The sequence below is a fragment of the Sorangium sp. So ce1504 genome (genome assembly GCF_051521635.1).
GTDB lineage: Bacteria > Myxococcota_A > Polyangia > Polyangiales > Polyangiaceae > Sorangium > Sorangium cellulosum_B.
Genome location: NZ_CP150365.1, coordinates 6,193,529 through 6,654,901, shown reverse-complemented (window position 1 = coordinate 6,654,901; position 461,373 = coordinate 6,193,529). Strand labels below are relative to the sequence as shown.

The following is a 461,373-nucleotide window of genomic DNA, read 5'->3' as shown; positions in this document are numbered from 1 at the left end:
TACGACGTCTCCAGCGAGCAGGACCGCGAGCGCTACCTCGTCGTCGAGCTGCTCCGCGGCGCCACGCTGCGCAAGATCCTGGGCGCCCACCGCGAGATGCCGGCCGAGATCGGCGCCGCGGTGGTGCTCGAGCTCTGCGACGCGCTGGAGCACGCGCACGCGTCGGGGATCATCCACCGCGACGTGAAGCCGGAGAACGTGCTCGTCGAGCTGCCGTCCGACCGCGCCGGCGAGAGCCGGGACGGCGCGAGCGTGGTGATCAAGCTCACCGATTTCGGTATCGCCAAGATCCTCGACGCTCAGGGCGTCACCTCGACGGGGCAGGTGCTCGGCTCTCCGGCGCACATGGCGCCGGAGCAGATCGAGGGCGGCGAGGTCGACGCGCGCACCGACGTGTTCGCGCTCGGGGTGCTCTTCTACGAGTGTCTCGTCGGGCACCTGCCGTTCGAGGGCAAGAACCCGGCGCAGGTGCTCCGCAAGGTGCTCGAGGGGATCTACCCGGAGGCCGAGCGTGAGCGAGCCACCGTGGGCGCGCGCTGGAGCCGGATCATCGCGGGCGCCCTCGCGCACGACATCGCCGCCCGCCCGGCGAACCCTCGCGCGCTCGCGGATCAGATCAGGGCCGAGCTCACGGCGCTCGGGATCGCGGAGCCGCGCGCCGAGCTCGCCGCCTACTTCGCCGACCCGGCAGGCTACGCCGAGCGGCACGTCGCGCGGCTCGTCCCGTGCCTCGTGGCGCGCGCGGAGGCCGGCCGCAAGCGCGGCGACGTACCCGGCGCGGCCGCCGACTACAACCGGGCGCTGGCCCTCGCGCCGAACGACCTCACCATCCTCAAGCGGCTCGCGAAGCTGAACGCGAGCCGCAACCGGCAGAAGCTCGCGCTGCGCGCGCTGCTCGTCGCGCTCGGGTCTGTGGCGCTCGGCCTCGCCGCGTTCACGATCGCCCGCGCGCTCCGCGACCCGCCGCCGGTGGACGGGGACGCGCTCGCGGCGGCCGAGCCGCCGCCGACGCCGCCGACGCCGCCGACGCCCATCGACGCTTTCATCCCGTCGCCGAACGTGCGCGCGGTCGCGCCGAGCGCCAGGGAGGTCGCGAGCGCGCCGCGGCCCCGCGCGCGGCCACCGTTGCCGCACATCCCGCCCTCGGCCGCGCCGACGGAGGACGTTCCGGCGGTGCGCGACGTCGTCTTCCAGATCGTCCCGAGCGGCGCCAGGCTGGTGCTCGATGGCGTCGAGATCAGATGGTTCGGCGCGAACAAGGTCACGCCCCTCAAGATCGGCACACACACCGTTCACATCAGCGTGCCCAGCTCGCGGTGCTGCAAGCCGTATGCGGGCGTCATCTCGGTCGTGGCGCCGAAGCCCGGCGTCTCCGCGCCGCAGCGGATCATCCACAAGCTGGAGATCCTGCCCAGCACGATCGTCCTGAGCGGCGCGCCGCCGAGCGCGCAGGTCGCGTGCCCGCAGATCGGCCTGATCGGCTACGCGGGCACCCCGCAGGCCGTGACCTTGAACGACGTGTCCTGGAGCGGGAGCTGCCTCTTCACGCCCGCGTCGCCGGAGGCCGCGCCGCGCGTCGGCAACGTGACGCTGGTGGCCGGCGAGCCGAACACGGTTTCCTGGCCGTCCGGCTGACGGCATTGCCGTCATTGTGGCGTCCGCTCCGGAATTCTCAGCATCCTCGTCCAAACTCCGCTACATCACGGCGCACCCCTTCCGCATGGCTGCGCGAACTCCAGGCAGGAGATCTCCCGGCGCTCGCTTCCCATCGGTCGGGGGCTGCCGCGCCCTGCGCGCGCCGCGGCGCCTCGCGGCGGCGGCCGCCGCCGCCCTCGCGCTCTGCTTCGCGGCGCCGGCGCGCGCCGACGACGTGCAGCAGTTCGAGCTCGCCAAGACGCGCTTCGACGCCGGGCATTATGAGGAGGCCGTGAGCCGCTTCGCGGCGATGCTCGATCCCGCGAACGCGCCCTGCGAGCGCGGCCCGATCGAGGCGGAGGGCAAGCCGTGCAGGATCTCCGAGCCCGGCCTGGTCGAGCGGGCGCGCGGCCTCGCCGCCGCGGCGCTCGTGGCGCTGCGGCGCACGAGCGAGGCCGACGCGTACATCGAGAAGATCCTCCTCGACAACCCGGTGTACTCGCCGAACCCGGCGGTGTTCCAGCCCGAGGTCCTCGATCGGTTCACCGCGGTCCGGGCGCGCATCCGGGCGCGCATCGAGGAGGTGACGCGGCAGAAGGCCGAGGCGCAGCACGCGGCGCGGCTGCGGGTCGAGCGGAGCCGCGCGGACGAGCGCCGCTGGGTCGCCGAGATCCATCGCCTCGCCGGGCGCGAGCGGGTCGTGGCGCAGAACTCCCGCTGGACCGCGATGCTGCCCTTCGGGGTGGGGCAGTTCCAGAACGGCGACGATGGGCTCGGGTGGTTCTTCCTGGTGAGCCAGGCCGTCGCCGGCGGGACCTCGATCGTCTCGGCGATCGCGCTGGCCAGCTACGAGAACGTCGACATCTCGCCGAGGTCCTCGGGGCAGGGCGGCGGCCCGATGCAGAGCGTCGACATCGACGCGCTGAACAGCCGTATCGGGACCGCCGCGGCCGTCAACCGCGTGGCCTTCGGGGCGTTCGCGACGCTCGTCGCGGCCGGGATCGCCCACGCGCAGATCACGTTCGTCCCCGAGCGGGTCTCCTTCCGGACGCGCCCCGTGCCGCCGCCGCCGCCGAGCTTCACCGCCGCGCCGACGATCTCCGTGGTCCCCGGCGGCATGGTCGCGGGGCTCACCGGACGGTTCTGACCGGGGGCGCCGCGCGGCTCACGCCTTCCGCGCGGCGGCGATCCAGAACCCGCCGAGCTGCGCGAGCGGCGTGTCGCACAGCGCCCACTCCGCCCGGTGCAGGAGGCGCCCGAGGCCCGGCACGCGCATCGCGGCCGCGAACGGCGTCACGATGCGCACCCCGCGCGAGGCGACGACGCGCACGCCGTCCGGCATCAGGGCGGCGGCGGCGGTCGGCGCGTCGAAGCGCGTGAAGACGGCGCTCTCCCGGGTCCTGTCGCTGATGGCGCCCGCCGGGCCGAGCCGCTTCACGAGCCCGCGCAGGCTGTAGGGGTTGTAGAACTCGGCGATCACGTGCCCGCCAGGCCGCACAACGCGCGCCATCTCCGACAGCGCGCGACGGACGTCCTCCACGTGGGCGAGCACCTTGAACGAGCACGCGACGTCGAAGCTCTCGTCGGCGAACGGCAGGTCGGTCGCGCTCCCCTCCACGACGTTGAGCCCGCGCTCCCGGGCGCGATCGAGCATGCCGGGCGAGAGATCGACCCCGCGGGCGGCGCGCGCGAACGCGCCGATCCGCGCGAGCAGGAGCCCGGTCCCACACCCCACCTCGAGCACGTCGCGGCCCTCGCCGAAGCGGCGCACGAAGTCGACCTCGAGCGCGTCGACGAGGTCGTGGTAGCCCCCGGGATCGCGCCCTCCGCGCCGGGCCTCGTAGCGCGCTGAGAACTCGTCGTAGTACGCCCGCGTCGCGCGCAGGTGCTCGTCCGTGCCGACCTCTACCGTCTGGGCTCCCATGGGCCCGCTATAGTACTCCGCGCCGCGCGCTGCCCGCGCTCCTTGCGCTCCTTGCGATTCACCGCGCCGGGCCGCATCTCTCCTGCGAGGTGACCCATGAAACCCGGCGACCATCCCGATTTCTTCCGCTTCGCGCCGCCCCCAGGGACCTCCCGCGAGAGCTCGATCCGGCTCGATCGCGAGGGCCGTTTCTGGCACGACGGCGCCCGGGTCGACCATCCGGCGCTCGAGCGCGGGCTCCGGTCCTGGATCGGGCGGCACCCGGACGACGGCCGGCCGATCCTCACGAACGGCTACGACTGGTGTTACTTCCAGGCCGAGGACGCGCCGCTCTTCGTCGACGCGCTCCGGATCGGCGAGGGCGGCGCGGTCTCGCTGCTCCTGTTCGACGGCACGGAGGAGCCGCTCGATCCGGCGACGCTCTCCCTCGGCGAGGACGGCGTCGTGTACGCGCGCGCCCGGAGCGGCGCGCTCGAGGCGCGCTTCTCGCGCCACGCGCAGACGCAGCTCGCCCCGCTGCTCGTCGAGGCCGAGCCGCCCACGCTCTGCGTGGGCGGGCGCGAGGTCACGCTGCCCCCGCGGGCCGCGCGCTAGCCCCGCGCGCCGGAGATCCAGAGGAGGATCGCCGTCGCGCCGGGCCGATGCGGCCGCGCTCGGCTCAGTACCGGTACTGCCAGAGCAGGTCGAGCATGCCCGAGGTCGCCTGGCGCGCGTCGACGCCCACCGTGCCGCGGAGCGTCCAGTGCTCGCTGAAGCGCCAGTCGATGGTGACCTCGGTCCGCGTGCCGCGCTCGCTCGCCGTCCCGCCAGGGGTCGGCCCGCTCGATCCCGTCGCGGCGCTCTGCTGCGCGCCTTCCTGGAAGGTGGCCAGCGCCGTCAGGTTGTCGCTCAGCCGGTAGACCACGCTCGTCCGCAGCGCGCCCTCGGACGTCGTCCCGAACCGCGTCGTCAGCCCGCGCAGCGGCGCGATGCCGCTCAGCAGCGCGTTGAACTGCGCCGACGCGATCTCGCTGCCGAGCGACGCCGCGACGCCGCCGGCCGCCCGGCCCGCGGGCGTCTGGGAGCCCGCGGCCTGCGCGCCCTCCGAGAAATCGGCGCCGAACAGGAGCCGCGCGAGGATGTCCTGCTGCGAGCTCGGCGGGCTCGAGGTGAAGCGCAGCGACCTGTCGGTGATGGGCCGGAGGTTGCCGTTGAAGGCGACGTGGATGCGCGTGCCGTCGGGGGCGTCCCAGTGCGCCGTGACGTTCAGGTGCGGGTTCGACGCCTCTTCCTCGCGCAGGCGCACGCGCCCGCCCTCGATCTCGAACGCCTTGCCGTAGATCTCGAGCTCGCCCCGCGTGACCACGATGCCGCCCGACACCCGCGTGTCCTCTCCGATCACGACGCGCGGCGGCGCGTCCTCGGCGCTCTGCAGGCGCAGCCTTAGCCCTGCGCCGCTGACGAACGCGTCGCGCACGTCGAACGCCACGGAGTAGCGGAGCGCGTCCGCCGCGCGCCGCTGCTTCTCCGGCCCGAGCGGCTGCGAGACGGAGATGTCGGGGTTGTCGCCGAGCGGCTGGACGTCGCGGCTGCTCGTCGCCGGCAGCGAGACGCGGAGCGTGGGGACCGTCGCGTACAGGGCGAGCTCGCCCGGCTTCTTCTCCGCGATGAACGACAGCGCCCCGGAGGCGGTCCCGAGCGGCACCCCCTCGAGCGTGAGCGGGAGGGCCTGGTCCTCGGCGATCGTCAGCGCCCCGGCGCCGTCGCGCAGCGAAAGCCCGGCGAGCCGGAACAGGGCCCAGCCCTGCGCCATCCCGGTCGTGCCCGCCGCGCGGAAGCCCTCGATCCGGAGGACGCCGCCCTCGGCCGTGATGCGGGCGGCCACGTCGCGCAGCTCCTGCCCGAGCTCCGGGATGTGCACGACGCCGTCCGTGACCTCCAGCTGGGCGCGGAGGTTGCCGTCCGCGTCGGATGGGCCACCGAGCTCGATGCGGAGGTTGCCGTCCAGCGTCCCATCGACCTTGCTCAGCAGGCCGCCGACCAGCGGCTGGAGCGCCGCGAGCCGGAAGCGCTCCGCGGAGATGGCGAGGTCCGTGCGCTCGCCGTCGAGGACCGGGATGAACCCGCCGCGGAAGCGCACGCTGGCGAAGGCGTTCGCGCGGATCTTGCCGCCGCGCCGGCCCTCGAGGGCGAGCTCGGTGACGCGGAGGTGCCCGCGCCCGGCCTCGCGCATCGGGTCGATCCGCAGCGCGAGCACGCCGCGCTCGAAGGCGAGGTCGCTCCCGAGCGTGACGCCCGGCACCGTGAGGCGCGCCTTGAGCGACGGCGCGATGTTGAGGCCGCGCATCTCGATCTCGCCGCTCACGCGCCCGGCGATGCCGCTGTCGGCGAGCAGGGGGATCTCGCCGAGCGGGACCTCGCGCAGCGTCGCGCGGAAGGAGCCGGTCCACGCCGGGGGCGGAGGCGTGCCTTTGAGCGCGCGCGCCGGGACGTCCGCGAGCAGGCGCTCGAGCGGGGCGAGCACCTCGGCGCTCACCGTCGCGATCTCGGCCGCGCCGCGCGTGACGTGCGCGTCCAGCGTGGCCTTCTCGCTGTCGTACGTGAGCCAAGCGTCGAGATCGGTGGGGAAAAGGAGATCCGTCGCGCTCGAGGCGCCCGGCGGCGCATAGGTCAAGCCCCACCAGAGGGTGCGCGCCGTCAGGAACGGACGCTCGATCGTGCCGCTTGCGTACGCGTCGATCCGCACCTCGCCGGCGAGCGGCGGGAGCGCCTCGCGCACGAACGAGGGCAGCGTGGCGAGCTGGTCCATCCCACGCCGCGGGATGGAGGCGTGCGCGGCGATGGGCGAGCGCAGGAGCGACGACCACCGGTCCGCGGGCGGCCCCGTGAGCGCATCGAGATCGAGCTCGATCGCGCCGGAGACGTCGGCGAGCAGCCCGCCGTCGTACAGGGTCAGCGCGGCGTCCGCCTTGCCGGTCGCGCCGCTGAACGAGCCCTTGAGCTGCGCGTCGACGAAGCGCGACTCCCAGGCCGGGCGCTCGGCGCCCAGCCGATGAGGACCGGCGAGCGCGAGGCCGTGCGTCCGCACGAGCACGTCGTGCAGCGAAGGCAACGGATCGCCGGCCGCGCGCGACACCCCGAAGCTGGTCGTGAGCTTGCCGCGCACCTCGCTCACGATGTGCCCGATCGGCATGAGCTGCGCGAGGCAGCCGAGGTCCCAGTCGTTCGCGGCGACCTCGGCCTTCCCGACCAGGGTGGTCCAGGTCTTCGCGTGCAGGAGGGGCCCTTCCAGCGTGCCCTCGGCGCCGGACACACGCACGCTCGCGAGGGTGCCGGCGCACCGCGGGAGGGCGTCGTTCCACGCGCCGTTCGGCGGCTGCCCGCCGGTCCCGTTCGGGTGCGGCGATTTCGCGTCGATGCGCACGGACCCGTCGGCCTTGACCTGGTCGCGCTCGAAGGTCGCCGTGAGCTGCGCCGAGATGCCGGACAGGAACGCGACCTCGCCCCCCGTAAGGCCGAGCCGCACGTGGCCCGAGCGCCCGGTCTCGCGGTCCCGATCGAGCGCGACGTCGACCTCCGCGCGCCCGCGCACGCGGATCGGGATCCCGAGGATCCGGGCCACGCGGCCGACGTCGATGCCGTCGCCCCGGAGGCGTCCGGTCACGTCATCGCCCCGCACCGCGAGCCGGCCCTTCAGCGAGCCGAGCTCGGCCGAGGAGAGATCGAGCCCCTCGACGGCGAGCCCGCCGGCCGAGGAGGTGATCGCCGTGATCTTCCCCGCGACCGCGGCGCCGTCGCGCTTCAGCTGGAGCTCGACGTCGCGGAGGGCGAGGGGAGCGGCGCTCAGCCGCGCGGAGGCGCTCAGGGAGTCGTCGCCGTCGGTGAGCGTCGCGCGGAGCTTCGGCGAGGCGAGCGGGCCGGAGATCTGCGCGGTGACCTCGTCGAGCGCGTGGCCGCCGGCGAGCGCCTCCTTCCCGGAGAGCGAGGCGTCGATCGAGAGCGCGTCGATCGGCCCGGAGACCCGCCCCGCGACGCGCGCGCTGGCGAGCGCGACGTCCTGGCCGACCCGGAGCCCGGCGAACGCGCCTTCGACGCGCGCGTCGAGCGCTCCCTCGCGCAGGCTCCCCTCGACGCGCACGCGGCCGGCGCCGTCGACGGGCCCGGCGAGGCGCGGCGCCGCGGCGATCGCCGGGATGTCGGCCGTCGCCGCGAAGCGGAGGCCCTGCCCGCCCGGCAGGAAGGAGACGGCGGCGTCGATCGGCGCGCCCGGCTCGTGGAGGTGCGCGCGCGCGTGGAGCTCGCCGCGGTCGAGCACGAGGTGGACGTCCGCCGCCGGCACGCGTTGCCCGAGCAGCGCGATGGGCTCGGTCCGCGCCTCGACGGAGAGCCGGAGCAGGTCGCCGAGCTCGACGCGCACCCGGCCGTCCGCAGTGATCAAGGGCGCCGGCTCGGAGCCGCGCTCCAGCGCGGGCTTCGTCGCTTCGGCGCGGAGCCGGGCGGGCGCAACGCGGGGCAGGGCGGGCGCGGCGTGGGTCAGGGTGGGTACGGCGCGGGGCCGGGCGGGCGCGGCCGGGGCGGGCGCCGCGCCGGCCGGTACGGGCGCCGCGCCGCTCGCCGTATCGGGCGAGAGGCGCACGCCGAAGAGCCGCAGATCGACGTCGCGCGCCTGGACCTCCGCGTCGAGCCGCACGGGCCCCGCCACGTCGAGCCGCCCGGTGAGGGCGAGGCCGCCGCCCGCGGGGCCGGCAGGATCCGCCGAGGCCGAGGCCACCACGTCGAGCTGAGGGAGGTGGCCGTTCACGGCCACGCGCGCGGAGATGGGCTCGGTGAGGGGGTGATCCGGGAGGAGGCTCCGCAGCTGCTCCGGCGTGGCGCGCGGGACGCTCACCTGCGCCTCGAGGTGCTCCTCGTCGAGCACGGCCCGCGCGGTGACCTCGACGTCGGCGAGCCGACCGGCGAAGCTGCTCCACATCCGGACCTCGTCCCCGGCGCGGAGGTGGTAGTTCGCCGTGCCCGCCGTCCTGGCCGGCAGGAACGCGCGATCCACGAGGCCCGTCTGATCGACGTCGACCGCGACGCCCTCCGGGCCGACGTGCACCGACCCGAAGAGCCGGCTGACATCGGCGTCCAGCGCGCGCGGCGGAGCGACCTGCCCGTGGACCCACCCGCGCCCGATCTCGACGTGCGAGAGGGCGACGACGACGTCGCGCGGAGGCCCCTCGGGCTTGGACGAGGGCGGGCTTCGCGGCGGCAGCGGCGTGAATGTGTCGCCGAGGGTGACGCCCCCCGCGCCGTTGTCCTGGACCAGCACGTCGGCCTGCTCGACCCGGATGTACGGGACCTCGATGCGGAGCGCGCCCGCGCCGAAGAGCGCGCCGCGGAGCATCGCGAGCACGTCGGCGCGCGCCTCGAGGCCGCTCGCGCGGATCACCTTGTTCCCGCGTGGATCGAGCGCGACCGCGGATCGGATCCGCACGCCGCCCAGGCCGAGCGCGTCGATCTCGTCAGCGACGATCCGCCCCTGGAACAGCGAGCCGAGGAGCCGGTTCGTGGCGTCGCGGGCCACGCGGCGCGCGGCGGGCGTGTCGAGGTGGAGCGCGACGCCGACGGCCGCGGCGCCCGCGAACGTCAGCGTGAGCCCGAGCGCCGCCGCGACGGCGGACGCAGCGCGGCGGGCGCGTCCCGGCGCGCGCGGTGCCGAGGAGCGCCGCGCCTCGGGTGCGGGGTCGGGCGTCACGGCGGGTAGCTTAGTACGCACGGGGCGCGGCGACCGTGCTGGCGCGCGGCGCGACGGCAGGCGGCGGAGGAACGCCGCGCCGCCGGGTCGAGCTCCTCGGGGGCGCGCCCGCGCCGGATCCACGCGCGCCGCAGGGAAGTCCTCGCCGGAGCTCCACGACCTGCGACACGCCGCCACGATGTGCGCCCGAGGCGCGCCGGAGCGGAGCGGTCAGCCGGCGAGCCGCTCGAGCTCCACGAAGAGCGTGCCGAGCTCCGGCTTCGATCGGAGCGGCGCGCAGAAGCGGCTGGCCAGGTGGAGCAGCTCGGCGTCGAGCTGATCGACCCTCCGCCCGATCTCGGCGATGCGCTCCTGGGACTCCCGGCGCCGCGCCTCGAGCTGCCGGTCGAGCTCTTCGAGGCGCTCGCGCAGCTTCTTGATCTGCGCGTCCACCTCGGCCACCTCGTGCTCGCGGGCGATCGCCTCGCTCTCCGCCTCGTAGTCCGCCTTGCGCGACGCATACCAGCCCTCGACGAGCTCGGCCAGCTTGCGGTAGCTGGCGGCGAGCTCGAGGTAGGGCTCGGCGAACCCGCACCGGCCCTCCCAGCGCACGGCCTCCTTGTGCGCGATCAGCACCTCGGGGACGAACGCCTGCGTCGCCGCGCTGAGCGGCGCCACCCTGGCGCGGAACGACCGGGCCTCCTCGCGCGTGAGCGAGGCGTCGACCGTGAGCGCGTCCATCGCCCGCCCGATCTGCATCCGGCCGTCGCGCCACTCCTCGGCGACGCCCTCGAGGCGCCGCTGCTCGTCGAGGGCCCTCGAGCGGAGATCGGCGTGCTCCCGCACGACGCCGCGCAGCGCCTCGAGCTGCCGCTGGATGTCCACCGGCGCCGACGCGCCGAACGCGCGGGCCGTCATCCGCTCGAACAGCTCGAGCCGGCTGACCCAGGGATCGCGCCCGGCGCCCCTCGATCGCACCGCCGAGTCGCGCGGCATCGCCTCCGGCGGCGGGGGGAGCGCGATCCGGCTCGCGGCCGCGATCTCCTCGAGCTCCGCGAGCACGCGGTACGCGTCGACGGGGCGCTCGGAGGGCTCCTTCGCCAGCAGGGCGCCGACGAGGCGGTCGAGCGCGTCCGGCATCTCCGGGGCCAGCTCCTTGAGGTGCGGCGGCTGCTCGTTCATGTGCTTCAGGATCCAGCTCGCCGGATCCGGGGCGTCGAACGGCAGCCGCTGCGTGATCATCTCGAACATGATGACCCCGAGCGAGTAGAGGTCCGCCGGGGGGCCAGCGTCGATCGTCGTGCTGCGCTCTGGGGCCATGTACTGCGGTGTGCCGAAGATCTCGCCGAGGTTCGTGAGGCGCGCGTCCTGCGCGCAGCGGGCGATGCCGAAGTCGAGGAGCTTCACCCAGTCGCCCTTCATCAGGAACACGTTCTCCGGCTTGAGATCGCGGTGCACGACGTCGAAGTCGTGCGCTCGGCCGAGGGCGCGCGCCATCTGCACCCAGATGGGAAGGGCCCGCGCGAGCGGCACCCGGCTGCGCTCCACGACGTCGGCGAGGCTCGTCCCCTGGAGCAGCTCCATCACCAGGAAGGGCAGCCCGTCGTCGGTGTCGCCCTGATCAAAGATCTCGATGATGTTCGGGTGCGCGAGCCGCTGCGCGTGCCGTGCCTCGCGCCGGAAGCGCTCCCGCGTCGTCGTGTCCTGCGCGAACTCGCGGTTCAGGATCTTGATGGCGCAGGGGGTGCCGATCAGCTTGTTGTATGCCCTGTAGACCGTGGCCATCCCGCCGATCCCGAGGCCCTGCTCGATGACGTACCGACCCGCGATCGACGTCCCGATGCGGGGATCCTTCTCGGAGACGAGCGACGAGCCGTCGATGAAGCAGAAGGCGCTGTCGGCCGGGTAACGCTGATGGCACTGCGGGCAGGTCTTCATAGCGGGCACGTCGGCTGCAAGGCTACACTCTACGGGGGGCCGCTCTCGAGGGTCAACGCTCGGCGCGCGCCTCGGCGCTTTGTCGAGTCGTGGTGTGCTGCGCTGCCTTGCCCTGCGTGATTCCGCGTAGCCCGGCGTCTCCTCGCGCGGCCCCGCGTTCTCCCACGTGGCACACGCGCCTCCTCGCATCCCGCGGCCTCCCCTCGCGTGGTCTCGCGTGGTCTCGCGTGCTCTCGCGTCTGCTAGCGTCTGCTAGCGTCTGCTAGCGTCTGCTAGCGTCTGCTAGCGTGATTCCAGCGCGGTTTTCGCGTGATTGCCGGCGGCGCGGCGCGCGCCGCGCGGGCTCTCCGCGATATGTTCTCGTGACGTCATGGACGAGGCTCCCTTGCGCGCGGTGGTGATCGGCTCCGGGGTCGGCGGCTCTGCCGCGGCGCTCCTCCTTGCGCACGCCGGCATCCCGACCCTGCTCGTCGAGAAGGAGCGCCGCCTGGGCGGCTCCTCTGCCGCTTACGAGAGGGACGGCTTCCGTGTCGACACAGCCACGCACATGCTCGGCTGTGGCGAGCAAGGCCCGGTCGGCGAGGTGCTCCGCCGCGTGGGCCAGGGCGACGCGATCACCTTCCAGCAGAGCGACGAGCCGGCGGCGCTCTGCTTCACGGGCGCCCGCGCCGGGACCGCGCGCGCTCGCCGCGTCGTCCTGCGGGCAGATCTCCTCCGGCTCGCCGGGACCGCCCTGGATCTCGCGCGCGGCCTCGACCTCACGCCGCTGGAGGCCGCGGGCGCCGCGCGTCTCTTCGCGCACGCGGCGGCGATGCGCGACGTCGATCTGGCCGCGTGTGACGACGTGACGGCCGAGGCGTACGTGGCCCGCTTCATCCCACGCGCCGCGGCCGCCGTTCGGCTCGGCGGGCTGCTCGGCCTGCCGCTGCTGCTGCCAGGCGCCGAGGCGTCTGCGGGCGAGGCGCTGTTCTCCTTGCGCCGGCTCGCCCGCGCCGGCCGGCAGCGTTATCCCGAGGGAGGCGCGTCGCGGATCCCCGAGGTCTTCTGCCGCCTGGCCCGGGAGCTCGGCGCTGCCGTGTGGACGGGCGCGACCGTACGCCGCGTGCTGGTGCACGATCGTCGCGTGCAGGGCGTCGAGCTCGAGGACGGAACGGCGCTCCCCGCGCGCATCGTGGTGAGCGCGGCCGGGCTCCTGCGCACGGTGTCGGGCCTCGTTGGTGAGCCGCACTTCCCCGACGCCTACGTGGCGCGCGTCCGTGCGATCGCGCCTCGACCGAGGCTGGTCGAGGTCAAGATCGGGCTGCGCAGGCGGCTCGTCTCGGCGGGCGCGCTCGCCGGTCTAGCCGGCGGCGCCGGCGCGCCGGCGTTTCCGTTCTATTGCCTCGCGCCGACGCGCTTCGACCCGTCGCTCGCGCCGCCTGGACATGAGCTCCTCTGCGCGTGCGCCGTACCGGGTGGGAGCGGCGGCGCCTCGCGCGGCGGACCCGGCGCGACGGTCGACGAGCTCTTGCGGGCGCTGTCGGCGGCGGTGCCCGGCGTGCTCTCCCAGGCGATCTTCGTCGACGGATCATCCCCGGACGGAGGCGGAGAGGCGTGCGCTCCGGGCGGCGAGCTCGCGTCGGGGACGGCGCAGACGCCTGGCCAGGTCGGCCGCGCGCGGCCGGCGGTGTACACGCCCGTGAGGGGGCTGTACCTCGCAGGGCGCGCGGCCGGCGGGCGCGGCGCGGGGATGGATCTCGCCGCCTCGAGCGCGATGGAGTGCGTCGACCGCATCCTCGTCGATCTCGGCCGCGATCTCGGCGCGCCCGCCCCGCCCGCGCTGGTCGACATCGCGGGCGATCTGCTCGGGCGCGCCGCGGGCTCCACCGCATCGTGGCTCACGCGCCCCCGCTAGAGCGACGGTCACCCGCTTCGGATACGGGCCCATCTCGGCGTTTTCGGTGCTCAGCGCACCGGAGTGCGCTTGCGCGCCGAAAACGCCGATCTGGGCCCGTCTCCTGTGCGGGAGACCGCCGCTCTGCTGCCGCTCTGCTGCCGCTCTGCTGCCGCTCTGCTCTGGATGGTGCAGAGGTGGGCAGGAACCGCTCTGGCCCGCGCTTCAGCGCGTGGTCGTGGTGCCACGGTTGCCCCGCGCGAGCGCGTCGAGCGGCAGCTTCTGATCCTCGAACACGGCATCTAGCTCCTCGCTGCCCCGCTCTCGCACGCCGGAGCGCGGCGACAGCTCGGGGCGCACCGAGGACGCCGGGGCCATCCGCGCCGACAGGGGCCCCATCGTCTTGATCGACGGCGGGGGCTCGGCGCTCGAGAGCGCGCCGGGCGGGACGGAGCGCACCGAGGGGGGCGAGCTCGCCATCGTGCGCAAGGACGGCGGGCTCGGCAGGCTGCGCCTGGAGGAGGGCGGCCCCGCTTGCGCGCTCGACGGCATCGGCGTGGGTCGACGCGCCGCAGGGCCCCCTGGCAGAGGGCGCGACGAGGGGACCGGCGGCACGCTCGGCTGCGCGCGCGTCGACGGAGGTGGACCCGACAGGAGCTGTGAGCGCATCGACGGAGGCGGACTCGACAGGGGCTCGGGGCGCGACGACGGAGGCAGGCTCGACAGGCGGCCGCTCCCGGCGGCCTCTGCATACGCATATGCGGGGCCCGAGAGCGAGCGGGCAGAGGGCGGCGGTGCCGATGGTGACCCGCCCGGCGCGTACGCGCTCGGCTGCGTGCGCGCCAGCGGCGGCGCGGAGGGCACCGACGGTGGGGAGCGGAACGAAGGCGGCGCGCTCGATGGGGGCACCGGCGTGAGCGCGTGGCTCGCGAGGGGCGCCCGGGCCGACGGCGGGGCGGCGGAGCGCGCCGATGGCGGCGGCAGCGTGCTCTGGCTCGTCGACCTCTCGCGGACCTGCGCCGCGAGGCGAGAATCCGCGCTCGCGCCCGCCCGCTGCGGTGCGCGGGAGTCCGCGCCCGAGGCCGCCTTGTGGCCGAAGGTCTCGCTGCGCTGCGCCCCGATCATCGTGTAGCGCCCGCCTCCCTCGTCGCGCCGACCCGCGTCGCGCTGCGAGTTCATCTCGCGCGTCTCGCGCAGCGCGCCGCTCAGCATCGCCTCGAGCTCTCGCTCGCTGACCTCCTCATCGAGCCGCAGCAGCGTCGAGTGGACGTCCCGGGCGAGCGCCTCGAAATCGGCGGGATCCCTCGCGTAGATGCTGTTGGACAGGAGGATCGCGAGCGGCCGCCGCTCGGCGGCGATCGTCGCGGCGGTGGCCGCGTCGCAGCGGTGCAGGAGCACCCCGCAGCCCGGCGCCACCGCGAGGCACAGGCTGAAGAGCGCCGGCCACGCGGGATCAAGGACCACAAGAATGCTGGGCACATGAAGCGGGGTTGCGGTGATCTGCGCGCGGCGGTCCATGGCAGCCCGAGGATAAACGAAACTGCCCGAGCGATCGTAGTTCTCTTTCTCTGAATCGGTCATTTTTACTCTGCTTGTACGTTCCGCGTACGTTCCGCGTACGTTCTGCGATGAGGCCAGTGGCGTCGATCTCCTACAGCTCGATTGCGTGTGCGCCATTCATTGCGGCGTCGCGTCATCACGTCGTCGCGACGTCGCGTCATCGCGTCATGGCGTCACGGCGTCGTCGTCGTGACATCGACCTTTCGGCTCCCGCGTCCGCCCGGTGCGCGTCCTGCTCCGGGCGGGGCGCGCGCCGCGCGCCCCCGCCCGGATGAGCGGCGGAGGGCGCGCGGCGTGGCAACGCCGGTAGCGCGGTGGGCGTCGCGGGCTCGGTGGACGCGGGGAGACGACGTGGTGTGATGTCTGCGCGGCGCCGCCTCGCCCCGCGGCGCCGCGATCACAGCCCGGTATAGATGGTGGCGAAGGAGGCCGCCTCGCCGCGGAGAAGCAGGCTGAGCCGCGGGTTCGGCACCTTGAAGGTGTGAATCTTGGCGTTCCGCACGTCGAGCACCGCGAAGGCGCCGCCCGGCGTGCTCTCCGCGAGCCCGTTCATGAGCAGGTTCAGCACGACCGAGACGCGCTTGGACGACAGGGGCTCCCCGCGGAAATACATCTTGATGACATGCGGCGTCCCATCGATGACGAGCCCGAGCTCCGGGTTGACGTTGATCTCGAGATCGCCGAGGCGGTACGTCGACGTCGGCGGCTCGAACCATGTCATCCTCGTCGAGGCGAGGAACTTGCGATATCCGTTCACCACCGACGGGTAGATGCGGCGGCGCCGCTCGTCGTGCTGCGCGGCGAGGAAGCCGTCGAGCACGCTGGTGGGCTTTCCGCTCCTGTGCATGTCGACGATCGCCTCTCGCACCTGCCTGTAAAAGTCCGTGTGGAGCTCGTCCTTCCGCTCCTTGAACTCCCTGACGCCCGTCAGCTTGGGCGTCCCGGCCTTGAGAACGAAGTCGACAAAGTACGTGAGCGAGATCTTTTCCATGAAGTCTCCTCCAAACGAAGCATTCCGGCGCGCCATTTACACGCTCGTGCGAGAGACACGCCGTCGCGCCGCGTTCTTGATGTCTACCATGGATAGTCATCTTCGACCCGTCGGGAAAGGGATCGATCGGACGGACATTGTCCCAACCCGTCAGGGGCGGACGGCCGTGCCTGCGATCGTAAAAATATTTGTGATTACGTGTATTTGCGTCTGTCTTCGGGCGCCGGTTCACCCTGCGGCGCGGCCTTCCGCTAGGCTGTGCGAATGGCCATGACGAGAAGAGGCGCGCGCGGCGAAGGTAATCGACAGAATCCAGCTGTTGTCCAGGGGATGTCCTGTGGAGAACGCCTGTGGAGAACTGGAGAGGAAGGGTCGTTATCGAGGCGTCGACCCGGTCGGACATGGTCTGTCATAACCGCGTCCTCCTTGGCGCTTGACGCGGCTCGCGGGCGGGGGATCGCGCCGGGCGCTGCCCCTTGCGCAGGCCGATCGGCGGAGGGGCGCCGGCCCGGCGGGGTGCGTCGATGATGGACGTCAGGCCGGAGCGCGCGGGGGATGAAGCGGGGATCCGCGCCGTCCACCTCGCGGCGTTTCCCTCGGCGCTCGAGGCGGATCTCGTGGACGGGCTGCGGGACGCGGGGCGCGCGGCCGTCTCGCTGGTCGCGGAGACGGACACGGGCATCGTCGGACATGTCCTGTTCAGCCCCGTGACGATCGCCGGCGACGGCGTCCCCGGCAAGGGCCTCGGCCTCGCGCCGCTCGCGGTCTCGCCTGGGCTTGCGGGCCGCGGCATCGGCTCTGCGCTGGCGCGACGGGGGATCGCGGCGTGCAGGGACGCCGGCTTCGCGTTCGCCGTCGTCCTCGGATCGCCTGAGTACTACGCTCGGTTCGGGTTCAAGAAGGCCAGCCTGTACGGCCTCGGCAACGAGTACGCGGCGGACGAGGCGTTCATGGCGATCGAGCTCGCGCAGGGGGCGCTGGAGCGCGCCCGAGGCGTGGTCATCTACAGCCCCGAGTTCGGCGTCTTCACGACCTGAGCCCGAGCCCGGCGTCTTCACGACCTTGTCTCGCGTCCTCTCCGTCAGATCGCCCTGCCCGTCCCGACGGCGACCCCACCCCGCGCGCCCGGCGCCGACCAGGTGACGATCGGGCTTGCTAACATACATTCTCGAATGTATATGAGGTGGGTGCGACGGACGAAGGAGGAAGCAGCGGCGACGCGCGAGCAGATCCTCGACGCGGCGCTGCGCGTCTTCAGCCGCAAGGGATACTCGGCGGCGACGCTGCAGGACGTCGCGGCGGAAGCCGCGCTGACGCGGGGCGCGGTCTACTGGCACTTCAAGGGCAAGGTCGAGCTCTACTCGGCGCTGATCGGCGAGCGCTTCGCCAAGGCGAACGAGGTCTTCGCCGAGGCGCTCTCGCCCCGGTACGCGCCGCTCGAGTCGATCGAGCGCCTGCTCACGCGCTCGCTCGAGTACCTGGAGGAAGATCCAGAGTACCGCGCGGTCCTCTCGATCACGCTGTTCAAGACCGAGCTCACGCCCGAGCTGGAACCGGGATTCCAGCAGAAGATCGCGAACGCGCGCCGCCTCGTCGACATGGTCGCCGACCTCGTGCGAAAGGGCATCGCGGCCGGCCAGATCGACCGCGCCACCGACCCGAGGGCCGCGGCCCTCGCGGCCGTCAGCCTCGTGCACGGCGCGACCGCGCTGCACCTCATGGACCCGACGGCGCTGGAGTCCAGGGCCGTCGTGCGCCGCATGGTCGCGACGTTCCTGCGCGGGCTCCGGCGCTGAGGGCGTTTTTTGTGTCGATTTACATACATTCATGAATGTTTGCTGGAGGTGAGGTCATGTTCCTCAGGGAGTACTGGTATGTTGCCTGTGCGTCCTCGCAGCTCGGGGATGCCCCCCGCGCGGTCCGGGTCCTCGACCGGGACATCGTTGTATTTCGCGGAGACGGCCGCCGTCCCCGCGCGCTCGCGGATCGGTGCTGCCACCGCGGCGTCAAGCTGTCTCTCGGGCGCGTGGCCCGGGGAGAGCTTTCGTGCGGATACCACGGCTGGAGGTACGGCGGCGGCGGCGAGTGCGTGCACATCCCGTCGCTCGCGGGGGACAGGCGCATCCCCGAGAGGTGCGGTGTCCCCGCGTTCCCGTGCGCGGAGCAGGACGGGTATGTGTGGGTCTGGCTCGGCGAGGGCCACGGCGGAGCGCCGCCGCCCGCGCCGAGCATCGACGGCTTTGCGGCGCACCGCTGGGATCAGGGCTCGGTGGAGCTCGGGTGCTCGTCCATCAAAGGCCTGGAGAACAACCTCGACTGGTGTCATCCAGCGTTTGCGCACCCGTGGACCCACTGGCAGTTCTACACGGCGCTCTTCCGCGGCCTGCGCGAGGAGCTCCTCGAGCTGCGGCCGACGCTCGATGGGATGACGCTGCGCGGGCCGGTCCGCGAGGACGGCGGCGCGCCCGGGCAGCGGTCGCTGCAGACGCTGCTCTCGTTCAAGCTCCCCGACCGCGTCGAGGTGCGCTCGCTGGGAGGGCCCTCGCGCCGGATCGTCCTGCACTTCGTCCCGACCGCGCCCGATCGGTGCCGCCTGGAGTGGATGAGCGCGAGGGCGCTGCCCTTCGGGGCGCGCGTGCGCTTTTGCCAGGAAGAGCCGGCGATCCTCCGGCAAGACCGGCTCCTCCTGGAGAGCGCGGAGCACACCTGCGCGGAACAGGGGCCCCTCCGCGAGCACCACGTCGAGGCAGACGCGCCAGCGCTGCTCCTGCGCCGCATCCTCGAGTCGGCGGCGCGCGGCGAATGGGCGGAGAGGCGAGCGAGCCTGCCCGAGCGGCGGGTGATCCGCGTGAGGGGGTAGTGGTCAAATTTGCCCGGAGAGAGTTCACATGAAGGCGGGAAGACGGGAAGATCATTGATCTTTTCTTCCCGCCTTCCCGCCTTCATGTTCAATTTTGACCACTACCGCCGGCGGCGCTGCGTGCGAGGGCTGGCGGGGTCCGGCTCGGGGGGCGCGGCCGTCTTGCGGCGCCGCGCGGCGGATGGATGGGAGGCGTCCGGCTCAGGGGGGCGCGGCGGACCTGTCCGGCGCGGTCGCCGCGCGCCACGCGGCGGCCGCATCGAGGCCGTGCTCGCCGAAGCGAGGCGCGTAGTCCCGCTCCACGGCGCGCTCCAGGATCTCGCCGTACCGCGCGGGCGGCATCAGGCCCCAGGCGCGGTCGTCGTCGGAGATCGCCGCGCGCCTCGCGCCGCCAGGGGGCATGTAGCTCCTGCGCAGCCGCGTGAACATGCCGTGGAGCTCGCGCTCGACCAGCTGCCGCACGGCCGGCGCGCACGGCTGCTCGAGCAGGTAACGGAGCAGCGTCCAGCCGAAGTCGCGGTGCCGCACCTCGTCGCGCAGGATGCGGTCGAGCGCCCGGCGCGCGACCGGCACGGTGCACCCCTCGCGGAGCACCTTGAAGAGCGGGACCGCGACCGTCTCCCCCAGGCAGAACACCTCGACGCCCGCCCGGGCGACGGCCATCTCGAGCGGCTCGTCTCCGCTGCTCCTGAGCCCGAGCGTCTCGCGGCGGAGCGCCGGCAAGGCGCCGCCGCCCGCGCGGGCGTGGACGCGATGGCTGAGGCGAGCGTGCGCGAGCTCGTCCTTGACGATGCGGAGGCCGTCGTCGATGAGATCCGGCGACGCGCCCATCTGGATCAGCCAGAGCGTGAGGTGCTGCGTGATCGCCGCCGAGCGGTACTCGGCCTCGACGCGCCGCCCCCACTCGGCCCGCACCGCGTCGCTCGCGGGAGGGAGGGGGGCGAGCTGCCCGCGCGGCGCCTCCGCGTCAGCGGCGCTGTCCTGGTCTGCGTCGGGGGCGTCCGTCATGGGATCACGCTAGGCGGGGAGTTTGAGGGCGGCAAGACGGGAGGCGGGCGCTCACCGCCCCCCGAGGAGCTCACGGCGACGCGCTCGGGCGCGCGCCAGGCGGCGCGCACACCTTCACGGTCGAGCCGCAGGCGTCACAGGCCTCCTTGTAACAGGGGTTGATGACGAGCTCCTGGCAGCGCGTCCCGCTCGGACACGCCTCGTCGACCTCGCAACCCTGGCTCGGGAAGCAGCCTGCCTCGGCCAGCACGGGGGTATTCGAGGCGTCGCCGCAGCCTGGCGTGAGCCAGCGACACGTCGGCCCGAGGTTGGCGCACGCGTCCTCGGTGGCGGCCGTGAGACAGAGGTCGGGGGGCGGCGGGTTGCAGAAGATCTCGGCTACCTGCCAGCTCCAGGTGTCCTTTTGCTGAACGCACACGGCCTCGGTCGGCATCGGGCCGCAGCCGGTCATCATCTCGTAGGGGCAGGGCCCGCTCGCTGCCACGCAGGGATCCCCGTCGGTCGGCATCACCTCGGGACACACCGGCGCCGGCGGGTTGCAGGCCGGTGAGATCGGTTCGGACCACGTGGCGTCGTCACCGCACGTCACCACCGAGGGGCAACCGGTGGCGTCATAGTGGCAGGTCGTCCCGGGCTCCGCGCAGGCGCCGCCGGCCTTCGGCACCTCCACGGGGCACTCCGGCGGCGGCGGGTTGCAGGCCGGCGAGATCGGTTCGGACCACGTGGCGTCGTCACCGCACGTCACCACCGAGGGGCAACCGGTGGTGTCATAGTTGCAGGTCTTCCCGGGCTGCTCGCAGGCGCTGCCGGCCTCCGGCACCTCCGCGGGGCACTCCGGTGGCTCCGGCGGGTTGCAGGCCACCGTGGGTTCCTCATACCACTCCCCGCGCATACACGTGCTGTCGATCGGGAGGCCGCACAGCTCCTTACCATAGTTGCACGAAAGGCCGTCCTCCTCGCAGCTCGATCCGACCTCCGGCGCCGACTCGGGGCAGCCGCCGCTCGTCACCGTGGGATCGCACCCCGGCAGGGCCACCGCGCCCGCGAGCGAGGCCGCCGCGGCGACGGTCACGATGAACGGCGCCTTCAGCACCTTTCGCTTCTTCTGCATGAGCATGGTTCGAGGGGTCCTTTCTTTGGCACAGGTTGGCGCAAGGTCACGTCCTCGCGCGCTCCAAGGCTGGGTCGAGCAAGCGAGGTGCCAGGGCGATCCGTGGCGGACCCGGGAGCGAAATTTGTCAACGGGAAAGGAAAATGACGCCCTGGATGTGCCTCTCCACAGCGCTCGTGGGAGCCGGCGAGCGCTCTCCCGCTCGGGCCATGCGCCGATTCAGCGGCAGGCGCTGATCTGCACGTCGTCGATGTTCCAGCCCGACATGGGCGCGCCGCCGAAGGCGATGACGGCGCTGTAGCCGAACCGCACGCGCAGGCTCGAGCTCTTGTAGGGCGTCAGATCGTAGGTGACGCGCTTCCATCCGGACTCGGTGACATCGTCGTGCGGAGATTCGTAGACGATCCGCCAGCGCGATCCGTCGAAGACCTCGACGCGGGCCTTGTTGCGGTAGGTCGTGTTCAGCCATCGCCAGAACGACAGCGTGACTCGCCCGCTCACGAGCGCGTCGACGGCGGGGCTGGTCAGGTAGCGCTGCGGGTGCGGCGCGGTGACGCTGGGGCTGCCGCCGAGGACCACGCCCGCCACGCCGTCGTCGCCGGCCTCGGTGTGATCGCTCGCCGGATCGGGGAACCCCGCGCGCTGGTCGCTCGACGCCCTCGCAGGCCCGATCTCCCACCCCGCCGCGAGGCTCCACCGGGTCGCCTTGTCCGCGAAGGCCTCCGTGAAGAGGACCCGCGCGGAGCACGGCGCGCTCGGGTCGACGTTCCCGGGGGCGCCGCGGAACGCCGTCGGAGAGGCCGCCGCCCAGTCCAGCGCCAGAGACCCGTCCCCCTCCGCGAGCCATGGCGCGTCCGCCGGGCCGGGAGTGCACGCGGCCGCGGCGAGGCCGCACAGGACGGCGGCCTGCCCAATCCACCTGTTCATGGTCGCTCCTACGAACGTTCAATGCCGGAGGCGCAGACACCCTTCCGCAGGGCCGTCGCGCGGCATCGAGAGCACGTGTTTGTAGGCCCGAACCGGGGCGGCGGATAGCCCACGTGAGCGGCGGCGGATGCGGTGAGATCGGCGTCGCGCCCTCCGACGACAGCGCGGCTCCCGCCTCGCCCGCCGAGCGGGGCCGCGCGTCCATCGCGACGCGCGACGGCGCCGCGCGGTCATCGCGACGCGCGACGTCGACGAGACCCCGTCGCCGCGCGACGGCGGCCCGTTACGGCCCGCGCCGGCGGGCGCGCTCGCGCGATGGACGGATCACCGGGATGCAGCCGTCATCGGGGCGCGGCCGTGGCCCTGGGCAGCGGCGATGGCGGGATCGGCCTGCGCGTGATCGTCTCGCGGCTCGTCACGTCGCTGAGCATCAGCGTGAGCAAGAGGCCGAGCAGGAGCGCCGCCACGATCATCGGGAGCGCGTTCGCGAAGCGCTGCTCGATGAGGTGCATGAAGAAGAGCAGCACGAGCACCGTCTTCACCGTGGCGATGAGCAGCGCCGCGACGACATCGGCCTGGCCGAGGTGGGCCAGCGAGAGGAGGTACGAGGCCAGCGTGAGCCCCATCAGGAGGAGCCAGACGATCACGTAGGTCCGCGAGGAGAGGTGCTTGACGGTCATGGGCGCAACGTCCCGTTAGCGGTGCATCAGGTAGAGCATCGGCCAGAGGAATATCCAGATCACGTCGACGAGGTGCCAGTAGAGCCCGCCGAGCTCGACGTGCGTCTCGTTGCCCGCGCCGTACCGGCGCCGGAAGCACCCCCACGCGAGCCAGCCGAGGACCACGAGCCCCGCGGTCACGTGGATCGCGTGGAGCCCGGTCGTCAGGTAATAGAGCGTGAAGAACATCTTCGCGCCGGCATACGGCAGCTCCTCGAAGCGGTAGCCGGCGCCGGGGAAGATCCCCTCGTGGAAGTGCGCCGTGTACTCGACGCCCTTCAGCACGAGGAAGGCGAGGCCGAGCGCGATCGCGCCGAGCAGGAGGCGGCCGGCCCTCGCCGGCCGGTCGAGGCGCACGGCGTAGACGCTCAGCGCGACGAGCAGGCTGCTCGTCAGGAGGATCCCCGTGTTGGCCGTCCCGATGACGGCGTTGTTGTGCGCGATCCCGGCGGTGAACTCGGGGCCGAAGACCGCGCGGTAGGCGGCGTACAGGCCGAAGAGCCCGCCGAAGAGCAGGACCTCGCTGGCGAGGAAGATCCACATGCCGAAGTGCGCGGCGTGGGTCTGCTTCTCGAGGTCCTCGAACTGCATGGCCAGCCGCGCCGGGGCGAGCGGCTCAGCGGGCGGGTGAGACTCGGGCATGGGCCTCCTCGTCGGTCAGGTGGTAATCGTACGGGCCGCGATCGACGACCGGCGTCACGGGGAAGTTGTGCTCGGGCGGGATGGGCGGCGTCATCCACTCGTAGCTCCGGGACCTCCATGGATTGGCGGTGGCGCGCGCCCCCCAGCGCAGGGCGACAAGGAGGTTCACCAGCGCGAGCAGGAGCGCGCCCGAGAGCAGGAAGGCCCCGCCGGTCGAGAGCACGTTGAGCCACTGGTACTGCTCCGGGTAGCTGTAATAGCGGCGCGGCATCCCGGCGTTGCCCGCCAGGAACTGAGGGAGGAACGTCAGGATGAACCCAAGGAACACCCCGAACGACGTGAGCAGCCCCATCGACTCGGAGTAGGTGCGGCCGAACATCTTGGGGAACCAGTAGTGCGCCGCCGCGAGGAACGCGGTGAGCGTGCCGCCCACCATGATGAAATGGAAGTGGGCGACGACGAAGTACGTGTCGTGCCAGTGGACGTCGAGCGACTGCGTGGCCACGGCGACGCCCGTCATGCCGCCGAAGACGAAGAGGAACAGGAACCAGAAGAAATAGAGCATCGGGGTGTTGAACTGGATGGCCCCCTTGTGCAGCGTCGCCACCCAGGTGAACACCTTGATGGCGGAGAAGATCGCGACGAACATCGAGAGCGCGCCGAAGATCCCGGCGTCGAGCTCGCTGATCCCGGCCACGAACATGTGGTGCCCCCACCCCGTGAACCCGATGAACGCGATGCCGAGCGACGAGAGGGCGATCGCCCAGTAGGACGCCGGCTGCCGCTGCGCGAAGGTGCAGACCACCTCGCTGATGACCCCGAGCGCCGGGAGCACCATGATGTAAACCGCCGGGTGGGAGTAGAACCAGAACAGGTGCTGGAACAGCACGGGGTCTCCGCCCAGCGTCGGGTCGAAGATGCCGAAATGGTAGATGTGGTCTATCCCGACGAGCAGGATCGTCAGGCCGAGGACGGGCGTCGCGAGCAGCATGATGATGCTCGTGCTGTAGATGGCCCACACGAAGAGCGGCACGCGTCCCCAGCCGATCCCGCGGGCGCGCATCGTGTGCGTCGTGGCGATGAAGTTCACCGCCGTCATGATCGACGAGGCGCCGAGGATGAAGATGCCGATCACGACCGGCAGGACGCCCGCGGGCGTGGTCGTGCTGTACGGCGGGTAGAACGTCCAGCCCGTGTCGGCGCCCCCGGCGATCGTCGCCCCCAGCGTGATGACGGCGCCGATCGCGTAGACGTAGAGGCTCGCCAGGTTGAGGCGCGGGAAGGCGAGATCCTTGGCGCCGATCATGAGCGGGAGGGCGAAGTTCCCGAAGATGTTCGGGATGGATGGGATCATGAAGAGCCACACCATGACCACGCCGTGGAGCGTGAACATGCGGTTGTAGGTCGCCGCGCTGATCACGGTGGGCCCGGGGGTCAGGAGCTCGGTCCGGAGGACCAGCGCGAAGGCGCCGCCGAGCATGAGCATCGGCACGATCAGCGCGTAGAACATGATACCGATGCGCTTGTGATCGGTCGTGAGCAGCCACGAGCGCACCCCCGAGCGGGCGCGGAGATAGTCGGCGTCGTGCGCGCCGTGGATGGGCGCGGTCCCCTCGATCTCGTGGGCTGTCATGGCGTCACCCCCTCCGGCGCCGCGGCGCCCGTGTCGCTGACCCCGCCGTCCCACGGCACGACGGCGCCGTGCGGCACGTCGCGGATCGATTTCATGAGCTCGATGATCGCCGCGACGTCGGGCGGCGTGATCTGTCCCCGGAAAGACGGCATGACCGGCGTGAACCCGCGGTGCACCGCGGCGAGCGGATCCATGATGGACTCCGTGATGTAGGCCTCGTCGGCGACGCGCTCGCCGCCGCCATCGAGCGGCACGACCGAGCGGTAGAGCCCGGCCCAGGTCGGGCCGACGTGCTGTGTTCCGTCGAGGGTGTGGCAGCGGAGGCAGCCGTGCGTCGCGGCGGCGTGCTCGCCGCGGCTCGGCATCGTCGGCTCCGCCTCGGCGAGCTCGTTCTCCGCCTCGGCGGCGGCCTCCTGCGCGAACGCCGGGGCGCTCGCCGCCCCGCCCGCGAGCCAGCGCTCGTAGTCGGCCGGGTCGAGCGCGATCACCTGGCCGCGCATCTCCGAGTGGCTCGTACCGCAGAACTCCGTGCAGAGGATGGGGTACGCGCCGGGCTCGGTCGCCTCGAACCAGGCCGTTGTGTACCGGCCCGGGAGGACGTCCTGCTTGATGCGGAACGCGGGCACGTAGAAGCTGTGGATGACGTCGCGCGACGTCATGATGAGCCGGACCGGCCTCCGCGCGGGGACATAGAGCACCGAGATCTCGCTGTCTCCCCCCGGATAGGCGAACTTCCACATCCACTGCTTGGCCGTGACATAGACGTCGAGCGCGTCCTCCGGCGGCGTGCGCAGGTCGACGAACTGGCGCGTGCCGATGGTCCAGAACGTGAGGAACACGAAGCCCAGGCCGAAGAGCGACACCGTCTCCAGGAAGAGCGCGGGCCGCGCGAAGGCCCCGGCGTGCGGCCGAGGCGTGTCCTCCAGCCGGCGGCGATAGCGGATCAAAAAATACCCGCCGATGAGCGTGATGAGGGCGGCGCCGCCCATCGTCACGGAGATGACGAAGTAGTGCAGCCCGTCGATCTCGCGGGCGAGCGAGGAGCGCTGCTCGGGCAGGAAGAGCAGCTGGCGCAGGAGCTCGTTCATCGCGCGCGCCCCTCTCCCCTGCGCCGCCGCCCTTGCCAGCCGAAGAAGGCGATCACCGCGGCGGCCCACGCCAGGATGGCGGCCCCGCCGAGCCGCACGAAGCCGGCCACATACGGGCCGTAGCGGCGGCTCGCGGGGTCATAGCGATAACACGTCATGAGGACGCGCTCGAGGGGGGTGCCGATCTGCCCGCGGCTCGCCTCGAGGAGCGCGAGGCGGAGGTCGAGGGAGGAGAACTCGATGCCATAGAGGACCCGTGAGATGCGGCCGTCCGGCGTGAGGACGAAGATGGCGGCGGGGTGCGCGTATTGCTCCGTCTGCGGGTCGTACCCGAACCGGAAGCCGAGATCGCCCGCGAGCGCGCGGATCTCGGGCAGCGCGCCGGTCAGGAAGGGCCAGGTCTCCCGCGTCGGCGCGCCGGCCATGCCCAGGGCCGACAGCGCGGATGTCCTCTTCCGCGCCGCGGACGCCGGGGTGTCCCGCGGATCGAAGCTCACCGTGAGCGCGCGGTAGTGCTCTCCCAGCCGGTAATCGAGCTTCGCCATGCCGGTGACCAGGCCGCGCAGCACGAGGCCGCAGAGCGTCGGGCAGCGGTAATAGGCGAGGACGAGGACGACCGGCCGGCGCCCGTCGAAGTGCTCGGCGAGCGGGGCGCGCCGCCCGTCCATGTCGGTGAAGGGGAGCGTCGTGTCGATGGCGTTCCCGAGGCGCTCGTCGATGTCGGCCTCGCGCGCCGCGGGCGGGAGCAATGGCCGATCCGCGGCGGCCGTGAGCGGCGCGCCCGTGAACACGAGCGCGAGGAGCGCCGTGGTGGACAGGTGTTGCATCCTCATCAGCGGCTCTCCTCCACGACGAGATTCATCGCGTCCTCGATCGGGATCTGCACGAGCCCGCGGTCGCGGTCTGCCCAGCCGAAGCGCCCGAGCTCCTCGCGCTTCCGGTGGTTCAGCGCCGTGCCAAGGCCCTCCTCGCCCGTGGCCTCGCGCCGGAAGATCCGCTGATCCACCCCGGCCACCTCGCCGCGCGGCAGGGAGAGCTCCTGGGAGCGCTCGGCGCTCCTTCCCGAGGGGCGGAGCTCCGCCTCGCGCCCGTGCAGGAGCATCCAGGACCAGAGGCCCAGGACGATGAAGATCACGACGACGGCGAACGCGACGGCGAGGATCGTCTTCCAGGGGACGACATCCTCTTCCTGGCGCACGTCGGGACGGCGGTAGTGGGACGTCATATACTCTCGTAGCGGAGGGCGGCCGGCAGCGCCGGGTCGTTGACGGGGACGAGCGGCCTGCCGCGCACCCGCAGCGCGGCGAACGCGACGCACGGGCCGATCACGGCGAGGAGCGCCGCCACGTCGAGCCAGTGGAACGGCGCGCGAGCGCCCGGGACCTCGGGCGCGACGAGCCAGTGCATGTCGAGGTAATGCGCGACGAAGATCCAGGCGGCGACGGCCGACAGCCAGGCTGGGCGCCGCTTGATCCCGTAGTTGAGCAGGATCGCGAAGGGGATCACGAACCGCGCGAGCACGAGCACGAGGGACGCGATCGCCCACGGGCCGTGGGCGCGGAGCACGTAGAACTCCGCCTCTTCGGGCTTGTCCGCGATCCATATCAGCATGAACTGGAAGAACGCGGCGTAGGCCCAGAAGATGGTGAACGCGAGGAGCAGCCGGCCGAGCGCGTAGTAGTGCGACGCGCTCAGCCCGGGCAGGAGCCCGGCGCGCTCGGCGGCGAACGCCAGCACCGTGAGCAGCGCTATCGCGGCGACGAAGCCGCCGGCGAACACATAGACGGGGAACATGGTCGACACCCACGTCGGCGCGAGGGACATGAGCCAGTCGAAGGCCGCGAACGAGAGCGTGAGCCCGACGAGCGGGAGGCCGGCGACGCTGATCACGCGGAGGCGCCGGCTGTCCGCGAGCGCCGGGGTCGCGTCGCCCTGGATCGAGCCGCGCCGGAGCAGGGCGCCGAAGACGAGCCACACCGTGAAGTAGATCCCCGTCCTCACGAGGAAGAAGGGGAGGTTCAGGTAAGGCGTCTTGTGGAGCACGATGGCTCGAACGTGCTCGTCGCCGATCGACTCGGGGTGGAGCCACTCCCCGTAGAGCGCGCCGAGGCCGAACAGGAGCGGGACGAACAGCGCGCAGAGGAGCGGCAGCGCCCCGACGATCGCCTCCGCGAGGCGGCGGACGGCCACAGGCCATGTCGCGGCCATGGCGTGGCAGATCATGAGAAAGAGGAGCGCCCCGACCGCCGTGGTCACGGCGAAGGCGTAGGCCGCGAGGTACGCGTAGAAGAGCCGCTCCCGGTCCACGAACGCCCCGACGACGAGGAGCAGGGCGCCGAGGAGCGCGAGGCCGAGGGACCGCGTCACGATCGCGCGGCCGCCTCGGAAGACGGGGAATCGCCGGTTCACGGGAGCTCCTTCCGGGCGCGCTCGCGGAGGGGTGGGGGGAGCGCGTCGAGCGCGGTGCCGCGGCTCTTCCCGAGTGCCTTCACATAGGCCACGATCGCCCAGCGCTCCCTGAGCGGGACGTGCGGCTCGTACGAGCGCATGAGCCCGTAGCCCTCGACGATGACCTGGTAGATGCGCCCGGGCGGGAACGCCTGGACGCGCGGGTCGACGAGCGACGGCGGGCGCCGCAGCGTCATGTTGCGCGCGACCTCCGACTCGCCATCTCCGGCGACCCCGTGGCAGGCAGCGCAGAAGATCTCGTAGCGCTCCTTTCCGCGCCGGAGCAGCTCGATCGTCACCGTGACCGGGACGCGCGCCACGTACGCTCCGTCCGCGATCCCGCGGGTGAGCCCGGGATCGCCGAGCACGCGATCGGTCGGTACGGTGCCCTCGGGCGGGCGGCGCATGGCCGAGCCGTCGTCGAAGAGCTCTGTCTCCTGGTAGGCCGTGTACCGCCGCTGGCGGAGCATGCGCTCGAGATCCAGCAGGTCCGCCTCGCCGGGCTCGGCGTCGGCCGAGGTCACCGGCGTGCAGGAGAGGCACAGCGCCGCGGCCAGACAGGAGAGCGAGAGGGGCAGTCCGCGCGTCATGATCGCTCCTTCCCGGCCCAGGCGACGGTGAGGGCGCCGAGATCGGTGAGATCGCGCTCGGTGATGGGGCTGATGAGCGCCGGGTCGCGGGCGTCGATGCCGATCCAGAACCGATCGATGGAGGCGCGCTCGAACCCGGGCACGTCGAACACCGGGTGCCAGAGCTCGGGCAGCCGCGAGAGGACGAGCAGGATGACGAACCCCGAGAGGGCGGCCGAGAGCACCAGCATCTCGAAGGTGATCGGGATGAACGCAGGGGCCGCGTGCCCCGGCCGCCCACCCACGTTGAGCGGGTAGTCGAACGCGTTGCAATACCACTGGACGAGGTAGCCTCCCGCGGTGCCCGCGAGCGCGAAGGGCAGGACGATCCAGGTGAGCGGCGAGCGGCGGAGCCCGAGCGCCTGCTCGAGGCCGTGGATCGGATACGGCGTGAACGCGTCGAGGCGCCTGTATCCGCGGCTCCTGAGCTCCGCGATCGCCTGGAGCATCGCCTCGGGCGTCTCGAACTCGGCGAGCAGACCTCTCCTCATTTCAGTGCTCCTCCTTGTGGCGGAGCTCGTGGTTCAGCTCCTTGACCTCGGCCACGGGGATGAACGGGAAGAGGCGGAGGAAGATCAGGACGAGCAGCAGGAAGAAGCTGATCGTCCCGATGAACATCGCGATATCGACGTACGTCGGGCGGTAGGCGTGCCACGCCGACGGGAGGAACTCGCGTTGCAGCGACAGGACGATGATCACGAACCGCTCGGACCACATCCCGACGTTCACGAGGATCGAGATGATCCAGAGGAGGATCATGTTCCTCCGGACCTTCGGGAACCAGAGCAGCTGGGGGATGAGCACGTTGCAGATCATCTGCGCCCAGAAGACCGCGGCGTTCGGCCCCGTGGGGCGCGCGACGAAGAACTGGTAGATCTCGGCCTCCGACGCGCTGTACCAGGCGGCGAAGAGCTCGATGATGTACGAGTAGATGACGATCCAGGCGGTGACGAGCGCCAGCTTGCTCAGGTTGTCGATGTGCCGCTGGGTGACGACGTTCCCGAGGTGGAAGATGCGGCGCGCCGGGATGAGCAGCGTCAGCACCATCGCGAAGCCGGAGAAGATGGCCCCGGCGACGAAGAACGGCGGGAAAATGGTCGCGTGCCAGCCCGGGACGAGCGCCATCGCGAAATCGGTGCTCACGATCGAGTGCACCGAGAGCACGAGCGGCGTCGCGAGCCCGGCGAGCAGCCCGTAGAGGAGCCGGTAGTGGCGATAGGTGGCCGCTGATCCTCGCCAGCCGAGCGACAGGACGCCGTAGACGATCCGGCGGCGGCGGTCGGGGGCCCGGTCGCGGAGCGACGCGAAGTCGGGGAGGAGCCCGATGTACCAGAAGACGAGAGAGACCGTGAAGTACGTGAAGATGGCCGCCGCGTCCCACGGCAGCGCGCTCTTGAACTGGGGCCAGACCTTCAGCGTCGAGGGGTAGGGGACGAGCCAGTAGGCGAACCACGGCCGGCCGAGGTGCAGGAGCGGATAGAGGCCCGCCTGGATGACGGCGAAGAGCGTCATCGCCTCGGCGAACCGGTTGATGCTCGTGCGCCAGCGCTGCTCCAGGAGGAGCAGGATCGCGGAGATGAACGTCCCCGCGTGGCCGATGCCGACCCAGAACACGAAGTTGATGATCCCGAACGCCCAGCCCACCGGGATGTTGTTGCCCCAGACCCCGATGCCGGTGGTGACGGTGTAGAGGATGGCGAGCGCGAGCACCGCCGTGCCGGCGCCGGTGATGGCGAACGCCGCCAACCACAGCCTGGATCGCGGCTTCCAGACGACCGACAGGAGCTCTTCGGAGAGCGCCTCGTCGGTGGGTCGCCCGAGGAGGAGAGGCTCCGTCACGGCTCTTCGATCTCCGGGTTCTTGTTGTTGACGCGCGCGAGGTACATGGTCCTCGGCCGGGTGCCCTGGTCGTGGAGCACCGCGTAGCTCCGCGGCTCGCCCCGCCACGCCACCATCGCCGTCTCTTCGTGTGTGAGGGAGCCGAACTGGATCGCCTGCGTCGGACAGGCCTGCTGGCAGGCGGTGACGACCTCTCCCGGGCGGATCGGGCGGTCTTCGACCCGCGCGGCGATCTCCGCGCGGCGGATCCGCTGGACGCAGTACGTGCACTTCTCCATGACGCCGCGCTCCCGCACGGTCACGTCGGGGTTGCGCTGGAGCCTCGCGAGCCCGGTGTTGAAGGCGCGGAGCTCGCCGTAATCGAACCAGTTGAAGCGGCGGACCTTGTACGGGCAGTTGTTCGAGCAGAACCGCGTCCCGACGCAGCGGTTGTAGGTCATCTCGTTGAGCCCGTCGGGGCTGTGCGTCGTCGCGTTCACGGGGCACACGTACTCGCACGGCGCCTTCTCGCAGTGCTGGCACATCATGGGCTGATGGACGACGGCCGTGTCGCGCGGGTCGTTCGATACGTACGAGTCGATGCGGAGCCAGTGCATCTCACGGCTGTTCAGGACCTCCTCCTTGCCCACCACGGGGACGTTGTTCTCGGCCTGGCACGCGACGACGCACGCGCTGCAGCCGGTGCAGATCGTGAGATCGATCGTCATGGCCCATTGCTCCTTCAGCGGTCCGGGGGCCACCGCGGGCATGAGGGACGGCTGCGGCCCCTTCAGCGCTTCCGTGAAGCCGGGGTGCTCGCGGTAGGCGGTAAGGGGGACCGAGAGCGCGACCGGGCGCCCCTCCAGGCGAAAGTGCGTCTGCGTCAGGGCGAGCTTGTGCTTCGGGTCGGGCCGCTTCGTCACCGAGACGCCCGCCGCGAAGAACGGCGTGGCCGCGGCGCGGAGCCGGTACGCGTCGGACCCCACCCCGGCGGCGATCGACTCGGCGCCGCTCCGCCCGTAACCGAGCTTGAGCGATACCGTCCTGTCGGCGTGCCCCGGCGCGACGAGGACCGGTATCGATATCTTCCGCCCCCCGAGCTCGAGATCGACGACATCCTCGCTCTCGACGCCGAGCGCCTTCGCCGTCTCCGGGCTGAGCAGCGCGGCGTTGTCCCAGGTGAGCTTGGTGATGGGATCCGGCAGCTCGAGAAGCCACGGGTTGTTGGCGAACCGGCCGTCATAGACGCTCGCGTCCACCGAGAAGGCGACCTCGATGGCCTCCGCCGGCGGCGGGGCCGCCGCCGCGAGCTGCGCGAGCGCCGCGATCACGCCGTCGAGCCGCAGCGAGGCGTCCTCGCGCGGGGCCGCGGTGCCCTCGACGAGCCCGCGCCGGAGCGCGTCCTCCCAGAACGCGTCGAAATCGGCGCCGCCGCGGCGCGCGGCCCAGGCGTCGCGCAGGAGCTCTCGCGCGCTCCTCGGCGGCTCGCCCGCGAACACCGCCAGCACCTCGGAGGCGGTCTTGCCCTGGAAGAGCGGCTCGATGAGCGGCTGGACCAGCGAGGTCGTGCCGTCGTACGCGCGCGCGTCCCCCCAGGCCTCGAGATCGTGCGCGGCGGGCACGAACCAGTCGCAGCCGGCGGCGGTCTCGTCCTCGTAGAGGCCGAGGTAGACGCGGCTCGGGACGGAGCGGAGCAGCGCCGCGAGCTCGAGATCCGCGGGCGCCGTGTACGCCACGTTGTTCTCGAGGAGCACGAGCGTATCGACGGCGCCGCGGCGGATCTCCTCGGCGAGCGCCGTGAGGTCCTGCTCGGCGGCGCCGGCCGTGATCAAGGTCCCCGCGGTGGTCCACGCCGCGCGGTCGTTGCGGAGCGCCGCGTTCATGAGGTGCGCGAGCGCGTGCACCCCGGGAGGCTGCCGCTCCCCCGCGACGACGACGCTCGCCAGGCCGCCGCGCGCGAGGTCGCGCGCGAGCGCCCGGACGAAGCGCCTCTCCGCCTCGCTGATCCGCGCCCGGAGCGGCTCGAGCGCGCCGAGCGCCTGGGGAGGGATGAACCCCGGCCGCGCGCCCTCGGTGAGGAGCAGCTCGGCCGCGATCGCCGCGGCGATCGCCGGCACGTCGCTCGGCCGCTTGCGCAGGCGGTGATCGGCGATGCTCCCCGTCGGCGTCAGCCCGGGCTCGATCACATAGAGACGGTTCATGGTGCCCGTCGGCGAGCCGAGGCGCCTTCGCTCGGCGAACTGGCGCGCATACCGCGCGTGGAAAGGCATCGACGCGAGGAAGTCGGCGTCGAGCGCGAGGAGGACGTCCGCCGTCCGGAAGTCGTACTGCGCCTGGAGCGGGGCGCCGAAGGCGAGCTCGGCCCCGCGCGCCGGGTGCGTCGACCTCGCGGGCGCGTGGAACGTGAACCGGGCGGCCGGATAGCGCGCCTGGACGCGGCCGATGAGGTCGAGGACGAGCGGAGAGCCGGTGGGCCGAAGGACGAACCGGAGCCCGGCGCCGCCGTCGCTCCGCGCGCCCCCGAACTGCTGGACGAACGCCTGCCACGTCGCCGGGTCGTGGCCGCGCCGCGCCGCGCGCGCGCGGTGCTGATCGTACAGGCCGAGCACCGACGCCTGCTCGTAGGCGCCGGTGGAGCCGAGGCTCGCCGGGTGCTCCGGGTTGCCCTCGATCTTCGTCGGCCGCCCTTCGTGGCTCTCGACGAGGACGCCCGTGGCGAACCCGTCGAGATCGAGGCTGGTGGCGTAATACCGGAGGACGCCCGGCGTCACCTCGGGCGGCGTCGTCACGTAAGGGACGATCTTGTCCGCTGCCCTCGATCTGCACCCGGACACGCCGGCGAGCGCCATGCTCGCGCCGAGGAGCTTGAGCCAGCTCCGCCGGCTCACCGCGACGGGCTCGCCGCTGCCCCCCGGGAGCTCCCGCGCCGCGGCCTCGCGGAGCTCCGGTGACTCGAGGAGCTCCGCCAGGCTGCGCCAGTACGCTTTACCGGTCTTGCCGTCGAGCGCGGCGCTCCACGGGGTCTGTCTCTGATCAGCCATCGTCCCTCTTCAGGTCATCGGTGGATCGGCGCCGCCGCCGTGGCGGCGCTCCGCTGCTCGCCGCCTGTTGGCCTTCTGTCTCGCGTGCTCTCGCAGGCTCCCTTTGTGTCTCGCGTGGATCCCTCGTTTGCCTCCCGCGCTGCGCCAGCGCGCGCTCACCTGTGGCAGGTCGAGCAGTGGACGAGGCTCCGCGCCCCGACCTCCTGCGCGATCTGCCGGCCGATTTGCTCCGCGTCGGGGCCGGGGTCCCAGTCCATGTCCACGATCGCTGAGAGCGGGCGGAGGTGACGCTCCGGCGCCCTGTGGCAGTCGAGGCACCAGCCCATCGTCATCGGCGTCGCCTGGCGGACGTCGGGCATCTGGTCCACGCGGCCGTGGCACGTCACGCAGCCGACGCCCTTGTTCACGTGGATCGCGTGGTTGAAATAGACGAAGTCGGGCACGTCGTTGACGCGGTTCCAGACGATCGGCGTGTCCGAGAAATAGCTGTTCCGGACGAGCTCGAGCTTGGGGCTCTGATTCCAGATTTGGCTGTGACAGCCCATGCAGAGGACGGTCGATGGCATGCCCGCCGTGGCCGTCCGCTCGACCGTGTGATGGCAGAACCGGCAATCGATGGCGTCGTCCTGCACGTGGTGCCTGTGATCGAACTGCACCGGCTGCTGCACGGGCAGGTTCTGTCCGGTGTTCCAGTCCGAGCGCACGTAGATCATCGGCGCTGACACGGCCGCCGCGCCGCCGAGGAAGACGGCGGCGATGGCGAGTCGGAAAGCGGTGTTGCTCCAGCGCGGAAAAACGGATGCCATGCTCTCGTGTGCTCGGCCTCGCTCGAAGTGCGGCGATGGGGCCAGCTCCATCGATATCGATGCGTGGATCGCGGGGCTCGTTTCGCGATCTCGCCACGCCCCGAACGCCGGCGCAGGCGCGTCAGGGGGGGCCGCAGCGGCGCCGTCCGGCGTGCGCGCGCGGCGGGCGGGGTGCGCGGGCGCCTCCAACACCGGATCTTCGCCGCCCTGGGCTTCGATCTACGATATCGTCAAGCCATGAGGCCGTCGAGCTCAGCCCTGTCGCCCCTTCCGATCATCGCGCTCTCTCTGGCGGCCGAGCTCGCGTTCATCGCCTGCTCGCGCGAGGCGTCGATCTCTCCGCTGCCGCCCGGCACGACCGGCGGTGTCTCATCGGCCGCAGCCGGCGGAGCAGGCGCGAGTGGGGGTGGCGGCAGCGGGGCTGGCGCGAGCGGCGCTGGCGGCCGCGGGGTGGGCGGCAGCGCCACTGGCGGCGGGACTGGCGCGAGCGGCGCTGGCGGCAGCGGCGGCGCTGGCGGCGACGGAGCTGGCGGGAGCGGCGGTGGTGAGCCCGCGGCGGGATTCAGCTGCGCGCCGCCGAGCGAGGACGAGGGCGCGCTGAAGCTCACCACGCTCGTCTCCGGCCTCGATCACCCGCTCCTCGTGAAATCCGCGCCGGGCGACCCCACGCGGCTCTTCCTCCTGACGCAGCCTGGCCAGATCCTCGTCCTCGACGATGGAGCGGCGGAGCCCAAGGTGTTTCTCGATATCCGGGATCGCGTCCTGTTCAATGACAACGGCGAGCGCGGCCTCCTCGGGCTCGCCTTCCACCCCGATTACGAGGACACCGGTCGCTTCTTCGTCCACTACACGGACAAGGCGACGGGCGGCAACGCGCGTGTGGTCGAGTTCGCGCGGGGAGAGCGACCGGACGTGGCCAGTCCAGATCCGGTGGCCACGCACCTCGAGGTCGTGGATCTGCATCGAAACCACAACGGCGGTTCGCTCGAGTTCAGCCCGATCGACGGCTTCCTCTATCTCGGGCTCGGCGATGGCGGGGACAACAACGATGCCGGACCCAACCATGCGGACATCGGCAATGGCCAGGCGCTCACGACGCTGCTCGGGAAGATCCTTCGCCTCGACGTCTCGACACACCCGTACAGCATCCCGGAAGGGAACATGACGGGCGAAGGCGTCCTCCCCGAGATCTGGGACTATGGCTTGCGGAACCCGTACCGCTTCAGCTTCGACGCGTGCACGGGCGATCTCTACATCGCGGACGTCGGTCAGCGCCTCTGGGAAGAGATCAACATCGAGCCGGCCGGGCAGGGACGGAAGAACTACGGCTGGCGCCGGATGGAGGGCGCGCACTGCTTCATCCCCGCGGAGAGCTGCGATCTCGAGGGGACCATCACGCTCCCTGCCGTCGAGTACGGCCACGCCGGGCGGGTCATCGAGGATTGCTCGGTCACCGGCGGCTACGTCTACCGGGGCAGCGAGATCCCGTGGCTCCGGGGGAGCTACTTCTACGGCGATTACTGCAGCGGCAGGGTCTGGACGCTCACCTATGAGGCCGGGGTGGCCTCCGCGCCCGTCGACCGAACGGACGACCTCGGATCGTTCGGCTTCAGCATCGCCAGCTTCGGGCAGGACGGCGCCGGCGAGGTCTACGTCGTCGATCTCGGCGGCACCGTGTACCGGATCGATCCGGAATGAGCGCTCACGGCCCCCTCGCCGCGCGCCGCGCCGGCGTACCGCCGCGCGCGCCGGGCCGGCGCCGCGCCGGCGCTCACATGGACCAGCGGAGCCCGGCGTAGCGCGGGCCGATGACGAGCTCGGGCGGCGGCGCCGGCGTGGAGGCGGCCTGCTTCTCGGGCTGCACCGGCACCTTGCGGCCGCCGATGATGGCGAGCGGGATGCCGACGCCGGCGAGAACGAGCCCGCCGACGACGAGCCCGACCCCGGCGCCTTCCGAGCCATCCTCCTCGTAGACCGTGTCCTCGGCGAACGGGTCGCCGGAGGTGTCGTACCCGCAGCCGTCGCCGGAGCACGAGGGGGTGGAGGCGATCACCAGGCCCCCGCCCAGGACGGCGACGGCGCCGAGGCTCGTCAGGACGATGCCCGTGACCATCATTCCCTTGCTGCGGCGCTTGGTCAGCGGCGCGGCCGGGCGCCCCGGTGCATACGCGGCGACCGGCGCGAACGGGGCGCCGCTCGCTCGCGGCGCGCCGGGGCCGCCCGGAGGGGGCGCGGCGGCGCCCGCAGGCGCGGCGGGGCCGCTCGGCGGGAGCGCGGCGTCGCGCGCCGGCGCGCCCGCGGGCAGCGGCGGGATGGCCAGCGTCTCCGAGGCGCCCGCCCGGGTGAGATCCATGGATCTCGCGAAAGGCGCTCGGCCGGCGGCGGAGGCCTCGACCGTGTGTTTTCCGGGATCCACGGGCACCGGCGTGCCCCACTGCGCGCGCCCCACGAGGGCGCCGTCGCGCTTCACCTGGAGGTCGGCCGGGGAGTCGGCCGGCGCCGTGATCGTCAGCCGGATGAGCCGCGGCTCGAGCGCGGCGGCGCGCTGCCGCGCGACCTTCTCGCGCTCCAGCTGGCCGGCGGCCCTCGACGCGCCGGCCACCTCGAGGAACATCGACCAGGCGCTCGCCGTCCGGCCGAGCTGCTCGTAGCAGGCCGCGAGGTTGAACTGCGTGCCGATCCCCGGATCGAGCCGCTGGCTCTCCTCGAGCTTGGGGCACGCGTCGGCGTATTTGCCCTGGGCCATCAGCTGCTTGGCCGCGTCGAACAGGGCCTGCGCGGCCGCCGTGTCGGCCCTCGCGTCGCGGCCGCCCGCAAGGAGGGCGGCAAGGAACATCGCGAGCGCCAGCAGGCGCCCGAGGTGCTGCACGGGCAGGCTCGTCATGGTGGTGTCCTCACTTGCGATCGTCGAACAGGTTGCCGCCGGGCGGCGCAGCGGCCGGGGCGGCGGGCGGCCGGGTGGCCGGAGCCTGCGTGGCGTGCGTGGCGGCCGGGGGTCGCGGTGCGGCGCTCGGCCGGCGCGGCGCCGCGGGCTTGCCGCTGGCCGGCGCCGCAGGGGGCGCAGGGGGGATCTCGGCCGGGCCCGGCGCCGCCGTGCGGTCGTCCACCGGCGCGGGGGCCTCGGCGCCGCCGGGCGTGACGGTCGGCGAGAGCGACGCGGGCGCGGTCGCCGGCTGTCCCGCGGCGTCCGCCGGCGACGGCGCCGCCGAGGCGCTGGCGGCTGGCTCGGTCGCCGCGCCGTCGCCGCGCGAGCGGGACGTCAGGAGCGCGAAGACCGCCACCGCGGCGATCAGCGACACGAAGGCGCCGGCCGCGACGGCGAGCCCCACCGGCCGCTTTCGCGGCACGACCGTTCCGCTCCACGTCGGCGAGGTGTTCAGCGACGTGTTCACCACGGTCGGCGAGGTCACCCCGCTCGCCGAAGGGAGCTCTGGCCGCGGGGGCCCCGAGCTCCGCGAGATCCCGCTGATCCGGTCGACGGAGAGCCGGGCCCGCCCGGTCGCGAACGGCGCGAGCGCCTCGGCCAGCTCCCCGACGTGGCGGAACCGCTGCTCCGGCAGCTTCTCGAGGCACTTGCGGATCACCGCCTCGAGCGCCGGGGGCACGTCGGAGCGGAACGCGGCGAGGGGGCTCGGGATCCCCTGCATGATCGCCACGCAGAGCTGCGGCATCGTCGCGCCGTCGAACGGCGGCGCGCCGGTGAGCAGCTCGAACAGGATGACGCCGAGCGACCAGATGTCGGTGCGCGCGTCGACGTCGCGCGAGGACTTGAGCTGCTCGGGCGACATGTAGAGCGGCGACCCCATGATGGCCTTCGTGTCGGTGATCCGCGGGTCGGAGCCGCCGGTCGCCACCTTCGAGATCCCGAAGTCGAGCACCTTCACGCACGGGGAGCTGTCCGCGCGCCGCGTGAGGAACAGGTTCGCCGGCTTGAGGTCGCGGTGGATGATGCCCGCGGCGTGCGCCTCGGCGAGCGCCTCGCAGGCCTGGAGGACGTACTCGACGGCCGCCTGCGGGGTCATCGGCCCGCCCGCGCGGAGCGCGTCGGCGAGGTCGCTGCCCGACAGGTACTCCATCACCATGTACGGCGTGCCGGAGTCGAGCGTCCCGACGTCGGTCACGCGCGCCACGTGCTCGCTCTTGACCTTCACCGCGGCGCGCGCCTCGCGCACGAAGCGCTCGGCGAGCGTGCGCGACTTCGCCGCCTCGGGCAGGAGCAGCTTGATCGCGACCCGCTCCTCCAGCTGGAGGTGGGTCGCGGCGACGACGACGCCCATCCCACCGGCGCCGATCACCCGCTCGACGCGGTACTTCTCGGCGATGACCTGCCCCGGTCGCACCAGCCCTTCGGCTTCGTCGTGTGTCGGCGCGGTGCTCGTCATGGCTCGGTCCCCTCGCACGCCGGACCGCGGATCCCGTGAACAGCGCGATCTTCGCGGAAAATCCGGTGCAAAGCCAGCCCACGATAGCCGCCGGGCGTACGGCGATCAATCTCGGGGCTGGGCTCCGTCGCGCCGGCGCGGGCCGCGCGCCGTCGGGTTCGTGCCATCGCCAGCGCGCCGCGCCCGTGCCAGCGCGCCGCGCCCGTGCCAGCGCGGCCCCGCCCGTGCCCGCGCGCCGTGGCGTCCCCATGGTCCCTGCCGGCCGCCCGCCAGGACGCTTCCCCCGGCCGTGAATCCGGGAGAACATCGCTCACCTCATGGAGCACGGTTACCCCGGCGGCGAAAGGGAGCGGCGCCAGCGGATCCTCGAGGCGACAGAGCGGCTCCTCCGCCGGTACGGGCCTGCCAAGACCACCGTCGCCGATATCGCGCGCGAGGCCGAGATCGCGGTCGGCGCCGTGTACCTGGAGTTCGCCTCGAAGGACGCCATCGTCGAGGAGCTCTCCCAGGGCGAGCACCGCGCCGTCATGGCCGCGATGCGCGCCGCCGCGGCCAGGGACGACGTGCCCTTTTGCGACCGGCTGCGGGCCGTGTTCGACGCCCGCGCGGGCGCTTTCCTGGAGCTCGCCGGCTCGGGCGCGCACGCGTGCGATCTCGTGCATTGCCAGAGCCGCGCCGTGAAGGCCGCCCACGCCCGCTTCCTCGACGAGGAGCGCGCGCTCCTCCGCGATCTCGTCGCGCGCGGCGCCGGCGCCGGCGAGCTCGACGCCGCCGACCCCGAGCTCACCGCGCGCGCCCTCCTGCGCGCCTATGCGAGCTTCGCTCCACCGTGGCTGTTCCAGGGCTCCCGCGAAGAGGTCGAGGCGATGCTGTCCGCGGTCCATCGGATCGTCCTCTACGGCCTCGTCGGCCGCGGGCCCGCCCGCAAGCCGGGGGGCTGACGCCGCGCCGTCCCATCCCCGCTCGCCTGTCGGCGGCGGCCCTCGCGCATCGAGTGAGAGTTGCTCTCTTCTGCGGGGGCGGATCGCGCGACGCGGGCGGGCGGCTGCGGCTCAGCGTCCGGGCCTGCGCAGGCTCGCGGCCTCGGATACGATCCAGTCCCTGAAGGCGGCCACCGGCTTTCGCCGCAGGCTCGCGCGCGTGCTCACGAGGAAGTAAGCGAGGCCCGTCGGCAGCGCCGGGAGCCTGGGAAAGAGCAGCACCAGGCGGCCGAGCTCGAGCTCTGCGGCCGCGAGCGACCAGCGCGCGAGCGCCACCCCCTGACCGCGCACCGCCGCGTCCACCAGCATCGACGAGTCGGTGAGCTGGTTCTGGCGCACCCGGGCCGGCAGGCGGCGCGAGCGCTCGCGAAACCAGCGGCCCCAGGCGTCGGGGTGGTCGTCCCCGAGCAACACCTCGTGGCTCAGATCCTCGACGCGCCAGCGCGCGCGCTTGCTCGCGACGCTCGGCGCGGCGGCTACGATCAAGGCGTCGTCCGCCAGCTTGACGGTCAAAAGGCCCGGGTAGCTGCCGAGTCCATAACGAATGCCGATGTCCACCGGCTCTCTCGCGAGATCGACGAGGCGCTCGGTGGAGGAGATGCGCACGTCGACCTCCGGGTGGCTCACAAGGAACTGCCCGAGCCGGGGCACGAGCCAGCGCGCCCCGAACGACGGCGTGACGCTGACCGACACGGCGGGCCGCGCGTCCGCGGCGGGCCGCCGCAGGCGGGCGTTCGCCTCGCGCAGCCTGGCGAACACGACGCCCAGCTCCGCAGCCCAGCGCTCGCCGTCCTCCGTCAGGCTGATGCCGTGCGGCGAGCGCCGAAACAGCGCCGTCTCCAGGGTGTCCTCGAGGGCGCGGATCTGGTGGCTGACGGCGGCCTGGGTCACGCCCAGCTCGCGCGCCGCGCGGGTGACGCTCGAATGGCGCGCCGCGGCCTCGAACGCCTGAAGGGCGGTGAGCGACGGCAGCGGCGGAGGGTGATCCCCCGGGGCGGGGCTGGTCATGAGAATTTCTCATGTACCATGGAAAACATTCGTTCGCTCGTCCAGGCGCGCCGCGGTATCCCGGGAGTCATGAAGCTCTACCGACTCCGATATAGCCCCTTCGCCCGCAAAGTTCAGATGCTGCTCGACCTCCTGGGTCGCCCGTACGAGCTGGCCGAGGTGCCGTACGATGATCGCGACGAGCTGGCCCGCGTGACCGGCGGCTACATCTACGTGCCGGTGCTGGTCGGCGACGACGGCCGGGTGACGGTCGAGTCGCGGCGGATCTGCGAGCTCCTGCTCGAGGACCCTGCCGCCCGGCGCTTGACGCTCGACGTCCTCGAGGGCCCGGTCTGGGCCTACGCGGACTTCTGCGACGGACCGCTGGAGGACGTGCTGTTTCGAATCGCGTCGCCGCGCATCCGCGACGCCTGGGAGCGGCCGGGTCAGCGCGCCCTGTACACGCTGATCAAGGAGCGCAAGTTCGGCGCCGGCTGTATCGAGCAGTGGGAGCGCGACGCCCCGGCGCTGCTCGAGCGCGCGAAAACCCTGCTCGCGCCGACCGTCCGGACGCTGAAGCGATCGCCGTTCCTGTTCGGCGAAGCCCCGAGCCTCGCGGACGCGGCGCTCTACGGCAACCTGGCGATGTTGTTCGAAGCGGACCGGGCGCTGCCCGGAGCGCTGGCGGCGGAGCTGCCGGGGTACATCTCCCGGCTCGAGCGGCTCATCCCGTCGCGGTGAGCCTGGGCTCCCGCGCCGCGCTCATCGCCCCGCTTCGCAGAATTCGCCGGTTCGGCGCTCAGGAGTCGGGCTGTGGGGTAGGAGAGCGCGCAATTTTACGAGACTCCCTATGTGGCGCGCTTCGAGCTCAGGGCTCTGCGCGTCCGGGGAGCGGCCCGCGGCTCAGGTGCAGACACCCTCGACGCACGCGTTGCCACCCGGGCAGTCGCAGTCCGCCTCGCAGGAGATGGCCGGCTCCGGCGGGGGCGCGCAATAGCCTTCCTCGCACGACTCGCCCTCGGCGCAATCGCACGAGGCCGCGCACGGCGTCCTGCAGATCCCCTCGACGCACGCGTCGCCGCTCGGGCAGTCGCACGCCGCCTCGCAGGCGATCGGTCCCCCTGGGGAGCTCCCGCCCGCGCCGCCGCTGCTCGCGCTGCTTTCCTCGCTGCTGCTTTCCCCGCCGCTGCTCGCGCCTTCCTCACCTTCGTCGATCGATGTGTCCTCCTCCGGATCCGGGCGCTCGAAGTCGGGAGCGTCGGGCGCGTCGATACAGTCGTCGTCCCAGTCGCAGTCCTCGCCAGTCTCGATGTAGCAACCGACCGTCGTCATCGAAAAGAAGGACAAAGAGAGACCGAGACCCCATTCGAAGGCCGTGCGCATGCTCATATGTCATCACTCCTGATCAGCGATGGATCCAGGGCAGCGGCGCGGCTCGTCGGCGCGGCGCCCTCTGCCCACTCGGAGCTGCGTGCCCGCTGCCACGCGCGCCGTTCAACGGGTCGCGCGCCTGCGCACGATCTCGACGGTCGCCGGTCCGGAGCTCCCGGGCGGCGGGGTGGACCGCGGCGCTCGATCGCGCCCCCTGGCCGTCGATTTCAGCCGTCCGGATCCCCGGCGGTCGATTTCGCCGACCGGGGTTGAACGTTCCCGACCTCTCCGGGCACGAAACCGACGCGCCGACCATGAACGCTCTCCTTCACGCCGGGCACGACGGGGTGTGCCACATGTCGACCCGGGCTCTCGGACGCTTGTTGATGGCAAACGGGCAACGCCGCCGAGCGCGTTCGGGTGTAACGATGACGGCGCAGGGATGGACCGAGATGGGACGGAGCGATCAGCGGGTTTTCCGGGCGCAGAGCCGTCCGGCGCCGACGAGCCCCCGCGCGCGGAGGAGAGGTGGCGCCCGATGAAGACCATGGCGCTCCTCATGCCGTTCTTCTTCTCCCGCGGCGCCGAGCGCGCGCAGGACGCGGAGGAGGAGCTCGTCGAGCGGCTGCGGCGCGGGGACGCCGCGGCGGTCGGCGAGGCGTACGACAGGCACTATGGCGCGGTGCGCGGGTTCGCTCGCCGCCTCACCGGCGACGACGCGTCCGCCGAGGACCTGGCCCACGACGTCTTCATCAGCCTGCCGCAGGCCGCGCAGCGGTTCCGCGGCGGCTCGTCGCTCAAGACGTTCCTTATCGCGATCGCGGTCAACCACGCCCGCCACCACCTCCGCGCGGCGGCGCGGCGCCGCGCCGCCATGGCGCGGCTCGCCCTGGAGCCGGACGAGGAGCACACGTCGAGCCCCGAGCGGGAAGCCGGCCGCGCCGCGCTCGCGCAGGCGCTGAACCGCGCCCTCGACGCGCTGCCGACGGCGCAGCGCGTGGCGTTCGTGCTCTGCGAGGTCGAGGAGCGCAGCGCGCGCGAGGCGTCCGAGATCATGGGCGTGCCCGAGGCCACCGTGCGCACGCGGCTGTTCCACGCCAAGCAGAAGCTCCGTACGCTGCTGGAAGAGAGGGCCCCATGAAGGACGACGTGCTCCGCGAGGCCGCGCGCGCCCTGCGCGCGGAGGCCGACGCGTCGCGCGGCCGCCGCGACGAGACGCGCGCCCGCGTGATGAGGAGCCTGAAGGCCCAGCGGGCCCGCCGCCTCGCGATGGTCCGCGTGGTGGTCCCGCTGGCCGCCGTGCTCGTCGGATCGGTCGCGTGGGCCTCGGCCGCGCGCTGGTTCCCAGGCGGCTGGGACGACCTCGCGTCGCGGCTCGGGCTGCGCGTCTCCGAGGCGCCCTACATTCCGCCCGCGCCGCCGCCGCAGCGCGCGCTGTCCGGGCCGCGGCACGCGGCCGAGGCGCCCGCGCCGCCGGAGGCCGAGGCGAGCGCGGAGGCGGTCGCGCCGGAGCCGCCGCTGCTGCCTGCGCCGATCGCGGAGCCCCCGATCGCCCCTGCGCCGCCGCGCGCGCCGGTGCTGGCGGTCACGCCGGTCCGGTCGGCCTCGCGCCCGGTCGCGGCCGTCGCGCCGAGCGCCGCGCGCCTGCCGACCGCGCCGCGGCCGGCTGCGGCCGATCCGCAGGCCATCGAGCGTTCGCCGGCCGGCCCCGACGCGGACGCGCTCTATCAGGCGGCGCACCGCGCGCACTTCGTCGAGCGCAACCCGGCGGCCGCGCTCGACGCGTGGAACGCGTACCTGGCCGCCGCCCCGCACGGCCGCTTCGCGGTGGAGGCCCAGTACAACCGCGCCCTCTGCCTCGTTCGCCTCGGCCGCAAGGACGAGGCGCGGCGGGCGCTCGATCCGTTCGCGCAGGGCGCCCTCGGCGGCTACCGCCAGGCCGAGTCGCGCTCGCTGATCGAGGCGATGCGCAGCGCGGACGAGTGAACGTCGCGGCGCGTGAACGAACGTGCTGCGAGCGGGCACAGCACGGTCGATGAACACACCCGCCCTCGCACCTCTCCCTGCGCCGCCGCGGGGCTCGCCGCGCCGTGACCGGAAGACGTCCGCGCGCGGCGCAGGCCTCCGCGCGGGCGTCCTCCTTCTGCACGCGCTCGCGGCCGCGGGCGCCCTCGCCGCGGTCACCGCGCCCCCCGCGCCTGCCCTCGCCGAGGAGCCGAGCGCCGCGGGCGTCGATCTCGTCGTCGACGGCGCGCCGTGGACGCTCGATCCCGACGCGGTGCGCGCCGCCATCGGGCGCGAGCTCGGCGCCGACGTCACGCTGGCCCGCGCGGCGACCGCCGGGCGCTCCACGCTGGTCCTTCGCGGCGAGCCCGACGGCCGCGTCACGCTGAGCCACAGCGCCGCGGACGGCCGCCGCATCGAGCGCACCATCGACGTCCCGGAGGATCCCGATCGCGCCGCCGAGGCGATCGCCCTGCTCGCGGGCAACCTCGTCCGGGACGAGGCAGCGGAGCTCGCGGCGGCGCTCGGCAAGCGCCCGCCCGAGGCGCCGCCTGCGGCGCAGCCATCGCCTGCGGCGCCCCCCGCGCCGCCTGCCGCCAGTCGGCCGACGCCGCCTTCCCGCGCCGCGCGCCCCGCGAAGGCCGCTCGCCCCGCCCCCGCGCCACCGGAGCCTCCTCGGTGCACGCTCCCCGGCGCGAAGACCGTCCTCCTCGGCGCCGACGTCTTCCCGTATGTCGGCACCTCGACCCTCGACGGCACGAACGTCGTCCGCCGCTACTCGCTCAACCTCATCGCCGGGTACACGGCGGGCGTCGCGGGCCTCGAGCTCGGCGCCGGGGTCAACATCGCGTCGTCGTTCCTGTGCGGCGCCCAGCTCTCGTCCGGCGCCAACCTCGTGCTCGGTCCGGCGCGCGGCGCGCAGATCACGATGGGCCTCAACGTCGCCGGATCGCTCCGGGGCGCGCAGGTCGGCTCGTTCAACGTCGCCGTCGGCCCGGTCACGGGCGCACAGGGCGGCGTGTTCAACGTCGCCGTCGGGCCCGTGGACGGGGCGCAGCTCGGCATGGCCAACGTCGCGGCGGGCGCCGCGATAGACCTTCAGATCGGCGTCGCCAACGTGGCCGTGAGCGACGCGACCGACGTGCAGGTCGGCGTGGCCAACGTGGCCGCGGGCGCGGCGACCGACGTGCAGATCGGCGTGGCCAACGTGGCCGCGGGCAAGTCGAGCGGCACGCAGATAAGCGTGACCAACGTGGCCGCGGGCGAGTCGACCGGCACGCAGATCGGGCTCTTCAACATCGCCACCGGGAAGGTGGGGGGCGCGCAGATCGGCCTCGTCAACTACGCCGGCGACTCGCCGTTCTCGCTCGGGTTGTTCAACTTCATCCGCAACGGCCGCCTGCACGTGGACGTCTGGGGGCTCGAGTCCGGCATCGTGGTGGCTGGCGTCAAGCACGGGAGCGACCACTTCCACAACATCTACGGGATCGGCCTTCGCACGATCGGCAATCGCCCTCTCCTGGTCTCCGCGCTCGGCCTGGGCGGCCGCATCTCCATCCACCAGCGCGCCTATCTCGACCTCGACGTGCTCGGGTACACGCTCCACGAGCCCTCGACGCTCGAGTCCGCGGCCACGATCGCGCAGGCGCGCGCGCTCCTCGGCTTCCGCCTCTTCCCGGCGCTCGCGATCTTCGGGGGCCCCAGCTTCAACGTCTCGTTCAGCGGCACCCCGAAGGACGCCCAGCTGAGCCCCTACGGCAGCGCCCCCCTCGGCTCCGACGCCACCAGCACCGAGCGCGCCTGGCCCGGCCTCGTGCTCGGCGTACAGGCGTTCTGATCCGGCCGTCGCGCTCGCCGGCGGGGCGGGTTGACGGATGCGTGAACGAATTTACTTTTCGTTCATCGATTCATGGAGCTCGCCCGAGCGGTTGCTCGCGGCGGTCTACGTGAGCCCATCCGCGCGCTGCGCCGCCCTCACGGGCGGAGGAGCGGCGCGTTGTCCACGCAGTCCACCTGACCTTCGACCGATCCGGCAGGGATGGCGCGAGCCGACCGCTGCCACAGGAGTTCGCATGAGCCAGCTTCGCAGCGGCGCCAGCGCGCCTCGTTCTCCCTTTCCCCTGCTCCCGCTCCGCACCGGCGTCCTCTTTCCCGGCACCGTGCTCACGCTCCCGGTGGGGCGCCCCCGCTCGGTGGCGCTGCTCAACGCCGTCCACGCCGGCGACGTGATCGGCGTCATCGCGCAGCGCGATCCGAAGCGCGAGGATCCGCGGCGCGAGGACCTCCACGACATCGGCACGTTCGCGCGGGTCGTCGACATCTCGCGCGTCTCGAACGGCTACCGGCTGGTGATCGAGGGGCTCGATCGCTTCGCGCTCTCGGCCTTGGTCGAGACGGAGCCGACGTGGCGGGCCGAGGGCACCCTCGCGCCCGAGTTCCTCGGCGACGCCGAGGAGGCGCGCCTGCTCGCGGCGTCGCTGCGCGAGCGCGCCCGCGAGGTCGGCCCGAAGACGGGGACCAACCTCGCCGAGATCGCCGCCACGAGCCGGGCGGAGCCGGGCGTCTTCGCGGATCAGGTCGCCGGCGCGCTCGGCCTGCCCACCGAGAAGGAGATGGAGGTGCTCTCGGAGCTCCGCGTGGTGCCTCGGCTCCAGCGGGTCGCCGGCCTGCTCGCCGAGGCGTCCGCGCTGGCGGACCTGAAGAAGAAGATCGACGGCGATGTGCGGCGCGAGCTCGGCAAGGGCCAGCGCGAGGTGATCCTCCGCGAGCAGCTCCGGGCCATCCAGAAGGAGCTCGCGGGCGGCGAGGAGGGCGAGGACGAGCTGTCGGCCCTCCGGCGGCGCCTCGACGAGGCCGGGCTCCCCGAGGAGGCGCGCGCCGTCGCCGATCGGGAGCTCCGCCGGCTCGAGTCGGTCGGCCCGCAGAGCGCGGAGCACAACGTGATCCGCACGTACCTCGAGTGGATCGCGGACCTGCCGTGGAGCGCGAGGGCGGAGGTGAAGGACGACCTCGACGCGGTGAAGGCGAAGCTCGACGAGGATCACCGCGGCCTCGACGACGTGAAGCGCCGCATCCTGGAGCACATGGCGGTGCTCAAGCTGACCGGGAAGGCGCGCGCGACGATCCTGTGCTTCGCGGGCCCCCCCGGCGTGGGCAAGACCTCGCTCGGCCAGTCGATCGCCGACGCCACGGGCCGCCCGTTCGTGCGCATCTCGCTCGGCGGCGTGCACGACGAGGCGGAGCTGCGCGGCCACCGGAGGACGTACGTCGGCGCGCTGCCCGGCCGGATCGTGCACGCGCTGAAGAAGGCCAAGGTGAAGAACCCGATCGTGCTCCTCGACGAGGTCGACAAGCTCGGCGCCGGGTGGCGGGGCTCGCCCGAGGCGGCGCTGCTGGAGGTGCTCGATCCGGAGCAGAACCGGACGTTCGTCGACCACTACCTGGAGCTCCCGTTCGATCTGTCGGAGGTCGTCTTCCTCTGCACGGTGAACGACCTCGGCGCGCTCTCGGCGCCGCTGCGGGACCGGCTCGAGGTCATCGATCTGTCCGGCTACACGCCGGACGAGAAGATCGCGATCGCGCGGTCGCACCTCGTCCCGAAGCAGCTCAAGGAGCACGCGATCGACCCGCGGTCGCTGTCGATCTCGGACGAGGCGCTCGCGGCGATCGTGCGCGACTACACGCGCGAGGCCGGGGTGCGGCAGCTCGGCCGCGAGATCAAGAAGCTCTGCCGGGCGGTCGCGCTGGAGATCGCCCGCGCGGCGGACGGCAAGGCGCCGCGCGTGGTGGTCGAGGCGAGCGATCTCGGGACGTACCTTGGCAAGGTCCGGTTCTTCAGCGACGTGGCGGAGCGGACGAGCGTCGCTGGTGTTGCGACCGGGCTCGCCTGGACGCCGGTGGGCGGGGACATCCTGTTCATCGAGACGTCGAGGATGCCGGGGAAGGGGAGGGTCGAGATCACGGGTCAGCTCGGCGACGTGATGAAGGAGTCGGCGAAGGCGGCGCTCACCTACGTGCGCAGCCACGCCATCGAGCTCGGCGTCGACACGGCGAAGCTCGAGGCGGAGGACCTGCACATCCACGTCCCTGCGGGCGGCGTGCCCAAGGACGGGCCGTCCGCGGGCGTGACGATGTTCACGGCGCTGACGTCGCTCCTCTCCGCGCGGCGCGTGCGCTCGGACACGGCGATGACGGGCGAGTGCACGCTGCGCGGGCGGGTGCTGCCGGTCGGCGGGATCAAGTCCAAGGTGCTCGCGGCGCACCGCGCCGGGATCAAGCGGGTCGTCCTGCCGCAGAAGAACGCGCGCGACGCCGAGGAGATCCCGAAGGAGGTGCGGGCCGAGCTGGAGCTCATCTTCGTCGAGGACATGAGCCAGGTGATCGCGGCGGCGCTGGAAGAGGCGCCGATCGAGGCCGCGGGCACGGGCGGCGTGACCGGCGCGGCGGCGGCTGCGTAGCGGAGAGGGAGAGGGGGGCTGAGCCGAGCCGCCGCGCCGGCGGGGGGCTGTGCGCGGCGGCGCGCGGGTGGGCGCTCGGCCATCCGCCAAGAACGGGGCGGGAGAGCTTGCGCATGAGCCACCGCCCGGCATGTCTCACTTCGGGCCATGCCTTCTGAGACGTTTCGTCGCGCGCCACACAAGGCGCGCCTGGGACGTGGAGCCTCCTGAGAGCTTATGGCACCTCGTTCGGTGCTCGCCGCGCCCACCCGCGCGCCGCCGCGCACAGCCCCCCGCCGGCGCTCACGTTGTCTTGTGAGCGCCGGTCGAAGGGCGCCGAGCTGCACGGCAGTAAGGCGTGGGTACGCGATTCATGACGTTGGCCCGAGGGCGGCCAAGGCGGCCTCGACAGCGAGCGACTTGACCTTCTCCATCGGTACGTCGGTGAACTCGATGACGCAGTCGGAGAGGCCGCCGATGGCGACGACGGCGCGGGCGCGGGCGGCGAGGGAGGGGCGCGGGCCGATGAGAAGGCGCATCAGGCGGCGGCGCCACTCGATCATGCGCATGCCCAGGTCGAGGTAGGCGAGCGTGGCGAGGTCGCGGACCACCATCGTGAGGGTGTCGCGGTGGCGGTGCAGGAGATCGAAGTAGTCGGCGAGCAGGACGCGCGGATCAGGCTGCGGGCCGCCCTCGCGCTCGGCGACGAACGCGTCCATCTCCGCGAGCAGCGGCTCGACGATGCTCGCGACCAGCGATTCGCGTGAGTCGAAGTGGTAGTAGAGCGCGGGCTTGGTGATGCCGAGGTGATCGGCGATCTCGCGCAGGCTGGTCCGCTGGACTCCCTGGCGCGCAAACAGCTCGCGCGCCACCGCCTGGATTCGCGCCTTGGTGTCGGAGGGCCGGGCTCGGGGCACCTGTGTAGTGTAGCCGCTTACTTACCGTTCGGTAAGCCTTGTGCAGGGTTGGGTCGCGTGCTTACCTATCGGTAAGTAAGGAGGGGCCCATGGAGATCCTCATTTCGGGCGCCAGCATCGCCGGTCCGGTGCTGGCCTACTGGCTCAAGCGGCACGGGTTTCGGCCCACGGTGGTGGAGCGCGCGCCGACGCTGCGCAAGACGGGCGGCCACGCGGTCGACCTGTTTCGGCCCGCGATGGACATCGTCGAGCGCATGGGTGTGCTGGCGCGGGTCGAGGCCAAGAAGACCGGCACCGAGCGCATGACGCTGCTGCGCGAGGGGGTGCAAGGGCAGGTCGACATCGACGTCGGCCGGCTGATGCACGCGGTGTCCGACCGCCACGTCGAGATCATGCGCGACGATCTCAGCGAGATCTTCCACGACGCGACCCGGGCCGACGTCGAGTACGTGTTCGGCGACTCGATCGCCTCGCTCGCCGAGGACGAGTCCGGTGTCGACGTGACGTTCGAGCGCGGCGCGCCGCGGCGCTTCGATCTGGTGATCGGCGCCGACGGGCTGCACTCGAACGTGCGACGGCTGGTGTTCGGCGAGGAGCGGCAGTTCGCCCGTTTCATCGGCGCTTACCTCGCGGTGATCTCGATCCCCAACTACTTGGGGCTGCACGACCACGCGATCGTGCTCGGCGGGGTCGGGCGGATGGCGGCGATCTACGGCTCGCACACGATCGACGACGCGCGCGCGGTGTTCCTGTTCCGCAGCCCGCGCGAGCTCGATGTCCACCACCGCGACGTCGCGCGGCAGAAGCAGTTGCTGCGCGAGGCGTTCGCCGGGGCCGGCTGGGAGCTGCCGCGGCTGATGGCCGAGCTCGATCGGACCCCGGCGTTCTACTTCGACTCGATCACGCAGCTGCGCATGGACTCGTGGTCACGCGGGCGCGTCACCCTGACCGGCGACGCCGGCTATTCGCCCGGGCCGGCGGTCGGCGGCAGCACCAGCCTCGCCGTGGTCGGCGCCTATGTCCTCGCAGGCGAGCTGGCCGCGGCCGGGGGCGGCCACGCGCGCGCGTTCCAGGCCTGCGAGCGCAAGCTGGCCGACTACGTGCGCCGCAGCCGGGTGTTCGCGCTGAACGCCGCCAGGCGCCTGGTCCCGGGCAGCAGGTTCGAGCTGTGGTCGCTGGCGCAGATCGGCCGCCTGGTCAGCGTGGTGCCGCCCGGGGTGTCGCGCGCGCTGGCCAAGCTGAGCAGCCACGGGGTCCGGCTGCACGACTCGATTGCTCTCAAGGAATACGCGCGGGCGCCGGCGGCGGTCCGCCAGTCTGCTGTCCTTGCGGACGCGCCGTGACGCGGGCGGATCCTTGATGTGCCGCTCGGCGACGTCGATCTGCGGCGCCGAGCTCATCGAGGCTTCCCGCCGCCGCTGTCGACAGCGCCGCGCCCTAGAAGAGCTCCCCGATGCGCCGCAGGAAGCCGCCGCTCGAGAAGAGCGCGCGCATGCCTCGCTTGAACCAGCTGTACGACGACGCGGTGTAGGGGAACCAGGTCGGGTCCTTCGACCCCAGCGCGATGCGGTCCGCGTTGATGTGCTTGACGTCGCACATCTGCCGGAGCCCGTCCTCGCCCATCACCCGGCCGAAGCCGCTCTGCTTGACGCCGCCGAACGGCGCGTCGGGGAGGGCGCCGTTCATGAGCACGTCGTTCACCAGCACGCTGCCGGCCTGCAGGCGCTCGGCGAGCCGGCGGGCGTGATCGGTGTCCTCCGAGAAGACATAGGCGTTGAGGCCGAGGTGCGACTCGTTCGAGAGGCGGATCGCCTCCTCCTCGGTCGCGACCTGCATGAACGGCACGACCGGCCCGAAGATCTCCTCGGTCATCACCGTCATCGCATGATCGCAGCCGGCGAGGATCGTCGGCTCGAAGAACTGGCCCTGCCCCGGCGCGCGCTTGCCGCCGGCCTTCACGGTCGCCCCCTTGTCGACAGCGTCCTTGATGTGCCGCTCGGCGACGTCGATCTGCGGCGGGAAGATGATCGCCCCCACGTCGACGAACTCCTTGCCCGGATCACCCTGGTTCAGCCCCTTCGTGATCTCGATGGTGCGCTCGAGCAGGCGATCGTGGATCTCGCGGTGCGCGTAGACCCGCTCCACCGCGACGCACACCTGCCCCGCGTTCGCGAAGCCGCCGAAGACGATCGCCTGCGCCGTGCGCTCGATGTCCGCGTCCGCGCAGGCGATGAGCGGCGCCTTGCCGCCGAGCTCCATCACGCACGGGATGAGGCGCTCGCCGCAGGCGGCGGCGACCTTCCTCCCGGTGCCGACGCTGCCGGTGAATAGGAGCATCTGGATGCCGCTGTCGATGAGCGCCGCGCCGGTCGGCCCGTAGCCGGTGACGACCTGGAACAGATCCTCGGGCATGCCCGCGCCGTCCCAGATCTCCTTCTGCTTGAGCGCGATGAGCGGCGTCACCTCGCTCGGCTTGAGCACGGCGGCGTTGCCGGCGACGATCGCCGCGAGCACGTCGCGCAGCGCGAGCTGGAACGGGAAGTTCCACGGCGAGATCACGCCGACCACGCCGCGAGGGACGTAGTGGACCCAGCTGCGCCGGTGCTTGAAGAGGTGGAGCTTGATCTCGTGCGGCTCGAGCGCCTTCGGGGCGACCTGCGCGAAGTACGTCGCCATGTCGGCCGCGACCAGGACCTCGTGCAGCAGCGCCTCGTGGCGCGGCTTGCCGCACTCGCGCGAGAGCAGATCGACGATCTCGTCCGTCCGATCGACGATGGCGTCGCGGAAGCGAAGGACGCGCTGGCAGCGCTCCTCCACGGGCAGTGCGCCCCACGCCTCCTGCGCGCGCCGCGCCCGGGCGACCGCGGCACGCACCTCCTCGGCGCTGGTATTCGGGGCCTCTCCAAGGAGCTCCCCGGTCGCGGGCGCGTAGCTGCGGATCGCCGCGCCCCCGTGCCCGTTCATGCCAGGACCGCTGCCGTTGCCCCCGATCGGGCGTTCGCTCACCACCTGACCCATGTTCGATCCCTCCGCCTGTCGAGCCCGCGTCGCTTGCCGGATGGCCGCCGTGGCTCGCTGCTCGACGCCGGGACCCTACCCTTCCCGAGAAGGTACAGCAAATGAGCATTTGCGCTGTTTCCCGATGAATCCCGACGATTCTCGGCGTGCTCGCGGTCGATCCGGCCCACCGACATCCGCTGTTGCGCTGCGGACAAATGGTGAGCACACCGTGGTTGCGCCAGGGGGGACCGGCGCCGCAGGCTGCGCCGGTGTGCCCGGGTGAGCCTGGTCGGCGTCTCGGGCGGACTCTCGGCATGACGTCGGCGAGTGGAGCCGCTATAGGCGGACCCCGACATGTTGGAACAACGAGAACTCGATCTCATCGCGGCAGTCGAGCATCCGGATCCGCACCACGTGCTCGGCGCGCACGAAGACGAGGACGACCTGGTGGTCCGCGTCTTTCGGCCAGACGCCACCGAGATCGCGGTGGTCCCGGGCAACCCCAGGCTCCGGAGGCAGCCGATGGAGCGCGTCCACCCCGCGGGCCTCTTCGAGGCGCGCTTCCCCGGCGTGTCCTACCCCGCGGACGGACGCTTCCCGTACCAGATCGAGCTGCGCTTCGCGGACGGCAGCTCCTCGGTGGAGCTCGACCCGTACTCGATGCCGCCGACGCTCGGGGACATCGATCGCCACCTCCTGGCCGAGGGGCGGCACTGGGAGCTCTACCGCGTCCTCGGCGCGCACGTGCGCGAGGTGGACGGGGTCTCCGGGACGTCGTTCGCGGTCTGGGCCCCGAACGCGCGGCGGGTGAGCGTCCTCGGCGACTTCAACCACTGGGACGGCCGCCGCCACGCGATGCGCCGGATGGGCGAGGGCTTCTGGGAGCTCTTCATCCCTGGCCTCGGCGAGGGCGCGCTCTACAAGTACGAGATCAAGACGCCGGAGGGGCACCTCACGGTGAAGACCGATCCCGTCGCCCAGGCGATGGAGCTCCGGCCGGCCACCGCCTCGCGGGTCTACACGAGCCGCTACGCGTTCCAGGACGGCGACTGGATGCAGGAGCGCGGCAGGATCGACTCCCGCAAGAAGCCGCTCACCATCTACGAGGTCCACGCCGGCTCCTGGCGGCGCGTGCCGGGCGAGGGCCCGCCGTACGAGGGCGGGATGCGCTGGATGACGTACCGCGAGCTCGCCGACCACCTCGTCGAGTACGTGGCCGAGCTCGGCTTCACGCACATCGAGCTCATGCCGGTCATGGAGCACCCCTTCGACGGGTCATGGGGTTACCAGGTGGCGGGCTACTTCGCCCCGACCAGCCGCTTCGGCGATCCCGACGACCTCCGCTACTTCATCGACCGCTGCCACCAGCGGGGGATCGGCGTGATCCTCGACTGGACCCCCGCGCACTTCCCCAAGGACGCGTGGGCGCTCGGGCGGTTCGACGGCACGGCGCTCTACGAGCACCTCGACCCGCGCCTCGGCGAGCACCGCGAGTGGAACACGTACATCTTCAACTACGGCCGCCACGAGGTGCGGAACTTCCTTGTGGCCAACGCGCTCTACTGGCTCGACGAGTTCCACATCGACGGCCTGCGGGTCGACGCGGTCGCCTCGATGCTCTACCTCGACTACGCCGCGCAGGGCGGCGACTGGGTGCCGAACCGGTATGGCGGCCGCGAGAACATCGAGGCCATCGACTTCATCCGGGAGCTGTCGAACCGGGTGCACGAGCGCTGTCCGGGCGCGATCCTCTGCGCGGAGGAGTCCACCGCCTGGCCGTCGGTGACCCACGCGACGTACGTCGGCGGGCTCGGCTTCGACTTCAAGTGGAACATGGGGTGGATGCACGACACGCTCGACTTCTTCAAGCACGAGCCCATCCACCGCGCCTTCCACTACCACCAGCTCACGTTCGGGCTGATCTATGCCTTCTCCGAGAAGTTCCTCCTGCCGCTGAGCCACGACGAGGTCGTGCACCTCAAGCGGGCGCTGCTCTCGAAGATGCCCGGCGACTACTGGCAGATGCTGGCGAACCTGCGCGCGCTCTACGGCTACATGTGGGCGCACCCGGGCAAGAAGCTGCTCTTCATGGGCGGTGAGATCGGCCAGTTCGCCGAGTGGAGCGAGAAGACGGAGCTCGACTGGGGCCTGCTCTCGGTGCCCGAGCACGCGGGGCTCAAGCGGCTCGTGACGGAGCTCAACGCGCTCTACAAGAAATATCCGGCGATGTACGAGCTCGACGACGAGCACCACGGCTTCCGGTGGATCGACTGCACTGACCACATGCAGACCGTGATCTCGTTCATCCGCTACGGCGACGGCGCGGGAGATCAGATGTCGCCCTCGGGCACGCACGTCGTGTTCATCGGCAATTTCACGCCGGTCCCGCGCCATCACTACCGGATCGGCGTCCCGCGGCGCGGCGCCTACCTGGAGGTGCTCAACACCGATGCGGTCCAGTACGGCGGCAGCGGCGTGGGCAACCTGGGTCGCGTCGAGGTCGAGGACGTCCCGAGCCACGGGTTCCCGCAATCCATCGTGCTCTCGCTCCCGCCGCTGGGGGTGCTCTGGCTCGTCCCCGAGGGCTGAGGCCTCGTCCGGCGCGCTGGCAACCAGGTCCCCAGGGCGCCTTCGCTCGTCGGGGCGAGCGCGCGCCGCGCGGGGCGCGCGCGGCGGTTTACTGGGCCTGGGCCTCGTCGGCCGGCGCTGCCTCGCCTCGCCGCGAGCGCCTCGGCAGCCACATGTCCACCGTCGAGACGACCGCCATGGCGCCGAGCGACAGCAGCATCGCCACGCCGGAGATTGGCATCAGCGCCGCGGCGCCGGGCGCGCTCCGGATGAGCCATGGCGCCGCGATGTGCAGCCCGCTCGAGACGACGGCCGCCGCGACGCCCGCGGTGTGGAGCCACGACGGCAGGCGGGCGAGCAGCCAGAGGTGCGCGAGGATCAGCACGTAGACCGGCACCGAGAAGAGGTGGAAATGCGTCACCTCGAGCAGCTTCCGCTCGGAGATCTGCTCGACCAGGACGCGCGGCGCCTCCGGCGTTCCGGGGAGCTCGAGCTCCGGGCCCAGATCGAGCGCGGGCCCCTCGGCCGCCGCGGGCGCCTGGGTCGGGGCAGGCGGCGGCGCGGCGACCGCCGCGCCCGCGTAGTACGCGGCGGCCCCCGCGTCCTGCACCATCGCCCCGTAGAGGCGCCACGACACGAGCAGCCCGATGACCGACGCGAGCGCGAACGCCGAGTAGAGGAGCTTCGCGCCGAGCGAGAGCGACCTCAGCCGACCGGCTGAAGCTGTGAAATCCCTCACAGACCGCCGCGCTTCAGCGCGAGCTGGAGGACGAGCGCGTCGCGCTTGACGCCGAGGGCCACGGAGCGGGACGAGATGGATGCGCCCGACACGATGTCGATGTCCTTGCCCGCGGTGATCGGGTCGCCCGCCGTCTTGCCGCGGAACTGGGCGCGGAAGCGATCGCCGCGGACCTCGTCGCCGTACGCCTCGCGGTACTCGAGGATCTCGATGCGCTCCACCGCGCCGGCCGTCGAGAACTGCACGGCGAAGTCGATCGGCTCGTGCATCCCCTTCTCTTCGTCCTTGATCGCGTAGCCGTCGATCTTGCCGTCGGACTCCGCGACGTACACCACCCACTCGCGCTTGACCGGCGCCCCCAGCTTCTTGCCGAGCTCCTGCGCCTCCGCGTCACCGAGGACGACCTTGCGATAACCGACCTTCTTCGAGCTCGCGAAGAAGCTCTTCAGGACAGCAGGGACCGTCCAGTACGTCGCGCCGTGGGCGGGCAGCGCCGCCAGGATGAACGTGAGCGCCGCTGCTGCAGCGAAGTGGGCGGTGCGGAGGTCACGAGAAAGACGCATCAAGGCTCCGACGAAGCTGTCATTCGTGAAAGTCAAAGTCAACGGCGTTTGGGCCGCGGATTTGCGGCGCGGGTGTCAGTCGCGCACCTGCACGTCCAGGTAGCGCTCGGCGTTCAGCGCCCACGCTTCCGGGCTGCGGCCGGCCTCGACGTGCGCCACCGCGTCGGCCGCGATCGCGGCGCAGTGATCGAGGTTGCAGTGCAGGAAGAGCGCCTGCCGCCCGAAGGGGACCACGCCGAGCGCGGCGGCGCGGCGCATCGCGGCCCGCCAGTCGCGCAGCCAGCCGCGCCGGTAGAGCGGGTACACGCGGGGCACGAAGCGCTGCCGGGCCTCGAGCGGCGCCACCCCGCGCGGGGCGATGCCGGCTCGCACGAGCTGGTCGAGCAGCGCCTCGAGCGGCGGGCCCGACGCGAAGTCGCGCCCGCTCCCCCAGGCCCCCTCGGGGATCTCGACGCACAGCACCGTCTCGCCCGGGCGGCGGAGATCGGGCGCGTAGTTCTGCAGCTCGGAGACGCGGCCGAACCAGAAGCGCGGGTCGGGGCAGTAGTAGGTCTCCGGGGCGCCGAGCCGCGCGCGCGGGTACGCCAGGTAGACCAGGTAGAGCCCGCGGTGCTCGAGCGGCGCGTCGGGCACGAGATCCGCGAGATCGCCGGCGAACAGGATCGGCGCCGCGCCGGCGCGCGCGCCCGCCCCGGCCAGACCGAGGGCGGTCCCGCACTCGGCCTCGACGCCGGCCTCCGCGAGGCGCGCCTCGAGGTACGTGATGAGCGACGAGATGCCCGCCGGCGGGTAGATGAACCGCGCGAGATCCGCCGAGGCGCGGCCGTGGGCGAGCCCCTTGAACAGCGCGAGCGGGCTCGTCGTGCTGATCCGCTTCTTCGCGACGGTCTGGGAGAGCTCGGACGGCGGGATGCCCCAGACCTTCTCGGCGTAGGGCCGGTAGAACGACGCGTAGGCCGCCGCGCCGACGCGGTCGCGCACGAACCGCTCGAAGCCGACGTCCTCGCCAGCGAGGGCGCGGTCGTGCTCCCAGCGGGCGAAGGCCGCGCGGCGGCCGCGCTGCGCCACGAACCCGAGGCCCATGGCGGCGCCGGCGCGGAGGCCGAGCGCGCGGAGCATCGAGGGCGCGCTCGGCGGGTAGGGGACGTGGCGCTCGCCGAGCACGAGCACCCCGCGGCGCGGGCGCGAGAGGAACGGGGAGCGCGCGTGCACCTCGCGGAAGAGCGGCTGATCGAGGGCGGCCGGGTGGAGCCGGTGCGAGCCGAGATCGCACGGCAGGCCGCGGAACGTCTCGGCGCCCGCGAGCCCGCCGGTCCGCGCCGCGCGCTCGAGGAGGCGCACGCGCCGGCCGGCCCGCGCGAGCAGCAGCGCGGCGTAGAGGCCGGAGATGCCGGCGCCGACCACGAGGCGCTCGGGCCCGGCGTCGTCTGGGCGGAGTGACATGGTGTGCCCGCGTCCGGCGCGCTCAGTACATGAAGCCGAGGCCGAAATTGAGCTGCGTCTGGTCGAACCCGAGGGTGCGGTCGCGCAGCTGGTAGTCGGCCTTCACGACGACCCCCTGGGTCGGCCGGTACGAGGCGCCGAGCGTGAGCTCGCGGACGCCGTACGAGGCGTTGGCCTTGTAGCCCTCGGGCACCGCGGACTGCGTGTCGTACGCCTCGACGCGCGCGAACGGCAGGAGCTCGTGGCCCACGCCGAGCGGGCGGAGCACGTCGAACGCGGCCTCGACATAGCCGCCGCGGATCCGGGAGGCCACGGGGCTCGTGGGATCGATGAAGTTCGGCGCGCCGCTCTCGTTGAACGAGACCATCAGGGCGCGCGCCTCGGGGAGGTGCCACTCGGCGAACAGGACCCGCGTCTCCAGGCCGCTCCTGCGCCAGCGCGCGTCGAGCGACCAGCCGAGGACCGGGACCGACAGATCCACCGGGGTGCCATCGCGAAGGAAGAATTTGCCCTCGCCGTTCGGGCCAGCGTCGCTCGCGTACACCGACGCGCCCGCGACGACCCCGAGCAGCGGCTCGGCCTCGACGCGCGCGACGGCCGCCCATGCGTTGGCGCGGGCGAGCCCGCCGCTCTGCCGCCCGCCGGCGAGGCCGCCCGCGCGGAAGCCGAGCGGATCGAGGCCGGTCATGGCGTAGGCCTCGAAGCGCAGCCAGTCGAGCGGCTGCCCGAACGCGCCGATCCCGATCTCGCGCCACGTCGAGGGGATGACGAGGGTGTCGACCTTGGGCCTGACCACGCCGTGGAACACCGGCGGCTCGTGCCACTGGTTGATGATCCCCATCGGGACGAGCACGAGGCCCGCGCGCAGCCCGAGGGCGCGGCCTGCCGCGTTCCACTCGATGTAGGCCTGCTCCAGCTCCGCGGCGCCCGGGCAGCTCGCGCAGGAGATCGAGTGTTCGACCTCGAGCTCGACGTAGGACCGGATGTCGGCCGTGAACTCGTGCGCCACGAAGAGCACGAGGCGCGGGATGTCGGCGACCCACGCGCGCTCGCCCTCGCGGCCGGTCGTCGTGCCGCGGACATGCACCTCGCCGTAGCCGCCGACGGAGGTGCTGCTGGCGCTCGCCCCGGCGCTGCGAAACCGCTGATCGGTCAGGCCGCGGACGAGCTCGTGCTCGGGCGCCTCTCCGGCGCCGAGACCGACGGCGGGCTTCCAGGGCTCCGGCGGCGGCGCGGCGTGCTCGGGCGGCAGGTCGAGGACCGGGCCGTCCGGCGCGGGCTGCGCGGCGGGGGCGGGCTGCGTGGCAGGCGCAGGCTGCGTGGCGGGCGCGGGCTGCGCGGCGGCGGCGAAGGGCAGCAGCGCGCCGAGGACGACGCCCGCGGAGCGAGGCCACAAGGACGTGATCGCTTTCATGACGAGGACCGGGAGCCCGGGGGGCGGGAGTCTTCGCGCCCTTGAAAACGGAGGTCAACCTCGTTTTCAGCGAGGGGGCGCGCCGTGCGGCGCGCGCGAGAGCGCGCCGCCTGCCGGAGGTCCGGCGGGCAGCGCCTCGAGCAGCGCGAGATCGCTCCAGAGCGCGTCGACGTAGCGCGAGCGCGGGCGCGCGAAGCGGATCGCGATCGTGTAGCCGCGGCCTGCGAGCGCGTCGCGCGCCTCCCGCGACAGCGCCTCGCTGGTGATGAGCGCGCCGCCCGGCCCGGCCTGCTCGACGTCGCGGACGAGCGCGGCGTCGTCGCGGACGCGCACGGGCAGCCGGCCCGGCGCGCCCTCCTGGATCATCCGGTCGAGGTCGCGCGTGAGCACCGGGCGCTGCTCTGCGCCGGCGTCGCGGAGGAAGCGCACGATCGCGGCCGCCGGCGAGGGCGCCTCGTGCTGTCGAGCGAGCGAGATCGCGTCGACGAGCCATTGCGCCGCGAGGGCCGCGACGAGGGCGAAGGGCGCGGTGCCGCGGAGCGCGCGGTGGCGCGGAGCGCCCTCCGCCGCGGGGCGCGCCGCAGAGAGGGCCGCTGCGCCGGCGGCCATGGCGACGAGGAGGAGCGGGACGAGCGGGAGCCAGTGCCGCGGCTTGTAGGCGATGTTTTGCCCGAGGAGCGCCCAGAGGAAGTAAGCGAACGCGGAGGCCCAGAGCTCGGGCTGCTCGCGCAGCGCGCGCGCGGCCCGCTCTCGCGACGCGACGCGGAGCGCGCCCGCGGCGAGGAGCGCGATCAGGAGCGGCGCGCCGAGCCAGCGCGCCGCCGGCGCGTCGGGCCACGCTCCGCCGAGCCCGTTGGCCCAGATCCCCCAGATCACGCCGCGGAGGCGATCGAGCGGCGACGAGACGGTGATCGCCGTCCCTCCCCAGCGGGTGAAGTGCCCGAGCCCCTGGAGCCACGTCGTCGCGACGAGGTCGCGCGGCGTCGCGATCAGCACGAGCGGCACGAGCCACGCGAGCGCGCCGGCCGCGAGGTCGCGGCCGCGCGCGAGCCACGCGAGGCGGCCGCCCTCGCCGCGGGCGATGACGGCGAGGCAGGCGAGCGCGAACGGGAAGTACGAGAGCCGCACGCCGAGCCCGACGCCGAGCAGCACGAGCGCCCAGGTGCGCGTGCGCGCCGCCGCGGCGGCGGTATCCAGCGGCGCGGCCGGAGCGGCCGCCCGCGCGCCGCGGGGGCGCCGCGCGCGGGCGCACAGCCAGAGCGCCGCGGTCACCGCCGCGGTGCCGGCCATGTCGCTGAGGAGCTTCTCGGACGACAGCCAGAGGAACGGCGAGGCGAGCGCGAGGACCCCGGCGAACACCGAGGCGCGCCGCCCGGCGACCTCGCGCGTGAGCAGGGCGGTGAAGGCGACGGCGGCCGCGCCGGACGCGGCGCTGACGAGGGCGAGCGCCGCGCGCGGGGTCGCGCCGAGCAGCGCGAGCCCCTTCGCCGCCGCGACGAACACGGGGTAGTACGGCGCGTGCGGGCGGAGCGCGGCCACGTCGAACCGCTCCACGCCGAGCGCGAACCGGAGCGCGTCGATGTCCTCGTCGTGATCGATGCGGAAGAGCAGGCGCGAGGCGAGCGCGGCGGCGGTGAGCGCGGCGAGCGCGAGGAGATCGCGCCGCTCTTCCCTCACGAGCCCGAGCCGGATCCCGAGCCGGGCGCGTGCGTCGGCGCGCCGCAGTCCGGCTGATCCACGCTGGCCGCCCCGGCGCTCGTGGTGGCGCCCGAGCCGGATCCCGAGCCGGGGAGCGGCGCCGCCGGCGTGTCGCACTGATCGAACAGCTCCTCGCCCGCGTAGTCGAGGCACGCGGTCGCGAGCGACGCGACGACGAACGTGGCGCCCGCCACGACGAACGCGGTGCGAAGCGATGCCCAGGAGCCCAAGCCAGCCACGCAAGCACCGTGCCGCTGACCCAAATGACTGTCAAGCGCGTGTGTCCCCCGGGTTGCGCCTGCGCGGCGGGGCGGAGCGTCGCTCGTTTTTTGCTCCTTCCGGCGCCGCGCGCGTAGGGTCGCGCGCATGGAGTGGCTCGAGTCGATGCACCGCATCCGCGCGCTCAAGCTGGAGCTCGCGCGGATGGATCCACGGCGGGGAATGCCGATCGCGCCGCCGGCCGGGGCTCCCGAGGAGGCGATCGCCGGCGTCGAGCGGCGCCTCGGGATGGCGCTGCCGCCGAGCTATCGGGAGCTGCTCTCGCGGCACGACGGCTGGCCGCAGCTGTTCGCCGGCGCCAGCCTGCTCGGGGTGCGCGCGCTCGCGCGCGGCTCGTACATGGACGTCGGGCGGATGGTGCTCGAGCACTGCGACGGCGAGGAGGTGCGCGGCGCGGGCGAGCGCGCCGGCGCGCCGGCGACCGTGCGCGGCCGCTATGGTGCGCGGAGCGCGCTCGTCCCGTTCGGCATCGACGCGGCGGCCGAGACGGTCTTCGCGTGGGATCCCGAGGCGAGGGCGCCAGACGGAGAGCTCGAGATCATCCTCTGGACGAACGACGTCGGGCTGCGCCTGTCGGGCTTCCCGGAGCTCCTCGACATGGTGAAGGACATGCTCGCCGCGGAGCTGGACGATCGCCGGAAGCGCGCCGTCGCGCAGGTCGCACAGATCGAGCCGGCGGCGCTCGCGCGCGGCGCGGTCGCGTCGAAGAGCCGCGTGCGCGCGGTGGCGGTGCCGCTCACACCTGCACCTCGCCCGTTCATGCGGAGCGCGCTCACGGGCTGAGCGCGCCTCGCCTCCCGAGCCTGGCCGCTGCGATGCCCGCGCAAGGCTGCGTCCAGGGGCGAGGGCGCGCGCTCGTGCGCGATCGTTACAGACCGCACTCTTTGCGCGCCTCGCCCGCGGGCTCCGATGAAGACGAGCCGGTTGTTTCCGCGCGCAGCGTGGGACGTGGTGTACTAGGTGGACCATGACGGATGCCCACCAGCAGCAGCGCTACCGGGTCATCGAGCGGCTAGCTTCGGGCGGCATGGCCGAGGTCTTCCTGGCGGAGAGCGCCGGGATCGAGGGGTTCAAGAAGCAGGTCGCGATCAAGCGCGTGCTCCCGCACCTCAGCGAGAAGAAGCGCTTTATCGCGATGTTCCTCGACGAAGCGCGGCTGTCTGCGCACCTCTCCCACTCCAACGTCGCGCAGGTGTTCGACATCGGCGTCGGCGACAACGCGTACTTCATCGTGATGGAGTACGTGGACGGCGCCGACCTGAAGGCGGTCCTCGAGTCGATGCGCAAGGCCGGCCGCACCCTCCCGGTCGAGTCCGCCGTGTTCATCACGGCGAAGCTCTGCGAGGGGCTCACGTACGCCCACGAGCTCAAGTCGGCCGACGGGCATCCGCTCCAGATCGTCCACCGGGACATGTCGCCTCCGAACGTGCTCATCACGAAGTACGGCGAGGTGAAGATCGTCGACTTCGGCCTCGCCAAGGCGACGAGCCAGCTCGAGAAGAGCGAGGCCGGGATCATCAAGGGCAAGTTCAGCTACCTCTCGCCCGAGGCCGCGCAGGGCCAGGAGGTCGATCACCGCACCGACATCTTCGCGCTCGGCGCGATCCTCTGGGAGATGCTCTCCGGGAAACGGCTCTTCCTCGGCGACACCGACTACCAGACGGTCAAGCTCGTGCAGCAGGCGCAGATCCCGCCGCTCTCCGAGAGCAACAAGGCGGTTCCCCCCGAGCTCGATCGCATCATCGCCCGCTCGCTGGCCCGCGATCCCGTGGAGCGTTATGGCTCGGCGCGCGAGCTCGGCCGGGATCTCACGACCTTCCTGTACAGGTTCGGCAGGCCCGTCAGCGCCTACGACATCGCCGAGCACGTCCGCAGCGCCATGGCGCTCCGGAAGCGGGCTCCCACGTCGGACAAGGCGTCGTTCATCGACAGGCTCATCGAGGAGACGCTGCTCGAGTTCACGTCGCTCCCGGACGACAAGGCGGCGCCGAGCACCACGCGCCTGAACGAGCCGCTCAAGATCTCGGCCTTCGAGGACATCGGCAAGTGGGCCGACGAGATCAAGCTCTCGGCGCCGGGGGACAAGCTCTCGGCGTCGGGGGAGGACGTCATGCGGCGGTCCCTCGCCACCGTGTCGGTCGAGGAGGGCAACCTCGCCGCGCTCGAGGAGACGGGGTTCGGCCTTCCGCTCGCCCCTTCCTCCGGCGTCCCCTCGTCCAGGCCAGCGGGTCCGCTGCTCGCGCCGCCTGTGCCGGCGCATCCGCCGCTCGAGAGGCGAGCCGTGCCGACCCTGGCCTCCCCGCGGCCCGTACCCGAGATGCAGCGCCCTGCGCCGCCCACGCCGGCGCCTATCGCGCCGCTCGTCCCGGCCGCGCCGCGCGACCTGGAGCCGGATCTGGCCCCTCCAGCCAGGACCGGGGGCGGCGCGGTGAAGGCCGTGCTGCTCGTCGCCGCGCTCGCCGCCCTCGCCGCAGGCGCGTGGTTCGGCGGCCTGATCCCGCACTGACCCGGCGAAGGGAGCGTGCTCCTTGCGGCGCCCACGGCCGAGCCATGGGCGCTGCGTGCTGGGCGGCGAGGTGGCCAGCGCACGAGCGCTCAGCGCATGTCAGCACGCGTCAACACGCCGCCCTTGCGAGGCGCGCCGCACCGTGATCGGCGTCGTGGCGCGCTCTCTCGCCGGACGCGTTACTCGGTCCCCTCCGCCTCGTCGTCCTCCTCGTCGTCCTGCTCCTCGAGCTCCCTCTCGAGCTTCTCGATCTCCTCGTCCTCCGTGTCGTCCTGGGCAGGAGCGGCGCGCCCTTCCTGGATCGCCTTCTGACGCGCTTTCTCCGCGGCGGCGCGGGCCTGGGCCACCTTCTGCAGGATCGCCGGCTTGGGCGCCATCATCAGCGTCATCGTGCGCTGCTCCATCATGGGGCGCACCTCGACGTTCGCGATCTCCTCGCAGTGCTGGACGATCCAGTCGAGCTGCTCCTGCGCCTTCTCCGGGTGGGTGATCTCTCGGCCGCGGAAGCGCACCGTGAACTTCACCTTGTGGCCTGCGCCGAGGAACCGGTGAGCAGCCCTGGTCTTGAACTCGAGATCGTGGTCGTCCGTCTTGGGACGGAGCTTGATCTCCTTGATCTCCACCACACTCTGCTTGCGCTTCGCCTCGCGGGCCTTCTTCTTCTCGTCGTACTTGTACTTGCCGAAGTCGAGGATCTTGCAGACCGGGGGATCCGCCTTCGGGTTGACCTCGACGAGGTCGAGCCCCTTCTCCTGTGCTCGGCGCAGCGCCTCGTGGGTCTGCATGATGCCGAGCATCTCGCCATCATCACCGATGACGCGGATCTCCGGGACGCGGATGCGCTGGTTGATGCGGATCTGCGGCCCCCGCTGGGCCTGCCGAGGGTCGAAGCGTCTCATCGCCATGTGATATTTCGCTGCCTCCTTGTGTTCTGTGCTCTTGAACGCGACGGTCCGCCGCTTCGCGACCGAGCCCGGTCGTGGCGTCCATCACCACGACAATGTCGCCTGACTCTGCGCCGCAGGCAACGGCAGCAAGCAGGACGAGCGCCGCGGCGCATCGGCGCTCCGGGCCATGGCGCGCCGGGCTCGACGGGGGTGGGGAAGGGACTGCCGGGCGAGAGAGGCCGGCCGGAGCGGCAGGTCACGAACCCGATGCGCTCACGGCGAGCCGGGGGAGCTTCCGCGCTGCGGTTCGCCGGTCGGCGAGCTCCGTGAGCGGCATCGCCCCGAGGGCCTCGTCGAGGTCGCGCGACCGGAGGGCGGCCACGGCGTTCGCCGAAGAGCCATCCGGAGCGCTCGTCCGGACCAGCCCGATCCGGGCCGAGTCGTCGAAGTGGAAGGGGGTGTGAAGATCGGCGAGGCGCCCGTTGACGTGGGCGCCGAGGATGGGGCGGTTCTTGGCGATGTCGTCGGCGAGAGCCTCGCGCACCGTGGTGCGGGCCGCCGGGGCGGCCAGGGCTGTCTGATCGAGGGCCATGAAACCTCGCAGGCTAGGTCTCCTGCTGATTTGTAGGCGCGGCCGGTTTCGAACCGGCGACCCCTACCGTGTCAAGGTAGTGCTCTACCACTGAGCTACGCGCCTATGTCCCGCCCGCTCGGCCCGAGGCCGACGAAACGGAGAGCGCCTCCTATCAAGGGGGGGGAAGTCCGTCAAGCGATATGTTTCCTGGGGGTCGCTTTTGCCGTGGCGGCCTGGTGCCTGGTGACCGGTTTGTGGTGTTCCTGGTGAAGGCTCGGGCGGCGGCCGTCCTCGCCGAGCCGCCTTGGTCGAGCGGCCGGTTCGCCGAACCGTCGATGCCGTCGATCGGTCGACGAGGCCCGGCGGCAGCCGCAGGCCGGGCGCGGCAGGCTTCCCCGGCGCGCTCGACGCGCCGGCGAGCGACCGGTCGGGAGCCGCGCGCGGCGGAAGCGCATTGCGCGGTGGGAGCGTGAATTCTCGGAGTTACGTCCGGACACTGACGAACACCGACGATCGCGATCGCCGCGTTACTCCAGGCCGGCCGCTGCGCGGAGGCCGATCGCGCTCGCGCTTGACCTCGCGTGCGGCTCGGGCGACGAACGATGGGATGGCAGGGCCTGACGGTCTAGGCGCGCCGCCGGATCCGGCGGCGGTGATCGCACATGTCGAGGTGGCCGCGGGGAGCGCGCTGTTCGCCGCGCACGCGGCCGTGCCCGGCAATCTGCCGATCGAGCGCGCCGCGTGCGCCACCGAGGCGATCCGCGGCGCCGCTGCGCGCACGCGCGCCGGGCAGCGTGCGAGCGTCGTGCTGGGCGCCCACGAGCTCGTCGGGGCGCTCGCCGCGCTCGGCGAGGCGGCGGCGGTGCGGACGCCGGTCACCGTGCACGTCATCGAGCGCCGCGGCGGGCTCGCCGTCGGGCGCGACGAGCTCGCGCCTGCGCTCGACGTCGGCGCGGGGGTGCTCGTGACCTGGAGCAGCCAGGAGGCGGCCGACATGACGCTGGTGGCGCGGCGCGCCGCCGAGGACAGCGAGACGCCGTTCCTGCACCTCGTCGACGCGCTGCCGTCGGACGTGTCGGCCCTCGGCGGGGCGCGCGAGCTCGCGGCGCGCTTCCTCGGCTCCGAGCGGAGCGCGCCGACCTTCACCGACGCGGCGCCGGGCGAGAGCGACGGCGACGGGGGGCCTCGCCCGCAGGGCCGCGGCGTCGTCCGGAAGCGGGCCGAGCGGGGCTTCTGCGCGCGCGTTCCGTTCGCGCTCGCCAGCGCGATGCGGGAGCTCTGCGAGCTGACCGGCAGGCCGCTCGGCGCGATCGAGCGCGTCGACACCGCGGACGCGGAGGAGATCCTGGTCGTCGTGGGCTGCGCGTTCCCCGCGGCCCGCGAGGTCGTGCGCAGCCTGCGCGCGCAGGGCCGCCGCGTCGGCCTCGTGGGCGTGCGCGCGCTCCGCCCGTTCTTCGGCGCCGACGTGGTGAAGACGCTCGGGCGGGCCAAGGCCATCGTGGTCCTGGAGCCGCTCGACGTGCCGCTCGCGCCGTACGGGCCCGTCGCCGCCGCGGTGAAGGCGGCGTTCGCGGACGCGCTCACCTGGGCCCCGGGCTTCCCCAGCGTCGGGCGCATCCCGCCGATCCTCTCCGCGACGTTCGCGACGATCGACGGCACCATCACCGAACGCGACGTGCGCCTCTCGCTCGCGGAGATCGCGAGCGGGGAGCGCGCTCGCCGGCACATCGTGTTCGGCAGCGACGGCTGACGCCGCGCGGCAGCGGAAGAGCGGCAGGGGACGCAAGCGCGGAAAGGGCCGCCAGGCTGCATTCCCCGGACGCCCGGGTGAGCCTGCCCGCCTAGCTCCTTGCGCGACCCTTGGATCCTGGGTATGGAGGCGGGCCCCGGGGGGTTGGGAGAGGCCCGCAATTTGCGGGCGAGCCCGTCGGGGCCCGGAGACACGCGTCACCTTGGCAAGCTCAAACTGGTTCCAGCCGAACGCCGCCCCCGGGCGAGCGGGCAACGCGCCCGCGACGCCGGTCGAAGGTCAATCGCCGCCGTCCGGAGGGCAGGAGGCGCCGCCTTCTTCGCCGTTCGGCGGAGGGGCCTTCCAGTTCCTCATCCTGGCGCTGCCGCTGCTGCTCATCTTCGTGATGACGCGGAGCCAGAGCAAGAAGCAGAAGCAGCTCGAGTCGAACCTCAAGGCGGGCGACCGGGTCGTCACGCAGTCCGGGCTCCTCGGCAGGATCATCGACATCAGCCCGAACTCCCCCAGGGTCAAGCTGGAGATCGCCCCCGGCGTGAACGTGCAGGTCCTGAAGAGCGCGATCCAGGGCCCCGATCCGGGCGAGGTCGCGGCGGCGGACGCCAAGGTGGCCGACGCGGCGAAGGAAAAGAAGTCGTAGGCCGGCGCTCGGCCCAACAGGAAGCTTTTTTACCGCCACCGCGGCGCCACACTCCATGCTCCTAAACATCTTCCAGTACGGGTTCGCCGGCGTCGCCGGCCTGTGCCTCCTCGGCGCGTGGCTCAGCCGAGCGAAGCGCAGCGTCTTCGCCTGGGCGGCGCTCTCCGCCGGCGCCGCCGCGATCGCGGCCCACTACCACGTGTTCTGGGCCCTCGCGACCTTCGGCCTGATGGTGCCGTGGGCGCTGCTCTGCGTCGGGCCGTGGCTCGACTTCGCGTGGCGGGTAAAGACGGGCTTCGTCCTGTTCCTGGCGCTCGGCTCGGCGCTCGCCATCTACCCGACCTACCACGACGAGCGGTACGGCCGCCCCGTCCACACCGGCCTCTCGTCGGAGGAGGTCGCGGAGCAGGAGACCCGGGCGAGGGCCGGCGAGCTCGGGTTCAGCCGGTTCCTGACGTCGAACATCCCGTTCCGCCTGGTGCGCGGGCTCGACCTGAAGGGCGGCCTCCGCCTCGTCTACACGGTCGACGTCGACGAGGCGATCAGCGACAAGCGCGATCGGTACTACGACGACCTGCGCGCGGCGCTCGCGAAGTCGTTCGGGTTCCACGAGGGTGACAAGCCGCCGACGATCGAGGAGATGCAGAAGCTCCAGACGAAGCTCCGCATCGAGAAGTCGCGCGAGCAGGCGGACACGATCGTGATCACGTTCAACGACCCGGCGGACTCCGAGAAGATCAACGACGAGTTCCTGGCGAAGTTCCTGCACGAGCTGCAGCTCCAGCGCTCGTCGGATCGCCGCGTCGCGAAGTTCCGGATCCGCGACGAGGTCTCGAGCACCATCCGTGAGCGGGCGGTGTCGCAAGCCAAGGAGACGGTGCTCCGCCGCGTCGACGGGCTCGGCCTCAAGGAGGCGAGCGTCTCCACGCGCGATGAGGACGTCATCATCGAGGTCCCCGGCGACGACGAGGCCGCGTTCACCACGATCCGCGAGATCATCAGCCAGACCGCGCGGCTCGAGTTCAAGATGGTCGACGACGACCAGGACTTCTTCGAGCCGATCGCGAGGAGCGCCAAGGAGGAGGACCTCCCGAAGGGGCTGACGTTCTCGATCGAGAACGCGCCGGTCGGCCCCGGGAAGACGAAGCCGGTCCACTTCGCCCGGATGGTGCGCGCGGAGCACGAGGAGATGCGCGACACGCTGAAGCGGCTGCGCGAGTGGGTCGGGACGCTCCAGGTCCCGGCGGACAACGAGGTCGGCTACGGCAAGCTGTACGAGTTCAACGAGGAGAAGGACGCCGTCGAAGAGATCGGCTGGCGGACGTACTTCCTCTTCAGCAAGGCCGAGATCACGGGTGACATGGTGCGCGACGCGCAGGCGCTCCCGGATCAGAGCGACGGCGGCCTCGGCGGCTGGTACGTGTCGATGGATTTCACCCCGACCGGCGCCGACCGGTTCGAGGACATCACCGGCAGGAACGTCAAGCGGCGGTTCGCGATCATCCTCGACGAGAAGGTCGAGAGCGCGCCGGTCATCCAGACCAAGATCGGCGGTGGCCGCGCGCAGATCACGATGGGCTCGCAGAACCCCGATCAGCAGCTCCAGGACGCGCGCAAGCTCGAGCTGGTGCTCCGATCGGGTGCGCTGCCGGCCCCGATCTCCCCCTCGAACGAGCAGCGCATCGGCCCGTCGCTGGGCAAGGACGCGATCCAGCAGAGCATGAAGGGGGCCATCGCGAGCGGCCTGCTGGTCGTCGTGTTCATGGTGGTGATCTACAGCCGCGCCGGGCTCATCGCGGACATCGCCGTCATCTTCAACCTCATCCTGCAGGTCGCCGTCCTCGCGATGTTCGGGGCGTCGATGACGCTGCCCGGCATCGCCGGCCTGGTGCTCACCATGGGCATCGCGGTCGACGCCAACGTGCTGATCAACGAGCGCATCCGGGAGGAGCTGAGGAACGGCAAGAGCCCGCGCGCCGCGGTCGACATCGGTTACGACAAGGCGTTCAGCGCCATCCTCGACGGCCACGTGACCACGCTGATCTCGGGGCTCATCCTGGCGCAGTACGGCACCGGACCCATCAAGGGCTTCGCGATCACGCTGATCGTCGGCATCGCGATCAGCCTGTTCACCGGGGTCGTCTGCACCCGCCTGATGTTCGACTGGGCGGTCCGCGGCCGAAAGATCAAGACGCTCTCGCTCGGCTGAGAACGAGGGCGCGTGAGCCGCTCTCCGACCTTATGAGGGAGAACGCGCGAGCGGCTCTCCGATTGAGACACGACGATGGAACTCATCAAACCTGGCCGTCAGTTCGACTTCATGGGCAAGCGCTGGCTCTTCATCGGGCTCAGCGGGGTGCTGCTCATCCTGTCGATCATCTCGTTCATCGTGCCGGGGCCGAAGCTCGGGACCGATTTCAAGGGAGGCACCGAGGTCGAGGTCGCCTTCCGGGCTCCGGTCTCGAGCGCCGAGGTCCGCGAGGCCGTCACCAAGGCGGGCTTCGACTCCCCGGACATCGTGTCCGTCGCGGACCAGGCCAACCCGAACCGCTACCTCATCCGGGTGCACGAGGTCTCCACCCTGTCGGAGCAGCAGAAGGCCGCGGTGCGCGATCGGATGTGCATGCCGCCCGAGAACGGCACCGTCCCCGAGGACCGTTGCCCGCCCGCACTGCGCGCCACCGAGGTCAAGTTCAGCCCCGGCGGCGACAAGATCTCCACGCGCTACGACACCGCGCCCGACCTGGAGGGGATCAAGAAGCAGCTCGAGGGCGTCGAGGGGGTCGAGCTCAGGGCCGGCGCGAACAACCCGCTCGTCGTGAGCGAGCGCGACCACAAGGTCGAGCTCCACCTGAAGTCGAGGGGCGACCAGCTGATGGATGGCCTCCGGCAGCACCTCGGCGCGGACAAGGTGCCCGAGCAGGCGCTCCGGGTCGAGTGGATCGGCCCGAAGGCCGGTGCGCAGCTGCGCGACGCGGCCATCAAGAGCATCGCCATCACGATCTTCTTCATCATGGCGTACATCGCGTTCCGGTTCGATATCCGGTTCGCGCCCGGCGGCATCGTCGCGCTCGTGCACGACGTCGGCATCGCGCTCGGCGCGATGGTGATCACGCAGCGGGAGATCACCCTGTCCACGGTCGCCGCGCTGCTCACGATCGTCGGCTACTCGATCACGGACACGGTCGTCGTCTACGACCGGATCCGCGAGAACCTGGGGAAGCACCGGGACATGAGCTTCGCGGCCGTCATCAACTTCTCGCTCTCCGAGATGCTCGGGCGCACGATCCTCGTGTCGATGACGACGCTGCTGTCGCTCGTCATGTTCCTCTTCTACGGCACGGGCGTCATCCGGGACTTCGCGTTCACGCTCGTCGTCGGGATCGTTGTCGGCACGTACTCGTCGATCTACGTCGCTGCGCCGCTCACCGAGTGGATCGACCGCCGGTTCTTCGGCGCGAACGCAAACAAGCGCAAGAAGGTCAGCCGCGTCCGCACGCAGAAGCGCGCCGACGCGGTCGTCTGAGCGCCTCGCCGTGGCCGCGCGTGGCCACGCGGCCTGAACCGCCCCAGGCCATGGACGCACCCACCCCGTCGGTGTACCCGCTTCTCTGATGAGCACCGCCACGGAGGCCTGGAGGGAGCTCCCCGAGCGCGAGGCGCCGGCCTCGCCCGCGGCGGGGGGCGCCGCGCCCGTCGCGGATCCGGGCGAGGCGTCCGCCGAGGCGCTCGTGATGGCGCGCCAGCTGGGGCTGTCGATCACGGTAGCGGACATCCTGCACCGGGCCGGCTGGGCGCCTGACGAGGCGACCCGGCGCTTCCTCGACCCGCGGCTCTCGCACCTCACGTCGCCCGACGCGATGGCCGATCGCGAGGCGAGCGCGGAGCGGATCGCGCGCGCCGTGCGCGCCGGCGAGCGGATCGCCGTCTTCGGCGACTACGACTGCGACGGGATCACCGCGACCGCCATCATGACCGGCGGGCTGCGCGCCCTCTCGGGACAGGTGGTGCCGCTCCTCGCGACGCGCGCCGAAGGCAGCTACGGCCTCTCGGCGCCCGCGCTCGAGCGCGTGATGCGCGCCGGTCCCACGCTGCTCATCACGTGCGACTGCGGGTCCAGCGATCACGAGCGGCTGGCCGCGGCCCGCGCGGCCGGCATCGACTGCGTCGTCATCGATCACCACCTCGTGCCGGCCGAGCCGCTCCCCGCGATCGCCTTCCTGAACCCGCACCGCGCCGATTGCGGCTTCCCGTACAAGGGGCTCGCCTCCTGCGGGCTCGCGCTCTCGCTCCTGGCCGCCGTGCGCAAGAAGCTCGGCTCGTCGCTCGATATCCGCCCCTACCTCGACCTCGTGGCGATCGGCACGGTCGCCGACGTCGCTCCGCTGACCGGCGACAACCGCGCGCTCGTGCGGGCCGGCCTTGGCGTGCTCCAGACCGGGCCCCGTCCAGGGCTCCGCGCGCTCGCGGCGCTCGCCAACCTCGATCTCGGGCGCGGCGCGTCCGCCGAGGACGTCGCCTTCCGGATCGCGCCCCGCCTCAACGCGCCCGGTCGGCTCGGCGATCCCGACATCTCCCTGGAGCTCCTGCTCGCGCACGACGGCGTGACCGCCTCCGCGCTCGCCGCCACGGTGGAGCAGGCGCAGATGAAGCGGCGCGCGATCCAGGACGAGATGCTGACCTCCGCGCTCGCCGAGATCGAGCGCGCCGGGTTCGATCGGGATCCTGCGATCGTCATCGCGCGGCAGGGCTTCCACCCCGGCGTGGTCGGCATCGTCGCTGGCAGGATCACGGGTCGCTACGGCAAGCCGACGATCGTCATCGCGCTCGAGGGCGCGAAGGGGCGCGGCTCGGTGCGCGGTCCAGCGGGCGCGCGGCTCCACGACGCGCTCACCCGGTGCCGCGCCGAGCTCGTCGGCTTCGGCGGCCACCAGGCCGCGGCCGGCGTCGAGGTGCGCGCCGATCGCGTCGAGGCGCTCCGGGCGGCGTGGTGCGACGCCTTCCGCGAGCAGGACCTCCCGGCCGCCGCGGCGTTCGCGGCCGCCCACGTCCGGCTCGACGATCGCGACGATCCGGCGGCCGTGGCGCGCGATCTCGAGCGGCTCGAGCCGTGCGGCGAGGGCAACCGCCCGTCGTACGTCCTCGTGGCGGGCGCGGCCGTGCGCTCCGCGAGGAACCTGAAGGGCCACCTCAAGCTGGAGCTCACGTTCGCCCGCCGCGAGATCTCGTGCTTCGGGTTCGAGCTGGGCGAGCTCGCGCCGCGGTTCACCGGCAAGCGCGTCGACGTGGTGGGCCGCCTCCGGCGCGACGCCTGGCGCGGCGGGGACGCCGTCGAGATCAGGATCGAGCACGTCGCCGCGTCCGACTGAGCGTTCGCGGCGGGCCTCCGCGGCGTGCTAGCGTGAACGCGTGGCTGAGCCGCTGATCCGGTTCTCGCGTGTGCGCAAGGCCTTCGGTCCGAAGGTCATCTACCGCGACCTGAACCTCGAAGTGTACCCGGGCGAGACGATCACCATCATGGGCGGCTCGGGCGTCGGCAAGAGCGTCATGCTCAAGCTGCTCATCCGTCTGCTCGACGCCGATGGTGGATCTATCCAGTTTCACGGTGAGGAGATCACGCGCCTGAGCGAGTCGCGCATCGCCGGGGTGCGCCAGCGCATCGCGATGCTCTTCCAGGGCGGCGCCCTGTTCGACTCGATCTCGGTCGGTGAGAACGTCGCTTACGGCCTGCACGAGCACTACCGCAAGGAGATGACCGAGGCGCAGATCGCGGATCGGGTCAACTGGGCGCTGTCGCTGGTCGGCCTGCCGGGCATCGAGCAGATGCGCCCGGGGGACCTGTCCGGCGGCATGAAGAAGCGCGTCGGCCTCGCGCGCGCCATCGCGGTGCAGCCCGAGGTGCTGCTCTACGACGAGCCGACGACCGGCCTCGATCCGATCAACACCGAGCGCATCAACCACCTCATCAAGGGGCTGAAACAGGCGCTCAACGTGACGAGCATCGTGGTGACACACGACATGAAGAGCGCGTTCTCGATCTCGGATCGGATGGCGATGATCTTCCGCGGCGAGGTCATCGCGACCGGCACCCCGGACGAGTTCCGGAAGTCTACCGATCCGCATGTCGCCGATTTCATTACCGGGACCGCTCCGGTGAATGAGGACGTCCAGACGCTTCTCGGCGCGTGACGATCCCCCCGAGATCGCGCAAGATGCCCTTCTGCATGGGCAGAGCGCGCGATCTGAAGGTCGGACTCTTTGTGCTGGCGGGCCTTGTGCTCTCCGCCGTAGTCATTTTCCTGATAGGCGACGAGCGGCGGCTCTTCGACTCCTCCGTCGGCTTCACGACGAACTTCGCCGACGTCCAGGGGCTGAAGCCGGGCGCGCCCATCCGCATGGGAGGCATCGACATCGGTCACGTCGCCGAGGTCGGTTACGGCCCTGATCCGAAGGACGCCAAGATCTATGTGAAGCTCGAGATCGTCGAGAGCGAGGCGAGCCGGATCAAGACGGACAGCGTCGCCCAGATCGCGAACAAGGGCCTGCTCGGCGACAAGATGCTGGAGCTCACGAAGGGGCAGAGCCCGGACTCGGTGCCGCCTGGCGGCCACATCCCCGGCGAGGTGCCGACCGACGTGATGGGGAAGGTGACCGGCATGGCCGAGAAGGCCGAGGCGACGCTCGACAACATCCAGAAGGTCTCGGAGAGCATCGCCGACGAGAAGCTGCACAGGGATCTCCGCGAGACGGTCGCCTCGGCGAACACGCTGATGAAGCAGGTGACCGAGGGGGAAGGCTACCCGCACCGCTTCCTGACCGATCCCGAGGAGGCCGAGCGCATCTCGCGCACCGTGCAGAGCCTCGATCGTCTCAGCACGGAGCTCGCGAGCGCGGTGCGCGAGGTGCGGGGGGTCGTCTCGCGGGTCAAGGAGGGGCCGGGGTTCGCGCACGACGTCATCTACGGCGACGGCCCGCAGAAGCAGATTCAGCAGTTCGGGAGCGCGGCGGACGAGGTCGCCATGACGCTGCGGGGCATCCGCGAGAGCGACAGCCTCGCGCACGACGCGCTCTATGGCGGCAAGGGCGACGGCGCCGAGGCGCTCGCCAACGTGACGGCGATGACCGGCGATCTGCGGGCGATCGTGCACGACATGAGGGCGGGCAAGGGGACCCTCGGCGCCCTGCTGGTCGATCCGTCGATCTACGAGGACATGAAGAGCCTCCTCGGAAACGTGCAGCGCAACGACGTGCTCCGCGCGCTCGTGCGCTACTCGATCAAGCAGGACGAGCAGAAGCCCGCGGTCCAGGTCGGCGGCGCCACGCCGTCGCCCTAGCGGCACATCCGCGCCGCCCGCGCAAGCGCCGGAGCGGTAGCGCCTTGCGTTATCTCAGGCCGCCCTTTATTCCTCAGTGTCTCGATGCCCAGGAAGCTCGCTGACCGTCTGTCGGCCGTCGCGCCCAGTGCAACGCTCGCCATGGCGGCGAGGGCCGCGCGCCTCCGCGCCGACGGGCACAAGGTCTTCTCCTTCGGCGTGGGCGAGCCTGACTTCGACACGCCGGAGCACATTCGTATCGCGGCGAAGGCGGCGCTGGACGCCGGCGCCACCCACTACACGGCCGTGTCCGGCATCTCCGAGCTGAAATCGGCGATCTGCGCCGCGACCGAGCAGCACCGCGGCTGGCGGCCGCTGCCGAGCCAGGTCACCGTGAGCTGCGGCGCGAAGCACGCGTTGTTCAACCTCGCGACCGCGCTCTTCGAGCCGGGAGACGAGGTCGTCATCCCCGCGCCCTACTGGGTGAGCTACCCGGAGCAGGTGCGCCTCGTCGGCGCCACGCCGGTCATCGTCAACACGACCGAGGAGATGGGGTTCCGCCTCACGGCGGACGCGCTCCAGGGCGCGCTTTCTCCGCGGGTGAAGGCGATCATCCTGTGCACGCCCTCCAATCCGACCGGCTCGGCGTATGCGGAAGAGCACCTGCTCCCGCTCTTGAGCGTGCTGCGGCGCCATGATTGCTGGATCGTCGTCGACGAGATCTATGCCGATCTCACCTACGACGGGTTCCGGCACGTGTCGCTCCCGGCGCTCGCGGAGGACCTCGCGCCGCGGGTCATCGTCGTCGACGGGGTCAGCAAGACCTTCGCCATGACGGGCTGGCGGATCGGCTGGAGCATCGCGCCGGTCGAGGTCGCGAGGGCGCTCGACGTGGTCCAGGGTCAGAGCACCACGAACGCGGCGGCCGTCTCCCAGGCGGCCGCTGTCGCCGCCCTGAACGGGCCCCGCGACGCGGTGTTCGCGATGCGCGCGGCGTTCGCCCGGCGGCGCTCGCTGATGGTCGAGGGGCTCAACGCCGTACCAGGGGTGCGCTGCAGGATGCCGGAAGGCGCGTTCTACGCGTTCGCCGACGTGCGCGGGCTCTGCGGGCGCGCTTTCCAGGGGACGACGCTCGCGAGCGACGAGGACGTGGCGACGTGGATGCTCGAGCAGGCGCACGTCGCCGCGGTCGCCGGCACCCCCTTCGGCGCGCCTGGGTATCTTCGCTTCTCGTATGCCTGCGATGAGGACCACATCGAAGCAGGCCTCGCCGCGCTCCGGCGCGCCGTCGCGACGCTCGATTGACCGCGCGCGTCGCTCCGCGCCGGTGCCCACGCGCGCGCTCGAAGAGCAGCGGCGCCCGTCCCCGATCGCCCGACCGCGACGCCGCGCGGACGCGGCGGCCCGCCTGGCTCCGTGCCCGGTCGCTCACGGGCGGCGCGCAGCCGGCGCGCGGGCCCCGCGGCCGGCTCGCTGGCCGCAGCCGCCGGACGTGCCTTCACACGCGACCCACCGGTTCCGGGCCTGCCCCACGGGCCGCCGGCTCCGGGCTTGACGGAGCGCCGCGAAGAAGTTCGGCATCGCCAGCGAGTTCTTCTTGTCGAACGCCGATGTTTGGGTTAAAAGCGCCACGTCTTTCCGAAACGGCCGGGTGACAACCGGCTGGCATCGGGCGCATAACTCAGCGGTAGAGTGCGTCCTTCACACGGACGAAGTCGCAGGTTCAAGTCCTGCTGCGCCCACCCCGATTCGCTCCCCTGGTGAGCTGGTTCCACGCGTCGAGCCGTCTGCGTGGCCGTGCCGCTCCCACTGGATAGTGAGCGGCTGCTTCGGAGCATCGAGCCGCCCACGCGGCCGTGCATGGGACCTCCATGCGTGCCGGAAGCGCTGCGGATATGGCAGGGCGGAAGGCCGGTCGCCGCCGTCACGTCGAGGCGCGACAGCGGCGATGCAAGGGAACAGGCCGCTCCGGGGTTGGCGAGACGAAGGCGGTCAGCGAGCAGCGCTCGCGGCGGGCGGCGCTGCCGCCGCCTTGTCGTTCTTGCGCTTCTCGATGGCGCTGGCCGTCGCGCGAAGCTCCTTCTGGAGGGGGCCGCACCTGAGGCACCTGCGCGTCCGATGGCCCCGGCATGGCTGGGGGGTGCCCAGCGCCTTGATGTAATGGAGCGCGCGGACATCGCCCTCCTCGCGCGCCCTGGCGAGCATCGCCTTGGTGGGGCAGTCCGTGAGGCGGCGCAGATCGTCGGCGACGAGCAGCGCCGGCGACGCGAGCTGCCGCACGCTGCTCTCCATCAGCCGTGTGCTCGCGTGGTCCCTGGGCCAATCGCCGAACTTCGGCGCGGTCACCACCTCGTAGAGCAGGTCGGGACCGCGGCTTCCCATGTGCTTGGCCATCAGATCGAACGCCGTGAGGGCGAGGTCCGGGGTGCCGTTCGCTGCCCTCAGGATGATCTGCTTGAGCTCGTCGTTCCCGGCCTCCTCGGGAGCGATCTCGAACAGCCGCTGCGCCGTGAGCAGCGCGGCCGCCATCGCCTTCTCGCGCCCCTGCGCGACCGCGAGCGCCCGGAGGACCGCAGGGTCTTCCGGATACCGCTGCGCGAGCGAGCCGAGCGCAGCGCTCCCCGCGGCCTGGGCGCTCTCGAGCTCCGCGGGCTGAGCGCGGGCAGGCGGCGCCTTCGCCGGGGCCTCGGGCTCCGCGGGCGCGAGCGCCGGCGCCGGCTCGGGGGCCGGCGCGCTGCTGCTCTCGCGGCCGCTGCTGCTGGGCGCGGCGGCCGGCGAAGGGCTCGGCGAGGCGCTGGCGCCCCCCTCGAGCGCCGTCACGGCCGTCGGATCGCGCAGCGCGACCGCGCCGCAGACGAGCCCGGTCGCGGCCAGCAGGCCCAGCGCGGCCAGCGTGGCGGCCGCCTTCGAGCGGCCCAGCCCTGATTCACCGACGTGACTCACCGAGCCGCTCATCGCAGCTGCCTCTCCCGCGGAGGACCCGCGGCCTGGTCATCAACCGTAGGGATCGTCGTTCTTCGGCGGCTTCGGCGCGGCCGGCCTGGGCCTGGGCGCCGCAGGCTTGGGCGCCGCGGGCGCCGCCGTCGCCGTGGGGGCCGCGGGCTCTGGCGCTGGGGTGGTCGCCGCAGGCTCCGCCGTCGCCTTGGGCGCCGCGGGCTCCGCCGTCGCCGGGGCCGCAGGCTCGGCCGTCACCTTGGGCGCCGCAGGCTCCGCGGTCGCTCCGAGGGGCGCGGTGGCGCTCGCCGCCGGCGCCGCCGGCGCTTCGGCGGTCGTCGTGGGCGCCGCCGTCGCGGCGGGCGCAGCCTTGTCCGTCGCTGCGGGCACGACCTCCGTCGGCTGAGGCTTCTCTGCCGGAGCCGCAGGTTTCTCCGCCGGAGCTGCAGGCTTCGCCGCGGGCTGCTCCGGCGCGGCCGGCGGGGTCGCGGGGGGCTTGTCGCTCTGCCCGAAGACGAGCCAGAGCGCGCCGCAGAGCGCCGCCGCGACCAGCAGGATCGTGAGCAGCCGCCCGGTGCCGCTGCTCTCCTCTTCCTGTGCGAGCGGAGCCTGGGCCGCGGGTGCGGCCTTGGCCGTGGCCGCCTTGTCTTCCTTGGGCTTGGCGGCCGCTGGCTTCGCCTTCGCCTGATCGTCGGCCGCCTTTACGTCCTGGCGCGCAGGCTTGCCGTGCAGATCGTCCGCCGGCGCCCGGTCCGCGACCTCGGCCGGCCTCCTGGCTGCGGCCGCCTTCGCTGGTCTCGCCTCGGCCGCGGGCGCATCGTCCCGCGCCTCCCGCTCGTTCGCCAGCTGAGCGACCGCCGGGACCGGCATCGCCGCCGGCTCGGCCAGCGGCCTGACGTGCTCCTCTTTCGGCGCCGGAGCGGGCTCGGCCTTCTTCGGCGGGGCGGCCATGAGCGGCTCCTTGGACGGGCCGATCTCGTCCAGCGAGCCGCCGGCGTCGGCGAGCGCTTGCTTCAGCAGCTCGGCCGCCTGCTTCATCATCGTCCGCTCGTCGGGCGGCGGCATCTCCTTCTCGGGGTTCGTCTGCGGGAAGAAGCTGCCGCCCTCCGCGACGTCGGCCTTCTTCGCCTCGCCCTTGCCCGCGTCGCCCTTCGCCCCGATCGAGCCGAGCCCCAGCATCGTCGACGCCCGCTTCACCTGCGCCTGCGCTGCCTTGGAGGCCGCGGGCTCGGCCTGCGGCGCGCTCGCGGTCGCCGACGGGGCCGTGATCTCCTGCACGTCGTCGCCCAGATCCGTGCGGTCGGTGATGCCGGCCTCGAACGCCGACCCGGCGCCCGCTTGCGCGTCGACGAGCCGGGTGATCACGGCCTTGGATTTCTCATCGATCTTGATGAACTTCACGCCCATGCCCGCCGGGTGCGCGTCGCTCCCCTGCGCGGGCTCGCGCTTCCACACGACGCGGCCGACGCCGGCGATCACGGCTTGCTCGTCCTGCAGACGGATCTCGAACTTGAGCAGCGTGCCAGCGGGGAAGGGCGACGGCGTCTTGATGAAGATGCCGCCACGGCTCACGTCATGCGAGTGGTGCTCGATGAACTCGTCGACCGTGGCGCTCTTGTAGCGCACGGTCATCTGCAGCACTCTCGCTCGCGGATCTTTGCGTGTGTCCTGGGCCATCAGGGTAGAACTCCCGTCTACTTCGCGACTCGCTCCAGCGGATGTGGTCCGCATGTTACCCAAGGTTCGCCGCGAAGCCCAAAGGCTAACACGTGACGGTCGCTTTACCGAACGCAGCCATGGGCGACCGGGCGAGCATGCTGTTCGCGCGGCGCGCGTCACCGCGCCCGCGCCCCTGCGCCGCACGGCTTGGCGAACCGAGCGTGTGCGCGCGTCTCTCGTGATATGTTCGCGTCGACTGGAGAATGCGCCAGGATGGCTGTCCGGGACCACTTTCGCGTTCACGCGAGGCGACGCGTCGATCTTGGGGCGACGCTGCGCGATCGCCAGTCGATCGAGGAGCATGGCGTTCGCATCCGCGATCTGGGGCTGGGCGGCGCCGGCATCGAGCTGTCCGAGGCCCAGCTCGCGTCGGAGCTCCTGGATCCCGAGGCGTCGGTGACGCTCGAGGTCACCGCCCCGAACCTGTGGGATCCGCTGAGCCTCCGCGGTCGTATCGCCTGGATCCGCCGCGGTGCGGCGGGGCGGCCGGCGCGCGCGGGCGTTCGCTTCGAGCACCATGACGCCGGGTCGCTCTACGGCCTCTACCAGCTGCTCGGCACCGAACACTTCGACCTCTAGCGCGGGGGGCGCCCGCTTCGGAGACGGGCCCATCTCGGCGTTTTCGGTGCTCGGCGTACGTGAGTACGCCTGCGCGCCAAAAACGCCGATCTGGGCCCGTCTCCTGTGCGGGCACCCCCCGCGCTGCGGCTGGGACGGGGGAGGGAGGAGGGGGTTCGGCTGTACCGACGCGCTGCGCTGCGGCGGCGTGCTGGAGCACGCTTGCGCGTGACAACGTCGCTCTGGGTGCGGGAAACGGCGCTAGAAGGCGAACACGGGGCTGACGGTGGGGGCCAGGACGAGGCCGAGCGTTGGCCACATCAGCATCACCTTCATCTCGGCAGACACTCCGAAGTTCTGGGTGATGCCATAGACCACACCGGCGCCTAGCGCGGAGAAGTTCCGCCCGGTGATCTGGTAGGCATCGAGATTCTCGACGTAGCGGGTGTTCGCCGGACACCTGTTGCTGCTGCTGGTGCGCAGAGGATCCCCCTCCTCGGTGCGGCGATCGCACACATCCACAGGCACCGAGGCGTTCACCTGGGCCAGCCCGATGGGCGAGGCGAAGGCATAGGGGCGGAACCCGCCCTTCTCGACAATTCGATCCCCCAGGAGGAAATACGTGGCGCGGAGCTCCGCATGGAGCGGCAGGAAGCTGAGCGCCTGGAGATGCGGGTTCTGCAGGTCATTGCCCGCCTCGTCCGTCCACGGGTTCGGCCCGTTCTTGGAAGACGGCGAGCCGCCGAACGCGAATCCGACCCGCACGCCGAGGAGCAGCGACAGGTCCGAGAACAGCTGCCGATCGTACGACAGCATCACCCGCCACCCAGCCAGGCTCAGGCCACCCTTGACCCCGTTCGTTCCCTCCAGATCTACGGGCTCGCCGTAGAACTGCCGGCCGTCGCCGCCCGGATAGAAGCAGGCGTAGGCGGCGTCGCTGCCCGAGCAGACGAAATCCGTACCGCGCACCAGGAGCAGGTCGAGCTGGCCGGAGACGCCGACCACGTTGCGGTTGCCCTTGCCCTTGCCCTTCGACGCCCCGCCGCCCTCGTCGCTCCCCTGCTCGCAGGTCCCGTTCACGCAGGCGAGCCCCGACTGGCACTCCTCGGTCGCCTCGCAGGCCGAACCCCAGGTCTTGTCCCCGCGCTTGCCGCCAGCCTCGGGGCAGCCAGGCAGGCCTGGCGGGCAATCCTCCTTCGCGGCGCACCGCTTCGGCGGCCCCTGGCCAGGCAGCGACGGCTCCTGCTCGATCTCGTTCTTGATCGGCACCCGGTGAGGCGCCTGCATCGAACCGGCGGTGCCCACCGGATCGCCCGCCTCGTCCCTCAGGATGACGAAATACCGGATATCGCCGGTCGTCGTGACATCCTCGCAGGGGATCTCCACCCCGAAGCCGCTCTCGACACGCCTCATCTCGAGCGACTTCCACTTGGGCGAGCCGAACGGCTTGTAGCGGACCGTCGCCTTGGACGCGTCGATCTCCTCCGGGATCTCGACGTACACGGGCACCGGCGTGTTCACCGCCTGCTCCGCCACCGGCGTGTGGGGAACGTCGCCCGCCGCGGCCTTCGTGGCCTTGCCGCCGCCGTCGCGAGGCGCCTTCCCGGCGGCCTGCGCCTCCTTCTGGGCCTCCTTGAACGCCTGGGCCAGCTCGGTCGTCGTCAGCGCGTCGATGAGCGCCGCCTTCGGATCGGCCTGGAGCGCCAGCACGAACTCGGCCTTGGCCTGCTGGAGCTTGTTGCCGCCGCCATACACCGTGCCGAGCGCGATGTGCAGCTTGCCGACCACCGGCTTCGAGCAGGCGTTCTTGTCGCACTTCTTCAGGGCGTCTTTGAGCTTCTTCTCCGCCTTGTCGAACTCGACAGAGAGGTAGTCATCGTCCATCGCCTGGTTGTGCAGCTTCATCGCCTCCGCGTCCTTTTCGCCGGCGGCGCCGGCGACCGCCGGCGCGCCGAGGACCCACAGCGAAGTCAGTGCAGACGCGAGACGAGCGCGGCGTGAACGACGGAAAAACACGGGTTCAGACCTCCAGGGTGTGCTGGGGAGGGGCTCTTGCTTTCAGGAGGAGGGGACCGGATCCGGCCCCCTGGACTGCGCGGTCGAGAGCGACCGTACCCCGACACGCCAGGCGGTGCCGCCGCGACGGGCTGGACTACTGCGCGCCCTCCGTGCGGACGAACTGCACGCGCCGGTTCAGGGCACGGTTCTGGTCGGACGTGTTCGGCACGATCGGCTGCTCCATGCCGTACCCCTTCGATGTCAGCCGGGCTTCGTCGATGCCCTTGGCTACCAGGTACTTCTTCACGGAGGCCGCACGCCGATCCGACAGCTTCTTGTTGTAGGCCGCGGCGCCCTTGTTGTCCGTATGCCCCTGGATCTCGATCTTGATCTTCGGGTTCTGCTGGAGGACCTCCACCACGGCGTCGAGGATCGGGAAGCTCTCGGGCCGGATCTTGTCCTTGTCGAACTCGAAGTGGATCTGCTGCGTGATCTTGATCTCCTTCTCGGTGACGATGACCAGGCTCGGCTTCTTCGGGCAGCCCGGCTTGTCGCCGCCGACCACGCCCGGCTCGTTCGGGCACTGGTCCTCGAGATCGACCACGGTGTCCTGGTCGTTGTCCGGCTCGGGGCAGCCGTCGGCGTCCTCGTAGCCGTCCGGATCCTCCGGGTCGTTCGCGCAGTTCTTGCCCGTGCTGTCCTTGTCGTTCGCGTCGAGGATCGTGTCGAGGTCGTTGTCGAGCTCGGGGCAGCCGTCCTCGTCGAGGTAGCCGTCCTTGTCCTCGGGCAGGAGCACGCAGCTGTCCTTGCCGTCCGTCAGGCCGTCGCCGTCCGTGTCCGGATCGTCCGGGCAGCCGTCATCGTCCTGGAAGCCGTTCCAGGTCTCGGCGTCGCACGGGCACTTCTTGTCCTGCGGGTCGAGCAGCCCGTCGCCGTCGCAGTCTCCGGGCTTGGGCGGCGGCGCCTCCTCGACGAACCCGCGCTCGGCGCACTTCTGCGGCGGCGAGAGGTCGTACGCGGCGTGCGTGTTCGCCTTCGCGATGTCGAGGTGCTCCTTGGCCCGGACGAAGAAGCCCTGATCGAGCTCGACCGAGGCGAACGACAGGTGCGACTTCGCCATCGCCAGCTCGCGCGGCGCGCAGCGGAGCGCGCCGTTGCGCTCCGCCTGCTTCGCGATGGTGGTCAACGCCTCGATGTCGCCGCGCATGACCGGCACCTGCGTGCACGAGAAGGCGGCCCCGGCGATCGCCACGACAGCGATAGCGCCTGCGCGACGGGCGCGGCGGGAACTGCGGCGCGTCATTCCAATGCTCATCGACCCGCGCCCTCGTGCGCCTGTTTCGCTAGGGTGATCGCCTTGTCCGCGTACTCCTCTGCGACGTCGGCGAAGTCGATCGCGTCGCCGTAGTCGGCGGCCGCGGCCTCCTCCCGAGCCTTCCAGAGGTGCTCGCGCGCGGTGTAGTACTCGTACGGCGCATACTTCTCTGCGCCGAGCGCCTCGGCCGTCTCGAGCTTGCTCGAGGCCGAGTTCGCGGTGAACGCGTAGAGGGTACCGCCGCAGCCGCCCGTGAGAGCCGCCGCGAGCACCATGCCCGCGCCTGAAATCCAAGTCCCGAATCGCCGCCCGTGCGTCGTCACGATCGCGTTCTTTCTGGAGCGGGCACCTAAGACCGTCTGCCCGGCCGTCGCGACGCTATCAAGGCCGCTCGGCGCGCGTCAACCGGCTCGGGGAAGGGAAGGGTAAGGTCAGAGCTTCCGGTAGACGCCGACGACCACGCCGAGGAGCATCGCGGGCTTGAAGTCGCTCGCCCGGACCAGGATCGGCGCCATCGCCGCGTTCGCCGGCTGGAAACGCACGTAGTCCTTCTCGGGGAAGAAGTATTTCACGGTCGCCTCGTCGCCGATCAGCGCCACCACGATGTCGCCGCGCTGCGCGGTGAGCTGCCGGCGCACGAAGATGTAGTCGCCGCTGAAGATGCCCGCCTCGATCATCGAGTCGCCGGTGACGCGTAGGCCGAACACCTCGCGCCCGCCGCGCACGAGCGTGCGCTCGATCCGGACCGTATCGAGGACGTGCTCCTCGGCGAGGATCGGCAGGCCCGCGGCGATCCGGCCGACGACCGCGATCTCGACGAGGTCGTCCTCCTGGTCGTTCGCAGGGGCGTCGTTCCCACCGTTCACGAGCGCGCCGCGGAGATCGGCGCCGCCGCCGGCGCCCGCGCCATCGAGATCGCGCGGGCGGAGCGCGCGCGACTTCATGTCCTCGCGCGTCAGGTAGCCCTTGCGTTCGAGCGCCCGGAGGTGATCGTTCACCCCGTTCGTCGAGCGAATCCCCATATGCGCGCCGATCTCGCGCAGCGTCGGCGGGTACCCGCGCTCGCTGATCGACTGCCGGATATAGTGAAGCACCTGCTGTTGTCGCTCGGTGAGCCCCTGCATCGGGCGGAACCTACTGAACGGTTGGGTAGATGTCAAAAAAGTGTGGAGCCCCCTCTCCAAGGCCTCGATTTTACTGCGATTTTCTGGATGCCAGCGGCGCCCGTCCGCCCGCCTCCCGCCGCGCCGCGCCGCGCCGTGAGCCGCGAAGCGCGTCGAGCGTGCAGGGTGAACCGAAGGGCAGGGCGCCGTTGTGGTCAAGGCTGCTTCGGGCCGTTGTTCCGTGAGCTCACCGCCTGACGGGGCTCCAGCATCGCCCGGATCTCTTCGCCGTCGGCGGCCGCCGCGAACGCCTCCTCCAGCGTGATCATCCGGCGCTGGTAGAGGGACACGAGCGACTGGGCCATCGTCTGCATGCCGCTGCCCGCCTGGCCCACCTGCATCTGCGAGTAGATCTGGTGGAGCTTGTCCTCGCGGATGAGGTTCCGGATCGCCGCGTTCGGGATCATGACCTCCATCGACATGACGCGCCCCGGGCCGTTCGCGCGCGGCAGGAGGAGCTGCGTCATCACGGCGACGAGCGTGAACGAGAGCTGCTGGCGCACCTGCGACTGCTGGTGCGGCGGGAAGACGTCGATGATGCGGTTGATCGTCGAGATCGCCGAGTTCGTGTGGAGCGTGGCGAACACGAGATGGCCGGTCTCGGCGATCGTCAGCGCCGACTCGACGGTCTCGAGGTCGCGCATCTCGCCGACGAGCACGACGTCCGGATCCTGGCGCAGGGCGTACCGCAGGGCGTCCTTGAACGACGCGGTGTCGGAGCCGATCTCGCGTTGGTTCACGAGCGACAGCTTGTGCGGGTGCAGGTACTCGATCGGATCCTCGATCGTGAGGATGTGCAGCCGCTGCTCCGAGTTGATCTTGTCGATGATGCTCGCGAGCGTGGTCGTCTTGCCCGAGCCCGTCGGGCCCGTCACGAGCACGAGGCCGCGGGGCTTGGCGGTGATGTCGAGCACCACCGGCGGCAGGCCCAGCTCGTCGAAGTTCATGATCCGGAAGGGGATCTGCCGGAACGCGGCGGCGACGGCGCCCCGCTGCATGTAGATGTTGGCGCGGAAGCGGGCGAGCCCCTTCATGCCGAACGAGAGATCGAGCTCGTTGCGCTGCTCGAACGCCGCCACCTGCTCCTCGCTCAGCACCGAGTAGCAGAGCTGCTTCGTGTCGCTCGGCATGAGCGGCGGGAGCTTCAGCGGCACCACCGTGCCGTCGATGCGCAGGAGCGGCGGCGTGCCGCTCGTGATGTGCATGTCGCTCGCGCCCTTCTCCACCATCGCGCGGAGGAGCTGCTGGAGCGTGTACCGGAGGCCTTCCTGCTGTCCGACGAGCTCGGTGGTCATGCGCTCAGTCCCCCATCGTCACGCGGCCGACCTCCTCGGTCGTGGTGACGCCCGCGAGCACCTTCTCGATCCCGCTCATCCGGAGGGTCAGCATCCCGCCCTTGATCGCGGCGGCCTTGAGCTCGGCCGTGGACGCGCCCTGGAGGACCATCTCCTTCAGCGCGTCGGTGAAGCGCATGACCTCGTAGAGCGCGACGCGGCCCTTGTAGCCCGAGCCGTTGCAGGTCTTGCAGCCCGCGCCGCGGACGAGCTCCGCGCGCGCCACCTGCTGCTCGGTGAAGCCGAAGTCGAGGAGCACCCTCGCGTCGACCTTCAGCGGGACGCGGCAGTCGGGGCAGATCTTGCGCGCGAGGCGCTGGGCCAGCACGAGGTTCACGCTGGCGGTGATGAGGAACGGCTCCACGCCCATGTTGAGGAGGCGCGAGATCGTCGACGGCGCGTCGTTCGTGTGCAGCGTCGAGAGCACGAGGTGGCCGGTGAGCGCGGCCTTGACGGCGATCTCGGCCGTCTCGAAGTCGCGGATCTCGCCGACCATGATGATGTCCGGGTCCTGCCGGAGGAACGACCGCAGCGACATCGCGAAGTTCAGCCCGATGTCGTCGTGCATCTGCACCTGGTTGATGCCGTGCAGGTTGTACTCGACAGGGTCCTCGGCGGTGCTGATGTTCGAGCCGATCTGGTTGAGCTCCGACAGCGCCGAGTAGAGCGTCGTCGTCTTGCCGGAGCCGGTCGGGCCGGTGACGAGGACCATGCCCCACGGCTGGCCGATCGCCCACTTGAAGTCGGCGAGCGGCTTCGGATCGAAGCCGAGCTTCGCCATGTCGAGCTGCAGGTTCGACTTGTCGAGGAGACGGAGGACGATCTTCTCGCCCCAGAGCGTCGGGAGCACCGAGACGCGGAAGTCCATCTCCCGGCCCCTGCCCATCTTCAGCTTGATGCGGCCGTCCTGCGGGAGCCTCCGCTCGGCGATGTCGAGCGAGCTCATGATCTTGAGGCGGCTCGAGATCGCGTTCTTCAGCTTGATCGGCGGCTGCATTTCCTCCATCAGCACGCCGTCGATGCGGTAGCGCACGCGGAGCTTCTTCTCGTACGGCTCGACGTGGATGTCGCTCGCGCCCTTCTTGATGGCGTTCAGGAGGATCGCGTTGACGAGCCGGACCACGGGCGCGCCCTCGGCGGCCTTCTCCAGCTCGAGGACGTTCACGTCGTCGGCCTCGACCTGGAAGCCGACCTCCTCCTCCCCGAACTCGCTCAGCACCTCGTCGTAGGAGGGCCCGACGTTGTAGGCGCGCTCGATCGCCTCCGTGATGCCGGTCTCGGACGCGACGACGGGCTCCACGTTGAAGCCCGTGAGGAACTTGATGTCGTCGATCGCGTGGAGGTTCGTCGGATCGGCCATCGCCACGACGAGCGCCGTCCCCGACCTGGAGATGGGGATGATCTTGTGCTTCTCGCAGACGTCCCGCGAGACGAGGCGCGAGACCTCCGCGTCGATCTCGTACTCGTCGAGGGCGACGGCCGGGACGCGGTACTGCGTCGAGAGAAAGCTCGTGATCTCTCCGTCGGAGATGTACCCGAGCTTGGCGAGCGCGTACCCGAGGTTCTGACCTGTCTTGCGCTGCTCCTCTTGGGCTTGCCTGAGCTGCTGGAGGCTGATGAGCTTTTCGCGGACGAGCAGTTCGCCGAGGCGGTTCGTTGTCGACATCGAGGCCGCAAATCCTGCGGGTGACGAGGGAGGGAGTCAACGCTGGCGGTTGGGGCCGGCGCGCATCAAGGGTAGGATGTCGGATGGTGGCGAGGATGGCGCTGCGTGAGTCTCTTTGAGTGGTTCGGGCTCAGGCGGGGGGACAGCCGACGCAGGGCGGCCGAGGCCAAGGAGCTCGCCGGCGATCTCGCGGGGGCGGTCGAGCTGTACCTCGACGCCGGGATGCCGGACGACGCGGCCCGGGTCCTCCTCCTCCGGGCGGACGCCGAGCGCAGCGTCGAGAAGCGGATCGCCTTCTGCGCGTCGGCGTCCCGCATGGCGGAGAGCCCGGAGCTCAAGCGCTCGGCGCTCGGGCGCAAGGCGCTGCTCGCGTTCGATCTGGTGCGCGCGCGGGGCGCGAGCGTGATGCGGAGCGAGGCGCTGGCGGTCGCGCGCGAGCTCGAGGAGGCGGGCGAGCTCGAGCGCGCGGCCGACGCGTACGCCTTGGTGGGCGACACCGAGTCGGAGACGCGGGTGCTGGCCGCGGCGGGCGCGATCGAGCGGCTCGAGGAGCGGCTCCGCTCCGCGATGACCGTCGAGAGGGACCAGCGAGAGCTCGCCGCGGTCCTGCGGTCGATCGCGGATCTCGACCGGATGGCGGAGCGCCGCGAGGCGATCGCGGTGGCCGAGGCCTGGATCGCGGGGAACCGCGGCGGCGAGCAGGTGGCCGACGCCCTGCGCGCGATCCGCGCGCGGCTCCTCTCGGGGCCGATCCTGTCGCTCGAGCTCGGCGGCGCCCTCCTGCGGTGCGCGCTCGGCGACGAGGTCACGATCGGTCGCGGCGAGGCGACCATCGTCGTCGCGTCCCGCGCCGTCAGCAGGACGCACGTGCGGATCCGGCGCGGCCCGTCCGGCGTCGAGGTCGAGGATCTCGGGACGCGCAACGGCACGACGCTGGCGGGCGCGCGGCTCACGGGGCCGCTGCCCGTCGGCCGCGGCGTGCAGCTCCTGCTGGGCGGGGAGGTGCCGTGCGCGATCACGCCGCGGACCGGGGAGGGGTGCGTGGTGGAGATCGCGGGCGATCGCTTCACGGCGCCGCTCGGCGATCTGCCGGTCGGTCCCTGGCGGATCCGCGTCGATCGGGCGGGGGCCTCGGCGTTCGTCGCGCTGAAGACGCCGCCGGGGGCGCCGCCGCCGTTCCTCGGCGACTACCAGCTCGCGCCGTCGGTCGAGCTCTGCGCGGGCGACGCGATCGCCTCGGCGCGCGGGGGTACGGCGGTCTTCCGGCTACCCCCCGCGGGCGAGGCTCCGTCGATCCGGCGCGGCGGCGCCGAGGGCGGCGCGGCGTGAGCCTGTGGCGGCGGATCAAGGAGCGCCTCGGCGGCGCCGCGGCGGACGGCGGTGCGCCGGCGGACGCGCGCGGCGGCGCCGGGCCGGGCGGGGTGGACGTCGGGGGCAGCGCGCATCCTGCGCGAGCGGAGCGGCCCCAGGCGCATGTGCACGCGTCGCGCGAAGGCGGAGGCGACGACATCGCGCGCCTGCGGAGCTCCGGCACGCGGGAGGGGCCCTCGACGGACGAGGTCATCGCCGTGCTCCGGCGGGCGCGCGGGACGCTCCGGGAGGCCGAGGCCGTGGCGCACCTCGTCGCGGCGATGGAGGAGCGGGTGCTGCCCGATCCGATCCGCGTGGCCTGCGCGGATCTGCTCGCGGCCCGGGGCGACGAGCGGGGCGCGCTCGCCGTGCTGGAGGGCGCCGCGTCGCGCGAGCGCGGGGGCGCGTCGCGCGCGCAGCCGGTGTCCTCGACCGAAGGCCTCGTCCTCGCGGCCGATCTCTACGCCTCGCTGGGGCAGCTCCCGCGCGCGGTCGGCACGATCGAGCGCGTGCTCGTCCGGGAGATCGGCGCGCCAGGCGCGCGCGAGCGTCACCAGCGCTGGCGGGCGGCGCTCGGCGCGGATCGGCCCGCCGCGGTCGCCCGCCTGGAGGACGCGACCGTGGTCGCGCCCTCGGCGGGCAAGAGCCCGTTCCGCCTGCTCCGGGAGGTGGCGCGCGGCGGCGCCGGCGCGGTCTACGAGGCCGAGGACGAGGTGCTCGGCCGGCGCATCGGGTTCAAGGTCTACCACGGGCGGGGCGGCGACCGGGCGCACCTCACCCGCGAGGTGCGGCTCGCCGCGGCGCTCGGGGGCCCCGGCGTCGTGCGGGTCTTCGACGCGGACCCCGAGGAGGGGTGGATCGCGCTCGAGTGGATCGCGCGGGGGTCGGTGAGAGACGTGCTCCGCGCCGGCGACGCGGCGGCGCTCGCGCCGATCGCGCGGTGGGCGCGTCCGCTCGCGCGCGCGCTCGCCCGAATCCATGAGCGCGGCTACGTCCACGCGGACGTGAAGCCGGCCAACGTGCTCCTGCGCAACCTCGGCGAGCCCGTGCTCACCGACTTCGGGCTGGCCAGGCCGCGTGGCGCGCCGTCCGCCGGCGGCAGCCCAGGGTACGTCTCACCGGAGCGGCTCGCCGGGCGGGCGAGCGATCCCCGCGATGACGTCTACGGCTTCGGTCGCATTCTGGAGGACGTCCTCGTCCACCTCGAGCCGCTCGGTGGCGAGGGGCTCGCTCCCTGGAAGGAGCTGGCCTTGCTGTGCCTCGGCCCGGACGACGACCGGCCGCCGGACGGCGCCGCGCTCGTCCGGGCCGCCCGCTGAGCGCCGCGGCGGGCTCAGCAAGCCTCGAGGCAGCGCTGGTACCGATCGAGCGCGGCCGCGTCGGTGCCATCGAACGCGCCGCAGGGAGCCTCCGCCGCGCACGCCGACGCGCACCGGACGCGGCCGTCGCACGACGCCTCGGCGGAGATGCCGCTGCCGTGGAAGCCGCACTCCTCGGTGTGCTCCGTCGCCTCGTCGCACACGCTCCCGCAGCCGGACGCGAGGGCGGCCGCGAGCGCAATTGACGCGGCTGACGCGGCTGACGCGGCTGACGCGGCGCGAGCTGCTCGTGCGCTGCGGGGTGCTTCCGTCCACCAACGACGCCTGCCTTCGCTCATGCCTGTTCCCTGCCGGCTGATCTCTCGTGCGGGGGACCTCACGCTGCGGCGTGGTGCGGCGCAGCGTGCCAACCCGCTTCGCTTCGGGCGCGGCCCTGGGTAGATTGCTCGCCTGCATGCGCGTACGCAACGAGAAGAGGGCGCCCTGATGCGCTTGGCCGTCGTCGCCACGCCCAGCTTGCACCGCGATCAGCGGCCGGCGCCCGGCTCGCTCGACGGAGATCTGATCCGGGCCCGCCTCTCGCTGGACGATGCGGGCTTCCGGGTGATCGACGTCGATCCCGCCCGGGATCTCGCGGAGCAGCTCGACGCGCTGTTCGACGAGGTCGTTGCGACGCGGAGGACCCTGGTCGACGCGGAGGACGCCGCGCGCGACGATGCATCCACCCTGTTCCTCTTCTACGCCTCCAGCGCGGTCGCGCTGTCGCCGGACGGGGAGCTCTTCCTCTGCCTCGACCCCGAGAACCCCGGCCTGGGCGACGCGCTGGGCGACATCGCCGCGGTGTTCCGCGATCGCGCGCGCGGCGAGGTGCTCCTCGTCCTGGAGTGCCATCACGGCCCCGGGGCGACCTCGCGCGCCGTCGTCGCCGCCGCGGAGCAGGCGGTGGCGTCTTCCGTGACGGGGGTCGAGCTCCTCGTCGCGGCCCACCCGATCGGCTCGATCGACGCGGATCTGCCGTCGGTGCTCACCCGCGCCTTCGTCGAGCACCTCGACGAGGCCGAGCCGGAGCGGGGCCTCACCGCGGAGGCGATCTTCCGCCGCGTGGAGGGGAACGCCGAGCTCGCCAGCGCTATCCCGTGCTTCGCGCGGACGGGCGGGCGGGGCTCCTTCTCGGTGCTCGTCCCGCGCGGCGGCGCCCCGGGCGCGCCCCCGGCGGAGAGGCCCGAGGCAGCGCAGCTGGTCGTCGCGGACGAGCGGGACGCCGCCACCACGCCGGCGCCGGCGCCGGACGATCCGGTCGCGCAGTACCTCGCGGCTGGCGACATGCTCGCCGCCGCCGCGGACCTGGAGGGCGCGCTCACGGCATACAAGAAGGCGCTCGCGCTCGTCGGCGTCGCGCACCGGGACGCCCGCGCGGAGGTGCATCTGCGCATCGCCCAGACCAGGTGGCGCCAGGAGCGGCACCGCGAGGCGATCGAGAGCTTTGACAAGGCGCTCGCGCTCGCGCCGGAGCACCGGCCCGCGCTCGAAGCCCTGGTCGAGCTCCACCTCGCCGGGCGCGATTTCGTCCGGCTGCGCATCGCGGAGGAGCGGCTGCTCACGCGCGTCGAGGGGGACGGCGATCGCTTCGGACTCCTCGTCCATTTCGCAGAGCGCTGGGAGAGCATCGCCGGGGAGCCGGCGCGCGCGCTGGAGCTCCTCGAGCGGGCGCGGGAGCTCCGCCCCGACGACCCCGCGGTCTTGCGCGGCCTGGGCCGGCTCTACCAGGCCGCGGGCGACGTCGAGGCGTCGATCGAGGCGCGCCGCTGCCTCATCGAGCGGATGGAGGAGCCCAGGGAGCGGGCGGTCGCGCTCCTGGAGCTCGCGCGCACCGCGATGCAGGGCGAGGCCCGCGCGACCTTGACCGAGGTCACGCGGGAGCGGGACGGGATCGAGCTGCTCGAGCGCGCGCTGGACGCAGATCCCACGTTCCTCGATCCGCTCTCCCTCATCGCGATCCTCCTTTCGGCGCGGCAGGAATGGGGCGAGCTCGAGCTCGCGTACCGGCGGATGCTCGAGCGGGCGCATCGCATCGCCGACCTGCGCGTCCGGAGCGACGTCACCTGGGAGCTCTGCCGCCGCCTCGGCATGCTCTTCCGCGATCACCTCGAGGATCCCAGCTCCGCGCTGGAGGCGTTCGAGGGCGCGGTGGACGAGCGACCGGACGACGTCCCGGGGCGGCTCAGCGCGGCGTCGCTCGCGCGGACCGCCGGCCGGCTCGAGCGCGCCGCCGCGCACCTCCAGGCCGCGGCGGTGCTCGATCCCGGCAACGTCCAGGTGTTTCACGACCTGTTCGACACGTTCCAGAAGCTGAGGTGGGTCGACCAGGCGTGGTCCGCCGCGAGCGTGGCTGTCTACCTCGGCGCGGCCGAGGCGCGGGAGCGCTTCATCTTCGAGGAGCACCGCCCGGCGGGCCTCGTCCAGCCTGCGCGCGGGCTGAGCGTCGCGACGTGGGACCTCCTGCGCGCGGGCGATCGCGATCGCGCGCTCGAGGAGGTCCTCGCGTCGGTCGCCGGCGCGGCGATCCGCGCGCGGTTCGCCCAGCGCGCGCGGGAGAAGCGGGTTCCCCAGCTCGATCCGGCCGCGCGCTCCGACGCGGAGCGGAACGCGGCGGGCGTGGTTCGCCTGTTCTCGTGGGCGAGCCGGTGTCTCGGGATCGCCGCGCCGGCGGTCTACCTCCGCAAGGACGCGCCGATCGCGGTCGCCGCGGTGCCGGTCGAGGAGCCGAGCGTCCTCGTCGGCGGCGAGGCGCTCCGCGGGAGGACGGCGGCCGAGCTCGCGTTCCTGGTGGGCAGCCACGTCGCGTACCACGTCGGCCCGCACCGGCTGCTGCTGCATTTCCCGTCGCTCGAGGAGCTCGGCGTCTGTCTGGCCGCAGCAGTGAAGGTGGCGCGACCGTCGGAGCTCGTCCCCGCCGACCTCGAGGGCGCGGTGCTCGCGCTGGTGCCCCTCCTCGACGAGCACCTGACGGAGAGCGAGCGTGACGCCCTGGAGGCCGCGGTGTTCGAGCTCTACGAGATCCGCGCGCCGCTCGATCTCGCGCACTGGGTGGGATCGGTCGAGCGGTGCGCTGCCCGGGTCGGCTATCTGCTGACCGGCGATCTCTCGGTGGCGGCGTCGTCGCTCTCGCGGGGGGACGCGCCGGGCGTGCTGACGGCCGAGGAGAAGATCGGCGATCTCCTCTCGTTCACGGTCTCGGACGCCTACCACGCCTTGCGCGAGGAGCTCGGCGTCGCGATCGAGCCCTGAGCTTTCCCGTCAGGGGTCCGGCCAGGGATGGCTGGACCCTGCGCCGCTGCGCGGTCGAGCGCTCGGCGCACGTCTTGTCGCCTCCGAGCGCTGTCCGCGCAGCGGCCGGCCCGTTCACTCCTTGCCCCGGAGGTAAGCGAGGTACGCGTCGTGGCTCGGCGGGCGGCCGAGGAAGCGGGTGACGAGCGCTCCCGCCTCGACACCGCCGCCCTTCGCGAGCACCTCGTCGCGGAAGGCGCGCGCGACGGCGGGGTTCAGCAGGCCTTCCTGCTTGAAGCGGGTGAGCACGTCGCGCGAGAGCGACAGCGCCCACTGGTAGCCGTAGTAGCCCGCGTCGTAGGTGATGAGGTGCCCGAAGCTCGACTGCAGGTGCGTCCCCTTCACGAAGGCGAAGGACTCGTTCGCGCGCTGCGCCTGCTCCACGACCACGGTCGCGTCGAAGCCCGGATCGCGGGTGTGGAGCTCCAGATCGATCGACGCGAGGGTGAGCTGCCGCTGCGTCGCGAGCGCTCGACCGAAGCCTCGCGCGCGGGTCATCGCCTGGAAGAGAGCGTCCGGGATCTTCTCGCCGGTCGCGTGGTGCTTCGCGAACAGATCGAGCACCTCGCGCGACCACGCCCACTCCTCGAACATCTGGCTCGGCGCCTCGACGAAGTCGCGCACCGTCGCGGTCCCTGAATAGGAGGCCAGCTCCGAGCGCGTCAGGAGGTGGTGCAGCACGTGCCCGAACTCGTGGAAGAACGTCACCACGTCCTCGTGGGACATCAGCGCCGGCTGCGCCCCCGGCTTCGGGAAGTTGCACTCGAGCGCCGCCACGGGGCTCTGCCACGACCCGTCGTCGAGCAGCTTCGCGGTCCGCACGGTGAACATCGCCGCGTGTTTGTACTTGTCGGGCCTGCTGTAGAGGTCGAGGTAGAACTTGCCGATCAGCTTGCCCTCGGAGCGCACCTCGTACGCGGTCACGTCGGGGTGCCACGCCTTCGCGGGGACCTCCTTGTACTCGAGGGCGTACATCTTCGCGGTGATGTCCATGAGCCCCTGCTTCACCGCGCCGAGCTCGAGGTAATCCGAGAGCGCCTGCGAGTCGAACTGGTACGTGGACGCGCGGACCCGATCCTCGAGGAAGTAGCGATCGGAGGGGGGGAGCTTGTCGGTCGGCTTGCCTCCGAGCCGCACGTGCTCCTTCATCAGCGCGGAGAACTCGGCCTTGGCGGGCTCTTTCAGCGCGGTCCTGACCTGGTCAAGGAAGCCGCGCACGGCGCCGCTCGTCTTGGCCATCCGCGGCTCGATGGCGTAGTCCGCCCAGCTCTTGTAGCCGAGCATCTTCGCCTTCTCGGAGCGGAGCGCGAGGAGGCGATCGACGAGCTTCACGTTCTTCTCGCCGCCGCGGTTGGTGAACAGGACGTAGAGATCGAGCGCGGCCTTGCGGTCCTTGGCGTAGGTGACGAACGGGAAGAAGTCGGGGTAGTCGGTGGTGATCTCGACCTTGCCGTTCGCCTTGGGCGCGTGCTTCGCGACGTACTCCTTGGGCAGCCCCTGGAGGGCGGCGGGCGCGATCTCGATCGATGCGGTCGACGCGGACAGGTTCGACATGAACTCCTGCCCGATGCGGGTGATCTGCTCGTTCACGTCGCGGAGGCGCTGCTGTCGGTCTACCGGCAGCGACAGCCCGTTGCGGCGGAAGTCGCGGAGGACGTCGGAGAGCAGCCGGGCGCGCTCACCGTTCAACGCCTCGCGCGCGCCGCCTTTCTCGGCGTACGCCTCGATGACGGCGGCGAGATCGGCGTCCAGCCACATCGCGGTCGTGAACCTGTCGACCTTCGGCTCGCAGAGCCTCGCGGCCTCTCGCACCGCCGCGTCCGGGTGCGCGACCCCCATCAAATACGGGAACTCGCCCGCGCTGTTCACCTCGAGCGCGGCGTCGTCGAACCGCCCGAGCGTCGCGGCGTAGGTGAGCTTCTCCGGCGGCGCGCCCCGGAGCGCCCTGATCGCGTCGAGGTGCCCCTCCGCGGCGCGCAGGTGCTCGTCGCAGAGCTGCTTCACACCCTCCACGGTGAGCCCCTGCGCCACGGGATCGAACTCGGCGCGCGGCGGCGCCTCGGACGGCGCGGTCGTCGCTGGCGTCGACGTCGCCCCCTGCGGCGCGGCGCTGCCGGCCGTGGCCGGCGAGGAGACCCCACCGGTCTGGGGGCCAGCGTTGCAGGCGACGAGCAGGAGAAGCGAGAGGAGCCCTGAGCGCGCGGGTGTGGTGCCGACCTTCATGTCGGTCGGGCTATACCACGGGGAGCGGGGAGGCCCGGGGAGAGCCGCCGGCGATCTGCGCGCCCGGCGTGCCGACGACGGAGCGCGCAGCGCCGGCCTTCGAGGGCGGTCCGCCGCCGCGTGCTCTGGAGCACCCGGCGGCGAGCGCCCGGGGGACGGGCGCTCACGCCATGAGGTGATTCAGACCCTCACTCGGTCTCCGGCGGCAGGTAGGCGAAGAGGCAGTTGTATCCTCGGCTCGTCACGTCGGCGGCGGGCGTTCCGGCCGACACCCTGACGAGCAGCCGGTTGTCCGCTGGGGCCTCCGGGATCGTGACCCGCTCGACGTACAGGTTTTCGTCCTCGGTCTCCGTGGCCGAGTAGGTGGCGGCGTCGATCGATGTGCCGTCTCCGTTCAGCACCTCGGCGCTGAGCTCGCGGACCCCAGACCCGTTGCGCTGCGCTTCGCAGACGACCGAGAACGTCCAGCCCTCTTCCACGTCGTCGAGGGGGACCGCATAGATGTCGACGTCGGCGGTCTCTCCGTCGGCGAGCTGGCCCTCGATCGCGTAGCTGACGCCGCCTCCCCCGTTGGGGAAGGAGACCAGGCCGCCTTCCGGCGTCTCCACGACACCGTTGGTCTCCTCCTCGGCCTCGAGGGGATCGGAGCTCATGCGGTTGTGAAGCAGGATGTAAAAGTCGTTCTTTCCTGCCTCTCCCGCAGGGCGCTTGACGAAGACGAAGTACTCTTGCCCGGCTTCCACCGGGAGGGCGATATCGCCGCCCTTCGTCGGGTCCACCTTCGCGTACGCGTTGGTCAGATCGGTCGAAGCGAACACGGCGATCTCGCTGACGTTCACCGTCGAGCCGTTGCCCTCGATCCCTGTCGGCTGGTCGGCGATCAGCTGGGCGAGGATGACGTTGTCGACCGCCGGGGTCTCCGGCGGGGTGAACGAATACACGTCGACGTCGGTCGCGTTCTCGAAGCTGCCGAACGCGAAGGTGGTGAAGTAGCCCGACTCGTCGTTGTTCAGCTCATAGTGCAGCTGCACGGCCTGCTCGGCGTCATTGTTGGGCTCGATGTCGCCGATGAGGCTGTCGGTATCGCTCTCCGCCGGATCGAGCGAGAGGAGCGCCACCCCGTAGTCGAAGCTCACGACCTCGGCGGGGTTGAAGCAGCCGTTCGGGAAGGCGTACTGCGGGAAGGCGGCGTTGCAATCCTGGACGACGATGAAGTACTCGCCGTCTGCTGGCAGGACGGTGAGCAGCTCGCTGTCATTGGTGAAGCCCAGGGCCGGGTCGTCGTTCTGCGCGAGCTGGTTCCCGTCGGCGTCGAGCAGCGTGATGACGGTATCTGGGTATGTCGGATCCGTCTCGTCATCCGAAGGCCTCGCGTCGCTCAGGATGTACACCGGCTGCCCCTTGGCTCCGGTGAAGCTGTAGTAGTCAGCGTCCTCTTCCAGCGGATCGAGCGTCCCCTCGAGCCAACCGTCCTCGGGTTGGATCGGCTCCGCTTCTTCGGGGCTGTCGTTCCCGTCGTCCACCTCGCCTGAGCCCGTGGAGGTGCTGCCGGCGGCGGGGCCGGTGGTCGCGGAGGACGTCGCGGTGCTTCCGGCTCCTCCCTCGCCGCCGCCGCCTCCGTCGCCCTCGTCGTCTCCGCCGCAGCCTGCGGCGGTCGCAGCGATCGTGCTGAGCACGAAGAAACCCAGAAAATGCATCGACTTCATGGCACCTCCAACGTTTGCTATCCCACAGCGACTCCTGGTGTAGCGGCGTGGGAAATATACACCTACGCTTCTGCTCGTCCTGCGCGCCATGGGAGCGCACGCTTTTGACGGGCGGAGATCTGGAGCATACGTAATGGCCGGGTGCTGCTCCACAGCCGAATGGCCGAGGTCGGATCGGCCTGTAGAGCTCGGTGGTTGGCGCGTCGGATGGCAATGGCTCCGGGCATGACTCCCTGAGAAGAGACCCCAACTTCGTTGGTGCGCTTGACGACTCGGGCGGAACACGGAGCTCGCGGGGGGCTCACCAGCTCGATGCGCCTCCGGCGGCGCGCGCTTCCAGCAGGGATCCTGGGCAGGGGCGAGCCGGCGCCGCGCGGCCGCCCCCTGCTCGCCTCTCGCCGCCGGCTCGGCCGCGTGCTCCGATGGCCGCTGGAGCTTTCGCCATGCCCCGTCCCGCGCTCGTCTTGGCCCTGCTGCTCTTCGCTCCCACCCCTGGATGCTCGTCGGACATCGACGCGTGCGAGGTGGTCTGCACCAAGAACGCCGAGTGCCAGACCGACAGCCCTGGAAAGGACACGTGCGTCGCGCTGTGCCTCGAGCTGTCCGACCGCGCGTCCTATGCCACGGCCATCGAGCGCACGGCCGAGTGTTACGAGGAGGAGGACCGGTCCTGCGCCGATCTCGCGGGTGGCGTCTGCGACTATTCGCCGGAGGATTGATCGACGAGGCCCGCCCCCTCTCCGGCGCGGGGCGCGCTTCCTACTCGGCCGCCATGAACGGATAGGCGACCGCGCGCGGCGGGGCGAACGTCTCCTTCACGACCCGCGGGGAGACCCAGCGGAGCAGGTTGAACAGGCTGCCCGCCTTGTCGTTCGTGCCGGAGGCGCGCGCGCCGCCGAACGGCTGCTGCCCGACGACGGCGCCGGTCGGCTTGTCGTTGATGTAGAAATTGCCCGCGGCGAAGCGGAGCGCGTCGCTCGCCGCCTCGATGAACGCCCGATCCCGCGCGAACACGGCGCCGGTCAGGCCATACGGCGACGTCTCGTCGCAGAGCGCGAGCGCCCTGTGCTCCTCGCCGTCGGGGTAGACCCAGACCGTGAGCACCGGCCCGAACAGCTCCTCCGCCATCAGCGGGTGGCGCGGATCCGTGGTCTCGATCAGCGTCGGCTCGACGAACCAGCCGTCGCTCCCGTCGTGCGCGCGCGCGCCGCCGCCGCACACGATCGAGCACGCCGCGTCCGACTTCGCCGCGGCGATCCGCCCCGTGAGCCGGGCGTGCGCTCGCTCGTCGATCACCGCGCCCATGAAGTTGCGGAAGTCGGCGACGTCCCCCACGCGGATCGCCCGGATGTGGCCCACGAGCCGGTCCTTGAGGGCCGGCCAGAGCGAGCGGGGGATGTACGCGCGCGACGCGGCCGAGCACTTCTGCCCCTGGAATTCGTAGGCGCCCCGGACGAGCGCCACGGCGAGCGCGTCGACGTCGGCGCTCGCGTGCGCGAAGACGAAGTCCTTCCCGCCGGTCTCGCCCACGATCCGCGGGTAGCTGCGGTAGCGCCCGATGTTCTCCCCGATGCGGCGCCAGATCGACTGGAAGACCGCGGTCGAGCCGGTGAAGTGGATGCCGGCGAAGTCCGGATGATCGAGGCACGCGTTCGAGACGAGCTCGGGCGGGCCCATGACGAGGTTGATGACGCCGCGCGGGAGGCCCGCCTCGATCAACAGATCCATCACGAAGTGCGCGGAGTACAGCGCGTTCGCGGACGGCTTCCAGACCACCGTGTTGCCCATCAGCGCCGGGGCCGCGCACAGGTTGCCCGCGATCGCGGTGAAGTTGAACGGCGTCGCCGCGAAGACGAAGCCCTCCAGCGGGCGAGGCTCCGCGAGGTTCCAGATGCCGGGCGCGCTCGCCGGCTGCTCCGCCGCGATCCGGTGCGCGAAGTGGACGTTGTAGCGGAAGAAGTCGATGAGCTCGCAGGCCGAGTCGATCTCCGCCTGGTACGCCGTCTTGCTCTGCCCGAGCATCGTCGCCGCGTTGATCGTGGGGCGGTACCGGGTCGCGAGCAGCTCGGCGGCCTTGAGGAACACGGCGGCGCGCTCGGTCCACGGCGTCCTCGACCAGGCCGGGTGCGCCCGCCGGGCGGCCTCGATCGCGCGCGTGACGTGCTCGGCGCCGCCTTGATGGGCGCGGGCGAGGAGGAGGTCGCGACGGTGCGGCGCGCGGACCTCGTCGAGCGCGCCGGTCCGGATCGCCTCCCCGTCGATGACCATCGGGATCTCGATCGTCTCCCGCGCCCGGCGGTCGAGCTCCGCCTTGAGGGCCGCGCGCTCCGGGCTGCCAGGCGCGTACGTGAGGACGGGCTCGTTCAGGGGGCTCGGGGGCGTGGCGATGGCGTCGATCATGACGCGAGTCTAGCGGCGGAGCCGAGGGCGCGCAGGCTCCGGCGCCGCTCCTCTCCGCCGCGGCGTGAGCCAGATGGCCGCGGAGGAGAGCGCTCGGCGCAGTCACGCGATATCGCGCGATTCGCACAACTCTAACGATGTCAGATTTCCGGCGTCGCTCGCCTTGGGCGGCGACCACGTCGCCGCTACTCTCGTCAGATGCGCGAGCTCACCACGCCGCCCGATACGATCCTCGACCCGAGCACGGGAGCGGCGCGCGTCGGGTCCTACCGGGGCGATCTCCCGCGCGTCGACCCGGCGCTCCTCGCGCCGCGCAGGCTCGATCGGCTGCTCAGGCACAAGCGATGGGTTTACGTGGCGATCGCGTCCGATGAGGTCTTCGTCGCCGTCGCGGTCGTGCACCTCGGCTACCTGTCGATCGCGTTCAGCGTCGTCTTCGACAAGGCAGGCCGGCGATTGCTCGTGGACCGCGCGGCGTTCGGGCCGCCCTTCGCGATGAGCGTGGGCGACGCGAGCGGCGAAGGCCGCTCCGCGCGGGCGTGGCTCCCCCGCGCGCGCGTCCGGATCGAGCGGCCGCGCACGGACGCGACGACCGCGGTGACCGCCGCGCTCCGCGGCGTCGAGCTCGAGGCGCGGCTCGACAGCCGCGCGGCCCCGCCGGCGCTCTCGGCGATCGCGCAGGCCTCGGATGGCTTCCTGATCACCACCGAGAAGCGCCTGCTCCTCGGCGTCGAAGGCGAGGCGTCGGTGCTCGGTCGCCGCATCTCCCTCGACGGAGCGATCGCCAGCTACGACTACACGGGCGGCCTCCTGCGGCGCCGCACGACCTGGCGCTGGGCCCTCGCGCTGGGGCGCGCGGAGAGCGGCGAGCGCGTCGGCCTGAACCTGGGCGAAGGCTTCGTCGGCGACGCCGAGTGCGCGATCTGGATCGACGGCGAGCTCATCCCGCTCGCCGAAGGCCGGTTCACCTTCGACGCGGCGCGGCCGCTCGACCCGTGGCGCGTCCGGACCGCGGACGGCGCCGTGGATCTACGCTTCGTCCCCGGCGCCGCGCACTCGAACCACACGAACCTCGGCTTGCTCGCGTCGGAGTTCATGCAGCCGATCGGCCTCTACTCGGGCACGATCCGCCTCCCGGACGGGCGGCTCCTCGAGCTCCGGGACGTCCTCGGCGTCACGGAGGACCAGGACATCACCTGGTAGGGGCCGGCGGGTCGAGGCCGCGGCTCGCCTCGGTCAGCCGCCGCGGCGCTCGGCGATGAGCTTGTCCAGATCGTCCTCGGTGATGAGCTTCGTACCGTACTTGCGCGCCTTCACCGCCTTGCTCGACGTGGACGCCACGTCGGCGATGACGAGGTAGTTGAGCTCCTTCGTGACGCTGTTCAGCACCCGGCCGCCGTTCGACTCGACGAGGTGGGTGAGCTCGCCGCGGGGACGCGCGCCCGCGCCGGTGAAGCAGAACGTCAGTCCGGCGAGCGGGCCTTCGGCCTCGGGCGCGACCGGCACGATGCCGGCGGCGAGCAGCCGCGCGATCTCGTCGCTGCGGGCGCGCAGCCCTCGAACGATGCTCGCGGCCTTGATCGCGCCTAGGCCCGGGATGCCGGCGAGCTCGTCCTCGCCGGCGGCGAGCAGCTTCTCGATCGTCGTGTACCCCGCCGACACGAGCAGCCGCGCGGTCTGGATCGCGAACCCCTCGATGCCGAGCGCCGCGAGGAACACCGGCAGCGCGAGCGGGAGGCGGCTCTTCAGCTGCTCCAGGCACTTCGTCGCGCTCTTCTCGCCGCGCCGATCGAGGTCGGCGATGCTCTTGACCGTGAGCTTGTAGAGGTCGAGCGGCTCTCGCACGAGGCCCGCGGCCACCACCTGCTCGATCAGCTTGTCGCCCCACTCCAGCGCGCCGACGGCGTCGATCCAGTTGTGGATGCGCCCCTCGATGAGCGCGCGGCACGCGGCGTTCCGGCAGAGGAGGTACTCTCCCTCGACGACGAGCGGCGCGCTGCAGACCGGACAGACCGATGGAGGAACGGCGGCGGGGCCGCGCTTCTCGACGACCTCCTCGACGTACGGGATCACGTCGTTGCGGCGCGAGACCAGCACCTCGTCGCCCACCCCGATGCCGAGGCTCCGCACGTTGGCCGAGTTGTGCAGGGAAGCGCGCCGGACGTTGGCGCCGGCGAGCTCCACCGGCTCGACGATCGCCACCGGGGTGACCCGGCCGCTCGGCCCGGTGTCCCACTGGATCGCCACGACCGTCGTCACCTTGGCGGGCGACGCGAACTTGAAGGCGACCGCGCCGCGCGGCCGGCGGTTGACGTCGCCGAGCAGGCCCTGGAGGTGGAGCGAGTCCACGTAGACGACGAGCCCGTCGATCTCGTAGTCGAGGCTCGCGCGGAGCTCGCTCGAGTAGCGCCGGTAGAGCTTCACGACGTCCTCGACGCTGCCGTGCGCGGTCTGCGGCGTCGCGAAGCCGAGCTCGCGCAGCCAGGCGAAGCGCGCCCGGCACGTCGGGATCTCGAGGTGATCGGCGACATCGTAGAAGAGCACGGTGCAGTGCTCCGCCCCCTGGCCGTCGAACCGCTTGGCCGCGCCCGCGGCCATGTTGCGCGGGCTGGTGACGCCGGGGAAGTGGCGCTTCATGTCCGAGAGGCGAAGGATGATCTCTCCGCGCACGGACAGCCGGCCCTTCTCCCGGATCCGCGAGGGGATCCCCTTCATTCGCGCGACGTTCGCGGTGATCCGCTCGCCCCACTCGCCGTCGCCGCGGGTGATGGCGTCGACGAGCTTGCCGCCCTTGTAGATGACCTCGATGGAGATGCCGTCGAGCTTCTCCGCCACGAAGAGGTCAGCCGCGACGCTCGAGATGGAGCCCGGTGCCGGCGGCGCGGCGCCCGTGCCGCCGTCGCCGTGCCCGTCCTTCACGAGGATCTCGTCGCACCGGGCGACCCAGCCCAGGAGCTCGTCCTCGGAGACGACCTTGTTGAGCGAGCCCATCGGGATCTCGTGCCGCGCCTTCTCCCACTCGGTGATCAGGGAGGCCGAGCCGACCCGGGCGAGCACCGGGTGCGCCGGATCGAGGGCGCGGAGCTCGTCCTCGAGGGCGTCGAACGCCGCGTCCGAGATCTCGGGGTGCCCTGCGTAGTAGCTCGCCCTGTATTTCTCGATGCGCTCGGCGAGCTCCTCGATCCTCGCCTTGTGCTTCGGATCCGTCGCGAGCCCGCCCTGCAGCGCGTTGCGCGCTCCGGCGTCGTCGTGGTGTGCCTGCGTCATCGCTTGCCTCGGCTCACTCGAGCTCTGTGTCGCCGGCGCGCCGGGCGGCGGCGAAGAGATCCCCCATGTCCATCGCGAGCTCGGACGGGAGCTCGTCTTCCCGGAACAGCCTGACCTCGCGGATCTCGAGCGGGTTTTGCGGAGGGCGCGTCGGCGCGGCGATCCGGGCGGTGACGACGACCGTCACGGCGTGGAAGCGGATGTCGCGATCGGGCCGCGAGTACACGCCGACGACCCGCCCGAGCTCGACCTCGGTGACGCCGGCCTCCTCGGCGAGCTCCCGCACGATGCTGTCGCGGAGCGTCTCTCCCCATTCCAGGGTGCCTCCCGGGAGCGCCCATGTTCCGGTGTCACTGCGGCGAACGAGCAGCCACCGGCCGTCGGCGGTCTGAGCGGCGGCGGCGATCCCGACGACAGGTCGCCGGAGCAGCGCGCGCGCGACCTCCTTGGCGAGGGCGAGCACGGAGCGCGGCAACAACGACAGGGGAGCAATTTCCATGAGAATTTTTGTGACGTGCGGGGAAAGCATAGGAGCGATCGGGCGCCGCCGGGAGAGGGTTCCGTGCGGCCTCGGCGGATCCTGCGGACGTCCATGAGCCGTGCGGCTCAGGCTCGGTCGCGGGAGAGAGGCAGGCTACGCTCGTCCCCATCATGGCGATCGAGCGGAGGGCGATGCGCGCTCCTGTCGGGTTGTACGGCTGGGCTGTCCTCTGCGGCGTGATGGCCTGGGGCGCGGCGCTTGCGCTCGCGTCGCTCCCGAGCTGCACCGACGAGCGGCTCGCGACGCCGCGCCCTCAGGCGGGCGTCTCCGCCAGCGCGGGCGCCTCGGGGGGAGCGCCGCCCGATGCGGGCGCCGACGAGGGGCCGGCGAACCTATGCGAGTGCCTCGCGGCCTATGGCGGCGAAGCCGGGCGCTGCGGCGATTGCTTCAACGAGCATGCGTCCCGCGGTGGGCGCTGCGAGGCGGAGCTCGCGGCGTGCGACGGGGAGCCTGAGTGCAGGCCGATCAGCCTGTGCCTCAAGGGGTGCGGCCACAACAAAGCCTGCCAGACGGCGTGTGTGTTCCCGGACGATGCGGGCGCCGCTCACCGGATGTTCCAGCGGGTGCTCGCCTGTGTGTGCGCCGCGTGCAGCGCCAGGTGCACCTACTCCGGCGCGCCGCTCGAGTGCGCCGCGCCCGCCGAGGTGGACGGCAGCGGTGGAGCCGCGGGCGCCGCCGGGGCAGGTGGCGCTGGCGCCGGTGGGGCTGCTGGCGTCGGCGGGGCAGGTGCCGCTGGCGCTGGCGGAGCTGCTGGGGCGGGTGGCGCTGGTGCGGGTGGGGCTGCGGGCGCCGGCGGGGCAGGTGGCGCAGGTGCCGGTGGCGCTGCGGGAGCGTCCGGAGATCAAGGAATCTGACGATCCCTGCGCGCCAGTTGGCGCGTGGTCCACGCCGGGTCCCCGTGCGGTAGGCTTGCCGAATGGAGAAACCGGTGATCTGGGCGGCCCTTCAGCTCTCCAGCCAGGAGAACGTGAGCGAGAACCTGGCGCGGGTCGAGGTGCTCGTCGTCGAGGCGGCGCGCCGTGGGGCGACGACGGTCGTGCTGCCCGAGAACTTCGCGTACATGGGCAACGAGGAGGGGAAGCGCAACATCGCGGAGGACCTCGACGCTGGCGGCGGCCCGATCGCGCGTCGTCTCGCCGACGCGGCACGCTCCGCCCGGGTGACCGTCGTGGCCGGCGGCTTTCCCGAACGCGCGCACGATCCGGCGCGGCCGTACAACACCTGCGCGGTCTTCGGGGCCGACGGCCGGCTCACCGCGCGCTACCGGAAGATTCACCTCTTCGACGTCGAGATCGCCGACGGAACGAAGTACCGCGAGTCGGCGTCGACGACCGCCGGGGATCGCCCGGTCGTCACCGAGATCGACGGCGTGAAGCTCGGGCTGTCGATCTGCTACGATGTCCGGTTCCCGGAGCTCTACCGCGCGCTCTCGTCCGGGGGCGCAGAGGCGATCGCCGTCCCTGCGGCGTTCACCCTGCTCACCGGCAAGGACCACTGGCTGGTCCTGCTCCGCGCCCGGGCCATCGAGGCCCAGGCGTACGTCGTGGCTGCGGCGCAGTGGGGCAAGCATCCAGGCGGGCGGGCGACGTTCGGGAAATCGTGCGTCATCGATCCGTGGGGTGAGGTGATCGCTCAGGCCTCGGAAGGGGAGGGGATCGCGATGGCGATGCTCGACCCCGCCTACCTCGATCGGGTCAGGGCGAACCTACCGTCGCTCACGCATCGGAGGCTCTGATCGTCGTGTCATGGGGGTAAGCACTTTGTCCTCGCACCGGAGGCGGCGGTGCCGGCGCTCCGCAGGGTCGATCTCTGCCGTCAGCTCACTCGGCAGAGGCGTCGCTCGGCTCCGTCTCTCCGGCCGAGGGCGGCGTGCTGCCGCGCTTGGACAGGAGGGCGCGGAGCTCTGCAGGCCTGCGGAAGCCGATGCGGCGGGCGACCTCTCCCTCGGTTAGCCCCTCATGCAGGAGCGTTCGCGCGCGCTCCGCACGCACCTCATCGTAATAGACGTGGGGCGATGACCCGAAGGCGGCACGGAAGAGCCGTGCGAAGTGAAACTCGGACAGATCGAGGTCCAGCGCGACCTCGTAAGAACGGATCCTCTGGCCTGCTTCCGCGGCGCTGCGGATGCGGTCGCGGCCGAGCAGGATCCGCTCCGAGGTACTGCGCGGCAGCGGGGCTGCCGCGCGCAGTGGTGGCGTGGATCGGGAGGCGCCGGTCGCTGCAGCGCGCTCGCGCGGCGGCTGCGCGCCGTGGCTGGGCGCAGCGACGCCAGGCGTGGGGAGCGACGCCGGCCGTGCGGCAGGCGCGCCGCTCGGAACCGACAGGGAACATGCGGCCGGCATGCTGTGGGACGAGGAGGGTGCGAGCGGAGTCGAGATGGGAAGCGCAGTCGTCACGAGTACCTCTCCAGCGGTGAAAGGGCGGTGTCTCGCGGTCATCGCGGCCACCGGCGCGACGTATTGCAACCAGCAGGCCGCAAGCTGACGCAGCGCTCTCGGCTCCCGTGGGTCGGCATTCAGCAGCACAAAATATCGCGATTGCCCGGCAACCTGCTCGCGATGTCCGACGGGGTGTGGCCTGCCGTTCACGTGGCACAGGCGCCAGAGATCACCCGCGGTTGGCACATTGTGTCTTCGCGACGTGCACGCCATGTCGGTTGCCTGCATCGCGACATCCTCGCGGCGAGCTCATGGGGGTCAGGGAGGATGAATGCTGGAGCGCGGCGCCGCATCCAACGACGTCCGCGCGAGGCGCGAAGTCGCCGCGACCTCTCGAACGAGGGATCGATGTCAGACGTCGATCTCGGCGTTCGGCGCGCGCTCCATGATGAAGCGGAAGCGCGCCTGGGCGTCCTTGCCCATCAGCTCGTTCAGGATGCGATCGGTCTCGATCTCTCCCTCGATCACGATGCGCAGCGCGCGCCGGCGTCGGATGTCGAGCGTGGTCGCCTTGAGGTCCTCCGCGGGCATCTCGCCGAGCCCCTTGAACCGCGAGATATCCGCCTTGGCCGTCTTGGGGAGCTTCGCGAGGACCCGGTCGCGCTCCGCGTCGTCGAGCGCCCAGTGCGTCTCCTTGCCGACGTCGATCCTGTAGAGGGGCGGCTGCGCGAGGAACACGTGCCCGCCGCGGAGCAGGCCGGGCAGGTGCCGGTAGAAGAACGTCAGCAGCAGCGTCGCGATGTGCTGGCCGTCGCTGTCGGCGTCCATGAGCAGAAAAATCCTTCCGTAGCGCAACTTGGAGGCATCGAAGTCCTTTCCAAAGCCGCAGCCCAGCGCGCTCACGATGTCCTGGAGCTCCTTGTTGCCGAGCACCTTCGAGGTCGAGGCCTGCTCCGCGTTGAGCACCTTGCCCCGGAGCGGGAGGATCGCCTGGGTCCGGCGGTCCCGGCCCTGCTTGGCCGAGCCACCTGCGCTGTCGCCCTCGACGATGAAGAGCTCGCTCTCGCTCGGATCGGTCGAGGCGCAATCGGCGAGCTTCCCCGGGAGGTTGAGCCGGTGCGACACCGGCGTCTTGCGCAGGACCTGCTGGGTCGCCTCGCGCCGCGCCTCCCTGGCGCGCGCCGCCAGGATCGCGCGGGCCACGATCGACTCGCCAGCCGTGCCGTTGTGGAGCATCCACTGCTCGAGCGCCGGCCGGACCAGGCCCTCGACCGCCGGCCCAGCCTCCGCGTTGTTGAGTCGATCCTTTGTCTGCCCCTGGAACTGCGGCTCCTGGATGTAGATGGACAGGACACCCACGATCCCCTCGCGGATGTCGTCGGCCGTCAGCGTGACCCCCTTCGGCTGGACCTTCTTCGCGTCCATGAACGCGCGGACCGCCTTCACGATCGCGCCGCTGAAGCCGGACTCGTGCGCGCCGCCCGCGTGCGTCGGGATGCCGTTGACGTACGACTTCACGTACTCGTCGGTCGACTCGGTCCACTGGAGCGCGGCCTCCAGGCGGATCTCGCCCTCGCGCGCGACGTAGAAGATGGTCGGGTGCGTCACCGGCTTGCCGCGCTGGGTGACCAGCTTCGGCAAGAAGTCCGCGATGCCGTTCGGGTGGAGGAGCTCGATCGACTCTCCGGACGAGAGATCGCGGAACGCGATCTCGAGCCCTCCGTGGAGGTACGCCTTGGCCTCCAGGCGCTCGCGGATGGTCTCGGAATCGAAGCGCCGGCCCTGCCCGAAGATCTCCGGATCGGGCCGGAAATGGATGCTCGTGCCGTGCTTGCGGGTGGGCGCGCCCTTCTTGAGCTTGCTGGTCGGCGCGCCGCGCGAGAACGTCTGCTGGTGCTCGAACCCGTCGCGCAGCACCCGGACTTCCACGAGCTCGGAGAGCGCGTTGACGACGCTCGAGCCGACGCCGTGGAGCCCGCCTGAGACCTTGTAGCTGTCGCTCGCGAACTTCCCGCCTGCGTGCAGCGTGCAGAAGATGAGCTCGAGCGCGGGGCGCTTGTACCGGGGATGGACGTCCACCGGGATCCCGCGCCCGTCGTCGGTCACGGTGGCGCCCTGGAGATCGGCGTCGAGCGTCACCTCGATCCGCTTCGCGTGCCCGTTGATGGCCTCGTCGACGGCGTTGTCGACGATCTCCCAGAGCAGGTGGTGGTAGCCCCTGGCGTCGGTGCCGCCGATGTACATGGCGGGGCGCTTGCGGACGGGCTCCAGCCCCTCGAGCACCTCGATGTCAGCGGCCGTGTAACGTGCGCCGGAAGCGGCGCGGACCGGGGGATTCGTGGCGGCCATGTTCAGCTCACCTCCAGCGTCGGTACGACGACGGCCGGCGGCACCACGCGGGCGAAGCGGTCGCGTCGTGCGATCGGCTCGCCCTGGGTGCCGCGCTGGCCGGCGATCTTGCTCGCGGCGATCTCGAGCGTCTTGCCCTTCTCCGTCTCGACCGTGATCGCGTCGCTCGGCCTGAGGGCGAGCGCGGCGCCGATCAGGCGCTCACCTTCGGCGACCCGCATGACGACCGAGCCCTTGCCCGGGCCGGAGAGCAGCGCGAGCTCCTCCACGGCTACGCTGAGCGCCCAGGCGTCGCTCGAGGCGCAGATCACCCGGTCGGCGCCGTCCACCGCGTGGACGAAGAGCACCTCGTCGCCCTCGTTCAGCTTGGCGAAGCGACGCCCGGAGCGCGTCGATGGATCGCGGTGCGGCCGCAGCGAGAACCTGAAGCCGAGGCCTCCTCGGGTGATCGCCAGCGCGAAGGGCTGCTCCGGCTCGGCGGAGTCCGGGGTCTGCGCCGGGACATCGAGCGCCCTCGGATCGAAGGACATCAGCGCGATCAGCCGCTCGCCGTCTGCCAGCTTGAACAGCTTCTGCACGGGATCGCCGTAGCCGGTCGACTGCGGCACGTCGTGGATGCGGCACACGTAGCACGCGCCGAGGTTCGAGAAGAACGCGACCGTCGACCGCGTCGAGCCGGCGACGACCGCGAGGACGCTGTCTCCCTCGCGGATGCGCGTCGAGGCGAGATCCTTCACCTCGCGGACCCGCTTCACCCAGCCCTGCGCCGAGAGGATCACGTTCGCGTCCTCGGCCACGATGAAGTCCTCCGCCTGGTACTCGGGCTCGTCGATCGAGCCGACCACCTTCGTGCGGCGCTTCTCGCCGTAGGATCCCTTGATCTCGACGAGCTCGTCGCGGACGATCCCCCAGCGCTTCGCGTCGCTCCGGAGCAGCCCTTCGATCCGCTTGGCCTCGGCGCGCTTCTCGCCGAGATCCTTCTGCACGAGCAGGATCTCGAGCCGCGCCAGCCGGTAGAGCTTGAGCTCGAGGATCGCGTCCGTCTGCTCCTCGTTGAGGGTGAAGCGCTTCATCAGCTTCTCGGCCGCGTCGGCCTTGCCCTCGCTCTTGCGGATGATCCGGATCACCTCGTCGAGCGCGTCGAAGATCTTCTCGAACCCCTCGAGGATGTTGATCCGCCGCCTCAGCTCGCCGAACTCGAACTCGAGCCGCCGCGTCACCGTCGCGTAGCGGAAGTCGAGGAACTTCGTCAGGATCTCGTGCAGGCCGAGCCGTCGAGGCGCGGCGATCTCCGCGTTGTCGGTGGGCACGAGGCAGGTGAGGTTCACCTGCACGTTGATCGCGAGCGGCGTCTGTTTGTAGAGGTACGCCATCACGAGCTGCGCGTCGGCGCCGCGCTTGAGCTCCATCACGATGCGCACCTCACCGGTCGACTCGTCGCGCACGTCCACGAGCGTCGGCAGCTTCTTGGAGAGGATCACCTCGGCGATCTTCTCGACGATCGCCTTCCGCTCGATGCCGTACGGGATGGAGGTGATCACGATCTGCGGAGCGGCGCCGCGCTTGCCGTCGCCCTCTTCCAGCTGCCACTCGCCGCGGAGCTTCAGCGAGCCCTGGCCCGCTGTGTAGATGGCCTCGAGCTCCTTCTTCGTCGCGTGCAGCTGACCTCCGGTCGGGAAATCCGGGCCCTTCACGTACGAGAGCAGCCGGTGGGTGGTGAGCTCGCGGTTCTCGATCAGCGCGACGCACGCGTCGATCACCTCGCCCAGGTTGTGCGGCGGGATGCTCGTCGCCATCCCGACGGCGATCCCCTGCGAGCCGTTCACGAGGAGGTTGGGGAAGCGCGACGGAAGGACGATCGGCTCGAAGCGGGTCCCGTCGTAGTTGGGACGAAAGTCCACGGTGCGCTGGCCGAGCTCGCTGAGAAGCTCCAGCGCGAGGGGTCGGAGCTTCGCCTCGGTGTAACGCATCGCGGCGGGCGCATCGCCGTCCACGGAGCCGAAGTTCCCGTGGCCGGCGATGAGCGGCGCCCGCATCACGAAGTCCTGCGCGAGCCGGACCATCGCGTCGTAAATCGCGACGTCGCCGTGCGGGTGGTACTTGCCCATCACGTCACCGACGACCGCAGCGCTCTTCCGGTACTTCGCGTCCGGCCCGAGGTGCAGGTCGTGCAGCATCGCGTAGAGAATGCGGCGCTGCACCGGCTTCAACCCGTCGCGGACGTCGGGCAGCGCGCGGGACGTGATGACGCTGAGCGCATAGTTCAGGTACCGGCGCTGCGCCTCGTCGGCGAGCGAGGTGTCGGGCGCCGGGGGCGGCGGCGGCTCGCTGTCACCGGGCCGGCCGCCACGGCGGCCCTTGCGGGACGCGTCACCGTCGGACGGAAGGGAGGGGGTTCGAGACACGCGATGCTCCAGGGAGTGCGCGGGCACCGGACGAACAGGTGCTCCGATGTTCAGGTGAACGCTGGCGAGCCTCGGCAATTACCCAGGGGCTCGCGCTCGGTCAAGGCTGCCTCGCGGGAATTTCTGGCAGCGAGTGCTCGCCTGGGCTCGTGCGGACCCTGGCATAGCGTCAGATGGCCGCGAGATCGACCCGAACACAGGGCAGCGCAGCGCAACCTGGCGGCGACGCCTTGATTTCGGCGTCCGCCCTTGAGACTCACGGCGCGCTGGGCTACGGGGTGGCGCCTTGTACGCGACAGGCACCCGTCCCATGCTTCGCCTTCTCGGCCGCTGGCTGCGGCTCGTCTGGCTCGGCCTCTTCCTGGTGTTCGTTGCAGTAGCGGCGATACGACCCCGGCTCGCGGCAGCCCAGGTGCCCGGAGGTGCTCCGGGCGCGCAACCGCCCCGGGACGGCGCCACGCCTGCCGCCCCGGCCAGCGCTGCGCAGCCACCCGCGCCGGCCGACGCGACCGTAGGAGCCCAGCCTGGCGCCGGTACACCTGCGCGGGTCGCCGCCGACGCCGTCGAGCCGACGATCCATCTGGCGCCCACGGAGGCCGAGCTCGCTCGGGGGCAGCCGGTCGCTCAGGTCGCGATCGCCGGCAACCGGCGGGTCTCGACCGAGGACGTGCTCGTCTACCTCGGGCAGACGCGGGTCGGCAGGCCGTTCACCCCCGAGGGGCTGGCCCGCGACGTGCGCGAGCTCTGGGACTCCGGCCTGTTCGACGACGTCGAGGTCGACCTCACGCGCCGCGACGACGGCGTGAGCCTGAGGGTGCTGGTCCGCGAGCGCCCGAGCATCAAGGCCATCGAGTTCTCCGGCAACAAGGAGATCGATAGCGAGGACCTCACCGAGGCGCTCTCGGTCGAGATCAAGACCGGCACGATCCTGAGCTACGCGGCGATCCGGCGTGGCGTGCAGAAGCTCCGCGACAAGTACGCCGAGGAGGGCTTCTTCCTCGCCGAGGTCAGCTACGAGGTCAAGCCGGAGCGGGAGAACCAGGTCACCGTCAAGTTCACGATCAAGGAGCACTCGCCGGTCACCGTCCGGCGCATCACGTTCATCGGCAACCAGAACATCTCGGACGAGGAGCTCCGGGAGGTCATGATCACGGGGCAGGGGGGCTTCTTCGCCTTCGGCACCGGCGGTCCGTTCCGCCAGGACGCGTTCGAGCGCGACGTCCTCGTGATCAACGCGCTCTACTACGATCGTGGCTTCCTCGCGGCGCAGGTCGCGACGCCCAGGGTGATGCTCACGCCCGACCGCACGGGCATCGAGGTCACGATCACGATCAACGAGGGGCCTCGCTTCCGCATCCGCTCGCTCCGCGTCTACGAGCGCGACGCCGACGGCCGCGAGATCGAGCCGCTCGGCGGGCGCCGCGCGCTGCGCGAGATGGTGCGGGCCAAGCCGGGCGACTGGTTCAACCGCGCCGAGCTGGCGAAGGATCTCGGCGCGATCCAGACGCTCTACCGGGACGCCGGCTACGCCAACGTCGAGGCGTCGCCTGACACCCAGCTCGACCCGGACAGGCGCGAGGTCGACATCACCGTCGGCATCCGCAGAAACCAGCTCGTCTACTTCGGGCGCATCGAGATCCGCGGCAACACGAAGACGCGGGACAAGGTGATCCGCCGCGAGATGGAGGTGGAAGAGCGGCGGCTGTTCAGCGAGACGAAGCTGGAGCGATCGAAGCAGCGGATCACGGCGCTCGGCTACTTCGAGCGGGTCGACATCTCCACCGAGCAGGGCGACGACCCCCAGCACATCAACGTCAACGTCGACATCGGCGAGAAGCCGACGGGCACCTTCCAGATCGGCGCGGGCTTCTCGAGCGTCGAGAACTTCATCGCGACGGCGCAGGTCCAGCAGGCGAACCTGCTCGGGAGCGGTCAGTCGCTGTCGCTCCAGGCGCAGATCTCCGGATCGCGGCGCCTCATCGACGTCCGCTTCTTCGAGCCGTACCTGTTCGACAGCCCGTTCTCGGCGGCGGTGAGCGTCTACAACCAGCTGCGGACCTACACGGAGTTCTCGCAGACCTCCACCGGCGGCTCGCTCACGCTCGGCTACCCGCTCATCGAGCCGGAGCTGCGCGCGCAGCTGACCTACACGCTGGAGAACGACGAGATCTCGTCGGCCACGAACACCGGCCTCGGCACGGCAGAGGAGCGAGCCTCGTTCCAGCGGCTCCCGCTCTACAACCTCTTCAACGCCGGGCTCACGTCGAGCATCCGCCCTGCGCTCACCTTCGACACGCGCAACAACCAGCTCTTCCCGACCTCGGGCATTTATCTGCAGGGCTCGGTGGAGCTCGCCCACAGCGTGTTCGGCAGCGAGAACGAGTTCCTGCGGTACCGCGCCACAGGGAGGTTCTACTACCCGATCACGGACAGCCTGGTCCTCAAGCTGAACACCGAGGCCGGCATGGTGACGAGCCCCAACCCGCAGGGCGTGCCGATCTTCGCCCGCTTCTTCCTGGGCGGCATCCTCGACGTGCGCGGCTTCGAGATCCGGGACATCGGCCCGCGCCTCCCGCTCCGCGAGTCGCTCGATCCGAACTCGCTGCCTATCGCGAACGGCGCGAACATCGGCGGCAACCTGATGTACTACCAGAACCTCGAGCTGGAGTTCCCGATCCTCGAGGCCGTGCAGATCAAGGGCGTCGTCTTCACGGATCTGGGCAACGCCTGGAATCTCGAGAAGCTGTACTGCAACGCCGCCCCTGCATCGCCGCACGACGTCACGAACCCGTGCTTCTCGGCCGAGCGCCTCCTCGACGTCCGCACCTCGTGGGGATTCGGGCTCCGGTGGTTCTCCCCGCTCGGACCGCTGCGCTTCGAGTGGGGCTTCCCGTTCAAGCGGCTGCCCTACGAAGAGACGTACAAATTCGAGTTCAACATCGGCAACTTCTTCTGAGCCCCTGGCCAGCGGGCGCAGCAGGGACGTGCGCGTTCCCCGGGGGGGCTGACGGGGGGCTGGTGCGCGGCCGGGCGGACCCTGCCTCAGAGCGTCCTGGATGGCGCGCAGCGGACGTCGCGGCCGCTGGAGGGCGGGTCGGCGCCGGGCGGATCGCCGTGAAGTCCGGGGGCAGCGGTTGCTCGTCGGGGGCGCCGCTGTTAGGTGGAGATCCATGCGCCCGGAGCACAGCTCGATGGGGTTCCCCAAGCCAGGCAAGGCCCTGCTGGGGATGATGATCGCGATCGGCTGTATCTGGGTGATGTTCACCCTGGGCCTGAACTGGGGGGGCGCCGGCGAAGGCGTGCTCGAGCCGTTCCTCGGCATCAGCGAGAAGGTGCTCCACGGTCAGGTGTGGCGGCTGCTCACCGCGCCGCTCGTCCACAACCCGAGCGACCCCTGGCACTTCGTCACGACGCTGCTCGGCCTGTATTTCCTCGGTGCCTCGCTCGAAGAGCGCTGGGGAGCCAGACGCACGCTGGCGTTCCTGTTCGGCTCCGCCGCCTTCGCGTTCGCGCTCCAGGTGGTGGTGGGCGCGCTCCTCCCGAAGGTGGCACGGCCGGTCTTCTACGGCGGGCTCGGGATGATCGAGGCGGTCGCCGTCGCGTGGGCGCTCGCGCACCGACATGCCACGGTCCGCCTCTTCTTCGTCCTCCCCGTGACGGGCACCATGCTGCTCGTCTTCATCTTCGGGATCTCGGTGCTCAACGTCATCGCCATGCGCGCGCCCCCCGAGGGGCTGATCACGCCGTTCGGGGGCATGCTCGCGGGGTATCTCTTCGGCGACTTCTCCCCGCTGCGTCGCTTCTATCTGCGGATCCGCTTCCGTCAGCTGCAGGCGCAGTCCGCCGCGCTCCGCCGCGTCCCTGCGGCGCGCGGCCGCTCCGGGGGCGTCCCGCTGAGGGTCATCCCCGGCGGCCAGAAGGACCCCCCGAAGGACAAGCGCTATCTCAATTGAAGGGGTCGCGCGGCGCCCCCGCCCCGGCCGCGCTCCCAGGTATTCAGGGCGTGGCGCACCGGCGGAGCTCTTCGAGCGTCTTCGCGCGGGTCAGGCAGCCGAGCTCGCCGGGGTCCACCTTGCTCCCGGCAAGCTCCCGCTTGCAGTCGGATGTCCACTCCGACGAGAGCCTCTCGCCCTCGCTGTCGATCACCACGGAGGCTTTCCCCGGGCCCCCTGGAGAGGTGGACCCCACCCGCTTTGCCTCTGCTGCCCACGCGGTGCGCATGCCCTCGCCGATCGTGCGGCAGTCTTCTTCGGACATCGTCTTGGTGCAGCCGCCGAGGACCGCGCTCGCGAGCACGAGGAGGGCCACTGCGGCGCGCTGCTCGCCAAGCGAACGGCTGCCCACGCGAGCGCGTGCTTGGCCAGCGAGAGGCCATGAGCGCGGCCTGCGCGGGAGAGCTGCCTTCGGTTGGCGAGCAGGCCAGCCCACGGCCTAGCTGTCGATGAAGCTCTTGAGCTGCTTCGAGCGGCTGGGGTGCCGGAGCTTGCGGAGCGCCTTCGCCTCGATCTGCCGGATGCGCTCGCGCGTGACCTCGAAGTCCTGACCGACCTCTTCGAGCGTATGGTCGCTCTTCTCGCCGATGCCGAAGCGCATCCGGAGCACCTTCTCCTCGCGCGGCGTCAGCGTCTTCAGGACCTTACGGGTCTGCTCCGCGAGGTTCATGTTGATCACGGCCTCCGCGGGCGAGATCACGCTCTTGTCCTCGATGAAGTCGCCAAGGTGCGAGTCCTCTTCCTCGCCGATGGGGGTCTCGAGCGAGATCGGCTCCTTCGCGATCTTCAGGACCTTGCGCACCTTGTCGAGCGGGAGCTCCATCTTCTCGGCGATCTCCTCGGGGGTCGGCTCGCGGCCGTACTCCTGCACGAGGTAGCGCGAGGTGCGGATCAGCTTGTTGATCGTCTCGATCATGTGGACCGGGATGCGGATCGTCCGCGCCTGGTCCGCGATCGCGCGGGTGATCGCCTGCCGGATCCACCACGTCGCGTACGTCGAGAACTTGTAGCCTCGCTTGTACTCGAACTTGTCGACGGCCTTCATGAGGCCGATGTTCCCTTCCTGGATGAGGTCCAGGAACTGGAGGCCGCGGTTCGTGTACTTCTTCGCGATGGAGACCACGAGGCGGAGGTTCGCCTCGACCAGCTCCGCCTTGGCGCGCTCCGCCATCCGCTCCCCCTCGCGGATGTTCTCGTAGGTATCGCGGATCGCAGCGACGTCGATGTTGAGCTCTTCCTCGACCTTCTTCAGGCCCTTCTGGGCGTTCTTGATGGTCGATTCGAAGTCGTTGAGCTCCTCGCGGTTGACGTTGAGCTTCTTGGCGAGCCGCCCCTCGAGGGCGCGGTTGCCCTTCACCTTGATGAGCTCGCGCTTGAGCTCGCCCTTCGAGAGCCCTGTGCGCCGCTCCAGCTCCGTCGCGCCCGCCTCGGCCTTCTCGACCTTCGAGATGAGGCTCTTCAGCTTCTGGACGATCTTGTCGATCGTCCGCTTGTTGAGGCGCATCTCCTCGAGCGTCGTCACGAGCTCGGCTGTCGCCTGCGTCACCTCGACGTCGATCTGCTTGCGGCGGACCTCCGTCTTCACCTCTTTGCGCTCCTCCAGGAGCTCCGCCTTCTTCTTGTCGACGCGCTTCACCTTGTCGATGAGGCGGATGATGCGCCGGTCGGCCTCCTCCTCGTCGAACTCCTGATCGTCGTTCTCGGCGTCCTTGATGAGCTCCTTCACCCGGATCTTGTGCTTCCGGAGCTTCTCTCCGAGATCGATGATCTCGCGGACGGCGATGGGGGAGTCGAGGATGGCGGCGTTGACCTTCTGCTCGCCGATCTCGATCCGCTTCGCGATCTCGACCTCGCCCTCACGGGTGAGCAGCGAGACGCTGCCCATCTTCCGGAGGTACATCCGGACGGGGTCGTTCGACTTCGAGTAGTAGTCGACGTCCTCTTCCTCGCGGTCGGGCGTGACGACGAGCTTCTTCTCGCCCGCCTCCTCGTCCGCGATGCGCTTCGGCGCGATCTTCACCTGGGTCGCGCCGTCGACGATCTCGATGTCCTCGTCGCCGAGGGCGCCCACAACGTCGTCGAGCTGATCGGGCGCGACGTCCGCGGGGAGCGCGTCGTTCACCTCGTCATAGGTGAGAAAGCCTTTGCTCTTGCCGGTTTCGACGAGCTTTTCGAGCGTCTTCCGGTCCTTCTCTGACCGCTCGGCCCGGATGCCCGCGTCTCCTTTGTTGCTTGGGCGTGCCCCCCCCTCGGCGTGCCCGCGTGTCGATGCGTGCCGCGCGCCGTTCAGCGCGCCGCCCCCCGCAGCCCTCGCGACCCCGCCTGCCCGACCGGAAGATTGCTTGGCCTTGCTCGCCATTACCTCATGCTCCACTTACGGCGATCAGCTCGCCGCGACCGACAAGACACCCAATGACTCCGATAAACTCTAGGGATCACGCACGTCGGGTCGCCACGGCGAGGCGACCCGGAACGCATCAAGGAAGACCGAGACCCCCCGCTCTCCGCTGGAATAGCTCACGCAGCAAAGCGTTTTCAGCATCAGCGTCGACCGCGCTCTTCTGGAGCTGGCTCACGACGGCTGCTTTCTGTCGCGCCAGGGCTTGTCTGCTCAACTTTTGTGAATTCTCCAAGAGCGTCGCCTTGGCCGTTGAGGCCGCTTCGAAGACAGGCGAGACCAGCCGTCCAGCCGCGAATGAATGGATCGGAGCCGGGACTTGCGCAAGAAATTCGCTGGCGACAAGACCCATTTCAAAAGTGAAATTTTGACGCGCCGCAACAATCGCCAGGGCGACGTCGCCTTCGAGGCACTCCAGCGCCGTCTGGAGATCGTCGTCGGCCAGCAGCTCGGGAAAATCGAGGATCGCGCCCAGGATCTCCAGGCTTACCTCCTGGATTTGCGTGCGTGAGCGAGCGCGCTCCCACGTCTCGGTCGTCTGTCCGGAGGGGATCACCTCGCGGCTAGGCTGGCTCCGCGGGCGGGAGAGGGACTCCTCGACGACGCGCTCCAGCTGCCGGAGGTCGTCCGGTGAGCGGCCGCCGATCACGAGCTTCGAGGAGAGGCGATCGGCGTAGAGCTTCGCCATCATCCTGAGGTTCGGGTCGTCTTCGTCGGCGAGCAGCGTCGTCACGGCGCGCACGCGGGCGAGCTGCTCGGGCAGCGACGAGCCTCCGAAGCTGTCGCCGTCGAGCGCCTCGTCGATCAGGTGCTCGAGCAGGCCGCGCGCCGCCTTGACGATGCGCGCGATCGCCTCGGGGCCGTGCTTGCGCGCGAGGTCGTCCGGATCGACGCCGGAAGGCAGCACGGCGACGCGCGCGCTGAGCCCCGCCTCACGGCACGGGGCGCGCGCCGCGCGCGTGGCCTTCTTGCCGGCCGCGTCGCCGTCGAACAGCAGGATGACCGCGGGCGCGAAGCGCTTGATGAGCTTCGCCTGTCCGGGCGTGAAGGCGGTACCGAGCGGAGCGATCGCCTGGCCGATGCCGCGCGCGTGGAGCGCGACGACGTCGAAGTTGCCTTCCACGAGGATCGCCTCGCCGCGCTGACGGATCGCCTGGCGCGCCTGGTGCAGCCCGAAGAGGTGCTCGCCCTTCGTGTAGATCGGCGACTCGGGGCTGTTGATGTACTTCGCCGGCGCGCCGTCGGCCTGCGGCGCAGGGCCAGTGAGGCCGAGCGACGAAAGCTCGGAAGGGCTGGGATCGGGCAACGCGCGTCCGCTGAACGCGATCACCCGGCCCATCACGTCGGTGACGGCGAACATGAGCCGGTGCCGGAAGCGGTCGTAGTGTCCGCTCCCCGACGAGCGCGGTACGAGGAGCCCGACGCGCTCCGCGAGGACCGGGGAGACGCCCTGCTGTCGCAGGTACGTGGAGAGCCCGTCCCAGCCGAACGGGGCGTAGCCGATCCGGAACGCCTGGAGGGCGTCGGCGATCGGATCGGCGGCTCCATCGCCGTCGCGGAGGGGCAGGCCGCGCCGCTCGAGCTCCTCGTGAGCGTGGCGCGCGAGCGGGTGAGGAGCGCTGCCCGGCCCCCCGCGGAGGCTGTGCTCGAAGAACGTCGCGGCGAGGTGGTTGACAGCATAGAGGTCGTCCTTCGACCTGCGCGCCGCCTGCGCCTCGCGCCGCTCGACCTCGGTCAGCGACTCCGCCACCTCGATGCCGGCGCGTTCGGCGAGCGCGCGGACCGCCTCGGCGAACGTCCGGCCTTCGAGCTTCATCACGAAGTCGATGGCGCTGCCGGTCTCCTTGCAGCCGAAGCAGTGGTAGAACCCGCGGTTCGGGCTCACGTGGAAGCTGGGCGTCTTCTCCTTGTGAAAGGGGCAGAGCCCGGTGAAGGAGTGCCCTCGGCGGGTGAGGCGCACGCTTTCGCCGATGAGCGCTACGAGATCCGTGCGCTCTTTCACGAGCGCGATCGTCTCCGGAGAGATCATGGGCTGCCTTGGGGGCTCCGTGCGTGCGGGGCCCGCAGATCATCACGGGTGGACTCAGACGGCGTGGCGGCGTCCGCGCCAGCGCCTCGGCGGTACGGGCGGCTCGCGAAGCGGGAGACTTCCCAGTCCCTCGCGGCCTGTGTGGAGACAAGTGTCCTGTGCGGCGGCCGCACGTGCAAGGCGGTAGCCGCCAGAGACGTCACTTCGGATCGGGGAACGGAGAGCCGGGCTTCTTGTGGTCCGTCAGGCTCTCGTCGGGCTGGGAAGCCTCGACCATCTCGTCGACCGGCGGCGCCTCGGCGTGCTCGGCCAGGAAGCGCGTGTCTTCGCGGACCATCGGAGGGGGCGGATCGCCGATGAGCTCGAGCTCGGTGGCGAGCCACTGCTCCTCTTCGATGAGCGCTCGACGGCGCGGATCAGTCAGGTCGCCTTGCCAGTGGTCGAGCTCGGTGTCGACCTCCTTGAGCCGGCGGCGTACCCTCACGACGTCGACGTCGTCCTTCACCGCGAAGCGCTCGGTGAGGAGCAGCGCGGTGTCACCGGCGACCTCGACGAAGCCATGATGGACGGCCAGGCGGTGCTCCTGGCCGTTCTGATGGTAGGTCACGAGGCCGGTCCGGAGCGCGGCGAGCAGCGGGAGGTGACCCGGGAGCACACCGAACTCGCCGGCGACGCTCGGCGCGGTCACGTCCGTGACCTGCTCGCGCAGCGCGAGACCGGTCGGCGTCACGATCTCGAGGAGGATTGTGTCGGCCATGGCTGCGTCAGGACGCCCTCTGCGACGCCTTGGCCTTCACGTCCTCGATGCCGCCCACCAGGTAGAAGTCCTGCTCCGCGACATGGTCGAGCTTGCCGTCGAGGATCTCCTCGAAGCCCGCGATCGTGTCCTTGAGCGGCACGAGCTTGCCCTCGAGCCCGGTGAACTGGGCAGCCACGAAGAACGGCTGCGACAGGAACTTCTGGATCTTGCGGGCGCGCGCCACGACGAGCTTGTCGTCCTCGCTGAGCTCGTCCATGCCGAGGATGGCGATGATGTCCTGGAGGTCCTTGTAGCGCTGCAGCGTCTGCTGAACGCGCCGCGCGACGGAGTAGTGCTTCTCACCGACGATCTGGGGATCGAGCATCGTCGAGTTCGAGTCGAGCGGATCGACGGCCGGGTAGATGCCGAGCTCCGAGATCGCGCGCGACAGCACGGTGGTCGCATCGAGGTGGGCGAAGGCCGTGGCCGGCGCGGGGTCGGTCAGGTCGTCCGCGGGGACGTAGATCGCCTGGACGCTGGTGACGGAGCCCTTGGTCGTCGAGGTGATGCGCTCCTGGAAGGCGCCCATCTCCGTCGAGAGGGTCGGCTGGTAACCGACGGCGCTCGGGATGCGTCCGAGGAGCGCGCTCACCTCGGAGCCGGCCTGGGTGAACCGGAAGATGTTGTCCACGAACAGGAGGACGTCCTGCCCCTCCTCGTCGCGGAAGTGCTCGGCCACGGCGAGCGCCGAGAGCGCGACGCGGGAGCGAGCGCCCGGGGGCTCGTTCATCTGGCCGTAGATCAGCGCGGCCTTCGAGATGACGGGGCTGCCGTCCGCGAGCTTCGACTCGCTCATCTCGAGGAAGAGGTCGTTGCCCTCGCGCGTCCGCTCGCCGACGCCCGCGAAGACGGACACGCCGCCGTGCGCCTTCGCGACGTTGTTGATGAGCTCCAGGATGAGCACCGTCTTGCCGACGCCGGCGCCGCCGAAGAGGCCGATCTTGCCGCCCTTGCGGTAGGGGGCGATCAGGTCGATGACCTTGATGCCCGTCTCGAAGACCTCGACCTTGGTCGACTGCTCGATGAACGGGGGCGGCTCCCGGTGGATCGGCGCCATCTTCTTGGCGTGCACGGGCCCGGCTTCATCGATCGGCACACCGACGACGTTCAGGATCCGGCCGAGGCACTCGTTGCCGACCGGCACCATGATGGGCTTGCCCGTGTCGCGGACTTCCATCCCGCGCACGAGGCCGTCGGTGGAATCCATCGCGATCGTGCGCACCGACGACTCGCCGAGGTGCTGGGCGACCTCGAGCACGAGGTTGTCTGGCTCAGCCGAGATGCTCGGGTTGCTCAGCTTGAGCGCGTTCAGAATCTTGGGCAGCTGGCCAGCCGGGAAATCGACATCGACGACCGGTCCGATGACCTGGGTGATCTTTCCAACAACCATGGAGCGGGAGTCCTCCTCGTACGTGCTTTGACGAGTCGCGGGGCCCACTAGCACGGACCTGCGCGTCCGACTAGTGCCGTCTGCCAGAAATTCTGCGGGATTTTTGACGGCCGCGTCGCTGCGGACGCGCGGTCGTGGGCGTGTTTTCCGGGGGCTGGGCTCCACGCGGGACGTCCGGGGGCGACGTCCATCTCGCATCATTCTCCGGCTCCGGCGAGGGGGCGCCGGCGCGCGGCGGGCGCTCAGCGTCCTCTGGGGGCGGCGATCCGCGCAAACGCCTCCACGCTGAGCGTCTCGCCGCGAGCGTCGAGCGAGATGCCGGCGTCCTTCGCGTGCCGCTCGAGCTCCTGGGAGGACCAGCCATAAAGGTTCTTCCAGGCGTTCCGGAGCGTCTTGCGGCGCGCCGAGAACGCGGCGCGCACGGCCGCGCGGAAGGCGTCCGTCTCCTCGGCGCGCCGCGGGCGCCACGGCGTCAGCACGACGACCGCCGAGTCGACCTCGGGCCTCGGGTAGAACGCGCCGGCGCGCGCGATCAGGAGGCGGCGCACGTCGAACGCGGCCTGCACGAAGACCGAGAGCGCGCCGTAGTCGGCGCTGCCCGGGGCGGCGACCAGACGATCCGCGACCTCGAGCTGCACCATGAAAACCGCGCGATCGATCTGATGCGCGACGGTGGTCGCCTGCTCGAGGAGCCGGCCCGTGATGTGGTACGGGAGGTTGCCCGCCACCGCGTGCGGCCGCGCGTGACCGGAGAGCGCGCCGACCCAGTCGACCTGCGCTGCGTCGGCCTCGAGCAGCGTCAAGCGGCCTTCCTCGAGCGGTCCAGCGAGCTGCTCGCGCAAGATCGGGACGAGGTCGCGATCGCGCTCGATGGCGACGACGTGCGTGGCGCGATCGAGGAGCGGCCGCGTGAGCGCGCCGAGCCCTGCTCCGATCTCGATCACCGCGCCGCCCTCCGTCGTCGTGGCCGCCTCGGCGATCCGGCGCGCCGCATCGACGTCGACGAGGAAGTTCTGCCCGAACCCCTTCTTCGGGGAGAGACCGCGTGTGCGCAAGAGCTCTGCGATGGCCATCGCCCGTCCTTAGATCTGCGGTGGGTGCGCCCCGTCGTGGGCTACGTCTGCGGCTCTGTTCGGCGCGGCCGTCGCGCGCAGCCGCACCACGCGCACGCCGACCTTGCGGAGCACGGCTTCGCGGCGGGTCTGAGCCACCCGCGCGCGGATGAGCACCGCCTCGGCCGCGATCGGCGCGAGCTCCTGGAACGCCTTGTTGGACGGCGTGGGGCCGCTCTGCCCCTCGTCGCCGTCGCTCTCCTGCGGTCGCGGCGCCTCCCAGGGAGGCCCGAGCCCTGGCTCGAGATCCGGGAGCGTCCACACCACGTGAACAGCCTTCCGCGAGAGCCGACGCACGGCCTCCGAGAGCTGGCCCAGCTGTGCGTCGGCCGGAGGCGACGCGAGGACATAGACCATGCTCGCGCGCGGCTTGACGCGCGCGATGTGCGTGAGCGATTCGGCGACCGCCACGGCGGGATCGCGCCGATCCGGCTCGGCGCGCGCGGGCGACTCGATGCCGTAGCTCGCGAGGTAGCGGCGCAGCGTCCGTTCGCGCTGCGAGCGCCCGAGCGGCGCCGGCGCCGAGAACGGCGCACGCGCGCGCATCGACTCCGCGCGGGCCGCCAGCCGGTCGAGGTCGCCGCGGCGCAGATCGTCGAGCCCGCGCGCGTCGAGCGGCCTGAGGTGCTCGATGACGCGCGCCGCGACGTCCGACTCGTCGAGCTCGCTCCGATCCGCGTCGTACGTGCCGCACCCGACGGTGAGCGCTTGCGCGATCTTCTGACCATGCCCTGGGCCGTGATCGGGCGCGATCGTCACGCGCGGGCCGGGGGCCAGGACGATGAGCCCGACGCGATCGCCGCGCCCGAGGTGCCTCGTCGCGATGGCCGCGGCCTCGTCGATCATGAGATCGAGCGGAGCGCGGCCGAGCGGACCCGCCCAGAGCTCCACGGCCGCATCGACGAGGACCCAGACCACATCCCGCTCCTCGCGCTCGAACTCCCGCACGAGCAGTGTGCCCCGGCGCGCGCTGGCCTTCCACGCGATCTTCCGGAACGGGTCCCCCGGCTGGTGCTCTCGCAGCTCGCGCAGGTCGTCTCCTTCGCCGCGTACGCGCCCGGGCTTGCCAGAGGCTGCGAGGAGGTGACTGCGTCCTCCGCGCGGCTGCGTCAGGTACGGCATGAAGGGCCGCGGGAGCACCTCGATGCCATACGGGTTCGCGAAGGTCAGGGGCACCTCGAAGAGGCCCGGGGCGCCGTGGACCTCGAGCGCTAGCCCGTGGAGCCCGTGCTGGCCGACGCGCGGCGTTCGTACGATGACCTTCACCTTGAGCCGACCCGAGGCGGAGACTTCGCCGCGGTTCGGCTCGATGCGCACGTCGAGCTGCGACGAGGCGATGGTGCGCAGCTTGACGTAGCGAGCCGCGAGCGTGTCGCGGTTCCGAACCTCGGCCTCGATCTCGACTGTGCCTCCGCGCGCGGAACGGAGGATCCGCCGCGAGCCGCCCCAGAGCATCTCGAACCCAGCCGCGCGGATGCGCGCCACCGACACCAGCGTCACGCCGCGGGCGAGCGCGATCGCGACCAGGATCGCCCCGCCCCAGCCGACGATCGCCGGTTCGCGCGCGATGAGCCCGGCGCCCATGACCGCGACGCCGGCGATGGCCAGGTGGGCGGCGGTGCGCGTGGGGTAGAGCTGCATGCGGATCTACGCCGGCCGCGCCGCGCGCCGGTACCCCACGCGCTGAACCGCCTCGTCGACGATCGTGTCGCGCGCCTTGGGATCCACGTCGGCCTCGGGTACCAGCACCAGGCGATGGGCCAGCGTCGCTTGTGCCATGCCGCGCACGTCGTCCGGCGTGACGAACGGGCGCCCGCCGATCACCGCCGCCGCCTTGGCCGCCTGGACCAGCGCGAGCGTGGCCCGCGGCGATGCGCCGAGCAGCACGCGAGGGTGCGTGCGCGTGAACGCCGTGAGGTTCACCGCGTACTCGTACAGATCGTCCTCGACGTGGATCCTTCGCGCGACGCCCTGCAGCATGAGGAGGTCCTGGACGGAGAGCGTCGCCCGCGCCCGCGGCGCCTCGACGTTGTGCGCGCGGAGCATCGCCACCTCGTCCTTGTGCTGCGGGTAGCCGAGGCTCACGCGGATGAGGAACCTGTCGATCTGCGCCTCGGGCAGCGGGTAGGTCCCCTCGAGATCGATCGGGTTCTGAGTCGCGAGCACCATGAAGGGCGACGGCAGCTCGAAGCGATCGCCCTCGATCGTCACCTGTCGCTCCTGCATGGCCTCCAGGAGGGCCGACTGGGTCTTCGCCGGGGCGCGGTTGATCTCGTCGGCGAGCACGAGGTTCGCGAAGATCGGACCGGGGCGCAGCGTGAAGGTCCCCTCCTTGGGCGACAGGACATAGGTCCCCGTGATGTCGGCGGGCAGGAGGTCGGGCGTGAACTGGATCCGCCGGACCGACGCGCCCAGCGTGGCCGCGAACGCCTTGACCAGCGTGGTCTTCGCGACGCCGGGGACGCCCTCCAGCAGCACGTGCCCCTGCGCGAGCAGGGCGGTGAGCATCAGATCGATCGCGCGCGACGAACCGATGTAAACGCGCGTGATCTCTCGCCGGACCGCCTCGATCCGCTCCTTTGCCGCGGAGATTTCGTCGACGGCGACGGCCTGAACCTGGTTCATCGAGCGCCTTTGTCTGGGTGGGGTGGTGCGAGCTTCGCGTCTGTTGGCGACGGCGACGCCGTCGCAGGGTCGGGGGGCGCGCTGGGGTGACGTCCGCGCGGCGGCTTCCGGCCGTCGGCGCCGCAAGTCGCGAGGACATGCCGCACGACGTCGGCGGCGTGCACGAGCGCGGGCCTGGACACGTTCGCCGGTTTGCCGGCGACGACGGACGCTTCGACTCGGTACATGGTGCCCAGAACATCCTTGAAGGCCGAGAGGGCTCGCTCGTCAAGAGATCCCTCTCGCGCGACGAGCCGCGCGACCGTCTCCTGCGCCGGATTCGCCTCCAGGCCGAACCGCAAGGACAGCGCCTCGAACAGGGCGCTCTTCAGCTCGAGGAACGCGAGGCCCCGCGGGGAAGAGGGGGCGGCGAGGACGGCCAAGCGCCCAGCTGCGCCTCCCTGAGCGACGAGCGGCGTCGGACGGGCGTACCGGGGGAGCGGGCTCCGGTAGGGCCGTGCGGAGGCGCGCGCGGTCCAGATGGCGAGGCCGAGGCCGGCGAGCGCCGCGAGCGCGAGGAGGGCGCCGCCCGGAAGCCCGTCGCGGCGGGCGTCCTCGACGGCGCTCGCGAGCGCCTTGACCTGCGCGTCGAAGTCCTTGCGGAGCGACGTCTCGCCGCCGAACGAGCTCTCTTCGTCGAACCGGTTCGCGACGATGTGGAGCCGCCCTCGGCGCGGCTGAGCCCCATCCTCGTCGACCAGGTAGCGCGTCAGGCCCGAGGCGAAGGCGCGGTTGCCCGGGTACCTGAGCATCATGTTCATCAGCGCGGACGGGTCGCCCATCGCGAAGAGCCGGCCCTTGCCGACCTGCCCGGCGACGGCGAGGATCACGTCCGGCTCGCTGACGGCGCGGATCCGCAGCACGGGCGAGAGGTTCGGATGCCGGAGGCCGGTCGCGTGGTTCGTGACGAGCCGCTCCACGTGGCTGACGACGGGGTGCCGGCCGACGGAGTGGCCCCCGACGGTGTCGGCGACGGGCTCCGCGATCGCGAGGGAGGGCCGGTTCCGGAGCGCGGCGAGCGGCCGGGCTGGCGTCGGGATGCGCTCGATCTGGAATCGCCGGAGCGTGTCGTCGCCGCGGCCGAAGTCGTCGATGATGGCGAGCCGTCCGCCGGCCTTCATGAAGGAGGTCGTCTCGTCAGCGTCGAGCGTTTGCAGCGGGTGGAGGACCAGGATGCCGTCCTCTGGGCCGACCTGGCTCCAGTCGAGCACAGCGACGGGGTGGACCCTCGCGGCCCCCAGCTCCGCGCGCGCGATCTCGAGGAGCTCCGAGCAACCCTCCCAGCTCGGGTCGTTCACGTCGAAGGCGGCGCCCGCTGCTCGGGCGGGCGCGAGCAGCGCCATCAGTGCGACCAGCGCCGCCAGGAAGGAGCAGGACGTGCCCTGCGAGCGCACCGGCCGACGCCGATCTTCCCGAACAAGTTCGGAAGCGGAGCCGGAACCGGAACTGGAACCAGAACCCGACCCGGGACCGGACCTTGAGCCTGAGGAGCATGCGTGCACAAACCACGCGCCGTGCCGCGTCATGAGCGCTGCGAACATACCACTGTCGGCCCGACCGATAACCTTGACCCGCCATCCCACATTGCTAGATTCGCTTCTAAGAGCGGGGTGCTTTCTCGCAGACCTCGTTCCACCAATTCAGCCGAGCACTCTACGAGGTGGAGGGGTTAGTCGATGCTTCCTCCGTTCATCATCGAGCAAATACGGCAGCGCGAAGAAGAGAAGGATCGGTCCAGAAGAGAAGAAATTCGACCGCGCCTCGAGCTGCCGATCGAACGCTACCCCGCACCTCGTCGTCTTCCGGACTCGGAAGAGGACGATCCCAACCGGGGCGTCATCATCCTCGATCTGGGCTGACGCCACGTGTAGCACGCGCTCCCGCGTGAACCCCCTGGAAGCGCTGCTCCAGCAGCGTGTCCTGGATGACGTACCTTCGAGACATTCCCCGTTTTCCTCGCAAATTCCACGAAGTTCGCGACCGTGCGTGCACGCGGATCTCGGCTCCGCGCTCGCACCGGGCTCGTCCGGCGAGGACGGTTGGCGACTGGGCGAGCGGGGCTTCGAGCAGGCAGCGGGGGCCCGAAAGTCGTCCTCCGCGGACGTGCCCTGCTCGTGCGGGGTTGACCCTCGGCAGGATCTTCGCCTAGGTTGCGCCCCCACTTCTGGCGCGGAGCACTGAACGAGCTACGCTCCGGCGCCTCCAGAGCAAGCCGTGCACAACGTGGGCACGGGCTCTTCCATATCGATCGAGGTTCTACAGATGGCCGTTCATATTCGCCTCGCCCGCGCGGGCACCAAGAAGACGCCCTTCTACCGTATCGTCGTCGCCGACCAGCGCAGCCCGCGCGGCGGCAGGTTCATCGAGCGGCTGGGCACGTACGACCCGCGCAGGACCGAGATCCGCCTCGATGTTCCCCGCGTGAGGCACTGGATCTCGAACGGCGCCCAGCCGACGCACACGGTGGCGCTGCTCCTGAAGCACCCTGGGCTGGCCCAGGCGGCCGCTCCCGCGGACGCCGCGAAGTAGCATGGCCTCGTCGACGTCTCCGCTGGTCGATCTCGTCGCGCTCGTTGCCCGCGCGCTCGTCGATCAGCCGGACCGGGTCGTCGTGCGCGAGGTCGCGGGAGACCGCTTCCCCCGGATCGAGCTGACGGTCGCGCGCGAGGATATCGGCAAGGTGATCGGCAAGGACGGGCGCACAGCGCAGTCGATCAGGACGTTGCTGAGCGCCGCCGCGAGCAAGTCGGGGCGCCGCGCGCACCTCGACATCCTCGACTGAGACGAGCCCGACGTGGAGCGACGCTACGTTCCCGTCGCGGAAGTCGCCCGTCCGCACGGCGTTCAGGGGGAGCTGCGGTTGCGCCTCTACAACGAGGCGTCCGACCTGCTCCTCACGCGCCCTCCGATCAGGCTGCGCCTTCCCGACGGCTCTGCGCGGGACGCGAAGATCGTGGCGACGCGGCCCGTCGACAAGGCGTTGCTCGTGCGGATCGCCGGGATCGACGATCGGGACGCGGCCGAGGCCCTGCGCGGAGCGACGTTGTGCGTCCCTCGGGACGCGTTCGCGCCGCTCTCTGAGGGCGAGTTCTACGCCTGCGACGTGGAGGGGGCGCGCGTGATGACGCCCGATGGCGATCTGCTCGGGCACGTGAGGTCGCTCCAGTCGTACCCGACCTGCGATGTGCTCGTCGTGGAGAGGCAGGGCGCAGATTCCATCGAGATCCCGCTGACCGAGAGCTTCGTCAGCAGCGTGGACGCGGAGCGGCAGGTCGTCCAGCTGGCGACGCTGGAAGGCCTCGTCTGAGCCGCCGTTCCGCGCAAGGGAGCCCGCCTCGGCAAGTGCGATGCGCATCGACGTAGTCACCCTGTTTCCGGAGCTGTTCGAGGGGTTCCTGGCGATCGGCATGGTCGGGCGCGCGCTCGCGTCGGGTGCGCTCGCCGTGCGGACGCGCAGCCCGCGTGAGTTTGGCCTCGGCCGACACCGGAGCGTGGATGACACGCCTTACGGCGGCGGCTCCGGCATGGTGATGCGCGTCGACTGCATCGTCCGCTGCCTGGAGGCGCTCGACGAAGCCGCCGCCGGAGGCGATGCGTCGAGCGCGCCTCCCGGGGCCGACGCGACGGCGTCCTCGGGGCCTCTGCCGCGCGCGCACCGGGTGCTGCTCACGCCGCAGGGGCAGCCTTTCCGTCAGGAGAAGGCCATCGAGCTCGCGGCGCGCCCTGCCGTTGCGCTCGTTTGCGGTCGCTACGAGGGGTTCGACGAGCGGGTGCGCGCTTTCGTCGACGAGGAGATCTCGCTCGGCGACTTCGTGATGACCGGCGGCGAGGTTGCGGCGATGGCGGTGATCGATGCGTGCGTGCGCCTGCTCCCAGGGGTGCTCGGGAACGCTGTGTCGGCGGAGCACGAGTCGCACAGCCCCGCGCTGTCAGGGCTCCTGGAGTACCCGCAGTACACCCGTCCCGTTGAGTTCCGTGGGCACAAGGTGCCCGACGTGCTGCAGCAAGGAAACCACGCGGCCATCGCGCGCTGGCGACGAGCGGAGGCCGAGCTGCGCACGGCCCAGCGCAGGCCCGACCTCTGGCGCAAGGCGCATGGGGGAGAGCCGCCCCAGGACGAGAGCGGCGAGGCGCGGCGATGAGGCTCGCGCTCGCGCTCGTTCACTACCCCGTGCTCGACCGGTCCGGGGAGACGGTGACCACGGCGATCACGAACCTCGATCTGCACGACATGGCGCGGAGCGCGCGCACATACGGCGCCGAGCGGCTCTTCGTCGTTCATCCAGTCGCCGCTCAGCGCGCGTTGGCAGAGCGGATCAAGGAACACTGGGTGATCGGCTCCGGCAAGCGCCGGATCCCGGATCGCGCGGTCGCGCTCGATGTGCTGAGCGTGGTCCCCAGCCTGGACGACGTGTACTCCGCGCTGAGCGGCGCAGGTCGGCGCGGTGTCGAGGTCTGGACGACCGCGGCGGCCTCGCGAGGGCTCCCGGTGACGAGCTACGCAGCGACCCGCGCGCGCCTCGCGCAAGCGAGCGATCCGGTGGTGATCCTGTTCGGCACAGGCTGGGGCCTCGCGCCAGAGGTCATCGCCGATGCCGACGTCCGGATCGAGCCGATCAGGGCGGAGGCGAGCACCGGCTACAACCACCTGAGCGTGCGCGCGGCGTGCGCGATCACGCTCGATCGGCTGCTCGGCGACCGGAACGCCGGGTGATCTCGCGCGGCGCGCGGTCGTCGAGCGTGGCGCCAGCACCGCCGCGCGCCGTTCCGGTCCATCCTCCTGCGATGAGCGAGCGCGAGGCCGATCGTCCCGCCGGGGAGGCGAGCGCGGCGCGACTGATGCCCGACCGGCTGGTGCGCGAGCAGGCGTTCGCGCTCGGCTTCGACGTCGTGGGCGTCGCGCGCGCCGACGAGCCCCTCGGGGTCGAGCACGCACGGTACGTGGAGTTCGTCGCGCGCGGCATGCACGGGGAGATGGGGTACCTCGCGGAATACGCGGAGCAGCGGCGCCGGCTGGACACCAGCGCGATCCTCGAAGGAGCACGCTCGGTCGTGTGCGTCGGCCGCAGGTATGCGCGGCCCAAGGAGAGCGAGCGGCGCGACCCGACGCTCGCGCAGAGCGTCGCGCGGTACGCGCGCGGGCAGGACTATCACAACCACCTGAAGCGGCGGCTCCGGCGGCTCGCGGCGTTCATCCGCTCGCTCGCGCCATCCGTGCTCGCGCGGCCGCTCTGCGATGTCGAGCCGGTGATGGAGCGCGTCTGGGCGGCGCGCTCTGGCATCGGTTTCGTCGGCAAAAACGGGCTGATCATCACGCCGGGGCAGGGGAGCTACCAGCTGCTCGGCGAGGTGGTCACCACGCTGGATCTCGTCCCCGACGTGCCCATCGCGGAGCGCTGCGGATCGTGCACGCGCTGCCTCGACGCGTGCCCGACGCAGGCGTTCGACGCGCCCTTCGTGCTCGATCCGCGGCGCTGCATTGCGTACCTGACGATCGAACAGAGGAACGCGCCGGCCGAGGCGCTGCGGTCCGGCATGGGTGAGCACCTCTTCGGCTGCGACGTCTGCCAGGAGGTATGTCCCTTCAACAGGACCGCGCCCCCGCCCCTCGAGCGCACCGCGCCGTTCCATCCTCTGGCCCGATGGGAAGCGCGGGACGTCGACGACCTCGTGGCGCTCGACGAGCAAGCGTTCGACGCGCTGACCGTCGGGACGCCGGTCCGGCGCGCGCGACGCGGCGGGCTCGCCCGAAACGCGACGATCGTCGCTGCGAACCGGCTGGCGAGCGGCGCAGAGGGCGCGGCGGCAGCGAGCGCGAAGCGCGCGCTCGTCGCAGCGCTCGCTCATGACGACGCATCGGTGCGCGAGGTCGCCGCGTGGGGGGTGAGCCACGCAGGGGGCGGCGAGCCGGCGGGCCCGGGCGCGCCGAGACCTGACGGGTCGAACGAGGATCCCGGTGCAGGTTGAGGCGCGCTGCCCGCCGCGATCGAACTCGGCGCGGGAGCGCGGCGGTGCTCGGGCGCTCTTCGCGGGGGCCCGATGATCCGCTACGGTGTGCGCCGGCAAAGCGCCGCGCGCACGAGCACCAACGTGGATCTCCCCTCCAGGCTCCGAGCGCTCCTCGACGATCTACGCCGGCACGATTCCGTCCTCTGGCGGCGGGCAGTCGACGCTGGGGTGACCTACGGCCCGGACCTCCTCGTCCGGCACAGCCCTGCGTTGTTCGGGCTCGTCGTCGGCGCGGTGTTGCCGGAGCAGCGGCGGGCCGTGCGCAGGAACCTCCGGCTGGCGCTGGGCGAGCGGGGGACGCTCGACGAGTACCGCGACGTCGCCCGGGTGTTCATCAACTTCGCCAGCTGTCTCACGGACGCGTTCATCGCGGGCAGCAGCCGGCCCGATCGGCTCACCGGCCTGTGCGTGAACGACGAGCACTTCACGAACGCGTTCCAGCGGGGCCTCGGCGTGATCGTCGTCACGGCGCATACCGGCGGCTGGCAGGCCGCCGCGCCGCTGCTGCGATCGGTGCACGCTGCCGACGTGCTCATCGTGATGCAGCGCGAGCGCGACCAGCGAGCGCAGGCCATCCAGGACGGCACGCGAGATCGGGTCGGCGTACGGATGCAGCACGTGGCCGACGATCCGCTCGCGGTGCTCCCGCTGCTCGCGCACCTCAGGCGGCAGGGCGTCGTGGCCATCCAGATCGATCGACTTCCGTCCGGGATGCGCGGGCGCGACGTCGAGCTCTTCGGGCGACCCTGGCGCGTCCCGGAGGGCCCGCTTCAGCTCGCGGCGGTCAGCGGCGCGCCGATCGTCCCCGTGTTCACGCGGCGGACCGGCTTCATGGAGTACGAGATCTGCATCGCGCCGCCCATCTCGCTCCCCCGCAAGCCAGGATCGTCCGAGCTCGACGTGGCAGCGCGGCAGATCACGGCGGAGATGGAGCGTTTCCTCCGGGACAACCCGACGCAGTGGTTCCACTTCGAATAAATCAAGGATTTTACTCCCCAAATGAGAAATCGCGCCGCCGTCGGGCACGCGCTGCATCGGCGCGCAAGGTGGGTTAAGAGTCCGCGCTGATGGCCCGCCTCCTCGTCGGACTGCCCTCGCTCAAGGGCGATATTCAGAAGTACAAAGATCGCTTCGATCTGGTCGAGCTCCGCCCGCTCGATACGTCGCTGCCTCGCGCGACGACGCTGCGCAAGTGGCGCAAAGCGGTGCCGCCGGGCTTCGTCTTCAGCGTGGTGCTGCCGCGCGTGGTCGGCGAGCTCGCCGGCGGGCGCGACCTCGACGAGGCGCTCTCGGCCTCGCTCGAGGTGGCGGCCGTGCTGGAGGCGCGGTGCGTCCTGCTCCAGACGCCGGCGTCGCTCCGGCCGACGGCGAGCAACCGCAAGAAGCTCGCGGCGCTCTTCGAGCGCCTGCCCGCCGAAGGGGTCGTGCGCTGCTGGGAGCCCTCCGGGATCTGGGAGCGCGACGACATCGTTGCGACCGCGCGCGCCGCCAAGGTCATCCCGGTGCTCGACGTGGCGCGCGACGCGCCGCCGCCCGGGCCGATCGTCTATACACGGCTGCGCGCGCTCGGGCGGTCCTCGTCGATGGGAGCGGCCGCGCTCGAGCGGGTCGCCGAGCGCCTGCGCGGAAGGCGTGAGGTGTTCCTGGTTGTCGAGGGCGACCGCGCGCCGCAGATCAAGTCGCTGCTCGCGGCCGCGCTCGCGCGCACGCCGGATCGCTCGACAGCGTCGGCTGTGGTAAGGCCGACCATGCCCATGCCCAGCACCCTCGTCGCCGAGGACGAGGAGCAGTGATCCGCGGCGCGGCAGCCACCGCGAGCGACTCCTTTGCGGCTTCGGCCGCCCGGGCCGCGCTCGAGTCCTCCGGCAGCGCGATCGACGCGATCGTCGCCGGCTTCTTCGCTGCAGCTGGCGCGCAGCCCGACGTGCTGCTCGCGCCCGCCGTCGCGCTGGCGGCCGGCGTCGGCGTCGGCGCGAGGGCGTTCGATGGACGGGCGATCCAGCCTGGGCGCGGCGCGCCGCGCCCGCGCGGGTTCGTCGATGGGCAGAGCGTCCCGGAGGCCGCGCACGTCGCTGTTCCGCGCTCGCTCGGCATGCTGGTCCTGCTGCACGGCTACCTCGGACGCGCGCGGCTCCGTGAGCTGGTTCGCTCCGGTGTGGTCGCGGCGGAGCGCGCGGGCGCGACCGGGCGCGCCGCGCTGCTCCGCGAGGTCGGCTCGCTCGGCGCGGTGGCGCTCCGGGCGCGCGATGTGGAGCGGGCGCTGCTGGCCGCCGGCGGGGCGGTCGCGGGGGGGACGCTGACCGCCGAAGACCTCGCTGAAGCGGTGCCCGCCGAGGTGGAAGCCGCGTCGACCACGATCGCGGAGGGGGCGACCGCGCTCCAGGCACCCTGGCCGGTAGGGGACGTGGCGCGACCCACGGACGCCATCGTCGCCTGCGACGGCTGGGGCACGGTCGCAGCGCTCGCCTACACGCGCACCGATGATGGCATCACCGTCCCCGAGCTCGAGATCGTGCTCGGCCGCGACGCCGTCCCGGTGCGCCGCGGGATCACGCGCCTCGCCCCTGGCACGCCCCTGCCCGCGGCCGCGCCTATCGGGATCCTCCAGCGCGGCGCCTTCGCGGCTGCGATCGCGCTCGCAGGCAAGCCCACGATCGAGGTGAGGGTCCTCACCGCGCTCCTCGGCGGCACCGCGCTCGAAGCTGCCCTTCATGATGTCCGCACGCAGCAGGGCGCCAGCGCCGCCATCGCCGTCCTGCGCGACGAGCGCGACGCGCGCACGGCCAACCTCGCAGCCGGCTTCATGGCGGGGGCAGGGACGCAGCCGGCAGAGGGGTGAGGCGCAGCGGGCGTCGGTCGGCCGAAGCGGAGATCGGCCGGCCATGCGGCTCCCTAGCCGACGCGGCGCGGGCCATCGAGGGCGCCGTGGAGGAGCGCTGAGGCTGCAGCGAGGTGCAGTGAGCCGCTGCGCCGCTGCGCAACGTGCGCTGCGGCCGACGCCTGCCAGCTCGCGCCGGCTGCATGCGCCGCGTGCCGTCACGCACGCGGCACTTCCAAAGCTGAAGATGGATGGAGGCGAGCCCCGAGAGGGGGAGAACAGAGCGCGGCGCATCCAGCCGCGAAGCGGCGGCCGACATTCAGGCGGGCCGGCGCGCTGGCGCTGGGCCTAGAGCGCGACGCCGTAGCGCTTCGCGTAGGCGACAACGCCGATCTTGTCGATCGTGCGGATGTCGCGCGTCGTGAGGTTGAGCTTCACGAAGCGGTTGAGCTCGGGGACCCAGACGCGCCGGGTCTGAATGTTCACGAGCTGCCAGCGCTTCGTCTTGATGTTGGAGTGGGAGACATTCTGCGCCAGAAGCTTCCGCTTCCCAGTGATGTCGCTCTTCGCCATGACGTCCTCGGTTGGAAGGGGCCCTGCATCGGTGCCCCGACCGTAAATCGAACTAGCTGGCCGGGCGCACGCCCTGCGCGGGGGAGCAGGGGGGCTCGGGAGCGCGGGAAAGTGAAGGAAGCCGGGGGACATGTCAAGCGTCGTCCGGGGGATCATTGCCGCTGTGGGCTGGAAATCTCTGCCGGAGAGGTCGATCGGTCGATCGCCGCGCTGACGCCGGCCGGACGCAGAAGGGGATGGGGAAGAGCGGGTCGCAACCCGGCCCGGACGAGCCTCTCCCCTCGGTGTCCCCGACGCCCTACGCGCCAGCTGACGCGCGGCCTAGGTCAGCCACTCGCCGCCCGAGGGCGGACGCCGATCCCGCCCGTCCTTCTCGTTCTCGGGGCGGCGTGAGTGCAGATCGATGCGCCGGGCGTCGGCAGCCAGGCGCCAGGCCAGGATCTGGAACAGGCCGAGGCTCGTGATGGCGGACGTCGCCGCGAACGCAAGGCTCGCGGAGAGCACGATGACGATGTCCCGGGGCGAGAAGGTGTCGAGATGCGCGAGCCTGCCGACGACCAGGTCGGCCGTGAAGGCGAGCACCACAGCGACGGCAAGGAACGACCCGGCGCCCGTCGTCTCCGCACCCATGAACCCGGTAAGGCTGGACAGGACCGCCAGGATCACCAGCAAGGCGCCGAGATGGCCCAGGTGCGGATCGTGCAGAGCCAGCTGTCCGATCGCATGCCCGAAGGATGGGAGCGTGACGAGGAAGGCGGCGACGAGCAGCCACCGTGCGCCGCTGTACGCCCTGTAGCGAGACCGGAAGACGAGCGCAGCCGGGAGCGCTATCGCCGCGACGGCTCGGGCGGTTCCCCAGCCGACCGCCGTCCCCGAGCTCTGGAGGCCGAGGACGGTCGCGATCGCCCCGAGCACCACCATGGCGACGGCGCGCTGCCGGTAGCTCACCGACGTGAGCGCGGTGAACAGCGCGACGATGCCCAGGACGAACGCTGGCGGCCCCGCGACAACGCCGTCCGGGCGGAGCCCAGCGATCGACAGGCCGCCGAGCAGAAGGAATCCGGCGCCCACCGCAGCACACCAGATCCGCGCCGCGTCCTGCGCTGGACGCATCGGCGCCAGGTCCTCCATGAGCGCTTCGGACGCGAGGAGCGGCTTGGTGACGTGCTCGCGCGTGCTCGGGGGCGCCACCTCGATCGGGATGGCCGGGTTCGACTCGAGGCGCCGATCGACCGGAGCGGCGCTGATCGACGCCGCAGCCGGTCCTTCCTGGGCGCGGTCGGCCGGGCTGTCGCCGGTTGTGGCGCCCTCCGGCTGGGCTGGTGCGGCCTTTTCCCGTTCAGCGATCGCGCGACGGCTCGCTGGCGGGCGGTCGCGGCTCGCCTCTCCGAAAGGCTTTTCCATTGATGGAGCTGGATCAGATCTCACGGGCGTCGAAGGGAGGGCTGCTGCGGAGCTGACCGAGCAGCTCGGCTGAGGTGAGCCGCGCGACCAGGGTACGACCGAAGTCTCGCACGGCAGGGAATCCTTGCCCATCCATGGCAAGGGATTGCTCGTCCATGTACAGCCGGCGTGCAATCTCGATTTGCACGGCGTGGACGGCACGGTGCGGTTGGCCGTAGTGCGCGGTGCTGAAACCCCCTTTATAGGGGTCATCATGGCGCACGGAGAAGCCGCAGGCGCGCGCGTGCTGATCGACCGCGTCGATCACCGCGCTCGCGGCGGTCGTCCGCCCGCGCGTGCCGGGGACGATGTCGGCCCGAGCGATCGCGCCCTCCGCGTGGCCGCGGCGGCCTTGGCTCGGCATCGAGTGCGCGCAGAGGAGGATCGCGAAGCCGAAGCGCTCGCGCTTGCGGGTGAGGAGCGCGCTGAGGGCGCCGTGATAGGGGCGGTAGAAGCGGTCGAGCCGGCGCTCCACCTCCTGCCGCGGCAGCCGAGCGGCGAGGATCGGCTCGCCGTCCGTGGTCATGCGCCAGATGAGCCCCCGCGGGTAGGGCGCCCGGCCGCCGCCCTCGACCGCGTCGCCGTCGCAGTCGGCCTCGCCCCGGTTGAGATCGACGACCAGCCGGCTCATCCTGGAGAAGAGGAGCGTCGCCCCCTCGGCCGGAGCGTCCTGGAAGAGCGCGTCGACGTACAGGTCCGCGTCGCGCCCGATGCTGCGCGCCGGCGCGATGGTCCAGGACAGCGACTCGGGATCCACGTGGACGCCCGCGTGCGGTACCTCGACGAGGACCGGGCTTTCCGCTCCGCGGGGCTCGATGACCTCGAAGGCTGACACCACGGGGCCCACTGTGACGCATTCCGCGTCCGGCTGGAACCAGGACGGGGAGGTGAAACGCCGGAAGGGAGGAAGACGTATTGCCGTTCGGGGCGTTCTGGGTCGATCCGCTCCGGCCCGGCTTTCTGGCGCGCTTCGCCGCTTTCGAAGTACCGTTGGCCGTGGACCTTGCGACCTGGGTGGACACCTACCTGGATCACCTTCGCGTCGAGCGGGCTCTGGCGCCCCTGACGCTCGAGGCGTACGGCCATGATCTCGCCAAGCTCGTCGCCCACGCCGAGGCGAGCGGGGTCACGACCGTCGATGGGCTCGACCAGGCGCTGATCGGCACCTACCTGGTCGCGCTCGGCCAGGCGGGCATCAGCGCCAGCTCGGCGGCGCGCCACCTCTCCGCGGTCCGCGGGTTCATCCGCTTCCTGCTCCGCGAGCGCCGCATCGAGCGGGATCCGTGCGCGCTGGTCGAGCGACCCAGGGTCGGGCGGCGGCTGCCCAAGGTGCTCTCGTTCGACGAGATCGCGCTCCTCATCGAGGCGCCCGAGCAAGGGACGTTCAAGGGGCTGCGCGATCGCGCGATGCTCCACGTGATGTACGCGGCCGGCTTGCGCGTCAGCGAGGTGGTGCGCCTCAAGCTCGCGGACGTCGACCGGCGCAAAGGGATCGTGATGGCGCTCGGCAAGGGGGGGAAGCGGCGGCTCGTGCCGCTCGGCGAGCCGGCGCTCGCCGCCATCGACGCCTACCTGGAGCTGCGCGCGACGCACCCGCGCAGCGCGGCGACCCAGGTGCTGTTCCTCTCGCCGCGCGGCGGGCCGCTCACCAGGCAGGCGGTGTGGAAGCTCCTCGGCGGATATGCGCGCGCCGTGGGCATCGCCAAGCCGAGCTCGCCGCACAAGCTCCGCCACTCGTTCGCGACGCACCTGCTCGAGGGGGGCGCGGATCTCCGGAGCGTCCAGGCGCTCCTCGGTCATGCGAACGTCGTGACGACCGAGATCTACACGCACCTCGCCGACGACCACGTGCGCGCCGCGTACCGTCGGGCGCACCCTCGCGCGTGAGCGCGCGCAAGATGGCTATTTGCAGCGTTTGAGGAATTTGCCGCAAGGCTTGCTCGCCGCCTGCCCCGCTGGCTGAGCCGGGGGGATCTCGGTGAGCTGGAACTCTTGCACGAGCGGCGTTCCGGCCTTGACGACCACGCCCAGGCTCCGCGGGAAGTAGCCGGTTCGCTTGACGCTCACCTTGTGAACCCCAGGGGAGAGCCCGAGCTCGACCTCCGGGGCCTGCGTCACCTTGCCGTCGATGGTGATCTCCTCGCAGGCGACGGGCTTGCAGGAGATCTTCACCGTCGCGTCGGTCGCCACGCCGGCGTCGGTCGAGGCGCCGGCATCGATCGGGGGCTCGGCGTTCGGGGTCCCGGCGTCGGCCGCCGCGCTGTGGGCTGGCTCGGGTGGAGCGGGATCGGCCGACGGCGCGGGGGGAGCCGCCGCGGAAGCGCTGGTCGAGGCGCTGGGGCTCGGCTGCGCCTTGTCCTTGCGGTCCAGCACGTACCACGCGGCGGCCGTGCCCCCGACGAGCAGCACACCAACGATGCCCACCATCAGGGAGGCCGCCTTGCCCCACGGCGACCGGGGCGCGGTGCTGACCGCCGTCAGCGCGGGAATGCCGCTTCGACGGGATGCGGTCTGGCTCTGGGCCGAAGGTGACGGCGCCTGTCCGGCGGGCGCGTCGGCAAAAGGCTGCGGCGGCTGCGGCGAGGGCGCCAGCGGCGGCGAAGGTGAAAACGGCGCGTGTGACGGCTGCGGCGAGGGGGAAAACGGCGAGGGCACCAGCTGCGTGGCGTCGCCGGGCGGCAAGGGCGCGCTCGCCGCGGTGACGGCAACGGCCGGCGGCGCGGGCGCGACCGCCTCGTTCACCGAAGGAGACAGGGCGAGCGTCGAGCCCACCTCGATCGCGGCCGCCGAGAAGCCGCTGAGCATGGCCGCGAGCTCGCTCGCGGAGCGGAAGCGCTCGCGCGGATCGTGCGCCAGCGCGCGCGCGAAGGCGCCGTCGAGCACAGGGCTCAGCGGGACGCCGAGCTCCGCGGCCCGCGCGGACGCGGCGAGGCGCGGCGCCATGAGCTCGCGCTGCCAGCCCTGAATGTCCACCTGACCCTGGCAGGAACGCCAGTACGAGCGGCCCGTGAGCGCGAAGAAGGAGACCAGCGCAGCGGAGAAGATGTCCGCGGCGGGTCCCGCCTGGCCGCCCGGCTGAAGCTGCTCGGGCGCTAGCCACGGCGCGGAGAGGACATACCCCTCCTGCGTCGGCACCATGCTCCGCGCGAGGGACGGCCCGAAGTCGGTGAGCTTCACGCTGCCCGGAGCGCTCGGGTCGATGAACAGGTTCGTCGGCTTGAGGCCGTGGTGGGGGACCTCGCGGGCGTGGGCCGCGTCGAGCACCGCCGCGAGAGAGCGGAGCATCGAGCCGACCTCCTCGAAGCCCATGGGCCGGCGACGCACGAGCTCGGCGAGCGACGGAAACGGGATCATGTCCGTCACCGTGAAGGGCGCGGCCGTCGCCGGGTCGTAGCCGGCCTCGAGGATGTGCGCGGCGAGCTCTGGCGGCAGCCTGTTCGTCTCGGCCACGTACCGCTGGAGGTGCTGCATCGCGTCCCCGCGCTGACCGACGACGGGCGAGTACAGCTTGATGGCGACGTCGCGCGCTTGCGCCGTCACCGCGCGGAAGGTGGCCGTCGCGCCCCCGTAGCCGAGGAGCGAGCGGACCGAGAACCTCCCCGCGATGACGCTGCCCGGCGCGACGTTCGGTGCCGTCACGAGATCACTCCGCCGCGACCGAGATCGACTCGATCGATTGCAGGATGGTCTCGTCGGCGCCGGAGTTGTCGTCCTCGGGGACGAAGCCGAGCCCCAGCACGATCTCCCCGTCCTTCCCGGTGTCGCCGAAGATCAGCAGCGGGCCCTTCCTGGTCCCGCGGGCGGCGCCCTCCTTTTGCCACAGGCCGATCTTCCGCCCGGCGACGTCCTTGATGTCGTCGGGCTTCTTCCAGTTCACCTTCTTCTTCGGCAAGGTCACGTTGATCTCGCGCGCCAGCGCCTCGAGCGCGGCGTCGCGCTTCTCGATCGCCTGCTTGCCCTCGCCCGCGTCGATCTGCGCCGTCGCGAAGGCCGGGCCCTCGTCCGCGGCCTGCGCGATCGTGGCGCTCTCCGCCTGGGCATAGGTCCAACCCTTCGCGGGCGTGAACACGAGTGAGCTCTGGGCGATCTTCGCCCGGGTCGACGCCTCTGCCTGGCACTGCTCATCGAGCGCCTTGCAGGGCTTCGGAGCAGGGGGAGGCGGAGGCGGTGGCGCCGCGGTCACGGTCGGCGGCGGCGCTACGGGTTGCGGTGGAGGCGGCGAGCTGCACGCCGCGGCGAGCGCCGCCGCAGCGCCCAGCGCTAGGGTAGGCAATCGTCGGAAGAACATTGCGCCCGAGCGTTGCAGGACCGGACCCGGTACGGCAAGTAAAGAGCGACCGGGGGAGACAGCTTGCGCCGCAGGGCGCGGCCGGCGCCGCACGGAGGCCGACCGCGCCGGGCGGCTGCTCCGGCGCGGTCGCGAGGCGCAAGGGCTACTTGACGACGGCGCCGACGTCCTGTTCGACCTGCTCAGCGACGCCTACCGGCACCTTGCCGTGAAGGCGGGTGCGCTCCGTGACCAGGAAATAGTCGGGCTTGCCGCTCGCCCCGGGGGGCCCCTTCACGAGCTCGGCGAAGCCGATGTCGCCAGAGCGGCCGGTGTACTCGATCCGCACCACGACCTCCTTCTGCTCCGGGGCAACGGCCACGTACTCGGTGGGACGGAGACGGTCGAGCTTGCTCATCCAGTTGCCGACCGTCTCGTCGTTCTGCTCGGGGCTCGCCGGATCGGCCCAGAACTTCTTGCCCTCGTCGCCGCTGCGCACGAGCTCGCGGCGCTTGTCCCCGGCGATGACGCGCGCCCTGGCGAGATCGACGTCCTTCCACTCGTGCAGATCCCGCTCCAGGAGCCGTGACTCCGCGGTGTCGAGATCGCGGTAGATGTCGCCCTTGATGGCGTACACCTCGCCCGTGGCCTCGTCGCGCGCGTACCGGTCCGCGCCGCCGGGCGTCGCGCCGCCGAGGACCAGCTTTCGCTCGGCGCCGCGCAGCTTGACGGTGAGCGTGCCCTCGGGCTCGGCCAGCCCGAACTCGGCCGCGCGGTCGTCCGCGATGCGGCCGATCGAGCGCAGCGCCTTCAGCGGCGCGATCGCCTCGGCGAGCTTGTTGCCGGCGGCCACCGAGACGAACGTCGTCGTCTTGACCGTCGGCTCAGCCTCCGCGGGCGGCTCGTCGTCCTGCGCCGCGTCGTCGGGGTTCTGGTGCGGGTCCTTCGGCTTCTCGGCCGGGGGCGTCGTCTTGCGCTCCGCCGTGCCGACGAAGTAGCGGCCCTCCTTGTCCTTCTTCGCCTCGAGGACGACCGTCTTCGATTTCCCCTCGAAGGCGATGCGCTCGACGTCGTCGGCGCGGCCGGCCCAGACGGTCACGTCCGCGACCGAGAGGGCGGCCGCCTTCTCGTCGCGCGTCCAGACGAGGACCGCGAACAACGCCGCGACCACAAGAAGGCCGAGGTGCACGAAAAAGCTGCGTTCCAACCTCATGCGCGCCTCCCGCTCGCGCGCCGCCCGCGGCGCGTGATGAAGAGCCCGAGACCCAGCACCATGGCCGGCGCCACGAGGATCGTGGCCCAGAACCACACCTGGTCCTTCTCCTTCGTGTGCTCGATCCGGACGTCCTCGCTCGTCGTGATCTCCCCGGCGTAGCTCTCCTCGCCGCCGAGCCACCGGAGCGCGTCCAGCGCGAACAGCCCGTTCGCTCCGGCCCGGATCGCCGCGTCGCTGAACATGTCGGCCTCGGCGACCACGAACGCGCGGAGCTCCTTCTTCTCCTTGCCGTCCGCGCCGGGCGCGACCTCCTTCGAGACCGCCGCGGCGAGGTTGTAGGCGCTGCGCTTCTCGCTCTCCGCGTCGAACTTGAAGTTGCCGTTCGCGTCGGCGAACGCCTCGGGCATCGAGCGGACGACGAAGTCGACCTTCAGCTCGTCGCCGCCCTGCTTGTCGAGCGACGACGCGCCCGGGAAGAGCGTCGGCGCCTGCTGGGCGTTGCGGCTCAGCGTGGAGACGGACGCGTGCGAGGAGTACCGCGTCGTGATCAGGATCGTCCGATCCGAGTCGTTGTGGCGCCTCACGGCGAAGGCCCGATCCATCGCCAGGATCTCCGGCTTCCACGTGAGCCCCACGATGCCAGCGAGCGGGTTCAGATCGACCTTCGCCTCCGGATCGAGCGCGAACAGGAGGTGTCCGCCGCCTTCGGCGTACTGCTTGAGCGCCCCGATCTCCTCCGGCAGGAACTCCTTCTGCGGGCCGAGCACGAGGACCACGGAGGCGTCCTTCGGGATCTCGCTGCCGAGCCCCTGGGCGAGCCCGAGGTCCTTGACGGTGTAGTTCTGGGACTCGAACACCTTGCGCAGATCCTTGACCGTCCGCCCCGCGACCTGGCCAGCCGTCTCGTTCAGCTCGCCGTGGCCCACGGTCAGGTAGGCGATGCGCGCGGGCCGGATCACCTTGAGCAGCGCCTTCTGGAAGTCGGCGTCGATGCTCTTCAGCTTGGCGCCCGCGCTCTTCATGTCGGAGCCGACGGTGAGCGTCTCGCGCGAGCTGTCGCGCGAGAGCACGATGACGCCGTCCTGCGTGACCTTCGCCTCCTTGGCGAGCGCGGGGACGAGCAGGCGATCCTGCATCTCCACGGTGATCTGCGGCGACGCCGCCTTCACCTCGCGCAGGTAGCCCTCCACCTCGGCGCCGACCTCGTTTTGCTGCGGGAAGAAGGCCGTGATCTTGAGCGGCTCGGTCAGGCTCTCGGCGACGCGCTTCGTGGAATCGCCCGGGCGCGCCGTGCGGTAGTACGAGAAGTCCACCTTGAGATCGAGCTGGCTCGCGGCGAACACGAAGAGCGCCGAGTAGACCGCGGCGAACCCGAGCGTCAGACCCGAGAGCGTCGCCGCGCGCACCCGCCGGCCCTCGATGCGCTCGGCGCGCCGCATCGGCGCGAGCGCCGCCTCGCCGAAGAACAGCGGCACCGTCGCCATGACGAGCAGCGCGACCCAGGCGACCGTCGTGGCCGCGTCGATGCGCCCGCGCAGCTCGGGCGCGGCGCGCGAGACGCCGAGCGTGGCTTGCCCCGCGTCGGTCGTGGTGAAGTAGGCCGCCACCGCGACGACGCCGAGCGCCGACAGGATCGCGAGCGCGCGCTCGACCGCGCGGCGCTCGCCCGACTCGCGCACCGCGGTCGCGAAGCGCAGCGCGGTGACGAGGACCAGGGTCAAGAACCCGAGCCCCGACAGGGCATAGCGGAGCCACTCGATCGTGGGCACCACGCGCTCGCCGAGGAAGAGGGCGAGGAGCGCGCCCGCGTACGCCGGGACCATCCAGCCCCCGGCGCGGAGCGCAGGCGCCTCGCGCGGCGCGGCGGGCGCCGGATCGCCGGCCGGCGGGGCCTCTCGCCCCGCGTCCGGCAGGGGCGCGGAGCCCGCTCCCTCGCCGCGGATCTCGGCCTCGTCGGCCTGAGCTTGCTTGTCCTTCACCGCCACCTCCGCGCCTTCAGGGTGTGGGTCGCGGCGAGCAGGAAGAAGTACGCGACCGCGACGTAGTACACGACGTTCTCCAGCCGGAGCACGCCGTTCAGGAACGGCTTCTGGTTGAGCGGGTAGAGGTTCAGCGCGCTCACGAAGTCGTTGAGCGGCGGCTCGGTCACGCGGGCGACGAGGAACAGGAAGCCGAGCGTCCCGAGGATCGCCGCCCCGAGGATGACCGCGATGACCTGGCTCGCCGCGAGCGTCGAGGCGAAGAGCCCGATCGCGAGCGACGCGGCGCCGAGCAGCAGCACCCCGGAGTAGCCGACCAGGATGTGCCCGACGGACACCTTGCCGTTCACGAAGATGAGCAGCGGCATGTAGATCGTGATCGCCGTCATCAACGACACCAGCGCGAGCGCGGCGAGGAACTTGCCGGCGATGATCTCGCCGTCGCGCACGGGCGCGGTCTTGAGCAGGATGAGCGTCCCGCTCTCGCGCTCGCCGGCGATGAGCCGCATCGACAGGATGAGCGCCGCGACCATCGTGATGAACGCCGTACCGTCGAAGAACTTGAGCAGCACCTCCGCCGACAGCCGCGCGCCCGAGCCGAGCGCCGCGACCTGGAAGTAGATGCCGTCGATGAGCAGCGCAGCGGCAGCGACGACGTACCCGAGCGGTGATCTCAGGTACGCGGACAGCTCCCGCCGCGCGACGAGCAATGTCCCTCTCATGTCTCGCCCTCGCCTTCCTCCGCCTGCTCCTCCGCAGGGGCCTTCCTTGCGTCGCCGCCGGCACTCGCCCTGCCGGCCGCGGCGGACCTGTCCTTCGCCCCGGGCGTCGCGCGCGTGGCGAGCCGCAGGAACACCGACTCGAGCTCGCGCTCGCTCCGCTTCACCTCGAGGATGCCGATGCCCGCCTGCACGAGCTCGGCGCACAGCGCCGCGCGCACGTCGCGGTCGGCCTCGACCGCGAAGCTCACGACGTCGCCCCCCGGCTCGTTGGTGGTGACCTGCTCGACGGACGTGACGCCCTCGACCTCGCGCGCGAGCTCGAGCGCTCGCGCCGCCTCGCCGCGGCCCGCGCCCTCGGCCGCGGGGCCGCGCACCGTGAGCTCGACCCGGACGCCGTGGAGCAGCTTGGCCGAGAGCTCCTGCTCGGTCCCCTGCGCGCCGATCGCGCCGTCCCGGATCACGAGGATGCGATCGCACGTCTCGCTGATCTCGGAGAGGATGTGGCTGGAGAGCAGGATGGTGTGCTTGCCGCGCAGGCTCCGGAGCAGGGCGCGCATCTCGACGATCTGCACGGGGTCCAGCCCGCTGATCGGCTCGTCGAGGACGAGCAGCTGCGGCTTGTGCACGATCGCCTGCGCGATGCCGACGCGCTGCTTGAAGCCGTGGGACAGCGAGCTGATGGGGTCCGCGGCCACGTCGTCGAGCTGCGTCACCGCGAGCGCCTCGGCCACCCGCGCGTCGGCCGCGCCGGCGTCGACGCCGCGCAGGCGCGCGGCGAAGTGGAGGAAGGCGCGCACGCTCATCTCGTCGTAGAGCGGCGGCCTGTCGGGGAGGTATCCGATGCGGGACCGCACCTCGTGGGGGTGGTCGACGACATCCAGTCCGTCCACGAGCACACGGCCCGCGGACGGGAGCAGATCGCAGGCGAGGATCCTGAGCGTCGTCGTCTTGCCCGCGCCGTTCAGGCCGAGCAGGCCGACGATCTCTCCCGCCTCGATCGAGAACGACAGGGGCCCGATGGCTTTCCGGTCGCCGTAGTACTTGTATAGGTCGCTGATTTCGATCACGGCCGTGCACCCCTCCGCGAAGGGAAGAAGCTCTCCGCGCCGGCGATTCGGACGCCGCAGTGCGCGGCGGCCCAGGCGCCAGCGGCCCCTTACAACAGCGGGAGGCGGAAATCATTCCCGACGCGGCGCGCGCGGGGGCTTGCTCCGGAGGGGGGGCTCTCCCTCCAGACGCATCGGGCGGGACACTCGGTGAAGCGGTGAGCGAAGCGACCAGGACGTGATGGATCTCAGCCTGCAGCGCGGCGGGATCGTCGATCCGGCAGCGCTCGCCCCGCCGTCAGCAGTGCTCGGCGATGATCGCCCAGCAGGCGTCCGCGAACTCGCGGTACGTCGATCGGTCGAGCGTCGCCTGCGTCACGGGCATCACGTCCTGGTGCTCGGCGAGCATCGGGCGCAGCGCGCCCTCGATGTCCGCGCTCGTCTCGATCCACAGGAACTCTTCGATGCCGTCGGTGATCTGGCCGCGGATGAGCTTCGGCACCTCGCTCAGGCGGACCTTCTTCGGGCTCCGCCGCGCGATCGACGAGGCGATCTGCTCGGCGTGCGCCGGCCACCGCTTGAGCGCGTTGTGGAACGTGGAGCCGACGAGCCGCAGGATCTGCTGCGCGAGCATCGCCACGCGCGGGCGCTGCACGCGCTCCTCGTTCTCCGCCACCATCGCCAGGTAGTCGTCGCTCAGGAGCTTGCGCAGGTCGCTCGAGAGGATCTGCTGCGACTCCGGCGTCATCCGCAGATCCGCGACGTGCGCGAGGAAGATGTCCCGCAGCATGGTCAGCCGCGCCGTCACCGAGCCGGTCGGGGTCGTGTCGAGGATCTCGGCGAGCGGGTCGATCAGCCGGCGCCCGAAGGTGGTGAGGATGTGATCGAGGATCCGCTTCTGGTGCTGCTTGTGGCCGAGCACAGAAAGCGCGCGCGCGATGTGCGCCTTGCTCGGCGCGTCGACGAGGATCTCCAGCGGCTGGTCCTGCGGCTTCCCCTCGTACATGCGCAGCGACGCGAACATCTCGCGGAACGCGTCCGCCGCGGCCGCCCCCTCGCCCGGCTCGCCGTAGACCCGGATGACGAGCCCCGAGTCGGGACCGGCGTCGAACAGCCGCCGGAGCTCTTCCCGGATGTCCTCGTCCGTGACGAGCGGCCCCGGAGGGAGCGATTTCCCGCGTGAATCCATGAGCGTCCAGCCTACGGCAAAGCGCAGCGTACCTGAACCTCTGTGCCCCGAGAAAGCGAGCGCCGGGTGCACGCTCGCGGTCCGGTGAGGACGTGCCTGCGGCGATGTCGTACCCCGGACCCAGGTCAGGCCGGCGTGGCCTCGCTGGCCTTCGTGTCTGGAAGCGGCGAAGCCCCGCATGGCGCGAGGGGGGTGGAAAGGAGGTGTCCAGATGAGCGGCCCGGATGTCCTGATGCGTGAGCCGGTGTCCAGATGATCGGATGAGGATGAATCAGATGAAGACGACGGGCTGCTCCCAGATCGCGAGGACGATGCAGCCCTCGGCGCTCGAGACGCTGTGGCGGCTGCCCGGGGCGTTCATCACGAGCGTGCCGGCGCGGTGGTGCCCGCGCTCGTCCGACTGCGATCCTGTGAGCACGAAGATGTGTTCATGGCCGCGATGGACGTGCTGCGGCACGGATGCCCCCGGCGCGTAGCGCAGGAGCGCGGCCGAGGCGCCTGCGTCGCTGTTGCCGTAAATGCGGTGAATCTCGACGCCCTCCCGGAGGCGCCGCCAGGGGACCGACTCCGGATGAGCGGCCATCGTTGCCACATTCGCAATGATGAATGGCAACTGCACAGGCACAAAATCCCGCGTCGCTGCTGGAAGTGTAGCTGTCATCGCGAATCTCCAGTGTTGATGGAACCATGCCACAGCGCGCGGTGCGCGCTCAACGGGAATCACGCGAAGCGCGCGAAATTCACGCGTGGGAAAAGCTCCAGAAATGAGGAGTCGCGTACACATCCATGGCGTGAAGAGCACACCGAGAACTCCCGTGTTCACCGCGGCCGGCGCGGCACGGGGACAGCGCTTCCTCGCCATCCTCCGTCCACTGGTCCTCTCGCTCTCGCTCCTGCCGGCGGCCGGCTGCAGCAAGGAGGGGTCGAGCGATCAGCCGCTCACGGTGGGCTTCATCTACGTCGGCCCCAGGGACGACTACGGCTACAACCAGGCGCACGCCGAGGGGGCCGCCGCGCTCGCCAAGCTGGCCGGCGTGAAGACCCGTGAGGAGGAGAACGTCCCCGAGACGGTCGCCGTGCAGAAGACGCTCGAGAGCATGATCAACCTCGATGGCGCGACGGTGATCTTCCCGACGTCCTTCGGCTACTTCGATCCGCACATCCTCAAGGTGGCGGAGAAGTTCCCGGACAAGACCTTCCTCCATTGTGGCGGCCTCTACGACGGGTCGAAGCACCCGAGCAATGTCGGCAGCTATTTCGGCTACATCGACGAAGCCGAGTACGTGTCCGGCATCGTCGCCGGCATGACGACGAAGAGCGGCAAGCTCGGGTTCATCGCGGCGAAGCCGATCCCGCAGGTGCTCCGCAACATCAACGCCTTCACGCTGGGCGCCCGGAGCGTGAACCCGAGCGTGACGACGGCCGTGATCTTCACCGGCGACTGGTCGATGCCCGTCAAGGAGGCGGAGGCGGCCAACAGCCTCATCGATCAGGGCGTCGACGTCCTGACCGCCCACGTGGACTCGCCCAAGGTGATCATCGAGCTCGCGGAGCGGCGCGGCGCGTTCAGCGCCGGCTACCACACGAACCAGGCGACGCTCGCCCCGAAGGGCTACCTGACCGGCGCCGAGTGGAACTGGTCCAAGGTCTACACCGACTACATGACGTTCATCCGCGAGGGGAAGCCGTATCCGCACCTCCTGCGCGGCGGTTTCAAGGAGGGGTACATCAAGATCTCACCCTATGGCCCCGCCGTCTCCGAGGAGGCAAAGAAGAAGGCCGAGGAGGCGAAGGCGAAGCTCACGGAGGGCACGCTCACCATCTTCCAGGGGCCCATCATGAACAATGAGGGCAAGGTGGTGATCGCCGATTCGGTCGCGCAGCAGCAGACCGACATCGCGCTCGAGAGCATGGACTACCTCGTCGCGGGCGCTCTCGGCTCCACACATTAGAGTGGTGGCCGCCCGCTGCGGATACGGGCCCAGATGGACGTTTTCGGTGCTCGGCGCCCTTTCGTGCGCTTCCGCGCCGAAAACGCCGATCTGGGCCCGTATCCTGTGCAGGTGACCACCGCTCCGGAACGGGCATCGATCAGAGCGCTTCGAGGACGGCGGCGGCGGGGGCGGTCCAACCGATGATCGCGCCCTGGGCGCGGACCATCTCCAACGTCGCCGCCTTGAACTCCGGGAAGTAGCTCTCGGTGGCGTCCTCGATCAACAGGCACTCGTAGCCGCGATCGTTCGCCTCGCGCATCGTGGTCTGGACGCAGACCTCGGTCGTCACGCCGGCGATGAGCAGGTGGGAGACGCCGAGCGCCGCCAGCCTGGCGTCGAGCCCCGTCCGGTAGAACGCGCCTTTCCCGGGCTTCGGTACGACGAGCTCCCCGGGCGCCGGCGCGAGCTCGGGCACGAAGTCGTTTCCAGGCTCGCCCAGCACCAGGATGCGCCCCATCGGCCCGACATCGCCGATCCGCATCCCTGGAGCGCCCCGGCCCCGCTTCGCAGGGGGGCAGTCCGAGAGATCCAGCCTGTGACCCTCCTTCGTGTGAATGATGGGCAGGCCGTGGTCGCGGAACGCGTCGAGGACGCGCCGGACCGTCGGCACGATGCGCTGGAGCCGCTTGACGTCGTTGCCGAGCGCCGCGCCGAAGCCGCCGGGCTCGAGGAAGTCGCGCTGCATGTCGATGACGAGCAGCGCCACGGCGTCCCGATCGGCGACGCGGAAGGGGTACGGCCTCGCCGCGATCTCGAGGGGCCGCGCCGTCATCGGTGCCCCGCCATCGCGCGGCCGATCTCCGCGACGTCGGCCGAAGCGATCGGCGACTCGTGGACGATGCGGCCTTCGCTCATCACGAGGACACGGTCGGCCATGGCGAAGATCTCGTCGAGATCCGCGCTCACGAGGAGGACGGCGGTCCCGCGGTTGCGCGCCTTCAGGATGCGGGAGCGGATCTCGGCCACGGCCGCGAAATCGAGCCCGAAGCAGGGGTTTGCGGCGACGAGGAGCTCGATGTCCTCTTCCATGCCGAGCTCGCGCGCGAGCACGGCGCGCTGCACGTTGCCGCCGGAGAGCTTGCCTATCGGGGCGTCGACCGAGGGCGCCTTGATGGCGTACTCCGCGGCGAGGCGCTCGGCCGACCGCCTCAGCGCCGCCCGGCTCACGCCCCAGCGGAGCCTCGTGAAGGGCGGCCTGTCGAAGACGCGGAACCCGATGTTCTCAGCGACCGACATCGCGGGGACGCAGGCGTTGCGCAGCGGCTCCTCGGGCAGGCACCGCACCCGGTGCTGCTGGATCTGCGCGCGCCCGGCGCCGTACGGCTCGCCATGGACGACCACGCTGCCACCCCGCGCGGCGCGCTGCCCGGCGAGGACCTCGACGAGCTCCTCCTGCCCGTTGCCGGAGACGCCGGCGATGCCGACGATCTCGCCGCGATGGACCGTGAGCGTCACGCCGTCGAGCGCCGGCCGCCCGCGATCGTCGCTCGCGGCGAGCCCCTCGATGCGCAGGATCGGCTCCCCGGCGGGCGCGTCGCCGCGCGCCGCGGAGACCTGCGCCGGCTGCGCGCCGACCATCATCTCGGCCATGGCCGCCGGCGTGAGGTCCTTGACCTTGCCCCGGCCGGCGACCCGGCCGCGCCGCAGCACCGTGACCTCGTCGGCGAACGCCGTCACCTCGCGGAACTTGTGCGAGATCATGAGCACGCTGATCCGCTGCTCGTCGGCCATGCACCGGAGCATCCCGAGCACCTCGTCGGCCTCCCCGGGCGTGAGGACCGAGGTCGGCTCGTCGAGGATGACGATCCTGCTGCCGAGGTAGAGCTGCTTCAGGATCTCGAGCTTCTGCTTCTCGCCCGCGGCGAGCGCGCGGACGGTCCGCTCCGGATCGAGCCGGAACGGCATGCGCTCCATGAACGCGCGGATCGCCTCGCGCTCCTTGCGCCAGTCGATCACGAGGGGGAGCGACGCGCGCGCGAGCACGAGGTTCTCGGCGACCGTCATGTTCATCACGAGGGTGAAGTGCTGGTAGACCATGCCGATCCCCAGCGCCTGCGCGTCGCGCGGGCTCCTGATGGACAGGGCCGCGTCGCCGACCCTCACCTCGCCGGCGTCGGCCTGGTGATAGCCCATGATGCACTTGACCAGCGTGCTCTTGCCGGCGCCGTTCTCGCCGAGGAGCGCGTGGAAGCTCCCGGGCGCGAGGCGCAGCGAGACGTCGTCGAGCGCGAGCAGCGGCCCGAACCGCTTCGTGATCCCCGCGGCGGAGAGCGCCGGCGGCGGCGTGGGGGGGCCGGGCTCCCGGGCGGCGGCGCGGGGCGGCCTCGCCGCGGGGCTCGAGAAGACGCGCGGGTCCATGGTCACGGGAGCGCCTCCAGCAGCGCGGCGGAGGTCGAGACCGCGCCGAACACGCCGTTCTGCATCTTGATCATCTTCAGCGCGGCGGCGTGGTTGCCAGGATCCGTGGCCGCGCAGCAGTCGGAGAGCAGCAGGCACTCGTACCCGCGGTCGTTCGCCTCGCGCATGGTGGTGTGCACGCAGACGTCCGTCGTGATCCCCGTGAGGATCAGGTTCTCGATGCGGCGCTGGCGGAGGATGAGATCGAGATCCGTCGCGCAGAACGAGCCCTTGCCCGGCTTGTCGATGATCGGCTCGCCGGGCAGGGGCGCGAGCTCCGGGATGATCTCCCACCCAGGCTCTCCGCGGACGAGCACGCGCCCGCACGGCCCTGGATCGCCGATGCCCACGCCCGTGCCGCGCCCGCCGTCGGTCCGGCGGGAGCGCCACCGCTTGTTCGCCGGGAGATCGGAGAGGTCCGGCCGGTGCCCCTCGCGCGTGTGCAGGACGTGATAGCCGCGGCGGCGCAGCTCCGCGAGCGCGCGCTGGATCGGCGCGATGCACGCCCGCGTCAGGGAGATGTCGTAGCCGAGCAGGTCGATGTACCCGCCCTTCCCGCAGAAGTCGGTCTGCATGTCGATGACGATCAGGGCCGTCGTCTCGGGGCGGAGCGCGCCGTTGTAAGGCCAGGCGTAGGGATCAGCGGCCACGTAGGGCATCGGTCGAGTCCTCCTGTCATTCAGCGTTTCGCTCGTCTCGTACGGTTCGCTCGTCTCGCGGGGCTCGCTCCTTTCGTTCGTTTCATCCGTTTCGTACGTTTCACACGGTTCGTCCGGTGCGCGCCGCCTCGCGCGATCAACGCGCGAGCGTCAGCTCGGCGGGCTGATCGCGCAGGGTCTGGGTCGCGGAGCTCGCGGCGACCATGATGGCCAGCGTCACGATGTACGGCGCGGCGTTGAAGAGGTGGTATCCCCAGGTGATCCCCACGGACTGGAGCGCCGGCCCGAGGGCGCTCGCGCCGCCGAAGAGCAGCGAAGCGAAGAGGCAGCGCACCGGGTTCCAGCGCGCGAAGATGACGAGGGCGACGGCCATGAGCCCCTGTCCGCTCGAGAGTCCCTCGTTCCAGCTGCCAGGGTAAAAGAGCGAGAGGAACGAGCCGCCGACGCCGGCGAGGAAGCCGCCGGCCATGGTCGCGCGCCGCCGGACCAGGTTCACGTCGACCCCCATCGCGCGGGCGCCGTCGGCGCTCTCGCCCACGGTGCGGAGCACGAGCCCGAAGCGGGTGCGGTTCAGCGCCCAGAGCAGGAGCGGGGCGAGCGCGGCCCCGATGAGGAAGAGCGCGTTCACCTGGAGCGCGGAGCGGACCTGGGGGAGATCGCTGAAGAAGCCGAGCGATATCGCGGGCAAGCGGGGCGCGGTCGGCTGGATGAGCGGTTTGCCGAGGAAGAAGGCGAGGCCGACGCCGAAGAGCATGAGCGCGATGCCGACGGCGATGTCGTTGACGCGCGGCTTCGAGCACAGCCACGCGTGCAGCGCGCCGAGCGCGGCGCCGATGGCGCCGGCGGCGAGCACGCCGAGCCAGGCAGAGCCCGTGAGGAAAGAGACGCCATAACCTCCCATCGCGCCCATGACGAGCGTGCCCTCCAGGCCGAGGTTCACGCGACCGCTCTTCTCGGTGAGGCACTCGCCGAGGCTCACGAAGAGGAATGGCGTGCTGATGCGGATGGCCCCGGCGGCGACCGCGAGGGGGATGCCCCAGAGACCGAGCGCAGCTGCGTCGTTCATCATGCCACCGAAGGCGCCGGAGCCGCCTGACGGACCTTGGGCTCGCGGGCGGCGAGGGAACGGCCGTAAAGCGTCTCGCTGGCGAGGATCGCGATGAACAGGATCCCCTGGAGCACGCTCACCGTCGCGTCGGGGAGCCGCGCCGTCCGCTGCAGCAGGCCGCCGCTCGCGCCGATGCCGCCGAGCAGGAGGGCGACCGGCATGATCGCGAGCGGGTTGTGGCGCGCGATGAACGCGACGAGGATGCCGGTGTAGCCATAGCCGCTGATCAGCGACGCGTTGGCCCGGCCGTGGACCGCCGCGACCTCCACCATGCCGGCGAGCCCAGCGCACGCTCCGGCGAGCGTGCAGGTGAGCACGACGAGGCGCTTGACCGGCAGTCCGGCGAGGAGCGCCGCGCGGACGTTGCCGCCGCTCATCGCCGCGCCGAAGCCGAACGTCGTCCGGTGCATCAGCACATAACAGAGCGCGCAGGCGAGCACCCCGTAGGCGAGGCCCCAGTGGACCTCGAGGCCGGGCAGGCTCCCGAGCGCGCTCTCGGCGCCGATGGAGGCGGTCGAGGGCTTGTTGAGGCTCGCCGGATCGCGCAGCGCGCCCTCGACGAGGTGGTTCAGGATCGCGATCCCGATGTAGTTGAGGAGGAGGCTGCTGATCGTCTCGCTCACGCCGCGGTAGACGCGCAGCGCGCCGGCGAGGCCGATCCAGAGCGCCCCGGCGGCGAGCCCGGAGACGAGCATCGCGGCGAGCACGGCGGCGGGCGGCGCGCCCCACGCCCGTGCGGCCAGCGCCGCCGACGCGGCCGAGAGCCCGCCCATGGCGAGCGCGCCCTCGCCGCCGATGACGATCAGGCCGAGGCGCGCCGGCAGCGCCGTGCAGAGCGCGGTCAGCATGAGCGGCGCGGCCCGGAGGAGGGTGTTCTGGAGCGAGAACCACGTGCCGAAGGCGCCGCGGACCATGTCCTGATAGACGCTCAAGGGGTTCACCCCCTGGGCGGCCACGAACGCGCCGAACACGAGGAGCGAGGCCGCGAGGGCCCCGAGGGGGATGGCGATCGCTTCGGTCGTCTCACGCCCGAGCAGCCCGTGCGAGATGACTTTCACGCTGCCGAGGATAAGGCCTCCATTATTTCCACACGTTTTCGGGGAGCTTGCTTGTCGTGACAGGACGGACAGGATGGGCGCCTCGCGCCCGGACGACCCGCTCCGGCCGGCGAGCGACGCGCCGTTGTCATGACGTGCGACACCCCGGGGGCTCACCGCGTCGAGTGACGCTGTGGTGTGGTGGCCGCGCTGCGATGCGGCGGTAACGCTGCGATGTGGTGGCCGCGGCGACCGCGAACGGTTCGCACAGCGCGGCGGTCTCCGCCTTGCACTCGCCGTCGCCTGCCGGTGAGTTTGCTTGGCGATCATTGCGTGGACGGCGAAGAAAGCGGCGAGCGCTCGCGCGCCTGAAAGTCTGGGAATGCCGAGGCCCGCGCCGTGCGGCCCCGGCGAGCCTCGTTCCTGTGCCCACGCGCACAGCGCGCCGCGCAGAGGACCGCCGATCGATCTCACCCGCAAACCCCTGACTGGAGGTAACGCTGTCATGCGGTTCGAACGATCGATTTTGTTCCTGCTCGGCGCTGGCGTCCTCATGGCGTCCCGCCCGGCGGTGTCGGCGGACCTGACCTGCTCGTCGAGCGCGACCCTGGAGGCGCTCGTGACGTGCATTCGCGATCATATGCCCGGCAGGGACTCAGGCGTCTTCGTCACCCCGAGCTCGACGCAGCTGACCGCGTGGCGGAGCGTCGTTCGCACCATGATGGGCGGCAGCTGCAATATCGTGCTTCCGTCCACCCTGTCGTCGTCCGCACGGATCCGGCTCCTTCGCGACGTCAACAATGGTCGAAGATACTGTGTGCTCATGGAGGTCGGCGATCGGAACAGCGACGGAACCGTCGATCTCGGGCTGGGCACGTTCATCGTGGACGCGGCCGCGGAGCGAGAGCTCGCGCACTCGGCGCCGCATGCGACCGCGGACCTGGAGACGGAGATCCAGGCCGTCAGCATCTTCAAGGCGACGAGATCCCGCAGCTTTCTGATGGCCGGCGCTCACCGCGATGCGAGCTTCACCGACAGCGTTTGCCAGAGCTCGTACATGACGTCGGACGTGGCCCACAACGTGACGAACGCGTTTCACGCGACCTATCTGGAGCTCGCGGCCTTTTATGGATCGAATCCCTGGTGGGGCGTTCAATGGCATGGCATGGCGAGAGATACCTGCGCGGAGGACGTGTTCGCCTCGCACGGCATGGATGTCGCCCCCGTCTCGGGTGACAAGATACTGGAGCTCAAGCGCAACTTGCTGGCCAGCAAGCCCACCTGGCGGGTCGGCGTTCCCGGCAGCAGCGATTGTTCGCTGAACGCGACGACCAACGTTCAAGGTAGGTTCCTCAACTTCGTTTCGGCGAGCCAGGTCTGTGGTCGCTCCGCCGCGAGCTACAGCGGACGCTTCGTGCACATCGAGCAAGATCCGGCATTTCGCCTCGCGGACTACTGGATCAATGCGGTCAAGGCCACCTGGCCATGAACGCCGCTCCTCGGCCGCGCGCTGCGGAGCAAGCCTGGCGATGAAATGAGGTACGCATCGGTCTCGCTCGCGCGATCGTGTCGTGCGCGTCGTGGAAGACGCCCTGGAGATTTCGCGTCGCGCTACAGGCCGCGCGGGTGAACAGCGACGCGCGAATTCAGGTTTGCCTCGGAAACGACGGAATGTTTCAGCGGTAACGAAGTGAATGCATTGCCATTGGTACGGTGACGTGTGCGCACGATCTGCATATGCTCGCCGTCATGACATTGCCGCTTGTCCCACTACGCTCTCTGGGTGTCGTCGCTGCCGGTGCCGTCCTCGTCGTGGCGACAGCCGCCTCGTGCGGTGGAGGTGGCTCGAGCTCGTCCTCGTCGGATGGCGGATCGGGGCCTGGCGGCGCCGGTGCCGGAGCAGGAACAGGAGCCGGCGCCGGAACAAGCCAGGGCCCTGCGAGCAGCTCGTCGTCAGGGGCGGGCACCGGCGGCGCTCCACCCGCGGTCGGCTCCGGTGGCAGCGAAGGCGGCGGCCCGCCGGCGCACGTGCCGGGCGAGCCGATCTCCATCCCGGCTCAGGCGTGGAGCAGGGGTATCACGGACGGCGTCTACGAGGACGGCGCGCCTATCGGCGGCTTCGGGGCCGGGACGATCACCTGGCGGTTCGACGGCAGGTTCTACAAGGGGCGCCTCGATATCGGGAGCAATGACCAGAACGTCGACAACAACGCGGGCTTCTTCATGTACCAGAAGGCCGAAGGAGGCGACGCGCAGACGAAGCGCCTCGACAAGGACGGCCTGGGCCAGGGGCAGGCGACGTACTCCTCGCTCTTTCCGCGCTCGTGGGTCGATTACCACGGCGCGGCATTCCCCTGCAAAGCGAAGGTCGAACAATACAGCCCCATCATCCCGGGGGACTACAAGAAATCCAGCTATCCGGTCGGCGTCTATCGGTGGGAGATCACGAATCCGACCGGAGCGCCTTGCGACGTCGCCGTGATGCTGACCTGGAAGAACGATCACGGCGGCAATGGCGCCACGGTGCAGACCTCCGGCGACGACGTCGGCCTGGTCCTCACCCGAGGCGGAGGGGCGCCGAGCTCCGAGGGACAGGGGGAGTTCACGCTCGCCAGCCGGAACGCGCCGGGCGTGGTCGTCTCGTACCAGTCCGCCGACAGCGTCGCCGCCCTGCAGAGCGAGCTCGCCAACGACGGCGCGCTCGCCAACACGACGGGAGGGCACTCGCTCGGGGCGATCGCGTTCAAGGCCACCGTGGAGCCGGGGAAGAGCGTCATTGTGCCGATCGTGCTCGCGTGGGATATCCCGGTCACGCAGGCGGGCTCGGGGGACAGGTGGTACCGCGCGTACACGCGCCACTTCGGGCGGACGGGGAACGCCTCGTGGAAGATCGCGGCGGAGGCGCTCGCCGAGCACGAGCCGTGGCTCTGGGCGATCCAGGACTGGCAGGCGAGCGTGCTCGACGACCCGAAGTACCCGGAGTGGCTCAATGGCGCTCTGTTCAACGAGCTCTACTACTATGCCATCGCGGGCACGTACTGGGAGGCCGGCGCGGCGTCCGGCCAGCCGGACGACCCGGACGAGGACATGTTCACCAGCCTCGAGTCGTACATCTACCCGTTCTACGGGACGTCGGACGTGCGCTTTTACGGCTCATGGGCCCTGTTCGCGCTCTGGCCGGACATCGACAAGCAGGAGGTGCGGCAGTTCTGCGACAGCGTGACGACCACGCGCTCCGACAGGCCACGCGCGATCGGGACGACCGCGCACGATTTCGGGGATAACGAGAGCGTCTTCCGCAAGTGGAACGCGTACACGTACCGCGACTCGACCAACTGGAAGGACCTCAACTCCAAGCTGGTCCTGATGGTCTATCGCGACTGGGCGCTCACCGGGAAGACCGACAAGGAGTTCCTCGATTACTGCTGGCCCGCCGTGAAGATGGCGATGCAGAAGGTGAAGGGCCAGGACGGCGACGGCGACGGGCTGCCGGAGAGCAACGGCATCGATCAGACCTACGACGACATGGATCTGCACGGCAACACCGCGTACTGCGGGAGCCTCTTCCTCGCCGCCAGCGAGGCCGCGAAGGAGCTGGCGACCGCGGTCGGTGACACCTCGCTCGCGGGCACTTACCAGACGTGGTTCGATCAGGCCAAGGGCGGCTTCGAGTCGAAGCTCTGGACGGGGGCGTATTACAGGATCGACACGGGGAGCCGGGACACGAACCGGATCATGGCGGACCAGCTCGCTGGCCAGTGGTACGCGCGCGCCCTCGGGCTGCCGCCGATCGTCGACCCGAGCCACGCCGTGTCGGCGTTCACGAAGATCTACGAGAACAACTTCAAGCGGTTCGACGGCGGGACCCGCGGCGTCGTCAATGTCATGACCGCGAATGGCTCGGTCGACGGGACGAGCAACCAGACGCGCGAGTGCTGGGTGGGCACATCCTGGGGCGTGGTGGCCGGCATGATCCAGGAGGGGCTCGCCGCGCAGGCCGGTGAGATCGGCGCGAGCCTGGTCGACACGATCTGGAAGACCGACGGCCTGTGGTTCCGCACGCCGGAGGCATGGGAGGGCAACGGCAGCATCCGCGCGCCCTACTATATGCGCGCCACGACGCTGTGGGCGGCGAAGCACGCGTACGACATCGCGCCGTAGACTCGCGATATCGCCCTAGCGAACACGGCGTTGCCCCCCGACTCGCCGCCGCCCACAGAGCTGCGGCGGTCGCGGCCAGAGCCCGGGCGCCCGCGCGTCACCGGCGGTCCTCGGGTGTGTCTCGCCTGCCACATCACCCGCCCGGATTCCGCCGCGGACTCGCCTCTTGCGCCCGCGGCATCCCCATTGCTGAGTCGCGGCCATGTCCGTCGCTCCGCGCCTCCGATCTGCGCCCGCCGTTCTCGCGGTCATCGCCCTCAGCCTGGCGTGCGTTCAGGGCGCGCGCGCCCCCAACGTCCCGCCTCGAGGGACGCTCGCGCCCGGCGCGCTCGATGTGGGCGGAAAGGCCGCGGCAGGGCCGTTCGCGGTGGTGTTCGGCGCGCCCCGCGGGCAGACCACGAGCCCCGCCGAGATCAGCCTCGTCTTCAACCGGCCGATGCGATCGCTCGATCTCGCGGGCAGCGAGGCCGCGGCGCCCGCGGTCCTGAAGCCGTCCGCACCTGGACGCTGGCGCTGGGTCGGCACGAGCGGCCTCACGTTCGTCCCCGAAGGACGCCTGCCGCGCGGCACGGAGTTCACCGTCGAGGTCCCCGCGGGCACCCGCGCGCTCGACGGCAGCGCGCTCGCCGAGCCGTACTCCTTCACCTTCCGCACCGAGCTGCCCGCGGTCGCGCGCGTCGAGCCCTGGTCGGGCAAGGACGACCTCAAGCCGGAGGCGCGGTTCGAGCTGCGGTTCAACCAGCCGGTCGACACCGCCGAGATCGCGCGGCGCGCGTCCCTCACGGTGGGCGATCGAAAAGACAAGGTGGCGTTCGAGGTGCGGCGCCCCGACGCGAAGAACGAGATGCTCGCCGAGCTCGTCCCCCGCGCGCCGCTGCCGCGCGACAGCGAGATCGAGATCGCCGTGGCCGAAGGCCTCCGCGGCCGCGAAGGGCCGCTGCCGGCCGGCGAGGAGCAGCGGTTCACGTACCGCACCTACGGGCCGCTCCGGGCGCTGCGCCCCCAGTGCGATCGCGACACGCCGCAGGGGCGCTGCGCGGCCGACGGCGGGTTCACGCTCGCCTTCTCGAACCCCATCAGGTTCGCGGACGCGAAGCGGGCGATCTCGGTGGAGCCCGCCGTCAAGCTGCTGTGGCCGTCGTGGATCGAGGACGACGAGCCCACGAGCCACATCCCCCTCGGCGGCGCCTTCGCCCCGGGTCGCAGCTACCGGGTGCGCGTGGCCGCCGGGCTGCGCGACGTGCACGGGCAGGCGCTCGCCGGCGTCGTCACCGAGGAGATCGCCTTCGACGATCGCTGGCCCGAGGCGCAGATCGGCCTCGTCGGGAGCGTGTTCGAGCCGGCCCAGCGTCGCGAGATCCCGGTCGTGTCCGTGAACGTGCGCGAGCTCTCGCTCGCGGTCGGCGCCGTGACCGAGGAGATGATCCTCGCGCTCCAGGGTGATCCGCACAGCCCGGGGCGCAGCCCGAAGATGGGCGAGATCGCGGCGCTGCCCTCCGGCAAGCAGACGGTCCTGCGCCCGGCCGCCGCGACCAACACGCCGGCGACGCACCTCGTGCGCGCCGCCGAGGTGCTGGGCGGCGAGGGCAAGCGCGGGCCGCTCGCGATCGGGATCAGCTACACCGCCCGGCCCGGAACGCGGCACGCGCGCACCACCTCCGAGGCGGTGATCGCGCAGGTGACCGACCTCGGGATCAGCGCGAAGGTCTCGCCGAGCGGCTCGCTCGTCTGGGTGACGCGCCTGTCGACGGGCGCGCCGGTGCCCGGGGCGCGCGTGTGGATCCGGGCCCCGGGCGCGCCCGCGCCCGCGGCGGTGTCCACCGACGCCCAGGGGTTCGCGATGGTCCCTTCGACGGCGCACGGTCCGGAGGCCACGACGACGCTCGGGCGCAGCGTGGTCTTCGCGCGCGCGGGCGACGACTGGACGTACCGGAGCGTCGCCGACTCGCTCAACGGGTGGCGCTTCGGCGCGGCGTCGGACTTCAGCGAGGCGCGCCCGTTCGGGATGATGTTCTCCGATCGCGGCATCTACCGGCCGGGCGACACGGTGCGCGTGAAGGGGATCTTCCGCGAGGAGGGCGCGCGCGGGGCGAAGACGCCGGTCGGCAAGAGCGTCGCGCTCAAGGTCGAGGGGCCCGACGGCGAGGCGCTCGTCTCGCTCTCCCCGACGCTCGGCGCCTTCGGCACGTTCTCGGCCGACGTGAAGATCCCCGAGAGCGCGCGGCTCGGCACGTACAGCCTCGCCGCCACGGTCCAGGGCGGCGAGGCGGGGTGGCCGGACGTGATGGGCAGCGTCGAGGTCGCCGAGTACCGCCCCGCCGAGTTCAAGGTCGGCGTCGAGAGCGACAGGCCGAGCTACGTCCGCGGCGACAAGGCGCGCTGGACCGCGCGCGGCGATTACCTGTTCGGGGCGCCGATGACGAACGCGGAGGCGTCGCTCTCCGTGACGCGCGCGCCGGCGTCGTTCTCGCCGCCGGGGATCGAGGGGTTCACGGTCCGCGAGGACGAGCTCACCGACGCGCTGCGGGACCAGGCGCCGCGCGGGTTCGAGGTGCAGAGCGCGCGCGAGAAGCTCGACGCGGCCGGGCAGGCGGCGATCGGCGCGGCGCTCTCGATGCCCGGGCAGCGCGGCACGGAGCTCGTCACGTGCGAGGCGTCGGTCACCGACGTGTCGCGGCAGACGATCGCCGGGAGCTCGACGGCGCTCGTGCACCCGGCCGAGTTCTACGTCGCCCTCAAGGAGCCCGAGCGCTTCGCGAAGGCGGGCGACGTGCTGCGGCCGGAGATCCTCGCGGTCGATCCGAAGGGGGCGCGCGTCGCGCAGGTCGCGGTCCGGGTCGAGCTCGTGCACCGGACGTGGACGCTCGCGCGGGAGGAGAGCGGCAGCGCGTACCGCAGCGTGAGCGCGCCGGTCGACAAGGTCGTCGCGCGGTGCGGCGTCACGACGGCGGCGGCGCCGCGGAGCTGCGAGCTCACGGTCCCGTCGGGGGGCTATTACCTCCTGCACGCGACGGCCAGGGACCGCCGCGGCAACCCCGTCGGCGCCGCCGCCGGGGTCTACGCGCTCGGCGAGGGCGGCGGGGGCTTCGGCGACAGCGACGAGCTCAAGGTCGACCTCGTTCCCGACCGCGACAGCTACGAGATCGGCCAGACGGCGCGCATCATCGTGAAGTCGCCGTTCGCGTCCGCCGACGCGCTGGTCACGGTCGAGCGCGCCGGGATCTCCGCGCACCGGAAGGTGACGCTGTCGGGCGCCATGCCCGTGATCGACGTCCCCATCACGGAGGACCTCCGGCCGAACGCCTTCGTCTCGGTGCTGCTCCTGCGCGGGCGGACGAAGCCGCAGCCCGCGCCGGGGAAGGGCGGGGCGCCTGGGCCCGACGTCGGGGCGCCGGCGTTCCGCCTCGGCTACGCGCCGCTCCGCGTGAACCCGGAGGCGCAGCGGCTCGCGGTGCGCGTCCGCGCCGACAAGGCGGACGCGCGCCCCGGCGATCCGATCCGCGTGGACGTCGACGTCCGCGATCGCGCCGGCCAGCCCGCCCGCGCGGAGGTCACGCTCTACGCCGTGGACGAGGGCGTGCTGTCGCTGACGGGGTACACGACGCCGGATCCGATCCCGGTGTTCGGCGCGCCGCGCCCATTGAAGGTGGCGACGATCGAGACGCGCGAGGCGCTCGCCCGCGTGCGCAACCCGTTCGCCGACCTCGGCGCCGACAAGGGGCGCGCGGGCGGCGGTGGCGCCGAGGGCGGCACGGGCGTGCGCCGCGATTTTCGCCAGAGCGCCTACTACAACCCCGCGCTCGTCACCGACGCCTCCGGGCAGGTGCACGCGAGCTTCAAGCTGCCGGACTCGCTCACGACGTACCGGGTCATGGCGGTCGTGGCCGCCGAGGACGATCGCTTCGGCTACGGCGAGTCCCGGGTGACGACGAGCCGCCCGCTCATGGCCCGGCCCGCGCTGCCGCGCTTCCTCCGCGCGGGCGACGCGATCGACGCGGGGGTGGTCGTGACCTCGAAGGGGCTCGGGAAGCCGGCGACGGTCGAGGTGGAGGTCACCGCCTCGGGGCTGACGCTCGCCGGCAGCGCCAAGCGCGCGGTCGAGCTCGCGCCGGGCGGGTCGGCCGAGGTCCGCTTCGCGCTCTCGGCGCCGCGGGCCGGCCCCGCGACGCTGCGCTTCCGCGCCACCGGCGGCGGCGCGTCGGACGTGGTCGAGGTGAACCGCGAGATCAAGGCGCCGATGGTGCCGGAGGCCGTCGCGCTCTACGGCGACACCACCACGGCGAGCGCGGAGCGGCTCGGGGACCTGTCGGCGATCCGCGACGACACGGGCGGGCTCACGGTGAGCCTCGCGCCGACCGCGCTCGTGGGCCTCGGCGGCGGCGTGGAGCAGCTCCTCGAGTACCCGTACGGCTGCACCGAGCAGCTGACGAGCCGGATGGTCCCGCTCCTGTCGCTGCGCGACCTCGCGAAGGCCTACGGGATCGCGCTGCCGAAGGACCTCACGGCCGTCATCGGCAAGACGGTCCGGGAGATCCTCTCGCACCAGCGCGGGGATGGGGGCTTCGGCTTCTTCGCCGAGTCGGACAGCGCGGACCTGTGGACCACGGCGTACGCGCTGTGGGGCCTCACCGAGGCCAGGCGCTACGGGGTCGCGGTGCCGTCCGACGCGGTGGAGCGCGCGACGTCGTACCTGCGCCAGGAGCTCAACCGGATCGGCGCCGACCCGCTCCTCCGGGCGACGGCGCCGTTCCTCGTCGACGTCCTCGCGGCGAGCGGCGCCCCCGACCCCGGGCGCGCGAGCCAGCTGTTCGACGAGCGCGACAAGCTGCCGCTCTTCTCGAAGGCGCTCCTCGCGCACGCGATGGTGATCGGCAAGAGCGACAGGGCGTCCGTGGATCAGCTCGTCCGCGAGCTCGAGGGCGCGCTGCGCCTCGACGGTCCGGTCGCGCGGGCCGTCCACAACCACGGCGACGCGTACGCGGTCCTCATGGACTCCGAGGCCCGCACCTCGGCGCTCGTGCTGCGCGCGCTGCTCGCGGCGCGGCCGGCGCACCCGCTCGCGCCGCGGCTCGCGGCGGGGCTGCTCGCGGATCGCCGCGGCGGCACGTGGCGCAGCACGCAGGAGACGGCCTGGGCGCTGCTCGCGCTCGACCAGTACCGGAAGGCGCAGGAGAAGACGGCGCCGGACTTCGACGCGCGGGTGTTCCTGGGGCAGGCGGAGCTGTTCTCCGCGCCGTTCCACGGCCCCACGACGGAGCAGGTCAAGACGTCGATCCCCGCGGCGAGGCTCGCGAGCGCCGCGGGCGCGCCGCTCGCGTTCGCGGTCGACGGGCGCGGCCGCCTGTTCTACGAGGCGCGGCTCCGCTACGCGCGCAAGCAGCTCCCGACGGAGGCGCTCGACCGCGGCTTCTTTGTCGAGAAGTCGCTCCGCGCGCTCGCGCCCGAGGACCTCGCCGCCGTGGTCGGCGGCGCGTCCTCGTCGAGCGAGCGCGCGGCCCCGCCGTCGGTCGCGTTCGCCGGCGGCGACCTCGTGCTCGGCGAGATCGTCGTGGTGACGCCCTCTCCGCGCGACTTCGTGGTCATCGACGATCCGCTGCCGGCGGGCCTCGAGGCGGTCGACGCGCGGCTCGCGACGTCCGCGCGCTCGCTCGACGTCGACGCGGCGGAGGCCCAGGCCGAGGCGGACGACGCCGACGCCGATCGGGACGACCTCCGCGCGACCGGCCGCGTCTACGACCCGAGCCGCTTCGTCCGCGAGATCCGCGACGATCGCGTCCTCTTCTTCGTCGACCACATGGCCGCCGGGATGTACCGGTACCGGTACCTCGCGCGCGCCACGACGCTCGGCTCGTTCGTGGTCCCGCCCGCGCGCGCGGAGGAGATGTACAGCCCCGAGGTCTTCGGCCGGACGGGCGCCGTCACGGTCCAGGTCTCCAGCCGAGGGCCGGACGCGGCGCCGCGTCCGCGCTGAGCCGTGCGCGCGCGCTCCCCGGAAGGGCCCGGCCGCGCAGGGCGGTGGCTTGCGCGCGCCGGCCCGCGCGCGCGGCGGATCCTGCGCCGCGCGGCGCAGATCGCGGTCGCCCTCGCCGTCGCGCCGTGGCTCCTGCTGGCCGCCCTCGCGGCGCTCACGCCGCTTCCGCCGGAGCTCCGGGCGCCCGAGGACCACGCCGTGTCCACGGTCCTGCTCGACCGCCACGGCACGGTGCTCCGCGAGCTCCGCGCTGGAGACGGGGCGCGCGCGCGCTGGCTTCCGCTCTCCGAGGCCGGCGATCGCATCCAGCGCGCGCTCCTGGCCGCGGAGGACAAGCGGTTCGCGCGCCACCCCGGCGTCGATCCGATCGCGATCGCGCGCGCCGTCGGCCAGCTCGCGGCGGAGCGGCGCGTCGTCTCGGGCGGGTCCACGATCACGCAGCAGCTCGCGCGCACGCTCGTCCCGCGCCCCCGCACCGCGCGCGGCAAGCTCGGCGAGGCGGCGCTCGCGCTGCGCATCGAGGCGTCGCTCTCGAAGCGCGAGATCCTCGAGCAGTACCTGAACCGCGTCGCGTTCGGCCCGGGCCTGCGCGGGGTCGAGGCGGCGAGCCGCTTCTACTTCGACAAGCCCACGCGCGACCTGTCGCTCGCGGAGGCCGCCGCGCTCGCCAGCATGCCGCGCGGCCCGGCGCTCTACGATCCGCGCCGCGGCACCGGGCCGCTCGAGCGCCGCAGGAACCGCGTCCTCGATCGCATGCTCGCGGCCGGCCTCGCCGGCGAGGCCGAGGTGGCCCGCGCCCGCGCGGAGCCCATCGCGCTCGCCCCGAAGGGGGGCGGCCTCGGCGCGCCGCACCTCGTCCGCGCCGTGCTCGGCGGCGCGCTGGGCCCGGGCGCGGGCCTTCCCGCCGAGGGCCCCGGCGCCGCGTCGCCCCGCGGCCGGGCGACCTCGATCACGCTGACGATCGACCGCGGCCTCCAGCGCGAGATCGAGGTCCTCGCGCACCAGACCGTCCGCGGCCTCTCGGATCGCGACGTCGGCGCGGCGGCGGTGGTGGTGATCGAGAACGCGACCGGCGAGATCCTCGCGTACGTCGGCTCGCACGACATCGACGACGCCGCCGGGCTCGGCCACAACGACGGCGTCCTCGCGCTGCGCCAGCCCGGCTCTGCGCTGAAGCCGTTCGTCTACGAGCTCGCCATGGAGCAGCTCGGGTTCACCGCCGCGACCGTCCTTCCCGACGTCGAGCTCTCGTTTCCGACGGCGGACGGCAACTATGCGCCGCGGAACTACGACGGCCGGTTCCACGGCCCCGTCTGCCTGCGGGACGCGCTCGCCAACTCGTACAACGTCCCTGCAGTCTGGGCGGCGGCCGCGCTCGGCCCCGAGCGCGTCATCGCGCGGCTCCGGGAGCTCGGCCTCCGCTCGCTCGATCGCGAGCCGTCGCGCTACGGCGTCGCCATCGCGCTCGGCGACGGCGAGGTCCGCCTTATCGACCTCGCGAACGCTTACGCCACGCTCGCGCGGGGAGGCCTTTACCTGCCGGTGCGCGCGGTGCGCTCGTTCGCTCCCTCGTCGCCTCCGTCGACCTCACCACAAGCGGCCTCTCCCGCGTCGTCCGCGCGCCGCGGTCAAGACGAGCCCGCCGAGCTGTCCGCGGTGCTTCCCGAGCGCGGCGCGCGCGTCCTCGACGCCGCGCGCGCCCGGGTCATCGTCGACATCCTCGCCGACGACCGGGCGCGGCTCGCGTCGTTCGGCGAGGGCAACGCGCTCGATCTCCCGTTCCCTGTGGCCGCGAAGACGGGCACGTCCAAGGGCTTCCGCGACAACATCGCGGTCGGCTTCACGCCCGACGTCACCGTCGCCGTCTGGGTCGGCAACTTCGATGGCTCGCCCATGGGCGGCGTCAGCGGCATCACCGGCGCGGGCCCGCTGTTCCGCGACGCCATGCTCGCCGCCGCGCGCGTCCGGCCGCCGCGCCCCTTCGATCCGCCCGATCCCGAGCAGCTTGCCGAGGTCGAGGTCTGCGCCCTGTCCGGCATGAGGCCGACCGCCGCGTGCCCGCACCGCCGCCACGAGCTCCTCCCGCGCGGCGACGCCGCGGCGCTCTCGCCGTGCGACATGCACGAGACCGTGCGCATCGATCGCCGCAACGGCCTGCGCGCCGGGGCCTGCCCCGATGCGGCGGTCGAGGAGCGCGTCGTCGAGCGCTACGACGCGGAGCTCACCGCGTGGGCGCGCGCCGCCGGCCGCCCCCTCGCGCCCGATGCGGCGTCGCCCCTCTGCGGCGCGCTCCCCGGGGCGCCCGGCGCTCCTCCGGCCGGCGCCGGCGCGCGCGTCCGCGTCGCGTACCCGCCCGACGGCGCCCGCTTCGTCCTCGACCCCTCGATCAACTCGCTGCAGGCGATCCGGCTGCGCGCCGACGTCCCTCCGGGCGTGCCCCGCGTGCGCTTCGTGCTCGACGGGCGCCCCATCGAGGTCGGCCCGCCGTTCGCGCTCGACTGGCCGCTCGTCGCCGGCGCGCACCGGCTCCGCGTCGATGCGGACGGAGCGGCCGCCAGCGAGGAGATCGCGTTCTCGGTGGAGTGAGCTGCGGGCGAGGCGGCAATCCCGTCTCCTCGCCCGCCGGCTCCGATGATGTCACCCGCGCCGCAGTCGATGGCGTCGATGGCGTCGATGGCGGCGCGGCGCGCCGCCCGCGGGCCACATCACCCGAAGATGGGCAGGTCTTCTTCCTCGGAGAGCGGGAATCGCTCCACGAGCGGATCGTCCGCGATCCCCGCCAGCTTGCGCAGCGCCTTGTGGATGTGCCCCGGCTTGAGCCGGACGCCGCCCTCCTTGGGCGCGAGCGTGACCGGATCGACGTCGAGCGGGTTGTGCCGGTCGTCCGTCGCGCCGATCACCCGGTTCCCCGCGATGCCTGCGCCGGCCAGGATCATGCTGGTGATGTTCCAGTGGTCCTTGCCGTTGCCCTCGTTGTAGCCCGGAGTCCGCCCGAAGTCCGAGCCCACGACGATGACGATCCGGTCCGCGATGCCCTGCTCCTCCGCGGCGGTCAGGATGAAGTCGATCCCGTCGCAGATCTGGTCGAGCCGCGGGATGTGGTTGTCGTCGTGGTTCCCGTGCGTGTCGAACCCGCCCACCGACAGGTTGGCGCTCACGCAGATGCCGGCACGGTAGGCCGCGAGCGCGACCTGCGCTTGCCGCCGCAGCGAGGCGCTCTCGAACTCCGCGGGCAGGTACTGGATGAGCTGCTTGAGCTCGTTCTGCCCGACGCGCGACGTGAAGAGCGTGCTCATCGCCTGCTTGACGTGGGGCAGCCGCTGCTGCTCGAGCTTCGCCGCGTGCCGCGCCTGCCGCGCCTCCAGGATCCGCGTCATCGTGGCGTCGGTGTGGTACTGCTCGCGGTTCTCTTCGTTCCCCGGATCGATCCTGTTCGGATAGGCGAGCCGCTGCAGGAGGCCGGTGTCGGGTATGCGGGTGACGGCCACGACGTTCGCCGTCGTGTCGTAGCCGCCGTTGCTGATGAACCCCATCGGCAGCGCGCCGCCGTGGACGCCGGCCACGAGCGCCGCGAAGCCGGGTTTGCCCTCGCGGAGCGTGCCGCACCACGTGTTGCGGACGCCGGCGTCGTGGCTGTTCGTCCCGGTGTCGATGCCGTTGATGACGAGCAGCTTGCTGTAGTGCTTCTTGAAGAACGCGTCGTTCCCGCCGACCGGCGCGTACTTGAGATTGCCGGCGGTCCCGATCGCCTCGTGCAGGTAGCTGCGGTTCATCGCTTCCCGCGTCTGCTGCTCCGCGGCGCTCATCGCGCCCTTGGGATCGCAGAGGCTCGTCGGGTCCCAGCCGCCGCTCGCGTGGATGTGGACCCAGAGTGGGCCCGCGTAGGGGCCGGCCGCGGCGGCGTCCCTCGACAGCACGCCCGCTGCGACGACGCCGAGGCCCGCCATAGATGCCAGTTTGAGGAAATCTCGACGTTCCATGGCTGCTCCTACTGGTAAAGAAACCTGAAGTCCGAAAGGAGATAGGTCGTGACGCTCATCCACGCGCGGATCGTGTAGTTCTCGTCGCGCGTGAGCTTCTCTTCGTCGGGGAGCCCCTCTCGAGTCCAGTAGTCGTTGTGCACCTGGCAGGGGCCAGGCAGCGACCTCGAGAGCCGGCCCTCCTCGCCCTCCGGCTTCGCCATGCCCGCCTTGCCCTCCTCCCACGTCTCGAGGAAGACCTTGTATGTCCGCTCGATCTCGGGATCACCGAGCTCGAGCGACTCGCCGAGCACCCGCTTGTGCAGGTACTGGATGTTCTGCTTGATCCCCTCGACGGCCGGCAGCACGTCGAAATCGTTCGTGTCCCGCGGCTCGAACGTCGTCTCGATGTACGGGAAGAGGAGCCGCTCCTCCTGCGGGAGGTAGAGGTCGCGCGGCACCGCGATGCAGGCCATCTCGTTCGCCATCCGGTCGGCGATGTTGGCCATGATCCCGTTCGGCTCCGTGATCCGCTGGATCACGTCCTGCGAGTCGATGCCGCCGTACAGCATGCGGTAGGCGTCGCGCCGGAGCAGGAAGTCGTAGCGATTGCCGTCGTCCTCGAACGCCCGCGGGCGCCACGGATACCCCGTCACCGCCCAGATCTTCCGGTGCAGCTGCTCGGGCCCGAGGAACCGCGTGCCGCCGAGCTGCGTGAGCGCCTCGCCCCGAGACGCCTGCGCCACGTTGCGCGCCCGGAAATAGGGGCTCTTGACGATGGCCTTGACGACCGTCTTCAGGTTGTAGCCGCTGTCGGCGAAGTCGTGCGCCATCGTGTTGAACGCGTGGTACTGGGCGAGGTACGCCCGGAACTTGGCGTTGAACTCCGGATCGTCGTTGGTCGGCGCGGCGAGCGGCTGTTGCCCGGTGAGGCCGGTGTACATCGTATAGACCGCCGAGAGCGCGAAGCGGGGGTCGTCGGCGACGCGCTTCGCCACCCACGAGAGCGCGGTCGGGAACTCGCTGAAAGGCACCGACTCGGCGCCGAAGCCCGGCGGCCGCATGTCCTCGTACCAGGTGTCGTCCTCCTTGTACCGGCCCGCGGAGTCGAAGCTGTGGAACCCGCCTGACAGCGGGTCCAGGGCGGCGTGGCAGACGGTGCACGCCGCGTTGTTCATCGTCGGGTTGAAGTCGGTGATCTTCGTCTGATCGAGCGGCTGCTCGGCCGTCTTCAGGATGTCGGTGCCGAGGAAGAACTGATAGACCATCCTAGCGCGGTGGCGGTTCCTGTTGGTGTTCGTCGTCGGGTGCCTGGACAGGAAGACGGGGGAGGTGAGCACGCCGGCGAGCGGGATCGGATCGCGCTTCGCCGGGACGAACTCGTCCGGATCCGCGTCGTTCTTGAACTCGGCCGTCACGCCGTACGCCTTGGCGGAGAAGGGGCTCACGACCGTGTAGTCGGCGGTGAGGACCTCCTTGAAGGACCTGTCGTTCCGCACGATGTAAGCGATGAGCTCGAGCGGCTCCCTCCCGACGGCCCGGTTCGTCCAGCTCTTCAGCTTGTTGGCGACGTCCTCCAGGTCCCGCGCGCCGTATCTCGTGACCAGCGCCGGATCCTGCGGGAGGCTGTTGTACCACTTCGGATCGTACGCGTCGCTCCGGAGCAGATCGACGGCCTCCTCGCCGTTCAGGTAACGGTCGGTGAGGAAGAGATCGTTGTAGATCTCCTTCAGCCGCACATAGAACGTCTCCTCCGTGAGCATCTGGTCCAGGATCGGATCCAGCGCGGCCATGCCGCTCTGCGCGACGGCCTCCTCTTCGGCCTCGGTCGGCAGGCGCCCGGCGAGCTCGAGGCCCGCCGTGCGGAGCGTCTCCCCGGGCCCGCTCATCACCACGCCGGCGAAGGACGCGTTGACGTCCGTCTCGCAGGACGACGGCTCCTTCGTGCGCTCCACCATCGCCCGGAGCGCCTCGACCTCGGCGCTGTCCGAGGCGAGGACCTGGCCGCCGCCGTGCTCGATGGCCTTCGTCGGCTTGAGGAGGACGTACGACTCGCCGCCGAGCTCGAGCCCGGCGAGCGACTTGAACGTCGCGAGGTTCTTGTCGAGGAACCCCGCCTCGCTGCTCCCGGCGAGGATCAGCTTGGATTCCGCCGCCTGCCCCTGCGGGTTATGGCAGCCGATGCACTTCGTCGAGAGGATGGGGACCCACACCTTCTCGGCGAAGAATTGCTCGTCGGAGATGCACGGGCCGTCGGCCTCGCTGCTGCAACCGGTGGACACGGACGCGAGCGCGCTCGCGCCCGCGGAGAGCCCCAGGAGCCCCAGGGCCGTCGCGGCGCGCTTCCGGAGTAACCATCCTATTCTCGGCATAAGCATCCTCGCCGGGAGCGCTCGTGCGACTCCCACGTTGAGGGGACCGGGAGAGCGGAGCCCCGAATCGCGTTGAAAGAAAACACACCGACAGCCCCTATCGCAGGGCGCATCCACCCCGCGATGGCCGGGTCCTCGTTCATCGACCATCGACACCCGATGAGGCGAGCCGGACGAACGCCCGCTTCATCGCTTGCGTAGACCACGTACTCTAACCTCTCGAGGGCCTCTCCCGCTATGCGCTCAGCACATCGCTTGATCAGAATTTCTCGTTGTTCCCTCTAGTAGTTGTGAAGTTTTTCGACGAGAGGCTGCGGCTCCTCCGGAAGCCACGTACCCGGTGCGCCCAGGTGGGCGCTTCCCACCCGTGGGCGCGCGGGGCGTGCGTGGATGTGGTCAAGACCAGGGAAATCGAATAACCGTTGGATATGAGCTCGACGAGGGATGCGACCCGCGCTCGCGCGGTTCAGTGGTTTGTTCGCGGCGGCACGCTGCGATCGGCGGGCCGGGATCCCGTCAAGATCGGCATCGCGCCGATCGTGGTGGGGCGCGATCCGAGCTGCGGTGTGGTGGTCGACGATCCGGAGGTCAGCTCGACGCATTGCGATCTTCGCGCGGAGGGGCCGGGCGTGCTCGTCCGCGATCTCGGCAGCAAGAATGGGACGTTCGTGTCGACGGTCCGCATCCGCGAGGCGATCTTGACGGCCGCGTGCGCCATCCAGGTCGGCGGCTCGGTGCTGAGCTTCGAGCCGCTCGACAAGGAGCGCGTCGACGTCGGCTTCGACGAGAGCTTCGGCCCGCTGATCGGCGCCTCGCCGCGGATGCGCCACCTGTTCCGCCTGCTGCGCGAGGTGGCCTCGACGGAGCTCTCGCTGCTGATCACCGGGGAGACGGGCACGGGCAAGGAGCTCGCGGCGCAGGCCATCCATGACGTCTCGAGCCGGCGCGGCGGCCCGTTCGTCGTCGTCGACTGCGCCTCGCTGCCGGGCGCGCTCGCCGAGAGCTTCCTCTTCGGGCACGAGCGCGGCGCCTTCCCAGGGGCGAACGAGCGGAGGAGCGGCGCGTTTCACGAGGCGAACGGCGGGACGATCTTCCTCGACGAGCTGGGCGAGCTGCCGCCCGATCTCCAGCCGAAGCTGCTGCGCGCGCTCACCGAGCAGAAGGTGAAGCGCGTCGGGTCGCGCATCTACGAGCCCGTCGACGTGCGGATCATCGCGGCGACGCGCCGCGACCTCGGCCGCAGCATGAACACCGGGCGCTTCCGGAGCGATCTCTTCTTCCGGATCGCCCAGATGCGCATCGAGCTGCCGCCGCTCCGCGAGCGGCGGGAGGACATCCCGCTGCTCGTCGAGCGCGTCTGCGAGCGCCTGGGGTGCCCCGAGCGCGCCGTGGAGATGGTCAATCTCATCACCACGACGCTCGGCCAGCACGATTTCCCCGGCAACGTCCGCGAGCTCATGAACGTCACCAGCGTGGCCGCGAGCCTGCCGCCCGGCGCCGAGGCGATCGCCTCGATCCTGCCGCTGGAGGGCGGCGGCGACGTGGTCGTGCCGACGTCGGCGTTCGGCGAGGCGAAGCGGAGCGCCGTCGCGGCGTTCGAGCAGCGTTACTTCAGCGAGCTGATCCGCGCGACGAGCGGCAACGTCAGCGAGATGGCGCGCCGCGCGGGCATGGAGCGCCACCACGTGCGGATGTTCTTGAGGAAGCACGGGCTCACCGCGAAGCAGTGAGGGCCCGGAGCGGCGAGGGCGCGGAGCGGCGAGGGCGCGGAGCGGCGAGGGCGCGGAGCGGCGAGGGCGCGGAGCGGCGAGGGCGCCGAGCGTGTCCTAGGCGCCGCCTGCGCCGCCGCTGCCGCCCGCGCCGCCGCTGCCGGTCGGGTCGCCGCCCGCGCCGCCGCCGCCGGTCGGGTCGCCGCCCGCGCCGCCGCCGCCGGTCGGGTCGCCGCCCGCGCCGCTGCTCGTCGTGGCCGCGGCCGTGGTCGTGGCCGGGTCCCCGCCGCAGCGCTCCACGCCGCTGCAATCCGCGCAGGAGCACCCCTCGAAGTACTCCGCGCACGAGCCGTTGTCCGTGCAGTGATCCGTGCACCGCGGGGTGCTCGTGCAGTCGGGGCAGGTGCAATCCTCGTTGGCGTTGCACCCCTCGTTGTCGTTGCACCCGCGCCTCGGGCTGCAGGCCGCGACGGTGCCCGCGCAGTCCTGGCAGGTGCAATCCTCGCCGTCGGGGGCGTCTGACCGCATGTCGCAGGCGCCGTCGTCGTTGCAGCGGTCGAGGCAGCTCGCCGTGTCGGAGCAGTCGGGGCAGCTGCAGCTCTCGGGGACCTGGGCGAGGATCGTACACCGCCCATCCGGGCTGCCGCCGAAGCAGCCGAAGCCGAGCGAGCCACCGGCGCCGGCGACCGTGGCCGCCGGCGCCGTCGAGGTCGTGTCGGTCGCTTCATTGCTCGAGCAGCCGCCGCTCGCGGCGAGCCCGAAGACGATGGAGGAGGCGAGGAGTGCAAGAAAGGCGCGCATGTCTGGCAGCATCCCTCTCCAGCGCGCGTCACGTCAACACCGCATGTCGCGCTGCACCAGGAAGGCGCTCAGCGGAATGCCACGCTCCTGTCCGCCGTCTTCGCGAGGACGGCCGCGCGCTCGCGCACGAGGAACTCGCGCACCGCGGCGTCCAGGCGTGGATGCGCGATGTGGTGCGCGCTGTGGGTGACGCTCGGTGCGAAGCCGCGAACGAGCTTGTGCGACCCTCCTGCGCCCGGCTCGAAGCGGCGCAGTCCCCGGGCGATGCAATCCTCGACCGGGTGATAATAGCAGACGTTGAAATGCAGGAACGGGCGCTCCTCCGACGCGCCCCAGTAACGGCCGTAGAGCGTCGTGGGCCCGGCGAGGTTGAGCGCGCCCGCGATGGGGCGTTTGCCTTCCCGCGCCAGGACGATCTCGACGCCTCCCTGGGCCCCGCCGCCGCGCAGCCGGGCCGCGATCTCCTCGAAGAAGGCGCGGTTCAGGTACTGCCGGCCCCAGGCGAACTTCTCCACGGTGGAGACGTAGAAGCCGAACATGGCATCGACGATCTCCGGCGTGATCTCCGCGCCGCGCAGCGTATCGATCGACAGCCCCTGCCTCGTGGACTCGCGCATCTCGCGCCGGATCTGGTGCCGCCGCTTCGCGTTGAAGCGCGCGAGGAAGTCGTCGAGCGTCCGATACCCCTCGTTCTCGAACTGGAACTGGACGCCGCAGCGGTGCGCCATGGCGGCGTCGGAGAGGGAGGCGGCCTCGTCCTCGGTCGGGAACAGGACGTGGGCGCTCGAGATGCGGCTCCGCGCGACCAGCTTGCGGAGCGTCTCGGCGAGGACGGGCAGCAGCGCCGGGCGGTCCTCCGGCCGGCGCACGAGCAGCCGCGGCGTCGTCGCGGGGGTGAACGGCACCGCGACGACGAGCTTCGGGTAATACGGCGCGCCGATCTGGTGAGACGCAGAGGCCCAGCCGTGGTCGAAGACGAACTCTCCCTCGCTGTTGTCCTTGAGGTAGGCGGGCGCCGCGGCGAGCAGCGCCCCCTCGGCCCGGAGCGTGATGTGGTGGGGCAGCCAGCCCGCCGCCTCGCCCACGCACCCCGTCCGCTCGAGCGCGTCGAACCACGCCCAGGTGAGGAACGGCGCCTCGCTCACCCCGTGCAGCGCGTTCCACTCGCTCTCCGGGATCTCGCGGATGGTGTCGTGGACGTGCGCTTCAAGCTCCATGGCCGATCATAGCAGCGCGCGTCGCGCCGCCTGGCCGGCTCACGAGGTCCTGGATCGACCGCGCGCCGGAGCGGGCCACGAGGTCCGACAGCCCGCGCGCGATCGCGGCGGGGAGGAGGGGGCCGCCGTAGATGAAGCCGGTATAGATCTGCACGAGGTCGGCGCCCGCCTGGAGCTGGTCCATCGCGTGCTCCGCCGACTCGATGCCTCCGGCGCCGATCACCGTGACGCCGCTCCCGAGGCGCGCGCGGATGCGCCGCACCATCGCGAGCGAGCGCTGCCGGAGGGGCGGGCCGCTCAGCCCGCCCGCGCCCATCGCCTCGACGGCCGCCGGGCTCGTCGCGAGCCCGTCGCGCCGCACGGTCGTGTTGGTCGCGATGACGCCGGCGAGGCCGACCTCCTCGACCACGGCGAGCAGCGCCTCGAGCTCCTCGTCGCCGAGGTCCGGGGCGACCTTGATGAGCAGCGGCAGCGGCGCCCCGGCGGCGCGGTTCTCCCGCGCGATCGCGGAGAGCAGCGCCCGCGCGATCGCCGGGCCCTGCATCGCGCGGAGGTCCTTCGTGTTCGGCGACGACACGTTGATCACGACGAAGTCGGCCGCGCGCCGCGCCTCCCGGAAGCTCGCGAGGTAGTCGTCGATCGCGGGCTCGATGGGATCGAGCGGCGCGACCCTGGACTTGCCGATCGAGATGCCCACCGGCACGCCCACGGCCGCCGCGCCGCCGCGGCCGAGCAGGCGCTCCGTGACGCGGGCCGCGCCCTGGTTCGGGAACCCGAGCCGGTTGATGAGCGCCCGGTCGGCCGGCAGCCGGAAGAGGTTCGGCGACGGGTTCGCGGCCTGGGGCTGCGCCGTGACGGTGCCGAGCTCGACGAAGCCGAACCCGAGGGCGGCGAGCGCGCGGGCCCGGCGGGCGTCCTTGTCGAAGCCGCCCGCCACGCCGAGCGGGGAAGGGAAGTCGAGCCCCATGGTGCGCACCGCGATGCGCCCATCCCGGGGCGCGAGGCGGGCGTGCACGAGGGCGCGCAGCGGCGCTGCGTGCTCGAGCGGGGCGAGCGCGAGCATGCCGAGCTCGTGCGCGAGGCTGGGCGGCAGCGCGAAGAGGAGCGGTCGGACGAGGCGGTACATCGGGGCGCGTCTCCGTTGCGGGTTGCGGCGCGCTGCGTCGGAGGAGGTCCTGCGAGCCGCGCGGTGGTGGCGGATACCATGGCGCACCGGCCGCGTGGGCCGCCATCTCGGCATCGGCGAGCGCGCGGAGGCGCGTTCGCACGCACGGAGGCGCGCGCCGGGCGAGGCTCGGCGGCTCTGCTAGACTCCGCGCCCTCCATGACGCCCCTCGAGATCCTCGATCGCACAGGCGATCCCAGGCCACTGACCGACCTTGGCGAGCGCTTCGCGAGGAGCGCGGACGAGATGGCGGCGCTGCGCGAGCGCGGCGTCGCGGCCGCCCGCGACCTCTGCGCCTTCATCGATCGCTCGCCGACGCCGTACCACGCCGTGCGCGAGGTCGCCTCGCGGCTCGTGGCGGCCGGCTTCTCGGAGCTCGGGGAGCGCGACGCGTGGGCGGTCGCTCCGGGCGATCGCCGCTTCGTCATCCGGGGCGGGTCGACGATCGTCGCGTTCGTGGCCGGGGCCGAGCACCCGGCGCTCGGGGGCTTTCGCGTCATCGGCGCGCACACCGACTCGCCGAACTTCCGGGTGAAGCCGAGCGCCGAGCTCTCGCGGAGCGGCTACCAGCAGCTCGGGGTCGAGGTCTACGGCGGCGTCCTGTACTCGACCTGGCTCGACCGCGATCTCAGCGTGGCCGGCCGCGTCCACGTGCGCAGGGACGGGCGGATCGAGCGCCTCCTCGTCGACCTGGGCCGCCCGGTCGCCCGCGTCCCGAACCTCGCGATCCACCTGAACCGCGGGGTCAACTCCGAGGGGCTCGTGCTGAACGCGCAGAAGCACCTCGTCCCCGTGATCGGCCTGGGCAAGGAGGCCGATCTCAACGCCCTGCTCGCGCGCGCGGTCGACGCGCCGCGCGACGCCATCCTCGGCTTCGATCTCTGCCTGTACGACACGCTCAAGGCGTCGCTCGGCGGCCTCTCCGACGAGTTCATCTTCGCGTCCCGCCTGGACAACCTCGCGAGCTGTCACGCCGCGACGGCCGCGCTGATCGGCGCCGCTCCTTCCGCGGCGACGCGGGTCATCGCGCTCTACGACCACGAGGAGTGCGGCAGCCGGAGCGCCGTGGGGGCGGCGGGGAGCGTGCTCCGCGACGTGCTCGCGCGGATCGTCGACGTCTACCCGGGGCGCGAGCCGCAGGCGTTCGCCCGCGCGATGGCCGGGTCGCTGCTCGTCTCGGCGGACATGGCCCACGCGGTGCACCCGAACTATGCCGATCAGCACGAGCCGCGCCACGCCCCGCAGATCAACCGCGGGCTCGTGATCAAGTCGAACGTGAACCAGTCCTATGCGACCGACGGCGCGACGGCCGCCGCCCTCGAGGCGCTCTGTCACGACGTGGGCTACGCCCCCCAGCGCTTCGTCGTGCGCAGCGATCTCCCCTGCGGCAGCACGATCGGCCCGATCACGGCGGCCTCGCTCGGCATCGCCACGGTCGACGTCGGCGCGCCGATGCTCAGCATGCACTCCTGCCGCGAGATGGCCGGCACCCTAGACGTCCACCTCGCGATCGAGACCTACCGCCGCGCGCTTTCGTGAGCGTCTTCCGGATCTGCGCTTCGCTTAAACTCCAGCACGACGCGGCGCGGCGGTCACCCGCACAGGAGACGGGTCCAGATCGGCGTTTTCGGCGCGCAGGCGTACTCACGTACGCCGAGCACCGAAAACGTCGAGATGGGCCCGTATCCGCAGCGGGTGACCGCCGCGCCTAACGGTTGCGGGTGTCGTGGGAGAGGAGGGTGAAGCCGATGAGCTTGTAGAGGAGGCGGGCGCCGACGTTGCCGTCCCAGTCGTCGCTGTCGTCCTTGGGCGCGACCTCGTTCAGGTCGAAGCCGACGATGCGCCGGCCGCTCTTCTGGATGCGGCCGATCAGGGCGACGGCTTGCTGGAACGTCAGCCCGCCGGGGACAGGCGTGCCGGTGCTGGGACACAGCGTCGGATCGAGGCCGTCGATATCGAAGCTCACATAGACGTCGTCGGGGAGATCCTCCACGATCGAGTCGGCGATCAGGTGGAACGGCTCCCCCTCGAAGAGCCGATCGGCGATCGAGGCGTCGATGTGGGCGACGATGCGCCCGTTCGACTCGCGGATGAACCGGAGCTCGTCTTCGCTCATGTCACGCAGCCCGACCTGGACGATCCGCGGGATCTTCGGGTGGTTCGTCGCGACGTTGTGCATGATCGAAGCGTGGGAGTCGGTGAATCCCTCGTACGCGTTGCGGAGATCGGCATGCGCGTCGATGTGCAGGATCCCCATTCCCGGGTAACGCGCGGCGTGCGCCGCGATCGCGCCGTAGGGGGAGGAGTGATCGCCGCCGAGGACGCCGACGAGCTTGCCTCGCTCCAACCATCGCATGGCGATCTCCGTGACGCGCTCGTTCAGCCGGCGGGAGAGCGCGTTGACCGCCGCGAGGCGCGCCTCCAGGTCCCGGTCGCCAGCGACCTCCCCGTGCGCCGCGATCACCGGCTCGGCCGCGGCGCACGCCTCCGCGTTCCAGCGCACGATGTCCGGATCGACGTCGAGCATCGCGATGCCCTGCTCGTACGGTCTGCCCGTGTGCAGGTCGAAGAGGTCGACCTGCCGGCTGGCCCGCAGGATCGCCCCCGGGCCCTTGGCGGCGCCGCGGCGGTAGGACACCGTCGGCTCCCACGGCACCGGGACGAGGACCACCCGGGCGTCCTCGGCAGTGTGTGGCAGCCCGTAAATCCCGTTTCCGATGGCGGGACCGTTCGGATCGAAGCCGAGAGGGGATGAGCTCACGGGGCCACGTTGGCGGTTCGCGACCAGGTCGTCAAGCGCGAGCCGCCTCCGGCCCAGCGCACGCCGGAGCGCGCCGGAGCGCGCCGGAGTGCGCCGCCGCACGTGCCGCCGAGCACCGGCGCAGCGGCTTCCTCACCGGCGCACCGGCGCAGCGGCTTCCTCACCGGCACACCGGCGCAGCGGCTCCCACGCCTGCACACCGGCGCGAGGTGCGTAGAGACGATCGCACCGAGCGTGAGACATCGGCGTGAAACACGGATGTCGGGTGGGGATGGCGCGGAGCGCTCGTCGGAATGCAACTTCGGGCTTCCAGCTGCGACGAAATGCGCTAGGAAGAGCGCCGAGAAGATGGGCCGCTGCGCCCGTCCGGGCCGGTCAGCGCTGCCGGTCGGTTCGGCGCGTGGTCCTGGTAGTAGACGCGAAGAACAGCCATGCTCCGGTACCGCGCCGATATCAAGACACTCCTCTTCGTCGCGACGTATTTCGTGCTCGTGGCGGTGCAATGGGTCTACGCGCCGCGCGCGCTATGGCTCGCGATTCCGCTCCTCGCCACGACGTGCGTGTTCTCGTTCCTCGGAGCGGTCGCGACCCACAACGCGGTCCATTGCCCCGTGTTCCGGCGGCGATGGCTGAACCGCGCGTTCCAGGTCGCGCTCACGCTCACCTACGGGCACCCCGTCAGCGCCTACGTCCCGGGCCACAACCTCAGCCATCACAAGTACACGCAGTCCCGGCGTGACGTGATGCGGACGACGAAGGTGCGCTATCGGTGGAACCTGCTGAACGGCCTCTTTTTCATGAGCCGCGTGGTCCGGGACATCCTACCCGCCGACATGCGCTACTTCAAGGCGATGTACCGGCGGAACCCGCCGTGGTTCCGTCAGATGCTCCTCGAATCGGCGGTGTTCCTCGGCGCGATGGGGGCCCTGCTCGCGCTCGACTGGCAGAAGTTCCTCCTCTACGTCCTGATCCCCCACCAGTACGCCGCGTGGGGGATCGTGACCATGAACTACCTCCAGCACGACGGCTGCGACGAGGACAGCGAGCACAACCACTCGCGCAACTTCGTCGGCCGGCTGGTCAACTGGTGGACGTACAACAACGGCTTCCACTCCATCCATCACATGGAGCCCGGCCTCCACTGGAGCCTCCTGCCGGCGGCGCACGCGAGGCGCGTGGCGCCCTTCATCCACCCGGGCCTCGACCAGCCGTCGCTCCTCGCCTACCTCTTCCGCAGCTTCGTCTGGCCTGGCAAGCGCCTGCGCTACGACGGCGCCCCGGTCGTGCTCCCGCCGGAGGAGCCCGACGAGGAATGGATCCCTGGCCCGAAGGAGACGCCCAGCGACGTCTCGCTGGGCGCGATCGCGCCCGGCTGACCCGCCGGCTCCTGCCCCGCGCTGGAGGCTCGGCGCCGCTCTCCTGGGGCGGCGCGCCGGGCGCTTGGCCGAGATGTGCGGGGGGGGCCCACGCCGGCGCGGCGCGCGCGGTCCTGTGGCGCCTGGAGACCTCCCGAGAGGCACCTCGCGGTGACGACCGGGAGGCCAGGGTCGTGGCCGTCGCGAGGGGGTAGGGGGCTGGCCCGGCGCCGGGGGCGCCGGGCCCTGCGCATCCCCCGGTCAGCGCGGCTGATTCTCCCGCGGCTGGTCTCCCCGCGACTCGCCGCCACGACGGCCGATCTCGGCCATGTGCTGGCGATCGCCGCTCACGGCCTCGCCGCCTTTGCGGCCGATCTCGGCCATGTGGGCCCGGTCCTGGCTCACGCGCTCGCCGCCACGGCGACCGATCTCGGCCATGTGCTTGCGGTTCTGGCTGACGACCTCGCCGCCCTTCTTGCCGGCGGCGCGCGCCTCGTCGCGCGTGAACTCGTGCGCCGTGCCCTTCTCGTGGGCTGCCTTCCCGCCCTTGCTGGCGATCTTGCGCTGACGGTCCTCGTCCATGGCGGCGAAGCCACGCTGCTGCCGCTCGTTGGCAGCCCGCTGCGACGCTGACGAAGGCGGGGGTTCGCTCGGCGAGGCCCCTCTCTCCTCCTGGCCCTCCTCACTCCTGGAAATCATACGATCATCCATGCTCGCCATCATCCTCTCCTTACGGTTGGCTCGCTCGATTCAGGTCTCCGAACGGGGCCTGCGAGCCGGTAAAGGACGGCGTTCCCCCCGTCCCCTCCCGGGCCGGTCGAGACCGGCGATGGCCGCTCTCTTCCGGTGCTGGTCGGGGAGCGGCCTTCGCCGTCCCCTTCCGGTGCTGGTCGGGAGCGGCCTTCGCCGTCCCCTCCCGGTGCTGGTCGGGGAGCGGCTTTCGCCGTCCCCTTCCAGTGCTGGTCGGGGAGCGGCGTTCACCGCCTCCCTCCCAGCTGCGGAAAGGCCGACAGACCCTTTCCGCGAAGGCCTGTTGTGCCGGGCGGAACAACGTCAAGCGGGCTGAAGGTTGGGACGCGACGAATTAGGGGGAGGCTCACCGAGCGTGTTTTGGAAACAGCCGCGAACCTGGAAATGCCGAGAACGTCGTGCTCCCGCCGCGAGTCAAGCCCTCTTGGCGAAATCCCGCATGAACGCCGTGAGGCGCTCTACCGATGCAACGGGTACTGCGTTGTAGATCGAAACCCGGATACCCCCGGTCGACCTGTGTCCGGCGAGCCCCACCATACCCTCCTTTGCGGCCTCGGCGACGAAGCGTTTTTCCATCTCCTCGCTGGCCAGCCGGAACACCACGTTCATGAACGAGCGGCTCTCCTTCTCGACCGGCCCCCGGAAGACGTCCGGGTGCGCGTCGATGGTTTCGTACAGCAGCTCACCCTTCTTGCGATTCCGTCGCTCGACCTCCTCGAGCCCACCGATCTCAAGCGTATACGCGAGCACGTTGCGCATGAGGTAGATTGCGAATGTCGGAGGTGTGTTGTAGAGCGAGTTGTTGGCAGCGTAAGTGGCATAACGGAAAATGACGGGAATGTCTTTTCGCGCGCTGTCAACGAGATCCTTGCGGGCGAGCACGACCGTGATCCCGCTCGGTCCGATGTTCTTCTGGGCACCGGCGTAAACCAGGGCAAACCTGGAGATATCCATCTTCCGCCACAGGATGTCGGACGACATATCCGCGACGAGCGGCACGTCGCCCGTATCGGGCAGCCAGTGCCACTGCGTGCCGAACAGCGTGTTGTTCGTCGTCATGTGGACGTAGGCGGCGTTCGGATCGAGAGAGAGCTCTCCCTGGTGGGGGATACGGGTGTACCGCTTGTCAACGGCGGTGCTCCCGGCCACGCGCACCGTCCCGACGCGCTTCGCCTCCTCCAGGGCCTTCTCCGACCAGCCGCCGGTCAGGATGTAGTCGGCGCTCCTGCCGGGCGGCAGGAGGTTCATCGGCACGACCGCGAACTGCATGGCCGCGCCGCCCTGCATGAACAGCACGTGGTAGTCGTCCGACAGGCCGAGCAGCTGCCGGAGCAGCGAGATCGCCTCGTTGTGCACCGCCTCGAACGCCTTGCCGCGGTGGCTGTGCTCCATGATCGACATGCCCGTCCCCTCGAAATCGAGGAGCTCGCGCTGCGCGCGCTCGAGGGCGGGGAGGGGGAGCCCGGCAGGGCCGGCGTTGAAGTTGTGGACACGCGCCATGGTGCTTCTCCTGAGGTTCAAGTCGGCGGTTCCTGATGCCGCCGTGTCGGCCGTATACCACGGGGGGCGCCGCCTCCGCCGGACGGGCCGAGCAGGAGCGCCGCCGCGGCGGATCGCGCCGCGCCGGGCCCTTCGCCTCGGACCTGCCCGCGGCCGCGATCTGGGCTAAATTCACCGCACCGGAGGGCGAGCGATGCTGGTGACCCGCGAAGAGATGGCGTTCGATTTCCAGGGCGCCAGGCTCGATCCCGTCAAGGACAGGGACGTGATCGTCTGGGCCGTGCAGCAGTTCCTCTACGGGGAGATCACCGGCGTCCAGATTGGGCACTGGCTCTACAACGCCCCCGACCTGGAGTCCGCGCGCTTCCTCGCGCGCCAGGCCGTCGAGGAGTTCCAGCACGTCGGCAACTTCCTCCGCATCCTCGAGATCCTGGGCGCGCCGCCGGACAAGGCCGCCTGGAGCGTGCGCTTCCTCGCGACCGGGCTGATGGGCGGGGACTGGGCCGAGCACGTCGCCCTCGAGATGGCCCTCGGCGAGGGGCTCGTACTCCAGGCCTTCTACGCGATGATCGAGACCGTGGATGAGCCGGAGATCGTCGCCATCCTGAAGCGCGGCGTGCGGCAGGAAGAGCGGCACGTCGACTTCGGCGAGCAGCAGACGAGGAAGGCCATCGCGGGCAGGCCGGCGCTCCGGAGGCGGCTGCTCGGCCTCGCGCTGGTGTCGCTCTGGGGCGTGTCGCGGCTCGAGGCGTTCATGAAGAAGCGCCTGCCGATGGACCACCCGGCGCTCAAGCGCCTGCCCGATCTGGTGCGCCACACGGTGCGGATCGCGGAGCTCCGGCTCATGCGGATCGGCCTGACCGAGGCGCCGATCTCGTCGATGTCGTCCGGCCGCAAGCTCGCGCTGGTGGCGGAGGCGTACGGGGGCAAGCTCGCGCTCGGCCTCGCGTCGTGGGTGCTCTCGGTGCTGCTCTTCCCGCTCCGGCTGCTCGGCCTCGCGGGGCCGAAGCGGCTGACGGACACCTACCTGAGCGATCCCCTGGTCGCGTGCGGCGGCCGCCTCGGCGCTGGCGCGGAAGCTGGCGCGGAAGCTGGCACGGAAGACGACCCCGGCGGCGCCGGTGAGCAGGCGAGCCCGGGCGGCGGGCAGGCGGGGCACGGCGCGGCGGCGCGCGCCTGAACGCGAGGTGGAGCGTGGCTGACGGCGAGGACGAGGAGCGAGCCACCCGCGCCGGGGCGACCGGCGCGGCGGGGCCTCCCGGGGCGCGCCCTGCCCTCTCGCCCGCGTTGCCCGCGTCGCGGGAGCTGCCGCTCTTCGCCGAGCTGCCCGAGCTCTCGGGGCAGGTCCCGTGGCGCCCCCTCGCGCACGCGCCGACGCCGGTCGTCCCGTGCGCCGCGATCGAGGGGTACCTCGGGCGCGGCGGCGTCTGGGTGAAGCGCGACGATCTGATCTCGCCGCTCTACGGCGGCAACAAGGTGCGTCGCTTCGAGTTCCTGCTCGCCGACGCGGAGCGGCGCGGCGCGAGGACGCTCGTCACCGTCGGCGGGCTGGCGTCGACGCAGGTCACCGCCACGGCCCTCTTCGGCCGCGCGCTCGGCTTCGCCGTCACCGCGGTCCTGTTCGATCAGCCGATCACCCGGTTCGGCCGCGGCGCGCTCCTCGCCGACGCGGCCAGCGGCGCCGAGCTCGTCCACGGCGGCGGCTACGCGACCACCGCGGTCCGGGCGATCCGGGCGCTGCGCCGGGCCGACCGGCCGTATTTCATCCTGCCAGGCGCCTCGTCCGCCCTCCCGTGCCTCGGCTACGTCGACGCGATGCTCGAGCTCGCGGAGCAGGTCCAGCGCGGCGAGGTCCCCCGGCCCGATCGCATCGTCGTCCCCTCGGGGACGGGCGGCACGCTGGCGGGGCTCACGCTGGGCGCCGCGGTGCTCGGCTGGCCGACCACGATCGTCGGTGTTCGCATCACCGAGCGCATCGCGTCGAACCGCGCCGTCGTCCGGTACGAGATCGGCAGCATGAAGCGCCTGCTCGCCCGGCGCGCGCCGCGCTTCACCCGGCGTCGGCTCCCGCCGGTCCGCTTCGAGATCGATCACCGCGCGATCGGCCCCGGGTACGGCATGCCGACCCCCGCGTCCATCGCCGCGATCCCCGAGGTGGAGCGGCTGATCGGCGTGCCGGGGGAGGTCACGTACAGCGCGAAGGCGCTCGCCGCGCTGCGCGGGATCGCGCAGGAGCGCCCGCGGGAGACGATCCTCCTCTGGCAGACGCTCTCGAGCGCGCGACCGCCGCTCGCGGAGGGCGGAGCGGCGGCGCTCCCGCCGGCGTTCGCGCGGTTCTTCGACGGGGAGATCGCGTACTGAGGGCGCGGCGCGTGGTCGACGCGCCGCGCCGTGGCGTCACTTCAGGCGCAGGCTGTTCACGAGCTTGTCGAAGTCGGCGCGCGCCCCGGTGACCGTCTTCTCGGGGCCGGTCATCTTGAAGAACCAGAGCCCGCCGGACGGCGTCTCGGCGATCGCGCCGAGGAGGGCATGGTTCGGCTTCGGATCCGAGGCGGGCATGCCGGGCATCCCGGAGCCGGCGAACGTCCCCTTCACCTCGACGATGGTGACCTTGAGATCGCCGGCCTTGAGGTCGGTGCGCTTGGGGGAATCGTCGCTCTTCTGGGAGAACTGGCCGGCCCAGCGCGTGATGTTCGCGTCCACGCTGCCGCCCGCCTGGCTCACGCTGAGCTCGGCGTCCTCGGTGTCACCGGCGGCGCGCTTGATCTTGTACGTGGCCTTGCGCATCGTGTTGGGGTTCGGCGCGCTCTCGAAGCTCGCCGGGGCGTCCCACGCGAGATCGCCGCCGCCCGCCTGCTGGCCGCTGGCCGGCGCCGGCTTCGGAGCGGGCGCCGCCTCGGCAGGCGCGGCGGGCTTGCTGGTCGCCGGCGCCTCGGGCGCGGATGTGGCTGTCGGCTCGGGGGTCTTCGAGCACGCCGCGGCGAGCGCGGCGACGAGCGGCAAAACCATGGCGGAGCGGAGCTTGATCATCGTGGGAGGCCTCGGCGGGGTTCGCGGCGACTGTAGTCGCCGTGCCCGCGGCCTCAAGCCGGATCGGACCGCGGCGAGCTCCCGGCGCGCTCTTGCCGGAGGCGCCCGGCGGGTCGTTCAGCCGCACGCTTTGCCGTGATACCACCAAAATACAAATACATGGACCCCACCTTCCGGCGCGCGTTCAACGCTGCCTTCGGGCCGTCGACCTACGCGGACTACCTCGGCCGGCTCGAGCGGCGGCTCGGGTGCGCGATCCCGTTCCGCGTCGCCGAGACGCCGCTGTTCCTGCCCCACAGGCTGCGCGACGACCTCGAGCGCTCCGCGACGGAGATCGTGCGACAGATCTCGAGCCCCGCGCTCATCGCGCAGATGAAGCGCGCCATCCCTGCGCACCTCGACGTCCCGGGCATGGATCCGCTCCCCAACTGCGTGCAGGTCGACTTCGCGATCGTGCGCGGCCCGGACGGCGAGCTCACGGGCAAGGTGGTCGAGCTGCAGGCGTTCCCGTCGCTCTACGCGCTCATGCTCGTCCAGGTCGAGGTCATGGCCGAGGTGCTCGCCGGGATGCCGGGCCTCGACCGGCGCTGGTCGTGCTGCTTCGGGGGCCGGAGCACCGTCGACGTCCTCGCGCAGCTCCGCCGCGCGATCCTCGCGGGAGAGCCCGAAGAGTCGGTGGTCCTGCTCGACCTCGCGCCGGAGAAGCAGAAGACGTACCCCGACTTCGTGGCGACGAAGCTCCTCGTCGGCGTCGACGCCGTCTGTCCGACGGCGCTCGTCCGGGAGGGGGACCGGCTGTTCCGCCGCGTGGGCGGGCGGCTCGTCCAGGTCCGCCGGCTGTACAACCGCGTCGTGTTCGACGAGCTCGAGTCGAAGCGGGTCGAGCTCCCGTTCCGGTACGGCGATCCGCTCGACGTCACGTGGTGCTCGCACCCGAACTGGTACTGGACCTGGTCGAAGTACACGCTGCCCTACATCGATCACCCCGCGCTCCCGCGGGCGCGGACGCTGAGCGCGCTGGAGGGCGCGCCGCTGGATCTCGAGCGCTACGTGCTCAAGCCGCTGTTCTCCTTCGCGGGCTCCGGGGTGAAGGTGGATGTCACGCCCGAGGACATCGCCGCGATCCCGGAGGGGGAGCGCTCGGGCTGGCTGCTCCAGGAGAAGGTCGCGTACGAGCCGGCGCTCGCGATGCCTGACGGGAACGGGGTGAAGGCCGAGGTGCGGATGATGTTCCTGCGCGCGCCGGACGAGCCCGAGCTCTCGCTCGTCCTCAACCTGGTGCGGCTCTCGCGCGGGAGGATGCTCGGCGTCGATCAGAACCGCGACCTGACCTGGGTCGGCGGCACCGTGGGGATCTGGCCGGTCGACTGAGGTCGCGCGCAGGTGATGAGCGCGCGCCACGCGCCGGGGACGAGCGCCGCCGCGGTCGTGCGCTCAGGCGATGAGCGCGATCTGCCACGCGCCGAGGACGAGCGCCGCCGCGGTCGCGCCCAGCGCGACCTGGACGACGGGGCGCCGCGGCGCGGGCCGGTTGCGCAGCGAGAGGCCGGCGACGACCCCGATCGCGGCGCCGCTGAGCAGCCCGAAGGCGTGCGCGCCGAGATCGGAGCGTGGGCTCGCGCCGAGGGCGCCGAGGAGGGCGAGGCCTCCCACGAGCGGCGCGACGAGGTGGAGGAGGTGGCGCTTCTCGCCGCTCTCCTTGTCGTGCGCGTGGTCGAGCATCAGCTGCGTGGCGGCGAGCAGCCCGATCGCGCCGAACACCGCGGTGGAGGCGCCGATCGAGGCGTGGTGCTGGCCCATGCTCTGGTGCCAGAGCGCGTTCGCGAAGTTCCCGATCGCGCCCGAGGCGACCACGGCGAGCGCGGCGCCGCCCGGCCCGAGGCGGCGCTGCACGGCGGACGCGAAGACCGTCCCGGAGATGACGTTGCCGAGCACGTGGGCCGAGTCGGCGTGCAGCGTGAGCGCGGTGATGGCGCGCCACGGCTCCGGTCCCACGACGAGGTCGGCGACGGACGCGCCGCGCTGGAACCAGCGTCCGCCGCCGCTCGCGGGCCCGGTGACGAGGAAGAAGAAGAGGGCGAGCGCGGCGAACGCGACGCCGGCGACCATGGACGGAGGGTGGCGCAGCCGCTCGCGCGGGCGGAGCGGGGGCCAGTTGCGGTTCTCCGCTTCGTACCGATCGATCGAGCCCGCGGCGAGGGCGTAGTCCTCGTCGCGCACGAGGAGCACCCAGCCCGCCGGCGTGTACCGCACGGCGTGCCAAAGCTCGCTCGACTGGAGGACGAGGGCCCACTCGCGGATCTTGCGCTCCGGCATGACGGGGCCGATGGCCGTGAGCCCGAGGCCGTGATTTTCCGCCTCTCCGGAGGTGGGATCGCCGTTCTGGATCATCGCCGCCCTCTCGCCGCGCGCCGGCGGCAGGATCGCGATCGGGACGAACGGCTCGCCAACTGCATCTCGAACACAGACACGGTTCTGTTCGCCCACGGCGGGTCCTCCACGGTTCGTCGACCCAAGGTTCATCGAAACGTGCGGATGAGCCCGGAAGCTGTCAACGCCGGGTCTCCGGGAGCCTGACCGTCTCTTCGTCACGCCGAGCCGCGGCGCTCCTTGCCGGTTGCCGGCTCTGTGCGCGCGCTGCGCGGCCGGGCCCTTGTGCGCGCGCCGCAGCGGTGGCAGTGCGTGGTTGTGTCGACGGCCATCACGCAGGGCATCCGGGTCACCGTCTCGACGGTCTACGTCCCCACGCAGTCATCCCCGACGGAGCACCGCTACGTCTTTGCTTACACCGTGCGGATCGCGAACGAAGGCACCGAGCCCGCCCAGCTGAGGACGCGGCACTGGATCATCACGCACGGCAGCGGGAAGGTGGAGGAGGTGCGCGGCCCTGGCGTCGTCGGCCAGCAGCCCTCGCTCAAGCCTGGCGAGCACTTCGAGTACACGAGCGGTTGTGTGCTCGAGACCCCGCGCGGCACGATGCGCGGCACCTACCAGATGCACCGCCCCGACGGCCGCGTCTTCGACGCCGAGATCGCGTCGTTCACCCTGGCGATGCCGCACTCCCTGAACTGACCCCGCCCCCGTTACCCCCCAACCCCCCTTGGAAGAGCCAGCGGGGAGGGGGTGCCCGTGCGCGCGGGCGGCGGGGTAGGGCCCCACGAACCCGAGCGCCGGCCCGCATCGCAGCCTATCGCTCCCGACCCGCCTCTCCCGCACCCACGGCAATCGCCTCCCAAAAGGCGCGAGTTCGTGGGAGGGGCCCCCGCCGCCCGCGCGCACGGGCACCCCCTCCCCGCTGGCTCCGTCGCTGCCGTCCTAGCCGACGGCCTCCGGCTCGACCGCCGCCCCGTTCGCCTTCGCCTTCTCCGGCCCCCCCCCGTTCGCCGCCGAGAACTTGAACGTGAACTCCCCGCCTTCGAAATCGACGGCGACGTTCCCCCCGTTCTCGAGGGCCCCGAAGAGCAGCTCGTCCCCGAGCCGCCGCTTGATGTCGTTCTCGATGACGCGCCCGAGCGGCCGCGCCCCGTTCGCCGGATCGTACCCTCGCGTCGCGAGCTCCGCCCGCGCCCGGTCTGTCACCTCGACCGTCACCGATCGATCCGCCAGCATCGCCGCGAGCTCGCCGACGAACTTGTCCACGATGCTGCCCATCACCGACGGATCCAGCGCCCGGAACATGATGCGCGCGTCCAGCCGGTTCCTGAACTCCGGGCTGAACGTGTTCTTGTAGGCCTTGTCGTCGTCGCCCGCCGTCCCTCGCTCGCCGAAGCCGACGCGCGCCTGCGCTAGCTCCCGCGCGCCCACGTTGCTCGTCATGATCAGCACCATGTGGCGGAAGTCGCTCTTCTTGCCGTTGTTGTCGGTCAGCGTGCCGTGGTCCATCACCTGGAGCAGGACCTGGAACACGTCCGGGTGCGCCTTCTCGATCTCGTCGAGCAGCAGCACCGCGTGCGGCGTCTTCGCCGCCGCCTCCGTGAGCAGGCCGCCGCGGTCGAAGCCGACGTAGCCGGGCGGCGCGCCGATGAGCCGGGAGACGGTGTGGCGCTCCTGGTACTCGCTCATGTCGAACCGCAGGAACCCGATGCCGAGCGCCCTGGCGAGCTGCTTCGCGAGCTCGGTCTTGCCGACGCCGGTCGGGCCCGAGAACAGGAACGAGCCGATCGGCTTCTCCGGCGCGCGCAGCCCCGCGCGCGACAGCTTGATCGCCGACGCGAGCTGCTTCACCGCCTCGTCCTGGCCGAAGATCACCGAGCGCAGCGACTGCTCGAGATCCTTGAGCTGCGCCTTGTCCGACGTCGACACCTGGCGCGGCGGGATCTGCGCCATCTTCGCGACGACGAGCTCGATGTCCGCCGCCTCGACCGTGTACCCGTCCCCGTGGCGGAGGCGCGCCGCCGCGCCCGCCTCGTCGAGCAGATCGATCGCCTTGTCGGGCAGCCTTCGATCTTGCAGGTACCGCGCCGACAGCTTGGCCGCGGCCTCGATCGCCTCGGCCGTGTACGTGATCTTGTGGAACTCCTCGTAGCGCTTCTGCAGGCCCTTCAGGATCTGCGCCGTCTCGTCGACCGAGGGCTCCGACACCTCGATGCGCTGGAACCGCCGCGCGAGCGCGCTGTCGCGCTCGAGGTGGCCGCGGTACTCCTGGAACGTCGTCGCGCCGATGCAGCGCAGGCGGCCCGAGGCCAGCGCGGGCTTGAGCAGGTTCGACGCGTCCATCGTCCCGCCGCTCGCGGCGCCGGCGCCGATGATCGTGTGGATCTCGTCGATGAAGAGGACCGAGCCCGGCTGCTTCTCGAGCGCGCGCAGCACCGCCTTGAGGCGGTTCTCGAAGTCGCCGCGGTACTTCGTGCCGGCGAGGAGCGCGCCCATGTCGAGCGCGTAGACGGTCGCGTCCTTGAGCGGCGCGGGCACGTCCTTCTTCTCGATCCGCTGCGCGAGCCCCTCCACGATCGCCGTCTTGCCGACCCCGGCGTCGCCGATGAGCAGGGGGTTGTTCTTGCGCCGCCGCGCGAGCACCTGGATCGTGCGGGCGACCTCGTTCTCACGGCCGACCAGCGGATCGATGCGGCCCTCGGCCGCCTCCTTGTTGAGGTTCGTCGTGAACGCCGCGAGCGGATCCTTGACCGGCTGCGCGGCGCCGGGCTCGCCGCCCTCCTCCGGCGGCTCCTCCCGGAGGCCGTCGTCCTGGCCCGTCTTCGAGATGCCGTGCGAGATGTAGTTCACGACGTCGAAGCGGCTGATGCCCTGCTCGCCGAGGAGCGTCACGGCCGGGCAGTCGCGCTCGGCGAACATCGCCACCAGCACGTTCGCCCCCTTGAGCTCCTTCTTGCCCGAGGACTGCACGTGCATCGCGGCGCGGCCGACCACGCGCTGGAACCCGAGCGAGAGCGTCGGGCTCGTGTCCGCGTCCTCCGGCAACACCTCGATCTCCTCGTCGAGGAAGCGCTCGAGCTTCTTCTTCAGCAGCGGGGTGTCGCCCCCCGCGTGCCGGAGGACCTCGGCCGTCTCCTCGTCGAAGAGCAGCGCGTAGAGCAGGTGCTCGATGGTCACGAACTCGTGCCGGCGGCGCGAGGCCTCCCGGGTGGCGAGCGAAAAGGCGATCTCAACTTCGGGGCTGATGCGCATGGTCATTCCGGCTCGGCGGTCAACCGAAGGGGCATCGCGTGCTCCTTGGCGAAGTCCTGGACTTGGGCGACCTTGGTCTCGGCGACATCCTTCGTGTACACGCCGGCGACCCCGTGGCCGCGATGGTGCACGCTCAGCATGATGTGCGTGGCCTCCGTCTCGGTGCGGTGGAAGAACTTCATGAGGACGAGCACGACGAACTCCATCGTCGTGTAGTCGTCGTTGTGGAACACGACCTTGTAGCGGCGGGCCTTCTCGACCTTCCGTTCGCGCTCGGTCGCGAGGTCGCCCTGCTTGTCTTCTCTTTCCTCAGGATCGTTCGGCATAAATCCGTCGGGAAGGATAGCAAGAGCCCCGCCCCGGCGAGCGGCCGACGAAGCTGGCTCATGCCCCGGAAGCATGCTCCGCCGCGGCGCCCTTCGCCACGCGCGGGCCTGGATTTTCCGTCCGCCGTGGCGCCCGGCTCATGGAACCGGGCCGAGGGTGCTGTTGGGTTCGTTCGCGGGCGCCGGCTTGATCCGGCTGGCTCCGGCCGGCGGGGCGCCGCCCCGCCGCAGGCGCGCGAGCGGCCCGCGGCGGAGGGCGCGCCGGCGCCGTCACACGAGCGACATGGCCGCGCCGAGGTCGATCTCGACGGGCGTGAGGCCCCAGATGTCGCGCGCGTACTCGCGCACCGTGCGGTCCGAGGAGAACTCACCCACGCGCGCGATGTTGAGCGCGGACTTGCGCAGCCAGCTCTGCCGGTCGGCGTAGGCCGCCTCCACCTCGCGCTGACAGGCGGAGTAGGCCTTGAAGTCGGCGAGCATCATGTACTCGTCCCGGCCGAGGAGCCGGTCGAGCAGGGGCTGGAAGAGCTCGCGGTACTCCGGGGAGAAGAAGCCCGACGAGATGAGCTCGACCACCTCGCGGAGCTCCGGGTCGGCGGCCACCGCGGTGCGCCCCTCGAAGTGCTCGCTGCGGCGGGCGATCACCTCGTCGGCGGTCAGCCCGAACAGGAAGAAGTTCTCCGGGCCCACCGCGTCGCGGATCTCGATGTTCGCGCCGTCGAGCGTGCCGACGGTGAGCGCGCCGTTCAGCGCGAGCTTCATGTTCCCGGTGCCCGACGCCTCCATGCCCGCGGTCGAGATCTGCTCGGAGACGTCGGCGGCGGGGATGATGCGCTCGGCCAGCGAGACGCGGTAGTTCGGCATGAACGCGACCCGGAGCCCGCTGTGGCGCCGGTCGCCGTTCACCACGTAGGCGACGGCGTGGATGAACTTGATGATGAGCTTCGCCTGCCGGTAGCCGGGCGCCGCCTTGGCGCCGAAGATGAAGGTCCGCGGCATGATCTGCTCGCCGCGCTTCTGGCGCAGGTAGAGCGCGACGATGTGGAGCGCGTTGAGCAGCTGGCGCTTGTACTCGTGGAGGCGCTTGATCTGGACGTCGAAGATCGAGGAGGGGTCGACGTTGACGTCGAGCTCCTGCGCGATGACCTTCGCGAGCGCCACCTTGTTCGCGCGCTTCACCGCGGCGATCCGCTCGATGAACTCCGGATCGTCGAGGTGGCGCTCGAGCTCGCGCAGCCGCTCGAACTCCGTCACCCACTTCGGGCCGACCTTCTCGGTGACGAGCGCGGCGAGCGCGGGGTTGCAGGCGAGCAGCCACCGCCTGAACGTGACGCCGTTCGTCTTGTTGTTGAACCGCTCGGGCCAGAGGTCGTAGAAGTCGCGGAGCAGGTCGCGCTTGACGAGCTCGGAGTGGAGCTTGGCCACGCCGTTCACCGAGTGCGAGCCGACGACCGCGAGGTGGGCCATGCGCACGTGGCGCTCGTGGCCTTCCTCGATGAGGGACATCCGCGCCACGCGGTCCTGGTCCTGCGGGTGGGCGTCCATGACCTCGCGCAAGAACCGCCGGTTGATCTCGTAGATGATCTCGAGGTGCCGCGGCAGGAGCCGCTCGAAGAGCGCGACGGGCCAGCGCTCGAGCGCCTCGGGCAGCAGGGTGTGGTTCGTGTACCCGAAGGCCCCGACCGTCTGCTTCCACGCGTCCTCCCAGGCGAGCAGGTGGTCGTCGATGAGGACGCGCATCAGCTCGGCGATCGCGATGGCGGGGTGGGTGTCGTTCAGCTGGATCGCGTTCTTCTCGGCGAAGCGCGAGAAGTCCGGGTGGACGCGGTTGTAGCGGTTCACGATGTCGGCGATGGAGCAGGCGACGAAGAAGTACTCCTGCCGGAGGCGCAGCTCCTTGCCCTTGTCGAAGTTGTCGTTCGGGTAGAGGACCTTGGAGATGACCTCCGACTGGTTCTTCTCGTGGACGGCGTGCACGTAGTCGCCGGCGTTGAAGAGCTCGAAGTCGAACTCCTCGCCCGCGCGGGCCGACCAGAGGCGGAGGGTGTTGACGGTGTTCGACTGGTAGCCCGCGATGGGCGTGTCGAACGGGACGCCGATGACCTGCTCGGAATGGCGCCAGACCACGCGGAAGCCGCCGCGCTTGTCGGGGACGCGCTCGGTGTAGCCGCCGAACGAGACGGGGACGGCGTGCTCGGGGCGCTCGATCTCCCAGGGGTTGCCGAAGCGGAGCCACTCGTCGGCGCGCTCGACCTGGTAGCCGTCGCGGATGACCTGCTCGAAGATGCCGAACTCGTACCGGATGCCGTACCCGTAGGTGGGCAGGCCGATCGTGGCCATGGAGTCGAGGAAGCAGGCGGCGAGCCGCCCGAGGCCGCCGTTGCCGAGCCCGGCGTCGGGCTCCTGCTCGACGAGCTCATCGAGGTCGAGGCCGAGCTCGCCGAGCACGGTCTTGTAGCTGTCGTAGATGTCGAGCGCCTGCAGGTTGGCGACGAGCGCCCGGCCGAGGAGGAACTCTGCGGAGAGGTAGTAGCCGCGCTTGACGTCCTGCTCGTAGTAGGTGTGCTGCGTCTTCGTCCACCGGTCGACGAGGCGGTCGCGCGCCGAGAGGGCGAGGGCGACGTACCGGTCGAACGACGTGGCGGACATGGACTCCCGGGCGCGCGAGTAGTGCAGGTGATCGGCGAAGGCGCGGCGCAACGCGATCGGGTGCATGCCGGTGCGGGCGTCCGGCGCCGGGTTGCCGCGGAAAAATGCGGCGGGGGTGTCGCGCTGCTGGGCGTTGCCGTCTCTCTGGGCGGGGGTTTCTCTCTGACGGTTGGGATCGGCGTCGATCGGGTTGGCCATGGCGGCGCACTTTAGACGGATCTGGCCCGCGCTGGTTGGCTGCGCGACGTGCTCGGATGAGGTTCCGTGTGGGCGTCGGTTGCCGATGATCCCCGGGTCAAATTGTGATAGTAACGGAATCCAGTCCGGCGACCTGGTACGGGGCGAGCGCCGTCAGCCTGTGCGGCGGGAGAGCGGCGGGATGGTCGACGGATGGCGGGGCGTGGCGGCGTGAGCGGCGGCGGGCTCAGGCGTCGCTGATGCGGGCAGCCAGGTGCGTCGACCCGCTCCGACAGTGACGCCGGACGCGCTGCGTCGTCTCAGCGCGGGCAGCTGCCGAGCAGCGGCGCCCCGAGCAGATCGAGCTGCTCGACCGCGCGCTGCGGCCGGCGCGCGCGCAGGCCCGCGCCCGTCCCCGGGGCGGCGCTCCAGGAGCTCGCCCGCAGGACGAGCTCCTCGCGGAGCGCCACGAGCTCGCGCGACGGCAGGGTGCTCGTGTCCGTCACGAGCCGCGCTCCGTCACGGTAGCCGGTCCACACGGTGTAGCCGTCCCGTGTGACCTCGATCCCGAACCTGGGGCCATAATCCGTGATCTCGTAGCTGCGCCCCAGGGCCAGGAAGCTCCACTTCTTCATCGCGACCGTCTCGCCAGTGTCCGTCGAGGCAGCCGGACCGGCCAACAAACCGGGGGGCGGGCCCCGCGCACTGCGGCCCATGGGCGTGATCCGCGCGAAATCCGCGAGGAGTCCGGGTCACCCGGGCCCGCGCGCCGGAGCGGCGCACCCACACGAGCCGCCTTCCCCAGCGGCTTCGTTTCGCGAGGTGCCTGACGTCGTGGGGTACCTGTCGTGATGGCGGACCCACGCCATCGTGTAAGGGAGCGCGGCCTCGTCCCGGCCGAGGGGCGTGAGATCCAGGTAGTTGTAGGTGCCGATCAGGACGTCGAGCCCGCGCGCGTAGGTCGAGTAGGTGTGGAAGACCTCGTCGCCTTCGCGGGCGAAGACGCTGAGCCCAGGGGCCTCGGGGAAGGGGGAGCTCGCCTTCTTGAAGTTGTACTCCATATCTCCTCGAGCGCGCTCCTCCTCACGGAACGAGACGTGATAGTCATAGTTGAAGTCCGTCTCGTCCGAGGAGACCCACGGGAACGTCCAGCCCATTCGCGCCTTGAACGCCTCGATCTTGGCGAGCGGCGCGCGGGAGACGGCGCAATACGCCGTGTCGCGGGCGGCCAGGTGGACGTGGCCACCCTGGATGTTGTCGGCCACGTACGAGCAGCTCTTGCAGCCCTCCTCCCAGCTCGGCGCGAACATGAAATGGTAGACGAGGAGCTGCCGGCGCTCGCCGAAGAGCTCGCGCAGCGTCAGCTTGCCTGAAGGGGCGTCGAACACATAGGCCTTGTCGACCCTCACCCACGGCAGCTCGCGGCGCGCGGCGCTCAGCGCGTCGCGCCGCCGGTCGTGCTCTTTCTCTCTCTCCAGCAGCGCCAGGCGCGCCGCCAGCCACTCTTCCCTTGAAACGACCTTGGCGCGGCTCATCGGCGCTCTCCCTTCGACGCGGGGGCGCCGGCGGCGCTCCTGCTCTGGTTCCGGTTCCGGAGCTTCTTGATGGCGATCGCGGTCACGGCGCCGGCGGAGGCCGCCTGGGCGAGGACCCATCCGATGGACGCGAGGCACGCAGGGCACATGGGGATCTCCTCCTGTGGGCGGCGCGCGCGGCGCCTCGCCGCGCCGGCCGCTGGCCCGTGGAAATGACCACGGCGCCTCTGGCCGCGACAGCAACATCGATGTCGCGATCCGTTGGCGCGCGCCGCCGGGCGTGCGACGCTGCCGCGATGGATGCGACGGCCGAGGTCCCCGCCGAGCTCGGCGCGCTGGCGGCCCGCTCGCTCGCGGCGGGCGACGCGCTCGACGCGCTGAAGGTGGTCGGCCCCTTCGGAGGTCCACACGCGCTCGCGCTACGCGGGATCGCGCTCGCGCAGATGGGCGCCTATCCGGAGGCGAAGGCCGCGCTCGGCCGCGCAGCGCGGGCGTTCGCTGCGACGGGCGCCGAGCGCGCCCGGGCGCGAGCGAGCGCGGCCCTCGCGGAGATCGCGCTCGCGCAGCGGGAGATCGGCGAGGCGTGGCAGGGGCTCGTCGAGGCGGGGGACGCCCTCGAGCGCGCCGGCGATCTCACGAACGCGGCGTGGGCTCGCCTGGGCGCGGCGCGGGCCGCGCTGCTCGAAGGCCGCGTCGCCGAGGCGGAGCGGGCGCTCGCGGCCGCCGAGGCCACGGTCACGAGCGACGCGCCGATGTTCACCAGGGCCGCGCTGGCGCTCGTGCGCGCCGAGGTGCACGCGCGGCTCGTGCGCGCGTCCTCGGCGCGACGCGCGGCCGAGCAGGCCGCGGCGTGGGCGCGGGCGAGCGGACATCCGCTGCTCATCGCCGAGGCCGAGCGCTTCCTCCGCGCGCACGACGAGCCCGTGGCGCGCCTCGTCCAGGGCGGCCGCGACGAGCCCGTGCGCCTCGCCGACGTCGAGGCCCTGGTCGCCGCGCCCGCGGGGCGGGTCGTCGTGGACGCGCTCCGCCGCCGCGTGCTCGACGGCGGCGAGGTGCGGGCCGACCTCGCGCGCCGGCCGGTCCTGTTTGCCCTGCTCGAGGCGCTCGCGCGCGCTCACCCGGCGGCGATCGCGAGCGACGACCTCGCGCGCGCGGCGTTCGGCGTTCGCGCGGTCAACGAGTCCCACCGGCGGCGGCTGCGCGTCGAGGTGGGGCGCCTGCGCGCCGAGCTCGGCGGCGCCGGGGTCGTGCGCGCGCTCGGGAACGCGTACCGCTGGGAGCTCGGCGCGGGCGTGGAGGTGGTCGTCCTCGCGCCGCTCGAGCCGGGCGACGCGGGCGCCATCCGCGCGCTCCTCTCGGACGGCGCCGCGTGGAGCGCCTCGGCCATCGGCGCCGCGCTCGGCAAGAGCGCGCGCACGGTGCAGCGCGCGCTCGCGGAGCTCTCGCTCGCGCGCGCTGTCGAGGTCACCGGCAGCGGCCCCTCGCGGCGCTACGCGAGGCCCAGAGCGGCGCTGTCGATCGCGTCACAAATGTTGCTCCTCGGGCTCGCGCTCCCTGGTTGAGTGCGCGGGGCGAGGAAGGAGTGGACCGTGAAAACCCGGCAGGCCGAGATCATCGCGGAGCGCACGTTCGAAGGGGTGGAGTCGATTCACGGCGTCGCGTTCGACGGACAGGCGGTGTGGTTCGCGCACGGCGATCGCGGAGACCTCATCTCCGCGGAGCCGGAGACCGGCCACGTGCTGCGTCGCCTGAAGGCGCCCGCCAGGGCCGGGGTGGCGTTCGACGGGCGCCATCTGTGGGTCGTCGGGGGCGACAGGATCCGCAAGATCGATCCCGCGACCGGGGCCGCGGTCGGCGAGGTCCCGGGCTTCGACGCGACGCCCGTGACCGGGCTCGCGTGGGCCGACGGGGCGCTCTACGCGGGCCTCTACCGGGAGCGGAAGATCCTCAAGATCGATCCCGAGCGCGGGGCCGTCCTCCGCACGCTCGTCTCCGATCGCCTCGTCACCGGCGTCACGTGGACGGACGGCGATCTCTGGCACGGCGTGATGTGCGAGGAGTCGGGCGCGCCGTCGGAGATCCGCCGCGTCGATGCCCGGAGCGGCGAGGTCCTGGACCGGCTCGCGCTGCCGGAGAGCGTGCGCCTCTCCGGCGTCGAGGCGGACGCGAGCAACCGCCTGTGGTGCGGCGACCCGGCGACAGGCAGGCTCCGCGCGGTGAAGAAGCCGCGAAAAGCGGTCTGATTCACCCTGGGTTCGACCTGCCGGGCGCAGCCGGCCAGGGTTTCGAGACAAACTTACAGCATGAGTGGCACTGCGCCGAAGGGAACGGGCTGGGTCGCTGCGCGCGGCGATGATCAGAACCGAACCCTTCGGGAATGTGAAGGCGCGTAAGGCGCGGATTGAGATCCATTCGAGGGGACCGTTCTGCTCGGCTCTGGATGGGTCGTCTTGCGCAGCGGGACCTTCGCCATCCACTGCAGCGTAACAATGATGCTGTAAGATGGTAGGTGGCTTCGGGCGGTTTGATTTGCGGACAGCGTTGGACTTCCAGCCTCCTCGACGGGAGCGGCCTCGATCGGCGCCGCGCACCCATGTGGAGATCCGATATGCGTTTTCGCTCTTTGGGCTGGATCTTCGTTTTGGGTTCTCTGGCGCCCGCCTGCACCGGGCAGCTCGGCGATCCGTCCTCGGGCGCGGCTGGCGGCGAGACCGGCGGCGACGTTCCCCCGCCGCAGGCCGACGGGAGCTTGCCGTACGCGGCGCCCACGCCCGCCTCCGCGGCGCTGCGCGCCCGCACATGGCTGCTCACCCCGGAGGAGTACGCTCGCTCCGTCCAGGGCTTGCTCGGCGTGTCGATCGACATTTCGGACATGGAGCCCGTGCCGGACAACGGCATCTATCCGAACATGTCCACCAGCGGGCTCGTCCGCGTGACCCTGGCCGAGCAGTACGCCGCCAAGGCCGAGGCCGCGGTGCTCGCGCTCGGCGATCGGCAGCTCAGCGCATTGATTCCGTGCGGCAAGGTCGACGCGACGTGCAAAACGGACTTCGTGCGCGCGGCGGTCAGCAAGGCGTTCCGGCGGCCCGCGACGGCGGAGGACCTGACCAGTTATGGCGAAGTGTTCGATCTCGCCGCCGAGTCCGGGGATCCGGCGCTGCCGTTCCGCTGGGTGCTGAAGGGCGTGCTGAACTCGCCTTATTTCTTGTACCGGACCGAGATCGGCGCGCCGAGCGATGAGGCGAAAGCGGCGTTCCGGCTGACTGACCACGAGATCGCGACCTTCCTTTCGTACAGCGTGCTCGGCGAGCCGCCCTCTGCGACGCTGGTCGCCGCCGCCGATCGCGGCGAGCTGGCCGATCCCGCGCTGCTTCCTGGCCACATCGACCAGCTGCTCTCGACGCCGGGCGCCGCCGACCAGCTCGGTCACTTTCTCGTCCAGTGGTTGCGGTTGCACACGTTCGAGGCCGAGGTGGAGAAGTTCGAGGACGTGTTCCCCGGCTTCGCCGATGTGAAGGGGGCGATGTTCGCCGAGACGCAGCGCTTCCTCCGCGCGAACGGAGGCATGGAGGGCTCGATCGCGAGCCTGCTCACGGCGCCTGTACCCGAGGTCGATCCAGCGCTCTCCGCGTTTTACCGCAGCGACGCCTCGGGCGCGACGGACACCGCGCGGAGCGGCCTGCTCTCCCTCGGCTCCGTGCTCTCCAAGACCGCCAAGCAGTACCTCACGTCCCCGACGCTCCGCGGCCTGTTCATCCGCGATCAGCTGCTTTGCCAGCACATCACGCTGCCCGAGAACTTCACCCCGCCGCCGATCGAAGAGAGCGAGCTGCGCATGACCCCGAAGACCACGCGCGAGCTGTACGAGACGCACAACGCGCAGGCGGTCTGCGAGAGCTGCCACGCGCTGATCGACGGCGTCGGCTTCATGCTCGAGAATTTCGACGGCGCGGGCCGCTATCGGACGCTCGAGCAGTACAGGAGCCCGTCGCTCACCGCGCCCATGGCCGCGCCGCAGCCGATCAACGCGGTGGGGTGGCTGCTGAACACCGACGTCGACGGGGAGTACGACAGCGCCGCGGGGCTGGGAGAAGCGCTGTCGCGCAGCACCTGGATCCGCGAGTGCCTGGCGCGGCAGGCCTTCCGCTTCTATTTCGGCCAGGTCGAGTCTGCGCGCGGTATTCCGCCGGTCGTGAAGGGCACGGCGGCGCTGGATCGCACCGGTCTCCTGCGCGACCTGCTCGTGGCGCTCCTGTCTTCGCCGAGCACGCTGGAGCGCGTGCGCGACTAGCTACGGCCATCGAGGTTCGAACATGCCCAGGCCCTTCGACGTATCCAGACGAGACATCCTGAAGACGGCGGCCGGCGCGATCTTCCTGGCGCCGCTGCTGCGCCACCGCGAGGTCGAGGCGCAGACCGTCGTGCCCAAGCGGCTGGTGCTGATCTTCACGCCCGACTCGCACCCGCCCGAGTGGTGGCCGACCGGCAGCGGGTCGACGTTCCAGCTCCAGGAGCCGCTCGCCGATTTCCGCGGCCTCGAGAGAGACATGTTGTTCTTGCGCCGGCTCGACCATGCCTGGACGGTCGGGAATCACCACGAGGCGGGCATGGCGCAGCTGTTCACGGGCGCGCGCTTCATCGACGAGAGCTCACACCACGCGAACGGTCCCTCGCTCGATCAGATCCTGCTCAAGAGCTCCGACCTGCGCGGCGGCACGCCGCTCGCGAGCATCCACCTGTGCGTCGCCGATCGCGGCGGCGCCGACAAGCGCCATATCATCTCGTACAGCGGCCCCGGCCAGCCCATGACCCACACGGCCGACCCCGCGCGCGCGTTCAGCACGATCTTCAGCGGCGTCACCTTCGACGGCGCCGCGCCGACGCCCACGCCCGGCGGTATGCCGGACGCCGTCGCGGCCGCGAAGCGCAAGGCCGACCAGCGGATCCTCCAGATCAACACGCGCGAGCTCAAGACCATCCAGGGCTTCCTCGGCCAGGCCGAGCGCCAGAAGCTGGAGCTCCACGTGGAAGCGCTGTTCGAGCTCGAGAAGCGCATCGCGGGCATGGGCGGCGGCACGTCGGTCCCGGCCGGCGCGGCGTGCGAGCGCGCGGACACCTCCGGCTACAACGGCAGCACCAACAACGCGACGACGATCACGCGCTGGGCGCAGATCCAGGCCGACATCATCGTGAGCGCGTTCACGTGCGATCGCACGCGGGTCGCGGACTACCACTTCAGCTTCTCCGGCGGCCACCATGAGGGCCTCCTCGGCTTCGGCCAGAGCTGGCACGACGTGGTCGCGCACGTCAGCCGCACGAACGACAGCGTCAGCGTCGGTGGTGAGTCGATGACCACGCGCCAGGCCTTCATGCTGTTCGATCGCTTCTGGGCGAGCCATATCGCGTACCTGGCGAAGCGGCTCGCGGGCATCCGCGAGGGCAGCGGCACGATGCTCGACAACACGATCCTGCTCTGGGGCGTGGAGAGCGGCACGAACCACAGCCACAACCCGCGGGACATGCAGTACCTGGTCATCGGCGGGAAGAACCTGGGCGTGAACGTGGGCCAGTACATCAACAACACCACCGCGCAGAGCTCGAACAAGCTGCTCACGTCCGTGATGAACGCGCTCGGCCACGCCGCGACCGGCATCGGCATCGAGCCGAACTGCGGACCGCTGCCGGGCTTCCTCGCCTGAAACCCGCTCGGGGGCGGCGCCGGCTCCACACCGTCCTCTCTCGAGCGAGTGACTGGGAACAAACCGCCAGGGCGCCGTGTTCCGGCGGCCATGGCGCGACGTGTGATGGGCTGGGTCCTGATTCTGTTCACGCTGGCCCTGGTGGGGTGCGATCATGCGACCAAGGCGGTCGCGCAGGCCGCGCTCGAGCAGCGAGGTCCCCTGTCGATCGTGCCGGGGGTGCTCGATCTCCGCTACGCCGAGAACCGCGACATGGCCTTCAGCCTGCTCCGGGGCATCCAGTCGCCGGCGAAGGTGGCGGTCCTCCTGGTGTGCTCGATGGTAGTCCTCGGCGTGGTGCTCCTGGGCTGGTGGAGCAGCCGCCGCGCGTCGCTCACCGAGCAGGCCGGGTACGCGCTCATCGTCGCCGGCGCGGTCGGGAACGCGATCGATCGCGGCGTTCGCGGCTACGTCATCGATTTCATCCACCTTCACCGCTGGCCGGTGTTCAACGTCGCTGACATCGCCATCGTGGCGGGCGGGATCCTGCTCGGGATCGCGATGTTCCGGCGCGCTCGCCAAGAGCCGCGCGAGGTGTCCTGAGCTTCGCCTCGTGAGACAGCCTCGCCCGAGCACGCCGGCTCCACGAGCAGCGCGGCCAGCGGCGGAAAGACCTGGAGGAAGAGCATGCGCGCCGCATGTCTTCCGGTCCGGTGTCTGAGATATCTCGAGAAGATTGGCCGCCCGGTAGCGCCGCTGGGCTCAGTTACAGAGCAGCCTCTTCAGCTCATCCGTGGTCTTGGGCTTCGCGCCAGCCAGGGCGGCGGAGGCGATCTGCTGTGTTTTCTTGGCCCTGGAGCAATCGTCAGGCCCGTTGGGCGCCTGCTCCAGCAAGGGGCCGAGCTTCTCCGTGGGACCTTTCGCGTGCTTCTTGATGCAGAGCACGGGCTCGCCTTCGTGAACATAGTACCGGCGCTGCGTGACGCTGCTCGTCGTCGCCGGCTTGTCCGGCGTACCCCTCGTCCCGTCAAAGGCCCAGGATCCATCGTCGTGCAGCGCGAAGACCAGCTGGCCCTGGTCGTAGTAGAACTGGTACGCCGACTCGCCGTGCCCCGCGTCGGCGGCCGCGATCTCCGCCTTCTGGATCGCGCCGTCCGCCTGGTACAACCGGAGCTCGCCGCGTCCCTCGCCGCCGGCGCACTCGAAGCGGAGCTCGCTTCGCGTCAGGTCCTTGCGGGCCTGGATGTCCTGATACCGGGCCCTGATCTTCTGGATCCGCGGATCGTCGAGGCTCGCCTTGGAGCCGCCGGCGGTGTCCGTGGCGGCCTGGGGTGCTGCCGCGGGCGCCGGGCTTTCCACGGCGGAGGTGCCGGCCGGGGGTGTGGTCGCGCCGGGCGCCGGAGCTCGGCCTGGTTCTGCAGGAGCCGCGGAGACGCTCGCCGACGGGGTGGGAGAAGGCGGGCTACACCCGATGACGGCGGCGACGAGCAGGGCGATGGAGGATCGGCTCATGAGGACCCAGAACGCTTGGTGCGACCGTCCCATTCGGCGGGCCGGGTTACCCGCCCTTGCGTCGAAACTCCACGAAGAACCGCACCGGGCCGTCGGGGTCGACGTGGTGTAGCACCTCGGGGGCGACGATCCCTGGGCTCTCTGGATCGAGAGAGAGCTCTCGACCGCCGAGCCCATCGATCCGGTAGCGCAGCCGCCCCGAGATCACGTGGATCACCCCCCATACGCCGGGCTTGGTGGAATGGTTCTTTCGCAGGCCGGAAGGGATCGTGACCTCGTCGAAATCGGCCGTCCGCTTGTACGCGACCAGCCCGTCGGGCATCTCGAGCCGATCGCAGCGCACGCAGTCGAGCTCGGTGCCGAGCATCGATGCGCGGCCCTCGGACGTGACGACCCAGGGGCGCGAGAAGAACGGCGGCTTGTGCCGGACGTGCTGGCCATGTCCACAGCTCAGCTCGGCCACCCAATCGTTCGCATCGTCCTGATGGTAGCCTGTGATCGATCGACGCATCGTCTCGATCTACTGACCGTCTTCTGGATGGTTTTCCACTCGATCTGCGTGCAGCGTGTCCGGAGCGAGCTGCGCTTGCGCATCGTCCATCTTCCACCTTCCGGTACACGTCGGATCGCGTCCTCGCTAGGACCACGCGCCCAGCAGCGCGCGCATCGCAGGCGCGATGACCTCCGCGACCGCGCGGCGGTGGGAGGCGGCCAGCGCCGCGCCGTCAGGGCGCCCGTGCGCGGCGAGGGCGTCGGCCTCGGCGTCCGGCGCCGTGGCGGCCGGAGGAGGCGAGGCGAGGGCCGCCTCGAAGGCCTCGGAGACCGCCCGGCGCACCGGCTCGCCGCCCGTCTGGAGCGCCCAGGCCACGAAGCGCCACGCGAGCTCGGCGTGCCGGGCCTCGTCCTCGGCGATCGTGGCAAGGGCGCTCCGGACCGCGGCGTCGGTGGCGCGCGAGCGCTGCTCGCTGGCCTGCACGGCGGCGAGCGTCTCGCCGACGCAGCCCTCGCGGACGGCGCGCGCCGCGAGCTCGGGCAGGCCCGAGGCGACCTCGACCCGCCCGCCGAACGCGAACGGCGCCGGCGCGAGCGCCGCGCCGGCGTACGCGCTCGCCAGGCCGAAGCAGAGCGCCGCATGGCGCACCTCGTCGCCCGCGGCCTCGTGCGCGGCCGCGAGCATGTCCGGGGGGGCCCCGACCGCCATCAGCTCCAGCGCGAACCGCGCGAAGGAGGCGACCGACGCGTGCTCGAGCAAGGCGTCGCGGAGCCATGCCTCGGCCAGCGCGGCGCGGGTCGACTGCGTCAGCGCCGCCACGTCCGGGTGCGCCGCGGCGCCCCACGCGCTCGCCGCTCGCCGCTCTGCCCGCGCGGTGCGCGCGCGCTCGCCCACGAGGAACGGGCGGCCTGTGCCGCCGCAGGTCGCGACGAACTCGTAGCAGCACTCGCTGCCTCGGAGGACGCCTTCACCGAGGCTTGTGTACCAGCACCCCGCGGGCGCACCGGGCGGCGAGCCCGGGACGGAGGAGCCGTGGGGGTCGAAGGTCGGGCACGCGCCCGCGGGTGAGCCGCCGATGCCGCCCTCGCCGGCAGTTCCCCCTTCGCCGGCAGCTCCCCCGACACCGCCCTGTCCTCCCTGTCCCGAGGGTCCCAGGGCGACACAGACCGTTCCTTCCTCGGTCCACTGGACGCCGCCTGCCTGGATTGATGTGACGGCATCGCCGCCTGGCCCGCCATTCCCGCCCATCCCTCCGCGCGCCCCCGAGCTCTCGTCGCCCGACGCGGGGCCACCGCCTCCGCCCGACGCGCGCTCCAGGGTGACGTCGCCGCCGCAGGCGGCGCCTCCAACTGCCACGTTGAGCGTCGCGGTGGCGAGGATCGCGCGTGTCAGCTGGTGAGCGAGCGCGATCCGGAATTGAGTCGGAGAAGAGGGGATACTGGCCATGGTGCCAGAGAACAGCAGCATCCATACCAGCGCAGGATCCGCGGGCGCAGCCTTTCAACGCGGGGATGACCGGCACAGCATGGCACAGCCCTGGTCTGCATCGATTGCGCCGCTGCCGCGGCGAGCCCTCGCGGGCGGCGTGACCCGCGCGCGCGTCGACGTCGCGCGGAGCTGCGCCCGCCTGGCGTCGAGCCGGCCGCCCGGGTCCCGGCGCGACGCGGCGCCTCCGGCTGCGCTCGGCGCCGCCGTCGCGCGGAGCTCGGCTCCGCGGTCGCCACGTCGCCGCGTCGCCGCGTCGCCGCTGCGCCGAACCGCGGTCGCCGCTGGTATAGAGGCGCTCATGACCCTCCTCCGAGACGTCCTTTCAGCGCTCGAGTCGATCGCGCCGCTCCGGTTCGCGGAGTCCTGGGACAACGTCGGCTTGCTCGCGGGCGACCCGGCGCGGCCCTCGTCGGCGGCGCTCCTCGCCATCGATTACACCCCCGAGGTCGCCCGGGAGGCGCGCGATCTCGGCTGCGATCTCGTCGTCGCCTACCATCCGCCCCTCTTCGAGGCCGTGAAGCGGGTGGTCGCGCCGAGCCCGATCTTCGCGGCCATCCGCGACGGCATCGCGTTGTACTCGCCCCACACCGCGCTCGACGTCGCCGAGGGGGGCACCAACGATGTCCTCGCCGACGCGCTCGGGATCTCGCCGGACCGCGCGCCGCTCAGGAGGGCGCCCTCCAAGGCGTGGCAGCACAAGCTCGTCGTCTTCGTCCCGGAGGATCACGCCGACGCGGTAGCCGACGCCCTCGCCGAGGCGGGCGCGGGCCGGATCGGCCGGTATTCGCGCTGCAGCTTCCGCACGCTGGGGACGGGCACGTTCTTCGGGGAGGAGGGCGCGAACCCCACGGTCGGCGAGAAGGGCCGGCTCGAGCGCGTCGCCGAGGTGCGGCTGGAGATGGTCTTCCCCCGCGACCGGACCGCCGCGGTCGTGCAGGCGATGCGCGCCGCGCACCCGTACGAGGAGGTGGCGTTCGATCTCGTCGAGCTCGCCGCCGAGCCGCTCAGGGCCGGCATCGGGCGGATCGGGCCGCTCGCCGGCGCCGCGCCGGTCTCCGAGCTGCTGGGCCGCGTCAAGGAGGGCCTGGGGGTCGACGCCTTGCTCGTGGCCGGCCCCGAGCAGCGCGCCGTCTCCCGCGCGGCCACGTGCGCCGGCGCGGGCGGCGCGCTCCTCGACGACGCCATCGCGCAGGGGGCGGAGCTCTACCTGACGGGCGAGCTGCGCCACCACGACGCGCTCCGCGCGGCGAGCGCGGGCGTCACCGTGGTGTGCGCGCTGCACTCGAACAGCGAGCGCGCCGCGCTGAAGCGCCTCGCCGAGCGCCTCCGCGCCGCGGTGCCGTCGCTGCGCGTCGAGCTCAGCGTGCAAGACCGGGATCCGTTCTCGATCCGCTGACGGCGCGGCGCTGCGCCGGGAGGGGGACGGGGCGCGGAACACGCCAGGGCTCGGCGGCGCGCCCGGCTCATCGAGGTCCCCTGGCTCGGTCGGGACCGACCGAGGATGGCAGTGAAGTGCTACGATGCCTTGCATGCGGACCGCGAACGAAGCACTCCCTCCGCCAATCCCCCCTGCAGAGCACATTCGCAAGCTGGTGGAGGCCAACCGGGTCGAGGAGGCGCGCCGCTATGTCCAGGAGTTGCTCGCCCAGGGGGATACGAGCGTGGAAGGCTGGGCGAAGGTCCTCCGTCCGCCCCGGATCGTTGCCTCACCCGACCGTGCCCGCAGTGACTTTGCGGCAGACTACGCCTGGCTGCGAGAAAACCGGCAGGCCTACCTCGATCGCTGGGTGGCGCTCCACGATGGCAAGCTGCTCGACACCGACGTCACGCTGCGCGCGCTGGTCGAGCGGCTGACGGAGCGTGGGCAGATCGAAGGTGCGTTCGTGGTGCAGGTCGACTGATGGCCAAAGGCACGATGCGTCTCGAAGGGGTCGCGCAGCCGTGGGCCGACTCGTCAGCGCGGTATCGGGTCGCGACCGAGCACGAAGGGACGCTGCTGACAGTCGCTGTTCGCTGCCGGATCGCCGACTTCCGTTCGAGAGCCAGGCGCTCCTCGACACGGGCGCCGCGTGGTCGATCATCGGAGGCGACCTCGCCGACATGCTGCAAGCGCAGCTTGGCGGCACGGGACAGACGATGATCCTGTCGACGCGACTTGGTCGCATCCGCGGCGTTCTTCACGATCTCGACGTCCTGCTCGTCGCCGAGCGCGGCGAGAGCCTCACGGTGTCGGGCAGCATCCTTATCGCCCCGGGATGGATAGGACCGGTCGTGCTTGGCTACCGTGGGTTCCTCGAGCGCCTCCGCTTCGCGCTCGATCCGGGCTGTGGCCCGGACGACGCGTGGTTCTTCTTCGCGAGCGCAGGTTGAGCGGTCGCAAAGGGAGAGGAGAGCTTCCCGCCCGAGGCGGGATGTGGTCGCGGAGGAAGCGTGGCGGGTCGCCGGGCGACTCGGCCCGGTGGTTGACTGCCGATCGGCGTCGATGGCGCCGCCGCCGCGCGCGCCAGGAGAGTAGCCCCTCCCATCTGTAGTAGCCCCTCCCATCTGTAAAGGTGTGCAACGCCGCTGGACGAAGCGGCCCGCAGCGATCAGCTTGCCGGCCCTCATGCGCGACCACGGCACGCCACCCGCCCCCGACCTGCGCGCGGACGCTCTTGCACCCTCGCCGCCCTCGCCCGGCTCGCGCCGCGGCGCGGGCGTCTGGTCCACGCTCCGCGACGCGGTCCGCGGCGGCGAGCACGACTTCACCACCGGCTCCATCGACCGGGCGATCGCCCTGCTCGCGATCCCGATGGTCATGGAGATGCTCATGGAGTCGCTCTTCGTCGTGGTCGACGTCTTCTGGGTCTCGCGGCTCGGGGCCGACGCCGTCGCCGCCGTCGGGCTCACGGAGTCGCTCCTCGCGCTCGTCTACGCCATCGCGATGGGCCTCGCGGTCGCCGCGTCCGCGACGGTCGCGCGGCGGGTCGGCGAGGGGCGCCACGAGGAGGCGGCCGCCATGGCGGGGCAGGCGATCGTGCTCGGCCTGCTCATCTCGCTGCCCATCTCGGCGGTTGGCGCGCTGCTCGCCCCGCGGCTGCTCGCGGCGATGGGGGCGACGCCCGGGGTGATCGCGATCGGCGCGCCGTTCGCCTCGATCATGCTGCTCGGCAACGCGACGATCCTGATGCTGTTCGTCATCAACGCGATCTTCCGCGGGGCGGGCGACGCGGCGCTGTCGATGCGGGTGCTCTGGCTCTCGAACGCGCTGAACATGGCGCTCGGCCCGTGCCTCATCTTCGGCCTCGGCCCGTTCCCGGAGCTCGGCGTGGCCGGCGCGGCGGTCGGGACGACCCTTGGCCGCGGGACCGGCGTCGCGCTGCAGGTCTTCTTCCTCACGCGCGGCAGCGGCCGGGTGAGGGTGCGCGCGCGGCACCTCGTCCCCGACCCGGGGGCGCTCGCGGCGCTGCTCCGGCTCTTCGCGAACGGCGCGCTGCAAAACGTCATCGGCATGGCGAGCTGGAGCGGCCTTGTGCGCATCATCGCGCCCTTCGGGAGCGCGGCGCTCGCCGGTTACACGATCGGGATGCGCGTCATCGTGTTCGCGATCCTGCCGGCGCTCGGGCTCTCGAACGCCGCCGCGACCCTGGTCGGGCAGAACCTTGGCGCGGGGCGCCCCGACCGGGCCGAGGCCGCCGTGTACCGCGCGGGCATCTGGACCACCGTCATGCTCGGCGCGCTAGGCGTCGTCTTCGCGGTGGGCGCCCGCGCCATCGTCGGCGCGTTCACGGACGACGCCGAGGTGCTCCGGTTCGGCACGCAGACGCTGCGGATCCTCTCGTGCGGGTTCCTGTTCTACGGCTTCGGCCTGGTGTTCACGCAGGCGTTCAACGGCGCCGGCGACACCTGGACGCCCACGCTGCTGAACTTCGCCTGCTTCTGGCTCTGGGAGATCCCGCTCGCCTGGGGCCTCTCGGGCGCCGCGGGGCTCGGCCCGGCGGGCGTGTTCGTCGCGATCGCGGTGGCGTTCTCGACGTTTGCCGTCGCGGGCGGGCTCGTGTTCCGCCGCGGCGCGTGGAAGCTGCGGCGCGTTTGAGGCGCCGCTACCGCGCCGGCCTCGCGAGCCAGGCCTCGATGAGCTTCCGGGCGATGCTGAGCGGCGGCGGCAAGAGCGGCAGCGCGTCGCGGTGGAACCAGCGCGCGTCCTCGAGCTCGCGCGTGTCGACGCGGAGCTCGCCGCCGGCGTAGCGCGCGGTGAAGCCGACCATGATCTGGTGGGGGAAGGGCCACGGCTGGCTGCCGAAATAGACGATGTCGGCGACGTCGACGCCCGTCTCCTCGTGGACCTCGCGCGCGACGCACGTCTCCAGCGTCTCGCCCGGCTCGACGAACCCGGCGACGAGGCCGTACATGCCCGCAGGGAACCGCGCCTGGCGCGTCATCAGGACGCGCGGGCCGTCCTCGACGAGCACGATCGTCGCCGGCGTGATCCGGGGGAAGTAGTTGCTCGCGCAGCGGACGCAGCGCTTCACGCGCTCGTCCTGCCCGGTCTCGAGCGCAGTGCCGCATGCAGCGCAGTACTGGTGCGCCTTGTCCCAGTGCTGCACCTGGTATGCCGTGCCCGCGATCTCGAACAGCTCCGGATCGATGCGCCCGTGGAGGCGCCGCAGCGAGACGTAGGCGTACCCCGCCGGCGCCGGCGCGCCCTGCGCGAGCTCGGCGGAGCGGCAGGCGCGCCCGTCCAGCTCGCCGAGCGGTTGCGCGCGCGTGACGGAGACGCCGAGATCGGCGAGATCGGCCGCGATCGGGAGGTCGAAGCGATCGCCGCCGTCGCTGGGCGCGCGGACGAGGAGGTCGTCGCCGTGGAACGCGAACCACGCGATCTCGGCAGGGGCCGAGCTCGGACGGCCGAGCCCGGCGCGGAAGCGGGAGGACGGCATGGCGTTACCTGGGGCAGAGCCGCGTGGGCTCCCCGTCGAGGCGTCGCTCAGGTGCGCCGATCGGCTGCATGCGGGGGAGCCTAGCGCCTCGATGGAGGGAGGGATACCGCGACGTCGCGCGAGCGTAGCGACTCGCTCCCAACGTGAGCGCAGAGCGCCCTCGCGACGAGAGACTCAGCGAAGCGGAGGCCCGTGGCCTAGGGCCGAATGCCACACCGCCATGATCGTCACGGTCCGGGTCGTGTCGTTGACGACGTAATACACGTGGTAGCTCGTTCGTGGCAGCAGGACGCGGCGCATGCCGTCGATGTCGCTCTCCTCGTAAGATATGCCTGCGTCAGGGAACGCGCTGAGACGAGCTGTGGCGGCGGTGAGCTCGTCTCGGAACTCACGCGGGGCCGGCGAGCGTCGCGGCCCAGGCGAGCGCCACGAACGCGACCTCGACGTCGTTCTTCTTGGGGACGAGGCGCTTCGTCTCGATGCCCTCGCCGGCGCGGAGGGGGAGCTGCTCCAGCGCCGCGAGCTCGGCGGCTTGCGCGGCGTGGAGGTCGCGGAGCGCGGCGTCCGCCTCGGTCCACTCCTGCCGCGCGCGCTCGAGCTTCGCGGCGGCCTTGTCGCGCTGGGTCCCGGCGCGCCGGGCGGTGTCCCGGCCGGCGACGAGCCCGAGGAGCGCGGCGCCCACCGCGCCGGGGAGCGCGGCCACCTCGGCCTCGGCCTGGCCGTACCGCGCCTTCGCGGCGGCGATGCGCTCGCCGAGGCGCGCGATCTTGGGCGCGAACCGGCCGACGACCTGCTGCTGCTCGGCGGTGGCGAGCCGGGCCGCGGCGGCGCGGCAGCGGGCGGCGAACGCCTCGAGGGGCTCGCCGTCGTCCTGCGCGAGCCCGAGCTCCTTGTGGACGGCCACCGAGGCCTCGGTCGTGCGGTAGGCGTGCTCCCGGAGCGCGCGCGCCGCGGCCTGCGCGGTGGCGCGCTTCGCGAGCGGGGCGGGCAGCTCGGCGAAGCGGGCGCCCGCGGCGGGCGATGTGGCGAGCAGCGAGGCGTCGAGCCGGGAGACGCGCGAGAGATCCGGCTTGCCGTCGGGCAGGAGCGGGGCGGCGAGGAGCTGGCTCCGGTTGAGGGCGACGCCGAGCTTCGTGTCGCGCAGGTGGGCGATCACGGAGGCAGCAACCCAGGGGATGTAACGGAAGCCCTCCGGCGCGGCGGCGGGGGCGTGCGCGTAGAGGCTCCGCCATCCCTCGGGCGCTGGCGGGGGCGCCGTCGCTGCCGGGGGCGGCGGTGCCGGCGCGCGGGCGCCGGCGTCCGCACGAGCAGCCGCGCTGCGCCGCGCGGGCTGCGGGGCGGCGGGCGTGTGGCGCGGGTCGAGGACGACCGTCCCACCCGGGCCCACGGGCGCGCGCCGGGCGGGGCTCGCTGGATCGGGCGAAGCGTGCCTCGGATCGGGAGATGCACGCCTGGGATCGAGAGAATCGGCTCTTGAATCTGGATGTACAGACCTTGAATCGAGAGAATCTGCTCTGGGATCTGGATATACAGACCTGAAATCGAGAGAATCTGCTCTGGAATCTGGATGTACAGACCTGGAATCGAGAGAAGCGCGTGTCGGATCGGGCGCGGGCGGGGGAGGGGAGATGCTCCGGACGAGGCGGCCGATCTCGCGCCGGGTGACCGGGCCACGCAGCCACGACAGGCTGAACCGCGTCTCGGCGAGGAACGACGGCGGCTGCATGTGGACGTCGCGCACGAAGAACGTGCGCGGGGGGAGCGCCTTCAGCGTGGCCGAGAGGGCCGCGGCCCCGACGCCGCCGGCGCCGCCGTCCGCGCCCGAGAGCCCCTCGACGACGCGCTCGCGGTCGGCGTCGGTCTGGAGCCGGCCCACGAACCACGCGCCGGCGTTCGAGAGCGCCTTGTAGTCGAGGTCCATCGGGTTCTGCGTGGCGAGGACGACGCCGACCCCGAAGGCGCGCGCCTGCTTCAGCAGCGCGAGCAGCGGCCGCTTCGTGGGCGGGTTCGCCGGGTGCGGGGGCAAGAAGCCGAAGACCTCGTCGAAGACCACGAGGGCGCGCAGGTCGCTCGTGCCCGAGAGGCCGCGCACCCACGAGAGCAGCTGATCGAACAGCAGCCCGAGGACGAGGAGCCGCTCGTCGTCGTCGAGGTGCGCGACGCTGACGATCACCGCCGGGGTCTTCGCGCCGCCGCTGCCGCTGCCAACCTGCGGCGCGAGCCACGACGCGACGTCGAGCGGCGCGCCCTTGCGCCAGGTGGCGAACGTGGGCGAGGCGAGCAGGGTGTTGAGCTCGCGGGCGAGCGCCTGGCGCTCCTTGGGGGCGAAGAACTCGTCGACGCCGAGGGCGCCCACGGCGGCGATCGGCGGATCGGCCAGGTCCGCGAGCAGCTCCTCGAGCCCCGCGGCCCGCCGCGCGCGCAGCCGCCGCTCGGCGAGGTGCGCGAGCAGCACGTGCTCGCGGCTCCGGGCCGGATCCGGGTCGCGGCCGACGAGCCGGAGCAGGAGCGACAGCGAGGCCGAGAGCGCCTCGCGGGCGGCCTCCTCGTCCTCGTCCCAGAGCGGGGAGGGGGTCTCGAGCGCCGACAGCACGTGGACCGGCTCGCCCGCCGTGGTGCCCGGCGTCAGCAGGCGCGGGGCCATGCGGGCGCGGAGCGCGGCGACGTCGCCCGACCCGAGCCCCGATGAGGCGAGGCCGTCGCGCCAGCGCGCCGCGAGCCCCTCGGCGACGTCGGCCGTGGAGCGGCCGTCGCGCGCGGCCGCCGAGGGGTCGATCCACGGCTCGAACTCGGCCGCGGAGAGCTCCGGGAACGTGAAGAGCAGGTTGGGCAGGTCGCCCTTCACGTCGACCATGAGCACCGGGACGCCCGAGCGCAGCGCCTCCTCGACGAGGACCATGACGAGCCCCGTCTTGCCGCTGCCGGTCATGCCGACGACCACGCCGTGGGTCACGAGGTGGTGCGCCGGGAGCTCGAACGGGCGCGCGCCGGCGGCGCCGGGATCGCCCGAGAGCGGGCGGGAGCGGCCCAGGGTGAAGGGGCGGGTCGGCATGAGGGCGGGCTCGTGCCATGGCGAGAGGGCTGTCGCAATGCTGCTGGGGGCGGGGGGCGCGCGGTGACGCTTGGCGAGCGTGCAGGGCAGGGGGTCTCCGGATCCATGAGGCACACGGCTCTACAACGTCGGGAGAAACGGGAGCGTGCCGTCACGGCGTGCGTGGGCGGAGCCAGCGCGCGGCGAATCGGGGTAGAGATCGACGATCTGACGTGGAGCATGCCACCAGGTGGTAAGATCTACAGATGAACGCGGACGACATCCGGGCCTACAAGAAGCGCTGGGAGATGGTGGCCGAGGTCGAGCAGGAAGAGCTCGAAGCGATGTCTCCGGCCAAGAAGTTCTGCGACCTCGCGATGCTCATGGGAGTGGCCCGGGGACTCGGTGGCTCGATCGATGCGGACAAGGAGGTGGAGCAGGTGCGCCGGCGCTGGAACCTGCTCGCGGAGCGCCTGGGCGTCTGATGAGCCGCTCGCTGGCGGAGCTCGAGGACGCGGTACGCGCGCTCCTCGCGTGGTCGGAGGCGTCCAGCGTCCCCATGCTGGTCATCGGCGGAGTCGCGGTGTCGATCCTGAGTAAGCCGCGCACGACGAGAGATGTGGATGTCGTCGCGTGGCTTCCGAACCACGACGAGTGGCCCCTCTTCCTGGCCGATGGGGAGCGGCATGGAATCGTTCCCCGCATCCCAGATGCGCTGGGGTTCGCCCTCAACTCCCGCGTCCTTCTGCTTCGACATGACCGAACCGGTGTTCCCATCGACCTCTCGATGGGGGCCTTGCCGTTCGAGGAGAACGCGGTTCGTCGCGCAGTCCCGACGGATCTAGGCGGTTTGCGCGTTCCGCTTCCAGTGCCTGAGGATCTCCTCGTCATGAAGGCTGTAGCCCATCGCTCGCGCGACATGGTGGACATCGAATCCATCCTGAGCGCGCATGCTGATGTTGACGAGAAGTGGGTTGTCTCGACGGTTCGTGAGTTTGCCGAGGCGCTGGACGCGCCGGAGCTCGTGACCGATCTCGTGAAGTTGCTCAGCCAGCGGACTCCGATGAAGGTCAAGAAGAAGACTCGTCCTCGCAAGCGATGATGTGTGGCGGGAACTCGATGTAGGGGTGTCCCGGAGTCCGCCGTGGCACGGGTGACGGTGCGCCTGCTCTAGCTCGACCACCCGCGCCGGCGCGCGGAGCGACGGTTGTTGGTCGCGGCAGGGCCGCTCCCAGTGCCGCGGTAGCTGTCAGGGGCGAGCGCGGGGGGCGTGAGGACGTCTGGGCCTCGCGAGCCGCGCGTGGCCGATGGCGCCCACCATGGGAGTGATGGAAGGTGCGCGGCCCGCCTACGGCGACCCTCGCGACAGCGTTCCGCTGCCCCCGCAGCCGGCCGCCCCCACCCCCGACGCCCCGCATCTTCGCGTCAAAAAAAGCGGGAGCGCGGCTATAGTGTGCCCATGGAGGTCGGGCCATCGGAACCGGATGCCCCCGCGTCGACGGCGGGCATCCCAGCGATAGGCGAGGTCTTCGCGCAGAAATACCGCCTCGAGCGCAGCCTCGGCCGGGGCGCCATGGGCGTCATCTTCGCCGCCGAGCATGTCTCGCTGCGCCAGCGCGTGGCCGTCAAGTTCCTCCTCCCCCGCGCGATGACGCTGCCCGGCGCGAGCGCCCGCTTCCTGCGCGAGGCGCGCGCCGCGGCGGCGATCCGCAGCGAGCACGTCGCCCGCGTCATCGACGTCGGCACGGGCGATCTCGGCGTCCCCTACCTCGTCATGGAGTACCTGCGCGGCCGCGATCTCCAGCGGGAGATCGAGGCGCGCGGCCCCTTGCCCGTGTCCGAGGCGGTCGATTACGTGATCCAGGGCTGCGAGGCGATCGCGGAGGCGCACGCGCGCGGCATCGTCCACCGGGACCTCAAGCCGGGGAACCTCTTCCTCACGACCGGCGCGACCGGCGCGCCCATCGTCAAGGTGCTCGATTTCGGCCTCTCCAAGTCGGCCGCCGCCGAGGACGACGGCAAGCTCACGGCGTCGGAGATGATGCTCGGCTCCCCCTGCTACATGTCGCCCGAGCAGGTGCGGTGCTCGAAAGACGTCGACGCGCGCACCGACATCTGGTCGCTCGGCGTCATCCTCTACCAGCTCCTGACGGCGCGGTTTCCCTTCGAGGTGTCCAGGATCTCGGCGCTCTTCGTCGCCATCGCCACGCAGGCGCCCACGCCGCCGCGGGTGCACCGGATGGATCTGCCAGCCCGGCTCGAGGACATCATCCTGCGCTGCCTCGAGAAAGAGCCGGAGCTGCGCGTCCAGACCGTGGCGGATCTGGCGCGAGAGCTCGCGCCGTTCGGCTCGGTGCACTCCGCCCGCGCCCTGGCGCAGATCGAGGCGATCGCCCGGGGCAAGGCCTTTCCGTCGTCTCGGCCCCTCGGGCCCTCGGGCGACGGCGTCGCGAGCACGCTCCCCGCCGCGGCCAACGACGGCCCGGGCGCGTCGTCGACCCTTCCGGACGCCGACAAGGGAGCGGGAGCCGGGGCAGGTCCCTGCTCGACGGCGCTCTCGCCCGGCGGCGACCACGTGACCACCCTGCCCAGCCAGGGCGCCGCGGCGGCGACCTCGTCCAGCGCCGACGCCCCGTCCAGCGAGCGTCGCACGCTCCCCCTCGTGGCCGTCGCGGAGCGGCCCACGCTGGTGCTGGCGCGGAGCAGCGGCCCCACGACCCCGGCGCAGGACAGCAGGCCCACGCTGAAGATGGTGCGGAACGACCGGTCTTCGCACGGGGGGAGCTCCGAGGACGGCCCCACGCTGACGATGCCCCGGAGCGACGGCCTCGCGCTGAAGATGGCGCAAAGCAGCGGTTCCGTGCTGGCGACAGCGCAGGGCGGCGGTGCCGCGCTGAAGATGGCGCAGGACATCGGCCCCGCGCCGGCGACAGCGCAGGACAGCGGCGCCGCGCTGAAGACGGCGCAGGACAGCGGCATCGCGCTGAAGACGGCTCCCGAGGAGGGCCCCACGCTGACGATGGCGCGCGAGGAGGGCCCCACGCTGACGATGGCGCGCGAGGAAGGCCCCACGCTGACGATGGTGGGCGAAGAAGGCCCCACGCTGACGATGGCGCGCGACGACTCCCCCACGCTGACGATGGCGCGCAAGCGGGGGGCGCCGCCGCAGCAGCTCGGCGCGGGCAAGCGGGCGGTGCCGCTGACCCAGCCGGACGGGAAGGAGATCGCCTGGAGCCCGCGCGAAGGGACCGAACGCCGCCGCGATCGGTGGCGCTCCCGCGCGTTCCGTTGGCGCCGCAACGCGGGCGCGTGGATCGTGGCCGCCGCAACTCTCCTCGCCGCGGTAGCGTTCGGCGCGGCGCGCTGGACAGCGAGCTCGAGCGCGCCGGTGGCCGCCAGGTCGCCGGCGGGCCAGGACGCGCCGATGACCCTCGCGAGCACGGCCGGCCCTGCGCCGTTCGGCACGCCCGCGCCCTCCGGCGTCGCGCCGGCCCCGGAAGCGCCCTCGCAACCCGCGGATCCGGCCGGGGCCGACTCGCCCTCCGCGGTCGACGCTGCCGCCACGACGCCCGACCCCGCGGCGGTCCCCGAACACCGCCGGCAGGGGGGCCGGCCTCCGAAGGTGCGGCGGCCCGGCACCCTCGCGCCCTCGCGCTCGAGCACCGTCTCGCCAGAGCGCGACGTGTACGGCGGAGGCGCCGAGGACGTGTACGAGGGCCTGGAGACGATCCGCGACAAGCGGTAGACCCGGCCTCGCGCTCCCCGCGCGGGCGGCGTCTCCGCGCCGGCGGGCCGCAGGGACAGGCATCATGGCGAAGAAGAAGCTCTCGGCCCGCGCCGCCCGGCGCGAAGGCGATCGCACGTCGGCAAAGCTCACCCGCGATATCGAGCGGCTCGCGCTGCTCGAGCCGGGCCACACCCCCGGGCGCGCCATCCCCCTCGACGCGGCCTCGCAGGTCGAGGTGGCCGCCCGGTCGATCCCGTGCCCGCGCTGCCGCGGCGCCTTCCGCGTGGAAGACCACACGGCCGAGACGCTCGACGGCGTCCGCCTCCGCGTCGCGAAGGTCGCCTGCAGCGCGTGCGGCGCAGGCCGATCGCTCTACTTCCGGCTCGGCGCCGCCTCGCTCAACTGAGCTCGTCGATGGGGGATCAGTACCTCGGGACGCTCTCGTCGATGTGGATCGACCACGCGTCGATGCCGCCCTGGAGCGAGGCGACGCGCTCGTGGCCGAGCTTCTCGAGGAGGGCGGCGGCCGAGAGGCTCCGGACGCCGTGGTGGCAGTAGGCGACGATCAGCGCGCCCTCGCCGGGCGCGACCTCGTCGGCCCGCTCGACGAGCTCGTTCAGCGGGATCAGCGTGCTGCCCGGCAGCGCGGCGATCTCGTGCTCGCCGGGCGTGCGCACGTCGAGGAGGTACACGGGCTCGCCCGCCTTCAGCTTCAGAAAGAGGTCTTTCACGGAAATCTGTTGGACCATGGCCGTGCTCGCCATCCCGCCGTGGATGGCGCCGTAAAGGCTTCTACCTAATCCAGGGAGCTCCCCTGGAGCAACCGCCGCTCATTGGCTCGTCCGATCGGTCGGAGCCGTCGGGTTCGTCAGATTCGTCAGATTCGCCCGATCCTTGGCCAGCGCCGCGATCACCCCGACGAGCTCGGCCGGATCCAGGGGCTTGGCGACGTGCGCCTGGTACCCGGCGCCGAGCGCCCGCGCCTTGTCCTCGGCCCGCGCCAGCGCGCTGAGCGCGACGGCCGGCGTCGCCCCGCCGCGCGCCTCGCCGAGGCCCCGCACCCTGCGGATGAGCTGGAAGCCGTCCTCGCCAGGCATCCCGAGGTCGCTGACGAGGACGTCGGGCCGATCCTGCGAAAGGATGGCCAGCGCCTCGGCGGCGGACCCCGCCGTCGTGACCGTCGCCTCGCACTCCTCCAGCACGCGCTGGGCGACCTCGCGCGCGTCGGGCTGGTCGTCGACCACCAGCACCCGCATGCCGGCGAGCGACGCGCCCGGGTAGTCGGCCAGCGCCTCGGCGTACGCCTCGCTGGGGCGCTCCGCCGCGTCGGGCGCCTCCTGCGAGACGCCGGCGAGCGGCAGCGTCACGGTGAAGGTCGCGCCCAGATGCTCGCCCTCGCTCGCGACCTCCACGGTGCCGCCGTGCAGCTCGATCAGGTGCTTGACGATCGACAGCCCGATGCCGAGCCCGCCGTGCTTTCTCGTCGAGGACGCGTCCGCCTGCCGGAAGCGCTCGAACAGGTGGGGGAGGAACTGCGGGGCGATGCCCATCCCGGTGTCGGTCACCGACAGCGCGGCGTGCGCGCCCGCGCGCCGCAGCGCGACGTCGATCCGCCCGCCCGGGGGCGTGAACTTCACGGCGTTCGACAGGAGGTTCCACACGACCTGGTGGATCCGCGCGGGATCCCCCCTCAGGGAGCTCGCCTCGGGGTCGATGCTCGAGGCGACCGCGATCCCCTTGGTCTCGGCCGCGAGCTGGATCGCCTCGAGCGCGCTCCGGATGACCGTCGGCAGGTCGACCGGCTGCACGTCGAGCCGCAGCTTCCCCGAGACGATCCGGCTCATGTCGAGCAGCTCGGACACCATGTCGGCCTGGAGCCGCGCGTTGCGCTCGATGACCTCGAGCCCCCGCGCGAGCGTCTGCGCCTCGGGCGCCCGGCCCCGGAGGATGCGCGCCCAGCCGAGGATGGCGTTGATGGGCGAGCGCAGCTCGTGCGAGAGCGTCGCGACGAAGTCGTCCTTGACCCGGCTCACCCGCTCCGCCTCGTCGCGCGCGGCGCGCTCGCTCTCGAGCAGCTTCTGGCGCTCTTCCTCGGCCAGCCGCTCCGCGGTGACGTCCTCGGTGATCCCCATGAACGAGTCCACGGTGCCCTCGGGCCCGAGCTCGGGGATGATCCGGGCGCGGAACCGCCGCCCGCCGAGGCTGAACTCCATCCGCTGTGGTCTGGCCGTCGCGAGCGCCTCGCGGCACGCGGCCTCGCTCACCTCGATCACCTCGGCCGGGAGCCCGTTCTCGCGAGGCGTCCTGCCGATGTAATGCTCCGGCGGGAACCCCATCACCGTCCCCGAGGTGGGCGACATGAAGGTGCAGCGCAGGCCGAGGTCCAGGCGGTAGATCACGTCGGGCGAGTTCGCCATCAGCGACGCGAGCTCCCGCTCGCGCGCGCGGAGCTCGTCCTCCAGGCGCCCGCGCTCGGCGATGACCCGCTGCGCCTCGTCGAGCGCCGCAAGGAGCCGGCCCTCGCTCTCGCGCAGCGCCTCCTCCGTGCGCTTGAGCCGGCTGACGTCGAGACAGATGCCGACCCAGGCGGTGATCTCGCCTCGCTCGTCGCGGACCGGGACGCCCCGGTTGAGGACGGGGTGGACGGCGCCGTCAGGGCTGACGTAGCGGAGCTCCTCCTCGAACGGCTCACCCCGCCGCACGCACTCCTCGAAGATCGCGACCTTCTGCCGGTCGTCCGGGTGCAGCGTCTCGATCCACCCGTGACCCGAGCATTGCTCCTGCTTTATCCCGGCCATCTGGAGGAACGCGTGGCTGCTGTAGATGTTCTGTCCTGCCGCGTCGCTGACCCAGAGGCCATAGTCGATGGATTCCCCGATGGCGCGGAAGACCTGCTCGCACCGCTGGACCGCCGCCTCCGTCTGCCGGAGCGCCGTCATGTCGAGCACGATCGCGAAGCCGGCCTCCTTGTACCGCTCACCGGGCAGCAGACAGCCGCTCACCAGCATCCTGAGGCGCGTGCCGTCGCGCAGCACATAGGTCCTCTCGAAGGGCGTGAACGTCCACCGGCTCGCCCGCAGCTCCGCCAGGGCGCGGTCGCCGGCGGCGCGATCCTCCGGCGACATGTCGGCATCCCAACGGACCAGGCCGGCCGCGACCTCTTCCCGCGTGTGGCCCACGAGCTTCAGATAGGCGTCGTTCGCCTCGATGATGCGTCCGTCATGCGTCCAGAAGGCCATCGGGGCCAGGTTGCTGTGGAAGATGTTCCGCAGCTTGGCCTCGCTCTCCGCGAGCGCCTGCTCCGCGGCGAGCGCCCGCTCCTCCGCGCTCCTCGGCTCGGTGATGTCCTCGACGAACACCACCGCGCGATACGGCCTCTGCCGGACGTCACGGACGAAGACGCCGGTCACATGGAGCGAGCGGACGCCGCCGTCCTTGCAGCGGCAGCTCATCTCGAAGGTGAGCTCCTCCTCGTCGGCCTCGAGAAGCGAGCGCCACGCGGCCAGCGAGCCCGCGCGGTCTTCCGGCAGCGCGAGATCCGATAGCTTCTTCTGGAGCAGCTCGCCCTCCGAGTAGCCCAGCAGCAGGCAAAGCGAGCTGCTGACGCGAAGGATCCTCCCGCTCGACGCGTCGATCCGCGCGGTCCCCCTGCTGGGCGCTCGCATCGCCCAGGCTGGCTGTCCGGCCGTTTCCCCCATCCGCCGCTCGCCCTGATCCTCCATGCACCCGCCCGCTCGGCCGTGTGTGCATGGCGTTCCCCCTGCTGTTTCGTCCGGCCACGCTATCACGATCGCGTGACGTTGCGGGCGGCATGGTGCCTCGATCGCCACCGTCCTCTGCTCGTCCGGCTTGCCTGGGCGGAGCCTGCTGCGTCCGCTCCGCCTCTTCCGTCTGCCGTGTCGGTTGCGCCAGCGCGACAGCGGTGTCGGTTGCGCCTGCCGCGCCGGTCCCGCTCCGATCGCGCGTCGCAGGCGATCCGGCCTGGACATGGAGGAGTTTGCTTGCATTCTCGCTGAAACCAGGCTTCTGCATGGTGTGCCCGCGCCCATGGGCGCGCGCCCGACAGCCACCATGGATCAAGCCGCCGCTCCGCTCCTCGCTCGCCTCCCGCCGTCGCCTCACGACTTCACGGCCGACGACCTCCTGAACGGCTTCCTCGACTACGTCGCCGAGCGGGGGCTCGAGCTCTACCCGGCGCAGGAGGAGGCCATCCTCGAGATCTTCGGCGGCAAGAACGTGATCCTCAACACGCCGACCGGCTCGGGCAAGTCGCTCGTCGCGGCCGCCATGCACTTCAAGGCGCTCGCCGAGGGGATGAAGTCGTACTACACGTGCCCGATCAAGGCGCTCGTCAGCGAGAAGTTCTTCTCGCTCTGCAACGACTTCGGCCCCGAGAACGTGGGCATGTTGACGGGCGACGCGGCCGTGAACCGCGACGCGCCGATCATCTGCTGCACCGCGGAGATCCTCGCGAACATCGCGCTCCGCGAGGGCGAGAAGGCGCTCTGCGACTACGTGATCATGGACGAGTTCCACTACTACTCGGATCGCGATCGCGGCGCGGCCTGGCAGATCCCGCTGCTCACGCTGCCACAGGCGAGGTTCTTGCTCATGAGCGCCACGCTCGGAGGCACCGAGTTCTTCCAGGAGGAGCTCACGCGCCTGACGGGCGAGCAGACTGCCGTGATCAAGTCGACCGTGCGCCCGGTGCCGCTCGACTTCGAGTACCGTGAGACGCCGCTCCACGAGACCGTCGCGACGCTCGTGAAGAGCGGCAAGGCGCCGATCTACATCGTGAGCTTCACGCAGCGGGGCTGCGCCGAGGAGGCGCAGAACCTGATGAGCCAGGACTACTGCACCAAGGAGGAGAAGCGGGCGATCACCGCCGCCCTCGCGGGCGCAGGGCCGGGGTCCGCGTTCGGGGGCCCCTTCAAGTTCTCGAGCCCTTACGGCCGCGAGGTGCAGCGCTTCGTCAGGCACGGGATCGGGCTCCACCACGCGGGGCTCCTGCCGAAATACCGGCTGCTCGTCGAGAAGCTGGCCCAGCAGGGGCACCTCAAGATCATCTGCGGCACGGACACGCTCGGCGTCGGCGTCAACATCCCGATCCGCACGGTGCTGTTCACGAAGCTCTGCAAGTTCGACGGCGAGAAGACGGCCATCCTGAGCGTGCGTGACTTCCAGCAGATCAGCGGCCGGGCCGGCCGGAAGGGGTTCGACAACCAGGGGAGCGTCGTCGCCCAGGCGCCGGAGCACGTCATCGAGAACATGAGGCTCGACGCGAAGGCGGGGAACGACCCGGCCAAGCGGCGGAAGATCGTCAGGAAGAAGCCGCCGGAGAAGGGCTATGTGCACTGGGACCGGCAGACGTTCGAGAAGCTGATCCAGTCGCCGCCCGAGCCGCTCGTGTCCCGGTTCCAGGTCACGCACGGCATGCTCGTCAACGTGCTCGGGCGCGAGGAGGGCGGCTGTCTGGCGCTGAAGCGGCTCATCCGCAGCACCCACGATCGGCCGGCGGTCCGGCGCCAGCACGGCAGGACGGCGATGCTCCTCTTCCGCTCGCTCGTGGAGGCGCGCATCATCGAGTTCGTCCCCAGGGAAGACGGGCCGGGCAAGCGCATCCGCATCAACGCCGATCTCCAGGAAGACTTCTCGCTGAACCACGCCCTCTCGCTCTACGTCCTCGAGACGGTGGGCAAGCTGGATCCCGACAGCGGCACCTATCCGCTCGATCTCTTGACGCTCGTCGAGTCGATCCTCGAGAATCCCGACCTCATCCTGCAGAAGCAGCTCGATCGGCTGAAGACCGAGAAGCTCGCGGAGCTGAAGGCGGCGGGCGTGGAGTACGAGCAGCGGATGGAGGAGCTCGAGAGGCTCGATTATCCGAGGCCGAACCGCGAGTTCATCTACGGGACCTTCAACGACTTCGCGCGGCGGCACCCCTGGGTGGGGCAGGAGAACATCCGTCCGAAGGGCGTCGCGCGCGAGATGTACGAGCAATACCTGTCGTTCGGCGAGTACATCCGGGAGTACAACCTGGAGCGGGCGGAGGGGCTGCTCCTCAGGTACGTCTCCGAGGTGTACAAGGCGCTCGTCCAGACGGTGCCCGAGTACGCGAAGGACAGCGACACCATCGACATGATCGCCTATTTCCGGGCGCTCATCCGCGGCGTGGACTCGAGCCTGCTCGACGAGTGGGAGCGGCTGCGCGACCCGTCGTTCCAGCCGCGCGCGGCGGCCCCGGGCGGCGCGGTGGAGCTGGCCGCGTTCGACGTCACGCGGAACGTCAAGGAGTTCACCGTGCTCGTGAGGAACGAGCTCTTCTTCTTCCTGCGCGCGCTGGCCCGCCGCGACTACGAGGTCGCCGCCGAGATGGTGGAGGGGGAGGAGGCGCCCTGGACGGCGGAGCGGCTGGACGAGGCGCTCCGGGGCTATTACGCGGAGCACGCAGCGATCCGCACCGATCCGGCGGCCCGGAGCCCGAGCAACACGATCATCCACCCCGCCGAGGACGGCGGCTCCTGGGGGGTCCAGCAGATCATCGCCGATCCGGAGGACCACAACGACTGGATGCTCGACTGCAAGGTGGATATCGATCGCTCGCGCGAGGCGGGGCGGCCGGTCATCGTGCTCCGGCGCATCGCGAGCTGATCGGCCTCCATGGCGTGCGATGGAGATCGAGTGCTGAGGCGCTGAGAGCGCGAGATGGTAGCCGGCGTTTGACATCCCCCGCCGCGTCGAGCGAAATCGCGGCCATGCGAACTCCGCCGCGCTCCGCAATCTGGGGGTTGCTCCCCCTCCTCCTGGCCGCCTGCGCCTCACCCACCGGCTCGTCCCCGCCGAGGGCCGCCCCGCCCGCCAAGGCCGCCCCGGCCGGGGCCGCCGCGGCGGTGAAGCAGGCCGCCTCGCCGGACAAGGCGCGCATCGCCGGGCCGGAGGCGAGCCGGATCACGTACGCCCACCTCGGCCGGCAACCGCCGCTCGGAGCGCGGCTGCCCAGGGCGATCCAGTACGCGCCCGGCGGCAAGCTGATCACCTACCTCCAGCGGCAGGCGGACCGGCCGGAGCAGTCTCTCTTCGCCTTTGACACGGCGTCACGCGAGACACGGCAGCTCGTCGCCTCGGGCGACCTGCTGAAGGACGCGAAGCCGCTGTCCCGCGAGGAGGAGCTCCGCCGCGAGCGACAGCGCATGTTCTCCAGGGGGATCACGGCCTATTCGTGGGCGAAGCGGGCAGAGGTCCTGCTCATCCCCTTCGGCGGCGACCTCTTCGCGCGCGACGTGCGCGACCCGAGAGGGGCGATCGCGCGGCTCACCGACACGCCCGAGCCGGAGATCGATCCGAAGGTGTGCGACGGCGGCGAGCGGGTGGTGTTCGTCCGCGGGCGCGAGCTCTTCATGATCGACGTCGCCTCGCGCCGCGAGACGGCGCTGACCCGGGGGGCGCCCGAGGGGGTCTCGCGCGGCCTGAGCGACTTCAACGGTCAGGAGGAGTTCGATGAGCCGAGCGGCTTCTGGATCTCCCCCGGCTGCGACCGGGTGGCTTACCTGGAGGTCGACGAGCGAGAGGTCGAGAAGGTGCCAGTCCTCGGCTTCCGCGACGGCAAGGAAGATCTCATGATGGCGCGTTACCCGCGCGTCGGCGGCAAGAACCCCCGCGTCAGGGCGGGCATCCTCGATCTCGCCACCAGGAAGACGACCTGGCTCACGTGGAAGGGCGGCGATGGCGAAGACGAGCGCTACCTCGGCCGGTTCGCCTGGGCGGAAGACGGCAAGGCGCTCTGGTTCCAGACCCTCGCGCGCGACCAGAAGCGCCTCTCGCTCCTCCGCGCGAGGCCGCGCTCGGGCGAGGCCGCCGAGGTCGTCGTCGAGACCTCGCCGACGTGGGTGGACTTCGCCGACATGCGGCTCCTCGAGCGCTCGCCGAGGTTCCTCTGGTCGACCGCCGAGGGCGGCCACCGCCACCTCGCGCTGCGGGACGCCGGCTCGGGCGCCGAGCTCGCGAGGCTCACCGCGGGCGACTGGGACATCACCTCGCTCCTTCCGCCGGACGAGGAGCGCGGCCTCGCGCGCTTCGTGGCGACGAAGGACGGCCCGACCGAGCGCCACCTCTACACCGTGCCGCTCGCGGGAGGCGAGGTGAAGCGGCTCACGTCCGACCCGGGGATGCACCAGATCACCGTGGATCCGAGGGGGCCGGGGTACGTCGAGCTCCACGCGGCCCTGGATCGCCCGTGGAAAGGGGCGGTGAGGGGCGCGGACAACGCCGAGGCCTTCGCGCTGCCGGCGCCCGTGGACCGCGAGCTCGCGGAGCTCGAGCTGCGCGCCCCCGAGATCGTCGAGGTGCGCGCCGCGAGCGGCGACACGCTCTACGGCGCGCTGCTCGCGCCGCGGGGGATCGAGCCCGGCCGCCGCTATCCGGTCGTGGTGAGCGTGTACGGGGGGCCCGGCGTCCAGACGGTCTTCAACTCGTGGTCTCCGTGGCTCCTCTGGAATCACCTCGCGGACCGCGGGGTGGTTGTGTTTCAGCTCGACAACCGCGGCTCGGCGAACCGCGGGCGCGCGTTCGAGTCCGCCATCTACGGGCGCCTCGGCGAGGTCGAGCTCGCCGACCAGATCGCGGGCCTCGATTTCCTGAAGACGCTGCCTTACGTCGACGCGGGCCGCGTCGGGATCTACGGCCACAGCTACGGCGGCAGGATGGCGCTGGAGGCGCTCCTCATGGCGCCGGACCGCTTCCACGTGGGCGTCGCGGGATCACCGGTGAGCGACGATCGGCTCTACGACACGGGCTACACGGAGCGGTACATGGGTCTCCTCGACAAGGAGGCCGCGCGGTACGAGGCGACCGATCTCACGAAGCGCGCGGGCAACCTGCGCGGCAAGCTGCTCCTCATGCATGGGCTCATGGATGAGAACGTGCACTTTGCGCACACGGCGAAGATGATCGAGGCGCTGATGGGAGCGGACAAGCGGTTCGACACCCTCGTGTTCCCGGGCGAGCGGCACGGCTACCGGTCGCCGGCCGCGAGCCATTACGCGAACCGCGCCATCGTCGAGTACCTGACAGAGCACCTCTGATCGCTGCGCGCCGCGCCCGGCCGGCGCTCTGCCCGCCTCGCAGGCGCGGCGCGCGGCGGCCTGCGAATCGCATGCGCCCAGGTCGGAGGCATTGATGAAGAAGCTTGCACAGATGAACAGGGACAAGGCCATCGACCTGCTCAGCGAGCGGCTGACCTTCGAGCGCGCAGGCGTCAAGCTGTACGACTCCATCGTGGAGAAGATCGGCCGCGCGGCCGATCCCCTCCTGATGACCCGGCTTGGTCAGCTCAAGGAGCACCGGGACCAGGAGAAGGAGCACGAGGAGTGGCTCGAGGCGCAGATCCGCGCGCTGGGCGGGGACGCGCACGCCGAGACGGACATGTCGCGGCTCGTCACGGTCGAGTCGCGGGGCATCGAGCAGATCGTGCTCGACGGGGACATGAACCCGACCCACCTCTTCCACGCGCTGCTCACCGCGGAGCTCGTCGACAACTCCGGCTGGCAGCTGCTGCTCGAGCTCGCCGACGAGGCGGACGACACCGAGGCGAGGCAGGCGTTCCGGCGCCGCCTGCACGAGGAAGAAGATCACCTGATCTTCACGCGCAAGGTCGTCGAGCGGCTCACCCGCAAGGAGCTGCTCGGGTCGCCAGGCGAGCTGTTCACGACGTCGCACCCGTGATCCAGTGCCGGACGGCGCGTGTGGCGGAACCAGCGGGCTAGGCTCGCTTCGCGGCGGCGGCCTTGGCGGGCTTCGCAGCGGCCTTGGCGGGCTTCGAGGCGGCCTTGGCGGGCTTCGCGGCGGCCTTGGCGGGCTTCGCGGCGGCCTTGGCGGGCTTCGCCGGCTTTCTGGCCCAGATGTTCTCGATGTAGGCGGTCGCGTCGGGCGTCTTGCAGCTCGTCTCGCCGTGGTCGATCTCGACCTTGCCGATGCGCCGCGCCGCCGTGAGCGCCATGCCGCGCAGCGGCTCGTTCCGCGCGCCGATGCTGATGAGCGCGTTGTTCATCCCCTCGCGGACGCGGTTCCTGGCCCGGTGGATCGACGCCTCGATCGTCGATAGCCGCTCCTCGAACACGCTGTCGGGCAGCGACGGGTCCTCGGTCGCGAGCAGGCCGAGGAGCGTCCAGCCCGCGCGGCCGAGCCACTCGTCCTTCGACGCGGTCCAGCGCGCCATCGCGTCCCGGGCGAACGGGGTCTTCAGCGCGACGCGCTTCATGAGCAGGTCGATGAGCACCGGAGAGCGCAGGCCGTCGAGCCACGCCTCGAGCTTGTCCCAGGTGAAGCGCTCCGGATCGGCGATCGCCACCGCCAGCGTCCTCGCGTCGGCGTTGCCCGTCGCCCAGAGCGCCTCGGCGAGCTCGTGGTCGCGCTTGATCCGCTTCTCCAGCGCGTTCATGTGGGCGAAGCTCACGCCGAAGAGCGGATCGGTCATCCCGTGGCGCCGGTACACCTTGCGGTTCTGCTCGGTGCCGAGCCGCTCCAGCTCGCTCATCACCTCGGCGAGATCCATGGGCCACACCTAGCCCTTCTGGCCATCGTGCGCCATGGCGCGCTCGCGCCGCCGCGCCCTCTGCGGCGCCGCGGTCTCGGTCCGCTCCACGAGCGGCCGCTCACCGCGTCGGCGGCAGCCGCGTCCCGGGGCGCTTCGGGCGGGCGCTCCCTGTCGGCCCGTTCCCCTCGCTGATGCCGAGCAGCGCCCGGCGCACCAGGACGCCCCGCTCCTCGGCCACCCGGACTTTTTCCTCGAAATGGGCCAGCAATTGCGGTTGGTTCCGCTCCGCCGCGCGCGCCGCCATCCTGCGCGCCAGCGCCGCGCTGTCCTCGATCGTGCGGAGCGCGATCCACAGCGCCGCGTCGAGCGACGAAGCCTGCTCGTCCTCCAGGCCCTCCGGAGAGTAGCGATGGCCGACCTTGCACCTGAAATGGAGCATCGCGCCGTCGTCGCTCCGGATCAGGTTCCCGCCGCACCCCGGACAGGTGAAATCGCTCTCGATCGCATCCACCGTCGCTCCCCCCGCCCCCGCCCGCGCCTCCGCGGGAGCTCCACCAACCTTCTGGTGCACCAGATCCATGAGCAGCGGCGGCAGCCGCGCCAGCGGGACACAGTGGTCCACCGGGACGTTGTCGAGCGCGCTCTGCGGCATCTCCGAGAACAGGGCGTCCTCCGGATCCTGGACCACGGCGATGCGGCCGCGGCGCTTCACGTCCAGGAGCCCGGCCGTTCCGCAGTCGCGCATGCCGGAGAGGACGACGCCGATCACGCGGTCTCCGTACACCTCCGCCGCGGTGCGGAACAAAGGGTCCACGGCCGGCCTGTGCCCGTTCTCGCGCGCGCCGTGCACCACGCGCACAACGCCATCTTCGAGCACGAGGTGGTTGTCTGCCGGCGCGACGTAGACCCGCCCTCGCTCGATCGGCTCGCCGTCGACCGCCGCCCCCACCTGCAGCCTTGTCGACCGCTCGAGGATCTCGGGAAGCATGCTCCGCGCCGTCGGCGGAATGTGGAGGACGACGAACAGAGACGCCGGCAGATCGGCAGGCAGCCCCCCGAGGAGGACGATCAGCGCCTCCACACCCCCAGCCGACGCCCCGATCGTGATGATGTCGTGTTCCGGCACAATGCGCCTCGTGGAGAAGAGGGGAAGAGGGGAAGAGGGGAAGAGGAGACGAGGAGACGAGGAGACGAGGAGACGAGGAGAGAAGAAAGACCCGGCCTCGCTCGCAGGCGCCGCCTACCCTACGAAGATGGGCCGATCACCCGTGCCATCGTGGAGAGGAGCACGCTCATGCTCGCCGGCTTCTGGATCACCGCCGCCGCCGAGAGCTGCTCGGCCGCCATCCGGAGATCATCGGGCGTCCGCGCCGAGAAGATCACGATGGGCGGCCGCTCCGACAGCCCCTGCAGTCGCTCGATCAGCTCCTCGGTCGTCGCGCCGGCCACCGTCAGATCGAGCAACGCGGCGTCATAGCGCCGCTCCGTCATGGCGGCGATCGCCTGGTCGGCCGTGTCGGCGGACTCGACAGCATAGCCGGCCATCCGCAGCATCTCCCGGAGCATATCGATCGAATCGCTGTCGTCTTCCACCACCAAGATCGTCCCCTTCATGAGCCTGGTCCCTCCCCGCAGCACCGCTCGCCCGGCGGTGCGCGAGCGCAGGAGCGCAGCGTCGATTCAACGCATCGATCGCGTGCCTATCGGTTCTCGATCAGGGGCAGCCTGACCGTGAAGGTCGCCCCCTTGCCTTCCGTGCTGCGCACGAAGATCTGGCCGTCGTGCGCCCTGACGATCTCCCTGCAAATGAAGAGCCCGAGGCCCATGCCTCCGCCGGAGGAGTGGCCGGCGCTCTCCACCTGATAGAAGCTCGAGAACACCTGCGGCAGGCTGGCCGCGGGGATCCCCGGGCCGTAGTCCTCCACGTCGAGCTCGGCGCCCCCGCCGGCGCGCCGCAAGCGCACCTCGACCTGGGGGGGTGCCGTTGGCGTGCTTGAAGGCGTTGACGAGCAGGTTCATGAGGACCTGCTCGAGGCGCGCTGCGTCGCCCTTCACCACGAGCGGCTCTGCGGTGTCGGGGGGCAGCGCGACGTGGATCTTCGGCGTCGCCGCGATCGACTGGGCGTTCTCGGCGGTGCTCGCGACCAGAGGGACGAGGTCCACGTCCGCGAGCTGGAGCTCGAACTTCCCGGTCTGGATGCGGGTCGCGCTCACGAGGTCGTCGACCAGCCGCGCGAGCCGCTCGCTCTGGGTGCGGGCGAGCGAGGCGAAGCGATGCAGGCGCGCGTCGCCGTCCGCGGGCAGCAGGCTGATCAGCATGTCGAGGTAGCCGTGGAGGGGCACGAGCGGCGTGCGGAGCTCGTGGCTCGCCATCGCCATGAAGCGATCCTGCAGCTTGCGGAGGCTCCGGTCCGTGATGTCGCGGACGACGATCACGCCGCGCTCCGCCGTCCCGGCGGGGCGCGGGCCGGCGGCGCCGATGGGGTGGCCGGTGGCCTCGAAGTGCCGGCTCACGCCGCCCGGGCCGGGGATCGAGAACTCGATCTGGAACTTCTCGCCTCGGGCGGCCCGCTGCTCCAGCGCGTCGTGGACGGACAGCGGCCGGCCCTTCTCGTCCATCACGACGGGCCGGCCCTCGCTGAACATCGCCTGATAGGCGTCGTTCGTGAGCACCGGACGCCCCGCGCCGTCGACCACGAGGAGCGCGTCGCCCATGCTGCGCAAGATCGCGGAGAGCCGCGCCCGCTCGGTCTCGATGGGCGCGGAGAGCTCCTGGATCTCGCGGCTCCGCGCCTCGAGATCGGCGTTCGTGGTGTTCAGCTCCTCGATCGTCGCCTGGAGCTCCTCGTTGACGGTCTCGAGCTCCTCGTTGGTCGCCTGGAACTCCTCGTTCAGCGTCTCGACCTCCTCCATGGCGGCCTGCGCCTCCTCGGTGGAGACCATCAGCTCCTCGTTGAGGGCGCGGAGCTGGTCGTGCGCCGACGTGAGCTCCTCGTTGGCCCGGAGCAGGTGCCGGTTCTGCTCCGACAGCTGCCGGATCGTCGCCCTGTCCTCCGCGCAGGCGCGCTCCGCCTGCGCGCGCGCGGCGGCGTGCGCGTCGAGCTGGGAGCGCAGGCGCTCGGCCTCGGCCACCGTCCGATCGAGCTCCGCCCGGAGCTGCGCCGCCTGGACGATCGCGTCGTCGCTCGCCGCCCGGCGCCGCACGTCCGCGGTGACGTCCTCGACCACCAGCAGCGCGACGCCGAGCTTGCTCGGATCGATCTCGATCTGGGGGGCGACGCACGAGAGCTGGAGGTACGTCCGCTCGCTCCCCGGCGCCGCGTCGACGGCGATCTCGATCGGGTCCCGCGCCTCGCCCCGGAAGGCGGCGTCGATGGCGTCGAGCAGCGGCCGGTGGGGGATGACCTGCGCCAGGTGCACGAAATCCTGCCCGAGCGCCGTGCCGTGGATGCCGAGCAGGTGGCGCGCCGCGAAGTTGATCTCCAGGATGTCGTAGCGGCTGTCGATGACCACGATGCCCTGGCGGAAGCTCGAGAGCAGCAGGTCGACGGACAGGCGGACGCGCGGCTGCTCCCTGAGGGGCCGCATGGTCATGGGCTGGCTCCTGCCGCGGGGCGCGCGCCTGGGCAGCGCGGGGGGGACGGACGGCGCGGGCGGGACCAGGATGCGCTCGCCGCGGCGCACGTAGATCTTGTAGTGGAGGTCGTGGGGGACGAAGTATTCGCTCAGCGGGCTCGTCGTCTCCGCCTTGCCGAGCACGAGGTAGCCGCCTTCCCGCAGGGAGAAGGCGAAGAGGTGCAGCGTGCGGCGCTGGAGGTCGCTCGTGAAGTAGATGAGCACGTTGCGGCACACCGCCAGGTCGAGGTGCGGGAAGGGCGCGCGCTGGCCGAGGTCGTGCTCGCCGAAGACGGTGAGATTGCGGATGCGCTTCTTGACCTGGTACTGGCCGTCCACCGCGACGAAGTAGCGCTCGAGCAGGTCGGGGGGCAGGTCCTCGACGGCGCTCGCCGCGTAGATCCCGCGGCGGGCGAACGCGATCGCCTCGCTGTCGACGTCGGTCGAGAAGATGCGGACGTTGAAGGCGTCGAGCTCGTCCCCGAGCAGCTCGCTGATCAGGATGGCGAGCGAGTACGCCTCCTCGCCGGTGGCGCACCCGGCCGACCAGATCCGCAGCGCCCTGTGGTCGCTCCGCGCGTGCGCGATGAGCCCGGGCAGGATCACCTCCCGAAGCTGCGCGAAGAGCTCGGGGTCGCGCATGAACTCGGTGACCTTGATCAGGAAGCTGTTGATGAGCCGCTGGAGCTCGTCGGGGTGATCGTCGAGGTGCTGCCGGTAGGCCTCAATGGTCTCCGTGTTCGTTGCCGCCATCCTGCGCCGGAGCCGGCGGAGGATGGTCGCCTGTTTGTATTTCCTGAAATCGATCCCGCTCCGCTCGCGCACGACGTCGAGGAGCTCGTGGAGCCGCTTCTCGTCGTCCGCGGGGGGCTCGACGTACGATCCCGTGAGCAGCTCGTTGAGGATGGGCCCGATCCGATCGAGATCGGCCACGATGTCGACGGTGCTCGGGGCGAGCGACTCCGGCATGCCCGGGAAGCTCGCCGTCTGGGGGTTCTCGATGATGACGGTGCCGCCGCTCTTCTTGACGTGGAGGGCGCCGGCGCTGCCATCGGAGCCGTTGCCGGTCAGGATGACGGCGACGAGGCCCTCGCCGAAGACCTCGGCCGCGGTGCGGAAGAGCATGTCGACGGACGGCTTGGGTCGGGCGTCGTTCTCGGGCCGGAGCCGGAGCTCGTGATCGGTGATCTCCACGTCGCGCCCCGGCGGCACGACATAAACGACGCCATCCTCGAGCGGGGAGACCGCGGCGACGGCGCGGACGGGCAGCGCGCTGCGGCGGGCGAGGACGTCGACGAGGTGGCTGGGCCGCCTGGGGTCGAGGTGCTGGGCGATCACGATGGGCGCCGCGAACGGGGCCCTGAAGGTGGAGACGAGCGCGCTGAGGGCCTGAATCCCGCCAGCCGAGCAGCCGATCACCACGAGCTGAGGTTTGACGCGGGCGTCTGCCATGAAATTGTTATGAGTCCTTATACACAAGAACCACAAGACGGATAAGGTGCGACGCGGCCATCATGAACAAAGATAGCGGGTTCTCCTGAGCTCGGCGCGGCGCCTTCGGAGGGGGCCTGAATGAGAAGGAGGGGGCCTGAATGAGAAGGAGAGTTCACGCGCAGGCGCGCGAGGGTAGTGGGGTGCTTTGGCCGAAGGTGCGGTGCTCTGGGAGGCGCCGAGGATGCCAAGAAATCCCAACAATTTGCGTCTCTGGCGTCTTGGTGACTCGAGCCTCCGCGGCGCTGCGTGCGCTGAGCACCGCGCCATCCGTGAGAGGATGCCTTGAAGAGCTCGCCATTCAATTGAAGAGCACGCGGGCTCATGGTCCGCTCCTCGAACGAGCGCTGTTGCGCCTGCGCGGCGTCGACCCCGCGCACCAGGTCGCGCCGCGACTCTGCGGGACAGCGATCCCCTTTATCCCGCCTGGCTCCCCCGGCTCACCCGCTTCCGCTCCGCGCCTCGCGCTCCTCCCGGAGCGCTTCCGGCAGCGCCGACGCCACGGCGGTCCTGCACGCCTCCATCGCGGCGCGGAGCTCCTCGAGCGACGGCCCCGGCGGGTCGAGCGGCGGGTGCACCACGACCCGCACGACGCCGGGCGCGGCGGCATAACGGCCCTTTGGCTGCAGCGCACCCGCGCCGTCGATGGTCACCGGCAGGACGCGCGCGCCCGCGGCCGAGGCGGTCCGGAACGCGCCCGGCCGGAAGGGCAGGAGCCGGCCCGTCGCGCTCCGCGTCCCCTCCGGGAAGAACACCGTCGACCACCGCTGCATCACGTTGCGCCGCGCCTCGCCGAGATCCGCCACGGCGCCGCGGGCGCGCCGCCGGTCGACCGGCGTGTGGCCGTACAGGCGCATGCCCCAGCCGAGCACCGGCACGTGGAACAGCGCGCGCTTCGCCAGGAACCGCATCGGCGTGCGCCCCTGCAGCACGACGAGCAACGCGAGGATGTCGAGCGTGCTCTGGTGGTTCGCCGCGATCACGTAGCGCTCGCCCTGCCGCACGTGCGCCACGCCCTCGGCCTCGACGCGCACCCCGACGAGCCAGAGCGCCCCGCGCGCCCAGACGACCGAGAGGCGGTCGTGCATCCGCTGCCTGGGATCGAAGGGAAAGCAGATCAAGCCGATGGGAAGCAGCACGACGAGGAACAGCATCGCCCAGGCGTGGGCGAGCGCCGTGCGCACGACCTCGACCGCACCGGCCGGCGCCACCGCGGCGCCCGCGTCACGCCCACACCTTGCAGCCGAGGCCACCTGCGCGACGACCGGCGGCCCCTGCTCGCGCAGCCCTGCTTGCTCGGCGTCCCCGGGCGCCCGCTCGGCGCCGTCGTCCTTCGCCGTCACTTGGCGACCGGCGGGGCCTCCGGCCCGTCGAAGCGCGGGACGAAGCCCTCCACCGAGGCCAGCGTCTCCAGCAGCGTGACGTGGCGGAGGCGCGGGATCGCCACGATCGTCGGCCCGCCGAGCTCCTCCTCCGGGACCGCGATCGTCGCCGCCGCCGCGAGGTCCGCCACCGTCGCGTCCACGACCTGCGTCGTGCCGACGCTGCTCGGGCCCGCGCTCCGGACCTCGCGCGGCAGATCGGCCCAGTACACCCGCGGGGGGCCCTGGAACGCCGCCTCGGCCGGGACGCGCGGCCAGAACGTCGGATCCGTCAGGCCGAGCTCCTCGACGAGCGCCGCGCGCTCGGCGCGGACGCCGCGCGCAGCCCCCCCGTCGCCCAGCGCGTCGAGCGCCTCGGCGTGACGCTCGAGCGCCGTCACCAGCAGCGTCCGGTTGCCCGACGTGCGGATGAGATCGAGCGTCTCCCGGCCGTACGCGGCGAGCTCGCCGGCCTGGCCAGCGCCGCTGGCGTCGTTGGCGAGCAGCGCCCGCGCGTGCACCCGGCCGACCCGGCCGAGGCTCACGGCGTACGCGTCGCCCGTCCCCGCCGAGCCGATCTCGATCGCCCGCTCGTAGGCGGCGAGCGCCTCCGGGAGCAGGCCCTGCACGAAGTACACGTCGCCCAGGTACCCCTCCGCCCAGCCGCGCCCCATGCCGATGCCCAGCACGCCGCTCAGGTTGACCGCGTTCGCGATCAGCACGCGGGCCCGCGTGAGCTGGCCCATGTGGAACTGGTGCCGGCCCGCGTACATCGTCCCCATGTACAGGTAGAGCCCGCTCAGGCCGTGCTCCTCGGCGTACGAGAGCAGCTGCGCTGTCGACCGGACCCCGAGATCCCAGTCGAACCGGCCCTCCGCGAGCACCGCGTGGTAGAACCACGTGCCGAGCAGCCGCACCGGGTCGCGCAGGCGCTCGGCGAGGCGCGCGGCGTCCGCGGCGTTCTGCTCGGCCTCGGCGTAGAAGCCGGACTGGCTCAGCGCGACGCAGAGGATGCCGCGCGAGTGGCAGAGCTCGACGTACTCGCCCGCCGCCTCCGCGAGCTCGCACCCGCGGCGGAGCGGCTCGGTCGCCGGGCCCACCTTGCCGGCCGCGCACAGCGCGCGCCCGAGGATGTTCGCCGGCAGGCACTGGTACGGGCGCAGCTCCGGGCTCGCGCCGATCGCCTCGAGCGCCCTGCGGCTGTGCGCCACCGCGTCGGCGAACTCGCCCCGCACGTAGTGCACGCGCGACAGCGCGCTGGAGAGGGCCGCCGTGACGAGCGGCGTCTCCGGCAGCGCCCCCTGCGTGCGGCGCAGCAGATCGAGCGGCTCCGCCGTGCTGCCGAGCAGGCACGCCACGCGCGCGAGCTCGTGCGCGCAGCGGGCCCTGAGCTCGATCCGCGCCGGGTCGAGCGGCAGCCGCTCGAGCAGCGCGAGCGCCTGCTTCAGCCGGCGGCTGGCGCCGTGCGGATCCTGGAGCCGATCGGCCTCGCTCGCCGCGAGCAGGTACGTCGACGCGGCGCGGTCGAGCTCGCCGGCGCGCTCGACGTGGTGCGCGAGCGTCCCCGGATCGCCGCCGCGCAGCTCGATGCGCCGCGCGATGCGCCCGTGGTAGTCGGGGCGCTCGTCGGGCGGCACGCGGGCGGCGAGCTGCTCGCGCGCCGCGTCGTGCGAGAACGACGCGAGGCCTCCGTCCTCGCCGAGGCAGACGTAGTGCGCCGCGGCGTTGCGCAGGGCGCTGTCGACCTCCGCCGGGTCGAAGAGCCCGAGCTCGACCAGATCGTCGCGCAGGAACTGGCGGCCGATGAGCGCGGCGACGCCGAGGACCTGGACCGTCGTGGCATCGAGCGCGTCGATGCTGCGCGAGAGGACGTCCGAGACCGAGGCGGGCGCGAGGTAGTGCGCGTCGGCGCGGGAGATCTCGAGCGCGCCGCTCCGGCTGCGCTGCAGGAAGCCCTCGGTCTCCATGTTGCGGACGACCTGGATGTTGAAGAGCGGGTTGCCCGCGGCGAGCAGCGGGACGCGGCGCACGAGCTCCTGGACGAGGTCGTCCCCCGCGCCGCGGCCGAGCGCGGAGAGGAGCGCCCGGTTCGCCTCGGGCCGGAGCGGGCCGAGGTCGAGGCGCTCGACGTCCTTCCACGCGAGCCACCCCGCCGTGCGCGGCGTCATCGGCGACGAGCCCGGGCCGCGCAGCGCGGACGAGCCGGGCGGAGGCAGCGACGAGCCGGGCGGAGGCAGCGACGAGCCGCGAGCGAAGGGCGGCCGCGCCGTGCCGAGCAGCAGCACCGGCATCTCGCCGAGCTGATCCGAGAGGCGCAGCAGCACCTCCTGCGTCGCCTCGTCGGCCCAGTGCACGTCCTCGATCGCGAGGACGACCGGGATCTCCTCGGAGATCGCGCCGAGCAGCCGCAGGATCAGCTCGGCGATCCAGCGCGTTCCGCCCGGGCCGATGGCGCCGCCCTCGTCGGCGAGCCCGACCGCGCGCGTCAGCTCCGGCACGAGCCCCCGGAGGAGGGCGGCGTCGTCGGCGATCACGAGGCTCACCAGCCGGCGGATGCGCGCCGCCCGGCTGTCGCCGTGCCGCTCCAGCCAGAGCGCGATCTGCGTCAGCGCCTCGCGGATCGCGGAGTAGGGCACGAGCCCGGAGAGCTCCCTGCACCGGCCGTACGCGACGATCGCCGTGCCCGCCTGCTCGGCGCTCCGGAGCAGCTCGGCGACGAGGCGGCTCTTGCCGACGCCGGTGTCGCCGACCACCACGGCCGGCCGCGGCTCGCCGCGCACCGCGCCCTGGACGAGCTCGATGAGCCGCCCGAGCTCCTGCTCGCGGCCGACGAAGGGCGCGTCGTGCGCGTCGTCGAAGGTCTCCGGCGCGGCGGCGTCGCGCCCGTGCGCTTCGTCCTCGGCCCCGGCCGGGGGCTGCGAGGTGCCGTGGAGCGTGACGTAGTAGAGCTCCTTGAGCCGAGCGCAGAGCCGGGCCGCGCTGGAGAAGCGCCGCGCCGGGTCGCGCTCCAGGAGCTCCTCGACGAGCGCGACGACCGGCGCCGGCGTCTCGGGCGCCGCGTGGGCGAGCGGCACGAGCGTGCCGTAGACCTTCTGGTTGATGACGCTGTTGACGGTGCCGTCCGAGAACGGGAGCCGGCCGGCGAGCAGCTCGTAGAGCATGACGCCGACCGCGTAGAGGTCCATCCGGGGGCTCGGGCGCCCGAGCGCGCCCCGCTTCAGGCACTCGGGCGCCAGGTACGCGATGGTGCCCGCGTTGACGCGGGCGTGCTCGGGCTGGAAGCTCACGGTGAGCGTCGCCAGGCCGAAATCGAGGATCTTGAGCCGGGGCTCGTACGGATCGGTGAGGACGATGTTGCTCGGCTTGAGGTCGAGGTGGAGGACGTTGAGCGCGTGGCAGTGCGCGAGCGCCTCGGCCACGCGGCGCGCGATGCGCAGGGCCTCGATCGTGTCGAGCGAGCCCATCCGTGCGAGGTACCGGTCGAGCGTCTCGCCCTGCACGAGCTCCATCGCGAGGTAGAGGCCCACGCCGTCCAGGACGCCGTACGAGGAGAGCTTGACGAGCGAGGGGTGGCGCAGGCGGAGCAGCGCCTCGATCTCGTTCTGCTGTGCGAAGAGCTGCCCGGCGTTCTGGGCGCTCACGTCCTTGAAGATCTTGATGGCGGCGTCGTTGCCGGCCCCGTCGCGGCCGCGGAACACGGCGCCGAAGCCGCCCTCGCCGAGGCGATCGTCGATCGTGTACTCGCCGATCCTGGCGCCTCGCTCGATCAAGGGATCGCCGACCATCGCTCCTGCCCTTCCGAGTACCCCGTCATCGTTCGCCGACGCACCATGATACTCCGGACGAGCGCCGCGACAGCGCGCAATGGCCTGGCCGCCTCCCGGAGGCACGCCGCTTTGACGGCTTGCCGCATCGCGGCTGTCTGGCCAAGAAACCTGCCTGCAACGTTGGGCGGCGCATCCGGCGCCGATCTCGACCATTGCGCGCCGCGCGCCGCGCGACCGGAAAGGTGAGCTCGCATCCAGATCTGCGCCGCGAGCCCGGATTCGGCGCCTGAAATGACGACGGCGGCAGCCCCCGGGAGGGGACCGCCGCCGCGTCCGCGCTCAGGCCGCGCCGGGGATCAGGTCCCGCCGCTGGCCGAACCGCTCGCCGAGCCGCTGACGCTCGCGCTCGCCTTGATGTTGACGTCGATCGAGGCCGTCGCGCTGGCCGACGCGTCGACCGCGGCCGCGACGCAGGCGACCGCCTTGCCGCCGGCCTTGAGCGCCACGTCCTTCACCTCGACGCCGGCCTTGCCGACGCCGGACACGGCCGCCGCCAGCTTCTTGCCGGAGCCGAGCTGCACCTTGGCGATCGCCGGGAGCGACGTCCGGAGCGCGGCGACGAGCTTCTGCGCGTCGGCGTTCACCTTGCCGCTCGCCACGATGCGGACGTTCGGCGCATCGCACTTCGCCTCGCCCGCGGTCTTCGCCGTGCACTGCATCTGGCAGCTCGGGTCGACGCTCGGGGGCTTGAACTCGCCCGAGCACTTCGGCTCCTTGATCTCGGCGCTGCAGCCGCCCGAGCAGGAGCCCGAGCACTTCGCCGCGGCCTTGACCTCGCAGGAGCCGGAGCAGCTGCCCTCGCAGGTGCCCGAGCAGGAGCCCTCGGCCTTGGCGTCGCACTTGCCCTCGCAGGTGCCGGCGCACGCCGCGCCCTTCGAGTCCTTGCCGTCGCACTTGCCGTCGCACTTGCCGCCGCAGGTGCCCTTGAAGCCGACGTCGCACTTGCCCGAGCAGCTCGCGTTGCAGGTGCCGGTGCACGCCGCGCCGGCCTCGACGCTGCACTTGCCCTTGCACTCGGCGTCGCACTTGCCGCTGATCTCGCCGCCCTCACAGCTCGCCTCGAGCTTGCCGGGCTGCACCGGCGACCCGCAGTCGCCGAGGCACTTCTGCATGGCGGTGATGTCGGCGTAGCACTTCGGCGGATCGATCTGGACGGTGATCTTCGCCTCGGCGTTCGCCTTCACGGCGGCGTTCACCTTGGCCGAGACCGCGCCGCAGACCTTCTCGGCGCCCTTGCCGCCGCCTGCGTCGGCCTTGAGCTCCGCCTCGCTCATGCCGAGGTCCTTGCCGAGCTTGCCGCACGAGGCGATGAGGTCCGCCTCCATGGCGACGGTGAGCTTGTCGAGCGACGCAGCCGCCTCGAGGAAGCCCTTGATCTTGCCCTCGACCTCGGCGCCGCCGTCGAACTTCAGGTTCGCGATGCCGCCGTTCTTCATCTCGTCGCAGCCGCCCGCGGCCGACGCCAGGTCACCGGCGGGGCCGGGAAGGCTGTCCGCGCCAGGGATCCCCTTGCCGCCGCAGTTCACGAGGAGAGGCGAAGCCAGGCCGAGAAGGGCCACGGGCATCGCAAACAACTTCCATCGATTGACGCTCATCTCAGAATCCCTCCGGCACCTCGATCGGTACCCCATGGAGCGCGGACCCTACACCAGCAGCCGCGACCTTGAAAGCTGGGACAGCCGCGATCCTGCGCGACGGTCACTCGTAATGCCGAGCAGCCCCGCACCGTGGGCTCCAGCGACGGACGGCCCTCATTGCCCCAAGTCAGGATGGCTGTAAAGAATCAAGCTGAGCTCATCGCGTGGGGACGGCGGTCTGCATCGCAGGTGGCGCGAGGCGTTTCACATATATATATCGCCCGAGGGGCTCCCCATGGCGCGCGCGGCATCTCGCCCGCGGCGTCTCACGCGCGGCGCGCCGCGCTTCGAGCGCCCCGTCCCTTGCCCGCCGCGCCCTCTCGGGCGCCGCTCACTCGTCGTCCTCGTCGAAGGGGAGGTTCAGCTGAGCGAGCGGGCGCGCGCCGACCGTGGGCCCGCCCTGCTTCTTGAAGAGCAGCTGCTCGCGCGCGATGTCGGCCTCGATGAGGTCCTGGTTGTCGTACGCGAACGCGAGCGCGTCGAGCACGCGCGCGGGCCCGAGGTTCGGGTACCGCTTGAGCAGCGTCTCCACCGACGCGCCGCCGCGGTGCCACGCCCAGAGCCGCCGGACCGGGACGCGCGACCCGAGGACGTGCGGGCTCCCGGCGAGCACCTGGCTATCGCTTCGCACGTGGGGGTGGGGGACGCGGATTCGCGGGAGCACCGGCGCGGCCATCGCGCGGAGCAGCCTAGTACCGGTCGCGATCGGATGGAAGGGCGCCGCGAGCCGGCGGGCACGCTCGGCGCGGGCGGCGGGGCTGCGCGGGCACACTCGGCGGGCGCGCTCCGCCGGCACGCCCGCGCGAGGTCGTCGTCGCGGTCGTCGCGGTCGTCGCGGTCGTCGCGCTCGTCGCGCGACCTCCGGCATCGTTCTCGCATCGTTCCGCGCCCGCGCGTGCGATCCGGACTACCCTACGCCGCGGAGGCGCGCGAGCATCGTGCCCGTCGTCGTCACCGACCGGAGCTCACCCACCATGACCCAAGCCGAGAAGAACCCGCTTCGCGAAGGGATGCCCGAGGAGCGCACCGCCTCGCCGGCCGCGCTCGTCATCTTTGGCGCCTCGGGCGACCTGACGCGGCGCAAGCTGCTGCCCGCGGTCTACAACCTGACGCTCAGCCGGCTCCTCACCGGCGGCTTCGCCGTCGTCGGCGTGGCGCGGCGCCCGAAGCCGGATTTCGCGAAGGAGATGCGCGAGGCCGTCGGGAAGTACTCGCGGCGCCCGCTCGAGGAGGCGACCTGGAGCGAGCTCGAGAAGGGCATCAGCTACGTCCAGGGGGCGTTCGACGAGGCCGAGACGTACACCCGGCTCGCCGCGGAGCTCGAGCGGCTCGACGCCGAGCGCGGCACCCGAAAGAACCGGGTCTTCTACCTGGCCGTCGCCCCCGACCAGTTCGCGCCCATCGTGCGCGGCCTGCGCGCGGCGAACCTCGTCGCGCCGCCGTCGCACGAGAAGGACGCGCCGTTCCAGCACGTCGTCGTCGAGAAGCCGTTCGGCGAGGATCTGGAGAGCGCCCGCGCCCTCAACCGCGACCTGCTCGCCCACCTCGCGGAGTCGCAGATCTACCGGATCGACCACTACCTCGGGAAGGAGACCGTCCAGAACCTCCTCGTCCTGCGGTTCGGCAACACGATCTTCGAGCCGCTCTGGTCGCGCCAGCACGTCGATCACGTGCAGATCACCGTGGCCGAGGAGATCGGCGTCGAGGGACGCGGCAAGTTCTACGAGAAGGTCGGCATCACGCGGGACATCGTGCAGAACCACGCGCTCCAGCTGCTCACGCTGGTCGCGATGGAGCCGCCGTCGTCGTGGGACGCGGACGCGGTGCGCGACGAGAAGGTGAAGGTGCTCCGCACGCTGCGGCCGATCGCGGGCCCGGACGCGCTGTCGTCGACGGTGCGCGGGCAGTATGCGCCCGGCATGGTACGCGGCGAGAAGGTGCCCGGCTACACGGAGGAGCCGGACGTCGCGAAGGACTCGACGACGGAGACCTACGTCGCGATGAAGCTCCACCTGGACAGCTGGCGCTGGGGCGGGGTGCCGTTCTACCTGCGCGCCGGCAAGCGGCTGGCGAAGCGGGTGGCCGAGGTGGTGCTGCACTTCAAGCCGCTCCCGCACGGCCTGTTCAAGGGCGCCCCCGGCGCGACCGAGGAGCCGAACGCGCTCGTGATGCGCCTCCAGCCCGACGAGGGCATCTCGCTCCGCTTCGCGGCGAAGATCCCGGGCGGCGGCATCGCGATCCGCGGCGTCACGATGGATTTCCGGTACGGCGCCGCGTTCGGCTCCAGCACGCCCGAGGCGTACGAGCGGCTCCTGCTCGACGCGTTGCGCGGCGACGCCACGCTGTTCACGCGCGCCGACGAGGTCGAGGCGCAGTGGGGCTTCGTCGATCCGATCTTCGAGGGGTGGCGGACGCAGAGCGCGCCGATCGCGCGCTACGCCGCGGGCAGCTGGGGCCCGCCGGAGGCCGACGCCCTCGTCGAGCCGTCGTCGGATGACGTGCGCGCGGTGTGCGGGGCGGGCGACGGGGGGAAGGCGCCCGAGCGGGCGTGGAGGCGGCCGTGAGCGCGGTCGCCGAGATCATCAAGCGGGTCGAGTCGGAGCTCGCCGAGTTCTGGTCGGCGCCGGACGAGTCGCGGGCGGAGCCGGCCCCGAAGACGCGCGCGTCGACGATGAACTTCGTCGCGGTGGGCAGCCGCGCCGAGGTCGAGCGCCTGAAGGAGCAGGCCGAGGACCTCGCCGAGACGCACGCGGGGCGCACCCTGCTCATCACGCTCGACGACCGGCTCGACCCGCTGAGCGTCCAGGCCGACTGGTCGGCCACGTGCCGCCGCGCCGGCGAGGTGCCGATCTGCTACGACCGCGTGGAGCTCACGTTCGGGGTGGCCGCGGCCGAGCGCGTCGCTTCGGTCGTGAGCGCGCTCACGATCTCCGACGTGGCCGTGATCGTCGAGCTCGCGCCTGGCGCGCCGAACGTGCTCGGCGACGCGCTCGCGCCGATCTGCGATCGGCTGGTGTTCGACTCGGCCGAGACGTGCATCGAGCGCATCGCGGAGGTCGCGCGCGGGACGAGGGCGCCGCTCGCGGACCGGGCGTTCGTGCGGACGTTCTCGTTCCGCGAGCTCGTGGCCCGGTTCTTCGACGACATGCCGGAGGCGTGCCGGGCGATCCGGCGGGTGGAGATCGCGCGCAGCGCGGGGGCGAAGCCGGATCCGGCGGCGCTGTTCCTCGGCTGGATGGGCTCGCGGCTAGGCTGGACGTTCGAGTTGCGGGGGCCCACGCAGCCCGGCGGCGGCGTGGTCGGCCGCGCCCGCGGCGCCGATGGCGCGCCGATCGAGATCGCGCTGATCGACGGGCCGCCGGCGCCGGCGGACGCGCAGGCGTGGCGGCGGCTCGACGGCGTGCGCCTGTGGACGTCGCTGCGCGGCGAGCCGCTGACGCTCGGCTGCGTGCGGCTCGACAAGGCGCCCGGCACGGTGCGTTGGACCCTGGAGGGGGCGCGGTCGGCAGAGCACCTGCACCCGCTCGGCTACCGGGACGAGACGTGGGTGCTGGCGAAGACGATCGACTCGCTGGAGGGCGATCGGCTGCTGCGCGAGGCGGTGCTCGCCGCGGCGAAGTGGAGCGCCCTTTGACGAGCGCCGACAGGAGGACCGAGATGAACGGTGGTGAGGAGACCCTCGTCGCGGCGGACGCGGCGGAGCAGGCGCGGCTCGGGGCGGAGCTCATCGCGCGCGCCATCGCGGCCGCGGTCGACGCGCGCGGCGTCGCGCGCGTCGCGCTGTCGGGCGGGAGCACGCCCTCGGAGGCGTACCAGCGGCTCGCGGCGCTCTCGCTCCCGTGGGCGCAGACCGAGTGGTTCTGGGTGGACGAGCGCGCGGTCGCGCCCGATCACCCCCGCTCGAACTACGGCGCAGCGCGCCGGGATCTGGCGGCGGCCCCCATCCCGGAGGAGCGCTTCTTCCGCATGGAGGGCGAGTCGCCGGACCTCGCCGGGGCCGCGGCGCGGTACGAGCGGCTCCTGCGGGCGCGGTTCGGGGTCGCGTCGGCGGTCTCCTTCGACGTGATGACGCTCGGGATCGGCGACGACGCGCACACGGCCTCGCTGTTCCCCGGGACGGGGGCGGCGGGCATCGAGGACCGCCTGGTCGCCGCGATCCCGGCGCAGCCGGACAAGGGGCTGGAGCCGCGGCTCACGCTGACGGCGCCGGTGATCCAGGAGGCGCGGCTGAAGCTGCTCCTGGCCCGCGGGGCGGGCAAGCGCGGGGTCGTGGCGCAGGCGAAGCGGCCCGGCCCGGCCGACGAGGTGCCGGCGCGGGTCGTGCGCGGCGGGCCCGGGCGGCTCGTCTGGCTGCTCGACGCCGCCGCCGCGCAAGCCGGGTAGCGAGCAGCGAGCGCCCGCGCTCGTGCAGCGCGGCGCGATCGGCGCGCCGCGCGTCCTGTGCGTTCAAGCGACGCGCGTTCAGGTGATGTTGACGCGGGAGCCACCCCTCGGCAGCGCGGCCGACGGGAGATCTTGGCAGGCGCTCTATCGCCTATTGCCGCGCGATCGAGTCCGAGAGCCCGAACACGCCGACTTGCTTCAGCAGGGCGACGAGCCTGACCTTCGTCTTCTCCCTGGCGTCCTGGTGCTCGGCGACGAACCTCTCCTGGGTGTCATCGATGATGCGATCGATCTCTTCGGCGCTGAAGCCCTGCGCGGCGAGCACCTTCCGCTCGAACGCGCGGTTCAGGTCGACGCCCAGAAAATCGTCGAGGTAACCGGGCAACATCGCGCGGAACGTCTCCTGCGTCTCCCGCGGGAGCCGAGCCCAGCTCGACTTCAGCAGCTTCGCAAAATACTTGGAGTGCCGCCCTTCATCGAGGACGTGGTCGCCCATGACCCGCGCGAACGACCTCGCGATCTCCTTCTCCTTACCCAGGCTCGCGATCTCGGCGGTGAGCACGTTTTCGGCGAGCGTGACCGCGAGGAGCTGGAAGTCCATCCTCATGCTCTCGGGCAAGCTCGCGCTGGCACGCGCCGCCGCGTCGAGCTTCCAGTTCGACTCGGGAACCAGTAGCGGCTCGACGTCAATCTTCTGCTTCATCTGGACGATGTAATCCAGCGCCACGTAGGCGTGGTACCCTTCGTCGATTATCACCGTGAGCGCCTGCAGCTTGTCGACATCGCCGGCGCCCTTGATGTGGTTGTGGAGAATATTCAAGCTGCAGTCGATGACGAACTTCGTCTCGAGCAGTCCGACCCCGTAGAGGAACTGATACGCGGCCTGGGCCAGGATGTACGACTGCACTGTACTGCCGCGCGACGCGACCAGCGGGTGATCACAAACGATGCTACGCGCGGTGGGGTAGAGCAGCTCCCCGCTGGAGCGCTCCGGGATCAGAATCCGTTGGGTGTAGCGCACCGTCGCCTTCTCATACCACGACGCTACGGTATCGCCTTCCGGCGCGCTGGCCTCGACGTGTTGCATATCGCTCCTCTATCACCTCGACGCTGACATCCCGACTCCGGGACGAACGACCAACAGGGTCTACGAGGTTCGGGGCATCGGGTACCACGACGTCAAGCCCACCGCAAGCGACGATGTGCATCGTTGATCTAAGCGTGCGTGCATCGGTTCCTCGATCGCGCCCGAGTGTTGCTCGATGTCAGAGGTGTGAATTTTTATCAATTCGTGACGAGATTTCGCCGACCTGCACGAGCTCCTCGAGATATCCACAGGGGACGCCGGCAGATGTGGACGAATTTATTGAAGCGACAATCGTTGATGAGCGCTTGCTCCACGCGCCGGCCGGCCAGTAGGCCAGTCGGCCGGCCGGCTGGCCTACTGGCCGGCCAGCTCGCGAAAGGCAAGATCGTGGCATCGCTCGCCGATCGATTTAAGTTGATCGCGAGCAGACCCGTGATATGGATTGCCGACCGTCCTGACATGCCATCCTTATCGCTCTGATGTGGGTCCGCGGCGCGGTCAGTAGTGCCGGTGTACCGGCACGCTGCCGCTGTATCAGGGCGCTGGAGGCATGTGCCGGAAGATGAGCCGATCTCCAGGCAGCGGTTAAATCCGATGCTTGCGAGCGAGGAGGGTCTTCCGAGCGGATGCCGTATGGCACGGTAAACCCTTTCCGTGACGAGGCGCGCGGTGGCTTGTAGAACGCTGATCATCGACAACTTCGATTCATTCACCTACAACCTGTTCCAGTACATGGGGGAGGTGTGCGGCGAAGAGCCCGCCGTTGTGCTGAATACGGAAGACTTCGCGACGCTCGATTTCGCGCGGTACGACTGCGTGATCGTGTCTCCCGGGCCGGGGACGCCTGCGCGGCCGGTGGACGTGGGAATAAGCGTCAAGGCCATCTTGAATGCACAGGTGCCGTTGCTCGGCGTGTGCCTCGGTCATCAGTGCATGGCGTATATCCATGGTATGGAAGTTGCGCATGCCCCGGTGCCGATGCACGGCCGAGTGAGCGCGATCCACCACGATAATGAGGGAATATTCAAGGGGCTGCCTCCGGAGCTGAGCGTGGTCCGCTATCACTCCCTCGTCGTCCGCGACCTGAAGGACCCCTTCGTCATCACGGCGTGGGACCAGGATGGAATGATCCACGGCATCCGGCACAAGACGCGCGCGCTGTATGGGATTCAGTTCCATCCTGAGTCGATCTGTACCGAAGCCGGCATGGATTTGCTGCGCAACTTTCGGGACATCGCGATGTCTCACAAGTCGCGCCGCTCGGTGCAGAACAACCATCTCGTGGCCTGACGGGGGTAGTCGTGACGTCTTTCCGCATCCACCATAGAAAAATCGGTTGTTTCCCCGAGACCGTCGATCTGTTTCGGGCCGAGTTCCTCCGCTCGAAGAGCGCGTTCCTCCTGGAGAGCAGCGTGACCCGGTCAGGCTTCGCGCGGTTCTCGTTCATGGGGGACGCTGACGGTCCCCTTGGCGAGACCGTGACGTACGACATGACCACGCGGCGGGCCACGGTCGTTCGGGGGGAGGACAGCCGCACCGTCGAGGTGGAGAGCGTCTTCGACCTGCTCAGGTCGAAGCTTGCGCAGAGCAGGGTCGAGGTTCCTCAAGGATTGCCCTTCGACTTCAACCTCGGCTACGTCGGGTTCCTCGGCTACGAGCTCAAGGCGGAGACCATCGGCTCGGCCGCGCATCGCTCGCCAACGCACGACGCGGCCTTCATCTTCGCGACCCGGGTCGTGGCCTTCGACCACGCCGAGAGGACCTGCTACCTCCTGCACCTCGTCACGGACGACGAGACTGGACGCGCTGCCGAGGCGTGGTTCGACGCCGTCGAGGCGCATATGAGGCGTGAGGCCGAGGCGCTGAAGGCATCGCCGCCCGCCCAGCGTGCGTCGAAGAGGCTGTCGCTGGCGGAGGTCGAGCGGTGGATCGCAGAGAACGCCGTGATGCGCTTCGGCAAAGAGGCGTACATCCGGAAGATCCACGAGTCGCTCGTCGAGATCGTGAACGGGGAGAGCTACGAGGTTTGCCTGACGAACATGATCGACTTCTCGTTCGAGGAGCCGCCGTTCGAGCTGTACTGTGTCATGAGGGGCCTTACGCCCGCGCCTCACGCCGGCTACTTCCGCGTCGGCGACTTCCACCTCGTGAGCTCCTCGCCCGAGAGGTTCCTCAGCGTTGACAGGAACGGGCGTGCCGAGGCGAAGCCGATCAAGGGGACCCGGCCTCGAGGCCGCACCGAGGAAGAGGATCGCAAGCAGGCGGAGGAGCTCCGGTCGAACGAGAAGGATCGCGCCGAGAACCTCATGATCGTCGATCTGTTGCGGAACGATCTGGGCCAGGTGTGCACCATCGGCTCGGTCCACGTGCCGAAGCTCTTCGACATCGAGACCTACTCGCACGTTCATCAGCTGGTCTCGACCATCCGCGGGCAGCTCAAGCCGGGGGTCTCGGCGGTCGAGTGTGTCCGCGCGGTCTTCCCCGGCGGCTCGATGACAGGAGCCCCGAAGAAGCGCACCATGGAGATCATCGACCGGCTCGAGGAGGGCCCGCGCGGCGTCTACTCGGGAGCCTTCGGGTGGTTCGGGCTCTCCGGCGCGTGCGACCTCAACATCATCATCCGCTCGGTCCCGATCGATCGAGGGCACGCGTGGATCGGCGTCGGCGGCGCGATCACGGCCCTGTCGGATCCGAACGAAGAATTCGCCGAGACCATCGTGAAGGCGCGCGGCGTGGTGGAGGCCGTCGAGCAGCTGCGGAGGTCTCAATCGTGAGGAGCGAGGCGTCCATGAAGAACGACGCGAACGTGGCGTCGACCAGGTGCGTGGTCGTGGGGGCGAAGGGCTCGATCGGAGCGTTCCTCGCGACGAGGCTCTCGGGCGAGGGCCTCGACGTCACTGGCATCGACATCTCCGATGCGGCCTTCGTCAACCCCACGATCGCGTTCCACGCCGACGACATCACCCGCCCGAGCGACCGCACGTGCGCCGCGTTGTCGCAGGCGCGCACGGTGGTGCTCGCCCTGTCGCAGAGCGTGCTCGAGAGAGCTCTACCGCAGATCCTGCCGCATTTGCACCCGGATTGCCTCATCGTCGAGACGCTGTCGATCAAGACACCATTTCGCGACCTCCTCGATCAGCACCGGCCAGCTCAGCCGGTGCTCGGGATCAACCCGATGTTCTCGGGCGATCTCGACCCCAAAGGCCGACCCGTCGCCGCCGTGGTTCACCGGAGCGGCGCGGCGATCGCCGGGTTCTTGTCCCTCCTCGAGCGGTGGCAGTTGAGGGTGGTCGTCATTGAGCCGCAGGAGCACGATCGGACGATGGCGACGCTGCAGTCGCTGTGCCACGCGGCCATCCTGTCCTTCGGGAGGGCGCTGTGTCAGGCCGGGGTCTCCGCGTCGTCCATCGCCGCCCTCGCGCCGCCGCCGTTTCGTGTGCTCCTGTCCCTCGTTGCGCGCATGACGCAGAACCACCCCGACGTCTACTGGGAGATACAGTCGGCGAACCCTTACGCCGGGGAGGCGCGCCAGAGATTGCAGGCCTCCCTTCAGGCGCTGGACGCCGAGGTGTCAGCCGGAGAGCGCGAGCGATTTCATGACGAGCTCCACCAGATCAAGGCGGATCTCATCGAGCAAGATCCGCGCTTCTTACAGACCTGCCGTCGGATTTTCCAGATCGTCGATACTTGATGTACCGCTGCGCGCGTGGAGCGCGCATTACCAGGGGATAGCCGAGACCATGACACTTGACGGCTTCAGGGACCAGATCGACCGCATCGATGACGAGCTCGTCGACCTCCTCGGGCGCAGGCTGCACATCGTGCGGGAGGTCGCTCTCGCCAAGAAGATGAGCGCCACGCCCGTCATGCAGCCCGCCCGCGTCATCGAGGTGAAGCGCCGCTGCAGGGAGCGGGGGAGCCGCCATCAGCTTCGAGGCGAGTTCATCGAAACCATTTATCAAGCGATCATCGATGAGGCGTGCCGCATCGAGGATGACCTCCTGAGGGGCTGAACATGTCTGACGCGAAATTCGAGGCGATGAAGGCCGCGAGCATCCTGAGCGACAACCTCCAACGGGACTACCGGTACCGGGAGCGGACCCTCAGCCTCACGGCGAACGAGAACTATCCGAGCGCGCTCGTGCGCTTCACGTCGAGCGCGACCGCCGGCGCCTTCTACCACGTCTCGTTCCCCTTCGACGTGCCGCCAGGGGAGTGGTATTTCCCCGAGTCCGGCCAGATGAACGAGCTGGCCGACATGGTCCGCGTGCTCGGTAGATCTCTCGTCAAATCCGAGACGTTCGACTGGCGTCCGAACGGCGGTTCTCCCGCGGAGCAGGCGCTGATGCTGGCCGCCTGCAAGCGCGGCGACGGCATGGTCCATTTCGCGCACAAGGATGGTGGCCATTTCGCCCTGGAGGCTCTGGCTTCGAAGGCGGGCATCGAGATCTTCCATCTCCCGGTCGACCCGAAGTCGCTCCTCATCGACGTCGCGCGGCTCGACGACATGGTGCGGAAGAACCCTCGCATCAAGATCGTCATCCTCGATCAGTCCTTCAAGCTCCGCTGGCAGCCGCTCGACAAGATCCGAGCTGTCCTGCCCGACTCATGCACGTTGACGTACGACATGAGCCATGATGGCGGGCTCATCATGGGCGGGGTCTTCGACTCGCCGTTGCGGTGCGGCGCGGACGTGGTGCACGGCAACACGCACAAGACCGTGCCCGGCCCGCAGAAGGGCTACATCGGATTTCGATCCGGCAGCCACCCCTTGCTCGCAGAGACCTCCATCTGGCTGTGTCCGCACCTTCAGAGCAACTGCCACGCCGAGCTGCTCCCGCCCATGTGGGTGGCGCTCAAGGAGATGGAGGTGTTTGGCCGCGAGTACGCGCAGCAGGTCGTCAAGAACGCGAAGGCGCTGGCTCGGCACCTGTACGACCTGGGCTTCGACGTCTCGGGAGAGGAGTTCGGTTTCACCGAGATGCACCAGGTCCATTTCGCGGTGGGCACCCTGGACAAGGCGCTCAACCTCTGCATGAACACGCTCCATCAGGGCGGGATCCGCTCGACCAACATCGAGATCCCCGGCAAGCCCGGTGTGTACGGCATCCGCCTGGGCGTCCAGGCGATGACCCGCCGCAACCTGGTCGAGAAGGACTTCCGGACGGTGGCCGGGTTCATCGGCGACCTCTACTTCAAGAAGATCGAGCCCGCCGTGGTGGCGGCGCGGATCGAGGAGTTCCTCCGGGGCTTCCCGCTCGCGCCCCTCAAGTACTCGTTCGACCAGGGGCTCGATCAGGACATGTTGACCTCCTTGTGCCGTGGAGCCCTCAAGTGACCGCCGCTCGACCCATCGCGTTCATCGAACAGCCGTTCCCTCGTGCCTCCGAGGAGATGACGCTCGGCCAGCTGGTCGGCAACGTCCTCCTCGAGCACGGCATCGAAGATCTGTTCTGCATTCCTGGCGACTTCACGATGCAGCTGTCGCGCGAATTCGATCGTACGAGCGGGCTACGGCTCCGGACGATGTCGCACGAATACGGCACGACGCTCGCCGCGCTGGGCTACGCGGTCGCGCGACGCGTCCCGGGCGCGCTGTGCTTCACCTACGGCGTGGGGGTCCTCAACGCCACGAACGCCATCGCGCAGGCCTATGTGGAGCGGGTCCCCCTGATCGTGGTGTCCGGCGGCCCTGGCAAGCGCGAGCGTGAAGCCGAGATCTTCCTCCATCACCAGATCACGGATCATGACGCGCAATACCGGATCATGCGCGAGGTGACCGTGCATCAGGCGCGGATCCAGGATCCGCACGTGGCCGCGGAGCAGATCCGCGACGCCCTCCGCGTCGCCCTCGAGGCGTCGCGCCCGGTCTACGTCGAGATCCCTCGGGACCTCTACCTCACGAAGGTCCGCTACGTCCCGAGGAAGCCGCCCGCGCCGCCGGCGCCGGGGCGCTTCTCCGCGGACGCCTTCAGCGCCGCGCGCCACGCGATCGAGCTGCTGCGCGAGGCCGCGAGGCCGGTGTTCGTGCCAGGGCTCGAGCTCAAGCGCTTTCGGCTGGAGGGGCCGGCCCAGCGGATCGTCGATGCGCTCGGGCTGCCTTGGGTGGCGACGCCAATGTCGCAAGGGACGCTCGACCCTGCCCACCCGAACTACCGAGGTGTCTTCGCTGGTCCGGCGTCGCCCGACCTCACCACCCGTACACTGGTCGAGGAGTGCGATCTGCTCTTCCTCGTCGGCGAGCCGAACTCGGACGTCAACATGGGCGTGGCGGGGAACGTCCCCGTGGGGCGGCTCGTTCACGCCTACGACGGTCGTGTCCGGGTCGGCCGGAAGCTCTTCGCGGCGACGACGATGGAGTTCGTCTCCGCGCTGGCGGAGGTCGCGGCGTCTCAGCAGGCCGGGTCGCCCCGCTCTCTCGAGGCCGGCGAGGCGCCGTCGAGCTCCGAGAGGGACGTCCGCGACCAGCCCGACAGCGAGCCGCTGACCCCGTTCACGGTCACCCAGGAGCTCGATCGGTATTTCGCGGCAGAGCCGGATGCGGTCCTCATCGTGGATTGCGGCGACTCGTTCTTCATGTCGCTCAGCATGTGCCCCGCCGACGTCCTCACGTCGTCGCTCTACATGAGCATGGGGATCGCTGTCCCGGGAGCGATCGGCTATCAGCTCGGCAGCGGCAAGCGCCCCATCGTCCTCGTCGGCGATGGCGCCTTCCACATGACAGGGCTCGAGCTCATGCACGCGAAGCGGTTCGGCGTGAGCCCGATCGTCATCGTCCTGAACAACAGCAGGTGGACGTCGCTGTCGACGGACGAGAGCGATCACGCGCTGATTCGGCAGGAGCACCTCGAGTTCTCGAGGTTCGCTCACTATATCAATGTCAAGTCGTTCACCGCGCGGACCGGCGCCGATCTCCGCCGGCAGCTCGCGGAGGCGCTTGAGCTGAACGAGCCGATCCTCATCGACGCAGTGATCGACCCCTCGATGCGTTCGTACCTCTGCGAGCGCTTCTTCCACGGGATCAAGCAGCAGCAGCACCTGCCCAAGCAGTGAGGCTGGCCAAGGAGCGGAAGAATGTCTCAGGTTGCCCGCGTACTACCGCTTTCCCCAGCCCAGCAGCCGATCTGGCTGGGCCACCAGCTCGATCCCGAGAGCGCAGCATACAATGTCGCGAGCGTCATCGCCGTCGAGGGGACGCTCGACCATTCCACCCTCTTGCGCGCCCTCGCCCGGGCCGTGAACGAGGCAGACGTCCTGCGCGCTCGGTTTCGCGAGATCGACGGGGACGAGCAAGGCGCTCCGGTCCAGGTGATCGAGCCCGAGCTCGCCTTCGACTGTCCCCTGAGCGACCTGCGAGCTCATCCCTCGCCGGAGGCGGAGGCCAGGGCCTGGATGGAGTGGGATCTCGCCGCCCGGATCGACCTCGGCAGCGGCCGCCTGTTCTCGACGCGCCTCTTCCTGCTCGGAGAGCGCCGCTCGTGGTGGTACTTCAAGTCGCATCACATCGCGCTCGACGGCTTCGCGATGTCGATGTTCTTCAAGCGCGTCGCCGAGCTCTACTCGTGCCTCGCCAGCGGAAAGGAGATCTCGCCTACGCCGTTCGGTCCTCTCGCTGCCCTCATCGAGAGTGAGCAGGCGTATCAGGGATCGGACGCGCACCGGCGGGACCGAGCGTACTGGCGCGGCAAGTGCTCCCGGGGGACCGACGTCGCGAGCTTCACCAGCGAGGTCGCGCTGCCGTCGAGGAGCTTCCTGCGGTGCGACGCAAGCATATCGCAGCAGACGGTGGCGAGGCTACAGCGCATGGCCGAGGGAGCATCCGCCCACTGGGTTCCGGTGCTCATCGCTGCCTTCGGCGTGTTCCTGAGCCGGGTGAGCGGCCGGCAGCAGGTGGTGCTCGGGATCCCCTTCCTCAATCGCCTCGGCTCGATCGCGACGAGGATTCCTTCGACCATGGCGAACGTGCTTCCCCTGCACGTCCGGGTCCGGCCGGGTGATACGGTGCGCGACGTGCTCGCTAGCGTTTCAGGCGAGCTCTCGCAGATGCGCCTCCACCAGCGGTATCGGGCGGAGGACGTCCGCCGCGATTGCAACCTCCTCGGGGAGGATCGCCGCCTGACGGGGCCTCAGATCAACGTCGACCTCTTCACGTCGGACCTGGACTTCGGCGGACAACGGGGAGCGCCGGAGATGCTGAGCGCCGGACCGGCCGATGACCTGTCGTTCCTCGTTCAGCCCGGGGCCGAAGGCGAGGGACTGCGCCTCATCGGCATGGCCAATCCGGCGCTCTATCGCGAGGAGGAGCTGCGCCTCAACATCGCCCGCTTCCTGGAGTTCCTCGAGCGGTTCGCCGAGGGCGTCGACACGCCGGTGGGGCGCCTCGACGCGTTCACCTCGGAAGAGCGCCGCTTCTTCTTCGCACCGAAGCCGGCGGCCGGCGCGGCGCGAGCGGCGGGCGGCGTGGAGACCGGGACGCTGATCGGCGCGTTCGAGCGGCGAGCGATCGAGGCGCCCGAGGCCGTCGCGCTCACCTTCGGCGACGAGCACATCACTTACGCGGAGCTCGACGCCCGGGCCAACCGGCTGGCGAGCGCCATGGCGGACGCCGCCGATTTCGTCGGCAACCCGCGGATCGCCCTGCTGATCGAGCGGTCTGTCGAGACGATCGTCGCCATCCTCGCGGCGTTCAAGGTCGGCGCCGCCTACGTGCCAATCGACCCTGACGCGCCCTCCGGACGCATCGACGCGATCCTGGCCGACACGCAGCCTGTCCTCCTCCTGGCCGACGCGTACAACATGCGCAAGCTGGGATCGTCGCCCTTCAAGACGCTGGTCATCGAGCCGGACAAGCTCGCGTCGGCGCGGCCAGCGACCGCCGGTCTCACGCCGTGGAGGCGCGCGGCGGGGAGTCCGTCTGCCGACGACCTGGCCTACATCATCTATACGTCCGGCTCTACCGGCAAGCCCAAGGGCGTCAAGATCACGCATCACAACGTCGTACGGCTGTTCAAGACCACCGATCGGTGGTTCGAGTACCGGTGTGACGACGTCTGGACGCAGTGCTTCTCCTACGTCTTCGACGCGTCGGTCTGGGAGATCTGGGGAGCGCTGCTGCACGGGGCGCGGCTCGTCATGGTCCCGCCCGAGATCGCGCGCGCCCCCGAGGCGCTGCTCGAGCTCATCGTCAAGGAGAAGGTGACGGTGTTCGGGCAGATCCCGTCGGCATTCTATCGTCTCATGGAAGCCGAGGAGGATCGCCCGGAGCTCGCGTCGCAGCTCAGCCTCCGATATCAGTGCTTCGGTGGCGAGGCACTGGATCTCGGTCGCCTCAAGCCCTGGTTCAGCCGCCACGAGGAGGGCAAGCCGAAGCTCCTGAACATGTACGGCATCACCGAGACGACCATCAATGTGACGTATCAGTTCGTCACGAGGTCGCAGGTGTTGGCCGAGAGCGGGAGCTTCATCGGCAGGGCGTACGACGATCTGCGCGTCATGGTGCTCGACGACGCGCTGCGCCCCGTGCCCATCGGCGGCTACGGTGAGATGTACGTCGCCGGCGAGGGGCTCGCGCCAGGTTACCTGAACCGACCCGACCTCGACGCCGTCAGGTTCGTCGCCGACCCCTATGGCCCTCCTGGGTCACGCATGTACCGAAGCGGCGATGTCGCGGTCTTGCACGAAGACGGCTTGCTCGAGTACGTGGGCCGGAGCGACCAGCAGGTGAAAGTGCGAGGCTATCGGATCGAGCTCGGCGAGATCGAATCGCACCTGCGCGACCACCCGGCCATCTCGGATGCCGTCGCGTCCGTGCAAGTCGACACGTTCGGCGATCCGAAGCTGGTCGCGCACGTGGTTCCGGCCACGGACGCCGCGTCTCCACGCACGGTCGACGCAGACTCGCTTCGGGATTACCTGCGCGAGCGGCTGCCGCCCTACATGGTTCCGCACGCCATCGGGGTCCTCGCCGCGCTGCCGTTCAATCAGAATGGGAAGGTCGATCGGCGAGCGCTCCCCGAGATCAAGGTCACCTCGGAACGTCGCGTTGAGCCCGCTCGCGACGCCCTCGACGAGCGCGTCATCGAGGTCTGGCGCGGCCACCTCGGGGTCGAGCGGCTCGGCATCGACGACAACTTCTTCGAGCTCGGAGGCGACTCGATCAAGGCGATCCGCGTGTGCCGCACCCTGGGTATGCCCGTGATGACCCTCTTCAAGGATCCCACGCCGCGCGCTTGCGCGGACTTCCTGCGCGCGGGCGGAGACGCCGCCGAGCAGAAGCAGGGGAGCTTCCTCCACGCCTTCGGCCGCGGCGCCGGCGACGCCGGGATCAACCTGCTGTGCGTGCCCTTCGCCGGCGGCAACGCGCTCGCGTTCAGGCAGCTCGCCGAGGGCCTCCCCGGATCTGTCGCGTGCTGGTCGGTCAACTTGCCCGGTCATGATCCCACGCGACCCGGCGAGGAGCTCCTGAGCATCGACGCGGTCGCGGACGGGGTCGTGAAAGAGGTCATGGCAAGCATCAAGGGGCCGATCGCCGTCTACGGGCATTGCGCTGGGAACGCGATCGCCCTGGCCGTCGCGAGCAAGCTGGAGAGCGCCGGCGCAGAGCTCGTGGAGCTCGTGATCGGCGCGATGCTGCCAGATGACGATCCCCAGGCGGTCCTGTCTGGCGTATCCGGACGGACGGGGCGCGACATCATCACGTTCCTGCGCAGCCTCGGTGGGTTCAAGGACGTGCTGGACGAGGACACCCTCGCGGCCATCGCCGACATGACGAAGCACGACTCGATGGAGACGGCGACGTTCTTCGCGACGAGGGCGAGCTCGCCGCAGCGCCTCGCGGCGCCTATCCACGTCGTCGTCGGCGACAGCGATCCGCTGACCGAGGGCTATCAGGCCCGCTACCTCGATTGGCGAGCGTTCTCCGAGCAGGTGAGCCTGTCCGTCATCGAGGGAGGCGGTCACTATTTCGTGACGGATCGCGCCGCCGCGCTGGCGGAGATCCTGGAGAGGCGGCTCCTCGCCCACGCCTCGTTGAGAGGCGGTCGCGCGCCGCGCAAGCTGCGGCCGTTCTATAACCCCTTCGACGAGGCCGACAGCTCGTTCTGGCTGCTCGCCAACGAGAAAGGCCAGCGCTCGCTGTGGCCGCAGTTCGCCGAGATACCTGTCGGGTGGCGCGTCGAGCTCGGCCCCGCGTCGCGGGAGGCATGTATGGAGGCTCTCGCGCCTCAAGGAGGGCTGTCGTGAGCGATGCATTCGAGTTTCCGAGGTGGCCCGAGTCGTTCGCTGCGGCCTACCGCGCCAAGGGGTACTGGACCGGCGAGACGCTCGGCGGAATGCTGAGGAGGGTCGCGCGAAGCGTGCCGGACCGTGTGGCCGTCACGGACGGGCCGGTGAACCTCACGTACGCGGAGCTTGACGCGAGGGCGGACCGGTTGGCCGACGGGTTGGCGGCGCTGGGGCTCTCGCCAGGCGATCGCGTCGTCGTCCAGCTCCCCAACACTGTCCAGTTCGTCGAGGTGATCTTCGCGCTCTTCCGGCTGGGAGCGATCCCCGTCTTCGCCCTCCCGTCGGATCGGATCTCGGAGATCACCCATATCTTCCAGATATCGGGCGCGAAGGCCTATGTGATCCGGGACAAGGCGCTCGGCTTCGACTACCGAAAGATCGCCGAGGAGGTCGTCTCGCGGATCCCCCGGGTCGAACGGGTCATCGTGGTCGGAGACCCGGGGGCGTTCGTTCCTTTCGAGACCCTCAATGGGCGCCCAAACGAGCGGCCGGAGCGGGCAGGCAGCGACCCCGCGCTCGTCACGCTCTCTGGCGGCAGCACCGCCCTGCCGAAGCTCATCGCGCGCACCCACGACGACTACCTGTACAGCGTCAGGGCGAGCGCCGAGATCTGCGGGCTCACGCCCGAGAGCGTCTATCTGTGCGCCCTGCCGGCCGGTCACAATTTCACCCTGAGCTCGCCGGGCATCCTGGGAACGCTGTGCGCGGGGGGCCGGGTCGTCATGACGACCGATCCGAGCGGAGCGACCGCGTTCTCCCTCATCGAGCGAGAGAAGGTCACGTTCGCGGCCCTCGTCCCTAGCCTCGCGCTGGCCTGGCTCCACGCCGAGCGGACGTGCGATCTGTCGAGCCTGCGATTCCTCCAGGTGGGCGGCGCCAAGCTCGGCGCGGAGATGGCTGCTCGCCTGGAATCCTCGCTCGGGTGCCAGCTGCAGCAGGTCTATGGCATGTCCGAGGGGCTCGTCTGCTACACGCGGCTCGGTGACCTCTCCGAGAGGGTGCTGAACACGCAGGGGCGGCCCATCTCCGTGGACGACGAGGTGCGCATCGTCGACCAGGACGATCAGCCGGTCCCGGACGGCACCCCGGGCGAGCTCCTCGTCCGTGGGCCCTACACGATCCGCGGCTACCTCAACGCCGAGGAGCACAACGCGCGGGCCTTCACGGCCGACGGCTTCTATCGGACGGGCGATATCGTCGCGCGGCGGGCCGACGGCTACCTCGTCGTCGCCGGGCGCTCGAAGGACCAGGTGAACCGCGGCGGCGAGAAGATCGCGGCGGAGGAGGTCGAGGGGCACCTCCTCGCGCACCCGCGCGTACGGGAGGCGGCGATCGTCTCGATACCGGACGTCTACCTTGGCGAAGCGTCGTGTGCGTTCGTCGTCGCAGACCCGGGGGGCGAGCTGACCGCCGCGCAGATAAGGGCCTTCGTGCGCGGACGCGGCGTAGCGGCGTACAAGGTGCCCGACCAGGTCAGGTTCGTGCCGTCGCTGCCGAAGACGACCGTCGGGAAGATCGACAGGAAGGAACTTAGGAAGCAGCACGGCGGATCTGCCGCTGCGTTGCCTTGAGGACGATATGGGAATCCCGAGAATCAAGTCCTATGACGTACCCACCGTGGTCGATTTCGCCCGCGCTCCGCACTCCTGGAGGGTCGAGCCGGCGCGCGTAGCTCTGCTGATTCATGATATGCAGAACTACTTCCTCAAGCCGTATGAATCGGCGGCGTTCACCGGCGCGCTGGTCGCACAGATCCACGCGATCCGGAGGGCGTGCAAGCTCCGCGACGTCCCGGTGTTCTACACCGCGCAGCCGGGGGGCCAGAGCAAGGCCGAGCGCGGGCTGCTCCTGGATTTCTGGGGGCCCGGCATGCCGGAAGACGGGGAGGCCCGGAGCATCGTCCGCGGGCTGGAGCCGTCGCCTGGCGACCACATGATCGTCAAGCACCGTTACAGCGCGTTCAAGCAGAGCGAGCTGCTGGAGATGCTCAAGCGATTGGGCCGGGGACAGCTCATCATCTGCGGCGTCTATGCGCACATCGGCTGCCAGGCGACGGCGCTCGACGCCTTCATGGCCGGCGTCCAGCCGTTCGTCGCCGCGGACGCGCTCGCAGACTTCTCGCTCGAGCATCACCGCATGGCGCTGACCCAGATCGCGAGCTGCTCAGGGAAGGTGTCGACCACCGCTGAGCTCCTGGAGCAGCTGGGAGGCGCGTCTTGAAGCCGGAGCTCGGTGGAAGCAGCCTCACGCGCGACCGGTTCCTCGCCGACGTGGCTGAGGTGCTGCGCGTGAGCGCGGAAGAAGCGGCGAGGATCGGCGATCCGTTCGACGCTGGCGTCGACTCGGTCCGCCTCCTCGTGCTCGCGGAGAAGTGGCGCAAGATGGGCGCCCGCGTGGGGTTCGTGGAGCTCGCGGAGCGGCGGAGCCTCGACGAGTGGTGGGACCTCGTCCGCTGAGGCCCGCCCGCGGCCCGAGCTGGCCGCCCGGAGAGGAGCGGGGAGGCACGAAACCGTGACACATTCGATGAAGCCTAGATTCGAGAACAAGTCCTTCTTGGTGACCGGGGCTGCGCAGGGCATCGGGGCCGCGGTCACGCGCCTGCTCGTCGCGCAGGGGGCCTTCGTCCACGTCGTCGACGTGAAGGGCGACGCCCTGCAGGCGCTCGCGGCCGAATTGAACCAGCGCGAGCGCGCCGTGGAGCCGCGCCGCGTCGACATCCGTGTCCCCTCGGAGGTGGAAGCCGTCGTGGCGGTCGCCGATGAGGCGCGCCCGCTCGACGGTGTCGTCAACGCAGCTGGGATCCTCGTGCCGGCCGCGTTCGAGGCGGCCACCCCCGAGAGCTGGAAGGAGACCTTCGACGTCAACACGAGCGGCGTCTTCTTCGTCTCGCAGGCCGCCGCGCGGCGCATGCTGCCGCGGAGATCGGGCGTGATCGTCACGGTCGCATCCAACGCCGCGAACACCCCGCGCGTCGGCATGGCGGCCTACTGCGCCTCGAAGGCAGCGGTCACGATGCTCACGCGGTGCATGGGGCTCGAGCTGGCCAGGCACGGCATCCGCTGCAACACCGTCTCTCCTGGCTCGACCGATACGCCCATGCTCCGCGTGCTCACCGGGGACTCCGCGGAGTCGCATCGACGGCTCATCGAGGGCGATCCGGGCCGTTATCGCGTCGGCATCCCGCTGGGCCGTGTCGCCGAGCCAGACGACATCGCGCGAGGGGTCGCGTTTCTCCTCTCGGACGAGGCGCGCCACATCACGATGCACGATCTCGTCGTGGACGGCGGCGCCACCCTTGGTTGAGATCACCGTAGAGAGGGCACAAGTGGAAATGAACAATCTTCAGCGCCGCGAGCAAGAGTATTGGCGACCGCAGGGTTGGCGAACCATGGAACAGCGCTGCGTGCCGCCCTACGCCGGCCAGGAGGTCGCAGCGGTGACCGGGCGGCTCTCGGAGCTCCCGGGCCTCGTGGGCGCCGAGGCGGTGCGCCGCCTCAAGGCGGAGCTCGGGGCCGTGGCCGAAGGACGAGCGTTCGTCCTGCAGATGGGCGACACCGACGAGCGGTTCAGGGAGTCGAGCCCGCGTAACGTCCGCGCGCGCATGGCGACGCTCGGCTCGATGAGCAACTATGTGGGCTTCATGCTCGACAAGCCGGTGATCTCCATCGCGCTCGCGGCGGGGAGCTACGCGCAAACTCCCCTCCGCGCGACGGAGATCGTCGATGGCGTGTCGGTCACGAGCTACTACGGGGAGATGGTGAACGATCCGTCGCCACACCCGTGGGGCCGGACGCCCGACGCGAGGAGGATGTTGTGGGCCTACGAGGCTGCGCAGGCGACGCTGGCGACCATGCGCCAGTGCGGGCTCCGGGTCTTCACCTCGCATCAGGTGGCCAACCTGCTCTTCGAGGAGGCGCTCGTGCGGAGGTGCTCGTCGACGGCCAGCTATCACGCTGCGAGCGCGCACCTCCTGTGGCTCGCGGCCGAGCACCTTCGCGCCGGGAGCGCTTATCTCGAGTTCCTTCGCGGCGTGGACAACCCGATCGGCGTCCGCGTCGGGCCGGAGCTCTCCGCGTCGGAGCTGCTCTCCATCTACATGGCCCTCAACCCGAGGAAGGAGGCGGGGAAGATCGTCGTGATGACCAGCCTCGGGAGCCAGCTCGAACCGTTGCGGGAGTTTGTCCGGGTGTTTCAGGGCGCTCACGCCCCCGCCGTCTGGATGTCGGCGCCGGTGCACGCGGACTCGAGGGCGCGGTCGTTCGAGGCGGCGATGGCGGAAGTGAGCGCCGAGGTCGAGAGGACCGCATCCGCGCACATGGCCGAGGGGAGCCGGCTCGGAGGGCTGCACATCGAGTCCTCGCGCAGGGCCCTCGCGGGAGGGGACGCTGACGAGCGCGACCCCGCGGCCGCCGAGGGCGGGCGGCTATTCGAGAAGACGCTCCAGGTTTGCAGCAAGGTCGCCCACGTATGCGCGAGGACCCAATGAAGACGACCCGTGTCATCACGTTCGACAACCCGCACCCGGAGGTGACGGTCGACGTCTACGCGTCCGCCGTGGCCCAAGCGCTGGAGGCGCGATACCCGGCCTTCGCCGACGAGTTCCTCGGGCTCTTCAGCCACACCTCCGAGGAGGGGACGACGTCGATCGTAGCCGTCGGGAGCGAGCTCTCGATCGAATGCCACAACGCAGGCGACGCCCTCGAGCTGCGGCTCGTGAACGGGGAGACGGTCGAACGCGAGTGCTCGTGCAAGATCGACCATGAGGCCGATTTTCACGAGCAGCTGTTCAGGGCCGTCGCGGCCTTCGTCGACGAGATCAGGCCTTTCCTTGCGCGCCACCACGGACTGCCGCCGTCGACCCTCTTGCTCGGTGGATGGCGGTGCGGCATCGATCCCACGAGGCCCGGCGAGGCGCTCGTCTTCACGATCCCACGCGTCGCGTGTCGGTTGGCCGCGGGCGAGTGCAGCTTCACCCACTTCGAGAGCGACGAGCTCCACGACGTCGGGGCGCGGCTCGTGACCTTCCCTTACGAGTTCAGCCTGTCGGCCAACCCGCGTGTGGCGAAGCGCCAGCTGATCCCCGAGTGCCGCGAGTATGTCGACGCGCTCGTCGGCCTGATCCGCGAGCTCTCGGGTGAAGCCGCGGACAAGGTCGTCATCGGGCGTGAGGTCCGTCTCACGCTCCAGGCGAAGATCTCGCCCGTCCTGCTGCTCCGGCTGACCGCCCCCGCGCGCGGCAAGAAGTATGAATACGTCTTCCGCTGGAGAGGCGGAGAGTCCTGGGTCGGTGTATCGCCAGAGACGCTCCTCATCAAGGAGGGCGACGACATCATCGTCGAGCCTCTGGCAGGCACGCGAAAGGGCTCCGACGCGAGGGAGAAGAGCAGCCGGTACCGCGAGGAGCTCCTCCGCGACGCGAAGGAGACGGAAGAGCACGAGACGGCCGCCAGGATGTTCCATGAGAACCTGAGCGCGGTGTGCGTGCCTGGGTCGATCAAGCGGGTCGAGTCTCGCAACGTCATCGATCTCGGCTACGTCCAGCACCTCAAGAGCACCATCACCGGAACGGTCAAGCCGGACATGAACGTGTTCGGCGCGCTCTCCGCGGTGTATCCCCCGGCGACGATCTGGGGTAAGCCCATCGCATTGAGTGGGCAACGCATTCGCGCCTACGAGAAAATCGATCGCGGCTTCTATACGGGGGCTTTCGGTTATTTCACTCTGGACGATAGCGCAAAATTTGCGCTCGCGATCCGCACTGCGAAGATGAGCGGGAACGATATTCATGTGTACGCTGGCAGTGGAATCGTGAAGGGGAGCGACCCGTACCGGGAATGGCTGGAGACGTCCCTCAAGATGAGCCCATTCCTCACGAGCGAGTTTCTCGTCGGCTGATGCTGGCGACTCTGGCTTGAAACGAAGGGAAAGCAGGTTTCTTGGATGAGCGCATCGTCTCGTACTCTCACAACCGTCGGTCTGGCACTCGGGTTATTCCTTGCCGCCCTCGAGTCGACCGTCGTGGCCACTGCGATGCCGACCGTCATCGGCGAGCTGGGCGGCCATGCCTGGTACGCACTGCCGTTCGCCGTCTACATGCTGTCGATGACCGTGACGAGCCCGCTGTGGGGACGCGCCTCGGACCGGCTCGGACGGCGTAGGCTCTACCTGTTCGGCGTGTTCCTCTTCCTCGCCGGCTCCGCGCTGTCCGGCGCGGCGGGCTCCATGCTGACGCTCATCGCGGGGCGCGCGGTGCAAGGCCTCGGCGCGGGGGCGCTCGGCACGTTGACCTTCGCCATCGTCGGTGAGCTCTATCCGCTCAAGGAGCGCTCCCGGATCCAGGGCATGTTGAGCGGTGTCTGGGGCTTGTCAGGGCTCATCGGCCCCCTCGTGGGGGGCTTGCTCGTCGATCATGCGAGCTGGCGGTGGGTCTTCTACCTCAACATGCCCTTCGGCCTGATCGGCGCGGCCTTCGTGGGGCGATTCCTCGAAGAGTCGCCGATCCCCGAGAAGGCGGCCCCCATCGATCTCGCGGGGGCCGTTCTGTTCACCGCGGGCAGCGGCGCGCTCGTATGGGGCCTCGAGACGCGCAACTGGCCCTTCCTGGTCGCCAGCGTCGCCGTGCTCGCCTGGGCGCTGCGCATCGAGAGCCGGCACCCCGCGCCGCTCCTGCCGTTGCGCCTCTTGCAGGCTCGGCTCCCGCGGGTCGCGGTGATCGGCAATTTCCTGGCCGGCGCGGCCTTCTTTGGAACGGTGTCTTATCTCCCCCTCTATGCTCAAGGCGTTGCTCGCACAGGGGCGACCGCGGCCGGTCTGCTGCTCACCCCGATGGTGCTCGGGTGGACCCTTGCATCGATGAGCCTCGGCGCGATCCTGCCGCGGCTCGGCGTGCCGCGGCTCGCGCGGCTTGGCGCCGGGCTCCTCGTCGCGGCGTTTGCCGGGTTCGTCGCGTTCACCGGAGCGCCCCTCGCCTTGATCGGCGCGTGCGGCTTCGTCGCCGGGACAGGGATGGGCGCCATCATCTTGAGCCTGCTCGTGGGCGCTCAGGAGTGCACGCCCCGGCAGGAGCTCGGCGCGCTCACGGCGGTCCTCATGTTCGCGCGCAGCCTCGGCGGCGGCCTCGGCGTCACGCTCATGGGCGCGCTCATCGGAGATACGGAGGGCGTCGCGCCCACGGATCTCGCGCGGGGTCTCCGCTTCGCCTTCGTCCTCGGCCTGGCATTCGTTGCGCTCGGCCTCGCGTTCGTGGCGCAGCTCCGAGCGGCGGATCTCAAGCGGGCAGCCGAGGCCGCCTGACGCCGGGGGCCCTGGAGAAGGGCCCACGGCGCCGCGGGTGAACGTCACGTCACGACGGGGATCGCGCACTGCTCGCGCAAGAACTCGGCGAGCGCCTCGGTCTTCATGAAGCCGCGGTCGCTCCCGTCACGCAGCCGGACAGTTGCGCCCTTCGCCTCCACCTCCTTGTCGCCGATGACCAGCATGTGGGGGATCTTCTCGACCTGCGCTTCGCGGATCTTCGCGCCGAGCTTCTCCGAGCTCCGGACGAAGCTCGCCCGGATGCCGTGAGCGCGCAGCGCCTGGGTGACCTGCTCGGCGTGGTCGTTGTGCTTGTCCGATACCGTGACGACGCGCGCCTGCTCCGGTGAGAGCCACGCCGGCAGGGCGCCCGCGTGGTGCTCCAGGAGCACGCCGATGAACCGCTCGATCGAGCCGAGGAGAGCCCGGTGGAGCATGATCGGTTGCTCGAGCTCTCCCTTGGCGTTCACGAACCCGAGCGTGAAGCGCTCGGGGTTGTTGAAGTCGTACTGGAGCGTCGAGCACTGCCATCTACGGTCGAGCGCATCGACCAGCTTGATATCGATCTTCGGCCCGTAGAACGCGCCGCCGCCGGGGTCCACCTGGTACTCGAGGCCGAGGGCCTTGAGGGCCCCCTCGAGGGTGTGTTCGGCCTTGGCCCAGTCCTCCAGGCCGCCGACGTACTTCTCCGGCCGTGTCGAGAGATTGATGTCGAACTGCTCGAACCCGAACGTGCGGAGCATCTTCAGGATGAAGCGAAGCACGCGGTGGATCTCCTGCTCGACCTGGTCCGCGCGGCAGAACAGGTGCGCGTCGTCCTGGGTGAACCCCCGCACGCGCATCAGGCCGTGCATGACGCCCGCGGCCTCGTACCGGTACACGGTCCCGAGCTCCGCGAGGCGCATCGGGAACTCGCGGTAGCTCCGCGTCCGGCTCTTGACCATGAGGATGTGAAACGGGCAATTCATCGGCTTGCAGCAGTAATCGTGGCCGTCGACCGACATGGGGGAGAACATCCCCTCCCGGTAGAAGTCCCAGTGGCCCGAGGTCTTCCACAGGTCCGCCTTGGCGATGTGCGGCGAGTAGACGATGTCGTAGCCCTCCTCGAGGTGCATCTTGCGCCACTGGTCCTCGATGATGGTGCGCAGGAGCCCGCCCTTCGGGAGCCACATGACGAGGCCGGCCCCGATCTCCTCGACGAAGTGCGGCTCGAAGTGCACCTCGATGTCGGCGTCCTTCCGGGCGCTCACCGCGGCCTTGAAGGCGCTCTTCGACTCCGGCGCCGCCGCGCCGCGGAGCCGGACCTGCAGGCGCGGGCGCGCCTCGTCGCCGCCGCCCGCGCCGCCCGGAGGCGCCTTCGGCGCCTCGCCGAACTTCACCGTTCGCCGGAGCGTCCGCCCGGGGAACGCCGAGGCCGCGGCGCCGAGGGTGTGCTCCACGAGCGCGCGGTCGAGGGGCGCCTCCGCGTCCACGCCGACGTAGAGATCGATCTCGTCCTTCTCGGAGTACGCGTGGGTGTCGTAGCGCTCGGAGACGAGGTAGAGTTCGAGATCCCGCCCGAGCGTCCTGTGGTCGCGCTTCTTCGCCTCCTCCAGGCGGCGCACGTACTTGTCGAGGTCGTCCTTGTTGGGGAAGGCCACGCCGCGCACGCGCTGGAGCGACTGCTTCGTGGCGTCGGCGCGCCAGTAGGCCGCCGAGGACGACGTGATCTTGAACCCCTTGATGAACCCCGCGTGGGGCAGGTGCGGGCCGCGGCAGATATCCACGAACTCGCCGCAGCGGTAGATCGACACGCTGTCATCGGGGATCCAGGACAGGATCTCCGTCTTGTATTCGTTCTTCTGCCCGTACCCCTCGAAGACGTCCAGCGCGTTGTTCTTGGCGACGAGCTGCCACTCGAACTTGATCTTCTCCGCGATGAGCTTCTTCACCTCGGCCTCGATCATCTCGAGGTCGGAAGGGGTGAAGGTTCGGCCGGCAACGTCGAAGTCGTAATAGAACTCGTCACCATGGCTCTTCGGGCCCATCGTGACCTTGGCGCCCGGGAACAGCCGCAGCACGGCCGTCGCCATGAGGTGCTCGGCCGAGTGGTTGATCGTGTCCCTGCCCTCGGGCGTATCGGCCTTCAGCAACTCCAGCTTCGCGCCGTCCCGGAGGGGCACGCGGAGGTCCTGGATCTCCCCGTCGACGCGCGCGACGACGACGACCTCGGCGAGCCTCGGCGAGATGGCCCGGGCGGCGTCGAACGCCGTGTTGCCATCCTCGAGCGCGAGGACCTTCCCATCAGGTAGAACGACCGAAGTTGCCATGACGTGACCTTCTTTTCTCTTTCCCCCGACTGTACGAGCGTCAGGTGTGTCGGTCTTAAAGCACCATGGCACCAACGTGTCAACGCCGCGAGGCCGCGCGCGGCCGCTCGATTCAAACCAGAGGCCAAGCCTGGGGCCAGGCGTGAGGCCGAGCGCGAGGAGCTCGTCCGCTCCTGCTCGGAGCCTGCCGGCCACGACGCGGCGCCGCGCGATATGGCCTCTCGGCACCTCGGGGCGAACTGGCGCTCATCCGCCATGGACCGCCGGCGCCGACTCGATAGGAGGCATGGAGTCGCGCGCGCGACTCCAACCCTCCGTCGTGGGCACGAGGACACGGGGCGTCAGGACCTCCGGGCCGCCGGGCGGGCCCGGGGCTGCTCCGCGGCGGCGAGCTCTCTGGCGACGGCGAGCGCGCCCCGCACGCCGACCAGGGGATCGGTGACCACCGCGACGGGCACCTCCTCGAGGAGCGGCGTGAGGCGCCCCTTCTTCACGAAGGACTTCATGAACAGCTCGCGCCTCTGGGGGACGAGGTTCCTCGCGATGTTCCCGAGGACGAAGACCCCGCCGAGCGCGAGCTCGCGCAGGGCGAGGTTGCCGGCCTCGGCGCCGTAGATCTCGACGAACAGGTCGACCGCGCGCGCGGCGGGCCGGAACGCGCGGGCGAGCCCGAGCTCGGCGATCGCCGCGTTGCGGTCGCCCTCGGCGAGGCGGCGCTCGATCGCGCGCGGCACGCGGGCGGCGCGGGCGAAGAAGTCGAAGAGGGCGCCGAGCCCGTCGCCCGAGAGGACCCGCTCGTAGCTCACGTGGTCCGGGTGGCGCTCGGCGAGGAACTGCCACAGCTCGGCCTCGACCGCGGAGCGCGCGGCAAAGTCGGCGTGACCTCCCTCGGTCGGGAGCGTGACGTGGCGGGCGCCATTCCAGAGGAGCCGGGCCTCGCCGAGCCCCGTGCCGGCGGCGATGACGGCCACGTTGTTTCCCTTCGGCCGCGGCCTGCGCTCCGTGAGCGGCTCGATGGACGCGCGGGCGACGTGCAGGCAGCCCGTGGCGCCGACGACGAGGTCGTTCGCGAGGAGCACGCGCGCGATCTTGAGCCGGCGCGACAGCTCGCGCTCCGCGAGGCGCCAGGGCAGGTTCGTGACGGTTGCGACCTGGTCCTTGATGGGGCCCGCGACGCCGAGCACGGCGACGGCGGGGTGGGGGGCGTCGCTGCGCACGAGGAACGGGAGGGCGATCTCCTCGAAGCTCGCGTGGTCGCGGCTGCGGAAGACGGCCTCGGAGAGGGGGCGGCCGCCGGAGCCGCCGTAGAGCGCGAGCCGGGTGTTGGTGCCTCCGATGTCGCCGACGAGCAGCGACGGGGCCACCGATCTGTTGGTCCTTGCCACGCGGGCGCCCTGCCAGCGCCGTGCCTCGGCGGCAAGGCGATCGATCGTCGAGCGAGCGCGGGGATCGAGGATTCCGGGCGGACTCGAGCGCGCGTGATCGCCTGGAAGCGACGACGCGTGGCTCGCGGGCTGCCTGCCGAGGCCGTTTCGCGTCCTGCGCCGCTTGACCGGCGGCCTGCCTCCGGCCGAGAGTGCCTGGGTGCAGCGGCTGTTCTCCGCGCTCCTGGTCGCGCTTGCCGGCCTCCTCGCTCCCGCTGGCGCTGTTTTCGCCGGGCCGGCGCAGGCCGCGCCGTCGCAGGCCGCGTCCGCGCCGTCGCAGGCCGGGTCCGCGCCCTCGCAGGCCGCGTCCGCGCCGTCGCGGGCCGCGTCGGCGCAGGCCGCGTCCGCGGCGGCGCAGGCCGCGTCCGCGCCGTCGCGGGCCGTGTCGGCGCAGGCCGCGTCTGCGGCGGCGCAGGCCGCGTCCGCGCCGTCGCAGGCCGCGCCCGTGCCCTCGCAGCTCGCGCCCCCGCCGGATTCTTCGGTCCAGCCGCCGCTCGTACAGGTCTTGCCACCGCCCGCGGAGGCCCCTCCGGCGTCTGCGCAGGTCGTGCTGGCGCCCGCCCCGGTCCCGCGGCCTCCCGCGCCGCGGCCTGCGCCGGTCGCGCCGGCGTCCGCGTCGGTCGGGCCGCCGGCCCCCGCCCCTGACCAGGGCGAGCCGGCGGCTCCCGACCCCCAGCCTTCGCCTCCCGTGGTCGAGCAGCCCGAGGCGCGCGTCGAGCTGCTCGGCAGGACGGTCTTCGCCCTCCGCGTGCACCGGGGCAGCCTCTCTCCTCCGGAGCGCGCCCGTGAGGCGGCGCGCGTGCTGGAGCGCGCCGCCCAGGAGAAGGCGGTCCCCGAGGTCCGCGTCGACGAGCAGGACGGCGTGGCGGTCGTCTACGTCGGCGACCGCCCGCTCGTCCACCTCGGCCCCGAGGACGCGGCGGCGGCAGGTCACACCACGGTCGCGGGCCACGCCGCCGCGGTCGCCGGCACGGTGCGCGACGTCCTCGCCAAGGAGCTCAGCAGGAGCCGCCTCGCGACGAGCGTCTTCTCGTTCTCGCTGCTCGTCTTCTCGGGGCTGATCGCGCTGCTCCTGCTCCGCAAGGTCGGCGAGCTCGTCGAGCGAGGGCGCGCCTGGGTCGCCGAGCACCCGGAGCGGCTCCCGGCGCTGCACGTCCGCGGCATCGAGATGCTCCGGCCCGCCGCGTCCCAGGGCGCGCTCTCGGTCGCGCTCGGCGCCGCCGGCGTCCTCGTCCGGCTGGGCATCGCCTACATCTGGATCCTCTTCGCCCTCTCCTTGTTCGCCTCCACGCGCGGCACCAGCGAGAAGCTCACCGGCTTCGTGCTCGCGCCCATGTCGGAGCTCATGGGGCGCATCGCGCGGAGCGTCCCGGTGCTCGTGCTCGCGATCCTCGCGACGCTCGCGGTCATCGTCCTCATCCGCTTCGTGGGGCTGTTCTTCGGGAGCGTGGGCCGGGGTGAGACGTCGCTCGGGTGGCTCCCGTCCGATCTCGCGGTCGCCACCGGCGTCCTTGTCCGCTTCGGCATCCTCGTGGCCGCGCTGCTCCTCGCGGCCCCGCTCATCACCGGCACCGACGAGGGGGCGTTCACGCGGATCGGCTTCGTCGTGCTCGCGGCGGCCGGGCTCGCCAGCACGCCGCTCATCGCGTCGGCGGCCGTCGGCCTCTCGGTCATCTACGGGCGGCGCCTGCGCGTCGGCGACATCGCCGACGTGGGCGGCCGCGCCGGGCGGGTCCGCGAGCTGACGCTGTTCGAGGCGCGCCTCGAGGACGAGGACGGCTGCGTCGTGCGCGTGCCGCACCTGCTCAGCCTGTTCCACCCGACGCGCATCCGCGGCCGCCCTCCGGTCGTGGCCGTCGAGATCAGCGTCGACCCCGCCGCCGATCTCGATCGGGTGCGCGAGCTGCTCCTGAAGACGGGCTCGGGCCTCGGCAGCCGCGCCCGCGCCGCGCTCGTCGCGATCGACGAGGGGGGCGCTCATTTCCGGGCCACGATGGCCTGCGACGGCGACGACGTGCGCAGCCGCTGGCTCACCGCGGTGGCGCAGGCCCTCGTCGCCGCGGACATCCCGCTCGGGCGCGCGCCGGCGTCCTCCGTCGGCGCGCGGCGCGCCGCGCCCGCGCCCGCGCCCGCGCCGGTCGACCGGAGCGCCGCCTCGTGAACGCCGTATGGCTCCTGATGGGGCTCCTCGTGCTGTCGTACCTCGGCAGCTCGCTCGTCAGCGGCCGCGTGCTCCGGGGCATCGGCCTCCCTTCCGGCGCCGAGTACGTCGTGCTCGGCTTCGTGCTGGGGCCCTCGGCGCTCGGGCTGCTCGAGCCCTCGTCGCTCGCCGCGTTCGAGCCCGTGGCGGGCGTCGCGCTCGGCTGGCTCGCGGTGGTCGTCGGCCTCGACTTCGGCTTCGTCGGCAGCCGCCGCGTGCGGCCGTCCCGGATGGCGCTCTGCGTGCTCATGAGCCTCCTGACCGGCGGCGCGGTGGCCGCCGCGGTCTGGTTCGCGGCGGCCCACGTCGCTCCCTCGCTCGATCGCGGCGACCGCGTGCTGCTCGCGGCGGGCGTGGGCGCCGTCTCCGCCGAGACGACGCGGCACGCGGTGCTGTGGGTCACGCAGCGATACAGCGCGAGCGGCAAGCTCTCGGACCTCATCGCCGACATCGCCGACTGCGACGATCTCGGCCCGCTGCTCATGATGGGCGGCGCGTTCGCGCTCGTCCCGCAGGCGACGGCCCAGTGGCCGATCCCGTTCTGGGGGTGGACGGTCGTGACGGCGCTCATCGGCGTGGTGCTCGGGCTCATCGCGGTCGTGCTCCTCGGGAGCGATTTCCGCCTCATCCAGAGCTGGGGCGTGCTGCTCGGGGCCTCGCTGCTGACGATGGGCACGAGCGCCCGGGTCGGCCTGTCGCCGCTGTTCGCGGCGTTCGCGATGGGCGTGACGATCGCCGCCTTGTCGCGGCACCGCGACGAGATCGTCACCATGGTCGCGCCGACCGAGCGGCCGGTCATCCTGCCGGCGCTCCTGCTCGCGGGCGCGCACGTGAATCCGAAGGCGGCGCCGTTCCTGCCCTGGATCGTGGCGATCGCGCTCGGGGCGAGGCTCGTGGGCAAGCTCGCGACCGGGCTCGTCTTCCGCGTCGTGTCGCCCGACGCGCGCGAGACGTCGCCGTGGCTCGGCCTCGGGCTGCTCTCGTCCGGCGCGGTGGCGATGAGCGTCGGCCTCGCCTTCGCGCTGCGCTTTCCGGGCCCGGTCGGGCACACCGTCCTCTTCGCCGCGACGGCCGCGGCCGTGTTCGGCGAGCTCGTCGGGCCGCAGGCGCTTCGCGCCACGCTCCGCAAGGCCGGCGAGCTCGCCGCGCCCGAGCGGGAGTCGCTCTTCTTCGGCCGCGGCCTGGCCCGCGCCGGGCGCGGCGCCGCGCCCGGCGAGGGAGGCGGCCCGCCGTCGCCCGCGGCGCCGCGTGGGGGAGGGATGAGGAATGAAGAGGTGTCACCGTGAGCGCCGCAGCACTCCCTGACGTCGAGCCCGCCTCGCCCGCCGGATCGGCCGCGCCGGCCGATCCGGTCGCGCCCGCCGAGCAGCAGGGCGCGCCCTCCGCGCGCCACCACGGGTCGGCCCCCAAGGGGCCGCTGAACCACCTCACGCACGCCGTCGCGCTCGTGATCCTGTTCGGGCTGCTCTACGCCACGACGCGCGCGGTCCCTCACGAGCACGGGCCCGCAGGGGCGGTCGCTTCGATCGGCTTCCTCCTGCTCGCGGGCACGCTCGCGAGCGAGCTCGTCGAGCCGCTCCGCCTGCCGCACATCTCGGGCTACATCTTCGCGGGCATCGTCGCCGGCCCGCACGTCTTGAAGCTCGTCGACCACCACGCCGTGGAGGAGATCTCGCGGGTCAACGCGCTGGCGCTGGCGCTCATCGCGCTCGCGGGCGGCGCCGAGCTGCGGATCGACATCGTCAAGAAGAGCCTGAAGAGCATCCTCCTGCACAACCTCGTCCAGACGGCGCTCGTCTTCGTGGTGATGACGGGCGTCTTCTACGCGGCGCGCTCGCTGGTGCCGTTCGCGGCCGAGCTCTCGACCACGGCGGCGTTCGGCGTGGCCGTCCTGTGGGGCGTCATCGCGGTGACCCGCAGCCCCTCGGCCGTGCTCGGGATCCTCTCCCAGACGCGCGCGACCGGCCCCGTCGCGATGCACACGCTCGCGTTCGTGATGACGTCGGACATCATCGTCATCGTCGTGACGGCGGTCGCGCTCTCCACGGTGCGGCCGCTCATCGAGCCGGGCGCGACGATGTCGATGCACGAGATCGAGCTGCTCGGCCGCGAGATCCTGGGGAGCATCTCGATCGGCACGACGCTCGGCCTCGCGCTCGCGGCCTACATGCGGCTCATCGGCCGCCAGCTCATCCTCGTGTTCGTGGCGCTCGGCTTCGGCGCGACGGAGGTGCTGCGGTACCTCCGCTTCGACGCGCTGCTCGTGTTCGTGGTGGCCGGCTTCGTCGTCGCGAACCTGTCGAAGCAGGGCGAGAAGCTGGTGCACGCGGTCGAGGACGCCGCGAGCGTGGTGTTCGTGCTGTTCTTCGCGACGGCCGGCGCGCACCTCGACCTGCCCCTCTTGCGGCAGATGTGGCCTGTCGCGCTGCTCTTCGGCGTCTCGCGCGCCCTGGTGACGTGGGTCGCGAACCGCATCGGCAACCGGCTGGCGGACGATCCGCCGCTCTTGCGGCGGTGGTCGTGGTGCGGGCTGGTCTCGCAGGCCGGGCTGACGCTCGGGATCAGCCTGACCATCGAGCGCGCGTTCCCGAGCCTCGGCGCCGGCTTCCGCGCGCTCGTCGTCGGGTGCGTGGCGCTGAACGAGGTGTTCGGCCCGATCCTCTTCAAGTACGCGCTCGACCGCGCCGGCGAGACGGCGGTCGAGGCCTCGCGCGGGTCGCTGCCGAACCTCGGGCGCCACGGGTGAGCCGAGGCCCTGTCACGGGGTGAACCGGAGCGAGTAGCTCACCACGGTGGCGCCTCGCCTCGGCTTCAGGAAGTCGATCTGCTCGAAGACGCCGACCACGCACTTCGTGAACGCCTGGCCCTTGAGCGCCGTCCGCGGCTTGCGCACCTCGGCCTTGCCGCCGTCCTTCTCGATGCGGAGATCGATGCCGAAGTCGCCGCCCTTGGTCGGGTCCTCGGCGAGCGCGAAGCAGCGGCGGAGCTCGTCGAAGTGGGGCGCGACCGAGCGCTTGATCGGCTCCTTGGTGAAGTCGTCGTGCGGGCCGCCGCCGATGTGCATGCCGATGTTGGCGACCTTGACCTTCGGGAGCGGCCCGGCGTCGGCTGGCGCCGCCGCATCGGGCGCGGCGCTGGCGGCGGGCGCGGCGCTGGCGGCGGCGACCGTCGTCTCGGCGGCGGGCGCGGCGCTGGCGGTGGGAGCAGCGCTCGAGGCCGAGGCGGCGGGGTCGGGGGGAGCGGACGGAGCGGCGGTCGCGGAGGCGGCCTGCGTCACTTCGGCCGGGGGCGCGGTGCGGGGCGAGCAGCCGGCGGTAGCGGCCGCGAAGGCGAGGGGAGCGGAGAGCGTGAGGAGGAACGGAGCGGGACGGCGCATGATGGCGCGCGAATCTACACCGCGGCGCGCGCAGATCCAGGAAGCGGGGCGCGGCGCGACCAGGACCGAGGCGACCAGAGGAAAGGCGCCCTGATCTCTCGTGGATCCGAGGGGTGGTCAGTAGGGCTGGTCGCCGACGATCCCGGCGCGCTCCATCTTGCGCACCGCAGGCCAGTAATCCTGGACCGCGTAGTGCTGGGTGCAGCGGTTGTCCCGGAGCGCGACGCTGTTCTTCCTCCAGCGGAAGCGGACATGAACCTCGGGGATCGCCGCCTGGCTGATCAGGTAGCTCAGCAGGTGGCTCGCCCCGGGCGCGAAGTCCTGGCCGACGCGGACGTTGTCCGGCGTGTGGAAGTTGACGAAATGCGTCGTGAAGCTGTTGACGAACAGGACTTTTTCGCCGGTCTCCGGGTGGGTACGCACCACCGGATGCTCCGCATCGGGATAGCTGGCCTCGAGCGCATGGCGCTTCGCCATCGGCAGGGCGGCGCCGAAGGTGGCCTCCATGCTGTGCCTGGCGCGCAGCCCGGCGATCTGCCGCTTGATGTGCTCGGGCAGCCGTCGGTACGCCTCGACCATGTTGACCCAGATGGTGTCGCCGCCGACGTCCGGTGTCTCGACGCAGCGCAGGACGCAGCCCATCGGCGGCGCTTCGCGCCATGTAGCGTCGCAATGATAGGAGTTCTCGTAGTGCTCCGGCGGGCTGCTAGATCCGCGCGTCACCGCGCGGACGGCGCCCGAGCCGGCGGTTGCTGAGCTTGTCATGTCCGGTCCTCCTGGATGCGTTGGCGTCGGCGCGGCGATCTGCGGCCCCAACACGCGCTACACGACGAAGATCGACGAGCCCGTCGTCTTGCGCGACTCGAGATCCCGGTGCGCCTGCGCCGCGTCCTCCAGCCTGTAGCGCTGGTTGATCTCGATCCGGATCCGCCCCGCGGCGACGTGGTCGAACAGCTCGCCTGCGAGCGCTCTCTTCTCCTCGGGATCGGCGATGTAGTCGGCGAGCGCCGGGCGGGTGACGAACACCGATCCTTTGGCCCCCAGCAGCGCCACGTCGAGCGGCGGCACCGGGCCCGAGGCCGCGCCCAGGCACACGAGCAGGCCGCGCCGCTTCAGCGAGCCGAGCGACCCGGCGAACGTGTCCTTGCCGACGCCGTCATAGGCGACCGTCACGCCGGCCCCGCCCGTCAGATCGCGCACGCGCCTGGCCACGTCGCCGCGGCCATAAATGAGGACGTGATCGGCGCCGTGGGCGCGGGCGATCTCCCCCTTGGCCTCGGTCGACACCGCGCCGATCACCGTGAGCCCGAGGAGCTTTGCCCACTGCGAGACGATCATGCCCACGCCGCCCGCCGCCGCGTGCAGCAGGATGCTGTCGCCGGCCTTCAGCGGCCAGATGCGGCGCATCAGGTACGCCGACGTGAGGCCCCGCATGGTCATCGCAGCGGCCGTCTCGTGGCCGATGCCCTCTGGCAGCCGGATCAGCGGCGCCGCGAGGACGATCCGCTCGGTGCAGTACGCCCCGAGCGTGTCCAGGAAGCCGGTGTACGTCACCCGGTCACCCGGCGCGACGTTCGTGACGCCCTCGCCGACGGCCTCGACCACGCCGGAGGCCTCGACCCCGATGCCGCTGGGAAGCGGGACGGGATAGACCCCGGCGCGAAAGTAGGTATCGGCGAAGTTGAGCCCCACCGCGACGTGCCGGACCCGCGCTTGGCCGGGGCCCGGGCTGCCGACGACGGCGTCTTCGCAGCGCAGGACTTCCGGTCTGCCGGTCTCGTGGAATCGGACTGCCTGTCCCATGAAACGTCCCCCCCATTCCGCGCCGCAGCGCTCTCTCTCGTCCCCGGCGGCTTGGAACGCAAGGGCACCGCGTGGATGAGCACGTCCGAGGGCCCAGCTGCGCTATCCCTTGGACGGGCTCGTCTCGTTCGACGGCTCGCTCTGGACGGCTCCGCGTCGGTGCCCGAGGGCGCCGCCTCGCGCAGGAGAGCTGCCGTGTCGCGCCGCCCGCGCCTAGGGCGCGGTCGCGTCCCGGCGCTTTTGCACGGCGTCGTTGTGGTCGTCCAGGCTCTCGCTGAACCGATGGCGGCCGCCGCCCGCGGCCACGAAATAGAGGTACTTCGTCGCCGCGGGCGCCAGCACGGCCGCGATCGACGGCGCCCCAGGGTTGGCGATCGGCCCGGGCGGCAGCCCCGGGTGCGCGTAGGTGCTGTAGCGGTTCCTCGGATCCCGCACCACGGCGGGCGTGGCCTTGCCGCTCCACTCGGCGCACGACGGCGCCTCCTCGGGCCAGGCGACGCAGCCGTAGAGTGCTGTCGCGTCGGACTGCAGCTTGCGAGAGCGGAAGCTCGGATCGAGGAGCCGGTTCAGGAACACGCTCGCGATGAGCGGCCGCTCCTCCTCGACGACCGCCTCCTTCTCGATGATGGAGGCCAGCGTGAGCACCTCGCGGCGACCCCAGCCGAGCGTCGCCTGGAGCGCCGCGAGCCCGTCCTTGCTCTGCGCCGCGAGCGCGCTCCACCGCCGGTCGGACTCGGCGACGAGGCGCCGCGCCACGTCGCGCGCGTCGGAGTCCAGCGCGAGCTCGTACGTCGCCGGGAAGAGGTATCCCTCCGCGCTCTCCGCGCCCACGGCGCCGCCGCGCTCGATGCCGAGCGCGTCGAGGAACGCGCCGTCGGTGGTGGCCGCGAGGAACGTCTTCCGGCCGGCGATGCGCAGCTTCTCCAGCCGGGCGGCGATGTCGAAGCGGCTGAAGCCCTCGGGGATCGTGAGCTTCGCCGTGGGGCGCCCCTCCGCGCGCGCGAGCAGCTGCCGCAGCTCCCGCGGCGTCGCGCCCTCGAAGAGCAGGTGAGGGCCCGGCACGAACGCCTCGGTGCCGCCGGTCGCGCCGAGGTAGAGCGCCATGGCGCGCTCGCTCTCGACGAGCCCCTCGGCCGCGAGGAGCGCGGCGGCCTCGCCCGCGTCGAGCCCGCCCGGCCAGTTGATCTCCACGACGCGCCCCCGGTCCGGCGCCCTCGCGCGCCCGAAGCCGAACACCAGCGCGAGGAGCGCGGCGCACGCCGCCATGACCACGCCCGCGAGCCCGAGGAGCAGCGCGCGCCCGCGCCCGGCCCGGGGCTGGGCAGGGCGCCGCGACGCCGGCGAGCGCTGCCCCGCGCCGCGCGAGCGCCGCGCGGGGGTCGCCTTCCGGGTCGACGGCGGCTCGCGCGGCGGCGAGCCCTGCGCGCCGTCGCCACCCGTCCGGCGGTTTCCCGGCCGGCTCGCCCTAGGTCGAACGCCCACCGCCGGGAGTCAAAACCCGAAAGCCCGACGCGTGTCAACGCCCCGCGTCGCCGCGGGGCAGGGGCCGGAGCGCGCCGTCCGCGCCGCCTGCGCCGGGCTCCGCGCGTCAGCGCGCCAGATCGAAGGCCTCCGCCTCGTTGCGGCGGACGGCGCTCTTGCCCTGGCGGGACTGCGCCGGGGCGGGCCGCGGCGGCGCCGCCGCCGGGGCCTGCGCGAAGCCGCCCGGCCCCGCGGCGGCCGGCGGCGGCGTGGCGAACGCCGGCGGTGTGGCGAAGTCCGTGCCCGCCCGCTCCAGCGCGGCGAGCTGGCCCTCGAAATCGGACGCCACGTCCTTCGCGCGGTTCGCCGGGGCGCTGCGCTTCGCCTTGTCGGCCGCCTTCTTGAGCGACTGCTGCTGCGCGTCGAGCTTGCTGCGCGCCTCGTCGAGCCGCCCCTGCTCGAACAGGAAGTTGGCCTGCTTCAGCGCCGCCGCCGTCTCGCTGCGCTGCGCTCGCCCCGCGACGAGCGCGTCGAGCTCGCTCGCGTCGGCGTCGCTCTCCGCGATCGCGACGCCGAGCTTGCCCACGCACCGGGCGTCGGTCCTGGTGACGAGGTCCCGGTAGGTGAGGCCCACGTCGGCGATGGGGGAGTCGCCGCGCGCGTCGCCGCCGGGGCCGCCGAGGCCGCCGAGGCGCACCTTGAGCAGGACCGTCTTCACCTCCCCCGCCGCGAACGCGCCGAGCGGCACGATGACCTGACCGCCAGCCCGCCGGAACGAGCGATCGAAGACCCGATCGAGCTCCACGCCGGGCGCGAGGTCGATCGCGAGCTCCGCGCCGCTCGCGACCGACGTCGTGAGCTGCTCGGCCTCCGCCTCGAAGATGCGCGCGAGCGCGGCGTCGTTCTCGACGAAGTAGTGCCGGCCGTTCGAGTCGAGCGCGATCGCCGACAGGATCTTCTCGTTGTAATCGACGTCGACCCCGATGGTCGTGATGGCGACGCCGCGATCGCGCGCCCGCTGCGCCATCGCGCGGAAGCCGGGGACGTCGCGGACCCCGTGGTTGGCGTCGCCGTCGCTGAGGACGAGCATCCGGCTCACGCCGGCGCTCGTCTGACCGAGCAGCGAGAGGCCCTCCTCGATGCCGCACGAGATGCACGTGTCGCCGCCGAGCGAGATGCCGCGGACGCTCGCGAGGATGCGGCCGCGCGTCTCCGGCCCGACGGTGGTGGGCGGCACGACCACGCTGGTCCTCGTGTCGAAGGTGACCACCGACACGACGTCGCCGTCGTTCAAGCGGCTCACGGCGGTCGTCGCCGCCTGCACGGCGTTGGAGAGGCGGGTGCCCTTCATCGAGCCGGAGCGATCGATGACGAGCGAGAGGTTCGCCTGCGCCTGCGACCTCGCGGGCGACCCGTCGCCGCGGACCTCGAACATCAGGAACGTCTCCTGCGCCGAGCGAGGCAGGCGGGCGTGACCGACGCGCCCCTCCAGCATCAGCCTCGATCCGGTGGTGAAGCGGCTCGGATCGACCGCAGCGACGGCGCCGCCCGTCACCTCGGGGACCTGGCGGGGCGGCTCGGTGATCACCTCCGGGACCGCCGTGACGGAGCTCCCGCCCCCGGACGGGGCCAGGGAGTAGACGGAGAGGCTCGTGAACATCATGCCGAGGGCGGAGAACAGGGCGACGTGGGTCGGCTTCATGGCTCCTCCAGAGAACGGCCTGGGCCCCCCGAGCTTACGATGGACTCACGGCGCGGGGACCGCGGGCGTGGTCCCTTGTACGTCGCCGAGCTCGGAACGATCTGAGGGCTCCGCGGTCGGCCGGACACCGGCGGCGCGGAGGGCGCTCCACGGCGGGATGCTCCCGATCAGGACGAGCACGGCGTCGCAGGGGTGCGCCCGGGCCCCCGAAGGCGACGCGAGGGTCGCCTCGAGCGCGCCGCCCGGATCTGCGGCGAGGGCGGAGACGTCGGTCTCGAACAGGAGCGAGAGGCGAGACGCCGCCGCAAGCCTGCGTAACTCCTCGATGTTTCGGGTCTTCCCGCGGCGGAACCCGGCGCCCCGGTAGACGACGGTGACGTCGGTGGCCGGCTGGCGGGACAGCGCGATCGCGGCTTCCATGGCGACATCGCCGAGGCCGACGATCAGCACGCGACTTCCGGCGAGGCTCCGGGCGTCGGCGAGGTGGTAGTACACCCGACCTTCCACCTCGGCGGGTAGCTCGAACGGAAGCCGGCGCGGTGAGCCGCGCTGGCCGATGGCGAGCAGCACGCGCCGCGCTTTTCGCTCGGTGCGCGGTCCGCCCTCGCGCGGCTCGGTGACGACGACGAAGCCGGCCGTGGCCTGCGCCTCGGCGGGCGCGCCTCTGCCGGCCGCCGCGCCGACGGCGGGTGCGCCGGCAGAGGCCGCGCGGGCGACCGACACCATGCGCGTGTCCTGCAGGATCGGGAGCCGCTCCTTGCGCACGACGCGGAGCCAGTGGGAGAGCAGCTCCTCCTTGGTCGACTCCTTCAGCCACAGCTTCCCGGTCATCGGCAGGTCGAGCGGCTGATCGAAGACCAGCTTGCCGCGAGGGAAGCTCTGGATGCTCTGCGCCACGCTGCCCTGCTCGATCACCTCGAACGAGAGGCCGAGCTCCTTGGCGCGCAGCGCGGCGCTGATCCCGGCGGGCCCTGCGCCCACGATGATCAGATCGAGCTCCTGACCGCTCGCGCCGCGCGGGCCGGCCTGCCGCAGGTCCTCCGCGATGCGCGTCGCGGCGTGCGCGCCCTGGTGGATGGCGTTCTTGATGAGCGGGAGCCCGGTGACGTCGCCGGCGAGGTGCAGGCCCGGCACGTCGAGGCTGCCGAGGTCGTCGCCGAGGCGCGGGCGATCGGCGATCGGCGCGCCGCCCTCGATGGTGAGCGACCCGTTGGGGCAGCGCTGCTCACACAGGGTGAGGCCGCAGCACGCCTCGGGGCGGGCCACGACCGCGACGTACTTCTCGATGGCGAGCACGTCGTACGGGCACGCGTCGACGCACGCGTAGCAGCCGAGGCAGGTGGTCGTGTCGATCCGGGGCAGGCGCACGCGCGCCGCGGGGCGGAGCATCGCGTCCTCGCCCCCGGCGTCGCGCGCCGCTCGCCGCGCGCGGCGCGCGCGCAGCGCCTGGCCGCCGCGGGCGCCCGCGAACGCGAGGGCGGCGGCGGCGAGGCCTGCGCCCATCCAGAGCAGGGCGGGCGCGCCGGGCGTGGCGCCGGCCTTCACGACGGGCAAGGCCGCGGCGGCGTCGCGCGCCGCGTCCCAGGCGAGGGCGCGGTCCTCGGTGTGCTGGCCGCTGCAGACGCCGGCGGGGCTCGTGTCGCCGCCTGCGCGACCGGCGTTGCGGCCGGCGGGGCGTGTGCCGCCGCCTGCGCGGCCGGTCGCTGCGTCCTCGGGGAGGGCAGGGCGGTGCTCGTCGAAGCAGGTGATCGGACGGGCGTCGCCGAGCGGTGCCTGCGCCGCGACGAGGCAGCGCGCGATGGGATCTCGCGGCGCGGCGAGGTCGTGGCACGGCGCGCAGCTCCCGGCCGTGACGATCGCCACGGTGGCCGGCTGGCCCGGGCGGAAGGCCGACCTCGGGAGCTCGACCTCGGCGCCCGGCGCGAAGCGCACAGGCGGCCTCGCTGGATCGAACACGACGCCCTGATCGCCGCGGTGGATGGGGTGGCAGGTGGCGCAGCTCAGCGCGCCGCTCGCGAGCAGCTGCCCGTGGCTCCTGCGGGTGGAGCCGTGGGCGCCGTGGCACCCGACGCAGGCCTGATCGATGCGCGCGCCTGCTGCGGCTCCGCGCGAGGGCGCGCCTTCCCGGGCCGCGGCGGCCTCCCGCGGCGCGGCGGGCGCCTGTTCGGCGTGGCACGACGCGCACGCGAGCTGCGCGCGCGCGTGGGGCAGCGAGAGCGGCCCCGGCGCCGCGTGCCCGCCCGGCGGCGGGAAGAGCAGCGCAGCCGCGCCCGTCGCGACGGCGCCCGCGAGCGTGGCCGGCAGCACGCCCCGGAAGCGGGTGACGTCGGAGGTCGCCTCGGCGCGGCGCGCGGCGCGCCCCCGCACGACCTCCCGCGGCTGGGCGGCGCGCTGGCGCGGATCGGAGAGATCGGCGCGGTAGAGCGTCCTCGTGGGATCGGGAGGGCGCGCCGCGTCGTCCGCGCCGCCGTCCGGCGGCGCCGCCGGACGGCGGCCTCCGCCGCTCGGGCTAGAGGAGCGTGACATTCAATCGATAGAAGAAGGTCGCGTCGGGGACGAGGGACGCGGCGCGGAGCCTCACATAGTACGTGCCCGCGGCGAGGTCGGTGAGCGAGGCGTAGGAGCAATTGCCGACCCCTGAATCGTCGTCGGATGCGAGCACGGTGGTCCCGTCCTCCCCGAGGACCTCGATGTAGCTGTCGATCTGCCCCTGCTGGCAAGCGTTGGTGCCGTTGTCGATGACGTTTGCGTGCAGCGTCGAGCGCGGCCCTGGCACGGTCACGGCGATCACGTCGACGTCGCCTGCAGGCGCGATCTCCGCGAGCCAGGGGTCCGCATACGCATTGGCCTGCGCCGAGGCGTTGTTGGGCTCCGTCTCGTCGAGCTCGAAGCGGCAGGTGGCGCTGCATCCATCGAGGGGATCCGTGTTTCCGTCGTCGCACTGCTCGCCGGCGCTCATCGTGCCGTCCCCGCAAATCTCGGGGACGAGCGTCACGTCGAGGCGGTACGGGAACGTCTCCGCCAGGGAGCCGAGCACGGACGTGACCCGAACATAGTAGTCGCCCGCCGCGAGCGCCGGCGCGACGGCGCGGGCGCAAAGGCCGTTGTCCCCGCGGTCGCGTCGCACGATCAAGTTGCCGCTTCCATCGAGGATCTCGATGACGCTGTCGAGCCGGCCGGTCAGGCAGTCGGAGCTCGTGACCGCCGCGGTCTCCGCGGTGAGGACCGTCGGCCCGCTCGGCACGGTGACGCGCACGACATCCACGTCGTCGGCCGGATCGATCGCGGCGAAGAACGGCGCGTCGTAGGTGTTGGCGGAGGCGATCTCGCCGTTGGGCTCCACCTCGGTCACCTCGAGCTGGCAGCTATCGCTGCAGCCGTCGCCCGGCTGATCGAGGGGGTTGTCGCACTGCTCCGTCGGATCCTGGATGTCGTCACCGCAGACGGTCTGTCGGCTTCGCACGCCGAGGTCGAACGCTCCTGCCTGGCTCGCGTCGGCTCCCGTGATGATCACATAGAACGCATCGCCCTCGCGGACGGGCACGGTCAGCCGGTTCTCGATCCCCGCGCCGGCGCTGGACCTGCCGCAGGTGCCCACGATCGCGGGGTCGGCGCAGGCGCTGCGCAGCTCGGCGACGAGCTGCGCGTCCGTGCGTGGGGTCAGCACCACGTCCATGAACCCGGTGGTCGTCGCCGTGAACGTGTAGGCGACGCCCGGGCTCCCCGACCAGCACTCGCTCTCGACAGCCGCGTGGCCGAAGGTATTGCCGGTCGCGGTCCCGGGATCCGGGAGCGCCACGGGCGCGGCGCACATGTCCGCGCAGGCCGCCTCGCACTCCGGATCGCCGCAGTCGATGCTGTCGTCTCCGTCGTTGTCCCGCCCGTCCTGGCACGCCTCGACGCCCGAGCAGCTCGACGCGTCGAGGGTGCACTCGGGGCTGCACCGGACCTCGCCGCTATCGAACCCGAGGCTCTGGCAGGTCGCGCCCCTGAGATCGGGTCCGTCGCACGCCTCGTCCTGCTCGGCGACGTCGTTCCCGCAGTCGCCCGGGGGGGCGCCCCCGCCGCCCGCGCCCCCGCCGCCGCCTCCGGCCGCGCCGGCGCCGCTCGAGGCCGACGGGGGCCGCGGCCGCGACGCATCGTCATCTCCGCTGCACGCCGCGACCACCCCCGCAGCGCAGAGCAGCGCGGCCACCATGGTGCTTCGGCTCACTCGGTATCTGGACATGAATACGTGATCTCCCAGTCCTGCACCTGAACGCCGCCCCCTCCGCTGCTCGTCGGATTGAGCCTCATCCGGACCTCAAGGTACTCTGTTCGAGCGTCCGGCAGCTCTTGCAGCACGTCGAAGAGATCGATCGCGCACGCCGGCATCGAGCCCTCATCGCAGATCCGGGTGTCGGTCGGCGTGGCGTGGGCGGTCGCGGCGAGCCTGACCGTCGCCGAGGCGAGGTCGGCGGGATCATCCGCCGCTCTCACGAAGAACTCGACGCTCGAGTCGCCAGGGGTCGTCGTCCTGTACCTGAGGTATCCCCACTGGGTCTTGGTCCCCGGCGGGCAGACGCCGTGGTACTGCTCCCACGCCGTGGTCGTGGCCGTGACGCTCGTCGTCGTGCACGGCACGACGGCCCGGACCTTCCCGCCCGGGTTCTCGCGGACGATGGAGCAGGTCGCCGGACAGAGCTTCACGTTCGTGTTCCCGGAATCGAAGTACCAGCCCCCCGCGCCGCAGCTGCCGACCCCGGCCCGGGGCGTGAGCGTCGTCTCCACGCCGGCGGCGTTCTCGTAGACGACGGACACCGACGCGGGATCCGAGACGCCCGCGATGGGGACGGTGACGTCGCAGGGCAGCGCCTCTCCTCGGATCGAGACCAGCGCATTGAGGAGGGTACCTTCCAGGCTGGAGCCAGCGCTGAGGTTGAACGCCTGTCCTCCGCCTTGGTCCGCGATGAGGTTGATGATCTCCGCGTTCGAGTTGCCGAAGCCCACCGCGTGCACGCGGACGCCGTGGTTCACGAAGGCGTTTCGCGCCAGGTTTCCGATCGCGTTGGGGACGGTGCCGCAGCTCGACGGGATGCCGTCGGTGACGAACACGACCGCGACCTCCTCCTCGGGATGGGCGTCCTTGTAGTTGTTCGCCCAGGTGGTGGCGCCGTCCAGCGCCGGGTACATCGGCGTTTCGCCGTTGGGCGTCGGGAAGTTGATGAAGGCCTGCATGAGCTTGATCTCTTGCTGGTCCCCCATCGCCGCGGACTCCTCGGTCAACCTGTCGGCCGCGGCGCCGTTGAACGGGACGAGCGGCAGCGCGCAGCCGCCGCCGCCGGCAGGCGGACAGGAAGGGGTCTCGTTGCACGGGCCCGGGTTGTCGAGCGGCCAGAACCGGAACGCGACACCGAGCCCCGCCGACGCCGGATCCTGGAAGAAGGACTTGAGCGCGCTCGTCGCCGGAATCCATCGATCCGCGCTCACGTCCACCCCCGACAGCGTCTGCCGCATCGAGGTGGATCGATCGAGCGCGACGAACAGGGTGACCGGCCTGACCAGCGACACGCTCGCCGTCGCGATGCAGGCGGGCGACTCGCACATGGCCGATTGATAGATGCTCCCGTTGTTCCCGCACCGGCACTCGGGGATCTGCATAGCGCCAGGGGGATTGACGATGAGCTCCATCCCGTCGGTGACGCCGGTGCAGCCGGCCACGCTGATGCACTCACCCGGGGCGATCGGCTGCGCCGTCGTGCAGGCGAGGGTGCCGCCCGTCGGGTTGCACGCGTTCAGGACCCGGCTCGGGGCGGAGGATGGCAGCTGGTTGGCGGTGGAAGCATACCGGTGGATGGCGATTCCCGCCGGGGCCGGGGTGGTGCCGCGGTTGCAGACCGGGATCGTCCCGCCGCAGGGCACGCCGATCGTGAGGTCCGGCTGCGTGCACGTGGAGTCCGTCTCGTTCGGCTGGTACGACTTGCAGAGGCCCTTTTGCGGGCAGGTCTCGCCGCAGACGCTCTCCACGAGGTCGACGCAGCTCTGTGTCCACCCGCCGCCTGGCCCCGTATCGCAGCAGCTGGGGGCCACATCGCAGATCAGCCCCACGCACGTGTTGCAGCCCGGCAGCAACCGTTCGCCGGTGTAACACTTGTCGTGCGCGCAGCCGGGATCGGTGTCGCAGGTGGAGCCGCACAACGACTCGGCCAGGGTGACGCAGCTCGCGTCCCATCTCGGCACGGTCGCGGTGCACGTCTTGGGGGCGCACTCCGTGGGGACATAACCTGCGCATGTCGCGCTCCACGTCCCGGTGCAGCGGCCGCCCGACAGCACGGTTCCCGGGGGACATACGCCGCTGGGCGCGGTGCAGCGGCCTGGGAAGACGCAGGTGCTGCCCGTGCCGATGAGCGCAGTGCACTGCGCCGTCGTGCTGCACGTGATATCGCAGCAGCGCGGATGGTTCGCGCAGATGGTCGCGATGCACGCGTCGCCGCAGGTCGTGGTCATGTTGGTCGCGGCGCCGGGAGCCGCCACGCAGGCGTCGTGACCGCAGTCGGCCGGTATGGTCGTGAAGGTGCAGCAGCTCGGGTTCGCGTTGCAGACCTTCGTGGCGCAGCCGCTGCAGTTCGACAGCAGCGACACGCCGGTCGCGCACGGGTCGTGATCGCACGCGCCCCGCGCGGGGTCGTCGCAGTACTGGTCGAACTGGCAGTCCTCGCTGGTCGTGCACGGCTGGTGCGTGCCCTCCCGCGCGACGGCCTCGGGCAGCTCGTTGATGTCGCCGACCGACCACGTGAACGTCGGGCCGGTCCCCGCGAGGCTGATGGGCCCCCCGTCTGGCGTCTCCTCGAACGACTGGCACGTCGGATCGCACGGGTTGGTCGCGCACAGGCCGCCGTCGGAGGCATCGGAGTTGGCGAGCGGGCGCGGATACCCGCCCTCACCGCTCCCCCGCGGCGCCGAGCCGAACGGCGACCTCCGCATCGTCATCGTCCCGTCGCAGCTGCCGTAACGCCCCTCCTCGCAGCGCCGGATCCCGTCGAGGCACGTCAGCACACCTTCGTGCTCGCCGACGGTGACGTGACACTCCACCTCTTCGCCGTCGACGCACGGGTCGCCCGTGCCCGGCCCAGCGTCGGGCCAGTCCGTCCCCGGCTGCGGCGGCTCACCGGCGTTGTTGCCTCCACGGCACGATCCGGCGATGAGGGCCGACGCGGTGAGCAGCGTCACGAGCAGCAGCGCTCTCGGCGCCCACGCGCTGGGGGAGCCTGATCGGGAGAGCGCTCCCATCCACTTGGTCGAAGGACCAGCCATCGGCTTCTCTACCTTCCACTAGGGTGCTGTCGGGAAAATTGTACCTGGGTGCAGAAGGCAAAGTCCAGGCCTCTCGCCTGCGCGCTGCCTGCTGCGCGTCTTCGCCGACGCGGCGCTCACGTGCGCGCGTCGATGCGCGCGTCGCCGCGCCGGCGGAGGCGCGCGCAGCGCACAAAGAAATGCCGTGCCTCGCAACCATTTCATAGCGAGTCCGGGGCGTCCCGCTGCTCTGTCCCGCGCCGCGGCAGCGGCCGTGTGGGGCGGCGTGCGCGCGCTCCCGGTCCGGCGCGCGCTCATCGGGGCACGCTCGCCGCCGTCATCGCGTGGAGCACGAGCAGCGCCGCGGCGACGCCGAAGGTGATGATGTGCGCCGGCAGCCCTCCGCGGAGCGCGGCGAGGAGCGCGCGCTGGGCCGGGAGCGCGCGCAGCTCCACGGCGAGGCGGATGAGCTCCGCCAGGCCGGCGAGCCGCTCGGCCCCGCGCCCTTCGAGGACCGCGTCGATGCGGGCGCGCAGCGCGCGCTCCTCCTCGCGCAGGCCGCGCCCCGAGGCGAGCAGCGCGAGCGGGCCGAGGGGGCTCTGCAGGTAGGGCACGAGGATCTTCTCGACGATCTTCTTGACCAGATCGCTGCGCCCGCTCACCTCGCGGTAGAAGCGGTCGAGCAGCTCGCGCCGGGCGGCGCTGAAATCCTCGGGAAGCGCGGCGGTGCGCTCGATCCGGGCGAGGCGCCGCGGCGCGAGCCGGTACGCGAGCGCCGTGAAGGCGCCGGCCGCCGCGGTGGCCCAGAACACGAGGTGCAGCGCCGCGCCCAGCGTCGGGCGGCCGGACCGGGGCCACGGCGCGTGCGCGAGCGCGAGGCCGGCCGTGACGAGGCCGATCGCGAGGTGCCCGGCCAGCTGCGGGCGGAGCCGGCTCTTCACGGGCGCGGCATCGCCGCCCTCCACGGCCGTGTCGCCGCGCCGCCTGGGCCGCATCCACGCCCATCGCCCGGCGCGCTTGGGGACCGCGTAGAGCAGGAGCAGCGCCATGCCGACCGCGGCGGCGATGCCCGCTGCGAAGGCGGCGCCTTCGCCTGGGCGCGCGCCGCCGCGCGCGTGCGCCGACAGCCCCGCGGCGCCGAGCCCGGCCGCCGCGAGCGCGCTGCCTGCGACGAGCGCCGCGCCGCTCCGTGGCGCGGAGGCGCGCTCCTGCTCGCGCCGCGCCCCGCCGAGCAGGTCGCGCACGTCGGCGATCTCCTCCGCCGGATTGACGCGGAAGATCGAGCCCGTGGGGCAGGCCTTCACGCACGCGGGGCCGTCGTAATCGCGGCAGAGATCGCACTTCACGGCGATGTCCGCGAAGCCTGTGCCTCCCGGGCGCGGCGCGGCCGCGGGGCGCGGCGCCATCGCGATGTTCTCCCACGGGCACGCCTTCGCGCAGGCGCCGCATCCGGTGCAGAGCGCGTCCCGGATGAACACCTCTCCCCCGGTGTCCTTGCCGATGGCGCCGGTGGGGCACTCGATCATGCAGGCGGGGCTCTCGCAGTGCTGGCAGGAGTTCGGCAAGAGCAGGCTGCGCGGCGCCTCCTGCGCGGCCTGCTCCGCGTCGTCCACCCGCGCGCGCACCTTGTCTCCGCGGCGCACGAGCCGTGAGACCCCGTGCACGTCGGCGCACGACCACGCGCAGTGTCCGCAGCGCGCGCACGTCTCGAGATCGATGACCAGGAGCGACCGCGCGACCTGAAGGCGATAGAGGTCCCTGAAGATGTGCGCCGTGTGATTGCGCGCATGGCCGGCGATGACCGCCTCCTGACTCGCGCGGTGCTCGCCGGTGATGCGCCGGAGTCGGGGGATCAGATCAGGGTGCTTCCGCGCGAGCGCGGCGAACGTCTTCGACGGTACGGCCAGGAGCGCCGTGGCGCCGCTGGCCACGGCGCTCGCCGCCCGGCAGCGGCCCTCGTCGAGCTCGACGTCTCCAAAGAAATCACCTCGGGTGAGGTACGCGCGCACATGAATCCGATCTCCGTCCTCGGTCTGAATTTGCACCATCCCTTCAGCGATGAGCCAGAGCTCGGCGGCCGGATCGCCTGTGCGATAGATGGCCTGACCGCGCTCGAAGTGCCGATGACTCACTGCGTCAAGCAGAATTTCGACGTCGTCCGAGTCCAGGTCACGCGTGAAGGCGAGGGTGCTGAGGAGGTCGCGTGTCGCGCTCCTCCGCAGCGCGCGCTCGAGCCTCTCGGCGATCTCGGCCTTGCCGGAGCGAGCGGCGGCGCGCCGGAACAGGTGGACCGGGATCTCGACGAGCACGCTGGGGGCGAGCGCGACTGCGGTGGTCCTGCGCGACATCCCCACGACCGCCTCCTCGCCGATGACGTCGCCCGCGGCGGCGGTGCGCACCTCGGTATCGCGATCGTCTCCGCGGCGCGTCGCGCGCAGGGCGACGCGCCCGGACGCGACCACGAAGAAGGCGTCGCCGGCGTCGCCCGCGCGATAGGCGACCTCGTCCAGCGATAGGGAGCGGAGCCGCCCCGCCCCGGCGATCTCACGCCGGGCGCGCTCGTCGAGCCCTCGCAGCAAGGGGGCGTCGAACACCGCCGGCGGCCACGCCTCGGGGCGGTCAGACCCGGCGTCGCGCGCGCCGCCGTGGGTGTGGTCCGATGAGGGCATCAGCAGGTCTCCTGGTCGAAGCACGCAGGCCGCCGCTCCTCCCGACCCGCCCTCGCCGCGCGAACACGGCCCGCGCCGCTCCCCGGAGCGAGGTCGACAGGAGCGGGGCAAGCTGGGCGAGGAGCGCAACGAGCGCAAGGAGCGCAAGGAGCGCAAGGAGCGCAAGGAGCACAACCGGCGCGAAGAGCGCGGACGTGGACGCGGACGTGGACGTGGACGCGAAGCAGACGAGGCCGGCGTGTCATGGCGTCGGATACCGTCGCTCCACACCGTCGCGCATCCGCTGTCTTAAGGGACGACATGGTCTTACTTCACGTTCAAGAAGGTGCAGAAAAAGGACGAGCGTCCCGAAAATGCCTTGACACCCAGGCCGATTACAGTGAATATCCATCCTGCTAGACTCGGCATCTTCGGCGCCAGGGTTCGTTTGAGGGTTCGGCATGAAATGACTAGCATCTGTTCATGAGTGCACATGCAATGTCATTCCAAATCTACGAGGTAGAAGTATGAGTAGGCGCACGACGAGTTTGGCTGTTGCTTCCCTGGCTGCCGCGTCTTTCATCACGCTCGCTTCGGCTTCCGCGAGCGCGAAGGGCGCTGAGGACTGGGCGCTCGAGTTCATCGACAACTCCGTCAGCAACGAGTGGGGCACTGAACCCGAGTGCTTCATGAACTGGGACGACGCTGACCAGTCGAAGGCGTGGACCGGCATGACCAAGGCCGCGTGCTTCTTCACGCTGTCGCTGCAGAAGGCGATGGGGTACGCCCAGCAGGACATCTATGCGATGTGGGGCAAGAACAGCCCGTCGTCCGATTATTATTTCGATATCATCAACACGAGCCCGAAGGTCGGCGCGACCCCTTCCGGGTTCGAGACGTACTTCCGCCGTGTCGAACGGGCGGTCGACATCCAGAAGGGTGATGTCTTCACCATCGGCGCCGTGGGCCTCCCCGGTGATGACAACTACTACGCCGGCCACACGATGATCATCACCGGCGCGCCGGAGAAGATCCTCCCGCAGATCAACCCCCGCTACTCGGGGACGGAACAGTTCGCTGTGCCGATCGCGGACTCGACCAGCACGTCGCACGGGTGCAGCGGCAAGTACACGGACAGCCGGTGGAGCGGGCAGTGCATGGGCGGCTACATGGAGCCGGGCGCCGGGACGGGCTACGTGCGCGTGTACACCGACTCGTTCTCGGGCATCCTGCTCGGCTACACGTGGAGCGTCACGGCGTCGACTACGAGCTACTACTCCCCCTCCAAGCGCCCCTACCGGATCGGCAGGCTGTTCAAGCTGCCCGAGCCGCTCCCGACCGAGCCGCCCCCGCCCCCTCCCTGATCGACGGCGACGCTCTTCATGACCACGGCGCGCTGAGCTCGTCAACGCCTGACCAGCGAAGCCCTTACCCCGCAGGCCGGGGTAGGGGCTCGCCCCTTTTTGTCGGCCGGCGCGTCGAGGTGCCTGCCTCGTCCGTCGCGTCGCTGGCGTCTGTTGCGTCTGTTGCGTCCGTTGCTCCATCGCGGCGACCTCGGTTCAGGGGATCTCGACCTCGGTCCGCGCGAGCTCGACGATCTCGAGGCGTTCGAGCATCGCGTCGGTGACCAGCGAGCCGGTCGGCCGCAGTCCGCGCCGCGCCTGCTCCCGCTCGTACGCGGCGAAGGCGCGGATCAGGAACGGGGGAAACGCCCGGAAGAGCAGCCTCGCCTCGGCCCGGAGCGGGCCGCGCCGCTGGCCGGTGCGGAGATCGTAGGTGTACCGGATCGGCACGCCGGGCGGTACGGAGCGCGTATCGATGATCGCGTCCGGCCCTTTGATGACGCCCCGGCTCGCGTCCAGGGCGCCGACCGGAAAATAAACCTCGAGAAAGGCGTTCTGCCCGGAGAGGTTCGAGCCGCAAGCGCCGGTGTCCAGGTCGTAATCGCCGTCCGTGAACCGATCGGCGTGGTGCAGCCCCTGGCCGGGCCCGGCCTGGCAGGTGCCGTCTGCGGCCACGACGCCGATGCATCGGACACAGCGCAGAAAGCCGTTCTGAAAGTTGATGAGCCCTCGCCCCCGGAACGAGGTGCCGCCGAGCCGTGGAGGTGGAGTCCAGAGGGGGACATCAGGCCCGTCACGCACATCCGCGCCGAACAGCCCGCCTGGAGCGCCCGCCGGCGCGAAGGGGCTGTTCGCCTCTGGATCGGTGGTCACCCGGGCGAACACCTTGTCTCTCAGATCCTCGTCGGCGCGGTCGATCCGGCCGACCTCGTAGACCACACGCCCCTCTCCATCCCTCACCACGAGGTGAACCCAGAACTCGCGCTCCTGGCTGAAGCCGGCCGGCACCTTGTGCCCGGCGCCGGTGTTCTCGATCTCGACCGGGATCTCGACGCGATCCCCGGCCGCGCCGGCGCGGCGCGCGGCGCCGAGCTCGAAGCGGAACGTGTGGCGGAGCAAGAGATCGCGGCGGCGGCGCGCGCTCGCCGGAATGCCGTGCACGTCGAGCGACGGCTCATCGATGAGCGCGTCGGGGAACTCGTCCGACAGCGGCACATCCACGCCGGAGAAGTAATGGGTCGCGACGTCCGCCGGAGCGGTGGAGTGATCCGCGATCCGGCCCCGCGGGCGCGCGCCAGGCCTCCGCGGGGCGAAGCGCGTGCCGGGCGGGCACTCGGGATCTCCCGGCGACGCCTGCGCTCCGCTCGCCGCCGGGGCCGCCTCGCAGACGCCCGGGTAGGTGCTCATGTGGCAGTCCTGGCAGGTCGCCGCCGGGCGGCCCGCGCGCTCCTCGGACCGCGCCCAGTCCGACCACTCGGTGTAAGCGTTGCGCAGCCGCTTGAAGTGCTCGCCCCGCGCCGCGGCGAGGCTGTCGCTGCCGAAGAGGCGCACGTCGTGGCAAGCCCCGCAGAACTCGCTGGAGCGCAGGTACGCCCTCGCGCTCGCCGACGGGCGACCGTGCACAACGGGCTCGACCGCGCCCGCCGATCCCGTCGGCTGGAGCCCGGCGCGCGCGGCCGCGCCCTGACCCGAGGGGAGCAGCAGCTCCTCGGGGCGGAGGTCGTAGCCGCTGTTCGCGATCCCGAACAGGCCGCGGCCGTCCTCGGGACGCGCAGGGAAGACGGCGCCCGTCACGAAGGATGTCCACGTCGGGTTGCCCTGGTACCCGGCGCGCCCGCGCGGGCCGACCGGGCCGTGCACCTGATGGCAGAAGCTGCAGGAGATCCCCTCCAGGCCGCGCCGGGTGAGCAGGTCGCGCACGGGGAGGCGCGTGCGGGGATCGCCGCCGGCGCGGCCGTCCCACGCGGGCATCGCGGCGTCGAGGTTCTCCGCCGGGCTGTGGCAGTTCACGCACCAGTGCTCGCCGCCCGAGCCGGTGACGGCGACGCCGCTCCGCCCGTCGCGGCAGGCGCGCGCGGGATCGGCCTTGCGCAGGATGCCCGCGCCGTTCGGGCAGTCGGCGGTGCGCCCGACCTGCTCCTCGATGAGGCTCTCCAGCGCGTTGAAGAGCGGGCTCTTCACCGAGTGCGCCATCACCGAGCGGCGCCACTCCGCGGCCTGGCGGCCGTGGCACGCCGCGCAGTCCTCCGCCGCCGTCCGCGCCTGCGCGAGCGGCGCGACCGGCGCGACGGCGACCGCGCGCGGCGCCGCTGGACCGGGCTCACCCCGCGAGAGCGCGAGCGCGGCCGACGCGATCAGCGCGCCGGCGCCGAGCGGCGCGATCCGCCACAGCCGCGCCGCGGCGCCGGCTGGGCCGCGCGGCGGGGGGTGGTCGCCCGCGTCGCCCGCGTCACTCGCGCCGCTCGCGTCGCCCGGGCGCGCGCGCTCGCGCGGGGCGGGGCCGGTCCTCGCCGAGGTGGCCGCGCCAGCGCGACGGGAGGTCCGGGCGGCGTGCACCGGAAGCGCCGGCGGGCGCTCTTCGAGGAACCCGCTCAGCGCATCGGCGATCTCCTCGGCGCGCGGCGGCCGCTCCGACGGATCTGGATGGAGCAGCCGCAGCACGTACCCCTGCAGGCCCGCGGGGAGCGAGGTCGCGACGCCCTCGATGAACGGCGGCGGCTCCGCGCGGGCGGCCTCGCCGAGCGCGTGCCGCAGGCCAGCGCCCGCGAACGGGTGCTCTCCCGCGAGCAGGCGGTAGAGCACGAGCCCGAGCGCGTACCGGTTCGCGGCGCTGTCCCAGATCGCGCCGTCGGCCTGCGCGGGCGGCGTCCAGAGCGGCGGGATCTCCGAGGACACCCGCGCGCCCTCGGCGCGGGGCGCCGTGGCGGCGCCGCGGATCGCCGACCCGCCGACGAGGGCGGCGACGAGCGCGCTCGCGGGCAGCGTCACGCGGCCCGCGTCGTCCACGAGGACCGCGTCGGGCGAGAGCGGACCGGGGAACAGGCTGGCGCGCTCGCACGCGGCGAGCGCGCGGGCGACCTGGATGGCGAGCCCGAGCGCCTCCTGGAAGGGGATGGGCCCGCGCCGCGCGCGCATCCAGTCCGAGAGGGGCGCGCCCGCGAGCCGCCGCGCGAGCCAGACGCGCGCGCCGTCCGGGCTCGCCGCGGCGGCGCGCTCGCCCTCGGCCGGCGAGGCGACGCCGCCGTCGATGAAGCCGCCGACGCCGGCGCTTCCGAGCGACAGGAGGCGCGTCGCGACGGCCTGGGGCTCGGGCCCTGCCGGAGCGTCCTGGTCCGCCGCGCCGAGCCGCCACAGCTCTTCTCCTGCGCCCGCGCCGCAGCGCCATCGCGCGGCGCAGCCCACGGCCGGGAGGGGCGCGCCTTCCGTGTAGCCTGCCTGCTCTGGCGACGCTCGCCTCACCGCGCCCCCTCCGGGGCGGCCGGCGTCGCGGTGCTGGCGGGCGGCTCCTGCGCGCCGTTCGTCGAGCGCAGCGCGCAGGTCCCGAGGCCCGCGAGCGCCGACAGCGTCGCGATGATCGCGATCGCGAGCCGGGTCGGGACGTCGCGCGGCCGGTCGATCTGCTCGACGAGCGCGATCGTGTCGGCGCGAGGCGCGTCCGCTCCGCCTGTGACGCGCGCGGCGCCCGGCGAGCTCGCGCGGTCGTGGTCGTCGGCGCGGTGCGGCACGCTGGCGCGGCCGCGATCGCCGGTGCGGTGAGGCGAGCTCGCTCGGTCTCGGTCACCGGTGCGGAGCGGCGCGCTCTCGCGGTCTCGGTCGCCAGCGCGGAGCGGCGCGCTCTCGCGGTCGTGATCGCCGGCGCGGTGCGGCGCGCTCGCGCGGACGCGGTCACCGGCGCGGAGCGGCGCGTTCACCGCGGTCTGGAACGGCTCCAGCCGATCCACGATGTCCTGAGCGAGGTACGGCCGATCCTCGGGCGCCTTCTCGAGCAGCTGGAAGAGCAGCTGCTCGACGCCGCGGGGCAGCCCGCTCCGCACGTCGTCGCTGAGCGGCGGCGGCTCCGCCGTGCATTGCAGGTTGAGCAGCTCCCGCGGCGACGCCGACTGGAACGGCGGGCTGCCGGAGAGCGCCTCGTACAGGATGAGCCCCAGGCAGTAGAGATCCGAGCGGTGATCGATGGATCGCGCGTCGATCTGCTCCGGGCTCATGTACTGCAGGGTGCCGACGCTCTGCGTGTTGGTCTGGTTCATCGCCTCCACGACCTTGGCGATGCCGAAGTCCATCACCTTCACGCCGCCATCCCGCTGCACCATGATGTTCTCGGGCTTGAGATCGCGGTGGATCACGGGCGGCTGCTGCCCGTGAGCCGCCGCGAGGGCGCTCGCCACGCTGGCCGTGATCCGCACCGCTTCCGGCCAGGGAAGGCGGCCGGCGGCGCCAAGGACGGACCGCAGCGTCTGGCCGTCCAGGTACTCGAGCACCATCACGAGCTCGCCAGAGGCCTCGATGCTGGCGAGGCTCCGGACGATGTTCGGGTGCTCGAGGTGCGCGAGGATCTGCATCTCGTTCAGGAAGAGCCGGCGTCCCTGCTCGCTCCGGGCGAGCTCGGGGCGGAGCACCTTCAGCGCGACGCGCCGGCGCGACAGGCGCTCCTCGCCCTCGTAGACCTTGCCCATCCCGCCCTCGCCGACGAGGCGTCGAACGAGGTACTCGCCGATCTGATCCATGCGCGCCGTCTCCTCTCCCTCTCCCTGACCGGGGCGTCTCTTCTACGTGCGAGCAGGGCCGATGGCTTACACCCGAGCCCGCGCCCGGATCGCGGCCGGGCCCCTCCAGCGAGCGCGACGTCCCCCGCTCGGGCGGCTCGTCGCCGGAGGAGAGGATCGCGGTTCCCTGCCGCGCGGGGTATCGAAATCCTGCGCCTCGATGGAGGGCGCGGTGGTAGAACCGCCCCCATGCTCCCACGCCGGGTGTCGTTCGCTCGAGCGGCGATGATGGCGCTCGCGGTCTCGGCCTGCTCGAGGACCCCGGCGGAGCCGGAGCCGCCGCCGGCCGTCTCCAGCGCGCCATCCGCCGCGCTGCTCGCGTGGGACGTTCCGGGGAGCTGGGCTGCGCTCGACGTGCCGCGCGCCGGCCCGCGCAAGGCCCTCTACAATGTGCCGAGGGCGGCGAACGACAAGGAGGACGCCGAGGTGCAGGTCCTCTCGTTCGGTCCGGGGAGCAAGGGAGACGTCGACGCGCGCTTCAACGAGTGGTTCGCGCAGTTCGATGGCGACGTCGGGGCGAAGGCCAGGCGCGCGTCGCTCGAGGTGCGCGGCATGCCGGTCGAGCTGGTCGAGGTGGCCGGCACCTACAAGATCGCGCTCGGGCCGCAGTCCGGCGCTCGCAAGCGATCGCCCGTGGAGATGGTGAAGGACAACTACCGGCTCGTCGGCGCGGCGGTGAGGACGCCGGATCGCGGAAACTGGTTCTTCAGGATCGTCGGGCCTGACGAGACCGTGCAGTCGGCGCGGTCGGCGTTCCGGAGCATGATCGAGTCCGCGCGGTGAGCGAGCGAGAGGCCGAGCGGCTGCGAGCGCGGCGCTCGCGGCGCGCGCCGAGCACATGATACGTTGCGCGCCATGGACGACCGAAAGCGAGAGGCGCGCACGCCGGCCGAGATCTTCCGTGTCGAGGCGGAGGCCGAGGCGGAGCAGAGCCGGCTCTGCGAGGAGAGCAAGCACCAGCTCGCCAACCGCTGCCCGGAGTGCGGCAGCCTCGGTAGCATGGAACTCGTCGACGGGCTCATGCGCTGTATCGATTGCGACGAGGTGGTGGCCGCAACCCGCCAGCTGTCCGGCTTCGGCCGCCGCTGAATCCCTGTCGCGCTGCCGCGTGACCTCCCGCGGAAATCCCGATGAAATCCCAATAGATCCCAGTTGAAACGAAAATAGACACCTGAGCGACACCTGAGCGACGCCTGAGCCTCTGCCGGAAAGAACTCGCCCGGGCGTGGCGCTTTCCAGGTGATTTTCAGTCGGATCCGTGACTATTCTGCGAACATTGGCGTTCTCGCGCCCGGTTCAGTTTTCGCCCCAGACGCGGTGCACGGAAGTCCACGCAGGTCAGACGGCCGGGGCGTTGACAGCAGGACTGAAGTCTTGAAGGAGTTGGAGATGAAGCGGATCTCAGCGGAGAGCTCGGACCACCCGTCGCGGGAGACAAGCCAGGGATCCCGGGCGAGGACGGCACGAGGCGCGAGCGGGGGCCTGCTCATCCTGATGATCGAAGACAGCGCGATCACCAGCTTCGCCACGACGCCAGAGGGCGAGTCGACCAACGGTCCGCGCCGGTCCCGTCCGAAGCACTGACCCGGAGCGCCGCGAGGCGCCTTGCGGACGTGCGCTCCCATCGGAGCGCCGGCACATCGCGACGCGGTGCTGCCACATCTCAGGGATTTCCTGATGAGAGCTCGGAGCCTCGGGATGGCTGCGTCCCGGACCCCACGTCCAGCGTGCGGTGACGAGCCCTCGTGAGTCTGGCGCGCGCCGCTGGGTCGCTGGCCGTCGGGTTGCCGTTTTTTCGCCCCCTCCGCTGAATCGTGGCACCTCGTCGGTGTGGACACCCGGGGAACGACACGGAAAACCATGGTCCTGGCGCTCGTCGCCGCTGCTCTCGGCGGGGCGGGGCTCGGTTGCAGCGATCCGAGCGAGGCGATCGCGCGGATCTCCCGGGAAGAGCTTCCCGCGCTGAGCCGCGCGGCGGAGGGGAGGCCGGGCGGCGGGTCCGAGGGGCAGGCGAGCGCGGCGGCGGCGGGCGAGGCGCGATCGGACGCGGCGGTGCCGATCCGGGCCGCCGTGAGCGGCGCTGCCGCGGACGAGGGCCGCAGCGACGCCGACCGCCTCGACGCGGCGGACGCGTCGCCCGCCCGCGGCCCGGCGCGGGAGCGTCGCCGCAGGTCGGGGTCGGCTCAGGAGGCGCGCACCGCCGCGGGCGCGGCGCAGGGTGGCGTGGGAGAGGGCGCCGCTCGGGCGCCCGAACTCCAGGTGATGCGGCTCGTCGTCTCGAAGGGCATCGCCGGCCGCGAGCCGATCGAGCCGGCGACCTCGTTCGCGAGCGCGGAGATCGACCGCCTCTACGCGTTCGTCGAGCTCTCGAACAAGGACCAGGCCACCTCGGAGATCAGCGTCGCCTTCACGCCGCCCGATGGCAGCGCGCCGCTGCGCATCCCCCTCGCGGTCGGCGCGCAGCGGCGCTTCCGTACGTGGGCTGCCACGAGGAAGGCGCGCGCGGCGGGGCTCTGGTCGGTGACGGTCAGCGACGCGGCGGGCAAGGAGCTCGCGCGCGCCTCGTTCACGATCACGAAGTAGGAGGCGCCCGTGGCTCGCATGTTGTGCTCGCGCTCCTCCGCTCTCCAGGGCGCTCGCCGCGCCGCCGTCATCGCCCTCGCGCTCGCTGCGGGAGGCTGCGTCTCCCGGGCCGCGCCGGCGCCCGAGCCTGTCGGGACGCCACGCCCGCCGGCGACCGCCCCCGCCCCCGGCGCGCAGGTAGGGTGGTTCGGCTTCTGGGTCCCCGACGGTCCCACGGCCCGGGTGCTCTCGCTGCACGTCCAGGAGAGCGACGAGGACGAGCCCCCCGACGCCGAGCCGCCCGCGCGCACTCCGGCGCCCGGCACGACGCCGGCGGAGGCCGACGAGGAGCGCCGCTACGTGGTCCTGCCTGGCGTCGAGCTCGCGCCCGTCGTGGAGCAGAAGGTCGCGGAGATCGCGTCCGCCTACTTCCGGCGGACCGGAAAGGAGCTCGTGGTCACGAGCGGCACGCGGGATCCCGCGCGGCAGGCCGAGGCGATGCACGAGCTCTTCCGGCACGGCGCCGATGTCCTCGGCCTCTACAAGGACAAGACGGCGGCGCGCGAGATCAAGAGCGCCTACGAGGAGGGGCGCTCGGCCGAGCACCCGCCGGAGGCCATGATCGCCGCCCTCGAGCGGGTGATCCGCGCCCAGATCGATCGCGGCGTGTTCATCTCGGCGCACCTCCGGGAGGGCGCCGTCGACATCCGGAACCGGGACATGACACCCGCGGAGAAGCGCGCCTTCCTCGAGGGGGTCGACGAGGTCGGGGGCGTGTTCGCGCTCGAGGAGTCGCGGCCGCCCCACTACCACCTGCAGATCGATTGAGCCCAGGAGGACCCAGCGGTCCGCGCAAGGCGACCGCCAGGCCGGCGGCTGCGCGTCACTCGTCGTTGAAGCGGACGATCTGTCCCGAACCGGAGTTCGTCCAGTAGACGCCCGTCCCGTCCGCGGCGATGCCCGTCGGGCCCTCTTGATTCGCCGCGATCTCTTGCGGACCGCCGGCGCCGTCCTTGCGGAGCCGGTAGACGCTCTTTGCCTCCTGGACGGTGATGTAAAGGTAGTCCCCATACGTCGCGATCCCGGCGGGAGGGCTCGGCAGCTCTTTGTCGAGGAGGAGCACTGCGGCGTCTCCGTCCGCTCCGCTCCGCGGAAACCGCATGACGTTGTTCCCGTGGAGCCAGTAGAGGTTGGCCTCATCCAGCACGAGCAGCCCCGGCGGTTCGAGCTCCGAGAAGAGCTCCTTCTTGGGGGCATCACCGCTGATATCGATGACCGAGAGCGTCTTGTTCTTGGGATCGGTCCAGTAGACGAGGGAGCCGTCGATCACGACGTAGAGCGGCTCGCCGCCCTCCGTCAGATTCGTTCGACTGCCGCCTTGCTTGGACACCGAGGTGATGCGGTTGGCGTTCGGCCGAGCGCTGTAGACGTTGTCGGTGCTCAGCGCGATCGCGCTTGCGGCGCCGCAGCTACCCCACAGCATCTCCCCGCCAGCGGCGGGAATCGGTGCTGCTTTCGGTAGCTTCAGCAGCTTGTCTCGGGTATCCCCCGCGTCGGGGTCGCAGTCGCCTTGGAAGGCGGCGTCGGTGCTCGACCAGTAGACGTGAGTCGCGTCCAGCGCGATCGCGTCGGGCACCTCGTTGGAAGGCCCGAGCAGATCGATGACCGCCCAGTCATCCTTGATCTGCCTCCGGAGCGCGCCGCCCGTGAAGCTCCCCTGACTCCCGTCATTCCCCCTGTTGATCCAGTAGATCGCCTCCTCGTCGAGCGCGATGGCGCGAGGGTCCGCCTGGTTTTCGGCGATCGTCATCAGCTGGATCACCTGGCGATCCTCGAGCCCCGCGATCTCGGCGCAGCCGTTGAGGCCCGGCGCGAGCGCGGCGAGCGCCAGCGTCACGGCAGAGCACTTCGAGCTTCGCATCACCAATGGCCTCCGAGCACCACGGTCCCCCCGTCCGAAGCGACGCTGGGCGCGACCCACACGCGCTCGACCGTGGCAGCCTGCTCCGGCGAACGAGGGGACATCAGCACCATCGCGAGGCCGGCCCCGAGGCACACAAGCCCGGCGCCGACCGCGATGTTCGAGACCATCGCGGTCGTCCGGGCGCTCTCGTTCGCCTCGACGTCCGCGTGGCTGCAGCGGAAGCTGCCGCTGCACCCCTCCTCGACATCCCCCGCTTTCCGTATCGTCAGCACCCCGAACACCGCCCCCACGCCGATCCCGGCGATCCCGACGCCGCCAGCGACGAAGCCGAGCGCGCGCATCGGGTTGCCGGTCGCCTCGGGCTTCGCGGCCTCCGGACGGGCAGGCGGCGGGGCAGGGGGAGCCGCCTTCGCCCCCTGAACGGCGACGTCCGCGAGCGGCGGGATGGTCACCCGCGTCGTGCTGGGCCCGGGGTCGAGCGTCACCCGCTGCGACCAGGGCTGCTTGCCCGGCGCCTTGGCCTCGACCGTCGCCGTGCCCGGATCCACGGGGATGCCCGAGCCCGTGGCCGCGGTGGCGCTCAGCTCCTTGCCGTTCAGCGTGATCGTCATCGCAGGAGCCGCCTGCGTCGCCTGCGCCGCGTCCAGGACGAGACGCGTCAGCCTGACCTCCAGCTCGGACGCGCGCTTGGCCGCGAACTGGGCGCGATCCTGCTGTCCGGCGCTCGCCGCGAGCGAGGACGCCTCCGTGAACTCGGCCCATGCGCTGGCCGTCTTGCCCTCCTTCTCGTGGCAGACCGCCAGGTTCAGCAGCGTCCCGACCGTGGGATCCACGCGCTGGCTCTCTGCGAGCTTCGGGCAGGCCTCCTGGAGCTTGCCCTCGTCCATGAGCTTCTTGCCGTCCTGGAACAGCCCCTCGGCGAGCGCCTTGTCCGCCGCGGTCGGCTGCGCCAGGAGCGGTGAGGTCAGGCTGGTCCCACAGAGCAGCGCGAGCCATGCGCCCGCGTGTCGCGCTCGTAACGATCTCAATGGCGGCTCCTCAGCATCTCGTCCTCGCTGGTCGACCTCGGCGGTCTCGGCGGGTGGCCCGGCTTGAGCGGCGCTCCGGAGGCGGTCGCCTTCGGGCGCGCGTCGGCCGCAGCGCTGCCCGTGGGAGCCGCGCTCGGCGCAGGGACCGGCGGCGCCGCCGGGCTCGACGCCTCGGTCGTGGCGCTGGCGGTCGCGGCCGGAGCGCCCCGCGCTGCAGCGGGGGACTCGGGCCCGAGCGCGTCGACCGCGGCGCGCTCGGGCTGTTGTGACACGGCGGCGCTCGGCGCCTGCGACGCCACGCGCACGCTCGCGACCAGCCACACGCCCGCCCCGGCCGCGCTGGTCAGCAACGCGGCCACGCCGGCGGCGACGAGCAGCCTGCGCCGCGAGCGGCGCCGGTTGCTCGTGTGCGACCATGACGCGCCGGACAGCCTGTCGCTGTCCTCGGCCGCCCTCGAGTTGAGCAATGTCTGTCCGGCCGGCGACGCCGCGCCGATCGCGCTCTGGATGCGCGAGGTCGAGAGCTTCGCGAAGCTCGACCCGAGCGGCTCGAGGGCCTGCGCGAGCTTGCCGACGTTGGCGTACCGCTCGCTCACGTCGCGCTCCAGGCAGCGCGAGACGATCCGCTCCAGCGTGGCCGGCGCGTCGCTGCGCTTGTCGCGGAGCCGCGGCACCGGCTGGTGCAGGATGTTCGCCATCACCGCGGCGACCGTCTCGCCCTGGAATGGCGGCTCGCCCGTCACCAGCGTGTAGAGCAGCACACCGAACGACCAGACGTCGGCGCGCCCGTCGACGGTCCTCGGCGCCATCATCTGCTCGGGCGACATGTACCCGGGCGAGCCCATCACCTGCTTCGTCGACGTGAGCCCCGGCTCCGCGGGCGAGTCGAGGCCTTGCCCCTTCGAGATGCCGAAATCGAGGACCTTGATGTGCCGTGTGCCGTCCGCGTGCTCGGCGAGGAACAGATTCGAAGGCTTGATGTCCCGGTGGACGACGCCGGCCGCGTGCGCCTCGGCCACGGCCTCGAGCGCCTGCAGTACGTAATCGACAGCGTCCTGGATGGACAGCGGACCGTGGGTATCGATGACCTGCTGGAGATCGAGCCCGGTCAAGAACTCCATCACCATGAAGGGCACGCCGGTCTCGGTGGTGCCGACGTCGAACACGCGCGCGACGTGCTCGCCCGACAGGCGCGCCGCCGTCCGCGCCTCCCGCAGGAAGCGCGTGACGGCCTCCTGGTTCGCGAGGGCGTCCTGGCGCAGGATCTTGATGGCGACCTTCTGGTCGAGATCCTCGTTGCGCGCCGCCAGCACGACGCCCATTCCGCCGATGGCCACGACCCGCTCGACGCGGTACTTGGCTGCGATGAGCTCTCCCGGCTGGGCCAGCGGTGCGAGGAGCTGCGCGGTGCGGTCGGGGGTCACGGCTGGCGTTCAAGCCTACATGAACGGACTCGGTTTTCCGAGCGCCGCGCGAGGCCCAGCGCCCTTTGTCGCGCGTCCGCTGGTTTTGGAGCGCCGCGCGCCGCCCGCTCGGGCCATGGGCGCGCTCCGGACGTCACTGCACGCCACGGCGCCGCCATTCTCCTGCGGTTCGCCTGTCAACCACGCCGCCCATCAACCGCGCGGCCCATCAACCGCGCGGCCCATCAACCACGCGGCCCATCAACCACGCGGGAAGAGACCGTGCCTGCCCGCCGCGCGGAGCTCGTCCAGCCCGGCCTCCATGCGCTCGACGATCCGCGCGAATGCGCGCTCGACCTCGTCCGGGTCGCTCGCGGCCTCTCTCGGGAGCCCCAGGTGCAGCGGGCGGAGCACCCTCGTGTGGATCTTCACCGGCAGGGGCACATGGGGGATCGGGATGCCGGCGATGAGCCCCCACGGCAAGGCGAGGCCGAGCGGCGCGACGTTCGAGCGCGCGAGCTCGGGGAGGCGGAGCCACCTGGCCAGCCTGCTCCCATCCGTGGCGATGTAGAGGGACTGGTGCGCCCCCACGCTCACGATCGGCACGATCGGCACGCCCTCGCGGATGGCGAGCCGGACGAAGCCGCGGCGCCGGCCGAAGCGGATAGTGTACTGCGCCGAGGTGGGCTTGCACGCGTCGAGATCGCCGCCGGGGAAGACCAGGACTGCCGCGCCGCGGGCGAGCGCTCGCCGCCCGTTCTCCGGGCTCGCGGCGATGGCGCCGCAGGCGTTGAGCCAGGCGCCGGCCTTCGGGACGTTGAACGGGAGATCGTGCATCAGCCCGTAGGACAGCCGCGAGGGCCCATAAAGGCGCCAGAACGCCGTCATGTGGCAGTACATATCGGGCATTCCCGTCATCGCGTTGTGGTTGCTCACGGCGAGGAAGGGGCCGTCGGGCAGCTGCTCTTCGAGCTCTGTCTCGCAGCGGAAGTAGTCGTCGTAGAGGAAGCCGAGCAGCGGGAGCACCCGGGCGATGAACGCCGGGTCGCGCGCGTCGAGATCGTCCGGGCGGGCGCGCCCGCGGCCCTTGAGCGCGAACGCCGCGATCGCGTCCTTCACGAGGTCAAGGCTGGGGCGAGGCTCTCTCGGTAAGGTCAGCACCGTTCACGGTGCCCTAGCGTGCGGCCGAACCGAGGGGAAGCGGTTCGTTCAGGACACCTGCCGCGAGGCCTCGGCGCGGGTTCGCGTCCGTCACCCGCGCCGCGCCGCCTGCGGTCGCGCCGAACGCCCGCTGCGCGCCGCGCCCTCGAGCCGCGCGCGTGTGGACCGGAGGGCCGGATCGTCGCCGCCGGCTCGCTCACTCGACGTCACGGCAGCACCGGAAGCCGGTCTCGTAGTAGCGGAACCCGTCCCCGTGCGCCGGGTTCGTGGAGCCGCACCGCGGCTTCGCGCCGCCGAAGCAGCCGGACCAGTAACAGCCCTTGAGGACGTGAGGATACTCGTTGACGTGGTATCGGGTGCGCACCACCCACTCCTCGACGTTCCCCGTCATGTCGTGGACGCCGAACGCGCTCGCGCACCCGGGTCGCGAGCCGCTCGGCTCGGCCTGGTACAGCGCCTGGACCTCGGCCAGCGCCTCGTCGGAAGGCCAGGAGCCGAGCGCGCCCTCGTCGGGCGCTCTCCACGTCTTGTTGTCGTTGCAGCGCTCCGCTTCGTGGGTGTTCCCGTACGGATAGACGAACGCCTCGGGGCCCTGGCACGCCGTGTCCCACTCGTCCTCGGTGCAGAGGCGCTTTCCGCGCTCCTCGCACCAGGCGCGCGCCGAGACGGCGCTCTCCATGACGAGCGGCAGGGCGCCCTCCACGTTCGGCGCCTCGAAGCGATCGATGCAGTATCCCTGGACCTCGGCCATGTCGGGCGGGCAGGGCGCCGGGGGCGTCGTGTCGAGAGGGAAGTCCTGCTCGTCGGTTCCGTCGCTGCCTCCCCCGCCGCCGCCTTCTCCGGGGCCCCCGCCGTCTCCCGCGCCGCTGCCTCCGCCCGATGTCACGGACGCCGACGAGGAGGACGACGCCGCCGCCGCGCCCCCGCCGCCTGGGGCGTCGTCCATGCCGGCGCCGAGACCGCCGTCGCAGGCAGCGCTGAAGAACGCCACGAGCCCTAGCAGCGAGGTGAGCCGAGCGGCGAGGGGGAGAGCTCCAGAGCGCATTGCGGGCTCCTCATCGGACAACGTGTCAGAGCGGCCGTCGCGCGTCGAGCGTGCGCCGCGCTTCCCGTGCTCCGCGCCGTGGTTCATCGCGTCAGATCGTCCTCGACATCGACATTCGTCCTCCGCCTTCCTCCCTCATCGATCCTCGTGGCGCTCGGACGGAGTTCACCCGCAGAGGGCGGCAACGCGCGACAGCGGTGCTCGGACGCGACAGCGCCGGGAAAAAGCATATCAACCGTCGAGCCGCGAGCGGGGTACCTTGAACGCCAGGAAGAGAAAATTCCACGGCTTGTTCGCTTCGTTGGTGCCGTACCGATCTCTCCTCCCGGGATTCGGGTTCTCGGTTCCGGGTCGCGGGACCCGGCGCGGCCGAGCGACGCGCTAGAAGCGGAGCTTACATCGGAGGATCGCGCTCGGTGTGACACGCGCGGCGGTCAGCCGGCTCGCGCGCGCGTCGACGCGGACCTGGACCGCCACCGAGCCCGCGAGCGCGCGGCCCACCAGGTCGCGCGCGAGCAGCCCTACGGCGCCGGTCAGGTGCGACATCGCGGCAGAGCCAGCCAGGAGCGAGCATGGGATGGATCCAGATAGATCCATCCCGATCGCGGCGTCCGCGCCGTTGCGCTCGACGGTGCCCGTTCCTTTGAGCTTCAGCGCGCCGGCGGCGACCTCCACGCCGCTCAGCGCGACGCGCTGGCGGTCCGCAGAGAGGCGCGCGTCCGCCTTGACGGTCGTGGTGTTGCCGAAGAGGAGCCCGTCGAGCTCCTTGGGGTGGGGCAGGGTGAAGCCCTTGACCGTGAGCGCGATCGGCCCTTCGAGCGGCGCTTTGGACAGGGCGGTCCGGTCCGCCCCATCCGCGAGCCGCAGCTCGAGCGTTCCGGCGACGACCATCGTCGAGGCGCCGACGTCGACGCCGAGGAGCGCGCCCACGGTGGAGAGCGGCGTCGGCGCGAGCTCGATCGAGGCGCTCGGCGAGGGGCGCGGCCGGAGCTCGGCCCTGAGCGGCGCCGAGACGAGGTCCTCGCCGCCGAGGCCCAGGGTGATCGACGCTGCGCCGATGGACCAGGCGATGTCGGTGCGCGCGATCTCCTTGCCGGCGACGAGCACGCGAGCCTGCTTCAGGACGCCGAGCTCCGGCCGCGGCGCGCCGGGCGGCGCGGCGGCGCCCTCGACCGGGGCGGCCGCGCGCCGCTCGAGGGCGCCGTCGGCCAGCGCGAGCACCTCCGGTCCGCCTTCGTGATCCCGGAGACCCAGGCGGACGCGGCCCGTGGTGAGCGGCAGCGCCGCCGCGCGCGGGCCGTACTGCGCGACCCACGCAGGCAGATCCTCCAGGGCGTCGGTCCCCACGAGGGTGAGCTCGACGCCTTCCGTCGCGATCCGCGCGGGCGAGAAACCGCGCAGCTCGATTGTGGCGCGCGCGACCGTGCCCGAGATCCCGCGCACCCCGAGGAGAGAGAAGCGGCCGTCGCGCAGGCCGATCGAGCCGAGATCGACGTCGATCTTCCCGGGATCGAGCGCGACGCCGCGCGCGCGGGCCTCGGCGATGATGCGCCGGCGGAGCGCGGGAGGACCGAGCACGACGAGCGCGGCGACGGCGGCCGCGACGACGGCGACGACCACGAGCGCCGCGATCAGGGCGCGGCGGCGCCGCTTGCCGCGCGCGCCTGGCGGCGCGCCGCCGCTCTCGCCGGGGGCGCGCGGCGCACCGTTCTCGCCGGGGGCGCGCGGCGCGGCGAGCGGCGCCTCCGCGTCGGTGTCGGGGGAAGAGGCAGAAGCGGGGCGAGGGGAGGGCGCCACGAAGTGGGATCCCTGTAGCGTCGTTCGAGCGCCGTCGCGAGCGCTTCGCGCGGCTCGGCGCGCTTGCAGCCGAGCCCTCGCCTGCGCTACGGGTCACAGAGCCGCCTGTAGTCCGGTCCCGGAGCCCGGTATGAAGATCACCATCATCGCGAGCGGGAGCGGAGGCAACGCCACGCTGTTCGCTTCCCGCGGCACGCGGGTCCTCGTGGACGCGGGCGTCGGGCCGCGGGTGCTCGAGCAGTGCCTCTCGGCGGCGGCCGCGGGCGGCGCGGACGGCAGGCTGCTGCCCGACGCGATCGTGATCACACACGCGCACGCCGACCACGTCGGCGTGGCCGCCAGGTACAACAAGAAGCACAAGATCCCGATCTACGCCTCGGAGGCGACTGCACGCGCGGCGGAGCTCGGCGATCCAGAGCGCGTCCGGGCCTTCTCGTCGCGCGAGCCGTTCGCGGTTGGCGCGCTCACCTTCTCGCCGAGGCCGCTGCCGCACGACGCGGCGCAGGTCGCGCTCGTCGTCGACGACGGCGCGCGGCGGGCCGCGCTCGTGACGGATCTCGGCGAGGTCCCTCCGGGGCTCCTGGAGCACGTCGCCGGCTGCGATGTGGTGATGCTCGAGTCGAACTACGACGCGGGGTTGCTCGAGGCCGGCCCGTACCCGCAGCACCTCAAGCGCAGGATCCGCTCGGCGCGGGGCCACCTGTCGAACGCGCAGGCGTGCGAGCTGCTCGCGGCGCTGCCCGGGGGCACGCACACGGTCGCGCTGATGCACCTCTCCGAGGCCAACAACCGCCCCGAGCTCGCGCTCGACGCCGCCCGTGACGCGCTCGTCGGCCGGCGCACGCGCCTCGTCGCCGCGCCGCCTCGGGGGCCGCTCGTCCTCGACGCGGCGGCGCCGCCGGCCCCTCCGTCCGGCGCGGCGCGCTCGTCGCTCGGGCCGCCGGCTCCCCCGCGCCAGCTCGGTCTGTTCACGGGGATATGAAACGACGCTCCGGCCGAGGCGCCGCCGCTCGGGCGCGCGTCAGATCCCCTCGAGCCGCACCTTCTGGCCCGCGACGACGCCGTGGCGCCGCGCCCAGCCGGCGTTCAGCTCGAGGACGTACGTCGACGGACATCCTACGTCGAAGGTCGAGTCGTTGAGCGTCGGGGTGTTCTCCTCGATACCGACGATCGTACCGTCGCTGTCGATGAACAGCATGTCGAGCGGGATGCACGTGTTGTGCATCCAGAACGAGTGATTGTTCCGCTGCTGGAAGACGAAGATCATCCCGCGGTTCTCCGCCATGCTCGTCCTGTACATGAGGCCGCGGGAGCGCTCTTGCTCTCTCCTGGCGATCTCGACGGTGACATCGGGGGCCTTGGCCTCGAGGAAGGTCACCTTGCCGGTCGCGAGCTGGAACGGGCCGGTCGGGTCCTCGGGGCACGCCGGATCCGGGCCGGTGAGCTTTGGAGACGGCCGCTCCGGCATCGACGGCGTCGGCTGGATGCAGCGGCCGGCGTCCCGCTCCCCGGTCGAGGCGGGCGGCGTCCCGGTCGAGGCGGGCGGCGCAACGTCGCCCACGTTGCTGCTGGGCGTGAGCGGGAGCGGCTCGTCGACGCGGCGCTCGCACGCGCCAAGGGCGATCCCGAGCAGCAGCGCGCCCAGGGCGGGAACGAGCGAGGCGAGCGCGGCGGGAATGGCCAGCGAGGCGGACGTGGTGGACGTGAACGGACGGGTCGCGAGGGCGCAGCGCGAGCTCATGCCGCTTCCTACCACGGCGACGCTCGTCCTTGACCGCTGGACCGCGACGCGGGAAATCGTCGCACGATGAACGCTCGAACCCTCGCCATTCAGTCCCTCGCCACCCTCGCCACGCTCTCGGCCCTCGCGGGATGTTCGAAGACCCCCGAGCCCACGGCCGAAGAAGCGCCGAAGCCGAAGACCACGCCTGCGTCGACGGGGCTGGCCGGAGGCAAGGCGGAGACGGCAGAGAAGGAGCGCCCTCAGCCGCAGAAGCGCAAGGTCACCGCGAAGCCGGTCGCCGAGGTCAAGCCCAGCGAGGACGACCCGGTCAAGGGCAAGTGGACGCTCGACGACGCCACCAAGGGGCTCCCGCCGGGGAAGACGTTGACCGCGTCGATCGAGACCGATCTCGGCACGCTGTCCTGCAAGCTGCTGGACGACAAGGCCCCGATCACCGTCGCCAATTTCGTCGGCCTGGCGCGAGGGATCAGGCCCTGGAAGACGCCGGAGGGGACGTGGGAAAAGAAGCCCGCTTACGACGGCACCATCTTCCACCGCATCATCAAGGGATTCATGATCCAGGGCGGCGACGCGAAGAAGAACGGCACCGGCGAGGCCGGTTACGTCATCCCCGACGAGGTCTGGGAGGACGGCAGCCACGATCGCGCAGGGCTCCTGTGCATGGCGAACCGCGGCAAGAACACGAACTCCGCGCAGTTCTTCATCACCGACGCGGCGGCGTTCCACCTCGACAACGGCTACACCATCTTCGGTGAGTGCGGGCCCGAGGAGCTCGTCCACAAGCTGGCCGGCGTCGAGGTCAAGGGCGAACGCCCGGTCACCCCGCCGGTCATCAAGAAGGTGACGATCACCCGGCAGTGATCGGTCCGAGGCGCCCCGCGCCGAGCCCGGGCTCCCGCCGCCCCGCGGCGAGGAGCCGAGCTCGGAGCGGGCGCGCTCACGGGCAGTCGTTCTCTTCGCCGGGCGTCGGCGTGGACGCCACGGTGAAGCTGACGTCGAGCCACTCGCTCGTCTCGTCGTGCCCGCTGATGCCGTTGCCTTCGGTCAAGAGCTCGCCGGACTCGAGATCGCTACAGCGGACCATGCTCGCCCCGCTGCCGGCGGCCGCGGCCGGCCGCTGGCTGCCGCGCGCGGTGTCATCGGCATAACCGGTCTTGCCTGTCTTGTACACCATCGCCGAGTTCCCCAGCTCCTCGCCCCAGATGACGTAATCGACGTCCTTGAGCGGGCTGCGCTCCGTGCCGTCCCACTCGAAGAGAATCACCATCTCTCCGCCGTCGGTGAGCAGCGCGCCGGATTGCGCTCCGAGGGCGCCGTTCGTGGGCGCGATCATGGGCGGCACGTCCGCCCCCTCGCAGGGGATGGGCGTCTCGTCCAGGGCGAAGTCGGCGCACCGCTGGTACTCGAGCTCGAAGCCGTCATCGCTCGCCAGCACGAGGCGGGCGCCCGCCGCGATCATGGTCCCGGGGGGGAACTGGACGAGGAAGTCCGTCCCTGCGCTGCCTGTCGGCGCGAAGGCGGTACCCGTGGTGATGGCATAATAAACGCTGTTGTCCGAAAGGTAGTAGTTGGTGAGGTCGATCTCGGCCTCGGTCGGGTTCCAGATCTCGATGAACTCGCCCGCTCCAGGTCTGACGGCGACCTCCGAGATCAGCAGGTGGCCGGCGGGCTCACCGGGGACCACGCCGCCGCCGCCGCCGCCGTCTCCACCGCCAGCGCCGCCAGCGCCGCCAGCGCCGCCTTCACCGCCCCCGCCGGCCTCACCGCCGCCGCCGCCTTCGCCGGAGCTGCTCGAGGTGGTGCTGGAGGAGCTCGCTCCACCTCCTCCCGTCTCGTCATCGCCGCCGCACGCCATGAGGGGGGCGAGCGCCAGAGGGGGGGCTGCGAGGAGTGCGATGGTGAGGAGGTTGCGCGTGTGCATTGTTGAGAGATACATCAGAGCGCCGGCCAACAGGCAAGTGGGATTGCAGCCTGGGGGAAACGATCCACCGCTCGTCGTGGCGTCAGGACACTGCCATCGCTGCCAAATGCATGGCGGGCGCGCGAGGAATCGATAGCATGGCGACATGCGACGGTGCTCCTCGCTCCTCCTGACACTCCTCTGCGTTCTGCTCCCTGGGCTCGGTCTCGCTGTCGGTTGCGGCCAGACAGTCATCGTGGACGATCCGTCCGCAGACGGCGGGGGCGGCGGCGAAGCCGGCGCTCCGCCCGTCCCGACCGGCGGGGGAGGCGGCTCGGACCCGGGGAGGGATCCGCTCGAAGAGTACGAAGACCCCGGCTGTCCCGACACCGGGCCGCCGATCACCGATTTCGCGTGCGATCCGTACGATCAGTCGAGCGACTTTTGCGCCCCGGGAGAGGGGTGCTTCATCTACGTGCAGTATCCGGACGAGCCGTGCGGGCAGGAGATTTACGGCGCTTACTGCGCGCCGGCCGGTCCAGGCGGACAGGGCGATCCGTGCAGCGGCGGCAGCCAGTGCGGCGCCGGGTTCGCCTGCGTGGTGACCGGCTCGGGCACCCAGTGCGTCGAGCTCTGCGCGCTCAGCGGCGACGACAACTGCGATCCGGGGTTCGTGTGCGAGCCGATCGACGTCGCGGGGATGGGCGGATGTCTGTGACGACGTACGCCCTGGGTCGGCGCGCGCGCCGGAAGGCGGCGCTGGCGGCGGCCCTTCTCGGGACGGTTCTTGGCGGCGGGTCGCTCTCAGGAGGGTGCGGGGCGCGGACGGGGCTGAACATCCCGCCGCCCGCGCCGGAGTGCGAGGTGGACGCCGACTGTCCCGGCATCGAGGACCTCTGCAAGCCTGTGTTCTGCCAGCTCTTCGAGGCGGGGCAGCCCGACGGCGGCGCGGCGCCCTCGTCCGAGGGCGCGGCCCCGCGGCGCGGCGGGGAGTGCGTCGCGCTGGAGCCGGTGGAGTGTGACGACAGCGATCCCTGCACCAAGGACACGTGCGAGAGCGCGACCGGAGCGTGCGTCTACGGGCCGTCGACGCTCGACATCGACGGCGACGGCTTCCGCGCGGCGCTGCCCGGCACGATCCCTGGCGAGCCGCTCGCGTGCGGCGACGACTGCGACGACGCGAGCGCCGCGGCCTTCCCTGGGGGGATCGAGATCTGCGACGGCGTCGACAACGACTGCGACGGCACGGTCGACAACGGGGCGCGCTTCGTGCCGCTCGACACCGACGCGACCCGCATCTCGGGCGACATCGCGCCGGCCGGCTCTGGCGGGCTCGCCTGGAGCGGGGCGTCGTACGCGTCGCTCTACACCGGGACCACGCAGGGCTTCAACGTGTACCGCTCGATGATCAGCGTCGACGGTCAGCCGCTCGCGCCGGGCGAGGAGATCATCACGCCGAAGAACGGCGACGCCTCCGGCGGGCCGATCGTGTGGGTCGGCGATCGGTACGGCGCCGCCTGGCAGGACCGGCGCGACGGCGACTACGAGGTGTACTTCTCCCTCCTCGACGAGGACGGCCAGAAGGTGGAGGGCGGGGATCGGCGGCTCTCGAAGGCGCCCGGCTTCTCCGTCAACGTGACGCTCACCTGGAACGACGCCGAGTTCATCCCCGTCTGGCAGGACGAGCGCAACGGCCTCTTCGATCTGTTCGCGCAGCGCATCGACATCGACGGCAACCCGATCGGCGACAACGTCCAGCTCACGGAGGCGTCGAACGGCTTCGGCAACGAGGCGCCCTCCGCGGCGGCCGGCCAGGGCGGCATCGGGGTCGCGTGGTCCACGGGCGACGCGGCCACGCACTTCATCCAGTTCCGGACGTTCACCGCCGAGCTCGATCCGCGCTCGGAGATCGTCACGCTGACGACCGGCGAGACCGACGCGGTCTATCCGACGGTGGTCTGGAACCGCGATCGCTACGTCATCGCGTGGTTCGACAAGTCGGCGAGCCTCAAGGCCATCTACGCGGCGGCGGTCTCGGAGGACGGCGAGCTCCTCGCGCCGCCCACGCCCATCTCGGACCCTGGGCCCTTCCGCTCCAGGTACCCGTTCCTGCGCCCGCTCGGCGATCGGCTGCTCGCGATCTACTCGGACGACCGCGATCAGAACGACGGCTACGAGCTCTACGCGGTCACGGTCAACGCGGATCTCGCGCCGATCAGCGCGGAGCAGCGGCTCACCTTCGCGCCCCGCGACAGCATCAGCCCGGTCGCGACGTTCGGGCCGGAGGGCGACGTGGGCATCCTCTTCCGCGACGATCGCGAGGGCGGCGAGCACCACGTCTTCTTCACGCGCCTCGGGTGCATCGCGGGCGACTGACGGCGGCCTCGCGGGCCGGGCGCGGCGCGTCGGTCGACGCCGGCCCGGCGCCCCGCTGGGCCGCGCTCAGTCCCGGGTCGGCTGGCGGCGCAGCCGGAACGGGCCGGCGCGGTGGACCTTGCCCGGGAGCGGGCGGCCGATGACCTGCTCGGCGACGTTCCCCGCCTCGATCACCTTGTCGAGATCGACGCCGGTCCGGACGCCCATCCCGTGGAGCATGAACACGAGGTCCTCCGTCGCCATGTTGCCCGCCGCGCCCGGCGCGTAGGGACAGCCGCCGACGCCCGCCACCGACGCGTCGAAGTCGCGCACCCCGAGCTCCAGGCCGACCAGGATGTTCGCGAGCGCCGTGCCGCGCGTGTCGTGCAGGTGCAGCGCGAACCGCTCGGGCGGCATCGCGTCGAGGAAGCGGCGGACGATGTCGTGCGTCTGCCGCGGGGTGCCGACGCCGATCGTGTCGCCGAGGGAGACCTGGTAGCAGCCGAGGTCGATGAGCCGCTCCGCGATGCGCACGACCCGGGCAGGGTCGACGTCGCCCTCGTACGGGCAGCCCCACACGGTCGAGACGTAGGCGCGCACGGCGAGGCCCGCCTCGCGCGCCGGAGGGACGATCTCCGAGAACACCGAGAGGGTGTCGTCGATCGACTTGTTGATGTTGGCGCGGTTGTGCGCCTCGCTCGCGCTCAGGAAGACGGCGATCTCGCGCAGGCCCACCGCCAGCGCGCGCTCGAGGCCGCGCGCGTTCGGGCACAGGGCGCTGAAGGTCACGCCCCGCTCCGCCGGGAGCGTCCGCGCGAGCTCCTCGGCGTCGGCGAGCTGCGGCACCCACTTCGGCGAGACGAAGCTCGTGATCTCGATCCTGCGGAGACCGGCGCCGACGAGCGCCGCGATGAGCCGCCGCTTGCCCTCGATCGGGATCATCGCCGCCTCGTTCTGGAGCCCGTCCCGCGGGCTCACCTCGTAGATCGAGACCTCGTCGGCGACGCGGGCGAAGAGCGGCGCCGAGGCGGCGGCGCGATCCGCGCTCTCGTGATCGGCGGTCCCCTCGGTCATCGGAGGACCCTCGGCGCCGGAGCGGGGCAGCGTCAACCGCTCACCATCCGTAGCTGCCGGTTCGGCGCGGCCGGCGTGAAGGCGATCGGGTAGCTACCGGAGAAGCACGCGTGGCAGTAGCTCTCCGCCGACGGCCGCGCGCCCGAGGCGTCCCCGGCGCGCGCCTCGAGAGAACGCACGCTCTCGACCAGGCCCTCCAGCGAGAGGTACCCGACGCTGTCGGCCGTCAGGTAGCTGGAGATCTCGTCCACCGAGTGGCTCGAGGCGATGAGCTCCGACCGCGTAGGCGTGTCGATCCCGTAGTAGCAGGGCCATCGCGTGGGCGGGCTCGAGATGCGGACGTGCACCTCGCGCGCGCCGGCGTCGCGGATCATCTTGACGATCTTCCGGCTCGTCGTCCCGCGGACGATCGAGTCGTCGATGACGACGACCCGCTTGCCCTCGATCACCGCCCGGTTCGGGTTGAGCTTGAGCCGGACGCCGAAGTGCCGGATCGACTGCTGCGGCTCGATGAACGTGCGGCCGACGTAGTGGCTGCGGATGAGCCCCATCTCGAAGGGGGCTCGCGCGCGGTCGGCGAAGCCGATCGCCGCCGGCACGCCCGAGTCGGGCACGGGGATCACGACGAGATCGTCGCCGGGCTCGACCGGCTGCTCGGCGGCGAGGCGCCGGCCGAACGCCTTGCGGACCTCGTAGACGCTCACGCCCTGGATGGTCGAGTCGGGCCGGGCGAAGTAGACGTGCTCGAAGATGCAGAGCTTGCGCTGCTCCTGCGCGAAGGGGAACTCGGAGCGCACGCCGTCGGCGCTGATGATCAGCATCTCGCCCGGCGCGATGTCGCGCACCTTGCGCGCGCCGATGAGGTCGAACGCCGTCGACTCGCTCGCGACCACGTGGGCGACGCCGCTGCTGCTCGCCATCTCGCCCAGGCAGAGCGGTCGGATCGCGCGCGGGTCGCGCACGGCGATGAGCTCGCGCTCGGTCAGGAAGAGCAGCGAGTACGCGCCCTCCACCTGCGTGAGCGCCTCCGCGATGCGGTCGCGCAGCTCTTCCTTCCTGCTCATCGCGATGAGGTGGACGATCGACTCGGTGTCGCTCGCGGTCTGGTAGATCGAGCCGCGCGCCTCGAGCCGATCGCGCAGGGCCTCATGGTTCGTGAGGTTGCCGTTGTGCGCGACCGCCAGCGAGCCGCGCGCGTAGTCGACCCCGAGCGGCTGCGCGTTCTTGAGGTGCGAGCCGCCCGCGGTGGAGTAGCGGACGTGGCCGATGGCGCGATCGCCGGGCAGCGTCGCGAGATCGGTCGGAGAGAAGCCGGACTGCACCCGCCCCATGGCGCGGTGACCGAAGAGGCGCTCCCCGTCGCTGCTGACGATACCCGCGGATTCCTGCCCTCGATGCTGGAGCGCGTGCAACCCGAGGTAGGCCATGTTGGCCGCCTCGGGGTGGCCAAAGATTCCGAACACACCGCACATGCCGCCTATCTAGTACGAAAACGGTGCATGACCCACCGTCATGGCGATCTGTCGTCGATGATGAGGCGGCCGAGCGCCGGCGCAGGATGGAAGTGGACGCTGGTGCGAGATCGGAGCGCAGGCAGGCCTCGAGGCCGTTCCTGCTGAAAAGTAAGGCGGCTAACGAACGTCCGACGGGCACGGCGATGAGGCTTCGCCGGATTCCGTCGTGCCCCGCTGCTGGACCGGCGCCTCGCGCGTCGTCCAGGCGGCTCCCGTCATTTCGGGATGTTCCAGAGTTTCTCGATGATCTTGGTCTCCATGGCGTCGCCGTGACACGTGCCGCACTCCATGTCCTCCTTGTTCGCCCGAGAAAGCTTGTGTTCGTACTCCTCCTCCATGAACGCCTGCAGGGCCTTCTTGTCCTTGCGGTTCAGGACGTGCTCGTCCCCGGCGTGGCAGCTGTCGCAGAAGAGGGTTCCGCCGCTCTCGCTGCGGAGCGGCACCACGAAGTTGCGCCACATCTCGCGGGCGATCTTCATGTCCCGCGTCTCTTTCTTGAAGTCGCCCTCGACGTGGCAGCCCTCGCAGGTGTCGTAGCCGAGCGCCTTCTGGAGCAGCGGCATCACCTTCTTCTTCTGCCCCGCCGGGAGCTTCTCGAGCTCGGGGATCTTCTTGAGGTTGATCCCGATCTTCTTCAGATCCGCCTCGAACTTGGTCGCCTGGATCGGCGTCGACTTGGCGGGAGCCTCGTGCTCCTCCTCGTGCTCGTGCGCCTCCGCGGCCTTCTCCGGCTTCGCCGGCTTCGCGCCCTCGGCGTCGGCGGTCGCCTTGCCCTCGTCCGGGCTCGACTCGCCGTCGAAGTCGTTCTTGTCGGCCGCCGTCTCGGGCGGCGGCGTGCTGGAGCCACAGGCTCCTGCGAAGGCGCCCATCCAGAGCGCGAGGGCGAGCGCTGCGTGCTTCATTCTGGCTGCCATAGTCCTCCAAGGAACGTTGAGTTCGAGCCGAACGGCCGCCCCCCGTGCGGCAGGCCGCGCCGCGCTGGCGCGCTCCCACGGTCGCCGGGCGATCTGGCCGGCACTCTACTCGAATTTGCCTGAGACGGAGAGGAACGTGAGCTTGTTGTTCGTCTCGCGGAGCCGCTGGACGAGCATCCGGACGACGTTCCAGAGGACCTCGTACGCGAGCTCCTTGTGCAGGAAGAGCAGGTCCTCGAACGCGTCCTTCGACACGGTGAGCAACCGGCAGCGCTCGTGGACGCGCGCGTCGGCGGAGCGGGGGGCCTCGTCGAGCAGCGCCATCTCGCCGAACACGGCGCCCGGGCCGAGCACCGCGAGCGCCTCCTCGCCGATCCCGGCGATCTCTCGGCTGATCCGGACCTTGCCCTCGAGCAGGATGTAGAGCTTGTCGCCGGGATCCCCGTGCTGAAAGATCTTGGTGCCGAGGGCGTGCGTCTCTTCGCTCGCGACGCGCGAGATGAGCTCCAGCGCGGCCGGGGTGAGGCCCTTGAAGAGGGGGACCTTCGAGAGCTGCTCGATCCGTTCGGGGACGATCACAAGCCGTCGACGAGGATAACCGAGGCGAAGGGCGCGGAGCGAATTTAAAGGGAGCTCGCGGCGAGCGGCTAGCGCGTGAACGTCACCGTGATGGGCGGCGTCGTGGCGGCGATCGAAGCGCCCGAGCGATCTTTGCCGGGGTTGTAGCGACGGCCGAGCGCGCACATGCGCGCGGAACGACCGAAGCCGTGTCCAGGATCACTGACGACCTTGACCGAGAGCGGGCTGCCGTCGGGGCGCACCGTGACCATGAGGACGACCTTCGCCTGGTCGATCTGGTCGACGTCGGCCTCCGGAGGGAAAGGACAGTTCCAGTTGCTGCTGCCGATCAGCCCGGGCGGCGCGGAGCGGTCCGGCCCGGCGGGGGGCGGGGGCGGGACCGGGTCGCCCGTGCCCTTGCCGCCGACGACGCCTCCGACCTTCGCGTTCGGGTTGAACGTGGGGGTCTTCGCCGTGCCCGCGCCGGCCACCTGGCCGTAGCCGACGCCCTGCCCCTCGCCGCTCGCGATCCCCTGATCGGTCATGTCGAGGACCTCGTCCGGATCCGGCTCTTTCGTCAGGACCTTCGAGGCCTCGGCGGCGGCCGGGGGCGGCTCGTACGGGTCGTCCTTGGGCGGCGGGGTGTTCGCCTGGGGAGGCGGCGCGACCTTGGGGACGGGCTCGGGCTCAGGCGCCGGCGGCGGCGGCTCGGGCTCCGGCGGCTTGGGCGCCTCGACCTTCGGCGGCGGGATGTCGACCTCGTAGATCGCCCAGAGGTAGTCGTGGATGCCGGTGCGCATCTCCTCGACCACGTGCCGCATGTCGCGCAGCGACCCCGAGACGATGGCCCGGGCCGAGGCCGCGCCGTGGCTCGTGACCGCCAGCGTGACCCCGAGGAAGGCGCCCACGCGCGACGCGCGGTCGCCGAGGGCGAGCACCGCGGCGAGCGGATCCGCGCCGCGCCGACGATCGCCGGCGCGGGCAGGCGCCGGCGAGGCGAGGGGGGTCGAGGGATCGAGGGCGCCCCCGGGCTCAGCGCCGCTGCGCTTGCCCCGGCGGCGCCCGTCGTGGACCGCCCCCGCGCGATCGCTCGTGACCTGGCTCATAAGGTCTCGCTCGGCGCGCTCACGGCGCGGGGCTCGGGGTTGCGGGCGCGGGGGCTGCCGGGGGAGGCGCGGCGGGGGAGCCCGGCGCCGTACCCGGGGCCGCGCCGGCCTCGGGCGCGATCGGCGTCACGCCGAACGCGATCTTGGAGACGCCGGCCTGCTTCAGCAGATCGAGCGCGCGGATCACCCGGCCGTGCGGGACCGTCGTGTCGGCGCGGATCACGGCGCGGAGCTCCGGGTTCTTCGCCTGGGCCTCGCGCGCGATCGGCAGGATGGCGTCCTCGTTCGCGAGCCTCTTGCCGTCGGCGAGCGTGTCGCCGTTCGCGTGCAGCTCGAGCCCGAAGATGAGCTGCACCTCCTGCCCCTGCGCCGCCTTCGGCAGGTCGAGGGGGAGCGACTGCGAGACGATGATCTTCGCCGTCACCATGAAGATGATGAGGAGGACGAGGGTGATGTCGACGAGCGGCGTGACGTTGATGCCGCTGATCATCTCGTCATCGTCGTTGCGGCTCGTGGCGGCCATCAGCGCTCCTCCTCGCCCGCGCCGCCCTTCTTGTGCTCGTCCTGCCGCGACGCCCTCGCGGCCTTGCCGCGCGGCTGCTCGACGGCGGCGGCGGGCGCGGCCCCGGCGAACGCCGGATCGATCTTGAGGTGCGCGAGCAGGACGCGCGTCAGCGCCTCGGTGTTGGCGAGCGTCGACTTGATCATGCGCTGGAAGAAGTTGTTCGCGGCGACCGCCGGGATGGCGACCGCGAGGCCGACCGCGGTCGCGACGAGCGCCTCGGCGATGCTCGACATGACCGCCTGCGGCGCCATGGCCTGCGACGTGGCCTGCGCCACCGGCGTCTTCGCCGCCTGGCCGAGCGCGTCGAAGGCGCCGACGACGCCGATGACGGTGCCGAACAGCCCGATGAACGGCGCGTTGTTGCCGAGCGTGCCCAGGTAGGCGAGGCGCCGCTCGAGCTTCATGCGCTGGAGCGCCGCGGCGCCGGCCATGGCCTCCTCGGCCGCCTCGGGCCCCTGGTGCGCCACCGCGAGGCCGGCCGCGACGACCGCCGCCTCGGCCGAGGGCGAGGCGTCCATCCGCCGCCGCGCCGCCTCGATCGAGTCGTCGAGGGACGTCCTGAGATCCCGCGCGAGGACGGTGAGATCGTCGCGGAGCGACCAGAAGAACCAGGCGCGCTCCAGGATGATGGCGACCGAGACGACGCTGAGGGCGATCATCAACCACATGACCCAGGCGGCCCCGAATCCGACCATGATGCGCTGCAGCCACTCGACGAGGTTCATCTTGTTCCTTGGTGCCTTTCCGATGGGGGGGTGGGGGGGAGCCGCGCTTCGAAGATCCTCTACGGGTCGACGGCGGGCTGCCCTTCCTCGACTTCGTCCTCCTCCGGAGGAGGGGCGCTGCCCGCCCCCGGCCTGCCGATGGAGGGCCGGGGGGCGGAGGCGTCGACGAGCCGGAAGACTCGCCCAAGGACGGTCGTCGCGTAGCCGCCCTTCGGTAGCACAAACGAGACGACGATTCCGTGCCGTACATCCGGATCGTCCGCTGCTCCTGGCGTCGTGGCGCTCACCGCCGCCTCCCCGGCGGCCGCCTCCAAGGTGGATACCTCGAGGCCGTCCACCTCCAGGCGCAGCGGGCGCCGCGTGCCTTCTCCGGCGTGGGCGAACGCGTCGAGCCTGCGAGGATCGCCGATCGCCGCCGCGAGCACCTCGCGCTCCAGCGCGCCCGGGGCGCCCTCGGGCCAGCGCATCTTCCGGCCGAACATCGGGCCCGTCGCCGAGATCGCGAGCGCGGCGGCGCGCGCCTCGGCGTCCGCGAGCTCCGGGCCCTCGAGCGGCACGAGGAACAGCCCGCCGCTGTCGCGCTTCTTGGCGAGATCGCCGGGGAGCACGGCGCTCCAGGTGCCGTCCGCCTCGCGGCGCGCGAGCACCTCGTTGAACCAGAGCGACTGGAGCGCCGAGAAGAGCAGCCGCTGCTCGCGCTTGTCGCGGGGCCCGCGCTCCCGGCCCGCGATCCACGCGAGCGCGCGCTCGGGGTTGTCGCCGTTCCTTCCGAACCGCTGGGGCCCGAACGCGTTCGGCACGCCGGCGCGGCCGATCTCGGCGAGGCGGCGCTCGGCGAGCGGGAGCGCCGCGAGAGCGATGCCCCGGAGCGCGATCCGGAACCGGTTGCCGAGGAGGTGCCCCGGCTTGAGCTTGTTGTCGTGCCGGGCGACCGCGAGGACCTCGATCCCGGGCAGCTCGGCCTTCTCGAGCAGGGGCGCCGGATCCTGCGCGAGGGGGAGCTGGAACGATGCGGTCTGCGTGGTGATCGCGTGCCGGTCCTTCATGCCGGCGAAGCCGGCGCTGCCCGGGTCGGCCCCGAGCGCGAGCGCGATGGCCCGGACCGCGTCGAGCGTGGTGCGCCCCGTCTTGCGGAAGGTCACGAACACGTGCTCGCCGCGGCCGCTCGGCGCGTAGGCGGGGAGCTCCTCGACGATGAAGTCGGCGGGGGAGCTCCGGAGCAGGGCCGTGGGAAGATCGCCGGGCGAGCCCGCGGGCGCGGGGAGGTCGCCGCGCGAGCCCGCGGCCGTGGCGCCGGCGGCGGGCGGGGCGGTGGCTGTCATGGGAGCGCCAGCGTGACCGAAATCGCCCGCTCGTCCAGCGCCAGCAGCGCGCGCGTCCGGGCCCGCCTCCGCCAGCTGCGGCGATTTGCCCGCCGCGCCGGGGATCGGCTATGGCCAGGAGCTCGCCCCGGGCCTGGGCCTCTCCGTGATGCGACCGCCTCTCCCGCCTCACCCCCTCGCGCGCCGGCCCGTCCTGTCGTTCGCGCGCTCGCCGGCCTTCGCCGCGGGCGTCGCGGCGCTCGGCCTCGCGGTCCTCGGGCTACCGAGCCCCCGGACGGCCGCCGCCGCGCGCGCCGCGTGCCCCGCGGGAATGGCCTCGGTGCGTGGGACGTTCTGCATCGACCGCTTCGAGGCGAGCACCGTCGAGCTGCTCTCCGGCGGAGGAAAGCGCCGGCACTCGCCGTTCGAGCCGGTCGGCAAGCTGAAGGTGAAGGCGGTGAACCGGCGCGGCGTGAAGCCGCAGGCGTACATCAGCCGGGATCAGGCCGAGGCGGCCTGCCACAACGCCGGCAAGCGGCTCTGCACGGACGACGAGTGGGTCACCGCGTGCAGGGGCAAGCGCGCCACGGTGTTCCCTTACGGACGCGAGCGGGAGCGCGGCGCCTGTAACGACAGCGGCGTCTCGTCGTTCAACCGCTACTTCGGCCAGGGGGGCGAGGCCCCGCAGTCGGCGTTCACGTGGGCCAACATGAACGACGCCCGCCTGAACCAGCTCCCGGGCACGCTGGCGTCCTCGGGCGCGTTCCGCCGCTGCAAGAGCAGCTTCGGCGTCCACGACATGGTGGGCAACCTGCACGAGTGGACGAGCGCGCCGCGCGGGACCTTCCGCGGCGGCTACTACCTCGACAGCGCCAAGCACGGCGACGGCTGCGAGTACAAGACCACCGCGCACTCGCGCGGGTACCACGACTACTCGACCGGCTTCCGCTGCTGCAAGTGACGCGGCGCAGGCGCGCACGCAGGCCGCGCGCTGCGCCTCCAGGCTACTTGGGGATGGGGGGGCGTCCGCCGCCGGCGCTGCCGGACATCGGCCCCTGCACCGTCGTGCACTCCTCGTCGCCGGTGTCGACCGTGGTGACGTCGTAGCAGCAGAGCTCGCCGTCGAAATCCGCCTCGCTGTCGATGGACTCGATGGCGCTCACGCAGCCTGGGTTCTCGAAGAACACGCGCGCCTCGTCGCTCGACGGGCACGCCCCTTCGAGCGCGGTCCAGTGAAAGCAGGCCCGCTTGCCGCAGCCGGCGGAGCCGGCGACGAAGAGGGCGGGGGCGACGAGCGCGACGAACAGCGGGCGGGGGCGGGCGATGCTCATGGCGATCTCCTCATGCGGCGCCCGCGCACCGGCGCGGAGGCCTCGGCGATCAGAGCTCGTGCGGCATCAGGTCGCGCGGGCTCCGGAAGTACTGCAGCGGCGAGTAGGCGAGCAGGTTCGAGACGCGGGACGTGTAGATGCAGGCGTACTCCTCGACCTGATCGCCGAAGCTGGACGTCTCGTTCGCCTCCTTGAGCAGCGAGCCCCAGTAGGGGTGGAAGCGGCGGGCGATCTCGCGCTCCAGCTTGCCGACCTCCGCGTCGACGGCCCGGAGCTGGCCGCGGATGCGCTCGACCGCGCGCTTGGTGCGGCCCCGCTCGGCCTCGTAGAACGACGTCGCGTAGTCGATCTGGACGTGCTCGCCGTTCGCCTCCGCGAGCAGCGGCGCTCCGCCCCCGTTGGTCGCGCCGTTCTTCTTCTGCTGCTCCTCTTCGATCTTGCGGGTGAGGTCCTTGTAGCGCTGCTGGTAGAAGCGCAGCTGGTCCTCGAGCTCCTCGCGGCGCCCCTCGAGCAGGGCGCTCTCCATGTGCTCGCGGCGGCACGACTCGTGGGCGGCGACCTCCGCCTCCATCTCCTGGATGATCATCGCCGTGCGCCACGCGCTCTCCTTCTTGGAGCGGAGGATGTCGCCGTAGATGTGATCGCCGACGTAGAGGACCCGGTCGCCGGAGATGTTCAGGAACTTCTCGAAGTCGTTGAGGTTGCCGCCCTCGTAGATGGCGCCGCGCTCGAGCGGGGCCGTGGCGGGGCGGGGCTCGGCGCCGTCGCGGATGAGGAGCGGGCGGCGCTCCTGGAAGAACGCCGGCTTCTGCGCGGCGACGACGATGACGTCGAAGTAGTGCCGGAAGCTCGGGTACTCCGGCATCGCGTCCCCGAGCAGGTACGTCATCATCTTCTCGGTGAACGGCCAGCGCGAGTTCGTGAGCAAGAAGAGCTTCTTGCCCGCCGAGCGGAACTTGTGGAGCGTCTGCGCCAGGTTCGGGTCGCGCTCGACGAAGCGCGGCAGGTCGGACAGGACGACGTCGAGGATGGTGCCGTCCCGGTGCGCCTCGTCGATGCACTCGCGGATGTCGGTGAACAGCCGCGCGTAGTCGAGCGCGACGCCGCGCTCCTCGAGGGCGTCGACGATGCCGGCGTAGAGCGTGGCCTCGCTCAGCGCGTAGAGCGTGTCGATCCAGTGGTAGCGGGCGGTGTTCGGCCGGATCTTGCGGTGCTGGTAGAGCGACCGGAGCTCGTCCTTCGTGAGCTCCCGGAGGCCGTGGTACCCGCGCTGGACCACCTTGAACCGGTCCATCTTGAGCACGTGGCCGAAGCGCTTGTCGATCAGCAAGCCGCGGATCGGGAAGTGGATCGGATAGCGGAGGCGCCGCAGGAGCTCCTCGGGGTAGCCTCGCGCGGCGAGCTTCGTGACGGTCCCCTGGATCGAGAGGTTGTCCATCTCGGTCTGGTTGTAGATCGCCAGGGTGTAGTCCATGTCGAAGCCGACCCAGTCGATCCCCGCCAGCTTGAGGTTGCGGTTGACGAAGACGCGCCGGGTCCGTGGGATGCGGGTGGGCTCGGTCTGGGGATAGAGCCCTCCGAGGGGGAGCTCGAGCTGCTCGAAGAACACAGTGGGTCGACTATGGTATCCCACCCGGAGGGGCGTACAAAGCGCGCCACGGCGACGAACGATGCCCCCCGGGTCGTCCGCCCGTCGTCCCCCGTCGCCCCCCGTCGGCCCGTCGATCGAGCGCGCAGGCGAGCGCGCAGGGATCCGTCGCCCCCGAGCAGCCTTCCGCCCTCGACGCGCGCTCGGGCGCGCGGCGCTCCCGGGTGCGCCGCGCCGAACAACTGCGCTATGGTGCCGCCCGTCCCGTCCCGTCGTGCGCGATCGAGGAGGCGGCTCCTCATCCGTCACCGACGGGGTCCTTGCCCGATGCTTTTTGCAGCGTCCCAGCCGATCTCCCGCAAGCCCCCCGTCCAGCGCGCCACCTCGTGGTGGCTCAGCATGCTGCGCCGCCGCGCGGAGCGGATGTACGACGAAGAGCTCGACCTCTCCCGGCCGATCCCGTGGGAGAGCGAGGGAGAGCGCCAGGCCGCGATCGCCTTCTTCAACGCCGCGTTCCGCGCGGAGGAGTCCGGCCTCATGCAGGCGCATGCGCTGGCCGACGAGGTGAGCGGCTGGGACCCCGAGCTCGGCGAGTGCCTGCGGCTCTACGGCGACGAGGAGGGGTGGCACCGCGAGCTGCTCACGAAGTTCCTCGCGCACATCGGCGGCGAGGTCCGGCCCATGGGCCGCGTCACCGGCACCTTCTATCGCCTGTACGGCCGCGCGAAGCGGGTGGAGACGATCGTGCTCACGAACCTCATGTTCGAGACCATCGGCTCGACGACCTATCGCCTCGCGCTGCGGGAAGCCCGGTACCCGGCGGTGCGCCAGATGCTGACGATCCTGACGCGCGACGAGTCGTTCCACGTCCCGCTCAACGTCCACTTCCTGCGCGAGGCCCTGAAGCGCAGCCCGGCCTCGATGCGGATCAGGCTCCGCGCCATCTACACGACCCTCTTCGCGGCGCTGATCGGGTCGGCGGCAGCGAGCCGCCGGCGCGCGCTCGCCTTCGACAAGATCCCTTTCCAGGTGCTCGCCAGCGCCTACGCCGAGCACCTCGGGCGGCTCTTCGTCCACGAGAGCGACGTCGACTTCGCCCCGCCGGAGCTGCTCCTGCGCCTGTTCGGGCACAGCCGGCGCGCGCTCGCGTCGTCCGAGGACCCGTCGGCCGTCAGCGTGCTCTCGGCGGAAGCGGCGGTCGATCGCGAGCGCGTCGTCGTGACGGCGCTCGGGGACGCGCGTTTCCCCCATGCGCCTCGCGAACCGTGGGAGACGCCGCCGAGCACCCCCGCCGCGGCGCGGGGCGCGGGAGCTGACGGACGCTGACATTGCGTGAATGGCGCGTAAAAGCGGCGTAAAAGCGGCGTAAAAGCGGCGTAAAAGACGCGTAAATGGCGTGTAAATCGCGCGTGCTTGGCGCGCGCACGGCGCGGAGCGGTCGTCGCGGCGCGCACGGCGAGCTTCTCTCCGGGGCATTGTAAGCAGTACACTCGAAGCTCCGGCGTCGTGGGGTCCGCGTGGGGCGGGCGACCACGGCGTGGCGGGGCGTCGATGGCAGGCAAAGAGCAGCGCCGGAGCGGTCCAGAGAGCAGCCCCGGCACGAGGAGCAGCGAGTCCGCGGAGCGCGCGCTCGCGCCGCAGGGGCCGGCCGCGCGGCCATGGGCGATCGCCCATGAGGAGGGTGAGGCGAGCGCCGTCACGCAGATGCGGCACGAGATCCGGACGTTGCTCAGCGGGATCGTCGGATTCAGCAGCCTCTTGCTCGACAGCGAGCTCGACCCGGAGCAGCGCGCCTGGGCGCGGCGCATCCGGAGCAGCGGCGACGCGGTGCTCTCGATGGTCGACGATCTCATCTCGCTCGGCCAGCCGGACGGCAGCGGGCCGCACGTCGATCACGCCGACTTCGATCTGCGGCGGGCGATCGAGGACGCGGCAGAGTTGCTCGGCGATCGCGCGCATGACGAGGGGACCGAGCTCGTGCTCGACGTCGAGCCGGACGTGCCGGCGGCGGTGCGCGGCGACGCCGCGCGGCTGCGGCAGATCCTGCTGAACGTCGTGGCGACCGCGATCGGCGCGGCGCCCCGAGGCGAGGTGCTGGTGCGCGCCGCGCTCGACGCGGCCCGCAATGACGAGGCGAAAGGCAGGCTCGACGGTGCGCCCGAGCGATCGCGCGCGCGGGTGCGCTTCGATGTGCGCCTCGCGGGCGGCGCAGGGCGCGCGGACGGCGCGGAGGCGCCGGGGGCAGCGGGCGCGCCGGGCGGGGGAGCGCGGCCTGCGTCCGGCATGGCCGTCGCGAAGCGCCTGGTCGTCGCGATGGGCGGCGATCTCTGCGAGCCCGCGGACATCGACGCGCGCCGGCATGGGATCTCGTTCGCGCTGCCGTTCGAGCGGCGCGCGCGCGGCGCGGAGCGCGCGCTCATCCCGCGCATCGACCTGCCCGGGAAGCGGGTGCTCGTGGTCGACGACAGCGGCTCGGTGCGTCAGGTGGTGCGAAAGCTGAGCGAGGAGCTCGGGCTCGCTTGCCGCACCTCGGGCAGCGGCGCCGCCGCCCTGGCCGCGCTGCGCGAGGCGGCGGACGCCGGCGCCGCTTACGACATGGTGCTGATCGACCTCGAGCTGGCCGATCTCGACGGCCTGATGCTGCTCCAGCGCATCAAGGCGGACCCCGCGATCGCGCCCGTTCGCGTCGGCCTCATGACCTACGCCGGCAGGGAGGCGCCCAGCCGCGCCGAGGTCGCCTCCGTGCTCATCAAGCCGATCCGGCGCGCGCAGCTGCACTCGAGCCTGCGGCTGCTCGCAGGGCTGCCGCCGGAGCACGTGTCCGCCGGGGCGCGCGCGCACCCGCCGAGGTCGCCGCGAGCGACGGCCTCATCGAAGCCGCCGAGGCAGGACGAGGCCGACCGCGGGCGGCGGCCTCCCGGCGCGGCGTCGCGATCCGGCGCGTACGAGGCCGCCCACCCCGACGGCGCGCCGCCGAGCGTGGAGCTCGCTCCGCCGACCCTGGTCACGCCCTCGCCCCCGCCGACGTCGAAGCGCGGCCAGCCCGCCTCCTCGCGGCCGCGGGGCGGGCTGCGCGCCGTCGAGCCCGACGTCGTCACCGAGGTGATCGAGCTCTTCCTCACGGAGGCCCCGACCCGGGTGGCCTCGATGCGCGAGGCGGCGGCGCAGGGCGCGCTCGGGGAGCTCGAGCGGCTCGCCTGGGCGCTCTACGAGAGCGCCGACGCGCTCGCGGCCTCCAGCCTGAAGGAGCTCTGCGCGCGGCTCGATCGGGAGGCGCGCGCGGGGACGCTCGAGAGCGCGACGGAGGCGGTGCGGGCCATCGGCCGGGAGGTCGAGCGCGTGCAGTCGTCGCTCGCCGCGGAGCTCAAGAAGCGGGGGTTCCGGTGAGCCGGGGGGCCCTTCCGTTCAGGTGAAGCCGACGAGCCTCGAGCTCATCTCCCAGAGCCGCGAGGCCGCCTCTGCGTCGGTCGCCATTCCCTTGAGAGGCCTCGCCCTGGTCCGCTCGAAGAAGGCTGGGCTCCCGGTGGGCGCCGTGTCGGCCAGGATCGCGAGGAGGTTCGCGGCCGCCTGCGCCGGTGTCGCGCCCACGACGTCGATCAGCGCCTTGAGGACGCGCGAGGTCCCCTCGAACAGCCCTGAGCGCACGAGGCCAGGGTAGTAGCAGAGCACCTGGGCTCCTGTGCCCGAGAGCCTCTCCGCGAGGCGGCGCGCCGCGAGCACGAGCGCGAGCTTCGACCGCGCGGAGGCGGAGAGGAACGAATAAGAGCGCTTCGACATGAGATCATCGAAGTCGAGCCGGATGCTGTCCACCGGCGCGACCATGTTGACCACGCGCGCGTCGCGCGCGGCCTTGAGCCGGTCGAGCAGCAGGTTCGACAGCAGGAAATGCGACAGGTAGTTCACCTGGAACGTCATCTCGAGGCCGTCGGCCGACTCCGCGCGTTCGCGCAGGAACACGCCCGCGTTGTTCACGAGCAGGTGAACGACCCCGCACCGGTCGGCCACCTGGCGGGCCGCCGCGCGCACGGACGCGAGCCGGCCGAGGTCACACTCGACGAGGTTGACCTCGCCGAGCACCTTCAGCGCGGCGAGCTTCCTCGCGCCGTCGGAGCCGGTCCGGCGACAGAGCACGGTCACCCGGGCGCCCTGCCGCGCCAGCGCGGATGCCGTCGCGAGCCCGATCCCCGAGGTGCCCCCGGTGATCACGGCGACTTTCCCCCTCATGCTCCCCGCACTCCCCATCCCCCGTCTCCTCGTCCTCGTCCATCTCATCGCCTGCGGCGAGCCGGTCCCGACGCTCCGGGAGCTCGTCGGGACAGAGGCACGGGCGGACGGACGTCGATGCGCCGGCGGGCGCGGTGCCTACCGAGAACCCCAAACAGGAAGAGTCGTCGCCCCCGCCCGCGTCACAGGTACGACCGTGCGTGCATCACGTCAAGAAAGCTTTGCGCAATGCAGCACAGTGGCAGAGAAAACCATGTTCCAGGTTTTCTGGTGCAGGAAGCCGATCTGTCCGCGTCACAGCCGTGCACGTGGACGGCGCCCGGGAAGCGCCCGGCGAGGAGCGTCAGGGGGCGGGCGTCTCCTCGAAGACGCGCAGGCCGTACTTCTCGAGACACCAGAGCACGCCGATGATCAAGCTCCGCTTGTCGTCCACGAACGACGGCTTCTTCCCCTCGAAGCAGTGGCCCGCGAGCTGGAAGCCCCAGCCGGTCGCGAACATCGCGGCCGCGAGCGGGAGGCCGATGAGCGTCGCGCCCACGGGGAAGCTCGCGACGATGAGCGGTATGCCGACCTGGTGACACGCCTGGTTGCGTGGATCCTGGTGGTCTTCCTTGTACCGGCGGAGCACCTGTGTCCATTCGGCGTTGAGACGCAGCATCCAACCTTCTTACCATGCGGACGCCCCGCGCGCGCTTTCGTCGAAGACCGGGGGCGCCGCCGCTTCCCGGTTGCCGTTGGGAGGAATGAGGCGTAGTTGGGCAGTGTGAGCGGTTACAGGACCGGCCCCATGGCGACGACCGCGCCGCTGTCCATCAAGACAGGGGAGCTCCTCCAGGGCGCGCGCTCGGAGAAGCGGCGTGTGCTCCTGCTCGTCTATCATCATGACGGCGTCGAGATGGCCCCGATGAGCCCCGGCGTCGGCGTCGTCGTCGGCAGGGAGGCCCCGGCCGACGTGGTGATCCGGGACAGGAGCATCTCGCGGCGGCACGCGCGCTTCACGCTCGTGGGCGGCGAGGTCGTGGTGGAGGACCTCGGCTCGCGCAACGGGACGCGCATTTCAGGGCAACGGGTCGAGAGCGGCGTGGTCAAGGCCGGGGACGAGGTGCTGCTCGGCGGCATCGTCGCGTCGGTCCATGTGCTCTCCGGGGGCGAGATGCCCCCGTTCGGCCTGGAGGGCTCCGACGCGCTCCGCTTCGCGCTCCAGGCCGAGATCGTGCGGTCCAGGTTCTTCGGCCGCAGTTTCGCGCTCGTCGTGGTCCGCTCGCTCGGCGCGCAGGCGAGCCACCTCCGTCACTGGGGGCTCCGCGTGCGCGAGGCGCTGAGGCCCGTCGATCGCGTCGCGTTCTACAGCGCCGACACCCTCGAGATCCTGCTCCCCGAGGTCACCCCCGAGCTCGCCGAGGAGCTCGCGAAGGCGATCGTCGCGCGCCGCGAGGGCGAGCCCGTGCTGGTCGCGGGGGTCGCCGTGTCCCCCGACGCCGCGACGTCCATCGACAAGCTCATCGAGGTCAGCCACGAGGCGTCGCGGAGCGCCACCCCCGCCGAGCCCGTGCGCCTCGCGCCCCCGGAGGGCGCGCTGGTCTACGTCACGCCGAAGGTCGACAGCACCCGGCCGCCCGACGAGGCGGGCCCGCCGGGCGCGCCGCCGGAGAGCCAGTGGGAGGCCGACGGCCACCTCCTCGCGACCAAGAGCCCGCTCATGCGATCGCTCGTCGAGGTGGCGCTGCGGGCCGCGCGCTCCTCGATCCCCGTGCTCCTGCGCGGCGAGACCGGGACGGGCAAGGAGGTGCTCGCGAGGTTCATCCACGACGGCAGCCCGCGCCGCGGCGAGCCGCTCATCTGCGTGAATTGCGGCGCGATCCCGGCGCTGCTCGTCGAGAGCACCCTCTTCGGCCACGAGCGCGGCGCCTTCACCGGGGCGAGCCAGCAGCACAAGGGCGTCTTCGAGGCGGCCGCCGGCGGCACGGTCCTGCTCGACGAGATCGGCGAGCTGCCCGCGGCAGCGCAGGCGGCGCTCCTGCGCGTGCTCGAGACCAAGCGGGTGACGCGCGTCGGCGCGACCAAGGAGCTGGAGGTCGACGTCCGCGTGATCGCGGCGACGCACCGCGACCTCGACGCCATGTGCGACGCGGGCACGTTCCGGCTCGATCTGCTCTACCGGCTGAACGCGATGACGCTGAACATCCCGCCGCTCCGCGCGCGCCGCGACGACATCGCGACGCTCGCGGCGGGCTTCCTGGCGCAGGCGAACTCGGCGAACATCAGCAGGGTCCAGTCGCTCGCGCCCGAGGCGCTGGCGCTCCTGAAGTGCTACTCGTGGCCCGGCAACGTGCGCGAGCTCCGGAACGCGATCGAGCGGGCGGTGGTGATCGCGGAGGGCGACGCGATCATGGCGCGCGATCTCCCGGAGCGCATCCGCCTGGCGGTGACCTCTCCCAGCTCGCCGCCCACGCCCTCTCGCGCCGTGGACGTCTCGCGCTCGTCCGAGCCCGGCGTCGCGCCGGCCCTCTCCCAGCGCGCGTCCGATCCGCTTCCCTCGCGCCCGTCCGAGCCGCTCCCCCCGCGCGCGTCCGATCCGGGGCAGGCGGCGGCCCCCGCGGTCGGCCTCAAGACGCGCCTGGAGCAGATCGAGGCCGAGCTCCTGCTCGAGGCGCTGCGCGCGTCCGACTGGAACCAGACGGAGGCGGCGCGTCGCCTCGAGCTGCCGCTGCGGACGCTCCAGCACAAGATCAAGGTCTACGGCATCAAGAAGCTCGGGTACGGCGTCGCTCGCTAGGTCCGCCCGCCGCTCGCCCGGAGCCCGGCCAGCGGGATGGCCGGACTCCGGCGCCGCTCTCGTCGTTTTGCCGAGATCACTGAGAGAACCCTTCCAGCATGTAGTGCGCCTCGATCCGCTTGAGCGCGAGCACCATCGCGGCGAGCCGCATCGGCAGGCGCTTGCCCAGGACGAGCCCGGTCGAGTCGTGATCTTCCGAGCGGCGCGGCCGGTCCTCCGCGATGTCGCAGATCAGGCGGTAGTTGCTCTTGATGGCGCGCTCCAGCCGCGCGTTCACCTCGCCCTCGGTCCAGTGCTCCATGCGCTTGTTCTGGATCCACTCGTAATAGGAGACGGTCACGCCCCCCGCGTTGCCGATGATGTCGGGGATGACGCTGATGCCGCGCTCCGCGAGCACCTTGTCGCCCTCGGTCGTGGTCGGGCGGTTGGCGCCCTCGGCCACGAGCTTCGCCTTCAGCCGCTCGGCCACCTCGCCGGTGATGGCGTCGCCGAGCGCGGCCGGGATGCAGATGTCCGCGTCCACGCTCCAGAAATCGTCCCGCGCGATCGCCTGGGCGTCGCTGTAGCCGGCGACCGACCGCCGGAGGTTCTGCGGGTTCTCGTTGACGTGCGCCATCAGCGCGCCCACGTCGATGCCGTTCGGGTCGTGGATCGCGCCGTCGGCGTCCTGCACGGCCACGCACCGCGCGCCCATCCGGCACAGGATCTCGGCGGCGGCGGAGCCGACGTTGCCGAAGCCCTGCACGATGAAGCGCGCCCCCGCGAGGGTGGCGCCGCGCTGCGCGTACCACTCCTCGATGCAGTACGCGAGCCCCTGCCCGGTCGCCTTGACGCGCCCCTCGGAGCCGCCGATGCGCACGTCCTTGCCCGTGACGACGCCGCGGTGGTTCACCCGCTCGCGCTCACCGTCGCTGTACTGGCGCAGGAGCCACGCCATCACCTCGGCGTTCGTGCCCACGTCCGGCGCGGGGATGTCCACGTTGGGCCCGATGAGCTGCTTCAGCCGGTACATGTACCGGAGCGAGATCGCCTCGAGCTCCTCCTTGCTGTGCTCGCGCGGGTCCATGCGAATGCCCCCCTTGGCGCCGCCGAACGGGACATCGGCGATGGCCGTCTTCCAGGTCATCTCGGCGGCGAGCGCGTTGAACAGGTCGAGCGACACGGCCTTGTGGAAGCGCAGCCCGCCCTTGTAAGGCCCTCGCGCCTGGTTGTGCTGGACCCGATAGGCCTTGAAGCGCACGAACGCGCCGGGCTGGATGCGGTAAAGGCCCTGATCGGCGAGGCGGATCGTTCCGTCCTGCACGTGGATCGAGCCGGTCCGGAGCGCCTCGGGGCGGAGGATGAGCTTGCCGTTGAAGAGCGGGGTGATCGCGGCCCGGTTCGGGATCACCGACGCAGGGAGCCGCTCGTAGGCCGCGGCCGCCTCTCCGCGGAAGGGGACGAGGCGGTCCTGGAGCTGCGTGGTGATGTAGAAGATGTGCTCGTAGTCGGGCTGCTCGAGCTCCAGCCGGATGCGGGGAGCCAGGCCGATGAGGTCCGCGGCGGTGTGAAACACCACCATGGATTCGCCGAAGATGTTGGTCTCCGGTTCGCGCTCTAGGAGGGGGGCGTCTTCCATCGCCGTATGCTGCCTCGACCGCGCGGCGGGGGTCCAACGTTTCGCGGGCCCCGCGCTCGATGGAGGGCGCCCGCTCTCCAGAGGCAGGTCGACGGACGGGCCGCCCGCCTCGCGGGGAGCTTGTGTGACTCTCCCCGCAGGTTCGGGCGGACCCTCGTATCGATTCACCGCGGCTCGCGGCGGCAGCGTGGCCGTCGCGCCCAGGGAACGACGTCAGGGAAAGAGCGATCCAGGGAAACCACCTCCGCCGCAGCACCCAGCGCCGCCGAAGCCGCCGAGCGGCGCGCCGAAGCCGCCGGGGAAGCCGAAGCCGCCGTACGGATAGCCGCCCATGCCGAGCGGCCACCCGAAGCCGCCCATGCCCGGGGAGCCGCCGAGGCCGGGGATCCCGCCCATCTGCCCGACGGGGCCGCCGGGCATCTGCCCGACCTGGCCGACGGGGCCGCCGGGGCCCTGGAGCGGGCCGCCGCCCTTGATGGGGCCCTGTCCGATGTCGCCGGGGCCCTGGAGCGGGCCACCGGGGCCCTGCCCGACGCCGCCAAGGCCGCCCTTGATGGGGCCCTGTCCGACGCCGCCGGGGCCCTGGAGCGGGCCGCCGCCCTTGATGGGGCCCTGTCCGATGTCGCCGGGGCCCTGGAGCGGGCCACCGGGGCCGCCGAGGCCGCCCTTGAAGGGTCCCTGTCCGATGTCGCCGGGGCCCTGAAGCGGGCCACCGGGGCCGCCGAGGCCGCCCTTGAAGGGTCCCTGTCCGATGTCGCCGGGGCCCTGAAGCGGGCCACCGGGGCCGCCGAGGCCGCCCTTGATGGGGGCCTGGCCGATATCGGTCTTGCCCGGCATCCCGGGCGCGCCGATCAGGCCGCCGCCCCGCGTCTCCTCGTCCGTCGCTTCCTCGTCCTCCAACGCCTGCTCACTCGACGCCACGTCGACGTCAGCCTGGTCCAAGTCGGCCTCTTGCGGAGCCACCGCGTCGACTGCGCACCCGGTCATCAACACAGAAAAGAGCATCGCCGCGTGCGCCATCTTCATATCGATTGAGCGAACCATCCGTCCTCCTTCCATGCCCTGCTACGGCCCTCGGGCCCGCGCCGGCATGTTGAACGGCGTGGAGAGCAGGCTGCGTGCCTGACTCTTCGTGTGCAGAGCCTGCCGCGTCGGCGACGGCGAAAGTGCATTGTCTGAATCCGCGCCGGGTGAGCGTTCTGCCCCGTTTCATCGCGCCGGGGAGCCGCCGCGTCGGCGCCGCCTCGCAGCGCCGATGTGGGCGCCTTTCGAGCGCTGGAGAAAGGCAAATGTCGACGTCCATCGCAGGGCGCGCCGCGCGCCGCGCGCGGCGGGACGGCATGAAACGGGGGGAGGACGACCCGACTTGCGGCTTTATCGCGCTCGGCAAGCCGCATTTCCGAAGACCTGGTGGATCCCTGCAATCAGGGGCTGCAGCGACTCGACATCTGCGCTCGTCGGCGGGGATGTTCTCATCGCTTGCTGCCATCTGGTCACGCCGTGCGCAGCCCACTTCGGCCGACAAGGGCCCTGCGCGGCGCTCCTCCTGCGGCGACCTCGCCGTCGTCGCGCGGGTGTGCCGCGCTCTGCGCCGCGCCGCGCGTCACCCCGTCGTCCGGAACGACGGCGCGGTCGCCGCCTTCAGCCGCGGACGGCGGGCCGGCGATGCAGCGGGAGCGGCCGCCCTCGCGGGGCGTCTCCGCGCCGCGTTCGCCCGGTTCAACGTGGTTGACAGAAGACGTCTGACCCACACGCTCGGCCGCGCGCGAGCCTCGGTGTCAGCGAGGTTCGCGCGCGCCCACGCCCGGGAGACCCGGCGCGGCGCAGCCGTCCGTGGCGCTGCAGCGAAGGGAAAGTCGGCGCGATCACGGCTCCTTTGCCTGGCAGGAGCGCATCTCCCGTTGTAGGATTCATTACGCTAAAGGAGCTCGCGCGGCGCCGCACAGGCGCACAGGCGCACAGGCGGCGTCCTCGTCACCCTGGCGCGGGCTCCTCGACGATCTCGGGCGCTCGGGGCGCCTGTTCATGGAGGCTACGCGCGGTCTCCGCGCTGCTGCGGGAGCTCTGGAGAGCTGTTCGCCCGAGGAGCGGGAGCCCGCGGCGCGCGAGGCAGCGCTTTCCAAGGAGGGGATTGCATGCGCTTCTGCGCGACGTGCGCGGGTTCATCTTGCCTGGCCGCCTGCATCGCGGCCCTCTTGCCGCTCGTCGCGGCGTGCAGCGACGCATCGGGGAGCTCCGGCGCCCCGCTCGCATGCGAGGGCGTCGCGCCGCGCGCGCCGAGCTGCGCGCCTGGGCACGTCCTCGGCCCCGCGGAGGCGTGCATGCCGGTGGGCATCCAGGGGTGCGCCGAGCTGTTCGTGGAGGACGACGGACTCTGCCATCCATCGATGGCGAAATGCCCTGCGGGGACGATCCCGAAGTTCGATGAGGGCTGTATTCCCGCTGGCATCCCCCGCTGCGCTCCGGAGCTCGCGGGCGACGACGGGCTCTGCAGGCCGGCCATGGCGAGGTGCCCGACAGGCACGTTCGCGACGCCGGAAGCGGGGTGTGTGCCGGTCGACGGCCCCGTCGGCTGCGGGCGCGGGCCGTGGGGGAGCGTCCCGCGCGTGTCCGGGAACGTCTATGTGGATCCGAGCTACTCCGGCGCGGACGGCGACGGATCCGAGGCGAGGCCGGTCACGACGATCGAGGCGGCGCTGGGGCTCGTCGCCGACGGCGGGACGATCGCGCTCGCGGCGGGGACCTACGACGAGCCGGTCGTCATCACGAAGCCGCTCGAGATCGCCGGCCCGTGCGCCTCGCGCGTGCAGATCCGCGGGGTCAGCTCGGCCGTGAGTCCTCCGGCGATCGTGGCCGTGCTCGACGCAGGGGAGGTGACGCTCCGGGGGATCGAGATCGGCGGAGACGGCGCTGGCGTCGTGGCGACCGGCGCGAGCGCCGTGACGCTCGAGCGCGTTCACATCAAGGACGCCATGCATGCCGGCGTCCAGTCGGGCGACGGCGCCCGCCTCTCGGTGGCGCAGAGCTGGATCGAGGGGACGCGCGACGGCAGCGCAGGAACCGGCATCGGCGCCCTTGCGGAAGCCGGCGGCGCGCTCCTCGTGAAGGAGAGCGCCGTGACGGGCAACCGCGCGGCGGGCGTGGCGGCGCTCCAGGCGGGCGCCACGGCGTCCGTGGTGGGCAGCCTCGTCGAGGGGACCTTGTCGTCGGGGCGCTACCCGGCGGACGGCCAGGGGATCGTCGTGCAGGACGGCGCCGAGGCGTCGATCGAGAGCACGGCTGTCGTTGGAAACCAGCTGTCCGGGATCCTCGTGGCGGCCAGCGCGTCGGCGACCCTCTCCGGCGTCCTCGTCGACGGGACGAGCCCCGGGAGATCCGACCCGCCTTACGGCGTCGGCGTGTATGCGGCGAGGCAAGCGCGCGTCGCGATCGACTCGAGCGTGGTCCTCGGCAACACCGAGATCGGCGTCGCCGTCATCGGCGAGGGCAGCGCGGCGACGATGACGCGGAGCCTGGTGCAGGGCACGGTGGCGGCCCCGACCGGGTCGTTGCTCGGCGGATTCGGCGTCGCCGTCGCCCGCGGCGCGGCGATGCGCCTCCACGACAGCGCGGTCGTCCGGAACCGCGGCACCGGGGTTCACGTCGGCGACTCTTCCGCCGAGCTGATCGCCGGCGGCAACCTCATCGAAGGCACCATCGCCGAGGGCGGCTGGGGGGACGGCGCCGGGCTGACCGTGGCGGAGGGCCGGGTGACGCTCGTGTCGAATGCCATTCGCAGCAACGAGGGCACCGGCCTGCTCGTGGGATATGACGGGTCCGAGGCGACCGTGACAGGCAACCTCGTCGAGGGGCATGTCGCGCCGGACCGCCGCGCGCCGGTGGGGCAGGGGATCGTCATCTACCGGGGCGCCACCGCGGTGCTCGCGGGCAATGTCGTGAGCGGCAACCGCTCCGTCGGCGTCTTCGCCGGCACGGAGATCCTCGGCAGCAGGGTCGAGATCATCGGGAACCTGATCGACGGCACCGCGGGCGGCGAATCAGACGACGATGACGACGATGACGACGATGACGGCGACGACGACAGCACGGGCATCGGCGTCGCCGCCGCGGGGTACGAGATCCGGATCGCTTCGTCCCTCGTCCGCGGGAGCCGCACGGCCGGCGTGGTGCTGTTCGCCTCCGAGGCGGAGATCTCGCAGACGGTCGTCGACGGGGTGACGGGTGATCCCCGCGCCGCACAGAGCAGCCGGCGCGACGAGCTCGTCGCCGACGGCGTCCTCGCGCTCGCCGGCTCCACCGTCGCGCTCGATGACGTGCGGGTGGAAGGCTGTGCGCGCGCCGGCATCCTGTACGACCGGAGCACGGGTCGCCTCTCCCGGGTTCGCGCCCTGGACAACCGCTTCGGGCTGGTCGTGCAGGGCTCGCCCGAGCCTCAGCTGAAGCTGGGTAAGGAGAGCGCGTTCCTCGACAACTGCACCGCCGACGAGCTCTTCGGCGGCGAGCTCCGCGTGCCAGCGTCCGCTCCCCCGCTCCCATGAGGCGCGCTCGCGGCCGCCCGCCTGGCCCGCGCCTGCGCGCGAAACATTGATGACATCGAAGGGAGCCTTTCCTGATACGTGGTACTCACGGCCACGGCGGAGAGGACCAGCCCATCAGGCGTCGAACAGCGGCCCGCACTACAACGCTGACCGCACCCGACGCTCCGCCCGCGTCCGCCCCTGACGCGGCCTTCCCTCTCTGCCCGCCCAGGAGGTGTCCGCGCTCGCCCTGGGAGCGCGCCCCCCTGTCCACCGGCGCGAAGTTGGAAATTTCTGGTCTTGTAATCGCCCGCGGACGTCTGTATAGACCTGCCCCGGACGCGCGTGGACAGCGGCGCACCTCAGGTGCCTGAACCGACGCAGTCTGTGACGGCCTACTTTCTTACTACGGTCAAAGAAAATAACAGTGCAAGTGCTTAAGCCATCATTCCTCATGACGCGTGATGACACCATGAGCACCACATGAGACGGAGTTGCTGCTGCGAGACATGACGCACCACGACATCTCCCTTGAAAACGCGCCTGAGTAAGCGGCGCGAGAACTTGACAGCGACCTCGAATCCCCGTTGACACTGCTGTGCGAAAACGGCTACAGTGCCGACGCCTGGATGCTGGTATGGCGCACTGCGTCGCGGTGTCGAATTCCGGCGAGCCGCTCTGCCGCGTGGTGGCTTCCAGGGAGATTGAGGAGTGGGAGAGGGACGGTGGGCGCTCGGGCGTATCCACGAGGGCCCCGCGAGGAGCATTCTCATGAGGAACTGGTTGTTGCCGCGTCGGACGTTCGTGTTGTCGACGTTGCTTCTTTCGGTCGGTGTCACAGCGGGGTGCGGGAAGACCGAACCGACCAAGGAGTCCGCGGGCGGCGCGAGCACCGCGCCGGGTCCGGGCAAACCCTCTCCGGCCGCCGACACCTTCCTGACCGTCTCGATCGAGCAGCAAGCGTCATGGGTGCGGAACTTCAATCCTCTGCTCGCACCAGGCAACGTTCGCTGGCCAACCGTCGCTGGCATCTACGAGCCGCTCCTCGTTTACAACACGATGAAGGGCGAGTTCACCCCCTGGCTCGCATCGAAGTACGAGTGGGGTAACGGGAACAAGACGCTCACCGTCACGACGCGGCCCGGCGTCAAGTGGTCCGATGGCCAACCGTTCACGGCGAAGGACGTGGCCTTCACCTTCGGGCTCCTGAAGAAGCACGTCGCCCTCGACCTGCAAGGCGTCTGGAAGTGGCTGACCTCGGTCGAGGCCAAGAGCGACTCCACGGTCGAGTTCACGCTCACGCGGCCGTACGTCCCCGGGCTCGTCTTCCTCGGCCACCAGCCGATCGTGCCGGAGCACAAGTGGAAGGACGTGGCGGATCCGGTCACGTACACGAACGAGAACCCGGTCGCGACGGGGCCCTTCACCGAGGTGAAGACCTTCCAGAACCAGATCTACGAGCTCGGCCGGAACCCGAACTACTGGCAGCAGGGCAAGCCGGCGATCAAGGGGCTCCGCTTCCCGGCGTACCCGGGCAACGACCAGGCGAACCTGGCGCTCTTGAACGGCGAGGTCGACTGGGCCGGCAACTTCGTCCCGGAGATCGAGAAGGTCTACGTCGGCAAGGACCCCACGAATCACCATTACTGGTTCCCGCTCGTCGGCAGCACGGTGTTCGTCTACACGAACACGGCGAAGAAGCCCCTCGACGACGCGCGGGTGCGCAAGGCGATCAGCATGTCGCTCGACCGCGAGCAGATCGTCAAGGTCGCGATGAACAACTACACGCGGCCGGCGGACGCGACGGCGCTGAGCGACGCGCACGAGCGCTGGCGCAGCCAGAAGACGGTCGAGGCGGGCGACTGGGTCAAGTTCAACGTGGCCAAGGCGAACCAGATCCTCGACGAGGCGGGTTATGCCAAGGGGGCCGACGGCATCCGCGTGAAGGACGGGAAGCCGCTGCGCTTCGATCTCAACGTCGTCACGGGCTGGTCCGACTGGGTGCGCGCGGCGCAGATCGTCACGCAGCAGGTCAAGCAGATCGGCGTCGAGGCCACGCTGAAGACGTACGACTTCAGCGCGTTCTTCGAGGCGCTCCAGAAGGGCACGTTCGACCTGTCGATGGGCTGGTCGAACGAGGAGCCGACCCCATACAACTTCTACCGGGACCTCCTCGGCACCGCGACCGCGAAGCCGGTCGGCGAGACGTCGGCGCGCAACTGGCACCGCTTCGGCGCCAAGCAGGCCGACGGCCTCTTCGAGGCGTTCGAGGCCGCGACCGAGCCGGCGGAGCAGAAGAAGATCATCGAGCAGCTCCAGGAGATCTTCTCCGAGACGGCGCCCTCGATCCCGCTGTTCCCCGGGCCGTCCTGGGGCGAGTACAACACACGCCGCTTCACCGGGTTCCCCAGCAAGGAGAACCCGTACGCGAAGCTGTCGCCCAACAACCCGCCCGAGTACCTGCTGGTCCTCACCGAGCTCAAGCCGAAGTGAAGTTGGGCGTGACCTGATCCGGAGCGCAGGTTAAAAGAGAGAGCTTCTGTGCGTTACCTTCTGCGACAGCTGGGCTTGTACTTCATCGCGGCGTGGGCTTCGCTCACCCTGAACTTCCTCATTCCGCGCGCCATGCCGGGCGATCCAGCCTCGGCCATGTTCGTGCGCTTCCGGGGGCAGCTGCAGCCGGAGGCGATCGATGCGCTGCGGAAGGCGTTCGGGTTCACGGGTGAGCCGCTCTACAAGCAATACATCACCTACCTGAGCCACACGCTGGCCGGCGATCTCGGCACCTCGGTGGCGCACTTCCCGGCGAAGGTGACGGAGGTCATCGCGACGGGGCTCGGCTGGACGCTGCTCCTGTCGGGCGCCGCCGTGATCGTCAGCTTCGGCCTGGGGACGGTGCTCGGGATCGTCGCGACGTGGAAGCGGGGCGGCTGGCTCGACTCGGTCATGCCGCCGGTCCTGATGTTCCTCGGCGCGTTCCCCTACTTCTGGCTCGCGATGGTGTCGCTCTACGTCCTCGGGTTCGTGCTCGGGGCCTTCCCGCTGCGCCACGCCTACAGCGACACGCTCTCGCCCGATTGGAGCCTGGAGTTCATCGGGAGCGTGCTCTCGCACATGGTCCTGCCCGCCCTGTCGATCGTCGTCGCCACCATCGGCGGCTGGATGCTCGGCATGCGCAGCGCGATGGTCACCGTGCTGTCCGAGGAGTACATCACGATGGCCCAGGCCAAGGGGCTCTCGCAGTGGCGGGTCATGTTCACCTACGCCGCGAGGAACGCGCTCCTGCCCAACGTCACGGGCTTCGGCATGGCGCTTGGCTTCGTGCTCGCCGGCTCGCTGCTCACCGAGATCGTCTTCTCGTATCCGGGGCAAGGTTATCTGCTCATCCAGGCGGTTCGAAATCAGGATTACCCGCTCATGCAGGGGATCTTCCTCACCATCACGTTCGCCGTGCTGGGGGCGAACTTCCTGGTCGACGTGATCTACGTGTTTCTTGATCCCCGCGCCCGCGGGCGCTGACGGCTGGGTCCAGGAGAAGCGATGGCTGCGCAACAAGGCAACAGCGGGGGCGGCGCCTCCCGTGCGGCGGGATGGCTCCGCCTGCTCCTCTCGAATCGCAAGGCGATGGTGGGCACGCTCATCGTGCTCTTCTTCCTGCTCCTCTCGCTGCTCGGCCCCTCGCTCGTGGGCCAGGACCCGCACGCGTTCGTGGGCATGCCGCACGAGGCTCCCTCCGCCGAGCACCTGTTCGGCACGAACGGCCAGGGGCAGTACGTGCTCGCGCAGACGATCGTCGGCGCGCGGACCTCGCTGGCCGTCGGCTTCGCCACGGGCTTCGCCGTGATCGCGATCGGCGCGGCGATCGGCATGGCCGGAGGCTACTTCGGCGGCTGGATCGACAGCGTTCTCTCGCTGCTCACGAACGTGTTCCTGATCATCCCCGGCCTGCCGATGGCCGTGGTCATCGCGGCCTACCTGCCGGCCGGGCCGCTGACGATCCTGTTCGTCCTCGTCCTCACGGGCTGGGCGTGGAACGCGCGTGTGCTCCGCTCGCAGGTGCTCGCGCTGCGCGACAAGGACTTCGTGTCCGCGGCCCTCGTGAGCGGCGAGGGGAGCGCGCGCATCATCTTCGTGGAGATCCTGCCGAACATGACGTCGCTCCTCATGTCCGGCTTCATCGGCGCGACGGTCTACGCGATCGGCGCCCAGGTCGGCCTCGAGTTCCTCGGGCTGGGCGACCTGAGCGCCGTCACCTGGGGCACGAACCTCTACTGGGCGAGCAACAACGCCGCGCTCCTCACGGGCGCCTGGTGGACCATCGTGCCCACCGGCGTGTGCGTCGCGCTGGTCGGGTTCGCGCTCACGCTCATCAATTACGCGATCGACGAGATCTCGAATCCGCGGCTCCGCGCGGAGGGCGCCTGGTCGCGTCTCCTCAGGAGCCGCAAGGTCACGGCGGGTCCGTCTACGCCGGTGGTGAGGACTCATGGCGCCTAGTCCGCTTCTCTCGGTTCAGGATCTCCGGGTCGAGTTCATCACCCCGACGGGTCCGGTGTGCGCGGTCGACAACGTCTCCTTCGACATCGCCCCGGGCGAGGTGCTCGGCCTCGCGGGCGAGTCGGGGAGCGGCAAGTCGACGGTGGCGATGGCCATCATGCGGCTGCTCCGCCCGCCGGCGGTCATCACGGGCGGGCACGTGTACTTCGCCGGGCAGGACGTCCTGGCGATGAACGAGGAGCAGCTCCGCGCCTTCCGCTGGCGGAAGATGGCGCTGGTGTTCCAGAGCGCGATGACCGCGCTCAACCCGGTGCTGACGATCGGCGAGCAGATCGCCGATCCGATCATCGCGCACGACGGCGTGACGCCCGCTCAGGCGATGGAGCGCGCGGCCGCGCTGCTCAAGCTCGTGAACATCGACTCGTCGCGCCTGAACAGCTACCCGCACCAGCTGTCGGGCGGCATGCGCCAGCGCGTGGTGATCGCCATCGCGATGGCGCTCAAGCCGCCGTTCCTCATCATGGATGAGCCGACGACGGCGCTCGACGTGGTCGTGCAGCGGGAGATCCTGCAGCAGATCGCCGAGCTCAAGGAGCGCCTCGGCTTCTCGATCCTCTTCATCACGCACGACCTCTCGCTCATCGCCGAGTTCTCCACGCGCATCGCCATCCTCTACGCCGGCAAGCTCGCGGAGACCGCCCGCGCCAAGGACCTCTTCAGCGATCCGAAGCACCCGTACACGCAGGGGCTCCTCGGGTCGTTCCCCTCGGTCCGTGGGCCGCGCCGCAGGCTGCAGGGCATCCCGGGCTCGCCGCCCGACATGCGCAACCCACCCGCCGGCTGCCGCTTCCATCCCCGGTGTCCGCAGGCCTTCGCGACCTGCCAGAACGAGCTGCCCGCCCTTCGTGAAATCGCGCCCGAGCACCGCGGCGCCTGCCACCTCTACTGACGATGACGATGACGCAACCTTCTGTCTCGCCTGTCCTCGACGTGGTGCGCCTGGGGAAGTACTTCCCTGTCGGCGGCGGGCTGCGATCGCAGCAGCTCCGGGCGCTGCACGACGCATCGTTCTCGCTGGCAGAGCGTGAGGTCATCGCGCTGGTCGGCGAGTCGGGCAGCGGCAAGAGCACGATCGCACGGCTCCTCGCGCGGCTGATGCCGCCGAGCAGCGGGCAGATCGTGTTCAAGGGTCGCGACGTGCTGAAGGAGGAGCCAACCCGCGCCTCGCTCGCTTACCGCGGGCAGGTGCAGATGATCTTCCAGGATCCGTTCGGCTCGCTCAACCCGGTGCACACCATCGGCTACCACCTCGAGCGGCCGCTCCTGCTCCACAACAAGGCGCCCACCGCGGCGATCCTCCGGGAGAAGGTGCACGCGCTCCTCAAGACGGTCGATCTGAACCCGCCCGCGGAGGTCGCGCTCAAGTTCCCGTACCAGCTGTCGGGCGGTCAGCGGCAGCGCGTGGCGATCGCCCGCGCCCTCGCGGTGGATCCCAGCGTGATCCTCGCGGACGAGCCGATCTCGATGCTCGACGTCTCGATCCGCATGGGCGTCCTGAACCTGATGGAGAAGCTCAAGGAGGAGCGCGGCATCTCCTACCTCTACATCACGCACGACATCGCGAGCGCGCGCTACGTCGCGGATCGCACGATGGTGATGTACGCAGGCCACATCGTGGAGGGCGCGCCGAGCGAGGAGCTGATGCAGCAGCCGGCGCACCCGTACACGAAGCTCCTGCTCTCGGCGGTTCCGGATCCGAACGGCTCGATCCGCGGCGATCTCCCGGCGCGCTCCGGGGCGCCGAAGCTCATCAACCCGCCGCCGGGCTGCCCCTTCGCGGACCGCTGCCCGAGCGTGATGAACACGTGCCGGGAGCAGATGCCGGGGGCCATCGACGTCGGGTCGGGGCACTGGGTCCGCTGCCATCTCTACGCGCCCGGCTCCGTCATCGCGCCCTCCGCGCTCTACGATCGCACGGTGCCCGCCTCCGCCGAGGCCGGACCTCTCTAGGGAGAACCACGAACCGACATGCCGTCTCTGAGATTTCCCGACAATTTCGTCTGGGGGACCGCGACGTCCTCCTATCAGATCGAGGGGGCTACGAACGAGGACGGCCGCAGCGAGTCCATCTGGGATCGCTTCGCGAAGACGCCCGGTCAGATCGTCGACGGGACCAACGGCGACATCGCGTGCGACCACTACCACCGGTGGCCTGAGGACATCGCGCTGATGAAGAGCCTGGGCATGATGGCCTACAGGTTCTCGATCGCGTGGCCGCGCATCCTCCCGAACGGCCGGGGCGCGGTGAACCAGAAGGGGCTCGACTTCTACAGCCGGCTCGTGGACGGCCTCCTCGCGGCCGGGATCGAGCCGTACGCGACGCTCTTCCACTGGGACCTGCCGCAGGTGCTCCAGGACCAGGTCGGTGGCTGGCAGCACCGCTCGACGGCGGACGCGTTCGTGGAGTTCGCCGACGTCATCTCGCGAAAGCTCGGCGATCGCGTGAAGAAGTGGATCACGCACAACGAGCCGTGGTGCACGGCGTTCCTCAGCTACGAGAAGGGGATCCACGCGCCGGGCATGCGCGATTTCAAGAAGGCGCTGGCGGTGAGCCACCACCTCTTGCTCTCCCACGGCCTCGCGGTGCCCGTGGTGCGCCAGAACTGTCCCGGCGCCGAGGTGGGCATCACGCTGAACATGAACTACGCGATGCCCGCGTCCCCCAGCGCGGCCGACTACGACGCGTGCCGCCACTACGACGGGTATTTCAACCGCTGGTTCCTCGATCCGCTGTACGGCCGGCGTTATCCGGCGGACATGATCGAGGACTACATCGCGCTGGGCTACCTCCCGCCGGAGGGGCTGACCGTGTGCAAGCCGGGCGATCTCGAGATCATCGCCACGCAGTGCGACTTCCTCGGCCTCAACTACTACTCGCGGGCGGTCCTGCGGAGCAGCAAGGTGCCCGAGGAGCAGAACCTGCCGAGGACGGTGCACGTCGCGCCCCCCTCCGAGCAGACGGAGATGAGCTGGGAGGTCTACCCGGAAGGGCTGCGGCGGCTGCTCCTCCGGCTGCACGTGGAGTACGGCGTGCCCAAGCTCTACGTGACGGAGAACGGCGCGGCCTACTCGACCGAGCCGGACAAGGACGGCCGCATCCCGGACACGCGGCGGCTTCAGTTCCTGCGCGAGCATTTCGTCGCCGCGCGGCGCGCGATGGACGCGGGGGCGCCGCTCGCGGGGTACTTCGTGTGGTCGCTCATGGACAACTACGAGTGGGATCGCGGCTATTCGCAGCGGTTCGGCATCGTCTGGGTGGACTACGAGACGCAGCGGCGCATCCCGAAGGACAGCGCGCTCTGGTACAAGGGCGTCATCGCCGCCAACGCGGTCGACGACGGCTCCTCGCAGGCGACCTGACCGGCGACGCGCCGCGGATCGCACGGCGAACCGCGGCGCGCCTGGCCGACACGCTCGGCAGGACCTCCTCCAGAGCGGGGAGCGTCACGTCACGCGGAGCACCTCGTCCAGGGAGGTGAGCCCCTCCTTCACCTTGGCGAGCCCGGCCTCGCGCAGCGGCACGAGCCCTACCTTGCGCGCGGCGTCCCGGTACGCGCGCTTCCCCGCCCGCGCCTTCACGAGATCCCGCAGGTCGTCGTCGAGCTCCAACATCTCGAACAGGCCCATGCGCCCCCGGTAGCCCGTCAAGTGGCATGTCTGGCACCCGACGCTGCGCTTCAGCTCGGCGCCCTTCTCGATGAGGACCTTGTCCTCTTCGCCCGTCACGGCGGTCTCGAGCTCGTACGTCTCCGCGCACTCCTCGCAGAGCTTGCGGACGAGCCGCTGCGCGACCACGGCGAGCAGGGCGTTCGCCACGATCCACGACTCCGCGCCGAGGTCCACGAGGCGCGCGACCGTGTCCACCGCGTCGGAGGTGTGCAGCGTCGACAGCACGAGGTGCCCCGTGAGGCTCGCCTGCAGCGCGATCTGCGCCGTCTCGGGATCGCGCATCTCGCCCACCATGATCACGTCCGGGTCCTGCCGCAGGATCGCGCGCAGGCCCGTCGCGAACGTGAAGCCCTGCCTCGGGTTGGTCTGCCCCTGCGTGATGTCGGCGAACTCGACCTCGATCGGATCTTCCAGCGTGACGATGCTCAGCTCGCTCGTCTTCATGACCTTGATCAGCGAGTAGAGCGTCGAGGTCTTGCCGGATCCGGTCGGCCCACACACGACGATCAGCCCCGAAGGCCGGTCGGCGAGCCGCTCGAGCCGCGGCAGGTCCCCCTCGGCGAGCCCGAGCTTGTCGAGGGCGATCAGCTGGTGGCTCAGCAGCACGCGCAGCACGAGCGTCTCGCCGTGGATCGCGGGGAACGTCGAGGCGCGCAGGTGGATGAGCGGGTGGCCGTGGAGCTCCAGGCTGAACTGGCCGTCCTGCGGCAGGCGCCGCTCGGTCATGTCCATCCGCGCGAGCACCTTCACGCGCGAGGTGAGCGACGGCGCGATCTCGATCGGGATCTGCCCTTGCGCCACCATCACGCCGTCGACGCGGTAGCGCACGCGGATGCCGTCGCGCTTCGGCTCGACGTGGATGTCGCTCGCGCCCATCGAGACCGCGCGGCGGACCAGGTGATCGAGCACCTTGACCGCGTCGAGCTCCTCGGACGCCGTGGGGGGGCGGCTCTGGCTCATCGCGCGCCTCCCTTGCCGACGACGTCGATCGTGCGGAGCGAGACCATCTTCAGCTCGCCCGAGGGGGGGAATGTCGCCCAGACGCTGACGCCGTAGAGCCCGGGTCGCCCGCGGTCGTCCAGCGGGACCTGGATGTCGAATCGATTGCCGGTCACCTGGAGAGGAATAGGCGTCTTGAAGCCCTTCGGGAAGAACGTCGCGTAGGGGGGCGGGATCGGGTATCCGCCCATCTTGAGCAGCTTCTCCGGCTTGATCGGCTTCCCCGGCTCGACCCGTGAGATCCCGACGCCCGCGATCTTCGCCGGCGCGGCGATCTCGCCGCTCACCCGGATCCGCTCGCCGATCGTCGTCCGCCTGGGCAGCGGCTGGTACGTCCCGTAGTCGTCGACGAACTCCTGCGCCACGCAGGCGATGTCGAACCCCTTCGCCTTGGCCAGCCCGACCCCGAGCGACGTGTGCGACGCTGTGAGCACGTTGCGCCGGTGCCCGTCGGCCGGGGGCTTCTCGTTCATGAAGGCCTGGTGCACGCGCTCGAGGCTCTCCGCGGAGAAGCGCGGATCCGGATCGAGCTCGCGGGGGATCGCGTCGGCGAAGCAGCCGGCGTTCTCCATCGGGAACCCGTCGCCGCCCGCGGCCGTGTAGCGCTCCTCCGGGACCGAGCCGTCGCTGCCCCAGTGGCCGGTGAAGCCGATCCGGACCATGTCCTCGGCGTGCCGCCGTCCTGCGCGCGCCGCGGTCTCGTCCCACCGGACGGGCGGCAGCTTGTGCGCCGCGCGATCGCGGTTCACGAGGCCGAGCACGTACCGCGCTGCCTCCGCGCGGGTCATCTGCTGGCCCGGCGCGGGCGGGGCCTGGGCGCCCTGGGCCTCGCCGCCGGCCTCCACGCCGGCGGCCTTGCCCTCCGAGGGGCGCGCGCTCTCCTCCTCCGCCGCCCCGCCTCTGGCCTTGCCGCCGGACGGCTCCTCCGCCGGCTCCTTCGCGGCGCTCGCGCCGCACCCGAGCGCGTGGGCGCCCGCGGCGACGAGCCCGAGCCAGAGCGCCCCGGACCGGCGCTCCCGCTGACCATCCATCGCTCCTGTCCTGCTTCTCCTTGTGACTCCGATGATCGCGCGCATCGTTGCGACCGTAGCGCTTCGATGTCGCGCGCGCACCCGGGAGCGCCGACGCCTTCGGGCGCACGGCGGCGTGTACGGCGGCGAGGTCGAGGTGGTAATCGATGCGCTACGTGAGCACGTCGTCATCGTCGCAGGGCGCGGTCGCCGCGCACCCGCCCGGGGCCTCCGCGATCGTCCTCGCCGCGGAGCGCGAGGGGCGCGCGGCGCACCCGACCGCGGGCGTCCTGTGGATGCTCCTGGCCCAATCGCTCTTTGCCGCGATGAACGTCCTCGCGCGGCTCTCTTCGGAGCACGCCCCGTGGCCCGAGGTGGCGGCGTCGCGAACGCTGGTGGGCGCGGCCACCGCGCTCGGCGTCGCGCTCGTCCGCCGTGCGCCGCTCTCCGTGGGTCGGGGCGACCGGCGGCTCGCGTGGGCGCGCTCGCTCTGCGGCACCGGGGCGATGCTCTGCGGCTTCTACACGCTCGGCACGCCGCAGATCGCGCTCGGCGACGCGGTCACGCTCGGCGCGACGAGCCCGATCTTCGTCGCGCTCCTCGCGCCGCGGCTGCTCGGCGAGCGGACGAGCCCGCGCCTCTGGCTCGCGACCCTTCTCGCCTTCGCCGGCGTCGGGCTGGTCGCCGCGCCGAGGCTCGCGATCGCGGGCGAGATCGCGCTCATCGCCACGCTCGGCGCCGTCTTCTCGGCGTTCGCCATGATCTGGCTGCGCAGGATCGGCGCCGGCGGGGAGCGCGCGAGCCCCGAGGCGATCGCGCTGCACTTCTCGCTCGTGGCGAGCGCCGCGATGGTCGCGCTCTCGATCCCGGTCTGGCGGACGCCCGACGCCCTCGGCGCCCTCCTCCTGATCGGGACGGGGCTCGCCGGCGGCCTCGCGCAGCTCGCGATGACGCGCGCCTACGCGCTCGACAGCGCGGCGCGCGTCGGCGCGATCGGTTACGTCGGGGTCGTCCTGTCGCACGTGCTCGCCGCCGCTTGGCTCGGCGAGAGCCCGTCGGCGGATCAGCTGCTCGGGGCGGCGCTCGTGACGGCGGCCGGCCTGTGGCTCGCTGCCCAGGCGCTGCGCGACGCGCGGCGGCCAGGGCGTCGAGCGGCGCGTTGACCGGCCTCCACCCCGCGTGGGATAGCGGATCTCCGCTCAAGGAGGATCTGCATGAAAGCGTTCGCTCTCCAGGGTTCGTTCGGTCTCGACGCGCTCCGCCCGATCGATCTTCCGGATCCTGAGCCGGGGCCTGGGCAGATCGTCCTCCAGATGAGGGCGGCGTCGCTCAACTTCCGCGACCTGCTCGTGGCGAAGGGGCTCTACAACCCGAAGTTCTCGCTGCCGCTCGTCCCGCTCTCCGACGGGGTCGGGGAGGTCGTCGCCGTGGGGGACGGGGTGACGCGGGTGAAGGTCGGCGATCGCGTGAGCCCGATCTTCCACCAGCGATGGATCGACGGGGAGCTCTCCGCGGACAAGGCGCGGGGGGCCCTCGGCGGGGAGCTGCCGGGCGTGGCCGCGGAGCGGGTGCTGCTCGATGCGGAGGGGGTCGTCGCGGTCCCGCAGCACCTCACGGACGAGGAGGCCGCGTCGCTGCCGTGCGCCGCGGTGACCGCATGGAACGCGCTCTTCGTGGCGAGCCACATCAAGGCGGGCGACACGGTCCTCGTGCAGGGCACGGGCGGCGTCTCGATCTTCGCGCTGCAGTTCGCCCGGCTCGCGGGCGCCCGCGTCATCGTCACCTCGAGCAGCGACGAGAAGCTCGAGCGCGCGAGGTCGCTGGGGGCGTCGGAGACCATCAATTACCGCGCGAACCCCGACTGGGACGCGCCCGCGCGCTCGCTCACCGGCGGCGCGGGGGTGGATCACGTGATCGAGGTGGGCGGCGCGGGCACGCTCGCCCGTTCGCTCCGCGCGGTCCGGTTCGGCGGCCGCGTGAGCCTCATCGGCGTGCTCACGGGCGGCGCGCTGGGGGATGTCGGCCTGTTCCCCATCCTGATGAAGCAGATCACCGCGCAGGGCATCTTCGTCGGGTCGCGGGCGATGTTCGAGGACATGAACCGCGCGATCGCGGCGAGCGGGCTCCGGCCGGTCGTCGATCGCGTGGTCCCCTTCGCCGAGGTGCGCCAGGCGATCGAGTCCATGGCGAGCGGCGCACACTTCGGGAAGATCGCGATCCGGTTCTGAGCGGGCCGACCGCGACATGATGCGTCCCTCCGGCGCCGCGGCGTCCCCTCCGGTGCACCGGCATCCCTCGGAAGTGGCCTCGTCGGCCCAAGTCGTTTACGAGTCGTCTACGAACGGATTCCGCGGCCGGCCACTCGCCTGCGCCGCGCGAGAGGTGGTGGACGATGCTGCTCGATCTGGAGCTCGAGGTCCTGTGTGGTCAGCTCATCGTGGGCGGCTTCGACGGCGCGGAGCCGCCGGCCCGGTACCTGAAGGCCCTCGCCGAAGGGCGGCGGGGCGGCGCGATCCTGTTCCGGCGCAACGTCCCTGACGTGGCCGCCACGGCGCGGCTCTGCCAGGCGCTCGCCGCGGCGGGCGGCCCAGATCGGCCTCCCTTCATCGGCATCGATCAGGAGGGGGGCCGCGTCACCCGCTTGCCCGCGCCGTTCCTGACGCTGCCGTCGATGCGCTCGCTCGGCGAGCTCGCGGACCTCCCGTTGCTGCGCCGCGCGGCGCGCGCCGTCGCGTCCGAGCTCCGGGCCGTCGGCATCAACCTGAACTTCGCCCCGGTGCTCGACGTCGACTCGAACCCGGCGAACCCGATCATCGGCGATCGCGCGTTCGGTCGCGACCCTGGCGCGGTCGCGCGGAGCGCCGTTGCATTCCTGGAGGGGCTCCAGGAGGAGGGCGTGCTCGCCTGCGGCAAGCACTTCCCGGGGCACGGCGACACGGCGCTCGACAGCCACCTCGCGCTCCCGACCCTCTTGCACGCGCGCGGCCGCCTCGACGAGATCGAGCTGCCGCCGTTCCGCGCCGCCTGCGGCGCCGGGGTCGCGTCGCTGATGACGGCGCACATCGTCGTCGAGGCGCTCGATCCCGGCGTCCCGGCGACGCTGTCGCGCGCCATCTGCACCGACCTCCTGCGCGGCGAGATCGGCTTCGAGGGGGTGCTCTTCTCGGACGATCTCGAGATGGCCGCGATCGCGGCGCACCACGCCGTCGAGGAGGCCGCCGCCGCGGCCGTCTGGGCGGGCTGCGACGCGCTGCTCGTCTGCCACCGCGAGGACCTGCAGGACCGCGTGCACGAGGCGCTCGTGCGCAAGGCCGAGCGCGAGCCCCGCTTCCGCGAGCGCTGCGTCGAGGCGGCCGCGCGGTGCCTGGGCCTGCGCCGGCGGTGCCCGCCGCGGCCGGCCTCCTCGCCGGCGGCGTTCGCCGAGATCGTCGGTGGGCCCGCGTCCCGGGCGGTGATCGAGGACATCGAGCGGGCGCGCGCCGCGGGGGCGGCGACGTGACGGCGCCGCCGGGGGCCGCGCGAGCGGAGGCCGCGCAGCACCCCGAGCGCCCGTTCGCCATCACCGCGCGCCGGTTGGTCACCTGCGACGCGTCCCGCGCCTCGGCCGGTGATCCCCTCGGCGTCATCGAGGACGCCGCGATCGTGGTGCGAGGCGGCGCGATCGATGCGGTCGGCCCGCGGCGCGAGGTCCTGCGGCCCGGGGCCGGCGTGCCGATCGCGATCGAGGCCGCGGGGGTCGTCACGCCCGGGCTCGTCGACTGCCACACGCACGCGCCCTGGATCGGCTCGCGGGACGCCGAGTACGCGATCCGCATGGCCGGCGGCGACTACGAGGCGATCGCCGCGGCCGGCGGCGGCATCGTCGCGAGCATGCGCGCGGCGCGCGCCGCGACCGCCGGCGAGCTCGCGGACACGCTCCGCGCCCGCCTCCGCCGGATGGCCGCGCTCGGCGTGACCGCCGTCGAGGCCAAGAGCGGCTACGGCCTCGACGAGGCGACGGAGCGCAAGCAGCTCGAGGCGGTCGCCGAGGCGGGGAGGGACGCGCGCCTGCCCCGCGTCGTTCCGACGTACCTCGCGCTGCACGCGTTGCCCCCGGAGGCCGGCGGCGACCGCGCGGCCTACGCGGGGACCGTCGCGCGCTCCTGGCTGCCCGCGATCGCCGCGGCCGGCCTCGCGCGCTACGTCGACGCGTACATCGACCGGAGCGCGTTCTCGGTGGACGAGGCGCGGCCGGTGCTCGAGCGGGCGCGCGCGCTGGGGCTCGGCGTGCGGGTGCACGTCGGGCAGTTCGCGGACGTGGGCGGCGCCGAGCTCGCGGCCGCGCTCGGCGCCGCGTCGGCCGACCACCTCGAGCACGTCGCGCCGGCGGGCATCGCGGCGCTCGCCCAGGCGGGCGTCGCCGCCGCGCTGCTGCCCGTGGCGAGCTTCACGCTGCGGCAGGAGCCGCCGCCCGTCGCCGCGCTCCGGGCCGCAGGCGTCCCGCTGATCGTGGGCAGCGACGCGAACCCCGGCACGGCGCCGACCGAGAGCCTTCCGCTCGCGCTCGCGCTCGCGGTGCGGCTCTACGGGCTCACGGTCGCCGAGGCGATCCTGGGCGCGACGCGCGAGGCGGCGGCCGCGCTCGGCCTGGGCGGCGTGTGCGGCGCCGTCCGTCCGGGGCTGCGCGCCGATCTCGCCCTCTGGGACCTGCCCCACGAGAACGCGATCGTGCAGCCCTGGGGCGCGCCGCGCGCGCGGGCCGTGCTGCGCGACGGCGAGGTCATCGCGGCGGCGGGCTGAGGCAGACCTCAAGTCAAGCCTGGACGCGCGTGCACCCTGCGCGTATGCCGCGCCCATGACTGAGACGCAGAGCCCTGTCGCTGTCCCGAGCCGCGCGGACAGCTCGTTCGATCCGGTCCCGCTCCTGGCCGAGGAGCTGAGCCTCCCGCGCCAGGGGGTCTCGGCGGTGGCCAAGCTGCTCGCCGAGGGGGCGACGGTCCCGTTCATCGCTCGCTACCGCAAGGAAGCGACCGGCGGGCTCGACGAGGTGCAGATCCGCGCCATCGAGGAGCGCCGCGCGTACCTCATCGAGCTCGAGGAGCGCCGCGCCACGGTGCTCACGGAGATCCAGAAGCAGGGCAAGCTCACCGACGCGCTCGCCTCGAAGATCCGCGCCTGCGGGACCAAGGCGGAGCTCGAGGATCTCTACCTCCCCTTCAAGCCGAAGCGCCGCACGCGGGCCATCATCGCGAAGGAGCGGGGCCTCGAGCCGCTCGCGGATCGCATGTGGTCGCAGCCGGGCGACGGCAGTCCCGAGGAGGAGGCCCGCGCGTTCGTCAGCGCCGAGAAGGAGGTCCCCGACGCGGCGGCCGCCCTCGCCGGCGCGCGCGACATCTGCGCCGAGCGCATCGCCGAGCACGCCGACGTGCGCAAGCTCGTCCGCGAGGCCTACGCGAAGGAAGGCGTCATCAAGGTCCAGAAGAACGAGGAGCACGCGGCCAAGCAGACGAAGTTCGACATGTACGGGAGCTTCGAGGAGCCCGTCGCGAACATCCCGTCGCACCGCTACCTCGCGATCCGCCGCGGCGAGGCCGAGGGCGTCCTCCGCGCCGCGATCGAGCTCGCGCCCGAGCCGCTCGTCCCGCCGATTCACGCCGCGGTGGGGCTGAAGCCGAAATCGCCGTGGGCCGGCGAGCTCACGAAGGCCGCCGACGACGCCGTGAAGCGGCTCCTGCTCCCCGCGGTCCAGAGCGACGTGCGTGTCGACCTCAAGATGCAGGCCGATCGCGCCGCGGTCGATGTCTTCGCCCAGAACCTCCGCGAGCTCCTCCTCGCCGCGCCCTTCGGCACGAAGGCGGTGCTCGGCATCGACCCCGGCCAGCGCACCGGCTGCAAGTGCGCCGTCGTCGACGAGACGGGCAAGCTCCTCGAGCACACGACGATCTACCTGGTCGGGAGCGGCGACTCGCTCGAGCGCGCGCGCCAGGACCTGCGCCGCATCTGCCGCAAGTACCCGCTCCGCGCGGTCGCCGTGGGCAACGGCACGCACGGCCGCGAGACCGAGGCGTTCGTGAAGGACGTGCTCGCGTCGGAGGCGCTGACGGAGCTGTTCTGCGTCCCGGTGAGCGAGGCTGGCGCGAGCGTCTACTCGGCGAGCGACGTCGCGCGCGAGGAGTTCCCCGAGCTCGATCTCACGGTGCGCGGCGCGATCAGCATCGCCCGCAGGCTGCAGGACCCGCTCGCGGAGCTCGTGAAGGTCGACCCGAAGAGCATCGGCGTCGGCCAGTACCAGCACGACGTCTACCAGGGGCTGCTCGCGCGGAAGCTCGACGAGGTGGTCGAGAGCTGCGTGAACCGGGTCGGCGTCGAGCTCAACACCGCGAGCGCCCCGCTGCTCGCCCGCGTCGCCGGCATCGGCCCGAGCCTCGCGAAGAAGATCGTCGCGCACCGCGACCTGAACGGCGCGTTCAAGAGCCGCAAGGCGCTGCTCGACGTGCCCGGCGTCGGCCCGCGGACGTTCGAGCAGGCGGCGGGCTTCGTGCGGGTCCGGGGCGGGGAGCACCCGCTCGACGCGAGCGCCGTGCACCCGGAGCGCTACGGGCTCGTCGAGCGCATCGCGGCGGATCTCGGCGTGCCGGTCGGGTCGCTCATCGGCGACACGGCGGCGATCGCGCGGATCGATCCGAAGAAGTACGAGGCCGGCGACGTCGGCTCGTTCACGCTGAACGACATCCTGAGCGAGCTGAAGAAGCCGGGCCGCGACCCGCGCGCCACGTTCGAGCCGCCGAAGTTCCGCGACGACGTGCGGACCATGGAGGATCTCAAGCCGGGCATGGAGCTCGAGGGCGTGGTGACCAACGTCACGGCGTTCGGCGCCTTCGTCGACATCGGCGTCCACCAGGACGGCCTCGTGCACGTCTCGCAGCTGGCGGACAGGTTCGTGAAGGACCCGAACGAGGTCGCGAAGGTGGGCGACAAGATCAAGGTGCGGGTGCTCGAGGTCGACCTCGTGCGCAAGCGCATCTCGCTCACCGCGAAGAAGGGCGGCGCTCCCGCCGGCGCGCGTCCCCAGGCGGGCGGCCCCTCTGCAGGCGGCGACGCGCGCGGCCGCAATGATCGCGGCGACGGCCGCCGGCCGGCCCAGGGGCAGCAAGGGAAGGGGCAGGGGAGCTCGTCGGGCGGCTTCCGCAACAACCCGTTCGCCGATCTGCTCCGGAAGTGAGCGGCGCGGCCCGCCTGGCCCTGGGCCAGGCGGGCCGCGCTAGAACCCGTGGTCGGCGAAGAAGCGCTCGATCCGGAGCGACACGAGCTCGGGGAACTCGACCGCGGTGGTGTGGGTCCCGCCGCGGACCACGAGGATCTCCGCCATCGGGATGCGGCGCGCCATCGACTGCGCCAGCGCCCGCGGGGTGAACGCATCGCGGTCGCCGGTGATGAGCAGCGTCGGGACGTCGATCTGCTCGAGCACATGCTCGGCGTCGTGGGCGTCCAGCGCGCGGAGGTTGCGGCAGAGCGCGTCCATGTCGAGCTGGCCGAACGGCTGCACGAGCTCGGCGAACGCCTCGCTGTCGAGCGTCTTGCCGAGCAGCCCCATTCGCTTCAGCCAGAGCACCGCGTCCGGCGGGCCGAAGGTGCTGCGCGTCACCCTGGCCGCCAGCGTGTGAGCGCGCGCCGCGAACGCCACGAACGGCGGAAACAGCCGCCCGAGCCCCGGCAGCGGCCCCATCGTCTCGAGCGGCCGGCGGTAGGTGCCGTTCAGCAGGACCAGGTTCGCGGCGAACCCCGGGAGCCTGCGGAACGCCTCCAGCGCCACCTGGACGCCCACGCTCCATCCCATCAGCGCGCCGTGCCGGATCCCTTCGACGGCGAGGATCGCCTCCAGGTCGCGGACATGGTTCGCGACCGCATAGGCGCCCGGAACGTCCGGTGACGGGCGCTTCGACGCGTACATCCCGCGGTAATCCCACGTGATGAACCGGTACTGGTCGGAGAGGTACTCGACCTGCGCCCGCCAGGCGAGGTACGGCCCGCCCAGCCCGTTGACCAGGACCACCGTCTTCGCCCCCTCGAACGGCGGCGGCGTCACGCGGTAGGTGATGTCGGTTCCATCGAAGCTCGTGACCCGCCGGGTCTCCATCCGGAGCGATGGCCGCCGCGAGGGCGGCCCCCGCCGGCCCCCGCTGGAAGGCGGGGGGGGCGCCTGCCGCCCGTCGCCCGAGGAGGCCGCGGGCGGCGCCTGCGGTCTGTTGCCGGTGGATAAAGCTGGCGGCGCCTCCGGTCCGCTGCCGGAAGGAGAGCGGAGCCGCGGCGGCCGACCCCCGCCGAACTTGAACGAGACCATGAGCCCCCTGCTTCCTACCCGGTCCCTTCGCGGAGGGCCAGGCTGCCGGCGGTCGCCCGCAGGATGGGCGGGGGACGCCGGGGCAGACCCGGCGAGGGCGCAGCTGCGGGCCGGCGGGGGCTGCCGTGGGGCCGGGTGGCCCGTGTGGCCTGGCGATCGCCTGTCGAAACACATCCTGCGCTGCGATCGCCATCGCGTTGACATTCCAGGCGGCGCGCCGCTAACGTGCCCGGCGGGTTGTCCGCTCGCCCGGCGCTCCCGTCGTGTTGCTGATCTTTCCCTCCCCGCTCCCATGTCGGTCTGTTGGAGGCCGGCCCGTGTCGTCTTCTGTTGCCGCTCGCGCAGGGGCAGCTCCGGTTCGGGCCGTGGTGGGTCGATTCCCTCGGGCGGGCTGGAGTTTTCAGCGCGAAGTGGTGCAGCGATCCCGTCCTCGAGGAGCCGATGGCTGAAGAAAAGAAGAAGAGCAAAATCGATCTGAAGGCTCGGCTTGGCAAAACGGCGATAGGCGGGGCGCCAGGAGCGGCCGTCCCCCTTCCCGTGCCTGGTTCGCAGCCCGGATCGGGGCCGCCTCCCGACATGAACGCGGGCCCGGTCGGCATGCCCTCGCCGCATCCGAGCGCGCGGCCGCCGATGCCCTCCGTGGGGGGCATCGCGCCCCCGCCCGGGATCTCGCCAGGCATCCCGCTGCCTCCGTTCGCACCGGCTCCGCGTCCTGTGATCCAGACGCCTCCGCCCAAGCCGACGGCCGCCGCGCAGACCATCAAGGTCGAGGTCGGCGAGGAGGTCGAGCAGGAGCGGCGGAAGGCCTCCAAGAAGACGGCGCTCTACGCCGGCCTCGCGGCGATCGTCGGCATCGGCGTGGGCTTCGCCATCGGCGGCGCGAAGGAGCGCGGCGATCGCGGCAAGCTCGCGGTCGACGGCGCCGCGGCGCTCGCAAAGGACGTGAAGGCCGCGAACGAGAAGATGGTGGAGCTGAAGGAGAAGCTCGATGCGGGCCGGACGGCGCTCGAGGGGAAGAAGTTCCCCGCGCAGCTCGTGGCCGAGCTGGGCGGCATCAACGTCCCGTTCGATGCCACCAACCTGGAGGGCAAGCAGATCGGCGGCCTCCCGGGGCGGGTGATGCGCCAGGTCCTCGCCTACACCACGGCGGTCCAGGATCTCAACAAGACCAAGGACAGCCTCAAGAACGTCCTCTCGGCCGCGCAGGCTCCCGTCGAGAAATCGTGGAAGGAGCAGGAGGAGCCGGTCGTGAACTTCTCGGTGGTCTTCCGCCGGGACGGCGACAAGACGCTGGCCGAGCTCGTTCCCAACAAGGCGCCGTTCCCGTTCGGCAAGGACTGGCCGGCGAAGTACACGGTGAGCCGCCTCGAGCGCACGCAGCAGGGCTTGAAGCCCGCCGACAAGGAGGCCACCCGCTGGACGAAGGGCGACATCGCCGGCGGCGATCTGCAGGCCCTCCCGGTCGATCCGCAGTCCGTCGCTGGCCTCACGAGCGAGCAGATGGTCTTCAGGCTCGCCAGCGCGATGGCGGACATCCGCAAGCTGCTCGAGGGCAACAAGGACAACCCCGTCGAAGAGACGCCCGGCCTCATCAAGGAGGGCGACGATCTCGCGAACGAGCTCCGCAAACTCTCCCTCGCCCGCTGAGCGGCACGCGCCCGCTTCGGATACGGGCCCATCTCGACGTTTTCGGTGCTCGGCGTACGAGAGTACGCCTGCGCGCCGAAAACGCCGATCTGGGCCCGTCTCCTGTGCGGGCGCGCGCCGCTCGGCCGGCGCAGATCTGAAGGACTGCGGCGCGCGAGGTGTCGCTGGCTGCGCGGGTTAGGGGAGCTGAGGACAGGGGGCAGCGATGGCCCCCCTCCTGCGCGCTGGGTCGGCGCGGGGGGCTTCAGGCGGCGCCGCCGGCGCCCATGGCGCGGGGGCGGACGATCTCGACCTTTCCGATGTGACGCTCGTCGCTGTCGCGCACGATGAAGCGCAGGCCGAACTTGCTCACGGCCGTGCCGACCTCGGGCACCTTGCCCACGTGCTGCGTGAGCATCCCGCCGAGAGATTCGTACTTTCCCTCACGGTCGAGCTCGGCGCCAAGATAGGCCGAGAGATCGCTCATCGATACGGCCGCGTCGGCGACCAGGCGGCCGTCGCCCAGATCCTGGATGGCAGCGCCGTCGTCCGTCTCGTCGTGCTCGTCCCGGATGTCTCCGACGATCTCCTCGAGCACGTCCTCCAGGGTGACAATCCCCGACATCCCGCCAAACTCGTCGACCACGATGGCGAGGTGCTGTCTCCGGCTCTTCATCTCCCGGAGCAGCGAAGAGAGGGGCTGCGACTCGGCGACGAAATTTGCCGGGCTCCGCGTGATCTCCCGGAGCGTCGTGTTCTTGAGCCGGCGCTCCTCGAGGACCTTGAACAGGTCCTTCGCGTAGAGGAGACCTGCGATGTTGTCGGTCTGATCCTTGTAGACCGGATACCGCGAGTGCCCGCTCTCGGTGACGATCTCCAGCACCTTCTCCAGCGGAGTGGAGATCTCGATGGCCTCGACCTTGGATCGCGGCACCATCACGTCCCGCGCCGTGAGATCGGCGAACTCGAGCACATTCCGGATCATCTCCGCCGGCTCTCGCCCGAAGAGACCAGAACGCTCGACCTCATCGACGAGGATCTCGACCTCCGCCTCGGCAACCCTCGGATCCGACGGCTGCTCACCATCCCGCGGCCCCAGCTTGGAGCCGATCCAGCCGAGCGGTACGGCGAGCGGCAGCATCGCGATTTCGAGAGGGCGCAAGAAGCGGACCGCCATCGATGCGGCCCGATCGGCGTGTTTGCGGCCCAGCGTGGAGCTGACCTCGTAAAGGGCTCCGCTGAGGACGATGGTGGTCGCCAGCCCGAGATAGAGCGCAGCGCCTGGGGCAATCCGCCGGAAGAAGAGGTCGAAGCAGGCGGCCGTCAGGCTGGTCGATACGACCCAGCCGAGCAGGTAGCGGGAACGGAGCTTGGCGTCTTCCTGACGAATCCGCTCGTAAGCGGCCTTCGTGGGGCCCGTCGCCTGCTCTATCAGCGCGCCGAGCCTCGTCGCGCTCAACGTCGTCAGTGCGGTGTCGGCGCCGACGAACAGCGAGCCAAGTACAGCGGAGAGAACTGCAGCGCCGAGCGCTGGCAATGGAACGAAATCGGGACTCAAACAGAGGCTCCTAACGGACGAATCGTAACGGAACAGGCGAGGGGAGCGCAACCGGACCGGGACGCGAAATCTCAGGAGATGACGGAACCACGCGTTCTTGCCGCTCTCGCCCGAAGGCGGACTCCCCAGCTCGACCGATTCTGCCGAGCGATGCCAGTGACATGCGCCGTAGATCTGCCGAAGTCCAGGGAATTGCCGTGTGCTGTGGGTTTCTCTTATCTAGCAGCATTCCCACGCATGTCGGGCGCTTCAGAAAAACCGCGCAGGACGGAAAACCGAGTCGGCGATGGCGCTGGAAGGCTCTCACCGGCGTTCCCATCGGCGACCTCCGACGCGCCGAGCGCCACGACAACCCCGTCCGGATCGAGCCATACAGCGGCGCCAGGGTGCGCAGGAGCCACGGAGAAGTCGGATTCGGTGAGCGCTTGTCCCATGCGCGCGCGCCGGGCGCCGTGCTCGGTCAGGCGGGCGACCGGGAGGCTCGCGGCGGCTGCGTCGGCGAGCGGGCGCAGCGATGCGCGCAGCGCCTCGGCGCCGGCGTCGAGGGACACGGCCTGCTCCACGGTGAAGCTGCCGCTCGCCGTGCGCCGGAGCGCGGACAGGTGCGCGGGGACGTCGAGGTGCGCGCCCAGGTCGCGCGCCAGCGAGCGCACGTAATAGCCCTTGCTCACCCCGAGATCGAGATCGAGGGTGGCCGGCGCAGCGCCCGCGGCAGGTGCACCAAACACGCCGCGCGAGGCGCCGGTCACCTCGAGCGACCGGACCTCGACGGCCCGCGCCGACAGCTCCACCGCCTGGCCGGCGCGCGCCAGGGCGTAGCTGCGCTGCCCGGCGACCTTGATGGCCGAGTAGGCCGGCGGCGCCTGCTCCCGCCGCGCCCGCTCCGCGTCGATCGCGGCGGCGATGCGCGGCGCCGCACGCGCGAGCGCCTCACCGGGAGGCCCGCCGGCCCCGGCGAGGGCGCCGAGCTCCGCGTCGAGCCACGGCGGCAGGGGCTGCGTCGCGGTGATCTGCCCGTCCGCGTCGAGGGTGTCCGTCCCCACGCCGAGGACGACGCGCGCCGTGTAGCGCTTGTCCTGCGCGGTCAGGTACGGGGCGAGCTTGGTGGCCTCGCCGACGAGCACCACGAGGACGCCGGACGCCATCGGGTCGAGCGTCCCCGCGTGCCCGATGCGCTTCACGCCGAGGGCGCGGCGCAGGCGGGCCACGACGTCGTGGCTCGTCGGCCCGCGCGGCTTGTCGATCACCAGCACACCCTCCGGCCGCGCGCCCCTGGTCGTCGCTCGCTCGGGCTCGGCGGGCGGATCGCCTTCGTTTGTATCTTCGGGCATGGAGTGAGGATTCGCCTCGGGAGATCGCTTCATCCGAACCAGATCGACTTCCGGGTGGCCAGGGTCTCGTCGATGAGCCCCTGGATCGTCGCGCGCACGCGCTCCGCGAGGCGCCGCACCAGGATCTGATCGTCCGCCGCCTCCGGGCCGTACGCGTCGAACCGCACCGGATCGGCCAGGCGGATCTTCCACTTGGTGGGCGCCGGAACGAGGCCCAGCGGCCCGAGCGCGGGGAAGGTCGGCGTGATGGGCAGGTACGGGATGCCGAGCGCGCGTGTGAGGTGCTCGACCCGATAGAACAGCGGGTTCGTCTCCTCGGCCCCCACGATGGCGCACGGGACGAGCGGCGTGCGCGTGCGCAGGCAGAGCCGGATGAAGCCGCCGCGACCGAACCGCTGGAGCTGGTACCGGTCCTTGTAGAGCTTCCCGCTGCCCTTGACGCCCTCCGGGAAGACCGCGATGAGCCGCTCGCCCGCGAGCAGCCGCTCGGCGTTCTCCTGGCAGGCCCGCACGGCCCCGAGCCGGTTCATGATCGTGCCGGCGAACGGCAGGTAGTACACGAAATCGTCGGCCAGCCAGCGGAGCTCCCGCCGCGCCGGGTGCTCCCGCCGCACCGCGGCCCGCAGCATGAGCCCGTCGTAAGGGATGGGCCCGCCCGAATGGTTGGACACCAGGAGGCACCGCCCCTCGGCGGGGATACGCTCGATGCCTTCGATATCTATCCTGAAATAAACCCTGTGCAGGAAGTCGAAGAGCGACCTGTACCGGGCCTCGTACTTGGGATCGAAGCCGAACTCGTCGACCTCCTCCGAGCGGCGGCGCAGGCCGGCGCGGCCCCACTGCCGCAGGTAGAAGTCGGTCGACAGGACGTCGCGCGCCGTCCCGGGCTCGGACAGCGGCGGCTCGCTGGCGAAGCCGGCCGACGCGGCGGGCGCTCCGCCCAGGCGCGGGCTCCGCTCGGTCTCGGGCACGCCTCCCACCGCGCCGCTCGCGTCGGGCGATGGCCCCCCGGCGAGCATCCGCTTGAGCCGCGCCTCGAGCTCCCTGATCTGGCGCTGGAGCTCCTCGGCCGTCACCGGCACGACCGGGGCGTGTACCTCGGACGACTGCGTCTTCCGCCCGTCCGAGGGCTCCGTCGGGCCGATCGGCGCCAGGTACCGGGCCTCGTCGTCCTCGACGTCGACGCTCGGCACGACCTGCCTGGGCCCCGTCCGATCGGGGCGCCCGCGCGTCGACGGCGGCGATCCATTCCCTGCCCCTGCTTCCTCGAGCTCTCGATCGTGCTCCGTGCCCATCGCTCACCCCCCGAACCGCATCACGCGGGCGTCTCTTGCAGCAGGCGCACGTCCCGCAGCCGCTGCGCGCTCGTGTAATCGAGCAACGCCTCGCGCGTCGTGTAGACCGGCCGGAACCCCATCACCTGCGCCGCCTTCTCGCCGTCCGCCACGCAGAGATAGCGCAGGTACCGCAGGAAGCTGGGCGGGGCGATCGCCGCGTGCGCAGCCCAGAGCGCCGAGGCGAGCGGCCCGGCGGCGCTGTGCAGCACCGGGACGGCCGTCCGGCCCGCGAGGCGCACGATCGTGGAGAGCGGCAGCACGCCGTCGCCCACGATGTTGAAGGTCCCGGGGAAATCGCTGTCGATGGCCAGCTTGAAGGCGGCGATCGCGTCGACCTCGTGGATGAACTGCCACAGCGGATCGAAGCCGAGCATCGTCATGACCAGGCGCCGCGCCAGGAACCGGGTGACGTAGTTCTGGACGGTCGGGCCCAGGATCGGCGCGGTCCGCAAGATGGTGACGGTCGTGCCCTTGGTCTTCGCGCCGAAGGCGTTGAGCTCCCGCTCGGCGGCCATCTTGTCCGCGAAGAAGCGCTCGTCCGGATCCGCCCGGAGCGGGTGCTTCTCCGTGAGGAAATTGGGGTTGGTCGGGTGCGCGCCGTAGAGGATCGTCTGGCTCCAGAGGATCAGCTTGCGCAGGCTCGCCTGGCGCGCCCCGTGGAGCAGGTGCATCGTGCCGACCGACTCGAGCTCGTGGGCCCAGGCGGTCGCCGGGGTGGGCGACGACAGGAAGCAGAGGTGGACGAGCGTGTCCACCTGCTCGGCCGCGAGCACCTCGGCGACGCGCTCCTCGGACGCGGGCTCCGTCAGGTCGACCGTGTGCATGCGCAGCTTGGAGCCGCCCGTGTCCGGCCGCTTGATGTCGATGGCCACCACGCGCGCGATGCGCGGGTCCTCCTCGAGGATCCCGATCAGGTTGCGCCCGAGGAAGGACGCGGCGCCGGTGAGCGCGATGACCCGGCCCCTCGGGCCGGACGACGCGCGCCGGCTGGTCGGCGACGCCTCCGCCGCTGCGGACGCCGGGGGCTCGCTCGCGCCGGCCGTGGCCGTGCCCGCGGCGGAGCCAGGCGCGGTGTGATCTGCGCCGGCGGCGGAGCTCCGCTCGGCGGCGTCGTGGGCCGCGGCTTCAGGGTGCTCGGAGGTGGGAGCCATGCGCCGGGCGCGACACTACCTGGTCGGCCGGCGCGCGCAAGCGAAGCGCGACCCCGGCCGGGCCTCGCCGCGGCGCTGTCACAACGCCCGGCGCAGGACCGGATACGGCTCGAACGCGTGCACCTCGGCGAATCCGTTCCGCGTGAACGCGGAGACCGGGCCGGTCCACAGCTCCTCGTCGCTCACCGGCTCCTTCGGCCGGCGCGGCAGGGCCTCGAGGGCGCGTGCGCCCCAGGAGGGCGCGAGCTCCACCGCGCCCGCGACGAGCGCGGTCGCGACGCCTCGCCGCCGGTGGCCCGGGTGCACGACGGCACAGCCGATCAGGAAGACGCCGGCGCGATCGCCCGCGAAGCACGGCAGCCCGCGGTACAGGCGTCGCTCGTACGCCTTCGCCACGGCCGCCGCGGGCGCGACCTTGAGCCACCCGACGACGTGCGGCGCCTCCGGCGCGAGCGCCACGACGCCGCGCGCCTCGTCGCTGCCCGAGGCGAGCGCCTCGGCGAACTCCCGGCGGTTCTCGCCCTGGCCGTCCGAGCACCGCGCGAGCCACTCGTTGTTGGTGCCGCCGAAGTGGTAGTACCGGCAGTAGCAGGGCGTGCCGGCGGCCTCGAAGAGCGCCTCGAGCCCCGGGAGGTGCTCGGGGCCGGCCGCCGCCACGGTGATCGCGGAGCTCATCGGCGCGCTCCGCTCGTCACGCGTTCGACACGCGCGCGCGCAGCCCGCGCACCGGCGAGATCTGCTCCCACGCGTAGGCCGCCTGGCAGAGCCGCGCCTCCTCCAGCGCAGGGCCGATGAGCTGCAGGCCGACGGGCAGCGGAGGCCCGCCGTCCGGCGCCTGCGCTGTCGCGCACGGGACGCTGATCGCGGGCAGCCCGGCCATGCTGGCGGGCAGCGTGTAGACGTCGGCCAGGTACATCGACAGCGGATCGTCCACCCGCTCTCCCAGCCGGAACGCGACCGTCGGCGAGACCGGCGCCGCGATGAGGTCCACCTCGCGGAAGGCCTCGTCGAAATCGCGCCGGATCAGCGTCCTCACCTTCTGCGCGCGCAGGTAATACGCGTCGTAGTAGCCCGCGGACAGCACGTACGTGCCGAGCAGGATCCGGCGCTTCACCTCCCGGCCGAACCCCTCGCCGCGCGTCCGGCCGTAGAGGCCCTGGAGGTCCGCCTTCCCGCCGCGGTCGCCCTCGACGCGCAGCCCGAAGCGCACGCCGTCGAAGCGCGCCAGGTTGGACGACGCCTCCGCCGTCGCGACGATGTAGTAGGCCGCCACGGCGTACCGCGTGTGCGGCAGGCGCACGGGCTTGATCTCGCAGCCGAGGCCGCGCAGTCCCTCGATGGCCTCCCGCACCTTCGCCTCGACCCGCGCGTCGATGCCCTTCGCGAAGTACTCCTCGGGCACCCCGATGCGCAGCCCCGCGACGTCGCGGCCGCACGCGGCCTCGCAGGCGCCTACCGGGGCGTCGAGGCTCGTCGCGTCGCGCGGATCGCGGCCCGAGATCACCTCGAGCAGGCGCGCCGCGCCCTTCACGTCCTGCGCGAACGGCCCGATCTGGTCGAGGCTCGAGGCGAACGCGATGAGGCCGTAGCGAGAGACGCGGCCGTACGTCGGCTTGATGCCGACGACGCCGGTGAGGCTCGCCGGCTGGCGGATGGAGCCCCCCGTGTCCGACCCGAGCGAGCCGGGCGTCATCCCCGACGCCACCGCGACCGCGCTGCCGCCGGACGAGCCGCCGGGGATGCGCGACGGGTCCCACGGGTTCTTCACCGGGCCGAAGGCGCTGTTCTCGTTCGACGAGCCCATCGCGAACTCGTCCATGTTGCACTTGCCCGGCAGGATCGCGCCGGCCTCGCGCAGGCGGGCGACGACCGTCGCGTCGAACTGCGGGCGGAACCCGCGCGCCGGGTCGGGCGTCTTCGACGCGCCGTCCCCGCCCGCCGCCGCCCGCGTGAGGATCTTCGAGCCGGCGGTCGTCGGGGCGCCCTCGGTGCAGAGCGCGTCCTTGAGGCCGATCGGCACGCCGGCGAGCGGGCCGAGCGCCTCGCCCCGCGCGCGCCGCGCGTCGAGCGCGCGCGCCGCCGCGACGGCCTGCTCCCCCTGCACGGTGAGGAAGGCGCCCAGCGCGCCGTCGCGCTGCTCGATGCGCGAGAGCGCGGCCCTGGCCACCTCCTCGGCGCTCACCTCGCCGCGCTGCACGAGCGCCGCGAGCTCCGGGATGGATCGATCGAGGATCGCTGTGTCCATCGGCGTCACCCCTCGTCCACGAACGCCGGAACGGCGAACCCGTCGTCCTCGACCCGCGGCGCCTCCCGCAGGGCCACCTCGCGCGGCAGGCTCGGCGCCTCCTCGTCGGCGCGGAGCGGCAGCCGCTCGATCTGCACGTGCGCCGTCGGCGGCACCGCCGAGACGTCGAGCTCCTCGAGCTGCCGGACGTAGCTGAGGATGTTGCCGAGATCACCGGTGAGGCGCTCGATTTCCTCGGCGGAGAGGTCGAGGTGAGCGAGGCGCGCTATCGTCAGCGCCTCGTCGCGGCGGAGAGGGGGCGAGTCAGCGTTCGACATGGGCGCGCCCGATGTAGCACCGCCGGTTCGGCGGACGCTAGCGCCGCGCGCCCCCGAACCTGGCCGCGGTACAAAAACGATGATAACGGCTGCCGCGCGCGCGTCCGGTCGTCCTCGACCGCCCGGGCAAGAGCCCCGCCCCTCCGCGCGTTGTCCGCGAATGCAGTCCCCGAAAACGCCCTCCCTGCGCCGCCAGCGCATCGGCATCCTCGTCCTCTGCGCGTCCGCGGCCGTAGCGATGTCGCCCGACGTCGGCGGAGGCGCTCGCGACCGCTCGACCGCGCTCGCCGCGGAGCTCGCGGCGCGGGGCATCGCCGCGGCGGCCGGCGAGGTGGTGTGGGTGGATCCGCCGCGCGGCGGCCTCCGCCCGTTCGGCGTCGATGCGCGCGCGGTCGCGCGCGGCGTGCGCGCCGGCGGCGAGCGCGGGGAGCCCACCGACCTGTACCTCGTCGACGCGAGGCTCTCGCCGGAGGGCGTCCTGCTCGACGTCTCGGCGATCCACAACCTCACCGAGACGAGCGGCGCGGACGAGTCGAAGCCCGTGCTCCGCGGCGAGGCCCTCGCCTACGTCTCGCGCCCGCTGATCGAGGCCGCGTCGCCCACGGTGCACGTGCTCGAGCTGGACGGGCAAGGGCTCTCGGGCGGCGCGGACTGGTCCCTCGTCGAGCGGCTCCAGCACGCCGTCACGAGCTGGCAGGCGACAGGCCGGCTGCGCGGGATCGGCCGGCGGACCTTCGCGATCGACCTCGCCCGGAGCGAGGAGAACGGCGCCGAGGAGCCGCACCCCGAGGAGCCGGGCGCCGAAGAGCCGCGCGCCGAGGAGCCGCGCGCCGAGGAGCCGCGGAGCCGCCGCGCCCCGGACGCGGGCGACGTCGCCGTCGCGCTGGAGGACGACAGCGCGGTCGTCGTCCGCGCGGGCGGCCGCGAGGCCCGTCTGCCGGCGCGCGGCGTGGACGACGCGGCGCTGCCCGCGTGGATCCGCGCCGAGGCGTCCGAGGTCGCGCGGCCGGGGAACCTCGTCACCTGGGCGGTCGACCGGGTGCGCCTCGTGATCGGCGACGCCGCGATGCAGACGGTCAAGGCCGTGGCGTTCACGGCGCTGGATTTCGTCCTCCGCAACAAGGAGGCGGTGACGGGCGACACCGGCGCGGAGGACATCGCCGCGGACCTCGGCCAGAGCGAGCTGGATCCGCCCGTCCGCCAGATCCCGATCGATCCCGAGATCGGCTGGCCGCCGGCGCCGCTCGAGCCCTGGGTGACGCCGCCGCTGCCGGGCGAGGGGCAGTGGAACCCCCAGGGGGGCGGCGCCTTCGTGCGCCAGCTCGACGGGCTCCCGCCGGCGTTCATGACCACGTTCCTCCGGACGGACCGCTCGCGCAAGGCGACGCGCGTCTACATCGCGCTCTGGGACCCGCGCCAGGTGGAGCTCCACATGATGGCGGGCACGGTGGAGCCCAAGGGCGCGACGGGCGAGGCCGGGCCGGGGCTCATCCCGCGCACGCCCGAGGTCATGAAGCGCGTGGTCGCCGCGTCGAACGCCGGCTTCCAGGCGATGCACGGCGAGTTCGGCATGATGGCCGACGGGGTGATGTACCTGCCGCCGAAGCCCTACGCCGCGACGGTGGCCGTCCGGCGCGACGGCAGCACCGTCTTCGGGAGCTGGTCGGAGGACGAGAACGTCCCCGAATGGATGCTGTCGTTCCGCCAGAACATGACGGTCATGGTCGAGGACGAGAAATGGAATCCCTTCGGCCGGACGTGGTGGGGAGGCACGCCGCCCGGGTGGGCCGACAAGACGCACACGGTCAGGACCGGCATCTGCCTGACCCGGGAGCGCTTCGTCGCCTATTTCTATGGCGCCGACGTGAGCCCGGAGGCCCTGGCCCAGGCGATGATCCAGGCCCGCTGCTCCTACGGGATCGCGCTCGACATGAACGCGGGCCACAGCGGGCTCGAGTTCTATCGTGTGGCGCCGACCGGCGAGCTGCCGCCGCTGGGGCGCCCGCTCCAGGGGGAATGGGAGACCGAGGGCGATGTCTCGGGGCTCTCGGGCTACCGGTTCCGCGGCCGCCGGCTCATCCGCGGCATGGGCCTGATGAACTTCCCCCGCTATATCCGGCGGGAGGCGCGCGATTTCTTCTACATGACGCTGCGGCACCTGTTGCCGGGGCCCCCCTTGGCACCCCGCGCGGCGCCGGCCGAGGCGGGGGAGGGCGCCTGGCGCACCCAGGGGCTCCCGCAGCACGGCTTCCCCTATGCGCTCGCGATCACCGAGATCCGCCCCGATCCCGCGCGGCCCGATGTCCGGCTGCGGGTGCTCAAGGTGGACCCGCGGACCGTCACGGCCGCGCCGCTGGGCGAGCCCGGGGCGTCCCCGCCGGCCGGGGCGGGAGCGACCGTGGCGCTCTTCAGCGACGGCGCCGCGACGCCCGGCGCGGGGCAGGGCGAGGGGTCGAGCATCTGGCACTCGGCCGGGTCCTTCTCCGCCTCGCCGGCCTCCCCTGTGCGCGGCGCGGTCCGGATCGCGACGGGGGCGCTCGGCAGCGCGAGGGCCGTGGCCGCGCTGGGCGTCAACGACGAGGATGGGATGCTGATCTACGTCGAGCGGGCCGCGGCCGGGCCGTCCAGCGCCCCGGACGCCGCGCTGGCGCCGGACGCATCGGCGCCGCCTCCGGCGCCCGCCGACCCGCGCGACGCCAAGCTGCTCCAGGATTTCCTGGCGGGGCTCGGCTGCTCCTCGCGGCTCTACCTGCCCCGGCCGCTCTCGGTGGCCCTCGGCGGCGATACCGATCTCTCCGGCGCCGCCGTCCATCCGCCGTCAGGCCCGCGCGCCGTCCGGCTCACGCGCGCCGAGGCGCCTGGCGCTGGCCGGATGTTCGAATCCACACCGATCGTTCCGCACAGCGTCTGGTACCCGCTGCAGCAGAAGCGCGTTCGGTACTTCAAAAAGCCGAAGAAAGAGGAAACGGCAGGCGGCGATCACTGAGCGTGACGGCGCCTTGGCCCTTCCCTGACGTGCAGTAGGCGCTTGTGCGCTGGCGGCCCGACGGACTAATACACGTCGGCCGGTGCATCGATTGCGATCCTTCGGAGCTTGCGACATCTCGGCGCGGATCTGCGTGGGCTCGCCGGGCGGGGGCGCGCGCGCGATGTGCGGGTGGTGGATCGCGCGCAGCGTCGCATTGCGGAGCGCAGCCGACGTCGCGCGCGCCGCGGACGTCGCGCGCCGCATCGCCGGTGGTGGAGCGCTGGATCCGCGCGAGATCGCGGCGCGCGCGGCGCCTCGCTGCCGCCGAGATCCTCCCGATGGCGCTCGCGAAGTCACCGGACCAGCGGTACGCTGCAGCGGATCAGGGTATTCTAGCGCGCTCCGAGCTCGCCCGCGACGAGCGCTTGTACATCGAGCTCACGCTCGTCGCGCGGAGCATGCGCGATCGTTTCCGTTTTCGTTTCCGTTTCCGGGACGCCGCGGTGAACGGCGCCGCATATCCTGAGGAGTTCTCGAACATGGCGGACAACAAGGGCGGCAGCGATCTGGACGTATTCGAGGGGCTCGCGAAGAAGAAGTCGCCCGCGACGAGCACCGCCCTCGTACCTCCCTCGCCGCCTGCGCGGTCGCGCACCCTCGTCGGCGCGGCGGTGCCGCCGCCGCCGAACCATGCGGCGACGCTCCCCAGCGGCGTGCCGTCTCCGCTTCCGCCGCCCGTGACGCAGAAGGGGGCCGGCCCGTCGTCGCTCCCGCCGCCCGTGCCGTCGAAGGGGACGAGCCCGGGGTCGCTTCCGCCGCCCGTGCCGTCGAAGGGGACGAGCCCGGGGTCGCTTCCGCCGCCCGTGCCGTTGAAGGGGACCGGTCCGGTGTCGCTCCCGCCGCCGTCGCTCCCGCCGCCGTCGCTCCCGCCGCCGGCCGTGACGCAGAAGGGGACCGGTCTGGCGTCGTTTCCGCCGCCCCTGTCGGCGAAGGGGACGAGCCCGGGGTCGCTCCCGCCGCCGATGCCTCCTTCGGTCAAGTCGGGCTCCCTGCCGCCCGTGGTGCCGCCTCGGTCGCGCCAGCCGTCCCTGCCCGCGATCAGCGCCCCGGCCCTGCCGTCGAAGAGCCCGCTGCCGCCGGCGCCGGTCAGCGGGGCCTCGGGCTCGCTGCCTCCGGTGGTCCCTCCGCCGGTGCGCCTGCCGTCGGTGAAGCCGCCGCTGAAGGCGGGTGACGACGCGAAGCCTCGCTCGGTCAAGGGCACCGCGGTCGACATGAACTGGGACGACGACGAGGAGTCGACCCACGTCTACGACAAGCAGGGGAACGACTACAATCCAGGGCGCTCGAGCGCGCTGCCGGCGGCGGGCTCGCCGGCGATCCCGAAGGCGACCGCGGCGCTGGTCGCGAGCTCTGGCGGCGCGGCGTCGGCCTCGCGGGTGCGCACCCCCGTCCCGGCGCCGCCGCCGATCCCGAGCGCCCCGCCCGCGCCGGCGATGCCGCCGGACCTCGGGCTCCGCGCGCTGTCGCGCAAGGACGAGCCGACGGAGATCCGCCCGCGCCACGTGGTGCAGCAGGGCGCCGGCAAGGTGGGCGTGCTCCTCGGCGGGCTCGCGCTGGTCGCCGTGCTCATCCTGGCGGTGGTCATGCTGGTGCCGAAGAAGGGCGCGCTCACGATCGACCTGAAGACCCCGGGCGGCGGCGCCGTCGACCGGGCCGAGATCTTCCTCGACGGCCAGAAGCGCTGCGACACCGTGCCTTGCGTCGTGCGCGATCTCGAGCCCGGCTCCAAGGTGGTCAAGATCCTCGCCCCCGACTTCCCGCCGCGCGACGCCGTCGAGATCGTCGAGGGCGGCAAGGAGAAGGTCGTCGTGATCACGCTCGACGCGGCCGGCGCCGAGCGGTCTTCCACCAGCGCGTCGACCACGACCGGCGTGAAGGCGTCGGGCGCGCCCGGCGTGAAGGTCTTCATCGACGGCGAGGAGAAGGGCGCGCTCCCCGTCGAGGTCAGCGTGCCGCCGGGGGAGCACAAGATCCGCTTCGACGGCGGCGAGCGCTTCGAGCCTCTGGAGCAGACGGTGGACGTCGGCCAGGGCCAGATGAAGGACCTCGGCGCGGTCGCGCTCAAGGTGCTGAAGGGGCAGGTGACGCTGGAGCTCGCCACGTCGGGCGCCTCGGTCAAGCTGGTGAGCGCCAAGGGCACGGAGAAGAAGCTTCCCGATTCGGCCTGGAAGAAGCCGCCGGTCAAGGTGGATGTCACCGCGTCCGAGCGCTGGAAGATCGTGGCGACGAAGAAGGGGCACCAGGACTTCTCTCAGGCGATCTCGTTCGAGGACGGGCAGGCCGAGAAGACGATCCGGATCGCGCTCGACGAGGCGCGCAAGTCCGAGCCGGCCGCCGCCGCGCCCGCGCCTGCTCCGGAGCCGGCCGCACCGAGGTCGGAGCCCGTGGCCGCCGCGCCGAAGGCGGAAGCGCCGGCGGAAGCGCCGGAGCCCGCGGCCGCTGCTGGCGGTGCGACGCTGAACATCAACTCGATCCCGGTCTCGAAGGTGGTCCTCGACGGGCGGCCGCTGGGGAGCACGCCCAAGGTGGGCGTCAGTGTCTCCGCGGGGTCGCACACGGTGATGTTCATCCATCCGGATCTCGGGAAGAAGTCGGTCACCGTCACGGTGAAGGCAGGCGAGACCAAGACCGCGGCCGTCAAGTTCGAATGAACACCTAGCCGCCAGGGATGCCTGGCGCGCGCCGCTTCAGGGCCCGAGGCAGCTCACCGCTCGCCGTCGACCCGCTCTGCCCAGGCGCGCCAGGTGGTCGCGCAGCGCGGCTCGTCCGCGTGCGCGCCGCCGGCGCAGTACGCCGGGTCGCGCGGGGGGCCCAGCACGAGGATCGCGGTGTTGCTGACGAACGGCAGATCGCGCCGCCAGAGATCGCGGAACCCGTCGAGGCGTCGGCGGTACTTCTCTGCGTCGCGTGCGTCGAGGAGCTTGTCGAGCTGCGCGCGGATCTTCTGCTTGAGCTCCTCGTCGTCGGTGACGGCGAGCGTGCGCTGGAGGAACCGGATCTGCGCCTCTCGCTCGCCGGCGCGCCCCAGGATGCCCGCGCCGCCGAGCGCCTGCCAGCTGATGTTCGCGTCGCCGCCGCCGAGCTCCGCGGCGCGCGCGAGCATCTGGGCCCCATCGAGGCGCCACTGCGCCTTCTCCTCGGGATCGGTCAGGTACGTGGCCGGCGCGATGAAGGCGACGAACTGGCCGAGCGCGAGCCAGATCTCGCCGTCGTGGGGGCGGTTCTGGACTCCACGCTCCATGATCTCACGCGCCTTGATGATCTCGTGGCGCGGCGTCTCGCTCATCTGGAACGTGATGAGCGCGTCCGCGAACAGGTAGGGCTCGCGGAACGTCGGGTCGAGCGCGTTGATGGCGTCGAGCAGCAGGGTGAGGTTCTCGAACCGGCGCCGCTCCATGGTGTGCAGGCCCTGCGAGACGAGCACGTGCGACCAGAGCAGATCGGCCAGCGCGGCGCGGTAGCCGAGCGACAGGCGGACCACCTCATCCGTCGGCGGCAGCACGTACACGTCGGAGGTCTCGGCGACCCGCTGCTCCAGGTCCGCGGCCGGCGCGCGCACGCTCCCGATGGCGACGGCGGCGACGGCGGAGAGCGCGACGGCGACGAGCGCCTCGCGCGCGCCTGCGAGGCGGGCGAGGAGCGGGCGGGCTGCCGGAGGAGGCGGAGGAGGCCCCGCTCCGGGCGCGGGACGGTCCCCCATCATTCCACCTCGCGATCCACGAACATGCCCGGCAGCACGCGGGCCGGCTCTCCGGGGATCCGCTCGCCGCGCACCTCGAACGTGGACAGCACGCCGTCGCCGTCGAGGTCGCCGTGCGCGGTCGCGGTGAAGCGCATGGCCTTCGACGCGTCGGCCTCGCTCGTGAACTGGAAGGAGAACGCGTGGGGCCCCTCGAAGCGGAAATCGAGCGACCGCCAGGTGAGGTGCTCCCACGACTCCGGCGGATCGACGGCGCGCACGCCGCGCGGCACCTGCGCCGGGGTCAGCGGGGCGGCCGGCGGGAAGCTGATCTCCTGCGGCCGCGACTCGGCGTAGACGACCGCGCTCGTCACCAGCCGGTCGAGCCCCTCAATGGGCTCGCTCAGCTTGGAAGCGCTGAGGTTTCGGAAGAACGCGGGAACGGCGATGGCGAGGACGCTGCCGCCGACCGCGAAGGCCGCGCTGAGCTCCAGCGCGCTCCAGGAGCGCCAGGTCATGGGCTCCTCTCTACCTCACCCCTCCACGATCGAACAAGCGCGAGGGAGGCACGGTTCGCATCAGTAGGAGTCGATGTTCGTGTAGATCTCGGTGCTGGTCGCGATCTCGCCGTCGCGCACCTCCCCGGTGCGGGCGATCGTGTACCTCTGCCCGTCGCCCTTCAGGTCCCCGACCGCGCCCACCTCGAATCCGTCCGGTCCGGGAATGGGAGCGCCAAGCAGGCCCTGGCTGACGTAGCTTCCGCCGACCTGGTACGAGTACTGGAAGTAGATGGGCTGGCTGATCGAGAAGCCGAGGCACTGCCAGCCCTCGAGCGTCGAGCCCGAGTTGAAGTCGACGCCCGGCGCATCGTCCGGCTGGTACTTCTTCCCCTCGACGGACGCGAAGAGGAGAGGGACCGGCGTCGCCGAGGTGCAGAGGAGGTGCGTGTTCGCCGAGGCGACGCCCGTGGCCGCCAGGATCTGCGAGACGTCGCGCTCGCGCTCGTACTGGGCGATCGCGGTGCGGGTGATGGCGCCGACGGTCTGCTTCGCTTCAGCCGTCTTCGCCGTGACGAGGTAGCTGCGCACGCCGACGATCGCCAGCGCGGCGAGCACGCCGGCGATCGCGACAACGATCATGACCTCGATGAGGGTGAAGGCTCGTCCACGGACCGCTGTCGTGCTCGACATAACACGCCCTCTCCGCTCGCAGACGACGCCGATGGACCGGGGCTGCCCGGGTCATGTGAGCCGGGCAGCCGGGAGGTCTCATTCGAACTCGTTGTTGATGAAGACCTGCGTGGCCAGCGCCAGCTCGCCGTTGGTGATGGTACCGCCGCGGGCGAAGCCGCTGAACGCGGTGCCGTCGCCGTCGATGTCGCCGATGGCGCTCGCCTCGAAGCCGGTCAGCCCGGCGCCGACCGCGGGCGCGCCCGTGAGGGCGGCGTGGGTGTTGTTCGCACCCCGGAGATAGTGATACTGATAGTAGATCGGCTGCGATACCGTGAACTTGAGGCACGGCCAGCCCAGGGTCGCGGTGCCGTCGTTGAAGTCGGTTCCCGCGGCCGAGTTCGGCTGGTACTTCGTGCCCTGTGGGATGGCCGCCGGAACCGGCGCGTTCGCCGAGTCGCAGAGCTCGTGGCTCGCGGCTGCCGAGGTGCCACCGCCGGCCAGGATCTGCGAGGCGGCGGTCTCCCGCTCGTAGGCGGCGGCGGCGCCGCGGGTGATCGCGCCGACCGTGTTCTTGGCCTCCGAGGTCTTCGCGGTCGCGAGGTACCGGCGCACGCCGTAGATCGCCAGCGCGGCGAGGACGCCGATGATGGCAACGACGATCATGAGCTCGACGAGCGTGAAGCCTCTCCTGTCATATCGCTTGATTGCACGCATGAGTGTCGATCCTCCGTGATGCTTTCTTTAATTGGATGCTTTGCCGAGACTGACCATGATGTCGCCTGGTGCGGGCTCGGCCGGCCCGCAGCGCGAAAACCTCTCCCACGGACAGGCGCTCTCCGCGCCGCGCCGAGGTGAACCGTCCTCTACTCCGCGTCGTTCTCCCAGTAGATCTCGGCCATCGTGGATGCCGTCAGGAGCAATGCCAGCGTTCCATCCCCGTCCCGATCGCCGGCCGCCTGGACGACATACCAGGGCCCATTGGGCAGATAGTTCGCATTCGCCAGCGGGTTCCCGGGGATTCCCGCCCAGGTGAAGCCCGCGTTCGGCGTCACCGTGAAGGCGTTGCCGACACCGGCCTTCGTCGCATACCCGAAGCGGACCGCGCCGTCCGTCGAAACGTTGAGCAGACGCCAGTTGGCTTGGCCGTCACCCGCGCCGCCCCACCCGCGTTTCCGATCGTTGAGAGTCCCTGCAGGATACCATGATTCGAGCGTGGTCGAGACGTCGAGGTACACGAGCATCTCGGCCTTGTAGGACTCCTGCGCACCGCGGATGCCTTGAATGACCGCCTTCGGCTCGGCGATGCCCGCCGCGTTCATGTACCTGCGGTAGCCCACGAGGGCGATCGCCGCGAGGACACCCACCATCGCGACGACGACGAGGAGCTCGACGAGCGTGAACGCTCGGCTCGCCGCGCTTCGCTGTCGCCGCCTGCTCCGCATGCGCCCTGACGCTCCAGCATGTGACGTGCCAAGGAGAGCGCGGCGCGGCGTCGTCTTCGAGTTGCGCGAGAAGCTCATGAGTTGCCTCGGTTTTCCTTGAGGTGACGAGGGCAGGGTGCCGGAGGTGTGGGGTTGTGTTCTTTTGCGGCGGTGACGAAAACCGTCACTGCAGGGCGCCCGGCGGTGACGATTCTCGTCGGGATCCTCCCTCCGGGTCGTCGTCGCCCTCCCCATCGGCGGCAAGGGCGTGCTTGGCGAGGCGGTAGCGCAGCGACCGGAACGAGACGCCGAGCAGCTTCGCGGCCGCCTTGCGGACGCCGCCGGTGCGCTCGAGCGCCTGGAGGATGAGCCGGCGCTCGAGCTCGCCGATCACCTCGTCGAGCGCGCACCCCTCGGGCGGGAGCTGCGCGAGCAGCGGCGCCGGGCTCGCGCTGAGGCCGGCGACGGCGCTCGGGAGGTCGCCGAGGCCGATCGTGGGCCCTCCGGCGAGCGCCACCGCGCGCTCCATCATGTTCTCGAGCTCGCGCACATTGCCCGGGAAGCCGTAGGCGTCGAGCGCGCGCACCGCGTCCGTCGTCAGGCCGCGGACGTCCTTGCCGAGCTCGGCGGCGAAGCGGCGCAGGAAGCGCTCGGCGAGCCGCGAGATGTCCCCGGGGCGCTCGCGCAGCGGCGGCAGCTCGATGCGGATGACGTTCAGCCGATAATAGAGATCCTGCCGGAACCGGCCCTGGCGGACCTCGGCCTCCACGTCGCGGTTGGTCGCGGCCAGGACCCGGACGTCCACCGAGATCTCCGCGGCGGCGCCGACCGGGCGGACCTTCCGCTCCTGGAGCACGCGGAGGAGCTTCACCTGAAGCGCGGCCGGCAGCTCCCCGATCTCGTCGAGGAGCAGCGTCCCGCCGTCCGCCTCCCGGAACAGGCCCATCGAGCGCGCTCCGGCGCCCGTGAACGAGCCCTTCTCGTGGCCGAACAGCTCGCTCTCCATGAGCGCCTCCGGGAGCGCCCCGCAGTTGACGACCATGAACGGCCTGGCCGCGCGATCGCTCTGGTCGTGGATCGCGCGGGCGACCCGCTCCTTGCCGGTCCCGCTCTCACCCGTGAGCAGCACGGTGGTGCGCGTCGGCGCGATCTTGGCGATCAGCTCGGAGATCCGCTGCATCGCGGCGCTCGTGCCGAGCGGCTCGCGCGACGGGAGATCGAGCCGCTCGAGCTGCGCGCGCAGGCGCTGGTTCTCCGCGACGATCGAGCTCTTCTCGAGCGCCTTCGCCGCGAGCGCGGTGAGCTCAGCGGGCGAGAACGGCTTGGTCACGAAGTCGTACGCGCCGTGGCGCATCGCGTCGAGCGCGCTCTCCACCGTCGAGTGCGCGGTCATCACGATCACCTCGGTCGCGCTGCTCCGCGCCTTCGCGGCCGTGAGCACCTCGATCCCCGAGCCGTCGGGCATCACGAGGTCGGTGAGGACGAGCGGGAACGGCTGCGGGTTCTGGCGGATGGCCTCGATGGCGGCGCGCGCTCCGGGCGCGACCACGACCTCGTAGCCCTGGCGGTGGAAGGCAATGTGGAGCACCTGGCGGAGGCCCGGCTCGTCATCGACGACCAGCACCCGGGTGGCGTTCTGCGGGATGCTCGGCGGGATCGACGCCATCACGCCAACACCCTATCACGATGCTCCGCTCACGCGTCGAGAGCGGCCATCGGGCGCGGCGCGCCGCGTCGTCGTCACGTCACCGTGTCGTCACGTCACCGCGTCGTCGCTATCCCACTTCGGCGCATGGGGCTTCGTCGCGCGCTCAGGGGCAGGCGTCGTTCACGACGCCGAGCGGTGTGCGCTCCTCGACGACAAACGATTGCGCCTCGCTCTCCTCGCCTCCGTTGCCCTCCAGCTCCTGCCACACGAGCAGGGTGTCGCAGAGCTGGGCCTCGATCTCGAGGAGGTAACGGCCGTTCCCGTCGGTGTCGTCCTCGATCACGCCCCGCTGCGTCCGCTCGTTGAAGAGGCTGACGCGCGCGCCAGGGCTGCAGTTGCCCGCGATCTGCCACACCCCCTCGCGGTCTGCGGCGGGCCGCATCGTGTCGGCTGGCTCGGGCGGGGGGAGCGGCAGCGTCGGGCTCAGGCACGCCGCACCGGTGAGCAGCGAGATCGCGAGGGCGACGGCGAGGTGAAGCGCAGCGCGGCGGAGCATCGGCACGGCACGGCGTCATAGCACACCGTGTGCCGCGCCCCCTCCGCCGCGGAGCGCGCTGATGCAGCGGGATTTTCAGCGATCGCGCCGCGACCCGATCGCCGGACCGTCAATTCTGTTGGCGCTCGCGTCCATCGGTTTGCAGCACGCGCAGGGCGACGCGCCGCTTCGCCGTGACGGCGCCGAGAGCCGCGGCCGGGGGGAGCCCGGCGCCGCGCCCGCTCTCCTCGTCGTCGAGCAGCTCGCCGACGAGATCGTAGTCGCTCGCCTGCGTGATCCGGACGCGGCACATCTCGCCGGGGCGGACCTCGCCGCCGGAGAGGTAGACCTGTCCGTCGATCTCGGGCGCCTGACCGGCGTGGCGGCCCATGAGCACGTACTCGTGCTCGTCGCTCGTCCCCTCGACGAGCACCTCGAGCTCGCGGCCGATCATGGCGGCGCTCTTCTTGTGCGCGATGCGGCGCTGCAGCGTCATGAGGCGGCGGTAGCGGCTCGCGGCCGTGCGCGCGGGGACCTTGCCCTCGAGCTCGTAGCTGCGGCTCGCCTCCTCGTCGGAGTAGCGGAACACGCCGACGCGCTCGAACTCGGCCCAGCGCACGAAGTCGCAGAGCTCCTCGAACTCGGCGTCGGTCTCGCCGGGGTGACCGACGATGAACGCGGTGCGGAACGTGAGGTCGGGGACGCGCTCGCGCAGCGTGGAGACGACCCGGCGGAGGCGATCGCCGCCGTGGCCGCGCCGCATCCGCCGCAGCATCGCGTCGGCGGCGTGCTGGAGCGGCATGTCGACGTAGGGCACGACCCGCGGGTGGCCGGCGAGCAGCTCGACGAGGTCGTCGGTCATCGTCTCGGGGTACAGGTAGAACAGCCGCACCCAGCGCACGCCGGGCACGTCGGCGACCCGCTCGACGAGCTGCGCGAGCGTCGCGCGCGCGCCGTCCTCGGCGCGGCCCGCCGCGTCGCGGCCGTAGGCGATCGTGTCCTGCGAGATGAGGTTGATCTCGCGGACGCCCGCCGCCGCGAGCTGCTCCACCTCGCGCACCACGTCCGGGATGGGCCGAGAGCGCTGCGCGCCGCGCAGGTCCGGGATCACGCAGAACGAGCAGGTGCGGTTGCAGCCCTCGGCGATCTTGACGTAAGCGCTGCCGCCGGGGGTCGAGAGGGTGCGCGGATCACCCGCCTGGATCAGCCACTCGGCGGGGTTGCCGACGAGCATCCGCTCCGCGTCGCCCGCGAGCACCCGGCCGAGCTTGAGCATGTCGCTCGACCCGAGGAAGTGATCGACCTCGGGCATCTCGCGGGCGAGCTCCTCGGGGTGGCGCTGCGACAGGCAGCCGGCCACGACCAGGCGCTTGCAGCTGCCGTGCTCCTTGTGCTGCGCCATCTCGAAGATGGCGTCGATCGACTCCTTCTTCGCCTCGCCGATGAAGCCGCAGGTGTTGACGACGATCACCTCGGCCTCGGCGGCGTCGTCGACGTGCGCGTAGCCGGCCGCGCGGGCGACGCCGAGCATCACCTCGGAGTCGACGCGGTTCTTGGGGCACCCGAGGCTGACGAAATGGACCTTGCGCGAGCTCATGTCGCCGCTCCCTCGCCGTCGACGAAGACGACCCGCCCCGAGGCGAGCGTCATCTTGACGCGGCCCGTGAGCTGCCGGCCGAGGAACGGCGTGTTCTTGCTCTTCGAGCGGAGGCGCGCCGGCTCGAGCACGAAGCTCAGGTTCGGATCCACGAGGCAGAGCTCGGCGCGGGCGCCGGCCTTGATCGTGGGCGCCTCGAGCCGCGCGATGCGGGCGGGGGCGCGGGTGAGGGCGTCGACGAGCCGCCCGAGGGGGAGGGCGCCCTGCCGGACGAGATCGAGCAGGACCGGGACGACGAGCTCGAGGCCGATGAGGCCGGGCGACGCCTCGGCGAACTCGCAGTCCTTCTCGAGCGTGGAGTGGGGCGCGTGGTCGGTCGCGACGGCGTCGATGGTGCCGTCCGCGAGCGCCTCGCGGAGCGCGTCGACGTCCGCTTGCTCACGAAGGGGCGGGTTGACCTTGCACGCCGTGTCGTAGCCGAGCACGGCGGCGTCGGTGAGCGTCAGGTGGTGCGGCGTCACCTCGGCGGTCACGGCGATGCCGCGGGCCTTCGCCTCGCGGAGGATGCGGACCGCCCCGAGCGACGAGATATGCGCGACGTGGTAGCGCGCGCCGGTGGCCTCGGCGAGCAGCACGTCGCGCGCGACGATGATGTCCTCGGCCACGCGCGGCCAGCCCCGGAGACCGAGCCGCGTCGAGATCGCCCCCTCGTGCATCTGCGCCCCGTCGGTGAGCGCGTGGTCCTCGGCGTGCTGGATGATCGTGAGATCGAAGGTCTTCGCGTACTCGAGCGCGCGGCGCATGACGGAGCTCGACGTCACGCAGCGGCCGTCGTCGGAGACCGCCACGGCGCCGGCGTCCTTGAGATCGGCCATCTCGGTGAGCTCCGTGCCCTTCTGGCCCATCGTGATCGCGCCGATGGGGTGGAGCGCGGGCCCCCCGATCGCGCGGGCTCGCGCGATCATGGCCTCGGTGATGGAGCGGGTGTCGTTGACGGGCCGCGTGTTCGGCATCGCGCACACGTGGGCGAAGCCGCCGGCCGCCGCGGCGGCCAGCCCGGAGGCGATGTCTTCCTTGTACTCCTGCCCGGGCTCGCGGAGGTGGGCGTGGAGATCGACGAACGCGGGGAGGAGCAGGAGCCCATCGCCCTGGATGATCTCGGCCCGGTCGGCGCGGCGCAGCTCGTCGGTCGCTGCGCCGCGTCCCGCCCGGGTGATGACGCCGTCTTCCACGACGACGTCGATCACGTCGTCGAGCTGTTGGGTCGGGTCGACGGCGCGCACGCCGACGAAGAGAAGGAGGGGAGGAGGTGAGCCGATGGCCGCCATGGGAGCGCGCTCCCCTAGCACAGGCGCTGCTCGCCGTGCACCGGTGCAGCGTCAGCGGGGCAACCAACCCGGCAAGGAGGCCGCGCGCCGGGGTCAGCTGGCAGCTGAAGGAAACCAGGAGACCCGGGCGAGGCGAAGGACGGGAACGCGACGGGCGCAACGGAGGTGATGGACGTGACGGACGTGACGGATGCAACAGGCGTAACGGACGCAACGGACGGAACAGTCGACGGAAGAAAAACGCTCGGGGCGTGACACAGCGCTTGACGGAACGCGAGGGGGTGAGGTAGTGATGCCGTCCCCGCTCGCGAAGCTGGCGGAATTGGCAGACGCGCTGGATTCAGGTTCCAGTGGGGTAACTCCCGTGGAGGTTCAAGTCCTCTGCTTCGCACCAAGCGCTCTTCTTATCCTGCTTCACTAGCCACGACTCTTGCCAAAGTCGTGGCTCTGTCCCTGCTCGCCGTCTCCAGCAGTTCCTGTGATCGCCGCTCCTCCCCCTCGGCGGGAGGAGCCGCGAGTGCAGCCCCTGGTCCGAGCGCCTCGGGCGCGGTCCTCGCGGCCGCCGCTGCATCGAGCGCCCCGACCGAGCCCGCCGTGGCCACTGCGCCGGCCGAGCCCGAGCTGCCGCGCGGGACCGGCGTCCAGGAGTTCGTGCCCATCGGCTCCCTCGAAGGGTGCAAGGCGAAGTCGGGTGATATCGCGACCTACATCCTGCGCGAGGGGATGGGGATCGCCGGTCGCGCCGACGGCTCGTTCGGGGCCGTGTGGCTCGTGGACCTCAAGGGAGGGGACGCGCAGATCGCGTTCGCCGGCTTCGATGGCGAGGCCCGGCAGGTCGCTCGCGCGAGGGCGATCTCGAGCACGCGAGACGCAGGGCTCCGGATCTTCTCCGCGGGAGACGAATGGGCGGTCACGTGGTTCGACGCGGAGGGGCTCGCGTACGCGCGGCCTCGCTGGGAGACGAACCCGCCGGTCGAGATCCAGCGCGTCGGCGCGATCGGGAGGGAGGTCAGCGACGATGTCGCCCTCGCGCCCGCTCCAGGTGGCGCCCTGGTAGCAGCGGCGCCCTTCGGACCGGACCGCCAGCGCCTGGGGGTGTTCCAGTTCGCGCCGGTGGACCCTGCGCAGCCGCAGCTCAAGGCGGTCGGGGTCACGCGAAGCGCCAAGAAGCCGCGCTGGCCGACGGTCGCTGCCGACGCGTCCGGTGGCTACCTCGTCGCCTGGCAGGACGAGGAGGACGGGAGCATCCGGGCATCGCGGTTCGACGCCGCGGGCAGGGAAGGGAATGCCCACGTCGTTGCGAAGCGACAGGGCGGCGACCGACCGGCTGGCGCCGCTCAGGAGACACCGGACAGGGATCAGCGGCTCGGCCTTGTGGCCACGGGCAGCGCCGGAGCGTTGCTGGTCTGGAGCGAGGGAGCCACCTTGATCGCCCGCGCGCTGGACCCCGAGGCGCGGCCGCGCGGGGCGCCCCGGGTCGTTGGCAAGGGCAAGTGGCGCGCGCTCGCGCCGAGCGGCGACGGGGCCCTCGTGGCGTGGGTCGGCCACGATGGCAAGGTGGAGGGGCAAGCCCTCCTCGTGAAGCTGGCCGCCGACGGAGCGCCCTCTGCTCGAGGGATCCGGGTGTCGGATGGGGTGTTTCCCGTAAAGGATTCTCCCAGCGTGGCGCTCGCCGGTGAGCGGGTGGGCGTCGCATGGACGGAGCCCATGAGCACCGGTGTGAGCACGAAGCGCGCAGTCTTGCGTGTGCTCGAGCGCACCTGCATCCCCTGAGCGCTCACGCCACGAGAGGGCCCGTGCGGCGGGCGTAACACGGCCTCCGGCGCTAGGATGAAGAGCGTGAGCCACGCATTCGGCCCGACTCAGCCACCGCCGAACCGCGATGCGAACGAGCCGCCTGCAGCGCTCAGGGACGTGCAGATGGGCGCCCTGCCCTGCGAAAGCGAGCCGCCTGCCGGAGTGCCGCCCTGCGACACGGTCGCGGCCCGCGGGCGCGTCGCGCTCGCGCCGGCAGCAGCGCAGCCGAGCCGCGCGCAGGCGGCGCGGCTGATCATCCAGGATCCCTACCTCACGCCTCCGCCGGAGCGACCGCAGCTCTCCACGCTGGCCGTGAGCTCGCTCGTCGCGGCGCTGTTCGGGCCGCTCGGGGCGATCGCCGCGATCGCCTTCGGCTGGGCGGCTCGCCGCGAGATCGAGCAGGCCCCGGCCGTGCGCAGGGGGTACGCGCTCGCCAGCGTCGGGCTCGCGCTCGGCGTCCTGCTCACGCTCTGCTGGAGCTCCGCGATCGGCTTCGGCGTGTGGATGTGGAGCACCCATCACAGCGGAGAGACGGCCTCCGCCCTCCCGGAGGGGGAGGCCTCGCCGGAGCCGGCGAGCACGGCGTCGCCGTCGATGCCGCTGCCGGAGGCGCCTCCTCCGGCGGTGCAGCCGAGCGGCAGCGTCCCTCAGCACACGACCCACCGGCGCATCGGCGGGGTCTCCATCGTCGATATCGGCGTCGACGTGTCCGTGCTCAGCGAGGAGCTCGCCAAGCAGCGCGCGGAGGCATATGCCCAGGGCGAGAAGGTCCTCGTGATGACGACGAGCGATCCCTGCGAGCCGTGCCGCGGGGTCGACCGCTCGCTCGGCGATCCGCTGATGCAGACGGCCCTCCGGAGCGTGCGGCTCGTGCGCGTGGACATCGATCTCTTCAAGGAAGATCTCGATCAGATCAAGGTGCCGCGGCGGCTGTATCCGGGCTTCTTCCTGCTCTCGCCGGATCTTTCCCCGCAGGACGGGATCAACGGCGGCGAGTGGGACGACGACATCGCGCGCAACATCGCGCCCGTGCTGGGGGCGTTCGTGCGGGGCCAGTACACGACCCGCCGGCAGCCGTGGAACCCGCTGCCCGGCTCGGGCATGCGCCTCTGAGCCGGGTCGCGCGCGGCGACGAGCCCCTCGCGCGCCGGACAGGGTAAGCTCGGGCTGTGAAGCGCTTCGGCCAGCTCGCCCTCTTCGCCCTCTGCGTCGCGTTCAGCGTCTCGGCGGTCTACAACGTCGTCTCCGACAACGCCGACGTCGAACGGAGGGCGGCGCTCGTCGCGTGCGGCGAGGACGGCGCCGCGAGCGCGCCGGAGCCGCGCCGCGCGAGCGAGGGCTGCAGAGCCCAGATGACGCGGCTGGAGCGGACGCCGTTCGGCCAGACCTTCGAGTTCACCACGGCGAAGCGCACCGTGGACGTCAGGTGCGAGCGGGCGCTCGTGTTCGCCGGCGAGTACAGCTGCAAGCTCAGGTGATCGCCGCGGCGGCGGCCTTCACCCCGCCCGCCGCAAGACGCCGTTATCCGCGCGGAAGTTACGCTATGGTGGGCGGCCGTGACGAGCCACACAGCGCGCTTGCTTCGCTCGATCGGCTTCGAGGCCGGGCGCATCGTCGTGTGCTTCGCCTCCGCGGTCGTCGCCGCCGCGACGGTCGCCCACAGCGCGCCGTCGGCATTGGCGGCGCAGGTGCCCCCGCCGGAGCCGCTCCGCGCGCCTGTGGTCGCGCCCGCCGCCCCGCCCGCGCAGCCGCCGCAGGGCGGCGGGCCGAGCCCTCCCGCCCCGCCGCCGCTCTCGCGAGACGAGGAGGAGAAGCGGCTCCGCATCGAGCGAGCGACGGCGCTGCACGACGAGGCGCAGCGGCGCTACCAGCACGGCGAGTACCGCGCGGCCATCGCGAAGCTGGAGGCCGCCGTTGCGCTCGATCCCGAGGGCAAAGAGCTCATCTACAACCTGGCGATGATCCACGAGCGGCTGGGCGAGATCGACGAGGCCGAGCGCTACTACCGCCGCTACCTCGACATGGAGGCGCTCCCGAAGGCGCGTGAGGAGGTGCACGCGGTCCTCAAGCGGCTCAAGGGCGCGAAGCGGGAGCTCGCCAGCGCGAAGCCGCCGCCGTCCGCGCCCGCGAAGGCCGCCTCGGTCTCCACGGCGCTGCCGTATTTGCCGCGCTCGCCGCGCCATCCCGTGGCGGTCGGCAGCGCGATGCCGCGCGCGACCTGGCTCGGCGTCAGCGGGGGCATCGCCGCGGGGTCGCTCGTGGTCGGCGGCGTCTTCGCCGCGCTCGCCTTGGCGCGGGATCCCGGCGCCGGCGAGCGCACCGGGGCCGGCGTCTCCATCGCCGACCTGCAGGCCGACGCGAGCGCCGCCCACCGGTGCGCCGTCGCCGCGGATGTCGCCTTGCTGATCGCCGGACTCTCCGGGGCAGCGGCGCTCTACCTGTACCTGTCTCCCGGGGCCCCCGCGGCGAGCCCGGCCGCTCGCGGGGCCTCGGCCGCCGGCGCGCGTGCGCTGACGCCGGGGCAGGATCGCCGTCTCCCGCGCGACGCCGGTGCAGGGGCGCAGGGGATCCGCCTGTCGCTGGGCGCCGAGGGAGCCCGGCTCCGGGTGCAGTTCTGATGCGCCCCAGCGCCGCGTGGCGCAGGCTGCTCCGCGCGCTCGCCGCGCTCGCCGCGCTCGTGTCGCTCGGCGCCGGGTGCGAGGTCCTCGTCGACGGCACGCTGGGCCCGGTGCACTGCACGGACGAGGGCGCGCTCGGCCCGCCGGCGTGCCCCGAGGGCGCCGTTTGCAGGGACGGCGCCTGCGCCGAGCAGCAGCTGGAGCGCGCGCTGGGCGCGCGCTGCGCGCGGCGCGAGGACTGCGGAGCGCTCGATTTCTGCCTCGATCCCGCGCTGTTCGACGTCGAGGGGCCGCGCGGTTGCTCGCGCGCCTGCTGCAGCTCGAGCGACTGCGATCCTGCCCGGGATGCGGTCTGCTGGATCCCCGACGGCGGAGGGAGCGGCCTCTGTCGCATCGGCCGGGAGGTCGGCCGGCCCGACGTGGGCGCGCGGCTCTCCGGCGCGCCTTGCGCCGCGCCCGGCGACTGCCGATCTGGCATCTGCAACGACGGCGCCTGCGTCGACGCCTGCTGTTCCGACACCAGCTGCGCCACGAACGGGGCGGCGTGCCGGCTCACGACGGGCCTCGTCGCGTCCGGTCCGGCCTGGGCGTGCCAGGCCGCCGCCTTGGGCGATGGAGGCTACTTCGAGCCGTGCGCTCGGGACGAGGACTGCGCGTCCGGGCTTTGCGCGCAGGTTGAAGGGAGCGAAAGGAGCGGCCGCTGCACCATCCCGTGCTGTGGCTCGGAGATGTGCCCGGACACGCCCGGCGAGGTGAGGCAGCGCGTCGGCTGCGCTGAGCTCGCGATCGACGGACGCTCGACCGTCCGCGCGTGCATCACGCTGCTGTCCGGGGACAGCCTCGCGGCCACCGGCGCTCCGTGCTCCACGCCCGAGGACTGTCGGAGTGGTATGTGCATCAAGGATCCTGAACAAACGCAGCGATTCTGTAGCGACGTCTGCTGCAGCGATGCGTCCTGCGGCGACGCCGCGTTCTTCGGCTGCCACCCGCGAGCGACAGGCGAGTCGTGGGCCTTGCGATGCGAGCCCAAGTAACGGACGATCCCCCCCATCGCGGTGGTAGTTCGTGCAGCTGACGGCCAGTTCCCAGCCAGCGCCCCCGGGTCGCCCGGCGAGCCCAGCAGGGCCATGGCGCTGATTTGCCCGCGCTGTCACCACCTCGGGGCCGTCGCGCTGGAGGGGAGGAGCTCGTCCAGCCAGCTTCCGTCTCCCACAGGCGAGCGCGGTTCCCAGGACGGCCAGAGCGCGAGGCTGCCTCGTTGCCCCCACGACGGGCTGGCCCTCGTGAGCCGCGAGGTGCTCGGCGAGGCCGACGGAGATCCGTTCCTGGGGATCACGATCGCGGATCGGTTCGTGATCGTGGGCAAGCTCGGCGCCGGCTCGATGGGCACGGTGTACCGCGCGCGCCAGGAGGCGATGGGCCGCGACGTGGCCATCAAGATACTGCGGTCGGACAGGGCCTTCGACGCGCAGGCGAAGGCGCGCTTCACCCGCGAAGCGCGCGCGATGAGCCTCCTCCGGTCGCCGCACACGGTCACCGTGTTCGATTTCGGCGAGATCGTGGACGACGCGACGGACGCGGCCTTCGGCCACGGTCGCTCCGCAGAGCAGAGCTCGCCCGTGGAGGGGACGACGTCGAGCAGCGGCTCCCTCTACCTCGCGATGGAGCTGCTCGAGGGCGAGTCGCTCGGTCAGCGGCTCAAGCGCCTGCGGCGGCTGCGCCTGGGCGACGCCGCCCGCTTCGCGCGGCACGCGCTCCTGTCGCTGGCCGAGGCGCACGACAAGGGGATCATCCACAGGGACCTCAAGCCGGACAACCTGTTCCTTGCGAGGCCCCCCGCGGGTGAGCACGAGGAGATCGGCAAGGTGCTCGATTTCGGCATCGCGAAGGTGATGACCGGGACAGAGCGGCCGGTCGACGCCCTCGAGACCCAGGCAGGCACCGTCTTCGGGACGCCGCGGTACATGTCGCCGGAACAGGCGCAGGGCAGGCCGCTCGACGCGCGGAGCGACCTCTACTCGCTCGGCGTCCTGCTCTACCAGATGCTGGTCGGGAGGCCGCCGTTCATCGACGACGATGCGGTCGTCGTGATGGCGAGGCACATCAAGTCGTCGCCCGTGCCGGCGAGCGAGGCCGCGCCGGACGCCAGGATACCGCCGTCGCTCTCGCATCTCCTGCAGCGCGCCCTGGCCAAGCGGCCCGAGGATCGGCCGCGGAGCGCCCAGGAGTTCATCGCCGAGCTCGATCGTGCGATGGACGAGGCCAGGCCGAGCCTCGACCGCGAGCGCCTCGGCCCGGCTCAGCCCGCCGAGGCCGGCGCCACGAGCGAGCTGCTCGCGGTCGTAGGCGACGGCGAAGGCGCCGCGCAGGCGCCGAGCACGCTGCGTCCCGCGCCACGGAGGCGCACCTCGCGCGTGGCCGTCGGCGCCGGCGCCCTGACCCTGATCGTGATGGCGCTTGCCGTGCGCGAGCTCCGCCGGCCTGCGGACGGCAGCGCGCGCAGCCTTCAGAAAGGTGTAGCGCTGGAAGCGAGGGCACTCGCGAGCGCGATTTCGCGCGCCGACCCGCCGCCCGCCGCCGCGCCGACGGCGCCGGCGCTGCCGCCTGCCGCGCCGACGGCGCCGGCGCTGCCGCCTGCCGCGCCGACGGCGCCGGCGCTGCCGCCCGCCGCGCCGCCCGCGGGGGCCGCCAGCGCGGCGCCCGCGCCCACGGGCGTACCCTCGGCGTCGACACCGAGGCGAAAGCCAGCGCAGCCGCGCAAGCCGTATGTGAAATTCGACTGATGACGGCACGCGCGCGGGACCGCTGCGCAAGGCCGACGTGGGCCCCCGAAGGCCCGCTCTTCCATGGAGTCCCGTCGCGCGAGAGACAGCGGCGTCCAATCGCGAAGGACGCCGAGAGTCGCTGTACGAGCCGGAGGCTAACGTGTAACTTCGCCGCGCACCGATGGATCCCCGGGAGATGGAAACGCTCGTCCAGCGGCTCGTCACGAATCCGCATGACGGGGAAGCCCTGGCGTATGCTCACCGAGCCGGGGAGCAGGACCCGCGCTCGTACGCCATGCTGCTCGAGCGCGTCGGCAGCTCCACCGCAGATCCATCGTACGCGGCGCACTGGCTGAGCGAGGCCGCGAACGTGTGGTCGACCACCATCGGCGACGCGCACCACGCCGCGCGGACGCTCATGATCGCCATCGACAAGGATCCGACGCAGCGGACCGCGGCGGAGCGGCTGGCGCAGCTCTACCGCGACAAGGGCGATCAGAAGGCGCTCGTCGCGCTCCTGGAGCGGCTCGTCAAGGCGCTCACGCCGCTGCTCTTCGAGCGGCCCGAGGTGCGCGCGCAGGTCTCGACCCTGCACGAGGAGCTCGGCCGGCTGTGGAGCGAGCCGCCGCTCTCGCGGCCGGAGCGCGCCCTCGAGAACTGGCGCCGCCTGGCGGAGCTCGATCCGCACAACGTCTACGCCATCTACGCCGCCCGCGAGATGCTGAAGGCCCAGCAGCAGTACGCCGAGGCGATCCCGTACTTCGCGATGGAGCAGGCGCTCGTCGACGACCCGGATCGGCGGCTCGCCCTGCTGCGCGACGAGGCCGACATCCGGCGCCGCGCCGGCGATCTCGCGGGCTCCACCGTGGCGCTGCGGAACGCGCGCGCGTTCGTGCCGCACGACATGGGGCTCATCCAGGCGCTCGGCGTCGCCATCGTCGACCGCATCGAGGCGGGCGAGCCGGTGCCGCAGCCAGAGCGCGACGAGGCCGCGGAGCTCTTCGTGGCGCTCGCGGAGACGTACGACGGGGAGTACGGCTACTCGTACTCGGTCTACGCCCTCCGCGCGGCGCCCGGGCACGATCGCGCGATGCAGCTCGCCGACCATTACGGGAAGCAGCTGGGCCGCATCGCGGAGCTCCGCCCGCGCTACCTCGCCTACCTCCAGGTCAACCCGAACGGGTTCATGGCCCCCGAGGCGCGCAAGCGGGCGTCCGTGCCGCCCCCCCCGCGGCTGCCGTCGGTGCCGCCGCCGCCCATGGGTGTGGCTGCCGCGCCTGCGCACCGGTCGTCGGTGCCGCCCAGCGCGGGAGCCGTCCTTGCGCATGCGTCCGTGCCACCCTCGGGCGTCCTCTCGTCGCCGGCTGCCGCTGGGCTGGTCGAGCCGGGGGTGGCCGCGTTCGCGCCGGCGTCTTCGTTCGCTCCCGCGCCGGGGTCGACGGCGCCGGACACGCTGGCTTCGCCCGCGGATGCCGCGTCGCCGGCCTCCGGGGGGGCGTACGGCCTGGCCGGCGCCGCGCCGGCGCCTGATGCCTTCGGCGGCTCGGCTCCCTCGGAGGCGCTGCAGCCGCCGAGGGAGGAGCCGGCCGAGCTCCGCAAGCCGCTGACGCTCGCCAAGCTCCGCGAGGTGCTCAAGGGCGAGCCGGCCAACCCGGACGTGCTCGCGCAGGTCGAGGAGCAGCTGCGCCAAAAGCGGATGTTCGTCGAGCTGCGGGACGTCCTGCTCGCGGCGGCGCGCGTCCCCGAGGCGCCCATCGAGCGCAGGAAGGCGCAGCTGCGCGACGTCGCCGGGCTTTGCGAGGCGCAGCTGCGCGACGTCGACTCGGCGGTCCAGGCCTGGAAGCTGCTCTCAGAGCTCGATCCCGGCGACGCGCAGGCGCAGGCCGAGCTAAGGCGGCTGCTCGAGCGGAGCTCGCGGTGGGACGACCTCGCCGCGCTGCTCGAGCACGACGCCGCGGCGACGCCCGACGTCGCGCAGAGGGTCGAGATCGAGAAGGCGCTCGTCGCGCTCCATGAGCAAAAGCGCCGCGACCCCATCGCGGCCGCGGAGGCGTGGGTGCGGATCGCGGGCCTCATGCCTGACGACGGCGCGGCGCTCCTGTCCGCCGTCAAGCTCTTCGAGCGCGGCGAGCGCTTCGATCTCGCTGCGCGGGTCCTCTCCGACGCGACCTCCTGGTTCCAGGGGAAGCTGAACCACGGACCGCTCCTTCAGAAGCTCGGCGAGCTCCGGATGCGGCTCGATGAGCCGGGCGCCGCCGGCGACGCCTACGGCCAGGCCGCCGAGCTGCTGCGCCAACCGAGGCTGTGGGAGCTCGCGCAGAAGGCCTACGTCGCGGCGGGGCGGCTCGCCGAGGCGGCGAGGGCGCTCTGTGAGCGCGCGCTGCTCGCGGACCGCAAGGCGCGCCCGGCGCTCCTCGTCCAGGCCGCCGAGCTGCTCCTCAGCGCCGGGGACGTCGACGGCGCGCTCGACCGCGTCGAGCGCGCCATCGAGATCGATCCGGCGACCGACGCCGCCCCCGCGATCGAGGATCTCTACCGGCGCGCCCATCGGTGGCCCGAGCTCGTGCGGTTCCTCCTGAGCCGGGCCGAGGTGCTCGGCGACAGGGCGGAGCGCGTCGCGGCGCGGCGGGCCGCGGCGGCCCTGCAGCGCGAGCTCGGCGATCGCGACGGGGAGCGCGCGACGCTCACGCTCCTGCTCGCCGACGGCGATGACGCCGAGGCCATCGAGCGGCTGGCCCAGGACGCAGGCGAGCGTGGCGATCACCAGCAGGGCGCGGAGCTCCTCCGCAAGCTCGGCGATCTGACGGACAGCGAGCCCGGCAAGATCTCGCTCGCCCTGCGCGAGGCGCGCATGCTCGCGGAGGGCCCCGGCGACCTCGAGGCCGCGATCGCGCGCTACGAGGCGGTCGTGGCGACGCTCGATCCGCAGAACCGGATCGCGCTGCAGGGGATCGCCGATCTGGAGGAGCGGCGCGGCAACCCGAGGGGCGTCGCGGGCGCGCTCGAGCGTGAGCTCGTGCTCGTGTACGGCCACGACCAGGTCGACATCGCGCAGCGGCTCGCGGCGCTGTACGAGGGCCCGCTCGACGATCCGCGCGGCGCCGTCCGGGCGCTCGAGATCGTTCACGCCGTCGAGCCGGACGACCTCGACGCGGTCGCCCGGCTCCTGCGGCTCGCCGAGCGGCTGAACGACTGGCCGAAGGTCGCGCGCCTGATGGCGATCCTGATCGAGGTGGAGGGCGACGACGACGAGGCGTCGCAGATGACCCGGCGCCTCGCCGAGATCCTCGACCAGCAGCTGGGCAAGAGCGATGAGGCGCTGGCGCTCCTGGAGTGGCTCGCCGATCAGGGCGACGAGCCGTGCCGAGAGGCGTACGTCGCGCTCGGCGATCGGCACGGGTGGAAGGGGATCGTCGCGACCAAGCTGGTCGCCTGGAACGAGTCGATCGCGCGCGCGGGGCGCGAGGTCGCCCTGCGCGGGGCCTTCGAGCGTTTCGTGGAGGTCGGTCGCCAGAAGGACGCCGCGCGCGTGGCGATGGAGCTCGCGCGCTCCCGCACCGCCGACGCCGGCCTCGCGGAGAAGCTCGAGGCGATCGCGGTGGAGCTCCAGGATCGCGAGGCCCTCGCCGTCGCGCACGAGCTCCTCGCGAGGGATCTCTCGGGCGCGGCCCGGGCGGCCGAGCTCGTGCGGCAGGCCGAGGTCCGGGTCTCCGTGGGCGCCGATCCGCTGGAGTCGATCCACCACGGCGAGGGCGCGCTCGCGAGCGTGCCGACCGCCGAGGTCGAGCCGCTGCTCCAGCGGCTCGCGGCGCTGGCCGAGGCGCCGGGCCTCATCATCGATCTCTTCGAGCGCCAGGTCAGCCGGTGCCGCACGCCGGCCGATCGCCTCGCGGCGCTCGTCCGCGCCGCCCAGATCGCCTGCGAGCGTGGCGCCATCGACCGGGCGAGGAGCTTCTTCGAGCTGGCCCTCGGCGGCGGCGTCCAGGAGGAGACGATCGCCACGCTCGAGCAGGTGGCGCGGGACGACGACGAGCGGTCGCGGTCGACGGCGCTGCGCACGGTCCTCGCCGAGGCGCTCGCGGCCGGCGGCCAGGGCTCGCGCGACGGCGGCCGCACCCGGGCGGCGCTCCTGCGGCGCGCGGCCACGATCGCCTACCAGGATCTCGGCGACGTCGACCGCGCCTTCGGCTGGCTGGGCGGCGCCGTGCTCACGCAGGTCGACGACGCTTCGCTCGACGCGCTCGAGGCCCTCGGGCGCGAGGTGGGCGACCTGCCCCGCGTCGGCGCGACGCTGGACCGCGCGCTGGACGAGGTCTTTGACGGCCCGCTCGTGCGCAAGCTCCTGCAGCGTCGCGCCAGGCTGCGGCGCGACGTGCTCGGCGACCGGCAGGGCGCCGCGGCGGATCTGAAGAAGCTTCACGATCTGTCGCCCTCGGATCAGGACGTGGTGAACGACCTGTCGGGTCTCCTGCTGGAGCTCGGCGATCACCGCGGCATGATCCAGCTCTACGAGGACCAGATCCTCCGCGGCCGCGATCCGGCGCAGCGGGCGGAGCTCGCGCGCAAGGTGGCGCGCCTCTGGGAGGAGGAGCTCGGCGAAGCGCGCGAGGCGGCGGACGCCTGGCGCCGCGTCCTCCGCATGAAGGCGGGGGATCCGGACGCGACCGCGGGCCTCGAGCGGGCCAAGACCGGCAAGCTCAAGCGCACCCCGCCGCCTCCTTCGCTGCCGACGCGCGCGCCGGGCCCGCCGCTGACCGAGCCGCCGCTCGCGCCCCGGGCGCCGGCGCTCGAGACGCTCGGCCTCGAGGCCGGCGCGGTGGCGGCGGTGAGCAACGGCTACGCGGGCTTCGAGGCGCACGAGGGCGTCGAGGCGCAGCCGGCCGCGGAGGCGCAGCCGGTTGCGGAGGCGCAGCCGGTTGCGGAGGCGCAGCCGGTTGAGGCGTACCCGGCGGCGGAGGCGTACCCGGCTGTGGAGGCGCAGCCGGTTGAGGCGTACCCGGCGGCGGAGGCGTACCCGGCGGCGGAGGTGTACCCGGCTGTGGAGGTGTACCCGGCGGCGGAGGCGTACCCGGCTGTGGAGGCGTACCCGGCGGCGGAGGCGCTGTCGGCTCCCCAGGCGCAGCCGGCGGACGCCGCCGCCTCGCAAGCGCTGCCGGTCGAGCCGGAGCAGCAGGTCTGGGCCTACGGCGTCGCTGCGCACGCCGACGCGGCCGACGCGGGCAGCGGCGCTGCCGATGTCGATGTGGTTCTGCGCGAGGGGCAGAGGCTCCCTCTGGATAGCGCCACCCAGGTCATCCACGTTGCTCCGGCGGCGTATTCCGATGCGCCAGCCGCTCCCGCGCAGTGGTCGGAGTTCGACGCTCACGCAGGGCCGCGGACGCTCGGCGACATCGACAACGGCGAGGCCCATCGAGCGCACGATGAGGCGCCCCTCTCGGCCCCTGCGCTGCCCGTCGCGCCCGCCGCCCCCATGGCGCCTGTCGTGCCGCCCTTACCTGGCTCCGACGCGATCGACGTCGACACGGATGCGGAAGACGTGGAGTTGATCGACGACGACCCAGGTGCTCGCTAGCTCTCCCCCGCCGATCCTGCCCCCGGCGCTACGGCCGGGCGATACCGTCGCGGTGATCGCCCCTTCCAGCCCGTTCGAGCACGTCCTCGCGCGTGTCGGCATCGGCTGGCTCGCCCAGCGCTACCGCGTCCTCTTCGACGCGGGCGAGGGGCCTCCGTTCGACGGCGACGGCCGGCGAGGCGGGCCGCCATCGCTGTCGGCGCCCTCCCATCACGGGCTGTTCGCGCGGGCCGGGTACCTGGCCGGCAGCGACGCCCGGCGCAGCGACGAGCTCGCCCGCGCGCTTTCGCACCCCGACGTCAGGGCCATCTTCGCGGCCCGCGGCGGCTACGGCGCGAACCGGTTCGTCCACCGGCTCGACTGGAGCGCCCTCGCAGCGCACCCCCGCTGGATCGTCGGCTTCTCCGACGTAACGGCCCTCCACGTCGAGGCAGCGCGCGCGGGCGTGGCGTCGCTTCATGGCGTCCATGTCACCGCGCTCGGGCGCGGCGACGCCCGCGTCCGCGCCGCGCTGATCCGCGCCCTCGAAGATCCGCGGGGTGAGCGCCGCTTCGACGGCCTCACCACGCTGCGCGCCGGCGTGGCCGAGGGGCCGCTCTTCGGCGGCAACCTGGCCCTGCTCCACGCCTGCGCCGCCGCGGGGCGGCTCCGGGTCCCGGAGGGGTGCATCCTCCTGCTCGAGGACGTCACCGAGCGGCCCTACCGCATCGATCGCATGCTCGCGACGCTGGAGGTCGGCGGCCACCTCGCCCCGGCCGCGGCGGTGGTCCTCGGCGACTTCGATCAGTGCGCCCCAGGCCCCGACCGCATCACGGTGGACGAGGTCCTCCGCGACAGGCTGCTCCCGCTGGGCATCCCCGTCGTCGCCGGGCTGCCGATCGGCCACGGCCATCGCAACGAGCCGGCCATCCTCGGCGGCCACGCGCGCGTCCTCGCTCACGGCCCCGACGCCGCGGTCACGCTGGCGGGCGCCTGAGCGCCCGCGCGGTCACGCGGTCACGCGATCACCAGAAGACGCTCTTCCGCTCCTTCAGGCCGCGGTTCAGCATCGACTGGATCCGACCCTTCACGAGCGCCACCTTCTCCTGGATCACCGCGTCGTCGTCGTCGGGGTCGCCGTGGAACGTCATCGGCTCGCCGAAGTAGATCCGGTATCGGGTCGGCAGCGGCAGCTGGCCGCCGGGGAGCAGGAGCTGTGGGATGATCGGGAACGTCGGCATGCCGAGCGCCTTCGAGACCGACTCGAGGTTGCCGAGCGAGATGTACTGTTCCTCGCCCCCGATGACCGCGATGGGCACGATCGGCGTGTCGGTCTCGAGCGCGAGCCGCATGAACCCGAGCCCGAAGTCGAGCAGCTGATAGCGGCTGGAGAACCCCTTCGAGATCCCCTTCGTCCCCTCCGGGAACACCAGGATCGCCGCGCCCATGTCGAGCAGCCGGCGCGCGTTCTCGGGGACGCCGACCACCTGGCCCACGCGCGAGAAGAAGGTCGCCACGAACGGCAGCGTCTGCGTCCACTTCTCGACCATGCTCCGCATCACGCGCGGCGGCTCCGCGTCCAGGAACAGCGAGGCCGCGATGAGCATGCCGTCGAACGGGAGCTGCCCCGAGTGGTTCGCGATGAGGAGCACACGGCCGGTCGGGACACGCTCGATGCCGAACACCTCGGTCCGGAAATAGAAGCGATGAAAGAACGCGGCGACCCCGACCGCGTACTTCGCCCACTCCCGGTCGAGCCCGAACGGGTCGACCCCGTCCGCCGCGTGAGGCAGCGCGACCCGGCGCAGACGGTCCTCGAAATCCTGACCGAGCAGCCGGATTGTCGCGTCGTCGATCGTGCCGCGCAGGCTGTCGACCCCGACGCGCGCGAGCGGCAGCGCGCTGTGCGTGACGAAGTGGCTCAGCCTGGCGAGCGTCGTTCTGCTGGCCATGGGCGGCGGACGATAGCAAAACTCGCGTGGGCCTGCACCGGCACGAAGGGCTTGACCATCGGCCTCCTCGAAGCGACCGTCGCTCCGATGAGCGAACGAATGCTCGGTCGAGGCCGCCGTCCCGCCGCGGACACCGATCCGTCCCTCCGGTCGATCCTCATCACCGGCATCTGTGGTCGCCTCGGGCGGCGCCTGGCGCGGCGCCTCCACCGCGAGCGGCGCGTGATCGGCGTCGACCGGCGCAGCTTCGAGGGGCGCCCCAAGGACATCGAGCATCACCAGATCGACATCCGCCGCAAGAAGACCCAGGACATCTTCCGCCAGGAGCAGCTCGCCGCGGTGGTCCACCTCGGGGTCATGCACGATCCGCGGGTGAGCCAGATGGAGCACCACAGCTGGAACCTCGCTGGGTTCCAGCGGCTGCTCGAGTTCGTCGCGCAGTACGACGTGCCCAAGCTCATCGTGCTGTCGAGCGCGAACGCCTACGGGCCGCGCCCCGACAACCCGCAGTTCATCACCGAGGACGCCCCGCTGCTCGGCGGCGCGTCGTTCAGCGAGATCCGCGACCTCATCGAGGTCGACATGCTGGCGCAATCGTTCTTCTGGAAGCACCCCCAGACCGAGACGGTCATCCTCAGGCCGGTCCACATCCTCGGCTCCGTGCGGAACGCGCCGTCGAACTACCTCCGGCTCAACGTGATCCCGACCCTCCTCGGCTTCGACCCGATGGTGCAGGTCATTCACCAGGACGACGTGGTCTCCGCGATCCTCGCGGCGCTCCGCCCCGGCGTGCGCGGGATCTTCAACCTCGCCGGGCCCGCGCCGCTGCCGCTCTCGCGCGTCATCGAGATGACCGGCCGGGCGCGCGCGGCGATCCCCCACTTCGTCATGCAGACGATCATCCCGCGGCTCTGGCGGTTCAGGGCGACCTCGTTCCCGGCCCCCGAGCTCGATCACATCCGCTACGTGTGCATGGTCGACGATCGGCGGGCGCGCGACATCCTCGGCTACACGCACGAGCACGACATCCAGGAGACCGTCCAGGCGGTCGACGACATCACCTGAAAGGCGTCATGAAGCGAGCGACCCGGATCGAGCGGCTCGTCGACTACTACGAGGACTTCGCGCCCGACTACGTCTCCACCTGGAAAGACATCCAGCACTACGAGAAGCCCGTGCGCGCGTTCCTGCGCGAGGTGGTCGCCGACGGCGCCCGCGTGCTCGACGCGGGCTGTGGCCCGGGCCATCTCACGCGCGATCTCCCGCCGTCCGTCGAGGTCGTGGGCTTCGACATCGCCGAGGGAATGCTCGAGATCGCGCGCGAGAAGCGGCCCCACGGCGCCTATCACCGGCACGACTACCACCTCCCGATCCCCCGCTCCTGGGGGCGGTTCGACGTCGCCCTCGCGCTCGGCACCCTCGAGTTCTGCGACGATCTCTCGCTCGTGCTCAAGAACCTGGCCGGCGCGATGCGCCCCGGCGGCCGCCTGCTGGTGAGCATCGTCGAGCGGAGGCCGAACGTCCGGCTCCACGAGCGCCACGCGCGCCCGCTCTCCGACGCCGAGCTGACCGGCGTGAAGATGTATCTTTACACCTTCGCCGAGCAGACGGACGCCATCCTGGGTTCTGGCCTGCTCCCGCGCAGCTACCGGCTCCACCCCGGCTGGCGACACACGGAGTACGACGTCGACGTGCTCTACGCGCTCTGGGACCTCGAGGTCTCACGCGGCGGCCGGTGATCACCCTGGACAGCGCGGCGAGCCTTTCCGCGCCGCGCTGTCCAGGGTATCTCGTGGAGAGGAGAGCCACGGTTCGATGGAAGTGAAGCTCGGCGGCACCTTCCTGACCTGCGCGATGGGGCCCCTGCACCACGCCGGCGCGTGCATGCAGGCGAGCCGGGTGCCGGAGGGGCTCCGCGAGCTGACGCCGGAGGGGCTCCTCGGAGGCTTCCAGCGCGGCGTCGATCAAGCCGCGAAGCTCGCGGGCGTGCGCCGGGAGGACGTCGAGCGCCTCCTCCCGATGGCCGACGTGCGCGAGGCCATCGAGCGGCTCGGCGACAGCCAGTCCGAGGCACTCCTCGCCTGGGATGTCTACGCCGGGCGCATCGGCGGGCTGCTCGAGGGCGTCGCCGAGGTGACCGACCACGGTCGGGCCCCCGACGCCGGCATGTGGCTCGAGCGGCTGGCGAACAAGGTCCGGCGCGATCGCCCCTTCGCGGAGCCGCTCCAGGTGCTCGCCGAGGACATCGCGCAATGGCAGGTGATGATCGGCCGCTGCCGCAAGCTGCTCGACGAGAGCGGCGGCGGCGCGCTCGCCAGGGCGTATCGCCGGCGGAGGCTCCGCAGGATCGCGTCGATCGTGGTGTCGGCGCTCGTGATCGTCGCGGCGCTGTCGGTGATCGTGCGGCTCCGCGCCGCCCGCGCGCGCGTCGATGCGGTCCTGGGGCGCCCGGAGGTGTGCGCGGTCCGCGACATCGCGGAGGACGATCTCGGCCGCGCGGCGAGCGAGCAGCAGCGGCGCGTGGCCGCGCGGCTCGAGCAGTGCGCCGCGGTGGAGGCCCGCGAGGCGCGCGAGCGTGAGGAGCGGCTGCGCGCCGAGGAGAGGGCCCGCGAGGAGCAGCGGCTGCGCGCGGAGCGCGACGAGAAGTGCGCCGCGCTCGCCGTGCGGTTCAAGGCGGGGGCGTTCTCGGACGACGACGGCAAGATCGCCGGCGTGGAGAAGGATCTGCTCCGGCGGATCGCGGGGCGGAGGCTCCTCGCCACCGACGTCGGACCGGCCGGTCCCGCGCTGCCGTGCGAGGGCGCGCGCGGCGGCGACGAGCTGCGCGCCGCCTTCGCGGACGCCCTGGTCGCGTCGGTCTGGACGTGGGCGCCGGCCGCCGATCCCGGCCCGAAGCTCGGCGATTTGCTCGTGGCGCGGCGCGCGGAGCTGCCCCCCCGCGCGCAGACGATGCTCGCGGTCCGGACCGGATACGAGTCCAAGCGGGCCATCGTATCGGGCGATCCGGCGGCGCTCGAGCGGGCGTCGCGCCTGTGCGCGCTCACGGCGAAGCTCGAGATCGCGAGCGGGGCCGGCTGCGCGGCGCTGGCGAGGCTGGCCGTCAAACCCGCGCCGTGAGCCGGCGGTCCGAGGGATCGCGACGTGAGCTGCGCTCACCTCGGGGCCGCCGGTCGAGCGCGTCGTCGCGGACGCTCATCACCTCTCGCTCAACCATCGACCATCGCCGGCGCTGCGCGGGGAACAGGGGCTCTTCGAGCCCGCCGCCTTCGGACGACCAGGGGTGCGTCTGGGCGATGACGTTTTACGGGAGGTGAGGGGAGAGGGGCCGGAGGAGCGCGGGCGGGACGATGGGCGCCCCGCCCGACAGGTTGCCTATTTCAGGGCGGGGATGGAGTCCGCGTCGAGCACGCACAGGCCCGCGCCGGCGTCGCACTTCACCTTGAGCTCCGGGGAGATGCGAGGATTCACGCAGAGGGCATCATCGCCCTTGTCGGTGGGGATCGGAGCGCCCCCGGGCTCGGGATTCGGGGCGTAGACCCGACAATCGATGGCGGGCCAAACTCCGACGACCTTGTACGTCGCCGAGCAGCTCTCCTCCGAGTAGGTGACTTCTGCCTCGAATTGATTGCCGAGGTTGGCGGCCGTCACGTACACGCGCATGTTGCGCCACTCGAGCTTGTGCGATCCCGGCGCCACCGGCGGTACGCCGCCTTCCCCACCGCCGCCCTCGCCCGCACCGCCGTCGCCGGCACCACCGGCTCCGCCAGCGCCGCCTTCCCCGGCGCCACCGGCTCCGCCGGCGCCGCCTTCTCCGGCACCACCGGCTCCGCCTTCCCCGGCGCCACCGGCTCCGCCAGCGCCGCCTTCCCCGGCGCCACCGGCTCCGCCAGCGCCGCCTTCCCCGGCGCCACCGGCACCGCCGGCGCCGCCTTCCCCGGCGCCGCCCTCGCCGCCGGCGCCGCCCTCGCCGCCGGGCAGCAACACCACCTCGGCGGGATCGAACGTCGGCACCGTGCAGATCTCGTTGTCATCCGGTTCGCGCGCCGCGAAGGCACCGATCGCGAACGGGTTCAGATCCGGATTCGGGTCGATCGCGGCGCCGCCGCGGTACCAAGTGCCGAATTCCAGGGTCTGGATCGCGACGAGCTTCTCGCTGTCGGGGAGCTTGTCGTCATTCTCGTCCGGATTGTACACCTGCATCCCGACCAGCTCGACAGTCCCGTCCTTCCGAGCACACGGGCCCTCGGCATCCCCGTCGATCCGGGTGAACTTCGTTGCGAACGCGGACCCGAGGGCGCCGCCGACCGTGCACTCGGGCTTGGGCTGCGAGCAGCCCGGAGACATCGCCGCGAGCGGTGAGAGCGCCGCGAGCCCTGCCATCCAAACAAGCCATCGCTTCTTCATCGCTTGCATCCTTTCCCGCGCGCGACGCGCCTAGAACGTCACCCGCGCGCCGAACCGGAACTGCCGCGGTGTCTGGAACTGCGTCGGCTCACCGTAGTTCGGGTTCACGGCCTTGGGATCGAGCGGCTCGCCGGTGTTGTGGTCCTTCACGCATGTCGGGCCGCTGCTCGGATTCAGATCTTCCTTCGTTCCACCGACGCAGGGGTCGACGTACGCGGTCGTGTAGCGCTGGTCCACCTGGACGGTCTCCTGGAAGTTGAAGATGTTGAAGACATCCATGGTGACGGTGAGCTCGCTGTCCTTCGCGAGCTTGACCGAATAGCCGATGTGACCGTCGATGTTGTGGATCCAGGGGAGGCGGCCGCCCTCGCCTCGAGGCAGGATGAACGTCTCGTCGGAGCCATACAGGTAGTGCGCTCCCCAGTAGTCGATGGGGGCGCCTGAGCGGGACCTGTACGTGAGGCCGAGGTCGAGGACCATGCCCTTCGGGAGCTCGATCGCCTTCGCGCCGTAGACCTTGATCTCGTGCGTGTTGTCGCCGGGCAGGGCCCCATCGCGGTTGACGAGGAGCGACGCCAGATCGAACTCCGTGTTCATGTTCGGATCGAGCTGGTCGGTCTCGGGCTTGAAGAGGCCCGGGTAGTTGCCTCGCAGGTACGACAGCGTATAGCTCACCTGGGCGAGCCACAGGTCGGAGAAGATCTTGTTGAAATACAGGGTCAGCGCGTCGTAATCGCGCCTCGCCTCCGTGAAGTCCTTGGCCATCCCCTTCCCGGGGTTGCCGATGAAGTAGGTGTTCGCCTCGTCCCGGCTCATGTCCTCGATGACGTTGTTCATCCAGCGCTTCGTGTACAGCGCGCCGACACGCCCGTTCGGGATGACCTCGTACTCGCCGCCGAGCACGATCTCGTCGGACGACTGCGGCTCGAGGTCCGGATCCACCGGGGCCTTGCCGCCGCCGAACGTGAACCAGTTCTTGTTCGGGTCGTGGTTGAAGGCCCCTGGGGCGCCGAAGGCCTCGTCGTACGGAACCCGGCTGTCGTCGTTCCGGCACTGCCCTTCGCCATAACCCGTCGCGTCCTCGGGGTTCCCAGGGTTACAGCCGCTGGCGCCGCCCCGGTGGTAGGAGCGGGTGTACCGCTCGTCGCCGAACGTGCGATCCATGATGTCGAGGGGGACGCTCTCGTAATACCGCGCGTAGTTCGCGAACACCTTCGACCGGCCCTCCTGCGTGATGTCGTAAACGACGCCCACGCGCGGAGACCACTGGTTCGCGAGCGCCAGCCCGAGCTTGCCGTCGCTCGCGTACAGGTACTGCGCGTCGTAGCGCACGCCGATGTTCAACGTCACCCGGTCGAGGATGCTCCAGCTGTCCTGCGCGAAGGCGCCGATCGTCGCGCCGAGCGACGACACCGTGAGCTTGTCCTGGATCACATCGTTCCTGGCGCCCGGGCCGGTCGCCAGGCCGTCCGGGCCGGTCAGGAAGCCGAGCTGTCGCTCGTCATGGGAGGCATCCCAGTCTCCCTCCTCCACGTAGGTGGTGCCGCCCGCGTACGCCTTGATGTGCTTGTACGTCGTGATCTCGCCGTCGATGCCGGCCTTGACCACGTGGTGCCCGAGCCCCTCGAAGATGCTCGTCACCATCGCCTTCAGCTGGAAGCGGTTGAGCGAGGCGTCGTCGATGAAGTCGGGGCCGCCTTGCCAGTACTGGCGCACCGCGCAGGGCACCGCGGCGACCTCGCCGGTCTCCGTTTCCAGCGGCTCGCACATGGCCCGGGCTTCGGGGGAGAGCGTCTCGAAATCGTAGATCGAGTACGGGTTCGGGGAGTACCGCTGCCAGACCATGAGGGGCACGCCCGCCAGGCCCTCGTGCGTCCCGAGCTCCGAGCCGTCCGGGGGCAGCCGCGCGTTCCGCTGGCCGTGCCAGCCGAGCGTCGCGTCGAGGAGCAGGGTCTTGTTCTTGAACGCAGACGACCACTTCAGCGCGACGTCGGTGGACGACGCCACGTACTCGTGCGCCATCGCGCCGTACTCGCCGATGATGTTGGAGAGCTCGGTCACGCCCTGCTGCGGGTCGAACCCGAACGTGCCGTTGCCGCCCGAGGTGGAGGGCGAGCCGTAGACGGAGAGCGCCACGCTGTGGTCCGGATCGATCTGGTAGGTCAGCTTCCCGAGGTACTGCAGCGTCTGCTCCTCGACGCGGTAGAAGCGCTGCGTTCCCGGCAGCCGGTCGACGACGTTGAGCCCGGTCGCGCGATCCGTCACCGGCTCGAACGTGGTGGGGTCGTAGCGCGTGGCGAACAGGTTGCGCTCCATCGAGTTGCTCTTGAACGCGAGATCGGCGCCCGCGTAGAACCAGAGCTTGTCCTTCAGGATGGGGCCGCCGACCTCGAACCCGTAGTCGCGGATGGACGACAGGGCCTCGTCCGTCTGGATGGTCTCGCCCTGGCGACGGACCGCCTTGGGCGCGCCCTCGAGAACGCCGGGCGTGATGTTGAAGAAGACCGAGCCCTGGAACGCGTTGCCGCCGCTCTTCGTGACGACATCGAGGACACCCCCGGTCGCGCGGCCGAACTCGGGCATGTACCCGCCGGCCACCACGTTGACCTCCTTGATGAACTCCATGGTGAGCGGCGTGCCGACGATCCCGTAGGCCGGGTCGTTCACCGACAGGCCGTCGATCACGTACTGGTTCTCGGGGGAGGAGGTACCGGCGATGGACGTGCCGAACTCGTCGGCCTGCGCCCCGGGCGTGGTCGCGGCGACCGACTCGAAGGAGCGGGTCGTGGCGCCCTTCCCCGTGGGGGGCGAGACGGCGATGCGCCGGGTGAAGTCCTGGGTGATGCTCTGGCTCACGCTGCTCGAGCCGACGTCGACCGTCGGCGCGCGGCCGACGACGACGATCTCCGCCGCCTTGAGCGCCTCCGGGAGCAGCTCGACGTTGACGCGGATGGTCGTCGCGGCGCGGACCGCGATCCCGCCGCGCGCGTACGGCTTGAACGCGTCCTTTTCGAAGCGCAGTGTGTAGTCGCCCGGCGGCAGGTTCGGGATACGGTACTGGCCAGTGCCGTCCGTGACGACCAGCTGCTCCCCTTGCAGCGCTGGCGATGTCGCCGTCACGACCACATCGGCGGCCGGCGCCCTGTTCGACGCGTCGACTACCCGCCCGAGGAGCACGCCGCTGCCCGTCTGCGCGAACGCAGGGTACGCGGTCAACAAAGTCATCGCGAGCAGCAGCAACGCCGCCCACGGCCCCAACGGCGCACGTGTGCGCCCTCCGTGTTCCAGCCTCTTTTCGAGAAACTTCACGGAATTCCCTCCAGAAGTGTATGCCCCTCGAGTCCTTCCTTACCCTAGACAGGAATCGCGCCAGACAATAGACTTTTTTGTAGGACTCGCGCGCTTGTACACTCCGGGTAGGCGCCGCACGCTTCCATACGTCGCGGCTTCTCTACCTCGATCGGCTCGAGTCCCAGGAGTTACGACCCCTCATGTTCGACTCGGTACTCGGTCGCGCTACCGCCACCCAGGGGCGGCTAGGGACGGGGACAGCGCTCTCGATCGTCGCCCACGTGGCGATCGCGGGCGCCATCCTCTGGCAGGCCACGCGCCCTCGAACCGAGAAGCCGAAGGACGTCGAGGTCACATTTTTCGCCCCGGCGCCGCCGCCTCCTCCTCCGCCACCACCGCCACCTCCGGGCGGCGGCGCGAAGCGCCCGCCGAAGGTGGAGCGCATCGAGCAGCCGAAGCCCGTCAAGACGCCTGACACGATCTACGACATGCCGGAGAAGCCCAAGGCCAAGGCGCCAGAGCCAAAGCCGGAGCCGGAGCCGGAGCCGGTCAAGGAGGATGCGCCGGAGCAGCCGGGCGGCGTCGAGGGGGGAGTCCAGGGCGGCGTTCGGGGGGGCACCGTCGGCGGCGAGGTCGGCGGGCAGATGGGCGGTCAGCTGGGCGGCAAAGTCGGCGGCCAGGTGGGCAGCACGGCGCCGCCGCAGAACGTGGTGCTGGCGTTCGGCCCTGGAATGGAGCGTCCGAAAGAGGTCTCAGGTTGCAAGCCCAGCTTCACGCGCGAAGCGCTCGCCGCCAGGGTCGAAGGCCTCGCGCTTGTCAAGTGCGTCATCACTCCTACGGGCAAGCTCACCAGCTGCAGGATCGCCAAAGGCCTGCCGCACATGAATGAGGCGATCCTGAACACGCTGACGACGACCTGCCGGTATACGCCCGTGATCTACCAGGGACGCCCCGTCTCCGTCGACTACACCATTCCCATCAGGCTGAAGATGCCATGAAGGCGTTCAGACGGGACGGGTATTGTTGAGAGGGCGGAGCACGTAGTAGAGAAGGGTGCGTGGTAGGTCCGCGCTGTCGTACTGTCGAGTCCGCTCCAGCGTCCAGAGTCGCTGTTTCAGCATAGTCAAAACCATCACGCCACATGGGGCGCCAGGAGGCGCGAGACGATGCAATTCACGTTGATCGAGCTGTGGGGCCACATGGGGCTCTTCGCGAAGCTGATTGTCTTCGCGCTGGCCATCATGTCCGTTGCGTCGCTGATCGTCCTGGGCGAGCGCATCGTCGTGTCGTTCCTGTCGCGCGCCGCCTCCCGCGCGTTCGCGGCGCGGGTGGGACCCATGCTCGCTCGGGGCGAGCTCGAGGGCGCCTGGACCGCCGCCAGGCCGGGCGGCGAGCTCGGCTATCTCGGGCGCGTCATCGGCGCCGGGCTCGCCGCTTATGCCTCGAGCACGCCCTCGCGGCTGCCGGCGCAGGGGCACGAGCGCGACGGCGTGTTCGAGTCGGTCTCGCGGGCGCTCGAGCGGCAGGCGCAGCGCGAGGTGCTCAGCCTGAAGCGAGGTTATGGACTGCTCGCCACGGTCGGATCCACGGCGCCGTTCGTCGGGCTGCTCGGGACGGTCATGGGCATCGTGACGGCGTTCCAGCAGATGGCGGCCGCTGGCTCCGGCGGCCTCGGCACTGTCTCGGCGGGTATCGCGGAGGCGCTCATCACGACCGCCTTCGGGCTGATCGTCGCGATCCCGGCCGTCATGGGCTACAACTATCTCCAGGGTTGGATCGAAGCCCGGGCGATCGACATCTCGGAGTCGTCGAACGAGCTCCTCGACGTCGTGGCGAAGCGGCTCGACGGGCGCCTCGCGCCGGCCGCCGAAGAGGCCGCTTGACAGGGGACCCGCGCGACACCCCGCGCGCCTCTCCGCGGAGCGCGGCGCCCGGCGCCTCGCGCCCGCGGCGCGGCGGGCGGTGACGCGCCCAGCAGGAAAGCGAGCGTTCCAATGGGCATGGGTGTCGGCCCGCAGAGGGGCCCCAAGAGCGAGATCAACGTCACGCCGCTCGTCGACGTCGTCCTCGTCCTGCTCATCATCTTCATGGTGGTCACGCCGATGCTCCAGCGCGGCAAGGACGTGAAGCTGCCGCAGGCCGCGAAGGTGGACGAGGAGAAGAAGGAGGTGGACCCGCTGATCCTCTCCGTGACGCTGGAGAAGACGGTGTGGGTCGAGAACGACAGATACGATGACGCCGGGCTGGCCGAGCGGCTCTCGCGCGAGTTCGCGGCGCAGCCGGGGCGCAAGGTGCTGGTCAAGGGGGACCAGCGCCTCTCGTTCGGCGACGTCCGCAGGGTGATGGAGACGGCGCGCAAATCGGGCGCGAAGAGCGTCTCGCTGGCGGTCGAGGAGCTCAAGGAGAGATAGCGGCGATGAGCGCGAAGAGGAAGTTCGTCATCAAGCCGGCGGTGCCCCTGAACTCCGACATCAACGTGACGCCGCTCGTCGACGTCGTGCTGGTGCTGCTCATCATCTTCATGGTCGTGACGCCGCTGCTCGAGAAGGACATCGGCGTGCGCGTGCCGGACACCGAGCAGGTCAAGCAGGACACCCCCCCGCCGCCCGACCAGCTCGTCGTCCGGGTGAGCGCGCAAGGTGAGCTGCGGGTGAACGACGAGCGGGTCGAGCGCGCCGAGCTCGTGGGCACGCTCCGGCCGCTGCTCGAGCGCTACAGCAGGCCTCAGGACAGGATCGTCTTCGTCGTCGCCGACGACGGCGCCGTCTACGGCACCGTCGTGGAGGTGCTCGACGGCGCGAAGGCCGCCGGCGCCCAGACGCTCGGCATGATGACCGAGCTCCCCGAAGCGCCGCCGCCCTGACAGCGGCGCGCTCGCGGCGAGCGCTGGGCGAGCGCTGGTGGAGGCGCGCTTTCTCGCCGGCTCGAGGTCGGGCGGCCAGGCGCGACGCGGCGCTTGCGTCGCGCGCGGTCGCGACCTAAACCGCCCACCTCGAAAGCGAGGTCGTCGATGTTGCGGTCCGAATGGGTGAGCAAGCGCGCCGGGAGCCCGAACCAGAGCCAGATGCACTTCGCGAGGAAGGGCATCATCACCGAGGAGATGGAGTACATCGCCCGCCGTGAGAAGCTCGCGCCCGAGCTCATCCGCAGCGAGGTCGCGCGCGGCCGGATGATCATCCCCGCGAACAAGAACCACCTGAACCTCGAGCCGATGTGCATCGGCATCGCGTCGCTCTGCAAGGTGAACGCGAACATCGGCAACAGCCAGACCACGAGCGACGTGAGCGGCGAGCTCGAGAAGCTGCGCTACGCCATCAAGTACGGCGCAGACACCGTGATGGACCTGTCGACCGGGGGCGACATCGACGGCATCCGCCGCGCGATCATCGCGGACTCCCCTGTGCCGATCGGGACGGTGCCGATCTACCAGGCGCTCGAGGCGTGCAAGGGCACCGCCAAGATGACGGCCGCGGACCTCATCGACATGCTCGAGCACCAGGCGAAGCAGGGGGTCGATTACTTCACGATTCACGCGGGCGTGCTGCTCGAGCACCTGCCGCTCGTGAAGGGCCGGATCACCGGCATCGTCTCGCGCGGCGGCTCGATCATGGCGCAGTGGATGATCGAGCACCACAAGCAGAACCCGTTCTACACCCACTGGGACAAGGTGCTCGAGGTCTGCGCCAAGTACGACGTCACGATCTCGGCGGGCGACGGCCTCCGCCCCGGCTGCCTCCACGACGCCAGCGACGCGGCACAGTTCGCCGAGCTGAAGACGCTCGGCGAGCTCACGAAGCGCGCCTGGGAGAAGGACGTGCAGGTGATGATCGAGGGCCCCGGGCACGTGCCGTTCGATCAGATCGCGATGAACGTGCAGAAGGAGATGGAGCTCTGTCACGAGGCGCCGTTCTACGTGCTCGGCCCGCTCGTCACCGACTTCGCGCCTGGCTATGACCACATCACGAGCTGCATCGGCGCCACGATGGCCGGCTTCGCGGGCGCCGCGATGCTCTGCTACGTGACGCCGAAGGAGCACCTCGGCCTGCCGAACCCCGAGGACGTCAAGCAGGGCCTCATCGCCTACAAGATCGCGGCCCACGCCGCGGACGTGGCGCGGAAGCGCCCGGGCGCGCGGGATCGCGACGACGCGCTGAGCCGCGCCCGCTACGCCTTCGACTGGAAGCAGCAGTTCGCGCTCTCGCTCGATCCGGAGACGGCCCAGGCGATGCACGACGAGACGCTCCCTCAGGAGTACTTCAAGACCTCGGAGTTCTGCTCGATGTGCGGGCCGAAGTTCTGCTCGATGCACATCAACCGGGTGGTCGACGAGTACAACGCGCGGCAAGAGCCCGAGAACGCGCCCACGAAGCGGTCGCTCTCGATCCTCGATCAGCCGTGAGGCAGGGGAGGGGCCGCGAGGGCGTCCGCCGCGCGCGGCGGAGGGCGCTTGTCGCGGCGCGCCTCGCGTTCGTCGCGCTCGTCCTGCTCGCGCCCCTCGGCTGTCGCCGCGAGCAGGGGAGCGCCCCTCGCCCCGCGGCGTCGCCCGCCTCGGCCGCTGCCTCGCCCTCCCTGGCGCCGCGCCCGCCGAGCCCTCGCCTCACCGATCCGCGCTGGCGCCTCGCCGCGGGGGACGACCCGCTGGACTGCGCCCGGCTGGCCGAGGCCGAGGGCGGCTCCGGCCTCCTCGCCGCGCTCGACGACGGCGGCGACATCGCGCTCACGGCCCTGCGCGCGCTGCCGTACGCCGATGACGCCGACCTGGCGCTCGGGCCGCTCGCCGAGCGCGCCCGCGCGGCGTCCGGGCCGTCGCTCCCGCCGCTGCTCGAGGCGCTCCTCGGGATCGCCGGGCGGCCGCCGCGCCCGCGCGAGCCGCTCGACCCGGACGGGGCGCGCGGCGCGGCCGCGGCCCTGGTCGAGCTGGCGGGCCGGCGCGACCTCCCCTCGGACCAGCGCGCGCTCGCCATCTCGGCGGCGCGCGCGCTCGCCGAGCGGGGGCTCGTCGATCCTCTCCGTATTCCGGCAGATCTGGATCCCGAGGGCTCCGTCGCGGGCGCCGCGGGAGGCCCGGCGGCGCCGCGGCCCTGACGTCCCGCGCGGCGGCGCGGGCGCGCGGCCGTCCCGCGCGGCCGCGCCGTTCCAGATGGGCTTTCGGTTCGTGCAGCCGCGCTTTGGGCCGGTCGGGTTCCAATTTGGTACCTTGCCCCCCGTGACGACGCCGTACACCTCCGAGGCCTTCCTCCATCAGCTCCTCGGCAAGGCGCTTGCCGCCCACGCCAGCGACATCCACCTCAAGGTCGGTCAGCCGCCGGGCGCGCGGGTGCGCGGCGACATGGTCTACTTCCGCGTCGACAGGATCCGGCCCGAGGACAGCGAGGCCGCCGCGCGGGTGCTGCTCGCCGGGCGCCCTTCGCGCGAGCTGCTCGCCACGCTCCAGGAGCTCGACGCCGCGTACGTCGTCCCGGGCCTCGGCCGGTTTCGCGTGAACATCTATCGCCAGCGCGGCTCGCTCGCGATCATCCTGCGGAGCATCCCGCTCAAGATCCCGACGTTCGAGGAGCTGGGCGTGCCCTCGGCGGTCCGGGCGATGGTGGAGCACGATCACGGCCTCGTCCTCGTCGCGGGCACGGCCGGCAGCGGCAAGAGCACGACCCTCGCCGCGTTCGTCGGGCACATCAACGCGACCGTGCCGCGCCACATCGTGACCCTGGAGGATCCGATCGAGCACGTGCACGAGGACAACCGCTCCAGCGTGAGCCAGCGCGAGATCGGCGTCGACACGGCGGACTTCCCGACCGCGCTGCGCTCCGCGCTGCGGCAGGACCCGGACGTCGTGCTCATCAGCGCGCTCCGCGACGGCGAGTCGCTGGATCTCGCGCTTCACGCCGCGGAGACCGGGCACCTCGTGCTCGCGGCGGTCAGCTCGGCGGACGTCACGCGCGCGCTCGGGCGGCTGATCGCGCTCGGCAAGAGCCCGAGCGAGGTGCGCGACCGGCTGGCCGACTGTCTCCAGGGCATCGTCGCGCAGCGCCTGCTCCCTCGCCGCGACGGCGCGGGGGAGGTCCTCGCCGCCGAGGTGCTCGTCGGGACGGCCGCGGTGCGCGAGGCGATCCGCCGGCCGGAGGGGAGCCCGTCGCTGCGCGAGCTGATGGAGAAGGGGGTCACGCCGTACGGCATGCAGACCTTCGACGCGCACCTCAGGCAGCTCGTCGCCCAGGGGGCGATCGCCAAGGAGACGGCGAAGGCGGTGACGGCGCTCTAGAGGCGGCAATCGGGTCAAGACCGCCAGAACAGAGCAGAATTTCGAACCGTCGAGGACGCCGAGGACGCCAGGAGCTCCCTTCCCAATCGCGCCTTGCTTGCGGCGGCGCCTCAAGCCCGGCTATGAGCGAGCCCATGCTCGAAGGGATCGAACGAGAAGCGGCGGAGCACAGGAATGGATGCAGCGGCCCGGCCGGGCACGCCCCGTCGGCGGGCGCGCCCCGCCACGACTGGACCGTCCAGCAGGCGGTGGCCCTGCACGACCTCCCGCTCTTCGAGCTGATCGACCGCGCCCGCGCGGTCCACCGCGCGTTCCACGGCGAGCACGAGGTCCAGCTCTGCACCCTGCTCAGCGTCAAGACGGGCGGCTGCCCCGAGGACTGCGCCTACTGCCCGCAGTCGAGCCACTACGAGACCGAGGTCGGGCCGGAGCGCATGCTCGACGTCGGCGCGGTCCTCGCCGCCGCGGAGCGCGCCCGCGACGGCGGCTCGACGCGGTTCTGCATGGGCGCCGCGTGGCGCGAGGTGAAGGACGGCCCCGCCTTCGAGCGCGTCCTCGACATGGTGCGCGGCGTGAAAGCCCTCGGCCTCGAGGCGTGCTGCACGCTCGGCATGCTCACCGACGACCAGGCGCGCCGCCTGAAGGAGGCCGGCCTCGACGCCTACAACCACAACCTCGACACCTCGCGGAAGGCCTACAAATCCATCATCTCGACGCGCACGTACGACGAGCGGCTCGTCACCCTGCGCAACGTCCGGCGGGCGGGCATCACCGTCTGCTCGGGCGGCATCATCGGCATGGGCGAGTCGATCGCCGACCGCTGCGAGATGCTCGTCGAGCTCGCGCGCCTCGACCCCCACCCGGAGAGCGTGCCGATCAACGCCCTCGTGCGCTCGCCGGGGACGCCCCTCGAGAGCCTCCCCCCGGTCGATCCGATCGAGTTCGTCCGGATGATCGCGGTGGCGCGGGTCATGATGCCGCGCGCGATGGTGCGCCTGTCCGCGGGGCGGACGGAGCTCTCGCGCGAGACGCAGCTGCTCTGCATGTACGCGGGGGCGAACTCGATCTTCTACGGAGACAGGCTGCTCACAACGCCGAACCCCGGCCAGGACGAGGACCGCGCGCTCATCGAGAAGGCGGGGCTTCAGCCGATGGCGCCCGCCGCGGCGCGCGCTGCCCGTTAGCCGGACCTCCCGCCGCGGCCCCCTCCGGCTGCGGGAGCTCCCCTCCGCGCGGCGCGACGTGCAGCGTGTGCGTCGGGTACGCGAGCCTCGACCCGGCCATGTCGATGATCTGCAGGAAGGTGATCAGCATCGCCTGCCGGACGTCCCGGAACTCCGCGAAGTCGCTCGTCTGGAACCAGGCCATCACCTCGACGTCGAGCGACGAGGGGCCGACGCCGATGAAGCGCACAACGACGTCCTCGGTCCAGATCTTCGGGTGCTCCCGCAGCGCGCGCTCGCACTCTTCCACGATGGCGCGGAGCTGCTCGGGCGACGTGTCGCGATCGAGCCCCAGCACGCAGGCGAGGCGGATCCTGTCGCGCGCCGTGAACGACTCGATCTGGAGATCGGCCAGCTTGCCGTTCGGGATCGTGACGACGGTCCGGTCGAGCGTGCGGATCCGGGTCGAGCGGAGCCCTATGCTCTCGACCGTGCCGAGGAGCGCGTCGACCTTCACGAAGTCGCCGACCTGGAACGGCCGGTCGATGCCGATCGCGACCGAGCCGAAGAGGTTCTCCACCGTCTTCTGCGCGGCGAGGGCCAGCGCGACGCCGCCGATGCCGAGGCCGGCGATGAGGCTCGCCACCGGGTAGCCGAGCTCCGAGAGCACGGCGATCACGCCGATGATCACGATCGAGACCTTCGCGATCCGCCCCATGAGCGGCACGAGCGAGCGCGCCGCGGGGTTGTCGCGCGTCGCGGGGTCGGCGAGCAGGCGGCCGCCGCCGATGTCGATCGCGCGCAGGGCGAACCAGAAGACAGCGACGAAGACGCCGGCGCGCAGCACCTTGTCGAGGAACTCCTCGGCCGGCAGGTAGAGCCCGAGCCACGGGAGCGCGGCCGCGATCGCGAGGAGCGCCGTCGCGAACGTGAGCGGGCCGCGCGCCCCCCCGTGGAGCAAGTCGTCGAGCGTGGACTCCGTACGGGTGATCACGCGGCGGAGCCCGGCGCGGATGAGGTAGCTCAGCACCGCGCCGACGAGCCAGCCGGCCAGCGCGAGGACCGGCAGCGCGAGCCACTGCCACCAGAGCAGCTCGCGCGGGCCGGGGCGCAGGAGCGCCGGCGGCAGGTGATCGCGGAGCCAGCGATCTTCGAGCCGCGCGTACCACTCGTCGACGCGCTCCACCGTGGCGCGCGAGAAGATCCAGCGCACGCCGTCGGGCGTCGTGCGCCGCACGAGGCGCACCGGCTGGGACCCCGTCCGCGTCGGGATCTTGCCGAGCTGCTCCACGCCGGCCCCGAGGTTGTCCTGCGTGTCCCCCTGCGGCTGCGGCGAGAGCGTCTCCACTTCCAGCCAGAGGTGCCGATCGAGCACCGCCTTGAGCTTCTGCGCGAGCGCCGCGCCGTTCGCCCTCGGCGGCACGTCCAGGTAGCGCGCGGCCTCGGCGTAGTCGCCCGCGCGGCACAGCTCGACGAAGCTGCGCATGGAGGCCCGAGGCGAGTCGGGCGCGACGGGGGTCGCCTCCGGCTCCGGGCCGACCTCGGCGTTCGCCGCGGGCGGCGGCGACGGCGGGGGCGGCGGAGCGGACAGCTCGCCGGCGCTCGCTCCCAGAAGGGCGCACCCGAACACGAGCGCGAAGGCGAACGCGGCGCGGAGCCACATCGCCGGCGGCCAGAGGCGGAGCCGCCTCGGCGCCTTGGGATGATCGGTCGAGGGCATGGGCCCTGCTATTCCATCGCCCGGCGGCTCTGTCGACCGGGCGGCGCGCGCGCCACGTGCGCTCGCTCGCAGCGGGCTCCACGTGTCGGAGATCCCGCAGGGGGTCGCGGACGCGCGGAACCGACACGCGGAACCGACATGCGGAACCGACACGCGGAACGGACACGCGGAACGGACACGCGGAGCCGACGCGCGGCGCTACCTCGCGGCGGCAGGCGGCTCGCCCGGCTGCGCCGCGGCCACGAGCGCCGCGAGCGCGCGGCCGTAACGCGCGAGCCGTGCCGCCCCGAGCCCCGGGATGCGCGCGATCGCGGCGGCGATCGCCTCGTCCCCGGCGTGGCCCTCCGCCAGCGCGATCTCCGCGAGATCCTGCGCGCAGTGACCGGGCAGCACGACCTGCTCGTCCACCTTCCGCGCCTTCGCCTCGGCCCTGCGCCACGCCGCGATCCGGGTCTCCACCGCGCGCCGCGCGGCGAGCTCCTTCCTGGGCGGGCGGGCTTGCTGGAAGAGAGCGCGCTCGTCCTCGGGCACGTCGCCGTCGCTGCGCCCCTGCTCGACCGCGCGGAGCCACGCCGCGACGCACGCGGCCGCGCGGCCCGCCGCGGCCCCGCGGATGGCGCGCACGTCGTCTGCGCTGGCAGGCCTCCGCTGCGCGAGCTCGAGCAGCACGTCGCTGGCGACGATCTTGAAAGAGGGCACGTCGGCCCCCTCGGCGACGGCCTCGCGCGCCGCCACGAGCCGCCGCAGGATCGCCCGGCCCTGCGGATCGAGCGCCTGGGCCCCCTTGATGCGCGCGTAGGCGGGCCGCGGATCGCGCGGCGGCCCGAGGGCGGTCGCGAGCTTGTAGGTGCACTCCTCCTCGATCTCCTCGTCGATCCCGAGGGCGCGGCTGCGCTCCGCGAGCCGCGCGCGCAGCGGGAGCAGGTGGCGCACGTCGTCGGCCAGGTAGCGCAGCTCGGCGTCCTCGATCGGCCTGCGCCCCCAGTCGTGCTGCTGGAGCTGCTTGTCGACCTTCACGTCGAGCTCCGACAGGAGCAGCGCGGCGAGCCCCGTCGCCGCGCACCCCAGCATGCGCGCGGCGACCGAGGTGTCGTGCGCGCCAGCGAGCGGCGCGCCCGCCTCGGCGAGCATGCGCGCGTCGAAGGTGAGGTCGTGCAGCACCTTGGGCGGGCCCGCGGCCCCGAGGAGCCGCGCGAGCGGCGCGACAGGCACGCGGAGCGCGTCGACGACCCCTATCGCGATGCCGTCCCCCTCGCGGAAGGCGAGCTGGACGGTGCAGAGCCGCGCCCGGTACGCGAACAGCCCGTTGGCCTCCACGTCGACCGCGAGCGCGTCGGCGCGGGCGGCGCGCTCGACCAGACGGGCGAGCTCGCCTTCGCGCTCGACCAGGACGGGAGGGCTCTGGCTCAGCAGGCCTCCTCCCGGCCCGCCCGCGCGGCCGCGCCGCGCCGCGCCCGCACCGCCACGCCGACCAGCGCGAGCGCGGCGAGGACGAGCCCTCCGCCGTGCCCGCGCTGGCCAGCGTTGCCGCGCGGGGCCGCGGCGCAGCCGTCCGACTCCTTCACCTCGGGCTGATCCGCGGCGCACAGGGCAGAGAAGCCGTGGCGCGGCGTGGGGTTGCAGCCCTCGATCGGCTCCCCGGGCGGGTACACCGCGCAGATCCCATCGCGGTCGTCCTGGGAGAGGTCGCGGAGCCCCGGCCGGTAGCCCGCGACCATGGTCGCGCTGGGCTCGCTCGAGTGCGAGAGCCCGAGAAAATGGCCGGCCTCGTGGGTGGCGATGCTCAGGAGGTCGAACGAGCCGTTGTCGTCGCCTTGCGAGAGCGCCACGTCGAACGAGTTGACCTCCATGTCCGCGTCGTAGATCTCGCCGGTCTTGAGGTGGTAGGTGACGGTCGTGAGCGCGAGGGTGTTCCCGCTGTCGACGTACGGCCACCCGTCGTCCCGGAACATGACGATGTTCGCGTTCGCCTTGCGCTTGTTGTACTCGTGGGCGTCGCACGCGACCGGGCCCAGGTAGGTGACCTCCATGCGCGGGGTCTGCCCGTCGCCGCAGTCGGCCTCTGTCCACGCGGCGAACGCCTGCTCGAAGATCGCCTCCGCCTCCTGGAGCGACACCTGGGCGGAGGCGTCCTCCTGGAGGGAGTAGCTCACGCACGGCGAAGGCCAGGCGAGCGGGGTGCCGCAGTCGTTGCCCTGCGGCGGCGTGCAGACCGCCGCGGTCTCCGCCTCCCCCGACGCCGTCTTCTCCGGCGGACAGACGCTCGTGCGGCAGAAGGCCAGGGCGTCCCCGGGGTAGGCGAGCGCCGCGGCGACGAGCGCGCTGCAGGCTGCGGCGATGGCGTGGGCGCGCGCGGGGCGGCGCGCGCCAGCGGGGCGCGGCGCGAGGTCACTTCTGCGCATGCTTCGCCTTCCATGCCTGGTTCACCGCGTCGATCGCCGTGTCGAGCGCCGCGCCGATGAGCTGCTCGCGGGCCGAGATCGCGGGGCCCGGCCGGGGCAGGACGGTCCCGCTGTCGGGGCTCGCGGCCAGCCGCCGCACGGCGATGCGCCGCGCGCCGGCCCCGCCTGCGACCCTCGGCTTCTCCTCGCCGTCGACGACGGGGTAGTGGCCCTGGGCCATCCCGGAGACGACCAGGGCCGAGCCCACCTTGGAGACGAAGACCATCGCCTGCGCGCCGACCGCGATCTGCGCGTCGCCCGACACGTGCTGTCCGACGTCCCCGACCACGCCCCCGAGCGTCCTGACCCAGACCTCGCCGTCGGGCTGTCCGGCCACGGTCCGGTCGATCGACAGGCGGGTATAGGTGACGATCCTCCTGGCCCCGCCGAGCTCTTCCCACTGGCTGCGCTGCTCGATCGCGGTCGCGACCACGACGTACGAGGCCGCGGCGACGAGCTCGCCCAGCGAGAGCTGAATGGCCACGGCCGCCTGCGCCGCGCGCGGACCGGACAGCAGCGCGCCGGGGCTCGCCTCGGCGCGATCCTGGCTGGCCCGCGCGCGGCTGTCCGCTGTCGGGAGGGGCGTGAGCGTGAGCGCTGGGGGCAACGCGACGAGGAGGGCTATGCCAAGAGCTCTGGGAGACATTGGCGCAAAGATACCATGCTGCCGGGCGAGGCGCGCCGGAAGCGCCGGGTTTCGTCGACGCGCTGGACCCTGTGTCCCGGTCCGACTAGCAGATCGTCTGGGTCGAGACCCGAGGAGCCTGCGATGACGAGCGACGCGTTGACGATCGGCAGATACACGTTCACTTCCCGCCTCTTCGTGGGGACGGGCAAGTACAAGGACCTGGATGAGACCCGTCGCGCGCTCGAAGCGTCCGGCGCGGAGGTCGTCACGGTGGCCCTCCGCCGCGTCAATTTGAAGGAGCGGGGCGAGGGGTCGATGATGTCGCTGCTCCAGCAGGGACGCGTCACGATCCTGCCGAACACGGCCGGTTGCGCCACCGTCGAGGACGCGGTCCGCACCTGCCGGCTCGCGCGCGAGCTCGGTCTGTCCGATCTCGTGAAGCTCGAAGTCATCGGCGACGAACGGACGCTGTTCCCGGACAACGAGGCGACGCTCGAGGCGGCGCGGATCCTGGTGAAGGAGGGCTTCACGGTGCTGCCCTACTGCATGGATGATCCGATCGTCTGTCGTAAGCTGGAAGACATCGGGTGCGCGGCCGTGATGCCCCTGGCGGCACCGATCGGCAGCGGGCTCGGCATCCGCAACCCGTACAACCTGATGATCATCCGAGAGACAGCGAAGGTGCCGGTGATCGTGGACGCGGGAGTCGGGACAGCGAGCGACGCCGCGGTGGCGATGGAGCTCGGGTGTGATGGGGTATTGATGAACACGGCCATCGCGGGCGCGCGGGACCCGATCTTGATGGCGCAGGCGATGAAGGACGCGGTGAGGGCCGGTCGGATGGCGTATCTCGCCGGGCGGATGCCGAAGAAGCTCTATGCGACGGCGTCATCGCCCGAGCAGGGCAAGATCGCCGCGCTGTAGCGCGGCGCTGCGGGTGTGGCCCCGCACCTCGCTCTCCGCGCGCTCGCGTTCCCGGCGTATCTCACCGATGCGGAGGCGCTCGCGGGCGCGATGAGGGATGATGAACGAGCAACTCCGACGTCCAGCACGGCGCTGCTGCGACGCCGCCAAGTCAAGCGAACAGCATCCGCATGTCATGATACGCTCACTTACCTGAGCCAAAATGACACGGAACGCTCATCGCACGGTCGACACGCTGTCGTGGCGCGTCACGGCGCTCTGACGACGACCGCGGCGACCTGACGGTCCGCTCAGGAGAATATGAGCAAGCCCAACGTCTGCATGGTCGTGAACAACCTCGAGGTCGGCGGGCTCGAGAAGGTGGTGCTGAGCCTCCTCGATCGCCTCGGCGATCACGGCTTCGACCTCTCGCTGATCTGCCTCGACGGCGAGGGACGGCTGTTCTCGGAGGTCAAGCTCCCGCGCTCGAAGTGCCTCGTGATCACGAAGGACCTCCGGCCGGTGCTGCCGGGCCTCAAGAGCGATCCAGAGGCGCTGCTCTGGATCCGGCGCTTCTTTCACCAGCGCTCGGTCGATATCGTCCACGTCCACAACCGTGCTCCGCTCATCTTCGCTGGCTTCGCGGCGCGCCTGCTCCGGAATCGGCCGCTGGTCGTCTACTCGGAGCACAACCAGATCAACCGGGCGAAGGGCTTCGATCGGCGCAAGTTCGGCTACTACGCTTACCTCGCCGACGAGATGGTCGCCGTGTCGCACGACCTCAGGCGCATCCTTGTCGACGACGTGAAGGTCCGCGCGCCGGTCCGCGTCATCCACAACGGCATCGACGGGACGCGCTTCGCCCGCGCCCGCGAGGGCGGCGCGGGCGCGCGCATCCGCGCGGAGCTCGGCATCGGCGAGCGGGAGTTCGTGTTCGGGTGCGCCGTGGTGCACATCGAGCAGAAGGGGCTCCGTTACCTCCTCGAGGCGGCGCCCGAGGTGCTGCGGCGCGCGCCGGAGGCGCGCTTCGTCATCGCCGGCGACGGCCCGCTCCGGCCGGAGCTGGAGCAGCGAGCCAGGGACGCGGGGCTCGGCGACCGGGTGATCTTCCCCGGGTATCGCTCGGACGTGCCGGAGCTCGTCTCCGCGCTCGACGCCTACGTGCTCCCGTCGCTCTGGGAGGGGCTGCCGCTCGCGCTGCTCGAGGCGCTCGCGCTCGGCAAGCCGATCGTGGCGAGCCGCGTCGGCGGCGTCCCCGAGATCGTCGAGCACGGCGTCGACGGGTTCCTCGTCCCGTCGAAGGACCCTGGCGCGCTGGTCGAGCACCTCTCCCGGGTCGCCCGCGACGGGGAGCTCCGCGAGCGAGCGCGCGCGCGCGGCCCCGCGAAGTTCACCGAGCAGTTCAGCCTGGAAGCGATGGTCGACGCGCACGTGCGCCTGTTCGACGAGCTCATCGCCAGGCGGCGCGGGGGCGACGCCCCGTCCCGGGCGCGCGCGTGGTCGACCCCCGCGGGGGCCTCCGGGCCGGCCGCTGGACGGGACGACGGCAACGGACGGGTTGGTCAGCGGGTCGGTCTGGACGTGTAACGACATACGATACCAGGTGAGACCGAATCGAACCTGACCAGGGCGAATACGATGCTGAGCGAGGCAAAATGGGGCATCGAACGATGCTGAGCGAGGCAAAATGGGGCGCTGAGCTAGGCTGAGCGAGATGGGCGAGACTGAGCGTAGATTGTCGGGATTGACGAGACTGAGCGAGACTGGCTAGACCGAATACGAGACCGAGCGCGAACGACGTCCTCTTTCGAGGCGCTCGCCGACTCGGCTCGCTCGAGAGGAGGAGCTCTTGCGGCGGATGCGCGTTTTGCTGATCACGAAGATCTTTCCGAACGCGGTTCACCCGGACGAGGCGCCGTACAATCGGCGGCAGTTCGCCGCGCTGTCGCGCTACTGCGACGTCCGGGTGCTCGCGACGATCCCGTGGTTCCCCGGGATAGGGCGCCTCTCGAAGTGGCCTATCGGCGCCAGTGCGCCGCGCGAGGAGGTCATCGACGGGCTGCCGGTCAGGCACCCGCGGTACCTGTACGTGCCGAGGATCGCGCCCGTCCTGAACGGCCCGCTGTATGCGGCGTCGATGCTCCCGGAGCTCATCGGGCGCGGTCCGTTGCCCGACGTCATCGTCGGGGCCTTCGCCTACCCGGACGGCTTTGCCGCGGTCTGTCTGGGGCGGTTGCTCGGGGTGCCGGCCGTGATCAAGACGCACGGCTCGGACATCGACGTGATCCCGCGCGACCGGCGGATGCGGCGGCCGCTCGGCTGGGGGCTCACGCGCGCCGCCCGGGTGGTCACGGTCAGCCGCAAGCTCGCGGACGGGGTCGCGGCGCTCGGCGTGCCGCGCGATCGCATCGACATCGTCATGAACGGCGTCGACGTGAAGACGTTCCAGCCTCGCAACCGCGCCGAGGCGCGCGCCGCGCTCGGCAAGTCGCCGAGCTCGCGGCTGATCGTCTTCGTTGGTCACCTGAGCCGCGACAAGGGCGTGCTCGATCTGATCGAGGCGTTCGAGCGGCTCGCGCCGGTCCACCCGGACATCGAGCTGGCGCTCGTGGGCAGCGGCGCCGAGGAGCAGGCGTGCAGGGCCGCCGCCGCCCGTCTGGGCGGCCGGCTGACAGTGACCGGCTACTTGCCGCACGATCAGGTGTCGCTGTGGCTCGGCGCGTGCGACGTCCTCGCGCTCCCGAGCAAGCACGAGGGGACGCCCAACGTCCTGCTCGAGGCGCTCGCCTCGGGGCGCCGCGTTGTCGCGACGAGCGTGGGGGGCATCCCCGACGTCCTGCGCAGCGCCGAGCTCGGCGAGCTCATCCCGCCGGGCAACCGGGACGTGCTGATGGAGGCGCTGCTCCGCGCCGCCCGGGCCGACTACGACCCGGCGCGGATCGCGGAGCTCGCCGGCAGGCGCGACTGGGATGACAGCGCGCGCGCCCTCCACGAGTCGCTCCTGCGCGCCCGCGGCGAGCCCCTGTCGAGCACCGGCGGTCAGGACGCGGGCGACGCGCCCTTCGGCGCCCCGGCCTCGAAGGGCGGGTTCGAGAACGGCGCCGCCCGGACGGGCGCCTCCCTGAACTAGCCCCGTCACCGGCCGCCCGGCCGAGCGGGCCCGCGCGGCTCGGCCGGAGGAGCGGCGTCGCCGGGGCCGCGGCGTCCTCTTGACGCTCGCGCTCGTTCATCGGCGAATGCCGCTCGTGTTCACCGGCTTCCGCGCGGCCTTCGGCTCGATCGCGATCTTCGCCGCCGTCGCGCAGGCGCCTTACCAGTGCGCGAGCGAGGTCGACCCGGATCGTCGCGTGTACGAGGACCCGAGCGAGGCCCTGTACGCGCTGGCAGAGCGCTTCAAGACGAGCGGCGATCGCCGCGCCCAGGTCGACACGTTGCGCTTCCTGGTCGAGCGGTATCCTGCCAGCCGGTTCGCCCGGATGGCCCGGCAGGATCTCGAGGCGCTCGGCGAGGCGGGGGCCCCGGCGGAGCGCCCCCCGGGCGACGGAGCGCGATGACGCGCCGCCGCCGGCGCGCTGGAGGACGGCCATGCTCACCCCGAGGTTGACCCTGATCACCCAGGCGGCGGGCGTCCCGGAGCCGGTCTTGCTCGCGCGGCTCTCGGCGTTCGGCGCCCTGCCCCCCGAGGCCCGCGCCCGCGTGGCGGTGCAGCTCCGCGATCCCGAGCTCTCCGGCGCGGCGCTCCACGCGCTCGGCAGGCGCTTGCGCGACGCCACCGCCGCGCTCGGCGCCTCGTTCCTCGTCAACGATCGCCTGGATCTCGCGCTCCTCCTCGGCGCGGACGGCGTCCACCTCGGCCGCCGCTCGGTCGCGGTGGCCGACGCGCGCGCCCTGCTCGGGACGGGCGCCTTCGTCTCCGTCGCGTGCCACGGCGTCGACGACGTGCTCCGGGCGGCCGAGGCCGGCGCGGACGCCGCCGTGCTCTCGCCGATCTTCGCGACGCCCGGCAAGGGCCCGCCGCTCGGCATCGCGGCCCTGCGCGAGGCGCGGGCGCGCCTTGCCGCGGCCTCGCGCAACGTCGCGGTCCTCGCCCTCGGCGGCATCGACGCGGCCTCGGCGCCGGCCTGCCTCGCGGCGGGCGCGGACGGGGTGGCCGCCATCCGCGCCGACTTCAGCGGCGCGCTGCCGGCGCCGCGCGCGGGGTGAGCTGCGCGCGTCGATGCCGCCGCGGCCGCGCGGCGAGCTACCGCGCCCAGAGCGCGGCGAGCGGCAGCTCGACCGCCTCGAACGGCTCGGGCCGCACGATCTCGTCGCCTTCGTAGGTGTCGAGCAAGGACCACCGCCCGTCGTCGAGCCGGTAGACCTCGAGCGTCTGCGCGACGGGGTTGAGCAGCCAGGCGTGGCGGACCCCTTCGCGCCGGTAGATCCGCATCTTCTTGCCCCGGTCGACGCGCTCGGTGCGCGGCGAGATCACCTCGCAGACCCAGTCGGGCGCGACGTCGTAGTGCGCGGGCGCGTCCTCGGGCCCGAGCGCGTCGGGCATGCGCTCGCGGCGCCAGCCGGCGAGGTCGGGGACGACCTTGTCGGGCCGTGATCCCAGGTGAAGCTCGGGCTCGTCGAGGATTACCCATCCGCCAGGTCCACCGGTGCCCAGATCGAACGGTCCCCCGAGACTCGTACCCAGCCGCGACGCCGTCCGCGTGTGCGGCCGCGCCGGCCGCGGGAACGTGTACAGCTCCCCGTCGAGGATCTCGGCGACCATCTCGTCCGGCACGGCCTGGAACGCGGCCTCCACCTCGGGCGCGTTGCCTGGAAATAGCGGGTGCTGCGCGCTCATCGGCAGATCCTAGCACCCCTGCCGTTCATCGCGCGCGCTCCGCGCCAGCCAGCGCTTCCCTCGACGCTGGCAATAGGCCTTGCTACTAGGCCGGGCCATGTCCGAAGCGTCCTCGAAGAAACCGACCGACGGCCCGCCCGAGCCCCTGTTCGACAGGGTGGCGACCGAGCTGAACTTCCCCGCCGACGAGGCGAAGATCCTCGCCTTCTGGAAGCAGCGCCGCATCTTCGAGAAGACGCTCCGCGCCGAGACCCGCGCCACCGGCCCCTCGCGGGGCACGTTCGTCTTCTACGAGGGCCCGCCGACCGCCAACGGCATGCCGCACAACGGCCACGTGCTCACGCGCGCCGTGAAGGACATCTTCCCCCGGTACAAGACCATGCGCGGCTACGACGTGCCGCGGAAGGCCGGCTGGGACACGCACGGGCTGCCGGTCGAGGTCGAGGTCGAGAAGGAGCTGCGCATCCACGGCAAGGCCGACATCGAGCGGTACGGCGTCGAGCCGTTCATCTCGCGCTGCGTCGACTCCGTCTTCCGGTACACCGAGGCGTGGGAGAACCTGACCGACAAGATCGGCTTCTGGGTCGACCTCGACAGCGCCTACGTCACCTACCACCGGAGCTACGTCGAGAGCGTCTGGTGGGCGCTCTCCCAGCTGCACAGGAAGGGGCTGCTCTACCGCGGCCACCGCGTCTGCTGGTGGTGGCCCCAGGGCGGGACGGCGCTCAGCGCGGCCGAGGTCGGCTCGAACTACAAGACGGTCGACGACCCCAGCGTGTTCGTCGCGTTCCCGCTCGTCGACGAGCCGGACACCGCGCTCTGCGCCTGGACGACGACCCCGTGGACCTTGCCCTCGAACGGCTACGCCGCGGTCCGGCCCGAGTTCGATTACGTCGTCGTCGACGCGGGCGCGGCGCCCGTGGCCGGCAAGCTCATCGTGGCCGCGGCGCTGCGCGAGGAGCTCGCCAAGAAGTTCAAGCGGGACCTGCCCGTCCTCCGCGAGCTCAAGGGGAGCGAGCTCGTCGGCAAGCGCTACCGCCCGCCGTTCGACGCCTTCGCGAGGTCGCTCGAAGGCGCCTCCCTGCGCAGGAAGGACGGCAAGGCAGAGCCGCTCTACTGGATCGTCCTCGGCGCGGATTTCGTCACGCTCGACTCCGGCACCGGCATCGTCCACGTCGCGCCCGCCTTCGGCGAGGACGACTTCAACGCGCACCGGCGGCGGATCGCGGAGCTCGCCGAGCCGGGCGCCGACGTCCCGATGCTCTGCGCGGTGCGGCCGGACGGCACGTTCGAGCCGGGGCTCACGGCGTTCTCGGGCCTCTGGGTGAAGGACGCCGATCCGCTGATCATCAAGGATCTCGCGGCCCGCGGGCTGCTCGTCCACGAGGAAAAGTACCGCCACGACTACCCGTTCTGCTGGCGCGCGGACGACGACCCGCTGATCCAGCTCGCGCGGCCGGCCTGGTACATCAGGACCCGGGACAACATCGACAAGGCGATCGCCAACAACCGCGCGGTCCACTGGCACCCGTCGCACATCCAGGAGGGCCGCTTCGGCGACTTCCTCGCCAACAACGTGGACTGGGCGCTCTCGCGCGAGCGGTACTGGGGGACGCCGCTCAACGTCTGGGTCTGCGCGAACGACGAGGAGCACCAGCTCGCCCCGGCCTCGGTCGCCGAGATCGAGGCGCTGAACCCGCGCGCCTTCGACCACTTCCGCGACGCCAAGAGGGCCGACCCCGGCCTGAACGAGCACCTCATCGTCCACAAGCCGTGGATCGACAAGGTGACGTTCCCGTGTCCGAGCTGCGGCGGCGAGATGCGCCGCGTGACCGAGGTCATCGACGCCTGGTTCGACAGCGGGAGCATGCCGTTCGCGCAGTGGGGCTACCCGCACGCGGAGGGCTCGAAGGAGCTGTTCGATCGCGCGTTCCCGGCGGACTTCATCAGCGAGGCGATCGATCAGACGCGGGGCTGGTTCTATTCGCTGCTGATGGTCTCGACGCTGGTCTTCGACGAGGCGACGCAGGAGAAGCTCGGGCTGTCGCGGGTCCGGAGCTACCCGCACCCGTACCAGACGTGCGTCGTGCTCGGGCACGTCGGCGACCGCGAGGGCAAGAAGGAGAGCAAGTCGAAGGGCAACTACACGCCGCCCGAGGTCATCCTCGAGCGCGTCCGGATGGAGTTCGCGGCGGCCGACGGCGCCGACGCCGGGCTCGGCGCGGCGAAGGACGGCGTCGCGATCATCGCGCGCGAGGACTACGAGGGGCTCGATCTCACGGGCGACTCGGCGAAGGTGCGGGTCTACCGCGCCGATCGCGAGGGCGCGGCGGTGACGCTGGAGCTCAGGCCCGCGACGGGCAACAAGCGCCTCCCGCGCCGCATCGTCGCGCTCTCCCGCGGAGACCTAGACCGCCTGGGCCTCTCGCCGGCCGACAAGGCGTTCTCGGTGATGCCCAACGACGTGCCCAGGCTACCGCAGGACCAGCGCGTCTTCATCGAGGACCCGGCGACGCCCGCGCCCGGGGCCGACGCGTTCCGCTGGTTCTTCTACGTGTCCTCCCCGCCGTGGACGAACACGCGCCACTCGCTCACGAACGTGCGCGCGTACCAGAAGGAGTTCGCGGTCAAGCTCCGCAACGTCTATTCGTTCTTCACCATCTACGCGAACATCGACGGCTTCTCGCCCGCGGAGGGGAACCCGGGCGCGATGGACACGTCGCCCGCGGCGCTCGCGGCGAGCGCCGGTTACCGGCCGGCGCGGGAGCGGTCGCTCCTCGACCGGTGGATCCTGTCGGAGCTCGCGCTCTCGACGCGGGAGGTGACGGCGCACCTCGACGAGTACCGGCTGTACGAGGCGGCGCAGCGGCTCGTCGATCTCGTGGACGCGCTCTCGAACTGGTACGTCCGCCGGAGCCGCGCGCGCTTCTGGGCCCCTTCGATCGGGGACGCCCTGGAGATCGCCCCGGGCGCGGTGCGGGCGGCCCAGGACAAGCGCGACGCGTACTTCACGCTGTACGAGGTGCTCGTCGCGCTCGCCAAGCTGAGCGCGCCGTTCACGCCGTTCCTCGCCGAGGCGATGTACCAGAACCTGGTGCGGCGGCCGTGGCCCGCGTCGCAGCCGGAGAGCGTGCACCTCGTGGCGTTCCCCCAGGCCGACGCCGCCGCGGTGGACGAGCCGCTCGCGATCGAGATGCGCGCGGTGCGCGAGCTCGTCTCGCTCGGCCTGCAGGTGCGCACGGCGAACAAGCTCAAGGTGCGGCAGCCGCTCTCGCGGGCCGACGTCGTGCTGTCGCAGCAGGGGCTCGCGGCGGCGCTCGCCGAGCACGTGCCGCTCATCGCCGAGGAGCTCAACGTCCACGAGGTGCGCTTCCTGAAGCCCGGCGAGGAGGGGAGCGCGGTCCGCTACGTGCTCAAGCCGAACTTCCGCGCGCTCGGGCCGAAGCTCGGCAAGAAGGTGCAGCTCGCGAAGCAGGTCCTGGCGAAGGCCGACGCGGCGGCGCTCCGCGCGGCGCTCGCGACCGAGGGCAAGATCGCGATCGCGCTCGACGGCGAGCAGGTCGAGCTCGGCCCCGAGGAGATCGACGTCGCGGTCGAGGCGGGCGAGGGCTTCGCGGCGGCCGGCGGCCGCGCGGGGGTCGTCGTGCTGCACACGGCGCTCACGGACGTGCTCCGCGACGAGGGGCTCGGCCGGGAGATCCTCTCGCGGGTGCAGGGGCTGCGGAAGGAGCTCGACCTCGGCTTCACCGAGCGGATCCGGCTCGCGCTCGACGGCGGCGAGCGGGCCCGCAAGGTCGCCGAGGCGGCGCGCGAGATGCTCATGCAGGAGGCGCTCGCCGCCGAGCTCGTGCTGGGCGCGGCGCCCGCGGCGTGGGGGCAGGCCGAGCGGCGCGAGGTCAACGTCGACGGCGAGGCGCTCGCGATAACGCTCGCGCGGACGGCGTGAGGGCGCCGGGGGGGATCTGCCGCGACGGAGACTCGGACGAGCGCCCCCGCCCGGGCGCTCGGCGCGTGCTCAGTACCGCTCGCTGTCGTTCTTCGGCGCCATCGGCCACGCCGGCGCGCTCTCGCCGTTGATCGTCGTGCCGCCGTTCATGAACGCGCCGGCCAGGCGCAGGAAGCCGGCGGGGAAGTCGAGCGTCGGCGCCGAGAGCGCGTCGAGCGCGGCCACCTGATCGGGCGCGAGCTTCACCTCCAGGGAGGCGAGATTGTCGTCGAGCTGCGCCAGCGTGCGCGCGCCGATGATGGTGGAGGTGACGCCCGGCCGGGCCACCACCCAGGCGAGCGCCACGCGCGCCGGCGTGGTGTCGAGATCCCTGGCGATCTCGACGAGCTTGTCGACGACGGCGTACGCCTTGTCGGTGAGCGCGGAGAGCACGAACGGGCCACGATCGGCCTTGTGCTTGCCGGCATTTTCCCGCGTGTACTTGCCGGTGAGCACGCCGCTCTTGAGCGGCGACCAGGGCGTGACGCCGAGGCCCAGCTCGCGCGCCATGGGGATGAGCTCCCCCTCCACCGTGCGCTCGAGGAGCGAGTGCTCGATCTGCAGCGCGATGAACTGCGCCCACCCGCGGAAGCCCGCCAGGCCGTGCGCCTGCGCCACCTTCCACGCCGGCGTGTCGGAGACGCCGACGTAGCGGACCTTGCCGGCCGCCACCAGATCGTGGAGGGCTCGCACGGTCTCCTCGATGGGCGTGTTCCTGTCCCAGACGTGCATCCAGTAGAGGTCGATGTAGTCGGTCTGCAAGCGGCGCAGCGACTGCTCGCACTGCGCGAAGATGGCCTTCCTCCCGGCGCCGCCGCCGTTGGGGTCGCCGAGGTAGAGGTTGGCGGTGAACTTGGTGGCGATCACCGCCCGGTCGCGCTTGCTCGGGTGGCGGCCGAGGTGGTCGCCGATGATCTTCTCGGAGTGGCCCTTGGTGTAGGCGTTGGCGGTGTCGATGAAGTTGCCGCCGCGCTCGATGAAGCGATCGAGGATCGCCTCGGACTCCTTGACGCTGGATCCGAAGCCGTGGTCTTCGCCGAAGGTCATGGCGCCGAGGCACAGGGGGCTGACGCGCAGCCCGGAGCGGCCGAGGGTGACGTAGTGGTCGAGGTTCATCGTGGTCCTCCTGGGGGTTCGGGCTGAAGAGCCCTCGCTGGACCGCACCGTGCGCCCGTGCCGGCGTGCAATCTTGGAGGAAACGGCCGAGACGGGGCCGGGTGGGTTGATGACAGTCCGAGGCGAGCCCACGATGGCGAACGTGGTGGGATCGATCGAACAGGCCATCGCGCGGCGCGCCCCGCATCCGGAGGCCGGCGCGCCGGCGTCGCGTGTGCTCCGCAATTTCGTCGTCGCCGTCCGCGCCAGCGCGCCGCCGATCACGAACCTCGACCTGCTGCCCGATGGCACGACGTCGCTGGTCTTTCGCCTGCTCGACGCGGACCGCGCCGACCTCGTCGTCCTCGGGCCCAAGACGCGCGCCGTGTACAAGCGCGTGCCGCGCTTCCTGCTCGCGGTGCAGGTGGTCTTTCGACCCGGCGGCGCGTACCCCTTCTTCGGTGTGCCGATGGACGAGCTCGCCGATCGCATCGTCCCGGCGGGTGATCTCTGGGGCCAAGGCGCCGACGCCCTGCTCGAGCAGCTGGTGGCGATCGGGACCGGCGTCACGCTGGACTCCGCGCGAGCTCGCCTGGCGGTGATCGAACGCGCCCTCGAAAGACGCATGCTCGGTCCCGACGTGTTCGAGCCCGCTTCGGCGGCCGTCGCGCGCGCCGCGCTCCGGAGGCTCTCGCTCGGAGGAATCACCGTGGAAGAGACGGCGAGCGCGCTCCACGTCAGCCCGCGGAACCTGCGGCGCGCCTTCGTTGCGACCGTCGGCGTCTCGCCGAAGCAGTACGCGCGCATCGCCCGCTTCCAGCGCGTCGTCTCGAACGCGCAGGTCGCCCGCGGGTCGTGGTCGGAGATCGCCCTCGCGAGCGGGTACTGCGATCAGCCGCACCTGGTCAGGGAGTTCCGTGAGCTCGCGGGGCTCTCGCCGGTGGCGTTCATGAAGCGACGCTCGACCGGCGACATCAGCGGCTCGGGTGGAGGCCGTGGATGAACGCTCCAACGGGGCTCCAGGGCGTTCGATGCGACCGCGCGGATCGCGGGGCTCCGGCGCGATTACGTGCCGGGCCTTACGATCCTGCGGGTGTGACCGCCTCGCATCGCGGGGCGGCGCTCCTTCGGCAAGGATCTTGTTGCGGACATCGCTGGCGAGGCGTTCGATGATCCTCGTCGGGTGGGGCGCATCGGAGATTTTCAGGACGGTACCGAGACCGAGGGCCGCGCATCGCCGGCCCGTGACGGGCGATGGCCTGCCCGGTGGACGTCCTCGAAGCGAGGCTCCGCGCCGCGATGATCACCCACGTCTACGTCAGCAACTACGGCAGCGTCGGGGCTGGGCTCGAGCTCACGCTCGGGTCGCTGACCGCGCTCGTCGGTCCGCCGGGCTCGGGCAAGGGCTGCCTGCTCGACGCGGTGCGGTTCCTCGCCGAGTGCGCCAACGGGGCGTTCGATCTGGCGGCGGCGAACCGGCGCGGCGCCGGCGCGCTGGAGGGCGCGCGCGGCGACGGCGCGCTCACCACGCTCGGGGTCGCGGTCTCCAGGACCGAGGGCCACGGGTTCTGGCTCGTGCAGCTCGCGCCGGGAGAGCGGGAGGGCGAGGCGCGCGTCAAGAGCGAGACGGCCGCGTGGTGGCAGCGCAGCGCGCTCACGCGGCTCGTCAAGCCGGGCCTGCGCGAGGTCTTCGACGCCGGCAGCGACGCGCCCGAGGTCTCCTTCGACCGGCTGAAGGGCAGCCCGAAGGGGTTCTCGCGCAAGGACAAGGGGCGCAGCGGCACGCTCGCGTACCGCGGCGTCGCCCCCATCGCCGTGAGCGGCACGAAGCTCGTCCTGCCGCTGCTCTCCGATGGACCGCTCACCCCGATGCTCGACGAGCTGCGCCGGGCGGTCCTCTACTCCCTCGCGCCGCGCACGCTGCGCTCGCCCCAGAAGCTCAGCGCTTCCCGGCGCCTCAAGGCGAGCGGCGACAACTGGGGCTCGGTCCTCCGCGCGCTCGCGAAGGAGCGATGGCAGGACGATTTCCTCGCCGGGCTGTCCCAGGTGATCGGCGACGTCGACGGCGCCCGCGCGTCCTCGTCCGGCGGGTTCCTCGTCCCGGAGCTGCGCCACGGCGTCGACGGCGACGGGCGCGAGCGCTGGCGGGCCGCCGCGGACGAGCCGGACGCCACGCTGCGGCTCGCCGCCATGGTCACGGCGCTCTCGCAGGAGCCCCCGCTCGTGCTCGCCGGCTTCGAGCACCCCGACGCGGGCGTCGATCGCGCCGCGCTCCCGGCGCTCCTCGAGTACCTGCGCGGCGCGTCCGCCCAGCGCCAGCTCCTGCTCACGACCGAGAGCCCCGCGCTCCTCGATCTCCTGCCGCCCGACGCCGTCTACTCGGTGGAGCGCCGCGACGGCGCGACCGCCGCGTCGTCCATCGACGAGGCGCAGCGGAGGGCGCTCCGGGAGCGGCTCGGCGCCCCGGAGAGCCAGCGCTCGGTGGCCGCGCGCGCGGCGCGCGCCGGGCGCCCGCCCGGTGCCTCCTGAGCCCGCCCGAGCGCCGCTACGACGCGAGCCGCTCCCCCGGCGGCGCGAGCGGCGACGCGCCGTAGCGCGCGAGGAGATCCTCAGGATCGAGGTAGATCGCCGCGCACCCGGCCTCGAGGAGCTCCATTTCAGGGAAGCCTCCGCAGAGGAGCCCCACCGAGAGGAGGCCGAGCTTCGCCGCGGCCTCGGCGTCGGACGGCGCGTCGCCGACGAGCACGACCTCGCGAGGATCGACGCTGCCGAGCCGGTCGAGCGCCGCCTCGAGGACGTCGGGGCGCGGCTTCGACCTGTCCGCGTCGTCGGCCGATACCGTCCACGAGACCAGATCGCCCACCCGGGCGAGCTCGACGCTGGCGTCGAGCTCGCCGCGCGGCGTCGGCGAGGCGAGCACGATCCGGCGCCCGTCGCGCACGACGCGCTGGAACAGCTCGCGCACGCAGGGGAACGCCCGGGCGCCCGGGAGGAGCTCGCGCCCGTAGATCTGGTCGCGCAGCGAGGAAATACCGGCGCCGATCCAGCCGAGCTCCTCGGGCGAGAGGAACGTCTGCAGCAGCTGGTCCGCGCCCTTGCCGACCTGGCTGCGCAGCTTCTCCCGCGGGACCTCGCGGCCGAACCGCCGGAAGGCCTGCTGCCAGGCGGCCGCGTGCAGATCGACGGTGTCGAGGATCGTGCCGTCGACACCGAAAATGACGGCGCTGACGCTGACCATGGCGCGACACGTGGCGCAGGGCGGGACGCACCGCCATCGGAGGGCTCCCGACGGCCCCTCCGCGCCGCGCCGGCTGCGCTCGGCCGGAGTCGCGATAGACTGGCCGGGGAGGTCGAGCGGGCAGGGCGATGACGACATGAACAGGCGGCTGTCTGCACTCGCGGTCCTCCTCGGCGGGCTGCTCGGCCCGGCCGGCGCCGCAGCGGCCGAGCCCGCGCTGATCGCGGTCGATCTGGACGACGACGACGCCGACGGCGTGCCGGACGGCGAGCAGCCTCGCGCGCCGCCCGCCCCGGAGCTCCTGGCGCTGCGCGCGCCGCGCGGCGCGAGCCAGGCGCCCGCGGCGATCCCCGCCGGCCTGCGGCTCCTCGTCGACGGCAGCCCGGTCAAGCCCGGCGCGGCGATCCCCGCGGGCGCCCGCCGCGTCGAGATCCAGGCGGTCCGCGCCGGGCGCAGCGAGATCGCGCTCTTCGGCGAGGCGCGGACGATCAGCGCGTTCGAGGTCCGCGCGATCGACGGCGCCGGGCGGCGCATCGACATGGCGCGCTCCCACGCCTCGCTGCAGCGCACGCCCCCGGACCGGCTCGGCGACGATCCGTTCGCGAACCTCGACGATCCCGACGCGATCCGGCTGCTCGTCATCGGCGCGCCGGAGGATCTGCCGCTCACGCTGGACATCCACTCCGCGGCGCCGTCCGGCGGGGCGATCGATCGCCTCCCCGACGTGCCGCTCGGCCACGTGCGGTGCCCGGAGGACGTGCCGCCGGGCCTCGTGTGCGGATCGACGCGCCCCCTCCGGGTGGTCGCGGACGACATCGATCGCAACCACCCGATGATCGTCGATCGCTCCGTGAAGGGCGAGGTCGGCGGGGCGCTCGTCGTCGCCCTGCCCGGCGGGCCGAAGATCCAGATGATCCGCGTCGCCGGCCCGCGCGCCTCGCCGCTCGGGCCGCTCGGGCGCACGCGCGCGCGCCTCCGGATCGTCATGGTGCGCCCCCGCGCCGGCGGCCCGCCGCCGATGGGCGGAGACGACGCGGGCGCGCTCGCCATCGCGCGCGCGGAGGTCGAGCGGGCGAACGCCCTCTGGGGCGCGTGCGGCGTGAGCTTCGGCCCGCCCGAGGCGCTCGACGTCACCTTCGTCGATCCGCCGCGCCCGCACCTGCTCGCGATCGGCTGCGACCACGGCCTGCCGGCCAGCGGCGGCGCGATCCGGGTGCGCGTCGACGGCCACGAGGTCACCGCGGCGATCGCGCCCCGCGCGCGCCCCGACGCGGCGGCCCGGGCCGTCGCCGCGGCGATCGGCGCGGCGGGGTTCTCGGTGCGCCTCTCCGACAACCCGGCCATCGGCGCGGGCGCCTACGGGACCGCCGACGTGCTCGTGCGACGGCCGGGCGGCGCGCTCGCGACCATCGAGCCGCCGACGGCGGGCGCGCTGAGCACCGACGCGACGCTCACGGCGTGCATCGGCGCCGTGGACCTCGACGACGGCCTCCAGCACTTCAGCGACACGGACGCGATCGCCGGCACGGTCGAGGAGCGGGCGCTGCTCAAGGCGTTCGACGACGGCGATCCCTCGACCGTCGACGTCGTGATGGTCCCGAGCTTCGCGGGCGGCGGGCGGATCGGCGAGTCGTTCATCTTCGCCGACGGCGGGGCGATCCGGAACACGATCATCGAGGATCGCGCCGGACTGCGCGCGGATCGCGCGTCGTTCGCGCTGTCGCACGAGCTCGGCCACGTGCTGCTCGACGAGCCGGGGCACCCGGACGATTTCGGGATCGACACGCCGACCCGGCTGATGGACGCCGACGCGGCCAACGCCTCCGCGTACGGGCCGCGCCGCATCACCGTCGACGAGTGCGCGCGTGCGATCAGACAAAGCGGCGCGGCGGCGCCGCGCCCGGGCCAACAGAGCGGTGCGGCGGCGCCGCGCCTGGGCGGGTACCCGCCGCGCGGCGCGAAGGGCGCTCCGGCGGGGGCCGAGGCGGAGGCGCAGGGCGGCGCGCCCGGGTTCCGGCCGAGCGGCCCTGTGCCGCTGCTCGCGCCGTGGCCGCTCGCCCCGCTCGGTCGAGAGAGGTGAAACGCCGCTTCGCGCTGTGGTAGGAGCGGGCCCATGCGGGTCCCCCAGCGGAGCGGCCTCTTCAGCGGCGTCGCAGCCCTCGCGTGCGCCTCGGTCCTGCTCGAGATCTCGCTCGCGCGGATCTACGCGGCGCTGTTCGGCGAGATCCACGCGTTCCTCGCGCTCTCGCTGTCGCTCGTCGGCGCGGGCGTGGGCGGCGCGCTGCTCTACGTCGTGCCGTCGCTCGCCCGCCCGCCGGCGCTCTTCGCCCGCATGGCGACCCTCGCCGCGCTCGCGTCGGGCGCGACCCTCGCCGCGGTCATCCTGCTCGCGCACCGCGAGCCCCTGTCCGTCCCCGCGCCGGGGTCGCTCCCGTGGCTCGCGCTGTGTTACGCGGCCTCCACGGTCCCGTTCGCGCTCGCGGGCCTCGCGCTCGCGGCCGCGATCCGGCACGCGGCGCCGGAGATGCCCCGGCTCTACCTGCTCGATCTCGTCGGCGGCGCGCTCGGCGGGCTCGCCGCGGCCGGCGCGCTCCGCGCGGGCGCGCCCCGCGCCGCGCTCGCGGCGGCGATCTTCTTCGCGGTGGCGGGCATCTTCTTCTACCTCGGGTCGCGCTGCTGCGAGGGCGAGGAGCGGGCGCCCGGCGGCCTCGTCGCCACGTTCGTGCTCGGCTCCTTCGTGCTGCTCGCCGGCGACGTCGGCGCCCCGTGGCTCCGGCTCGCCGGCATCCGCCGGGCGTCGCCCGACCGGACCGAGCACGAGGCCTGGACCGAGCGCTCGCTGATCTCCGTCGATCGACCGAAGGCCGGCGCGGCGCTGATGCGGCTCGGCGGCGCCGCGGCGAGCCCGATCCTCGACGCGAAGGCGACGCCCCCGCCGCAGCCCGAGGACATGGCGTACGCGCTGCACAAGGACCAGGGCCCCGCGCTCGTCGTCGGCGCCGGGGGCGGGCGCGACGTGCGCGCCGCGCTCAAGGCCGGGCAGAAGGACGTTGTCGCCGTCGAGGGCGACCGCGGCGTCCTCGAGGTGATGCGCGGGAGGTACGCCGCGTTCAGCGGCAACCTGTTCGACAAGCCCGAGGTCCACCTCGTGGTGGGCGACGGGCGGAGCTTCGCCAGGCGCACGCCGCTGCTCTTCAGGAACATCGTGATCCCGTCGGCCGACACGGTCGAAGCGTCGACGACCGGCGCGCTCGCGCTCTCGGAGAGCCGGCTCCACACGCTGGAGGGCGTCGGGGACTTCCTTTCGCGCCTCCTGCCCGAAGGCACGCTCGTCCTGGCCCGCGCGGACGCGGATTTCGATCGGCTGCTCTCGCTCGTGACCGCGGCGCTGCGCCGCGCGGGCGTGGCCGCGCCGAAGGACCACCTCTTCGCGTGCAGCGCCGCGCAGAAGACCGCGCTGCTCGCCCGGCGCACGCCGCTCGCGCGCGAGGACGTCGAGGCGCTCCGCCGCCACTGCCGCAAGCACAGGTTCTCGGAGGTCCTCGCCCCCGACCGCCCGGCGACCCCGGTCCGCAGCCTGCTCGTCGCGGCGGCCGCGCCCACGGCCTCCGCGGCGGCCGCGCGCGTCGCCGACGGCGCGGCCGCGGAGGCCGATCTGACGCCGCCCACCGACGACAGGCCGTTCTTCGCGTACACCGTCCCGGCGCGCCGCCTGCCCGCGGTGCTCGGCGACGTCGGGGCCCTCCGCGCCGGGCACACGGCCCTCTTCGCGCTCGCGCTGCTGCTCGCCGTCGGCGCGGTCCTCTCCGCGCTCGGCGTGCTGCTCCCGGTGCTCGCCGCGCGCCGTCGGCGCGGGCACCTCGCGCCGCAGGACGCGCCCGCGCAGACGGCGCGCGCGTCGACCGCGTCGTCGACGCCGTCCGCCCGAGCGCTCGCGTTCTTCGCCGCGATCGGCGCGGGGTTCGCGCTCGTCGAGCTCGCCGTGCTACGGCACGGTCTCCTCCTGCTCGACCTGCCCGCGCACGAGCTCCCGGCCGTGCTCGTGATCCTCCTTGTCTCGGCCGGCGTGGGCGGCTACCTCACCGCCCGGGTGGCCCCGGGCGACGCGACGGCGGTCTCCGCGAGGGTGGCGGAGGCGCTGGCCGTGGCCGCGGCGCTCTCGGCGATGGGCCTCGTGCCGCTCGCGCGGTGGAGCCTCGGGCTCGGGGCCTTCCCGCGCGCGCTCCTCGCCATCGCGCTCCTCGTGCCGTTCGGCGTGCTCGCGGGCTCGCTCGTGCCGCTCGGGGTCAAGATCGTGGACTCGGTCTCGTCGGCGCTGCTGCCGTGGTGCTGGGCGCTCTGCGCCTTCGCGGGCGCGACCGCGATGGCCCTCGGCGCCCTGTGCGCGCTGAACCTCGGCTACAGCGCCCTGCTGCTCGGCGCGGGCCTCGCTTACCTCCTCGCCGCGGCGACCGTGCCGCCCGCCGCGGCCGGGGCGACTGCCGCAAGAGACGACGAGCGAGCGGCGTCGTCCGGAGGCGCCGCCGCCAGCGAACCACCGTCCCGGGACGCCGCAGGGGCGCAGCCCGAGGCCCTCGAGGCGGCGCCGATCGCCTGAGCGCCCGGCGCCGCCGGCGTCACCGCCGCGCGGCCAGCAGGAGGTGCGCGAGCAGGCCCGCGATGTTGTGGGCGTCGTCGACGCCGCGGTGGTGCGTGCCCGCGAGCGGCAGGCCGGCGCGCTCCAGGGCCTCGGCCATCCCCACCTCCCGCGACAGCGCGTGCATCACCGCGAAGAGGCTCTTCACGTTGAGGTGGCTCGGCCCGAACGGGAGCGGCACGCCGCGCGACTGGCACTGCCGCTCGAACATGCGCCGGTCGTAGTCGCCGTAGCTCGCCCAGAGGCGATCCTGCGCCTTGAGCTCGCTCCGGAGCGTCGCGCACGCCTCCCTGAACGACACGCCCGCGTCGACGTCCGCCTGCGTCAGCGTCGTGAGCGCCGTACAGAACGGGCTCACGCGCGAGCGCTCAGGGCGCACCAGGATCGAGCGCCGCTCCCGGCGCCGGCACGAGGCGACCTCCAGCGGGCACACGCCGATCTCGATGATCTCGTTCTCTTCGCCCGGCGGCGGGTCGCCGTCCCAGCAGGTCGCTTCCACGTCGATCACGAGAATGAGATCAAGACGCTTCGCCACGTCGTCGCCCTCGGCATGTAGTGAGGAGTGCGCTGCGAAGGTAACGGGGATCGGGACGCAATTTCCTTCAGGATTTTCCCGACCGTCCGGAAACGCCTTGGGCGGTTCGCTTCGTCCGGGCAAAAACCGAGTAGAAACGGGACATAAGCCGGAGGTGCACCCACACGTCGTTGGTCGTTTAGGCACCCAATCCGCTTGCTTGGCGGGCCTGGTCCATGGACACTCGTCAGGTAATTTCTGACGAGGTTCTCTACGTGGATCCTGGCTCCCAACTGCGTTGCTCCTCCGGTTCGGCCAGGGAGAGGTCCGTGATCGCTGAGGCGCTGCCTGACCCTGCCGACCCGGGCCTCGGCCCAGCCGAGGAGCGACGGCTGCCGCCTCGTTCCGGGATCGTCCGCCACGCGGGCCGCGAGCGGGGGGCGCCGAAGGGGCTCCCGCCGGGGCGTGGCGCCGGGGCGGTAGGCGGGATCACCACGGGGGCCCCGGCGTGTGGGCGGCTGGCCGTCGATCCGCTCGTCGGTCGTACAGAGCACGGACTGCACATCGAGCGGCTCATCGCCGAGGGGGGGATGGGCGCGGTGTACGCGGCCCGCCGCGCCGCGACGGGAGAGCCGGTCGCCCTCAAGGCGCTCCGGCGCGTGCACGCGGGGGACTCCGGGATCGAGAGCCGGTTCGCCCGCGAGGTGCGGCTCGCCCGCCGCATCGACCACCCGAACGTCTGCCCCGTGCTCGGCGAGGGGCGCCTCGAGGACGGGCGGCCGTTCTTCGTGATGCCGCTCTTCGACGGCGTGACGCTGAGCGAGGAGGTCCGGCAGCGCGGCCCCTTGCCGATCGGCCGCGCGCTCTCCCTCGCGGACCAGATCCTCGCCGGCCTCGCGGCGATGCACGCGGCGAAGGTCGTCCACCGCGACCTCCAGCCCGGCAACATCCTGCTCGTCCCCGGGGCGCGGGGCGCCGGGGCAGGGGAGGGCGCGACGACGGTCAAGCTCATCGATCTCGGCTTCGCGCACGAGCCCGGCGTCGACACGGGCGACGGCGTGACGCCGGACAGCCCCGGGTCGCTCGTCGGCACGCTGCGCTTCATGTCGCCGGAGCAGGCGATGCGGAGCCGCGCGATCACCGAGCGGAGCGACCTGTTCGCGGCCGCGCTGCTCATCTACTACGCCCTCTCGGGCAAGCTCCCCTTCCGGGGCCGGGGCGATCTCGACGTGCTCGTCGCGATCGTGCGGTCCGCGCCCGTGCCCCTCCGGCGGGAGCGCCGTGATGTCCCGCGCGTGCTCGACGAGGTGCTCTCGCGGGCCCTGTCCAAGCACCCCGACCACCGCTTCCCCAGCGCCTCGGCGATGCGCGACGCCCTCGCCGACGTGCCGGTGTAGCCAAGGCAGCGCTCCGCGCGCCCCGGCGCCGGCCCGCTCCTTGCCACGACGGTGCCGCCTGCACCGCGCCGCCCGGCACCGCGATCCGGGGCTGTGCACGCGCTGCTCAAGCGCGGCGGCGCGGGGCGGTGAGCTTCACGCGAGGGGAACCCCATGGACGCACTCGATCTCTTGGAGCAGCAGCATCTCGAAGTTAGCGCCCTGATAGCGCGCATCGCCGCCGAGCCCAGCCCGGGCCTCCGGACGGCGATGGTCGCGCAGCTCTCCCGGATGATCGACGCGCACGTACGCATCGAGGAGACGTACCTCTACCCGGTGTGTGCCGAGCGGATGGCCGGCGACAGGAAGCCGCTCCACGACGCGTACGAGAAGCACGGCCTCGCGCGCTTCGCGGCGGACAACCTGCTGCGCACGCGCGTGACCGATGTGCGCTTCGAGGCGCGCCTCCGGCTCCTGCGGGACATTTTCGCCCACCACGCCGACGAGGAGGAGGACATCCTGTTCCCCAAGGCGAAGCGGGGCCTGACGGACGAGCAGCTCGACGTGATCGGCAGCGATCTGGAGCGCGCTTACGAGGTGCTGCTGCGCGTCGGCGTGCCCGCGGGCGCCCCGCTCGCGCGCTCGCAGCGCGGCTGGCCCCGGCGCGGTGCCCACGCCGTGCGCTCCCTGCGCCCCGTCTCACGGCGCCGGGGCGAAGCGCTCCGCGTCCGGGGCTGCTAAACCGGGACGGGGCCGCTGAAGGCCCCGAAGAAGCGCGCGATCCAGACGGCGAGCATCAGGACCGCCAGCGCGATGCCGAGCCGCGTGACCCACGCGCCCTGCATCCCCTCGGCGGCCGCGATGCGGCCGTCCTTCACGTAGATCGCCGCGTTGTACGCGAGCGCGGCGATCACGAGCGGCGCCATGACCGGGGAGAGAGGGTGGAGGCGCAGCGCGTCGGCCAGGTGGCCCTGCGCGAGGGCGAGCGTCGCGCGCGTGAGCCCGCAGCCGGGGCAGGGGTGGCGGGTGACGATCGCGAACGGGCAGAGCGGGGCGCCGCACGCGACGAGGAGCCCGAGCACCGCCGCCACCGTGCCCAGGCGCGCAGCGCGGCCGCGCACGTGCGCCGCGCTCCATCGGGACAGGGCCGACGGAGCGGGGGAACGGGCTTCGGTCGAGCTGGACGGCGACACGGCGGAGGACCGCGGCGCGGGTCAGGCCGCGTTCGGGTCCCAGACCTCGTTGAGGTCCTTCGCGAGGGCGTAGAGCGGGAGGAAGACGTAGAGCACGATGCCCTCAGCCTGCTGGTTGCGCGAGCCGGCCATCTGCTTGGCCCGGGTCACTTGCTCCGGCACCTTCACCCAGAGGAAGTAGTAGTTGAGGAACGGGATGAAGAGGTACCAGGGCTTGAACTCGGGGTCCTTCGTCGCCTGCTGGAGCTCGTTCAGCATCGCCCACATCTGCCAGAGGGCGTAGAGGAAGCAGACCATCCCGATCACACACACCGTGACCGGATTGCGGATCTCACCCTTCGCGCCCGGGGCCATCGAGCCGCCGCCGCCGTACACGCCCAGGTTGCTGGCCGCCTGGCCGAACTGGCCGGGCGCCGACATCTGAGCGCCGCCGGGCGACCCGCCGTAGCCGGGATCGCTCACGCCCGGAGGGCTGCCGTAGCTGCCGCCGGGCGAGCCGCCGTAGCCGCCGCCCGGAGGGCTGCCATAGCCGCCAGCCGGCGAGCCGCCGTAGCCGCCGCCCGGAGGGCTGCCGTAGCTGCCGCCCGGGGGGCTGCCGTAGCCGCCGCCCATCGGGTCCTGGCCCGGAGGCGGCCCATACCCGCTGGCGCCGTGCTGCGGAGGCTGCCCGTAGCCGGGAGGCGCGCCGCCAGGCGGCTGCCCGTAGCCGGGCGGCTGCCCGTAGCCGGGCGGCTGCCCGTAGCCGGGAGGCGCGCCGCCGAGGCCGCCCATCGGGTCCTGGCCCGGGGGCGGTCCGAAAGGATTCCCGCCCGGACCGCCCTGAGGGGGCTGGCCGTAGCCTCCCTGAGGGGGCTGGCCGTAGCCTCCCTGAGGGGGCTGGCCGTAGCCTCCCTGAGGGGGCTGGCCGTAGCCGCCGGGCGGAGGAAACGCGCCGGGCGGCGCGCCCGCGGCCCCGCCCATGCCGCCGGGCGGCTGGCCCGGGGCGCCGTACCCGGGCAGCTGGTCGATCGCCATGGTGCCGCCGAGCGGGTTCACGCCCTGGGGCTGCTGGCCGAACGGCGCATAGCCGCCCGACGGGCTCGCGGCCGCGCCGCCGAAGGCCGGGCCAGACGGCTGCTGTCCGCCGGGGGACGGCGAGCCGTAGCCCATCCCGGGAGGCGGCGGGGCAGGGGGAGGCCCCGCCGAAGCGCCGAGCCCCGCCGGCGGGACGCCGACCACCGTGCCGGCGAGGCCCTGCGGCGGGCTCGGGATCGCGGCCATGCCCGGCGGCGCTCCGGCAGGAGGCGCCGGAGGCGGAGGCGCCCCCGGCGCGCGCGGACCCGCCGCGCCCGCCCCGGAGGACGGCTGACTCATCAGCATGGTGCCCTTGAACTTCGGCGCGGCTGCGCTCTTCAGGTTGTAGCCGCACTTCGTGCACGTGGACGCCGTTTCCGAGTTTTGCGTCCCACAATTCGGACAGAACACGCACCACCTCCGGCGGGGGATTCGCTGTTACGGATGTCCGCGCCCCTGCGCGTCGTAATGGGCGCCGAGGGTAGTTGAAGCGCGTTCCGGTTCTCAAGTGAAAGACGAAGAACGCTGCGGACTTCTCGGCAGGCTACGCGGTCTTCGTCAGAAAACCCAGGGAGTACCGCGTGGCCACGTGCTCCAGGCGGGGGGCGGGTCCAGGCGGGGGGGCCGCGGGTACGACCACGACCACGACCACGACCACGACCACGGCGACGAGCACGACGACGAGCACGTGCGCGGGCACGGCCACCTCGAGGGGGAGCCGTCCGGTTTCTGGGCAGCGGCAGGCTTTGTGTGGTCCGCTTTATGTTTCCCCCCGGCGCGCCTTGACAGTGACCACCGTCGCTCACTAGCGTGCCCGCGCCTCGGGACGGCTCCGTACGACGGACAACCGAATGCCCGGCCGCCGGTGCGCGGGGCTGTCCGCCTCCGGCACGCGCCTCCAGATGGAGGCGCACGAGGTAGCGCCCGGTCTGCCGGGCGGACCCTCGTTGAAAGGGACCCGCGTTGCGGGGTCCCGACTGCATGTGGAAGCGGGCACGCCGCGAGCGCGGCGCGCCCAGGGAGCCAGCGGACCGTGCCAACAGCCGACATGACCGAACAATTTGCTCTGACCGCCGAGCGGCGAACCGAGTTCGAGAAGATCCTCGCGCGCTACCCGAACCGCCAGGCCGCGTGCATCCCCGTGCTCCACCTCTGCCAGGAACAGGAGGGGTGGGTCTCCGAGCGGGTGCTCCGCTGGGTCGCCGAGCAGCTCGGCCTCTCGGCGGCGCACGTCCAGGGGGTCGCGACCTTCTACACGCTCTTCAACAAGGAGCCCGTCGGCAAGCATCAGGTCTGGGTCTGCCGGACGCTGAGCTGCGCGCTGAACGGCGCGGACCAGGTGCTCCACCACTGCGAGAAGCGGCTCGGGATCCACGCCGGCGAGACCACGAAGGACGGGAAGATCACGCTGCGCACCGCAGAGTGCCTCGCCTCGTGCGGCACCGCCCCGATGATGCAGGTCGATCGCGACTACCACGAGGGCCTCACGCTCGAGAAGGTGGACGCGATCCTCGATCGGTTGACGAGGTGACGAGATGCTCCGGCTGACGCGCTATCTGACCAAGAACTACGACACGCCCGACGGCCACAAGCTGTCCGTCTACGAGAAGGGCGGCGGCTACCAGCAGGCGAAGCGCGCCCTCGGGATGACGCGCGAGGCGCTCGTCGAGGAGATGAAGGCGGCGAACATCCGCGGCCGCGGCGGCGCCGGCTTCGCGATGGGCGTGAAGTGGAGCTTCATGCCGTGGCCCCCGAAGCCCGAGCGGCCGCACTACCTCGTCATCAACGCGGACGAGGGCGAGCCCGGCACCTTCAAGGACCGCACCCTGATGGAGAAGAACCCTCACGCCGTCGTCGAGGGGTGCATCATCGGGTGCTTCGGGATCGGCGCCCACGCCGCGTACATCTACGTGCGCGACGAGCTGCACCTCTCGAAGGCGCGGCTCTGGGGGGCGATCGAGGAGGCGCGCGCGAAGGGCTACCTCGGCAAGCGCCCGTTCGGGATCGACTACCCCGTCGAGGTCTACGTCCACACCGGCGCCGGCGCGTACATCTGCGGCGAGGAGACGTCGCTCCTCAACTCGCTCGAGGGCAAGCGCGGCGAGCCGCGGCTCAAGCCGCCGTTCCCCGCCCAGTTCGGCGCGTTCGGGATGCCGACGACCGTGAACAACCTGGAGACGATCGCGGCCGTGCCCACGGCGCTCGAGCTCGGGGGGGAGAACTTCTCGAAGCTCTCCTCGCTGCACCACCTGAAGGACGGCGGCTGCCGGCTCTTCGGCGTGAGCGGCCACGTGAACAACCCCGGGATCTTCGAGGCGGCCGTCGGGGTCACGCTCCGCGACCTCATCTACGAGTACGGCGGCGGCGTGAAGCACGGGAAGCTCCTCGCGGTCATCCCGGGCGGCTCGTCGTGCCCGATCCTGCGCGCCGACGAGGTCGTCAACGCGCCGAGCGACAAGTCGCCGCTCCACCCGTGGCACGGCCAGAGCGTGCTCGACGTGCCGCTCGGCGTGGACACGTTCCGCGCGCTCGGGACGATGCTCGGGACCTGCTGCGCCATCGTGCTCAGCGACAAGGCGTGCCCCGTCCTCGCGATGCACAACCTGATGCGCTTCTACCGCCACGAGTCGTGCGGCCAGTGCACGCCGTGCCGCGAGGGCAGCGCCTGGATCCACCGGATCCTCGATCGCATCGTGCACGGCGAGGGGACGATCGAGGAGCTCGATCGGCTGCACGAGATCGCCGACAACATCATGGGCAACACCATCTGCGCCTTCGGCGAGGGCACGGCGATGCCCGCGCTCGGCTTCCTCCGGAAGTTCCGCAAGGAGTTCGAGGCGTACATCCAGACCAAGGGCCGCTCGTCGACAGGGGTGCTTACGCCGTGAAAATCTTCGAGTTCGCCTTCTTCGGGCTGGCGTCGCTGCTCGTCCTGCTCGGCGGCCTGGCCACGGTCGCGGCCAGGAACCCGATCCGCGGCGCGATGGGCCTGCTCACGTCGATCGTCGGCATCGCGGGGCTCTACCTGATGCTCTCGGCGGAGTTCCTCGCCGCGATCCAGATCCTCGTGTACGCGGGCGCGATCGTCATCCTCTTCCTCTTCGTGATCATGCTCCTCGGCCCGTCGGCGACGTCGCCGCGCGACGCCCGCACCGCGGTGCCGCGCTACGTGGGCGCCGGCGTCCTCGGGGCGAGCAGCATCGGCGCGCTCGCCCTGGTCGCGAGCGCGTCGAAGCCCGGGGTCGTGGCCGTCCCGGCCGCCCCCGAGTCGCTCGGGACCATCGAGGCGCTCGGGCACGAGCTCTTCACGAAGGGGATCGTGCCGTTCGAGCTCTCGGGCGCGCTGCTCCTCGTCGCCGTCATCGGCGCCGTCGCGGTCGCCCGCGGCAAGCAGGTCGACCCGACGCTGCTGCCCGCCGGCGGAGGCCCGGACACCGCGTCGCCGGAGCCGGGCGATCAGGGGGCCGCGCAGCCTGGCGCCCTCGCGGGGCACGCCACCCTGTCGGCGAAGGAGCCGCACTCATGATCTCCGTCCCCATCGAGTACTACCTCGTCGTCGCGGCGGTGCTGTTCGTGATCGGGTCGATCGGCTTCCTGCTGCGCAGGAACCTCCTGGTCCTCCTGATGAGCATCGAGCTGATGCTCAACGCCGTGAACCTCACGCTCGTCGCGTACAACCGGGTGCACCCGCACGATCACGCCGGGCAGATCTTCACCTTCTTCGTCATCGCCATCGCGGCGGCGGAAGCCGCAGTCGGTCTCGCGATCGTGCTCGCGTTCTACCGCATCCGGAAGACGATGCGCTCGGACGACGCCGATCTCCTGAGGAGTTAGCGTGGAAGCCCTGAGAGTCTTATTCCCCGCGTCCGAGTTCGCGCTGCTCGCGGTCATCCTCGGCCTGCCCGCGCTCGGCGCGTTCGTGAACGGCCTCTTCGGCAAGCGCCTCGGCAAGGACGCGGTCCGGCTGATGGCGCTCGCCGCGCTCGGCGGCGCCTTCCTGGCGGCCGTCACGACGTTCCTGATGCTGCCGCACGAGGGCGGCAAGCTCACCTGGACGGCCTGGCGCTGGTTCTCGATCACCGGCCGGATGGGCCAGTCGATCCCGATCGACGCCGCCTTCAGCGTCGACGGCCTGAGCGGGACGATGATCCTCGTCGTCACCGGCGTCGGCTTCCTCATCCACCTCTACTCGTCCGCGTACATGCGCGAGGACCCGGGGTACTACCGGTTCTTCGCGTACCTGAACCTGTTCATCTTCTCGATGCTCGTGCTGATCATGGGCGACAACCTCGCCGTCCTCTTCGTGGGATGGGAGGGCGTCGGCATGTGCAGCTACCTGCTGATCGGGTTCTGGTTCAAGGACGACAAGAACGCGAGCGCCGGCAAGAAGGCGTTCGTCGTGAACCGCATCGGCGACTTCGGCCTCCTCGTGGCGATGGCGATGCTCGCCTACTACACGGGCACGCTGAACTTCGACGGCATCGCGGCGAACGCGGGCAACCTGCTCGCCGCGGTGAAGATCTGGCCGATCGGCAACATGTCGGCCGACACCGTGCCCGGCTTCCTGAGCTTCCTCATCCCGTCGCAGCCGGTGCTCGTGTACGCGGGGACGCTGGCCGCGCTCGCGCTGTTCCTCGGCTGCGCCGGCAAGAGCGCGCAGATCCCGCTCTATGTCTGGCTGCCCGACGCGATGGCCGGCCCGACGCCGGTCTCCGCCCTGATCCACGCCGCGACGATGGTGACCGCGGGCGTCTACCTCGTGGCCCGGCTCTCGGCGGTGTTCGTGCTGTCGCCGTTCGCGATGGCCGTCGTCGCGGTGACCGGCGTGGCCACGGCGCTGTTCGCGGCCTCGATCGGGCTCTTCCAGAACGACCTGAAGAAGGTGCTCGCCTACTCCACGGTGAGCCAGCTCGGGTTCATGTTCATCGGCGTGGGCGTCGGCGCGTTCGCCGCCGGCTTCTTCCACGTGCTCACGCACGCCTTCTTCAAGGCCTGCCTCTTCCTCGGGGCCGGCTCGGTGATCCACGCGATGCACGCCCGCATCCACGACACCGACCAGTCCCAGGACATGCGCAACATGGGCGGCCTCAAGAACTACATGCCGCTGACGCGCTGGACCTTCCTCCTCGCGTGCCTCTCGATCGCGGGCTTCCCCGGGTTCGCCGGGTTCTGGTCGAAGGACGAGATCCTGTGGCGCGCCTTCTCCGGCCGGATCGAGTCCGTCTCGACGCGCGGGCAGCCGGTGTGGCAGTGGCCCGAGTGGCTCGGCCCGGCGATCTACTGCGTCGGGATCCTGGCCGCGACGATGACCGCGTTCTACATGTTCCGCGCGTACTTCCAGACGTTCCACGGCGAGTTCCGCGGCTGGACGATCGTGCGCGGCTGGAAGGACCCGCACCCGCACGGCCACCACGACGATCACCACGGGCACGCGCACGGCGAGAAGCTCGAGGGCCCGGAGCCGCACGAGTCGCCGCTGCCGATGACGATCCCGCTGATCGTGCTCGGGGCGCTGTCGGTCTTCGCCGGCTTCCTCATGGCGGAGCCGCTCGTGCACCTCACCCACAACCACGCGTTCGCGCCGCTCGCGCACCTGCTCGAGCCGGTCTTCTCGCTGACGGAGCGGGCGGTGAAGGCGCGCGAGGGGGTGGAGGGGCTGCTCTTCCCGATGATGCTGCCCGGCGTCGCGGCCTGCTTCACCGGCATCGGCCTGGCGATGCTCGTGTACTGGAACAAGCGCGGCGAGCCCGAGCGGCGCTTCGCCGAGAGCTTCCCGGGGCTCTACCGGCTCATCTACGACAAGTGGCGGATCGACGAGCTCTACAACGCCACGGTGGTGGGCATGGTCGACGCGATCGCCGACATCTTCACGATGGCCGACAAGTGGATCATCGACGGCATCATCGCGAAGCTCTCGGCCGCGCTGGTCGGGTTCTTCGGCACGGTGCTGCGCGCGCTCCAGACGGGCCGCGTGCAGGTCTACGCCGCGTCGATGGTCGTCGGCCTCGCCGGCGTCGGCTGGTTCCTTGTCAAGCCGCACGCGGACGCGAACGTCGATGACGCGGAGCTGCGCCGGTCCGGCGAGGTGAGGCTCTCGGCCGCGCCGGGGCTCGGCTACCGGTACCGCTGGGAGGCGCCCGGCCTGCCGGCGCGCGACTTCTCCGAGGCGGCCGACGTCACGGTGAAGCTCGAGCCCGGCGAGACCAAGGACGTCGTCCTCCGCGTGCGCAACGCGTTCGACCGCGAGGCGACCGAGACCTTCTCGTTCTCCAGGCCGGCGAGCCGCAAGACCCCCGCGGGCCCGACCACCATGCTGGGCTCGGACGTGCCCGCGCTGCCCCCGGGGGCAACCCCGGTGGAGCAGATCCATGACCTGATCCAGCCGAGAGGCCTGCAATGAGCGCGCTCGACCTCGTAACGCAGTACTGGCCGGCGCTCGCCGCCGGCGTCGTGGGAGCGATCCTCCCGCCGGGCGACGCGCAGGGCGCCGACGGCGCCCACGCCGGCGACGATCATCACGGCGGCCACGGCGACGACCACCACGGCGACGAGCACGGCGAGGCCCACGCCGCCCCGGGGTACACCCCGTGGCAGCGGGCCGGCCTCGGGCTCATCGCGGCGCTCACGGTGCTCTTCGTGCAGTGGCTCTGGCCGTCCGGCGCCGCGGCGGAGGCGGCGGGAGCGACAGACGAGTGGCCGTCGCTGCTCAACGTGCTCATCGGGCTGCCCTTCGTGGGCGCCGCCGCGGTGCTGTTCGTGCCGCGGCAGCTGCTCTCGCTGCTCCGGGGCGTCACGCTGGCCGTGCTCGGCGCGGGCTTCCTCGCCTCGCTGTGGCTGCTCACCGTGCCGATGACCGTGGGCTGGCACTTCCAGTCGATCAAGGAGTGGATCCCGTCGCTGGGCATCCGGTGGCACGTCGCCATCGACGGCATCAGCCTCTGGCTCGTCCTGCTGACGACGTTCATCGCGCCCATCGCGGCGTACGCGTCGTTCGGCTCGATCAAGAGCCGGATCAAGGAGCTCTGCTTCTGCCTCCTGTTCCTTCAGGGGGCGATGCTCGGCGCGTTCGTCGCGCTCGACCTGTTCCTGTTCTTCGTCTTCTGGGAGCTGATGCTGGTGCCGATGTTCGTGATGATCGGCATCTGGGGCGGCGTCGAGAAGATCAAGGCGGCGATCAAGCTCTTCGTCTACACGATGGCGGGCTCGATGCTGATGCTCGCGGGCATCGTGTACCTCGTGTGGGCGAACCAGAAGCTCACGGGCGCCTACACGTTCGACTACCTCGCGCTGTCGCGCGTCGTGCTGCCCCGGGGCGCGCAGATGCTCTGCTTCTGGGCGTTCTCGATCGCGTTCTTCATCAAGGTGCCGATGTGGCCGGTGCACACGTGGCTGCCGGACGCCCACGTGCAGGCGCCGACCGGCGGCTCGGTGATCCTGGCCGCGGTGATGCTGAAGATCGGGACCTACGCGTACCTGCGCTTCTCGATGGGCCTCTTCCCCGGCCCGGCCTCCAGCCTCGCGGCCAACCTGGCGGGCATCGCGATCCTCGGCGGGGTGATCTACGGCGCGCTCGTCGCCTGGAAGCAGTCCGACGTGAAGCGCCTCGTGGCGTACTCGTCGGTCGCCCACCTGGGCTACGTGATGCTCGGGCTCTTCGGCGTCACGCCGAGCGGGATCCAGGGCGCGGTGATCCAGATGGTGAACCACGGCGTCTCCACCGGCGCGCTCTTCCTCCTCGTCGGCGTGATCTACGACCGCCGGCACACCCGGGAGGTCTCGGAGTTCGGCGGCCTGGCGAAGGTGATGCCGGTCTACGCGACGCTCTTCCTGATCGTGACGTTCGCCTCCGTCGGCGTGCCCGGCACGAACGGGTTCATCGGCGAGTTCATGATCATCATGGGGACCTACGCCTCCGAGCGCCTCGGGACGTTCAGCGGGATCCACACGATCGGCGCCGCGGCGGGCGTCATCCTCGCCGCCGTCTACATGCTGAGCGTGGTGCAGAAGATGTTCTTCGGGCCGCTCACGAACCCGAAGAACAAGCACCTGCCCGACGTGACGCCCCGCGAGGGCCTCGCGCTCGCGCCCCTGATCCTCATGATCTTCGTGATCGGCCTGTTCCCTGCGATCTTCCTCGATCGGATGAAGGAGTCGGTCCTGTCTACTTACAACCAGTTCAAGGTCGTCTCCGGGCAGGCGATCCTCTTCGCGGACGAACGGAACGCGAAGCTCCTGCCCGAGGACACGTTCTCCCCCGCCTTCCTGAAGGGGGCGCCCTCGCTGGGATCCGGTGCGGGCGCGGCGGGGGCGGGTGACGACGAGCAGGCTCGGCGCGATCGGGCGGCGGGCGGCGCGCTCGCGGCGCGGGCGGGGGAGGCGGCGCGATGATCCTCGGACCGTACATCGCGGTATCGCCGCTCATCGTCGTCTCCCTCGGCGGCGCGCTGCTGATGCTCGCGGAGGCGTTCTCGCACCGCCGCGAGGAGTCGCACGATCGCCGCTCCGGCCCCTCGTCCGACATGGCGCTCGGGACGGCGATCACGCTCCTCGCCGGGGCGGTGTTCTCGGGCGCGGTCGGGTTCGTCGGCCCCGAGACGCTGGAGGGGTTCGACTCGCTCGCCCCGTACCTGGTCATGGACCGGTTCACGCTGTTCTTCTCCTTCGTGCTCTGCCTGGGCGGCGCGCTGGCGGCGCTGCTCGCCGGGGGGTACCTCCCGGAGCACCGGCTCGACCGCGGGGAGTTCTATCCGCTGCTGACCTTCTCGACGGTCGGGGCGATCATCCTCGCCGGCGCGGGGGATCTGCTGACGCTCTTCCTCGGCCTGGAGACGATGTCGCTCGGCGCGTACGCGCTGACCGGCTTCCGCCGGACGTCGCCGCGGAGCACCGAGGCGGCGATCAAGTACTTCCTGCTCGGCTCGTTCGCGGCGGCGCTGCTGCTGTACGGCGGCGCGCTGATCTACGGGGCGACGGGGCACACCGACCTCGCGGGGATCGGCGAGGTCATCGCGGGCGCGAAGGGGGCGGCGGCGCCGAACCCGGCGCTGCTGCTCATCGGGGCGACGCTGGTGCTCGTCGGGCTCGCGTTCAAGGTGAGCGCGGTGCCGTTCCACATGTGGACGCCGGACGCGTACGAGGGCGCCCCGACGCCGGCCACGACGTTCATGGCGGTCGCGGTGAAGGGCGCGGCGTTCGCGACGCTCCTGCGGGTGCTGCTCGGGGCGTTCGGTAGCCCGGCGCTCTCGTCGTGGGCCGCGGGCTGGCCGCCGGCCGTGGCGGTGATGGCGCTGCTCACGATGACGGTCGCGAACCTGATCGCGGGCCGGCAGGAGTCGGTGAAGCGGATGCTCGCGTACTCGAGCATCGCGCACGCCGGGTACCTGCTCGTGGGTGTGGCGGCGACGGTGCGGGCGAGCGAGGACGCGCAGGCGAGCGTGATGTTCTACCTGCTCGCCTACACGGTCTCGACGGTCGGCGCCTTCGGGACGCTCATCCTCTGCGGCAGCCGTGGGGCCGAGGCGGTGAGCTACGAGGACCTCTCCGGCATCGGCAAGCGGCACCCGGTGGCGGCGCTCGCGTTCTCGCTCTTCCTGCTGTCGCTGGCCGGCGTGCCGCCGACCGCGGGCTTCTTCGGCAAGCTCTACATCGTCAAGGCGGCGATGGGCGCGGAGCTGTACACGCTGTCGGTGGCGCTGCTCCTCAACAGCGTGCTGTCGGCCTACTATTACCTGCGGGTGCTCGTGTACATGTACATGCGCGAGCCGGCCCCCGGCGCTCCGATCGCGCGGCCGATGCGCTCGGGCTACGTCAACGCGGCCCTGGTGGTGTCCGCGGTGCTCGTGATGGTCCTCGGCATCTGGCCGACGACCTCGCTCGGGATCGCCGTCCGCGCGGTCCTGGCGTCACGCTAGAGCGGGGGTCCACCCGCTTCGGATACGGGCCCACCTCGACGTTTTCGGTGCTCGGCGTACCGGAGTACGCCTGCGCGCCGAAAACGCCGATCTGGGCCCGTCTCCTGTGCGGGTGAACCCCCGCTCGGCAACGCGGGTGCTGGCCTGGAAGAGCGCCGCCAACTCGTATGGCAACGGGGCGCCGGCGCTCGCGCTTCGTTCGGCAGCGAATACACGGTGCTGCGCGGGGCGCGCGAGTTGCTAGAGTCGGCGCCGATGCGAACCGGCGAGAAGCTGCAGAGAAGCGCGGGGGATGGAAGGATGCGAGCGGCGTGCGTCGCGCTGCTCGGAGCGCTCGGGTGTCAGGGAGGGAACGCGAGCAGCGGCGCGACCGCGGGGAGCGCGACACCGGCGGGGAGCGCGGCGCCCGTGGCCGCAGGGGCCGCGGCGGCGGCGGGGAGCGCGAGCGCTGCGCCGGGGACCGCGGCGGCGGCGGGGAGCGCGAGCGCCGGCGCTGTGGGGAGCGCGCAGGCCGGGGCGGGCGAGGCGCACGCGCTCTCGCTGACCTCCGAGGACGTCGCGAAGGTGATGAACCCGAAGCGACAGGCGCCGTACAGCGGGCCCACGGGGACGCTGCGAGGACGCGTCACCATCAAGGGCGACCCGCCGCCCGATACAGGGCTCAGCTTCCCGATCGGCAAGTGCGGTGAGGCCGCCGCGACCTACGGGCGGCTGTTTCGCGTCGGACAGCAGAACGGGGTCGCCGACGCGCTCGTCACCGTCGTCAACTACAGCGGCTACGTGCCGGAACGCGAAGAGGCGGAGAAGGTGACCATCCACGGGTGCGCGTTCTCGAAGCGGACCGTGGTCATGTCCTATGGCCAGCGGCTCGAGGTCGCGAACCTCGATCCGCTGGAGCCGTACATGCCGAACCTCGAGGGCGCCCCCTTCATGGCGGTCCTCGTCGCCGTGCCGCAGGGCGACCCGGTGAAGTTCTACCCGCCGCAGCCAGGCTACTACCACCTCGTGGACAAGCTGCCGAAGCCGTTCCTCAAGGCCGAGGTCTTCGTGCTCAAGTTCGCGACACACGACGTGACCGGGCTCGACGGCAAGTACGAGATCAAGGGCATCCCCGTGGGCAAGGTGCTCACCGCCGCCCTGCTGCCGGCCATCGATCAGGACGTGAAGAGGGAGATCGAGATCAAGGAGGGCGAGAACACGCTCGATTTCGAGCTCAACTTCGACCTCAAGAAGTACAACGAGAAGCCGCACACCAAGCCCTCACCTTGAGCCACAGGGCGGGGGTACGCGCCCGCGCCGCGCCGATCAAGGCGCGGCGCCCGCGAGTTCCCGGTGGACGCGCCGCTCGACCTCCTGGGACAGCGCATCTCCGGCGACGGGCGCGGGGGGCGGCGGGCCGAGCCAGGTGAGCGCGGCGTCGCGGCCGACGCGACGGAAGAGCAGCTCGGCAAAGAGGAGCCGGGCGAGCCGCGAGGGGGCCACCGCGGGGCCGCCCGCCGCCGCGGACAGGTCGAGGGCGTCGCAGGCCCGCGTCAGCGCGTCGAGATCGCCGCTCAGATCGGCCGCCACCGCGAGCGCCACGAGCGCCTCGGCGCTCGCCGGATCGGCCGCCGAGACGAGCTCGGCCTGCTCGCGGGCCTCGCCGATGCGGCCCAGCGCGGCCGCGCGCACCGCGACCTCGGCGGGCGTCAGATCCGCGTCGCGCGCCAGGCGGCGGGCGCGGCGCAGCTGGCCCAGGACGAGCGCCTCGTCGACCTCGGCCAGCTGCCCCCCTGACGGCATCCGCCGCCCCAGGACGGCTGCCCCCGGCGCAGCCAGCTCCCGCAGGCGCCGCGCAGCCTGCTCGGCCACCGCGCGATCGCCCGCCTCGACGGCCGCCGCGTGCAGCGCGCGCCACGCCTCCGTCGACCAGGGGCGCCGCACCACGAGCGCCCGCAAGGCGAGGCGCGCGTCGTCCGTGCGGCCCAGCCGCCGCAGGATCTCGGCCCGGAGCAGGGCGCCGTCGTCACGATCCGGATCGAGCAGGATCGCCCGATCGATCCGCTCGAGCGCCGCCTCGAGCCGCCCCGCCGAGAGATCGCAGCGCGCCTGCTCGCGGTAGGCCGGCTCGTAGTCGGGCTCGATCGCGCGGGCGCGCTCGAAGGCGGCGCCCGCCGCCTCCCCGCGCCCGAGCCGGCAGCGCACGGACCCGATACGAGTCCAGATGTCCGCGCTGTCGGGGTCTCCGTCCTCCGCCAGCTCGTACGCCTCCAGCGCCGTCGCGAGATCGCCGCGCGCCTCGGCCTCGGCGCCGATCGCATACAGCGCATAGGCGTGCGCCGCGATGTAACGACCCTCGATGATCTGGCCGTCGATCGAGCGCGCGACCCGGGGCGCGGCGCAGCCGGCAATGGACGTCGACGCCGTCAACGCCGTCAACGCCGTCAACGCCGCGGGCGCCGCGATCTCCGCGAACGTCGCGAGGAACACACGCGCCGCGCGCCGCGCGGCGGAGAGCGGCACGGCTACGCGCACGCGGCGATCTCGGCGAGGAGGTGATCGTTCTCCTCCGGGAGGCCGACGGTGATGCGGAGCCGGTGCGCGAGGCGCCCGCCCGCCGCGTGGAAGCTGCGCACGAGGACGCCGCGCGCCGCGAGCGCCTCGAAGACCTCGCCGGCAGGGCGGCGCGTGCCGATCCAGAGGAAATTGGCGTGGCTCGGCGCGACCGAGAGGCCGAGCTCGGCGAGCCCGGCCGCGAGGCGCTCGCGCTCGGCCGTCACGGCGGCGGCGGCGCGGCGGAGCTCGCCGCCGAGCTCCCGCAGGGCGAAGGCGGCCGCGCGCTGCGACGGGGTGGGCAGGTTGTAGGGCTGGCGGACCTTGTCGAGCTCGGCCACGAGCTCCCGGGCGCCGATGAGCCAGCCGATCCGCAGCGACGCGAGGCCGATCTTCGAGAGCGTCCTCAGCACGGCGACGTTCGGGTGCTTGCGCAGGAGGGCGAGCTGGTCGCGCGGGGCAAAGTCGATGTACGCCTCGTCGACGATCACGAGGGCGTCCCTCGCCGCGGCGACGACCACCTCGAGGCGGTCCTCCGACATGAGCGCGCCCGTCGGGTTGTTCGGCGAGGCGATGAAGACGACGTTGGGGCGCGCGAAATCGACGGCGCGCCCGAGGCCCGCCACGTCGAGATCCCAGCCGGCGTCGAGCGGGACCTCGACGACGCGCATCCCGCGCGCGCGCGCGCTCAGCTTGTACATGACGAAGGTGGGGCTGACCGTGACGACGCTCGCCGCGTCCGCGCCCTGCCGCGGGCGGCTGAGCGCGGTGAGCACGATCGAGATCACCTCGTCGGAGCCGACGCCGGCCAGGATCTCGTCGGGATCCGCGCCGCAGTGGGCGGCGATGGCCTCGCGGAGATCGAGGGCGCGCGCGTCGGGGTAGCGGCCCCAGTCCTCCGGCGCCGCGGCGCGCGCGAGGGCCGCCCGCGCCTCGGTCGAGAGCAGCGGCGGGCTCTCGTTGGCGTCGAGGCGCACAGGGAAGTGCCCCGCGACCGGGGTGTAGGCGTGGAGCTCGGCGAGCTCCGGACGAAGCAGCGCAGGGAGGAAATCGGGCAGCGGCATGGCTCGGTCCACGGTCGTCGCGGGCGCGGCGATGAGGGTAGGCGGAAGAGAGCGCTATACTACCCGCCTCCTTCCAGGACCAGAGGACCTCATGCCCACGATGAGCCGCGCGACCGTGCTCGTGCCGTCGCTATCGTCCCCCATCGTTCCAGACCTGAACCTGATCTTCTCGCCGGATTTCCCTCTGGAGGAGCGAGCGGGGGAGGCGTCCGCCATGCCGCGCGCCGCTGGGTCGCCCTGGTCGGTCGCGCGCGTCGGCGCCGTGGCAGAAGCGCTCCGGGAGGTGGCGCAGGAGGGCGCGCGCAGATTCGGGCCGCTGCCTGAGGGCGCGCTGCCGGAGAGCGCGCCCGGAGACGCCCTCGGGGCGTACGCGTTCTCGTGCGTGCGCCCGTCGTTCGCAGCGCCCTTCGCCAGCCGGCGTGAAGGCGTCCTCTTCGGCGAGCGCGTCCTGCCTGCGTTCGGGCTCTGGAACGACGTCGACGACGCGACGTGGTCGCGGGCCGCGGCGCAGCTGACGGTGCATCGCCACAGCGGCCCCGACGACTTCGTGATCGAGATCGAGGCCAAGGGGGATGAGCGCGTGGTTGTCGCGCGGTGCCCGCGCCCCGAGACGCTCGGGGCCGCCGTCGCGGAGGTCGTCGCGACGGCGCGGAGGCCGAGGGGCTGGCTGGGGAGATGGTTCGGCGTGAAGCCTTTCGACCGGCGCTGTGCGCTGAAGATCCCCCCGCTCGACCTGTGCGCGGCCCGTGTGCACGAGGAGCTCGTCGGCAAGCCGCTCGCGGGCGGGGAGGGGCGCCGGATCGGAGACGCCCGCCACGCCGTCCGCTTCCGCCTGGGCTGGGACGCGCTCCCGCCGACCGAGCCCGGGCCGCTCACCCTCGGGCGCGGCGATATGTACGAGCGCTACTTCGTGTGCGACGGCCCGTTCCTCGTCGTCGTCCTGGGTGCGCCGCCGCAGGACGAGGTGCGGCTCGCCGCCTGGATCGGGTCGCCGGAGCCGCTGCAGGGCGCGACCGCCGGCGCGCCCTGAGCGGCGGGCCGCCCGTCACTGCCCGAACGTGTACCAGCGCGGTTTGATGTCCTTGATCAGGTGACCGCCGCCGTTGACGTGCAGGTTGCCCGGGGCGTTGCCAGATCCGAGGCCGGTGGGCATTCCGCTGACCAGGCCGGAGGCGCCCGCGTTGCCCATCGCCCCGGCGGAGGCCACGCCGGGGACGCCCTTCGCGGTCGCGCCGGACGTGGTCGCGCCGGTCCGGTCCGCGACCGCCTGGGCGACGCTGCGGCCCATGAAGTTCGGCTTCGTCCCGCCGTTGCACGTGACGACGTCCACGCGCGCTCCGGGCATTTTCCCGTTGAACCCGGCGGCGTTCAGCTTGTCCGCGAGCTGGGCCCCCGAGATCTTCTTCCCCGCCCACTCGACGCTGCCCGGCCAGCCGTGGGTGTCGACGACGACATCCGTCTCGCCCTTGAGGCTGCCAGGCACGACCTGGTTCGGCTTGAGGATCGTCGCGCCCGGGTACTTCGCCGCGTACTGCGAGTAGTACGCGTTGTGGAGCTTGGGATCGTTCGAGGCCGTGATGATCGTGAGCAGCCCGAGCGGATCGATGAAGAGCGTCGGGTTCGGCACGAAGCCGATCTCCTGCAGCGAGCCCGAGAGGCCGATGGGATCCGGCGAGATGAACACGCGCAGGTCGGGCGCGTAGTAGCGGTACCGGTTGTAGTGGAGGCCGGTGAGCTCGTCGGCGCGCTGCCCGGCGAAGCGGAGCGCGCCCGGCTCGCCGCGCTTGTGGGCGACCTCGCCCCAGGTGGTGAGATCGATCTCGGTGATCTCGCCGGCCGCGTCGAGGGTGAGCCACGGCGTTCCCGCGGCGTCGGTCGCCACGAGGCGGAAGCCCGCGCCGCCCTGCGACTCGAGCAGCGGCATGTGACCTGACGCGTCGAAGACACGGCGCGTGACCTGCCCGCCCGAGGAGCGCTCCTCGACGATGCTGTCGCCGTCCCAGCCGAACCACGTGCTCCCCTGGCCGACGATCTCGGCCACGCGGCGGCCGAGCGCGTCGTAGATGTACTGGATCTTCAGCCCGTCGCCGCGCACGGCCTCGGTCAGCCGATCGTTCTCGTCGAAGGCATACCGCCATGTGCGCTGTGGATCGGGCGCGTCCCGGCCCGAGAGCCGGCCAAGTCGGTCCCAGGTCAGGACCTGGTCGCCCGCCGCGCGCGGCCTTCCGCCGGCGCCGACCGACGCTTCACCCCGCGCGATCGCCGTGCCGTGCGGCGAGTAGGAGAAGGCCTCGGTCGCGCTGAGCCCGCGGACGTCCACGGGCCGCCCGTGCGCGTCGAGCTCGTAGCGGCGCTCGCCGCGCTCGCTGTCGATCACGGCGGCCAGCGCCCCGACCGGGTGCCAGCGGTAGGCGCGGGAGCGGACGACGTCGCCCGACGCGCCCTCCACCTGGATCTCCACGGGGAAGCCCTCGGCGTTGCGCCGGGTCAGGATGGCGCCGACGCCACCGTCGCGCCGGCGGGCGCGCTCGCCGTCCTGCTCGTCGCGCTCGAAGACGAAGCGCTCGGCGGCGTCCGGATGGCCGACGCCCATCGCGGCGACCCGCCCGTACGCGTCGTGCTCCAGCGCCACGCGCCAGCCGGACGAGTACCGGCGCGCCACGAGCTGGCCGCCCTCGTCGTAGTCGTAGCTCGTGACGAACTTGAAGCCGCCGCACGTCTGGGTGTCCCGCAGGATCGCGCCGCGATCGTCGTACGCGAGCTCCGTCGTGCAGGCGCCGTTCGTCGCGCGCGCGACGCGCCCCAGGGCGTCGTACTCGAAGCGCTCGATGAGGCCCGACGAGTACTCCCGCGAGACGACGTTGCCCGCGCCGTCGCGCGAGAGCCGCACGATCGACTCGTCGGGGCGGAGGATCGACACGAGCCGGTCCGCGCCGTCGTACTCGTAGCGGTACTGGAGCCCCGTGAACGTCGTCTCGCGGACGAGGTTGCCGACCGCGTCGTACTCGAACGAGCGCCGCTCGCCCGCGGCGTTCTGCATCCAGCTCAGCCGGAGGAGCGCGTCGTAGCCCATGGTCCAGCGCGAGCCGTCCGGCAGCACCTGCTCGACGAGCGCGCTGGCCACGTAGCGGTAGTGCGCGCGGCCGCCGCCGGGGTACGAGGTCGCCGTGCACAGCCCGAGCCCGTCGAAGGCGCGCTCGGTGCGCTGCCCGCTCGGCCCCACGGCGCTGACGATGTTGCCCGAGGAGTCGACCTCGAGCGTGGTCGCCGCGCCGCCGGGCGACTCGATGCGCACGGGCATGCCGAGGAGATCGTACACGTAGGTCCACACGCGCTCCCCCTGGGCGTAGCGGACGAGGTTGCCGTGCGCGTCGTACTCGAGCGTGTCGACGAGGCCGCTCGGGTACGTGATCTTCGTGTTCTTGCCGCGCGCGTCGTACTCGGCCGTCGTCTTGCCGCGCGCGTCCTCGATCTCGACGACGCGCCCCCGGCTGCGCCGCTCGGTGGAACGCTGGCCGTTCGGGGCGATGGTGGTGACGCCCTGCCGCTCCTCGTCCGTCTGGTACCGGACCGTGCCGCCGCCGTCGCTGAGGGAGATCAGCCGTCCGGCGAGATCGTGGCGGCGTCGCTGCGTGGCCCCGGCGCCGTCGGTGACGGCGATGAGGCGCCCGACCCCGTCGTACGTGAACAGCATGGCGTAGCCGCGCGGGTCGACGTAGCGCTCGACGAGCCCGAGCGCGTTGCCCTGGTAGCGATGCACATGGCCGAGCGCGTCCGTCACCGTCGTCTGGTGAGGCTCGGGCCCGTACGCGACGCGCGTGTGGAAGATGCCGCGGGGACCGCCGGCCACGTGCGCCTCGGGGGCGCCGAGCGCGGCGAGGAGGTCGCCGCCGGGCAGCTCACCCCAGGTCTCCACGCAGCGCCGCTCGCCGCCCGCGTCCTGGTACACGAAATGGAAGACGACGCCGTCGGGGCGCGTCTCCGAGCGCAGGTAGTGCTCGTCGTCGTAGCTGAACCGGGTCTCCGCGCCGCCCACGTCGATGACCCGGACGAGGTCTCCGCGCCCGTCGAGCTCGTAGGTCACGAGGCGCCGGCGGTGCTCCTTGCCGCCCTCATCCGCGACGGCGACGGACCAGATGCGCAGGTTCCCGTCGCGGGAGACCTCCGCGCGGCGGCCGACCGAGTCGGTGATCGCCACGACCTCGTCCTGATCCCAGTCGATCGTGGCCGCGTTGCCGAAGGCGTCGCGCAGCTCGGCGAGCGCGTACGCCCGCGGATCGGCGGTGGGCCGGAGGACCCGCGCGAGGTCGTCGCCGAGGTCGACGACGATCGCGTCCCCGTCGAGGTGCACCTTCCGGCCGTGGGGGAGGAGCAGCGCTTCACCCGCCGCGGGCAGCCGCATCTCGGTGCGGCGCTGCTGGTCGTCGACGAGGACGAGGTGATCGCCGTTGCGCTCGGCGCGCCAGGCGAGGCTGTGCGACCAGCCCCACCCGAGGCCGCAGCGGTGGCGCACGGCCGAGGTGCTGTAAGTGCGGATCCACTGGACCCAGAGGAACCCGGTGAGCGTGAAGTCGGCCGCCGGGATCGTGAACAGCGTCCCGGTCACGACGTCGATCGGATGGCCCGCGGCCGCCAGGCCCTCCGCGCCCGGCGGCGCAGGCGGGCTCGGCGGCGCGGCGCCGCTGTTGCCCCCGCCGCCGCCTCCGCCGCCGTTGCCGCCGCCTTGCGGGCTGCCCCCGGGCGGGCCCCCGGCGCCGCCGCCGCCGCCCCCTCCGCCGCCGCCGCCGCCGCCTGCGCCGCTCGCGCTGGCGCCGGCGCCGACGGTGATGCTCTTGTTCATCTGGCCCATGCTGCCGGTGATGCCGGCCATGCCGAGCTCGATGATGACGTTCGGCGCGCCGAGCCAAGGGAAGCAAGGCCCGCCGGTGTTGAGGCTGACGACCTCCTTGAGCGTGCCAGGCTCGTTGCCGTGGCACGCCTTCATGCAGCCGCCGACCGTGAGGATCTTCGCGCCCTCGATCTTCGTGCGCATGCACGGGTCGATGATCCCCTCCGAGACCGTGCCCATGGTGGGGTAGGGGATCGGCAACGGGCTGGGCGCGGCCGGGGTCAGACACACGCTCACCGCCATACCGGTCATCTGGTGACCGGATTTCTCGGTGATGGTGTCCATATGGAGGGCGGTGACCTTACCCATGGTGACTGGATGGTCCCACGGTCCCGCGAGCGTGTGCAATCGCGGCAATCGCGAGCCCGCCGTCCGGTGGCCCGGGAAAGCTGCATGGCTCGGACGGCTCGCCGGGGGCGCGGCTGACGTGTGGGAGAGGGAGATGACCAGGCAGGAACGTCGGGCTCGTGCTTCTTCCTGGCGCTGGCGGCGCGGGCTCGCTCGGCGCGAGGCAGGCGTCCGCGATTAAATTGCCCTCATCGCCATGCCGCCCACCGCCTTCGCCGTCTGCCACCACGACGCGCCGCACGCGCATGTGCGCGTCTGCCCTCACCTCGACGTCGAGCACCGGCCGGGCGTGAGCCTCGTGTGGACCGGCGTGAGCGCGATCGCGTGGCAGCGGCTCGCCCCGCTGGCAGGGGCGAGCCTCGAGATCGCGCCTGCCGGGACCGGTGAGCCGGCGGCGCCCCTCGCGCAGGCCATGCGCGAGAGCCTGATCGACGAGCGCACCCTGGAGCCGGCGTACTGGGCCGCCTGGGCCGGGCCGCTCGCCGAGAGCTCGGCCGAGGCGCTCCAGCGGGAGAGCTGCCGCCTCTTCGACGTGGACTGGCCCCTGGGCGCGCCGTCCGGCGCGGACCCGGACAGGATCGCCCTGTGGAGCGGCTTTGCGATGCACCCGCGCTTCGATCCTCCGCTGGCCCGCGCTCCGTTCCCTCGATCTCATCACGGCGTTCAGGTCCCCTGCTTCGGCGTGTGGTCGAGCCCGGACGAGCCCGAATCCGTCTGGCAGTTGCGGGCAACGCAGGCGCTCGTGCATTTCCCCCGCTACACGGACGCCGAGCTCGTGGGCCTCTCGGACGAGGAGATCGACGCCGCATACAACCAGTTTGTCGTTGAGCTCCGCGCGGCCGAGCCCGAGGTCAGGATCATCGTGGCCACGTTGCCCGCCGGATCGACGCTAGCGCGCACGATCAGCCGCGCGCTCTCCCTTCTTCAGGAAGACGACGTGCACCCCCGCCGCCGTGCGACCCGCGCCCGGTTGGCGCCGTGGGATCATTCCACGAGCCTCGATCAGGCGGGAACGGAGGGCTCGTTCTTCTTCCTGCTGGCGCTCGCGGCGCGGGCCCGCTCGGCGCGCCGCTCCTCTTCCGCCGCGTCTTCGTAAGGCGACAGGAGGCGGTCACGGAGGAGCGCATGCGTCTCGTCCTTGTCGTCGTCGTACTCGGCGTGGACCTGGACCATGAGCGTGCCGTAGGCCTCGTGCCACGCCTCCACCGCCTTGATCGCCGGGTCCGCGCTCTTCGCCTCGGTGACGCCGAGCTTCTGGCCGTAGAGCGCGGTCCAGCGCCGGAGGCGATCAACCTCGGCCGCGAGCCCGAGGCGCTCCGCCGCCGCCTTCACTTCCTTGCCGTCGAGCGCCTTGATCATCGCGCTCATGCGCACCCACTGCTGGGAGTACACGAGCTTGACGAAGCCCGTGCCCGACGACAGCACCTCCGAGCGCACCAGCGCGGCGTCGGCCCGGCGCGCGGCCTCGTCATCGCTCAGCGGCAGGATGTCGTCGTGGTCGAACGAGCGTTCGATGCCGTCGAGCTGGGCGCCGAATGCGGAAATGCACCGGTCGGCGCCGCGATCGATCTCCGTCATGGTGGCGTCGGTGCTCCCGAGCGCCTCGACGGCCTCGGTGCGCGCGATGACGGACTGGACCGCTGCGTCGACCTTGGGGGCGAGCTTGATCTTCTTCGATTTCAGGGCCTCTCGGTGAGAGGCGAGCTTCGTACCTGCGACGATGCACCCGCTCGGCGTGAGCCGGCGGGCGAGAAACGCGGCTTTTCCCATGATGGCGGGGGTATCACGGCCGTGGGGGAGCCGAAGAGGCGGGCAACTTTGCGTCCATGAGGAGCAGCATTGCGTCCATGCCCGTGACGCAAGGCGGCCTCCTCTGCGAACGCACCCCGGGGCGAGGAGGCGCGGCGGAGAGGCGCATCGGCGACGCGGCGCGGGCTCCTCGGAGGGCGTCGGCGACGCGGCGCGGGCTCACTGGCGGGCGTCGGCGACGCGGCGTCGGAACTCGGGGAGCGTCGGCGACGCGGCGTTGGCTCCCCGGCGGGCGTCAGCGACGCGGCGCCGGTCTCGACGCGGCCTGGGCCCGAGGCGCCGCTACGGCAGCCAGCGGCCCACCTCCGCGATCGCGGCGGCAGCGCCGACGATCGCCGCCGAGCCCCCCAGCCTGCGCAGCAGCGGCGCGAAGTCCGTGAGCCCGCCCCAGCCGATCAAGAGGTTCTCGAAGTCGTCTTCCCAGCGGTTCCCGAGCACAGCGCAGAACACGCACGCAGCGTCGTCCAGCGCCATCCACGGCGCACATGCGAGCACGGATCGCAGCGTGTCGTCGTCGCCATGCTGCCAGTAGGCGTCCATGACCTCGGCCACGGCTCGTTCGCGGAGTGCTTCGGGCAGGTGCGGCACGATCGCCGCGAAGGCGGTCACGCGGAGGACGCCCTCCGTCCTGTCCGCCAGGCGCAAGGCTTCTTCCGGCTCAAGCCCCGCACACGCGGCGGCAGCCTGGTCATAACGCCCGGAGAGAAGAGACCCGAACTTGTTGGGAGCGGCGTCGCGCAGCCGGCGCGTGAGCTCCGGATCGGCCTCTGTCGGGATACCGGAGAACGAGGGGATCGGACATGGCACGAGCTCGCCGGCCTCACCGAGCGCGGCCCGCGCCTCGTCCGCCCACGCCTCCACCGCCTCCCGTTCGGCCCCGGTGAGGGTGCCTGCGAGCGTGAGAAGCGCCACCGCTCGCGCGCGCGCCGCGCCCGTCGGCTTCGCGAGATCCACGCTCGGCTCCTTGTAGGGGTGGGCGCGATCGTCTCGCGGTCCGTGCCGGCTTCCCTCCTTGGCGAACAGCGTCCCCTCGACGACGGCGCACCGCGTGATGTGGTTCAACGCCGCCGTGCGCTCCGGTTCGGTGGACGCATTGAACAGCGCCTCTTCCGCAGCCGTGCGCGCGCGGCGCGTGTCCGTGACGAACCCCACGAGCCCTCCCGGTCTGTCCATCCAGGCGGCGAGCCACGCCGGCGAGACGAGCTCCATGAAGGCGGACAGCGCAGGCGCTCGTCGCGACATGTGGGCCCCCAGGTACTCGACGAGGTAAGCAGGCCAGGCGATCGCATCGCCCGCGGGGGCCCTGGCCGCGCGCAGGCTGGCCAGGCCTCGATCGACGATGCCGTCTTCGAGTGACGCGATGTCCGCCGATGCAGCCCAGCGAGCACGCGTCGCGTCGTCGCGGAAGCGGTAGCCCCCGTCGTCTCCAAGGACCACGAGATCACGCGCCGGACGCGGCGCGCCGTGGAGCGCCTCGACCGACCCGCTGGATAGTCCGCACGCCGCGATCAGGTCGTCCTTCGATACCGGCGCGAGCGCCGCCGCCAGCGCGTCGAGGCATCGCTCCGCCGCGCGCCCTTCGTCCCCGCTCCCGGCCAGGGTGTCTCGCGCCTGCTGCACCGCCTCTTCTGAGGCGGTGGCGTCTCCTGTTAGGTGCAGCACCGCGGACCTCTCCTCCGTCCATTGGAGATGCTGACGCCAGTCCGAGCACCGGGCGGAAGGACCTTCTACGCCCACAGACACGAGGAACCGCACCCTGAAGCCGGCTTCGTTCAGAAATGGTACCCCCTTCTCCGGCCCCCAGTCCGCCGCGCGCTCGAGGCCGTCGACGATCACGAGCAACACAGGATCTTCCATCTCCAGATCCCACCGCAACGCTCCCGCGATCGACCACCGGAGCTCATTAGGGCTGCTTGGTCGAGAGAATGCTGCTGACCGCGAGCTTCGAAACAGACCGAGGAGCACCTTGAGCGCCTCGCGTTCCACCGCGGTTCCGAAGCACGAGCTCACCGGAAGAAAGATCACCTCTGCGCTATTGCGCGTCGCCATGGAGAGGGCCCATCGCGCGAGGGCCGCGGTGCGCCTCGTCTGATCTGCGCCGACGACGAGCGCACAGCTCGGCCCTTCCGCGAACCACCGGTCGAGCGCCGTGAGGAGAGCGGCGTCTTGCTCGGAAGCGGACCGGGCCAGGGCGTCCTCTTGAAGCCATCGCCAGAACTCGGCCAGGCCAGCATGCGACCGCGCGTACCCACCCTCCGGCCCGCGCAGTCGATCCACCGTATGCATCGGAGGCTCTTGGCCGTCAGGCATTGAATCTCTCATCGTCTCCTCTTTTGCGCCTGCTGCAGTACCTGCTCGGAGAGGGGGGTGTACGTCGTTTCTCCGTCCCAAGGCTTGATTTTCTCGGGTTTTCTCGGTGCGTGTCCTATGATGCCCTTCGTGATCCCCATGTCGTTGAACATCTGCTTGCATGCGGCGCACGGGTTGGCGCCGAACCGAACGCCCTTGTCGTAGTGGTGCTTGGTGCCTTCGTAGGTCTCGATGGTGTAGCCCTCCTCGTTGAACAGCTTCGCGATGTCCTCTTTCTTCGTGTTCGGTCCCATCTTGCGAGCGAGGCTCGTGAGCGCCGTCATCTCTGCGCAGGAGGTGCGATCGGGCAGCGGCACCGCCGGATGCTGTTCACCGACACCTCCGCCTTGTTTGAGGTTGTGTCCTTCTGCGACCACGTTGCCCCGCGCGTCCTTGATGACGGAGTACATCAGCCCGTCGGGGTCGACGGCGGACGTGGGGCAGTTGGCGGCGTAGGCGAACGGGTTGAGCCCGCCCTCGATGCCGATGGGGTCGGGGCTGATGTACCGGCCCAGCTTGGGGTCGTAGTAGCGATGGCGGTTGTAGAACAGCCCGGTCTCCTCGTCGGCATACTGCCCGCGGAAGCGGATGGGCGTGCTCGTCGAGGCGCCGTCGGCCACGGCGGCCGCGCCCCACGGGGAGCGCAGGAACTCGCAGCCGAGCCGGCCGTCCGGGCCCACGAGCGCCTCCGGGGCGCCGGCGTCGTCGTTCACGTAGTGCCACCACGGCGACACCGTGCGCACGCCGCCCTCCGTGCGCGCGTCGCGGTGCGCGAACGGGATCGTCGAGCCTTGCTCGAAGACGTAGGTGCGCTCTTCGACGATGGGCGCGCCGCCGGCCGCTGCGCTGTGCTTGATCTCGTGGACCAGCGCGCCGCCGTCCCACACGAAGCGCGTCGCCTCGAGGAGCGTGCGCCTGCCGTCCACCTCGCGCCGCCACAGCCGCTTCGCCACCCGGCGAGCGAAGGGGTCGTACTCGAACGAGACCACCGTCCCATCCGGCCGCTCCACGGCGTCGAGCCGGCCGGCGGCGGACCAGCGGTAGCGCGTCACCGCCTCTTCCCCTGAGGAGCGGCGCTCGCGTCGCGCGACGAGGCGCCCTTCGGCGTCCCAGACGTAGCGCTCGGCGCCGCAGCGCTCGATCCGGTCTCCCGGCCCGTACAGGCGCCCCGGCGCGCCAGGCGTGACGTCGTGCACGTTGCCTGTCTCGTCGTACCTGAACGAGGCCTCCTCTCGGCCCTCCCGCAAGACACGCGCGAGCTGGCCGATCGGATCGTAAGAGAACTGCGTGGTGCCCCGCCGCTGGTCCCAGCGCATCGCGAGGAGCCCGTCGCTCGTGTAACGGAACGCCTCGGCGCGGACGGTGGCCGGCGGCACCGGGCCGACCCATGCGGGCTGTCCTGCTCCGACCGCGGGCGCCGCCGCGCGCGCGATCACCCTGCGCTCCGAAAGCCGCCCCAGCGCGTCGTACGCTGCCTCGATCCTCGTCCCGCCCGGGAGCACGCGCGTGACCTCGCGGCCGAGGACGTCGTTCTGGGACACCGAGGCGACCTCGCCGTCGAGCGCGAGCTGCACCTGTCCGCGCGCGAAGTCGTGGGTCCATTGCGCCGCGTGCCCGAGCGACGTGCGGCGCCCGGCGACCTCGCCCGTGAGGCGGTAGTCGATCCGCACGTCGGCGCGCTCGCCCGCGACGTGCTGCTCTTCACGCACGATCCAGCCGTTCGCGTTGCGCTGGAACGCGAACAGCCCGGCAGGGCACGCCGCGGCCACGATGTCTCCCTTCTCGTCGTGCTCGAACGACTCCTCCGTCCCGTCGGCGAATACCCGCCGCACGAGCCGCCCGGCGGCGTCGCGCTCGTACTCCGTGCGCTCGCCCAGGCCGTTCCTCGACCACACGACGCGGCCCATCGCGTCGTGACCGTAGCGCGTGACGCGCCCGTCGAACGCGTGCTCCTCCACGACGAGCCCCGCCGGATTCCGCGTGAAGCGGTAGATCTCGCCGCGGGCGTTCTTGACGTAGGAGAGCCACCCTTCGCGGTTGTAGCGGAGCTCCACGACCTCGCCGTTCGGCTTCTCGATGCGCGAGAGCTTGTGGAAGCCGCCATAGGACAGGCGCGTGGTACGACCCTCGGCGTCGGTGATTGCAATGATGTTTCCGGCGCCGTCGTGGGCGTACCGCTCGATGGCCCCGTCAGGCGAGCGCACCGAGAGCAGGCGGCCGGCGTTCGAGTACGTGAACGCCGTCCTCCCCCCGCGCGCGTCGAGGATCTCGACGCACCGGCCCCACGCGTCGTACCTGGCCTGCGTGCGTGCCCCGAGCTCGTCGACGCGCTCGATCACGTTGCCGTGCGCGTCCCGCGCGAAGACGATGGTCCTGCCGTCGGGCCACTCCGCCCGGACAGGCTGCCCTCGCGCGTCGAAGCGCACGATGCACGTTGCGCCGAGCGGGTCGGTCCAGCTCAGCTCGTCGCCCGCGCGGTGCACGCGCGTCGAGGCGCCGTCAGGCCCGAACACCTCGAGGATCTCGCCCGCCGGATCGCGGCGGATCGTCGTCACGCGCCCGAGCGGATCGACCACCCTCGTCTCACGCCCGAACAGGTCGCGCTCCCAGGTGGTGGTCGCCCCGAGCGCGTCCGTGAAGGAGGTGAGGAAGCCGCGGTCGTCGTAGCTGCGCAGGAAGACGCCGAGCGGCGTGACCGCCTTGGCGACGAGGCCGTGCGCGTTGCCGAAATAGCGGTGCAGTCCGACCGAATCCACGGCCTCGGAGTAACCGTCATCCCCATACTCGAATTTCGTGTGGAGGACCCCTCGCGCCTTCGTCTCATGATCCGCAAGGACCGCGGGGACATCCTCCGCGAGGCTGATGTCCGTGGCGCCTGGAACCTCTCCCCAGGTCTCCACGCATCGGCTCGCCGCGTCGTAGCGGAAGAAGAAGGTGAGGCCCGTCGGGCCCGTGGTGGACGTCAGCAGGTTTCGCTCGTCGTACGCGTACGTCGTGAGCTCGCCATCGGCGTCCTCTGCGCCGGTCAGCCGCCCGTGTGCGTCGTACGAGTACCGGACGAACGGGACCCACCTCCCCTGTTCGAGCGCGTTCTTCGCCTCCAGAGCGGCAATATGGCCATCGCGCCCGCGGACGACGCGTACGACCCGTCCGGCGGCGTCGGTCACCTGAACGAGATGGCCTTGCTCGTGGTCCAAGACGATGCGGTTGCCCCAGCGATCGGCGATCGCCGAGAGGCGGTAGGTCATGCCGTCGTCCGACGGCACCTGAAGTTCGAAAATGAGGCGCGGACCGTCTGGTAGATCGAGCCGGAACCCGAGGCCCTCTCGGTGCAGGAGCCAGCCATGGGGGCCGATCGCACCGGCGCCCGGTTCAATTCTGCCGAAATCGTGCTCCACGCCGTCGGACGTGATGACGCGGACCGACCGCCGGCGCTCGATCACCTGCCACACGAGCGAGAAGGTCCACCCCGGTCCGAGGCCTACGTCACGGTCGCGCGACGTGCTGGAATACGTGCGCTCGATCCGAAGCGGCAGCGGGCTCGGAAGAAAGAGGTCGACGGCGGGCAGCGTGAACACGCGGCCTGTCACGACGTCGACCGGATCGCCGCGCGACATGGTGCCGCTCGTACCGGGCCCGTGGTGGTTGGGGCAGCCGCCGCCGTCGGTCGAGCCGGTGCCGCACGACCCCGCGCTCTTCCCGCCGCCGTCAGCGTCACTGCCGCCGCCCTTCCCGTCGGCTCCCCGCGCGCCTGTCGAACCGCCGCCGCCTTTCCCCCCGGACCCGTCGCCGCCTCCTCCTCCGCCCATCACGAAGACTCCCGGATTCATGCCGGGGATCGCGGGGATGTTCGGCACAGGCGCTGTTCGCATGCGGCCATCCTCGACGGCGCGACGCGAAAGGGCAACGGCGTTTGCGACCGCATGGCTCGGACGGCTTCTCCGGGGGCGGCTGACGTGGGGGGAGGGGGTGGATCAGACGGGAACGTCGGGCTCGCTCTTCTTCCGACGATGCAGCCGCTTGGCGTGAGCCGCCGGGCGAGAAACGTGGCTTGTCCCATGATAGCTGGGTATCACGGCCGTGCGCTCGCGGAAGCGCGTGGCAGCTTTGCGGCCGTGGCGCCGTCGACGCGGTGCGCCCGAGGTCCTCCTCGCCCTCATCAGCGCCGCTGGTGCAGCGGCCGCATCATTCCCAGCCGCGTGTGCGCTCGAGCGCAGCGCGCAACGCGCCGCACCGGCCCATGCGATCCACACTTTCGGCGAACGATTTCCTCACGTCGTAGGCGAGCTGCGTGGGAAATCCGTTGGATGCGAGCTCCCTGTTGTATGCCTTCTTCAGGCACAGCGCTTGGTCGGGCGCGGGCAGCTCATCGAGCTCCGCACGCCTTCCCTCCCATGACTCGATGTCCCCGACGTGGCGGCCCCCGTGCTCGCGGCGGCAGATCTCGCTCGCGCGCCGAACGTTCTGGTAGAGCCATGCCTCGATGCTCCGGAACGGGCAGACGAGAAGGAGACGCTCGATCTGCAGCACGGGCGCAGGCGGCTCGGCGTCGTCCTTGGCTCGCAGCCTGGTCCGAGGAGCGTTCGCGCGACCCCGCTCGGCGACCTGCGGCAGCTGCGTGAGGACCCGTCGATCGAACTTGTCGAGGTTCTCGCTGGTGTTCCGCTCGGCCCACGGCCGATCGCCGTCGAGATGGAAAACGACGAAGGTGTTCGGCGATAACAGCTTGCGCGCGATGTACCTGAGCAGCCGGATGCGTCGCTCGTGCTCGCGCGGGTTCTTCCCGTCGGTCTTCCAGACGTTGCCGCGCATCGCCTCCTCCTCCTTCGGCTCGCTCGGAAGGAAGTCGACCCGATGGCGCCCGTAACCGGGAACGACGAGCTCGAGCATCCGGCCAACGAGCGCCTCGACGGTCGCGCGACCGTCCTCGCCGCTGTCCTCCGTGAGGATCACGATCGAGAGGCGGGCCCCCTCGTCGCTCACCACAGCCCTCGCGACTGCAGGATCTCGCTCACATGCTCGACGCCGACCTCGTATGCGGCGAAGAACTCCGCTGCGTCCTCGTCGCTCATGTTCGTCCAGGTCCAGGCCGGTCTGCCGCCGCGCCGCTCGCCGCGACAGAGCACGAAGCTATGGTGGATCTGCTCGGGCGAGGTGATGGGGACGTAGTCGAGCAGGAGCGGGTTCTGGCTCGTCAAGAACGCCTGACGCTCTCCGATGGCCTCGACACACGCCGTGATCCAGTGATGATGCAGGCCGTTCACGAGCTCGTCGGCGATGACGATGTCGTCGTTGCAGGCGAGGTAATAGAAGAAGGTGAGCAGGCGCTTCTGCCCGTAGCTCAGGCGCGCGTGGGTGATGAACTCGCCGCCCTCCCACCAGAACCGGAATACGAGATCTCCCAGCGTCAACGTTTCGATGTCGTGTCCCCACGGGTGCCGTTCGGTCACCTCCACCTTGAGCTCGGAGCCATCGAATCCCATGATCTTCC

347 protein-coding genes, 3 tRNA genes and 3 pseudogenes (2 of these 353 only partly in view) are annotated in these 461,373 nt (G+C 71.7%); 167 read left to right on the top strand and 186 right to left on the bottom strand.

What is annotated here, in order from left to right; genetic code table 11:
* Nucleotides 1–1,635, top strand: the 3' portion of a protein-coding gene (locus WMF39_RS24930; RefSeq protein ID WP_437738977.1) for a serine/threonine-protein kinase. It extends 285 nt beyond the left edge of the window; 1,635 of the gene's 1,920 nt are visible here — the last part of the coding sequence; its start codon lies beyond the left edge, outside the window; the stop codon is at nt 1,633–1,635.
* An 85-nt stretch (nt 1,636–1,720) separates the two neighbouring features.
* Nucleotides 1,721–2,782: a hypothetical protein gene (locus WMF39_RS24925; protein WP_437738976.1), complete on the top strand. Its 1,062-nt coding sequence runs from the start codon at nt 1,721–1,723 to the stop codon at nt 2,780–2,782.
* A gap of 18 nt (nt 2,783–2,800) precedes the next feature.
* Here the strand turns inward: WMF39_RS24925 and WMF39_RS24920 are convergent, their stop codons facing one another.
* Nucleotides 2,801–3,559, bottom strand: a complete 759-nt coding sequence (locus WMF39_RS24920) for a class I SAM-dependent methyltransferase (RefSeq protein ID WP_437738975.1) — start codon at nt 3,557–3,559, stop codon at nt 2,801–2,803.
* A 96-nt stretch (nt 3,560–3,655) separates the two neighbouring features.
* Between WMF39_RS24920 and WMF39_RS24915 the strand changes: the two genes are divergently transcribed.
* On the top strand, nt 3,656–4,153 hold the full coding sequence (locus WMF39_RS24915) for a hypothetical protein (RefSeq protein WP_437738974.1): 498 nt from the start codon (nt 3,656–3,658) through the stop codon (nt 4,151–4,153).
* 64 nt (nt 4,154–4,217) lie between these two features.
* On the opposite strand, the gene WMF39_RS24910 is transcribed toward WMF39_RS24915, so the two are convergent.
* Both WMF39_RS24910 and WMF39_RS24905 read right to left on the bottom strand, forming a co-directional pair.
* On the bottom strand, nt 4,218–9,275 hold the full coding sequence (locus tag WMF39_RS24910; RefSeq protein WP_437738973.1) for a translocation/assembly module TamB domain-containing protein: 5,058 nt from the start codon (nt 9,273–9,275) through the stop codon (nt 4,218–4,220).
* Nucleotides 9,276–9,485: 210 nt separating this feature from the next.
* A complete protein-coding gene (locus WMF39_RS24905; RefSeq protein ID WP_437738972.1) occupies nt 9,486–11,192 on the bottom strand; it encodes a protein kinase domain-containing protein in 1,707 nt (568 codons plus the stop codon).
* A gap of 370 nt (nt 11,193–11,562) precedes the next feature.
* On the opposite strand from WMF39_RS24905, the gene WMF39_RS24900 reads away from it, so the two are divergent.
* Nucleotides 11,563–13,086 (top strand): phytoene desaturase family protein, encoded by a 1,524-nt coding sequence (locus WMF39_RS24900; protein WP_437738971.1) that lies wholly within the window; start codon nt 11,563–11,565, stop codon nt 13,084–13,086.
* A 204-nt stretch (nt 13,087–13,290) separates the two neighbouring features.
* On the opposite strand, the gene WMF39_RS24895 is transcribed toward WMF39_RS24900, so the two are convergent.
* Nucleotides 13,291–14,583 carry a hypothetical protein gene (locus WMF39_RS24895; protein ID WP_437738970.1) on the bottom strand — a complete coding sequence of 431 codons (1,293 nt, stop codon included), beginning with the start codon at nt 14,581–14,583 and terminating at the stop codon, nt 13,291–13,293.
* 439 nt (nt 14,584–15,022) lie between these two features.
* A complete protein-coding gene (locus tag WMF39_RS24890) occupies nt 15,023–15,616 on the bottom strand; it encodes a hypothetical protein (RefSeq protein WP_437747935.1) in 594 nt (197 codons plus the stop codon).
* A 524-nt stretch (nt 15,617–16,140) separates the two neighbouring features.
* On the opposite strand from WMF39_RS24890, the gene WMF39_RS24885 reads away from it, so the two are divergent.
* The 3 genes from WMF39_RS24885 to WMF39_RS24875 all read left to right on the top strand — a co-directional run bounded on the left by WMF39_RS24885 (nt 16,141) and on the right by WMF39_RS24875 (nt 18,476).
* Complete coding sequence (locus WMF39_RS24885; RefSeq protein WP_437747934.1) at nt 16,141–16,653, top strand: GNAT family N-acetyltransferase; 513 nt, start codon at nt 16,141–16,143, stop codon at nt 16,651–16,653.
* Nucleotides 16,654–16,803: 150 nt separating this feature from the next.
* Nucleotides 16,804–17,412 carry a TetR family transcriptional regulator gene (locus WMF39_RS24880; protein WP_437747933.1) on the top strand — a complete coding sequence of 203 codons (609 nt, stop codon included), beginning with the start codon at nt 16,804–16,806 and terminating at the stop codon, nt 17,410–17,412.
* Nucleotides 17,413–17,468: 56 nt separating this feature from the next.
* Nucleotides 17,469–18,476 (top strand): Rieske 2Fe-2S domain-containing protein, encoded by a 1,008-nt coding sequence (locus WMF39_RS24875; protein WP_437747932.1) that lies wholly within the window; start codon nt 17,469–17,471, stop codon nt 18,474–18,476.
* A gap of 201 nt (nt 18,477–18,677) precedes the next feature.
* Here the strand turns inward: WMF39_RS24875 and WMF39_RS24870 are convergent, their stop codons facing one another.
* The 15 genes from WMF39_RS24870 to WMF39_RS24800 all read right to left on the bottom strand — a co-directional run bounded on the left by WMF39_RS24870 (nt 18,678) and on the right by WMF39_RS24800 (nt 34,346).
* Nucleotides 18,678–19,484: a ferritin-like domain-containing protein gene (locus WMF39_RS24870; protein WP_437747931.1), complete on the bottom strand. Its 807-nt coding sequence runs from the start codon at nt 19,482–19,484 to the stop codon at nt 18,678–18,680.
* Nucleotides 19,485–19,554: 70 nt separating this feature from the next.
* Complete coding sequence (locus WMF39_RS24865) at nt 19,555–20,601, bottom strand: hypothetical protein (protein ID WP_437747930.1); 1,047 nt, start codon at nt 20,599–20,601, stop codon at nt 19,555–19,557.
* 213 nt (nt 20,602–20,814) lie between these two features.
* Nucleotides 20,815–21,522 carry a hypothetical protein gene (locus tag WMF39_RS24860; protein ID WP_437747929.1) on the bottom strand — a complete coding sequence of 236 codons (708 nt, stop codon included), beginning with the start codon at nt 21,520–21,522 and terminating at the stop codon, nt 20,815–20,817.
* A gap of 341 nt (nt 21,523–21,863) precedes the next feature.
* A complete protein-coding gene (locus tag WMF39_RS24855) occupies nt 21,864–22,202 on the bottom strand; it encodes a cytochrome C oxidase subunit IV family protein (protein WP_437747928.1) in 339 nt (112 codons plus the stop codon).
* 15 nt (nt 22,203–22,217) lie between these two features.
* A complete protein-coding gene (locus WMF39_RS24850; RefSeq protein ID WP_437747927.1) occupies nt 22,218–22,883 on the bottom strand; it encodes a cytochrome c oxidase subunit 3 in 666 nt (221 codons plus the stop codon).
* Nucleotides 22,858–24,516, bottom strand: coding sequence for a cytochrome c oxidase subunit I (locus WMF39_RS24845; RefSeq protein ID WP_437747926.1), 1,659 nt, complete (start codon nt 24,514–24,516; stop codon nt 22,858–22,860). The genes WMF39_RS24850 and WMF39_RS24845 overlap by 26 nt, the downstream gene beginning before the upstream one ends.
* Entirely contained in the window at nt 24,513–25,604 is a 1,092-nt protein-coding gene (coxB, locus tag WMF39_RS24840; RefSeq protein ID WP_437747925.1) for a cytochrome c oxidase subunit II, read from the bottom strand. Before coxB ends, WMF39_RS24845 begins: the two co-directional genes overlap by 4 nt.
* Entirely contained in the window at nt 25,601–26,437 is an 837-nt protein-coding gene (locus tag WMF39_RS24835) for an SCO family protein (protein WP_437747924.1), read from the bottom strand. The genes coxB and WMF39_RS24835 overlap by 4 nt, the downstream gene beginning before the upstream one ends.
* Nucleotides 26,437–26,829, bottom strand: coding sequence for a hypothetical protein (locus WMF39_RS24830; protein WP_437747923.1), 393 nt, complete (start codon nt 26,827–26,829; stop codon nt 26,437–26,439). Before WMF39_RS24830 ends, WMF39_RS24835 begins: the two co-directional genes overlap by 1 nt.
* Entirely contained in the window at nt 26,826–28,013 is a 1,188-nt protein-coding gene (locus WMF39_RS24825) for a hypothetical protein (protein ID WP_437747922.1), read from the bottom strand. The genes WMF39_RS24830 and WMF39_RS24825 overlap by 4 nt, the downstream gene beginning before the upstream one ends.
* Nucleotides 28,010–28,642 (bottom strand): c-type cytochrome, encoded by a 633-nt coding sequence (locus WMF39_RS24820; RefSeq protein WP_437747921.1) that lies wholly within the window; start codon nt 28,640–28,642, stop codon nt 28,010–28,012. The genes WMF39_RS24825 and WMF39_RS24820 overlap by 4 nt, the downstream gene beginning before the upstream one ends.
* Nucleotides 28,639–29,172, bottom strand: a complete 534-nt coding sequence (locus WMF39_RS24815; protein WP_437747920.1) for a DUF3341 domain-containing protein — start codon at nt 29,170–29,172, stop codon at nt 28,639–28,641. The genes WMF39_RS24820 and WMF39_RS24815 overlap by 4 nt, the downstream gene beginning before the upstream one ends.
* 1 nt (nt 29,173) lies before the next feature.
* Nucleotides 29,174–30,520 carry an NrfD/PsrC family molybdoenzyme membrane anchor subunit gene (gene nrfD / locus WMF39_RS24810; protein WP_437747919.1) on the bottom strand — a complete coding sequence of 449 codons (1,347 nt, stop codon included), beginning with the start codon at nt 30,518–30,520 and terminating at the stop codon, nt 29,174–29,176.
* Nucleotides 30,517–33,540: a TAT-variant-translocated molybdopterin oxidoreductase gene (locus WMF39_RS24805; protein WP_437747918.1), complete on the bottom strand. Its 3,024-nt coding sequence runs from the start codon at nt 33,538–33,540 to the stop codon at nt 30,517–30,519. The genes nrfD and WMF39_RS24805 overlap by 4 nt, the downstream gene beginning before the upstream one ends.
* Before the next feature lie 155 nt (nt 33,541–33,695).
* Nucleotides 33,696–34,346: a cytochrome c3 family protein gene (locus WMF39_RS24800; protein ID WP_437747917.1), complete on the bottom strand. Its 651-nt coding sequence runs from the start codon at nt 34,344–34,346 to the stop codon at nt 33,696–33,698.
* Nucleotides 34,347–34,583: 237 nt separating this feature from the next.
* On the opposite strand from WMF39_RS24800, the gene WMF39_RS24795 reads away from it, so the two are divergent.
* A complete protein-coding gene (locus tag WMF39_RS24795; RefSeq protein WP_437747916.1) occupies nt 34,584–36,044 on the top strand; it encodes a PQQ-dependent sugar dehydrogenase in 1,461 nt (486 codons plus the stop codon).
* A gap of 73 nt (nt 36,045–36,117) precedes the next feature.
* Here WMF39_RS24795 and WMF39_RS24790 read toward each other — a convergent pair whose 3' ends face one another.
* Both WMF39_RS24790 and WMF39_RS24785 read right to left on the bottom strand, forming a co-directional pair.
* Nucleotides 36,118–37,230 (bottom strand): hypothetical protein, encoded by a 1,113-nt coding sequence (locus WMF39_RS24790; RefSeq protein WP_437747915.1) that lies wholly within the window; start codon nt 37,228–37,230, stop codon nt 36,118–36,120.
* Nucleotides 37,231–37,240: 10 nt separating this feature from the next.
* The gene (locus tag WMF39_RS24785) at nt 37,241–38,728 is read right to left on the bottom strand and encodes a serine/threonine-protein kinase (RefSeq protein ID WP_437747914.1); all 1,488 of its coding nucleotides are present in this window, start codon (nt 38,726–38,728) and stop codon (nt 37,241–37,243) included.
* A 317-nt stretch (nt 38,729–39,045) separates the two neighbouring features.
* Here WMF39_RS24785 and WMF39_RS24780 point away from each other — a divergent pair, with 317 nt between their 5' ends.
* Nucleotides 39,046–39,669 (top strand): TetR/AcrR family transcriptional regulator, encoded by a 624-nt coding sequence (locus WMF39_RS24780; RefSeq protein WP_437747913.1) that lies wholly within the window; start codon nt 39,046–39,048, stop codon nt 39,667–39,669.
* A gap of 111 nt (nt 39,670–39,780) precedes the next feature.
* Here the strand turns inward: WMF39_RS24780 and gcvA are convergent, their stop codons facing one another.
* Nucleotides 39,781–40,716 (bottom strand): transcriptional regulator GcvA, encoded by a 936-nt coding sequence (gene gcvA, locus WMF39_RS24775; RefSeq protein ID WP_437747912.1) that lies wholly within the window; start codon nt 40,714–40,716, stop codon nt 39,781–39,783.
* Between the two features lie 18 nt (nt 40,717–40,734).
* On the opposite strand from gcvA, the gene WMF39_RS24770 reads away from it, so the two are divergent.
* Nucleotides 40,735–41,436, top strand: a complete 702-nt coding sequence (locus WMF39_RS24770) for a glutathione S-transferase family protein (RefSeq protein WP_437747911.1) — start codon at nt 40,735–40,737, stop codon at nt 41,434–41,436.
* A gap of 162 nt (nt 41,437–41,598) precedes the next feature.
* Here the strand turns inward: WMF39_RS24770 and WMF39_RS24765 are convergent, their stop codons facing one another.
* Nucleotides 41,599–42,027: a hypothetical protein gene (locus WMF39_RS24765; RefSeq protein ID WP_437747910.1), complete on the bottom strand. Its 429-nt coding sequence runs from the start codon at nt 42,025–42,027 to the stop codon at nt 41,599–41,601.
* A 577-nt stretch (nt 42,028–42,604) separates the two neighbouring features.
* Here WMF39_RS24765 and WMF39_RS24760 point away from each other — a divergent pair.
* The 4 genes from WMF39_RS24760 (at nt 42,605) to lon (ending at nt 48,527) form a co-directional block, all read left to right on the top strand.
* A complete protein-coding gene (locus WMF39_RS24760; protein WP_437747909.1) occupies nt 42,605–43,207 on the top strand; it encodes an RNA polymerase sigma factor in 603 nt (200 codons plus the stop codon).
* Complete coding sequence (locus WMF39_RS24755; RefSeq protein ID WP_437747908.1) at nt 43,204–44,052, top strand: tetratricopeptide repeat protein; 849 nt, start codon at nt 43,204–43,206, stop codon at nt 44,050–44,052. The genes WMF39_RS24760 and WMF39_RS24755 overlap by 4 nt, the downstream gene beginning before the upstream one ends.
* 49 nt (nt 44,053–44,101) lie before the next feature.
* The gene (locus WMF39_RS24750) at nt 44,102–45,907 is read left to right on the top strand and encodes an LA_2272 family surface repeat-containing protein (RefSeq protein ID WP_437747907.1); all 1,806 of its coding nucleotides are present in this window, start codon (nt 44,102–44,104) and stop codon (nt 45,905–45,907) included.
* Nucleotides 45,908–46,142: 235 nt separating this feature from the next.
* The gene (gene lon, locus WMF39_RS24745; RefSeq protein WP_437747906.1) at nt 46,143–48,527 is read left to right on the top strand and encodes an endopeptidase La; all 2,385 of its coding nucleotides are present in this window, start codon (nt 46,143–46,145) and stop codon (nt 48,525–48,527) included.
* Nucleotides 48,528–48,877: 350 nt separating this feature from the next.
* On the opposite strand, the gene WMF39_RS24740 is transcribed toward lon, so the two are convergent.
* Nucleotides 48,878–49,423, bottom strand: a complete 546-nt coding sequence (locus tag WMF39_RS24740) for a TetR/AcrR family transcriptional regulator (protein ID WP_437747905.1) — start codon at nt 49,421–49,423, stop codon at nt 48,878–48,880.
* 89 nt (nt 49,424–49,512) lie between these two features.
* Between WMF39_RS24740 and WMF39_RS24735 the strand changes: the two genes are divergently transcribed.
* A complete protein-coding gene (locus WMF39_RS24735) occupies nt 49,513–50,766 on the top strand; it encodes an FAD-dependent monooxygenase (protein WP_437748024.1) in 1,254 nt (417 codons plus the stop codon).
* 94 nt (nt 50,767–50,860) lie between these two features.
* Here WMF39_RS24735 and WMF39_RS24730 read toward each other — a convergent pair whose 3' ends face one another.
* Nucleotides 50,861–52,429, bottom strand: coding sequence for an aldehyde dehydrogenase family protein (locus WMF39_RS24730; RefSeq protein ID WP_437747904.1), 1,569 nt, complete (start codon nt 52,427–52,429; stop codon nt 50,861–50,863).
* A 348-nt stretch (nt 52,430–52,777) separates the two neighbouring features.
* On the opposite strand from WMF39_RS24730, the gene glgB reads away from it, so the two are divergent.
* Entirely contained in the window at nt 52,778–55,012 is a 2,235-nt protein-coding gene (glgB, locus tag WMF39_RS24725; protein WP_437747903.1) for a 1,4-alpha-glucan branching protein GlgB, read from the top strand.
* A gap of 88 nt (nt 55,013–55,100) precedes the next feature.
* Here the strand turns inward: glgB and WMF39_RS24720 are convergent, their stop codons facing one another.
* The 6 genes from WMF39_RS24720 to WMF39_RS24695 form a co-directional block, all read right to left on the bottom strand.
* Nucleotides 55,101–55,730 carry a hypothetical protein gene (locus WMF39_RS24720; RefSeq protein WP_437747902.1) on the bottom strand — a complete coding sequence of 210 codons (630 nt, stop codon included), beginning with the start codon at nt 55,728–55,730 and terminating at the stop codon, nt 55,101–55,103.
* The gene (locus WMF39_RS24715; RefSeq protein ID WP_437747901.1) at nt 55,727–56,293 is read right to left on the bottom strand and encodes an FMN-binding protein; all 567 of its coding nucleotides are present in this window, start codon (nt 56,291–56,293) and stop codon (nt 55,727–55,729) included. Before WMF39_RS24715 ends, WMF39_RS24720 begins: the two co-directional genes overlap by 4 nt.
* A gap of 75 nt (nt 56,294–56,368) precedes the next feature.
* Entirely contained in the window at nt 56,369–57,736 is a 1,368-nt protein-coding gene (locus tag WMF39_RS24710; protein WP_437747900.1) for a protoporphyrinogen/coproporphyrinogen oxidase, read from the bottom strand.
* Between the two features lie 22 nt (nt 57,737–57,758).
* Nucleotides 57,759–59,150, bottom strand: coding sequence for a hypothetical protein (locus WMF39_RS24705; RefSeq protein ID WP_437747899.1), 1,392 nt, complete (start codon nt 59,148–59,150; stop codon nt 57,759–57,761).
* Between the two features lie 66 nt (nt 59,151–59,216).
* Nucleotides 59,217–60,827 carry a hypothetical protein gene (locus WMF39_RS24700; protein WP_437747898.1) on the bottom strand — a complete coding sequence of 537 codons (1,611 nt, stop codon included), beginning with the start codon at nt 60,825–60,827 and terminating at the stop codon, nt 59,217–59,219.
* Nucleotides 60,824–61,078 (bottom strand): hypothetical protein, encoded by a 255-nt coding sequence (locus WMF39_RS24695; protein ID WP_044965533.1) that lies wholly within the window; start codon nt 61,076–61,078, stop codon nt 60,824–60,826. Before WMF39_RS24695 ends, WMF39_RS24700 begins: the two co-directional genes overlap by 4 nt.
* 136 nt (nt 61,079–61,214) lie before the next feature.
* On the opposite strand from WMF39_RS24695, the gene WMF39_RS24690 reads away from it, so the two are divergent.
* Both WMF39_RS24690 and WMF39_RS24685 read left to right on the top strand, forming a co-directional pair.
* Nucleotides 61,215–61,910, top strand: a complete 696-nt coding sequence (locus WMF39_RS24690) for an SMI1/KNR4 family protein (protein ID WP_437747897.1) — start codon at nt 61,215–61,217, stop codon at nt 61,908–61,910.
* A gap of 184 nt (nt 61,911–62,094) precedes the next feature.
* Nucleotides 62,095–63,633, top strand: a complete 1,539-nt coding sequence (locus WMF39_RS24685) for a serine/threonine protein kinase (RefSeq protein WP_437747896.1) — start codon at nt 62,095–62,097, stop codon at nt 63,631–63,633.
* Nucleotides 63,634–63,812: 179 nt separating this feature from the next.
* Here WMF39_RS24685 and infC read toward each other — a convergent pair whose 3' ends face one another.
* The 3 genes from infC to WMF39_RS24670 form a co-directional block, all read right to left on the bottom strand.
* A complete protein-coding gene (gene infC / locus WMF39_RS24680) occupies nt 63,813–64,538 on the bottom strand; it encodes a translation initiation factor IF-3 (RefSeq protein ID WP_437747895.1) in 726 nt (241 codons plus the stop codon).
* Nucleotides 64,539–64,776: 238 nt separating this feature from the next.
* Nucleotides 64,777–65,112 carry a hypothetical protein gene (locus tag WMF39_RS24675; protein WP_437747894.1) on the bottom strand — a complete coding sequence of 112 codons (336 nt, stop codon included), beginning with the start codon at nt 65,110–65,112 and terminating at the stop codon, nt 64,777–64,779.
* 33 nt (nt 65,113–65,145) lie between these two features.
* A tRNA-Val gene (locus WMF39_RS24670) sits at nt 65,146–65,217 on the bottom strand.
* A 484-nt stretch (nt 65,218–65,701) separates the two neighbouring features.
* Here WMF39_RS24670 and WMF39_RS24665 point away from each other — a divergent pair.
* The 9 genes from WMF39_RS24665 to WMF39_RS24625 all read left to right on the top strand — a co-directional run bounded on the left by WMF39_RS24665 (nt 65,702) and on the right by WMF39_RS24625 (nt 76,536).
* Complete coding sequence (locus tag WMF39_RS24665; RefSeq protein WP_437747893.1) at nt 65,702–66,844, top strand: transketolase; 1,143 nt, start codon at nt 65,702–65,704, stop codon at nt 66,842–66,844.
* Between the two features lie 202 nt (nt 66,845–67,046).
* Nucleotides 67,047–67,481: a preprotein translocase subunit YajC gene (gene yajC / locus WMF39_RS24660; protein WP_437747892.1), complete on the top strand. Its 435-nt coding sequence runs from the start codon at nt 67,047–67,049 to the stop codon at nt 67,479–67,481.
* A 55-nt stretch (nt 67,482–67,536) separates the two neighbouring features.
* Nucleotides 67,537–69,690 carry a protein translocase subunit SecD gene (gene secD, locus WMF39_RS24655; protein ID WP_437747891.1) on the top strand — a complete coding sequence of 718 codons (2,154 nt, stop codon included), beginning with the start codon at nt 67,537–67,539 and terminating at the stop codon, nt 69,688–69,690.
* A 75-nt stretch (nt 69,691–69,765) separates the two neighbouring features.
* Nucleotides 69,766–71,007, top strand: coding sequence for a protein translocase subunit SecF (gene secF / locus WMF39_RS24650; RefSeq protein ID WP_437747890.1), 1,242 nt, complete (start codon nt 69,766–69,768; stop codon nt 71,005–71,007).
* An 88-nt stretch (nt 71,008–71,095) separates the two neighbouring features.
* On the top strand, nt 71,096–72,850 hold the full coding sequence (gene recJ / locus WMF39_RS24645; protein WP_437747889.1) for a single-stranded-DNA-specific exonuclease RecJ: 1,755 nt from the start codon (nt 71,096–71,098) through the stop codon (nt 72,848–72,850).
* Nucleotides 72,851–72,890: 40 nt separating this feature from the next.
* Nucleotides 72,891–73,670 (top strand): ABC transporter ATP-binding protein, encoded by a 780-nt coding sequence (locus WMF39_RS24640; RefSeq protein WP_437555176.1) that lies wholly within the window; start codon nt 72,891–72,893, stop codon nt 73,668–73,670.
* 35 nt (nt 73,671–73,705) lie between these two features.
* Complete coding sequence (locus WMF39_RS24635; RefSeq protein ID WP_437747888.1) at nt 73,706–74,815, top strand: MlaD family protein; 1,110 nt, start codon at nt 73,706–73,708, stop codon at nt 74,813–74,815.
* A 141-nt stretch (nt 74,816–74,956) separates the two neighbouring features.
* Nucleotides 74,957–76,099: a pyridoxal phosphate-dependent aminotransferase gene (locus WMF39_RS24630; protein WP_437747887.1), complete on the top strand. Its 1,143-nt coding sequence runs from the start codon at nt 74,957–74,959 to the stop codon at nt 76,097–76,099.
* Nucleotides 76,100–76,464: 365 nt separating this feature from the next.
* Nucleotides 76,465–76,536, top strand: a tRNA-Val gene (locus WMF39_RS24625).
* Nucleotides 76,537–76,786: 250 nt separating this feature from the next.
* Here WMF39_RS24625 and WMF39_RS24620 read toward each other — a convergent pair.
* A complete protein-coding gene (locus tag WMF39_RS24620) occupies nt 76,787–77,749 on the bottom strand; it encodes a hypothetical protein (RefSeq protein WP_437747886.1) in 963 nt (320 codons plus the stop codon).
* Nucleotides 77,750–77,788: 39 nt separating this feature from the next.
* The gene (locus WMF39_RS24615; protein ID WP_437747885.1) at nt 77,789–79,405 is read right to left on the bottom strand and encodes a TIGR02266 family protein; all 1,617 of its coding nucleotides are present in this window, start codon (nt 79,403–79,405) and stop codon (nt 77,789–77,791) included.
* Nucleotides 79,406–79,660: 255 nt separating this feature from the next.
* Between WMF39_RS24615 and WMF39_RS24610 the strand changes: the two genes are divergently transcribed.
* Nucleotides 79,661–80,026 carry a PilZ domain-containing protein gene (locus WMF39_RS24610; protein ID WP_012237106.1) on the top strand — a complete coding sequence of 122 codons (366 nt, stop codon included), beginning with the start codon at nt 79,661–79,663 and terminating at the stop codon, nt 80,024–80,026.
* Nucleotides 80,027–80,266: 240 nt separating this feature from the next.
* Here the strand turns inward: WMF39_RS24610 and WMF39_RS24605 are convergent, their stop codons facing one another.
* The 6 genes from WMF39_RS24605 to pilB form a co-directional block, all read right to left on the bottom strand.
* Complete coding sequence (locus WMF39_RS24605) at nt 80,267–81,910, bottom strand: EB domain-containing protein (protein ID WP_437747884.1); 1,644 nt, start codon at nt 81,908–81,910, stop codon at nt 80,267–80,269.
* Between the two features lie 247 nt (nt 81,911–82,157).
* Nucleotides 82,158–83,255 (bottom strand): OmpA family protein, encoded by a 1,098-nt coding sequence (locus tag WMF39_RS24600; RefSeq protein ID WP_437747883.1) that lies wholly within the window; start codon nt 83,253–83,255, stop codon nt 82,158–82,160.
* A 59-nt stretch (nt 83,256–83,314) separates the two neighbouring features.
* Complete coding sequence (locus WMF39_RS24595; protein WP_012237102.1) at nt 83,315–83,641, bottom strand: DUF4398 domain-containing protein; 327 nt, start codon at nt 83,639–83,641, stop codon at nt 83,315–83,317.
* A gap of 108 nt (nt 83,642–83,749) precedes the next feature.
* Nucleotides 83,750–84,442 (bottom strand): transcriptional repressor LexA, encoded by a 693-nt coding sequence (lexA, locus tag WMF39_RS24590; protein WP_012237101.1) that lies wholly within the window; start codon nt 84,440–84,442, stop codon nt 83,750–83,752.
* Nucleotides 84,443–84,636: 194 nt separating this feature from the next.
* A complete protein-coding gene (locus WMF39_RS24585; RefSeq protein WP_437747882.1) occupies nt 84,637–85,776 on the bottom strand; it encodes a type IV pilus twitching motility protein PilT in 1,140 nt (379 codons plus the stop codon).
* Nucleotides 85,777–85,780: 4 nt separating this feature from the next.
* On the bottom strand, nt 85,781–87,481 hold the full coding sequence (pilB, locus tag WMF39_RS24580) for a type IV-A pilus assembly ATPase PilB (RefSeq protein WP_437747881.1): 1,701 nt from the start codon (nt 87,479–87,481) through the stop codon (nt 85,781–85,783).
* Between the two features lie 105 nt (nt 87,482–87,586).
* On the opposite strand from pilB, the gene WMF39_RS24575 reads away from it, so the two are divergent.
* Together WMF39_RS24575 and WMF39_RS24570 are read left to right on the top strand one after the other, a co-directional pair.
* Nucleotides 87,587–88,810 (top strand): FHA domain-containing protein, encoded by a 1,224-nt coding sequence (locus WMF39_RS24575; RefSeq protein WP_437747880.1) that lies wholly within the window; start codon nt 87,587–87,589, stop codon nt 88,808–88,810.
* A complete protein-coding gene (locus WMF39_RS24570) occupies nt 88,807–90,150 on the top strand; it encodes a protein kinase domain-containing protein (RefSeq protein WP_437747879.1) in 1,344 nt (447 codons plus the stop codon). The genes WMF39_RS24575 and WMF39_RS24570 overlap by 4 nt, the downstream gene beginning before the upstream one ends.
* Before the next feature lie 14 nt (nt 90,151–90,164).
* Here WMF39_RS24570 and WMF39_RS24565 read toward each other — a convergent pair whose 3' ends face one another.
* A complete protein-coding gene (locus WMF39_RS24565; RefSeq protein WP_437747878.1) occupies nt 90,165–90,353 on the bottom strand; it encodes a hypothetical protein in 189 nt (62 codons plus the stop codon).
* 283 nt (nt 90,354–90,636) lie between these two features.
* Here WMF39_RS24565 and WMF39_RS24560 point away from each other — a divergent pair, with 283 nt between their 5' ends.
* Nucleotides 90,637–93,438, top strand: coding sequence for a tetratricopeptide repeat protein (locus tag WMF39_RS24560; RefSeq protein ID WP_437747877.1), 2,802 nt, complete (start codon nt 90,637–90,639; stop codon nt 93,436–93,438).
* Between the two features lie 114 nt (nt 93,439–93,552).
* Here WMF39_RS24560 and WMF39_RS24555 read toward each other — a convergent pair whose 3' ends face one another.
* A complete protein-coding gene (locus WMF39_RS24555) occupies nt 93,553–95,700 on the bottom strand; it encodes a M3 family metallopeptidase (RefSeq protein ID WP_437747876.1) in 2,148 nt (715 codons plus the stop codon).
* 188 nt (nt 95,701–95,888) lie between these two features.
* On the bottom strand, nt 95,889–97,406 hold the full coding sequence (locus WMF39_RS24550) for a PPC domain-containing protein (RefSeq protein WP_437747875.1): 1,518 nt from the start codon (nt 97,404–97,406) through the stop codon (nt 95,889–95,891).
* A gap of 443 nt (nt 97,407–97,849) precedes the next feature.
* Here WMF39_RS24550 and WMF39_RS24545 point away from each other — a divergent pair, with 443 nt between their 5' ends.
* A complete protein-coding gene (locus WMF39_RS24545) occupies nt 97,850–98,125 on the top strand; it encodes a hypothetical protein (protein ID WP_437555147.1) in 276 nt (91 codons plus the stop codon).
* Between the two features lie 40 nt (nt 98,126–98,165).
* Here the strand turns inward: WMF39_RS24545 and pruA are convergent, their stop codons facing one another.
* Nucleotides 98,166–99,806 (bottom strand): L-glutamate gamma-semialdehyde dehydrogenase, encoded by a 1,641-nt coding sequence (gene pruA, locus WMF39_RS24540; RefSeq protein ID WP_437747874.1) that lies wholly within the window; start codon nt 99,804–99,806, stop codon nt 98,166–98,168.
* A 198-nt stretch (nt 99,807–100,004) separates the two neighbouring features.
* On the opposite strand from pruA, the gene WMF39_RS24535 reads away from it, so the two are divergent.
* Nucleotides 100,005–101,009 carry a DUF2804 domain-containing protein gene (locus WMF39_RS24535; RefSeq protein WP_437747873.1) on the top strand — a complete coding sequence of 335 codons (1,005 nt, stop codon included), beginning with the start codon at nt 100,005–100,007 and terminating at the stop codon, nt 101,007–101,009.
* Nucleotides 101,010–101,042: 33 nt separating this feature from the next.
* Here WMF39_RS24535 and ligA read toward each other — a convergent pair whose 3' ends face one another.
* Nucleotides 101,043–103,073: an NAD-dependent DNA ligase LigA gene (gene ligA, locus WMF39_RS24530; protein WP_437747872.1), complete on the bottom strand. Its 2,031-nt coding sequence runs from the start codon at nt 103,071–103,073 to the stop codon at nt 101,043–101,045.
* Nucleotides 103,074–103,086: 13 nt separating this feature from the next.
* The gene (locus WMF39_RS24525; protein WP_437747871.1) at nt 103,087–103,572 is read right to left on the bottom strand and encodes an NUDIX hydrolase; all 486 of its coding nucleotides are present in this window, start codon (nt 103,570–103,572) and stop codon (nt 103,087–103,089) included.
* 152 nt (nt 103,573–103,724) lie between these two features.
* Between WMF39_RS24525 and WMF39_RS24520 the strand changes: the two genes are divergently transcribed.
* Nucleotides 103,725–104,468 (top strand): hypothetical protein, encoded by a 744-nt coding sequence (locus WMF39_RS24520; protein WP_437747870.1) that lies wholly within the window; start codon nt 103,725–103,727, stop codon nt 104,466–104,468.
* A gap of 62 nt (nt 104,469–104,530) precedes the next feature.
* On the top strand, nt 104,531–105,349 hold the full coding sequence (locus WMF39_RS24515; RefSeq protein WP_437747869.1) for a carbon-nitrogen hydrolase family protein: 819 nt from the start codon (nt 104,531–104,533) through the stop codon (nt 105,347–105,349).
* Nucleotides 105,350–105,434: 85 nt separating this feature from the next.
* On the opposite strand, the gene WMF39_RS24510 is transcribed toward WMF39_RS24515, so the two are convergent.
* The 3 genes from WMF39_RS24510 to WMF39_RS24500 all read right to left on the bottom strand — a co-directional run bounded on the left by WMF39_RS24510 (nt 105,435) and on the right by WMF39_RS24500 (nt 110,746).
* On the bottom strand, nt 105,435–106,280 hold the full coding sequence (locus tag WMF39_RS24510) for a helix-turn-helix domain-containing protein (protein ID WP_437747868.1): 846 nt from the start codon (nt 106,278–106,280) through the stop codon (nt 105,435–105,437).
* Nucleotides 106,281–106,403: 123 nt separating this feature from the next.
* On the bottom strand, nt 106,404–108,341 hold the full coding sequence (locus WMF39_RS24505; RefSeq protein ID WP_437747867.1) for a DNA gyrase/topoisomerase IV subunit B: 1,938 nt from the start codon (nt 108,339–108,341) through the stop codon (nt 106,404–106,406).
* Nucleotides 108,342–108,343: 2 nt separating this feature from the next.
* Nucleotides 108,344–110,746, bottom strand: a complete 2,403-nt coding sequence (locus tag WMF39_RS24500) for a DNA gyrase/topoisomerase IV subunit A (RefSeq protein ID WP_437747866.1) — start codon at nt 110,744–110,746, stop codon at nt 108,344–108,346.
* Nucleotides 110,747–111,056: 310 nt separating this feature from the next.
* Here WMF39_RS24500 and bamA point away from each other — a divergent pair, with 310 nt between their 5' ends.
* Together bamA and WMF39_RS24490 are read left to right on the top strand one after the other, a co-directional pair.
* Entirely contained in the window at nt 111,057–113,702 is a 2,646-nt protein-coding gene (gene bamA / locus WMF39_RS24495; RefSeq protein WP_437747865.1) for an outer membrane protein assembly factor BamA, read from the top strand.
* A gap of 214 nt (nt 113,703–113,916) precedes the next feature.
* The gene (locus WMF39_RS24490; protein ID WP_437747864.1) at nt 113,917–114,699 is read left to right on the top strand and encodes a rhomboid family intramembrane serine protease; all 783 of its coding nucleotides are present in this window, start codon (nt 113,917–113,919) and stop codon (nt 114,697–114,699) included.
* 43 nt (nt 114,700–114,742) lie between these two features.
* Here the strand turns inward: WMF39_RS24490 and WMF39_RS24485 are convergent, their stop codons facing one another.
* The 9 genes from WMF39_RS24485 to WMF39_RS24445 all read right to left on the bottom strand — a co-directional run bounded on the left by WMF39_RS24485 (nt 114,743) and on the right by WMF39_RS24445 (nt 126,524).
* Entirely contained in the window at nt 114,743–115,090 is a 348-nt protein-coding gene (locus WMF39_RS24485) for a hypothetical protein (protein WP_437747863.1), read from the bottom strand.
* An 87-nt stretch (nt 115,091–115,177) separates the two neighbouring features.
* Entirely contained in the window at nt 115,178–117,097 is a 1,920-nt protein-coding gene (gene rpoD / locus WMF39_RS24480; RefSeq protein ID WP_437301468.1) for an RNA polymerase sigma factor RpoD, read from the bottom strand.
* A 118-nt stretch (nt 117,098–117,215) separates the two neighbouring features.
* On the bottom strand, nt 117,216–119,165 hold the full coding sequence (dnaG, locus tag WMF39_RS24475) for a DNA primase (protein ID WP_437747862.1): 1,950 nt from the start codon (nt 119,163–119,165) through the stop codon (nt 117,216–117,218).
* A 199-nt stretch (nt 119,166–119,364) separates the two neighbouring features.
* Nucleotides 119,365–119,922, bottom strand: coding sequence for an ATP synthase F1 subunit epsilon (atpC, locus tag WMF39_RS24470; protein ID WP_437747861.1), 558 nt, complete (start codon nt 119,920–119,922; stop codon nt 119,365–119,367).
* A 7-nt stretch (nt 119,923–119,929) separates the two neighbouring features.
* A complete protein-coding gene (gene atpD / locus WMF39_RS24465) occupies nt 119,930–121,354 on the bottom strand; it encodes a F0F1 ATP synthase subunit beta (protein WP_437747860.1) in 1,425 nt (474 codons plus the stop codon).
* Between the two features lie 242 nt (nt 121,355–121,596).
* Nucleotides 121,597–122,427: a 16S rRNA (adenine(1518)-N(6)/adenine(1519)-N(6))-dimethyltransferase RsmA gene (gene rsmA, locus WMF39_RS24460; RefSeq protein ID WP_437747859.1), complete on the bottom strand. Its 831-nt coding sequence runs from the start codon at nt 122,425–122,427 to the stop codon at nt 121,597–121,599.
* A gap of 9 nt (nt 122,428–122,436) precedes the next feature.
* Nucleotides 122,437–124,107, bottom strand: coding sequence for a DUF58 domain-containing protein (locus WMF39_RS24455; RefSeq protein WP_437747858.1), 1,671 nt, complete (start codon nt 124,105–124,107; stop codon nt 122,437–122,439).
* Between the two features lie 6 nt (nt 124,108–124,113).
* Complete coding sequence (locus WMF39_RS24450; RefSeq protein WP_437747857.1) at nt 124,114–125,091, bottom strand: AAA family ATPase; 978 nt, start codon at nt 125,089–125,091, stop codon at nt 124,114–124,116.
* Complete coding sequence (locus WMF39_RS24445) at nt 125,088–126,524, bottom strand: DUF4350 domain-containing protein (RefSeq protein ID WP_437747856.1); 1,437 nt, start codon at nt 126,522–126,524, stop codon at nt 125,088–125,090. The genes WMF39_RS24450 and WMF39_RS24445 overlap by 4 nt, the downstream gene beginning before the upstream one ends.
* A gap of 282 nt (nt 126,525–126,806) precedes the next feature.
* On the opposite strand from WMF39_RS24445, the gene WMF39_RS24440 reads away from it, so the two are divergent.
* The 10 genes from WMF39_RS24440 (at nt 126,807) to WMF39_RS24395 (ending at nt 133,978) form a co-directional block, all read left to right on the top strand.
* A complete protein-coding gene (locus WMF39_RS24440) occupies nt 126,807–126,989 on the top strand; it encodes a hypothetical protein (protein WP_157906850.1) in 183 nt (60 codons plus the stop codon).
* Between the two features lie 403 nt (nt 126,990–127,392).
* Nucleotides 127,393–127,659 (top strand): 30S ribosomal protein S16, encoded by a 267-nt coding sequence (gene rpsP / locus WMF39_RS24435; protein WP_012237071.1) that lies wholly within the window; start codon nt 127,393–127,395, stop codon nt 127,657–127,659.
* A 1-nt stretch (nt 127,660) separates the two neighbouring features.
* Nucleotides 127,661–127,912 carry a KH domain-containing protein gene (locus WMF39_RS24430; protein ID WP_012237070.1) on the top strand — a complete coding sequence of 84 codons (252 nt, stop codon included), beginning with the start codon at nt 127,661–127,663 and terminating at the stop codon, nt 127,910–127,912.
* A gap of 12 nt (nt 127,913–127,924) precedes the next feature.
* Nucleotides 127,925–128,437 (top strand): ribosome maturation factor RimM, encoded by a 513-nt coding sequence (gene rimM, locus WMF39_RS24425; RefSeq protein ID WP_437747855.1) that lies wholly within the window; start codon nt 127,925–127,927, stop codon nt 128,435–128,437.
* 40 nt (nt 128,438–128,477) lie between these two features.
* The gene (trmD, locus tag WMF39_RS24420) at nt 128,478–129,272 is read left to right on the top strand and encodes a tRNA (guanosine(37)-N1)-methyltransferase TrmD (protein WP_437747854.1); all 795 of its coding nucleotides are present in this window, start codon (nt 128,478–128,480) and stop codon (nt 129,270–129,272) included.
* A complete protein-coding gene (locus tag WMF39_RS24415; RefSeq protein ID WP_437747853.1) occupies nt 129,269–129,844 on the top strand; it encodes an RNA methyltransferase in 576 nt (191 codons plus the stop codon). The genes trmD and WMF39_RS24415 overlap by 4 nt, the downstream gene beginning before the upstream one ends.
* A gap of 71 nt (nt 129,845–129,915) precedes the next feature.
* Nucleotides 129,916–131,097: a tRNA epoxyqueuosine(34) reductase QueG gene (gene queG, locus WMF39_RS24410; protein WP_437747852.1), complete on the top strand. Its 1,182-nt coding sequence runs from the start codon at nt 129,916–129,918 to the stop codon at nt 131,095–131,097.
* 72 nt (nt 131,098–131,169) lie between these two features.
* Complete coding sequence (locus WMF39_RS24405) at nt 131,170–132,117, top strand: lysophospholipid acyltransferase family protein (protein WP_437747851.1); 948 nt, start codon at nt 131,170–131,172, stop codon at nt 132,115–132,117.
* A gap of 89 nt (nt 132,118–132,206) precedes the next feature.
* Nucleotides 132,207–132,932, top strand: coding sequence for a DUF72 domain-containing protein (locus tag WMF39_RS24400; protein WP_437301456.1), 726 nt, complete (start codon nt 132,207–132,209; stop codon nt 132,930–132,932).
* The gene (locus WMF39_RS24395; RefSeq protein WP_437747850.1) at nt 132,929–133,978 is read left to right on the top strand and encodes a hypothetical protein; all 1,050 of its coding nucleotides are present in this window, start codon (nt 132,929–132,931) and stop codon (nt 133,976–133,978) included. The genes WMF39_RS24400 and WMF39_RS24395 overlap by 4 nt, the downstream gene beginning before the upstream one ends.
* A gap of 327 nt (nt 133,979–134,305) precedes the next feature.
* Here WMF39_RS24395 and rpmB read toward each other — a convergent pair whose 3' ends face one another.
* The 3 genes from rpmB to WMF39_RS24380 all read right to left on the bottom strand — a co-directional run bounded on the left by rpmB (nt 134,306) and on the right by WMF39_RS24380 (nt 136,811).
* Nucleotides 134,306–134,530: a 50S ribosomal protein L28 gene (rpmB, locus tag WMF39_RS24390; RefSeq protein ID WP_012237062.1), complete on the bottom strand. Its 225-nt coding sequence runs from the start codon at nt 134,528–134,530 to the stop codon at nt 134,306–134,308.
* A gap of 321 nt (nt 134,531–134,851) precedes the next feature.
* Nucleotides 134,852–135,934: a hypothetical protein gene (locus WMF39_RS24385; protein WP_437747849.1), complete on the bottom strand. Its 1,083-nt coding sequence runs from the start codon at nt 135,932–135,934 to the stop codon at nt 134,852–134,854.
* Between the two features lie 13 nt (nt 135,935–135,947).
* On the bottom strand, nt 135,948–136,811 hold the full coding sequence (locus WMF39_RS24380) for an N-formylglutamate amidohydrolase (RefSeq protein WP_437747848.1): 864 nt from the start codon (nt 136,809–136,811) through the stop codon (nt 135,948–135,950).
* A gap of 158 nt (nt 136,812–136,969) precedes the next feature.
* Here WMF39_RS24380 and xerD point away from each other — a divergent pair, with 158 nt between their 5' ends.
* Entirely contained in the window at nt 136,970–137,860 is an 891-nt protein-coding gene (gene xerD / locus WMF39_RS24375; RefSeq protein ID WP_437747847.1) for a site-specific tyrosine recombinase XerD, read from the top strand.
* Nucleotides 137,861–137,875: 15 nt separating this feature from the next.
* Here xerD and WMF39_RS24370 read toward each other — a convergent pair whose 3' ends face one another.
* The 8 genes from WMF39_RS24370 to WMF39_RS24335 form a co-directional block, all read right to left on the bottom strand.
* Nucleotides 137,876–139,612, bottom strand: coding sequence for a serine/threonine protein kinase (locus tag WMF39_RS24370; RefSeq protein WP_437747846.1), 1,737 nt, complete (start codon nt 139,610–139,612; stop codon nt 137,876–137,878).
* A gap of 4 nt (nt 139,613–139,616) precedes the next feature.
* Nucleotides 139,617–140,246, bottom strand: coding sequence for a hypothetical protein (locus WMF39_RS24365; RefSeq protein WP_437747845.1), 630 nt, complete (start codon nt 140,244–140,246; stop codon nt 139,617–139,619).
* 160 nt (nt 140,247–140,406) lie between these two features.
* A complete protein-coding gene (locus tag WMF39_RS24360) occupies nt 140,407–141,453 on the bottom strand; it encodes a DUF4340 domain-containing protein (RefSeq protein ID WP_437747844.1) in 1,047 nt (348 codons plus the stop codon).
* Nucleotides 141,450–143,435, bottom strand: a complete 1,986-nt coding sequence (locus WMF39_RS24355) for a Gldg family protein (RefSeq protein ID WP_437747843.1) — start codon at nt 143,433–143,435, stop codon at nt 141,450–141,452. The genes WMF39_RS24360 and WMF39_RS24355 overlap by 4 nt, the downstream gene beginning before the upstream one ends.
* Nucleotides 143,432–144,157: an ABC transporter permease gene (locus WMF39_RS24350; protein WP_437747842.1), complete on the bottom strand. Its 726-nt coding sequence runs from the start codon at nt 144,155–144,157 to the stop codon at nt 143,432–143,434. Before WMF39_RS24350 ends, WMF39_RS24355 begins: the two co-directional genes overlap by 4 nt.
* Nucleotides 144,154–145,224, bottom strand: coding sequence for an ABC transporter ATP-binding protein (locus WMF39_RS24345; protein ID WP_437747841.1), 1,071 nt, complete (start codon nt 145,222–145,224; stop codon nt 144,154–144,156). Before WMF39_RS24345 ends, WMF39_RS24350 begins: the two co-directional genes overlap by 4 nt.
* 277 nt (nt 145,225–145,501) lie before the next feature.
* The gene (locus tag WMF39_RS24340; RefSeq protein WP_437747840.1) at nt 145,502–146,392 is read right to left on the bottom strand and encodes a hypothetical protein; all 891 of its coding nucleotides are present in this window, start codon (nt 146,390–146,392) and stop codon (nt 145,502–145,504) included.
* Nucleotides 146,393–146,663: 271 nt separating this feature from the next.
* Nucleotides 146,664–146,975 (bottom strand): cupin domain-containing protein, encoded by a 312-nt coding sequence (locus WMF39_RS24335; RefSeq protein ID WP_437747839.1) that lies wholly within the window; start codon nt 146,973–146,975, stop codon nt 146,664–146,666.
* A 310-nt stretch (nt 146,976–147,285) separates the two neighbouring features.
* Between WMF39_RS24335 and WMF39_RS24330 the strand changes: the two genes are divergently transcribed.
* Entirely contained in the window at nt 147,286–148,344 is a 1,059-nt protein-coding gene (locus tag WMF39_RS24330) for a BMP family ABC transporter substrate-binding protein (protein ID WP_437748023.1), read from the top strand.
* A 139-nt stretch (nt 148,345–148,483) separates the two neighbouring features.
* On the opposite strand, the gene WMF39_RS24325 is transcribed toward WMF39_RS24330, so the two are convergent.
* The 5 genes from WMF39_RS24325 to WMF39_RS24305 form a co-directional block, all read right to left on the bottom strand.
* Nucleotides 148,484–149,158 carry a cysteine hydrolase family protein gene (locus WMF39_RS24325; RefSeq protein WP_437719281.1) on the bottom strand — a complete coding sequence of 225 codons (675 nt, stop codon included), beginning with the start codon at nt 149,156–149,158 and terminating at the stop codon, nt 148,484–148,486.
* A complete protein-coding gene (locus WMF39_RS24320; RefSeq protein WP_437748022.1) occupies nt 149,155–150,744 on the bottom strand; it encodes an ABC transporter ATP-binding protein in 1,590 nt (529 codons plus the stop codon). The genes WMF39_RS24325 and WMF39_RS24320 overlap by 4 nt, the downstream gene beginning before the upstream one ends.
* A 2-nt stretch (nt 150,745–150,746) precedes the next feature.
* Nucleotides 150,747–151,442: a biuret amidohydrolase gene (gene biuH, locus WMF39_RS24315; RefSeq protein ID WP_437301443.1), complete on the bottom strand. Its 696-nt coding sequence runs from the start codon at nt 151,440–151,442 to the stop codon at nt 150,747–150,749.
* Nucleotides 151,443–151,578: 136 nt separating this feature from the next.
* The gene (locus tag WMF39_RS24310; protein ID WP_437747838.1) at nt 151,579–152,508 is read right to left on the bottom strand and encodes an ABC transporter permease; all 930 of its coding nucleotides are present in this window, start codon (nt 152,506–152,508) and stop codon (nt 151,579–151,581) included.
* On the bottom strand, nt 152,508–153,608 hold the full coding sequence (locus WMF39_RS24305) for an ABC transporter permease (protein ID WP_437747837.1): 1,101 nt from the start codon (nt 153,606–153,608) through the stop codon (nt 152,508–152,510). Before WMF39_RS24305 ends, WMF39_RS24310 begins: the two co-directional genes overlap by 1 nt.
* A 484-nt stretch (nt 153,609–154,092) precedes the next feature.
* Here WMF39_RS24305 and WMF39_RS24300 point away from each other — a divergent pair, with 484 nt between their 5' ends.
* The 4 genes from WMF39_RS24300 (at nt 154,093) to pbpC (ending at nt 166,305) form a co-directional block, all read left to right on the top strand.
* Nucleotides 154,093–155,076, top strand: coding sequence for a hypothetical protein (locus WMF39_RS24300; protein WP_437747836.1), 984 nt, complete (start codon nt 154,093–154,095; stop codon nt 155,074–155,076).
* 260 nt (nt 155,077–155,336) lie between these two features.
* Nucleotides 155,337–157,748: a GH116 family glycosyl hydrolase gene (locus WMF39_RS24295; RefSeq protein ID WP_437747835.1), complete on the top strand. Its 2,412-nt coding sequence runs from the start codon at nt 155,337–155,339 to the stop codon at nt 157,746–157,748.
* Nucleotides 157,749–157,950: 202 nt separating this feature from the next.
* Nucleotides 157,951–163,719, top strand: coding sequence for an MG2 domain-containing protein (locus tag WMF39_RS24290; protein ID WP_437747834.1), 5,769 nt, complete (start codon nt 157,951–157,953; stop codon nt 163,717–163,719).
* Between the two features lie 3 nt (nt 163,720–163,722).
* Nucleotides 163,723–166,305, top strand: coding sequence for a penicillin-binding protein 1C (gene pbpC, locus WMF39_RS24285; protein ID WP_437747833.1), 2,583 nt, complete (start codon nt 163,723–163,725; stop codon nt 166,303–166,305).
* A 119-nt stretch (nt 166,306–166,424) separates the two neighbouring features.
* Here pbpC and WMF39_RS24280 read toward each other — a convergent pair whose 3' ends face one another.
* Nucleotides 166,425–167,699, bottom strand: a complete 1,275-nt coding sequence (locus WMF39_RS24280) for a DUF1501 domain-containing protein (protein WP_437747832.1) — start codon at nt 167,697–167,699, stop codon at nt 166,425–166,427.
* An 8-nt stretch (nt 167,700–167,707) separates the two neighbouring features.
* Nucleotides 167,708–170,050: a DUF1588 domain-containing protein gene (locus WMF39_RS24275; protein WP_437747831.1), complete on the bottom strand. Its 2,343-nt coding sequence runs from the start codon at nt 170,048–170,050 to the stop codon at nt 167,708–167,710.
* A gap of 428 nt (nt 170,051–170,478) precedes the next feature.
* Here WMF39_RS24275 and WMF39_RS24270 point away from each other — a divergent pair, with 428 nt between their 5' ends.
* Nucleotides 170,479–171,780 (top strand): sigma 54-interacting transcriptional regulator, encoded by a 1,302-nt coding sequence (locus WMF39_RS24270; protein WP_437747830.1) that lies wholly within the window; start codon nt 170,479–170,481, stop codon nt 171,778–171,780.
* Between the two features lie 96 nt (nt 171,781–171,876).
* On the opposite strand, the gene WMF39_RS24265 is transcribed toward WMF39_RS24270, so the two are convergent.
* From WMF39_RS24265 to WMF39_RS24255, 3 genes are all read right to left on the bottom strand, one after another.
* Nucleotides 171,877–172,560 carry a hypothetical protein gene (locus WMF39_RS24265; RefSeq protein ID WP_437747829.1) on the bottom strand — a complete coding sequence of 228 codons (684 nt, stop codon included), beginning with the start codon at nt 172,558–172,560 and terminating at the stop codon, nt 171,877–171,879.
* 68 nt (nt 172,561–172,628) lie between these two features.
* The gene (locus WMF39_RS24260; RefSeq protein ID WP_437747828.1) at nt 172,629–173,777 is read right to left on the bottom strand and encodes a GNAT family N-acetyltransferase; all 1,149 of its coding nucleotides are present in this window, start codon (nt 173,775–173,777) and stop codon (nt 172,629–172,631) included.
* Nucleotides 173,767–174,903, bottom strand: a complete 1,137-nt coding sequence (locus WMF39_RS24255) for a quinone-dependent dihydroorotate dehydrogenase (RefSeq protein ID WP_437747827.1) — start codon at nt 174,901–174,903, stop codon at nt 173,767–173,769. The genes WMF39_RS24260 and WMF39_RS24255 overlap by 11 nt, the downstream gene beginning before the upstream one ends.
* 285 nt (nt 174,904–175,188) lie before the next feature.
* Between WMF39_RS24255 and WMF39_RS24250 the strand changes: the two genes are divergently transcribed.
* Nucleotides 175,189–176,481, top strand: coding sequence for a M18 family aminopeptidase (locus WMF39_RS24250; protein WP_437748021.1), 1,293 nt, complete (start codon nt 175,189–175,191; stop codon nt 176,479–176,481).
* Nucleotides 176,482–176,650: 169 nt separating this feature from the next.
* Here the strand turns inward: WMF39_RS24250 and WMF39_RS24245 are convergent, their stop codons facing one another.
* Entirely contained in the window at nt 176,651–177,703 is a 1,053-nt protein-coding gene (locus WMF39_RS24245) for an agmatinase family protein (protein WP_437747826.1), read from the bottom strand.
* A 431-nt stretch (nt 177,704–178,134) separates the two neighbouring features.
* On the opposite strand from WMF39_RS24245, the gene WMF39_RS24240 reads away from it, so the two are divergent.
* Complete coding sequence (locus tag WMF39_RS24240; protein ID WP_437747825.1) at nt 178,135–179,079, top strand: fatty acid desaturase family protein; 945 nt, start codon at nt 178,135–178,137, stop codon at nt 179,077–179,079.
* A gap of 240 nt (nt 179,080–179,319) precedes the next feature.
* On the opposite strand, the gene WMF39_RS24235 is transcribed toward WMF39_RS24240, so the two are convergent.
* Together WMF39_RS24235 and serC are read right to left on the bottom strand one after the other, a co-directional pair.
* Complete coding sequence (locus WMF39_RS24235) at nt 179,320–179,640, bottom strand: KGG domain-containing protein (protein WP_044965509.1); 321 nt, start codon at nt 179,638–179,640, stop codon at nt 179,320–179,322.
* 582 nt (nt 179,641–180,222) lie between these two features.
* Entirely contained in the window at nt 180,223–181,308 is a 1,086-nt protein-coding gene (gene serC, locus WMF39_RS24230; RefSeq protein ID WP_437747824.1) for a 3-phosphoserine/phosphohydroxythreonine transaminase, read from the bottom strand.
* 193 nt (nt 181,309–181,501) lie between these two features.
* On the opposite strand from serC, the gene WMF39_RS24225 reads away from it, so the two are divergent.
* Both WMF39_RS24225 and WMF39_RS24220 read left to right on the top strand, forming a co-directional pair.
* Nucleotides 181,502–182,488 (top strand): ferritin-like domain-containing protein, encoded by a 987-nt coding sequence (locus WMF39_RS24225; protein WP_437747823.1) that lies wholly within the window; start codon nt 181,502–181,504, stop codon nt 182,486–182,488.
* 14 nt (nt 182,489–182,502) lie between these two features.
* Entirely contained in the window at nt 182,503–183,669 is a 1,167-nt protein-coding gene (locus WMF39_RS24220; protein ID WP_437747822.1) for a 1-aminocyclopropane-1-carboxylate deaminase/D-cysteine desulfhydrase, read from the top strand.
* 36 nt (nt 183,670–183,705) lie between these two features.
* Here WMF39_RS24220 and WMF39_RS24215 read toward each other — a convergent pair whose 3' ends face one another.
* Nucleotides 183,706–184,338 (bottom strand): hypothetical protein, encoded by a 633-nt coding sequence (locus WMF39_RS24215; protein ID WP_437747821.1) that lies wholly within the window; start codon nt 184,336–184,338, stop codon nt 183,706–183,708.
* A 159-nt stretch (nt 184,339–184,497) separates the two neighbouring features.
* On the opposite strand from WMF39_RS24215, the gene WMF39_RS24210 reads away from it, so the two are divergent.
* Nucleotides 184,498–185,709 carry a hypothetical protein gene (locus tag WMF39_RS24210; protein ID WP_437747820.1) on the top strand — a complete coding sequence of 404 codons (1,212 nt, stop codon included), beginning with the start codon at nt 184,498–184,500 and terminating at the stop codon, nt 185,707–185,709.
* 63 nt (nt 185,710–185,772) lie between these two features.
* On the opposite strand, the gene WMF39_RS24205 is transcribed toward WMF39_RS24210, so the two are convergent.
* A complete protein-coding gene (locus tag WMF39_RS24205) occupies nt 185,773–186,825 on the bottom strand; it encodes a rhomboid family intramembrane serine protease (RefSeq protein ID WP_437747819.1) in 1,053 nt (350 codons plus the stop codon).
* A gap of 201 nt (nt 186,826–187,026) precedes the next feature.
* Here WMF39_RS24205 and apaG point away from each other — a divergent pair, with 201 nt between their 5' ends.
* The gene (gene apaG / locus WMF39_RS24200; RefSeq protein WP_044965505.1) at nt 187,027–187,410 is read left to right on the top strand and encodes a Co2+/Mg2+ efflux protein ApaG; all 384 of its coding nucleotides are present in this window, start codon (nt 187,027–187,029) and stop codon (nt 187,408–187,410) included.
* A 243-nt stretch (nt 187,411–187,653) separates the two neighbouring features.
* On the opposite strand, the gene clpA is transcribed toward apaG, so the two are convergent.
* The 6 genes from clpA to WMF39_RS24170 all read right to left on the bottom strand — a co-directional run bounded on the left by clpA (nt 187,654) and on the right by WMF39_RS24170 (nt 194,799).
* The gene (gene clpA / locus WMF39_RS24195; RefSeq protein WP_437747818.1) at nt 187,654–189,969 is read right to left on the bottom strand and encodes an ATP-dependent Clp protease ATP-binding subunit ClpA; all 2,316 of its coding nucleotides are present in this window, start codon (nt 189,967–189,969) and stop codon (nt 187,654–187,656) included.
* Nucleotides 189,966–190,289, bottom strand: a complete 324-nt coding sequence (gene clpS, locus WMF39_RS24190) for an ATP-dependent Clp protease adapter ClpS (RefSeq protein WP_272093285.1) — start codon at nt 190,287–190,289, stop codon at nt 189,966–189,968. Before clpS ends, clpA begins: the two co-directional genes overlap by 4 nt.
* 270 nt (nt 190,290–190,559) lie before the next feature.
* Nucleotides 190,560–193,136 carry a glycogen/starch/alpha-glucan phosphorylase gene (locus WMF39_RS24185; RefSeq protein ID WP_437747817.1) on the bottom strand — a complete coding sequence of 859 codons (2,577 nt, stop codon included), beginning with the start codon at nt 193,134–193,136 and terminating at the stop codon, nt 190,560–190,562.
* Nucleotides 193,137–193,435: 299 nt separating this feature from the next.
* Nucleotides 193,436–193,750, bottom strand: coding sequence for a hypothetical protein (locus WMF39_RS24180; RefSeq protein WP_437747816.1), 315 nt, complete (start codon nt 193,748–193,750; stop codon nt 193,436–193,438).
* Nucleotides 193,751–193,867: 117 nt separating this feature from the next.
* A complete protein-coding gene (locus tag WMF39_RS24175; protein WP_437747815.1) occupies nt 193,868–194,650 on the bottom strand; it encodes a DUF899 domain-containing protein in 783 nt (260 codons plus the stop codon).
* Nucleotides 194,647–194,799: a hypothetical protein gene (locus WMF39_RS24170; protein WP_437747814.1), complete on the bottom strand. Its 153-nt coding sequence runs from the start codon at nt 194,797–194,799 to the stop codon at nt 194,647–194,649. Before WMF39_RS24170 ends, WMF39_RS24175 begins: the two co-directional genes overlap by 4 nt.
* Nucleotides 194,800–194,898: 99 nt before the next feature.
* Here WMF39_RS24170 and WMF39_RS24165 point away from each other — a divergent pair, with 99 nt between their 5' ends.
* The 5 genes from WMF39_RS24165 to lspA all read left to right on the top strand — a co-directional run bounded on the left by WMF39_RS24165 (nt 194,899) and on the right by lspA (nt 200,931).
* A complete protein-coding gene (locus tag WMF39_RS24165; protein ID WP_437747813.1) occupies nt 194,899–196,212 on the top strand; it encodes a helix-turn-helix domain-containing protein in 1,314 nt (437 codons plus the stop codon).
* Between the two features lie 27 nt (nt 196,213–196,239).
* On the top strand, nt 196,240–196,893 hold the full coding sequence (locus tag WMF39_RS24160) for a Vgb family protein (protein WP_437747812.1): 654 nt from the start codon (nt 196,240–196,242) through the stop codon (nt 196,891–196,893).
* Between the two features lie 398 nt (nt 196,894–197,291).
* Nucleotides 197,292–198,941, top strand: a complete 1,650-nt coding sequence (locus WMF39_RS24155) for a DUF1588 domain-containing protein (RefSeq protein WP_437747811.1) — start codon at nt 197,292–197,294, stop codon at nt 198,939–198,941.
* Between the two features lie 22 nt (nt 198,942–198,963).
* The gene (locus WMF39_RS24150; RefSeq protein WP_437747810.1) at nt 198,964–200,349 is read left to right on the top strand and encodes a DUF1552 domain-containing protein; all 1,386 of its coding nucleotides are present in this window, start codon (nt 198,964–198,966) and stop codon (nt 200,347–200,349) included.
* A 90-nt stretch (nt 200,350–200,439) separates the two neighbouring features.
* Nucleotides 200,440–200,931: a signal peptidase II gene (gene lspA / locus WMF39_RS24145; RefSeq protein WP_437747809.1), complete on the top strand. Its 492-nt coding sequence runs from the start codon at nt 200,440–200,442 to the stop codon at nt 200,929–200,931.
* Between the two features lie 159 nt (nt 200,932–201,090).
* Here the strand turns inward: lspA and WMF39_RS24140 are convergent, their stop codons facing one another.
* From WMF39_RS24140 to WMF39_RS24130, 3 genes are all read right to left on the bottom strand, one after another.
* On the bottom strand, nt 201,091–201,840 hold the full coding sequence (locus WMF39_RS24140; protein ID WP_437747808.1) for a hypothetical protein: 750 nt from the start codon (nt 201,838–201,840) through the stop codon (nt 201,091–201,093).
* Between the two features lie 46 nt (nt 201,841–201,886).
* Nucleotides 201,887–202,351: a DUF3565 domain-containing protein gene (locus tag WMF39_RS24135; protein ID WP_437747807.1), complete on the bottom strand. Its 465-nt coding sequence runs from the start codon at nt 202,349–202,351 to the stop codon at nt 201,887–201,889.
* A 126-nt stretch (nt 202,352–202,477) separates the two neighbouring features.
* Nucleotides 202,478–203,779: a ferritin-like domain-containing protein gene (locus WMF39_RS24130; RefSeq protein WP_437747806.1), complete on the bottom strand. Its 1,302-nt coding sequence runs from the start codon at nt 203,777–203,779 to the stop codon at nt 202,478–202,480.
* A 340-nt stretch (nt 203,780–204,119) separates the two neighbouring features.
* Here WMF39_RS24130 and WMF39_RS24125 point away from each other — a divergent pair, with 340 nt between their 5' ends.
* From WMF39_RS24125 to WMF39_RS24110, 4 genes are all read left to right on the top strand, one after another.
* Entirely contained in the window at nt 204,120–205,217 is a 1,098-nt protein-coding gene (locus WMF39_RS24125) for a Nif3-like dinuclear metal center hexameric protein (RefSeq protein WP_437747805.1), read from the top strand.
* Between the two features lie 133 nt (nt 205,218–205,350).
* The gene (locus tag WMF39_RS24120; protein ID WP_437747804.1) at nt 205,351–205,722 is read left to right on the top strand and encodes a hypothetical protein; all 372 of its coding nucleotides are present in this window, start codon (nt 205,351–205,353) and stop codon (nt 205,720–205,722) included.
* Nucleotides 205,723–205,921: 199 nt separating this feature from the next.
* Entirely contained in the window at nt 205,922–206,191 is a 270-nt protein-coding gene (locus WMF39_RS24115) for a hypothetical protein (RefSeq protein ID WP_437747803.1), read from the top strand.
* 235 nt (nt 206,192–206,426) lie between these two features.
* On the top strand, nt 206,427–207,896 hold the full coding sequence (locus tag WMF39_RS24110; RefSeq protein WP_437747802.1) for an MATE family efflux transporter: 1,470 nt from the start codon (nt 206,427–206,429) through the stop codon (nt 207,894–207,896).
* Nucleotides 207,897–207,903: 7 nt separating this feature from the next.
* Here the strand turns inward: WMF39_RS24110 and nudC are convergent, their stop codons facing one another.
* The 3 genes and pseudogenes from nudC to WMF39_RS24095 form a co-directional block, all read right to left on the bottom strand.
* A complete protein-coding gene (gene nudC / locus WMF39_RS24105) occupies nt 207,904–208,740 on the bottom strand; it encodes an NAD(+) diphosphatase (RefSeq protein WP_437747801.1) in 837 nt (278 codons plus the stop codon).
* 174 nt (nt 208,741–208,914) lie between these two features.
* Nucleotides 208,915–209,085 (bottom strand): annotated as a pseudogene (locus tag WMF39_RS24100) (hypothetical protein); the annotation flags it as partial.
* A 43-nt stretch (nt 209,086–209,128) separates the two neighbouring features.
* A complete protein-coding gene (locus WMF39_RS24095; protein ID WP_437747800.1) occupies nt 209,129–211,792 on the bottom strand; it encodes an ATP-binding protein in 2,664 nt (887 codons plus the stop codon).
* Nucleotides 211,793–212,037: 245 nt separating this feature from the next.
* On the opposite strand from WMF39_RS24095, the gene WMF39_RS24090 reads away from it, so the two are divergent.
* From WMF39_RS24090 to WMF39_RS24075, 4 genes are all read left to right on the top strand, one after another.
* The gene (locus tag WMF39_RS24090) at nt 212,038–212,256 is read left to right on the top strand and encodes a hypothetical protein (protein WP_437747799.1); all 219 of its coding nucleotides are present in this window, start codon (nt 212,038–212,040) and stop codon (nt 212,254–212,256) included.
* Nucleotides 212,256–212,873 (top strand): nucleotidyl transferase AbiEii/AbiGii toxin family protein, encoded by a 618-nt coding sequence (locus tag WMF39_RS24085; protein ID WP_437747798.1) that lies wholly within the window; start codon nt 212,256–212,258, stop codon nt 212,871–212,873. The genes WMF39_RS24090 and WMF39_RS24085 overlap by 1 nt, the downstream gene beginning before the upstream one ends.
* A gap of 357 nt (nt 212,874–213,230) precedes the next feature.
* The gene (locus WMF39_RS24080) at nt 213,231–215,516 is read left to right on the top strand and encodes a protein kinase domain-containing protein (RefSeq protein ID WP_437747797.1); all 2,286 of its coding nucleotides are present in this window, start codon (nt 213,231–213,233) and stop codon (nt 215,514–215,516) included.
* Nucleotides 215,517–215,580: 64 nt separating this feature from the next.
* Entirely contained in the window at nt 215,581–215,904 is a 324-nt protein-coding gene (locus WMF39_RS24075; RefSeq protein WP_012236999.1) for a hypothetical protein, read from the top strand.
* 16 nt (nt 215,905–215,920) lie between these two features.
* Here the strand turns inward: WMF39_RS24075 and WMF39_RS24070 are convergent, their stop codons facing one another.
* A complete protein-coding gene (locus tag WMF39_RS24070; RefSeq protein ID WP_437747796.1) occupies nt 215,921–216,247 on the bottom strand; it encodes a rhodanese-like domain-containing protein in 327 nt (108 codons plus the stop codon).
* Between the two features lie 81 nt (nt 216,248–216,328).
* The gene (locus WMF39_RS24065; RefSeq protein WP_437747795.1) at nt 216,329–219,163 is read right to left on the bottom strand and encodes a PAS domain S-box protein; all 2,835 of its coding nucleotides are present in this window, start codon (nt 219,161–219,163) and stop codon (nt 216,329–216,331) included.
* A 406-nt stretch (nt 219,164–219,569) separates the two neighbouring features.
* On the opposite strand from WMF39_RS24065, the gene WMF39_RS24060 reads away from it, so the two are divergent.
* The 3 genes from WMF39_RS24060 (at nt 219,570) to WMF39_RS24050 (ending at nt 225,218) form a co-directional block, all read left to right on the top strand.
* Complete coding sequence (locus tag WMF39_RS24060; protein WP_437747794.1) at nt 219,570–222,149, top strand: DEAD/DEAH box helicase; 2,580 nt, start codon at nt 219,570–219,572, stop codon at nt 222,147–222,149.
* Between the two features lie 104 nt (nt 222,150–222,253).
* Nucleotides 222,254–224,578 carry an alpha/beta fold hydrolase gene (locus tag WMF39_RS24055; protein WP_437747793.1) on the top strand — a complete coding sequence of 775 codons (2,325 nt, stop codon included), beginning with the start codon at nt 222,254–222,256 and terminating at the stop codon, nt 224,576–224,578.
* Nucleotides 224,579–224,672: 94 nt separating this feature from the next.
* Complete coding sequence (locus tag WMF39_RS24050) at nt 224,673–225,218, top strand: DUF892 family protein (RefSeq protein ID WP_437747792.1); 546 nt, start codon at nt 224,673–224,675, stop codon at nt 225,216–225,218.
* Nucleotides 225,219–225,363: 145 nt separating this feature from the next.
* Here WMF39_RS24050 and WMF39_RS24045 read toward each other — a convergent pair.
* The 8 genes and pseudogenes from WMF39_RS24045 to WMF39_RS24010 form a co-directional block, all read right to left on the bottom strand.
* A pseudogene (locus tag WMF39_RS24045) lies at nt 225,364–226,047 on the bottom strand (DNA alkylation repair protein); the annotation flags it as partial.
* Nucleotides 226,048–226,147: 100 nt separating this feature from the next.
* The gene (locus tag WMF39_RS24040) at nt 226,148–227,155 is read right to left on the bottom strand and encodes a chemotaxis protein CheB (protein WP_437747791.1); all 1,008 of its coding nucleotides are present in this window, start codon (nt 227,153–227,155) and stop codon (nt 226,148–226,150) included.
* 119 nt (nt 227,156–227,274) lie between these two features.
* On the bottom strand, nt 227,275–227,643 hold the full coding sequence (locus tag WMF39_RS24035) for a response regulator (RefSeq protein WP_437747790.1): 369 nt from the start codon (nt 227,641–227,643) through the stop codon (nt 227,275–227,277).
* 66 nt (nt 227,644–227,709) lie between these two features.
* On the bottom strand, nt 227,710–231,096 hold the full coding sequence (locus WMF39_RS24030; RefSeq protein WP_437747789.1) for a CheR family methyltransferase: 3,387 nt from the start codon (nt 231,094–231,096) through the stop codon (nt 227,710–227,712).
* 479 nt (nt 231,097–231,575) lie between these two features.
* Entirely contained in the window at nt 231,576–232,478 is a 903-nt protein-coding gene (locus tag WMF39_RS24025; RefSeq protein ID WP_437747788.1) for a lysophospholipid acyltransferase family protein, read from the bottom strand.
* Nucleotides 232,475–236,281, bottom strand: coding sequence for a serine/threonine-protein kinase (locus WMF39_RS24020; RefSeq protein ID WP_437747787.1), 3,807 nt, complete (start codon nt 236,279–236,281; stop codon nt 232,475–232,477). The genes WMF39_RS24025 and WMF39_RS24020 overlap by 4 nt, the downstream gene beginning before the upstream one ends.
* Before the next feature lie 338 nt (nt 236,282–236,619).
* A complete protein-coding gene (locus tag WMF39_RS24015; RefSeq protein ID WP_437747786.1) occupies nt 236,620–237,888 on the bottom strand; it encodes a hypothetical protein in 1,269 nt (422 codons plus the stop codon).
* A gap of 403 nt (nt 237,889–238,291) precedes the next feature.
* Nucleotides 238,292–238,591 carry a DUF433 domain-containing protein gene (locus tag WMF39_RS24010; protein WP_437747785.1) on the bottom strand — a complete coding sequence of 100 codons (300 nt, stop codon included), beginning with the start codon at nt 238,589–238,591 and terminating at the stop codon, nt 238,292–238,294.
* Nucleotides 238,592–238,934: 343 nt separating this feature from the next.
* Between WMF39_RS24010 and zwf the strand changes: the two genes are divergently transcribed.
* The 3 genes from zwf to pgl are packed head-to-tail and all read left to right on the top strand — an operon-like array spanning nt 238,935 to nt 242,343.
* Nucleotides 238,935–240,524: a glucose-6-phosphate dehydrogenase gene (zwf, locus tag WMF39_RS24005; protein ID WP_437555057.1), complete on the top strand. Its 1,590-nt coding sequence runs from the start codon at nt 238,935–238,937 to the stop codon at nt 240,522–240,524.
* Nucleotides 240,521–241,594, top strand: a complete 1,074-nt coding sequence (locus tag WMF39_RS24000) for a glucose-6-phosphate dehydrogenase assembly protein OpcA (protein WP_437747784.1) — start codon at nt 240,521–240,523, stop codon at nt 241,592–241,594. The genes zwf and WMF39_RS24000 overlap by 4 nt, the downstream gene beginning before the upstream one ends.
* Before the next feature lie 23 nt (nt 241,595–241,617).
* Nucleotides 241,618–242,343, top strand: a complete 726-nt coding sequence (pgl, locus tag WMF39_RS23995) for a 6-phosphogluconolactonase (RefSeq protein ID WP_437747783.1) — start codon at nt 241,618–241,620, stop codon at nt 242,341–242,343.
* 151 nt (nt 242,344–242,494) lie between these two features.
* On the opposite strand, the gene WMF39_RS23990 is transcribed toward pgl, so the two are convergent.
* Nucleotides 242,495–243,430 (bottom strand): diiron oxygenase, encoded by a 936-nt coding sequence (locus tag WMF39_RS23990; RefSeq protein WP_437747782.1) that lies wholly within the window; start codon nt 243,428–243,430, stop codon nt 242,495–242,497.
* Between the two features lie 669 nt (nt 243,431–244,099).
* Between WMF39_RS23990 and WMF39_RS23985 the strand changes: the two genes are divergently transcribed.
* The 14 genes from WMF39_RS23985 to WMF39_RS23920 all read left to right on the top strand — a co-directional run bounded on the left by WMF39_RS23985 (nt 244,100) and on the right by WMF39_RS23920 (nt 262,006).
* Nucleotides 244,100–244,720: an anthranilate synthase component II gene (locus WMF39_RS23985; protein WP_437747781.1), complete on the top strand. Its 621-nt coding sequence runs from the start codon at nt 244,100–244,102 to the stop codon at nt 244,718–244,720.
* Nucleotides 244,721–244,731: 11 nt separating this feature from the next.
* Complete coding sequence (gene pabB, locus WMF39_RS23980) at nt 244,732–246,204, top strand: aminodeoxychorismate synthase component I (protein WP_437747780.1); 1,473 nt, start codon at nt 244,732–244,734, stop codon at nt 246,202–246,204.
* A 14-nt stretch (nt 246,205–246,218) separates the two neighbouring features.
* On the top strand, nt 246,219–247,121 hold the full coding sequence (locus tag WMF39_RS23975; RefSeq protein WP_437747779.1) for a prephenate dehydrogenase dimerization domain-containing protein: 903 nt from the start codon (nt 246,219–246,221) through the stop codon (nt 247,119–247,121).
* A 49-nt stretch (nt 247,122–247,170) separates the two neighbouring features.
* Nucleotides 247,171–247,443: a chorismate mutase gene (locus WMF39_RS23970; protein ID WP_437539510.1), complete on the top strand. Its 273-nt coding sequence runs from the start codon at nt 247,171–247,173 to the stop codon at nt 247,441–247,443.
* Nucleotides 247,444–247,445: 2 nt separating this feature from the next.
* Entirely contained in the window at nt 247,446–248,768 is a 1,323-nt protein-coding gene (locus WMF39_RS23965; protein WP_437747778.1) for a hypothetical protein, read from the top strand.
* A complete protein-coding gene (locus WMF39_RS23960; protein ID WP_437747777.1) occupies nt 248,765–250,483 on the top strand; it encodes a thiamine pyrophosphate-binding protein in 1,719 nt (572 codons plus the stop codon). Before WMF39_RS23965 ends, WMF39_RS23960 begins: the two co-directional genes overlap by 4 nt.
* Nucleotides 250,484–250,504: 21 nt before the next feature.
* On the top strand, nt 250,505–254,671 hold the full coding sequence (locus WMF39_RS23955; RefSeq protein ID WP_437747776.1) for an amino acid adenylation domain-containing protein: 4,167 nt from the start codon (nt 250,505–250,507) through the stop codon (nt 254,669–254,671).
* Complete coding sequence (locus tag WMF39_RS23950) at nt 254,668–256,284, top strand: (2,3-dihydroxybenzoyl)adenylate synthase (protein WP_437747775.1); 1,617 nt, start codon at nt 254,668–254,670, stop codon at nt 256,282–256,284. The genes WMF39_RS23955 and WMF39_RS23950 overlap by 4 nt, the downstream gene beginning before the upstream one ends.
* 7 nt (nt 256,285–256,291) lie before the next feature.
* Nucleotides 256,292–256,933, top strand: coding sequence for an isochorismatase family protein (locus WMF39_RS23945; RefSeq protein ID WP_437747774.1), 642 nt, complete (start codon nt 256,292–256,294; stop codon nt 256,931–256,933).
* Nucleotides 256,930–257,169 carry a phosphopantetheine-binding protein gene (locus tag WMF39_RS23940; RefSeq protein WP_437747773.1) on the top strand — a complete coding sequence of 80 codons (240 nt, stop codon included), beginning with the start codon at nt 256,930–256,932 and terminating at the stop codon, nt 257,167–257,169. Before WMF39_RS23945 ends, WMF39_RS23940 begins: the two co-directional genes overlap by 4 nt.
* Before the next feature lie 67 nt (nt 257,170–257,236).
* Nucleotides 257,237–258,016 carry a 2,3-dihydro-2,3-dihydroxybenzoate dehydrogenase gene (locus WMF39_RS23935; RefSeq protein ID WP_437747772.1) on the top strand — a complete coding sequence of 260 codons (780 nt, stop codon included), beginning with the start codon at nt 257,237–257,239 and terminating at the stop codon, nt 258,014–258,016.
* 28 nt (nt 258,017–258,044) lie between these two features.
* The gene (locus WMF39_RS23930; protein WP_437747771.1) at nt 258,045–259,199 is read left to right on the top strand and encodes a 3-deoxy-7-phosphoheptulonate synthase; all 1,155 of its coding nucleotides are present in this window, start codon (nt 258,045–258,047) and stop codon (nt 259,197–259,199) included.
* Nucleotides 259,196–260,608, top strand: coding sequence for a chorismate-binding protein (locus tag WMF39_RS23925; protein ID WP_437747770.1), 1,413 nt, complete (start codon nt 259,196–259,198; stop codon nt 260,606–260,608). Before WMF39_RS23930 ends, WMF39_RS23925 begins: the two co-directional genes overlap by 4 nt.
* Nucleotides 260,609–260,731: 123 nt before the next feature.
* Nucleotides 260,732–262,006 (top strand): MFS transporter, encoded by a 1,275-nt coding sequence (locus tag WMF39_RS23920; protein ID WP_437747769.1) that lies wholly within the window; start codon nt 260,732–260,734, stop codon nt 262,004–262,006.
* Nucleotides 262,007–262,050: 44 nt separating this feature from the next.
* On the opposite strand, the gene thrS is transcribed toward WMF39_RS23920, so the two are convergent.
* Nucleotides 262,051–264,315: a threonine--tRNA ligase gene (gene thrS / locus WMF39_RS23915; RefSeq protein WP_437747768.1), complete on the bottom strand. Its 2,265-nt coding sequence runs from the start codon at nt 264,313–264,315 to the stop codon at nt 262,051–262,053.
* Nucleotides 264,316–264,656: 341 nt separating this feature from the next.
* On the bottom strand, nt 264,657–265,700 hold the full coding sequence (locus tag WMF39_RS23910) for a glucokinase (RefSeq protein WP_437747767.1): 1,044 nt from the start codon (nt 265,698–265,700) through the stop codon (nt 264,657–264,659).
* A 199-nt stretch (nt 265,701–265,899) separates the two neighbouring features.
* Between WMF39_RS23910 and WMF39_RS23905 the strand changes: the two genes are divergently transcribed.
* The 3 genes from WMF39_RS23905 to WMF39_RS23895 are packed head-to-tail and all read left to right on the top strand — an operon-like array spanning nt 265,900 to nt 270,685.
* Nucleotides 265,900–267,900 carry a mechanosensitive ion channel domain-containing protein gene (locus tag WMF39_RS23905; RefSeq protein WP_437747766.1) on the top strand — a complete coding sequence of 667 codons (2,001 nt, stop codon included), beginning with the start codon at nt 265,900–265,902 and terminating at the stop codon, nt 267,898–267,900.
* On the top strand, nt 267,897–269,225 hold the full coding sequence (locus tag WMF39_RS23900) for a cation:proton antiporter (RefSeq protein ID WP_437747765.1): 1,329 nt from the start codon (nt 267,897–267,899) through the stop codon (nt 269,223–269,225). The genes WMF39_RS23905 and WMF39_RS23900 overlap by 4 nt, the downstream gene beginning before the upstream one ends.
* Nucleotides 269,222–270,685, top strand: a complete 1,464-nt coding sequence (locus WMF39_RS23895; protein WP_437747764.1) for a cation:proton antiporter — start codon at nt 269,222–269,224, stop codon at nt 270,683–270,685. The genes WMF39_RS23900 and WMF39_RS23895 overlap by 4 nt, the downstream gene beginning before the upstream one ends.
* A 12-nt stretch (nt 270,686–270,697) precedes the next feature.
* Here the strand turns inward: WMF39_RS23895 and WMF39_RS23890 are convergent, their stop codons facing one another.
* The 9 genes and pseudogenes from WMF39_RS23890 to WMF39_RS23850 form a co-directional block, all read right to left on the bottom strand.
* A complete protein-coding gene (locus WMF39_RS23890) occupies nt 270,698–271,315 on the bottom strand; it encodes a hypothetical protein (protein WP_437747763.1) in 618 nt (205 codons plus the stop codon).
* A gap of 117 nt (nt 271,316–271,432) precedes the next feature.
* Nucleotides 271,433–272,104 (bottom strand): annotated as a pseudogene (locus WMF39_RS23885) (TauD/TfdA dioxygenase family protein); the annotation flags it as partial.
* A gap of 33 nt (nt 272,105–272,137) precedes the next feature.
* Nucleotides 272,138–273,118 carry a quinone oxidoreductase family protein gene (locus WMF39_RS23880; protein WP_437747762.1) on the bottom strand — a complete coding sequence of 327 codons (981 nt, stop codon included), beginning with the start codon at nt 273,116–273,118 and terminating at the stop codon, nt 272,138–272,140.
* 213 nt (nt 273,119–273,331) lie between these two features.
* A complete protein-coding gene (gene mltG, locus WMF39_RS23875) occupies nt 273,332–274,600 on the bottom strand; it encodes an endolytic transglycosylase MltG (RefSeq protein WP_437747761.1) in 1,269 nt (422 codons plus the stop codon).
* A 106-nt stretch (nt 274,601–274,706) separates the two neighbouring features.
* Entirely contained in the window at nt 274,707–276,281 is a 1,575-nt protein-coding gene (locus WMF39_RS23870) for a vWA domain-containing protein (RefSeq protein ID WP_437747760.1), read from the bottom strand.
* A gap of 45 nt (nt 276,282–276,326) precedes the next feature.
* Nucleotides 276,327–278,807 carry an NAD(P)-binding domain-containing protein gene (locus WMF39_RS23865; RefSeq protein WP_437747759.1) on the bottom strand — a complete coding sequence of 827 codons (2,481 nt, stop codon included), beginning with the start codon at nt 278,805–278,807 and terminating at the stop codon, nt 276,327–276,329.
* The gene (locus WMF39_RS23860; RefSeq protein ID WP_437747758.1) at nt 278,791–280,509 is read right to left on the bottom strand and encodes a pre-peptidase C-terminal domain-containing protein; all 1,719 of its coding nucleotides are present in this window, start codon (nt 280,507–280,509) and stop codon (nt 278,791–278,793) included. Before WMF39_RS23860 ends, WMF39_RS23865 begins: the two co-directional genes overlap by 17 nt.
* A complete protein-coding gene (locus tag WMF39_RS23855; RefSeq protein WP_437747757.1) occupies nt 280,491–283,574 on the bottom strand; it encodes a vWA domain-containing protein in 3,084 nt (1,027 codons plus the stop codon). Before WMF39_RS23855 ends, WMF39_RS23860 begins: the two co-directional genes overlap by 19 nt.
* A gap of 293 nt (nt 283,575–283,867) precedes the next feature.
* Nucleotides 283,868–286,222, bottom strand: coding sequence for a cyclic nucleotide-binding domain-containing protein (locus tag WMF39_RS23850; protein WP_437747756.1), 2,355 nt, complete (start codon nt 286,220–286,222; stop codon nt 283,868–283,870).
* Nucleotides 286,223–286,749: 527 nt separating this feature from the next.
* Between WMF39_RS23850 and WMF39_RS23845 the strand changes: the two genes are divergently transcribed.
* Nucleotides 286,750–287,565, top strand: coding sequence for a hypothetical protein (locus WMF39_RS23845; protein WP_437747755.1), 816 nt, complete (start codon nt 286,750–286,752; stop codon nt 287,563–287,565).
* Between the two features lie 195 nt (nt 287,566–287,760).
* On the opposite strand, the gene WMF39_RS23840 is transcribed toward WMF39_RS23845, so the two are convergent.
* Together WMF39_RS23840 and WMF39_RS23835 are read right to left on the bottom strand one after the other, a co-directional pair.
* Nucleotides 287,761–291,003, bottom strand: coding sequence for a serine/threonine protein kinase (locus WMF39_RS23840; protein WP_437747754.1), 3,243 nt, complete (start codon nt 291,001–291,003; stop codon nt 287,761–287,763).
* Nucleotides 291,000–292,268 (bottom strand): serine/threonine protein kinase, encoded by a 1,269-nt coding sequence (locus tag WMF39_RS23835; protein ID WP_437747753.1) that lies wholly within the window; start codon nt 292,266–292,268, stop codon nt 291,000–291,002. The genes WMF39_RS23840 and WMF39_RS23835 overlap by 4 nt, the downstream gene beginning before the upstream one ends.
* A 228-nt stretch (nt 292,269–292,496) precedes the next feature.
* Between WMF39_RS23835 and WMF39_RS23830 the strand changes: the two genes are divergently transcribed.
* The 5 genes from WMF39_RS23830 to WMF39_RS23810 all read left to right on the top strand — a co-directional run bounded on the left by WMF39_RS23830 (nt 292,497) and on the right by WMF39_RS23810 (nt 295,697).
* The gene (locus WMF39_RS23830; protein WP_437747752.1) at nt 292,497–293,090 is read left to right on the top strand and encodes a hypothetical protein; all 594 of its coding nucleotides are present in this window, start codon (nt 292,497–292,499) and stop codon (nt 293,088–293,090) included.
* 72 nt (nt 293,091–293,162) lie between these two features.
* A complete protein-coding gene (locus WMF39_RS23825; protein ID WP_437555038.1) occupies nt 293,163–293,396 on the top strand; it encodes a hypothetical protein in 234 nt (77 codons plus the stop codon).
* A 300-nt stretch (nt 293,397–293,696) separates the two neighbouring features.
* Nucleotides 293,697–293,891, top strand: a complete 195-nt coding sequence (locus WMF39_RS23820) for a hypothetical protein (protein ID WP_437747751.1) — start codon at nt 293,697–293,699, stop codon at nt 293,889–293,891.
* 276 nt (nt 293,892–294,167) lie between these two features.
* Nucleotides 294,168–294,890 carry a DUF2914 domain-containing protein gene (locus WMF39_RS23815; protein WP_437747750.1) on the top strand — a complete coding sequence of 241 codons (723 nt, stop codon included), beginning with the start codon at nt 294,168–294,170 and terminating at the stop codon, nt 294,888–294,890.
* Nucleotides 294,891–294,908: 18 nt separating this feature from the next.
* The gene (locus WMF39_RS23810) at nt 294,909–295,697 is read left to right on the top strand and encodes a hypothetical protein (protein WP_437748020.1); all 789 of its coding nucleotides are present in this window, start codon (nt 294,909–294,911) and stop codon (nt 295,695–295,697) included.
* Nucleotides 295,698–295,752: 55 nt separating this feature from the next.
* On the opposite strand, the gene WMF39_RS23805 is transcribed toward WMF39_RS23810, so the two are convergent.
* From WMF39_RS23805 to WMF39_RS23780, 6 genes are all read right to left on the bottom strand, one after another.
* Complete coding sequence (locus tag WMF39_RS23805; protein WP_437747749.1) at nt 295,753–296,790, bottom strand: hypothetical protein; 1,038 nt, start codon at nt 296,788–296,790, stop codon at nt 295,753–295,755.
* Nucleotides 296,790–297,821, bottom strand: a complete 1,032-nt coding sequence (locus WMF39_RS23800) for a hypothetical protein (protein WP_437747748.1) — start codon at nt 297,819–297,821, stop codon at nt 296,790–296,792. The genes WMF39_RS23805 and WMF39_RS23800 overlap by 1 nt, the downstream gene beginning before the upstream one ends.
* On the bottom strand, nt 297,818–299,245 hold the full coding sequence (locus WMF39_RS23795) for a serine/threonine-protein kinase (protein ID WP_437747747.1): 1,428 nt from the start codon (nt 299,243–299,245) through the stop codon (nt 297,818–297,820). The genes WMF39_RS23800 and WMF39_RS23795 overlap by 4 nt, the downstream gene beginning before the upstream one ends.
* A 240-nt stretch (nt 299,246–299,485) precedes the next feature.
* The gene (locus tag WMF39_RS23790) at nt 299,486–300,343 is read right to left on the bottom strand and encodes a 1-acyl-sn-glycerol-3-phosphate acyltransferase (protein ID WP_437747746.1); all 858 of its coding nucleotides are present in this window, start codon (nt 300,341–300,343) and stop codon (nt 299,486–299,488) included.
* A gap of 238 nt (nt 300,344–300,581) precedes the next feature.
* The gene (locus tag WMF39_RS23785; RefSeq protein ID WP_437747745.1) at nt 300,582–301,430 is read right to left on the bottom strand and encodes a formylglycine-generating enzyme family protein; all 849 of its coding nucleotides are present in this window, start codon (nt 301,428–301,430) and stop codon (nt 300,582–300,584) included.
* Nucleotides 301,431–301,811: 381 nt separating this feature from the next.
* A complete protein-coding gene (locus tag WMF39_RS23780; RefSeq protein ID WP_437747744.1) occupies nt 301,812–303,227 on the bottom strand; it encodes a hypothetical protein in 1,416 nt (471 codons plus the stop codon).
* A 130-nt stretch (nt 303,228–303,357) separates the two neighbouring features.
* Between WMF39_RS23780 and WMF39_RS23775 the strand changes: the two genes are divergently transcribed.
* Nucleotides 303,358–304,209, top strand: a complete 852-nt coding sequence (locus WMF39_RS23775) for an MBL fold metallo-hydrolase (protein ID WP_437747743.1) — start codon at nt 303,358–303,360, stop codon at nt 304,207–304,209.
* Between the two features lie 39 nt (nt 304,210–304,248).
* On the opposite strand, the gene WMF39_RS23770 is transcribed toward WMF39_RS23775, so the two are convergent.
* Nucleotides 304,249–304,968, bottom strand: coding sequence for a DUF192 domain-containing protein (locus WMF39_RS23770; RefSeq protein ID WP_437747742.1), 720 nt, complete (start codon nt 304,966–304,968; stop codon nt 304,249–304,251).
* Nucleotides 304,969–305,034: 66 nt separating this feature from the next.
* Between WMF39_RS23770 and WMF39_RS23765 the strand changes: the two genes are divergently transcribed.
* Entirely contained in the window at nt 305,035–305,832 is a 798-nt protein-coding gene (locus WMF39_RS23765) for a peptidylprolyl isomerase (protein ID WP_437747741.1), read from the top strand.
* A gap of 76 nt (nt 305,833–305,908) precedes the next feature.
* Here WMF39_RS23765 and WMF39_RS23760 read toward each other — a convergent pair whose 3' ends face one another.
* A complete protein-coding gene (locus WMF39_RS23760; protein ID WP_437747740.1) occupies nt 305,909–306,892 on the bottom strand; it encodes a lamin tail domain-containing protein in 984 nt (327 codons plus the stop codon).
* A gap of 235 nt (nt 306,893–307,127) precedes the next feature.
* Between WMF39_RS23760 and WMF39_RS23755 the strand changes: the two genes are divergently transcribed.
* The gene (locus WMF39_RS23755) at nt 307,128–307,589 is read left to right on the top strand and encodes a hypothetical protein (protein WP_437747739.1); all 462 of its coding nucleotides are present in this window, start codon (nt 307,128–307,130) and stop codon (nt 307,587–307,589) included.
* Nucleotides 307,580–309,247 carry a putative metal-binding motif-containing protein gene (locus WMF39_RS23750; RefSeq protein ID WP_437747738.1) on the top strand — a complete coding sequence of 556 codons (1,668 nt, stop codon included), beginning with the start codon at nt 307,580–307,582 and terminating at the stop codon, nt 309,245–309,247. The genes WMF39_RS23755 and WMF39_RS23750 overlap by 10 nt, the downstream gene beginning before the upstream one ends.
* A gap of 66 nt (nt 309,248–309,313) precedes the next feature.
* Here the strand turns inward: WMF39_RS23750 and WMF39_RS23745 are convergent, their stop codons facing one another.
* The 8 genes from WMF39_RS23745 to truD form a co-directional block, all read right to left on the bottom strand.
* Complete coding sequence (locus WMF39_RS23745) at nt 309,314–310,300, bottom strand: hydroxymethylglutaryl-CoA lyase (protein ID WP_437747737.1); 987 nt, start codon at nt 310,298–310,300, stop codon at nt 309,314–309,316.
* Nucleotides 310,301–310,332: 32 nt separating this feature from the next.
* Nucleotides 310,333–311,772 (bottom strand): amidophosphoribosyltransferase, encoded by a 1,440-nt coding sequence (gene purF, locus WMF39_RS23740; protein WP_437747736.1) that lies wholly within the window; start codon nt 311,770–311,772, stop codon nt 310,333–310,335.
* Between the two features lie 257 nt (nt 311,773–312,029).
* Nucleotides 312,030–312,716: a hypothetical protein gene (locus tag WMF39_RS23735; protein WP_437747735.1), complete on the bottom strand. Its 687-nt coding sequence runs from the start codon at nt 312,714–312,716 to the stop codon at nt 312,030–312,032.
* Nucleotides 312,717–312,833: 117 nt separating this feature from the next.
* Nucleotides 312,834–313,307: a cyclic nucleotide-binding domain-containing protein gene (locus tag WMF39_RS23730; protein WP_012236950.1), complete on the bottom strand. Its 474-nt coding sequence runs from the start codon at nt 313,305–313,307 to the stop codon at nt 312,834–312,836.
* 68 nt (nt 313,308–313,375) lie between these two features.
* The gene (locus WMF39_RS23725; RefSeq protein ID WP_437747734.1) at nt 313,376–314,392 is read right to left on the bottom strand and encodes an energy transducer TonB; all 1,017 of its coding nucleotides are present in this window, start codon (nt 314,390–314,392) and stop codon (nt 313,376–313,378) included.
* Between the two features lie 19 nt (nt 314,393–314,411).
* The gene (locus WMF39_RS23720) at nt 314,412–314,915 is read right to left on the bottom strand and encodes an ExbD/TolR family protein (protein ID WP_437747733.1); all 504 of its coding nucleotides are present in this window, start codon (nt 314,913–314,915) and stop codon (nt 314,412–314,414) included.
* Nucleotides 314,915–315,682: a MotA/TolQ/ExbB proton channel family protein gene (locus WMF39_RS23715; RefSeq protein ID WP_437747732.1), complete on the bottom strand. Its 768-nt coding sequence runs from the start codon at nt 315,680–315,682 to the stop codon at nt 314,915–314,917. The genes WMF39_RS23720 and WMF39_RS23715 overlap by 1 nt, the downstream gene beginning before the upstream one ends.
* Before the next feature lie 59 nt (nt 315,683–315,741).
* Nucleotides 315,742–317,004 carry a tRNA pseudouridine(13) synthase TruD gene (truD, locus tag WMF39_RS23710; RefSeq protein ID WP_437747731.1) on the bottom strand — a complete coding sequence of 421 codons (1,263 nt, stop codon included), beginning with the start codon at nt 317,002–317,004 and terminating at the stop codon, nt 315,742–315,744.
* Nucleotides 317,005–317,089: 85 nt separating this feature from the next.
* Here truD and WMF39_RS23705 point away from each other — a divergent pair, with 85 nt between their 5' ends.
* Complete coding sequence (locus tag WMF39_RS23705; protein WP_437747730.1) at nt 317,090–317,944, top strand: SUMF1/EgtB/PvdO family nonheme iron enzyme; 855 nt, start codon at nt 317,090–317,092, stop codon at nt 317,942–317,944.
* A gap of 43 nt (nt 317,945–317,987) precedes the next feature.
* On the opposite strand, the gene WMF39_RS23700 is transcribed toward WMF39_RS23705, so the two are convergent.
* On the bottom strand, nt 317,988–318,314 hold the full coding sequence (locus tag WMF39_RS23700; RefSeq protein ID WP_437747729.1) for a hypothetical protein: 327 nt from the start codon (nt 318,312–318,314) through the stop codon (nt 317,988–317,990).
* A 49-nt stretch (nt 318,315–318,363) separates the two neighbouring features.
* The gene (locus WMF39_RS23695) at nt 318,364–319,923 is read right to left on the bottom strand and encodes an HAD-IG family 5'-nucleotidase (protein ID WP_437747728.1); all 1,560 of its coding nucleotides are present in this window, start codon (nt 319,921–319,923) and stop codon (nt 318,364–318,366) included.
* A gap of 306 nt (nt 319,924–320,229) precedes the next feature.
* Here WMF39_RS23695 and WMF39_RS23690 point away from each other — a divergent pair, with 306 nt between their 5' ends.
* Together WMF39_RS23690 and WMF39_RS23685 are read left to right on the top strand one after the other, a co-directional pair.
* Complete coding sequence (locus WMF39_RS23690; RefSeq protein ID WP_437747727.1) at nt 320,230–321,228, top strand: ferritin-like domain-containing protein; 999 nt, start codon at nt 320,230–320,232, stop codon at nt 321,226–321,228.
* Nucleotides 321,229–321,453: 225 nt separating this feature from the next.
* Nucleotides 321,454–323,289 (top strand): response regulator, encoded by a 1,836-nt coding sequence (locus tag WMF39_RS23685; RefSeq protein ID WP_437747726.1) that lies wholly within the window; start codon nt 321,454–321,456, stop codon nt 323,287–323,289.
* Nucleotides 323,290–323,307: 18 nt separating this feature from the next.
* Here the strand turns inward: WMF39_RS23685 and WMF39_RS23680 are convergent, their stop codons facing one another.
* Complete coding sequence (locus WMF39_RS23680; protein ID WP_437747725.1) at nt 323,308–324,126, bottom strand: SDR family NAD(P)-dependent oxidoreductase; 819 nt, start codon at nt 324,124–324,126, stop codon at nt 323,308–323,310.
* Nucleotides 324,127–324,469: 343 nt separating this feature from the next.
* Nucleotides 324,470–324,784: an Mpo1-like protein gene (locus WMF39_RS23675; protein WP_012236939.1), complete on the bottom strand. Its 315-nt coding sequence runs from the start codon at nt 324,782–324,784 to the stop codon at nt 324,470–324,472.
* A 105-nt stretch (nt 324,785–324,889) separates the two neighbouring features.
* Here WMF39_RS23675 and WMF39_RS23670 point away from each other — a divergent pair, with 105 nt between their 5' ends.
* Nucleotides 324,890–326,902: a sigma 54-interacting transcriptional regulator gene (locus WMF39_RS23670; protein ID WP_437747724.1), complete on the top strand. Its 2,013-nt coding sequence runs from the start codon at nt 324,890–324,892 to the stop codon at nt 326,900–326,902.
* Nucleotides 326,903–326,978: 76 nt separating this feature from the next.
* Here the strand turns inward: WMF39_RS23670 and WMF39_RS23665 are convergent, their stop codons facing one another.
* The gene (locus tag WMF39_RS23665; protein ID WP_437747723.1) at nt 326,979–328,520 is read right to left on the bottom strand and encodes a Glu/Leu/Phe/Val family dehydrogenase; all 1,542 of its coding nucleotides are present in this window, start codon (nt 328,518–328,520) and stop codon (nt 326,979–326,981) included.
* Between the two features lie 213 nt (nt 328,521–328,733).
* On the bottom strand, nt 328,734–329,462 hold the full coding sequence (locus WMF39_RS23660) for a hypothetical protein (protein WP_437747722.1): 729 nt from the start codon (nt 329,460–329,462) through the stop codon (nt 328,734–328,736).
* A gap of 1,193 nt (nt 329,463–330,655) precedes the next feature.
* On the opposite strand from WMF39_RS23660, the gene WMF39_RS23655 reads away from it, so the two are divergent.
* The 7 genes from WMF39_RS23655 (at nt 330,656) to WMF39_RS23625 (ending at nt 340,954) form a co-directional block, all read left to right on the top strand.
* Nucleotides 330,656–333,058 carry a right-handed parallel beta-helix repeat-containing protein gene (locus tag WMF39_RS23655; RefSeq protein WP_437747721.1) on the top strand — a complete coding sequence of 801 codons (2,403 nt, stop codon included), beginning with the start codon at nt 330,656–330,658 and terminating at the stop codon, nt 333,056–333,058.
* Between the two features lie 750 nt (nt 333,059–333,808).
* Nucleotides 333,809–335,530 carry an ABC transporter substrate-binding protein gene (locus tag WMF39_RS23650; protein ID WP_437747720.1) on the top strand — a complete coding sequence of 574 codons (1,722 nt, stop codon included), beginning with the start codon at nt 333,809–333,811 and terminating at the stop codon, nt 335,528–335,530.
* A 48-nt stretch (nt 335,531–335,578) separates the two neighbouring features.
* Nucleotides 335,579–336,556, top strand: coding sequence for an ABC transporter permease (locus WMF39_RS23645; protein ID WP_437747719.1), 978 nt, complete (start codon nt 335,579–335,581; stop codon nt 336,554–336,556).
* A gap of 21 nt (nt 336,557–336,577) precedes the next feature.
* The gene (locus WMF39_RS23640) at nt 336,578–337,534 is read left to right on the top strand and encodes an ABC transporter permease (RefSeq protein ID WP_437747718.1); all 957 of its coding nucleotides are present in this window, start codon (nt 336,578–336,580) and stop codon (nt 337,532–337,534) included.
* Complete coding sequence (locus WMF39_RS23635) at nt 337,524–338,483, top strand: ABC transporter ATP-binding protein (RefSeq protein ID WP_437747717.1); 960 nt, start codon at nt 337,524–337,526, stop codon at nt 338,481–338,483. The genes WMF39_RS23640 and WMF39_RS23635 overlap by 11 nt, the downstream gene beginning before the upstream one ends.
* Before the next feature lie 2 nt (nt 338,484–338,485).
* Nucleotides 338,486–339,544 (top strand): ABC transporter ATP-binding protein, encoded by a 1,059-nt coding sequence (locus WMF39_RS23630; RefSeq protein WP_437747716.1) that lies wholly within the window; start codon nt 338,486–338,488, stop codon nt 339,542–339,544.
* Nucleotides 339,545–339,562: 18 nt separating this feature from the next.
* Nucleotides 339,563–340,954, top strand: coding sequence for a GH1 family beta-glucosidase (locus tag WMF39_RS23625; protein WP_437747715.1), 1,392 nt, complete (start codon nt 339,563–339,565; stop codon nt 340,952–340,954).
* Nucleotides 340,955–341,038: 84 nt separating this feature from the next.
* On the opposite strand, the gene WMF39_RS23620 is transcribed toward WMF39_RS23625, so the two are convergent.
* Both WMF39_RS23620 and WMF39_RS23615 read right to left on the bottom strand, forming a co-directional pair.
* Complete coding sequence (locus WMF39_RS23620; protein ID WP_437747714.1) at nt 341,039–342,223, bottom strand: GspE/PulE family protein; 1,185 nt, start codon at nt 342,221–342,223, stop codon at nt 341,039–341,041.
* Nucleotides 342,220–343,293, bottom strand: coding sequence for a CAP domain-containing protein (locus WMF39_RS23615; RefSeq protein ID WP_437747713.1), 1,074 nt, complete (start codon nt 343,291–343,293; stop codon nt 342,220–342,222). Before WMF39_RS23615 ends, WMF39_RS23620 begins: the two co-directional genes overlap by 4 nt.
* 146 nt (nt 343,294–343,439) lie before the next feature.
* On the opposite strand from WMF39_RS23615, the gene WMF39_RS23610 reads away from it, so the two are divergent.
* The 5 genes from WMF39_RS23610 (at nt 343,440) to WMF39_RS23590 (ending at nt 350,473) form a co-directional block, all read left to right on the top strand.
* Complete coding sequence (locus tag WMF39_RS23610; protein ID WP_437747712.1) at nt 343,440–344,435, top strand: DMT family transporter; 996 nt, start codon at nt 343,440–343,442, stop codon at nt 344,433–344,435.
* Between the two features lie 51 nt (nt 344,436–344,486).
* The gene (locus WMF39_RS23605; RefSeq protein ID WP_437747711.1) at nt 344,487–345,500 is read left to right on the top strand and encodes a zinc-dependent alcohol dehydrogenase family protein; all 1,014 of its coding nucleotides are present in this window, start codon (nt 344,487–344,489) and stop codon (nt 345,498–345,500) included.
* Between the two features lie 164 nt (nt 345,501–345,664).
* Nucleotides 345,665–346,771 carry a beta-N-acetylhexosaminidase gene (gene nagZ / locus WMF39_RS23600; protein ID WP_437747710.1) on the top strand — a complete coding sequence of 369 codons (1,107 nt, stop codon included), beginning with the start codon at nt 345,665–345,667 and terminating at the stop codon, nt 346,769–346,771.
* The gene (hutI, locus tag WMF39_RS23595) at nt 346,768–348,051 is read left to right on the top strand and encodes an imidazolonepropionase (RefSeq protein ID WP_437747709.1); all 1,284 of its coding nucleotides are present in this window, start codon (nt 346,768–346,770) and stop codon (nt 348,049–348,051) included. Before nagZ ends, hutI begins: the two co-directional genes overlap by 4 nt.
* 55 nt (nt 348,052–348,106) lie before the next feature.
* A complete protein-coding gene (locus WMF39_RS23590; protein ID WP_437747708.1) occupies nt 348,107–350,473 on the top strand; it encodes a Tex family protein in 2,367 nt (788 codons plus the stop codon).
* Between the two features lie 39 nt (nt 350,474–350,512).
* Here the strand turns inward: WMF39_RS23590 and WMF39_RS23585 are convergent, their stop codons facing one another.
* On the bottom strand, nt 350,513–351,592 hold the full coding sequence (locus tag WMF39_RS23585) for an alpha/beta fold hydrolase (RefSeq protein ID WP_437747707.1): 1,080 nt from the start codon (nt 351,590–351,592) through the stop codon (nt 350,513–350,515).
* A 714-nt stretch (nt 351,593–352,306) separates the two neighbouring features.
* On the opposite strand from WMF39_RS23585, the gene WMF39_RS23580 reads away from it, so the two are divergent.
* Nucleotides 352,307–353,239, top strand: coding sequence for a formin (locus WMF39_RS23580; protein WP_437747706.1), 933 nt, complete (start codon nt 352,307–352,309; stop codon nt 353,237–353,239).
* A 244-nt stretch (nt 353,240–353,483) separates the two neighbouring features.
* On the opposite strand, the gene WMF39_RS23575 is transcribed toward WMF39_RS23580, so the two are convergent.
* The 7 genes from WMF39_RS23575 to gatC all read right to left on the bottom strand — a co-directional run bounded on the left by WMF39_RS23575 (nt 353,484) and on the right by gatC (nt 361,157).
* On the bottom strand, nt 353,484–354,755 hold the full coding sequence (locus WMF39_RS23575) for a hemolysin family protein (protein ID WP_437748019.1): 1,272 nt from the start codon (nt 354,753–354,755) through the stop codon (nt 353,484–353,486).
* Between the two features lie 236 nt (nt 354,756–354,991).
* Nucleotides 354,992–356,107, bottom strand: coding sequence for a tRNA pseudouridine synthase B (locus WMF39_RS23570; RefSeq protein ID WP_437747705.1), 1,116 nt, complete (start codon nt 356,105–356,107; stop codon nt 354,992–354,994).
* Between the two features lie 29 nt (nt 356,108–356,136).
* Nucleotides 356,137–357,402: a lysophospholipid acyltransferase family protein gene (locus WMF39_RS23565; RefSeq protein WP_437747704.1), complete on the bottom strand. Its 1,266-nt coding sequence runs from the start codon at nt 357,400–357,402 to the stop codon at nt 356,137–356,139.
* Between the two features lie 20 nt (nt 357,403–357,422).
* Nucleotides 357,423–358,595, bottom strand: coding sequence for an NAD-dependent epimerase/dehydratase family protein (locus tag WMF39_RS23560; RefSeq protein WP_437747703.1), 1,173 nt, complete (start codon nt 358,593–358,595; stop codon nt 357,423–357,425).
* A gap of 78 nt (nt 358,596–358,673) precedes the next feature.
* On the bottom strand, nt 358,674–359,270 hold the full coding sequence (locus WMF39_RS23555; RefSeq protein ID WP_437747702.1) for a GNAT family N-acetyltransferase: 597 nt from the start codon (nt 359,268–359,270) through the stop codon (nt 358,674–358,676).
* Between the two features lie 16 nt (nt 359,271–359,286).
* Nucleotides 359,287–360,840, bottom strand: a complete 1,554-nt coding sequence (gene gatA / locus WMF39_RS23550) for an Asp-tRNA(Asn)/Glu-tRNA(Gln) amidotransferase subunit GatA (RefSeq protein WP_437747701.1) — start codon at nt 360,838–360,840, stop codon at nt 359,287–359,289.
* Between the two features lie 5 nt (nt 360,841–360,845).
* On the bottom strand, nt 360,846–361,157 hold the full coding sequence (gatC, locus tag WMF39_RS23545; protein WP_012236913.1) for an Asp-tRNA(Asn)/Glu-tRNA(Gln) amidotransferase subunit GatC: 312 nt from the start codon (nt 361,155–361,157) through the stop codon (nt 360,846–360,848).
* 160 nt (nt 361,158–361,317) lie between these two features.
* Between gatC and WMF39_RS23540 the strand changes: the two genes are divergently transcribed.
* Both WMF39_RS23540 and WMF39_RS23535 read left to right on the top strand, forming a co-directional pair.
* On the top strand, nt 361,318–364,143 hold the full coding sequence (locus WMF39_RS23540) for a hypothetical protein (RefSeq protein ID WP_437747700.1): 2,826 nt from the start codon (nt 361,318–361,320) through the stop codon (nt 364,141–364,143).
* Nucleotides 364,144–364,463: 320 nt separating this feature from the next.
* Nucleotides 364,464–366,836 (top strand): PEGA domain-containing protein, encoded by a 2,373-nt coding sequence (locus WMF39_RS23535; RefSeq protein ID WP_437747699.1) that lies wholly within the window; start codon nt 364,464–364,466, stop codon nt 366,834–366,836.
* Nucleotides 366,837–366,889: 53 nt separating this feature from the next.
* On the opposite strand, the gene WMF39_RS23530 is transcribed toward WMF39_RS23535, so the two are convergent.
* The 9 genes from WMF39_RS23530 to WMF39_RS23490 form a co-directional block, all read right to left on the bottom strand.
* Nucleotides 366,890–367,885: a hypothetical protein gene (locus WMF39_RS23530; RefSeq protein WP_437747698.1), complete on the bottom strand. Its 996-nt coding sequence runs from the start codon at nt 367,883–367,885 to the stop codon at nt 366,890–366,892.
* Nucleotides 367,885–368,382 carry a hypothetical protein gene (locus tag WMF39_RS23525; protein ID WP_437747697.1) on the bottom strand — a complete coding sequence of 166 codons (498 nt, stop codon included), beginning with the start codon at nt 368,380–368,382 and terminating at the stop codon, nt 367,885–367,887. The genes WMF39_RS23530 and WMF39_RS23525 overlap by 1 nt, the downstream gene beginning before the upstream one ends.
* Before the next feature lie 60 nt (nt 368,383–368,442).
* Nucleotides 368,443–369,054 carry a type IV pilin protein gene (locus WMF39_RS23520; protein ID WP_437747696.1) on the bottom strand — a complete coding sequence of 204 codons (612 nt, stop codon included), beginning with the start codon at nt 369,052–369,054 and terminating at the stop codon, nt 368,443–368,445.
* 78 nt (nt 369,055–369,132) lie between these two features.
* Nucleotides 369,133–369,750, bottom strand: coding sequence for a type IV pilin protein (locus WMF39_RS23515; protein WP_437747695.1), 618 nt, complete (start codon nt 369,748–369,750; stop codon nt 369,133–369,135).
* A 149-nt stretch (nt 369,751–369,899) separates the two neighbouring features.
* Entirely contained in the window at nt 369,900–370,478 is a 579-nt protein-coding gene (locus WMF39_RS23510) for a type IV pilin protein (RefSeq protein WP_437747694.1), read from the bottom strand.
* Between the two features lie 163 nt (nt 370,479–370,641).
* Entirely contained in the window at nt 370,642–372,123 is a 1,482-nt protein-coding gene (locus tag WMF39_RS23505) for a sigma-54-dependent transcriptional regulator (protein WP_437748018.1), read from the bottom strand.
* Between the two features lie 145 nt (nt 372,124–372,268).
* Nucleotides 372,269–372,661 carry a hypothetical protein gene (locus WMF39_RS23500; protein ID WP_437748017.1) on the bottom strand — a complete coding sequence of 131 codons (393 nt, stop codon included), beginning with the start codon at nt 372,659–372,661 and terminating at the stop codon, nt 372,269–372,271.
* 109 nt (nt 372,662–372,770) lie between these two features.
* A complete protein-coding gene (gene rimO / locus WMF39_RS23495) occupies nt 372,771–374,237 on the bottom strand; it encodes a 30S ribosomal protein S12 methylthiotransferase RimO (protein WP_437747693.1) in 1,467 nt (488 codons plus the stop codon).
* Nucleotides 374,234–375,565, bottom strand: coding sequence for a dihydroorotase (locus tag WMF39_RS23490; protein WP_437747692.1), 1,332 nt, complete (start codon nt 375,563–375,565; stop codon nt 374,234–374,236). Before WMF39_RS23490 ends, rimO begins: the two co-directional genes overlap by 4 nt.
* A gap of 307 nt (nt 375,566–375,872) precedes the next feature.
* On the opposite strand from WMF39_RS23490, the gene WMF39_RS23485 reads away from it, so the two are divergent.
* The 9 genes from WMF39_RS23485 (at nt 375,873) to WMF39_RS23445 (ending at nt 389,293) form a co-directional block, all read left to right on the top strand.
* Nucleotides 375,873–375,959 (top strand) — tRNA-Leu (locus tag WMF39_RS23485).
* A 200-nt stretch (nt 375,960–376,159) separates the two neighbouring features.
* Entirely contained in the window at nt 376,160–377,338 is a 1,179-nt protein-coding gene (locus WMF39_RS23480) for a hypothetical protein (RefSeq protein ID WP_437747691.1), read from the top strand.
* Between the two features lie 66 nt (nt 377,339–377,404).
* On the top strand, nt 377,405–378,475 hold the full coding sequence (locus WMF39_RS23475) for a DUF4190 domain-containing protein (RefSeq protein WP_437747690.1): 1,071 nt from the start codon (nt 377,405–377,407) through the stop codon (nt 378,473–378,475).
* A gap of 56 nt (nt 378,476–378,531) precedes the next feature.
* Complete coding sequence (locus WMF39_RS23470) at nt 378,532–378,840, top strand: hypothetical protein (RefSeq protein WP_437747689.1); 309 nt, start codon at nt 378,532–378,534, stop codon at nt 378,838–378,840.
* 78 nt (nt 378,841–378,918) lie between these two features.
* Nucleotides 378,919–379,980 carry a tetratricopeptide repeat protein gene (locus WMF39_RS23465; RefSeq protein ID WP_437747688.1) on the top strand — a complete coding sequence of 354 codons (1,062 nt, stop codon included), beginning with the start codon at nt 378,919–378,921 and terminating at the stop codon, nt 379,978–379,980.
* A complete protein-coding gene (locus tag WMF39_RS23460; RefSeq protein ID WP_437747687.1) occupies nt 379,980–381,014 on the top strand; it encodes a hypothetical protein in 1,035 nt (344 codons plus the stop codon). Before WMF39_RS23465 ends, WMF39_RS23460 begins: the two co-directional genes overlap by 1 nt.
* A gap of 93 nt (nt 381,015–381,107) precedes the next feature.
* Nucleotides 381,108–382,763: a protein kinase domain-containing protein gene (locus tag WMF39_RS23455; protein ID WP_437747686.1), complete on the top strand. Its 1,656-nt coding sequence runs from the start codon at nt 381,108–381,110 to the stop codon at nt 382,761–382,763.
* Nucleotides 382,764–382,941: 178 nt separating this feature from the next.
* On the top strand, nt 382,942–388,317 hold the full coding sequence (locus WMF39_RS23450; protein ID WP_437747685.1) for a hypothetical protein: 5,376 nt from the start codon (nt 382,942–382,944) through the stop codon (nt 388,315–388,317).
* Nucleotides 388,307–389,293, top strand: coding sequence for a S66 peptidase family protein (locus WMF39_RS23445; protein WP_437747684.1), 987 nt, complete (start codon nt 388,307–388,309; stop codon nt 389,291–389,293). Before WMF39_RS23450 ends, WMF39_RS23445 begins: the two co-directional genes overlap by 11 nt.
* Before the next feature lie 28 nt (nt 389,294–389,321).
* Here WMF39_RS23445 and WMF39_RS23440 read toward each other — a convergent pair whose 3' ends face one another.
* A complete protein-coding gene (locus WMF39_RS23440) occupies nt 389,322–390,248 on the bottom strand; it encodes a lysophospholipid acyltransferase family protein (RefSeq protein ID WP_437747683.1) in 927 nt (308 codons plus the stop codon).
* A gap of 99 nt (nt 390,249–390,347) precedes the next feature.
* On the opposite strand from WMF39_RS23440, the gene WMF39_RS23435 reads away from it, so the two are divergent.
* The 3 genes from WMF39_RS23435 to WMF39_RS23425 all read left to right on the top strand — a co-directional run bounded on the left by WMF39_RS23435 (nt 390,348) and on the right by WMF39_RS23425 (nt 393,365).
* Nucleotides 390,348–391,313: an NAD-dependent epimerase/dehydratase family protein gene (locus WMF39_RS23435; RefSeq protein WP_012236892.1), complete on the top strand. Its 966-nt coding sequence runs from the start codon at nt 390,348–390,350 to the stop codon at nt 391,311–391,313.
* 8 nt (nt 391,314–391,321) lie between these two features.
* Nucleotides 391,322–391,987, top strand: a complete 666-nt coding sequence (locus WMF39_RS23430) for a class I SAM-dependent DNA methyltransferase (RefSeq protein WP_437747682.1) — start codon at nt 391,322–391,324, stop codon at nt 391,985–391,987.
* Nucleotides 391,988–392,063: 76 nt separating this feature from the next.
* Complete coding sequence (locus WMF39_RS23425; RefSeq protein ID WP_437747681.1) at nt 392,064–393,365, top strand: hypothetical protein; 1,302 nt, start codon at nt 392,064–392,066, stop codon at nt 393,363–393,365.
* Nucleotides 393,366–393,620: 255 nt separating this feature from the next.
* Here WMF39_RS23425 and WMF39_RS23420 read toward each other — a convergent pair whose 3' ends face one another.
* Nucleotides 393,621–394,652, bottom strand: coding sequence for a hypothetical protein (locus tag WMF39_RS23420; protein ID WP_437747680.1), 1,032 nt, complete (start codon nt 394,650–394,652; stop codon nt 393,621–393,623).
* Nucleotides 394,653–394,682: 30 nt separating this feature from the next.
* Nucleotides 394,683–397,877 (bottom strand): TonB-dependent receptor, encoded by a 3,195-nt coding sequence (locus WMF39_RS23415; RefSeq protein ID WP_437747679.1) that lies wholly within the window; start codon nt 397,875–397,877, stop codon nt 394,683–394,685.
* Between the two features lie 266 nt (nt 397,878–398,143).
* Here WMF39_RS23415 and WMF39_RS23410 point away from each other — a divergent pair, with 266 nt between their 5' ends.
* The 8 genes from WMF39_RS23410 to bioB all read left to right on the top strand — a co-directional run bounded on the left by WMF39_RS23410 (nt 398,144) and on the right by bioB (nt 405,386).
* Nucleotides 398,144–398,941, top strand: a complete 798-nt coding sequence (locus WMF39_RS23410) for an energy transducer TonB (RefSeq protein ID WP_437747678.1) — start codon at nt 398,144–398,146, stop codon at nt 398,939–398,941.
* A gap of 168 nt (nt 398,942–399,109) precedes the next feature.
* The gene (locus tag WMF39_RS23405; RefSeq protein WP_437747677.1) at nt 399,110–399,826 is read left to right on the top strand and encodes a MotA/TolQ/ExbB proton channel family protein; all 717 of its coding nucleotides are present in this window, start codon (nt 399,110–399,112) and stop codon (nt 399,824–399,826) included.
* 111 nt (nt 399,827–399,937) lie between these two features.
* Complete coding sequence (locus tag WMF39_RS23400) at nt 399,938–400,354, top strand: ExbD/TolR family protein (protein ID WP_437747676.1); 417 nt, start codon at nt 399,938–399,940, stop codon at nt 400,352–400,354.
* Nucleotides 400,355–400,359: 5 nt separating this feature from the next.
* Complete coding sequence (locus tag WMF39_RS23395) at nt 400,360–400,806, top strand: ExbD/TolR family protein (RefSeq protein WP_437747675.1); 447 nt, start codon at nt 400,360–400,362, stop codon at nt 400,804–400,806.
* Nucleotides 400,807–400,953: 147 nt separating this feature from the next.
* Nucleotides 400,954–402,342 (top strand): phosphomethylpyrimidine synthase ThiC, encoded by a 1,389-nt coding sequence (thiC, locus tag WMF39_RS23390; RefSeq protein ID WP_437747674.1) that lies wholly within the window; start codon nt 400,954–400,956, stop codon nt 402,340–402,342.
* The gene (locus WMF39_RS23385) at nt 402,339–403,028 is read left to right on the top strand and encodes a thiamine biosynthesis protein (RefSeq protein ID WP_437747673.1); all 690 of its coding nucleotides are present in this window, start codon (nt 402,339–402,341) and stop codon (nt 403,026–403,028) included. The genes thiC and WMF39_RS23385 overlap by 4 nt, the downstream gene beginning before the upstream one ends.
* Before the next feature lie 121 nt (nt 403,029–403,149).
* On the top strand, nt 403,150–404,202 hold the full coding sequence (locus WMF39_RS23380; protein ID WP_437747672.1) for a type IV pilus twitching motility protein PilT: 1,053 nt from the start codon (nt 403,150–403,152) through the stop codon (nt 404,200–404,202).
* A gap of 134 nt (nt 404,203–404,336) precedes the next feature.
* Nucleotides 404,337–405,386, top strand: a complete 1,050-nt coding sequence (gene bioB, locus WMF39_RS23375; RefSeq protein WP_437747671.1) for a biotin synthase BioB — start codon at nt 404,337–404,339, stop codon at nt 405,384–405,386.
* Here the strand turns inward: bioB and WMF39_RS23370 are convergent.
* From WMF39_RS23370 to WMF39_RS23355, 4 genes are all read right to left on the bottom strand, one after another.
* Entirely contained in the window at nt 405,328–407,085 is a 1,758-nt protein-coding gene (locus tag WMF39_RS23370) for a mechanosensitive ion channel family protein (RefSeq protein ID WP_437747670.1), read from the bottom strand. The genes bioB and WMF39_RS23370 overlap by 59 nt on opposite strands.
* A 198-nt stretch (nt 407,086–407,283) precedes the next feature.
* Nucleotides 407,284–408,474 carry an HRDC domain-containing protein gene (locus tag WMF39_RS23365; RefSeq protein ID WP_437748016.1) on the bottom strand — a complete coding sequence of 397 codons (1,191 nt, stop codon included), beginning with the start codon at nt 408,472–408,474 and terminating at the stop codon, nt 407,284–407,286.
* 17 nt (nt 408,475–408,491) lie between these two features.
* A complete protein-coding gene (locus WMF39_RS23360; protein ID WP_437747669.1) occupies nt 408,492–409,487 on the bottom strand; it encodes a matrixin family metalloprotease in 996 nt (331 codons plus the stop codon).
* Entirely contained in the window at nt 409,474–410,172 is a 699-nt protein-coding gene (locus WMF39_RS23355; RefSeq protein ID WP_437747668.1) for a hypothetical protein, read from the bottom strand. The genes WMF39_RS23360 and WMF39_RS23355 overlap by 14 nt, the downstream gene beginning before the upstream one ends.
* A gap of 123 nt (nt 410,173–410,295) precedes the next feature.
* Between WMF39_RS23355 and WMF39_RS23350 the strand changes: the two genes are divergently transcribed.
* The 5 genes from WMF39_RS23350 to WMF39_RS23330 all read left to right on the top strand — a co-directional run bounded on the left by WMF39_RS23350 (nt 410,296) and on the right by WMF39_RS23330 (nt 415,260).
* Nucleotides 410,296–411,078, top strand: coding sequence for a thiazole synthase (locus tag WMF39_RS23350; protein WP_437747667.1), 783 nt, complete (start codon nt 410,296–410,298; stop codon nt 411,076–411,078).
* Nucleotides 411,079–411,378: 300 nt separating this feature from the next.
* Nucleotides 411,379–412,644 (top strand): glycosyltransferase, encoded by a 1,266-nt coding sequence (locus tag WMF39_RS23345; protein WP_437747666.1) that lies wholly within the window; start codon nt 411,379–411,381, stop codon nt 412,642–412,644.
* 271 nt (nt 412,645–412,915) lie between these two features.
* Entirely contained in the window at nt 412,916–414,187 is a 1,272-nt protein-coding gene (locus tag WMF39_RS23340; RefSeq protein ID WP_437747665.1) for a glycosyltransferase family 4 protein, read from the top strand.
* 106 nt (nt 414,188–414,293) lie between these two features.
* A complete protein-coding gene (locus WMF39_RS23335; RefSeq protein WP_437747664.1) occupies nt 414,294–414,611 on the top strand; it encodes a tetratricopeptide repeat protein in 318 nt (105 codons plus the stop codon).
* Nucleotides 414,612–414,642: 31 nt separating this feature from the next.
* A complete protein-coding gene (locus WMF39_RS23330; RefSeq protein ID WP_437747663.1) occupies nt 414,643–415,260 on the top strand; it encodes a thiamine phosphate synthase in 618 nt (205 codons plus the stop codon).
* Nucleotides 415,261–415,297: 37 nt separating this feature from the next.
* Here WMF39_RS23330 and WMF39_RS23325 read toward each other — a convergent pair whose 3' ends face one another.
* Nucleotides 415,298–415,891 (bottom strand): Uma2 family endonuclease, encoded by a 594-nt coding sequence (locus tag WMF39_RS23325; RefSeq protein WP_437747662.1) that lies wholly within the window; start codon nt 415,889–415,891, stop codon nt 415,298–415,300.
* Nucleotides 415,892–415,988: 97 nt separating this feature from the next.
* Between WMF39_RS23325 and ileS the strand changes: the two genes are divergently transcribed.
* A complete protein-coding gene (gene ileS / locus WMF39_RS23320) occupies nt 415,989–419,837 on the top strand; it encodes an isoleucine--tRNA ligase (RefSeq protein WP_437747661.1) in 3,849 nt (1,282 codons plus the stop codon).
* Between the two features lie 69 nt (nt 419,838–419,906).
* Here ileS and WMF39_RS23315 read toward each other — a convergent pair whose 3' ends face one another.
* A complete protein-coding gene (locus WMF39_RS23315) occupies nt 419,907–420,992 on the bottom strand; it encodes an aldo/keto reductase (RefSeq protein WP_437747660.1) in 1,086 nt (361 codons plus the stop codon).
* 133 nt (nt 420,993–421,125) lie between these two features.
* Here WMF39_RS23315 and WMF39_RS23310 point away from each other — a divergent pair, with 133 nt between their 5' ends.
* Together WMF39_RS23310 and WMF39_RS23305 are read left to right on the top strand one after the other, a co-directional pair.
* Nucleotides 421,126–421,974 (top strand): helix-turn-helix domain-containing protein, encoded by an 849-nt coding sequence (locus WMF39_RS23310; protein ID WP_437747659.1) that lies wholly within the window; start codon nt 421,126–421,128, stop codon nt 421,972–421,974.
* 263 nt (nt 421,975–422,237) lie between these two features.
* Nucleotides 422,238–423,500: an AAA family ATPase gene (locus tag WMF39_RS23305; protein ID WP_437747658.1), complete on the top strand. Its 1,263-nt coding sequence runs from the start codon at nt 422,238–422,240 to the stop codon at nt 423,498–423,500.
* Nucleotides 423,501–423,516: 16 nt separating this feature from the next.
* On the opposite strand, the gene WMF39_RS23300 is transcribed toward WMF39_RS23305, so the two are convergent.
* Complete coding sequence (locus tag WMF39_RS23300; protein WP_437747657.1) at nt 423,517–424,209, bottom strand: HAD family hydrolase; 693 nt, start codon at nt 424,207–424,209, stop codon at nt 423,517–423,519.
* A gap of 136 nt (nt 424,210–424,345) precedes the next feature.
* Between WMF39_RS23300 and WMF39_RS23295 the strand changes: the two genes are divergently transcribed.
* Both WMF39_RS23295 and WMF39_RS23290 read left to right on the top strand, forming a co-directional pair.
* Nucleotides 424,346–426,289, top strand: coding sequence for a hypothetical protein (locus WMF39_RS23295; protein ID WP_437747656.1), 1,944 nt, complete (start codon nt 424,346–424,348; stop codon nt 426,287–426,289).
* A 33-nt stretch (nt 426,290–426,322) separates the two neighbouring features.
* The gene (locus tag WMF39_RS23290; RefSeq protein ID WP_437747655.1) at nt 426,323–428,806 is read left to right on the top strand and encodes a hypothetical protein; all 2,484 of its coding nucleotides are present in this window, start codon (nt 426,323–426,325) and stop codon (nt 428,804–428,806) included.
* A gap of 19 nt (nt 428,807–428,825) precedes the next feature.
* Here WMF39_RS23290 and WMF39_RS23285 read toward each other — a convergent pair whose 3' ends face one another.
* The gene (locus WMF39_RS23285; protein WP_437747654.1) at nt 428,826–429,380 is read right to left on the bottom strand and encodes an exonuclease domain-containing protein; all 555 of its coding nucleotides are present in this window, start codon (nt 429,378–429,380) and stop codon (nt 428,826–428,828) included.
* A 308-nt stretch (nt 429,381–429,688) separates the two neighbouring features.
* Between WMF39_RS23285 and WMF39_RS23280 the strand changes: the two genes are divergently transcribed.
* Both WMF39_RS23280 and WMF39_RS23275 read left to right on the top strand, forming a co-directional pair.
* Nucleotides 429,689–430,756 (top strand): serine/threonine-protein kinase, encoded by a 1,068-nt coding sequence (locus tag WMF39_RS23280; RefSeq protein ID WP_437747653.1) that lies wholly within the window; start codon nt 429,689–429,691, stop codon nt 430,754–430,756.
* A 153-nt stretch (nt 430,757–430,909) separates the two neighbouring features.
* On the top strand, nt 430,910–431,476 hold the full coding sequence (locus WMF39_RS23275; RefSeq protein ID WP_437747652.1) for a hemerythrin domain-containing protein: 567 nt from the start codon (nt 430,910–430,912) through the stop codon (nt 431,474–431,476).
* Here the strand turns inward: WMF39_RS23275 and WMF39_RS23270 are convergent.
* From WMF39_RS23270 to WMF39_RS23260, 3 genes are all read right to left on the bottom strand, one after another.
* Nucleotides 431,473–431,856 carry a DUF2752 domain-containing protein gene (locus WMF39_RS23270; protein WP_437747651.1) on the bottom strand — a complete coding sequence of 128 codons (384 nt, stop codon included), beginning with the start codon at nt 431,854–431,856 and terminating at the stop codon, nt 431,473–431,475. The genes WMF39_RS23275 and WMF39_RS23270 overlap by 4 nt on opposite strands.
* A gap of 93 nt (nt 431,857–431,949) precedes the next feature.
* Nucleotides 431,950–433,392: a zinc ribbon domain-containing protein gene (locus tag WMF39_RS23265; RefSeq protein ID WP_437747650.1), complete on the bottom strand. Its 1,443-nt coding sequence runs from the start codon at nt 433,390–433,392 to the stop codon at nt 431,950–431,952.
* A 133-nt stretch (nt 433,393–433,525) separates the two neighbouring features.
* Nucleotides 433,526–433,681 carry a hypothetical protein gene (locus WMF39_RS23260; RefSeq protein ID WP_437747649.1) on the bottom strand — a complete coding sequence of 52 codons (156 nt, stop codon included), beginning with the start codon at nt 433,679–433,681 and terminating at the stop codon, nt 433,526–433,528.
* A gap of 348 nt (nt 433,682–434,029) precedes the next feature.
* On the opposite strand from WMF39_RS23260, the gene nuoE reads away from it, so the two are divergent.
* The 8 genes from nuoE (at nt 434,030) to WMF39_RS23220 (ending at nt 444,161) form a co-directional block, all read left to right on the top strand.
* On the top strand, nt 434,030–434,512 hold the full coding sequence (nuoE, locus tag WMF39_RS23255; protein WP_044965469.1) for an NADH-quinone oxidoreductase subunit NuoE: 483 nt from the start codon (nt 434,030–434,032) through the stop codon (nt 434,510–434,512).
* Nucleotides 434,513–434,516: 4 nt separating this feature from the next.
* Nucleotides 434,517–435,869, top strand: a complete 1,353-nt coding sequence (nuoF, locus tag WMF39_RS23250; protein ID WP_437747648.1) for an NADH-quinone oxidoreductase subunit NuoF — start codon at nt 434,517–434,519, stop codon at nt 435,867–435,869.
* Nucleotides 435,866–436,507 (top strand): NADH-quinone oxidoreductase subunit J family protein, encoded by a 642-nt coding sequence (locus WMF39_RS23245; RefSeq protein ID WP_437747647.1) that lies wholly within the window; start codon nt 435,866–435,868, stop codon nt 436,505–436,507. Before nuoF ends, WMF39_RS23245 begins: the two co-directional genes overlap by 4 nt.
* The gene (gene nuoK, locus WMF39_RS23240) at nt 436,504–436,815 is read left to right on the top strand and encodes an NADH-quinone oxidoreductase subunit NuoK (RefSeq protein ID WP_272093012.1); all 312 of its coding nucleotides are present in this window, start codon (nt 436,504–436,506) and stop codon (nt 436,813–436,815) included. The genes WMF39_RS23245 and nuoK overlap by 4 nt, the downstream gene beginning before the upstream one ends.
* 1 nt (nt 436,816) lies before the next feature.
* Nucleotides 436,817–439,381, top strand: coding sequence for an NADH-quinone oxidoreductase subunit L (gene nuoL / locus WMF39_RS23235; protein WP_437747646.1), 2,565 nt, complete (start codon nt 436,817–436,819; stop codon nt 439,379–439,381).
* Entirely contained in the window at nt 439,378–441,369 is a 1,992-nt protein-coding gene (locus WMF39_RS23230; RefSeq protein WP_437747645.1) for a complex I subunit 4 family protein, read from the top strand. Before nuoL ends, WMF39_RS23230 begins: the two co-directional genes overlap by 4 nt.
* Entirely contained in the window at nt 441,366–442,892 is a 1,527-nt protein-coding gene (locus tag WMF39_RS23225) for an NADH-quinone oxidoreductase subunit N (protein WP_437747644.1), read from the top strand. The genes WMF39_RS23230 and WMF39_RS23225 overlap by 4 nt, the downstream gene beginning before the upstream one ends.
* 255 nt (nt 442,893–443,147) lie before the next feature.
* Nucleotides 443,148–444,161, top strand: coding sequence for a hypothetical protein (locus tag WMF39_RS23220; protein ID WP_437747643.1), 1,014 nt, complete (start codon nt 443,148–443,150; stop codon nt 444,159–444,161).
* A gap of 36 nt (nt 444,162–444,197) precedes the next feature.
* Here the strand turns inward: WMF39_RS23220 and WMF39_RS23215 are convergent, their stop codons facing one another.
* Both WMF39_RS23215 and hisC read right to left on the bottom strand, forming a co-directional pair.
* Nucleotides 444,198–445,406 (bottom strand): tetratricopeptide repeat protein, encoded by a 1,209-nt coding sequence (locus WMF39_RS23215; RefSeq protein ID WP_437747642.1) that lies wholly within the window; start codon nt 445,404–445,406, stop codon nt 444,198–444,200.
* Complete coding sequence (gene hisC / locus WMF39_RS23210) at nt 445,397–446,488, bottom strand: histidinol-phosphate transaminase (protein ID WP_437747641.1); 1,092 nt, start codon at nt 446,486–446,488, stop codon at nt 445,397–445,399. The genes WMF39_RS23215 and hisC overlap by 10 nt, the downstream gene beginning before the upstream one ends.
* Before the next feature lie 91 nt (nt 446,489–446,579).
* On the opposite strand from hisC, the gene WMF39_RS23205 reads away from it, so the two are divergent.
* Nucleotides 446,580–447,518: a hypothetical protein gene (locus WMF39_RS23205; RefSeq protein ID WP_437747640.1), complete on the top strand. Its 939-nt coding sequence runs from the start codon at nt 446,580–446,582 to the stop codon at nt 447,516–447,518.
* A gap of 15 nt (nt 447,519–447,533) precedes the next feature.
* Here WMF39_RS23205 and WMF39_RS23200 read toward each other — a convergent pair whose 3' ends face one another.
* On the bottom strand, nt 447,534–451,685 hold the full coding sequence (locus WMF39_RS23200; RefSeq protein ID WP_437747639.1) for a PAAR-like domain-containing protein: 4,152 nt from the start codon (nt 451,683–451,685) through the stop codon (nt 447,534–447,536).
* Between the two features lie 235 nt (nt 451,686–451,920).
* On the opposite strand from WMF39_RS23200, the gene WMF39_RS23195 reads away from it, so the two are divergent.
* Complete coding sequence (locus WMF39_RS23195; protein WP_437747638.1) at nt 451,921–452,820, top strand: hypothetical protein; 900 nt, start codon at nt 451,921–451,923, stop codon at nt 452,818–452,820.
* Here the strand turns inward: WMF39_RS23195 and WMF39_RS23190 are convergent.
* The 5 genes from WMF39_RS23190 to WMF39_RS23170 form a co-directional block, all read right to left on the bottom strand.
* Nucleotides 452,727–453,494, bottom strand: coding sequence for a phosphoenolpyruvate--protein phosphotransferase (locus WMF39_RS23190; RefSeq protein WP_437747637.1), 768 nt, complete (start codon nt 453,492–453,494; stop codon nt 452,727–452,729). The two genes, WMF39_RS23195 and WMF39_RS23190, sit on opposite strands and share 94 nt — an antisense overlap.
* 321 nt (nt 453,495–453,815) lie before the next feature.
* Nucleotides 453,816–455,819: a hypothetical protein gene (locus WMF39_RS23185; protein ID WP_437747636.1), complete on the bottom strand. Its 2,004-nt coding sequence runs from the start codon at nt 455,817–455,819 to the stop codon at nt 453,816–453,818.
* A 32-nt stretch (nt 455,820–455,851) separates the two neighbouring features.
* Nucleotides 455,852–459,754 carry an RHS repeat-associated core domain-containing protein gene (locus WMF39_RS23180; RefSeq protein ID WP_437747635.1) on the bottom strand — a complete coding sequence of 1,301 codons (3,903 nt, stop codon included), beginning with the start codon at nt 459,752–459,754 and terminating at the stop codon, nt 455,852–455,854.
* A gap of 313 nt (nt 459,755–460,067) precedes the next feature.
* Nucleotides 460,068–460,865 carry a hypothetical protein gene (locus tag WMF39_RS23175; RefSeq protein ID WP_437747634.1) on the bottom strand — a complete coding sequence of 266 codons (798 nt, stop codon included), beginning with the start codon at nt 460,863–460,865 and terminating at the stop codon, nt 460,068–460,070.
* Nucleotides 460,862–461,373 carry the 3' end of an AAA family ATPase gene (locus tag WMF39_RS23170; RefSeq protein ID WP_437747633.1) on the bottom strand. It continues 745 nt past the right edge of the window, so only the last 512 of its 1,257 coding nucleotides appear in the window; its start codon lies beyond the right edge, outside the window; the stop codon is at nt 460,862–460,864. The genes WMF39_RS23175 and WMF39_RS23170 overlap by 4 nt, the downstream gene beginning before the upstream one ends.

Coding starts and splice junctions, on each gene's coding strand:
- WMF39_RS24925 (WP_437738976.1), top strand. CDS start 1,721: ATGGCTGCGCGAACTCCAGGCAGGAGATCTCCCGGCGCTCGCTTCCCA.
- WMF39_RS24920 (WP_437738975.1), bottom strand. CDS start 3,559: ATGGGAGCCCAGACGGTAGAGGTCGGCACGGACGAGCACCTGCGCGCG.
- WMF39_RS24915 (WP_437738974.1), top strand. CDS start 3,656: ATGAAACCCGGCGACCATCCCGATTTCTTCCGCTTCGCGCCGCCCCCA.
- WMF39_RS24905 (WP_437738972.1), bottom strand. CDS start 11,192: ATGAAGACCTGCCCGCAGTGCCATCAGCGTTACCCGGCCGACAGCGCC.
- WMF39_RS24900 (WP_437738971.1), top strand. CDS start 11,563: ATGGACGAGGCTCCCTTGCGCGCGGTGGTGATCGGCTCCGGGGTCGGC.
- WMF39_RS24895 (WP_437738970.1), bottom strand. CDS start 14,583: ATGGACCGCCGCGCGCAGATCACCGCAACCCCGCTTCATGTGCCCAGC.
- WMF39_RS24890 (WP_437747935.1), bottom strand. CDS start 15,616: ATGGAAAAGATCTCGCTCACGTACTTTGTCGACTTCGTTCTCAAGGCC.
- WMF39_RS24885 (WP_437747934.1), top strand. CDS start 16,141: ATGATGGACGTCAGGCCGGAGCGCGCGGGGGATGAAGCGGGGATCCGC.
- WMF39_RS24875 (WP_437747932.1), top strand. CDS start 17,469: ATGTTCCTCAGGGAGTACTGGTATGTTGCCTGTGCGTCCTCGCAGCTC.
- WMF39_RS24870 (WP_437747931.1), bottom strand. CDS start 19,484: ATGACGGACGCCCCCGACGCAGACCAGGACAGCGCCGCTGACGCGGAG.
- WMF39_RS24865 (WP_437747930.1), bottom strand. CDS start 20,601: ATGCTCATGCAGAAGAAGCGAAAGGTGCTGAAGGCGCCGTTCATCGTG.
- WMF39_RS24860 (WP_437747929.1), bottom strand. CDS start 21,522: ATGAACAGGTGGATTGGGCAGGCCGCCGTCCTGTGCGGCCTCGCCGCG.
- WMF39_RS24855 (WP_437747928.1), bottom strand. CDS start 22,202: ATGACCGTCAAGCACCTCTCCTCGCGGACCTACGTGATCGTCTGGCTC.
- WMF39_RS24850 (WP_437747927.1), bottom strand. CDS start 22,883: ATGCCCGAGTCTCACCCGCCCGCTGAGCCGCTCGCCCCGGCGCGGCTG.
- WMF39_RS24845 (WP_437747926.1), bottom strand. CDS start 24,516: ATGACAGCCCACGAGATCGAGGGGACCGCGCCCATCCACGGCGCGCAC.
- coxB (WP_437747925.1), bottom strand. CDS start 25,604: ATGAACGAGCTCCTGCGCCAGCTGCTCTTCCTGCCCGAGCAGCGCTCC.
- WMF39_RS24835 (WP_437747924.1), bottom strand. CDS start 26,437: ATGAGGATGCAACACCTGTCCACCACGGCGCTCCTCGCGCTCGTGTTC.
- WMF39_RS24830 (WP_437747923.1), bottom strand. CDS start 26,829: ATGACGTCCCACTACCGCCGTCCCGACGTGCGCCAGGAAGAGGATGTC.
- WMF39_RS24820 (WP_437747921.1), bottom strand. CDS start 28,642: ATGACGCGCGGACTGCCCCTCTCGCTCTCCTGTCTGGCCGCGGCGCTG.
- WMF39_RS24815 (WP_437747920.1), bottom strand. CDS start 29,172: ATGAGGAGAGGTCTGCTCGCCGAGTTCGAGACGCCCGAGGCGATGCTC.
- WMF39_RS24805 (WP_437747918.1), bottom strand. CDS start 33,540: ATGGCTGATCAGAGACAGACCCCGTGGAGCGCCGCGCTCGACGGCAAG.
- WMF39_RS24800 (WP_437747917.1), bottom strand. CDS start 34,346: ATGGCATCCGTTTTTCCGCGCTGGAGCAACACCGCTTTCCGACTCGCC.
- WMF39_RS24795 (WP_437747916.1), top strand. CDS start 34,584: ATGAGGCCGTCGAGCTCAGCCCTGTCGCCCCTTCCGATCATCGCGCTC.
- WMF39_RS24790 (WP_437747915.1), bottom strand. CDS start 37,230: ATGACGAGCCTGCCCGTGCAGCACCTCGGGCGCCTGCTGGCGCTCGCG.
- WMF39_RS24785 (WP_437747914.1), bottom strand. CDS start 38,728: ATGACGAGCACCGCGCCGACACACGACGAAGCCGAAGGGCTGGTGCGA.
- WMF39_RS24780 (WP_437747913.1), top strand. CDS start 39,046: ATGGAGCACGGTTACCCCGGCGGCGAAAGGGAGCGGCGCCAGCGGATC.
- gcvA (WP_437747912.1), bottom strand. CDS start 40,716: ATGACCAGCCCCGCCCCGGGGGATCACCCTCCGCCGCTGCCGTCGCTC.
- WMF39_RS24770 (WP_437747911.1), top strand. CDS start 40,735: ATGGAAAACATTCGTTCGCTCGTCCAGGCGCGCCGCGGTATCCCGGGA.
- WMF39_RS24765 (WP_437747910.1), bottom strand. CDS start 42,027: ATGACGACGGTCGGTTGCTACATCGAGACTGGCGAGGACTGCGACTGG.
- WMF39_RS24760 (WP_437747909.1), top strand. CDS start 42,605: ATGAAGACCATGGCGCTCCTCATGCCGTTCTTCTTCTCCCGCGGCGCC.
- WMF39_RS24755 (WP_437747908.1), top strand. CDS start 43,204: ATGAAGGACGACGTGCTCCGCGAGGCCGCGCGCGCCCTGCGCGCGGAG.
- WMF39_RS24750 (WP_437747907.1), top strand. CDS start 44,102: ATGAACACACCCGCCCTCGCACCTCTCCCTGCGCCGCCGCGGGGCTCG.
- lon (WP_437747906.1), top strand. CDS start 46,143: ATGAGCCAGCTTCGCAGCGGCGCCAGCGCGCCTCGTTCTCCCTTTCCC.
- WMF39_RS24735 (WP_437748024.1), top strand. CDS start 49,513: ATGGAGATCCTCATTTCGGGCGCCAGCATCGCCGGTCCGGTGCTGGCC.
- glgB (WP_437747903.1), top strand. CDS start 52,778: ATGTTGGAACAACGAGAACTCGATCTCATCGCGGCAGTCGAGCATCCG.
- WMF39_RS24715 (WP_437747901.1), bottom strand. CDS start 56,293: ATGCGTCTTTCTCGTGACCTCCGCACCGCCCACTTCGCTGCAGCAGCG.
- WMF39_RS24710 (WP_437747900.1), bottom strand. CDS start 57,736: ATGTCACTCCGCCCAGACGACGCCGGGCCCGAGCGCCTCGTGGTCGGC.
- WMF39_RS24705 (WP_437747899.1), bottom strand. CDS start 59,150: ATGAAAGCGATCACGTCCTTGTGGCCTCGCTCCGCGGGCGTCGTCCTC.
- WMF39_RS24690 (WP_437747897.1), top strand. CDS start 61,215: ATGGAGTGGCTCGAGTCGATGCACCGCATCCGCGCGCTCAAGCTGGAG.
- WMF39_RS24685 (WP_437747896.1), top strand. CDS start 62,095: ATGACGGATGCCCACCAGCAGCAGCGCTACCGGGTCATCGAGCGGCTA.
- infC (WP_437747895.1), bottom strand. CDS start 64,538: ATGGCGATGAGACGCTTCGACCCTCGGCAGGCCCAGCGGGGGCCGCAG.
- WMF39_RS24675 (WP_437747894.1), bottom strand. CDS start 65,112: ATGGCCCTCGATCAGACAGCCCTGGCCGCCCCGGCGGCCCGCACCACG.
- WMF39_RS24665 (WP_437747893.1), top strand. CDS start 65,702: ATGGCAGGGCCTGACGGTCTAGGCGCGCCGCCGGATCCGGCGGCGGTG.
- secD (WP_437747891.1), top strand. CDS start 67,537: ATGCTCCTAAACATCTTCCAGTACGGGTTCGCCGGCGTCGCCGGCCTG.
- secF (WP_437747890.1), top strand. CDS start 69,766: ATGGAACTCATCAAACCTGGCCGTCAGTTCGACTTCATGGGCAAGCGC.
- recJ (WP_437747889.1), top strand. CDS start 71,096: ATGAGCACCGCCACGGAGGCCTGGAGGGAGCTCCCCGAGCGCGAGGCG.
- WMF39_RS24635 (WP_437747888.1), top strand. CDS start 73,706: ATGGGCAGAGCGCGCGATCTGAAGGTCGGACTCTTTGTGCTGGCGGGC.
- WMF39_RS24630 (WP_437747887.1), top strand. CDS start 74,957: ATGGCGGCGAGGGCCGCGCGCCTCCGCGCCGACGGGCACAAGGTCTTC.
- WMF39_RS24620 (WP_437747886.1), bottom strand. CDS start 77,749: ATGAGCGGCTCGGTGAGTCACGTCGGTGAATCAGGGCTGGGCCGCTCG.
- WMF39_RS24615 (WP_437747885.1), bottom strand. CDS start 79,405: ATGGCCCAGGACACACGCAAAGATCCGCGAGCGAGAGTGCTGCAGATG.
- WMF39_RS24610 (WP_012237106.1), top strand. CDS start 79,661: ATGGCTGTCCGGGACCACTTTCGCGTTCACGCGAGGCGACGCGTCGAT.
- WMF39_RS24605 (WP_437747884.1), bottom strand. CDS start 81,910: ATGAAGCTGCACAACCAGGCGATGGACGATGACTACCTCTCTGTCGAG.
- lexA (WP_012237101.1), bottom strand. CDS start 84,442: ATGCAGGGGCTCACCGAGCGACAACAGCAGGTGCTTCACTATATCCGG.
- WMF39_RS24585 (WP_437747882.1), bottom strand. CDS start 85,776: ATGACCACCGAGCTCGTCGGACAGCAGGAAGGCCTCCGGTACACGCTC.
- pilB (WP_437747881.1), bottom strand. CDS start 87,481: ATGTCGACAACGAACCGCCTCGGCGAACTGCTCGTCCGCGAAAAGCTC.
- WMF39_RS24560 (WP_437747877.1), top strand. CDS start 90,637: ATGCGCTTGGCCGTCGTCGCCACGCCCAGCTTGCACCGCGATCAGCGG.
- WMF39_RS24555 (WP_437747876.1), bottom strand. CDS start 95,700: ATGAAGGTCGGCACCACACCCGCGCGCTCAGGGCTCCTCTCGCTTCTC.
- WMF39_RS24550 (WP_437747875.1), bottom strand. CDS start 97,406: ATGAAGTCGATGCATTTTCTGGGTTTCTTCGTGCTCAGCACGATCGCT.
- WMF39_RS24545 (WP_437555147.1), top strand. CDS start 97,850: ATGCCCCGTCCCGCGCTCGTCTTGGCCCTGCTGCTCTTCGCTCCCACC.
- pruA (WP_437747874.1), bottom strand. CDS start 99,806: ATGATCGACGCCATCGCCACGCCCCCGAGCCCCCTGAACGAGCCCGTC.
- WMF39_RS24535 (WP_437747873.1), top strand. CDS start 100,005: ATGCGCGAGCTCACCACGCCGCCCGATACGATCCTCGACCCGAGCACG.
- ligA (WP_437747872.1), bottom strand. CDS start 103,073: ATGACGCAGGCACACCACGACGACGCCGGAGCGCGCAACGCGCTGCAG.
- WMF39_RS24525 (WP_437747871.1), bottom strand. CDS start 103,572: ATGGAAATTGCTCCCCTGTCGTTGTTGCCGCGCTCCGTGCTCGCCCTC.
- WMF39_RS24520 (WP_437747870.1), top strand. CDS start 103,725: ATGGCGATCGAGCGGAGGGCGATGCGCGCTCCTGTCGGGTTGTACGGC.
- WMF39_RS24515 (WP_437747869.1), top strand. CDS start 104,531: ATGGAGAAACCGGTGATCTGGGCGGCCCTTCAGCTCTCCAGCCAGGAG.
- WMF39_RS24510 (WP_437747868.1), bottom strand. CDS start 106,280: ATGCAGGCAACCGACATGGCGTGCACGTCGCGAAGACACAATGTGCCA.
- WMF39_RS24505 (WP_437747867.1), bottom strand. CDS start 108,341: ATGGCCGCCACGAATCCCCCGGTCCGCGCCGCTTCCGGCGCACGTTAC.
- bamA (WP_437747865.1), top strand. CDS start 111,057: ATGCTTCGCCTTCTCGGCCGCTGGCTGCGGCTCGTCTGGCTCGGCCTC.
- WMF39_RS24490 (WP_437747864.1), top strand. CDS start 113,917: ATGCGCCCGGAGCACAGCTCGATGGGGTTCCCCAAGCCAGGCAAGGCC.
- rpoD (WP_437301468.1), bottom strand. CDS start 117,097: ATGGCGAGCAAGGCCAAGCAATCTTCCGGTCGGGCAGGCGGGGTCGCG.
- dnaG (WP_437747862.1), bottom strand. CDS start 119,165: ATGATCTCTCCGGAGACGATCGCGCTCGTGAAAGAGCGCACGGATCTC.
- atpC (WP_437747861.1), bottom strand. CDS start 119,922: ATGGCCGACACAATCCTCCTCGAGATCGTGACGCCGACCGGTCTCGCG.
- atpD (WP_437747860.1), bottom strand. CDS start 121,354: ATGGTTGTTGGAAAGATCACCCAGGTCATCGGACCGGTCGTCGATGTC.
- rsmA (WP_437747859.1), bottom strand. CDS start 122,427: ATGGCCATCGCAGAGCTCTTGCGCACACGCGGTCTCTCCCCGAAGAAG.
- WMF39_RS24455 (WP_437747858.1), bottom strand. CDS start 124,107: ATGCAGCTCTACCCCACGCGCACCGCCGCCCACCTGGCCATCGCCGGC.
- WMF39_RS24450 (WP_437747857.1), bottom strand. CDS start 125,091: ATGAACCAGGTTCAGGCCGTCGCCGTCGACGAAATCTCCGCGGCAAAG.
- WMF39_RS24440 (WP_157906850.1), top strand. CDS start 126,807: ATGCTTCCTCCGTTCATCATCGAGCAAATACGGCAGCGCGAAGAAGAG.
- rpsP (WP_012237071.1), top strand. CDS start 127,393: ATGGCCGTTCATATTCGCCTCGCCCGCGCGGGCACCAAGAAGACGCCC.
- WMF39_RS24430 (WP_012237070.1), top strand. CDS start 127,661: ATGGCCTCGTCGACGTCTCCGCTGGTCGATCTCGTCGCGCTCGTTGCC.
- trmD (WP_437747854.1), top strand. CDS start 128,478: ATGCGCATCGACGTAGTCACCCTGTTTCCGGAGCTGTTCGAGGGGTTC.
- WMF39_RS24415 (WP_437747853.1), top strand. CDS start 129,269: ATGAGGCTCGCGCTCGCGCTCGTTCACTACCCCGTGCTCGACCGGTCC.
- queG (WP_437747852.1), top strand. CDS start 129,916: ATGAGCGAGCGCGAGGCCGATCGTCCCGCCGGGGAGGCGAGCGCGGCG.
- WMF39_RS24405 (WP_437747851.1), top strand. CDS start 131,170: ATGATCCGCTACGGTGTGCGCCGGCAAAGCGCCGCGCGCACGAGCACC.
- WMF39_RS24400 (WP_437301456.1), top strand. CDS start 132,207: ATGGCCCGCCTCCTCGTCGGACTGCCCTCGCTCAAGGGCGATATTCAG.
- rpmB (WP_012237062.1), bottom strand. CDS start 134,530: ATGGCGAAGAGCGACATCACTGGGAAGCGGAAGCTTCTGGCGCAGAAT.
- WMF39_RS24385 (WP_437747849.1), bottom strand. CDS start 135,934: ATGGAAAAGCCTTTCGGAGAGGCGAGCCGCGACCGCCCGCCAGCGAGC.
- WMF39_RS24360 (WP_437747844.1), bottom strand. CDS start 141,453: ATGAGGTTGGAACGCAGCTTTTTCGTGCACCTCGGCCTTCTTGTGGTC.
- WMF39_RS24350 (WP_437747842.1), bottom strand. CDS start 144,157: ATGAGAGGGACATTGCTCGTCGCGCGGCGGGAGCTGTCCGCGTACCTG.
- WMF39_RS24340 (WP_437747840.1), bottom strand. CDS start 146,392: ATGGATTCACGCGGGAAATCGCTCCCTCCGGGGCCGCTCGTCACGGAC.
- WMF39_RS24335 (WP_437747839.1), bottom strand. CDS start 146,975: ATGGCCGCTCATCCGGAGTCGGTCCCCTGGCGGCGCCTCCGGGAGGGC.
- WMF39_RS24325 (WP_437719281.1), bottom strand. CDS start 149,158: ATGACGGCGCGGCCCCTCGAGATCGCGGCGAGGCCGTACCCCTTCCGC.
- WMF39_RS24320 (WP_437748022.1), bottom strand. CDS start 150,744: ATGGACCCGCGCGTCTTCTCGAGCCCCGCGGCGAGGCCGCCCCGCGCC.
- biuH (WP_437301443.1), bottom strand. CDS start 151,442: ATGCCCTACGTGGCCGCTGATCCCTACGCCTGGCCTTACAACGGCGCG.
- WMF39_RS24310 (WP_437747838.1), bottom strand. CDS start 152,508: ATGAACGACGCAGCTGCGCTCGGTCTCTGGGGCATCCCCCTCGCGGTC.
- WMF39_RS24300 (WP_437747836.1), top strand. CDS start 154,093: ATGCGGTTCGAACGATCGATTTTGTTCCTGCTCGGCGCTGGCGTCCTC.
- WMF39_RS24295 (WP_437747835.1), top strand. CDS start 155,337: ATGACATTGCCGCTTGTCCCACTACGCTCTCTGGGTGTCGTCGCTGCC.
- WMF39_RS24290 (WP_437747834.1), top strand. CDS start 157,951: ATGTCCGTCGCTCCGCGCCTCCGATCTGCGCCCGCCGTTCTCGCGGTC.
- WMF39_RS24280 (WP_437747832.1), bottom strand. CDS start 167,699: ATGGAACGTCGAGATTTCCTCAAACTGGCATCTATGGCGGGCCTCGGC.
- WMF39_RS24275 (WP_437747831.1), bottom strand. CDS start 170,050: ATGCCGAGAATAGGATGGTTACTCCGGAAGCGCGCCGCGACGGCCCTG.
- WMF39_RS24270 (WP_437747830.1), top strand. CDS start 170,479: ATGAGCTCGACGAGGGATGCGACCCGCGCTCGCGCGGTTCAGTGGTTT.
- WMF39_RS24265 (WP_437747829.1), bottom strand. CDS start 172,560: ATGCGCGCCTTTCTTGCACTCCTCGCCTCCTCCATCGTCTTCGGGCTC.
- WMF39_RS24260 (WP_437747828.1), bottom strand. CDS start 173,777: ATGGAGCTTGAAGCGCACGTCCACGACACCATCCGCGAGATCCCGGAG.
- WMF39_RS24255 (WP_437747827.1), bottom strand. CDS start 174,903: ATGTACCGCCTCGTCCGACCGCTCCTCTTCGCGCTGCCGCCCAGCCTC.
- WMF39_RS24250 (WP_437748021.1), top strand. CDS start 175,189: ATGGCGGCGCTGCGCGAGCGCGGCGTCGCGGCCGCCCGCGACCTCTGC.
- WMF39_RS24240 (WP_437747825.1), top strand. CDS start 178,135: ATGCTCCGGTACCGCGCCGATATCAAGACACTCCTCTTCGTCGCGACG.
- WMF39_RS24235 (WP_044965509.1), bottom strand. CDS start 179,640: ATGGACGAGGACCGTCAGCGCAAGATCGCCAGCAAGGGCGGGAAGGCA.
- serC (WP_437747824.1), bottom strand. CDS start 181,308: ATGGCGCGTGTCCACAACTTCAACGCCGGCCCTGCCGGGCTCCCCCTC.
- WMF39_RS24225 (WP_437747823.1), top strand. CDS start 181,502: ATGCTGGTGACCCGCGAAGAGATGGCGTTCGATTTCCAGGGCGCCAGG.
- WMF39_RS24215 (WP_437747821.1), bottom strand. CDS start 184,338: ATGATCAAGCTCCGCTCCGCCATGGTTTTGCCGCTCGTCGCCGCGCTC.
- WMF39_RS24210 (WP_437747820.1), top strand. CDS start 184,498: ATGGACCCCACCTTCCGGCGCGCGTTCAACGCTGCCTTCGGGCCGTCG.
- clpA (WP_437747818.1), bottom strand. CDS start 189,969: ATGACCATGCGCATCAGCCCCGAAGTTGAGATCGCCTTTTCGCTCGCC.
- clpS (WP_272093285.1), bottom strand. CDS start 190,289: ATGCCGAACGATCCTGAGGAAAGAGAAGACAAGCAGGGCGACCTCGCG.
- WMF39_RS24185 (WP_437747817.1), bottom strand. CDS start 193,136: ATGGCCAACCCGATCGACGCCGATCCCAACCGTCAGAGAGAAACCCCC.
- WMF39_RS24180 (WP_437747816.1), bottom strand. CDS start 193,750: ATGAAGAAGTGGAGCTTCCTGGCCCTGGGGCGCAGCTACGAGATCACG.
- WMF39_RS24175 (WP_437747815.1), bottom strand. CDS start 194,650: ATGAGCCGCGCCAAGGTCGTTTCAAGGGAAGAGTGGCTGGCGGCGCGC.
- WMF39_RS24170 (WP_437747814.1), bottom strand. CDS start 194,799: ATGTGCCCTGCGTGCCTCGCGTCCATCGGATGGGTCCTCGCCCAGGCG.
- WMF39_RS24165 (WP_437747813.1), top strand. CDS start 194,899: ATGTCGCGATCCGTTGGCGCGCGCCGCCGGGCGTGCGACGCTGCCGCG.
- WMF39_RS24150 (WP_437747810.1), top strand. CDS start 198,964: ATGCCCAGGCCCTTCGACGTATCCAGACGAGACATCCTGAAGACGGCG.
- lspA (WP_437747809.1), top strand. CDS start 200,440: ATGGCGCGACGTGTGATGGGCTGGGTCCTGATTCTGTTCACGCTGGCC.
- WMF39_RS24140 (WP_437747808.1), bottom strand. CDS start 201,840: ATGAGCCGATCCTCCATCGCCCTGCTCGTCGCCGCCGTCATCGGGTGT.
- WMF39_RS24135 (WP_437747807.1), bottom strand. CDS start 202,351: ATGCGTCGATCGATCACAGGCTACCATCAGGACGATGCGAACGATTGG.
- WMF39_RS24130 (WP_437747806.1), bottom strand. CDS start 203,779: ATGGCCAGTATCCCCTCTTCTCCGACTCAATTCCGGATCGCGCTCGCT.
- WMF39_RS24125 (WP_437747805.1), top strand. CDS start 204,120: ATGACCCTCCTCCGAGACGTCCTTTCAGCGCTCGAGTCGATCGCGCCG.
- WMF39_RS24120 (WP_437747804.1), top strand. CDS start 205,351: ATGCGGACCGCGAACGAAGCACTCCCTCCGCCAATCCCCCCTGCAGAG.
- WMF39_RS24115 (WP_437747803.1), top strand. CDS start 205,922: ATGCTGCAAGCGCAGCTTGGCGGCACGGGACAGACGATGATCCTGTCG.
- WMF39_RS24110 (WP_437747802.1), top strand. CDS start 206,427: ATGCGCGACCACGGCACGCCACCCGCCCCCGACCTGCGCGCGGACGCT.
- nudC (WP_437747801.1), bottom strand. CDS start 208,740: ATGCCGTCCTCCCGCTTCCGCGCCGGGCTCGGCCGTCCGAGCTCGGCC.
- WMF39_RS24095 (WP_437747800.1), bottom strand. CDS start 211,792: ATGCCGACCCGCCCCTTCACCCTGGGCCGCTCCCGCCCGCTCTCGGGC.
- WMF39_RS24090 (WP_437747799.1), top strand. CDS start 212,038: ATGAACGCGGACGACATCCGGGCCTACAAGAAGCGCTGGGAGATGGTG.
- WMF39_RS24085 (WP_437747798.1), top strand. CDS start 212,256: ATGAGCCGCTCGCTGGCGGAGCTCGAGGACGCGGTACGCGCGCTCCTC.
- WMF39_RS24080 (WP_437747797.1), top strand. CDS start 213,231: ATGGAGGTCGGGCCATCGGAACCGGATGCCCCCGCGTCGACGGCGGGC.
- WMF39_RS24075 (WP_012236999.1), top strand. CDS start 215,581: ATGGCGAAGAAGAAGCTCTCGGCCCGCGCCGCCCGGCGCGAAGGCGAT.
- WMF39_RS24070 (WP_437747796.1), bottom strand. CDS start 216,247: ATGGTCCAACAGATTTCCGTGAAAGACCTCTTTCTGAAGCTGAAGGCG.
- WMF39_RS24065 (WP_437747795.1), bottom strand. CDS start 219,163: ATGCGAGCGCCCAGCAGGGGGACCGCGCGGATCGACGCGTCGAGCGGG.
- WMF39_RS24060 (WP_437747794.1), top strand. CDS start 219,570: ATGGATCAAGCCGCCGCTCCGCTCCTCGCTCGCCTCCCGCCGTCGCCT.
- WMF39_RS24055 (WP_437747793.1), top strand. CDS start 222,254: ATGCGAACTCCGCCGCGCTCCGCAATCTGGGGGTTGCTCCCCCTCCTC.
- WMF39_RS24050 (WP_437747792.1), top strand. CDS start 224,673: ATGAAGAAGCTTGCACAGATGAACAGGGACAAGGCCATCGACCTGCTC.
- WMF39_RS24035 (WP_437747790.1), bottom strand. CDS start 227,643: ATGAAGGGGACGATCTTGGTGGTGGAAGACGACAGCGATTCGATCGAT.
- WMF39_RS24030 (WP_437747789.1), bottom strand. CDS start 231,096: ATGGCAGACGCCCGCGTCAAACCTCAGCTCGTGGTGATCGGCTGCTCG.
- WMF39_RS24020 (WP_437747787.1), bottom strand. CDS start 236,281: ATGGTCGGCGATCCCTTGATCGAGCGAGGCGCCAGGATCGGCGAGTAC.
- WMF39_RS24015 (WP_437747786.1), bottom strand. CDS start 237,888: ATGCCCGTGGCCCTTCTCGGCCTGGCTTCGCCTCTCCTCGTGAACTGC.
- zwf (WP_437555057.1), top strand. CDS start 238,935: ATGACCCAAGCCGAGAAGAACCCGCTTCGCGAAGGGATGCCCGAGGAG.
- pgl (WP_437747783.1), top strand. CDS start 241,618: ATGAACGGTGGTGAGGAGACCCTCGTCGCGGCGGACGCGGCGGAGCAG.
- WMF39_RS23990 (WP_437747782.1), bottom strand. CDS start 243,430: ATGCAACACGTCGAGGCCAGCGCGCCGGAAGGCGATACCGTAGCGTCG.
- WMF39_RS23975 (WP_437747779.1), top strand. CDS start 246,219: ATGAAGAACGACGCGAACGTGGCGTCGACCAGGTGCGTGGTCGTGGGG.
- WMF39_RS23970 (WP_437539510.1), top strand. CDS start 247,171: ATGACACTTGACGGCTTCAGGGACCAGATCGACCGCATCGATGACGAG.
- WMF39_RS23965 (WP_437747778.1), top strand. CDS start 247,446: ATGTCTGACGCGAAATTCGAGGCGATGAAGGCCGCGAGCATCCTGAGC.
- WMF39_RS23955 (WP_437747776.1), top strand. CDS start 250,505: ATGTCTCAGGTTGCCCGCGTACTACCGCTTTCCCCAGCCCAGCAGCCG.
- WMF39_RS23945 (WP_437747774.1), top strand. CDS start 256,292: ATGGGAATCCCGAGAATCAAGTCCTATGACGTACCCACCGTGGTCGAT.
- WMF39_RS23935 (WP_437747772.1), top strand. CDS start 257,237: ATGAAGCCTAGATTCGAGAACAAGTCCTTCTTGGTGACCGGGGCTGCG.
- WMF39_RS23930 (WP_437747771.1), top strand. CDS start 258,045: ATGAACAATCTTCAGCGCCGCGAGCAAGAGTATTGGCGACCGCAGGGT.
- WMF39_RS23925 (WP_437747770.1), top strand. CDS start 259,196: ATGAAGACGACCCGTGTCATCACGTTCGACAACCCGCACCCGGAGGTG.
- thrS (WP_437747768.1), bottom strand. CDS start 264,315: ATGGCAACTTCGGTCGTTCTACCTGATGGGAAGGTCCTCGCGCTCGAG.
- WMF39_RS23890 (WP_437747763.1), bottom strand. CDS start 271,315: ATGCGCCGTCCCGCTCCGTTCCTCCTCACGCTCTCCGCTCCCCTCGCC.
- WMF39_RS23880 (WP_437747762.1), bottom strand. CDS start 273,118: ATGGGACAGGCAGTCCGATTCCACGAGACCGGCAGACCGGAAGTCCTG.
- WMF39_RS23870 (WP_437747760.1), bottom strand. CDS start 276,281: ATGAAGCCGACCCACGTCGCCCTGTTCTCCGCCCTCGGCATGATGTTC.
- WMF39_RS23865 (WP_437747759.1), bottom strand. CDS start 278,807: ATGTCACGCTCCTCTAGCCCGAGCGGCGGAGGCCGCCGTCCGGCGGCG.
- WMF39_RS23860 (WP_437747758.1), bottom strand. CDS start 280,509: ATGTCCAGATACCGAGTGAGCCGAAGCACCATGGTGGCCGCGCTGCTC.
- WMF39_RS23855 (WP_437747757.1), bottom strand. CDS start 283,574: ATGGCTGGTCCTTCGACCAAGTGGATGGGAGCGCTCTCCCGATCAGGC.
- WMF39_RS23850 (WP_437747756.1), bottom strand. CDS start 286,222: ATGCCCTCATCGGACCACACCCACGGCGGCGCGCGCGACGCCGGGTCT.
- WMF39_RS23835 (WP_437747753.1), bottom strand. CDS start 292,268: ATGGATCAGATCGGCGAGTACCTCGTTCGACGCCTCGTCGGCGAGGGC.
- WMF39_RS23830 (WP_437747752.1), top strand. CDS start 292,497: ATGCTCCCACGCCGGGTGTCGTTCGCTCGAGCGGCGATGATGGCGCTC.
- WMF39_RS23825 (WP_437555038.1), top strand. CDS start 293,163: ATGGACGACCGAAAGCGAGAGGCGCGCACGCCGGCCGAGATCTTCCGT.
- WMF39_RS23820 (WP_437747751.1), top strand. CDS start 293,697: ATGAAGCGGATCTCAGCGGAGAGCTCGGACCACCCGTCGCGGGAGACA.
- WMF39_RS23815 (WP_437747750.1), top strand. CDS start 294,168: ATGGTCCTGGCGCTCGTCGCCGCTGCTCTCGGCGGGGCGGGGCTCGGT.
- WMF39_RS23810 (WP_437748020.1), top strand. CDS start 294,909: ATGTTGTGCTCGCGCTCCTCCGCTCTCCAGGGCGCTCGCCGCGCCGCC.
- WMF39_RS23805 (WP_437747749.1), bottom strand. CDS start 296,790: ATGCGAAGCTCGAAGTGCTCTGCCGTGACGCTGGCGCTCGCCGCGCTC.
- WMF39_RS23785 (WP_437747745.1), bottom strand. CDS start 301,430: ATGCGCTCTGGAGCTCTCCCCCTCGCCGCTCGGCTCACCTCGCTGCTA.
- WMF39_RS23775 (WP_437747743.1), top strand. CDS start 303,358: ATGAAGATCACCATCATCGCGAGCGGGAGCGGAGGCAACGCCACGCTG.
- WMF39_RS23770 (WP_437747742.1), bottom strand. CDS start 304,968: ATGAGCTCGCGCTGCGCCCTCGCGACCCGTCCGTTCACGTCCACCACG.
- WMF39_RS23765 (WP_437747741.1), top strand. CDS start 305,035: ATGAACGCTCGAACCCTCGCCATTCAGTCCCTCGCCACCCTCGCCACG.
- WMF39_RS23760 (WP_437747740.1), bottom strand. CDS start 306,892: ATGCACACGCGCAACCTCCTCACCATCGCACTCCTCGCAGCCCCCCCT.
- WMF39_RS23750 (WP_437747738.1), top strand. CDS start 307,580: ATGTCTGTGACGACGTACGCCCTGGGTCGGCGCGCGCGCCGGAAGGCG.
- WMF39_RS23745 (WP_437747737.1), bottom strand. CDS start 310,300: ATGACCGAGGGGACCGCCGATCACGAGAGCGCGGATCGCGCCGCCGCC.
- purF (WP_437747736.1), bottom strand. CDS start 311,772: ATGTGCGGTGTGTTCGGAATCTTTGGCCACCCCGAGGCGGCCAACATG.
- WMF39_RS23735 (WP_437747735.1), bottom strand. CDS start 312,716: ATGAAGCACGCAGCGCTCGCCCTCGCGCTCTGGATGGGCGCCTTCGCA.
- WMF39_RS23725 (WP_437747734.1), bottom strand. CDS start 314,392: ATGAGCCAGGTCACGAGCGATCGCGCGGGGGCGGTCCACGACGGGCGC.
- WMF39_RS23720 (WP_437747733.1), bottom strand. CDS start 314,915: ATGGCCGCCACGAGCCGCAACGACGATGACGAGATGATCAGCGGCATC.
- WMF39_RS23715 (WP_437747732.1), bottom strand. CDS start 315,682: ATGAACCTCGTCGAGTGGCTGCAGCGCATCATGGTCGGATTCGGGGCC.
- truD (WP_437747731.1), bottom strand. CDS start 317,004: ATGACAGCCACCGCCCCGCCCGCCGCCGGCGCCACGGCCGCGGGCTCG.
- WMF39_RS23700 (WP_437747729.1), bottom strand. CDS start 318,314: ATGAGCATCGCCCGCCCCCGCCCGCTGTTCGTCGCGCTCGTCGCCCCC.
- WMF39_RS23690 (WP_437747727.1), top strand. CDS start 320,230: ATGCTTTTTGCAGCGTCCCAGCCGATCTCCCGCAAGCCCCCCGTCCAG.
- WMF39_RS23685 (WP_437747726.1), top strand. CDS start 321,454: ATGGCAGGCAAAGAGCAGCGCCGGAGCGGTCCAGAGAGCAGCCCCGGC.
- WMF39_RS23680 (WP_437747725.1), bottom strand. CDS start 324,126: ATGAGGGGGAAAGTCGCCGTGATCACCGGGGGCACCTCGGGGATCGGG.
- WMF39_RS23675 (WP_012236939.1), bottom strand. CDS start 324,784: ATGCTGCGTCTCAACGCCGAATGGACACAGGTGCTCCGCCGGTACAAG.
- WMF39_RS23665 (WP_437747723.1), bottom strand. CDS start 328,520: ATGGAAGACGCCCCCCTCCTAGAGCGCGAACCGGAGACCAACATCTTC.
- WMF39_RS23655 (WP_437747721.1), top strand. CDS start 330,656: ATGCGCTTCTGCGCGACGTGCGCGGGTTCATCTTGCCTGGCCGCCTGC.
- WMF39_RS23650 (WP_437747720.1), top strand. CDS start 333,809: ATGAGGAACTGGTTGTTGCCGCGTCGGACGTTCGTGTTGTCGACGTTG.
- WMF39_RS23640 (WP_437747718.1), top strand. CDS start 336,578: ATGGCTGCGCAACAAGGCAACAGCGGGGGCGGCGCCTCCCGTGCGGCG.
- WMF39_RS23635 (WP_437747717.1), top strand. CDS start 337,524: ATGGCGCCTAGTCCGCTTCTCTCGGTTCAGGATCTCCGGGTCGAGTTC.
- WMF39_RS23630 (WP_437747716.1), top strand. CDS start 338,486: ATGACGATGACGCAACCTTCTGTCTCGCCTGTCCTCGACGTGGTGCGC.
- WMF39_RS23625 (WP_437747715.1), top strand. CDS start 339,563: ATGCCGTCTCTGAGATTTCCCGACAATTTCGTCTGGGGGACCGCGACG.
- WMF39_RS23620 (WP_437747714.1), bottom strand. CDS start 342,223: ATGAGCCAGAGCCGCCCCCCCACGGCGTCCGAGGAGCTCGACGCGGTC.
- WMF39_RS23615 (WP_437747713.1), bottom strand. CDS start 343,293: ATGGATGGTCAGCGGGAGCGCCGGTCCGGGGCGCTCTGGCTCGGGCTC.
- WMF39_RS23610 (WP_437747712.1), top strand. CDS start 343,440: ATGCGCTACGTGAGCACGTCGTCATCGTCGCAGGGCGCGGTCGCCGCG.
- WMF39_RS23605 (WP_437747711.1), top strand. CDS start 344,487: ATGAAAGCGTTCGCTCTCCAGGGTTCGTTCGGTCTCGACGCGCTCCGC.
- nagZ (WP_437747710.1), top strand. CDS start 345,665: ATGCTGCTCGATCTGGAGCTCGAGGTCCTGTGTGGTCAGCTCATCGTG.
- WMF39_RS23590 (WP_437747708.1), top strand. CDS start 348,107: ATGACTGAGACGCAGAGCCCTGTCGCTGTCCCGAGCCGCGCGGACAGC.
- WMF39_RS23585 (WP_437747707.1), bottom strand. CDS start 351,592: ATGGTCTCGTTCAAGTTCGGCGGGGGTCGGCCGCCGCGGCTCCGCTCT.
- WMF39_RS23570 (WP_437747705.1), bottom strand. CDS start 356,107: ATGCCCGAAGATACAAACGAAGGCGATCCGCCCGCCGAGCCCGAGCGA.
- WMF39_RS23565 (WP_437747704.1), bottom strand. CDS start 357,402: ATGGGCACGGAGCACGATCGAGAGCTCGAGGAAGCAGGGGCAGGGAAT.
- WMF39_RS23560 (WP_437747703.1), bottom strand. CDS start 358,595: ATGGCTCCCACCTCCGAGCACCCTGAAGCCGCGGCCCACGACGCCGCC.
- WMF39_RS23555 (WP_437747702.1), bottom strand. CDS start 359,270: ATGAGCTCCGCGATCACCGTGGCGGCGGCCGGCCCCGAGCACCTCCCG.
- gatA (WP_437747701.1), bottom strand. CDS start 360,840: ATGGACACAGCGATCCTCGATCGATCCATCCCGGAGCTCGCGGCGCTC.
- gatC (WP_012236913.1), bottom strand. CDS start 361,157: ATGTCGAACGCTGACTCGCCCCCTCTCCGCCGCGACGAGGCGCTGACG.
- WMF39_RS23540 (WP_437747700.1), top strand. CDS start 361,318: ATGCAGTCCCCGAAAACGCCCTCCCTGCGCCGCCAGCGCATCGGCATC.
- WMF39_RS23535 (WP_437747699.1), top strand. CDS start 364,464: ATGGCGCTCGCGAAGTCACCGGACCAGCGGTACGCTGCAGCGGATCAG.
- WMF39_RS23530 (WP_437747698.1), bottom strand. CDS start 367,885: ATGGGGGACCGTCCCGCGCCCGGAGCGGGGCCTCCTCCGCCTCCTCCG.
- WMF39_RS23525 (WP_437747697.1), bottom strand. CDS start 368,382: ATGACCTGGCGCTCCTGGAGCGCGCTGGAGCTCAGCGCGGCCTTCGCG.
- WMF39_RS23520 (WP_437747696.1), bottom strand. CDS start 369,054: ATGTCGAGCACGACAGCGGTCCGTGGACGAGCCTTCACCCTCATCGAG.
- WMF39_RS23515 (WP_437747695.1), bottom strand. CDS start 369,750: ATGCGTGCAATCAAGCGATATGACAGGAGAGGCTTCACGCTCGTCGAG.
- WMF39_RS23510 (WP_437747694.1), bottom strand. CDS start 370,478: ATGCGGAGCAGGCGGCGACAGCGAAGCGCGGCGAGCCGAGCGTTCACG.
- WMF39_RS23505 (WP_437748018.1), bottom strand. CDS start 372,123: ATGGCGTCGATCCCGCCGAGCATCCCGCAGAACGCCACCCGGGTGCTG.
- WMF39_RS23500 (WP_437748017.1), bottom strand. CDS start 372,661: ATGCTCCGCCGCGCTGCGCTTCACCTCGCCGTCGCCCTCGCGATCTCG.
- rimO (WP_437747693.1), bottom strand. CDS start 374,237: ATGAGCTCGCGCAAGGTCCATTTCGTCAGCCTCGGGTGCCCCAAGAAC.
- WMF39_RS23490 (WP_437747692.1), bottom strand. CDS start 375,565: ATGGCGGCCATCGGCTCACCTCCTCCCCTCCTTCTCTTCGTCGGCGTG.
- WMF39_RS23460 (WP_437747687.1), top strand. CDS start 379,980: ATGCGCCCCAGCGCCGCGTGGCGCAGGCTGCTCCGCGCGCTCGCCGCG.
- WMF39_RS23455 (WP_437747686.1), top strand. CDS start 381,108: ATGGCGCTGATTTGCCCGCGCTGTCACCACCTCGGGGCCGTCGCGCTG.
- WMF39_RS23450 (WP_437747685.1), top strand. CDS start 382,942: ATGGAAACGCTCGTCCAGCGGCTCGTCACGAATCCGCATGACGGGGAA.
- WMF39_RS23440 (WP_437747683.1), bottom strand. CDS start 390,248: ATGGCCAGCAGAACGACGCTCGCCAGGCTGAGCCACTTCGTCACGCAC.
- WMF39_RS23435 (WP_012236892.1), top strand. CDS start 390,348: ATGCTCGGTCGAGGCCGCCGTCCCGCCGCGGACACCGATCCGTCCCTC.
- WMF39_RS23430 (WP_437747682.1), top strand. CDS start 391,322: ATGAAGCGAGCGACCCGGATCGAGCGGCTCGTCGACTACTACGAGGAC.
- WMF39_RS23425 (WP_437747681.1), top strand. CDS start 392,064: ATGGAAGTGAAGCTCGGCGGCACCTTCCTGACCTGCGCGATGGGGCCC.
- WMF39_RS23420 (WP_437747680.1), bottom strand. CDS start 394,652: ATGAAGAAGCGATGGCTTGTTTGGATGGCAGGGCTCGCGGCGCTCTCA.
- WMF39_RS23415 (WP_437747679.1), bottom strand. CDS start 397,877: ATGACTTTGTTGACCGCGTACCCTGCGTTCGCGCAGACGGGCAGCGGC.
- WMF39_RS23410 (WP_437747678.1), top strand. CDS start 398,144: ATGTTCGACTCGGTACTCGGTCGCGCTACCGCCACCCAGGGGCGGCTA.
- WMF39_RS23405 (WP_437747677.1), top strand. CDS start 399,110: ATGCAATTCACGTTGATCGAGCTGTGGGGCCACATGGGGCTCTTCGCG.
- WMF39_RS23400 (WP_437747676.1), top strand. CDS start 399,938: ATGGGCATGGGTGTCGGCCCGCAGAGGGGCCCCAAGAGCGAGATCAAC.
- WMF39_RS23395 (WP_437747675.1), top strand. CDS start 400,360: ATGAGCGCGAAGAGGAAGTTCGTCATCAAGCCGGCGGTGCCCCTGAAC.
- thiC (WP_437747674.1), top strand. CDS start 400,954: ATGTTGCGGTCCGAATGGGTGAGCAAGCGCGCCGGGAGCCCGAACCAG.
- bioB (WP_437747671.1), top strand. CDS start 404,337: ATGCTCGAAGGGATCGAACGAGAAGCGGCGGAGCACAGGAATGGATGC.
- WMF39_RS23370 (WP_437747670.1), bottom strand. CDS start 407,085: ATGCCCTCGACCGATCATCCCAAGGCGCCGAGGCGGCTCCGCCTCTGG.
- WMF39_RS23360 (WP_437747669.1), bottom strand. CDS start 409,487: ATGCGCAGAAGTGACCTCGCGCCGCGCCCCGCTGGCGCGCGCCGCCCC.
- WMF39_RS23355 (WP_437747668.1), bottom strand. CDS start 410,172: ATGTCTCCCAGAGCTCTTGGCATAGCCCTCCTCGTCGCGTTGCCCCCA.
- WMF39_RS23350 (WP_437747667.1), top strand. CDS start 410,296: ATGACGAGCGACGCGTTGACGATCGGCAGATACACGTTCACTTCCCGC.
- WMF39_RS23345 (WP_437747666.1), top strand. CDS start 411,379: ATGAGCAAGCCCAACGTCTGCATGGTCGTGAACAACCTCGAGGTCGGC.
- WMF39_RS23340 (WP_437747665.1), top strand. CDS start 412,916: ATGCGCGTTTTGCTGATCACGAAGATCTTTCCGAACGCGGTTCACCCG.
- WMF39_RS23335 (WP_437747664.1), top strand. CDS start 414,294: ATGCCGCTCGTGTTCACCGGCTTCCGCGCGGCCTTCGGCTCGATCGCG.
- WMF39_RS23330 (WP_437747663.1), top strand. CDS start 414,643: ATGCTCACCCCGAGGTTGACCCTGATCACCCAGGCGGCGGGCGTCCCG.
- WMF39_RS23325 (WP_437747662.1), bottom strand. CDS start 415,891: ATGAGCGCGCAGCACCCGCTATTTCCAGGCAACGCGCCCGAGGTGGAG.
- ileS (WP_437747661.1), top strand. CDS start 415,989: ATGTCCGAAGCGTCCTCGAAGAAACCGACCGACGGCCCGCCCGAGCCC.
- WMF39_RS23315 (WP_437747660.1), bottom strand. CDS start 420,992: ATGAACCTCGACCACTACGTCACCCTCGGCCGCTCCGGGCTGCGCGTC.
- WMF39_RS23310 (WP_437747659.1), top strand. CDS start 421,126: ATGGCGAACGTGGTGGGATCGATCGAACAGGCCATCGCGCGGCGCGCC.
- WMF39_RS23300 (WP_437747657.1), bottom strand. CDS start 424,209: ATGGTCAGCGTCAGCGCCGTCATTTTCGGTGTCGACGGCACGATCCTC.
- WMF39_RS23295 (WP_437747656.1), top strand. CDS start 424,346: ATGAACAGGCGGCTGTCTGCACTCGCGGTCCTCCTCGGCGGGCTGCTC.
- WMF39_RS23290 (WP_437747655.1), top strand. CDS start 426,323: ATGCGGGTCCCCCAGCGGAGCGGCCTCTTCAGCGGCGTCGCAGCCCTC.
- WMF39_RS23275 (WP_437747652.1), top strand. CDS start 430,910: ATGGACGCACTCGATCTCTTGGAGCAGCAGCATCTCGAAGTTAGCGCC.
- nuoE (WP_044965469.1), top strand. CDS start 434,030: ATGACCGAACAATTTGCTCTGACCGCCGAGCGGCGAACCGAGTTCGAG.
- nuoF (WP_437747648.1), top strand. CDS start 434,517: ATGCTCCGGCTGACGCGCTATCTGACCAAGAACTACGACACGCCCGAC.
- nuoK (WP_272093012.1), top strand. CDS start 436,504: ATGATCTCCGTCCCCATCGAGTACTACCTCGTCGTCGCGGCGGTGCTG.
- WMF39_RS23230 (WP_437747645.1), top strand. CDS start 439,378: ATGAGCGCGCTCGACCTCGTAACGCAGTACTGGCCGGCGCTCGCCGCC.
- WMF39_RS23225 (WP_437747644.1), top strand. CDS start 441,366: ATGATCCTCGGACCGTACATCGCGGTATCGCCGCTCATCGTCGTCTCC.
- WMF39_RS23220 (WP_437747643.1), top strand. CDS start 443,148: ATGCGAACCGGCGAGAAGCTGCAGAGAAGCGCGGGGGATGGAAGGATG.
- hisC (WP_437747641.1), bottom strand. CDS start 446,488: ATGCCGCTGCCCGATTTCCTCCCTGCGCTGCTTCGTCCGGAGCTCGCC.
- WMF39_RS23205 (WP_437747640.1), top strand. CDS start 446,580: ATGCCCACGATGAGCCGCGCGACCGTGCTCGTGCCGTCGCTATCGTCC.
- WMF39_RS23200 (WP_437747639.1), bottom strand. CDS start 451,685: ATGGGTAAGGTCACCGCCCTCCATATGGACACCATCACCGAGAAATCC.
- WMF39_RS23195 (WP_437747638.1), top strand. CDS start 451,921: ATGCCGCCCACCGCCTTCGCCGTCTGCCACCACGACGCGCCGCACGCG.
- WMF39_RS23190 (WP_437747637.1), bottom strand. CDS start 453,494: ATGGGAAAAGCCGCGTTTCTCGCCCGCCGGCTCACGCCGAGCGGGTGC.
- WMF39_RS23185 (WP_437747636.1), bottom strand. CDS start 455,819: ATGCATACGGTGGATCGACTGCGCGGGCCGGAGGGTGGGTACGCGCGG.
- WMF39_RS23180 (WP_437747635.1), bottom strand. CDS start 459,754: ATGCGAACAGCGCCTGTGCCGAACATCCCCGCGATCCCCGGCATGAAT.